Source organism: Hydrogenophaga sp. UC242_53 (genome assembly GCF_042696965.1).
Taxonomy (GTDB): Bacteria; Pseudomonadota; Gammaproteobacteria; order Burkholderiales; family Burkholderiaceae_C; genus Hydrogenophaga.
Genome location: NZ_CP170552.1, coordinates 610,016 through 1,058,407, shown reverse-complemented (window position 1 = coordinate 1,058,407; position 448,392 = coordinate 610,016). Strand labels below are relative to the sequence as shown.

The following is a 448,392-nucleotide window of genomic DNA, read 5'->3' as shown; positions in this document are numbered from 1 at the left end:
GCGTGCTGGCCATGCGCGTGGCGGAACACCTCGCGCAGGCCGCTGGGCGCCAGCAGCCCGTCGGCGCGCAGGCGCCAGTCGTTGAAGTCGCCGGCCACCACCAGCGGCGAGTCCGGCGGCACATAGCGGCTCACGATGTCGCAGATCATGCCCAGCTGCTGGCGCCGGTGCGATTCGCGCAGCCCCAGGTGCGCGCACATCACGTGCATGTCGGGCCCCAGGCCCGGCACATCGAGCACACAGTGCAGCATGCCGCGTGGCTCGAAACCGTTGATCGACAGGTCGTGGTTCTCGCTGTGCAGCACCGGAAAGCGCGACATCACCGCGTTGCCGTGGTCCAGCCCCTCGGCCACGGCGTTGCGGCCGTAGGCGTGCTGCGGCCAGATCTCGTCGGCCAGGAACTCGTACTGCGCGGCGCTGGACCCGTTGCCGCCTTTCACCTCCTGCAGAAAGACGATGTCGCTGCCCATGGCGCGCACCGCTTCCCGCAGCCCGTGCAGCACGGAACGGGTGTTGAAGACGTCATAGCCCTTGTGGATGTTCACGGTGAGTACCTGCATGAGCCATGCTAGGCAGGGCACCGCGCCGCCCTCTGTCAGACAAACGCGCATTCGCGCGCAGGCGGTCACCGCTTCGCACCAAGCCGGGGCGGCGCTGCGGCGCCGAATGCACCTGCCGGCATCGGTTCGCCCTCGTTTTGGTGCACCGCCCCGGCCGAACCCCACGCAAACCGCTGGCACGCTTTCTGCTCACACCCCAAGCGCAAGAAGAGCGATCTGGGGTCCGCCCCGAGACAGCTCGGCACTCAGGTGCACTAGGGTTCCGACCACGAGATGGCTCGTGGTGTCTGGTCCGAGAGTGTGCCGGCCTCATCGCAGGCTCCACGGAGGGACAAAAGCCCGGGAGAACGATCACAGATCGGTTCTTCCTGCGCGTCCCACCAACCCATGGAGTCCTCTGATGAACAGCACCGCCCTCCCTGCATCCCCCTCCCGGCGCCACCACTTCCTCAAGCCCGCCCTGGGCCTGGCCCTGTCGCTGGCCACCGCCGGCGCCTTCGCGCAGGCACCCGCCCCGATGAAGATCGCCACCGTGGTGTGGATCGGCTACGGCCCGTTCTACGTGGCCGAAGCGCTGGACCTCTACAAGAAATACAACCTCAAGGTCTCGCTGCAGGTCTTCAACGACCCCGCGCTGATCCCGGCGGCCATCGCCTCGGGCGCGGTGGACGGCGGCATGCTGACCTACGACCAGGTGGTGGGCCAGGTCGCCGCAGGCCGCGCCATGAAGGTGGTCATGCCCATCGACTACTCCAACGGCGGCGACGCCATCGTGGCCGACGGCAGCATCACCAAGGTGGCCGACTTCAAAGGCAAGAAGATCGGCTACAACCCGCTCTCGCCGAGCGACTTCCTGCTCTCGTACGCGCTCAAGACGGTGAACCTGAGCGAGAAGGACATCACCCCGGTAAGCATGACGCCCGAAGCCGTGCCGGCGGCGATGGCCTCGGGCCAGTTGCCCATCGGCGTGACCTACGAGCCCAGCCTGTCGCAGATCCTCGGCCAGGGCGGCGGCAAGAAGTTCAAGGTGGTGTTCTCCTCGAAGAACGCGCCGGGCCTGATCGCCGACGTGCTGGTGTTCGACGACAAGGTCATCAAGGCCAAACCGGCCGAGATCACCGGCATCATGAAGGCCTACCTGGACGGCATGGCCTACATGAAGGCCAAGCCGGCCGAGGCACACAAGATCATCGGCAAGTTCATGGGCGTGTCCGCCGCCGAGGTGAAGGAACAGCTCACCGGCGTCTACAACATCCCGCTGGCCGAGATGCCCAAGGCCTTCCTGCCCGCGAAGGAAACCACCTCGTACTACGCCAGCGGCGACATCATCGCCCAGCTGCTCAAGGCCAAGGGCCAGATCACCACGATTCCCGCCACCGAAGCCACGTTCGACGCCGGCCTCGTCAAGGCCATGGTCGCGAAGTAAGCCGCCATGACATCGGTGTTCCGCTATGAGGACGGCGTGTGGCCCAACGTGGCCGCCCTCGCCTTCACGCTGCTGGGCTGGCCCGCGGGCATCGTCCTGCTCGGCCAAGCCAACGGCTGGCTCAACGCGCTGGGCGTGCTGCTGGTGGCGCAGACCCTGGTCTGGTCGGCCTACTTCATCCACGAGTTCGCGCACTACGCGATTTTCAAGACACCCCAGGCCAACGAGCGCTGGGGCACGCTCATGAGCTGGATCAACGGCAGCTGCTTCGCCAGCTTCGCCGACCTGCGCCGCAAGCACATGCGCCACCACGTGGAGCGCGCCGACGTGATCACCTTCGACGCCCAGGCCTTCCTGCGCGCGCGCCCCGTCATACGCCGCACGGTGCTCGCGCTGGAGTGGGCGTACATCCCGGCGGTGGAGTTCGTCATGCGCGGCTTCGTGATCGCCATGCCCTTCATGGGCGAGAAGAAAAAAGCCGCGCGCGGCCGCGTCATCGGCATCGCACTGGTGCGCATCGCCGCCTGGGTGGCGCTGGGCTGGTGGTCGCTCAAGGCGCTGGCGCTGTACGCCCTGGCCTACCTGATCTTCGTCACCGTGCTGCGCTTCGCCGACTGTTTCCAGCACACCTACGACGCCTACCCCATCCTCGACGATGCGCCCATCCCCAAGGACAAGGTGCGCGACCGCGCCTACGAGCAGGCCAACACCTTCAGCGACGTGGTGAGCCTGGACGCGAAATGGCTCAACCTGGTGTGGCTGAACTTCGGCTTCCACAACGCCCACCACGAGCGCCCCACCGCGCCCTGGTACCGCCTGCCGGCCTTCCACCGCGAGCTGTACCCGTCCGATTACGCCCAGGTGGTCACGGTGCGCGAGCTGCTGCGCAGCTTCCACCTCAACCGCGTCAAGCGCGTGCTGGCCAGCAACTACGGCGCGGTGCAGCCACCGGGCACGCCGGGCCGCGCCGATGGCTTCCTCGGTGCCGTCGGTGTGTCGTTCCTGACGGCTGTTTGACATGACCGCTGTTGTCCGCTACGGCCTGGAAGGCAAGACCGTGCTCGTCACCGGCGCGGCCGGCGGCATCGGCAGCGCGCTGGCGCGGGCCTTCGCCGCGCAGGGCGCGCGGCTCATGCTGCTCGACCGGGCCGACACCGCCCTGCCCGCGCTCAGCGCCCAGCTCGACGCCAGCGCCGCCGTGTGCGACCTGGGCGACCCGGCACAGATCGCGCGCATCGCCACCCAGGTGCGCGAGCGCTGGGGCACGCTGGACGTGCTGGTGAACAACGCCGGCACCGAGTACCCCACGCCGCTGGCCGACACCTCGCCCGAGGCCATGGCGCGCTGGTCCGCGCTGCTGGACAACAACGTGGGCTCCATGGTGCGGCTCACGCAGGCCCTGCTGCCGGTGTTGCCGCGTGGCGCGAGCGTGATCAACCAGAGCTCGATCTGGGGCCGCATCGGCGTGGCCGGTTTCTCCGCCTACGCGGCGAGCAAACACGCGGTGGTCGGCCTCACACGCTCGCTCGCGCTGGAACTCGGCCCGCGCGGCATCCGCGTCAACGCGGTCTGCCCCGGCTGGGTGCGCACGGCCGCCGCGCTGCGCTCGCTCGCCACCATGGCACAGGAACAGGGCCGCAGCGAGGCCGAGGTGGAGCGCGAGATCCTCTCGAAACAGGCCCGGCCCGTGATGCTCACGCCAGACGACCTCGCTGGCGTGTTTCTCTTCCTCGCCAGCGAGGGTGCGGCCCCGCTCACCGGCCAGTGCTTGGTGGCCAGCCACGGCGAGGTGATGGCATGAAGCACGCGCTCTCCCTTCAGGGCCGGACCGCGCTGGTCACCGGCGCGGCCACCGGCATCGGCCGCGCCATCGCGATCCTGTTCGCGCAGGCCGGCGCGCGCGTGGTGGTCAACCACCTTGGGCAGGCCGAGGCCGCACTGGCCGTGGTGCAGGCGATTCAACGCGACGGCGGCGAGGCGCTCGCGATCGACGCCGACGTCAGCCGCGCCGACGCGGTGCAGCGCCTCGCGGCCGAAGCGGGCGAAGTCCACATCCTGGTCAACAACGCCGGCATCATCCAGGAGAAGCCCTTTCTCGACACCACCGAAGCCGACTGGGACCGGATGCTCGGCGTCGACCTCAAATCCGTCTTCCTCACCTCGCGCGCCGTGCTGCCGGGCATGGTCGCGCGCGGCAGCGGCGCCATCGTCAACCTCGCGTCCGACCTGGGCATCCTGGGCCGCGAACGGTACGCGCCCTACTGCGCGGCCAAGGCCGGCGTGATCGGGCTCACGCGCTCGCTGGCGCGCGAGTTCGCGCCGCTAGGCATCCGCGTCAACGCCATCGCGCCCGGCCCGGTGAACACCGCCATGGTCTCGCTCGAACACATGAGCCCGGAATGGATCGAGAAGGAACTCGCGATCCCGCAGCACCGCGTGGCCGAGCCCGAGGAGATCGCGGCCACGGCGCTGTTCCTCGCCAGCGACCTCTCTCGCTTCTACTGCGGCCAGGTGCTGGGGCCCAACGGCGGATCGGTGATGCCATGAGCGCAGCGCCATCCGACCGCCTCGCCACCGGCGTGCTGCTGTTCTCGGCCTCGCTCTGGGGCCTGTCGTGGATGCCGCTCAAGTGGTTCATCGCGCAGGGCCTGAGCGGGCCAATGGTCTCGCTGGTCTCCTACGGCGCGGTGGGCCTGTGCGCGCTGGTCTTCATCTGGCGCGAGCGCGCGGCCTGGCGCGCGCACGGGGGCTGGCTGCTCGCGCTGGCGCTGGTGGGCGGCTGGGCCAACACCTCCTTCGTCAACGCCCTCATGGTGGGCGACGTGGTGCGCGTGATGTTCCTGTTCTACCTCTCGCCGGTGTGGTCGGTGCTGGGCGGCTGGCTGTTCCTCAAGGAGCGCATCCCGCCCACGCGCTGGGCCGCGGTGGTCGCGGCCATCGTGGGCCTGTGGCTGGTGCTGGGCGGCCCGGGCGCGGTGGACCTCTCGTTCTCGCTGTCCGATGGGCTCGCGCTCTCCGCCGGCCTGGCCTTCGCGGGCAACAACCTGCTCGCGCGCGCCGCGCAAGGCGTGCCCCTGCAGAGCAAGACCTTCGCGGTCTTCGTCGGTTGCGGCGCCATCTCGCTGGCGGTCACCGCCGCGCTGGGCCAGGGCGTGCCCGCCCTGCCCGCCGGCGTGTGGCTCGCGGTGCTGGCCTACGGCTTCGTGTGGCTGCTGCTGGCCACCGCCACCTGGCAGTTCGGCGTGACGCACCTGGAAAGCAGCCGCGCCGGCGTGATCCTGCTGGCCGAACTGGTGGTGGCCGTGCTCACCGCGCTCTGGTTCGGCGGCGAGACGCTCACGCCCATGGGCTGGGCCGGCGGCACGCTCATTGCCGTGGCCGCGCTGGTGGAAGCCCTGGACAACCGCCCAACCGACCCCCGACCCCAAACCGCCCCGACAGGAGGATGAACCGATGACCGACACCGTGTGGATGAACCAGCTCTCGTGGTTGGACTACCAGGCCCGCGTGACGCAAGACCAGCCGCCCGTGCTCCTGCCCGTGGGCGCGCTCGAACAGCACGGCCCGCACCTGCCCCTGGGCACCGATGGCCTGCTCTCCAGCGCCATCGCCGCCGACACGGCCGCCCTCGTGGGTGGCCTGGTCGCGCCCACGCTGTCGTACGGCTACAAGTCGCAGCCCAAGTGCGGCGGCGGCCAGCACTTCTGCGGCACCACCAGCGTGGACGCCGCCACCCTCATCGGCCAGGTGCGCGACGCGGTGCGCGAGTTCGCGCGCCACGGCCTCACGAAGCTCGTCATCGTCAACGGCCACTACGAGAACCAGTGGTTCCTGATCGAGGGCATCGACCTGGGCCTGCGCGACCTCGGCCTCGGCGCGAAGCTGCAGGTGATGCGCCTGGAGTACTGGGACTTCATGACGCCCGACACCCTGGGCGATGTGTTCCCCGATGGCTTCCCCGGCTTCGCGCTGGAACACGCCGCCGTGCTGGAGACCTCGATGATGCTGCACTACCACCCCAACCTCGTGCGCATGGACCTGCTGCCCGACGACGGCCCGGCCGACTTCCCGCCCTACGAGATGTACCCGCCGCGCACCGACTGGGTGCCCGCTTCTGGCGTGCTCTCCTCCGCCAAAGGCTCGGACGCGGTGAAAGGCAAGCGGCTCGCCGACGAAGTGGCCCGCCGCATGGCCGAGGCCGTGCGCACCGGTTTCGAAAGGCCCGCGCCATGAGCACCACCGCGCTCATCGTGATCGACATGCAACGCGACTTCTGCAGCCCGGGGGGCTATGCCGACACCGCCGGCATGGACGTGCAGCGCTTGCGCGAACCGATCGCCAACATCCAGCAACTGCTGGCCGCCGCGCGCGCCAAGGGCCTGCTGGTGGTGCACACGCGCGAAGGCCACCTGCCCGACCTGAGCGACTGCCCGCCCGCCAAGCTCGCGCGCAGCACCGCCGCGGGCGCGGCCATCGGCAGCCAGGGTCCGCTGGGCCGGCTGCTGGTGCGCGGCGAACAGGGCCACGATTTCGTGGACGCGCTCCAACCGGCCCCCGGCGAATTCGTGGTCGACAAACCCGGCTACGGCGCCTTCCACCAGACGCGCCTGACGCAACTGCTCGCCGCGCACGGCGTGGACCGGCTCATCCTCTGCGGCGTGACCACCGAGGTCTGCGTGCACTCCACGCTGCGCGAAGCGGTGGACCGCGGCTTTGCCTGCACCACCGTGGGCGACGCCACCGCCGCCAGCAACCCCGCGCTGCAGGCGCCCGCGCTGGCCATGATCGACGTGGAAGGCGGCATCTTCGGCCGTGTGCGCAGCACCGCCGAGGTGGTGGCCGAACTCGCCGACAGCGCGCCCGCGCGCGACCGCGTCACCACCTGGGTGCAAGCCTTCACCGGTGCCTGAGATCCCCATGAGCCCACCGACCATCCCCGACCGCTACCACGGCGTGTGGCAACGCACCCTGCTTGAAACGCCCGAGGGCCGCGACACCACCAGCTGGGTGCACTGGCTGCAGACCGGCCTGTGGCACGGCGACCTGCGCGTGCCCGCCGACGCCGAGCGCGCCACGCCCGCCGACCGCGCGCAACAGCAGGGCTTTGCCGGCACCACCGCCATCACGCGGCCCGACCCGGCGCGGCCCGAGGTCTGCACCTGGCAACGCAGCATCGATTTCCAGCCCCCGCGCAGCACGCCCGACGCGGGCCACATGGTGTTCGAGACCCCGGAGCGCGTGATCGAGACCGGCATCCACGGCAGCTACCTCGAGGTGTGGGAGCGCCTGCCCGGCTCGGTGGGGCGGCGCATCGCGCTGGCCGCACTGGACGCGGCCGGCGAACCCACCGCCGAACGCCTGCTGGTCAGTGGGCGCTACCTCATGCACCTGCGGCCGCGCGAAGCCGCCTGGCCCGCCGACACCGCGCCCGACGACACCCTGACCCAGGTGGTGCAACGCCATGCGGACGAGGCCGAGGCGCTGCTGGACTTCCAGATCACGTTCGGCACCTGGGGCAAGGGCGTGTGGGCGGTGGAGCGCGCCACACGGCCGGCGCTCGAAGGCCAGGCCTGGCCCTGCACCTTGGGCCGCGCGGGCGACGCCGAAGCGACCCTGGCCTGTGAAGGACTGCCACCGCGCTGGCGCGTGCTGGAGTGGCACGCGCCGTGAGGGCCTATTCCGATCGGGGATGGCGAGGCGGCAGCGACACGGACAACAGCTCGTGGGCCTCCACGATCGCCATCGCCACCTCTTCGGTCGTGGTCCGCTTGGCCATGGCCTGGTCGCGGATCAGGTCGTAGGCCTCGGTTTCCGAGACGTGGTGGCTCTTCATCAGGATGGCCTTGGCATCGGCGATGTGCCGCACGCCGAGCAGTTTGGCCTCCACCTTCTTGAGGCGCCGCGCCAGCGCGCGGTTCACCTTGTGGCTCTCGCGGGCCAGCACCAGCGCGGAGAGCAGGCCGAACGAGCGCACCGGCGAGGGCAGCACGGCTTTCGCTTCGAGGCCCAGCACCACCTCCACGATGGTCGGGTTCTCGTAGTTGACCACCGCGATCACCGTCGGCGCGTCCTCGGCGTGGGCCCAGTCCATGTTGAGGTTGAGGATCTCGGGGCGCACCGCGAGAAACACCACGTCCACATCCTTGCCGATGGACTGCACGGGCGGCCAGAAGGCCTGCACCTTGCAGCCGATGCGTTGCAGCTGTTGCGTGAGCTGGCGGCCGTCCGAGTCGTCCGGGTGGATGACCGCCACGGTCAGCGTGCGAAGTTCCTTGAGCTGCTGGGGCGTGGCCCGCAGCGCGCGTGGAGGCTCCGCGCGGTCGACCATCAAGACTCCAGGGTGTCCAGGCGGGCGGCCCAGTCGCCCAGCGAGTGGGTGACGAGGTAGGGATCGGGGTACACCGACCTTCTCGCCTGGCGGACGATGGTGAACTGGCTCTCGGCGTTCACGCGGCCGATGCGCGGGTACAGGCAGGTGTGGTGGTTGTTGGGGTCGATGCGCACGCGGCCCTGCGGCGCGTCGAACTCGCTGCCCAGCACGTGCGGCATGAGCTCGGCGATGTCGTCGCTGCGCGACTGGCGCATGGCATTGGCGAAGATGTGCATCTGGAAGTACGAGGCCTCCCAGCACAGGTTGGGCACGCAGCTCTCGCCCAGGCGGCGGCGCAGGCTTTGCAGGCAGCGCTGGTTGGCGGCGGATTCGATCGACTGGAAGTAAGGCGCCGAGGTGTAGTGCCCGGTGGCCAGGCCTTTCTCCATCTGCGAGATTTCCGCTTCGGAGGTCGTGAGGCTGCCGATGGGCATGGTCTTCGGATCGAAGCCGGCATCGGCATAGGCGCGGTACAGGGCGGCGGTGGAGTCCCCGACCACGGTGGAGAAGATGAAGTCGGGCCGCTTGTGGCGGATGTCGTCCATGATGTCCGCGAAGTCCTTCTCGGTGGCGTCCAGCGCCACATAGCGTTCGGCCAGCTTCTCGCTGCCCTGGCGCTGCATCACCAGCTCGCCCATGATGCGGTTGGACTCGTAGGGATAGATGTAGTCGGAGCCGATGAGGTAGACGCGCGCACCGAAATTGGCCGTCATGAATTCGGCCAGCTGCACGCTGTTCTGGTTCGGCGCCGCGCCGGTGTAGATGACGTTGGCCGAGTACTCGAAGCCCTCGTACAGCGTGGGATAGAACAGCAGCTTGTTCCACTTTTCGATGACGGGGATCACGGCCTTGCGGCTGCTGGACATGTAGCAGCCGAAGATGACGTTGACCTTGTCCTGCAGGATCAGCTGTTCGGCCAGCTGGGCGTAGCGCTGCGGGTTGGACTGGGCGTCGTGGTGCACCGGCACCAGCTCGCGGCCGTTGATGCCCCCGGCATCGTTGATTTCGTCGATGGCCAGCAAGGCGCCATGCAACTGCGACAGGCCGATGGTGGAGGTGACACCGGTCGAGGAGAACAGCACGCCGACGCGCACGGGATCGCGGTCAACCATGGCACACCCTGGATGCGGTCGGCGCCGCGATGTGGGGACGAACGGGGGTCTTCAGGGGCATGGGCAGGGCCGTGAACAGCAGGGGATGGGTGCCAGGCGGTGCGGCCGTCATCCGGCGGCCAGCCTCACATAGGCTCTCTGCAACTGTACCGGAAGGTGGCTCGGATCGGCCGCGATCCCATGGTCGCGCCAGCCGAAAATCCGGCGCACGTAATGGTCGGCCGCGGCATCGACCGCCAGGCAGAAAGTGCGGATGCCGGCTCGGTGCGCCTGCTGCACCGCCATGCGCGCGTCCTCCACCAGGTAGTCGGGTTCGAACATGTCCACGTCGGAAGGCGCGCCATCGGTGACCACCAGCAGGCCGCGATGGCGCCCGGGCTGGGTTTGCAGATGGGCCGTGGCCTGGCGCAAGGCCGCGCCCAGGCGGGTCGAGTGGCGGGCGGGCACCGAGGCCAGGCGGTCGCGGGCGGCGCCGTCGAGCGGGTCGTCCCATTCGAGCAGGCGGTAGTAGCTCACCTCGGCGCGCGTGTTGGAGTTGAAGCCATGGATCGCCACGCGGTCCTGCGTGTGCACCGTGGCTTCGGCCAACAGGAAGGCGGCCTGCTTTTCGATGTCCAGCAGCGAGGCGCCGCGCGCGCCCGAGGGGTCGTTGGTGGACTCGGACAAATCGAGCAGCACCAGGATGCGGGAGGTGCCCGCCTCGCGGCCCGGGCGCATGAAAAGCCGAGGCTCGGGTTGCAGGTCGAGGCGGCGGTCCACCAGCACCTCGATGGCCGCGTTGAGGTCGATGTCTTCACCCTCCCACTGCCGGCGCAGGCGCTGGCGGCGGCTGAGGCGGCGCACGCGGTGCAGCGACACCGGGCTGAAGCTGTGGGACAAGGCGGGCTGCGCGCGGGCGAGCGCGGTGGGCGCCAGGGCCGGCAGCTTCTCGATCACGGTGCACCAGTCCCGTCGCCACAGCGCCAGCCGGTGGTGCCATTCGGCGTGCAGGGTGCGGCCCAGCTCCACCTCGGCCGGTTCGCGCGCGGGCTGCGTCCCGTCGCTGGCCTGTGGGGGCGGTGCGGCCGCGCGCGCCGGGGCCGAGCGGGGCGCGGCAATGGCCTGCTGTTCGTCCTGCTCGTTGTCGTCGTGCTGCCACAGGATGCTGTGGTCGTCGCGGTAGGGCGACGGCACGACGTGGTGCTGGGGATCGAAACGCACCCGCATCTGCCCCAGGTCGTTCGCCAGGATGGAGGCGATCGCGCGGAACGCCGGGGCGTCGCCCAGGCCGTGGCGGGTCTGCGTTTCCTCGAACAGCCGGCGGGCCTTGTTCACCCAGTGGTTGTCGTCCGCGTAACCCGGGTCGGCCAGCGCGCGGTCCATGCGGGCCAGCAGCGCTTCGAAGCTGAAGTTCCCGGCCTCGGGCACGGGGGCGAGGTGATCGAGGAACCAGCCGCTCACACCGGGGTAGCGCCGGGCCAGCAGCCGCTCCACGCGCGCGTCCTCGACGGCGGACACCACGGCCTGGCTCATGGGCTTGAGCAGGCGGGCGGGCTGCCGCAGCGGCGAGTACAGCAAGTGCGCCACGGCGTGGGCCACGCTGGCGCGGTAGAGCCCGCCGGCCGGCGCGGCCGCGTCCTCCAGCGCCTGTCGGCTGAGCAGCACCTGCTCGCGCGTGAGGATGGTGCGGCGCGCGCGAGGGCCGGCGCTGGCCTCGGCCACCGACAGCGGCCCGCCCAGCAGGCCCGAACCGAGCCAGGCCAGCGAGGGCAGCAGGCCGTCGATCGCGTCGACATCCGGTGGGAGCACGTGCGCCGGCAGGTCGCTCTTCATCCGAATTGCGCCTTCACGAAATCGCGGATGGCCTGCGCCATGTCGGGGTCGTCCGTCAGCGCGCGCACCAGGGTCATCTCGCAGCTCTGCGTGGGGGTGAGTCCGTCGCGCACCAGCACGCCCGCGTAGATGAGCACCCGGGTGGAGGCGCCTTCGTCCAGCCCGCGCTGCTTGAGGGCGCGCGTGCACTGCGCGATGGTGACGAGCTGGCGGGCCAGCGCGGCGTCGATGCCCGCTTCCTGCGCGACGATGGCGACCTCGGTCTCGGTGTCGGGGTAGTCGAATTCCAGGGCCGCGAAGCGCTGTCGGGTGGAGGCTTTCATGTCCTTCGCGCTGCTCTGGTAGCCCGGGTTGTAGGAGACCACCAGCTGGAAGTCCGGGTGGGCCTGGATGACCTCGCCCTTCTTGTCCAGCGGCAGGATGCGCCGCGCATCGGTGAGCGGGTGGATGACCACCGTGGTGTCCTGGCGGGCTTCCACCACCTCGTCGAGGTAGCAGATGCCGCCATGGCGCACCGCGAGGGTCAGCGGCCCGTCGTGCCAGGCGGTACCCTGGGCGTCGAGCAGGTAGCGCCCGACCAGGTCGGAGGCGGTCATGTCCTCGTTGCAGGCCAGGGTGACCAGGGGGCGCTGCAGCTTCCAGGCCATGTACTCGACGAAGCGCGTCTTGCCGCAACCGGTGGGCCCCTTGAGCATCAGCGGCAGGCGGTGCCGGTACGCCCGCTCGTAGCATTCGATCTCCTCGCCCGAAGGCTGGTAGAACGGTTCGGAGCGGATGAGATGGTCGTCCAGGGGTGACTGCATGGAACGGGGTCCTCCGGTGCGGAACAAGGCGCGGTTGGGGTGACGGGCTCAGCGGTGTTTCGTCTCTTCGTTCGGAATGCCTTCCATCGGGCACTCGGCGGTGCCGACGGTGGTGCGCGTGAACGACTCGACCATCTCGCGCGTGGCCTCGGGGTCGTTGACCCACTTGGCGTAGAAGTTGTACGGGCAGGCGGCCACGCCCTTGTCCCCGTCGCCCGAGTTGATGAGGCCGGTGTAGCCGCGGTGCACGAGCTTGAACAGATGGTTCTGCGACTGGCCGTTCTTGCGCGCGTCGCGGATCAGGCTCTTGGACAGCTCGGCGTACTGGATGCCCATTTCCTCTTCGCCGCATTCGCCCAGCGTGCGGCCGTCGAAGCCGATCACGGCGGAGTGGCCGAAGTAGGAGTACACGCCGTCGAAACCGGTGGCGTTGGCCACAGCCACGTACGAGTTGTTCATGAAGGCCATGGTCTTGGCGCACCATGATCTGCTGTTCCTTCGCCGGGTACATGTAGCCCTGGCAGCGGATGATGAGTTCGGCGCCTTTCATCGCGCAGTCGCGCCAGATCTCGGGGTAGTTGCCGTCGTCGCAGATGATCAGGCTCATCTTCATGCCCTTGGGGCCTTCGCTCACGTAGGTGCAGTCGCCCGGGTACCAGCCCTCGATGGGCACCCACGGCATGATCTTGCGGTACTTCTGCACGATCTCGCCCTTGTTGTTCATCAGGATGAGCGTGTTGTAGGGCGCCTTGTTGGGGTGCTCCTCGTGGCGCTCGCCGGTGAGCGAGAAGACGCCCCAGACGTTGGCGCGGCGGCAGGCGTCGGCGAAGATCTCCGTCTCGGCACCGGGAATGGTGGAGGCGGTTTCGTACATCTCCTTGGCGTCGTACATGATCCCGTGGGTGGAGTACTCCGGGAAGATCACCAAGTCCATGCCCGGCAGGCCCTTCTTCATGCCCACCAGCATGTCGCCGATCTTGCGGGCGTTGGCCAGCACCTCGGCCTTGGTGTGCAGGCTGGGCATCTTGTAGTTGACGACGGCCACGCCGACGCAATCGTTGCTGCTGGAAATGTCACCATGTCGCATGAAAGACTCCTTGGGGGGTTGACGTCAGACGGTCAGGAAGGACTTGACCTTTTCCTGATCCAGATTGGCACGGGCTTCTTCGTGCACGATGCGCCCTCGGTCGATGACCAGGAACCGGTCGGCGAGATCGAGGGCAAAACTGAGCACCTGCTCCGACACGACGACAGCAAAGCCGCGTTCCCGCCGGAGCACGTTGAGGGTCTGGGCCAGCTCCTTGATGATGGAAGGCTGGATGCCTTCGGTGGGCTCATCGAGGATCAGCACCTTGGGCTCGGAGATGAGCGCGCGCGCGATGGCGAGCATCTGCTGCTGGCCGCCCGAGAGGTTGCCCGCCTTGCGGTGCTTCATCTCCTTGAGCACCGGGAAGAAGCGGTGGATGTAGTCGGGCACCTCGCGATGGCCCGAATGCTCGGCGCCCGAGAGGATGTTCTGCTCCACCGTGAGGAAGGGAAACACCATGCGCCCCTGGGGCACGAAGGCCAGGCCGTGCTGCACGCGGCGGTGGCTGGGCAGGCCCTGGAGGGCGCGGCCATCGAGCTGGATGTCGCCCGAGCGCGTGGGCAACAGGCCGATGAGGGACTTGAGCAGGGTGGTCTTGCCCATGCCGTTGCGCCCCATGATGGCCACCGACTCGCGCGCCTGCACCTGGAACGAGATGTCGTGGATCACGTGCGACTCGCCGTAACACACGTTCAGCCGGGAGATGTCGAACATGGGGTGCCTCCTCAGTGGCCGAGATAGACGTCGATGACGCGGGGGTCGGCCTGCACCTGGGCGGCGCTGCCTTCGCTCAGCAGCCGGCCCTGGTGCAGCACCGTGACGCGGTGGGCGATGCGCTTGACGAAGTCCATGTCGTGCTCGATCACCACCACCGAGCGGCCGCTGGCGATGCGGCTGAGCAGGTCACCGGTCTGCTCGCGTTCGCGCGGGCTCATGCCGGCCGCCGGTTCATCCAGCAGCAACAGGGTGGGCTCCTGCATCAGCAACATGCCGATTTCCAGCCACTGCTTCTGGCCGTGGCTGAGCAGGCCGGCGCGGTGGCCCAGGCGATCGATCAGGAAGACCTGCTCGGCCATGGCCTTCACGCGCTCCACGATGGCGCCGCTGCGCCGGAACGTGAGGGACTGGAACAGGCCATGCATGCGGGGCAGGGAGATCTCCAGGTTCTCGAAGACCGTGAGGTCTTCGTAGACCGAGGGCGTCTGGAACTTGCGGCCCACGCCGAGGCGCACGATCTGGTGTTCGCTCAGGCGGGTGAGGTCCCGCCCTTCGAACAGCACGCGGCCGGCGGTGGGCCGGGTCTTGCCGCAGATCATGTCGAGCAGCGTGGTCTTGCCCGCGCCATTGGGACCGATGATGACGCGCAGCTCGTTGCGCTCCACCGCCAGGCTCAGGTCGTTCACGGCCTTGAAGCCATCGAAGGAGACGGTGAGGTTCTCGACCTGCAGCACGTGGTCGCGGGTTTGAGAGGGGGTCATGGAAGACAGGGCGTGGGTGGGAACGTGCATGGCAAGTTGGGCGCTCATCCCGCGCTCCTCGCACCGCCGCGGCGGGCCTGCCACTGGTCCTTCAGGCCCGCCAGGCCGTTGGGCATGACCCACACCACGAGGATGAACACCCCGCCCAGGAAGTACAGCCAGGCCTCGGGGAAGGTCTCCGACAGGTAGGACTTGAGAAAGCCGATGAGCAGCGCGCCCACCACGGCGCCGGGGATGGACAGGCGCCCGCCCACCGCGGCGTAGATGACCATCTCGACCGAGGCCACCACGCCGATGACGCTGGGCGAAATCAGGCCGACCTGCAGCGTGAAGAACGCGCCCCCCACCGAGGCCAGCACCGCGCCGCAGGCGAAGACGAAGGCCTTCATGTGGGCGGTGTCGTAGCCGCTGAAGCGCACGCGGTCCTCGCGGTCGCGGATGGCGATCAGGATCTTGCCGAAGCGCGTGCGCACCAGCGTGAGCGCCAGCAGCATCGCCACGGCCAGGAAGGCGACCTCGACGAAGTACAGCACCCGAAGGGCCTCGTCGCTCAGGATGTCCATGCCCAGCAGCGTCTTGAAATCGGTGATGCCGTTGGCGCCGCCGGTGTCGCCCTGCTGTCCGACCACCACCACCGTGAGGGTGAGCGCCAGCGACAGCGTGACGATCGCGAAATACACCCCGCTGACCCGGCGGCGGAAGATGGCGAACGAGAACAGGTAGGCGATCACCGCCGGCAGGACGAAGATGCCCAGCACGGTCCAGCCCAGCGAGCGGAACGGCGTCCACCAGACCGGCAAGGTCTCCACGCTGCTCCACACCATGAAGTCGGGCAACTCGGGGGCCGAGGCCTCCAGCTTGAGGAACATGGCCATCAGGTAGCCCCCCAGGCCGAAGAACACGCCCTGCCCCAGGCTGAGGATGCCGCCATAGCCCCAGGTGAGCACGATGCCGATGGCGACGAAGGCCAGCGCCAGGTACTTGCCGATGAGGTTGAGGCGGAACGGGTCGAGCAGCAGGGGCAGCGCGATGGCCAGCAGGGCGATCAGCGCGATGGCGCTGGCGAAGTCGAGTCGGTGCGTCTGGGATGACATGCTCAGCTCCTGGAACGCACGGCGAACAGGCCGTTGGGACGGAAGTAGAGAACCAGGATCACCAGCAGCAGGATGGTGGCCTTGGCCATGGAGCCGCTCATCAGGAACTCGAGCCAGGTCTGGCCCTGCGCGATGGACAGGGCCGAGAGCGCCGTGCCGATCAGGCTCTGCACGCCGCCGAAGACGACCACGATGAAGGAGTCGACGATGTAGAGCTGGCCCGTGCCCGGGTTGGTCGAGCCGATCATGGTGAACACGCAACCGGCGATGCCCGCCAGGCCCGAGCCCAGCGCGAAGGTGAGCGCGTCCACGCGGTGGGTGTCGATGCCGACGGCGCCGGCGATGGCGCGGTTCTGCGTGACAGCGCGCACCTTCAGGCCCCAGCGCGTGCGGTACAGCAGCAGGTACACGCCCACGGCCACGGCGATCGTCAGGCCGACGATGAAGATGCGGTTGATCGGCAGCTGGATGCCCTCGGTGGGCTCCCAGGCGCCCGCCAGCCACACGGGCAAGGGCACGCTGACCTCCTGCGCGCCGAACACGGTGCGGTAGGTCTGCTGCAGGATGAGGCTCAGCCCCCAGGTTGCGCAGCAGCGTGTCCAGCGGGCGGTTGTAGAAGAAGCGGATGAAGCCGCGCTCGAGCACGTAGCCAAAGGCGAACGTCACGCAGAACGCGAACGGGATGGCCGCGAACAGGTAGATGCCCATCCACTCGGGCGCCCAGTGCTCGAAGCCGCGCGCCGCGAGGTAGGTCATGTAGGCGCCCAGCGCCATCAACTCACCGTGGGCCATGTTGATCACGCCCATCAGACCGAACACGATGGCCAGCCCGATCGCCATCAGCAGCAGGATGCTGAACAGGCTCACGCCGTTGAACACCTGCATCACCGCAATGTCGAAACCCATTGACCGACTCCTGAATCGTTGGAATCGACCGGCCGCCCACGCGGGCGACCGGCCGGCCTCCTGCCCCGCGATGTCAAATCTTGGGGAACGGGTTGGGCTCGATCAGGGACGGCGTTTCCCACACGATGTCGAACTGGCCGTCGGCGCGCGCGCGGCCCACGCGCACCTTTTTCCACACGTGGTGGTTGGTCGCGTGCATGCGCACCGTGCCCTCGGGCGCTTCCAGCTCGATGCCGCCGGAGGCGGCGATGACCTTGTCCACGTCGAAGGACTTGGCCTTCTCCACCGCCATCTTCCAGAGGTACACGCTGTTGTAGGCCACCTGCATCGGGTCGCCGATGACGCGCTCCTGGCCGTACTTGGCCTTGAAGGCCTTCACGAACTTCTCGTTCGCGGGCGACTTGATGCTCTGGAAGTAGCCCATGCAGGCGTAGTAGCCGGCGGCGTTGTCCTTGCCGATGCCCTCGACCTCGTTCTCCGACACCACGGTGGAGAGCAGCGTCTGCTTGGAGCCGTCGAGGCCCGCGGCGCGCAGCTGCTTGTAGAAGGCCACGTTGGAGCCACCGACCACCGTGCTGTAGATGCAGTCGGGCTTGACGGCCTTGATCTTGTTGATGATGGACGAGAACTCGGTGTGGCCCAGGGGCGCGTACTCCTCGCCCAGCACCTTGCCGCCGGCCTTGGTGATGGTGGGCTTGGCGATCTTGTTGCAGGTGCGGGGGTAGATGTAGTCCGAGCCCACCAGGAAGAAGCTCTTGCCCTTCTCGCGCGCCATCCACTCGACGGCGGCGATCACCGACTGGGTGGCTTCCTGCGAGGGGTAGAACACCTGCTTGTCCTGCTCCTGGCCTTCGTAGTAGGTCGGGTAGTAGAGCAGGCCCTTGGCGCGGCCGAGCGCCGGCAGGATGGCTTTGCGCGAGGCGGAGGTGTAGCAGCCGATGATGGCCGCGACCTTGTCGCGCTCCAGCAGCTTGCGGGCCTTCTCGGCGAACACCGAGTTCTCGCTGGCGCCGTCCTCGACCACGACCTCGATCTTGCGACCGAGCACGCCGCCGGCGGCGTTGATTTCGTCGATGGCCATCTTCTCGGCGTCCACCAGCGAGGCTTCGGCAATCGCGATCGTGCCCGAGAGCGAATGCAACAGACCGAGTTTCACGGTCTCCTGCGCGGATGCGATGGCAGGCAGGCCGCCTGCGGCGCCCAGAATCAGCATGGACCCACCGGTCTTCACGATGTCGCGACGATTCATCTCACTCATGGCCTTGTCTCCTAGCGTTGGTATGGACGGATTGAGAACCTGCCACCCCCGGGGTGGCTGACAAGCAGCCGGTCACATCCACGCCTTCGTGCCAGACACGCGCAGGGCTCCGCCAGCGGATGCAGGCCATGGCCTGTCCGGAACCCATGCGAACGAGCAGAACAAAAAAAAGCCCGAACCGGTGTTCAAACCGGTTCGGGCTTTCTTGCCCAACACCTGACTGGCAGCACTGGCAGTCGGCGTCGATGAATGCGTGACAACTTCTTGTCAGCGCGCATCTTCCTGTTCAGGCCATCGGGCCGCCATAGGAAATCCACCAACTAGACAAGGGGGCGCCGTCGGTGGTATTCGCGCAGCGCCCGCACGGGTGCTCACACCCGCGAGTACACCAGCCCCGAGGCCACGCCGCCGAACAGGTCGCCCTCCACCAGCGGCACCCCGGCGAACTCGGCCTGCAGCGCGAGCTGGAAAGGCCGCAGGGCCGACGAACCACCCGTGAGGTAGATCGCGTCCAGCGAGGCATCGCCCAGCCCGGCGCGCCGCACGCATTCGCGCGCGCATTGCACCGCGCGCGCCAGCAGCGCGTCCAGGTGCGCCGCCATGTCGCCCGGCGCGAGTTCGGCGGCCAGGCCGGGCTCCACGCCCGACAGGTCCACCGTGGTCGGCGCGTCCTGCAGCGAGCAGCGGATCTTGGCCTGCTCCACCTCGTGCGCGATGCGGTGCCCATCGCGCTGCCGCAGCACGCGCATCAGGCGCTCGTGCAGGCGCACGTCGGTGTAGTTCACGCGCAGCCCCTGCGCCTGGCTGAGCGCGCGCGGCAGGTACAGCCACTGGATCAGGTGCCAGGTGGACAGGTCCATGAACACGCGGTTGGGCACTTCCCGGCCCTGCGGCCCGTGGTGCCGGTAGCCCAGCAGCGGCATCACGCGCGCCAGGCTCAGGCGCTGGTCGAAGTCCGTGCCGCCGATGTGCACGCCCGCCGTGCGCCAGCACGTCGCCGCTGCGGTCGGCCCGCGCCATGCGCTGCGGGCCCAGGCGCACCACGGTGAAGTCCGACGTGCCCCCGCCCACGTCCACCACCAGCACCAGGCTCTCGCGCGTGAGGCGGCGCTCGTGGTCCAGGGCGGCGGCGATCGGCTCGAACTGGAACGACACGGCCTCGAAGCCCACGGCCAGCGCCGCCTCGTGCAGCGACTGCTGGGCCAACGCATCGCGCGCGGGATCGTCGTCCACGAAGTGCACCGGCCGGCCCATCACCACGCGCGTGGGTTCGTGGCCCAGCGTGCGCGCGGCGCGCTCGCGCAGCTCGGCCAGGAAGATCTCCACGATCTGCTGGAAGCTCACCTGCTGGTGGTTCACCTCCGTGGATTCGTTCAGCAGCGGGCTGCCGAGCAGGCTCTTGAGCGAGCGCAGCAGGCGCCCTTCGGTGCCGCTGAGGTACTGCGCCACGGCATCGCGGCCGAAGTGCGTGTGGCGGTCTTCCACATTGAAGAACACCGCCGTGGGCAGGTTCGTGGCCTCGCCCTCCAGCGGCAGCAGGCGCGAGGCGCCGCCGGACGCGGCCCAGGAGACGGCGGAGTTGGACGTGCCGAAGTCGATGCCCAGCGTGCCGGGTGGCGAAGATGTCATGGAGAGGGAGGGGAAAAAAAGAGGGCGGGGCCCGCGGGAGCCATGCGCCGGCAAAGAGGCTGGATTCTGCCACCAGCCCCATTGCTTTCACGGCGCAGCGGCTTCCGACGCCTTACAGCGGTCCAAACCGGGGCGACGCGCTCTTTTTCTCTTCTTCGGCGATCTCGCTGCGGCCGATGCTGGAGTCGTGCATGGCGAGCAGTGAAATGTGAAAGGAATTGCCGTTGTGCCCCGCCTGGCTGATCGGCGTGATGGGCTGTCCGTTGTGGGGTTGCGCCAAAGCTCCAGACCGTGCCGCTGTGGCTCATCGGCGAGATGCTCAATGGGGTCACCTCGCTCGGCGGTGTCAGATCGGACCCCAGGCTGTTCAGGTTCAGATAGGAAATGCGCGCCGTTTCGAAGCTCTGGAGCAACTTCTTTTTCACCCCTTCTTCTGGGGCGCACGCGGCCACCCGCGCTTGGCATCCTCGTCCAATGGCAGGCTGTACAAAGCCCCGAAGGCGGCCTCCTTCATCTCGATGGAAAGACCGCCCATGGACAGCACAGCCAGACAAAACCTCAGCCGATCGTCGGCATCGGCGTTCAGGGCGGCGAGCAGGGCCAGTTTGAATGCCTCGCCAAACGCTTCCGGCACCACGTGCTGGCTGCGCAGCACGTCGGAGACGTGGCGGCAAGACGGGTTCAAGGAGGGCAAATCCTCCAGCGCACCGGCCAGCAAGGGATCGTTCTGCGCCGCCTGGCGAATGCCGGTGGGCGCGTTGAGCACGTTGAAATGCTCCATGAAGCACAAGGCGGCCCATTGGGTCGCCCAATCGGCTGAGCGAAATGCTTGCAGCAAGGCGCCGTTGTCATTCACCACGAACGCGGTGCGGTTCATCTGAGACAACTTGAGGGGTGTCGAATCAAGCGATTGGGAATTCGAGCCGAGGAGGAGCGGGGAGATCATGTGGGATGTGGTCAGAACCGAGGGACGCCCTCGGCGGGCGAGCCGTTGCAACGCGGACGGCCGCTTTGAGTGGCCCCGCATGGCGGAAGGTTCGAAGGCGAGCGGATCAGATGCGCCAGAGCAGATTCAGCCGCGCCTGCGCCAGGTGGTCGAAGATCGCGCGCCGCGCGGTGTCCACGTCGCGCTGGCGCAGCGCCGCCACGATCTGGCGGTGCTCCTTCTGCAGCACGGCGCGCCGCTCGGCGGTCAGCACCTTCTGCTTCAGAAAGCCCCACTCGCCGCTTTCGCGGATCTCGGCCATCAGGCGGAACACGCTGATGAACAGCGCGTTCTGCGTTGCGCAGGGCCAGTTGCTCGTGCAACTCGCTGTCGAGCTTTTCGAATTCGTCCAGCGTCTGCGCGGCCTCGGCGCGCGCGCAGCAATCCTCCAGCCGCTCGAAGTCGGCGGTGTTGGCGTTGTTCACGATGAGGTCCACCAGCATGGGCTCGAGCAGCAGCCGGGCGTCCATCAGCTCGGCCGGGCTCACCGACGGCACGGCGAGAAAACGCCCGGTGCCGGTGGCGCCGTCGGCCTTGCCGGTGGCGCCGCTGGGTTTTTCCGCCACGTAGGTGCCGCTGCCCACCTTCTGGGTGATCAGGCCTTGTTCGCGCAACTCGGCCAGCACACGCCGCAGCCCCGAGCGGCTCACGCCGAAGGTGGCGCACAGGTCGCGCTCGGTGGGCAGGCGGCTGCCGGGCGGCCAGCTGCCGCTCTGCAAGCCCTTGAGCAGCTCCATGCGCAGGGACTCCATGGAATCCGTCTTGATCTGCAAGGTGGCGGTGTTGGTCATGGCGCGCATTCTAGATTGGCTTCAATTGGTTTGAACCAAAGGGGCGCATTTTGGCCTGAAACCTCGGGTAATCCCCGATCTTTGTGGCGCACGACCTCGTCTAAAGTTGAACCAAAGCAGATCATAAGAAACCAATTTGAACCAATTGGTGAGCAGCCTTTCCCTCAAAACCAGGAGACCAGCAGCATGAAGACCCAGGTTCTCGCGGCCGTCCTCGCGGCCGCCTCGTTCGTGGCGGCAAGCCCCGCCCACGCGGAGTACCCCGATCGGCCGATCAGCCTCATCGTGCCCTTCCCGCCCGGCGGCACGGCGGACAACATGGCGCGCGCCCTGCAGCCCGCCCTGCAGCGCGCGCTCAAGCAGACCGTGCTGGTGGTGAACAAGGCCGGCGCGGGCGGTGCCATCGGCGTGAGCCAGGTGGCCAATGCGCCGGCCGACGGCCACACCGTGCTGCTCTCGCTGCTGAGCGTGGCCAGCCTGCCCGAGCAGGCCGTGGTCAACAAGCAGAAGCCGCCGTTCACGCTTGACCAGCTCACGCCCGTGGCATTGCTCAGCGCGGAGCCGGTGGCCATGGTCGTGCCCGAGGCCAGCCCCTACAAGGGCTTTCGCGAGCTGATCGCCGCCGCCAAGGCCAGGCCCAACGCGCTCACCTTCGGCTCCACCGGTTTCTTTGGCGAGGTGCATGTGCGCTCCGAAGCCTTCGTGGACACCGCCGGCATCGATGCCCGCCACATTCCTTACCAAGGCGGCGGGCCGCTGCTCAACGCGCTGATCGCCAACGAGGTGGACTTCGCCCTGCTCTCGCGCGCGCTCACCGCCACCCAGGTGAAGGCGGGCCGGCTGCGCTACCTCGCCACGGCCGGTGACGAGCCCTGGACCGAACCCGCCGGCCTGCCGCGCATGAAAGACCAGGGCGTCAACTTCGACACCGTGGCCGGCACGGCGGTGTTCATCCCCGCCGGCACGCCCGAGGCGGTGGAGCGCAAGCTGCGCCAGGCCGTCGAGGCCGCCGCGCAGGACGCCGAGTTCAGGCAGATGGTCACGCAGACCGGCGGCGCGGTGAAGTACGTGGCGGGCGGCGAGTTCGCCAGCTTCTGGTCGGGCTACGTGAAAGCCATCGCCGTCATCACGCGGCGCATCGCCCAGAGCGAAGCGCAAGGGAAGGCCCGATGACCTCCAAGAACCCGGTGTTCATCGGCACGGAGGCCATTGAACGGCTCATGACCTGGGACGCGCTCATCCCCGCGCTGCGCGCGGCCTACGCCCAGCCTTACGACGAGCGCACCAGCCCGCCGCGCACCTTCGCCAAGGGGCCCGACGCCTCGCTGCGCGCGCTGGCGGCCGTGCCACCGGGCCAGCGCTTCATGGGCGCCAAGGTGTTCGGCCGGGGGCGCAACAAGGGCATGAACTACCTCATCTCGCTGGCCGAGCAGGAGACGGGTGAAATCCGCGCGCTGGTCGACGCGAACAAGATCACCGCCTTTCGCACCGCCGCCACCTCGGCGCTGTTCGTGGACGCGCTCGCCCCCCAGGCGCCGATGCGCCTGGGCGTGCTGGGCAGCGGTGCCGAAGCGCGCTCGCACGTGCAGGCCATGGCCTCGCTGCGCCCGGTGGAAAGCCTGCGCGTGTACAGCCCCACGCCGGCCAACCGCGAGAAGTTCGCGAGCGACTTCTCCGCCGCGCTCGGCATCCGCTGCGAAACCGCCGCCACGCCGGCCGAGGCGCTGGACGGCGCCAGCGTGGCCATCGCCGCCGCGCGCTCGCACGACGAATCGCCCATCCTGCACGCCGACGCGCTTCAGCCCGGCATGCTGCTGGTCTCGGTGGGTTCCACGCTGCCGGTGCAGCGCGAGATCGACGTGAGCGTGATCGAACGCTGCGACCTCATCGTGAGCGACATGCCCGACGAGGTGGCCCACGAGTCCGGCGACATGCGCGCCGCCACCGCCGCCGGCATCGCCTTCGAGCACAAGATGCGTTCGCTCAACGCGCTGGTGCGCGGCGAGATCGAAACCACGGCGCGCCTGCCCATGTTCAAGTCCGTCGGCTCCGCGCTGCAGGACATCGTGGCCGCCGAACTCATCTACGAACGCGCCATCGCCGCCGGCCTGGCCGTGACGCTGCCCATCCAGTTTTCCTACAAACAGTAAACAACCCCAACCAGGACCGACACCGACATGGCACTCTACCAACGACACGAAGCACGCGAATGGGCCCACGCACACCTCAAGGGCGTGGCGAACGTGGTCATCCCCTCCTTCACCGCCGACCTCAAAGGCCTGAACGAACAAGGCATCCGGCACGACATCCGCCACGAGATCGCGCTCGGCTTCTCGGGCACGCTGCTGGTCTCCGAAGTGGCGATGAGCCTGGCCGAGTACGAGCAGTTCTTCCAGTGGTCGAACGACGAGGCCCAGGGCCGGCTCCAGCTCATCCACCACGCCAGCTTCAACACGCTGGAAGAAAACATCGAGGCCGCGAAGATCGCGGAGCGCAACGGCGCCGCGCTCATCCTGCTGTCGTACCCGGCCAACTTCTACGCCGCCACCTCGCAGGACATCTACGACTACACCAAAGCCTTCTGCGACGCCACCAGCCTGGGCGTGATGCTGTTCCAGGTGCCGCACTGGGGCTTCGACCGCGTGCACCCCTCGGACATCGACGCCGCCCTCATCCGCCGCCTGCTCGACGACTGCCCCAACATCTGCGCGCTGAAAGCCGAAGGCGGCATGCCCAGCATCATGGGCTGGGTGGAGGCCTACCGCCTGTTCAGCAAGGAAGTGGTGGTCACCATGCCGCTGGAGCAGTTCGCGCTCGCGCTCGGCCAGCTCGTGCCCATCCAGTTCATCGGCACCAGCGACACCGAGTACTACGGCGGCATGATCCCGCGCATCTTCAAGCTCATGCAGGAACACAAATACGACGAGGCCACCGCGCTGTACTGGCAGATCAACCCGGCGCGCAAAGCCCGCGCCGCCGCCAATGCCTATTCGGCCCAGGCACAGTTCCTCAACCGCATGCTGTGGAAATACGAAGGCTGGCTCAACGGCTTCAACGGCGGCCCGCTGCGCCAGCCCACCATGCGCATCAACGAAGGCACCATGAACAGCCTGCGCCAGGCTCTGGTCAAATCGGGCATCACGCCGACGGACCTGCCCAACGGCGACTTCTTCACCGGCCGCCACCCGGTGCGCACGGTGAGCTGACCGGCCTTTTCAAGGAGACGCGCATGCACCAGCTTCCCCCTGCCCCACGCAGCTCTACATCGACGGCGAATGGCGCGCCCCCCACAGCGGCCGCAGCTTCGACGTGGTGGACCCCGCCACCGGCGAGGTGATCGCCCAGGTGGCCGACGGTGACCTGAACGACGGCCAGGCCGCCGCCCACGCCGCCGCGGCCGCCCTGCCGGACTGGAGCGCCACGCCCCCGCGCACCCGCGCCGAGGTGCTGCGCAAGGTGCATGCGCTGATGATCGAACGCCTCGAACCCCTGGCGAAGATCATCACCCTGGAAAACGGCAAGCCCCTGGCCGACAGCCGCGCCGAGGTGCGCTACGCGGCCGAGTTCTTCCGCTGGTATTCGGAAGAAGCCTGCCGCAACCTGGGCAGCGTGAGCCATGCGCCCGCCGGCGGTTACCGCATCCTCGTGCAGCACCAGCCCATCGGCGTGGTGGTGCTGGTGACGCCCTGGAACTTCCCCGCCGCCATGGGCACACGCAAGATCGCGCCCGCGCTCGCCGCCGGCTGCACCGTGCTGGTGAAACCCGCCGGCATGACGCCGCTGAGCATGCTCGCGCTGGCCGATTTGCTGGCCGAGGCCGGTGTGCCCAAGGGCGTGGTCAACATCGTGCCCACCACCAAGTCGGGCGCGCTGGTGGACATGTGGCTGCACGACCCGCGCGTGCGCCTGGTCTCGTTCACCGGCTCCACCGAAGTGGGGCAGAAGCTCATCAAGGCCGCGGCCGACCAGGTGCTCAAGACGCCGATGGAACTTGGCGGCAACGCACCCTTCCTGGTGCTCGACGGCGCCAACGTGAAAGACGCGGTGGACGGCGCCATGATCGCCAAGATGCGCAACATGGGCGAAGCCTGCACCGCCGCCAACCGCTTCTACGCGGGCGATGCGGTCTGCGACGCCTTCACCGCCGAGTTCGTCCAACGCATGCAGGCCCTGCGCATCGGCCACGGGCTGGATGAAAACAACCAGGTCGGCAGCCTGGTGGACGAACCCACCCGCAAGAAGGTGGACGAGCTCGTGCAGGACGCCGTCTCGCGCGGCGCCAAGATCCTGTGCGGCGGCAAGAAGGTGCCCGGCCCCGGCCACTTCTACAAACCCACGGTGCTGGGCGACGTGCCGCTGGACGCGCGCATCCTGAAAGAAGAGGTGTTCGGCCCCGTCGCGCCCATCGTGCGCGTGAAGGGCGGCGTGGACGACATGGTGAAACACGCCAACGACACCGAGTACGGCCTCACCGCCTACCTCTACAGCGCCGACCTGGCGCAGGGCCTCAAGATCGCCGAACGGCTGGAGTTCGGCATGGTGGCGGTGAACCGGGGCCTGGTCTCCGACCCGGCCGCGCCGTTCGGCGGCGTGAAGCAGAGCGGCCTGGGCCGCGAAGGGGCAGCCGAGGGCATGCACGAGTACATGGAGACGAAGTACATCGCCGTCACGTGGTGACCGCGCGGCTGGACCTCGTGGCTATACTGACCCGGTCACGCCACACAAGGGTGTGATCGGGATTGGCGTCCCGTCTTCTGTTACGACGCAAGCCGTAGCTCTTCTCACCGCAGTCGCACTGCGGCTTGTTTGTTCGTGTCTCCAAGTTTTGGCGGCTCGGATGGGGAGCCGCGAGGCTCGCCGACAAAGTGCAAACGGAAGACGGTACGCCAACCTGTTCGGGCCGCCGCCCCCTACCCGGGGGCGGCGGATCGTCCAACCGTTTCGCAGGGAAGCCTCACCATCGCGCCAAGAGCAACGCGATCGCCAGCATGCGCACGCGACTGCGGCGCGCCGCCGCACCCACCCTTTCACTGACCCCATCGACCAGCCGCAAGATCCTGGGGTTCACCGCCAAGGCATCGAAGCAGATGGCGATGCTGTCCGACATGATGATGGCCTATCGCATCGCCGAGCGCCACGCCGCGCTGTGCGCCGCCAGCAAGAAGCCCGAAGACGCAACGCAAACTATCACGCGAAAAGACGTGGCCGTCCTGCTCCACGCGCTCAACGGGCAAATGCAAACCCAAATCCATCGGGTGTCGAACACCTTGTCCGACCTGGCCGCGCAGGTCGCGGACGCGACGGAAGACCCGGCTACGCGGGCTTCTTCCGGGCCAGGCGGTCCCAATCCTTGAGCGTCTGCGCCAGGCGGTTCTTCGCGTCCGCATGGGCCTTGCTGAACGTGTTGTTCAACCAGTGCCGCATCGCCTCATCCGGCGGCGGCGCGCCCAGGGCCTTGAGGCGGTCCATCACCAGCATCACGGTCTGAAAGCTGCCTGAACCCACGGCCATCGCCAGCGGCGCACGGCCATCCGACTCGGCCACGTCGAACACGTTGGCACCGTGCTCGATCATGTGCTTCACCAGACCCGCCTTGCCTTCGCGGCAAGCCCAGTGAAGCGGCACCAGGCCGCCTTCCAACCGCGCATTGAAGTCGGCATCGGGCGCGGCCAGCAGCTCGGGCACGAGCGGCCAGCCGGAGGCCTTGATCATCTGCTGGGTTTTCCAGGTGGTCACTTGAGGTGTGGGATTGTGATGAGGTGAGGGAGTGTACGCAGGCGCACGATTGAGCCAATCAACAACACCACGTACGAATTGGTGCGTACCTGCACGCGCGAACCTGGGCAAGCGCGCTCGCAGAAATTCATATCGTTTATTTCGTTTACCCGCCTACAATTGGCGCCTCCATCTGATGAGGATGTGCTCAAGTGCCCAAGTCCGATCCTGACCGCGAGCTACAAAAAGCCGCACAAATGGCGATCCGAGAGCATCGCTCTATCGAAAAGGCCGCCCATGTCGTGGGACTGAGTCCAGCTACGCTGTGGCGCGTGGCAAAGTCCGGTAGAGCAATTCCAAGGACAAGAAGCGCGCTCGAAGCGTGGCGTTCGACATCCAGCTTAAATGAAATAAATAAAACGGGCCCACTCGTCGAATTCACTGTTTCACGCGAAGAGCTTCTACAGACGAGAAGGATGCTTATGACCTTGCTGCAGGTTCTAGATCAGTGCATCAATGCGCCTCTCGAGGCAGCCGCCCCGTCCCGTGAGAACATGAAATGAGCATGGCATCGAGTTTCCGTCGGCTAATTTGTTTGATGAGTAGCTGCATCATGCCGAGCATCGCAGAGTTGCTTTCGGCGCTCGGGTCAACATCATGCTAGAGAAATCTGTTGAATTTCACTGATCTCTGACCCGAGATTTCCATCGAATACTGACCCACCCGTTGTGTGAGCAAAGAAGCTCACGGTGTGGATAAGTGCTTCGTTTTCTCCTTTGTGTGGAGCTGCAGCAAAGTGCGCCGCTGTTTGCGCGACTTTGTTGCCTCGATCGACAGCCATGTTGAAAGTTTGTCGGCGAATGGATCGAGCTTGCTGGAGCTCGCACGCCTGGCGTAGCGGGGCTCTTCATCGCCCGCCCGCAGGTACTTCTTAACGGTGTTGCGAGCCAGGCCTGTACGCCTGGAGATCTCGCGGATGGACATCTGCTCGCGCAGTGCCCAGCGTCTTATGACACTCAGTGTCGCCACGTCTATCACTCCTGAAATCTCCTGCTGCCAAAAGCAGCAGGATAGGGTTCTTACGTGGGTCAGCTTTCAATGGAAATTGATGCTCTAACTGGGTCAGTTTTCAGTGGAAGACAACAGCTAAGGCACTAAGGTCACACTTCAGTGACTGCGAAATTCGACACTGCGGCGAGATTGTGAAAGCACGGGCTCTCGACTTGCATGTACAGCTACATGACTTAGAGGAAGCAGAACATCGCGCAATCGATTCCGAAACCTGTTCATGGTGCGAGGGCCAAACTGGCAATAGGATTGTTGAAGGTCGTTACTTGCACAATGTTCTGAGCGGACTCCATGCGGAGGTTCGACTCATTGAAATCGCCTGTAGTGATGATTTACGTGAGCAAAGATGGGCGATTCGAATGAAACGCGGGCTTGGCCCAAGCGAGCTTTGCGACATGGACGCCAGTGATTTTGCCTTCGCCGCGAAGATGTATTGCGGGCAGCCCCGGCTTGAACCAGAGCTGCGGATAGACACTGACTCAGCAACCGTCGACGAGTGCGTAAAGCAGATACAAGTTTGGCTTTCACCGACTTGATGTAGTTTTCTCCACCATCTTCCAGTTGAAGCGGTTATCCACCACTGGCACCGATTTTGCTAATACCTGAACCAGAGAGGCGCTGTGCACCGCACACGCCAGCCTTGAAGACCGCTAGGGTTCCGGGCGCCGCGCAGTTGACCACCAGCTGAAAGACAACGCGGCGCCGTCTGGTCCGAGAGCGGTCGGCCACGATCGTGTGGCTCCACGGAGGGACAAAAGCCCGGGAGACGCTGCTGCGCGCAACGAAGCGCAAGCACGACGCCTCTCCGCTTTTGTGTCCCCCGTTCAGGAGCCTGCATGTCTTCCTCGCCACCCGCCATCGAGATCCGCGCGCCGCAAGCCGGCGCCCGGCGCCGCCGCGCCCACCGCCTCTGGACGGTGCGCGCGCCCATCGCGCGGCGCACCTATTGGGTGCTTGCGCTCATCGGTCTGTTCACCCCTTTGGTGCTTTGGGCCGGGCTGGCGGCCTTCGGCGGGCTGGACCCGGTGTTCCTCCCCGCCCCGCTGCAGGTGCTGACCAAGACCTGGACCTGGCTGACCGAGACCGGCCTGCTCGATGACATGGGCATCAGCATCTACCGCGTGGTCACGGGCTTTCTGCTCTCGGCGGTGATCGCGCTGCCGCTGGGTCTGTTCATCGGCTCGTACCGCGCGGTGCAGGCGCTGCTGGAGCCGCTGACGGATTTCATCCGCTACATGCCGGCGGTGGCCTTCATTCCGCTGGTGATGCTGTGGGTGGGCATTGGCGAGGGCTCCAAGATCGCCATCATCTTCATCGGCACCTTCTTCCAGATGGTGCTGATGGTGGCCGAGGACGTGCGCCGGGTGCCGGCCGCGCAGGTGGAGGCGGCGCAGACCATGGGCGCGAACCGCTCGGAGCTGATCGAGAAGGTGATCTTCCCCAGCGCCAAGCCGGCCTTGCTGGACACCTTGCGCATCACCATGGGCTGGGCCTGGACCTACCTGGTGGTGGCCGAGCTGGTGGCCGCGAACTCGGGCCTGGGCTACGCGATCCTGCGCGCGCAGCGCTTCCTGCAGACGGACACGATCTTCGCCGGGATCATCGTCATCGGCCTCATCGGCCTGGTGACGGACCAGCTCTTTCGCCTCGCGCACCGCCGCGCCTTCCCCTGGCTTTACCTGAAGGGCTGATGCGATGAGCACCCCACACCCCCACACCCACCCCGTGCCCAAGATCGCGATCCGCGATGTGTTCAAGCGCTTCGACGGCGCGCCGGTGAACGCGCTCGAAGGCATCAACCTGGACATCCGCGCCAACGAGTTCGTCACCTTCGTGGGCGCCTCGGGCTGCGGCAAGTCCACCCTGCTGCGCACCATCGGCGGGCTGGAGGTGCAGAGCAGCGGCGACCTGCTGGTGGACGGCCAGGCCGTGACCGGCCCGGGCATCGACCGCGCCATGGTGTTCCAGCACTACAGCCTGTACCCCTGGATGACGGTGTGCCAGAACATCAAGTTCTGCCGCCAGCTGCAGGCGCACACCGAGGGCCGCACCTCGTCGGACGTGGAGGCGGCCGACGGCCGGGCCGACGCGCTGCTGCGCCTGATGGGCCTGGAGGCGATGGGCCACGCCTGGCCCAACCAGCTCTCGGGCGGCATGCAGCAGCGCGTGGCGATCGCGCGCGCGCTGATGGGCCGGCCCGACATCGTGCTGATGGACGAACCCTTCGGCGCGCTGGACGCGCAGACGCGCGAGGTGATGCACGACCTGATCCGCTACGTGCACAAGCTGGAGAAAGCCACCATCGTGTTCGTGACGCACGACGTGGAAGAGGCCCTGTACCTGGGCGCTCGCGTGGTGCTGATGGCGCCGCGCCCAGGGCGCATCGACACCATCTACGAGGTGCCCTTCGGCGACCAGCGCACGCAGGACCTGAAGCACGCCCCCGAGTTCGTGCGCCTGAAGCGAGACATCCTGGACCGCATCCGCGAGACCTCCGGCATGAAGACCGACCTGGAGCAGCTCCAGCGCATGACGGGCACCCCCGTTTGAAGCACTTTTTGAAGACCCCCACATGAACCACACCCTCGACGACACCCCGGTGGACGCCCCCGCGTTCTGGCAAGGTTTTCCCGCCCCCGCGCTCGCGGGGGTGGACACCCGCCAGCTGATGTGGAGCGAGATCGTGCCCGGTGGCAACCACTGGGGCTGGCGCATGCCGCGCGGCAGCGCGATCCGCTTCGTGGCGCTGGAAGCCGGCGCGAACGTGAGCCTGGTGCTCTACAGCGCGCTGGAGAAGCTGGAGCGCTACAACATGCCCGACTCGCTCAAGGCGCAGCACACCGCGCACTACTCGCGCGGCCATGTGCTGATGAGCGACATGGGCCGCAGCATGGCCAGCTTCACGGCCGACAGCCTGGGCTGGCACGACCCGCTGGGCGCGCTGCTGGACAGCGAGCTGATGCGGCAGAAATACGGCGAGCAGCGCTACGAATCGCACCGCAACGCCATGCACCGCTCGGGCAAGGACGGGCTGCTGATCGAGATCGGCAAGCACGGCCTTTCCAAGCGCGACCTGATCGCGCCGGTGAACCTGTTCAGCAAGGTGGGCGTGGACGCGCAGGGCCGCTTCGCCTTCGTGCCGGACCACGCGAAGGCCGGCGACTTCGTGGAGCTGCGCTTCGACATGGACGTGATCGCCGCCATCAGCACCGCGCCGCACGGGCTGGACCCGGCGCCCACCTACGCGCCGAAGAAGGTCGGCCTGGTGGCCTGGCGCTGCGGCGCCGCGCCGGCCGACGACGTGTGCCGCGCCTTGCGCCCGGAGAACGCGCGCGCCCTGCACAACACCGACCTGCTCTACCTGTGAGGGAGACGATGACCATGAACACCGCCACCGCGATTCGACTTCAAGAAAGCGCGCTGGACCCCGCGCACGCCGTGCTGAACCAGCGCCACCCGGCGGGCGAACCCATCCTGTTCGAGGTGAAGCGCGGGCAGACGCTGCGCATCGTGGACCTGGAGGGCAACCAGGCCGCCGACGTGCTGTTCTACAACCGGCACGACCCGGCCGAGCACTACAGCGCCACCGACACCATGCAGCGCCAGGGCGGCATCTACCTCACCACCGGCTCGGTGATCCGCAGCAATGACGGCAACCCCATGCTCACCATCGTGGCCGACACCTGCGGCCGGCACGACACGCTGGGCGGCGCCTGCGCGGCCGAGAGCAACACGGTGCGCTACGCGCTGCAGAAGAAGTACATGCACAGCTGCCGCGACAACTACCTGATCGCCCTGCAGCACGCCGACGTGGGCCTGGGCAAGCGCGACCTGGTGCCCAACATCAACTTCTTCATGAACGTGCCGGTGACGGCCGAGGGCGCGCTGAGTTTCGAGGACGGCGTGTCCGGCCCCGGCAAGTACGTGGAGATGCGCGCCGAGATGGACGTGTGGGTGCTGATCAGCAACTGCCCGCAGCTCAACAACCCCTGCAACGCCTACAACCCGACGCCGATCCAGTTGCTGGTCTGGGACTGACCCCGCCTTCTGAACCCCATCGCCCCGGGACGGCCCGGGGCGCCAAGACAGCTTTGCAGGACGGCCTGCATCCGGAGACCCCCTCATGTTCAGCAAGGTCCTGATTGCCAACCGCGGCGCGATTGCCTGCCGCATCATCCGCACGCTGAAAACCCTGGGCGTGCGCAGCGTGGCCGTGTATTCCGAGGCCGACGCCCAGGCCCGCCACGTGCGCGAGGCCGACGAGGCCTGGCTGCTGGGCCCTGCCCCGGCGGCCGAGAGTTATTTGCGCGCGGACCGCATCCTTCAGATCGCCAAGGACTGCGGCGCGCAGGCCATTCACCCCGGCTACGGCTTCCTGTCGGAGAACCCGGCCTTCGCCGAGGCCTGCGAGGCGGCAGGCATCGCCTTCATCGGCCCCGCGCCGCAGCAGATGCGCGCCTTCGGCCTGAAGCACACGGCGCGCGACCTGGCGCAGGCGCGCGGCGTGCCGCTGCTGCCGGGCTCGGGCTTGTTGCTCGACCTGGCGCAGGCCACGGCCGAGGCCGCGCGCATCGGTTACCCGGTGATGCTCAAGAGCACGGCGGGCGGCGGCGGCATCGGCATGCGGCTGGTGTGGAATGACACCGAACTGCGCGACGCGTTCGAGTCCGTGGGGCGGCTGGCGCAGGCGAACTTCAAGGACGCGGGCCTGTTCCTGGAGAAGTACGTGGAGCAGGCGCGGCACATCGAGGTGCAGGTGTTCGGCGACGGCGCGGGCGGCGTGATCGCGCTGGGCGAGCGCGACTGTTCGGTGCAGCGGCGCAACCAGAAGGTGATCGAGGAAACCCCGGCGCCCGGCCTGAGCGACGCGCAGCGCACCGAGCTGCACGCCACCGCCGTGCGGCTGGCGCAGGCGGTGAACTACCGCTCCGCCGGCACGGTGGAGTTCGTCTATGACGCGGCGAGCGGTGCCTTCTATTTCCTGGAGGTGAACACACGCCTGCAGGTGGAGCACGGCGTGACCGAGCAGGTCTGCGGCGTGGACCTGGTGGCCTGGATGCTGCAGCTCGCGGCCGGCGACCTGCCGCCGCTGGCGCACGCTGCAGCCGGTGCCGCGCGGTGCGTCCATCCAGGTGCGGCTGTACGCCGAAGACCCGGCGAAGAACTTCCAGCCCAGCGCGGGCCTGTTGACCGACGTGGTGTTCCCTCCCCGCGCGCGGGTGGACAGCTGGGTGGAGCGCGGCACCGAGGTGCCCGCCTGGTACGACCCCATGCTGGCCAAGCTGATCGTGACCGCCGACACGCGCGAGCAGGCCCTGGCGCAGCTCGAAGACGCGCTGGACGCCACGCGCCTGGCCGGCATCGAGACCAACCTGGGCTACCTGCGCCAGGTGGTGCGCGACCCGGTGTTTCGCGAAGGCCGGCAGGTCACGCGCTTTCTCTCCACGTTCGAGTTCAGGCCGCGCACCATCGACGTGCTGGAGCCCGGCGTGCAGACCTCGGTGCAGGACTGGCCGGGCCGCCAGGGCTACTGGGCCGTGGGCGTGCCGCCGAGCGGGCCGATGGACGCGCACGCGCACCGCATGGCAACCAGCTGGTGGGCAACGCCAGCGATGCGGCGGCGCTGGAGATCACGCTGGCCGGCCCCATGCTGCGCTTCAACGTGGCCACGGTGGTGGCGGTGACGGGCGCGCCCGCGAAGCTCACATTGAATGGTCAGCCCGTGGCCATGTGGCAGTCCCTGGCCGTGCCGGCGGGCGCCACGCTGGCCGTGGGCCGCTGCAAGACCGGCGTGCGGCTCGCGCTGGCCGTGGCCGGCGGGCTGGACGTGCCGCTGTACCTGGGCAGCCGCAGCACCTTCACGCTGGGCCAGTTCGGCGGCCACGCGGGGCGGCACCTGCGCACGGGCGATGTGCTGCACCTGGCGGACGCACCGGCTTCGGTCGAGGCCCAGACCATGAGCGACTACGTGTACGCACCCGAGTACACGAACCACTGGGACATCGACGTGCTCTACGGCCCGCACGGCGCGCCGGACTTCTTCACGCCGGAGGACATCACGATGTTCTTCGGCACCGACTGGAAGGTGCACCACAACAGCAGCCGCACCGGCGTGCGCCTGATCGGCCCCAAGCCGCAGTGGGCGCGCAGCGACGGCGGCGAGGCCGGGCTGCACCCGTCGAACATCCACGACAACGCCTACGCCATCGGCGCGATCGACTTCACCGGCGACATGCCGGTGATCCTCGGGCCCGACGGCCCGAGCCTGGGCGGATTCGTGTGCCCGGCCGTGGTGCTGCACGACGAGCTGTGGAAACTGGGCCAGCTGCGGCCGGGTGACACGGTGCGTTTTCACCGGCGCGCGGGCTCGCCGGCCAGCCCCATCCTGGACGACCGCGCGGCCGAGGGCGAGCGCCCGCGCCGCGTGGTGCGGCAGGCGGGCGACCGCTACGTGCTGATCGAGTTCGGCCCGCTCACGCTGGATCTGGAGCTGCGCATGCGCGTGCAGGCCCTGCTGGAAGGCCTGAAGCGCCAGCACCTGGACGGCGTGATCGACCTCACCCCGGGCATCCGTTCGTTGCAGGTGCATTTCGACCCCACGCGCCTGCCGCGCGAGGCGCTGCTGCGCGTGATCGCCGAGGTGGACGACGCGCTGCCACCGGTGGACGAGATGGTGGTGCCCTCGCGCACCGTCGTGCTGCCGCTCTCGTGGGACGACCCGCAGACGAAGCTCGCGATCGAGAAGTACATGCAATCGGTGCGGCCGGACGCGCCCTGGTGCCCGAGCAACATCGAGTTCATCCGCCGCATCAACGGGCTGGACTCGATCGAGGACGTGTTCCAGGTCGTGTTCGACGCGCGCTACCTCGTGCTGGGCCTGGGCGACGTGTACCTGGGCGCGCCGGTTGCGCACGCCGCTGGACCCGCGCCACCGGCTGGTGACCACCAAGTACAACCCCGCGCGCACCTGGACGCCGGAGAACGCCGTGGGCATCGGCGGCGCCTACCTCTGCGTGTACGGCATGGAAGGCCCCGGCGGCTACCAGTTCGTGGGCCGCACGCTGCAGATGTGGAACCGCTGGCGGCACGGCACGCCGGGCACGCCGTTCGAGCAGCCCTGGCTGCTGCGCTTCTTCGACCAGATCCGCTTCGAGCCGGTGAGCGAGGACGCGCTGAAAGACATCCGCGCGCGCTTCCCGCACGGTGGTTACGCGCTGCGCACGGAAGACGGCACGTTCAGCCTGAAGGACTACCGGCGTTTCCTGGCCGAGAACGACGCCGCCGTGGGCGCGTTCAAGGCAAGGCAGCAGGCCGCGTTCGAGGCCGAGCGCGAGCGCTGGGCCGCCGCCGGCCAGGTGGACTACGCGAGCGAGGCCGATGTGACCGCCGCTGGCGTGGAGGCCGAGATCGACCTGCCCGAGGGCGGCCGCGCGCTGCGCACCAGCGTGCCGGGCAACGTGTGGAAGGTGGCCGTGAGCGTGGGCCAGCAGGTGCGCGCCGGCGATGTGCTGCTGGTCATCGAGTCCATGAAGATGGAGTTCAACCTGCTCGCGCCCGCGGACGCGACCGTCCACAGCCTCATGTGCGCCCAGGGCGGCGCGGTGGCCGCCGGGCAGAACGTGCTGGTGCTGATCGACGAAGCCGCCGCCTGAGCCCTTCAAGAACATCCAAGGAGTCTTTTGCCATGTCCCTGACCCCACTGTCTTTTGACCTCGCCAGCCTGCAGGCCGCCTACCGCGAAGGCAGCGCCACCGCGCGCGAGGTGATCGCCGAAGCCTTGCGCCGCAGCGCGGCCGACCCGCACCACGCCTACATCCACGTGCTGAGCGAGGCCGAGGTCGAGCCCTACCTCGCGCGCCTGGACGGCGTGGACCCGGCCAGCCTGCCGCTGTACGGCGTGCCCTTCGCGATCAAGGACAACATCGACCTCGCGCACGTGCCCACCACCGCCGCCTGCCCCGAATTCGCCTACACGCCGCAGGACAGCGCCTTCGTGGTGCGCCAACTGCTCGCGGCCGGCGCGGTGCCGGTGGGCAAGACCAACCTGGACCAGTTCGCCACCGGCCTGAACGGCACGCGCTCGCCGTACGGCGCGTGCCAGAACCCGCACCACCCTGCCTTCATCTCGGGCGGCTCCAGCTCCGGCTCGGGCGTGGCCGTGGCCAAGGGCTGTGTGACGTTCGCGCTGGGCACCGACACCGCCGGTTCGGGCCGCGTGCCGGCGTCGTTCAACGGGCTGATCGGCCTCAAGCCCACGCTGGGCCTGCTCTCGGCCTGGGGGGTGCTGCCGGCCTGCCGCTCGGTGGAGACACCCTCCATCCTCGCGCTCACGGCGGCCGACGCGCAGGCCGTGCTGGGCGTGGCGGCGGCGTTCGACGAGGCCGATGCCTACAGCCGACCCGCGCAGCCACTGGGCGTGGACTTCTCGGCCGGGCCGTTCCGCTTCGGCGTGCCGCGCCACGAGGACCTGGACTTCTTCGGCAACGAGGCGGCGGCCACGCTGTTCGCCGACGCGGTCAAGCGCCTCGAATCGCTCGGCGGCACAGCCGTCACCATCGACCTCACGCCCTTCCTGGCCGTGCGCAAGCTGCTCTACGAAGGCCCCTGGGTGGCCGAGCGCTACGTCGCCATCCAGGGCTTCATCGACGCGCAGCCCGAGGCGGTGTTCCCGCCGGTGCGCCGCATCATCGAAGGGGGTCGCGGCAAGACCGCCGCCGAGGCCTTCGCGGGCGCCTACAAGCTCAAGGCGCTGCGCCGCGTGTGCGACCGCGTGTGGAACGAGGTGGACTGCCTGCTCACGCCCACGGCCGGCACGGTCTACCGCATCGCCGAGATGCAGGCCGACCCGATCCGCCTCAACGCCAACCTGGGCCGCTACACCAACTTCGTGAACCTGCTGGACCAATGCGCCGTGGCCGTGCCGGCCGGCGTGCTGGCCAGCGGCGACGCGAAAGGCCTGCCCTGGGGCGTGACTTTGGGCGCGCCCGCGCACAAGGACCTGGCGCTGCTGCGCCTGGCCGATCGTTTTCACCGCGCGCTCGGTGGTTCGTTGGGCGCGACGGGCACCGACGTGTCGGCCACACCGGCCTGCGTGGGCCTGCCGGGCGGCGAGGTGGGCGCGGCCGGCTCGGGCACGGTGCGCGTGGCGGTGTGCGGCGCGCACCTCTCGGGCCTGCCGTTGAACCACCAGCTCACAGCACGCGGCGCGCGGCTCGTGGACAGCCCCGTCTCCGCGCCCGAGTACCGCTTCTACGCCTTGGCCGGTGGACCGGTGCAACGGCCCGGCATGGTGCGGGTGGCCGAGGGCGGCGCGGCGATCGCGATGGAGGTGTGGGAAGTACCGTCGGCCCTCTTCGGCAGCTTCGTGGCCGGCATTCCCGCACCGCTGGGCATCGGCAAGGTGAAGCTCGCCGACGGCAGCGAGGTGCCGGGCTTCATCTGCGAAGGCCTGGGCGTCGGTGGCGCGACCGACATCACCGCCTTCGGCGGCTGGCGCGCCTGGCTCGCGGCGGGTGCACCCCGATGAACCAGCGCGACGCGGTGGTCACTAGGGTGCATGAACGCCTTTCACCCTTTGCACATCTCACACGACTCACTTGACCCGATCGCCCTTCAGCCGCAGGACACCGTGCCCTCGCTGCAGGACCTGGAAGACCAGGTGGCCCGTGCCATCCAGGCCAGGAACGATTTCATCCACTCGCGCCTGCCCAGTTCGCTCTCGCACTGTGGTTACTGGTTTCTCGCCGGTGTGTTCGCCACAGGGAGCGCCACGATGCTCGGGGCCACGGCGGTGTGGGCCGCCACGCTCGGGAAAGACATCTACCAGGCGACCACCCGAGGGAACGCCTCTCCGATGGGTCTGGCGTTCTCGCTGACGATCGGCACCGCGTCGCTGGGCGTTCCGCTGATCCCGGCCCGAGCGTTGGCGCAACTGGCGGTCCTGACGGTGAGGCAGATCACCGAGGACAACGAGGCCATCGTGCAGCAACTGGAGCGCGACATCAAGGACGCCTGCCAGCGCGTGGCGGAGGCGGCCAAGACCTTGTCGCCGGTCGAGTTCGAGCGCCTTTTGCACAGGGGGGTCGTCCCCCTGCCCTCGCTCATCGCGGCATGCACCGAGGACGTCGAGAAGGCGTCGATGCTCGCGCAGGGCCTGCTCGAAGCCGGGCAAGCGGCCCCGCTCCTCGCCCTGGCCAGCCTCGGCCTCCACCATTGCAGCGAGGTGGGCGACGTGCTTCTGGGCGCACTCGCGGCGCCTCAGGCGTTCGTCGCGCTGCTGGCGTCGTCGCCCGATGCGGCGGACGTGCTCGCCGTGTTGTGCATGGCGCGCAACGCGATGTCCGACAGCGCGCCCGAAGCGCTGGAAGCCTACCTGGAGGAGCACCCGGATGTCGCGCGCGACGCCCTGGCGCGGCTGGAGACACGGGTCGCGAACTGCGGTCTGCACGAACTGCACGATCAGATCCGCCAACGCCGGCTCGCCGGCGTGGTGATGGCGATCGCCCGCCACGCGCCATCGCTGGACGCACAACCTGTGCCGGCCTGACGCCGTCGCCCGTGCAAAAAAAGCCAGGCCCTAGGGCCTGGCTTTTTCATGGATGACCGGATCGATCAGCGCGGTGCGCGGCGCGCCATCGGGCGGGCCGGGCCGCCTTCGTTGCGGCGCGGCGCGAACTCGCCACGCATGGCGCCGCGCTCAGCGTTGCCACGGTCGCTGAAGCCACCACGTTGCTCGCCGCCCTTGTCGCTGCGGCCGAAGCTGGAGAAGCCACCGGGCTTGCCACCGGTGCGCGCCGGGGCGGCGCCCCGGTCGCCGAAGCCCCGGCTGGCCGGGCGCGTGTCGTTGCGGTAGCCGCCTTGATCACCGCGGTTCTCGAAGCGGTTTTCACCCCGGTTGTCGAAGCGATTCTCGTGGCGCGGCTGCGGCTCGGCACGGCCTTCGAAGCGCGGGTCGAAGCGCGTTTCCGGGCGGCTGTGGTCGACGCGGGGGGCGTCGAAGCGGCCTTCCGGGCGACCTTCGAAACGCGGGCCGCGCGGTGCGGGGCCACGGGCGTTGAAGTTGCTGCGGTCGGCATAGTTGCGATCACCACCACCACCGAAGCGATCACCACGGCCTGCGCCCGGACGGCCACGGCCACCGAACTCGGGCTGCGGTGCGCGCTGGCGCGGTTCGAGGCCGGGCACGGTCTCGACGTTGATGCGCTGGCGCGTGTAGGCCTCGATGTCGCCGATCTTGCGGCGGTCGCGGAACTCGGCGAAGGTGACGGCCAGGCCGTCGCGGCCGGCACGGCCGGTGCGGCCGATGCGGTGCGTGTAGTCCTCGGCCTTCATCGGCAGGCCGAAGTTGAAGACGTGGGTGATGGTGGGCACGTCGATGCCGCGCGCGGCGACGTCGGTGGCGCACCAGGATCTGCACCTGACCGTTGCGCAGTGCCATCAGGCGGCGGTTGCGCATGCCCTGGTTCAGCGCACCGTGCAGCGCCACGGCGGCAAAGCCGGATTGCTGCAGGTCGTTGGCGAGGCCATCGCATTCGATCTGCGTGCTGCAGAACACCACCGCCTGGTTGATGGTGGTGTCGCGCAACCAGTGGTCGAGCAGCTTGCGCTTGTGGTCGGCGTGGTCGGCCCAGAACAGCACCTGCTTGATGTTGGCGTGTTGCTCTTGCGGCGAATCGATCTGCACCTTTTGTGCGTGCTTGCCGTTGTCGTGCATCACGCGCATGGCGAGTTGCTGGATGCGCGGCGCGAAGGTCGCGCTGAACATCATGGTCTGGCGGCGCTGGCTGGTCAGGGCGTTGACTTCGGCGAGGTCGTCGGAGAAGCCCAGGTCGAGCATGCGGTCGGCTTCGTCGACGACGAGGAACTGCACCTGGTCGAGCTTGAGCTGCTGCGAGCGCTGCAGATCCAGCAGACGGCCGGGGGTGGCGACCACGAGGTCGGCGTTCTGCAGGCGCGCGATCTGCAACTGGTAAGGCATGCCGCCCACCACGTTGGCGATGCGCAGGCCGCGGCAGTGGCGCACGAGGTCGATGGCGTCGTTGCGCAGCCTGCTGCGCGAGTTCGCGCGTGGGGCACAGGATCAGGGCGCCGGGGGTGGCGGCCTTGAAGTTGCGCGAGCTGGTGGGGTCCTTGCGCTTGGGCGCCTTGGGCGGTGCTTCGCCACGGGCCAGGGCGTCGGCCACCGCTTGTTCGCGGTCGGCGCGCTCCTTGGCGTCGGCGGCGGCGCGTTGCTGCAGCAGGGTGTGCAGCACGGGCAGCAGGAAGGCCGCGGTCTTGCCGCTGCCGGTCTGGCTGGAGACCATCAGGTCGGCAAAACGCTGCTCGCCTTCGGCCAGCAAGGCCTTGGGGATCACGTTGTTCTGCACGGTGGTGGGCTGCGTGTACCCGAGGTCCACGCAGGCTTGCACCAGCTCGGGCGCCAGGCCCAACAGCTCGAAGCCGTTGGGGCCGGTGGGCTCGATGGCCTCTGCGGCCTCAGCGATCACGGGGGTGGAAAGGTCTGCCTCGGTGTCGGCAGAGAGGATTTCGGGCGAGAAATCGCCGCGGGCTTCAAAAGAGTCGCTCATGTTCGTCCATGCGCCAGAGGGCGCAATTGATCGAATGCAAACGCTAAAGGGACGGCCTACCTTGAAAAGGTGGCAGCTCCGGGGCGTCGGATCCGTTCGTGGTTACAAAACATCAACCATCAAACGATCGACGCGCCATGGGTCACAGAGAGAAGCGTGACACCGGGAGCGAAGGCCCCATCCTGCGGTTGCGGGGGGCCTGGTGTGTGAGGCAGATGCACAAATCATCGCAGTTGCCTGCGAAGCCGCTGATTATGGCATGGATTCGGGAAAACCCCAAGTCTTTACATCCGCGCTCAATTGAGCACGGCGCGCACCACGTAGAACAGCAACGCCGCCAGCACGGCGGTGGCCGGCACGGTGACGATCCAGGCCGCCACGATGCGCATGACCACGGAGCGCTTGACGATTTCCTTCTTGTAGGCCTTCTTGAACGCCTTCTGTTCCTTCTTGGCGAACACCGCATCTTCCGGTTGCGCCAGCTCCCGCTGCTTGGCAAGCCGCTTCATGTCCGCCAGCATGCGCTTCTTCTCGCTCACCTCGGCGGCCTCGAAGCGGCTCAGGTAGGCCTCGACCACGTCGCGGTCGGCACCCTGGTGGCCTGAGCGCACCACACGTTCCATCTTCGCGTAGTTCACCTTGAGCAGTTCGCGCAGGAAGCCGACGCCGAACACCGCGCCGATGGAGATGTGCGTCGTCGACACCGGCATGCCCAGCTGCGAGGCGACGATCACCGTGAGCGTGGCGGACATCGCGATGGCGTACGCGCGCATGTTGTCCAGCTCGGTGATTTCCTTGCCCACGGTGCGGATGAGCCGCGCGCCGTACAGCGCCAGCCCCACCGCCAGGCCGAGCGCGCCCAGCACCATGATCCACAGCGGCGTACCGGCCTTGGTGGCGATGGCGCCGTCTTTCACGGCTTCGTAGATCGCGGCCAGCGGGCCGATGGCGTTCGCCACGTCGTTGGCGCCGTGGGCGAAGCTCAGCAGCGCGGCCGAACAGACCAGCGGCCAGGTGAACAGGCGGTTGACACCGTTCTTGCTGTTCTCCTGCCGCCGGGCGTGCTTGGCGATGGGCTTGCGGATCAGTGCCCACACGACCACGGCCAGCACCACCCCCGCGCCCATGGCCGTCGGGACCCCGACATGCACCATCTGGCCCAGGCCCTTGAGCAGCATGTAGGTGGTATAGGCCCAGACCATGGCGGCGATCAGGATGGGCACCACGCGGCTGGCGGCGTCGATCATGTCGCTGCGGTAGGTCACGCTGCGCTTGATGATGTACAGAAAGGCGGCGGCCATCGCACCGCCGGCCAGGGGCGAGATCACCCAGCTGATCACGATCTGGACGATGGTTTCCCAGTTGACCAGGCCCCAGCCGCCGGCGGCGATGCCGGCGCCCATGACCGCGCCGATGATGGAGTGCGTGGTGGACACGGGGGCCCCCACGGCCGTGGCGAGGTTGAGCCAGAGCGCGCCGGCCAGCAGCGCGGAGAACATCACCCACGCGAACAGCGCCGGGTCCGAGATGGCATTGGGATCGATGATGCCGCCCTTGATGGTGCCGACCACGTCGCCACCGGCCACGATGGCGCCCAGGGCCTCGAAGACGGCGGCCACGACGATGGCCCAGCCCATGGTCATGGCACCCGAGCCCACCGCCGGGCCCATGTTGTTGGCCACGTCGTTGGCGCCGATGTTCATGGCGATGTAGGCCCCCACCGCCGCCGCCACGATCAGCAGCCACATCGCCGAAGTCGCCAGGCCTGCGGTGGATGCACCGGTGAGCGAGGCGTACAGCCCGACCAGGAGGAGGAACAGCACCGCGGCGCCCAGCTGGAGCACCTCCTGGTGCTTCGAAACGAAGCGGTAACGGGATTTTTTTGTCATGCAAATCTCATGTGAACGTCACAATTTTGACATGTGATCGCACACCCCAAGGCCGGCGCGCGGGGCGCCGGTGCAAGCCGCGGGGCGCGCGTTCAGCGCAGAAAGTGGGTGCGGTAGTGCTCGAGCTCGTCGATGGATTCGTGCACGTCGGCCAGCGCGGTGTGTTTCTGGTGCTTCTTGAACGACTCGTACACCTCGGGCCGCCAGCGGCGGGCCAGCTCCTTGAGCGTGCTCACGTCCAGGCAGCGGTAGTGGAAGTAGGCCTCCAGCTTGGGCATGTACTTCACCAGGAAGCGGCGGTCCTGGCTGATGGTGTTGCCGCACATCGGCGAGCCGTTCTTGGGCACGTACTGGGCGATGAAGGCCAGCAGGGTGGCCTCGGCCTCTCCCTCGCTCACCGTGCTGGCCTTGACCTTGTCGATCAGGCCGCTGCGGCCGTGCGTGCCCTTGTTCCAGGCGTCCATGGCGTTGAGCACGGCGTCGCTCTGGTGCACCACGATCACCGGCCCCTCGATGCGCGGCGTGAGCTGCGGGCCGGTGACGACCACCGCGATTTCCAGCAGGCGCTCTTTTTCGGGGTCGAGACCGCTCATCTCGCAGTCGATCCAGACCAGGTTCTGGTCGCTCTTGGCGAGGGTGGGGGTGTCGGCGGCGGTGCCCGCCGGGGCGGTGGAGGCAGAAGTCATGGCCGGCATTCTCGCCGATCCGCCGCCCGGGGCCGCCGGCCCCACGGCGCGCGCAAAGGGCCGTCTTCGATAGACTCGGCCCCATGGACACCGCTTCCTTCGCTTTCACCGCCGTTTTCTGCGCCCTGCTGCTGCTGGGCCTGCTGGTGCGCACCGTGCTCGCCAGCCGGCAGATCCGCCATGTGGCGCGGCACCGCCACACCGTGCCCGCGGCCTTCAGCGACACGATCTCGGTGGCCGCGCACCAGAAGGCGGCCGACTACACCATCGCCAAGGCGCGCTTCGGCCTGCTGGAGACCGCCATCGAGGCCGCGCTGCTGCTGGGCTGGACGCTGCTGGGCGGCCTGGACTGGCTCAACCAGCTGCTGCTGGACGCGCTGGGCGGCGGCATGCTGCAACAGCTGGCGCTGCTCGCGGCCTTCGTGCTGATCGGCGGCCTCATCACCCTGCCCCTGGGCTGGTACGCCACCTTCCGCATCGAGGAACGCTTCGGCTTCAACAAGATGACGATGTCGCTCTGGCTGGGCGACTTGGTCAAGGGCACGCTGGTGGGCGCGCTGATCGGCCTGCCGATCGCCGCGCTGGTGCTCTGGCTCATGGGCGCGGCCGGCCCGACCTGGTGGCTCTGGGCCTGGGGCGTCTGGATGGCCTTCAACCTGCTCGCGCTGGTGCTCTACCCCACCCTCATCGCGCCGCTGTTCAACAAGTTCGAACCGCTGTCGGACGAAACGCTCAAGGCGCGCGTGAACGCGCTCATGCAGCGCTGCGGCTTCGCCGCCAAGGGCCTGTTCGTGATGGACGGCAGCAAGCGCAGCGCCCACGCCAACGCCTACTTCACCGGCTTCGGCGCGGCCAAGCGCGTGGTGTTCTTCGACACCCTGCTCAAACAGCTCAGCCCCGACGAGATCGACGCCGTGCTCGCGCACGAACTCGGCCACTACAAGCGCCGCCACATCCTCAAGCGCATCGTGCTGATGTTCGCGCTGAGCCTGGCGGGCTTCGCGTTGCTGGGCTGGGTGTCGAGCCAGGCCTGGTTCTTCAGCGGTCTGGGCGTGACGCCGTCGATGGACACGCCCAACGACGCGCTGGCCCTGCTGCTGTTCATGATGGTGGTGCCGCTGTTCACCTTCTTCCTCTCGCCGCTGATGGCGCAGCTCTCGCGCCAGCACGAGTTCGAGGCCGATGCGTATGCCGTGGCCCACACCAGCGGCCCCGATCTGGCCAGCGCGCTGCTCAAGCTCTACAAGGACAATGCCAGCACGCTCACGCCCGACCCGCTGTACGCGCGCTTCTACTATTCCCACCCGCCGGCGAGCGAACGCCTCTCCCGCCTGCAAACCGCCTGACGCGAACCCGACCCATGAACCCGATCCACCAGAACCGCCGCGCCCTCTCCGCCACCGAAATCGTGACCCAGCTCACCCAGCTCAACGGCGATGCCGCCCAGGGCTGGAAGCTGATCGACGGCGCGCTGGAGAAAACCTACAGCTTCGCCAATTTCCACGAGACCATGGCCTTCGTGAACGCCCTGGCCTGGATCGCGCACCGCGAAGACCACCACCCTGACCTGGCCGTCAGCTACGGCCGCTGCACGGTGCGCTTCAACACGCACGACGTGAACGGCATCTCGGTCAGCGACATCCACTGCGCCGCCGCGGTGGACGCCCTGCAGAAGGCCTGATGGCCGATCTGCAACCCGGTCTGGTGGTGGCCGCCCACGGGCGCCACTGCCTCGTGGAAAGCGTCGACGGCGAACGCCGCATCTGCCACCCGCGCGGCAAGAAGAACGCCGTGGTCGTGGGTGACCAGGTGCAATGGCAGGTCACCGGCGACGAAGGCAGCATCGAGCGCGTGGACGAGCGGCGCAACCTGTTCTACCGGCAGGACGAGATGCGCACCAAGTCGTTTGCCGCCAACCTCGACCAGGTGCTGGTGCTGGTGGCGGCCGATCCGGAGTTTTCCGAGAGCCAGCTGACCCGGGCCCTGATCGCGGCACAGGCCGAAGGCATCGACGTGCTGATCGTGCTCAACAAGAGCGACCTGCAGCCCGCGTTCGACCGCGCCTGGGCCCGCCTGGAGCCCTACCGGCGCATGGGCTGCGCGGTATTGCCGCTGCGCCTGAAATCGGCCGAGGGCTCGGAAGCCGGCCTCGATGCCCTGCAGCAGCGGCTGGCGAACAAGCGCACCCTGGTGCTGGGCCCCTCGGGCGTGGGCAAGAGCACGCTGGTGAACCGGCTGGTGCCCGAGGCGCGCGCGCTGACGGGCGAGATTTCGCGGGCGCTCAACTCCGGCAAACACACCACGACCAGCACCACCTGGTACTGGGTGGACGCGGAACGCCGCACCGCGCTGATCGATTCACCGGGGTTCCAGGAATTCGGCCTGAACCACATCGAGCCCATGCAGCTGGCCCACCTCATGCCCGACCTGAACGCCACGCTGGGCCACTGCCGCTTCTACAACTGCACGCACCTGCACGAGCCGGGTTGCGGGGTGTTGGAACACGTGCAGACCGGGGAGCCGGACCAGCCGGCCGACGACCCGCTGGCGATCAGCGAAAACCGCTACCGCCTCTACGGCGAGCTGTTCGCGGAACTGTCCGACAAGCGCCGGTATTGATAGGCTCCCCCCGCGCCGCGCCTTCGGCGCGTCACCCCCCAGGGGGCAACACCTGTGGCCTGGCGAAGCCAGTTCCACGGTGTTCTGGATGGATTGACCGCTCTCCGGCTACAGGCCTGCCAGGGTGAGCAGCGCGAGCAGCAGCATCCAGAGCACCACCGCGCGCCACACCAGCCCCACCACACTGCTCAGGTGGGCCAGTTGCGGATCCGGCCGGGCGGCGGGGTCGCCCACCACCTCGTCGTCTTCGATCGTGAGCGGATCGAGCTGCGGGGTCAGCCGCACGTTGATGGCGCCCGAGGTGGCGGCCAGCACTACGCCGTCGCTGCCCGGGGCAAAGCGCTCGGCATCGCCGCGCCAGCTGGCCACGGCCTCCTCGAAGTTGCCCACCACGGCGAAGCCCAGCGCCGTCACGCGCGCCGGCACGTGGTCGACCCAGCGCCAGGCGGTCGCGGCGGCGTGCTGCAGCGCCGGGCTGGGCGTGCCGTCCGGGCGCGCGCGCCAGTTGCGCGAGAGGTACTCGGCCAGGCGGTAGAACACCGCGCCCGAGGGGCCCAGGCCGATGGCCCAGAACACCACGAAACACACCAGCACGCCGAACACGTGGCGGTGGGCGGCCAGCACCGAGTGCTCGATCACCTGGCGCAACAGCTCGGTGCGCGGCAGGCTGGAGGCGTCCACACGCAGCCAGCGGGCCAGCTTCTCGCGCGCGGTGGCGTCGTCGCCCACATCGAGCGCCTGCCGGATTTCGCTGAAGTGGTGGCTGAACTGGCGAAAGCCCAGCGTCACGTAAAGAATGCCAATGGTCCACACGAAAGCCAGCACGGAGCTGAATTGCCACAGGCCCCAGTACACCAGCCCCGCGATGGCCGCCGGCACGCCCACCGCCAGCACCCAGGCGACCCAGCCATGGGAGGACTGGCCGGCATCGAGGTTGCGGCGCACGGTGCGCGCCCAGCCGCGCAGACCGGCGTGAACGGGGTTGTCAAAGGCGAGCGGGCGCGCCTGTTCCAGCAGCAGGGCAATGAGGATGGCGAAAAAACTCATGGCGCCATCATAGTGGCGTGAGGGGCGCGCGCCACAGAGCGCCGCACGGGCCTAGGCGCTGAGCATGCGGTAGAAGTTGCGCAGCATGCCGGCGGTGGCGCCCCAGATGAAGCGCTCGCGGTCGCCGTCCAGGTAGGGCATGGAGTACCACTCGCGCACCACGCCCTCGAAGGCCAGCGCGTGGCGCCGGTGGTGCAAGGGGTTCATGAGGTAGGCCAGCGGCACCTCGAACACGTCGTCCACCTCGTCCGGGTTGGGCACCAGCTCGAAACCCGGCCGCACCAGCCCCACGACCGGCGTGACGATGAAGGACGTGCCGGTGACGTACACCGGCAGCGTGCCCAGCACCTCCACCCGATCCGGCGCCAGGCCGATCTCTTCCTGCGCCTCGCGCAGGGCGGCGGCGGTGGCGTCGGCGTCCTCGGGGTCGAGCTTGCCGCCCGGCAGGGCGATCTGGCCCGAGTGGGTGGACAGGTGGGCCGTGCGCTGGGTCAGGATGAGCGTGAGCTCGTCGCGCATCACCAGCGGCAGCAGCACCGCCGCCTCGGCGGGCGCGCGGTCGACGAACTTGCGCTCGCGGTGAAGCTCGGGCGTCCACACCGGCGGTCGGGCGAACAGTTCGCGCAGGCCGGTGGGCGTGAGGCGCTGCGCCTGCGCGGGGCGCAGCATCTCGTCGGCCTCGTCCGCGACGATGGGCACCAGGCGCGGATCAAAAGCGGGCAGAACGTGGGTCATGTGAAGGCAAGCATAGGCCAGACGCAAAAAAGCCGCTCCGGGGAGCGGCTTTTTTCGGGAGGGTGCATGCGACCGGGCCAGGCCCGATGCGCTTTACGCGCCCAGCTTTTCCTTGATGCGGGCCGACTTGCCGCTGCGCTCGCGCAGGTAGTACAGCTTGGCACGGCGCACGGCACCGCGGCGCTTGACTTCGATCTTGGCGATCAGCGGGCTGTACAGCGGGAAGGTGCGCTCGACGCCTTCGCCGTTGGAGATCTTGCGCACGATGAAGCTGGAGTTCAGGCCACGGTTGCGGCGGGCCACCACCACGCCTTCGTAGGCCTGCACGCGCTTGCGCGTGCCTTCGATCACGTTCACGCTGACGATCACGGTGTCGCCAGGGGCGAACGGGGGAATGACTTTGCCAAGGCGAGCAATTTCTTCTTGCTCAAGGGTTTGGATGAGGTTCATGATTTCCTGTTTTGTCGGTCATGGCCGCGCTGCACTAAAGGCCGCGAATCCGGCAGGGCCCCTGTCCAGACCCTTGCGGGTTTGCGGGGTGGCCCGGTCGCGGCGGCCGGTCAGAGGATCGAAAAGCCTTGGATTATAGCAATCCCTGAGCGCGGAGGAAAGCCTGGTCCGCCGCGTCGAGCAATCCCTGCGCCCGGGCACGGGCCAGCAGGTCGGGCCGGCGGCTGGCCGTGAGCAGCAGGCTTTGCTCGCGCCGGTGGCGGGCGATGCGCTCGTGGTGGCCGCCCAACAGCACCTCCGGTACCGCCATCGGCCCCCGCGGGCCCTGCCAGACCTCGGGGCGGGTGTGGTGCGGGCTGTCCAGCAGGCCGTCGAGCGCCGGGTTGAAGCTGTCCTGCTGGTGGCTGCCCTCGTCGGTCAGCACGCCGGGCTGCAGGCGCGCCACGGCATCCAGCAGGGCCATGGCCGCGATCTCGCCACCCGAGAGCACGAAATCGCCCAGGCTGATCTGCCGGTCCACGCAGGTGTCGATGAAGCGCTGGTCGATGCCTTCGTAGCGGCCGCACACCAGCACCGCGCCCTGGCTGCGCGACCAGCCCTCGACGCCCGCGTGGTTCAGCGCCTCGCCGATCGGGGAAAAAAGGACCACGGGGGCGCGGGCATCGTCGGCCTCCGCGCGCGCGGTGCGGATAGCCTGCAGGCACTGCCACAGGGGTTCGGCCATCATGACCATGCCCGGGCCGCCGCCAAACGGGCGGTCGTCGACCCGGCGGTAGTTGCCTTCGGCGAAATCGCGCGGATTCCACAGGTGCACGGCCACCTGGCCGGACTCGAAGGCGCGGCGGTTGATGCCGTGCTGCAGGAAAGGCGCGAACAGCTCCGGGAAAAGCGTGATGACGTCGAAGCGCATGGCGGTATTGTGAGCGTCAACGATCCGGTGCCGGGCCGCCCCAAGCGGGATCAACCCCCTCGGGGGGCAGTGACCCGCGCAGCGGCGGAGCGTGGGGGCCTAGTAATCCGGCTGCCAGTCGGCGGTGATGCGGCGCTGCGCCTTGTCGACGTCGTCGATGTAGGCCGCCACGAACGGGATCATGCGCTCGGCGGTCTGCTCGGTGCCGTCCACCGTCTCGGTGTGTTCGAGCACCAGCACCGAGGTGGGCCCGGTGGGCATGAGGTCGCGCACCACGCCCAGGTGCACGCCTTCGCGGTTGAACACGTCCAGGCCGATCAGGTCGACCCAGTAGTACTCACCTTCGGGGGTGGCCGGGAAGGCGCTGCGCGGCAGGTAGATGCGCACGCCCTTGAGGGCCTCGGCCGCATTGCGGTCGTCCACGCCGTCCAGCTGGGCGACCAGGCCGTCGGTGTGGGGTTTGACTTCCGCCACGCCCACGCCCACGCAGCCCGTGAACGCCGAGAAGCCGCGCGCGAAGCGGGCTTCGGGCGGCTGCAGGAACCAGGAAGAGGAAGCGATCAGCGCCGAGGTGTCGGCGCTGTGGGGCAGGATGCGGACCCAGCCCTTGATGCCCCACGCGTCCTGTATGCGCCCCAGCTCGACGGCGTCGTCGGGCAGGGGCAACGCCTTGAAGGCGCCGGACGCGGGGTGGCTCACCTTGCTGCGGGCAGGATCAGGCCGCGGCCTTGGCGGCGTTCTGCTTGACCAGGCGCGCCACGGTGTCCGACGGGGTGGCGCCAACGCCGGTCCAGTAGGTCAGGCGGTCCAGGGCGATGCGCAGGGGCTCTTCACCACCGCGGGCCAGGGGGTTGTAGAAACCGATGCGCTCGATGAAGCGGCCATCGCGGCGATTGCGCTTGTCGGCAACCACGATGTTGTAGAACGGACGGGCTTTTGCGCCGCCGCGGGAGAGTCGAATGACGACCATGATTTATCCTTCGGGTGGAGAGGTACCAGGATCGGTACTTCACTGGATCTTGCGACCCGCTTTATTTGCAGCGCTTGAGACACACGACTGACCACCCGGCCAGCGAAACGCCACGAAACCCGCGATTATAGCCCGTTCGCTGGTTTTGCCAGCCCCCTTCCCGAGCGACCCACCTTACCCATGCCCCTGATCCGCCCCAGCCGCGACGAAGACCTCGACGCGATCACCCGCATTTACGGCCACCACGTGCTGCACGGCACCGGCACTTTCGAAACCACCCCGCCCACCCCGGCCGAGATGACGGCGCGCCGCGCCGACGTGCTGGGCAAGGGCCTGCCCTGGCTGGTCGCCGAAGAAGGCGGCCAGGTGCTGGGCTACGCCTACGGCAACTGGTTCAAGCCGCGCCCGGCCTACCGTTTTTCGGTCGAGGACTCGATCTACATGGACCCGGCGGCCCACCGCCAGGGCCTGGGCCGCGCGCTGCTCGCCGAGCTGCTGGCCGCGCTGGAACGCGCCGGCACGCGCAAGGTGATGGCCGTGATCGGCGATTCGGCCAACGCCGGCTCCATCGGTGTGCACAAGGCGCTGGGCTTCGAGCCCGTGGGCGTGGTGCAGTCGTGCGGCTGGAAATTCGGCCGCTGGCTCGACATCGTGCTGATGCAGAAGACCCTGGGTGCCGGTGACAGTGCGCCGCCGAACGAGGGCGCATGACGATGATGCGCAAGAACAAGACGCTGGCGGTCTGGCTGGCGCTGCTGGGCGGCATGCTCGGCCTGCACCGTTTCTACCTGCGCGGCCTGGGCGACTGGGTGGGCTGGCTGCACCCGATCCCGGCGGCGCTGGGCCTGTGGGGCGTGGACCGTGTGCTGCTCTACGGGCAGGACGACAAGCTCTCGTGGGTGCTGATCCCGCTGCTGGGCGCGACCATCTCCGCCAGTTGCCTGATGGCCATCGTCTATGCCCTGACCGACCGCGAGAAGTGGAACCGCCAGTTCAACCCCCAGCTGCCGGCGGACGCCGTGTCGGGCGGCACCAACTGGCTGACCATCGGCGCCCTCGTGGCCGCGCTGCTGATGGGCACGGTCGCGCTGATGGGCAGCCTGGCCTTCGGCTTCCAGCGCTACTTCGAGTACCAGGTCGAAGAAGGCCGCAAGATCAGCCAGTGAGCGAGCACCCGGCGCTCAGTTGAGCCAGGCCATGGTGGTCATCACCAGGCTGAGCGTGAACAGCGCGAGCACGGTGGACAGTCCCATGGCCGCGGTGGTGACTTCCTGCGCCACCTCGTAGCGCTGGGCGAACAGGAACACGTTCGCCCCCACCGGCAGGGCCGCGGCCACCACCATCACGGTCAGCGGCATGCCGGTGATGCCCATGCCCCAAGCGCACAGGCCCACCAGCAGCGGCAGCACCAGGTTCTTGGACACGCTGACCCACAGGGCCTGGCGCAGGTGGCCGGCCATGGGTGTGCGCGCCAGGGTCACGCCCACCAGCACCAGCGCGATCGGGCCGAAGGCGCTGCCCAGCAATTGCAACGGCCGGTCCACCACCGTGGGCAGCGTGAGGCCGCTCTGCGCGAACAGCAGGCCGCACAGGATGGGCAGGGGAATCGGGTGGATGAGCGCGCCCTTGAAGGCCGACCACGCCGTGGCGCAGCACGTGCGGCGCGCGCTGCGCAGCCCGCGCGGGCTTCGCGCGCCACCGCGAGTTCGAGCACGATGGAACCGGTGGTCAGCAGGATCAGCGCATGCACCGACACCAGCGTGAGCACCGTGACCTGCGCGCTCTTGCCGTAGGCCAGTTCCACCAGCGTGATGCCCAGCATCACCATGTTGGAGAAGGTGCCGGCCAGGGCCAGCACCACGCTGCCCCGGTTGAAGCCCCGCCAGGCGATGGACACCGCCAGCAGTGACAGCGCGGCCAGGAAGTAGGCGCCGATCGGCCGCAGGTCGAGTTCCTCGAAATGCACCGAGCTCATGGTGCGGAACAGCAGGGCCGGGATGAGCAGCAGGAAGACCAGGTTGGACAGGTCCTTGACCGCGGCATCGCGGATCCATTGCAGGCGCCCGGCCAGGTAGCCGAGGCCGATCAGGATGAAGACCGGGGTGAGGGAGGCGACGACGGGGTGGCTGGCGATGTTCACCCGGCGATGGTATCGCCAGGCGTGCGCGTCACTCGACGCCGACGGCGCCGGTGATGCGGTAGTACAGGCCGTAGGGGTCGTTCTGCAGCACGTGGAAGGTGCCCTCGACGACCACCGCCTCCAGCTTGTACTTCACCGGCTTGCTGGTGCGCACCTCGACCATGCTCTCGGGCCCGCCCGGCGTGCAGAAACCGCAGGTCAGCGGCACCGAGGCGAGCAGGAAGTGGCGCTGGCTCTCGCCCGGCTCCAGCGGCATCATGAAGCCCTGCAGCCGCAGCTTCTTCTGGTTCAGCTCGGCCACCGGCGCCGGGTACACCGGCACGATGCGCTTGTTCTCCACCTTGGTGGTGATGTCGGTCAGCGTCGACCAGGCGACCACGTCGCCGCGCCTGGGCAGGGGCGCGAACGGGCTGAGCGGGCTGTGCACACCCGCACCCTGGCCGTGCGGCAGGCCCGAGGGCTGGCTCGAGGGGGTGCCGGGCGGCACCGGCGAGCTCAGGGTCTGGGCCCCGGCACCGACCAGCACGGCCCCGCCCATCACGAGCAGCGCGGCGAAACGAGAGGCTTGGAACAGGTGGCGCATGGGGAATCGTCTCGGTTGGGTTCAGGCCGTCAGTGCGCGTGGCGCATGCCGCAGTATTTTCCCAGGGCCAGACCCTTGCAGGCCACCGCGAGTTCCTGCATGCAGACTTTTTCGCCCTTGCCGGCCTCCAGGCACTTGGCCGCGCCTTCGTGCGCCACGGCCATGGCGCGGTGGCGGGCGATGTCTTCCCTGGTCTCCTTGTCGGAGTGCTGGGCCAGCGCGGCGGTGGACAGCAGGGCGGCGGCGAACAGGAACAGTGTTTTCTTCATGGTGTTACCTCGAATTCAGGAGTTGAGTGACATCGACACGGTAGGCATGGAGGGCCGGCAGGAGCGCCGCCACCACCGCCACCCCCAAGGCCAGCACGGGCACCCAGGCTTCGCCCGACACCCATTGCCAACCGGTGATGGCCAGCGAATGCCGGGCCATCAACATCTCGCCCATGAGGGCCGTGAGCGCATGCGCGGCCAGCAGGCCCAGCGCGCACGCCAGCAACGCGAGCCACAGCGCCTCGCACAGCAGCAGCGCGGCCACGCGCCGCGGCGGCGCGCCCAGCATGCGCAGCATCGCCAGGTCGGCGCGGCGCTCGCGCACCGCGCTCCAGAGCGCGATGAACACCGACAGCCCGGCCACGCCCAGAAGCACGGCCGCCAGCCCGCGCAGCACCTGCGTGCCCACACCGACCATGCTCAGCAGGCGCGTGATCTCCACCGCCGGCGCCGCGGCCTGCAGCGAGGTGGTCTGGTTGATGAAGCGCGGGAAGCTCACCGCCGCCAACGGCGTGCGGTAGCGGATCAGGGCCAGCGTGATCTCGCGCTCGGCCGCCAGCGCCTCGGCCAGTTCGGCGCGCTCGGCCTCGTCCATGTTCGCGCCGGCGTGCATGTCGTCGTGCACGCGCCAGACCGATTCGGTGGCGGTGAGCACCAGCCGGTCGAGCACGCAGCCGCAGGGCGCGAGCACGCCGGTGACGGTGTACGGCGTCTCGCCGTGCGAGCTGCCACCCACGCCCAGGCCGTGCGCGCCTTCGAAGGCCTGGCCCACCTGCAGGCCCGTGCGCGCGGCGACCTGTGCGCCCAGCACGGCCTCCAGCGGCGCCTGCCAGAGCGCGCCCTGCGCGAGCCGGGCACCGTAGTGGGCCGGGTAGTCGTGCGTGGTGCCCACGATGCGGAAGCCGCCCAGGTTGTCGCCCAGGCTCAGCGGGATGAGCTGCGCCACCTGCGGGTGTTCCGCGAGCTGGCGGGCCTCGGCCAGCGGGATGTTGCCGGGCGGCACGTCCAGGTGGAACACGCCCGCGAGGATGAGCTGCATCGGGCTGCCCTTGGCGCCCACCACCGCGTCGATGCCGGCGAGGTCGCGTTCGAAGGCGCGGTCCACCTGGTCGCGCGCGATCAGCACGAAGGCCATGGAGGCCAGGCCCAGCGCGAGCAGCAAGAGGTTGAGCGCCGTGGCCAGCGGGCGCGACCAGAGGTAGCGCCAGGACAGGGTCAATACGTTCATGCCACGCGCTCCGGGCGGGTTGCCACGAAGGTGAGCACCTGCGCGTGCGGCAGCGCGTCGCGCACGCGGGCGTCGTGGGTGGCGATCACGAGCGTGGCGTCCAGCGCCTTCGCGCTGCGGCGCAGCAGCGAGAGCGCCGTCATGCAGGCGTCGTCGTCCAGGCTCGCGGTCGGCTCATCGGCCAGGATCACGCGCGGGCGCAGCAGCACGGCGCGCGCCAGGGCCACGCGCTGGGCCTGCCCGCCCGAGAGCTGGGTGGGCCGGCGGTTCGCCAGCGCGCCGAGGTCCAGCGCCGCCAGCACCTCGGCCACGGCGGCGCGGTCCACCGGCAGGCCGGCGGCGAAGTGCGCGAGCGCGAGGTTGTCGGCGACCGTGAGCGCGTCGCTCAGGTGCAGCTGCTGCGGCAGAAAACCGATGTGGCGCGCGCGCCAGGCATCGCGGGCCGCACCGCGCAAGGCACCCACCGACTGACCGGCCACCACGATCTCGCCCGCGCCGGGCGTGAGCAGGCCGGCGGCCAGCGCCAGCCAGGTGGACTTGCCGCTGCCCGAGGGCCCGCGCAGCAGCAGGGTGCCGCCCTGCGCCACCGACACATCGGCCATGCGCAGCGGCGCCTGGCCCGCGTGGGCGTATTGCAGCCCCCGGGACTCGATCACGCGGCGGGCTCCAGGCAATCCGCGCAGGTGCCGTGCACCGCCACCTGCTCGCCCCGGTGGCCCTGGCGCGCGAGGCTGCGCAACAGGTCGCGGGCCAGCTCGCTCACGTCGGCCATCGGAAATTGCCGGTGGCAGGCGTCGCATTCGAAGCGCGGCGGTGTGCCCTCGTCGGCATTCGCATCCAGCGGCGCCAGGCTGAAGCGCCAGGTGCGCGCCTGGTCGTCGGTCTGGCGTTGCAGCACGCCGCAAGCGGCCAGGCGGTCGAGCAGGCGGTAGAGCGTGACGCGGTTGATGTCCAGCCCGCGCGCGGTGAGCGCGTTCAGCGCCTGCGCATGGGTGAGCCCGCCGTGCGGCTGCGCGAGGAACAGGCCCAGCACGGCGCGCGTGGCCAGCGTGCGGCGCAGGCCGGCGGCTTCCAGCCGGGTCTGGATGTGGGGTGGTACAGCCACCGGTTCTTTGGTCTGGCGTGGCGACATGGCTTGGGTCTCCATAAATGCAACTATGTTGCGTTAACATACGCACTATCGCAATTCAGTTGCAGTATCTTAGCTGCAATCCCCCCGTGCCCGACCTTCAAGCTTCCGCCCCATCGGCCATCGTGCTGCACGACCTCACGCTGGGCTACGAGCGCCATCCGGCCGTGCACCACCTCTCGCTCACGCTGCCACCGGGTGCGCTGGTGGCGGTGGTCGGCCCCAACGGCGCGGGCAAATCGACCCTGCTGAAGGCACTGGCCGGGCAGCTCCCACCGCTCGGCGGGCGCATCGACGGCCTGGGCACGCGCCAGCGCGTGGCCTGCCTGCCGCAACACAGCGGGATCGACCGCAGTTTTCCGATCTCGGTGCAGGAGCTGGTCCTGCTCGGCCTGTGGCACGAGGTGGGCGCGCTCGGGCGACACAGCGCCGCGCACCGCCGCGCCTGCCACGAGGCGCTGGCGGCGGTCGGCCTGCTGGGTTTCGAGCGGCGCGCGATCGACACGCTCTCCGGCGGCCAGCTGCAGCGCGCCCTGTTCGCGCGCCTGATCCTGCAGGACGCCCCGGTGGTGCTGCTCGACGAGCCCTTCGCCGCGATCGACCAGCGCACCACCCGCGACCTGCTCGTCCTGCTGCACCGCTGGCATGCGCAGGGCAAGACGGTGATCGCGGTGCTGCACGACCTGGCCCAGGTGCGCGAGCACTTTCCGCACACCCTGCTGCTGGCCCGCGAGCCGGTGGCCTGGGGCGTGACGGCGGAGGTGCTGACCGCCGACCACTGGGCCCGCGCCCTGCGGCTGCAGGAGCCGTTCGACGACGGCGCCGAGGCCTGTGGCGCCACCGCCCACGGGGTGCCGGCATGAGCAGCGCGCTGTGGCTCGACCCGTTTCTGGAGTTCGGCTTCATGCAGCGCGCGCTGCTGGGCTGCGTGCTGCTGTCGGTGAGCGCCGCACCGGTCGGTGTGTTCCTGATGCTGCGCCGCATGAGCCTGACCGGCGATGCCATGGCCCACGCGATCCTGCCCGGTGCCGCGCTGGGTTACCTGGTGGCCGGCCTGTCGCTGGGCGCGATGACGGTGGGCGGCATCGCGGCCGGCCTGGCGGTCGCCGTCGGCTCCGGCCTGGTCGCGCGCCACACCGTGCTGCGCGAAGACACCAGCCTGGCGGCCTTCTACCTGCTCTCGCTCGCGCTGGGCGTGCTGATCGTCTCGACGCGTGGCAACAGCGTGGACCTGCTGCACGTGCTGTTCGGCACCGTGCTCGCGCTGGACGACGCCGCGCTGGCGCTGCTGGGCGGCATTGCACTCGTGACGCTGCTGGCCTTGCGCGTGCTGTACCGCCCGCTGGTGCTGGAGTGCCTGGACCCGGGTTTCCTGCGCGGCACCAGCCGCTGGAGCGCGGCCGCGCATTTCGGTTTTCTGACGCTGCTGGTGATCAATCTCGTGGCCGGCTTCCATGCCCTGGGCACGCTGATGGCGGTCGGAATGATGGTGCTGCCCGCCGCCACCGCGCGTTTCTGGGTGCGCCGCCTCGTGCCGCTGCTGGCCTGCGCCGTGGCCTTCGCCCTGTTCGCCAGCGCCAGCGGCCTGCTGGTCTCGTACCACGCCGACTGGCCCACCAGCCCGGTGATCGTGCTCAGCCTGGGCGCGATGTACCTGCTCTCGATGCTGTTCGCGCCGCACGGCCTGCTGCGCCAGCGGCGCCCCGCCCTTTCCCACCTCAAAGCCTGAAACCAAGGACCTGCTCATGACACACACCACCGCCTTCCTGCCCCGCCGCCTCACCACCCTCGCCGCGCTCGCGCTGGGCCTGGCCGCGCTCACCCCGCCGCTGCACGCGCAGGCGCCGCTGCGCGCGGTCGCCAGCTTCAGCATCCTGGGCGACATCGTGAAAGAGGTCGGCGGCGACCGCGTGGCGGTCGACGTGCTGGTCGGGCCCGGTGCCGACGCCCACGTGTTCCAGCCCACGCCGGCCCATGCGCGCCTGGTCGGCCAGGCGCAGGTGGTGTTCGCCAACGGCCTGGGCTTCGAGGGCTGGCTGAGCCGCCTGCTCAAGACCTCGGCCTACAAGGGTCGGCCGGTGACCGTCAGCCAGGGCATCCCGCCGCTCAAGAGCGAGCCGGACCACGACCACGGCGAGCACAAGAAGGGCCATGACCACGGCCATGGCGAGACCGACCCGCACGCCTGGCAGAGCGTGGCCAACGTGAAGGTGTACGCGCGCAACATCGCCAAGGCCCTGTGCCAGGCCGACGCCGCCAGCTGCGACCTCTACAACCGCAATGCCCGCGCCTACGAGGTCAGGCTCAACGAGCTCGAGGCCGAGATCCGTGCCGCCTGGGCGCCGATTCCGGTGGCGCAACGCAAGGTGATCACCTCGCACGACGCCTTTGGCTACTACGCGCGCGACCACCAGGTGCGCTTTCTCGCGCCGCAGGGCGTGAGCACCGAGAGCGAGGCCTCGGCCAAGGGCGTGGCGCAGCTGGTGCGCCAGATCCGCCAGGACCAGATCAAGGCCCTGTTCGTCGAGAGCATCTCGGACCCGCGCCTGATCGAGCAGATCGCGCGCGAGACCGGCGTCAAGCCCTCGGGCGCGCTCTATTCCGATTCGCTCTCCGCGCCCGGCGGCGCGGCGCCGAGCTACATCGAGCTGATGCGCTTCAACACCCGCGCACTCACCACCGCCGTGCGCGGGCAGTGAGGACCATCCCTTTCACGATCAAGCCGAGCACCGCATGTTTCCTACCGCTTTCCGCCTTCTCCCGTGCGCGATGGCCAGCGTCTCGATGGCCGCCTGGGCCCAGACCGAGCCCGTGCCCACGCTGGAGACCGTCACCATCAGCGACACGCGCGAACGCGCCTACCGCGCCATCGTCGCGCCCACGGCCAACAAGAGCGACACCACGGTGAAGGAGACGCCCTTCTCCATCCAGACCGTCACGCGCGAGCTGATGGAAGACCGTGGCGTCACCAGCTTCGGCGAAGCCGTGCGCACCGTGCCGGGCCTGACGCCGCAGGTGGGCTGGGGCGGCAGCAACGACCGCTTCCGCCTGCGCGGCTTCGCCACTTCCGCCAACCTCAAGAACGGCTTTCGCCGCAGCGTGTTCGCCCCGGTGGACGAGCTGGTCAACATCGAACAGATCGAGGTGCTCAAAAGGGCCGGCCTCGGCGCTCTACGGCCGCTTCGAACCCGGTGGCGTGGTCAACCTGGTGACCAAGCAGCCGCAGGACACCGCGCGCACACGCTACGAGCTGACCGCCGGCAGCGACCGCTTCTACCGCGCCACCGTCGACAGCACCGGCCCGATCAGCGAGACCCTGAGCTACCGGCTCACCGGCTCGTGGCAGGACAACCAGAGTTTTCGCGACTTCGTCGGCGCCGAAACGCAGTTCGTCTCGCCGGTGTTCCGCTGGCGGCCCGCGCCGCACACCACGCTGACTGCCGAACTCGAACTCGGCCGCAAGCGCGGCGCCTTCGACCGCGGCTTCGGCAACAGCCCGCTTTTCCTCGGCGTGCCCATCCACACCAACTACGCCGAAGCCGACACGCGGCTGAAAAATGACAGCGCGCTGGCCTCGCTGGTGCTCGACCACCGCCTGGACAGCGGCTGGCAGCTGCACGCGGGCCTGCAGGCCTCGTCGGCCAAGACCGACGCGCTCTGGTACCCCTTCGGCTTCAGCCCCATCACCGGCGCCGGCACCCCCAACCCGCAGGTCAACCGCCGCCAGCAGCGCAGCATCGACGACCAGACCGACCTCTCGGTCCTGGCCGAGGTCTCGCGCCGCTTCGAGACCGGTGGCGTGCGCCACCGCGTGCTGTTGGGCGCCGACGCCAATCGAGACACCTGGGACTTCCGCGCCGACGCCAACGTCGGCCCCTTCGGTTTCCCGACCAACCTGCCGATCGACTTGTACAAGCCAGTACACGGCACCACCGTGGTCGGCCCGCTCGTGCCCTACGACGCGTCGAACTACCGCAGCCGCAACGTGGGGCTGTACGCGCAGGACGAGCTGCAGCTGGGTGACCAGTGGCGCGTGCTGTTCGGCCTGCGTTACGACCGCTCGCGCACCTTCGCGCGCGCCGACTACCTGCCGGTCTCGGACACGCTGGCGCGCAGCGACGACGCGCTCTCGCCGCGCCTGGGCGTGACCTGGACGCCGAGCGACGCGGTGTCGCTGTACGCGAGTGGGTCGAAGTCGTTCCTCACCGAGCCCTTCAGCGGCATGCTGCGCAACGGCAGCCTGCCCGCGCCGTCGCGCGGCACGCAGCTGGAAGTCGGCGCCAAATTCAGCCTGCTCGACGGCCGCCTGGAGCCCACGCTGGCGGTGTTCGACATCCGCCGCCGCAACGGCCTGGTGTCGGACCCCACCGACTTCGACCACGTGCTGCAGGTCGGCGAGCAGCGCAGCCAGGGCTGGGAGCTGGACGTGCCGTTCAGCATCACGCCGCGCTGGCGCCTGCTGGCGAGCGTCACCGAGCTGAAGGCGCAGATCAGCCGCGACAGCGACGCCAGCCTGGTGGGCACCCTGCTGGCCAATGCACCGCGCCGCAGCGCCAGCCTGTGGACCACCTTCGATTTCAGCGGCCGCGCCGCGGGGCTGAGCGCGGGCCTGGGCGCGATCTACGTGGGCGAGCGCCAGGCCAACACCGCCAACAGCTTCGTGCTGCCCTCCTACGTGCGCTGGGACGCCAATGTGGCCTACCGCTTCGGCGCCGGCCAGCGTTACAAGCTGCAGCTCGCGCTGCAGAACCTGGGGAACAAGCGCTATTACGACTCGGGCGGCGCCTTCGTGCCGACCTACCCGGGCGCACCGCGCACCGTGCTCGCCAGCTTCGCCATGGCGCTCTGATGGGCCTGAGCACCCATGGCCTGACGGTCGGCCACGGCGGCCAGGCCCTGCTCGGCCCGCTGGACCTCGCGCTGCCCGCAGGCCGCTTCGTCTGCCTGATCGGCGCCAACGGCGCCGGCAAGTCGACCCTGATCCGCACGCTGTGCGGCATGCAGCCCGCCGTCGCCGGCGAGGTGCGGCTCGGTGGGGTGGCGCTGAACCGCATCACGGCGACCGAGCGCGCGCGCCGGCTCGCGGTGGTGCTCACCGAGCGCGTCGATGTCGCGCAGATGACCGGCCACGACCTGGCCTGCCTGGGCCGCTATCCGCACCTGGGCTGGGGCGGTCGGCTCGGCGCGGCCGACCACGCCGCGGTGCAGACCGCGCTGCAACAGGCCGGCGCGCTGGCGCTGGCACACCGGCTGGTCGCCGAGATGTCGGACGGTGAACGCCAGAAGGTGCTGATCGCCCGCGCGCTGGCGCAACAACCGCGCGTGCTGGTGCTGGACGAAGCGACCGCCTTTCTCGACCTGCCACGCCGCATCGAGACCATGCACCTGCTGCTGGCGCTGGCGCGCGAACAGGGTCTGGCCGTGCTGCTGTCCACGCACGACCTCGAACTCGCGCTGCGCCACGCCGATGCGCTGTGGCTGATCGACGGCCAGCGCCGCCTGCACGCCGGCGCGCCCGAAGACCTCGCGCTGGACGGCACCCTGGCCGCCAGCTTCGCCGCCGAGGGCCTGGCCTTCGACCTGGAGCGCGCCGAGCTGCGCGTGGGCCACCATGCGCGGCGCGGCATCCGCCTCGAAGGCGAGGGCATGGCGGCGGCCTGGGCACGGCGGGCGCTGCAGCGTGCGGGCTGCGCGCACGACCCCGAGGCCACGCAGACCGTGCACGTGGTGGCACACGGCGTCTACACCCTGAGCCAGCGCGGCGAAACGCCGAGGCCCTTCACCAGCCTGGGCGCCCTGGTGGACGCGCTCGGCGGCCAAGCATGAGGCGCCTGCAGCTGATACCGCTGCTGCTGTTGTGCGGCTGCATGCAGATCGCACCGCCGCCGCGCGCGGCCTGGCCCTCGGTGGTGGTGGGCGTGGACGGCCTGAGCGACAACCTCGACGCCGCCTGCGTGGCCGAGCACCGCCCGGGCGTGGATCTCTTTCCGCACAAGACCACCTTCACCCACTCGGTGCAGTTGCAGGTGAGCTACGGCCCGCACTACAAACGCGTGCGCTTCACGCCCAGCGTGGGCACCGGCGAAACGCTGGACTACCTGCTGGTGCAGTGCGGCACACCGGTGCCCGCGCACGGGCCGCACGAGCAGGTGATTCAAGTGCCGATACAGAGGCTGGTCACCGGCAACGCCGCCATGCTGGGCGCACTCGACGAGCTGGGCCTGGTGGACCGGCTGTACGGGGCCGAAAACACGCGCAGCGCCACCGTGCCGTCGGTGCGCGAGCGCATCGCGCAAGGCCTGGTGCACGATATGTGGGGCTACGGCCACGCCTCCATCGAATCGGTGATGGCGGTGCAGGCCGATGTGTACCTGAGCTTCTACTCCGCCTACCCGCAGGGCAACATGCACCCGCGCCTGTGGGAGCTGGGTGTGCGCGCGATCGCGCAGGCCGACCACCACGAGACCCACCCGCTGGGCCGCGCCGAGTGGCTCAAGCTGCTGGCCCTGCTCACCAACCGCGAGGCCCTGGCGAACGCGCGGTTCGACCGCATCGAGGCGCAGTACCTGCGGCTGGCGGCCCTGGCGGCCACGGCGCCCGACCGCCCCCTGGTGATGGCCGGCTTCGCCGCCGGGCGAGACACCGTCGAGACCTTCGGCGGGCGCAACCAGCGCGCCCGGCTGATCCACGACGCCGGCGGGCGCTTTGCGCTCGCGGACGACGCGCGCAGCAGCAGCCTGGTGTTCGAACGCTTCGAGAAGGTCTACGCGCGAGCGGCCGATGCGCCGGTCTGGCTCGGCACGCTGGGCGGCCAGGCCAGCGTGCGCACCCTGGTCGACGCCAACCCCTTGCACGGCTGGTTCCGCGCCGCGCGCGAAGGCCGCGTGTTCGCCTGGGACCAGGGCTACACCGGCGCCTGGGCCTACCCCTTCCAGGACCAGGGCATGACCCGGCCCCATGTGCAGCTGGCCGAAGCCATCCGGGCGCTGCACCCGGGCCTGCCCCTGCCGCCCCTCGTGACCGACACCCCTTTCCTGCGCCGACTGCCATGACCACCACCCCGCTCACCTCCGCCAGATTCGCGGCGATGACCCTGCTGATGCTGGCCTTGTTCGTGGCCGAACTCTCGCTCGGCTCGGTCGCCATCCCGCTGGCCGCGGTCTTCGACGTGTTGTCCGGCGGCGCCGCCCATCCGGTGTGGCGCGACATCGTGCTGGGCTTTCGCCTGCCGCGCGCGCTCAACGCGCTGTGCTCCGGCGCGGCGCTCGGGGTGGCCGGCCTGCTGCTGCAGACCCTGTTCCGCAACCCGCTGGCCGACCCCTTCGTGCTCGGCATCGTGCACGGCGCGCGACTAGGCAGCGCCCTGCTGGTCACGGTCGCGGGCGTGGCCGGCAACGCGCTGTTGCTGCGCTTCGGCCTGACCGGCGACATCGGCCTGGCGCTGGCCTCGGTGGCCGGCTCGGTGGCGGTGCTCGCGCTGCTGGCCGGCCTGTCGCGCCGGGTCGGCACCGTCACGCTGCTCATCATCGGCCTGATGCTGGGTTACCTCGCCATCGGCCTCATCAGCGTGTCGATGCACTTCATCGACGAGACCCAGGCGCGCGCCTTCAAGGCCTGGGACGACGCGAGCTTTGCCGGCGCCACGCGCCAGCAGCTGCAGATCCTCGTGCCCGGCGTGCTGGTCGGCCTGCTCGCGGGCGGCCTGCTGGTGAAGCCGCTCAACGGCCTGCTGCTGGGCGAGCGTTATGCCGCGTCCATGGGCATGCGCGTGACCCTGGTCAAGCGCGGCGCGCTGCTCGCCACCGCGTGGCTGAGCGGGCTGGTGACGGCCTTCTGCGGCCCGGTGGCTTTTCTCGGCCTGGTGGCCGCGCAGGTGGCGCGCGCGCTGATGCGCAGCGCCGACCACCGCGTGCTGCTGCCGGCCGCCGGTCTGGTGGGCGCGGTGCTGGGCCTGGCGGCCGACCTGGTGCTGCACCTGCCCTGGAGCCGCCACGTGTTCCACCTCAACGCGGTGATCGGCCTGGTCGGCGCGCCCGTGGCCCTGTTACTCCTCTACCGCACACGGGCATTGCACTGAGCGCGCAGGCAGGTGGCGGGCCGCTGGCTACACTGCCGGTCTCCCCGCTTCACACCACGCCGTGCCCATCACCCACCTGCTCCTCGCCCTCTCGGTGGTGTTCGTCTGGGGCACGAACTTCGTGGTGATCCGCTGGGGCCTGGACGGTCTGCCGCCCTTCCTGTTCGCCACGCTGCGCTTCGCGCTCTCGGCCCTGCCCTGGCTGCTGTTCATCCCGCGACCGACCGCGCCCTGGCGCAAGATCGCCGCCTTCGGCGTGTTGTTGGGCGTGGGCCAGTTCGGCCTGCTGTTCCTGGCGATCCGCAGCAGCATCTCGCCGGGCCTGGCGTCGCTGGTGGTGCAGCTGCAGGTGTTCTTCACCATCGGCCTGTCGCTGTGGATCATGGGCGAGCGCGTGCGCGGCTTCCAGGTCGCGGGCCTGCTGCTGGCGCTGGCCGGCCTGGGCGTGATCGCGGCCAACCTCGACGCCTCGGTCACCCTGCTGGGCATGGGCCTGGTGCTGAGCGCGGCCTTCTTCTGGTCGCTCGCCAACCTGGTGGTGAAGTCGCTCGGGCCGGTGAACATGCTGCACTTCATGGTCTGGAGCAGCGTGTTCGCGGTGCCGCCGCTGTTCGCGCTGTCGTGGTTCGTCGAAGGCCCGCAGGCCATCGCGAGCAGCCTGCAACACGCGGACGGGCTGGTGTGGGCCAGCGTGCTGTGGCAGGCGGTGGGCAATACGCTGTTCGGCTACGGCGTGTGGAACTGGCTGCTGGCGCGCCACCCGGCGGCCACGGTGACGCCGCTGGCGCTGCTGATCCCGGTGTTCGGCATGGGCGCCTCGGCCCTGTCCCTGGGCGAGTCGCTGCCCGGCTGGAAACTCGGCGCGGCCGCGCTGGTGCTGCTGGGCCTGGCGGTGATCGTCTGCTGGCCGCTGCTGCAGGCCCGGTGGGGCCGCGCGAAACCGGCCTGAGCCCATCGCCGGGTCTTTTTTGAATCCAGTGCGGGGTCGCGCTGCGTATCTCCTTCAGCCGCAGTTCCGGCTTCAACCCAAGGAGATTCCATGATCACGCAGACCCTCAGCAAGACCGTTCTGGCCCTGGCCATCGGCACCGCATCCCTCGGCGCCTTCGCGCAAGTCATGGTCGGCGGCGCGCCCATGCTGGCCAGCAAGGACATCATCGACAACGCGGTCAACTCCAAGGACCACACCACGCTGGTGGCCGCCGTGAAGGCCGCCGGCCTGGTGGACACGCTCAAATCGCCCGGCCCGTTCACCGTGTTCGCGCCCACCAATGCCGCCTTCGCCGCCCTGCCCGCCGGCACCGTGGACACCCTGCTCAAGCCCGAGAACAAGGGCATGCTCACCGGCATCCTGACCTACCACGTGGTGCCCGGCAAATGGGACGCCGCGGCCATCGCCAAGATGATCGCCGACGGCAAGGGCATGGCCTCGATCAAGACCGTGGCCGGCGGCACGCTGGTGGCCAAGTCGGCCGGCGGCAAGGTCACGGTGACGGATGAAAAAGGCGGCGTCGCCCCCGTGACCATCGCCGACGTTTACCAGTCCAACGGCGTGATCCACGTCGTGGACAAGGTGCTGATGCCGAAGTGATCGGCCCCGCAGGACCTACTTCGCCAGGCGGGCGAAGGTCTTGCGGAATTTCGCCACCTTGGGCGCGGCCACGGCCATGCAATAGCCCTGGTGCGGGTTGCGCTCGAAGAAGTCCTGGTGGTAGGCCTCGGCCGGCCAGTAGTTGAGCAGGGGCTTGAGCTCGGTGACGATGGGCTTGCCGAAGGCGTTGTCTTTGGTGAGCTCGTCGATCAGCGCCTGAGCCACCCGCTGCTGCTCGGCCGTGGTGAAGTAGATGCCGCTGCGGTACTGCGTGCCCACGTCGTTGCCCTGGCGGTTGAGCGTGGTCGGGTCGTGGATCACGAAGAAGATCTCCAGGATCTCGCGCGTGGTCACCTGCGTCGGGTCGTACTCGAGCCGCACCACCTCGTTGTGGCCGGTGGTGCCGGTGCACACCATCTCGTAGCTCGGCCGCTCGACCTGGCCGTTGCTGTAGCCCGACTCGACATCGGTCACCCCGGTCACTTCCTTGTAGACGGATTCGGTGCACCAGAAGCAGCCACCGCCCAGCACCAGCACCTGTTTGTCGCTCATCGTGTTCTCCATGGGTTGACGCCTCACTGTACCGGTTGGGCAAAGGCCCGCACCGCGTCCAGGAATGCCACGAGCGCCGCCTGGTCGCGATCCGTCTTCCAGAGGCAATGGGTTTCGTAAGCCGGCGTGTCCACATCCAGCGGCACGAACACCGCGCCGGGCAGGCCGGCCTGCTGCAGCGCGGCCGGCACCAGCGCCACGCCCAGGCCTTGTGAAACCAGCGACACCACGCTGAGCCAGTGGCGCAGCTCGTAACGGATCTCGGGCGAGAAGCCCGCGTCCGCGCACAGGCCCAGGATGCGCTCGTGGTAATCGGGCGAGACCGCGCGCGACACCACCGCGAACGGCTCGCCCTGCAGCTGCACCAGCGGCAGGCGGCGCCGGCGCGCCAGCGCGTGCCCCACCGGCAGGCAGGCCACGAAGGGCTGGCTCGACACCAGGATCTGCGAGAAGCTCGCCGGCACGCGCGTGGTGTGCACGAAGCCCAGGTCCAGCCGCTCGTGCATGAGGTCGATCAACTGGTCGCTCGAACTCATTTCGCGCAGCACCAGCCGCAGGCGTGGATGGCGCGCCGCGAACCCCTGCAGGATCTGCGGCAGCCCCCGGTACAGCACCGTGCCGGCGAACCCGATCTGCAGGCTGCCCACCAGGCCCTGGGCCACCTCGCGCGCCTCGCGCGCGGCCTGGCCTGCCTGGTCGAGCAAGGCCCGCGCGGCCGGCACGAAGGCCTGGCCCGCGGCCGTGAGCTGCACGCCGCGGCTGTTGCGCGTGAACAGCTGCGCCCCGACCGAGGCCTCCAGCTGCTGGATGTTGAGCGAGAGCGGCGGCTGCGTGATGGCCAGGCGCTGGGCCGCGCGGCCGAAGTGCAGCTCTTCGGCCAGCACGAGGAAATAGCGCAGGTGGCGGAATTCCATGAATCTGAAATTTATATGGATGAATACACCAACGATATTAGACAGATATTCATCAGCCGTCGACAATCGCCGCATCGCCACCCGAACACCGGAGACAAGCATGAGCACCCCCAAAGCCCGCTTCAGCTGGGAAGACCCGTTCCAGCTCGACCAGCAACTGAGCGACGACGAGCGCCAGGTGCGCGACGCCGCCCACAGCTACTGCCAGGAAAAGCTGCTGCCGCGCGTGACCGAGGCCTTCCGCCATGAGAAGACCGACGCCGCCATCTTCCGCGAGATGGGTTCCCTCGGCCTGCTGGGTCCCACCATCCCCGAGGCCTACGGCGGCAGCGGCCTGAACTACGTCTGCTACGGCCTGGTGGCGCGCGAAGTGGAGCGCGTGGACTCGGGCTACCGCTCCATGATGAGCGTGCAGAGCTCGCTGGTGATGGTGCCGATCAACGAATTCGGCTCCGAGGCGCAGAAGCAGAAGTACCTGCCCAAGCTGGCCACCGGCGAGTGGATCGGCTGCTTCGGCCTGACCGAACCCAACCACGGCTCCGACCCCGGCAGCATGGTCACGCGCGCCAAGAAAGTGGCCGGCGGCTACAGCCTCTCCGGCGCCAAGATGTGGATCACCAACTCGCCGATCGCCGACGTGTTCGTGGTCTGGGCCAAGGACGACGAAGGCGCGATCCGCGGCTTCATCCTGGACAAGGGCATGAAGGGCCTGAGCGCCCCGGCCATCCACAGCAAGGTGGGCCTGCGCGCCTCCATCACCGGCGAGATCGTGCTGGACGAGGTGTTCTGCCCCGAAGAGAACGCCTTCCCCGAGGTGCGTGGCTTGAAGGGCCCGTTCACCTGCCTCAACAGCGCGCGCTACGGCATCGCCTGGGGTGCGCTGGGCGCGGCGGAAGACTGCTACTTCCGCGCCCGCCAGTACGTGCTGGACCGCCAGCAGTTCGGCCGCCCGCTCGCGGCCAACCAGCTGATCCAGAAAAAACTGGCCGACATGCTGACCGAGATCAGCCTGGGCCTGCAGGGCTGCCTGCGCCTGGGCCGCATGAAGGACGAGGGCACGGCCGCCGTCGAGATCACCTCCATCCTCAAGCGCAACAGCTGCGGCAAGGCGCTGGACATCGCCCGCCTGGCGCGCGACATGATGGGCGGCAACGGCATCAGCGACGAATTCGGCGTGGCGCGCCACCTGGTGAACCTGGAGGTGGTCAACACCTACGAGGGCACGCACGACATCCACGCCCTCATCCTGGGCCGCGCGATCACCGGCATCCAGGCGTTTTCCTGAGCACGGCCTCCGGGGGGCCAAGGGCCCTCCGTTGCCGTCGGATATGGGGGGTGGGGTATATTACTAACCCACCGGTCATTAAAACCCCATGTCTGCCCCCACGCCCCTGACCTCCCCCGAATCCGACGCCGAACCGCGCCAGCGCCGCGCCCGGCGCAAGGAGGCGCGCCCGGGCGAATTGCTGGACGCGGCGCTGCGCCTGTTCGTTGAAAAGGGCTTCGCCGCCACCCGGGTGGAAGAAGTCGCCGCGCTGGCCGGCGTGTCCAAGGGCACCCTGTTCCTGTACTTCCCGAGCAAGGAAGAGCTGTTCAAGGCCGTGGTGCGCGAGAACCTGGCCGGGCGCTTTCCCGAGTGGAACGAGGAACTCGACCACTTCGAGGGCGACAGCGCCGAGCTGGTGCGCTACTGCCTGCACACCTGGTGGGAGCGCGTGGGCATGACCCCGGCTTCCGGCATCACCAAGCTGGTGATGAGCGAGGCCGGCATGTTCCCCGAGATCGCGGCCTTCTACCAGAAGGAAGTGATCGAACCCGGCCACGAACTGATCCGGCGAATCCTGCAGCGCGGCATCGACCGCGGCGAGTTCCGCCCGCTCTCCATGGACTACGCCATCTACAGCCTGATCGCGCCGATGATCTTCGTGCTGATGTGGAAACATTCCATGGCGCCCTGCTGCGCCTCGAACGAGACGCTGGACCCGATCGGCTTCATCGACAACCAGGTGGACCTGCTGCTGCACGGCATGCTCGCGCCCAGCCCCACACCCTGACCTTCACGCCACCATGAACGCTCCCCGCTCGCGCTCCACCTGGATCAAATGGCTGCTGCTGGCCGTCCTGGTGCTGGGTGTCGGCCTGGGCCTGGTGCGCGCGCTGGACAAGCGCAAGACCCAGGGCGAAACCGCCCGCGCGGCCGCCGAGGCGCTCAAGACCGCGCCGGTGTACACGCTCTCCGCGCGCGACGTGGTGGCCGTGCAGGCGCTGGAGCTGACGCAGACGGTGGGCCTCTCGGGCTCGGTGCAGGCCTTGCAGACCGCCGCCATCAAGGCGCGCACCGCCGGCGAGATCCAGGGCCTGAGCAAGCGCGAAGGCGACGCGGTGAAGGCCGGTGAGGTGGTGGCGCGCATCGACAGCACCGAGGCCGACGCGCGCGTGCGCCAGGCCACGCGGCAGGCCGAGTCGGCCCAGTCGCAGGTGGCGATCGCGCGGCGCACGCTGGACAACAACCAGGCCCTGGTGCGCCAGGGCTTCATCTCGGCCACCGCGCTGGAGACGGCCAGCGCCAACCTCGCCGGCGCCGAAGCCACGCACCAGGCCGCATTGGCCGCGCTGGACATCGCGAAGAAGGCCCTGGCCGACACCACGCTGCGCTCGCCCCTGACCGGCCAGATCTCGGCCCGCCTGGTGCAGAACGGCGAACGCGTGGGCGTGGACACGCGCGTGTTCGACGTGGTGGACCTCTCGGCCTTCGAAATGGAGGCCGCCATCACCCCGGCCGACGCGGTGTCGGTCAAGGTAGGCCAGACGGCGAACCTGCGGGTCGAAGGGCTGGCCGAACCGGTGCGGGCCACGGTCTCGCGCATCAACCCCAGCGTGCAGGCGGGCAGCCGCAGCGTGCTGGTGTACCTGCGCGTGCCTGCCGCCGAAGGCATGCGCCAGGGCCTGTTCGCGCAGGGCCAGATCGTCACCGGCGCGGTCAACGCGCTGGCGGTGCCGCTGTCCTCGGTGCGCAACGACAAGCCCCAGCCCTATGTGCAGGTGGTGCGCGAGAGCAAGATCGCCCACGTGGTGCTGGACGGCGGCGCCACCGGCCTGCGCGGCAGCGAGCCCATGCGCGAGGTCAAGGGCCTGCAGGCCGGCGAGCCGGTGCTCAGCGCCCAGGCCGGCGCCATCCGCGAAGGCACGGCCGTTCGCCTGGCACCCACTGAGCGCGCCGCACCATGTGGTTCACCCAGGTCTCGCTGCGCAACCCGGTCTTCGCCACCATGGTGATGATCGCCTTCGTGGTGCTGGGCCTGTTCTCGTTCCAGCGCCTGCAGGTGGACCAGTTCCCCAACATCGATTTCCCGGTGGTCGTGGTGCAGGTGGCCTACCCGGGCGCCTCGCCCGAGATCGTCGAGTCCGAGGTCACCAAGAAGGTCGAGGAGGCGGTCAACGCGATCGCCGGCGTCAACACCCTGACCTCGCGCAGCTACGAAGGCCAGTCCCTCGTCATCATCGAGTTCCAGCTGACGGTGGACGGGCGCAAGGCGGCCGAGGACGTGCGCGAGAAGATCGCCATCCTGCGCCCGGTGTTCCGCGACGAGGTGGAAGAGCCGCGCGTGCTGCGCTTCGACCCGGCCAGCCGCTCGATCTGGTCGGTGGCCGTGATCCCGCAGGCCGTGGACGGCAAGACACCGAGCGCGGTCGAGCTCACCACCTGGGCCGAGCAGGTCTTCAAGAAGCGGCTGGAGAACGTGCGCGGCGTGGGCTCGGTCACGCTGGTGGGCGCCACACGGCGCGCCGTCAACATCGACCTCGACCCCTCGGCCATGGAAGCGCTGGGCGTGACCACCGAGCAGGTCAACGCCGCCGTGCGCAACGAGAACCAGGACCTGCCGGTGGGCACGCTCAAGACCGGCGAGGCCGAGCGCGTGGTGCAGGTGCTCTCGCGGCTGCAGAACCCGCAGGACTTCGAGCACATCATCGTCGCGCGCCGCGGCGGCCAGGCCGTGCGCCTGGGCCAGGTGGCGCGCGTGAGCGACGGCACGCAGGAGGTGGAGAGCCTGGCGCTCTACAACGGCCAGCGCACCCTGCTGCTGCAGGTGCAGAAGGCGCAGGACGAGAACACCATCGCGGTGACCGACGGCCTGAAAGCCGCCGTGGCCTCGCTCGGCGCCGAGCTGCCGCCCGGCGTGCGGCTGGAGCAGATCGCCGACGGCTCGCGGCCGATCCGCGTCTCGGTCGAGAACGTGCGCCGCACCCTGATCGAAGGCGCGGTGCTCACCGTGCTGATCGTGTTCCTGTTCCTGAACTCCTGGCGCTCGACCGTCATCACCGGCCTCACGCTGCCGATCGCGCTGATCGGCACCTTCTTCTTCATGAACCTGTTCGGGTTCACCATCAACATGATCACGCTGATGGCGCTCACGCTCTCGGTGGGTCTGCTGATCGACGACGCCATCGTGGTGCGCGAGAACATCGTGCGCCATGTGCAGATGGGCAAGCGCCCGTTCGACGCGGCCATGGACGGCACGCAGGAGATCGGCCTGGCCGTGCTGCGCCACCACGCTGTCCATCGTGGCCGTGTTCCTGCCGATCGGCTTCATGGGCGGCATCATCGGCAAGTTCTTCCACGAGTTCGGCATCACCATGGTGGCGGCCGTGCTGATCTCCATGTTCGTGAGCTTCACGCTCGACCCGATGTTGTCCTCGGTCTGGCACGACCCCGAGATCGAGAAACACGGCCACGCCGCCAGCGGCCCGAAGACCTTCTACGACCGCACCATCGGCCGCGTGACCGGCTGGTTCGACCGCTTCCAGGACGACCTGAGCCACACCTACCAGGGCACGCTGCGCTGGTCGCTCAAGCACAAGCTGGCCACGCTGGGCCTGGCCCTGCGCAGCCTTCGTCGGCAGCCTGTTCATCGTGCCGCTGCTGGGCACCGAGTTCGTGCCCACGGCCGACTTCTCCGAGACCTCGCTGAGCTTTCACACGCCGGTGGGCTCCTCGCTGGAGGCCACCGAGGCCAAGACGCGCGAGGTCGAGGGCATCCTGCGCGAGTTCCCCGAGGTGAAGTACACGCTGTCCACGCTGAACACCGGCAACGCGCAGGGCACCATGTACGCCAGCATCTACGTGCGCCTGACCGACCGCCACGAGCGCACGCTGAGCGCGCTCGAGATGTCGGCGCGCCTGCGCGAGCGGCTGCGCGGCGTGCCCGGCATCACCGTGACGCACGTCGGCCTGCTCGACGCCGTGGGCGGCAACAAGCAGGTGGAGTTCTCACTGCAGGGCGACGACCTGGCCGAGCTGGAGCGCCTGACGCAGACCGTGATGGAGCGCATCCGCCCCATCGTCGGCCTGGTCGATCTGGACGCCAGCGTGAAGCCCAACAAGCCCACGGTGGACGTGAAGATGAAGCGCGACCTGGCCTCCGACGTGGGCGTGAGCGTGCGCACGGTGGGCGCCAGCCTGCGCACCCTGGTGGCCGGCACCACGGTGGGCAACTGGCGCGCCGCCGACGGCCAGAGCTACGACGTGAACGTGCGCCTGGCGCCCAGCGGGCGCGAGCGCGCGAGCGACCTGGAGCAACTGCCTTTCATGGTCGGCACCGACAGCGACGGCACGGCGCGCGTGGTGCGCCTGGGCCAGGTGGCCGACGTGGTGGACGCCACCGGCCCGAACCAGATCAACCGCCGCAACCTCAACCGCGAGGTCTCGATCAACGCCAACGTCTACGGGCGCTCGCCGGGCGAGGTCTCCACCGAGATCCGCCAGGTGCTCGACACCATCGCCTTCCCGCCCGGCTACCGATACGAGTTCGGCGGCTCCACCAAGAACATGCAGGAGTCCTTCGGCTACGCGCTCTCGGCGCTGGCCCTGGCCATCATCTTCATCTACATGATCCTGGCCAGCCAGTTCCAGAGCTTCCTGCAGCCGCTGGCGCTCATGACCTCGCTGCCGCTCACACTGATCGGCGTGGTGCTGACCCTGCTCATGTTCGGCTCCAGCATGAGCATGTTCTCGGTCATCGGCATCGTGCTGCTGATGGGCCTGGTCACCAAGAACGCGATCCTGCTGGTCGATTTCGCGATCCGCGCGCGCGAAGGCCGCGCGGGTGAGCCGCCGATGGACCGCGAGTCCGCGCTGCTGCTGGCCGCGCGCGTGCGGCTGCGCCCCATCCTGATGACCACGCTGGCCATGGTGTTCGGCATGGTGCCGCTGGCGTTCGCGCTCACCGAAGGCTCTGAACAGCGCGCGCCCATGGGCCAGGCCGTCATCGGCGGCGTCATCACCTCCTCCCTGCTCACCCTGGTGGTCGTGCCGGTGGTCTATTGCTACATGGACGACCTCGGCAACTGGTTCCGCCGCCGGCTCGGCCTGGCGATACCCCACCCCGTCCCCGAAGGTCCCACTCCTTAAAATCTCGCGGTTCCCGCCGCCCCCTCTAGAAACACCGTTCCTGCGAGTCGATGCCATGACCACTTCCACCGCCCCCTCCCTCAGCCTGAGCCAGGCCCGTTTCAACATGATCGAGCAGCAGATCCGCCCCTGGGAGGTGCTCGACGCCCGGGTGCTCGCCCTGCTGGACCGCGTGCACCGCGAGCAGTTCGTGCCCGCCGCGCACCGGTCGCTGGCCTTCGCCGACATGGAACTGCCGCTGAACCACCCCGCGGTGGACGGCCAGGCGATGCTCGCGCCCAAGGTCGAGGCGCGCCTGCTGCAGGACCTCGCGCTCAAGCCCACCGACAAGGTGCTCGAAGTCGGCACCGGCAGCGGCCACATGGCGGCCCTGCTGGCCAGCTTGGCGCAGCGCGTGGTGAGCATCGAGATCGACGAGGCGCTGGCCCGCCTGGCGCGTGAGAACCTGCAGAAGGCCGGCATCACCAACGCCGAGGTGCGCTGCGCCGATGCCGCCGCCAAGGGCTTCGCGGCCTGCTCGGATGGCGCGCCGTTCGACGCCATCGTGCTCAGCGGCTCGGTCGCCGAGATCCCCTCGGCCCTGCTGGACCTGCTGGCCCCGGGCGGGCGCCTGGCCGCGATCGTCGGCTTCGAGCCCATGATGCGCGCGACCATCGTCACCCGCACCGGCGAGGCCGCCTTCCAGACCGCCCAGCCCTGGGACACCGTGGCCCCGCGCCTGCGCCACTTCCCGGAACCCTCGCGTTTCCGCTTCTGAGCCCGGAAACCTTCCCCCGCCCACGGACGCCGCCATGAACTCGATCACCCCCGCCCAACTGCCCGACTGGCTGAAGCAGGCCGCCGACCCCGCCGCACCGCAGGCTGCCCTGCCCGTCGTGCTGGACGTGCGCGAACCGTGGGAGCTGCAGACCGCTTCCGTGAAGCCCGAGGGCTTCGAGCTGCGCGCCATGCCCATGCGCACGGTGCCGGCGCGCCTGCTCGAACTCGACCGACACCAGCCCATCGCCGTGCTGTGCCACCACGGCGGCCGCAGCGCGCAGGTGGTGCAGTTCCTCGAAGGCAATGGTTTCACCCACGTCGTGAACATCGACGGCGGCATCCACGCCTGGTCGCAGCAGCGCGACCCCAGCGTGCCCGTCTACTGAAATGAAACGCCCCCCTGCGCCGCTTCGCGGCTTCCCCCCTCCGTGGCGCGCCTTCGGCGCTTCGAGGGGGGACGGCATCTCGGGCCGGCAAAGCCGGACCCTGGATGCCCCTGGGGGGCTGCCTCTCTCACGAGTCTCTCAGCACCTCCGTCCCGCTCCAAGGAACACCGCATGAAAGCCGCTTCGTCCGCTCGCAAGTCGTCAGCCCACCACCTGCTGTTTCCGCGGGCGGTCATGCTGGTGCTGGGCGCGCTCGCCACCGGTGCCCAGGCGCAGAGCCTGGTGCAGCTGTACGAGGCGGCGCGCGGGTTCGACGCCACCTACCTGGCCGCGCGCTCGCAGTACGACGCGTCCCTGGCCCAGGCCGCGCAGGCCCGCGCCGGCCTGCTGCCGCAAGCCGGCCTGGCCGCCGCGGCGAGCTGGGCGCGGCGCGAGGTGAGCAACTACGGCGCGCTCGACGGCAACAGCAACAACCAGAGCGCCACGCTCTCGGCCAGCCAGCCGCTGTACCGCCCGGCCAACCGGATCGCCAACGACCAGGCCGAGCTCAGCGTCGACATCGCCAAGGCCCGCCTCACCCTGGCCGAGCAGGACCTCATCGTGCGCACCTCGCAGGCCTACTTCGACGTGCTCGCGGCGCAGGACACGCTGGCCTTCGTGCAGGCGCAGAAGACCGCCGTGGCCGAGCAGCTGGCCGCGGCCAAGCGCAACTTCGAGGTCGGCACCACCACCATCACCGACTCGCGCGAGGCGCAGGCCCAGTACGACCTGGTGCTGGCGCGCGAAATCGCGGCCGAGAACGACCTGCGCGTGAAGAAGCTCGCGCTCAACCAGCTGGTGGGCCGCCCCTCGGTGGAGCCGCGCCCGCTGGCCGCGCCCGTGACCCTGCCCGAGGTGGTGCCGGCCGACCCGCAGGCCTGGGTGGACCGCAACCCCGGCACGCACCCGACCATCCTGCAGGCCACGCGCAACCTGGAGATCGCCCAGCTCGAAACCAGCAAGGCCGAAGCCGGGCACAAGCCCACGCTGGACCTGGTCGGCCAGTACCAGGTGGCGCGCGGCCCCATGACGACCCTGCCGATCCCCGGCAACGTGCGCACCAACACCGCCAGCGTCGGCGTGCAGTTCAACCTGCCGCTGTTCGCCGGCTTCGCAGTCCAGAACCGGGTCAAGGAAACCCTGGCGCTGGAAGAAAAGGCGCGCTCCGACCTCGAAGCCGCGCGCCGGGGGGTGGACCTGTCCACGCGCAGCGCCTACCTGGGCGTGGTCTCGGGCCAGGGCCAGGTGCGCGCGCTGCAGGCCGCCGAAGCCTCCAGCCAGAGCGCGCTGGACGCCAACCGCCTGGGTTACCAGGTGGGCGTGCGCATCAACATCGACGTGCTCAACGCGCAGAGCCAGCTGTTCCAGACCAAGCGCGACCTGGCCCAGGCGCGCTACAACGTGCTGCTGAGCAGCCTGCGCCTGCGCCAGGCCAGCGGCGCCCTGCTGCCCGAAGACCTGCTGCCCATCGATTCCCTGCTCGCGAAGTGAGCTCCGCTACACTCGACCGCCAAGTTGGCGTCAGCCAGCCAACACCCGCAGAAGAGGAAGCCATGCAGACCGTCAACGTGTTGTGCATCAAATGGGGCAAGAAGTACGGCCCCGAGTACGTCAACAAACTCCACAGCATGGTGTCGCGGCACCTGCACCGGCCCTTCCGTTTCGTCTGCCTGACCGACGACGGTGAAGGCATCAACCCCGCCGTCGAGGTCAAGCCCATCCCCGCCGTGGGTTTCGACGAATTCGACCAGCGCAAGCCCTGGAGCTTCGGCCACGGCTGGCTCAAGCTCACCAGCTTCGCCGATCCGCTCTACGACCTCACCGGCCAGACGCTGTTCCTGGACCTGGACATCGTCATCGTCGACAGCCTGGACGAGTTCTTCGACCAGCCCGGCACCTTCATCGTCATCAAGGAATGGGACAAGAAGGACGGCACGGGCAACACCTCGTGTTACCTCTACACCATCGGCGCGCACACCGACGCCCTGGAGCACCTGAAGAACGGCTACCCGGAGTCGATCGCGGACGTGCGCAACGAGCAGGAGTACATCACCGGCTACCTCAACCGGCAGGGCAAGGTCAGCTACTGGCCCGAGGCCTGGTGCCGCAGCTTCAAGCGCCACTGCATGCGCCCGGGCATCCTGGGCTGGTTCTCGCCGCCCACCATCCCGCCCGGTGCCAAGATCATCGTGTTCCACGGCAAGCCCAACCCACCCGATGTCATTGCCGGCGTGAGCGGCAAGTGGTACCGGCGCGTGTTGCCCGCCCAATGGGTCGCCGACCATTGGCGCTGAGCAGCCCGGTTTCGCTGCCCCATCGGGCGTACCGACTGCTCAGCCGCGCCCTGGCCGCTCCCCTGCTGGGCTGGTTGTGGTGGCGTGGCCGGCGTGAGCCCGGCTACCGTCAGAACCTGCGGCAGCGCCTCGGTTTCATTCCCATCGACCCCGAGCAGCTCGGCTGCATCTGGATCCATGCGGCCTCGGTGGGCGAGGTGCAGGCCATGCAACCGCTGCTGCACGCCCTGCTCGAAGAATGGCCGGCGCACGCCGTGGTCGTCAGCACCCAGACCCCCACCGGTGCGCGCGCGCTGCAGACGCACTGGGGCGACCAGATCCGCCACGTCTACGCGCCCATCGACACGCCCGGTGCCGTCGCCCGCTTCCTGAACCGGCTGCAGCCCCGGCTGCTGATCCTCGTGGAGCGCGAGCTCTGGCCCGAATGGCTGCAGCAATGCCGGGCCAACGCGATCCCGGTTGCGCTCGTCAACGCGCGCCTCTCCGAAGGCTCGGCGCGCACCTACCGGCGATGGCCGGGCCTGATGCGGCCCGTCTGGCCACAGCTCACAGTGGCGGCCGCCGACACCGCCAGCGCCGAGCGCCTGCGCGGGCTGGGTGTGCCCGAGCCGCGCCTGCACGACACCGGCAACCTGAAATTCGATGTCGCCGTGCCCGCCGCGCGCGTGGCGCTGGCGCCCGAACTGCAGGGGCGCACGCTGCTGGTGGCGGGCAGCACGCACGAAGGCGACGAGGCCGCCTGGCTGGCGATCTGGAGCGAGCTCTCGCCCGTCAACCCGAGCTGGCTGCTGGTGCTGGTGCCACGCCATCCCCAGCGCTTCGACGAGGTCGCGGCCCACGTGCAGCACAGCGGTCTGAGTTTCGTGCGGCGCAGCAGCGGGCAGGCGGTGGCGCCGGGCACGCAGGTGCTGCTGATCGACGCCATGGGCGAGCTCATGCACTGGTACCAGCACGCCTCGCTGTGTTTCGTGGGCGGCACGCTGGCGCCCGTGGGCGGGCACAACCCGCTGGAGCCCATGTCGGTCGGCCAGCCGGTGCTGTTCGGCCCTCACGTCCACAACGCGGCGCCGCTGTTCGAGGAGATCGCGCGCAGCGGCGCCGGCGAGCGCGTGCGCGACGCGCGCGAACTGGCGGCGGCGGTGCAGCGCTGGCTGATGCAACCCGAGACCTGGCAACGCCGCGCCCACGCCGCGCGCGAGCTGATCGCCCGCAACCAGGGCGCCTCGGCGCGCACGCTGGCCGTGGTGCGGCCGCTGTGGCGGCCCGCACACACCGGCAACGTCTCGCGCGTGCGGGCCTCGGTGGATGCAGGCCGCACCGCCTGGTTCGATCCGCACCACCTGAGCCAGGTCTCCGCGCGCACCTTCGACCCGATCGCCCATGTGGGCGGCACCGCCCTGCGCACCGGCAGCGGGCGCGGCCAGGCGCTGCTGGTCCACGAGGGCGGGCAAGGCTATGTGCTGCGCCACTACCGGCGCGGCGGCCTGATGGCCCGCCTGAGCCACGACCGCTTCTGGCGCGCCGCGCCGCACGACAGCCGCGCCATGCGCGAATTCACCCTGCTGCGCCTGATGCGCTCCTGGCAACTGCCGGTGCCCGAGCCGGTGGCCGCCAGCCACTGGCCCCGCGCGGGCCTGTTCTACGAAGCCGACATCCTCGTCGGCCTCATCCCGGGCAGCGCGAACGTGGTGCAACGGCTCCAGCAAAGGCCGCTCGCGCCAGCCGAATGGCAGGCCCTGGGCCGCGCGATCCGGCAACTGCATGAGCGGCAGGTGTTCCATGCCGACCTGAACGCCCACAATCTGCTGCTCGACCCGGCCGGCCAGGCCTGGATCGTGGATTTCGACAAATGCGGGGTTCGCACGGGCGGCGACTGGAAGCCGCGCAACCTGGAGCGTCTGCGGCGCTCGCTGCGCAAGGAAGCCACCCGCGTCGCCCCTTACCACTGGACCGAAGCCGACTGGGCCCCGCTGATGGCGGGCTACCAGGACCTCCCCGCTCCCCCATGACCCCCCCGTCCACCTTCCTTCAGCGGGGCGCCAAGGCTTCGCTCATCCTGGTCTTCTTCGCGTTCCCGATGTCGGTCGCGCTCGCCAATGTGGCGCTGCTGCTCACCCTGGTGTTCTGGCTGCTCGGCTGCGTCTGGGGCCATTCCCTGCGCGACACCCGCCAGGCGCTGAGCAACCCCCTGGCGGCGCCGGCGCTGGCGCTGTTCGCCTGGATCGCGCTCGCGGCCCTGTGGTCGCCAGCCGAGGGGCCGCTCATCGGCACGGCCCTGGGCAAGTACAGCAAGCTGTTGTGGGTACCGGTCTTCATCGGTCTGCTCAACGACTCGGCCACGCGCCGCCGTTGCTGGCAGGCCTTCGCGCTGGCCATGCTGTTCACGCTGGTGGTCACCTGGCTCAATGTCTGGTTCGATTTTTCCTGGACGCGCACGCACAACCAGGGCTTCGGCGAGGACCACACCGTCTTCAAGGACCGCATCGCGCAAGGCATCCTGATGTCGTTCTTCACGGTGATGGCCCTGCACCAGGCCATGCATGCGCCAACGCGGGCCCGGGCCGTGCTCGCCGCCCTGGTGGCCGCGCTGGCGGCGTTCAGCGTGCTGTTCCTGTCGTCGGGCCGCACCGGCTACCTGGCCCTGCTGCTGGCCCTGGCGGTGTTCGCGGTCTTCGCCGTCGGCCTGCACCGGCGCCGGCTGGCCATCGCGGCGCTGGCCCTGGTCGCCGTGATGGCCGTGACCTTCACCACGTCGACCCAGCTGCGGTCGCGCGTCAACGAGGCCTGGCTTGAAGCACAGAACAGCAGCATCACGGTGCCTGTCACGTCCGCAGGCGCCCGCATGGAGATGAACCGCTTCGCGCTGCAGAGCGCGCTGGAGCAGCCTGTGCTCGGCCACGGCACCGCGTCCTATCCGGTGCTGTCGCCTGCGCATTTCACCGATCCTGCGTGGTGCGCCGTGGTCTGCGTGCACCCACACAACCAGTTCACCTTCTTCCTGTTCGAACAAGGCCTGATCGGCCTGGCCCTGTTCCTGTGGTTCGTGTTCGTCATCGCACGACAGGCCTGGCGCGAAGACACGCCGCGCCGGGCGCTGATGATGGGCTTTGTGGCGGTGCTGCTGGTCGCCAACACGACGCACAGCTCGTTCTGGCTCTCGACGGAAAACCATTTCTTCATCCTGATGTCGGCGCTGCTGATGGCCGCCATCCCGATGCGCCAACGGGAGCGGGTGGCCCCATGACGAAGACCATCGCCTTTCACTCCAACCAGCTATCGATCCGGGGCACCGAGGTCGCGCTGTACGACTACGCGCTTCACAACGAGACGGTGCTGGGCCACCGCAGCCTGGTGGTCTACAACGCCGACAGCCCGCACAACAGCGCCGAGGCCCTGGCCAAGTTCAGCGCGCGCTTCGAGGTGCTGGGCTACCGCCGGATCGACGAACTCGATGCCCTGCTCGGCCGGCACCACGCGGACCTGCTGTACGCCATCAAGGCCGGCAAGAACGACGGTGTGTGGTCGCGCACGGTGCCCACGATGGTGCACGCGGTCTTCCCGACCACCCCCGCGCAGGCCCATGGCGCCTCCTACGCCTTCATCTCCGAGTGGCTGAGCCGGCATTGCGCGAACGGCAAGATCCCCAGCGTGCCGCACATCGTGGAGCTGCCCGATGTGAACGAGGACCTGCGCGGCGAACTGGGCATCCCGCCGCAGGCCAAGGTGCTGGGCTGCCACGGTGGCGCCAACAGCTTCGACGTGCCCAGCGCGATCGAGGCGGTGCGCCAGGTGCTGGCGCGCTCGCCCGACATCTGGTTCGTCTTCCTCAACATCGCGCCCTTCGTGGACCATCCGCGCGCCCTCTTCCTGCCGGGCAGCAGCGACATGGTTTACAAGACGCGTTTCATCAACACCTGCGACGCCATGCTGCACGCGCGCCTGCAGGGCGAGTCCTTCGGGCTGGCCTGTGGCGAGTTCTCGATCCGCAACAAGCCCGTGATCACCTATGCGCGCAGCAAGCACCGGCACCACATCGACGTGCTGGGCGACTCGGGCTTCTGCTACACCGATGCGCGCTCGCTGGTCGACATCATCGAGAAGCTGGACCCGCAAGACCTCAAGCGACACCACTGGGACCGGTATTCCGCGCTCTACAACCGGGACGTGGTGATGGGCCTGTTCGACCGGCACCTGATCCAGCCCGCGCTGCGCAACCCCGACCGAGCCAAACCCCAGTTGAACCTGCGTTGGGCCGACCGGCTGCCGTACTACCGGTTCAAGCTGAGCATGCGCTTCGGCCGCCGCTGACGCGGCCGGCCCTCACCACGCGTTCCACATGCGCAGCTTGAGCTTTTCCCAGGCCGACGGTTTGCCGCCAGCGGCGCGGCGTGCCGCGAGCATGGCGTCCACATTGCCCACCGGCTGGATCGCCGCCGGGGAGAACAGCTCGGGGCGCTGCGCGAACCATTGCGCCACCACCGTGTTGCCGAAATCGCCCATGTGCACGCGGCCCCAGCGCTTGGCCCGTCGGTAGATGTCCTTGCCGGCGTGGATGCGAGCGAGGTTCTTCTCCCGGTCCTTGTAGCGGGGCTTGTTGAGGTTCTGGTGCGAGAAGCGTTCGAGCTTGCGCTCGATCATGTCCATACCGCCCAGGTAGCTGAAGTGCCAGCCCGCGTCGCGGACCTCGAGGGTCGCCACCTCGGCGCGCAGGGCCGCGCTGTTGCGGATGTCTTCGGCCTCATGGGCGAGCGCGTAGGCGCCCGTGACCGCCACCGCCTTGCGCCAGAACGGTTCCGACACCATGAGGTAGTCGCAGTAGAAGTACAGCATCAGCAACTCGAAAACCTGGACGGTGCCCGGCTCGACGGGGCCGATTTTCTCGGGCCGGATGATCTCGTCCACGTCGGCGATGACCACCACGTCGTCCTCTGCCGCATCCTGGTAACCGAGGCGCAAGGCGTTGCGCTGCACGCGTTCGCGGTCCCATGCGGTCTGGCACGCCGCGAACACCTCAGCGCGCAGCGGGATGTAGCGGATCTTGGGGCGGGCCCAGGCGTATCGCTCGGCGTCGAACTGCAGGGCCTTCGCGGTGCCGGCGAAGGTGACCTCGGCCTCGACGATCACGAAGTGGTCCACGCGGTCCCACTGCGTGCGCAGACGCAGTTCCAGGCAATCCTCACCGTCGAAGGTGATGCAGTCGTAGACCTTGTAGGGAGATGGCATGGGATTCTGTCCGGGGAAACATTCGTGCGGCGCGATTCAGCCACGCAGCCTCCAGCGCACCAGGCCCATCCAGCGCCCGGCCATGCGCGCGAGCAGGCGCGGCGACCACGCGATCGCGCGCAACGGCAGGGCCACCGTGGTGCCCAGCAGCACCGACCAGCGCTGGCGCCGCGCCTTCGCGTGCGAACGGTGCTTGGCGGTGTAGATCAGCTTGGACTGGGCGTGGTGGTAACCGCGCAGGTACTCGCTCTTCCAGGGCGTCTTGCCCTTGACCGAGCCGCGCGCGCGGTGCACGGCGGCCACGGCGGGCCACACGACGATGGGCCGCTGCTGCTGGAACAGCCGCAGGCAGAGGTCGTCGTCCTCGTAGTACAGGAAGAAGCGCTCGTCGAAGAAGCCCACGCCCTCGAAACGCGAGAGCCGGAACAGCATCGCCGCGCCGACCACGAAAACCCACGCAGGCAGGGCCTTCGGCGCCGGGCCCGCGCGAGGACCAGGCGGTGCTCGGCCAGCGGTAGTTCACATCGGGCCGCCCGGGCGCGCCTTCGAGCTGCGGCGCCACGATGGCGGCCTCGGGCATGCCGTTGGCCACCCGCACCAGCTCGCGCAGGCCCTCGGGCGTGACTTCGCAATCGGGGTTGACCAGCAAGGCCAGCGGCGTGCGCGTGGCGGCGAGCGCGCGGTTGTTCGCGGCACCGAAACCGAGGTTGCGGCCGTGCTCGAGCACGGTGGCCTGCGGCCAGCGCGCGCGCGCCAGCGCAGGGGTGTCGTCGGTGCTGCCGTTGTCCGAGATCACCACGTGCGGGCAGTGCGCGAGCAGCGCATCCAGCGCGTCCAGGCAATGGGCGCTGTGGTACGTGACCAGGACGACGGTGACCTGGTCGAGCAGCTCGTCGGCGTTCATCTCAATGCGCGCTGGCGCCGACCACGGCATCGGGCTTGGCCTGCTTCAGCAGCGCCAGCATGGTGGCCTCGATGCGGTGCAGCGCCTCGGTGGTCTGGCCTTCGAAGCGCAGCACCAGCACCGGCGTGGTGTTGGAGGCGCGGATCAGACCGAAGCCGTCGGGCCAGTCCACGCGCACGCCGTCGATGGTGGAGAGTTTGGCCGGCGCGTCGAACTTCGCCAGCGCGACCAGCTTGTCCACCACCGCGTGCGGCTCGCCTTCGGCGCAGGCCACGTTGAGCTCGGGCGTGCTGTGGCTGGTGGGCAGGGCGTTGAGCACGGCGCTCGCGTCGGGGCTGCGGCTGAGGATTTCCAGCAGGCGCGCGCCAGCGTAGGTGCCGTCGTCGAAACCGAACCAGCGCTCCTTGAAGAAGATGTGGCCGCTCATCTCGCCGCCCAGCGGGCTGTCCAACTCCTTCATGCGCGCCTTGATCAGCGAGTGGCCGGTCTTGTAGATGTGGGGCACGCCACCGGCCGCCTCGATCGCGGGCGCCAGGCGCTGCGAGCATTTCACGTCGAACACGATGTCGCCACCGGGCACGCGCGAGAGCACGTCCTGCGCGAACAGGATCATCTGGCGGTCGGGGTAGATGGTCTGGCCGTCCTTGGTGACGATGCCCAGGCGGTCGCCGTCGCCGTCGAAGGCCAGGCCGAGTTCGGCGTCGGTCTCGCGCAGGGTGCGGATCACGTCCTGCAGGTTCTCGGGCTTGCTCGGGTCCGGGTGGTGGTTGGGGAAGTTGCCGTCCACCTCGCTGAAGAGTTCGATCACCTCGCAGCCCAGCGCGCGGAAGATCGCCGGGGCCGAGGCGCCGGCCACGCCGTTGCCGCAGTCCACCACCAGCTTCATGGGGCGCGCGAGCTTGGCGTCGGACACGATGCGAGCCTGGTACGCGGCCTGCACGTTGATCAGGCGCACGCGCCCGCCCTCGGCGCGCCGGTGCGTCTCGGCTTCCATGGTCTTGCGCAGGGCCTGGATGTCCTCGCCGTAGATCGCGCGGCCGGCCAGCACCATCTTGAAACCGTTGTAGTCCCTGGGGTTGTGGCTGCCCGTGACCTGGATGCCGCTGGTGCACAGCGTGGCGGCGGCGAAGTACAGCATGGGCGTGGTCGCCAGACCGATGTCGATCACGTCCACCCCGGCGGCCACCAGCCCCCGGATCAGCGCGGCGGACAGGGCCGGGCCGCTCAGGCGGCCGTCGCGGCCCACGGCCACGGTCTTTTCGCCCAGTTCCAGGGCCCGGGTGCCAAAGGCCAGGCCCAATGCCTCGGCCACGCCTTCGTTCAACGCGGTGGGGGTGACGCCCCGGATGTCGTAGGCCTTGAAGATGGACGCGGCAACTTGCATGGAGTTTTTCCTCGTGACGGGCAAAACGGGCATTGTAGGAGGGGGGTACCCATCATGCCGGAGGCACATGTCCGGAAACGGCCAGTCAACCCCGTCCGAACGGCCTACCATGGCAGCCATGAACCGCTCAGACCGCATCGACGAAGACGCCTGCTACCGCGCGCTGTGCTCGCACGACGCGCGCTTCGACGGCCAGTTCTTCACCGCCGTCACCTCCACCGGCATCTACTGCCGACCGGTGTGCCGCGTGCGCACGCCCCGGCGCGAGAACTGTCGCTTCTTCGCGCACGCCGCGCAGGCCGAACAGGCGGGCTTCCGGCCCTGCCTGCGCTGCCGGCCCGAGCTGGCGCCGCGCGAGCGGCACTGGTCGACGGAAGACGCCTCCACCATCCTGGTGCAGCAGGCCACGTTGTGGCTGGACGACCCCCAGCACTGGCAGGACGACGACGGCGGCGCGATGGGCGAGCGCCTGGCGGCGCGGCTGGGCGTGAGCGACCGCCACCTGCGGCGCGTCTTCGAGGAACGCCTGGGCGTCTCGCCGCTGCAGTACCTGCTCACGCGCAAGCTGCTCACGGCCAAGCAGCTGCTGGCCGACACCGACCTGCCCGTCACCCAGATCGCCCAGGCCAGCGGCTTTGCCAGCGTGCGGCGCTTCAACGCGGCCTTTCTCGAGCACTACCGGCTCAACCCCACGCAGCTGCGGCGCGAAACCGCCACCCGCGACACCGGCCAGGGCACCGCGGTGCGGCTGGGCTACCGGCCGCCGTACGACGTGGCGGCCACGCTGGGCTTCTTCCGCCAGCGCCTGATCGACGGCGTGGCCTTCATCGACGAACAGGGCCTGCGCCTGGGGCAGACCCTGCGCATGGAGCTGGGCGGGCGCACCCACACGGGCTGGCTGGTGGCCGGCTTCGACGAGGCCCGCAGCCAGCTCGAGCTGCGCGTCAGCGACGACCTGCGCGAGGTCTTGCCCCAGGTGATTCACCGCCTGCGCGCCGCGCTCGACCTGGACGCCGACCCGACCGCCATCAACGCCGTGCTGCACGGCGCGTTCCCGGCCGGCGATGGCCTGCGGGTGCCGGGCGCGCTCGACGGCTTCGAACTCGCGGTGCGCGCGGTGCTGGGCCAGCAGATCACCGTGGCGGCCGCGCGCACCCTGGCGCAGCGGCTGGTGAACCGCTTCGGCGAGCCCATCGAGACGCCGCACGCCGGCCTCTCCCGCCTGTTCCCCACGCCCGCCGCATTGGCCCAGGCCGAAGGCGACGGCCTGGGGGAACTCGGCATCGTGCGGCAGCGCCAGGCCGCCATCGTGGCGCTGGCGCGCGGCGTGGCCGAGCAGGGCCTGGTGCTCAACGGCAGCGCCGACGTGCCCGCCACCCTCACCGCCCTCAAGGCCATGCCGGGCATCGGCGACTGGACCGCGCAGTACATCGCCATGCGCGCCCTGCGCTGGCCCGACGCCTTCCCCGCGGGTGACGTGGCACTGCACAAGGTCATGGGCGTGCGCGAAAACAAACACCCGGCCCGCGAGGCCGAAGCCGCCTCCCTCGCCTGGAAACCCTGGCGCAGCTACGCCGTCGTGCGCGCCTGGTCGGCAGGCCACGTCGTCTCATCCACAGGAGCCTCCGCATGAAACACGATCCCCTCACCGTCTTCACCACCTGGCAAGGCCCGATGGGCGCCATGACGCTGGCGGCCACGCCGCGCGGACTGAGCGGCGTCTGGTTCGACGGGCAGCGCCACGGCCCGGACCGCTCGGCCTGGCGCCACGACCCCGACCACCCGGTGCTGCGCCAGGCCATCGAGCAGCTCACGCAGTACTTCGCCGGGCAGCGCCAGCACTTCGAGCTGCCGCTGGACCTGAGCATGGGCACGCCCTTCCAGCAGCAGGTGTGGCAGGCCTTGTTGGGCATCGCGCCCGGCGCCACCACCAGCTACGGGCGACTGAGCGCGGCCATCGGCAAACCGGCCGCGGTGCGCGCGCTGGGGGCGGCGGTGGGCCGCAACCCGATGAGCGTGGTGGTGCCCTGCCACCGCGTGCTGGGCACCGACGGCTCGCTCACCGGCTACGCGGGTGGGCTGGATCGCAAGACCGCCCTGCTCTCGCTCGAAGGTGCCACCTTGGTGTGAGGCGGCGCGACGAACGGCATTGTGCCGTTCCACTCATCAATCCATGCCCCATCCGGCATCAATCGCGCGCCGTGACACCCGGGGCGCCATGCATACTTTGACGCCATGAGCCCCACCCTCGTCCTGGAATTCCTGCTGCTGGCCGCCCTGTGGGGCGCCTCCTTCCTGTTCATGCGCCTGGGAGGCGCCGAGTTCGGCGCCCTGCCCACGGCCGGCCTGCGCGTCGCGCTCGCCGCCCTCTTCCTGCTGCCGGTGTTCTTCATCAAGGGTGTGTGGGCCGACTTCCGCTCGCGCGCCCGGCCCATCCTGTTCGTCGGCCTGCTCAACTCCGGCATCCCCTTCGCCCTGTTCGCCTACGCCGTGCTGCACATCCCCACCGGCCTGACCTCCATCCTCAACGCCACCGTGCCGCTGTCGGGCGCGCTGGTGGCCTGGCTCTGGCTCAAGGACCGGCCAGGCGGCTCGCGCATGCTGGGCCTGGCGATCGGCTTCGCCGGCGTCACGCTGCTGGTGATCGGCAAGTCCGGCTTCAGCGCGGCCGGCGTGGTGAGCGACGGCCCCGTCGCCAGCACGCTGATCGCCATGGGGGCCTGCCTGCTCGCCACCCTGTTCTACGGCATCGCCGCGAGCTTCACCAAGCGCTACCTCACGGGCGCCCACCCGCTGCGCCACCGCCACCGGCAGCCAGATCGGCGCGGCCCTGGGCCTGGCATTCCCACCGCCTTGCTGTGGCCCAGCCAGCCGGTGAGCAGCACCGCCTGGGGCGCGGTCGCGGCCGTGGCCCTGCTGTGCACGGCCATCGCCTACATCATTTTTTTCCACCTGATCGAGAAGGCCGGCCCGAGCCGCGCGCTGACCGTCACCTTCCTGGTGCCGGTGTTCGCGCTGGTCTACGGCTCGGTCTTCCTCAACGAGGTCATCACGCCCTGGATGATCGGCTGCGGCGTGGTCATCGTCTGCGGCACCGCCCTGTCCACCGGGCTGGTGCGGCTGGGCTGGCTGGAGCGCGCGGCCTGAGGGCGCGCGGTCACTTCGCGGCCGATGCGCGTGGGAGGGCCTTGCCCGCCGAGGGCGAGCCGGGCAGCGCCAGCGCCACTTCCTCGAGGTAGCCGGCCAGCACCTGCGCCTCGTCGCTGAGGGGGCGGATCGCCGAGCGGTAGATCTCCGTCCCAAGCTCGATGCGCGGCCGGAAGGGCCGCGTCACGATGTCCGGGAAGATGCCGGTGGACAGCAGCATGGGGTTGATCAACCCGATGCCCACGTTCTGCTGCACCAGCGCGCACACCCCCATGGAGGTGCTGGCGATCGTGCCCTGCCCCACCAGCACGCCGGCTTCCTGCAGCGTGGCGCGCACCAGGATCGAGGTGGGCGACTCCTCGGGCAGCGCGATCACCTCGGCGTCCACCAGGTCCTGCGGCCGCACCAGGGCCTTGGCCACCAGGGGGTGGCGCCGGTGCATCGCGCCACCAGCAAGTCCTCGGAGATGGTGCGGCGCTCGCACAGTTCCACGGCGCTGATGGTGTTGGGCGCGGGCGGGTTGGTGACGCCCAGGTCGACCTCGTGGTGGGCGACCAGCCGCAGCACCTCCGGCGGCCCCTCCACCCGCACCCGCACCTTGACCTCGGGGTGGCTGAGCTTGAAGCGCTGGATCGCGCCGGGCAGGATGGCGATCAAAGGGGGCGCGTGCGCCGCCACCGTCACCGTGCGGTTCGAGGCCTGGTCCAGCGTGGCGGCTTCGGCCAGCGCCCAGGCCAGGTGGTTGGCCGCCTGCTCGGCGCGCGGCAGCAGGCGGCGGGCCGCGGCGGTGGGCTCCAGCCGGCCACCCTGGCGCGTGAACAGCTCGACGCCGGTCTCGCGCTCCAGCAGGCCCAGGGTCTTGCTGACGGCGGCCTTGGAAATGCCCAGCTTGAGCGCGGCCTCGCCCAGCCCCCGGCTGCGCATCACCGCGGTGAAGATCTGGAAATGGCGGCCGTTGAGCAGCGAGGACATAGGCATGGGAAGGCGAAACGTGGGTGGTGGTCAAGGTCGAAATCGTCAACCAGAGGTTAACAAGAAAGTGCCTTGCGCTCCCGGGTGCCTCCCTAGAATTTCCCTCATCCCGTTCACCCATTCCCCCAAGAACCGAGGTAGTCCCCCGTGATCCGACAACTGCTCCCCGCCCTGATCGTTTCGGCCTTTGCCCCCTTCGCCGCGGCCCAGTCCTTCCCCTCCAAACCCGTGACCATCGTGGTCTCGGTGCCGGCCGGCGGCACCATCGACGCCATCGCGCGCATGGTGGCCAAGGACATGGGCGAGGCCCTGGGACAGCCGGTGGTGATCGACAACCGCGCGGGCGCCAACGGCAACATCGCCGCCGAGTTCGTGCGCCGCGCGCCGGCCGACGGCCACACGCTGCTGATGCTGGCCTCCAGCACGCTGACGCTGGGCCCCTACGTCATGGACAAGGTGCCGTTCGACCCGATCAAGGACTTCGCGCCCGTCGCCATGACGGCAGGCCTCAACATGGCCCTGCTGGCCCACCCCAAGGTGGGCGTGAGCGACGTCAAGGGCCTGGTCGAGAAGATGAAGGCCAGCCCCGGCAAGCTGAACTACTCCTCCACCGGCAACGGTTCCTTCCCGCACGTGGCGGGCGCCCTGCTGAACCTGGAGACCGACACCCAGGCCGAGCACCTCGCCTACAAGGGCCTGGCGCCTTCGATCCAGGACCTGCTGGCCGGCGTGGTGGACTTCACCTTCGACTCGGGCAGCGCCATCCATGTGAAGGCCGGCAAGCTCAAGGCGCTGGCCGTGATCGGCCCCAAGCGCGCGGCCGCCCTGCCCGACGTGCCCACCTTCCGCGAAGTGGGCCTGCCCGAGCTGGAGAAGATCAGCGGCTGGCACGGCGTCTTCGCCCCCGCCGGCACGCCGGACGACGTGATCCGCCGCCTGAACGCCGAGATCAACAAGAGCCTGAAGAAGCCCGCCTCCATCGAGCGCGTGCAGGCCATGGGTTTCGAGAGCGTCACCACCACCCCGGCCGAGCTCGGCAACGTGCTGCGCAAGGACCACAAGACCTACGGTGAGCTGATCACGCGCACCAAGATCTCCATCAACTGACCACCCGGGCGCGCCGCGCCCCTCCCCCTCGTCTGTGAACGACATCGCCCGATCGACGGCGAGGGGCCTTGCTTCGCCTTTCATTTCCCGCTCCATGCCCAGCTTCCAATTCGAAACCCCACCCCGCATCGTCTGCGAGCGCGGCGCGGCCCTGCGACTCGCACCGCTGCTGCAAGGACGCCGGCATGCCTTCGTCGTCACCGACGCCGGCCTGGTGCGCGCAGGCCTGATCGACGCCCCGGTGGCCGCGCTGCGCAAGGCCGGGCTGCGTGTGACGGTGCACGACAAGGTGGAGGCCGACCCGCCCGAGCACGTGGTGCTCGCGGCGGTGGACGCGGCCCGCGTCGCCGGGGCCGACTGCGTCATCGGCCTGGGCGGCGGCAGCTCGCTGGACACCGCCAAGCTGGTCGCGCTGCTCGCGGCCAGCCCCCAGCCGCTGGCCGACATCTACGGGCCGCAGCGCGCGACCGGGCCGCGCCTGCCGCTGATCCAAGTGCCGACCACGGCCGGCACCGGTTCCGAGGCCACGCCCACCTCGGTGGTCTCCACGCCGGACCACCAGAAACGCGGCGTCATCAGCTCGCTGCTGTACCCCGATGTCGCCGTGCTGGACGCCCAGCTGACCCTGGCCCTGCCGCCCGCGCCCACCGCCATGACCGGCGTGGATGCGATGGTGCACGCCATCGAGGCCTACACCACCCGCCACCTGAAGAACCCGATCTCCGACGCGCTGGCGGTGCGCGCGCTCCAGCTGCTCGACCGCCACCTCGGGCGCGTGATCGCCCAGGGCGACGACATCGAAGCGCGGGAAGGCATGCTGCTGGGCTCGATGCTGGCCGGCATGGCCTTCGCCAATGCGCCGGTGGCCGCGATCCACGCCCTGGCCCACCCGCTGGGCAGCCACTTCCACGTGCCCCACGGCCTGGCCAACGCCCTGGTCATGGTGCCGGTGCTGCGCTTCAACCTGCCCGAGGCGGGCGCTCGTTACGCCGAACTCGCGCGCGCCTTGAACCCGGCGCTGCACGGGGCCAGCGACGGTGAAGCGGCCGAGGCCTTCATCGCCACCATGGCCCAGCACGTGGCGCAAGCCCCGATGCCGCAGCGGCTGCGCGAGGTGGGCATCGCCGCCAACGACCTGCCCATGCTGGCCGAGGCCGCCATGGGCGTGCAAAGGCTGCTGGCCAACAACCCGCGAGAACTGAACCAGACCCACGCCCTCGTCCTGTACACGCAGGCGCACTGACGCCGAGCCAGAGGCGCTTCTACTGGGTTTGAACACATCGCCCCAGGCCCTGGTGCCTCTGACCAAGGCACGCCCGCCTGGTCAGGGGTCCAGGCAACGCGATCGGTCGATGTCCTGTCAGTTCGACAGCAGCAGCAACTCGCTGCGCGCCTCGATGCCCAGCTTGATGTAGGCGCGTTTGCGCAGGGTCTGGACCGTGGACGGGGCCACGCCCATGCCCGCGGCGATGCCGTCCACACTGAGACCGTCCACGATGCCCACGCAGACCTCGCGCTCGCGCTCGGACAACCGGGGTGCCCGCTGCAGCAGGTTCTGCTCGACCAGGGCCTTGCGCGCCTGCGCGTGCAGGCGCTGCCGCCGGACATGCAAGGCGTTGAGGTGCACCTTGCGAAGAATGGGTGCGATGGCGGTCAGGCGGTCGATCTCCATCGGTGCAAAAGGCCCGCAGGACACATCGCGGTAGAGGTTGATGGCAAACGCGGTGCGGGCGACCGGCGCGTACAGGAAGCTCAACCGGCCCGTGAGTTTCGAATGTTCAAAAATCTCCTGCCGCCAGCAGATGTCCGGAATGTCCTCCAGGCCATAGTGCACCACGGTCACGTCCGGCGAGGGATGCACATCCTGCTGGACCCGGCCCGCCAGGTGGGTCACCTCGTCCAGCTGGCTGTACTGCCGCTTGTAGCAGGCAAAGCACTCGGCCGTGATGTTGGGCAGGTGGTCCCCGTGCGTGCATCCATCCACCTGCGAGGGCACGGCCCCCGAGTACTCGACCAGGGAGAGGTAGTCCACCTCCACGTGCGCGTTGATGAAGTTCAGCAAGCCGCGCCCGGGTGCGGTGCTCGTCGGCACATCGAGCAGCAGGTTCATGGCCGCCGCGTCCACGTGGTGGCCGGGCGGTGGCGTGAGGACATTCCAGGTGGAGCGCATGGCGCAGCCAGTTTGAAACCTCGCCGAGAGGGCACCAATAGGGCTTACCCGGTCGGCTGCCGCGCGGCCGCGGGTCGACCTGCCCGGCGCCCTCTGCTTACTGCGCCACCAGCCCGAAGTCCTTGATGCGCTTGAGGATCACCTCGGCTTCCGCGCGGTGGCTGGCCTCGAACTCCCTGGGGGTGCTGTTCATGATGTCCAGGCCCCGCTCGTTCATCAACCGGCCGACTTCGGGGTCCGCCAGAATCTTCCGGATCTCGTCCGCGAGTTTCTTCACCACGGGTTCGGGCGTCCTGGCCGGCGCGACGAAGGCGATGTAGACGGCCGCATCGAACAAGGGGTCGTCGAAACCCTGCTCCCGCATGGTCGGGACTTGCGGCAGCGCCGGCGACCGCTCTTTGCCCATGATGGCCAGTGCGGTCACCTTGCCCGCCAGCACGTGCTGCTTGGCCAGCCCGGCCGAGGTCAGGCCCACGCTGACGGTTTTCGACAGCAGATCGGCCATCACCGGCGCCTCGCCGCGCTGCGGCACATGGACCATTTCGGCACCGATGATGCGATTGAGCTGTTCACCCGCCAGATGGCCCAGGCCACCGGGCCCCCACGAGCCATAGGTCAGCTTGCCGCGCTGCTCGGCCGCGTAGCGCCTGAAGTCGGCCATGGTCTTGACGGGGAGGTCCGCATTCGCGGAAATCACCGCCGGGCTGCGAACGGCCTGCGTGATGTAGCTGAAATCCTTGAACGGGTCGTACGACAGCGTCCTGTACATCGCCACGTTGTTGATCAGGGTGTCGCCCAAGGTCACCAGCAGCGTGTACCCGTCCGGTGCGGCGCGCGCCACCTCGGAAGCGCCCAGGGCACCGTTCGCCCCCGCCTTGTTGTCCACGATGACCGGTTGGCCGAGCTGCTTGGACAAGCGCTCACCAACGGTTCTGGCGACAAAGTCCGTCGCGCCCCCAGCGGCCGCGGAGGCCACGATGCGGATGGGCTTGTTCGGGAATGCGGCGGGCGCCTGAGCGAGCACCGCGAAAGGCAGCGCGGCGGCGCCGACGAGCGCCAACAGACGGAGGATGGTTCGACGGATCATGGGGTTGTCTCCTGGATGGGGGTGTTGTTCTGTGCTAGGCCGCGACGACCGCCGGGCGAGCGGGCGCGCGCTCGCGCTCCTTCGCCAGCTCGCTGTCCACGAGGCGGCGGAACTGCACCAGCGCGTGGTCCATCGCCATGGGCAGCATGGGCGCGGCGGGGTCGAGAAGCAGGTTCCGGTACTGGGCCGTGATGATCGAGCGGTCTTCCTCGAAGGCGGCGAGCAGTCCCTGGAAGATGGTGGCCGTGGTCCCGGGAATGGGCGCGGGCGCGTGGTAGGCCTGCTGGAAGAAGTAGTGGGTGGAGCTTGCCGTCTCGGGGGTCAGCGTCTGGCAGCTGTGCAGCCGCACCGCGCCCGCCATGTCGCCCTCGGCCTGGCCCGTCGGGCGCCCGCCGGAGTCCATGATGAGGGTGCCGGGCAGCAGGAAGTCGTAGATGAACCAACGGTCGACGTTGCCTTCGAACTCGTGGAACGAGCGCCAGTACGCGGAGGGCGGCACGTCCGGCACGTGGCGCGTGACCCGGATGCCCTGCGGCACGCGCGCCACCTCGGGTTTCGACTGCGCGATCCGCGTGGAGCCCCCCAGGGTGTTCTCGTGCACGTACGACAGGTGCGAAAAGTCCAGCAGGTTGTCGCAGATGAGCATGTAGGGCGTCTCATAGTGCAGATAGCCCGGCTGGTAGTGCCACTCGGGGTGGTCGCAGGAGAAGTTGTCCGGCAGCAGCGAGACGTCCGCGACACCCGGATCGCCCATCCAGACGAACACCCACCGGTTCCGCACGGCAACGGGGTAGCTGCGCACCTTCGCCTTGATCGGGATGCGGTCGAGGCCTGGCGCTTCGACGCAGGCGCCGTCGGGCGAGAACTTCAGCCCGTGGTAACCACAGCGCACGCAGTCGCCCTCGCGCCGACCGGCGGAAAGTGGTGCGAGGCGGTGACAGCACCGGTCTTCCAGCGCGACGGTCTCGCCATTGGCCAGGCGGTACAGGAGCAGCGGCTCGCCCAGAATGACGCGGGAAAACAGGCCTTGCTCGGGGATCTCGTGCGCCCAGGCGGCGACGTACCAGCAGTTTCGAATGAACATGTCGTTGGCTTCCATCGTGGATGGATGCCAATCTAGACGAGGGTCATTCGGCCGTCTGTCCTCCGCTTGAAGGACAGCGCCGGAACATCGGGTGCCAGAAACCAAAATGGGCTACGCGATTTCTCACGTAACCCATTGATTTATTTGGCGGAGTGGACGTCTGCCCGGGTACGGGTCCATACCATCCCAGGTTGCCCCAAAATTCTGACAGAAGCCTCGGATAGCAAGCAGACCGCGTGTCATGTCGGCTCATCGAGCGCCATGGAGTCTCCATCGCGGACGGAGGTCGATTCGGGGGTTGATCGATTGGGCGGAGGGTTTCCCGTCGACCCGTTCATCAGGGGTAAACCCTGATCTGGGGACGGGGGTCGATCGCCCGCACACCATCTGGCCCAGTCCTCCATCAAGCCTCGACGCTCTTCCAGCAAATCGCTTCTGAAATAAGCCATCTCCGTCGCGGATCCAAGGCGATGCTCCAAAGCGATCTCAGCCCACTCGCGCGGATACCGGGTTTGCTCGGCAACCCAGTCGCGGAAGGTGGACCGAAAACCGTGGACCGTCACTCCGCCAACCCCCACGCGCTTGAGCACTTGGGTCATCGCCACGGACGACAGGGTCCCTTCCTCCGTGCCGCCTGGAAAGACGTACCTGCCGCTCCGCCCCGTTTGAGCAGCGAGCACCTTCAGCGCTGCCATGGACAGTGGCACCCTGTGCGCCCTCCCCGCCTTGGTCCTTTCGGCCGGAAGGGTCCACGTCCCTCGTTCCAGATCGATCTCCGCCCAGGTGGCTTTGAGAACCTCTCCCGAGCGGCAGGCCGTCAGGATGGTGAACTCCAACGCCTGCGCGGCCACCCCGCGTTGCTCGCGCAGCGCCGCCATGAACTCGCCGATCTTCTGGAACGGCAAGGCCGCGTGGTGCCGCACGCGTTTGAGTTTCGCCGGGGGAGGCAGAAGCACCTCGAGGTGTCCTTTCCAGCGCGCCGGGTTGCTCCCCTCTCGGTATTGGTGAACTGTCGCCCAGTCCAGTACCCGTTGGATCCGCTCGCGCACGCGCGTGGCGGTTTCTGTCTTGGCGGTCCAGATCGGCCGCAGGACGTGGAGGATCTCGGCCGTATCCACCCTGCGCACGTCGATCGCACCGAGGTACGGGTAGACGTAGTCGCGCATGGTGTTCTCCCACTGCTGCCGGTGTTTGTCGTTGCGCCAGCCTGCCGCGTGCTCCCTGATGTATTCCTCGGCACACGCTTTAAAGCACTTATGCTCCGGCCGGATCGATGCGCGTCTACGGTGCTGGCGCTTGCGTGCCAATGGATCGATGTTCTGGAACAGGTACTTCCTGGCTTGCTGAGCTGCATGCCTGGCCTCCACCAAGCTGACGGTATGAAGCGGGCCCAATCCCATGAAGTGTTCCCGCCCCTGGCGCCCATACCGAAATATCCAGCTCTTGTTGCCGGATGGCGTGATCTGCAGGTACAGGCCACCACCATCGCCGAGTCGGCCGGGGCGGCATGCGCGGCGAACCTTATTGGCCGTCAGTTTTTCGATTTGTTTTGCCATAGGACATCTCGCTCCTATGTTTCATCGGCCACGTTGGACATCGAAACGATGGCGTAAGTTTCTGCTCTGGCCACGAGTAGCGAACGCTTTGGACACCAGATCTGCTTGCGGCAGTGCAATGGAGTGTCAGTGCAGTGTCACTCGGCATACACCGTAGCCGAACGTTCGGATCCCGGTGTCACCCGGCTCACTCTGGAGTTGCACTCGGGTAATGATGGAGTGACAGCAATGACGAGCACCTTTGCGAGCAGCGTATGGCGTCCTAGTAGAACGAAACACGGCCGTGCTGCTTAAGATCGCCTGCCAACCAGTCAACCACGGCGCGCAGTTCGTCATCGCTGTAAATCGAAGCCCGTATTCGATCCAGGAGATCAAGAGCGACCTCGGGGGATTGCCACTGGGCCGAGCTGGTGGCAAACAGGATCGCGCTGTGTCGAACGCGCTCACTCTGGCTCTGATCGATTGCGATCGACTCCATCACTGCCGGCACATCTGCCATGGTGTCCACCAGCGCATGCACCGCCTGCCCGATGGTCCCCCGATCAATGCCGGAATCGTCGATCACCGAGAGCATGGCGAGCGCGTCCTTGCGATCAAACAACTGGCGCATTAGTCGAAGTGCTTCCTGACGGACCTCTTCCTTGATGAAGTTCTGTTGGCTCCAGAATATGTCTCCATGCGTAGGGATGTGGCAGAGACGTGCAACGAGAGGGCGCAGGACTCTGTGACCTTGGAAATTGGAGAGACACGAGATGAGGTAGTACCAGGTAGCCATCTGCTGCCTGTGGAACGCAAACAGCGCCCGTAGTCCGTCAAAGCAGCGTTCGTCGTCCGCTCGATCGGCAAAGGACTCCATGGCCCTTCCGAAGTTCTGCTCGCGGCTATATGGTTCGCGGTAGTTCAGGCAGTGCTGCCGAAACTCGGCAAACGAAGATTCCGAAATATCTTTGTCAGCATAGATGCTGAAGGGTCCCTCCTTGATCGCCGCAGGGTTGCGTCGAAGATGGTCGGTGATGTCAACCCAGGCTGCCCTGCTCGCTTCTGGGTCGACAATGATTGCAAGCACGGGCAGCGTGTGAGACGCCCAGTACTCGAAGTGGTCGCGATCGGACTGGAAGGCGTAGCGTCCACCGGCTGCGCGATATGAAGAGCCCGACTTTATTTGCAGCGCTACGCAGCAACCCGTGGCGCTTTCACCACAAACTCGACGTAGGCATCGTTTCCGAGGTCGTTCTGCAGATCGATCTCTTGGAACGTGCAGTTGTGGTGCTCAACCAGCGTACGCACGAAGTTGATCCCCTCCCGGCTTGTTGCCTGGGAGCGCTTTCTCGTGGTAGTCATATCCCACCCTGCATCAACATGTCCCTTCGCGATAAGTGCCGTGCCGCTCTAACAACTACAGGCTGTCCAGGAACTCGCCGACCACCGCCACGCAGTGATCGAAGCCTGGCGTGTAGTCCAGCGTAGCAATGGCGTCGAAGGAGGCCGGCAATCCAGCATGCGGCTGCCGAATCTGGGACAGGAATGCTTCTCGGTGGCGCAACAGGAACGGCATCGCCGTCAGGAGCTGCTGGGGCTCGCGCTCGATCACCAGCGCAAAGTCGAACAGATCGCGCGCCGTGGCTCGGTCACCACGGTGGTACATCTTCTTGGCAATGATTTCGGCGGCTGTCTCCACCTTCACGGAGCGACCGCCGATGTCCCAGGTTTCCCAGGCGTCGGCCAGCAGGTTTGGCGCGGCCACGAAGTCGACCTCGCCTTCCTCGAACTGCAGTTTGACGAACGCGCCGGGCTGCTCGGTGTAGTCCTGCGTCAGGTCTGCCGCCGTATCGCTCAACCGAGGCGTGACAAAGCCGAGGTACTGCGGATCGGGCACGAAGATGTCGATGTCCTTGCTCAACCGATGGTGGTAGCGAAACATCAGCACGGTCCCACCGCCCAAGGTCCAGAACGGATCGGCGATTCCACCGTACCGGCTGATCTCGTCAATCAGCGCCAGAGCCCGCGGGAACAGCTTTTCCCAGGGACCGCCGGGCAGTGACCCGGACTTCATGCCCACAACGCCCGCCGGTGCACGGACAAGGATTCGGCCAGCTTCGCCACGTTGCGCCAGATCTGCCGCGGCGGCAGGTGCGCGCGTGATGCCGCCTCCTCCACGGCCATCACGACGATGGGGACGGGCGCTTCGTCGAGCAAATGGGTCAGGTGCGGCGCAAATGGGAGCGGCACGTCACCGCTCGCCAGGGCCTGCTCCAGCGCATCAGGCTCCAGTTCATGCGCATAGCTGACGCTGGCTGTCTTGGCCGCCATCCACAGGCCACGCTTCTTGCGCCGCGCCAGCGTATCCGGCTTGGGGCTATCTAACCCCAACACCGCCATCACCTGCCCCACGCGGTTGACGCCCAGATCGCTCAGGGTGCCGTTTTCCAAGCCGACCAGGGTCTGACGCGACAGGCCACTCAGGTGCGCCAGTTGCGCCTGGGACAGGCCCAACTCAGCGCGCCGCACACGTACAGCATGGCCGATGTCGATCAGGTTCATGACAGGTCGCAATCGAATATTGTCCAAAATATTAGACATATTACAGCGATCCACACCTGCCCGCAACCATCATCACGCCATCGCCATTCCGCGAAACGCATTTGATGATGCACCGAATGAGGGCATTACCTCCGATTCGCTGCCAAATCGCCTCCGAGTTTGTTGCAGAATGTTTATTCAATTTACCGATCGGCGGTTTCAAAGGGGAATCAATGGCGAGACGGCGCAAGTCCAGCGCGGCGGAGGACCTCATGGACCTAGTGGCTTTGATGCCCTGGTGGGCGGGCGTGGCGTTGGCGCTCGCTAGTTATTGGGTACTGCATGCCGTTGCCTCGCGTCCCCTGCCTGCTGCGCAGTCCGCTCAACAAATCGGACAGATGGCCACGACGGCCATTTGGCAGGGCCTCGCCACGGGAGGCCAATACCTAGTGCCGATGATCTGCCTCTTTGGCGCCGTGATATCGGCGGTACGCCGCCGGCGACGGCGCGCCCTGTTCGATACCACCTCGGCGAGCAGCAGCGCGGATGCGCTACAGGACATGTCCTGGCAGCAGTTTGAACTGCTGGTCGGTGAAGGTTTCCGGCGCCGCGGCTATGTGGTCAAAGAGGTTGGTGGTGGTGGCGCCGATGGCGGCGTGGACTTGGTGCTCGCCAAGGCGGGCGAGAAGACCTTCGTGCAGTGCAAGCAGTGGAAGGCCTTCAAGGTGGGCATCTCCACGGTGCGGGAGCTGTATGGCGTGATGGCCGCGTACGGTGCTGCAGGCGGCTTCGTCGTGACCTCCGGGCGTTTTACGCAAGAGGCTGCGGCATTCGCCAACGGCCGCAACATCCAATTGATCGATGGCCCTGCCCTCATGAATCTGCTGCGCGAAGCGCGAAACAAGGATGGGGGCCGTCCATCGGCTTCCAATTTGAGTGCAGCGCAAGCCGTGGCATCACCCGACAGACATACCGAGGCGACAGAGACGACCAAAGCTATGGAGCCGACAGCGTCTGCGGAACCACCCTGTCCTCGATGCGGAAAACCGATGGTGCGGCGCGTGGCGAAGCGAGGCGCCGCAGCGGGCAAATCTTTCTGGGGATGCTCAGCGTTTTCTGAAGGATGCCGAGGCACGCGTGAGATCCAGAGCGCCTGATGGCGATACCGAAAAGAAGAAGGAGAAGAGATGGGGCGAAGAAGCGGATTTGAGGGATTCCTGCGCGCCACGGCGCGGGCAGTGGCCGCCGCGGAGCGTGAGCGTCAGCGCGGCGTCCGTGCGCAACTGACCCAGGCGCGGCAGATCGAGCGCCATCAACGCATGGCGCTGGCACAGCAGAACCGTGACGACCGTGCCGCGCAGAAACTCGCCAAGGCGCAGTACTTGGCCGACCGGCAGGGCGAAGCCGATGACCTGAACGCCGAACTGCATGATCGACTTGAAGAACTGCAAGGCATCCTGGCGCATACGCTGTCGCTGGATGACCGCATCGACTTTGATGCACTGCGGCCGGCCGCGGATTTCGAAGCCTTCAAACCACCACCGGAACTCGCACCGGGCCGCGCCCCACGCGCGCCACAGATCTCCCCACCCTCAGGCCTGCGCAAATTGATTCCGGGAGCTGCCAAAAAGCACGCTGCCGCGCTGTCCAGAGCAGCCAGCGACCATCAGTCGGACGTCGTGCGCTTCAACCAGGCCGAGGCCATCAAGCGCGAGCAGTTTGCTAAGCTCAAGGCGGACTACGACCAGAGCAAGAGCCAGTTCGAGATGGAGGTCAAGCGCCGCAACGCCGAGGTTGATGAATTCCAGACGGCCTATCACGCGAAGGAACCAGATGCTGTAGTGGCCTACAACGAGATGGTGCTGGCCCGGTCGGAGTACCCCACGGAAGGGTTCCCGCAGAAATTCCGCATCGCCTACAGCCCCGATTCATCGGAACTGATCGTTGAGTACGACCTGCCGGAAGTACAGGCAATCCCGAAGGAGGCAGAGTACCGCTACGTCAAGACCAAGGATGTCATTGAGTCCAAGGCCAGAAAGCCGGCTGAGATCAAGCAGCTCTACCAGGACATCGTCGCCTCGATCACGCTGCGCACCTTGCACGAGCTGTTTGAAGCCGATCAGGCTGATGCGCTCGCGCTGGTTACCTTCAATGGCATGGTGGACACCCACGATCCGGCCAGTGGGCGCGAAGTGCGGGTGCCGGTTGTGTCGGTCCGGGCACCTAAGATGGAATTCTTGGGCCTACGGCTGGAGAAAGTCGAAAAGGTGGCCTGTCTGAGAAATCTCGGTGCTCAGGTGTCCAACCGCCCGGACGAGTTACAGGCGGTTAAGCCAATCGTCGAATTCGACATGGTCGACAAGCGCTTCATCGAGCAGGGGGATGCCTTGTCAGGGCTCGAAACGCGCCCGAATCTGATGGACCTGACGCCGGCAGACTTCGAGGTACTCGTCTCCAATCTCTTCAGCAAGATGGGGCTTGATACCAAGCTCACGCGCAGTTCAAAGGACGGTGGCGTGGACGCTATCGCCTTCGACACGCGCCCGGTGCTCGGAGGCAAGGTGGTGATTCAGGCCAAACGTTATCGCGACACGGTGGGAGTGAGCGCTGTCCGGGATCTGTACGGAACCATGCTCAACGAGGGTGCCAACAAAGGCATTCTGGTTTGTACCAGCGGTTATGGGCCCGATGCGTATAACTTTTCCAAAGACAAGCCCATTGAACTGATTGATGGCGGCGGGCTGCTGTATCTCTTGCGTGAGCATGCGGGGACTGCAGCGCGGATTGTCGTTTGATCGTTTAGTCCAATTAGATAAGCGAAAACCTCGTGCTGATGCCTGAAATATGCAGCGGACTGGATTGCAGCGGGACCAGCCAATCGAGCGACGGCGTACGAAGACTGCTGCCAGCCTAGCGATCGCTTGGAGATTCCATGTTTCTGTCACAGCTCACGATCAAGAATTTCCGGCAATTTGGTGCTGGTGACCCGGTGTTTTCCATCGAGTTTCGCGAAGGCGTCACGGCACTCGTCGGCGAAAACGATGCAGGCAAGACGGCCGTCATCGACGCGATCCGGCATGCGCTGACGACCCGTGACATGGAATTCATGCGCGTGCAACCCGAGGACTTCCACATCCGAACCGATGGGCAGCAAGCGGCGGAGATCACGATCCGGGCCCGGTTGTCCGGGCTAACAGACAGCGAGAAAGGCGCGTTCGCCGAATACCTGACGTACGAGGGCGCGGGGGTCGCCCTCTATGTGCACTGGTTTGCACGCCGTTTGAGCGAGACACCCGGCAGCCGGCGATGGGTCGACATCACGGTGCGCAGCGGCCCCGCAGGCGAGGGCCCTCCCTTCGACGCGACGGTCCGGCAGCTGCTTGCGACTGCCTACCTGCGTCCCTTGCGCGATGCCGAGCGCGAGATGTCGCCGGGACGCGGCTCCCGTCTGTCGCAGATCCTGAACAACTTCCCGGAGATCAAGAAGGGGCAGCCGTTCGACGCGGCCTCGCCGCCGGCCGACGCGGCGCAGGCGGCCAACTTGAGTCTGTCCGGGTTGTCCGACTACTTGCGTCACTTGGTCGACCAGCATGAAGGCATCGGGGGTGCGCAGAAGGCTATCAATACCGATTACCTGGCCCGCCTGTCGCTTGCCGGCGAGGCGCTGCACGGGCGCATCAGTTTCGCGGAAGGCGGCACCGACGCAGCTCGGTTACGGCAGATCCTCGAACGCCTGGAGTTGGACCTGCTCGCGGGGCCGGATGGTCGGTCCCGCGGCACGTACGGCCTGGGTTCCAACAACCTGCTGTTCATGGCCTGCGAGCTGCTGTTGCTTGGCAAGGAACCCGATGGCCTCCCCCTGCTGCTGATCGAGGAGCCGGAAGCGCATCTGCATCCGCAGCGGCAGTTGCGCTTGATGGAGTTCCTGGAAGCCGCCGCCACGCCCTTGGTGGGAAGCACTCGGCGCCAGGTGCAAGTCATTGTCACCAGCCACAGCCCCAACCTGACGTCGAAGATCCCGTTGCAGAACCTGGTGCTGCTACATCGGCAAGGCGCCTACTCGATGGCCGAAGGCCACACGCACCTGAGCAAGAGCGACTACAGGTTCCTACAGCGCTTCCTCGACGTGACCAAGGCCAACCTGTTCTTCGCGCGCGGCCTGATCGTGGTGGAGGGCGACGGCGAGGCCCTCCTGGTACCGACGCTCGCTCGGCTGATCGACCGTGACTTGACCCAGCACGGCGTGTCGATCGTGAATGTGGGTGGCACCGGCTTGCGACGCTATGCACGAATCCTTCAACGCCAGGATCCCGCCAAGGGCGTCTTTGCGATTCCGACGGCCTGCCTGGCCGACATGGATGTGATGCCAGACTGCGCACCCCGCATCCTGGAGTTGGTCGCGGACGATGCGGACCCGAAGTGGACCAGTCCGCGTCGCAAATGGCGGGTCAAGCGCGAGTTCGGCGCCACCCCTGCCGACCGGCAAGCCGGACTCGAGGCTAGGCGGATCCGGCTCAGCGAAGGCGATGGGCAGAACATCAGGACCTTCGTCGCCAATGAATGGACACTGGAGTACGACCTGGCATTCGCCGGCCTCGCCGAAGAGGTCTACATGGCCGCCGTCCTCGCGGCCAACGACGACCCCTTGAACAACGACAAGAAGACGCATGCGGACGTCAAGGCGGCCGCGAAGCTGGACTACGCCGCGCTGGTGGTCCAGGCCGCCGGCGATCGCGAGGTGTTGTGCTCCCATGTCTATGAGATGTTCTCGAGCAAGCGGGCCTCCAAGTCCATTGCGGCACAACATCTGGCTGACCTGCTGAGCGAGCACGCGAGGACAGGCGAGATCGATGGCGCCTGGCTGTCGGCACGCCTTCCGGCCTATATCCGGGAAGCCATCGCCTTCGCCACCACCCCGCCGGCGCCTGCCGTAGCAGCCGTGGCGCCGGCGGCATGATTGCGCCGTCGGACCTGATCGGCCCCATCACCGATGACGACATCGAGTGGGCTCGCGGATTGCTCAAGCTGCAGACCCTCGATGCGCAGCGGCGAGCGTTCCTGAAGTCGTTGACCACGCTGGACGTCTCTGCCTGCCCCGGCAGCGGCAAGACCACGCTCGTCGTAGCGAAGCTGGCGATTCTCGCGCGCAAGTGGAAAAGCACGACCCGCGGCATCTGCGTCCTCTCTCACACCAACGTGGCGCGCGAGGAGATCGCGCATCGCTTGGGCAACACGGATGTCGGCCAGCGCCTGCTTGGCTATCCGCACTTCATCGACACCATTCACGGATTCGTGAATCGTTTTCTGGCGATCCCATGGTTGCTGTCGGCGGGCTACCGCGTCGCCGCGATCGACAACGATCTGACGACAAGGGTGCGCCGTCGCCATCTCAGCCCAGGGGATTATTTCACCCTGAACGGTTACCTCGAGAAGAAATTCATCAGCTTCGACAGCCTGCGCCTCGGCAGCGCCAACTTTGCGACACCGTTGGCGAACACGAGTTTTCCCAGCGGTACTCACACCAAGATGTACCAGCTCGCGGCGTCCGCGCTGCAGCATGCGGCTGTACAGGGCTACTTCTGCTACGACGAGATCTTCCTTCTCGGTGAAGCCTTGCTGGCGCAGCAGCCCAGTCTTCCCTCTATTCTCCAGAACCGGTTTCCCTTCGTCCTGGTCGACGAGATGCAGGACACCTCCGAACAGCAGAACGCATTCCTGCGGCGGCTCTTCCCGCGTGACGTGCCTGCGGTCTGCATCCAGCGCGTCGGTGATCCGAACCAGGCCATTTTCGAGGGTGGGGTCAAGCCAGTCGCCGATGCATTTCCCGACAACATACGGTGCGTCAACATCGCCGACTCCTTCCGCTTCGACGCGTCGATCGGGGCGCTTGCCAATCCCTTCGCTTACCTCCCTGTTCAACCCAGCGGCTTGAAGGGTGTGCGGCCGACCGCGGTGGCAGGTCAGGGGCTACCCCACACCATCTTTGTCTTTCCCGACAACGATCCTTCCGGCGTTCTGGACGCCTTCGGCCATCACGTGCTCGCCACGTTGCCTGCGCCCCTGATAGCCTCGTCGGCGGTCACTGCGGTCGGCGCGGTTCACAAACCCTTCCCCGACGTGGAACCCGGCCACAAGCAATACCCCAAGACCGTCCCGCACTACTGGGCGGGATATCAGCCAGGTGCCGGCCGTCCGACCTATCGGCCACGCACCCTCGTTGAGAACCTCCTCGCGGCGCAGGTGCTTGCATCGAGTGGTGGCCCTCTCCATCAATGCGTGGACAGCGTCGCTTCAGCAATCGCTCACCTCGCCAACTTGCTGGCAGGAACGACGCAAATGCGGTCAAGCAGCCGGCAACACTTGCAGATAGAAAAGCGCCTCACGGATGCCGATGAAATGCGGACCGTGTATCGCGGCTTGCTCGCCCGATTCGTAGTCGATCGAGAGCCACTTGATGCGGCACGTTGGGCACAGCTCTGCCCTGAAATCCGGAAACTTGCGGCCGCTTTGGCCGGGGGTATTGCTAACGCGCCTGCCGCCAACGACTTCATGGCTTGCGCAACTACCGAGCCCCCCACGCTGCCCGTCAATCTGAATCAAGCTCAGTCCGTGCCAGCGAACAGTTACCGCTACATCCACGGGAACACCAGTGTCGATATCCGGCTGGGCTCCATCCACATGTCGAAGGGCCAGACCCATTCGGCCACGCTCCTTCTGGAGACTTTCAACCAAACGCACTTCCTGCATGGGCTGATGCCGTGGCTCTTGGGCCAACACCAGAATGGCGCAAAGTGCGCCAGCGACAAGGCGATGCAACGGCTACTGCAGGCCTACGTGGCGATGACCCGACCTACTCACCTGCTGTGCCTAGCTTTGCGAAACAGCTCGCTGGGGGCGGAAAAGGACGTTACGGTGAATGAGGAGAGGCTGATGGCGCGCGGTTGGCAGATCCGGCATCTAGCACCGGGAGCGGCCACCGATGAAGCCGCGTGATCTTTCTGGTTGCTGGCCGTTCGGATCTCATAGCGCGTCCGCTCGGCGAGCGTGGCTCGCCTCGCCCTTCAGGCAACTAGGCGGATCGGCCTCGTAAACCGGAGAAGATATGCAGGATCATCAAGCGGCTCAGAAAACCGGAGAGGGTCGCGCCCTCATAGAGCAGATTCGGCGTTCTGAATACATGATCGGAATGACCCTCGCCCCTGACGCAGAGGCGGCGGCTGAAGGCATGCGTAGAAAGCTCAACAGCGCCCTGCGACTGCTGTCTGACGATCTGTACTCCACGAAGACCCATTTCATTCTCGAACTGGTCCAGAACGCCGACGACAACGCCTATGCCATCGGAGTCGGCCCCGAGATCCATTTGACGCTTTCCTCGGAAGCCTTGACGATCTGGAACAACGAACTGGGGTTCACGCAAGCGAACGTGCGAGCGCTGTGCAGCGTCGGCGAAAGCACCAAATCAAGGAAGGTTGGATTCATCGGCGAGAAGGGCATTGGATTCAAGTCTGTGTTTCAAGTCTCCAATGCTCCACAGATTCACTCCAACGGCTTTCATTTTCGGTTCGACATGTCGAAGCCCGAGGAGCACCTTGGCTACGTTGTGCCCCACTGGATTGAACCCAGCGCTGCGCACGCCAGCGAGGGCACAACCATCGTTCTTCCGGCAAAGCCAAGTGAAAGCTTTACAAGCACAGTACTGAGCGAACTGGACGCGAGACTTCTACTCTTCTTGCGCAAGCTCCGTCGCATTGATCTACGAACGCCCGATGAACGCGTATCCATGCGCCGGCTAGATGAAGATGGTTTCGTCGCACTGCTGACTAGTCGGCAATCGACAGACAACGAGGTGAAGAGTTCACGGCAGCGCTACCTGCGGGTCGCCGTGAACGTCTCCATGGCCGGCGCGATTGACGAAAAGCGGCCGTCCACGCCCGACAGCGAGATCGTCTTGGCCTTTCCCGTAGACGATGCTGGCAAATCGCTCTCAACATCGGAATGCGCAACCTTCGCGTTCTTGCCGATCCGCGCATTCGGATTTCGCTTCTGTATCCAGGCCGACTTCCTGCTGAGTTCTGCCCGCGAAGACATCCAGACCGCCCGGCCTTGGAACGCTGCGCTGCGCGACGCCATCGCGCCGGCGTTCGTCGCCAGCCTCCAGCATTTCCGTAACCGGCCTGCACTCGCACGGACCTTTCTGCAGTTTCTGCCGCAAGAGCAGGAACTTACCCACGGCTTCTTCGCCCCCGTCGTGCAGCAAATGTTGGAGGCGCTGGCAGGGACTGATTGCGTTCTCTGTGCAACCGGCCAATGGCGAAAGCCGGCCGAAGTCATGACTGCGCCGGCGGCATTCCAACGACTGGTGCCTGCTGATCAGGCCTGGAAGATCTTTGGAAAAGACTATCCGGCCCCCGACCTGGAGGTCGAACCAAGCACCCTGAAGAGGCTCGGCTGCGCGCCCCTCTACGTCGCTGACGTCGTCAAGGTCTTTGTCGAGCACGGAGACTGGGTACGCGAGCAAGGTCCCGGGTGGCTCGTGCAGTACTTTCGCTACCTCGCCACTCTCAATCGTCGACATCTTTTGGACGCGGGGGTCGAAGAAGCCCGTTGTCTACCAGTCAGCGATGGCACCCTGCAGTCTCCAAGCAGTGGGACCGTATTTACCCCTTTAGCTCGCGGTAAGAAATTTGGATTCGAGCAGGAGCTTCGAATTCTTGACGAGGCCTTCATTGACCTCCTTGAAGAAAAGGATGAGGCGGATATTCGGAGTTTGTTGCACGACCTTGGCGTGCGCGCGCCCGAGCCTTATACGTTGATCACGAATCACATCCTGCCAGCGCACAAGACCGACCGTTGGCGTGATTCTTCATTCTCAGCGCTTACGGGCCACGTCCGGTATGTCAAAGCCAAGCTCAGGGACTACCTTGACGCGGCCACCACGCACGGTCAGTCGGACGCCTCCGCTTTAGAAATCTTGCGTAAAGGTCTGCGCCTCAAGACAAAGAAAAATGAGGACTCGAAGTGGTGGTTTCAGCTCGCGGACGATGTATACCTTGGACGCGAGTATCAACCTGAGTTCGACATCGAAGCCTTGCTCCAGGAGAAGCTCGATTGTCTGCGGCTGGTCTCGCCTGACTATCTCCCCCCTGGACTGGACAAACTGGACCCGCAGACGCGCGCTACCGTTCTCGCTGAATGGCGAGACTTCTTCTTCCGCATCGGTGTGAACCCTTCGCCGCGTCTATCCGGCGAGGGCAACGCGGCGTGCAGCTCCGAACTAGCCATCTTGCTTGGCTCCGACAGCGCAGCCATCCGACGCCAGACGCTCGAGTGCCTGGATCGAAACTGGCACCGCTACAGTAGCCACGCGACCTATTCACAGAGCAGCAAGCCTGGGACCAGGTATTACACGAGCTTTGCTACAACGCTGCGTACGACCATTGCACCGACAAGACAGCGGCGCTCGGCCAGCCTGCAAGAAGCCTACTATCCGATCGACATTGTCAAGGATGTTTTCGGAAGTTCTCCTACCTACATCGATGCCGAACTACTCAGCGAGGACTTTCTTGACATTTGCGGGATCGTGCACCGCGTCGATGTCAGCGCGTGCATCAAACGACTGAAGCAGATCAAAGCAACAGAAAAGCCTTCTGCGGCGCATGTTCGTCCCCTCTATCGACATCTAGATCAGATTTTCGACCGCAATGCCTCCCGCGTCCGTGAAGCGTTCCAGGAACACGCACTGATCCTCACACGAAGCGACGAATCGCCATGGCGCGGCCCGGATGAAGTGGTTTGGTCGCCCCCGGGAGAATTTCTCAGCCGTCACTACCCTGCGCTGCAGGGTCAGTACGCGGACTCGCACGGCTTCTTTGTCCGCAAGCTGGGGGTGCCTCATGAAGTGTCGATCGCTGCAGCCGTCCGTGCCTTGCCCTCGTTGACGGAAGCAGGACTGACCGTCGAAGCACAAGCGGCAGAGGCGCTGCGGATCTATGCACGGGCCAGTCGCGAACTCGCATCTCCGCTCGGTAGTGCCGCACCGGCATGGCTCGCTGATTTCAAAGCCCGCCCGGTTTTCCTCAACCATCGGGGCGAAATGGTGACGCTCAGCGATGTCCTCTACGCCGATGATCAGCCTGCGACCAGCGCACTCTTCGGTGCGCACGACGATATTTCTTTCCTCGCCGTACCAGCGACTCGCCTTCCTCAAATTCGGGTGCTGCTGGATACCGCTGGCGTCCCGCTGCTGTCGAACAGTCTGGAGATAAAGCTTCAGGATCCTGGGACTGGTCGTCCGAACACCACACTTTCCGCAAAGGTACGAGAACGGTACCGCTATATTGCTCGCTTGGTCTACGCGCAGTCTCATACCGTCTTCGAACGCGCGAAAGAGGCCGGTCTCTGGCGTCGCCTGTCCCTTCTCAGGGTCCTCGACGTCGATACCCTCACCATCTGCACTTCCCTTCAAGGTATCACCGCTACGGCCCAGGGCGAAGTCGTGATCTCCGGTGAGTGCGCTTTCGTGAGATCGGGGGCCAAAGGTGTCGTAGACCGGTTGTCCCGTGAGATCTGTTTGATGCTCAAGGCGCCCATGACGCTGGTGGATGGGGTCAGCCGAGTTCTTCGGGACGAAGAGATCGGCGAGGTTGAAGAGTATCTTGATGTCCGAGAGATTCCCGCGCTACCTGACGACGAGTTGTCTCAGTTGACCCTCGAACATGCGCCGCCTGCCTCAGAGAACCCACAATCGCCGGAGCTTTCCCAGGATCAGGACGAAGGCGCACCTGTGCAAGCGCCGGCCAGGCCGTCGCAAGAGACAGCCTCACCTTCCACCGCGAATGCAGCGCAGCCACCCGCAGTCACAGTGCCCTCGACTGGCGCGCCACAGAAGCCCCTCACGTCACCCTCAGCGCAGCTATCAACGGTTGCCGATGCACTCCCGGCCTCCGCGCCGTTGGCCCCAACCAGCAATTCCGCATCAGGATCTAGCACTGCGGCGACCCCTGCCAAGCCCGAACGACCGGAGAACGCGCCCATTCATCAGGGGGCGAATCGCTCCGGATCGGCAAAAAGCACCGCGACCAAGCCGGGGTGGACTGGTAACGTCCGCCGCCGCGGGCGCCACCAGGGTACTCGCGCTCCCTCGTCGAGCGATCCAGGTCATCGACTCCTGAGCTATGTCGAGCCCGCTCCAGTGAATCGCGATTTGTCCGGCATACCAGATGAGGCCGATCGTGCGCGAGATCGCGACGTCACGGCCCAGGCGGCCGTGCAGCACTTCCTGCAGACGCAGCAGACGAAGTGGGCGACCTTGGAAGAAATGCCTCCGTACAACAAGGGATTCGATGTCCGCGGGATCGCCCACGACGGCAGCGAGCATTTCATCGAGATCAAGGGGCAGTCAGCGGCATGGACCGCAGCGGGAATCGTCCTGACGCCCTCAGAGTTGCTGTGTGCGGCCGAGAAGCGCGAGCACTACTGGCTCTGTATCGTCGAACACGCTATTCAACCGGGACGACAAATCCTTCACTTGGTGAACAACCCGTTCGGCAAGACCGATCAATTCCGATTCGATTCTGGGTGGAAGGCGACCGCGATCAGTGAAACCGGAGCGCCTCCTTTGGTCCCGGTGCCGGGACTTCGCATCGAGATCCAAGGTCTTGGGAGTGGCACCATCATCAGCGTCAAAAAAGCAGGCAACGTGTTCTGCAAGCTCCACGTCCACCTCGCTGATGGTCGACAGGTGTTCAAGGTGTTCGAGCCGGCCCGGATGAGGCTTTCTCAGGGAGACTAGCGATCGCCATCATGCGTCCCATCCTCAGTGACGAACAGTTGCGGGCCCTGCCCTCGCAGGCCGAGGCACGGTTCTACCGCGCGTGCCGCGACCAGCTTCCGGATGATGTACTCGTCATTCACTCGGCCACTTGGACCTACCGGGACAAATTGCACCAACTGCGCGAGGGGGAAGCGGACTTCACGCTGGCTTTCGCGAACGCCGGACTCCTCACCGTGGAGGTCAAGGGCGGCGGCGTCGCGGTGGATGCAAGAACCGGTACATGGACCTCCATCGACCGTTTCGGCACCACGCACAAGATCAAAGACCCGTTCCGGCAAGCGCAATCGGAGAAATTCGCGATCCTGGACCAACTAAAGGGCCACGCCAAATGGCGCGGTTGGCCGGGCAAGCGCGTGCTCAGTGGGCATGCGGTCTTCTTCCCGGATCTGCACGACATCGGCCCTTTGGTACACACAAGCAGGGCCCGGCAAATCATCGGCGGGCAGGCCGATCTGGCCCAACTACAGGCCTGGACTGCGCAGTCCAACGCGTTCTGGCGCGATGGTCAAGAGCAGGATCTCGGCAAAAGAGGTGTCATGTTGGTCGAAGAGATACTGTGCGGCTCAGTTGAAGTCCGCGCACTCTTGCGAGCGGAACTGGCATATGCGGAAGCCGAACTCGTAAGACTAACGGAGCGACAGGCACGCATCCTGCGCATTATCGGTGGCCGTAAGCGAGCGGTCATTGCCGGAGGTGCAGGAACTGGCAAGACGCTCATCGCCATCGAGAAGGCTCGTCAGCTCGCGGCACAGGGTCAAGCGGTCCTCCTGCTCTGCTACAACCGACCGCTCGCCGATGTCCTGGCACAGGGGCTCGCGAACGTCGAAAGACTTACGGTGATGAGTTACCACCAGTTGTGCGAAAGACGCATCGCGCTGGTGCGCGAACGCACTGGACGCGACCTTCTAGCCGAAGCTGCCGCGTCCTATCCCGGGCAAGGGGAGCGGCACAAGTTCGAGATCTTGATGCCGTTCGCACTCGCCTTGGCCAACGACATCCTTGTGGGTGATTTGTTCGACAGTGTCATCGTCGACGAGGCGCAAGATTTCAGTGACGAGTACTGGTTTGGCGTCGAAACCCTCCTGAAGAATCCTGACCAGGGCGCCTTTTACCTCTTCACGGATCGCAACCAAGCGATTTACCGGCGCGACGCGAAACTTCCCATCGAAGACGAGCCATTTTTCCTGACCGCGAACTGCCGCAACACGACGCCAATTCACGCACTGGCCTATGGTTTCTACGTGGGGACGCCGGTCGACTTGCCAGAGCTGAGCGGCCCCGATGTCGACATTGTGCAGTTCGACAACGAGTCACAGCAGGCCACGGAGATCGCGCGGCGCGTGCGAGGCCTTCTACTTGACGAGAAGGTGGCTCCGGCGGACATCGTCGTATTGCTGGCCAAGCGCCCAAAAGGCGCTCTCTACGAGTTGCTGGGGCAGCACCGGCTTCCAGGCAAGACAGATTGGTCCTTCGAACGCCGCATGCCAGGCACGATCCTGGTCGATACCGTTGCCCGCTTCAAGGGACTCGAGGCTCCAGTGGTGATCCTCTGGCTCGGCGAGGAAATCGCAACTGCTGAAGAAGCGGAAACAGTGTACGTCGGGACGTCACGCGCCAAGTACCTAATGCATATCGTGGGCAGCACCAAGGCGTGTGCTGGCTTGGTACCACTCCCGAATGCTCAGATTTGACCACCATACGAGGTCCCTCTAGTTACGTCGATCCCGACGGGATCTCGGGCGGCGCACTACCCATGCGGGTAGTCAAGGGGGCTAGCCTCCAGCACCTTTCAGTTGCCAATCCAGCATTCGCCTCGCGGTCGAGATGACCTCCGAGAAGACCACCGCACTGACGTCAGGCTCGTGATTGCTCGTGGGATAGTCGGCCGACCTACTGCCGCCGATCACTAGAACTCGAATGCGCTTGGTCGTCGACTTGGCAAGCTCATGGCGATAGTCAATTGCCTGCGTATAGTCCTCTCGCTTCAAAGCATGGCTCGGTCTCTTGAACTCGATCAGCAAGTATTCGCCACCGAGGTCCTCGTTAAGCAAGAGGTCCGGCCGGCGATCGGCCTTCTCGCCAACGTACTTGCTACCGATGGATTGCTCCACTACGGCACGTAGCGTCTTATTGGAACTGAACAGCGAGAACTCATGGCCCAATACCCAAAGATTCTTCTCCAGAGCCTTGTGCATAGTCGCTTCCAGCGTGGAGGGATTCCGCAGTAGCGTTTCAAGGCTATCCAAGTACGCTTGCCGCGCTGCAGCCTGCTCCACCAAGTACGCCATCTCGGCCAGCCCGAAATCGTCCAGCGCCTCAGCGATGGCAGCAATATCCTTCCGCGACGAGTCGGCGATGTGCTCCAGCAAAGCGCCGTAGTCCGTCCGCTCGATGGCTTCCAGCAATACGAAGACGTAGGGCTCGATCTTTTCTACTGGCTCACCGAAGAACCTGTCCAACACGCGCTTGATTGCCCGGTCTGCGTACTCGCGTCGATGCTGCGGCAGCGTCGCCAAGTGATCCTGAACCTTGCGGCTCAGGCGAGCCTGGGCCAGTTGCATTTCCCGGCCATACTGAGCGCGATAGGCATCGCGAATGGCGGGCTGCGCTGCTTCACGCACCTTCGCCAGTAGCTCACTGTTCTCCAGCACCGAGTCCCATCCGGCGGTAACGTGATCTCTAAGATCATCCGCATCAAGCTCCCCGTATAGCCGCTTGAGCAACTTAGGCGGAAAGTCGTCCGACTCATCCAGCCCAAAGAACGTGGGCCGTCCAACCGCCTTGCCATCGACACGAATCTGAATTCCAGGTTGGCGAGTCACCGAATTGTTCTCGCCCACTGTCAATCGCAGCCGAACGTTAGTCATGCCCTCGACGGTCAACGTGTCATCCCGGTATGTTCCCTGCACATCATCGACGCCAAGCTTCTTGCCGTCGACCGTGACAGCCATCCCCTCTTCACGACCGTATTCCTGAAGTAGGACTTGCCTGAGCTTCGCGGGGTCCGGAAACGCAAGGCCATGATGCATGGCCGGAAAGGGTAATCCGGGTGCCATGATCAGACGCATCGCAGTCCGCATCTTGGATGTCGATGGGCAACTTTTCAATGTCATCGATTTGCGCCAAGTCCGATAGCCGGACGGTAAATGCACTCAGCCTTGAGCGTGCGCGAGTTTCGACAGTCATCTCAGCGGCTACCATCAGGCCCGCGAATTTGCCGATGCCCTTGCGACCTTTGACCCTTCTATTCTTGCCGGCTGTCCGCTCTCCCCGCGCCACGCGCCGGTCAGCAGCAATGGCGAGGTAGTGGCGGCGAACTTCCTCGGCGGTCATGCCCGTTCCGTCGTCATCGATCACGATGGGCGCATCGCTCATCGGCGCTGGCAGCGTGATGCTCACGTTCTCAGCGTCCGCGTCCCACGCGTTGTCCACCAGTTCTTTAAGCGCCTTTTCGGTGGACGAGTACTCCTGACTTAGAAGGCTGGCCAGCCGAGAACTGACCTGAAAACGCGCGCGCCTATTCTTCAAGTGCTTTCTCCTCTTGTTTTCCCGCTTCGCATATTAGGGGACATCACCGAAACGGCATTCCGGAAGCGGGGCAAGTATTGGCTGAGACAGCACGCTACCGTCCTGTCGCGGAGCAGGACAACCAGGAGAATCTGAAGCTCCGCATCGATCAGCAACGACGGCGACACCCTGGAGGCTGCTGCTCCACGGCTTCGGCAGACGGCTCATCTAGCTCGAAAACCTGAGGCGAGAACAACCGGTGGCGTACACCGCATCGGGCGTATGCAGCCTGAAATCGAGGTTGCTGAATCGCGCTTTCCTTCGTCGCAGCACTTCGAACTTCGGGATCCAGCAATCGCGCCAGGGGCTAAAAGACGAACATGTCCCTCCAAAGAGCCACTCATAGCCGGGGGTCGCTTCGGAGGATCGCCCAGAAATTCCTTCCGAATCAACACCTTAACCAACGTGTTGGCGGAGGACGTGGGAATCGAACCGGCTTCTCGACCCCGTCGGCCGTGTGAGGCGAGGTGAGACGGCATGAGACGAGGTGAAGGCAAAAGAAAAGGCCACAGCAATCTTGCTGTGACCTTTCAAATTCACCAAATGTGGGACCCGATGAGACTACATGGGACCACATGAGACTGGTGGCGGAGTGGACGGGGCTCGAACCCGCGACCCCCGGCGTGACAGGCCGGTATTCTAACCAACTGAACTACCACTCCTGGTAGATGGCGTTTGTTCTTGCGAACCAAGTGCCAACCACTTGTTGCCTACTTGCCTTGCGGCTTGTTTGGCGACCCTACGGGGATTCGAACCCCGGTACTCACCGTGAAAGGGTGATGTCCTAGGCCTCTAGACGATAGGGTCATAACCTGGACTCAAAGAGCCTTCCATTGTAGCAGCGACAGAGCTTGTTTTTTCTGCCGATGCCGCGATGAAAACCTCTTCGCGACTTCAATCCTTGGTGGAGGTAAGCGGGATCGAACCGCTGACCTCTTGCATGCCATGCAAGCGCTCTCCCAGCTGAGCTATACCCCCACAGGGTTTGCTGACCGCCCTTTGCGACTTGTCGCTCAGTGCATTTCAGCAAGCCTCAAATTATAGGCGATTTTTTCAGGCGTTCTGCAAACGGTGCAGAACAACGTCACGATTTTGCAGTTCGAGCACCGCATCGAGCGACGGCGTCTGGGCCGTGCCCATCACCAGCACGCGCACCGGCATGCCAGTTGCGGCATCTTCAGGCCGTGCGCGGCGAGCACTTCCTTGATGGCCGCCGAGAGGCTGGCCTTGTCCCAGGCACAGGCCGCGAGCTTCTCCGCCAGCGTGCGCCAGCACGGGCCGCACGGCGTCGGTGATGTGTTGCGCGCGCTCGTCGGCGTTGGGCGTGATGTCGGCGTAGAAAGCCTTGGCCCACTGGGCCAGCGCCACGGTGGTGTCGCAGCGGTCCTTGAACAGGCCGCAGATGCGCGGCAGGCGCGCGTCCGTCGTGATGCCCTGCTGCTGCAGGTGCGCGGCCACCAGCGGCGCGAGCGCGTCGTCGGCCATGGCCTTGAGGTGCTGCGCGTTGACCCACTTGAGCTTGGCTTCGTCGAACTGCGCGGCGCTGCGGCCCAGGTGGTCGAGGTTGAACCATTCGAGGAACTGCGCGCGGCTGAAGATCTCGTCGTCGCCGTGGCTCCAGCCCAGGCGCGCGAGGTAGTTCACCATGGCGTCGGGCAGGTAGCCTTCGTCGCGGTACTGCGTGACGGGCTTGGCGCCGTTGCGCTTGCTCATCTTCTCGCCCTGCTCGTTAAGCACGGTGGGCAGGTGGGCGTACACCGGCGGCTCCTTGCCGAGCGCGCGGAAGATGTTGATCTGGCGCGGCGTGTTGTTCACGTGGTCGTCGCCGCGGATCACGTGGCTGATGGCCATGTCGATGTCGTCCACCACCACGCAGAAGTTGTAGGTGGGCGTGCCGTCGGGCCGCGCGATCACGAGGTCGTCGAGTTCGTCGTTGGCGATCTCGATGCGGCCCTTGACCTTGTCGTCCCAGGCCACCACGCCGCCCTGCGGGTTCTTGAAGCGCAACACGGGCTTCACACCTTCGGGCACGGGCGGCAGGGTCTTGCCGGGCTCGGGCCGCCAGGTGCCGTCGTAGCGCGGCTTCTCTTTCGCGGCCATCTGCTTCTCGCGCAGCGCATCGAGCTCGGCCACGCTCATATAGCAGGGGTACACCTGGCCGCCGGCCACCATCTCGGCGAGCACCGCCTTGTAGCGGTCCATGCGCTGCATCTGATAGAACGGCCCTTCGTCGTGGTCCAGGCCGAGCCACTTCATGCCTTCGATGATCACGTCCACCGCGGCTTGCGAGGAGCGCTCGAGGTCGGTGTCTTCGATGCGCAGGATGAAGGCGCCGCCAGTGGAGCGCGCGAACGCCCAGGGGTAGAGCGCGGAGCGGATGTTGCCCAGGTGGATGAAGCCGGTGGGCGACGGGGCGAAGCGGGTGCGGATGGGTGCGGACATGTCAGAAGGAAGAAAGACCACGGTCAAGATCGGCCTGGATATCGCCCAGGTGCTCCAGCCCCACCGCCACGCGGATCAGGCCTTGCACCACGCCCGCCGTCTGGCGCTGCGCTTCGGTCAGGCGGCCGTGCGAGGTGCTGGCCGGGTGGGCCACCAGGGTCTTGGTGTCGCCGAGGTTGGTGGAGAGCGACATCACCTGCAGCGAATCGAGCACGTGGAAGGCGCGCGCGCGGGCCTGCTCGGGGTCGGCGCCCTTCACCTCGAAGGACAGCACGGCACCGCCGCAACCCGACTGCTGCGCCATCGCCAGCGCGTGCTGCGGGTGGCTGGCCAGCCCGGGGTAGTACACGCGGGCCACCGACGGGTGGGCCTCCAGCCACTGCGCGAGCGCCAGGGCGTTGGCCGACTGGGCGCGCATGCGGATGTCCAGCGTCTCCAGGCCCTTGAGCACGACCCAGGCATTGAAGGGCGCCAGCGTCATGCCCGAACTCTTGAGCACCGGCAGGAAGGTCTTGGTCACCAGCTCCTGGCTGGCGCACAGGGCGCCGGCCATCACGCGGCCCTGGCCGTCGAGGTACTTGGTGCCGGAGTGCATGACGATGTCGGCGCCCAGCGCCATGGGGCGCTGCAGGGCCGGCGTGGCGAAGCAGTTGTCCACGCACAGCAGCGCGCCGGCGGCGTGGGCGATGTCGGCCAGCGCGCGGATGTCGCAGACCTCGGTGAGCGGGTTGGTCGGCGTCTCGGCGAACAGCAGGCGCGTGTTGGGCTTGACGGCCGCCTTCCAGGCCGCGACGTCGGTCTGCGACACGAAGCTGGATTCGACGCCGAACTTGGCGAGGTCCGAGCCGATGAGCTTGATGGTGGAGCCGAACATGGAGTGTGAGCACACCACGTGGTCGCCGGCCTTGAGCAGGCCCAGGCACATCATGAGGATGGCCGACATGCCCGAGGCGGTGGAGATGCAGGCCTCGGCGCCTTCGAGCGCGGCCAGGCGCTGCTCGAAGCTGGCCACCGTGGGGTTGCCGTAGCGGCCGTAGGTGAAGCCGTCCTCGTCGCCGGCGAAGCGGCGTGCGGCGGCTTCCGCGCTGGGTTGCACGTAGCCGCTGGTGAGGTACAGGGCTTCGGAGTTCTCGCCGTACGGGCTGCGTTCGACGGCTTCGCGCACGGCGAGCGTGTCGCGGTGCAGGTCAGGTTTCTTGGCGTTCATGAAGATGGGGTGTCAGACGACCTGGGCATTGGGCAAGGCGAGGCGCGAGGTGTCTTCCTCGCCCTCTTCGCTCTGGTCGCGGCCGGCGTTGAGGCGGGCGATGTCGGCCGGCGTGATGTCGCCGGTGACGTAGACGCCGTCGAAGCACGAGGCGTCGAAGCCGTCGAGCTTGGGATTGAGCGAGCCGATGGCCTGCTTCATCGCGTCCACGTCCTGGTAGATCAGCGCGTCGCAGCCGATGATCTCGCGCACCTCGTCGACGGTGCGGCCATGGGCCACGAGTTCGTCGGGCGTGGGCATGTCGATGCCGTAGACGTTGGGGTAGCGCACGGGCGGCGCTGCGCTGGCCAGGTAGACCTTGCGCGCACCGGCGTCGCGCGCCATCTGCACGATCTCGCGGCTGGTGGTGCCACGCACGATGGAGTCGTCCACCAGCAGCACGTTGCGGCCCTTGAATTCGCTGCCGATCACATTGAGTTTCTGGCGCACCGATTTCTTGCGCACGCCCTGCCCCGGCATGATGAAGGTGCGGCCCACGTAGCGGTTCTTCACGAAGCCTTCGCGGTACGGCAGGCCCAGCAGCTGGGCCAGCTCCATGGCGCTCGGGCGCGAGGATTCGGGAATCGGGATCACCACATCGATCTCGTTCGGCGGCACGGTGGAGACCACGCGCTTGGCCAGCGTCACGCCCAGGTTCAGCCGAGCCTGGTAGACCGAGATGCCGTCCATCACCGAGTCGGGCCGGGCCAGGTAGACGAATTCGAAGATGCAGGGGTTGTGGCTGACCTTGTCGGCGCACTGCTCGAACTGCATCTGGCCTTCGAGGTCGACGAACACCGCTTCACCGGGCTGCAGGTCGCGGTCGAACTCGAAGCCGTTGCCTTCGAGCGTGACGGACTCGCTGCGCCACCATCACGCCGCCGTTCTTGTTGCGGCCCAGGCACAGCGGGCGGATGCCATGGGGATCGCGGAAGGCCAGCAGGCCGTGGCCGGCGATCAGCGCCACCACGGCGTAGGAGCCCTTCACGCGCTGGTGCACGCCGCGCACGGCGGCGAAGACGTCGGCCGGCTTGAGGGTGATGCCGCGCGTGACCTTCTCCAGCTCGTGCGCCAGCACGTTGAGCAGCACCTCGGAGTCGCTCTCGGTGTTGACGTGGCGGTGGTCGGTCTGGAACAGCTCCTGGGCCAGCGCCTTGGCGTTGGTCAGGTTGCCGTTGTGCACCAGCACCAGGCCGAAGGGCGCGTTCACGTAGAAGGGCTGCGCCTCTTCCTCGCTGAAGGCATTGCCCGCGGTGGGGTAACGCACCTGGCCCAGGCCGCACAGGCCGGGCAAGGCGCGCATGTTGCGGGTGCGGAAGATGTCGCGCACCATGCCCTTGGCCTTGTGCATGAAGAACTTGCGGCCCTGCTGGGTCACGATGCCGGCGGCATCCTGGCCCCGGTGTTGCAACAGCAACAGCGCGTCGTAGATGAGCTGATTGACTGGCGTCTTGCTGACCACGCCCACGATTCCACACATGATTGAATCCTCAGGAAAACTAACGGATATATCGGGCCACGGCCTCGGGCAACAAGGGCTTGATCTCGTGCAGCGAGGCCGACAGCACGGAAGCGGTGGCCGACTCGCGCCACCACGCGGCCCCCTCCATCTGCGTCATGCTCACCACGAGCGCCACCGCCAGCAGGATCACCCCACCGCGCAAGAGGCCGAACGCGCCTCCGAGCACCCGGTCCACCGGTCGCAGGCCGACCGAGGCCACCAATTTCTGCACCAGCCAGGCTCCCAGGCCGGCGGCGAAAGCCACCACCACGAACACCAGGACAAAACCGACCGCCACCCGCATGGGCGGCGACAGGCCGTCCATCGGCAACCAGGTCCCGGCCTCGTCGGCGAAGGCCTGGGCCAGCACGAAGGCCGCCACCCAACCCGCCACCGACAACACCTCGTACACCAGACCGCGCCACAACCCCAGCAGCACCGACAGCAGCAACACCGTGAGCAGCACCCAGTCGGTCAAGGCCATCAGCGCGTCACCCCACCCGACGTCACAGCGTCAGGACGGCGGCGGTCAGGCCCAGGGCCTTCACACGGGCGGCGGCCTTCTCGGCGTCCGCGCGGTTCTCGAACGGGCCCACGCGCACCCGGATGCGCTTGCCATCGGGCGTCTGGGCGACGTGCGTGTAGGTCTTGAGACCCGCACCTTCCAGTTTCTGGCGCACGGCGCGCGCGCCGGCCTCTTCCGAAAACGCGCCCACCTGCACCACGAGGCGCTCGGCGCCAGCGGCCGGTTTGGCGGCGGCGCTGGCCGGCGCGGCGGCCGGCTTGCCTTCGAGCAGCGCGCGTGCCCGGTCGGCCTCGGCGGGCAACGGGGCGGCGGGCTTGGCGGGTGCAGGTGCCGGCGCGGCGGCCACGGGCGCAGGCGCCGGTGTGGGCGCTGGGGCGGCAGCTGGGGCGGGTTTGGGTGCGGCTTCGACCACTTCCTCGCGGGCACCCAGGCCCTCACGCACCGGCAGCGGTGCGCCGGCGGCGGCGGCAGGCGGCTTGGTGGCGGCGGGCTTGGCGACCGGCGCGGGCGTGCCCTTGGCCGGGATCTCGATGGGAATGTCGACGGGAATCGGGCGTGGCTGCGTGTCGAACAGCAGCGGGAAGCCGACCACGCCCAGCAGCACGAGCACGCTGGCGCCGATCAGGCGGTGGCGGGCGCGGCGGCGCACGGCCTCGATGCTCTGCGGCGGGGGGGTCGAGGCGTTGCCCTGGGAACCTGAACGGGATTTGAACATCGGGGGGACCGTGGCGATAAAAGGCTAGGCGGACAGGTGTTTCGCCGACATTCGGGGCACGCCGTCCTGCAATACGCCACCCACGGTGTAGAACGATCCGAAGACCACGATTCTATCAGCGGGGTCCGCGGCGGACACCGCGGCCCGCAGGGCGTCCATGGGGTCGGTGTGCCTTCCCGCCACCCGGCCCTTGCATTGGGGATGGGCCTCCAGCTGTTCGGCCAGGGCGGCGGCCGAACTGGCGCGCGGCAGGGGCAGGTTGGTGAGGTGCCAGCGGTCGATCAGCGGCGCGATGCGGTCCAGCATGGCGCCCAGGTCCTTGTCGGCCATGGCGCCGAACACGGCGTGCGTGGTGGGGTAGAAGCCCATGGCGTCGAGGTTGGCGGCGAGCGCGGCCACCGAATGCGGGTTGTGCGCCACGTCCAGCACCAGGGTGGGCGTGCCCGGCACGATCTGGAAGCGCCCGGGCAGCTCCACCAGGGCCAGGCCGTTGCGCACCGCCTGCGCCGTCACCGGCAGCCGCCCGCGCAGGGCCTCCACCGCCGCCAGCACGCCCGAGGCGTTGACCAGCTGGTTCGCGCCGCGCAGCGCCGGGTAGGCCAGGCCGGCGTAGCGCCGCCCGCCGTGCGAGGGGTGCATGGCCCAGCCCCATTGCTGCTGGTCGCCCGCGAAATGGAAGTCCTTGCCCAGGCGCCAGAGCTCGGCGCCGATCTCCAGCGCGCGGTCCAGGATGCTCTGCGGCGGCACGGGGTCGCTCACCACCACCGGGCGGCCGGTGCGCATGATGCCGGCCTTCTCGAAGCCGATGGCCTCGCGGTCGTTGCCCAGCAGGGCCATGTGGTCGAGGGCGATGCTGGTGATGACCGCGCAATCGGCGTCGATGATGTTCACCGCATCCAGCCGGCCGCCCAGCCCCACCTCGAGAATCGCCACGTCCAGCCCGCTGCGCGAGAGCGTGCGCAGGATGGCGAGCGTGGTGATTTCGAAATAGCTCAGGCTGATCTCGCCGCCCTCGTCGCCGGCCTGGCCCTTGCGGGCCACCTCCACCTCGGCGAAGGCAGGCACCAGGTCGTTGGCGGCCACCGCCTCGCCCGCGACGCGGCAGCGCTCCTCGAAGTGCACCAGGTGGGGCGAGGTGTAGACGCCGGTGCGGTAGCCCGACTGCGTGTAGACGGCCTCCAGCATCGCGCAGGTGGAACCCTTGCCGTTGGTGCCGGCGACCGTGATCACCGGGCAGTCCAGCGCCAGGCCCATGCGCTGGGCGACGCGCTGCACACGCTCCAGCCCCATGTCGATGGTGACCGGGTGCAGGCGTTCGGCATGGGCCAGCCAGTCGGCCAGGGTGGTGGGGTGATCGGGCACGGGAATGTCAAGCATGGGCAGGATTGTCCCATCGCCGTCCCGGGCCCGGGGCCGCGGGGACATGGCGGACAATGCGGGCCATGATCACCGTTCATGGCATCCCCAACTGCGACACCGTCAAGAAGGCCCGCACCTGGCTGGCGGAACACGGCGTCGAGCACCACTTCCACGATTTCAAGAAACAGGGCGTGCCCGAGGCCGCGCTCGACCGCTGGCTGACCGCCGCCGGCTGGGAGACCGTGATCAACCGCAAGGGCACCACCTGGCGCCAGCTCGACGAGGCCACGCGCACCGGCGTGAAAGACGCCGCGAGCGCCCGCGCCGTGGCGCTGGCGAACCCGAGCGTGATCAAGCGCCCGGTCGTGCAGTGGGCCGACGGTGCCATCACCGTGGGCTTCGACGCCACCGCCTGGCAGCAGCGCCTCTGAGCCGGCGCGGCGCGCCCCGGCCCGCGGCCTAAAATCGCGGTTTCGCCTTTCGTCTTCGCTTTACTCCCCCTCCAACACCATGAGCACCACCCAATTCGACGGCGTGACCGTCAACACCCAGGCCAACGTGTACTTCGACGGCAAGTGCGTCAGCCACGGCATCACCCTGGCCGATGGCACGAAAAAGTCGGTCGGCGTGGTGCTGCCCGCCACCCTCACCTTCAACACCGGCGCGCCCGAGATCATGGAATGCGTGGCCGGCGGCTGCGAGTACTTGCTGGCGGGCACCACGGAGTGGAAGAAGTCGGGCCCTGGCGAGAAATTCAACGTGCCGGGCAACAGCAGCTTCCAGATCCGCGTGACCGAGCCCTACCACTACATCTGCCATTTCGGCTGATCGACTCCCGCCGCCGAAAGAACGAACGCCATGCGCCACCATTCTTCAGAACCTCCCCACCCAACAGAAAGTCGGCATCGCCTTCTCCGGCGGCCTGGACACCTCCGCTGCGCTGCTGTGGATGAAGCAGAAGGGCGCGATCCCCTACGCCTACACCGCCAACCTGGGCCAGCCCGACGAGCCGGACTACGACGAGATCCCGCGCAAGGCCCTGGCCTACGGTGCCGAGAAGGCGCGCCTGATCGACTGCCGCACGCAGCTGGCGCACGAAGGCATTGCCGCGCTGCAATGCGGCGCCTTCCACATCAGCACGGCCGGCGTGACCTACTTCAACACCACGCCGCTGGGCCGCGCGGTCACGGGCACCATGCTGGTGGCCGCGATGAAGGAGGACGACGTCCACATCTGGGGCGACGGCTCGACCTTCAAGGGCAACGACATCGAGCGCTTCTACCGCTACGGTCTGCTGACCAACCCGAGCCTGAAGATCTACAAGCCCTGGTTGGACCAACTGTTCATCGACGAGCTGGGCGGCCGCGCCGAGATGAGCGCGTTCATGACGGCCAACGGCTTCGGCTACAAGATGAGTGCCGAGAAGGCCTACAGCACCGACAGCAACATGCTGGGCGCCACGCACGAGGCCAAGGACCTGGAGCACCTCAACAGCGGCATCCGCATCGTCAACCCGATCATGGGCGTGCCGTTCTGGCGCGAGGACTGCGCGGTGAAGGCCGAGGAGGTGACGGTGCGTTTCGAAGAGGGCCAGCCGGTGGCGCTCAATGGCGAGACGTTCGCGAGCCCGGTGGACCTGATTCTGAAGGCCAATCAGATCGGCGGGCGCCATGGCCTGGGCATGAGCGATCAGATCGAGAACCGCATCATCGAGGCCAAGAGCCGTGGCATCTACGAGGCCCCGGGTCTGGCGCTGCTGTTCATCGCGTACGAGCGCCTGGTGACGGGCATTCACAACGAGGACACGATCGAGCAGTACCGCATCAACGGTCTGCGCCTGGGCCGGTTGCTGTACCAGGGCCGCTGGTTCGACCCGCAGGCCATCATGTTGCGCGAGACGGCGCAGCGCTGGGTGGCGCGTGCGATCACGGGCGAGGTGACGGTGGAGCTGCGCCGGGGCAACGACTATTCGATCCTGAATACCGAGAGCGCGAACCTCACGTACGCGCCGGAGCGGCTGAGCATGGAGAAGGTGGAGGACGCGCCGTTCTCGCCGCTGGACCGCATCGGCCAGCTGACCATGCGCAACCTCGACATCACCGACACGCGGGCCAAACTGGGCATCTATGCCAAGAGTGGTCTTCTGTCGCTCGGTGAGGGTTCGCAGATGCTGAAGCTCGAAGGCGAATAAGGTCTTTCTTTCAGTGACCTCGCGGGGTCGGGGCGCTCCGGCGCTCTGCTCCGCGGGTGTCCCCCGGCGGCTGGTGCCGCCTCCTCCTTTACCCCGCTGCGCAGAACGCCGGAGCACCCCGACCCGGGGAGATGCTGGCGCTCGCGCTTTTCCCTCTTGTTGGCGTGCCTATCGGCTGGCAGGTCCGACGACGTCGGGTGGTTGGCGCAGCGAAGTAAAGGAGGAGGCGGCACCAGCCGCCGGGGGACATTCGCGGAGCCGACCACCCGGCGACGGCGGACCCGAAGAAGCGCAGGCGAGAAACCTCAGACCACCACAGGCTCAGGCTCCAGCAAAATCCCGAACCGCTCATACACACTGGTCTGGATGGCCTTCGCCAGGGTCATCACCTCCCCCCCGGTCGCCCCACCCCGGTTCACCAGCACCAGCGCCTGCTTCTCGTAGACCCCGGCATTCCCCACGCCCCGGCCCTTCCAGCCACAGGCGTCGATCAGCCAACCCGCCGCCAGCTTGATGCTGCCGTCGGCCATCGGGTAGTGCACCACCTTCGGGTCGCGCGCGATGATGTCCGCACACTGCTCCACGCTCACCGTCGGGTTCTTGAAGAAACTGCCCGCGTTGCCGATCACCGCCGGGTCCGGCAGCTTCGCGCGCCGGATCGCGCAGATCCAGTCGAAGATCTGCTGCGCGTCGGGATGGGACATGCCGGTCTCGGCCATCCGGCGCTCCAGGTCCGCATAGCCCAGCACCGGCTTCCAGGGCTTGGGCAGCCAGAAACGCACCCGCGTGATCAGCGCGCGCCCCGCCAGGCCCAGACCCTTCTCGCCCGCGGGCGTGTGCTTGAACACCGAGTCCCGGTAACCGAAACCGCACTGCGCGGCGTTCAGGGTGAAACTCTGCCCGGTCTGCAGGTCGATCGCGTCCAGCTCATGAAAACGGTCCTGCAGCTCCACGCCATAGGCGCCGATGTTCTGCACCGGCGACGCACCCACACAACCCGGAATCAGGGCCAGGTTTTCCAGCCCCGGCCAGCCCTGCGCCAGCGTCCAGGCCACGGTCTCGTGCCAGTTCTCGCCCGCGCCCGCCTCCACCAGCCAGCCCCGGGCCGACTCCTCCACCAGCTGGCGCCCGCGGATCTCCACCTTGAGCACCAGCGGCTTGATGTCGCCCGTCACCACCAGGTTGCTGCCGCCGCCCAGCACGAAGGGCGGCGCCTCGCGCGTGAGCGCGGGCCAATCGGCGCCCGCCATGAGCGCGCGCAACTCCGTTTCGTCGCGCACGCGGGCCAGCCGCAGCGCGCGCGCCACGATGCCAAAACTGTTGTATGGCTGGAGCGCCACGTTGTTCTCGACTACCATCCCCGGATTGTCTCACCCACCCTCAGGATTCATCAGCCATGCCTTCTTTTGACACCGTACTCGAAGCCGATTTCGTCGAAGTGAAAAACGCGGTGGACCAGGTGACGCGCGAGATCGGCACGCGCTTCGATTTCAAGGGCACCGGTGCCGCCATCGAGCTCAAGGAAAAAGAGAAAGAAATCATCCTGCACGGCGACGCCGAGTTCCAGCTGCAGCAGATCGACGACGTGCTGCGCGGCAAACTGACCAAGCGCGGCGTGGACGCGCGCTTCCTCGATGTCGGCAAGGTCGAAAAGGCCGGCGGCGACAAGGTCAAGCAGGTCGTCAAGGTGCGCAACGGCATCAGCACCGAAGACGGCAAGAAGATCCAGCAGGTCATCAAGGGCAGCAAGCTCAAGGTGCAGGGCGCGATCCAGGGCGATGCGGTGCGCGTGACCGGGGCCAAGCGCGACGACCTGCAGGCCGCCATGGCGCTGATCCGCAGCGAGCTCAAGGACCTGCCGCTGTCCTTCAACAACTTCAGAGATTAAGTGAACACCCCCTGCGCCGCTTTCGGCGTCACCCCCCTCCAGGGGGGCGGCGCTGGCGGCCCGGCAAAGCCGGTTCCACGGCGCCTCTGGCCCAAGGCCTCCGCGCTCGTGGCGGGTCTTCTTCTGGCGCTGCCCGCCCTGTCCCAGCAGGTCGCGCTGTCGGGTGTGGCCGGTGGCAAGGCGCTGGTGAACATCGATGGCGCCGCGCCGCGTTTCATGAGCCCCGGCCAGATCCAGCAAGGTGTGAAGCTGCTGAGCCTGCAGGGCGAGGCGGCCGTGTTCGACATCAACGGCCAGCGCCTGACCCTGCGGGTGGGCGATGCACCGGTCAGCCTGGGCCGGTCTTCATCGGGCCAGGATGGCGGTGGTGCCCAGCGCATCGTGCTCACCGCCGACGCCCAGGGCCACTTCATGCCCACCGGCCAGATCAACGGGCGCACCGTGCAGTTCATGGTGGACACCGGCGCGACCACGGTGATCCTCAGCGAGTCCGATGCCAACCGCATCCAGCTGGACTACACCAAGGGCCGCAAAGTGGGTGTTGCGCACCGCCAATGGCCGCGTCGTGGGCCATCAGGTGCAACTGGACTCGGTGCGCGTGGGCGATGCCCAGGTGTACGGCGTGGCGGCCATCGTGCTGCCGCAACCCATGAACTACATCCTGCTGGGCAACAGCTTTCTCACGCGCTTCCAGATGCAGCGCCACAACGACCAGCTGACGCTGGAAAAACGCTATTGATCAGGCCGCGTTCTGCGCGGCGGTGACCACGATCTCGATGCGCCAGGCCGGGTTTGCGCAGCGCGGCCTGCACCGTGGCGCGCGGCGGCGCGGTGCCCGGCACCACCCAGGCGTCCCACACCTCGTTCATGGCCGCGATGTCGCGGATGTCGGTGAGGTAGATCTGCGCGCGCAGGATGCGCGACTTGTCACTGCCCGCTTCGAGCAGGCGCTGCTGCACCTGCTCCAGCACGTCCTGCGTCTGGCCCGCGATGTCGGTGTCGCCGCGCTCGGGCACCATGCCCGCGAGGTAGACCACGCCGTTGAACACGGCGGCCTCGCTGTAGCGCGCGGCCATGCCGATGCGGGTGATGTCCTTGTGCAGATCGCTCATTTCTTCTTCGCTCCCAGTTTGCTTTCGGTGCCGGCCAGCAGGCGGTTGATGTTTTCCGAATGCCGCCACACCAGCAGCAGGCCCATGACGGCCAGGCTCAGCACCTGCACGCCCGGTGCGTCCCAGGCCACCCGGTTGCCGAGCAGGAAGTAGGCCGGCGCGAAGACCGCCGTGACGATGGAGGCGAGCGACGAATAACGGAAGAAGATGGCGATGATCAGCCAGGTCGCGAGCGCCGCCAGCCCCAGCCAGGGCTGGAACGCGAGGATCACGCCCGCGGCCGTTGCGCAGCGCCCTTGCCGCCCTGGAAGCGGAAGAACACCGGGTACAGGTGGCCCAGGAAGGCCGCCAGGCCCACCAGCGCCACCGTGCCGTCGCCCAGGCCATAGGCCTCGCCCCACCACTTCACCGCCATCACGGGCAGCCAGCCCTTGAAGGCATCGAGCAGCAGGGTGATGACGGCCGCCGCCTTGTTGCCCGAGCGCAGCACGTTGGTGGCGCCCGGGTTCTTGCTGCCGTAGGTGCGCGGGTCGTTCAGCCCCATGAGGCGGCTCACCAGCACGGCGAAGGACAGCGAGCCGATCAGGTAGGCGGCCAGCGTGGCCAGCAAGGGGTAGGTCATGAAGAAAGCTCCTCGTTCTCGTGGGGCCGCCGCGTCTGTGCGCGAAGCCGTGTCTGGGCGGCTATTCTGCCAGCGCGCAGTTCACCGACTTGGCGCCCAGGGGACCGGCGAGCACCGCCGGATCGATGCCGACGAGAAAACCCCGGCGCCCGCCGTTGATCCAGATCTTTGGCAAGGTCAGCACCGTGGCCTCCACCCACACCGGCATGTCGCGCTTGAGGCCGAACGGCGAGGTGCCGCCCACGAAGTAGCCGCTGTGCCGGTTGGCGACCTCGGGCTTGCAGGGCTCGACCGACTTGGCGCCGATCTGCCGCGCGAGGTTCTTGGTGGAGACGGTGCGGTTGCCGTGCATCAGCACCGCCAGCGGCCTGGCCGCCTCGTCCTGCATGATCAGCGTCTTCACCACCGCGAAGGGGTCGAACCCGAGCACCTGCGCGCTGTGCTGCGCGCCACCGTGCTCCAGGTACTCGTAGGGGTGCTCGGTGAACACCACGCCATGCGCCTTGAGCCAGGCGGTGGCGGGCGTTTCACTCACGTGCGATTTTTTTGCCATGGAGGATTTTCAGGTCCGCAGTGGCTTCGGCCAAGGATGCCGTGGAACCGGCTTTGCCGGGCCACTGGCATCGCCCCCTTGAGGGGGTCGCGCGAAGCGCGGCGGGGGGTGTTCCGATCACTGCGCGGGGTCGCGGCTCTCCCAGCGGATCGCATCGATCGCCGCCAGCAGCTCCGGCGAGAGCTTCGTGTCCCAGGCGTCCAGGCACTCGTCGAGCTGGGCCAGCGTGGTCACACCGATGATGGTGCTGCGCACGCGCCGGTTGGTGTAGCAGAAGGCCAGCGCGAGTTGCGAGGGCGTGAGGCCGTGTTCTCGCGCCAGCGCGTTGTAGCGGCGCGCGGTGTCCAGCGCTTCGGGCCGGCCCCAGCGCTGCTTGCGCATCGATTCGTAGATCGCCATGCGGCCCGCGTTGCCCACCAGGCCGGTCTCGTCGTACTTGCCGCTCAGCAGGCCAAAGCCCAGCGGCGAATACGCCAGCAGCGACACATCCAGCCGGTGGCAGGTTTCGTCGAGCCCGTTCTCGTAACTGCGGTTGATCAGGCAGTACGGGTTCTGCACCGTTGCGCACGCGCGGCAGGCCGTGCTGCTCGGCCAGGCGCACGAACTCGTGCACGCCATAGGGGGTCTCGTTGGACAGGCCGATGGCCTTGACCTTGCCGGCCTTCACCAGCTCGGCCAGGGCTTCGAGCTGTTCGAGCACGGAGGGCGCGGGCTTGTCCTTGGCCGGGTCGAAGTAGATCGCGCCAAAGGCCGGCACGTTGCGCGCGGGCCAGTGGATCTGGTAAAGGTCGATCACCTCGGTCTGCAGGCGGCGCAGGCTGGCTTCGCAGGCTTCGATGATGCCGGCCTTGCTCACCTCGGGGCGCAGCCAGGGCATGCCGCGCGCCGGCCCGGCCACCTTGGTTGCGCAGCACCAGCTTGTCGCGCGCGCCCGGCCGCTTGGCGAACCAGTTGCCCAGGATGGTTTCGGTGGAGCCGCTGGTGTCGGCGCGCGCCGGCACCGAGTACATCTCGGCCGCGTCGAGGAAGCTGATCTCACGCTCCAGCGCGCGATCCAGGATGCGGTGCGCGGTGGCTTCGTCCACCTGCTCGCCAAACGTCATGGTGCCCAGGCAGATCGGGGGCACGCGCAGCGCGCTGGTGCCCAGTGGTACGTTCTTCATGCAAGTATTTGTAAATAGGAACTGAAGGAGGTTTCGGCTGAAACCCGTAGGGGTATAAGTTTAGGGTGCCTTGCACGTCTCAATCGACCTTCAACCAAGCAGTGGAGAAAAACCATGTCCAACTTCAACATCCATCTGACCCGAGGCCTGACGGTCACCACACTCGCCGCGGCGCTCGCCCTGGCCGGTTGCGCCAACATGAGTGAAACGCAAAGCGGCACCGCCAAAGGCGCCGGCATCGGTGCCGTCGCGGGCGCCCTGCTCGGCGCGGCCACCGGCGGCTCCAAGGGCGCGGCCACGGGCGCCGTGCTCGGTGCAGGCGCGGGCGCGGTGGGTGGCTATGTCTGGTCCAACAAGATGCAGGAGCAGAAGAAGCAGATGGAGGCCGCCACGGCAGGCACCGGCATCGGCGTGAGCCAGACCAGCGACAACCGCCTCAAGCTCGACGTGCCGGCCGACGCCGGTTTCGCCACCGGCCGTTCGACCGTGAGCCCTACGCTGCAGAACGTGCTCAGCCAGTTCGCCGGCACGCTCAACGCCAACCCGGTGACCGCCGTGGCGATCGTGGGCCACACCGACAGCACCGGCAGCGACGCCGTGAACAACCCGCTGTCCTTCGACCGCGCCAACGCCACGCGCGACTACCTCGTGGCGCGCGGCGTCGCGGCCAGCCGCATCGCCACCGACGGCCGAGGCTCGCACCAACCGGTCGCGGACAACAGCACGGCCCAGGGCCGCGCCGCCAACCGCCGCGTAGAGATCTACGTGGCCGAACCCGCACAAACCGCAGCGCGCTAAGTCGGAGCGAGGCAGCCCCAACCAGTGACACCGAGGATCCGGCTCCGCCGGTCCCAGGTGTCGCCCCCCTTTCAGGGGGGTCGCGCGCAGCGCGGCGGGGGGTGCCTCACAGCCTCGCCATCACGTGGCGTGCGACCGTGTAGTCCTCCAGCGCGTACATCGACATGTCCTTGCCATAGCCGCTGGCCTTCATGCCACCGTGCGGCATCTCGTTGGCCAGCATGAAGTGGGTGTTGATCCAGGTGCAGCCGTACTGCAGCTTGCGCGCCACGCGCAGCGCGCGCGACACGTCCTGCGTCCACACCGATGAAGCCAGGCCGTACTCCGAATCGTTGGCCCAGGTCACGGCCTCCTCGGGGTCGGTGAAGCGCGTCACCGACACCACCGGCCCGAACACCTCGCGGCGCACGATCTCGTCGTCCTGCCGCGCCCCCGCGATCACCGTGGGTTCGTAGAAGAAACCGCTGCCCGAGCGCATCTTGCCGCCGGCGGTGACTTCCATGTGGCCCAGCATCTGCGCGCGCTCCACGAAGCTCGCCACACGGTCGCGCTGGCGGTCGGTGATCAGCGGGCCCAGCTCCACGCCCGCCTCGTCCTGCGTGCCCATCTGGATGGTCTTGACCGCGCTGCTGAGGTCGGCCACCAGGCGGTCGTACACCTTGGCGCCTGCGTAAAGCCGGCAGGCCGCCGTGCAGTCCTGCCCCGCGTTGTAGTAACCGAAGGTGCGGATGCCCTCCACCACCGCGTCGATGTCGGCGTCGTCGAACACCAGCACCGGCGCCTTGCCGCCCAGCTCCAGGTGCGTGCGCTTGAGCGTGCCGGTGGCGGCCTGCAGGATCTTGCGGCCGGTGGACACGTCGCCGGTGAGCGAGACCATGCGCACCAGCGGGTGCTCCACCAGCGGCTGGCCCACGCTGGGGCCGCGCCCGCAGACCACGTTGAACACGCCCTTGGGCAATATCTCGGCCACCACGCGCGCGAGCATCAGCGTGGTCAGCGGCGTCTGCTCGCTGGGCTTGAGCACCACGGTGTTGCCGGCCGCCAGCGCGGGCGCGCATTTCCACGCGGCCATCATCAGCGGGTAGTTCCAGGGCGCGATCGAGCCGACCACGCCGATGGGGTCGCGCCGGATCATGCTGGTGTGGCCCGGCAGGTACTCGCCGGCCACCGAGCCCGTCATGCAGCGCGCCGCGCCCGCGAAGAAGCGGAAGCAGTCGACGATGGCCGGGATCTCGTCCTCCAGCGCGCGCAGATACGGCTTGCCGCAGTTGAGCGACTCCAGCCGAGCGAACTGCTCGGCGCGCTGTTCGATCGCGTTGCGCAGCCTTGAGCAGCAGGCGCGAGCGCTCCATGGGCGTGGTCTCGCTCCAGCTGTCGAACGCGCGGCTGGCCCCCAGCACCGCCTTGTGGATTTGCTCGTATGAGGCCTCGGGCACCTGCGCGATCACGTCGCCCGTGGCCGGGTTCAGCACGCGCTCGCGCTCGCCCTCGCCGGCCACGAACTGGCCGTCGATGAACAGCTCGGTCGATATCGGGACTTGGAAATCGGGGGTCTTGCCCATGGTGGTCTCCGTCGGGGTGGAAGGGGTTCGGGCTCAGCGCCCGTTGGGTTGTTCGTCGGCGCGCGTGAGGACATACGCGGCCAGGATGGGGATGAAGGTGAGCGCGATGATGACCACCGCCACCACGTTGGTGACCGGCCGCTGGCGCGGGCGGATCAGCTCCTGCAGCATCCAGATCGGCAGCGTGGTCTGCTGCCCGGCGGTGAAGGTGGTGACGATGACCTCGTCGAAGCTCAGCGCGAACGCCAGCAGGCCACCGGCCAGCAGGGCCGAGCCGAGCTGCGGCAGGATCACGTAGCGGATCGTCTGGAAGCTGTCCGCGCCCAGGTCCATCGAGGCCTCGATCAGCGAAGGGCTGGTGCGCCGCAGCCGCGCCACCGCGTTGTTGTAGACCACCACCACGCAGAAGGTGGCGTGACCGACCACGATGGTCCAGAAGCTGAACGGGATCTCCATCGTGTGGTACGCGGTGCGCAGCGCGATGCCGGTGATGATGCCGGGCAGCGCGATCGGCAGGATCAGCAGCAGCGAGATCGCGTCGCGGCCGAAGAAGCGCGTGCGCGCCAGGCCGGCCGCCGCCAGCGTGCCCAGCACCATCGCCAGCGCGGTGGCGATCAGCGCGACGCGGAACGACAGGCCGATGGCGGCCCACACGTCCTCTCGCGCCCAGGCCGCGGCGAACCATTGCGTGGTGAGGCCCGGCGGCGGGAACACGTAGCTTTTGTCCTCGGCGCTGAAGGCGTAGAGGATGATGAGCGCGAGCGGGATGTGCAGGAACAGCACGCCGGCCCAGGTCGCGGCCTTCAGGCCCCAGCCGGCGCGGGACGGGTCAGAGCGCATCGAAAGCCCCCAGGCGTTTGGCGATCCACAGGTAGACGCCGATGACCACGATGGGCACCAGCGAGAACGCGGCGGCGAAGGGCACGTTGCCCGCCACGCCCTGCTGGCGGTACACCACCTGGCCGATGAACAGCGTGGAGTCGCCGATCACCTGCGGAATGATGTAGTCGCCCAATGTGAGCGAGAAGGTGAAGATGGAACCGGCCGCGATGCCCGGCATGGCGAGCGGAAAGATCACCTTCCAGAAGGTGGTGCCGCCGCGCGCGCCGAGGTCGCTGGAGGCTTCGAGCAGCGAGCCCGGGATGCGCTCGATGGCGGCCTGGATCGGCAGGATCATGAAAGGCAGCCACATGTAGACGAAGACGATGAAGGTGCCCAGGCGCGAGAACGAGAGCGAGTTGCCGCCGATGCCGGGTGTGGACAGCACGAGATCGAGTAGCCAGGTCATGTGCACCTCGGCCAGCACCCAGGAGATCGCGCCCTCCTTGGCCAGCAGCAGCTTCCAGGCGTAGAGCCGCACCAGGTAGCTGGACCACAGCGGCAGCATCACCGCGATGTAGAGCAGCGCCTTCTGCGGGCCGCGCGCATACCGCGCCATGTAGTAGGCGATGGGAAAGGCGATGAGCCCGCAGGCCAGCGTGACGCTGACCGCCATGGCGACGGTGCGCAGCACCACGTCCACGTTGGCGGGGTCGGTCATCTCGCGGAAGTTCTGCAGCGTGAAGCGCGTGCGGTCCACCACGCCGGAGAACTCGTCGAGCGCGAAGAAGCTGTTGGCCAGCAGCGCGAACAGCGAGCCCAGGTAGATCGCGCCGAACCACAGCAGCGGCGGCCCGAGCAATGCGGCCATCAGCAGGCCACGGCGGGTGTAGAGCAGGTCCGAAAGCCGGCGCAGCGCGCCGCCACGCGGCACCCGCGGCGGGGAGGCGGACAGGGCCAGGCTCATGGCGCCGCGCCTGGCTGCAGCGGGTGCACCGCATCGGCCTGCCAGTGCAGGTGCACCGTGTCGCCCGGCGTGGGCAGCTCGGGGTGCAGCTCGGGGTTGAGGTCCACCGAGATGGCCTCGCCGCCCCAGTCCACCCGCACGCGCGAGAACGAGCCGAAGTACTGCGCGTCGATCACCGCGCCGCTCAGGCGCGCCTGCGGCGAGGGGCCCAGGCGGATGCGCTCGGGCCGAAGCATGACGCTGTCCACCCCCGCGATCTCGCGCGCCCGCGCGCCGTCGAACACATTGGCCGCGCCCACGAACTCGGCCACGAAGCGCGTGGCCGGGCGGTTGTAGATGGCCTGCGGCGCGCCGACCTGCTCCAGCCGGCCGTTGCTGAACACGCCGATGCGGTCGCTCATGGACAGCGCCTCGTGCTGGTCGTGCGTGATGAAGAGGAAGGTGATGCCCAGCTGCCGCTGCAGGGCTTTCAGCTCGGTCTGCATCTGCTCGCGCAGCTTGAGGTCGAGCGCCCCCAGCGGCTCGTCGAGCAGCAGCACCTGTGGCTGGTTGATCAGCGCGCGCGCCAGCGCCACGCGCTGGCGCTGGCCACCCGAGAGCTGGCCCGGGCGGCGCTCGCCCACGCCCGAGAGCCGCACCAGGTCCAGCATCTGCTCGGCACACGCGTGCCGCGCCGACTTGTCAACGCCCTGCACCATCAGGCCGTAGGCCACGTTGTCGCGGATGTTCATGTGCGGGAACAGCGCGTAGTCCTGGAACACCGTGTTCACCGGCCGCGCGTACGGCGGCAGGTGCGACACGTCCTGCCCGCCGATGAGGATGCGGCCCGAGGTCGGCAGCGTGAAGCCGCCGATCATGCGCAGGCAGGTCGTCTTGCCCGAGCCCGAGGGCCCGAGCAAGGTGAAGAACTCCCCGCCTTCGATGGTGAGGTCCACGCGGTCGACCGCGCGCACGGCCTGCGCGCCGCTGCCGAACACGCAGGAAACCGATTCAAGGGTGACGGCAGTGGTCATGCAACAAGGTCAGAAGAAACAGCACGAGAGAAGAGGCGCTTCATCCAGAGATGCCGAGGAACCGGCTTTGCCGGGCCTCAGGCATCGCCCCCTCGAGGGGGTGGCGCGAAGCGCCGCGGGGGTGTGCCGCGTCAGCGGCCTCCCAATACCGCGATGTAGTCCGACACCCACTTGTGGTACGGCACGCAGTTGTTGTTCTGCGTCGTGCACTTGCTCGTGGGCGTCTTCCAGAACGAGATCTTGTCGAAGCTGTTGTAGCCCTGGTTGGCACAACCCTGGTCGCCCAGCAGCTTGTTGCCCTTGCAGGCCGCCGGCACCGAGGGCACCGAGCCGAACCAGGCCGAGAGGTCGCCCTGCAGCTTGGTGTTGAGCGAGTGCTCCATCCACATATAGGCGCAGTTGGGGTGCTTGGCGTCGGCGTGCAACATGGTGGTGTCGGCCCAGCCGGTGGCGCCTTCGACCGGCACCACGGTGGCGACCGGGCGGTTCTTGCTCTTGAGGATGTTGGCCATGAACTGCCAGCTGCTGGAAGCCACCACGCCTTCGTTGGTGAAGTCGTCGATCTGCACGAAGGCGTCGTGCCAGTACTTGCCCACCAGCTTGCGCTGGCCGCGCAGCAGGTCCAGCGCGGCCTTGTACTGCGCCTCGTTGAGTTCGTACGGGTCCTTGATGCCCAGGGCCGGGTTCTTCTTCATCAGGTAGAGCGCGGCGTCGGCGATGTAGATCGGGCCGTCGAAGGCCTGCACGCGGCCCTTGTTGCTCTTGCCATCGGGCAGCGTGGTTTCCTCGAACACCACGTTCCAGCTGGTGGGTGGCTTGTCCTTGAAGACGGTGGTGTTGTACATGAGCACGTTCCAGCCCCACTGGTAGGGCGTGCCGTAGTGCGTGTTGTTCACGTAGTGCCAGGGCGCCTTCTGCAGGCGCGGGTCCACGGTCTTGTAGCTGGGGATCAGGTCGACGTTGACGGGCTGCACGCGCTTGCCGGCGATCAGGCGCATGGAGGCGTCGCCCGAGGCGGTGACGAGGTCGAAGCCGCCTTCGTTCATGAGCGCGACCATTTCGTCGGAGGTGCCGGCGGTCTTCACGTTGACCTTGCAACTGGTCTTCTTCTCGAAGTCGGTGACCCAGTCGAAGTTCTTGTCGGTCTGGCCGCGTTCGATGTAGCCCGCCCAGGCCACGATATCGACCTGGCCTTCGCCTTTGCCCAGTTTCTTGAGGGCCGATTGCGCCTGCGCGGCGGGGGCCAGGGCCGGCCAGGGTGAGGGCCGTCGTCAGCAGACCCGCGACGGTGCGGGCGAGGGGGCGTTGTGCGAGTTTCATGGATCGATCACCTATGGGTTGATAGCGGTTTCAGAAACGCAGCCCACCGCCCGGCGGGCCGACTGCAGCGCATCGTAGGAAGGCCGGCCCGGCTTTCAAAATTCAATATTGCTGCGGTAAGCTATCTCGAAAATAGAGAGCAAGGGTTTACCCATATCTTTTTTGCACCGCAACAGGGCAGCTCCCTGGCGTGGTGCGCACCAGCATGAACCGGCACATCACGCTCAAGCAGTTCCGCTACTTCCTGGCGGTGGCGGAATCGGACTCCGTGGCCGCGGCCTCGCGCATGCTGAACATCGCGCAGTCGGCGATCACCAAGAGCGTGCTGGAGCTGGAGGATGGTCTGGGCCTGGTGTTGTTCGAGCGCAGCCCCAAGGGCATGCGGCTGACGCCGGAGGGGCACCGCTTTCTGGTGAAGGCGCGGCGGGTGATCGGCGCGGTGGCGGACGCCACGCGGGGTGTGCACCAGGGGGCGACGCCCTTGGCCGGTTCGCTCACGATCGGGGTGACGAGTCTGGTGGCGGGGTATTACCTGTCGGAGGTGTTCGCGCGGTTCCGGCGCACGTGTCCGGGGGTGGATCTGCAGGTGGTGGAGGACGCGCCGCCGTTTCTGGAGCACCTGTTGATCAATGGCGAGCTGGACATCGCGATCATGGTGAGCAATGCGCTGGGTGAGCCGCAGGCTTTGGTGGCGGAGACGCTGACGCGTTCACCGAACCGGGTGTGGATGGCGGCGGACCATCCGCTGGCGTCGCAGGCGGAGGTGGGGTTGGCGGAGTGTGTGCAGCACGATCTGGTGGTGTTGCAGGCGGACCGGATCGAGTTGTTGATGCGCAGTGTGTGGGCGCGCCATCAGCTGAAGCCGCGCACGGTGTTGCGCACGTCCTCTTTGGAAGCGGTGCGTTCGTTGGTGGGGGTGGGGGCGGGGTTGGCGGTGCTGCCGGATTTTCTGTACCGGCCTTGGACGCTGGATGCGGAGCACGTGGAGGTGCGGACTTTGCGCGATGCCGTTCCTACCGTCGATGTGGGGCTGGTGTGGCGGCGGGGGTCCCAACCTCGGGCGGAGGTGTTGGAGTTCATCGAGGTGGCCCGGGATCAGTCTCGGTCTCGGCGGCCTGTGGCCTAGTTTTTTTCTTGCCTGGGTTTCTGGCCTGGACCTCGCGCTGCCGGATGGCGTGGTCCGCGTTCTCCGGCGCTGCTCGCGGACGGCTGCCCGGGTTCGCCACCGTTACCTCGTCAACTCCACCCCCTCACTCAGCCTCTGTGGCAACCGCGAATGGGCGCCTGCGCCCGCGAACCCCACCATCCGTCGAGAGGGAGGGAATGGAACGCCATTCAAGTGAAACTTGAATTCAACCACTTGAATGCCAACCATGCCACTGGGTCGATGGTGCGGGTGGCTGGGCGCAGGCGCCCATTCGCGGTTGCCACAGAGGTCGTGCGCCCACCCGGTGTTGATGAGGGGGTATGGGCATGCCCGGGAAGTCGCCCGCGAGCAGCGCCGGAGAACGGCCACCCGCACCAGCGGCCCCGCGCAAACGCACCGCTAGGAACGCAGGCGCGCCCTATCCTCCTCCAACACCCGCAAAACCCGCCGCTGCACCTTCCCCGTGGTCGTCATGGGCAAAGCATCGATGAACTCGATCTCCTTGGGGTATTCGTAGGGCGCCAACATCCCCTTCACATGCAGCTGAAGCGCCTTCACCAGCGCATCGTCCCCGGCGCACCCCGGGGCCAGCACCACAAAAGCCTTCACCAAAGCCCCCCGCTCGGCATCCGGTTTCGGCACCACCGCCGCATTCGCCACCGAAGCGTGCTTCACCAGACAGTTCTCGATCTCGCTCGGCCCGATGCGGTACCCCGCCGCCTTGAACACATCGTCCGCCCGCCCCTGGTACCAGAGATAACCCTCGGCATCGCGCGTCGCCAGATCGCCCGTGCGGCACCAGCTGTCCGCCGGATCGCCCGTGTACTTCGCGCGCGTCGCCCCCTCGTTCTTCCAATACCCCAGAAAAAACACCGGATCCGGATCGCCATGCCCATCCAGCCGGTGCACCGCCACATCCCCCGGCACCCCCACCGGGCATTCCCGGCCCTCATCGTCCAGCACCGCCACCCGGTGCCCGGGGTAAGCCTTGCCCATGCTGCCCGGCTTCGCCGGCCACAACGGCGCGCAATTGCCCACGATGTAATTGATCTCGGTCTGGCCGAACATCTCGTTCACCGTCACGCCCAGCTGATCGCGACACCACGCGAACACCGCGTCCCCCACCGCCTCGCCCGCGCTCATCAGCGCCTGCAGCTTCAACCGGTAGCGCGGCCGCACCACCGGCACCGCCTTCATCATCGCCTTCAGCGCCGTGGGAAACAGGAAACTGTGCGTCACCCCATGCCGCTGCATCAGCTCGAACGCGAGCTCGGGGGAGAAGCGGCCGTTGTGGCCCACGATGGGCCGGCCGAAGTACAGCGTGGGCAACAGCGCGTCCATCAGGCCACCGGTCCAGGCCCAGTCCGCCGGCGACCAGAACACCGCTTTCGATGCCACCGAGGCATCGAACGGGTCGAAGCCGAACCAGTTCTGGCTGCACACGAAACCGCTCAGGTTGCCGATCAGCGCGCGGTGCGGGATCAAGGCGCCTTTGGGGTTGCCCGTGGTGCCGCTGGTGTAGATCAGCACCGCGGCCTCGTCGGCGTAAGTGTTCACGGGCACGAAGTCCGTGGGCTCCTGCGCCAGCAGCTCGCTCCAGTCCAGGTCGGCGCGCATGCCCTCGGGCGTGCCGTCGCCATCGAGCCCGATCACCGCGCGCAGCAAGGGGCAGCGCTCGCGCACGCCCAGCAGCGCGGGCAGCGAAGGCTGGTCGCAGATCGCCACCACGGCCTCGCTGTCGTGCAGGCGGTACTCCAGCGCGTCGGGGCCGAACAGCTGCGACAGCGGCATGCCCACCGCGCCCAGCTGCAGCACCGCCATGTAGGCCACGGCGGTCTCGAAGCGCTGCGGCAGGCACGATCGCACGCGGTCGCCGCGCTGCACGCCCAGCGCGGCCAGGGCGTTGGACAGGCGGTTGGCCTGGTCCATGAGTTCGGCATATCGGTGGTGGCGCGGCTCGCGGCCCGGCGCGCTGGCGATCACCGCCGTGCGCAAGGCGGTGGCGGGCCGCTCGGCCCAGCGCCGCATGCAGACCTCGGCGATGTTGAAATGCGTCGGCACCTGCCAGGCAAAGCGCCGGTGCAGGGGGTCGTAGAGGTCCCTCGGGGGCGTGGGGGACTTGTCTCTGGCTTGACTCGATCGCATGGCCGGTCTCCGTCTCGTTCTCTATGATCGATCGAATGTACCAAGCCCGGAAACCTTCCCGCACCGAGTTCGTCCCGGTGCGCCACCTGAACTACCACGTGCGCCAATGGGGCCAGCCCGATGCCACGCAGGCCCCGCTGGTGCTCGTGCATGGCTGGATGGACGTGTCCGCCTCCTGGCAGTTCGTGGTGGACGCGATGCGCGGCGATCGCTGGATCATCGCGCCCGACTGGCGCGGCTTCGGCCTCTCCAAGGCGGACGGCCCCGCGCCCGACAACTACTGGTTCCCCGACTACCTCGCCGACCTCGACATCCTGCTCGACCACTACGCCGGCGAGCGCGCGGTGGACCTCGTGGGCCACAGCATGGGCGGCAACGTGGCCATGATCTACAGCGGCGTGCGGCCCCAGCGCATCCGCCGCCTCGTCAACCTCGAAGGCTTCGGCATGCCCGAGACGCGGCCCGCGCAGGCGCCGGGGCGTTATGCGCAGTGGATCGATGAGGTCAAGGCCCTGCACCGGGGCGAGAACGGCCTCAAGGCCTACGGCTCGGTCGACGGCGTGGCACAACGCCTCATGAAGACCAACCCGCGCCTGCCGCGCGACAAGGCCGACTGGCTGGCGCGCCAATGGGCCGCGCCGAACGCCGAGGGCGGCTGGGAGATCCTGGGCGACGCGGCCCACAAGGTGGTCGGCGCGAACCTGTACCGGCTCGACGAGGCGCTGGAGCTGTACCGCCGCATCAGCGCGCCCGTGCTCTCGGTGACCGCCAGCGACGACAGCCTGGGCCTGTGGTGGAAGGGCGCCTTCACCCTGGCCCAGTACCACGAGCGCATCCAGGCCGTGCCCCGGCTGCGCAGCGCCGAGGTGCCCGACGCCGGGCACATGATGCACCACGACCAGCCCGAAGCACTGGCCGGCCTGATCGAGGATTTCTTCCAGGCCCCGGGCTGATGTACGGATTGTTGCAGTCGCAACGCGGGTGGCGTGCATACTTGTGACCTATGGTTTTCAGCTTGCCCACGACCCCAACCCGCCCCGCTCTTTCACGGCCCCTCGCACCTTCGCCCTGCTGGCGGCGCTGTCCTCGCCGGCCCTGGCGATCGACTGGACGCTGTGCCCCGGCATCAACGATCCCGTGGCCGAAGGTGCGACCGAACCCCGCTACGAGGGCTTTTTCTCACCCTACACGCACCACTGGTCGCACGATCCGGAGCACAAGCCGGTGTTCGCCTTCAGCCTGAGCCGCCTGCTGCCCAACGACCGCACCTGCGGCATCAGCCTGTTCCGCAACTCCTTCGGCCAGCCCTCGGCCTACGCCTTCGTGGGCAAGGCCTGGCCCGGCCTGCTGCCCAGCCAGCCCAAGGTGTATGTGTCGGTGACGGCCGGCATCCTGTACGGCTACGTGGGCCAGTACAAGGACAAGGTCCCCATGAACGTGGGCGGGTTTTCGCCCGCCATCATCCCGGCGGTGGGCTACCAGCTCTCGCCCCGGTCCGCCCTCGAAGTCCAGATCCTGGGCACCGCGGCCTTCATGGTCGGGGCGAAGTGGCGCTTCTGACATCGGACAGCGCCCGCGGCCCAGGGCCGGCCCGTGAGAAAATCGCCGTCTTTGTACACAGACAGCAGGAAACAGTCCCATGGAAGCCGAACGCAGCAACGCCATCCGAAGCCAGCTCGAAGACCTGACCACCCGAGTGGTCGAGCTCCGGAGGTATCTTTGACTACGATGCCAAGGCATCGAAGCTGAAGGAAGTCGAGTCCGCGCTCGAAGACCCGACGGTCTGGAACGACCCCAAACGCGCCCAGGACCTGGGCCGCGAGAAAAAATCCCTGGAAGACGTGGTGCTGGTGCTGGACCGCCTCACCGGCGAACTGGCCGACAACACCGAGCTGTTCGAGATGTCGAGCGAGGATGGCGACACCGCCGGCCTGGTCACCATCGAAGGCGAAGCCGCCAAGGTGGCGGCCGAGGTGGAGAAGCTCGAATTCCGCCGCATGTTCAACAACCCGGCCGATCCGCTGAACTGTTTCGTCGACATCCAGGCCGGCGCCGGCGGCACCGAAGCCTGCGACTGGGCCAGCATGCTGCTGCGCCAGTACCTGCGCTACGCCGAGCGCAAGGGCTTCAAGACCACCATCGAGGACGAGACCGAGGGCGACACCGCCGGCATCAAGAGCGCGACCATCAAGGTGGAGGGCGAGTACGCCTTCGGCCTGCTGCGCACCGAGACCGGCGTGCACCGCCTGGTGCGCAAGAGCCCGTTCGACTCCTCGGGCGGGCGCCACACCTCGTTCGCGTCCATCTTCGTCTACCCCGAGGTGGACGACTCGATCGAGATCGACATCAACCCGGCCGACGTGCGCACCGACACCTTCCGCGCCTCGGGCGCGGGCGGCCAGCACATCAACAAGACCGACTCGGCCGTGCGCCTCACGCACATCCCCACCGGCATCGTGGTGCAGTGCCAGGACGGCCGCAGCCAGCACAGCAACCGCGACGTGGCGTGGAAGCGCCTGCGCTCGCGCCTGTACGACCACGAACTGCGCAAGCGGCAGGAAGAGCAACAGAAGCTCGAAGACACCAAGACCGACGTGGGCTGGGGCCACCAGATCCGCTCGTACGTGCTGGACAACAGCCGCATCAAGGACCTGCGCACCAACGTCGAGATTTCCGCCACGCAGAAGGTGCTGGACGGCGACCTCGACCCCTTCATCGAAGCATCACTCAAACAGGGAGTTTGATCCATGAGCTCATTGCGTGAAGGCCCCACCACCGTGGTGCGCCGCGAGGACTACGCCGCCCCGGCCTACTGGATCGACACCGTCGATCTCGGCTTCGACCTGGACCCGGCCAAGACCCGCGTGCTCAACAAGATGCGCCTGCGCCGCAACCCGGACGTGCCGGCGCAGGCCTTGCGCCTGGACGGGGAAGACCTCAGCGTCGCGCGCGTGCTGGTCAACGGCGCGGGCTGCTCCTTCAAGATCGAAGGCACCCAGCTCGTGCTGGAGAGCCTGCCCGAAGGCCACGAACCCTTCGACCTGGAGATCTTCACGATCTGCGTGCCCGAGAAGAACACGCAGCTCATGGGCCTGTACGTGAGCCAGGGCACCTTCTTCACGCAATGCGAGGCCGAGGGCTTCCGCCGCATCACCTACTTCCTGGACCGCCCGGACGTGATGGCCAGCTACACCGTCACCTTGCGCGCCGACAAGGCGAAGTACCCGGTGCTGCTGTCCAACGGCAACCTGGTGGAAGAAGGCGCCCTGCCCGATGGCCGCCACTTCGCGAAGTGGGTCGATCCGCACAAGAAGCCGTGTTACCTGTTCGCCCTCGTCGCCGGCCAGCTGGTGGCGCGCGAGCAGCGCATCACCTCGCGCAGCGGTGGCAAGCACCTGCTGCAGGTCTATGTGCGTCCGGGCGACATGGACAAGACCGAGCACGCGATGAACTCGCTGATCGCCAGCGTGGCCTGGGACGAGGCCCGCTTCGGCCTGCCGCTCGACCTCGAGCGTTTCATGATCGTCGCCACCAGCGACTTCAACATGGGCGCGATGGAGAACAAAGGCCTCAACATCTTCAACACCAAGTACGTGCTGGCCAACGCCGCCACGGCCACCGACACCGATTTCGCCAACATCGAATCGGTGGTGGGCCACGAGTACTTCCACAACTGGACCGGCAACCGCGTCACCTGCCGCGACTGGTTCCAGCTCAGCCTCAAGGAAGGCCTCACCGTCTTCCGCGACCAGGAATTCAGCATGGACCTGTGCGCCGAGCCCTCGGCGCGCGCGGTCAAGCGCATCGAGGACGTGCGCGTGCTGCGCACCGCGCAATTCCCCGAGGACGCCGGCCCCATGGCCCACCCGGTGCGGCCCGACAGCTACGCCGAGATCAACAACTTCTACACCGTCACCGTCTACGAAAAAGGCGCCGAGGTGGTGCGCATGATGCAGACCCTGGTCGGCCGCGAAGGCTTCGCCAGGGGCATGAAGCTGTACTTCGAGCGGCACGACGGCCAGGCCGTCACCTGCGACGACTTCGCCCAGGCCATCGCCGACGCCAACCCCGAGAGCGACCTGCACCGCCTGCTGCCGCAGTTCAAGCGCTGGTACAGCCAGGCCGGCACGCCACACGTGCGCGCCGAAGGCGTGTACGACGCCGCCGCGCGCAGCTACACGCTCACGCTGTCGCAAAGCTGCATGCCCACGCCGGGCCAGGCCGCCAAGGAGCCGTTCGTGATCCCGGTCTCGCTCGGCCTGCTCAGCCCCGAAGGCCAGCAGTTGCCGCTGCAACTGGCGCACTGGACGCAGCCCGAGGCCGGCAGCCGCACCTTCGTGCTCACCCAGGCCAGCGAGACCTTCACCTTCGTGAACCTCGACAGCGCGCCCGTGCCCTCGCTGCTGCGCGGCTTCTCGGCGCCTGTGGTGCTGGAATGCCACTACACCGACGCGCAGCTGCTCACCCTGCTCGCGGCCGACCCCGACCCGTTCAACCGCTGGGAAGCCGGCCAGCGCCTGGCCCTGCGCCGCGCGCTCATGGCCATCCTGGCCGAAGGCCCCGCCCCCGATGCGCCGCTGGACGGCGCCTTCCTCGGCGCCATGCGCGATGTGCTGCGCCACCAGCACCTGGACGCCGCCTTCAAGGAACTGGTGCTCACGCTGCCGAGCGAAACCTACATCGCCGAACAACTGGCCGAGGTGGACCCGCAGCGCGTGCACGCGGTGCGCGAAGCCATGCGCGAACAGCTCGCCACCGCCCTGCAGGACGACTGGGCCTGGGCCTTCGAGAACCACAAGGACAACGGCGCCTACCACCCCGACCCGGTGAGCACCGGCCGCCGCGCGCTCGCGGGCCTGTCGCTCACCATGTTGTGCCTGGCCGCGCGCCACCAAGGCGACGCCGTCTGGCCGGGCAAGGCCTACCAGCACTTCAAGGACGCCGGCAACATGACCGACCGCTTCAACGCGCTGTCGGCCCTGGTGGTGAGCGAACACGCGCTCGCCCGCGACGCGCTGGCCCGCTTCCACGCCCTGTTCCGCGACGAGGCCCTGGTGCTCGACAAGTGGTTCGCCCTGCAGGCCGGTGCGCCCGACCGCGCGGGCAACGTGCTGCCGGCGGTGCGCAAGCTCATGGCGCACCCGGACTTCAACCTCAAGAACCCCAACCGCGCGCGCAGCGTGATCTTCAGCTACTGCAGCGCCAACCCGGGCGCCTTCCACCGCGCCGACGCGGCGGGCTACCTGTTCTGGAGCGAGCGCGTGGTCGAACTCGACGCCTTCAACCCGCAGGTCGCCGCCCGCCTGGCGCGCGCGCTCGACCGCTGGAAAAAACTCGCCGAGCCCTACCGCGGCGCGGCGCGCGAAGCCATCGCCCGCGTGGCCGCCAAGCCCGACCTGAGCAACGACGTGCGCGAGGTCGTCACCCGCGCCCTCGCCGACTGAAACGGAAAACCGACATGACCCAACGCATTTCCCTCACCCGCTACCTCGTCGAACAACAGCGCGTCGACGGCCTGATTCCCTCCCAGCTGCGCCTGCTGCTCGAAGTGGTGGCGCGCGCCTGCAAGAGCATCAGCCAGGCCGTGAACAAGGGCGACCTCGGCGGCGTGCTCGGCGCGGCGACCACCGAGAACGTGCAAGGCGAGGTCCAGAAGAAGCTGGACATCATCGCCAACGAGGTGCTGATCGAGGCCAACGAATGGGGCGGCCACCTCGCGGCCATGGCCAGCGAGGAAATGGACAGCATCTACGTGGTGCCCAACCGCTACCCGCAGGGCGAGTACCTGCTGCTGTTCGATCCCCTGGACGGCTCCAGCAACATCGACGTGAACGTCAGCATCGGCACCATCTTCAGCGTGCTCAGGAAGCCCGACGGCAGCGCCGGCGTGAGCGAGCAGGACTTCCTGCAGAGCGGCGCCCACCAGGTGGCCGCCGGCTACTGCGTGTACGGCCCGCAGACCACGCTGGTGCTCACGGTGGGCGACGGCGTGGCCATGTTCACCCTCGACCGCGAGCAGGGCTCCTTCGTGCTGACCCAGGAAAACGTGAAGATCCCGGCCGACACCAAGGAATTCGCGATCAACATGAGCAACATGCGCCACTGGGACGCCCCGGTGAAGCGCTACGTGGACGAGTGCCTGGCCGGCCAGGAGGGCCCGCGCGGCAAGGACTTCAACATGCGCTGGATCGCCAGCATGGTGGCCGACGTGCACCGCATCCTCACGCGCGGCGGCATCTTCATGTACCCCTGGGACAAGCGCGAACCGAACAAGCCCGGCAAGCTGCGCCTGATGTACGAGGCCAACCCCATGAGCTGGCTGATCGAACAGGCCGGCGGCGCCGCCACCAACGGCCGCGAGCGCATCCTGGACATCGTGCCCGGCAAGCTGCACGAGCGCGTCAGCGTGATCCTGGGCTCGAAGAACGAGGTCGAGCGCGTCACCGCCTACCACCGGGAAGCCTGATCCACATCGGGCTATAATCTTAGGCGTTGCCGGTGTAGCTCAGTCGGTAGAGCAGCTCATTCGTAATGAGAAGGTCGGGTGTTCGATTCATCTCTCCGGCACCAACAAACGCTGAAAGCCCGCCATGAAATCCATGGCGGGCTTTTTCTTTGGGGCGGCGCGGCCGTGCGTGCGCCCGTCGGAGTCGACCTAGAATCCGCCCACGCCCTGTGGCAACAGGCCGAACAACCCGACTTGGAGACAGCATGGAACACAGCAATCTGAAGAAGTGGTCTGCCGAATTTCTGGGGACCTTCTGGCTGACCTTGGGCGGCTGCGGCAGCGCGGTGCTGGCGGCGGCCTTTCCGCAGCTCGGCATCGGCTTCACCGGCGTCTCGCTGGCTTTCGGCCTCACGGTGCTGACCGGCGCCTACGCCTTCGGGCCCATCTCCGGCGGCCACTTCAATCCGGCGGTCTCGCTAGGCCTGGCGCTCGGGGGCCGCTTCCGCGCGGCCGAGCTGCCCGGTTATGTGATCGCCCAGGTGCTGGGCGCCGTGGTGGCGGCCGGCGTGTTGTACCTCATCGCCACGGGCAAGCCGGGCGCCAGTGTGGGCGGCTTCGCCACCAACGGCTATGGCCAGCATTCGCCCGGCGGCTACGGCCTCACGGCGGCGCTGATCACCGAGGTCGTGCTCACCGCCGTGTTCCTGCTCGTCATCCTCGGCGCCACCGCGAAACGCGCGGCCGCCGGCTTCGGCGGCTTGGCCATCGGCCTGTGCCTGACCTTGATCCACCTGATCTCGATCCCGGTGACCAACACCTCGGTCAACCCGGCGCGCAGCACCGGCCCGGCGCTGTTCGGCCCGGCCATCGCGCTGGACCAGCTCTGGCTGTTCTGGGTCGCGCCGATCGTGGGCGCCGCGCTGGGCGCGCTGATCTGGCGCTCGCTGCTGGCCACCGGCGACGACTGAGCCGGCCGGCCGGGCGGCCTCACTCCACGCGGATGTTGTTGGCCTTGGCGATCTTGCCCCACTTGTCGTATTCGGCGCGCGAGACCTTGGCGAACGCCTCCACCGAGGTGCCCATCGCCACGAGCCCCAGGCCTTCGAGCTTCTTCTGCACATCGGGCGTGTGCAGGATCTTCACGAGCTCGGTGTTGAGGCGGCCGATGATGTCCTTGGGCGTGCCCGCGGGCACGTAGAAGCCCTGCCAGCCATCGCCGTCGTAGCCCGGCAGGACCTCGCTCACGGCGGGAACCTCGGGCAAAGCCGAACTCCGCTTGGGGCTGGTGACAGCCAGCGCGCGCACCTTGCCCGAGCGCACCAGCGGCACGGCCGTAGTGGCCGGCTCGAACGCCAGCGGCACCTGGCCCGCCATCACGTCGGGCAGCGGGCTGCCCTTGTAGGGGATGTGGACCATGCTCACCTGCGCCATGTTGTTCATCATCTCCATCACCACGTGCGGGCCCGAGCCCACGCCCAGCGAGCCGTACTCCACGCCACCGGGTTTCGCCTTGGCCTGGGCCAGCAGATCCTGCAGGGTCTTGAAGGGCTGGTTGGGGCCGGTGATGAGCACATAGGGCACCAGCGCCACCTGGGTCACGGGGGCGAAGTCGCGGAAGGTGTCGTAGGGCAGCTTGGCGTAGACGTTGGGGTTGATGCCCATGATGGAGTTGACCGTCATGAACAGGGTGTAGCCATCGGCCGGGCTCTTGGACGCCACGTCGGCGCCGATGATGCCGGCCGCGCCCGCGCGGTTGTCGATGACGACGGGTTGCCCCAGCGCGCGGGACAGCGGCTCGCTCAGGATGCGGGCCACGACGTCGGGCGAGACGCCGGCGGCGAAGGGCACGACCACGCGGATCGGCTTCTCGGGCCACTTGCCCTGGGCGTGCAGCCGAGGGGCGACGCCGATCAGGGCGGCGGCGCCGAGGCCGGAGAGGATGTGGCGGCGGTTCGGGCCTGCGGGGAGTTGGGGGCTCATGGGGGTTTCCTGGTTCGGGGGCATGGGGCGGCAGGGCTCAGGCGAGCCAGGACCGCAGATGGGGAAGCAAGGCGTCGATCTGCTGCACATGGGGATAGTGCCCCCCGGCGGACAGCACGACGCGGTGGGCATGGGGGTAGCGCTGGCGCACCCGTTCGCGCACGGCGGGCGTGATGATGGCGTCGTCCTCGCAGTCGCAGAGCACGGTCTTCGTGGGCGTCGGCGCTGCGGGCAGGGGCGTCGACAGCGCCACCTTCAACAGCCGCTGGCGGAAGTCTTCCGCCGGCAGGCCGTGCTGGAGCATGTGCAGCTGCAGCTGGCGCAATTCGCTGTCGGGGCGGGCCAGGGTGCCGTCGCGCCAGCGCGCCACCACGTCGTCGCCACTGGCCGCGGTCAGCCAGTCGGGCGCGAACAGTGGGGACGCGGTCACGTCGGCCCCGTCGACGAAGGTGTTGCCCAGCCACAGCGCGCGCAGCGCGCCGGGGTGGCGTTGGGCGAAGGCCTGGGCCCACCACGCGCCATACGAGGAGCCCCACAGCGCCACGGGCCCGAGCGCCAGGTGGTCGATCAGGGCCAGGAGGCCATCGGCGAGCGCGTCGGGTTCCAGGCCGCTGGGGTAGTGCACCGTCAGCACCCGGGCCTCGACGTCCAGGGCTTGCGCGATGCGCCAGGCCACGTCGCCGTTGCCCAGGGCACCGGGCAAGAGCACCAGGGGCGGCGCGTCGCGCCGGTTGTCGCGAAAGCCCCAGCGGTGCCCTTGCGGGTCGGTGAAGGCGTGCAGGGGCCAGGCCTGGGTGAACGCCTTCAGGCCGGCCGGTGCGGCGAAATCCAGGCTCACGCGTACAGCCCCGCTTCGCGCAAGGTGGACTTGGCCTGCTCGGAGAAGTCCGCCTCGGGGGCGTCGCCGCTGACGACGACCAGCAGGAAATGCGATTGCTCGGGCTCGTGGTGGGTGATGTTCTCGAAGCGGCGGTTGACGCCGGGTGGGAACGACATGACGTCCCAGGGGCCGACGTCGAAATGCTCTTCACGGCCATCCAACTCCCAGGAGCAGCGCCAGGTGCCGGTGAGGGGCATGAAGGTTTCGTTGGTGTCGTGGTTGTGCATCATCGGGCCGTGGCCGGGCCGGGCTTCGCAGAAGCCCAGGTTGAAGCCCTCGCTGATGGGGATGGCCGCGTTCGCCGCCGCCTCGGCGCCCAGCGGCGAGACCACCTCCTGGCCGCCCTTGCCCTTGGGCGGCTGGAAGCCGACGGCGTTGTACAGCTTGCGGATGGCGCTGGGGTACTGGCTGTCGGGCAGGCCGCCGTCGAAGCCTTTCAAGTCCTTGAAGTAGGCCACGCGTTTGCGCATCTCTTCGCGCGTGACTCGGATCTGGGGAAGTGCCATGGGGTCTCTCTCGGTTGGGGGTGGGACACGCGGCGAAGTATGAAAGCGTGACTGCGCATGCTGCAATCGCGCAAACCGATGGCACCGATCAGCCCCCGCGATGAAGGCCATGGGTTTTCCCCTAGGCCCCTGAGCGCACCCGGTCAGGCGAATGCAGGCACCATCCCTGGCCATGAAGCTGCCGACCCTCGATCTCCCTCTGCTGCTCGCGTTCGACGCCCTGATGCGGGAGCGCCATGTCACCCGCGCGGCCGAACGGCTGGAGGTGGGCCAGTCGTCCATGAGCGCGTCGCTGGCGCAAATTGCGCGACCTGTTTCAGGACGAGTTGCTGATGCGCGCGGGCACCGGCCTGGTGCCCACCGAACGCGCCATGGCCCTGCTGCCCCGGATGCAGGAAGCGCTGGCCGCGATGGAGCGCGTGCTGGAGCCCGCCACGCCGTTCGACCCCGCCACGGCGCAGCACACCTTCCGACTGATCGTCATCGACTACATCGACCTGCTGGTGATGCCTTCGGTCATGCGCCGGCTGCGCGAGGAGGCGCCCGGCGTGAAGATCCACGTGCTGCAGACCAACCCGAAACACTTCGGCGAAATGATGGCGGCGGGCGAGCTGGACCTGGCCATCACCTACTTCCCCGACGCGCCCGACTACCTCAAGGGCCGCAACCTGTTCGCCGACCGCTTCGTCACCATCTGCGCGCGCGAGCACCCCGCGATCACCGCGTCGCTGGATGTGGCGGCTTTCTGCGCGCTGCCCCATGTGACCATCGAGCCCGACCTCGCGCAGATCTACAACGTACAGATCGACGCCGCCTTGCGCCCCCATGGCGTGAGCCGCAACGTGCACATGATCAAGCCCAGCTTCCTGGCCCTGCCCTTCGTGCTGGAGACCTCCGACATGGTGGCCTGCGTGCCAGTGCGCCTGGCCCGGCGCATGACGCAGATGGCGCGCATCGACATGTTCGACATCCCGCTGGAGCTGCCGCTGTTCGATGTGCGCATGCTGTGGCACCCGCGCACGCAGCACGCGCCCGCCAACGAGTGGCTGCGCCGCGTGGTGGTGGAGTGCGCGCAGGCGGTCGCGCGCTGAAGGCGCGAACGGCTAGCCGAACCGGGCCGGCGAAAACGGCCGCACGTCCACGCGCGGCGTGGCGCCGGTCATCATCGCCGCCAGCAGTTCCCCCGTCACCGGCCCCAGCGTGAAGCCCTGGTGCCCATGGCCGAAGGCGCACCACAGGCCGGGCACCGAGGGCACGGGGCCGAAGACGGGTTTCATGTCGGGCATGCAGGGGCGCGTGCCCATCCAGGGTTCGGGGTCCACGCGCTCGCCGAGCGGGAAGCTCTGGCGCGCGATCGCTTCGGCGGCATCGATCTGCGTGGGTGTGCGCGGCGCATCGGCGTTCGCGAGTTCGGCGCCGGTGGTCAGGCGCAGGCCGTCCTTCATGGGCGCGACCACGTAGCCGTATTCGGCATCGATGACGGTGCTGTTCAGGGTCTGGCCCGGCAGGCGCGCGTAGTGCATGTGGTAGCCGCGCTTGGGAATCATGGGCGCGGTGTAGCCGAAGCGCGAGGTCAGTTGCAGGGTCCACGGGCCCAGCGCCACCACCACCTGCGGCGCCGAGAGCGTGCGCCCGTCGGCCGTGTCCACCTGCCAGCCGCCCGAGCCGCTCTGGCGCAGGCCCAGGGCGTCGCCCAGGTGCACCGCGCCACCGCGTTGTTCGAACAGGCGCGCATAGGCCTGCACCAGGTCGCCCGGGCTGCGGATGCGCCACGGGGTCGGTCCAGCGCACCGCGCCGGCGAACTCGCCCACCAGCGCGGGCTCTTCGCGCGCCACGTCCGCGCCCGTGAGCTTGAGGTGGTGCACACCGGCCTGGGCGCGCTCGTCGGCCACCTCGAAGAATTCGTGCAGTTCGCGCTCGCTGCGGTAGAGCATGAGGTAGCCCTGCCCCGCCACGAGATGCTCGGCGCCCGCGTCGCGCATCAGCGGCGCGTGTGTGTCCAGCGAGAGCGCGATCAGGGTCTCGTACTCGCGCGAGATCCGCTGGTAGGGGCCGGGCGCCGAGTGGCGGTAGTAGGACCACAGCGGGCCCAGCATGCGCGCGGCATCGCTGGCGTGGTAACGCACGTCGACGCGCTGGTTGGTGGCGCCCGACAAGAGGAAGCCGAGGTCGCGCGGCAAGGCATAGGGTGCGATGGCTTCGCGCTGGATGATGCCGGCGTTGCCGTAGGACGTTTCGAGCCCTGGCGCGCGGCGATCGAGCAAGGCGACGGACTGGCCCCGGGCCTGCAGGTGCAGCGCGCAGCCCACGCCAACCATGCCCGCGCCGAGAACGATGATGTCGTGTGTCATGGTGCAGGTCATTCTAGTTGCTGCTCTTTTTTATGGCGCGGTGATGACAGCCCTGGCACATCGCAGGGCCATGTGTTGTATCTCGGGGCAAACCCTCTTGCGGGCGGCCGATGTCACAGAGTTTTCGCCGCGCTTCGATGAAATACGAAGGACTTCCTGCATGGTGCAGGGAGCAAGGGGACCTCCACGGGTCCCCCGTGCAATTTCATCGGAGCATCCACATGAAGAAGAGCCTCGTCGCTCTGGCCGTTCTGGCCACCACGGGCGCCGCCCTGGCGCAGTCCAACGTCACGCTGTACGGCCGCATCGACACCTCGGTCGGTTCCAACAAGGTCAACGGCGTGAGCAGCACGCAGATGTTCAGCGGCAACCTGACCTCCACCCGCTGGGGCGTGCGCGGCAGCGAAGACCTGGGCGGCGGCCTCAAGGCCATCTTCGGTCTGGAGCAAGGCTTTGACAGCAGCGCCGGCACGCAAGCCGCCGGCAGCGCGTTCGACCGCATGTCCATCGTCGGCCTGAGCGGCGGCTTCGGCACGCTCAAGCTCGGCCGTCACGACACCTCGTTCGACGACATCCGCGACCTGAGCATCAGCAGCAACCTCTGGGACTCGGAATTCAGCCCGACCAAGATCGCCTACACCGCCGGTGTGGCCGACTACTCGAGCCGCGCCAGCAACCAGCTGCGCTACGAATCGCCCTCCTTCGGCGGCTTCAGCCTCGGCGCCAGCTACGGTCTGGACGAAGACTCGACCGTGAAGGCCGACACCACCGCGTTCAACCTGCGCTACCGCGCCGGCAACCTGGACGTGGGTGTGGGCTACCAGGAGCAGAAGGCCAACAACCGCGAGTACACCACCGTCGGTGGCGCGTACAACTTCGGCGTGGCCCGGCTCTCGGCCGGCTACAACCGCGCTGAAATCAAGAACGGCGCCAGGGCCAATGGCTACGCCATCGGCGTGAACGTCCCCGTGGGCAACCTGGACTTCTCGGTGGGCTACGCCTACAGCAAGGCCGAGAACACCGCAGGTGCCACGACCGCCAAGGGTTCCGCGCTGTCCGCTGGCGTGACCTACGCGCTGTCCAAGCGCACCCGCGTGTACGGCGCCTACCTCGACGGCGACGTGGAGAACGGCGCTGGTGTCACCACGACCGACCGCCGCATGTACTCGGTCGGCGTGCGCCACGACTTCTGATTTCCCGCTTTCGCGTTACTTCCTGCCTTTTCCAAGGTTTCATGCCCTCCGGTCGATTTCGGCCGGAGGGCTTTTTGCCTTGCGGTGCGTCGTGTCGGCTTACGCGGCCTGGCCGGGGTTGCCGTCCATGCCGACGATGCGCGGGGTGTTGATCTTCACGCCCTTGATGACCTTCTTGTCGCGCAGGTAGCCCGAGACCACGTCCCAGATCGGCTCGCCCTTGGCGCCTTCCTGCACCGAGGCCCAGCCCGCGACCTTGTAGGTCTTGTCGGCTTCGATCGGCTTGCCCTTGAGCATCATGTTGTTGATGCGCTGGCCCATCGCCGCCTTGGGCGAGACCGTGTACTGCATGCCACCCACGCGCACCATATCGCCGCCCTGCTGGTAGTAGGGGTCGGGATTGAAGATGTTGTCGGCCACGTCTTCGAGGATGGTCTTGATCTGCTCGCCGGTGAACTCGTTGAGCGTGGTGGCCGGGTAGGTCATGGCCATCTGGTCCATCATGCGCTCGTAGGTGATGGTGTCGCCCGGCAACAGCGAGGTGCCCCAGCGCACGCCCGGCGAGAAGGCCATGTCGGCGCCCTTGTTCTGCATCAGCGCGTCGCAGATGACCTGGTCCCACGAGCCGTTGAAGTTGCCGCGGCGGTACAACAACTCTTCGGTGACGGCGAGTTTCTCGTCGAGCTTGTCCTTGTAGGGCGCGCGCACCTTGTCGATGTAGGCCTGCATCTCGGCGTCGGCCGGCAGCAGGTTGGAGAACACCGGCATCAGCTTGTAGCGGAAGTCCTGCACCTTGCCGCCGCGCACGTCGAAGTCGAGCACGCCGACGAACTTGCTGTTGGAGCCGGCGTTGGTCACCAGGGTCTGGCCGCCACCGTTCTTCACGATGGTGGGCGCGGGCATGCCGTCGTGCGTGTGGCCGCCGAGGATGGCGTCGATGCCGCGCACGCGCGAGGCCATCTTGATGTCCACGTCCATGCCGTTGTGCGAGAGCACCACGACGACCTGCGCGCCTTTGCCGCGCGCCTCGTCCACCATCTTCTGCATGTGCTCGTCCTGGATGCCGAAGGTCCAGTCGGGCACCATGTAGCGCGGGTTGGCGATGGGGGTGTAGGGGAAGGCCTGGCCGATCACGGCCACCTGCACGCCGTTCATCTCGCGCAGCGCGTAGGGCTTGAACACCAGGTCTTCGAAGTCGGTGGTCTTGACGTTCTGCGCGAGGAATTCCATGTTCCCCTTGAAGTCCTTCTCCACGATCTCCTGCACGCGCTTGGCGCCGAAGGTGAACTCCCAGTGGGGCGTCATCATGTTCACGCCCAGCAGCTTGCAGGCGTCGACCATGTCCTGGCCGTTGGTCCACAGCGAGGTGGCCGAGCCCTGCCAGGTGTCGCCGCCGTCGAGCAGCAGCGCGTGCGGCCGGCTGGCGCGCAACTGCTTGATCAGCGTTGGCCATGTGCGCGAAGCCGCCCACCTTGCCGTAGGTCTTCGCGGCCTGGCTGAAGTTGAGGTACGAGAACGCGTGCGCGCTCGCGGTGCCCGGTTTGATGTTGAAGTGCTTGAGCAGCTTCTCGCCGACGATGTGCGGCGCGCGGCCCACGGCCTCGGCCACGCCGAGGTTGACATTGGGCTCGCGGAAGTAGATCGGCTGCAGCTGGGCATGGCAGTCGGTGAAGTGCAGGAAGCTCACGTTGCCGAAGGTCGGCACGTCGTACAGCTTTTCACCCGCGCCGGGCGCGGCGGCCAGCACGTCGCGGTGGTTCAGGGCCATGCCGGTGGCACTGGCCACGGCGAGCACCTGCATGAATTCACGGCGACTGAAACTCATCTCTGTCCTTGATTGATAACTGATGACTGATATTTGAGCGAAATTTTTTTGAAGGGCCCCGGCTGCGGTGCGCAGCCGGGGCCGATCGCTCTACTTGTTGACGGGCGAGGCCGGGTCCAGCAGCAGGGCCATCACGTCCTTGAGCTGCTTCTCGTTGAGGATGGCCATGTGGCCCACGCGCGGCATCTGCGAGCAGGCGTTGTAGGCGCGCGAGTTCCAGAGCTTGCCCCAGGTGTACTCCACGATGGCCTTGCCACCGGCGCTGTTCGGGTCGGTGACGCCGCGCAGCTTGCCGTAGTTGTACAGGCTCGGGCCCAGGGTGCCGAAGGAGATCTCTTCCTTGCTGATCTGGTGGCAGTTGTAGCAGTTGCCGCCGTTGGCGTCGCCGGCCTTGTCGGTCCAGGTCATGCCCCGGCCGCTCTGGGCGATCTTCTCGCCCTCTTTCCAGTCGCCGAGGAACTTGCCGTCGCTGGGCCACTTCACGGTCTTCATGTTGGCCGCTTCGATGGCCTTGGCGACGGCCGGGTCGATGGTCTTGCCCGCCACGTCGGCGGCCGCGCACTCGCGGTTGGCGTCGTCCTGCACCAGGCGGTCCACCTTGGCGATGCCGCGGTCCTGGAAGGAGTTCTTGATGATGTCGGCCGCGGCCTTGTCGTACTCGGCGGCAGAAGGCGACACGGTGCACGCGGAGAGCGCGAGGGCCGCCACGGGCAGCAGGGCGAATGCAATGGCTTTGTTCATGGTCGGTGTCTCCGGTTCAGCGCTTGATGGCGGGCACGATGGACTCGGCGGTCTTGGCGTTCACGCCCATGTAGACACCGAGTGCAATGGTGGCGTCGCTGCCGAACTTGGGCTCGGGGAAGCGCTGCTGGCGGAAACAGTCGTTCAGGCGCAGCTGCATGCCCCACATCTGCGAGTTGGACACTCGGTAGGCCGGCCAGGCTGCGAAGCCGATGCCGTCGCCCGGGTTCTTGGTGAGGTTGGGCAGGTCCTGCAGGCGGATGCGCTTGTCGCTCTCACCGTGGCAGGAGGCGCACGAGAAGTCGTGCGTGCCGCCGCGCGTGAAGAACATGCGCTTGCCGGCTTCGTACATCAGCTTTTCCTGCGCGTGCGATTGCGGCAGGTTGAAGCGCATGCCCTTGGAGGCGGTCGCCACGTAGGCTGCGCAGGGCCGTCAGATTGGCCATCTCGCCGCGGCCGAACGGCGTCTTGGCGATCTCGGCACCGTTGAAGCCCTGCAGGGTTTCCATGCAGGTGATCAGGCGGGTCTCCAGGTCCTGCACGCGGCCGGTGTCCTTGAAGAAGCGCGGCATTTCGACGAAGGCGCCCTTGATGACACCGGGGCCCTTGCCCAGGTCGCACTGCTCCAGCGATGCGTTCTTCGGGCCCCGTTTCTGTTTCCAGAGTTCTTCCCCCTTCATCTCGAACAGTTCGGCGGGGTTGCCGTCCTGCAGCATTTCCCGGTATTTCGCGATGCCTTCGGCGGTCGCATCCTGGGCGTGCACGGCGCCAGCAGCCATCAGGCCACCGAGCACCAGCGCGGCTGAAGCAAGCTGGAATTTCATGGGGAGTCTCCTCGTTGTTATCAAAAAAGGCGGTGGGGCGACACTTCCAGAGTCACCGCGGAACCGGCTTTGCCGGGCCGCTGGTGACGCCCCCTGGAGGGGGTCGCGCGAAGCGCGGCGGGGGTGTTATGCGATGACAGCTTCGTCGGTGCGCGTGTCGCCCTTGGTGTCGACCCACTTCACCGTGACCTTGTCGCCCTTGGCGGCGCCCTTGAACTTGAAGGACAGGAAGGGGTTCTGCGCCACCGAGCCGGTGAACAGCGAGCTCAGCACGACCTTGCCGTTGTGCGTGGCTTCCACTTCCTTGATGAAATGGGCGGGGATGAGGGCACCCGCCGCGTCGCGCCGCGTGCCGGGCTCCATGACGTGGGACATGAGGATGCGAACGGTGGTTTCGTCACCGGCGAGAGCGGCGCGGATGCGCATCGGATCGGCCATGATGGACTCCTGGGGTATCTGTGAATGGGTTGCGAGGGGAAACGTGGGGTTCGGGGGGGGCGATCAGCCGCCGCAACCACCCAGCGTGACCTTGGTTTCCTTGGTGGCCGAGTAGAGCTTGCCATCGGCCTTGACCACGGCGATCACGTTGCTGCTCTGGCCCATCTTCAGGCGGGTCTGCACGTCGGCGGCGGTGCCGGCGGGGATGATGAATCCGGCCGACAGCGGCATCGGGTTCTTCTCGACGATCAGGTAGATCTCGGTGGTGTTGGGCAGCTTGCTGGTGGCGCCCACGGGCACCACGGCGCCGTTCTCGGCGATGTCCGGTGCGACCACGGTGACCTGGTCGCTGTTGGCGGGCGTGCCGCCCACGGCCTTGAGCGCCTCGGCCAGGGTCTTCACTTCGAAGCCGGCGCGGTCCACGGCGGCCTGGGCCTGGCTTTGGGTGATGAGACCCAGCGACACGAGCGTGGCGAAGGCCCCGGTGGTCTTGAGGGCGACTCGGCGTGAGTTGTTCATGGGGAGCTCCTGGTGAGAATGAAAAAACGCGGTGAGTTTACTGGGGGGCCCCAGCAAGGATCCAGCCGGCAAGCAGTTTGAGCTCGTCGTCCTTCAGATTCGGTTGTGGGGGCATCGGCACCGGGCCGTAGGCCCCCGAACCACCCGACTTGATGCGCGCCGCCACGGCGTCGAGCGCACCCGCCTGTCCCTTGTGCTTGGCGGCCACGTCCTTGAAGGCCGGGCCCACCAGCTTCTTGTCCACCGCGTGGCAGGCCATGCAGGCGCTCTTGGTCGCCAGCGCCTTGGCGGCAGCGGCGTCCTGGGCGTGGGCACCCGCGCTCCAAAGCGCGCCGGATGCTGCCAGGCACAGCAGGATCGATTTCATGGACATAGCGTACGGTCTCCTTGTCGTGGGGGGAATGGGGTTTACGAGTAAATGCAAATATTTAGAAGCATACCTTCGCTCCCGAAGGCCAGCCCCTGCGACGGCCAATGGCCCTCACTTCGCGCCGTTGACGATCCACTGCGCGATCGAGCGCGCGTCGGCTTCGCTGAGCTGGGGCTGCGGCGGCATCGGCACCGCGCCATACACGCCCGAACTGCCGCCCTGGATCTTGCCCATCAGGTAGGCCTCGAGGTCGGCCTTGCCCTTGTGCTTGGCCAGGATCTCGGTGAAGCCCGGGCCCACGATCTTGTTGCTCATGCCGTGGCAGGCGGTGCAGCTGTTGGCGCCGAGCAGGGCCTTGGGGTCTTTCACCGCCGGGGCGGCCGCGACCACCACGGCGGCGGGCGCGGGCCCGCTGCCCACCGGCCCCTTGGGCGGCGGCTTGGTGGTGTCGGCGCCGCGCACCGGGCCGATCACGCGGTTCTGCTCCTGGATGTTGCCGTGCGCGTCGCGCGCGAAGTCGGGCAGCGAGGAGCGGATGGTCGACTCCACCGGGCAGTCCTTCATGCAGGCCACGTTCTTCACGTCGCCCTTGCCTTCGAGCTTCCACAGCGGTTCATGGAACACCATGCCGTTGCGGTTGGGCATGCGCTTCTGCACCTCGGCGATGTTCTGGTCGTTCAGCGTGAAATCGGCCGGCACCACCTCGGCCAGGCTCAGCAGGTAGGCCGTGACGGCGTAGACCTCGTCGGTCTTGAGCGTCTTGGGCGCGTTCCAGGGCATGGCGCGGTTGATGTAGTCCCACAGCGTGGAGAGCGTCGCGACCTTCATCATGGTGGTCTTCTGCGGGAAGATGCTGCCGGGTTCGAGGTTCTTCACGCGGCCGCGCTCGATGTCGGCCTTGGTGGTGCCGCCCACGATGGGGGTGAACACCTCGTTCGATTCGCCGAAGCTGCCGTGGCAGGACGCGCACTGCGCCTCCCACACCTGCTCGCCCAGCGCCACCGAGCCCGCGCCCTTGGGCAGGCCCTTGAAGTCGGGGCGCACATCGATGTCCCAGGCCTTCACCTCGGCCTTGGTCGCATCGCGGCCCAGCTCGTGCCAGGGCTTGCCCTGTGCCACGGCAGGGCCGGAGAACCCGATGACGAGCGCAGCGAGGAAAGTTCCAGAAATACCGCGGAACCGGCTTTGCCGGGCCGCAGGTGTTGCCCCCTTGAGGGGGTCGCGCGAAGCGCGGCGGGGGGTCGTCATATCAATACACCTGGACGTTGGAGACTTCGCCGTTTTCGGCGACCCGCCATGACTGGATGGCGTTCTGGTGGTAGATCGAGCGCGTGCCGCGCACGGCGCGCAGTTGGTTGATCTTGGGCTGCACGTAACCCGTGCTGTCGATCGCGCGGCTCTGCAGCACGGCGGGCTTGCCGTCCCACACCCAGTCGATGTTGAAACGCGTCAGCGCCTTGGGCAGCAGCGGGCCTTCCAGCCGCGCGGTGCGCCAGTTGCGCCCGCCGTCGGTGCTCACGTCCACGCGCTTGACGGCACCGCGGCCCGACCAGGCCAGGCCGGTGATGTTGTAGTAACCCTTGTCCAGCAGCGTCTGGCTGCCCGAGGGCGTCGTGATCACGCTCTTGCACTCCTGGATGCCGGTGTACTGGCGGTGCGTGCCGTCGGGCATGTGGTCGATGTAGTGCACCGCCTCGTCCTTGGTGGCCCACTTCTGGTCCCCCACCTCCAGGCGGCGCAGGTACTTCACCCAGCTCACGCCCTGGATGCCCGGCACCACCAGGCGCAGCGGGTAGCCGTTCTCGGGGCGCAGCATCTCGCCGTTCATGGCCCAGGCCACGAGGCAGTCGTCCATCGCGCGGTCGATGTCGATCGTGCGCGTCATCGACGAGCCGTCGGCGCCTTCGGCCAGCACGTACTTGCCGTTCTTCTTGTCGTAGCCGCACATCTCCAGCAGCGTGGAGAGCAGCACACCGGTGAATTCGGAACAGCTCACCATGCCGTGCGTGTACTGCACCGAGGGCAGCGCCACGTTGCCCCACTCCGGCGCGGAGTTCGCGCCGCACTCGATGAAGTGGATGCGCGAGACGCTGGGCAGGCGCATCAGGTCGTCCATGGTGAAGACGCGCTCGCGCTTGACCAGGCCGTTGACCATCAGGCGGTGCTTGGAGGGATCGATGTCCCACCAGCCCTGGTGGTGGCGCTCGAAGTGCAGGCCGCTGGGCGTGATGATGCCGAACAGGCCCTGCAGCGGCGTGAAGCTCACCGAGGCCTGGGGCACGCGCGTGAGGCCCGGGCTCTGGCGGCGCTGCAGGTTGCCTTCCCACTTGCTGGGCAGGCCGTAGCCCAGCGTTGCGCCACGGGCTGGCCCAGGCCGGTGCTGTGCGCGGGCAGCTTGAGGATGGCGTCTTCGCCTTCGGCGGCCAGGGCGCGCGTGGAGGCGGCGGCGCTGGTCACGGCGCCCGCGCCCATGGCGAGGGCCTTGCCCATGAAGCTGCGGCGCGCCTTGCGCGCCTGCTCCAGCTTCTCGGTGCTCAGGTGGTTTTCCGGGGCGGGCAGAACGCGCCCGATGACGTCACTCAGGTCTGTTGACACGGTGGGATTCCTTGTGGGGTGGGCGATGGCCTGTCGCCTGGGATGAGGGACTATATGAGTGATTGCTGATATTCGGATTAGTATAAACCCGTACCGCTGAGGGTTAACACCGTGAGCACGGCCCTGCCCCGCTGCTAGCATGAACCATCGAAATATGCGTACTTACGGATAGTTAGGCGCCGCAAGGCCTGTCTGCTACATTTTTGGATGCACTTACGTTTCGACACCCCACAGGAGACCACGATGGTGAAAACGATGAAATGGCTGGCGGCGGGCGTGCTCTGCGCCGCCGCCATGGGGGCTCAGGCCCAGGTCAATCAGATCAAGGTGTGGGCCGCGGCCTGCGCCAACTGCCACGGCACCGATGGCCGCGCGCAGCCCGGTGCCATCTCGCTGGCCGGCCAGGGCAAGGACGATCTGCTGCAGAAACTGCTGGACTTCAAGGCCGGCAAGCGGCCCGCGACCATCATGCACCAGCTCGCCAAGGGCTACACCGACGAGCAGCTGGCCGACATCGCCGGTTATTTCGCCGCCCAGAAGAAATAAGGAGCCCCACCATGAAACGCCGTCAATTCGTTCAAACGCTGGGGGCCGGTTCGGCCGTCGCCAGCCTGGGTCTCCTGAATGGCTGCGCCACCACCGGCAGCGGCGCCAAGGTTGTCGTGGTCGGTGGCGGCTACGGTGGCGCCACCGCCGCCAAGTACGTGCGCCTGTTCTCCGACCACTCCATCGACGTGACCCTGGTCGAGCCCAACGCGGCCTTCGTCTCCTGCCCGATCTCCAACCTGGTGCTCGGTTGCGCACAAGACCATGGCCGACATCACCACGCCGTACGACAACCTGAGCAAGCGCCACGGCGTGAAGGTGGTGCGCGACATGGTGGCCAGCATCGACCCGGCCAAGCGCACGGTCAAGCTGGCCAGCGGCGGCGAACTGCCCTACGACCGCCTGATCCTCTCGCCCGGCATCGACTTCATGTGGGACACCCTGCCCGGCATGCCAAACCCGGCGCCACCGACAAGGTGCTGCACGCCTGGAAGGCCGGCCCGCAGACGCTGGCGCTGCGCCAGCAGCTCGAGGCGATGCCCGATGGCGGCGTGTACGCCCTGTCCATCCCGCTGGCGCCCTACCGCTGCCCGCCCGGCCCGTATGAGCGCGCCTGCATGGTGGCGAGCTACTTCAAGAAGGCCAAGCCCAAGAGCAAGGTCGTGATCTTCGATGCCAACGACGACATCACCTCGAAGAAGGGCCTGTTCATGAAGGCCTGGGACGAGCACTACAAGGGCCTGATCGAGTACCGCCCCAAGCACAAGCTGGTGGACGTGGACGCCGCCACCAACACGCTGAAGTTCGAGTTCAACGACGACTTCAAGGCCGGCGTGGCGAACGTGCTGCCCACGCAGCGCGCGGGCGAGATCGCGGTGAAGACCGGCCTGGCCACGGCCAACGCGCGCTGGTGCGAGGTGGACTTCCTGACCTTCGAATCGAAGGCCGCGAAGAACATCCACGTGCTGGGCGACGCGATCCAGATCGCGCCGGGCATGCCCAAGTCGGGCCACATGGCCAACCAGCACGGCAAGACCTGCGCGGCCGCCGTGGTCTCGCTGCTGCAGGGCAAGGAAGCGCCCTCGCTGCCGATCTACGCCAACACCTGCTACAGCTTCGTCACCGCCACCGACGTGGTGCACGTGGCCAGCGTGCACAAGTACGACGCGGCGCAGAAGACCATGCTGACGGTGCCCGGCTCGGGCGGCCTGTCCAGCGCGGCGAGCGAACTCGAAGGCCAGTACGCCATGGCCTGGGCACGCAACATCTGGGCCGATTCGCTGGCCTGATCGACCCCGCCCTTCCGGCCCAACGCCCCGGTGCCCCCGGGGCGTTGCCGTTTGCGGGCCCTGCGCGGTGCCTCGCGAACGTATACTCCCACCCGTGCCGCAAGGCGCATCCGCTAGGGGTGTTGCCCCGGGTTTTCCGCCCGGGCGCGACTGAGAGAGTCCCTTTGAACCTGATTGAGGTAATCCTCGCGCAGGGAAGCAGGCCGGATACCCAAGCCCCGTCGCGCCGCGCCGGGAGGCACCCGGCCCAGCCCACCTGCTTCAACACTGCTTGGAGCGTTTCCATGTCGATGAACCCGTCCCCGGCCAACCAGGCCCTGACCCCCGTGCCGCAAGGCAACCGGGTCTTCCACTTCCACGAGCACGCCGCCCTCTGGTTCAGCCTGGGCACCGGCCTGCTGGTGATGCAGATCGGCGCCTACCTCGTGCCCGCCGTGGGCACGCGCGACGCGGTCATCGCCATCGTGCTGGGCTCGCTGATCGGCGCCGGCCTGCTGGCCTGGACGGCGCGCCTGGGCTGCCAGACCGGCCTGTCCAGCGCCGGCCTGATGCACGCCACCTACGGCAGCGCCTTCGCGCGCCTGCCGGTGCTGCTCAACATCGCGCAACTGGTCGGCTGGACCACCTTCGAGCTGGTCATCATGCAGGAGGGCACGGTCGCCATCTTGAAGCAGGCCTTGGGCGCCGAACCCGGCGGCCTGCTCGACGGCACCGGCGGCAAGCTGCTGCGCAGCCCTGCTGTGGGGCGGCGTGCTCACCGCGCTCATGGCCGGCTCCATGCTCACGCTGGTGCGCCGCTTCGTGAGCCGCTTCGGCCTGCCGCTGGTGATCGCCTCGCTGGCCTGGCTCACCTGGCAGTTCGGCACGCGCCTGCAGGCGCAGGGCTTCGACGGCTTCTGGAACCGGCCCGGCGCCGGTGGCATGGGCCTGTTCTCCGCCATGGACCTGGTGATCGCGATGCCGGTGTCCTGGCTGCCCCTGGTGGCCGACTACGCGCGCCACGGCAAGCGCACGGCCACCACGCTGGGCGGTACCTGGCTGGGTTATGCGCTGGCCAACATCTGGTGCTACGCGCTGGGTGTGCTGGTGGTCAGCACGGTGGAGCCGGGCACCAATCTGGTGGGCGCGCTGCTGCTCGCGCAAGGCGGCCTGATCGCCCTGGGCCTGATCCTGCTCGACGAAATGGACAACGCCTACGGCGACGCGCACTCGGGCGCGGTCTCGGTGCACAGCCTGCGCCCGCGCTGGAGCATCCGCGCCGCCGGCCTGGGCTTCGCCGTGGTCTGCACCGGCCTGGCGCTGCTGCTGCCCATGCACACGCTGGAGCCCTTCCTGCTGCTGCTCAGCTCGGTGTTCGTGCCGCTCTACGGCGTGATCCTGGGCCGCCTGGGCACCGGCGCTGCGCACGGGCCCGGCGCGCACGGTGGACTGGAGCGCCGCCGCGCTGTGGGTGCTGGGCATCGCCTGCTACCACCTGCTCGCGAAGTTCGCGCCGCAACTCGGGTCGGCCCTGCCCACGCTGGCGCTGACCTTCGTGCTCGCCGCGCTCTCGCGGCCGCGCAATGCCGGCGGGCTCAGCCCGGCACGGGCCTGAACCTCATGCCGCCGCGCCGCTTCCCCTCAGCCCCGGGGCCGCTTGTGCAGCGCGAGCGGCGCGTGGCCGTGGTTGAGCGGCCCGTGGCCGGCACCGGTGTACACATTGGCGCCCATGGCGATGGCCTGCAGGATGTAGCTGCGCGCCTTCGCCACCGCCTGGTCCAGCGGGTTGCCGAGCGCGAGGTAGGCCGCGATGGCCGACGACAGCGTGCAACCGGTGCCGTGCGTGTTGCGGCTCGCGATGCGCGGCGAGGCCAGGCGCTGCGCGGGCCCGGCGCCGCTCACCAGCAGGTCGGCGACCTCGTCGCCCGGCAGGTGACCGCCCTTGAGCAGCACCGCCTTGGCCCCCAGCGCGAGCAGATCGCGCGCGGCGGTTTCGAGTTCATCCGCATCGCCAATCGGCCGGCCCAGCAACAGCGCGGCCTCGTCCAGGTTGGGCGTGACCACCGTGCGCCAGCGGGAACAGCTCGTCCACCAGCACCTGCACCGTGTCGGGCGCGATCAGGCGGTCGCCGCTGGTGGCGCACCATCACCGGGTCGAGCACCACCTGCTTCACCTCGTAGTGCCGCAGCGCCCAGGCCACGGTGCGCACGATGTCGGGCGCGTGCAGCATGCCGATCTTCACCGCGTCCACCCCGATGTCGTCGAGCACCGCGCTCAGTTGCGCCTTGAGCATCTCGGGCGGCACGCCATGGATGCCGCTCACGCCCAGCGTGTTCTGCGCGGTCAGCGCGGTGATGGCCGTCATGCCGTAGCAGCCCAGGGCCGCGAAGGTCTTGAGGTCGGCCTGGATGCCGGCGCCCCCGCCGCTGTCGGAGCCGGCGATGGAGAGGACGCGGGTGTAACGTTGCGCTTCGTTGCTCATGGTCATGGCGCGCATTGTGGCAGCGCCGAAAGCCCCACATGAATCCTTCCAACCAGAAACCCGACGCGGTGGTGCTCGGCGCCGGCCTCATGGGCCGGCTGCTGGCCTGCGCGCTCGCGCAGCGCGGGCACCGCGTCGAGGTGATCGACGCCGGCGGGCCGGAGGCCGCGCACGCCGCCGCGCGCGTGGCCGCCGCCATGCTCGCGCCGCTGGCCGAATCGGCCGTCACCGAGCTCAATGTGGTGCGCATGGGCCAGCACGCGCTCGCGCGCTGGCCGCAGCTGCTGGCCATGCTCGAACAGCCCGTGTTCTTCCAGCAGAGCGGCACGCTGGTGCTCTGGCACCGGCAGGACGCGGCCGAGGCCGAGCGCTTCGCCGGCCAGCTCGCGCGCACCAGCGCCGCCCTGCCCTCGCTGCCGCAGGCGCGGCGCCTGGACGGCACGGCCCTCACCGCGCTGGAGCCGGCCCTGGCCCAGCGCTTCGCGCAAGGCCTGTACCTGCCCGACGAAGGCCAGCTCGACAACCGCGAACTGCTCACCGCGCTCGCGCACCAGATGCAGGTGCTGGGCGTCACGGTGCGCTGGCACACGGCGCGCGCCCCCGATGAGGTGGACCCGGGACCCGATGCCTGGCTGTTCGACTGCCGGGGCCTGGGCGCCCAGCCGCAATGGCCCGCCTTGCGCGGCGTGCGCGGCGAGGTCGCGCGCATCCATGCACCGGGCGTGAGCCTGTCGCGCCCCACGCGCCTGGTGCACCCGCGCTACCCGCTGTACATCGCGCCCAAGCAGGACGGCCTGTTCGTGATCGGCGCGACCGAGATCGAGTCCGACGACCTCTCGCCCGCCAGCGTGCGCTCCACGCTGGAGCTGCTGAGCGCGGCCTACACCGTGCACCCGGGCTTCGGCGAAGCGCGCATCGTCGAACTGGGCGTGCAGTTGCGCCCCACCCTGCCCGACAACCTGCCCGCGCTGCGCCTCACCGGACCGCGCAGAATGGCGATCAATGGCCTGTACCGCCATGGCTTCATGATCGCGCCGGCCGTGCTGGACGCCGCGCTCGAAGTGGTGGACCAGGGCCACTCGCCGCTGGCCGACGCCCTTGGGCTGGCGGTCATCCGCTGAACGAACGGAACCTCGCATGAATGTGATCATCAACCAGGAAACCCGCGAACTGCCCGAAGGCGCCACGCTGGCCGACGCGCTGCTCGTCTGGGAGCCGCCCGCCGTGTTCGCCGCCGCCGTCAACCTGCAGTTCGTGCCGCGCACGGGCTACGCACAGCACCGGCTCAACGACGGCGACCGCATCGAAATCATCGCCCCCATCACCGGGGGCTGAGGACACACCGCCATGGACATGAACACCCCACCGCTCACCCAGGAAGACCCGCTGGTGCTCTACGGCGAGACCTTCGCCGGCCGCCTGCTGCTGGGCACTTCGCGCTACCCCTCGCCCGCCACGCTCGAAGCCGCCGTGAAGCGCGCCCGGCCCGCCATGCTCACTGCCTCGCTGCGGCGCCAGGGCGCCGCGCAGCCCGAGGCCGGTGCGGCGTTCTGGAAGCTGCTGCAGGAACTGGCCGTGCCGGTGCTGCCCAACACCGCCGGCTGCCACACCACGCAGGAGGTGATCACCACCGCGCAGATGGCGCGCGAGGTCTTCAACACGCCCTGGATCAAGCTCGAACTCATCGGCGACGACTACAGCCTGCAGCCCGACACGCTCAACCTGGTGGACTGCGCGCGCCAGCTGATCAACGACGGCTTCAAGGTGCTGCCCTACTGCACCGAAGACCTGGTGCTGTGCCAGCGCCTGGTGGACGTGGGCTGCCAGGCCGTGATGCCCTGGGCCGCGCCCATCGGCACCGGCCAGGGCCCGGTCAACCCCTACGCCATGCGCCTGCTGCGCGAGCGCCTGAGCGTGCCGCTGATCGTGGACGCCGGCCTGGGCCTGCCCTCGCACGCCTGCACCGTGATGGAGTGGGGCTTCGACGCCGTGCTGCTCAACACCGCCGTGGCGCTCGCGCAGTCGCCGGTGGACATGGCCGGCGCCTTCGCCGACGCCGTGCGCGCCGGCCGCGCCGCCCACCGCTCGGGCGCCATGCAGCCGCAGGCCAGCGCGCAGCCGAGCACGCCCGTGATGGGCACCCCTTTCTGGCACCACGGTTCATGAGCGCAGCGCAGGGCCGCTCCCAAACAAGCTCGCACCGCAGTGCGACGCACGGAGGTTTCACATGAGCACCACGATCACCTCCACCGAAGCGATGGTCCAGGCCATCGTGGACGCCCACCGCGCCACGCTGGCCCTGCCCCTGGCCCCGCATGCCGTGCCGCCCGCGCCCGCCTCCGACGACCCGGTGTTCGTCGCCGCGCTGCAGGCCGCGCACGAACTCGGCTTCATCGACATCGACGCCGTCTGCGTGGCGCGCGCCTGGTCCACCCGTACGCGGCGCACCGGCCGCTTCGACGCCGCCCATTGGCCCGACGAACCGGCCGATTTCGACATGGCGCCCTTCCCGCGCGAGCACGCCTTCGCGGCCTGCCCGCCCGAGCTCGGCCTCTATGCCGTGATGCCCGATGCGGACTGGACGGTGCGCATGGCGCGCGCGGGCGTGCCCACGGTGCAGCTGCGCTTCAAGTCCGGCGACGCGCAGGCCATCCGCGCCGAGATCCGCGCCGCCGTGGCCGGCGTGCAGGGCACGGGCGCGCTGCTGTTCATCAACGACCACTGGCAGGAGGCCATCGAGGCCGGCGCTTATGGCGTGCATCTGGGCCAGGAAGACCTGCAGGCCATGGCCCCCGAAGACCTGGCCGCCATCCGCCGCGCCGGCCTGCGCCTGGGTCTGAGCACGCACGGCTACGCCGAGATGCTGATCGCCGACCGCCACAACCCGAGCTACATCGCCATGGGCGCGGTGTTTCCCACCACGCTCAAGCAGATGCGCCACCGCGCCCCAGGGCACGGGCCGCCTGCGCGCCTACGCGCCCCTGCTGCGCGGGGTCACGCACATGGCGATCGGCGGCATCGACCTGCACAACCTGCCCGAGGTGCTGAACGCCAACGTGCGCTCGGTGGGCGTGGTGCGCGCCCTCATGGCCGCGCCCGATCTGGACGCGGCGGTGGCCGAATGGACGGCCGCGCTGGCGCGCGACACAGACGCCTGAACTAGACCGGCCGAAGCGGCACGTGCGGGACGGTGGCCCGCAGCACCCGGATGCGGTCCTGCGCGGAGACCACGCCGCCGTGCAGGACCACCGCCATCACCCCCGCCTTGCGCACCAGTTCCCCATCGGCCGTGTGGCCCAGCACCGCGGCCAGCAGGCCGGGCTGGAAACGCTCGATCTGCACGCAGGGGTTGCGCAGGCCCGTGATGCGCACCCGCGCCTCGGCCCCCAGCTGCAGTTCGGTGCCGGTGGACAGCTCCAGCAGATCGATGCCTTCGGTGGTGATGTTCTCGCCCAGGTCGCCGGGATGCACCGTGTGCCCCTGGTGGGCCAGGGCGACAAACAGCTCGGCCTGCAGCAGGTGCACCTGGCGCAGGTTGGGCTGGCTGGGATCGCGCGCCACGCGCGAGAGGTGCTGAACCGTCGCCCCGCAGTGCGCATCGCCCTGCACGCCCAGGCCCTCGAGCAGGGTGATCGCATGCACCCGCTCCTTGGAGAAGTGGTGCAGGTGGCTCCGGTGGACGGCGATCACTCGGGCGTCGTTCATGGTGCGTCCGTTTTAGCACACGGGCCGTTTTCCAGTGAGCCCAGGACCACCTCCACGTCGGTGTCCTGGCGCACAGACCCGCCCCATAGCGAGGGGCACATTGGAACGCATGAACCTGCCATCCCACAAGGAGCGACCATGAACCTCTTTCACACCCCTCTCCCTGTTTCACACCGTCATGCCCTGCTGGCGGCGGTGGCGGTGCTGGGCCTCGCCGGCTGCGGCTCCCGCCCACCCGTGAGTTCCCAGGCCTACCCCTCACCGGTGTACCAGGCGCCCGCCCCGGGCCAGCCGGTGGCGCGCGACTACCGGCGCCGCGATTCGGAAACCCTGTACGAGGTGCCGGTGAGCGCCTCGCGCGCCATCTACGGCGGTGGGCAGCGCTGCTGGATCGAGCGCGAGGAAGTCGAGCGCCGGCGCAGCGTGCCGGGCGCGATCGTCGGCGGCGTCATCGGCGGCATCCTGGGCCACCAGATCGGCGGCGGTTCCGGGCGCGACATCGCCACCGTGGGTGGCGCGGTGGCGGGCGCGGCGGTGGGCTCCAACGTGGGCCGCAACAACCCGCAGACGCAGGACGTGCAGCGCTGCACCAACGTGAACAGCGAGGGCGCGCCCGAGTACTGGGACGTGAGCTACACCTTCCGCGGCGTGCAGCACCAGGTGCAGATGACCTCGCCGCCGGGGCGCACCATCCTGGTCAACGAGAACGGCGAACCGCGCCTCTGAGTGCGGGTCGCGTCAGGCGCTGTCCGCCACATGGCGGGCGGCGCGCCGGACTTCCGTCAGCCGGGTCCGCAGGACCAGCGCGGGGCGTTCGCCTTCGAGCCATTCGTTAGGGGTCACGAACCAGAGCGCGAGTTCCGGGCCTTGCAGCACACCCCCCAGCTCCGCGCACACCATGGGCACCTCCGGGTGCAGGATGGCGCGTTCCAGGTCGACCTGGAACAGAGGCAGCACGATGCCCCAGGGACTGTCCATGGCAACGGCCATGCCCGAGACGATCCAGCGCGCCACCAGCGACACCGGCTGGGAGATCTGCAGCCGGGCGTCGCGCAGCGCCTGCTGCCGGATCAGGTCGGCCAGCTCGTCGCCGCTGACCAGTCCCCCCGTGTCGGCGAACGCCGCGGCAATCGACATCCATCGGTGGGGCTCGCTCGCGGCGGGTGGCGGCGCCGCCTGAAAGCGCTTCATCGGTGCGGCGGTGGGCAGGTAGAGGTCGGCCATGGAATTCCCCTGGTAGATGGTCCCGTGCGCGGTGGTGCGCGAGGACATCCGAGAATGCCGCAGGCCATGCGCTGGGGTCTGAAACAAGGCACGCACCGACAGGCAGGGGACACATACCGGCCGCACGCGGGCACCAAATGCGGTCAGGGCCTTGGAAGGCCCGGGCTCAGCCGCCCAGCGCCACGTAGCGGTCGGCGCGGGCGGCGTGCCGCACGGCCTGCAGCGTGGTCTGCATCGCCGACGGCGGGCCGTTCGCCGTGCAGCCATTCGTTGGGGGTCACGAACCACAGCGCCAGCTCCGCGCCTTCCAGTACACCGCGCAGTTCCGCCAGCACGACGGCCACCCCGGGTTGCAGCGAAGCGCGCGGCAGATCGAACTGGAACATGGGCAGCAGGTGGCCCCACGGGCTGTCGATGGACACCACCGCCCGCGACACGATCCAGCGCGCCACGAGCGACACCGGTTCGCTCACGCGCAGGCTCGTGTCCAGCACGCAGTGTTCCCGGATGCGCGTGGCCAGTTCGTCGCCGCTGATCAGGCCGCCGGTGTCGGCAAAGGCCGCGGCGGTCGTCATCCAGTGGCACGGTGGCATGCCCTCGGGCTGCGGCGCCGCGGGCAGTTGCACCACCGTGTCGTTGAACCAGGTCGAGGCAGGCGTTTCGGTGAACGGGTGGACATCGGACATGGGGCTCCTCCAGGCAGGGTGCGCACAAGGCGCTGGGGTGCCTTCAAGGTTGGCTCACCCGATTTCCAGCGTCTGTGCGATGACACACAGTGGCTTTTGCGCCACGGCCGAGGCCGTCTTGTCGTCCAATAGGGGGATGACACCGACCCCGCACGCCCCCGGCGCCGACACCGAACAGCGCCTGACCGAACTCGAAATCAAGGCCAGCTACGCCGACGACCTGCTCGACACGCTCAACCAGCTGGTGGCGCGCCAGCAGGAGCAGATCGACCTGCTGCTGCGCGAGGTCGGCCGCCTGCGCCAGCAGGGGGACCCCCAGGCCGCGCCGGCCGTGCGCAACCCGCGCGACGAACTGCCGCCGCACTACTGAGGCGAAGGCCTGCGGGCCTCAGCCGCCGCCCACCTGCAGCGACGCGCCCGTCGCGTAGAACTGCCCCCCGGCCACGTAGTGCAGGGTGCGCAGGTGATCGGGCGCGCCATCGAAATGCCAGCGCCCCGCGCGGAACACCCGCTCGTCCGCCCAGGCACCCACCACCTCGCCGATGAACAGGTCGTAGGTGGCCTGGTTGTGCGGTTCGGGCAGCAGCCGACACACCAGCCAGGCCACGCAGCCCTCCACCAGCGGCAGGGCCTCGTGGCCGGGGGCGTGAAAGGTCTTCACCCCGTGGCGCGCGAGCTTGTCCGGCACGGTGAGCGCGCTGTCGGTGCCCACGCCGAGCGTGAGCGCGGCCAGGCCGGCCGACGGCACGCACAGCGCAAAAGTGCCGCTGCCCTCCACCAATGCGCGCGTGCGCGTGGCCTTGTCGATCACCACCGTCACCTTGGGCGGTGAAAAATCCAGCGCGCAGGCCCAGGCGGCCGACATCACGTTGACCTCGCCCGCGTGGGCCGAGGACACGAGCACGGTGGGGCCGTGGTTGATGAGGCGGTAGGCCTTGTCGAGGGGAACGGGCTGGAAGAAGCGGGGTTCGGGTGCCGGGGTGGTCATGCCCGGCATTGTGCAGAGCCCGCCTCAGGTCCGCTGGCCGCCGGGGCCGGTGACCGCGTCCGCCAAGGGGTTCAACCGCTGTTGCACGGCGGTCTCCCGCGCCAGCGACGCGTCGAAGTCGCCCAGCTGCTCGCGGTGCACCAGTTGCTTGACCTCGGCCAGCAGCGCCGGGCTGCTGCGAGCGAGCTGTTGCGCCAGCTCGCGCGCCTGGGCCTGCAGCGCGCCGTCCTCCACCACCTGCCACACCAGGCCCCAGCGCTCGGCGTCCACGGCGCCCAGCTCCTGCCCCAGCATCAGCAGGCCTTTGGCCTTCTGCAGCCCGACCAGGCGCGGCAGCAGCGCGGCCACGCCGCCGGTGCCGAAAAGGCCCACCTGCACCTCGGGCAGCGCGAAGCGCGCACCGCGCGCGGCCACGCTGAGGTCGCCGTTGAGCATGAGCTCGACGCCCGCGCCCACCACCCAGCCCTGCACCGCCGTCACCACCGGTTGGGGGCAGCGCACGAGCAACGAGGCCAGGGCCTGCAGGGTCTCGACGAAGGCGGGGGTGGGCGGGTCGTCGCGGTCCTTGCCGGCGCAGAAGGCGCGGCCTTCGCCGCTGAGCAGGATGACCCGCACCGCCGGGTCGGCCACGCCGGCCTGCACCGCCGCCAGCAGGTCGCGCGCGAGCGCGAGCGTGAGGGCATTGAGGCGTTCGGGCCGGTTCAGGCGCAGTTCGAGCACGCCCGCATCGAGGGTCTGGATCAGGTGCATGGGCGAGAGCGTACACGCGGCGCTGTCACAAGGCGACGGGGCCGAACGTCTTGTCTGCGTCAAGCCCCTCCACCCCCTCGCTCCACCCACCATGAAAATCGCCAAGTCGTACACCCTCGCCGAGTTCCTCGCCTGGACGCGCCGCAAGACCTACATCCTGCTGGTGCTGGCCGCCGTGCCGGCCACGCTGTACCAGGTCTTCGGGCTGACCTGGATCGCCGCGCCCTGGTCGGTCGCGGTGCTGCTGGGCACGGCCACCTCCTTCATCGTGGGCTTCAAGAACGCCCAGACCTACCAGCGCACGGTGGAGGCGCAGCAGGTCTGGTCCTCCATCGTCGGCACGAGCCGCTACTGGGGCCTGATCTGCCGGATGTTTCCGACCACCGGCGGTTCGTCGCAGCTGCTCATCCACCGCCACCTGGCCTGGCTCACGGTGCTGCGCCACCAGCTGCGGCAGGGGCGCGTGTGGGAATCTGCGAACAGCCGCGCCAACGCCGAATACCGCGCCAGGCATTTCCGCGTGCCCGAGCACGACACCCCGCTGGACACCGAGCTGGCGCCCCTGCTCGGCGAAACCGAGCGGCTGCGCGTGGCGAGCACGGGCCACAAGGGCCTGCTGCTGCTCAACCTGCAGAGCGAAACCCTGCGCGAGCTGTATGCACGCCAGGAACTCGCGGTGCTGCACCACACCGAGCTGCAGAAGACCATCAAGGAACTGCTGGACCAGCAAAGCCGCGTCGAGCGCCTCAAGAACTTCCCCTACCCGCGCCAGTACGCCACCATCAACACCTTGTTCGTCTGGTGCTTCGCGGCCCTGCTGCCCTTCTGCCTGGTGCGCGAGTTCGACCGCCTCAACGACAGCGTGAGCGGCCTGCTCGCCGGCCACATGGTCTGGCTCTCGGTGCCCTTCAGCGTGCTGGTGGCCTGGATGTACCTCTCGCTGGACCAGGTGGGTGAAAGCACCGAGAACCCGTTCGAAGGCGGCGCCAACGACGTGCCCATGGCCCACCTGTGCCAGGGCATCGAGCGCGAGTTGCGCAGCCTGCTGGGCGAGAGCGATCTGCCGCCCCCGCCCACGCCCGACAACCAGATCCTGCTATGAGGCCAGCCACTGCGCCAGGGAGACCTTCCCGATGCGCGCATTGGGGCCGGGGATGAGGGCATTGCCCTCCAGCGGCGAACCGAAATACGTGGCCCCGGGGTCCGACACCACCGCGCGCGGGTCCTGGCGCGCCTGGAACAGCTGGCGGATGAGCTGGTCCAGCGGCACGGCTTCGGGCCCCGCCACTTCGCAGGTGCCGTTGAGCGGGGCCTGCACCGCCACGTCCGCCAGCGCCTCGGCCACGTCGCTCGCCGCGATGGGCTGCAGCGGCGCCGAGGGCAGGCGCACGGTCTGGCCTTCGGTCGCCACGTGGGCGATCGACATCAGGAACTCGTGGAACTGCGTGGCGCGCACGAGGGTGTAAGGCACCCGCCCTTCCTGGATCAGCGCTTCCTGCGCCACCTTGGCGCGGAAGTAACCGCTCGCGGGCACCCGCTCGGAGCCCACCACCGACAGGGCCACGTAGTGCCCCACGCCGGCGCGAGCGCTGGCGTCCAGCAGGTTGCGGGTGGAGGCGCGGAAGAAGTGCATCACCGCCTCGTCCTCGAAGGAGGGTGAGTTGCTCACGTCCACCACCACCTGCGCGCCGGCCAGGGCCTCGCTCAGGCCTTCGCCGGTGACGGCGTTGACGCCCGACGAGGGCGAGGCCGCCGTCACCGCGTGGCCGGCCTGGCGCAGCAGGGTGGCGAGTTGTCTGCCGATGAGGCCGCTGCCTCCGATGACCACGATGTTCATGCGATCTCCTTCTCGGCCACGGGGGCGTGCATGCCCACGGCCATGCGGTTCCAGGCGTTGATCTGCGCGACGGTCCAGCACAGCTCGACGATTTCCTGGTCGCTGAGCTGGGTTTGCAATTGCTCGAAATCGGCGTCGCGGCTGCCGTGGTGGTCCACCAGCCGGGTCAGGGACTCGGCCCAGTTCAGCGCGGCGCGCTCGCGCTCGCTGTACAGGCCGGTCTCGCGCCAGGTCACGAGGCTGTTGATGCGCTGCCAGCGTTCGCCGTGCTTGCGCAGGTCGCGCACGTGCATGTCCACGCAGAAGGCGCAGCCGTTGAGCTGCGAGACGCGCGTCTTCACGAGTTCGATCAGGACGGTGCCGAGCGAGGAGCCGGCGGTGGTGGCGCCGACGGCGGCCATGGCCTGGTAGGCCTTGGGCGCGATCTCGGTCCAGGGGAGTCGGGGTGATTTCATGTGGCGTCTTTCAGAGGGGTTGGGGAACACACCTCTGAAGACGGTCAGGGCCTGGGGTTTGTGACAGCCAGGTCGCGGCCCAGCGCGGCGGCGATGCGCGCGAGCTTGTCGGGGTTGCGCTGCACGTGCAGGCGCAGGATGCGCTCGCCGTCGGTCACGAACGATTGCGCCGACTCCAGCCCGCCCTGGATGAAGCGCAGCAGGCCCCACTGCCCGTTGAGCACCACGACCTCGAAGCGCACGCCCTCGCCGAAGCGCCGGTGCGTGGCGTAGAAGAGCTGCGCGATGCGCCGCCCGCCCACCAGCGGCACGCCGAAACTCGGCACCTTGCCGCCGCCATCGCCGATCAGTTGCGCGTCCTCGGCCAGCAGCGACTGCAGCCGGTCGAACTGCCCGGTGGCGGCGGCATCGGCAAAGCCGCGCAGCAGGCGCAACTGGGCCTCGCGCGGCACGATGTGGCGTGGCCGGTCGTCCTGCAGCTGCGCCTTGGCGCGGTGCACGATCTGGCGGCAGGCGCTCTCGGTCTTGCCCAGGGCCTCGGCCACCTCGCCGTAGTCGGCGTCGAACACCTCGCGCATCAGGAAGGCCGCGCGGGCTTCGGGTGCCAGCCGCTCCAGCATGGCGAGAAAAGCCACCGACACGTCGTCGGCGCGCTCCAGCAGCTGTTCGGGCGTCACCGGCGCATCGGCCAGCAGCGGCTCGGGCAGCCAGGTGCCGATGTAGTGCTCGCGCTGCACCTTGGCGCTGCGCAGGCGGTCGATCGCCAGGCGCGTGGTCACGGTCACCAGCCAGGCCTCGCTGCTGTCCAGGTCGGCGTGCGCGGCCTCGTGCCAGCGCAGCCAGGCGTCCTGCACCACCTCCTCGGCTTCGGCCGGCGAGCCCAGCATGCGGTAGGCGATGCCCTGCAGCCGGGGGCGCAGGCGGTTGAAGGTGGTGGTGGGATCGTTCATGACCAGCCAGACGGGCGAGCGCCCGGTTTTGTGACAGGCGCGATGCTAAGCGCCCTCGCCCGCCATGCGCTGCACCGAGGCGTGGAAGGCCTCGCAGGCGAACTCGTTCTCGCCGAAACACAGGGCCTGGTTCGCCCCGCTGTCCAGCCCGCGCTGCATGCTGGCCGCGAGCGCGAAGTCCTCGTCGATCGCGGTCCAGAACATGTCGAAGTTGCGCTGCCAGTAGCTGTCGCTGCGGGTGGCCAGGTGCTGGCGCGGCGCGATGAGCCAGCCGTCGACCTGCGTGGTGGCGGCGTCGGTGGGCGAGAGCGCGAAGGCGTTGACGTGGTCGCCCTCCCAGAGCAGCAGGGTGGAGGGGAACAGGAAGTAGATGGTGTTGATCGTCTTCGCGAAGCCTTCCAGCGTGGCCGGCGGCTCGCTCAGTTCCTCGAAGCTGCGCTTGGGCAGCACGATGCGCTGGTGGTCGCCCACTTGGTCGTGCACCACCACGTTGTCGTGGAACAGGTAGGCGATGGTCTCGCGGTGGGCGTAGGCGAAGTGGTAACTCTCCAGGTTGGCGTCGAGCACCAGCTTCCAGTTCGAGGCCTGGGTGAAATGGCGGTGGCGCTGCACGCGCGCGGCGGCGTCGAAGCCCAGGCCGTCGATCTCCTCGCCCAAGGGGCCGAAGTACGCGGCCCAGTCGAACGCGGGCAAGGCCGTCGCCACCACCCAGACCAGGCCGAAGCGCTGCGCGCAGGGCAGCTCGACCAGGCCGGCGCTGGCCTTGGGCGCGTGGGGAAAGTCGCGGTCGTGCGGGCGGCCGACGCAGGCGCCGTCGTTGCCGTAGGTCCAGCTGTGGTACGGGCACACGAAGCGCTCGCGTCCCTGGCCACAGGCGCCCTCGGGCACCAGCGCCGCGCCCCGGTGGCGGCACACGTTGATGAAGGCGCGCAGCTGCCCGTCGGCATGGCGGGTAAGCAGCACCGGCACCCCATGCACCGAACGCGCCAGCCAGTCGCCGCTCGCCTGCAGCGCGGCCGCGTCGGCCACCGCCTGCGGCAGCCGGCGCAGGGCGGCGAGTTCGCGCTGGTGGCGCGCGGGGTCGAGGTAGCGCGCCACGGGCGACCAGTTGCCGGGCAGGCGCTGGCGGTGTTCACCATTGAGCGCGGCCTTCACGCGGTCGAACAGTTGGGCGGCGGGGGAGGTGGGCAGGGGCGCGTTCATGCCCACCATCATCGCCAGCCGGACCGGCTTGTGCCATGGGGTTTTCAACCAGCGCCGCTACACTGGTCCGAACCCATCCCTTGGCCGCCCATGCCCGAAGTCCCCCCTTTCGATCCGGCCTCGACGCTGCACTTCGTCATCAACAGCCGCTCCGGCAGCCAGGACGGCGACGGCACGCGAGCGACCATCGAGGCCGCGCTGCGCGCTTCGGGCCGGCCCGGCCAGCTGCACGTGTGCGAACCGGCCGACCTGCCGCGCCGCACGGCCGAGCTGGCGCGGCAGGCGCGCGAAACGAACGCCGCCATCGTGGCCGTGGGTGGCGACGGCACCATCAACACCGTGGCCCAGGCCGCGCACGCCGCCGGCTGCGCCCTGGGCGTGATCCCGCGCGGCACCTTCAACTATTTCGCGCGCACGCACGGCATCGCCACCGACGTGGCCGATGCCATGGCGCAACTGCTGGGCGCGCGGCCCGAGCCGGTGCAGGTGGCCGCCGTCAACGAGCACCTGTTCCTGGTCAACGCGAGCCTGGGCCTGTACCCCGACCTGCTGGAGGACCGCGAGGTCTGGAAAAACCGTTTCGGGCGCAGTCAGTGGGTGGCGATCTGGGCGGCCTTCGCCACCCTGTTTCGCGCGCAGCGGCGGCTGAAACTGCGCATCGGCCTGGACGGCGCGCAGCGCGAGGTGAAGACCCTCACCCTGTTCGTGGGCAACAACCGCCTGCAGCTGGAGCAGGTGGGCGTGGTGCAAGGCCAGCGCCCCGATGGCGCGCGCGACAACGGCCGCGTCACGGCGGTGATGCTCAAGCCCATCGGCACCCTGGCCCTGCTGCGCCTGATGTGGCAGGGCGCCATGGGCACGCTTGGCGAGGCCGACGACATCGAGCACTTCGAGTTCCAGCAGATGGTGGTGCGCGCGCCGTCGGTGGCGGGTGCGCGGCGCCTGAAGGTCGCGGTCGATGGGGAAGTCCTGCGCATGAAGGCGCCGCTGGATGTGCGCGTGCTGCCGGTGCCCCTGTTCCTGCTCAAACCGGCACCCGCCGACCGCGAGGCCCCCGCTTGAGCGCGATCCTGCAGGTCTCGGACCCGCACTTCGGCACCGAGCGGGCGCCGGTGGTGCGGGCCCTGGTGCAGCTGGCCCAGCGGCTGCGGCCGGACCTCGTGGTGCTCTCGGGCGACATCACCCAGCGCGCCCGCGCCCCCCAGTTCGAGGCCGCGCGCCGCTTCATGGACCAGCTGGGCGCGCCCCGGCTGGTGATCCCGGGCAACCACGACATCCCGCTGTTCAACGGTTGGGCCCGGCTGGTGCGGCCCTACGCGGGCCACCGCGCGGCCTTCGGCGATGAGCTCGAACCGCAGTTCAGTTCCGCCGGGCTGTTGGTGCTGGCCGTGAACACCACGCGCGCGCACCGGCACAAGAACGGCGAGGTGTCGGCGGCGCAGGTCGCGCGCGTGGCGGCGCGGCTGGCCGAGGCCACGCCGGCCCAGTTGCGCGTGGTGGTGGTGCACCAGCCGATCGATGTGCAGCGCCCGCAGGACGAGCCGGACCGCCTGATCGGCCACACCGCCGCGCAGGACGCCTGGGCCGCCGCGGGCGCCGACCTCGTGATGGGCGGCCACATCCACCTGCCCTACGTGATGCCCCTGCCCGGCCTGGCGCGACCGATGTGGGCGGTGCAGGCCGGCACCGCCGTGTCGCACCGCGTGCGGCCCGGCGCGCCCAACTCGGTGAACCTGGTGCGCTGGCACGCGGCCGAGCGCGCCTGCGCCGTCGAGCAGTGGGACTACGCGGCCACCGAAGAAGTCTTCGTGCAGGTCCGCGTGACGCGCCTGCAACCGGCGCGCTAAGCGATCAGCCGAACATCAGGGCGCGGTGCGCGCTGGCCCCGGCCATGGCGCCCGCGCCCACCGAGATCGCCACGTTGCCGGCCGCGCGCGCGGCATCGCCGCAGGCAAACACGCCGGGCACGCTGGTGCCCTGCATCGCGTCGGTGCGGATGAAGGCGCCCGTGGGGCCTTCGTCCATGGCGCAGCCCAGCTGCGCCGCCACCGGGCTGGCGATGTGCGTGCGCGCCATGGTGAACAGACCATCCAGGGCGAAGCGGCGGCCATCGCGCAGCTCCACCGTGGCGGTGTCCACCAGGCGCGCCACCGCGCCGGCTTCCACCGCGACACCGCGCGCGGCCAGCGCGGCGCGCTGCGCCTCGTCGGGCACGAAGGCCTCGTTGAGGAACAACGTGGTCGAGCCCCAGTCCGGCAGCATCAGCGCGTGGTGCATGGACATCTCGCTGACCGCCAGCACGCCGATGCGCCCGTTGTCGAGCTCGTAGCCGTGGCAGTACGGGCAGTGGAAGACGCCCCGGCCCCAACGCTCGGCCAGGCCTTCGATGGCCGGCAGCTCGTCCACCACGCCCGTGGCGATCACGAGCGTGCGGGCCTGCTCGGTGTGCGCACCGTCGAGCGCCACGCCAAAACCCTCGCCCTGCGCTTCGGCGCGCGCGACGGTGCCGTCCAGCCAGCGCACGTTGGGGTAGGCGAGCAGCTGGGCCCGGCCCTCGGCGGCGATGTCGCCGGGCGCGCGGCCGTCCTGGCCCAGGAAGCCGTGCGAGGCGCTGGCGAAGCGGTTGCGGCGCAGGCCGGCGTCGATCACGAGCACGCGGCGGCGCGCCCGCGCGAGCTGCAGGGCGGCGGACAGGCCGGCGTAGCTGCCGCCGATCACGATGGCGTCATTCGGGGAGGTGGTGGTGGGCATGGTGGCTCCTGGCATGGGGGTGGGCGTCGAAACGGCGGTTGAAATCGGCCGCGAGGTCGGCCAGCGTCACGCGGCCCAGCCGCTGCACCAGCAGCGCCTGGGCCTCCTGCAACGCGCCCGACAGCGCCTCGTTGACCGCCTGCTCCACCAGGCACTCGGGGTTGTCCGAGCGGTGGCCGATGGCGAACACCGTGGGTGCGCCGACCGCGTCGTACACGTCGCGCAGGGTCACGGTCTTGAGGTTGCAGGCCAGCACCCAGCCGCCGCCGTGGCCCCGTTCGGAGCTCACGAAGCCGGCCTCGCGCAGGCCGGCGAGGGTGCGGCGCACCACCACCGGGCTGCTGCCCTGCAGGCAGGCGGCCAGGGCCTCGGAGGTCATGGGCCGCTCGCTCTGCGCCATGTGCAGCAGCAGGTGAAGGATGGACGAGAGTTTGCTGTCGAGTTTCATGTAACTTGAATAGTTACATGAAAACGACCTCGGTGCCACCGCGCGCCGATCAGCCCGTCAGCGCGTGTGGTTTTCGGCTTCCGGCGGCCGCACGTCGAAGGCCTCGTGGTAGCTCACCTCGCCGTGCGGCACCCGCCCGTTGAAGGCCAGGGCCTGGAAATACTCGGGCGGCACACCCGGCAACAGCAGGGTGGGCACGGCGCGAAAACCGAAGCGGCCGTAGAAGGCCGGCTCACCCACCAGCACACAGCCGTCCGCGCCCTGATCGCGCAGGCGCTGCAGGGCCGCGCGCATGAGCCCGCTGCCCACGCCCAGCCCCTGGTAACCGGGCAGCACCGAGATCGGGCCCAGGCCGAACCAGTGCCGCGTGCCATCCGACACCGTCACCGGCGACACCGCCACATGGCCCACCACGGCGCCCTGCCGCTCTTCGACCAGCGACACGGCAAGCTGCCCCGCGGCGCGCAGGGCGTCGACGATGAGGTGCTCGGTGTGGCTGGTGTGCGGCGCGCGCTGGAAGGCGGCCGCCGTCAGCGCGTGGATGGCTTCGACGTCGCCGGGCGACTCGGGCCGGATCACTTGGCGAGCTCGCGGCCGCCGTGCACCGGGCCCGCGCGCGACTCGACCACCGCCTCCACCTCGCGGCGCAGGCCCATCAGGAAGGCAAGTTCGGCCACCACGAACAGCGGGCCGATGATGAGCCCCATGACGTCGTCGACAAAGGCCGGCTTGCGGCCTTCGTAGATGTGGCCGACGAACTGGATCACCCAGCCCATCACGAACAGGCCCACGCCGAAGGTGGCCCAGGCGCCGGTGGACAGGCCCGCCGTGGCATGCGCCACCGCCAGGCAGGCCGCGAGCAGCAGGCCCATCACCACGCCGAAGCGCAGGTCCAGCCGCAGGTAGTAGAGCGTGGCGGCGATCACCGCCAGCGTGGCCGGGGACAGGGGCAGGCCCGCCACGTCGAAGGCCGGGCGCGCCAGCAGCACCACGACCGAGAGCACGATCATGGGAATGCCGATGAAGTGCGTGACGATGTTGCGGCGGTCGCGGTGGTAGGCCGCGTACTGGCTCAGGTGGTCGTTCAGGGTTTTCATCGTGGTCTCCGAGAAACAGCACAGGCACACATCATCGCCAGAGTGGCCCTGCCGCGCCAGTGGGATTTCACCGATCGGGTCACAGCAGCGACTGCGCGTCGTCCTCCGGCCGCACGGCCGGCCCGCTGCGCGCCAGCGCCATCCACACGTGGAAGGGCAGGCGTTCGACCGCGCGGCGCGGCGCCTCGCGCGCCACCACCAGGCGCTCGCCTTCGAGCTGCATCACGCCGCACTCGGGCGGCACCTCGTCGGGCGCGGCGATGGGGCGGCCCTTGGCGTCCTGCCCCAGCACGTACCAGCAGGCGCTGGCCAGGCCCAGGTAGGCGGCGCGCTTGGCGGGTTTGCGCAGGTCGCCCAGCAGGTCGGCCCGGCTCACCTTGATCTCGTGCACCACGGGCTCCAGGTAGGCCTCCACAGTGGTGTGCCGCACCGAGAACACGTCCGGAGAGGCCATGCACCAGCCGTGCTCGGGCGCAGGGGCGGCGACGGCCTCGCTCTCGAAGGCGCAGGCCTGCAGCGGGCCGCCGGTGTCCGCAGCGGGCTCACCGCCCAGCAGCGCGCGCGGCAGCGGCACGCGCAGCATCAGGCCGCGCCAGCTGAGCCGCCCGGCCTGAGCCATCGCCGTGCGCAGCGCGCTCCACCAGGGCCTCGTGCGGCGTGCGCGCGGCCTTGTTCTGGCTGAACACCTCGGCCAGCCGCTGGATGCCGGCCTCGGTCACGCGCAGGCTCTCGAAACCCTCGGGCGAAGGCCGGCGCTCCAGCAGGCCGGCGGCGAGCAGCTCCACCTCCAGCATGTCGTGGCAGGGCCAGCCGGCCGAGCGGTAGATCTCGCGCAGGCGCTGGTGGTGGCGCCGCGTCAGGGCGGGGGCGATCGCAGACATTTACTGACTATATATCCAGTACCATGGTGGGTCATGTCGGCCAACCCACCGTCCATCGACACGTCCACCGCCTCGGTGGCGGTGCGCGTGCTGTGCGCCTTCGCGGCCAAGGCGGGCGACCTGGACCTGCGCTTCACGCCCTCGCCCAGCGCGCAGGACGGCATCGCCGGCCACACCACCGTCACCACGCGGCGCGCGGCGGGCTACCAGCGCGAGGTGCCGCTGAGCGCCCGCTGTGGCGAGCTGCGGGTGCAGGGCCGGGCCGACGGCTTCGACCCGGCGGTGCCGCGCCTGGAGGAAATCAAGACGCACCGGGGCGACGCCGCGCGCATCCCCGACAACCACCGCGAACTGCACTGGGCGCAGGCGCGGGTCTACGGCTGGATGCTGTGCGAACAGCACGCGCTGGAGCGCATCGAACTCGCGCTGGTCTATTTCAACATCGATACCGCGCAGGAGACGGTGCTGCCCGTGTGGCACAGCGCGGTGGAGCTCAAGGCCTTCTTCGAAACGCTTTGCGCGCGCTACGCGGGCTGGGCGCGCGCCGAGCTGGCGCACCGCGCCGCGCGCGACGAGGCGCTGCGCGCGCTGGCCTTTCCGTTCGAGGGCTTCCGGCCCGGGCAGCGCGAGCTGGCCGCCGCCGTCTACCGCTGCCACGGCGCCGGGCGCCACCTGCTCGCGCAGGCGCCCACCGGCATCGGCAAGACCATCGCCAACGCTGTTCGGGGCCCTGCGCGCCGCGCCCGCCCAGGGCACGCACAAGCTTTTCTACCTGACCGCCAAGACACCCGGGCGCCAGCTCGCGCTGCACGCCCTGCAGCGCATGAAGGCCCAGCCACTGCGCGTGCTCGAACTGGTGGCGCGCGACAAGGCCTGCGAGCACCCGGACAAGGCCTGCCACGGCGAGTCCTGCCCAGTCGCGCGCGGCTTCTACGACCGCCTGCCGGCCGCGCGCGAGGCCGCCGCGCAGGCGGGCTGGCTCGACAAGGCCGCGCTGCGCGAGATCGCCCTGCGCCACGAGGTCTGCCCGTATTACCTGGGCCAGGACCTGCTGCGCTGGAGCGACGTGGTGGTGGGCGACTTCAACCACTTCTTCGACCTCAGCGCGCACGCCTGGTCGCTCACGGTGGGCGACGGGCTGCGCGTGGGCCTGCTGGTGGACGAGGCGCACAACCTGATCGAGCGCGCGCGGCTCATGTACAGCGCCGAGCTGCGCCCCGCCGCCTTCCAGGCCGTGCGCAAGGGCGCACCGGCCGCGCTGAAGAAAACCATGGACCGGTTGCAGCGCCCCTGGAGCGCGCTGGCGCGCCTGCAGACGCAGGACCACACGGTGCTGCCCGAACTGCCGGGTGCGTTCATCGAGGCCTTGCAACGCCACAGCGCGGCGCTGTCGGACCACCTCGCGCTCGAACCCGAGGGCGCGCACGCGGCCGGTCTGCAGGACTGGCTGTTCGAGGCGCAGCGCTTCCTGCGCGTGGCCGAGGTGTTCGACCAGCACTCGCTGGTGGACCTCACGCCCGCGCCGCGCGCGGCCGGCCGCGCGCGTCAGCCGGTGCTGAACATCCGCAACCTCGACCCCGGCCCGCTGCTGCAGCCGCGCTGGCAGGCCGCGCACAGCGCCACGCTGTTCTCGGCCACGCTCAGCCCCATGGCCTACGTGAGCGACCTGCTGGGCCTGCCGCAAGACACCGCGCGCCTGTCCGTGCCCTCGCCCTTCGATGCCTCGCAGCTGCAGGTGCGCGTGACGCCGAACCTCTCCACCCGCTACGCCGACCGCGCCGCCTCGCTCGACCAATTGGTCGAGGTCATGGCCGACCAGTACGCCCAACGGCCCGGCAACTACCTCGCCTTCTTCAGCAGCTTCGACTACCTGCAGCAGGCGCTGCAACGCCTGCAGGCCACGCACCCGGCGCTGCCGGTGTGGGCGCAGTCGCGCGGCATGGGCGAACCCGAGCGCGAGGCCTTCGTCGCGCGCTTCACCGAAGACAGCCAGGGCATCGGCTTCGCCGTGCTGGGTGGTGCGTTCGGTGAAGGCATCGACCTGCCCGGGCAGCGCCTCATCGGCGCCTTCATCGCCACCCTGGGCCTGCCGCAGCTCAACCCGGTGACCGAACAACTGCGCGCGCGGCTGCAGGCCCGTTTCGGGCAGGGCTACGACTACGCCTATTTGTTCCCGGGCCTGCAGAAGGTGGTGCAGGCCGCCGGCCGCGTCATCCGCGGACCGGACGATGAAGGCGTGGTGGTGCTGATGGACGAGCGCTTCGGCCGTCCGGAGGTGCGGCGCTGGCTTCCCGCGTGGTGGGGCTTGTGAGCGCGCGGCTCAGCCGTCGGCCTCGACCGCCGCTTCCGACTCGGGCTCGGGCAGGCGCGTGATCAGCACCTGATCGATGCGGCGCCCATCGAGCACCAGCACCTCGAAGCGCCAGCCCGCGCAGTCCACGTGCTCGCGCCGGCCCAGCAGGTCGCCCGCCACGGTCTGCATGAGGCCGGCCACGGTGTTGTAGCGCCCCTTGTCCTCGTCGGGCAGGTCGTCGATCGCCAGGCGCGACTTCAGCTCGGTCACCGGCATCGCGCCGTCCACCAGCCAGGCGCCGTCCTCGCGCTGCGTCGCCCAGGCGTCCACTGCGGTGCGCGGCGACAGCTCGCCGGTGATGGCCTCCAGCATGTCCAGCGGCGTGAGCAGGCCCTGCACCACGCCGTATTCGTCAACCACGAACACCATGCGCGTCGCGCGTTCGCGGAACTGCTCCAGCAGCTCCATGCCGCTGAGTGTCTCGGGCACGAACACGGCCGGCAGCACGTGCTGCATCAAGGGTTCGTTGTGGCCTTCGGATTGCAGCGCGAGCATGCGCGGCAGGTGGATCACACCGACCACGTCGTCCAGCCCGCCCCGGCACACCGGGTACCAGGAATGGCCGGTGGTCCAGGCCTTCTGCACGGCCGCGTCGATGCGGTCCTCGGCGTCGAGCCATTCGATTTCCGAGTGCGGCACCATGATGGAGGTGAGCTGACGGTCGTCCAGCAGGAACACGTTGCGCACCATCTGGTGCTCGTGTTCCTCGATGATGCCGGCGTCCACGCCCTCCTCCAGGCTGGCGTTGATTTCCTCTTCGGTCACGTGCTGCACGGCGTTGGTGTCGATGCGCAGCAGCTTGAGCACCCACTGCGTGGTGTGCGTGAGCAGCCACACGAAGGGCTTGGCGGCCTGGGCCACGAAGGCCATGGGGCGCGAAACCCAGCGCGCGACGGCCTCGGGGTAGAGCTGGCCGATGCGCTTGGGCACCAGCTCGCCGAACACGATGGTGATGAAGGTGATGACCACCACCACGATCGCGGTCGGCCATCACGCTGGCCGTGGCTTCCGTCAGGCCCCATGCCACGAGCTGGCGACCCAGGTCGTCGCTGAACGCAGCCTCCCCCACGATGCCGTTGAGCATGCCGATGGAGGTGATGCCGACCTGCACCGAGGAGAGGAACTGGGTGGGGTTGTCCAGCAACTGGAGCGCGGTGACCGAGCCCTTGTCGCCGGCCTCGGCCATGGCCGTGAGCCGCGCCTTGCGGCTGGATGCCAGGGCCAGCTCGGACATGGCGAACGCCCCGTTGAGCAGCGTCAGAAAAACAATGAGGAGGGTGTCCATAATCGGCCAATGGCACTTTACATGATCGGGGATGTGCAGGGCTGCGACGCGGCGCTCGGCCGCCTGCTCGACGACATCGGTTTCTCACCCAGCCGCGACACGCTGTACCTGCTGGGCGATCTCGTCAACCGCGGGCCGGCCTCGCTGGCCGTGCTGCGCCGGCTGATCGCGCTCGACGGCGCGGCGCACTGCCTGCTCGGCAACCACGACCTGCACCTGCTGGCCACGGCGCACGGCGTGCGCAAGCCACATCGCAGCGACACGGTGGGTGACATCCTTGCCGCGCCCGACCGCGAGGCCTTGCTCGACTGGCTGCGCGCGCGGCCCATGGCGCTGTTCGAACACGGCTGGCTGATGGTGCACGCGGGCGTGCTGCCGCAGTGGGACGTGGCCGGCACGCTGGCGCTGGCCGGCGAGCTGCAGGCCGTGCTGCGCAGCGCCGACTGGACCGGCTTCCTGCAGGAGATGTATGGCAACGAACCGCCGCTGTGGAGCGACTCGCTGCGCGGCGCCGCGCGCCTGCGCGTGATCGTCAATGCCTTCACGCGGCTGCGCTTCTGCACCGCGCAGGGCGTGATGGAGTTCGACACCAAGGACAGCGCGGGCGCGGCGCCCGAGGGCTTCATGCCCTGGTTCGACGTGCCGGGCCGGCGAACCGAAGGCGTGCCGATCGCGTTCGGCCACTGGTCCACGCTGGGCGCGGTGCAGCGCCACGACCTGCAGGCGCTGGACACGGGTTGTGTGTGGGGCGGTTGCCTCACCGCGGCCCGCATCACGGAGGTGCCGGGCGAGGTGGAGCGGATCTCGGTGCGCTGCGAGCAGGCCAGCAAACCCGGCAAGCGCTGAAGGAGCGGCGGCGAAAGCCGCCTGGCAGGCTCAGGCAAGGGCTTCGCCCTCAGCTTTCCTGAGCCGGCGCCGGTGCGGGGGCGCTCTTGAACAAGGCCGGCACCTTGCGGCGCGTCTTGATGTTGGGCGAGGCCGTGCGCGCGGCGGCGCGCTGCGACACTTCCCACGAGGGCGTGGCGTCGCTCGCGGCGCTGGGTTCGTAGGGCTTGTCGAACAGCGGATCGGCAGGCGCGCGCGGTGCGCGGGTCGGGCGCGAATCGGAGGCGCCTCGCGCTTCGCGCGGGGTGCGGCTCTCGCGGCTTTCGCGGATGGCCCGGCTCTCGCGGCGCTCGGCGTCCTGCCCTTCGGGCTGCTGCCAGGCGCGCTGGCCGTCGTTGAAGCGGCCCGCCGGGCGGCGGTCGGCTTCGAACTCGAGCGCTTCGAGCTCGAGCTTCTTGCCCAGCAGCTTTTCCAGGTCGCCCATGAGGCGCGTGTCGCGCCCGCTCACGAAGGACACCGCCAGGCCCGAAGCGCCCGCGCGGCCGGTGCGGCCGATGCGGTGCACGTAGTCCTCGGCGTTGAACGGGATGTCGAAGTTGAACACCGCCGGCACGTCCTTGATGTCCAGGCCGCGCGCGGCCACGTCGGTGCAGACCAGCAGGTCCACCGCGCCGGTCTTGAAGGCTTCCAGGGCCTTGAGGCGCTCGTCCTGGCTCTTGTCGCCGTGCAGGGCCGTGGTGTTGAGGCCTTCGCGCTCGAGCGAACGCGCCAGGCGCGCGCAACCGAGCTTGCTGTTGACGAACACGAAGGCTTGCTTGAGACCGCGCTCGCGCAGGATCTGCTTGAGGATGCCGCGCTTGTCGTCGTCTTCCACGCGGTAGAAATGCTGTTCCACGGTGGACGCCGTGGCGTTGGAGCGCGCCACCTCGATGGTCACCGGGTCCTGCAGGTAGCTGTTGGCCAGGCGCTTGATCTCGGGCGAGAAGGTGGCCGAGAACAGCAGCGTGGTGCGCTGCTTGGGCAGGTAGCTCAGAATGCGCTGCAGGTCGGGCAGGAAGCCGATGTCCAGCATGCGGTCGGCCTCGTCGAGCACCACGTACTCGACCTGGTTGAGCACGCAGTTCTTGGCCTCGATGTGGTCCAGCAAGCGCCCGGGCGTTGCGCACCAGCACCTCGACGCCCTTCTTGAGCTCGGCCGTCTGCGGCTTCATGTCCATGCCGCCGAACACCACTGTGCTGCGCAGGTTGGTGTACTTGGCGTACAGCTTGACCTGCTCGGCCACCTGGTCGGCCAGCTCACGCGTGGGCAGCAGCACCAGGGCGCGCACCGGGTGGCGCGCGGGCGAGGTGGAGGCGTTCTCGTGCTTGAGCATGCGCTGCAGCAGCGGCAGCGTGAACGCGGCGGTCTTGCCGGTGCCGGTCTGGGCGGCGCCCATCACGTCACGGCCTTGCAGCACCACCGGAATCGCCTGCGCCTGGATCGGCGTCATGGTCGCGTAGCCCATTTCGGCCACGGCTCGCTCAATGGCGGGCGAGAGGGAGAGTTCGGAGAAGGATTGGGTCATTGGCTTCAAAGTTAGCCACGTATTGTCGCACTTTGACCGTTTTTCGCCCAAATCCGGGCCGGCGGCCTCCGCCAGGCCTCAGACGCTGCCCGCTTTGAAGGTGTCGCAGGACTGCACGCTGCCGCTTTGCAGCCCCGTGTTGAACCAGCGCTGGCGCTGTGCGCTGGTGCCGTGGGTGAAGCTGTCGGGCACCACCTGTCCCTGGCTTTTGCGCTGCAAGGCGTCGTCGCCGATCGCGGCGGCGGCGTTCAGCGCCTCTTCCACGTCGCCCGGCTCCAGGATGGCCTTGTTCTTGTGGTTGTGGTGGGCCCAGATGCCGGCAAAACAGTCGGCCTGCAGCTCCAGCCGCACCGACAGCGCGTTGTACTCGCGCTCGCCCACGCGCCGGCGCGCCTGCTCCATCTGGTCGGTGATGCCCATGAGGTTCTGCACATGGTGGCCGACCTCGTGCGCGATCACATAGGCCTGGGCGAAGTCGCCCGGCGCGCCGAGCTGGCGGCGCAGGGTGTCGTAGAAGCTCAGGTCGATGTAGACCTTCTGGTCGCCCGGGCAGTAGAACGGGCCCATGGCCGACTGGCCGGTGCCGCAGGCCGTGGGCGTGGCGCCCCGGAACAGCACGAGGCGCGGTTTCTGGTACTGCGCGCCGGCCTGCTGGAACACCTGGCCCCACACGTCTTCCGTGCCGCCGAGCACGGCGGCCACGAACTTGCCCATGTCGTCGGTGGGCGCCTGGGTCGGGCCCTGGGTGGTCTCCACCTGGGCGGTGGGTGCGCCATCGCCCACGCCGCCGAGCACGCCGAGAATGGTCATGGGGTTGATGCCGAAGATCCAGCCCGCGACCAGCGCGACGGCAATGGTGCCCAGGCCGATGCCGCGCCCACCCACGCGCCGGCCGCCACCCAGGCCACCGAGCCCACCCCCGCCGGGGTCGGCGCGGCGGTCTTCGATCTGATCGGACTGGCGGTTGTTTTCCCACTTCATGGCATGGCTCCTCGGCGACCTCGGTACGGGTGCGGGTATCCCATTATGAAGCGGGCGTGGCCCCGCCGGGCTCAGGCGACGGCAGGTGCGCAGGCGCTGGTCGGGCGGCCCTGGAAGTCGGTCCAGCAGCGCCGGCCGAAGTCGTAGAGCTTGCAGCGGCGCGCGGTGTCGAAGTACCAGCGCCACGAGAAGCGCTGCACGATGATGCGGCCCGGCAGCGCGTCCTCCAGCAGGCGCTGCACGCCTTCGAGCTGGTAGAGCGGGATGCTCATGTCCACATGGTGCGCGGTGTGCTCCATGATGTGGTGCAGCATCGCGCCGATGCGCAGCGGAAAGGTGAGGTGCACCGTGGTCGAGACAAAGGGCGCGGCGCGGCCCCAGGCGGCCTTGTCGTCGTGCCACTGCACCGCCGTGTGCGTGTGGTGCACGTAGACCACGAAACCGATCATGGCGTTCCAGAACAGGAAGGGCACGGCAAAGCCCATGGCCAGCAGCAGCCAGACCGACTGGCCGGTGGCCGAGGCGGCGGCCACCAGGCCGCCGATCCAGGCCAGCGCGCAGGCGCTGACGAACACGCCGTCCCACACGAACTCGGCGCGCCGCGTGCCCATGTAGGTCTTGCGCGGGAAGAACATGCGGTGCCACCACATCTCCACCAGGTAGTACAGCGCCGGGCCGAAGCCGCTGCGGTACGCGCGCTCCAGGGCGCGGCGCATCGGCGAGAGCGCGGCGAACTCCTCGCGCGTGAGCGGCGCCCACACGAAGTCCACGCCCTTGAGGTTGGTGTAGCCGTGGTGCACCACGTTGTGCCCCACTTCCCACAGGCTGTAGGGCGTGAGCGAGGGCAGCATGGCGATGCGGCCCAGCACGCGGTTCAGCCCCCGGTGCGGCGTGTAGCTCTGGTGGCAGGCGTCGTGGCCGATGATGAACAGCCGCCCGATCATGAAGCCCGCCGCCAGGCCGCACAGCAGCTTGGCCCACACGGCAGCGAACCACACGGTGCCGGCCATGAGCGCGGCGAAGACCACCCAGTCGAACACCAGCAGCGCGATGGCGCGCGCGGTGCGCCGCTCGACGAGCGGGGCGAGCCAGCCCCGGATCACCTTGCGGTGCGGCAGCGGCTGGCCAGCGGGGATGGGGGCGGGAGAAGAGAAGCCGGGCGGGTTGCGTGACATGCCCGGCATGCTATCGACCGGGTTGCCCGGCCGCCTTGACCTGGGTCAAGGCGCGCGAACCGTCAAGCTTTGGGCAGGGTCACGCCGACCTGGCCCTGGTACTTGCCGCCCCGGTCCTTGTAGGAGGTCTCGCAGACCTCGTCGCTTTCGAAGAACAGCACCTGGGCGCAACCCTCGCCCGCGTAGATCTTGGCCGGCAGCGGCGTGGTGTTGCTGAACTCCAACGTCACATAACCTTCCCACTCGGGCTCGAAGGGCGTGACGTTGACGATGATGCCGCAGCGCGCATACGTGCTCTTGCCCAGGCAGATGGTGAGCACGTTGCGCGGGATGCGGAAGTACTCCATCGTGCGCGCCAGCGCGAAGCTGTTGGGCGGGATCACGCAGACGTCCTTGTTGATGTCCACGAAGCTGTTCTCGTCGAAGTTCTTCGGGTCCACCACCGTGCTGTGGATGTTGGTGAACACCTTGAATTCCGGCGCGCAACGGATGTCGTAGCCGTAGCTCGACGTGCCGTAGCTGATCACCTTCTTGCCATCCACCGCCCGCACCTGGTTGGGCTCGAACGGTTCGATCAGGCCGTGTTGTTCGGCCATGCGGCGGATCCATTTGTCGCTTTTGATGCTCATGGGGCGCGATTGTAGGTGGCGCGCCCACCGGTCCCGGATCGCGGAGAGCCCCCAGGAAATTACCGGAATTTCAGTAATTACTGAAAACTCAGGCCGAACCAGCTACATTTCCGGGCATGCCACTGCAAGACCATCTTCCGCCCCTCAACCGCGAGTTCGTTGCCCACTTCGGGGAAATGGGCAGCCGCTGGGGCATCAACCGCACCGTGGGGCAGATCTACGCCCTGCTCTTCATTTCACCCAACGCGCTCAACGCCGACGAGATCGCCGAGACGCTGGAGTTCTCGCGCTCGAACGTGAGCATGGGCCTGAAGGAATTGCAGGCTTGGCGGCTGGTGCGCCTGCGCCACCAGCCGGGCGACCGGCGCGAGTACTTCGAGGCGCCGGCCGATGTGTGGGAAATCTTCCGCGTGCTGGCCGAGGAGCGCCGCCGCCGCGAAGTGGAGCCCACCCTGTCCATGCTGCGCACCGCGCTGCTGGAAACGCCCAAGACCGACGCCGAGCGCCACGCGCAGGCCCGCATGCGCGAGATGCACGACCTGATCGACCGGCTCATGACCTGGTTCGACGACGTGCAGAAGCTGGCCCCCGAAACCGCGATGCAGCTGATGGGCATGGGCGCGACCGTCACGCGCGTGCTCGAACTCAAGGACCGCCTCACGGGCAAGGCGGCGGGCCGCAGCGCGCGCCCGGAGAAATTGCCCGACGCGGCCTGACCCCCACCAGACAAGAACCCCACGGAGAACCCCCATGGACGCCCTGCTCCTCTCGCGCATCCAGTTCGCGGCGAACATCAGCTTTCACATCCTGTTCCCGACCATCACGATCGCGATGGGCTGGTTCCTGCTGTACTTCCGCATCCGCCACATCAAGACGCGCGACCCGGCATGGGAAGAGGCCTACTACTTCTGGACCAAGGTGTTCGCGCTGAGCTTCGCGCTCGGCGTGGTCTCCGGCATCGTGATGAGCTTCCAGTTCGGCACCAACTGGCCCGGCTTCATGGAACGGGCCGGTAACATCGCGGGCCCGCTGCTGGGCTACGAGGTGCTGACCGCCTTCTTCCTGGAGGCCAGCTTCCTGGGCATCATGCTGTTCGGCCGGGGCCGCGTGAGCGAGCGCGTGCACCTGGCCGCCACCTTCCTGGTGGCCTTCGGCACCACCATGTCGGCGTTCTGGATCCTGAGCCTGAATTCGTGGATGCAGACACCCGCGGGCTTCGAGATCGTGGACGGCAAGTTCGTCGCGGTCGACTGGTTCGCCGTGGTGTTCAACCCCTCCTTCCCCTACCGCCTGGCGCACAAGCTGCTGGCCTCGGCGCTCACGGCCTCGTTCCTCATCGCCGGCCTCTGCGCCTGGCAGCTCATCAAGGGCAGCGCCACCGGCGGCACGCACAAGGCCTTGCGCACGGCCATCATCGCCGCCTCGGTGGCGATGCCGCTGCAGTTCCTGGCCGGCGACATGCACGGGCTGAACACGCTGGAGCACCAGCCCGCCAAGATCGCGGCGCTCGAGGGCATCTGGCACACCGAGAAGAGCGCGCCGCTCACGCTGTTCGGCATTCCCGACGAGGCCGCCGGCACCACGCACTACGCGGTGAAGATTCCCAAGATGGCGAGCCTGATCCTGGCGCACGACGCCGACGCCGAACTCAAGGGCCTCAACGAATTCCCGAACGCCCACCCGCCGGTGGCGCCGATCTTCTGGGCCTTTCGCGTGATGGTCGGCGTGGGCACGCTGATGCTGGTCGTGGCCTGGGCCTCGGCCTGGATGCTCTGGCGCCGGCGCCGCCAGGCGCAGGGCTCGCTGGACCTGCCCAAGCCCGCGCTGTACGTGCTGGCGGGCATGACCTTCTCGGGCTGGCTGGCCACGCTGTCGGGCTGGTACGTCACCGAGATCGGCCGCCAGCCCTTCCTCGTCTACGGCCACCTGCGCACCGCCGACGTGGTCACCAACACCCCCTCGCCCATGATCGCGGTCACGCTCACGGCCTACCTCATCGTGTACGGCCTGCTGCTCATCACCTACGTCGGCGTGCTCAAGTACATGGCCGAACACCCGTTCAAACATGCCCCCGAAGCACCCCACGGCGCCGAACTCGGCAAGGCCGGCGTCTGACCGAACGGAGAACACCCCATGAACATGACCACCTGGGCCGAAGTGCTCCCCCTGATCTTCCTGGCCGTGATGGGCCTGGCCCTGCTGGCCTACGTGATCCTCGACGGCTACGACCTCGGCGTGGGCCTGCTGCTGCCCCTGGCCGAGAGCAAGGAGCAGAAGGACACCATGATCTCCAGCATCGGCCCGTTCTGGGACGCCAACGAAACCTGGCTGGTGCTCGGTGTCGGCGTGCTGCTGGTGGCCTTTCCGATGGCGCACGGGCTGGTGCTGCAGGCGCTCTACCTGCCGGTGGCCGTGATGCTGATCGGCCTGATCCTGCGCGGCGTGGCGTTCGACTTCCGTGTGAAGGCGCCCACGAAATACGTGCCGTTCTGGAACCGCGCCTTCTTCGTCGGCTCGCTGCTCGCCAGCGCCTCGCAGGGCTGGATGCTGGGCAGCTACATCACAGGCTTCGACAAGGGCTGGCTGGGCCTGGCGTTCAGCCTGGGCATCGCGCTCACGCTGCCGGCGGCCTACATCCTGCTCGGCGCGGGCTGGCTGATCATGAAGACCGAAGGCGAGCTGCAGGCCCACGCGGTGCGCTGGGCGGCCCGCGTGCTGTGGCCCATGGGTTTTGCGCTGGTCGCGATCTCGGTGCGCAGCGCCGCTGGTGAACCCCGGCGTGGTGGCGAAGTGGTTCAGCGTGCCCGAGGTGTTCGGCCTGATGCCGATCCCCCTGAGCTGCGCGATCGCCTTCTTCGCGGTGCGCTGGGTGGTCACGCACCCCAATGTGGTGAAGGCGGGTTACGGCTGGGTGGTGTTCGCGGCCACCGTGCTGATCTTCGTGCTGGCCTTCTTCGGCCTGGCGTACAGCATCTTCCCCGACATCGTGATCGGCCGCATGAACGTGTGGCAGGCGGCCGTGTCCACCGGCTCGCTCACCGTCATCTTCATCGGCGCTGGCGATCACGCTGCCAGTGATCATCATCTACACCATCTACATGTACCGCGTGTTCTGGGGCAAGGCGCGGGCACTGACCTACAACTGAACCCGCGTCGCCGCTTTAACGGGCTAGGACGGTGAGGTCTTGCGCAGGGCAAAGCTCGTGAGCAAGGCCTGTTCGGATTCGAGGAAGAGCGTGTTGAACCGCGCCAGCCAGTTCGGCTCGAACGGCCAGGCGTTGCTCTCGACCACGCGCGAATGCTGCTTCGCGGTCTCGGACATGGCGTGAGCCCCCATTTCGCCACTCAGGCCGGCCAGCGAATGCAGCGCCTGGCGTGCGCTTTTCAGGTCGTTGCGCCGCACAGCGTCCTCCAGATTGGCAATGTGCCGCCGGGCCTGGGCCAGGCCATCGGGCAGCAGGTTCACCATGATGTTCATGCTCTTGAGCTGCTCGACACGTTCGTCATCCAGCAAGGGCCCATCGATGGTCGCCCCCGCCAGGCGCGCGGGCGACGGCGACGCGCCCGCCGCCTGGGCCTCACCCACCGGACGCTCGCCGATCAGGCGGGCCAGCTCCCCGCGCAAGGCCACCACGTTCACGGGCTTGGTGAGAAAGCCGTCCATGCCCGCGTCCCGCGCCGCCTGCCTGTGCTCCGGCGAGGCATGCCCGGTGAGCGCCACCACGGGAATGTTGCGCACCCCATCGGCCATCGCGCGCAGCTGCCGCGTCGTCTCCATGCCGCCGAGCACGGGCATCTCCACGTCCATCAGGATCACGGCCGGCCGCACGCCCGCCTTGAGGAACTGCAGGACGTCCTGCCCCTGCTGCGCCTCCACCACCTCCAACCCCATGTCCTTCAGGTAGCCTTTGACGATGGCGCGGTTCACGGCGTTGTCCTCCGCCAGCAGCACGGAGCTGCCCATGAAGGGCGCCGGGTCCTTGGCGCTGTGGCGCAAGGGCTGGTCCTTGAGCAGGCTCACGATCGCGCCGGCCATCTCAGGCAGGCTGCAAGGCGCGCTCAGGAACCCGTCCATGCCCGCTTCGCGGGCTTGCGCGCGGGCCTCGGTCGCCGGCTGGACACTGTGTGCCAGCACCGGCACCTGTTCATGCCCGGCGGCGGCCCCCAGGCGGATCTGGCGCACGGTGTCACAACCATCGAGCACCGGCATGTGGAGGTCCATCACGACGAGGTCATAAGGCACGTCCGAGGCCAGGCGAAGCAGGTCCAGCGCCTGAGCGCCGTTGCCGGCCTCGTCGATGCTGCTGCTGCCCACCAGGGCCAGGAGTTGGGCCAGGGTGGCGCGGCGCCGGATCGGATCGTCATCCACCAGCAGCACGCGGGCGCCGCGCAGCAACCGCGCGGCATGCCGCATGGCTTCTTCGGCGTGGGCCCGGGCCTCCGCCTGCGCCACCGCGGGAAACGACAGCGTGAACGCCGTGAACTCGCCCAACCGCGATGCGCAGGTGATCTCCCCGCCGAAGGCGCGCATGGCGCGCCGGCAAAACGCCAACCCCAAACCCGTGCCATCAGCCTTGCCGGAGGTCTGGAAGTCCTCGAACAGGTGCTCCATCTTTTCCGGTGCGATGCCCGGCCCTGTATCGCGCACCGTGATGCACTGCGCATCCACGGTCACCGTCACCATGACGTCGGGACAGGCCGGCAGGTAATACAGCGCGTTCTTGATGAGGTTGAACAGGATCAGCGTCAGGAGGGTTTCATCGCCCTTGAACGTGAAGTCGGCCACCTCCGCCAGGCGCACCCGCTCGCGCTGCGCCTCGCTCTCGTAGCCGAAATCGCTCACCGCGCGCTCGGTGCACACCGCCGCCGAGAGCCAGGTGAAACCCGAGGCATCGAAGGCCCTGCTCTTGAGCTGCTGCAGCGTCACCGTGATCGACTGCAGACCCAGCTTGATCGCGTTGCGGCCCTCGTTCATCACCCGCACCATCGCCATGACCTGCTCGCGCGTGTGGGACACCGAGGACTGGGATGACCCCAGGCGCAGGAAGTCGCGCTCCAGGGTGTCGAAGACACCCTGGATCTTCTGCATGGGCCCGCGCATCTCGTGCGCGATGGAACCCGCGAAGCTCATGTACAGGCGATGGCGCGCCAGCTCAGCCTGCCTTCTTTCGAAATGGGACAACGCACCGGCCACGAACAGCAGCGTCGGCGCGGGCAGCCAGATCCAGACGTCCGGCGTGAACGCGATGCCGGGTTGTGATGCCCAGAACGCGAGCGCCCCAAGGGCGTATCCGGCGACCAGCATCACCACGGCATTGCGCCAATCGGCGACCAGAATGACACACACCGCACCGATCACCATGTTCACGAAAGAAAAGCTGTCGCCCTGATTCTTCAGGGTCGTGAACGTCTGCAGAAACGCCAGGCAGTAGACCGACGTGAAGTAGGCATGCGCGAGGTAGAACGGCTTGGCCCTCGCGGGCCACCACGGGCGCAAAGCCAGTGCCAGGCACAACAGGGTGGCGATGGCCCTGAGCGCCAGATCGTCGTAGCGCGGCGGGAGTTGCCCCGTGAAACGCAGCAGATAGAAGAGCGGGAAGGCCAGGCTCCCCAGAGCCCCCATCCACACCAGGAACGACCTGTTCATGTCGTGATGCGAGCGGTACCTCGCGAACAAACCAGCGGCCAGTGAGCTCAAATCGCACCTCCCAAAAAATTGGCAGGGCGATGCTAAGGGGGCGTTCTGTTCACCACAACAGCCCAGCCCCCCCTCGGGCAAAGGGCGGCCCCGAACAAAGTGCACTTGAATCCCAAATAACGTCGCTTCGTTTCCAAATTCAGATCATTGGAACCCGCAGACTGGGACATTCCCTAGGTCGAGAAATAAGCGCAAAAACGACACGCCCAAGCCGCGATCGAGATCAGCTGCCAGCGATGATCGTGCGCGCCACCACCCGATCGTCCCCCAGCACGATCAGCGCGAACAGCAGCTCGTCCAGGCTGTCCGCCTGCGAGGTCTTGCGCGCCAGCAGGGGGGTGGCCTGCGGGTCGAGCACCACGAAATCCGCCTCGTGGCCGGGCTGCAGGTTGCCCACCACGCCTTCGAGCCCCAGCGCGCGCGCCGCGCCCGCCGTGTGCTGCCACCACAGCTGCCCCGGGGTGAGGCTCAGGCCCTGCTTGGTCTGGCCCTCACGGCCCACGCAGTAGGCCGCGAGCATGGTGCGGAACGGCGAGAAGCTGGTGCCACCGCCCACGTCGCTCGCCAGGCCGTAGCCCATGCCCGCCGCGTCGGCGGCGAGGTAGTCGAAGAAGCCGCTGCCCAGGAACTGGTTGCTGGTCGGGCTCACGGCGGCGGTGGTGCCGGTGGCGGCCATCAGCACGCGGTCGGCCTGGTCGAGGTGGATGCAATGGGCGTACACCGCGCGCTGCCGCAGCAGGCCGAAGTCGCCATACACGCCCAGGTAGCTGCGCGACTTCGGGAACAGCTCGGCCGCCCAGCGCACCTCGTCGAGGTTTTCCGCCACGTGCGATTGAATCCACACGTCACCGTGCTTCGCCGCCAGCTCGCCCGCGCCGCGCAGCTGTTCGGGCGTGCTGGTGGGCGCGAAGCGCGGCGTGATCGCGTAGCCCAGGCGGTCCACGCCGTGCCAGCGCTGGATCAGCGCCTCGGTGTCGATCAGGCTCTGTTCGGTCTGGTCGCGCACGCCATCGGGGCTGTGGCGGTCCTGCAGCACCTTGCCGGTGATGAAGCGCAGGCCGCGCGAGCGCGCTGCCTCGAACATCGCGTCGACCGAGGCCGGGTGCGAGGTCGCGAAGGTGAGCGCGGTGGTCACGCCGTTGCGCGCCAGTTCGTCCAGGAAGAAGGCCGCCACCTCGCGCGCGTGCTCCGGCTCGTGAAAGCGCGACTCGTGCGGGAAGGTGTAGTTCTCCAGCCAGGGCAGCAAGCCGGCCGCGGGCGCGCCGATCACGTCCGTCTGCGGGTAGTGCACGTGCATGTCGATGAAGCCCGGCGCGATCAGTTTTCCGCTCAGGTCTTCCACCGACACGCCGGGAAAGTTGCCGATCAGCGCGGCGTGGTCGCCCGCGGCGCGCACCACGCGCCGACCCTGCGCGTCGGGGCCGACGACCAGCAGGCCATCGGCGTCGTAGACAGGGCGTTGTTGGTCGTCGAAACGCAGGAGGGCGGCACGGTAGGCGTTCATGCCGCGCAGCTTAACGCCTGGGGCTCGCCCGGGCATATCGCGCCGCCGATAAGGCCCATACCGCCGCGCCGGCGGTGGGCCCGCGCGGCTTCAGCGCTCGACCGAACCCTGCACGCCTTCGACCAGCCAGTTCATGCCCAGGATCTGCCCGTCGTCGAGCGCCTTGCCGGCTTCGATGACGGTCTTGCCCTGGTTATCGCGCACGGCGGTCTTGCGCGCCGCGAACACCGCGAGCTTGCCCGCGGCCATGTCGGCCTGGCGCGCCTGCACCTCGTCGCGCACCTTGGCTGGCACCTTGCTGCCGAAGCTGTCGACGCGGATCATGCCCTCCTTCACCCCGCCCCAGACGCTCGCGCTCTGCCAGGTGCCGTCCAGCACGGCCTGCACGCGGCGGGTGTAGTAGTCGCCCCAGAGGTGGGTCACGGCGGCGATCTGCGCATCGGGCCCGAAGCGGCGCATGTCGGAGTGGTAGGCCACGGCGAGCCTGCCGCGCTCCTGTGCGGCCACCATCACGGCGGTGGAGCCGGTGTGGAAGGCCAGCACCTCGGCGCCCTGGTTCATCAGCGTCATGGCCGCGTCGCGCTCGCGCGGCGGGTTGAACCACTCACCCAGCCACACCACTTTGACGGTGGCGCGCGGGTTGACCGAGCGCATGCCCAGGGTGAAGGCGTTGACGCCCTGGATCACCTCGGGGATCGGGAAACCGGCGATGTAGCCCGCCTGCGTCGGCATGCGGCCCGCAGCCACACCGGCCAGGTAGCGGCCCTCGTAGTAGCGCGCGTTGGCGGTGGCGACGTTGGGCGCGGTCTTGTAGCCGGTGATGGACTCGAACTTCACGTCCGGGAACTCGCGCGCCACCTTGAGCGTGGGCTCCATGTAGCCGAAGCTGGGCGTGAAGATGATGCGGTGGCCCTGCTGCGCCAGATCGCGGATCACGCGCTCGGCGTCGGCGCCTTCGGCCACGTTCTCCACGTAGCGTGTCTCGACCTTGTTGCCCAGGGCGGCCTGCACGGCGAGCCGGGCCTGCTCGTGCTGGCGCACCCAGCCGGCTTCGGTCAGCGGCGTCACGTAGACGAACGCGGCCTTGAGCGGCGGCGTCTGTGCCTGGGCGGGGGTGGAAAAGGGAAATAAAAAGCTGGCAGCCGCCAGTGCGCACGCGCACCGGGCCACGAGGTTTTTGTACATGGTGGTCCTCTACATGGCTTCCGTGAATGAAAAAGCGAGCCGGGGAAGCACCGGGCTCGCTGGGGCGTGATTTTACCCGGGCCCGGGGCCATCAAACAGATCCAGCTGCCGGGCGGGCTGCAGCAGCCAGCTTCCGATCACGTCGTAGCGGTAGTGCTCATCGTGGTCGCCCACCCGGTGTCCTTCGACCAGGAAGAGTTCGTCGATGGTCCACTGGATCGGGCGGATCCAGTGGGTCGCTCGGGCGGATGGCGCCCAGTAACTGATGCTGTAGCGACTCGTGCCAGTTCGCCGGATCGAACATCGCGCCGTCCAGCGGGGCCTTCAGCCCCGAGATCTCGAGCGCGCTCTTCAACGCCGCCCTGTTCATTGGCGAGGGCATCGCCACGACCAGAAACCTCGGTTGGGTCATGGCACGGCCCGTTCAGCCAGCGACCGCGCCGTCCAGCAAGGCCATGAGTTCCGCGCGCCGCGCCGCGCTCACGAAGCTGGCCTCGAAACTGTTGCGAGCCAGGGTGCTCACGTCTTCGCGCGTGAGGTCCAGCGCTTGCACGGTCTGCACGAAGTTGGCGTTCATGTAGCCGCCGAAGTAGGCCGGGTCGTCGGAGTTGACGGTGGCGCACAGGCCGGCGTCGAGCAGGCGCTTCATCGGGTGGTCCTTCAGGTCGTTCACCACGCAGAGCTTGAGGTTGGAGAGTGGGCACACCGTGAGCGGGATGCGCCGCCGCGCCAGTTCGGCGACCAGGTCCGGGTCTTCCAGCGAGCGCACGCCGTGGTCGATGCGCTCGGTCTTCAGGTCGTTCAGTGCTTCCCAGATGTAGGCCGGCGGGCCCTCTTCGCCCGCGTGCGCCACCACATGGAAGCCCAGCTCGCGGCAGCGCGCGAAGACGCGCGAGAACTTGGACGGCGGGTGGCCGACCTCGCTCGAATCCAGGCCCACGCCGATGAAGTGCTGGCGGTAAGGCAAGGCGGCTTCCAGCGTCTGGAAGGCATCTTCCTCGCTCAGGTGGCGCAGGAAGCACAGGATCAGCGCCGCGCTCACGCCCAGCTCGGCCTGGGCGCGCGCGCAGGCGCTGGCCAGGCCCTGGATCACCGTGGCCATGGGCACGCCGCGCGCGGTGTGGGTCTGCGGGTCGAAGAAGAGCTCGGCGTGCGCCACGTTGTCGGCCTTGGCGCGCAGGAAGTAGGCCCAGGCCATGTCGTGGAAGTCGGCCTCGTGCAGCAGCACGCTGGCGCCGGCGTAGTAGATGTCCAGGAAACTCTGCAGGTTGGTGAAGGCGTAGGCCTCGCGCAGCGCGTCCACGCTGGCGTAGGGCAGGCTCAGGCCGTTGCGCTGGGCCAGCGCGAAGATCAGTTCGGGTTCCAGCGAACCCTCGATGTGCATGTGCAGCTCGGCCTTGGGGATGGCAGCGGCGAGTTGGGTGGGGGTCATGGTCATGTCACGTCCTTCGGTCAGCAGGTGCCCAGTGCGATGTCCAGGCGTTTCAGGTAGCGGCGGTAGGCGCTGGAGACGCGGTCGGCCGGGCCGTGCACCTCGGTCACGGGGGTGGTGCGGCCCACCGGCAGCGCGCGCGGCGACTGCGATTCCACCACCGGGCGGTCCTGCGCGAACACCGCGTCCTGGAAGGCGACCAGTTCCTGGTCGGTCGAGGCATCGCCGCGCGTGGCGATCACGAACCAGGCGGTGCAGAGTTCGTGGCCGTCGGGCCGGATGAAGAGCGCGATCGCGTTGCTCACCGGGTCGCCCTCGGTGGCGTCCTTGCGCAGGATGGCGGCGAAGGGGTGCGGCACGTCATAGCGGTAGGCGATCCAGGCGCCCGCGTCCGCCCCGGCGTAGGCGCGCGGCTGCCAGGCCCGGGCGTCGCGCACCACCAGGCCGGCCTCGCCCTCTTCCACCGCGCCGGTCTGCACCTGCGCGTGGCCGCGTTCGCCCAGCCAGCCTTCGTGCACGAAACCGAAATGGCTCAGGTCCAGAAAGTTCTCCACCAGGCGCGGCGCGCTGGTGTTGAGTTCGTAGGGGCCGCACAGCACGGTGCGCCAGGCCGGGTCGTCGCCCGGCGCGAACGCGGGCGGGTCGGCCAGCGGCGCGGCGAGGGTCTGGGACGGTGGCTGCAGCCGCACCCACACCAGGCCGTGCTGCTCGCGCGCCTCGAACGGGGTGGCGCAGTGGCTGGCCGGCGGCACGAAGTCGGGCGCGGCGGGCACGTGCTGGCAGCGGCCCTCGCCGCCGAATTGCCAGCCGTGGTACGGGCACTCCAGGCGGGTGCCGTGCAGGCCGATCAGCACCCGGCCCAGCGAGAGCCGGGCGCCCCGGTGCGGGCAGCGGTCGGCCCAGGCATGCACGCGGTGGGTGTCGTGCGCCTGCTCGCGCCAGAGCACCAGCGCCTGCCCGAGCAGCGAACAGGCCACGGGCTGGTCGCGCACCTGGTGCGAGGCGATCACGGGGTGCCAGAGTTGTGGTTCGATCATCGTGGGTCCACTCCAACAAGAAAGCCGCCCGGAGGCGGCTTTCTTTTTCCAGGGCACGGCGGGTCCGGCTCTGCCGGCCCGCACGCGCCGCCCCCTCGAGGGGGTCGCGCGAAGCGCGGCAGGGGTGGGTCAATTCGGCACTTTGCCTTCAACGCCCTTCACGTAGAACTTGATGCCACCGAGGAACTTGTCGTCGGCGACCGCGTCCTTGGCCAGCACTTCCTTGCCGTCCGAACCCAGGATCGGGCCCTTCCAGATCGAGAAGCTGCCGTCCTTCAGGCCGGCGCGCACGGTGTCGAGCTTGGCCTTGACTTCGGCCGGCACGTCTTCGGCGACGGAGACCATGTCGATCGCGCCTTCCTTCACGCCCCACCACACGCCGCCGGTGGACCAGGTGCCTTCCAGCACGTCCTTGGTGGCCTTTATGTAGTACGGCGCCCAGTTGATCACGGCCGAACCCAGGTGGGCCTTGGGGCCGTAGGCGGTCATGTCGGAGTCCCAGCCGAAGGCGCGCTTGCCCAGCTTCTCGGCGGTCTGCAGCACGGCCGACGAATCGGTGTTCTGGAACAGGATGTCGGCGCCGCCGTTGATCAGCGAGGTCGCGGCTTCGGTTTCCTTCGGTGGGTCGAACCAGCCGTTGACCCAGACCACCTTGGTCTTGACCTTGGGGTTCACCGATTGCGCGCCCAGCGTGAAGCTGTTGATGTTGCGGATCACCTCGGGGATTGGGATGGACGCCACCACACCCAGGGTGTTGGACTTGGTCATGCTGCCCGCGATCACGCCGGCCATGTAGGCGCCTTCGTAGGTGCGGCTGTCGTAGGTGCGCAGGTTCTCGGCGGTCTTGTAGCCGGTGGCGTGCTCGAACTTCACGTCCTTGAAGTCGGGCGCGATCTTGAGCATGGGCTCCATGTAGCCGAAGGTGGTGCCGAACACCAGCTTGTTGCCCTGGCCGGCCAGGTCGCGGATCACGCGCTCGGCGTCGGCGCTCTCGGGCACGTTCTCGACGAAGCTGGTCACGATCTTGTCGCCGAATTCCTTCTCCAGCGCCTTGCGGCCGTTGTCGTGCGCGAAGGTCCAGCCGCCGTCGCCCACCGGGCCGACGTAGGCAAACGCGATCTTCAGCGGTGCGGCCTTCGGTGCCTCGGCCGCAGCGGGTGCGGGCGCGGCGGGCGCGGCGGCCTCTTCCTTCTTGCCGCAGCCGATCAGGACGGCGCTGGTCAGCGCGGTCAAGGCGGCAACCTTCATCAGGGAACGTTTGCTCAGGTCTGTCATGGGTAACCTCTTTGTTGGGAAAGGGTGGAGCGGAAACTATGCAAAAAACAGAAAAGATTATGCGCCCGGGTAAAAGGGTTTTCCGATCGAGGACGGCATGTTGATGCGGATCCACGTCGGGTTGCGCGAGATCAGGACCAGCACGACGATGGTGGCGATGTAGGGCATCATGGTCAGGAACTGGCTGGGCACGTTGACGCCGATGCCTTGCAGGTGGAACTGCAGCATGGTCACGCCACCGAACAGGTAGGCCCCCAGCAGCACGCGGGCCGGCCGCCAGGTGGCGAAGGTGGTCAGCGCCAGCGCGATCCAGCCCTTGCCGGCGATCATGCCCTCCACCCAGAGCGGTGTGTACACGGTAGACACATAGGCACCGGCCAGGCCGCAGAGCGCGCCCCCGGCCATCACCGCCACCAGGCGGATGCGGCGCACCGGGTAGCCCAGCGCGTGCGAGGACTCGGGGCTCTCGCCCACGCTGCGCAGCACCAGGCCGGCGCGCGTGCGGTACAGGAACCAGATCAGGCCGATCACCAGCGCCACGCAGATATAGACCATGGGGTGGTGGCGGAACAGCGCGGGGCCGATCAGCGGGATGTCGCCCAGCAGCGGGATCGCGTGGCGGGTCTGCTCGGGCAGTTTTTCCTGCACGTAACGGGTGCCGGCGAAGGCCGAGAAGCCCGCGCCGAACAGGCTGAGCGCCAGGCCCGTGGCGTACTGGTTGGTGTTGAGCCAGATCACGAGGCCGCCGAAGATGGCCGCGAGCAGGGCCCCGGCCGCCATGCCGGCCGCGAAGCCCAGCGTGGTGCTGCCGGTGTGGACCACGGTGGCGAAGCCGGCCAGCGCGGCGCACAGCATCATGCCCTCGGCGCCGAGGTTGACGATGCCGGCTTTTTCGTTGATGAGCAGGCCCAGCGAAGCAATGGCCAGCACGGTGCCCGCGTTGAGCGAGGCGGCGATCAGGAGTGCGATGGATTCCATGTCTTGCTCACTTTTTCCAGACGAGGCGGTAGGCGATCAGGGTGTCGCAGGCCAGCAGCGCGAACAGCAGCAGGCCCTGGAACACCCCGGTGATCGACTTGGGCAGGCCCAGGCGCGACTGCGCGAGTTCGCCGCCGATGTAGAACATGCTCATGAGAATGGCCGAGAACACGATGCCCACCGGGTGCAGCCGCCCCACGAAGGCGACGATGATGGCCGCGAAGCCGTAGCCCGCCGGCACATAGGGCGTGAGCTGGCCGATCGGGCCGGCCACCTCCAGCGCGCCGGCCAGGCCGGCCGCGCCACCCGAGGTCAGCAGCGCGATCCACAGCGCCTTGCGCGAGGAAAAGCCCGCGTAGCGCGCCGCCGCGGGCGCCAGGCCGCCCACCAGCTGGGCATAGCCCGCGTAGGTGCGAAACAGGAAGACCCACACCGCCGCCACGCCGGCCAGCGCGATCAGCAGGCCGATGGTCACGCGAGAGCCCTGCATCAGCTTCGGGATCTGCGTGACCGACTCGAAGGTCTTGGTCTGCGGGAAGTTGTAGCCCATGGGGTCCTTCCACGGGCCATAGACCAGGAAGTTGAGCACCTGCACCGCCACGTAGACCAGCATCAGGCTCACGAGGATCTCGTTGGCGTTGAAGCGGTCGCGCAGCAGCGCGGTGATGCCGGCCCAGAACATGCCGCCCAGCACGCCGGCCACCAGCACGGCGGGCACGATCCACGCGCCGGTGCTTTTGTCGGCGGTGAGCGCCACGCCGGCCGCGAAGATCGCGCCGATGATGTACTGCCCCTCGGCGCCGATGTTCCACACGTTGGAGCGGAAACACACCGCCAGCCCGAGCGCGATGACGAGCAGCGGCGTGGCCTTCACCATGAGTTCGGACAGCGCGTAGGTGCTCTTGATCGGCTCCCAGAAGAACACCTGCAGGCCGCGCACCGGGTCCTTGCCCAGCACGGCGAACAGGATGACGCCGATCACCACGGTGATCAGCAGGGCCAGCAGCGGCGAGGCGTAGCCCCAGCGCGCCGAGGGTTGGGGACGGACTTCAAGCCGCAGCATGGGCGGTCTCCTCTTTCTTGTGGTGGGTGGCGGCCGTGTCCCAGAGCCCGGACATCCATTCGCCGATGCGCTCGATGGTGGCTTCGGCCCGGTCCAGGCTGGGCGACAGGCGCCCCTTGGCGATCACGTGCAGGCGGTCGCTGATCTCGAACAGCTCGTCGAGCTCCTCGCTCACCACCAGCACCGCGCAGCCCGCGTCGCGCAGCTTGAGGATCTCGCCGCGGATCTGCGCGGACGCGCCCACGTCCACGCCCCAGGTGGGCTGGCTCACGATGAGCAGCTTGGGCCTGGCCTCGATCTCGCGGCCGACGATGAACTTCTGCAGGTTGCCGCCCGAGAGCGACTTGGCCGCCGCGTCCGGCCCGTTGGCCTTGACCTTGTAGCGCGCGATGATGTCGGCCGCCTGCGCCTTGAGCGCGCCCACGCGGATCCAGCCGCCCGAGCCCAGCGCGTCCTTGCGCGAGAGCAGCAGGTTGTGCGACAGCGAGAGCGTGGGCACGGCGCCCCGGCCCAGGCGCTCCTCGGGCACGAAGTGCTGGCCCTGGGCGCGCCGCCGGCCCGGGCCGGCGTGCGACACGTCCTGCCCACCCAGGCGGATGCTGCCGGCCGGCGCGCGGCGGTCCTCGCCCGAGAGCGCGTAGAGCAGCTCGCTCTGGCCGTTGCCCGAGACGCCCGCGATGCCCACCACCTCGCCCGCGCGCACCGTGAGCGCGATGCCATTGAGGTGCGTGCCGAACGGGTCGTCGCTCTGCAGCGTGAGGCCGTTCACCTCCAGCACCGCCGCGCCGGCGTGCAGCTCGCGCACCTCCAGCGCGGGCGGTTCGGCGCCGATCATCAGGCGCGAGAGCGAGGCGTTGCTTTCCTGGCGCGGGTCGCACACGCCCGTGACCTGGCCGCCGCGCAGCACCGTGCAGGCGGTGCACAGCTCGCGGATCTCGTGCAGCTTGTGGCTGATGTAGAGGATGCTGCAGCCCTCGGCCGCGAGCTTGCGCAGCACCACGAAGAGCTTTTCCACCGCCTGCGGCGTGAGCACCGAGGTCGGCTCGTCCAGGATCAGCAGCTGCGGGTTGGTCAGCAGCGCGCGGATGATCTCCACCCGCTGCATTTCGCCCACCGAGAGCGTGTGCACCGGGCGCGAGGGGTCGATGTCCAGCCCGTACTCGGTGGCCTTGGCGGTGATGCTCGCGCTCACCTCGGGCAGCGTGAGCGACTTGTCCAGGCCGAGCCAGACGTTCTCGGCCACGGTGAGCGTGTCGAACAGGCTGAAGTGCTGGAACACCATGCTGATGCCCAGGGCGCGCGCCTCCTGCGGGTTGCGGATGTGCACCGGCCGGCCGTTGAACATCACCGTGCCCTCGTCGGGTTTCACCGAGCCGTAGATGATCTTCATCAGCGTGGACTTGCCGGCGCCGTTCTCGCCCAGCACGGCGTGCACCTCGCCGGGCTGCACGGTGAGCGAGACGCCGCTGTTCGCCACCACGCCCGGATATCGCTTGGTGATGCCGCTGAGTTGCAGTCGTGTCGTGGTCATGGGTCTCCTTCGTGGTCTTGTGGGGTCAGCTCTCGGCGTCGGGCCGCTTCAGCGAGGCGGCCACGCTCTTGACCTGCTCGCGCAGCCAGCGCCCGGCCTTGGAGGCGTGGGTGCGCTCGTGCCAGAGCTGGTAGTACATCATTCGCGGGAACTCCACCGGGCTGGGCAGCACCTTCACCGGCAGCACGCCGGTGAAACGGTCGCAGTACTGGCGCCCGGTGGTCAGCACCAGCAGGCTGCCGGCGACCATGGCCGGGATCAGCCCGAAATGCGGGCAGCGGGCGGTGATGTTGCGCACCAGGCCCAGGGTGGCCAGGTGCTCGTCCACGAAACCGCGCGCGCCGGGGTGGGTGGGCGTGGGTGCGATGTGCTCGGCGCCCAGCCAGGCCTCCACGTCCCAGCCCCGGCGCGCCGCCGGGTGCTGCTGGGAGACCAGGCAGACCACCTCGTCGCCGAACAGGCGGCCCAGGTGCAGGTCGTCGGGCGGCTGCGTCCAGTTGCCGATCACCACGTCCACGTCGCCCTGGGCCAGGTGGTTGCGGTAGTCGGAGTCGCGCGAGAGCGGGTGGATGTCGATCGGGCAGTTCGGCGCCTGGCTCTTGATCTGGGTCACCAGCTGCGGCAGGAACAGCGGGTCCATGTAGTCGCTGGCGGCGATGCTGAAGCTGTGGCGCGCGGTGGCGGGCTCGAAGCTGCGCGCGTCGGAGAACAGCACCTCGGCGCTGCGCAGGATGTCGGCCGCCGGCTCGATCATGCGCAAGCCCGCCACCGTGGGCACCATGCCCGAACCCGAGCGCACCAGAAGGGGGTCGCCGGCCATTTCGCGCAGGCGTTTGAGCGCCGCACTCACCGCCGGCTGGTACATGCCCAGGCGCAGCGCCGCGCGCGACACGCTGCGCTCGGTGAGCACGGTGTGGAGCACGCGGATCAGGTGCAGGTCAATCTTGTCGAACATGGACATGTATTTCATACCCTTGTCATATGCGACTGAATGGTGTTTTGGGCATTTTGGACATATGGCCGAGCATATGTTGTGCCAAGGGGGCAGCGCTATGCTGGCACGCATGAGCACCGAAATATCCGCACAAACCCTGACCTTCCTGCGCCGCGGCCAGCCCGTGACGCTGCGCCACGTGGCCCCCGACCGCACCTTGCTGGAGGTGCTGCGCGAAGACCTGCACTGCACCGGCACCAAGGAGGGCTGCGGCGAAGGCGACTGCGGCGCCTGCACCGTGGTGCTGGGCGAGGCGGTGGACGGGAAACTGGAATACAAGGCCATCAACAGCTGCATCCGGCTGGCGCACTCGGTGAACGGCCTGGCGGTCTGGACCGTGGAGGACCTGGCCAATGAAGAAGGCGAGCTGCACCCGGCGCAGGAAGCCATGGTGCAGTGCCACGGCAGCCAGTGCGGTTTCTGCACCCCGGGTTTCGTCATGAGCCTGTTCGGCATGTACCAGAACACCCAGGGCGGCCAGGGCATCGATCGCGCCCAGGCCCAGGCCGACCTCTCCGGCAACCTCTGCCGCTGCACCGGCTACCGGCCCATCCTGGACGCCGCGCAGCAGATGGGCGGCCTGCCGCTGCCCCAGGGCTGTGGCGTGAACGAGGCCGCCACCGTGGCGGCGCTCCAGTCGCTCAGGAAGAACCAGGAAGACGGCAGCACCTACCTGCGCCCGACCCGGCTGGCCGAGCTGCTGCGGCAGCGCGCCGCCCACCCCCGGGCCCAGGTGGTCGCGGGCTGCACCGACGTCGGCCTGTGGGTCACCAAGATGCACAAGCGCTTCGCTCAGGTGCTGGACGTGACCGCCGTGCGCGAGCTGCGTCGGGTGGAAGACTATCCCCACCACATCGCCATCGGCGCGGCCGTGACGCTCACCGACGCCTACGCCGCCCTGGTGAAAGACCGCCCCCAGCTCCAGACCTTCGCCCAGCGCTTCGCCGGCCTGCCGGTGCGCAACTCGGGCACGCTGGGCGGCAACGTGGCCAACGGCTCGCCCATCGGCGACTCCATGCCGCTGCTGATCGGCCTGGGCGCCAGCGTGGTGCTGATGCGCTGGGACGCGAAACGCGGCGCCATCGCCCACCGCGAACTGCGGCTGGAAGACCTCTACACCGGCTACCGCACCAACGTGATGCGGCCCGACGAACTGCTGGCCTGGATCAAGGTGCCCCGCCCCACGGCCGGGGAAACCTTCAAGGCCTACAAGATCAGCAAGCGCTTCGACGACGACATCTCCGCCGTCTGCCTCGCGATCCAGATGACGGTGACCGACGGCGTGGTGGCGCAGGTCTCCATCGGCGCGGGTGGTGTGGCCGCCACGCCGGCGCGCGCGTGCCAGACCGAAGCCGCCCTGCGCGGCCAGCCCTGGACGCCCGAAGCGGTGAAAGCCGCCGTGGCCGCGCTGCGCGCCGAGTTCCAGCCGATCTCCGACATGCGCGCCAGCGCCGCCTACCGACAGGCCGTGCTGGGCAACCTGCTGCAGCGCTTCTGGCTGGAGAGCCAGGGCCTGCAGCACATCAACCTGGAAAACCTCAACGCGGCAACGCTGGAGGCACTGGCATGAACGCACGCGACCCCAACAACCCCAACACACCCGCGCCGGTGGTGATCTCGTCCCGCGCGGACGCCGTCGCCCCGCCCGAGGATGTGGCCGAAGCCCGCCCCGCCACCCCCGTGCCGCCCGCGAGCCCGCGCGCGGCCGGTGTCTCGCGCTTCCATGAAAGCGCGCGCGCCCAGGTGGCCGGCGGCGCCACCTACATCGACGACATCCCCGAGGTGCGCGGCACGCTGCACGCCGCCCCGGTCTGCTCCCCCGTTCCCCACGGCCGGCTGCGCGGCGTGGACGCCTCGGCCGCCCTGGCCGTGCCCGGCGTGCGCGGCGTCTTCGGCGCCAGCGACATCCCCGGCGACCCCACGCTGGCCGCCTTCGCCCACGACGAGCCCGTGTTCGCCAGCGAGACGGTGCAGTTCACCGGCCAGGTGGTGGCCGTGGTCGTGGCCGACGACGTGATGACCGCGCGCCGCGCCGCGCGCCTGGTCAAGCTCGACATCGAGCCCCTGCCCGCCGTGCTCTCGGTGCACCAGGCCCATGCCCAGGCCAGCTACGTGCTGCCCCCGGTGCACGTGAAGCGCGGCGACGCGGCCGCCGCCCTCGCGCGCGCGCCCCACCAGCTCGAAGGCACGTTCGAGGTCGGCGGCCAGGAACACTTCTACCTGGAAGGCCAGATCGCCTACGTGCTGCCGCTGGAACAGAACCAGTGGTGGGTCTACTCCAGCACCCAGCACCCGGGCGAGGTGCAGCACTGGGTGTCGCACGCGCTGGGCATCGACAACCACGCGGTGACGGTGGAATGCCGGCGCATGGGTGGCGGCTTCGGCGGCAAGGAAACGCAGGCCGGCCACCTCGCGGTGTGGGCCGCCGTGGCCTCGCGCAAGCTGCAGCGCCCGGTCAAGCTGCGGCTGGACCGCGACGACGATTTCATGGTCACCGGCAAGCGCCACCCCTTCGCCTACCACTACCGCGTGGGCTTCGACGACACCGGTCTGCTCAGCGGGCTCGACCTGGAGATGCTGGCCAACTGCGGCTTCAGCGCCGACCTCTCCGGCCCCGTGGCCGACCGCGCGATCTTCCACGCCGACAACGCCTACTTCCTGGAAGACGTGACGATCTCCAGCTACCGCTGCAAGACCAACACCCAGAGCCACACCGCCTTCCGCGGCTTCGGCGGCCCGCAGGGCGTGATCGTGATCGAGCGCATCCTCAGCGACATCGCGCAGGCGCTCGGCAGGGACCCGCTGGACGTTCGCCTGCGCAACCTCTACGGCATCGAGAGCCGCAACGTCACGCACTACCAGATGGCGGTGGAGGACAACATCCTCGAGCCGCTCATGACCACGCTGGCGCAGACCAGCCGCTACCGCGAGCGGCGCGGCCAGATCGCGGCCTGGAACGCGGACAGCCCGGTCATCAAGAAAGGCATTTCGCTCACGCCGGTGAAGTTCGGCATCAGCTTCACCGCCACGCTGTTCAACCAGGCCGGCGCGCTGGTGCACGTGTACACCGACGGCAGCGTGCAGGTGAACCACGGCGGCACCGAGATGGGCCAGGGCCTCAACACCAAGGTCGCCGCCATCGTGGCCGACGAGCTGGGCGTGCCCTTCGAGCGCGTGCTCTCCACCGCCTCCGACACCAGCAAGGTGCCCAACGCCAGCGCCACCGCCGCCTCCAGCGGCACCGACCTCAACGGCCGCGCCGCGCAGTTCGCCGCGCGCCACGTGCGCGACAACCTCGCGGCCTTCGTCGCCGGGCTGGACGGCTGCGGCGCGGGCGCGGTGCGCTTCGAAGGCGGCCAGGTGATCACGCCCAAGACCACGCGCAGCTTCGAGGAGGTGGTGCACGCGGCCTACGCCAACCGCATCCAGCTCTGGAGCGACGGCTTCTACCGCACGCCCAAGATCCACTACGACAAGACCACCCTCACCGGCCGGCCCTTCTACTACTTCGCCTACGGCGCGGCGGTCACCGAAGTGGCGATCGACACGCTCACCGGCGAGAGCCGCGTGCTCAAGGTGGACATCCTGCACGACGTGGGCCACAGCATCAACCCGGCGATCGACATCGGCCAGATCGAAGGCGGCTTCGTGCAGGGCATGGGCTGGCTCACCACCGAGCAATTGGTCTGGAACGACAAGGGCTACCTGCAGACCCACGCGCCCAGCACCTACAAGATCCCGGCCACCGGCGACATCCCCGCGCACTTCAAGGTCGAACTCTGGCCCGAGGCCAACCGCGAGGACAACGTGCACGGCAGCAAGGCCGTGGGCGAGCCGCCCTTCATGCTGGCGATCAGTGTGTTCGAGGCGCTGCGCGACGCGGTCGCCCAGGCCGGCGGCCGGCCCGGGGCAATGAACGCACCGGGCACGGCGGAAGAGGTATTGAAGGCGGTGGGCGCTTAGACAAAGGGCCGTTGCCGCTGCCCCACCTTGAAGGTGTTCAGCGGTTGAAGATTGGGCGGCGTGATGCGGTTGACCATGACGCCACCTCCGTCGTTTCCGATCCCGCCGTGCTCCTCCGCACCCACATCGAAATCATCGAGGGCTTCGTGCTGGTTGTCGTTGCCCACTGCCTGAGTTTCAGCGCCATTGTCGGCCGCGTTGTGCTCTGGCTGTTGCGCCCCGCCCCGATGGAGTTCAACCGGCTCCACGGGCAGGCGAGGCACAGAGCTGATGCCAGAGGAACTGCCCTCCCTCTCGATGGGAACCGGTGACCCGTTCCCATGGTGCCTTTGCAACCGTTGCGGCAGGGACAGGTTGCTCACGGAATGCTCGATGAACCCGGTGAGGGGTGCCTCCTCCTGCCGGTCCATACACCCAAGAATGAAGGTCATCAGCCAGAAGATGCCGATTTCGATGCCATCGAACAGGGCGACAAAATCATGGAAGCCCACAGAATCCGAACCGCGCTGGCACAGGTTGTTGGGAGACAAGCCTTGGTGCATGTGGTGCTTCCAGGCCGCCAGCAGCAGGCCTTCGCCAACGGCCTGAACGCCGTGCGTGATGCCCTTGGTGTGCAGGCCGACAAAGGGTTGGGGATCGTGCTGGTGCCAGCTTTTGAACGCGACCTGGGTGAGGTAGCCAATCGTGAGCGAGGCCAGCAGGTCGGTGACCGCGAACAGCCCGGTTTGCAGGCTGTTGCCCCAGACGTCGGGCAGTTGCCGTTGCCCGCTGCGGCGAACGGGGGGAAGCTGGCTCGACAGAAGCAGCCCCATCTGATCGAACGAGCACACCACCAGGGTCACCATGAGAATCCACAGATGGACGCGGCCAGGGGCCTTCAGGGTTCTCAGCCCCAGGCGCTGCTTCGCCGCCGGAATGCGCGGCGTCGCGCAACGCGAACCGCACCCCATGCTGCACCGTTCGATTGACCAGCTCGGCGGCCACGCGTTTTTCGTAGGTCAGGTCGCCACCGCCATCGCAAAACGCGTGCTCCATGGCGGTTTGAACAGCGGTGCCCGCGATGTAGCCCAGGAAGTTCGCAAAGGCGATCGCCACCGCATCGCGAAAAATGGGGCCGTGTTGAGGCCCCTCCCCGAGCATCGCCAGCACCTCATCCACCCGACTGCCCAGGCGGCCAGGGTCATGCGGGCCGTGCAGGTTCTCCAGCCCGTCCAGCGCGCGGTTCAGGTGGCGAATCAACTCCTCGCCGCTTCTGAAGTCCCCGCGGAAAGAAAGAGGCTCCTTCTGATAGTGGCGCTGGAGTTGCTGCAGCAGTTCAAGGTCGGGTTGCTCTCCGAGGAGGAGAAGCCCGGCCTCTCTCTTCAACCTGGGCCAGTCTTCGGGCAGCCAGTGCTGTTCGCACATGCGGTCAAACCGTTGTGCCAGATTGACGGCCGTCAAATCGGGACGGATGGGTTGAACGCGCTGAAAAGAAGGGCTCGTCATGCTTGAGGTTGGGGTCGCATCGAGGTGCGCGCGGGCACCAACGAGGTCCTTTAGTGGCAGCGTCCCAACGACGGTTCGGCCATGGCCGGCGACCGGGGCGTTCTCGCCCCGGCCTCTTTCATCAGAACGTGTGGCGCATGCCCACCTGGATGCCGCGCAGGTCCTGGCCGAGCGCGGGCACGCGGGTGCCCATGTCCTGACTGGACGGGAACATCGCGATGCGCGAGGCGCCGCTGTTGTTCAGCAAGGCGGCCGAGGTGTAGAGCATGGTGCGCTTGGAGAGGTTGTGCGCATAGCCCACGGCGAACAGGGAGGCGTCGCCGGTGGCGCGCTGGTTCTGGATCCAGGAGGCGCGGAACTCGCCCGCGCCCACCGGCACCGTCAGGCCCAGCAGGTACCCCTTGGCCGAGGCCAGGCTGTCGACCTTGTTGTGCTGCAGGTAACCGAACAGCTTGAAGCCGTCGAAGCGGTAGGTGGCGCCCAGGCCGGTGGTCTGGCTGAACACATAACCCGCGCCCGGCGCGCCGATGGTGGCCCGGGCCACCTCGATGCGGTCGGTCGCCAGGCCGACGTACAGGCGGTCGGCCGTGTACTCGGCGCTGGCCGCGAGGTTCTTGTTCGGCGTGTCTTCGCGCATCTGGACCAGCAGCCGCATGTTCAGGCCGCCGAACAGCGTGGGCGAAAGGTACTGCACCGAGTTGGGCAGCATGGGCGTGTAGCCGCGCACCGCCGAGCCCTGCAGCATCGACAGCTGGGCGCCGGTCTGCGCGCGGGCAAAGGGATCGGTCTTGCCGGTGAGGAAGATGAAGGGGCTCCAGTGCGCGCCGAGTTCGATCGCACCGAGCTTGGCGTCGCGCAGGCCGACGTAGGACTCGCGGTTGAAGAACGCGGTGGTGCTGGACTGCATGCCGGTGTCGGCCTGGAAGCCGCTCTCGAGCTTGAAGTAGGCCGACAGGCCGCCGCCGAGCTGTTCGGTGCCGCGCAGGCCGAACAGCGAGGTGTCGCTGCTCAGGGTCTTGCGGGTGCCGGACTCGCCCTGGTATTTGATGGCGTTGACGCCCAGGTCGATGCGGCCGTACAGCTCGACGCTGGACGTCTGCGCCGACGCGATCAAAGGCAGCAGCGCGAAGGGAATGGCGCCGAGTGCGTGGAACCTCATGGGGTGTGTCTCCAAGGATGTTGTGGGTGGGTGGATCGAGGTGTGCCCGCTCAGCGCGGCGGCGGCCTCACGCCGGTGCGTTCACCACATGCGCCTGCATGTAGTGCTTGAGGCCCTGGGCGGCGTACTCGCTGCCCAGGCCCGATTGCTTGGCACCCCCGAAGGGGATCTGGGCATCGAGCCAGAGGTGCTGGTTGACGCTGGCGGTGCCGACCTCGAGCCGCGCCGCGACGCGGGCCGCGGCGGGCACATCGCGGCCCCAGACCGAGCCGGTGAGCCCGTAGGGGCTGGCGTTGGCGCGTTGCACCGCCTCGTCCACGTCGGTGAAGCTCAGCACCGGCAGCACCGGGCCGAAGGGCTCCTCGGCCACCAGGCGGCTGTCGTCCGCGAGGCCGCTGACCACGGTGGGCGCGATGAAATAGCCTTCCCGGTCCAGCGCCTGCGCACCCGCATGGAAGCGCGCACCGCGCTCGCGCGCGTCGTCGAGGATGCCGAGCACGATGCGGTGCTGCGCCGCGTTCTGCACCGGGCCGAGCACCACGCCCGGCTCGAAGCCGCCGCCCACCGCCACCGCTTTCGCCCGCTGGGCCAGGGCCTCGCACACCGCGCCATGCAGGCGCTCGTGCACGTACAGGCGCTTGATCGCCATGCAGATCTGGCCGCTGTTGGCGAAGGCGGCGTTGAACAGCGGCTGCGCGATGGCCTCGGGGTCGGCATCGGGCAGCACGATGGCGGCGTCGTTGCCGCCGAGTTCGAGCGTCAGGCGCTTGAGCGTGCCGGCGCTGCTGGCCATGACCTTCCTGCCGGTGGCCGCCGAGCCGGTGAAGCTGATCTTCTGGATGTCCGGGTGCTCCGCGAGCGCGCGGCCCAGGTCGTTGCCGCCGGAGACCATGTTGAGCGTGCCGGCGGGCAGCAAGGCCTGCGCGCGCTGCGCGAAGCGCAAGGCGCTCAGCGGCGTGTAGGGCGAGGGCTTGACCACGATGGTGTTGCCCGTGAGCAAGGCGTGCACGATCTTCGGCACGCACAGCACCAGCGGCATGTTCCAGGGCGTGATCGCGCCCACCACGCCGAGCGGGCGGTGGTGCAGCTCGACGCGGCCCTGGGCGTCCTCGCGCAGGGTTTCCACCGGCACGTCGAGCGCCACCAGGCGCTGCAGCTGCGCCGCCGCGCGGGCCACCTCGTCGCGGGCGCGCGGCAGCGGTTTGCCCTGCTCCAGCGTGATCAGCCAGGCCAGCGACTCCAGGTCCTGCAGCAGCAGGTCCGCCAGCGCCAGCAGCTTCTGGCGCCGCTCGGCCCAGGGCCGCGCGGCCCAGGCGGGCTGCGCGCGCCGCGCGGCGGCCACGGCCTCGTCGAGCTGGGCCAGCGAGGCCTCGGGGGCGGTCGCGAAAGGCTGGGCGGTGGCGGGGTCGATGACCTCGAACCGGCTTTCGCCCTCGCGCGCCTGGCCGTCGATCGACAGCATCAGGGGGGTGTCGTCCAAACGCAGGGTGCGCAAGGCCTCGGCACGCATCGGATGGTGCTCCATGGAATTCCTTTCGGGGGCTCGCGCCCCGCGGGTCGTGGGGTCGGCGGGCGTTACTCGCCGATGACGTTGAGCAGGGCCTGCCGGCCCTCGACCTGCACCGCGTGCAGGGCGCGCCGGAGCGCGGGCATGAGGTCTTCACGCCGTGTCACGCGCTCGCCGTGACCGCCGGAGGCCTCGGCGTAGCGCTCGAAATCGGGCACGGGCCGCAGCGAGGACAGCGGCTCCGGCCGGCGCTCCCGGGCCTGCCGCGCGGCGTGGCCCTGGGGGTACATGCCGGTGGCGGCCTTCTGCACGCCTTCCCAGCCTTCGTTGTTGAACACCACCGTGAGCACGGGCAGGCCGTGCATCGCGGCGGCGTGGTGGCAGGCCGCGGGGTTGGCGAACAGGTAGGCGCCATCGCCCACCACGCAGATCACGGTGCGCCCCGGGGCCGCCTGCTGCGCACCCAGCGCGGCGGGCAGGCCCCAGCCCAACCCGCCCGAGGACGGCAGCTGGAAGAAGCCGCCGGCTTCCTCGAAACCCATCTGCTCGCGCACGGCCGAGTACTCGTTGACCAGGATCGCGTCGCGCGGCCGCACGGCCTCGAGGCAGCGCGAGAGGAACAGCTTGCTGATGGCGCCGCCGCGCGCCTCGTCGCGCTGCGCGCGGGCCGCGATCTCGCCACGCACCGCCGCGCCGATCGCCTGCGCGCGCTGGCGGCGCCGCTCGGCCTGCGAGAGCGCGCCCACGGCTTCGAGCGCGGGGCCCAGCGCGGCCAGCAGCGCGCTGGCGTTGGTGGTGATGCAGAGGTCGGACGGGAAACTGCGCATCGGGTAGCGCTCGAAGAGCGGGTCGCTGCCCGCGAGCGCCACGAAGGCGCCCGGCCGGGGCGTGGCGACGGCGGGAATCCAGGGCACGTCCGTTTCGAGGAACAGCAGCGCGTCGGCGTGCGGCAGCACCGCGCCCATCTCGTAACCCAGGTGCAGCGGGTGCGAGGACGGAAAGCTCACGTAGCGCGGCCGGTTCTCGGCCACGCCGATGCCGAAGCGGTCCGCGAGTTCGCTGAGCTGGGCCACGGTCTGCGGGTCCGCGCCGCTGCTGGTGCAGACGATGACCGGGCATTCGGCCGCGGCCAGCGCGCGCGCCAGGGCCAGCACGGCCTCGGGATCGGGGTGGGCGGCCGAGGCCACCGGCACCTGGCCACCCACGCGGCAGGCGGCGTGCGGCTGGGCCAGCACCTCGCGCGGCAGCGTGAGGTAGACCGGGCCGCGCGGCTCGGTGCTCGCCACGCCCAGCGCACGGTCCACCACCTCGGCCACGTGGTGGCCGTCGCGCAACTCGTAGTCCCACTTGACCAGCTCGCGCACCATGGCCCCCTGGTCGAACATCTCCTGCGCCCAATGGACCTCGTGGGTGCGCGAGCCGGCGCGGCCCTGTTCGAACCAGGGCGTGCGCCCGGCCGCGAGCAGCAGCGGCACCTGCGCGCGGATCGCGTTGAACAGCCCGCACACCGCGTTGGCCGTGCCCACGCTCACGTGCAGCATCACCGCCTGCGGGCGGCGCGCCACCATGTAGAAGCCGTGCGCCATGCCGATGGCGAGGTTCTCGTGCCCGATGAGCACCGGCTCGGGCAGCACCAGGCCGGCCTCGGCGGCGCGCGCATAGGCCTCGATCACGGGCGCGGTGTCGGTGCCCGCGCCCACGTAGAAATGGTCCACACCGCGGTCCTTGAGCAGCACGAGGAAGGCCTCGGCCACGGATTCGGTGCACACGGTCCGGGCGGCGTCCGCCGGCAATGCCTGGTTCATGGTGAGGTCCTGTGTCCTGGCATCAGTCCAGCGTGATCTGCGCCGAATCGATCACCTTCTTCCAGCGCGCCGACTCCTCGCGCAGCATCGCGGCGGTGGCCTCGGGCGTGCTGCCCACCGGGTCGGCGCCCAGCGCCTCGAACTGCTTGACCACGTCGGGCATCTTCACGATGGCCGCGACTTCCCTGGCCAGGGTCTGCGCGATGGCCGGCGGCGTGCGCTCGGGCGCGACCAGCGTGACCCAGGTGCCCGACTCGAAGTTCGGCACACCGGCTTCGTGCATGGTCGGCACGTCGGGGATGAAGCCCACGCGCTCCTTGGTGGCCGAGGCCAGGATGCGCACGCGCTTGCTCTGGTGGAAGGGCAGCGTGGTCGTCACGTTGTCGAACATCAGGTCCACGGTGCCGGCCATCAGATCGGTCAGGGCCGGCGCGGAGCCCCGGTAGGGCACGTGGACCATCTTGATGCCCAGGCGGCTCTCGAAGTACAGCGCGGTCAGGTGCGAGGTGCTGCCATTGCCCTGCGAGGCGAAGCTGAGCTTGCCCGGGTTGGCCTTGGCGTAGTCGATCAGCTCCTGCAGGTTGCGCGCCTTCACCGAGGGGCCCACCACGATCACGTTGGGCATGTTGGCGATGGTGGTGATCGGCACGAACTTGCGCGCGTCGTAGTTGATGCTCTTGTAGAGGTTGAAGTTGATCGCCAGCGGCCCGGGCGGGCTGGCGAACAGGGTGTAGCCATCGGGCGCGGAGCGCGCCACGTGCGCGCCGCCGATGTTGCCGCCCGCGCCGGGCTTGTTGTCGACGATCACGCTCTGCTGGAAGCGCGCGCGCAGCTTGTCGGCCACGATGCGCGCGATCGAGTCGGTGGTGCCCGCCGCAGGAAACGGCACGACGACGGTGACGAGCTTGTTCGGGTAGGGGCCGTCCTGGGCGGCGCCCGGCAGGGCGAAGGACAGCAGCGCGGCGGCGCACAGGGCGAGGCGGGTGAAGGGGCGGCGGTTCATGGGGTTGTCTCCGGTGTTGGGTCGGGGTCGGTGGGATCGGATCGGGAAACGCGTTTACATCGCCACGTCCTGGGAAGGCGCGAAGGCGTCGCAATAGAAACGGGCCGGGTCGAGGCCGCGCTGCGCGAAGGCCTCGCGCGCCGCCGCCACCATGGCGGGCGAGCCGCAGGCGTAGACCTCGTGGCCGCTGAGGTCCGGCAGATCTTCGACCACCGCCTCGTGCACCCGGCCGGTGCGCCCGCTCCAGCCGCCGTCGGCAGCGGCGGCCGCGGAGACCACGGGCACGTAACTCGTCTTGCCCGCGTCGGCCCAGCGCTGGGCCAGCGCGTGGCGGTACAGCAGCTCGGGCGTGCGCGCGCCCACGTAGAGGTGCAGGCGGCGCTGGGTGCCTTTCTTCAGCAGTTCCTCGAGGATGGACTGCACCGGCGCGAAGCCCGTGCCACCCGCGACGAACACGATCGGGGCCTCGCTCTCGCGCAGGTAGAAATCGCCCAGGGGCAGGCGCAGCCGCACCGGGTCGCCCGGCTGCAGCTGGTGGAAGACCTGCTCGGCGAAGCGCCCGCCTTCGAGGTAGCGGATGTGCAGCTCCACGCCGTCGCTCTGCTGCGGCGGGTTGGCCATGGAGAAGCTGCGCTCCTGCCCGTCGTCGAGCAGCACCCGCAGGTACTGCCCGGCGCGGAACTTCGCGCGCACGCCGGCCGGAAAGCGCAGCTTGAGCACGGCCACCTCGGCGGCCGGGCGTTCGATGCGCAGCACCTTGGCGGTGATCACCTTCTCGCTCGCCAGGTCGCGCCGGTGCACCTCGCGCGGGGCGATGCGCAGGTCGGAGCAGGGCCGCACGCGGCACAGCTTCACCGCCGAGGCGGGGCCTTCCTGTTGCGGGCCCAGGTCCTGGCGGCCCGGCGTCACGAACGTGCCGCTGAGCACCTCGCCTTCGCAGCTGCCGCACACCCCCGCGCGGCACGACGCGGGCAAGGCCCAGCCGGCGCGCTCGGCGGCCGCGAGCACGGACTCGTGCGCGGCGCACTCGAAGTCCAGCGCCTCGTCGGCGGTGGTGATGCGGTACACGGCGGTGCTCACAGCGGGATGGCCAGCAGGGTGTCAAAGACCGAGCTGTCGCAGACCACCACGCGGCGGGCGATCTTGAGTTCGCCGTCGCCCTCGATGCGCAGTTCGTCGTGGTAGCAGCCGGTGACGAAGACCTGGCTGGTGCCGTTGCGCATCACGCGGTAGACCGCGAAGGGCGTGCGCGTGCGCACGGTCTGGCCCTCGGTGGCCAGGTGGGCCGGCACGGAGACGATGTGGCGGTAGCTGTGGCGCTCGTAGATGTTGGCTTCGCGCAGGCCCGAGACGCGGTCTTTCAGCATGCCCCGCGAGTCGGCGAAGATCAGGCCGGCGTCCCAGCCGCGCGCGTGGTTTTCCAGCGTGGTGATGCTGTAGAAGCAGTCGGGCGTGAAGAAGTCGGGCCAGGCTTCGAGCCGGTCGGCGTCGATGCAGTCGGCGTAGGCGGCGTTGAGCAGGCTCACGGCCAGGTGGAGTTCAAGGCGGTTCATCGGCTCAGATCCCCATGTGGGCCCGGTAGGCCTTCCAGAAACCGCGCACCGAGGCTTCGGTGGCGCGCGTGTCCTGCGTTTCGGTGCTGGTGCCGCCCATCTGCACGATGGCCGCGTCCTCCTGCGCCGACACCGTGCCGCGCTGCACGAAGCCGCCGACGCAGCCGTCCTCCATCGAGACCAGGCCGGCGGGCCCGATCAGGTTGCACTGCTTGAGCCGCGCGTAGCGCATCTCGGGCGTGTCGTCGACGAAACCGATGTAGGTCCAGTTCAGCGCGGTCTGGTTCACGCCCTGGGGCAGCACCTGGCGCACCACGATGCTGTTCCAGATCTGACCGAGCACGAAGCCGGGAAACACCGAGAGGATCTGCAGCGTGATGCCGTCGCCCACCTCGTCCGTGCCTTCGAGAAAGCTCGGGTCGTTCAGGCGGTACTGCTCGTTGTCCGATCGGATGCCCTGGTCGCGGTACTCCGAGCCGGCATCTTCGGTCTTGTCGATCATGGAGTAGCTCACGTGGCTGCCGCCGTCGTCCGAGACGATCAGGCCGCCGCGCTGCGTGAGGCGGTTGACCTCGAAGGTCGTGAGGAAGAGGTGCAGCAGGCTGGCGTGGTAGCTGTCCTTCACGTTCTCGAAGTACAGCTTCCAGTTGTTGGGCAGCGCCTGCGTGAAGCGGCCCAGGATCTGCAGCGGCTTGTCGCGCAGCACGCGCTGGATGCGCCCGAGCACGGCCTCGCCGATGTACTCCTCGATCGGCGGCACGTCGTCGCTGAAGCTGCCGAACACCAGGCCGCAGACGGTGGACACGCGCAGCTTGCGCGGCGAATGCGCTTCCTTGCAGAAGCCTTCGGGCATGCCGCCCTTGCCGCTCACGCCGCCTTCGAAGGCCACGCCCGTGAGGTTGCCCTGCAGGTCGTAGGACCAGGCGTGGTAGACGCAGGAGAAGTTCTCGGCATCGCCAGCGTTCTCCAGGCAGATCAGCGCGCCGCGGTGCGAGCAGCGGTTCTCGAACGCGTAGAGCTCGCCGTCGTGGTCGCGGGCCACCACCACCGGCGTCTCGCCGGCGAAGGTGCTGACGTAGTCGCCCGCCTGCTGCAGCTCGGCCTCCAGGCAGAGGTAGTTCCAGGTGGCGCCCTGGTAGATGCGGTCCTGCTCGCGCTGGCGGATCGCCTCGTCGCGGTAGATCCAGTAGGGGATGCGGGTCAGGCCGCCTTCGGGCCAGGTCCGCGGGGCCGTCAGGCCGCTGATGTCGATGGGTGCTTCTTGCATGGTCTCTGTTCAGTGCGCATTGCGCACATCGTTCGTTGGGGCGGTGTGTGGGGCAAATTATCGAAGCATCACCGACATGAATCAATGCAGCCTGGGTTAAAGTCCGCAATGCGCACTTTTTTGGAGAGACGGCATGAAACTGGAACGACGCGACTTCGTGGCCTCGCTGGAAAGCGGGCTGGCCGTGATCGAGGCCTTCGATGCGCAGCACACCCGCCTCACGCTGACCGAGGTGGCGCAGCGCACCTCGCTCACCCGCGCCGCCGCGCGGCGCTACCTGCTCACGCTGACCAAGCTGGGTTACGCCGACTACGACGGCAAACACTTCTCGCTCGACCTGCGCGTGCTGCGCCTGGGCTATGGGCTGCTGTCGGGTGCGCCGCTGCCGCGCAAGGCACAGCCCGTGCTCGACACCGTGGGCTGGCAGACCGACGAAGTGACCTCGGTGGCCGTGCTCGACGAGACCGCCGTGGTCTTCGTGGCGCGCTCGCAGAGCCGCCGCGTGTTCTCGCCCACCGTCGGGGTGGGCACGCGGCTGCCGGCCTATTGCTCCTCGGCCGGCCGCGCCCTGCTCGCGCACCGCAGCGATGCCGAGGTGCTGCTGCTGCTCGGGCACAGCCCGCTGCAGCAGTTCACGCCGCACACACGCGCCACGCCGCGCGCGGTGCTCGAGGCGGTGCACCAGGCCCGCGCGCAGGGCTATGCGATCAGCGACGAGGAGTACGAGATCGGCCTGCGCTCCATCGCGGTGCCGGTGCCCAACGCGCACGGCCGCGTGGACGTGGCGATGACCGCCAGCGTGCAGTCCGGCCGCATGACGCCCGCGCAGATGGTGGAGCAGCTGCTGCCCCCTTTGCTGGAAGGCGCGAAGTCGCTTTCCGCCTTGCTGTGAGGTGGATTGACCCGATTTGGGTCGAAATTTGATCTTGTCGGGTCGAATTCGACCGCATAGCATGCGTCTCCAGTGCCGCGCCCGACGACGGCACACCAACGGAGACACGCATCTTGAACTGGAAAGGCCTGAAAACCGGTGAGCGCACCGTGCTGGACCATGTGTTCTGGGCCAGCGGCATCTCGCGCGACGCCCTGGCCGCCGCGGCCTCGTTCTCCAAGACCCGCGCCAACGCGGCGGTGGCCGAGCTGCTCGAACAAGGCCTGCTGGAGCAGACCGGCGAGCAGGTGCCCACCGGCGGGCGCCGCGCCGACACCCTGCGCCTGAGCCGCAGCCTGGGCGTGCTCATCGGCGTGGCCGTGGGCGCCACCGGGCTGGAGGTGGGCATCCTCAGCCCCGACCTGGCCGTGATGGCCCACCACAGCGAACCGGCCGACGTGCACGACGGCCCCGGCCCGGTGCTCTCGCGCATCCGCGTGCTCATGCACGAGCTGCTGGCGCGCTGCGGCGTGGCGCCGCGCCAGGTGATCGGCATCGGCATCGGCCTGCCCGGCCCGGTGGACTTCGACAGCGGCCAGCTCGTGAGCCCGCCGTTGATGCCGCTGTGGGACGGCTACTCCATCCGCGACGACCTCGCCGCCGACTTCAGCGCGCCCGTCTTCGTGGACAACGACGTGAACGTGATGGCCCTGGGCGAGCTCTGGCGCATGCAGCGCAGCCTGCCCAACTTCCTGGTGGTGAAGGTGGGCACCGGCGTGGGCTGCGGCATCGTCTGCCAGGGCCAGGTCTACCGAGGCGCCAACGGCTCGGCCGGCGACGTGGGCCACATCTGCGTGGTGCCCGACGGCCCGCGCTGCCACTGCGGCAACCTCGGTTGCGTGGAGACGCTGGCCGCCGGGCCCGCGATCGCGCGCATGCGCACCGAGGCGGCCCAGGCCGGCCAGAGCCCGCTGCTCGCGCGCATGCTGGCCGAGCGCGGCCCGCTGCGCCTGCAGGACGTGGCCGAGGCCAGCCGCGCGGGCGACATGGCGGCCAACCAGGTGGTGCAGCGCTCGGGCGCGCTGGTGGGGCAGATGCTCGCCTCGGTGGTGAACTTCTTCAACCCCTCGCACGTGTTCATCGGCGGCGGCGTCACGCGCGTGGGGCCGCTGTTCCTGGCCGCCGTGCGCCAGAGCGTGTACCACCGCTCGCTCGCGCTCTCCACGCGGCACCTGGAGATCCAGTACACGCCGCTGGGCGAACGCGCCGGACTCATCGGCGCGGGCGTGCTGGCCATGCAGGAAAGCCTGCGGCAGATGGAGCTGGCGTGATGGCGGCCGCTGGCGTGCGCGTCGAGCTGCGCGGCATCGTCAAGCGCTTCGGCCCGGTGCAGGTGCTGCACGGCGTGGACCTGGCCTTCGAGCCCGGCCGCGTCTACGGCCTGCTGGGCGAGAACGGCGCGGGCAAGTCCACCCTCATGAAGATCCTCGCGGGCTACGAACGGCCCAGCGAAGGCACGCTGCAGGTGAACGGCCGCGCGGTGCGCTTCGACGGCCCGCGCGCGGCCGAGGCCGAAGGCATCGTGCTGATCCACCAGGAGTTCAACCTGGCCGAAGACCTCACGGTGGCGCAGAACATCTTCCTGGGCCACGAGAAAAAGCGGCGCGGCCTCTGGCTCGACGACGGCGCCATGCGCGCCACCACGCGCCGCGTGCTCGACGACGTGGGCCTGAGCAAGGTGCACCCCGACATCCGCGTGCGCGACCTCATCGTGGCCGAGCGCCAGCTGGTGGAGATCGCCAAGGCGCTGTCGCGCCACGCGCGCGTGCTCATCATGGACGAGCCCACCGCCACGCTCACGCCGGGCGAGACCGGCCGGCTGTTCGGCCTGGTCGCGCGCCTGCAGGCCGAGGGCGTGACCATCGTCTTCATCTCGCACAAGCTCGACGAGGTGGAGCGCATCACCGAAGAGGTGGTCGTGATGCGCGACGGCCGCCTGGTGGCGCAGCAGGCCACGGCCACGCTCACGCGCGCGCAGATGGCGAACCTGATGGTGGGCCGCGAACTCGCCGACCTCTACCCGCCGCGCACCGAGGTGCCGGCCGACGCGCCCGTGCTGCTCTCGGTGCGCGCCCTGAGCGTGCCCGGCTGGGCGCAGGACGTGAGCTTCGAGGTGCGCGCGGGCGAGGTGTTCGGCTTCGCCGGCCTGGTGGGCGCGGGGCGCACCGAACTCTTCGAAGGCCTGCTGGGCCTGCGCGAGCGCAGCGCGCAGGCGGTGCAAGTGGCCGGGCGCGCGCTGCTGCCGCGCTCGCCGCGCGAGGCGGCCGACGCCGGCCTCACCTACCTGAGCGAAGACCGCAAGGGCCGCGGCCTGCACGTGCGCTTCGGCCTGCGCGAGAACCTCACGCTGATGGCGCTGCAGCGCCACGCCCGCCCCTGGCTGCAACCCGCGAGCGAAGTCGCCGCGCTGGAACAGGCGGTGCGCGACTTCGGCATCCGCACCGGCTCGCTCGATGTGCCGGCCGGCTCGCTCTCGGGCGGCAACCAGCAGAAGCTGGCGCTGGCCAAGGTGCTGCACCCGGACCCGCGCGTGGTGGTGCTCGACGAGCCTACGCGCGGCGTGGACATCGGCGCCAAGCGCGACATCTACGCCCTCATCCAGCGCCTGGCCGCCAGCGGCCGCGCGGTGGTCGTGATCTCGTCCGAGCTCATGGAACTCATCGGCCTGTGCCACCGCGTCGCGGTGATGCGCTCGGGCCGCCTGCAGGCCACGCTCTCGGCCGCCGACCTCAACGAACAGGAGCTCATCGCCCATGCCACAGGAACGCACTGACGCCACCCCGGCACCGCCCCCGGCCGCCGGCCGCGCCTGGCGCCTGCCCACCCTGGGCCCGCTGCTCGGCCTGGTGCTGCTGTGCATCGCCGGCACGCTGCTCAACCGCGAGTTCGCCACGGTGGACAACGCCATGAACGTGCTCACGCGCACCGCCTTCATCGGCATCATCGCCGTGGGCATGTGCTTCGTGATCATCTCGGGCGGCATCGACCTCTCGGTGGGCTCCATGGCCGCGCTGATCGCGGGCGTGGTGATCCTGCTCATGAACAAGATCGCCCCGCTGGGCTGGCGCACCGGTGGCGGTGGTGATGGTGGGCATGGCCGCCGCCGTGCTGCTGGGCGCGCTGTTCGGCCTGGCGCACGGCCTGCTCATCACGCGCGGGCGCATCGAGCCCTTCATCGTCACGCTGGGCACGCTGGGCATCTTCCGCGCCTACCTCACCTACTTCGCCGACGGCGGCGCGCTCGCGCTCGACAACGCGCTGGCCGACGCCTACGGCCCGGTGTACTACGGCAGCCTGCTGGGCGTGCCCATCCCGGTGTGGATCTTCGCGCTGGTGGCCCTGGCCGGCGCCCTGCTGCTCAACCGCACCGCCTTCGGCCGCTACGTGCAGGCCATCGGCTCCAACGAGCAGGTGGCGCGCTACGCCGCGGTGGACGTGGACCGCATCAAGGTGCTCACCTACACCCTGCTGGGCGTGTGCGTGGGCATCGCCACCCTGCTCTACGTGCCGCGCCTGGGCTCGGCCTCGCCCACCACCGGCCTGCTGTGGGAGCTCGAAGCCATCGCCGCCGTGATCGTGGGCGGCACCGCGCTGCGCGGCGGCGCCGGCAGCATCGGCGGCACCGTGATCGGCGCCATCCTGCTCTCGGTCATCAGCAACATCCTCAACCTCACCAGCATCATCAGCGTGTACCTCAACGCGGCGGTGCAGGGTTTCGTGATCATCGCCGTCGCATTCATGCAGCGGCGGCGTCCCTGAAGGCACGCCATGCCTTCTTTCTTTCCCTGTCATCAACACATCAAGGAGACAAGCATGAAGTACCGTTCCCGTCTGCTCGCGCTGGCCGCCCTGGCCGCGCTGGGCATGGCCAGCCCGCTGCTGGCGCAGGCCCAGAACAAGGTGAACCTGGGCGTGGCGCATCCCGGCCGCCACCCACAGCTTCGCCGCCGGCCTGGTGTACTGGGCCAACGAAGCCAAGAAAGAACTGGAGAAGGACCCCAACATCAAGGTCACGATCAAGACCGCCAGCGGCGCGCCCGAGCAGGCCAACCAGCTGCAGGACCTGGTCACCGCGACCAAGATCGATTCGCTGGTGATCCTGCCCTTCGAATCCGCCGCGCTCACGCGCCCGGTGCAGCAGGTCAAGGCCAAGGGCGTGTACGTGACGGTGGTGGACCGCGGCCTCACCGACACCAGCGCGCAGGACGCCTACGTCTCGGGCGACAACACCGCCTTCGGCAAGGTGCCGGCCGAGTACCTGGCCAAGGCGCTCAACGGCAAGGGCAACATCGTGGCGCTGCGCGGCATCCCGACCACCATCGACAACGAGCGCATGGACGCCTTCAACGCGGTGATGAAGAACCACCCCGGCATCAAGGTGCTGGACGCCAAGCACGGCAACTGGAACCGCGACGACGCCTTCAAGGTGATGCAGGACTACCTCACGCGCTTCAAGGAGATCGACGCCGTGTGGGCGGCCGACGACGACATGGCCTTCGGCGTGCTGCGCGCGATCGAACAGGCCAAGCGCAAGGACATCAAGATCGTGTTCGGCGGTGCCGGTGCCAAGGCCATGGTCAAGACGCTGATGGACGGCAGCAACCCGCTGATCCAGGCCAACGTGTCCTACTCGCCCAAGTTCCTCTACGACGCCATCAAGATGACCGCGCTGGCGCGCAAGAAGGGCGAGAAGCTGCCGCCGTCGACCATCGTGCCCTCGGTGCTGATCACCAAGGCGAACGCCAAGGACTTCTACTTCCCCGACTCGCCGTTCTGAGTCCGCGCGCCAGGAGGACCCCATGAAAACCATCCAGGGACCCGGGATCTTCCTGGCCCAGTTCATCGGCACGGCCGCGCCGTTCGACACGCTCGACGGCCTGGCCGGCTGGGCCGCCTCGCTGGGCTACCGGGGGGTGCAGATCCCCACCAGCGACGCGGCGATCTTCGACCTCGAGCGTGCCGCGACCAGCGACACCTATTGCGACGAGGTGAAGGGCCGGCTCGCCGCGCACGGCCTGCAGATCACCGAGCTCTCGACCCACCTGCAGGGCCAGCTGCTGTGCGTGCACCCCGCCTACGACCTGCAGTTCGACGCCTTCGCCGCCCCCCAGGTGCGCGGCAACCCCACGGCGCGCACGGCCTGGGCGCACGAGCAGCTGCTGCTGGCCGCGAAGGCCTCGCGACGCCTGGGCCTGAAAGCCCACGCCAGCTTCTCGGGCGCGCTGGCCTGGCCCTACCTCTACCCCTGGCCGCAACGCCCGCCCGGCCTGGTGGAAGCCGCGTTCGCCGAACTCGCGAAGCGCTGGCGCCCGGTGCTCGACGCCTTCGATGAAGCCGGCGTGGACGTCTGCTACGAACTGCACCCCGGCGAAGACCTGCACGACGGCATCACCTTCGAGCGTTTTCTCGACGCCGTGGGCCAGCACCCGCGCGCGAACATCCTCTACGACCCCAGCCACTTCGTGCTGCAGCAGCTCGACTACCTGGCCTTCATCGACCACTACCACGAGCGCATCCGCGCCTTCCACGTGAAGGACGCCGAGTTCCGCCCCAACGGCAAGCAGGGCGTGTACGGCGGCTTCTCCAGCTGGATCGACCGCGCGGGCCGCTTCCGCTCGCTCGGCGACGGCCAGGTGGACTTCAAGGGCATCTTCTCCAAGATGGCGCAACACGACTACGCGGGCTGGGCCGTGCTGGAGTGGGAGTGCTGCCTCAAGCACCCGGAAGACGGCGCGCGCGAAGGCGCGGCCTTCATCCGCGAGCACCTCATCCGCGTGGCCGACCGCGCCTTCGACGACTTCGCCGCCAGCGCGGGCGACCCCGCCACCCTGGCCGCCCTGCTCGGCCTGAACCGGGGCGCGGCATGAGCACGAACGACGGGCGCGCGGCGCGGCGCATCCGCCTGGGCATGGTGGGCGGTGGCGACGGCAGCTTCATCGGCGCGGCCCACCGCATCGCCGCGCGGCTGGACGACCAGTTCGAGCTGGTGGCCGGCGCGCTCTCGTCCACCGCCGAACGCGCGCACGCCAGCGCGGCCCGGTTGCACATCGCGCCCGAGCGCAGCTACGCCGACTACACCGCCATGGCGCAGGCCGAGGCGCGGCGCGAGGACGGCATCGACGCCGTGGCCATCGTCACGCCCAACCACCTGCACGTGCCGGTGGCGCGCGCCTTCGTGGAGCAAGGCATCCACGTCATCTGCGACAAGCCGCTGCGCACCTCGCTGGCCGAGGCCCAGGCGCTCGCGCAGTCGGTGCGCGAGCGCGGCCTGCTGTTCCTGCTCACCCACACCTACGCGGGCTACCCCATGGTGCGCCAGGCGCGCGAGATGGTCGCCGCCGGCGAACTCGGCGAGCTGCGCATCGTGCAGGTGGAGTACGCGCAGGACTGGCTGGGCGAACCGGTCGAGCACCAGGGCAACAAGCAGGCCGAATGGCGCGCCGACCCGAATCGCGCCGGCCCGGCCGGCGCGCTGGGCGACATCGGCACCCATGCCTACCAGCTGGCGCGTTATGTGAGCGGCCTGCAGGTGCAGGAACTCTCGGCCGAACTCACCCGCTTCGTGCCCGGGCGCGCGCTGGACGACCACGTGCAGGCCATGCTGCGCTTCGACGGCGGCGCGCGCGGCATGCTGTGGGCCAGCCAGGTTGCGCAGCGGCGCCTGCAACGCGCTGCGCCTGCGCGTCTACGGCACGCGCGCCTCGCTGCATTTCGACCAGGAGCAGCCTGAGTTCCTGAACTTCGCCCCGCTGGGCGGCCCGGTGCGGCAACTGCGCCGGGGCATGGCGCCGCAGATCGCCGCCAACCGCATTCCGGCCGGCCACCCTGAGGGTTACTTCGAGGCCTTCGCCGAGCTGTACCGCGATTTCGCGCGCGCCTGGCGCGGCGAAGCAAGCACCAACATGCCCGGCCTGCTGGACGGGCTGGACGGCATGGCCTTCATCGAGGCCGTGCTGAACAGCCACCAGCAGAACGCGCGCTGGGTGCGGCTGGAGCGTTAGCCGAGGCGCTCGATCAGCGCCATCGCGGCCGCCGGGGCGCGTTCCTTGGCGCCGCTGATGAAGTACATGAACACGTCCCGCGCCTTGGCCTTCGGGCCGGCGCCGTCGACCCGCGGCACGTCGGCCGGCTCACCGCCGGCGGCCCAGGTCCTCGCGGCCTCGGCCCAGCGGTCCAGCGCCTTGGGGGCGTAACCGGTCTTCACCTTCGGGTCGGTGCGCATCAGGCGCGCGTAGACAAAGTCGCCGGTCAGGTCGGCGAACGAGGGGTAGTCGTCGGAGTCGGTGAACACCGTGGCGCAGCGGTGCTTGCGCGCGAGCGCGAGGTAGGCCGGGTCCAGGAAGCTCGCGTGCCGCACGTCCAGCGCGTGGCGCAGCGGCAGGCCGTCCACCTCGCGCGGCAGCAGCTTCAGGAAGGCCTCGAAGTCCACCGGGTCGAACTGCTTGGTGGGCGCGAACTGCCAGACCAGCGGCCCGAGCTTGGGGCCGAGTTCGCTCAGGCCACTGCCCACGAAACGTTCGATGGACTCGCCGGCCTCGGCCAGCACGCGGCGGTTGGTGGTGAAGCGGTTGGCCTTCAGCGAGAACACGAAGCCCTCGGGCGTCTCGTCGCGCCACTTGGCGAAGGTGGGCGGCTTGAAGGTGCTGTAGTAGGTGCCGTTGACCTCGATCGCGGTCAGCTTCGTGCTGGCGTAGGCCAGCTCCTTGCTCTGCGCCAGGCCTTTGGGGTAGAAGTTGTCGCGCCAGGGCTCGTAGGTCCAGCCGCCCACGCCCGACCGGATCGCGCCCGATGTTGCCTTCTTGCTGGTGCGCATGCCGTCTCCTGCGGAAAAAACGTCTGCAACTCTACAAGATGACCGGCGCGGCAGGGCGATTTTCCCAGGCACGCCATTTGCCCCAATGGCGGGTATGGCTCAGCTCCCGCCCTCCCTCCAACACGCCGTGCTGGCCGGCGATCCCTCGATCCGGGCCCGCAAAGGTTGCGCATCCTGGTCGCGCACGGCATCGTCGGCAAAAGCGCCGTGGGTCTGCACGCCACCTTGCTGGCCCTCGGCGCCCAGCCCTGTTTCGTGGCACCCCGGATCGGCCCGGTGAAGACCGTGGACGGGGTGTTCGTCGACGCGGAGGCTTCGCTGCAGAACGAACCCGGCTTCCTGTTCGACGCGCTCGCCCTGCCCGACGGCGACGAAGGCGTGCAGGCCCTCGCGCGCGACACCCACACGCTGGACTTCATCCGCGACCAGCACCGCAGCGGCAAGGCCATCCTGGCCATGCCCGCTTCCCGCGCGCTGCTCGAAGCGGCGGGCGTGTCCCCGACCCTGCCGTCGGGGCAGGCGGACCCGGGGCTGGTCGTCGGCCACGACGCCACGGCCTTCGTGCAGGCCATCGTGCGCGACCGGCATCCCGGCCGCCACATCGAGCCGCCGTCCCCCTGACGCCCTCCCGGTGACCCGGGAGGGCCGTTACCATGGTCATCCTTTGCCGCGGGCCCGAGGCCACGCGACAAGCCATGGACGTTCACCCGCCTTCCCCCTCATCGCCATGACCGCTCCCCTCCCCCTATCCCACAGCTTCGCGCCCACCGGCCGCCTGCGCGCCTCCATCAACCTGGGCAACCCCATCCTCGCCAACCGCAACCCCGCCACCGGGCAGCCGTTCGGCGTCTCGGTGGACCTCGCGCACCGCCTGGCGCAGCGGCTCGGCGTCGGGATCGAGCTGGTGGTGTTCGACACGGCCGGCCAATCGGTCGAGGCGGTGAGGAACGGCGCGGCCGACGTCGGCTTCTTCGCCATCGACCCGCTGCGCGGCGAGGGCATCGCCTTCACCGCGCCCTACGTGCTGATCGAAGGCAGCTACCTGGTGCGCCAAGAATCCCCCCTGCAGAGCAACCACGAGGTGGACCGGCCGGGCACGCGGGTGACCGTGGGCAAGGGCAGCGCCTACGACCTGTTTCTCTCGCGCGAGCTGCGGCAGGCCGAGATCGTGCGGGTGGCCAGCTCGCAGGCCGTGGTCGACGAGTTCGTGCGCCAGGGGCTGGACGTGGCCGCCGGCGTGCGACAGCAGCTGGAACACGACCAGCAGCGCCACCCGGGCCTGCGGCTGCTGCCGGGCCGCTTCATGGTGATCCAGCAGGCCATGGGCCTGCCCAAGGACCGCGGCGCCGACGCCGCGCGTTACCTGCACGCTTTCGTGGAAGACATGAAGTCGTCGGCTTTCGTGGCCGCTTCCTTGAACCAGCACCACATCCAGGGCGCCTCGGTGGCCCCCGCCGCCACCGCCCCATGAAAGACTTTCTCCCCGCCTACGCCCACCCCTTCATCGACGTCATCACCATCGCGCTGCAGATGGCGCTGATCGTCTTCGTGGCGCTGCTGCTGCGCTCGCTGCTGCACCGCCTCATCACCCGCGTGGGGGAGGACAAGCGCCTGCCGCTGGAACTCGTGATCGGGGGCCGGCGCGTGGTCACCTTCCTGCTGTTCGGTGCCGCCCTGCTGCTGGTGCTGGACCGCGTGGGCGTCTCCGGCATGGTGATCTGGACCGCCTTCACCGGTTTCGCCGCCGTGGGCGCCATCGCCTTCTTCGCGGCCTGGAGCGTGCTCTCCAACATCTTCTGCGCGGTGCTGATCTTCACCTCGCGCCCGTTCGGCCTGCGCGACCGCATCGAGCTGCTCGAAGGCGGCGACAAGCCCGGCCTGGCCGGCGAGGTGATGGACATCAACCTGATCTACACCACGCTGCGCGAAGACACCGCCGAGGGCGCGGAGCCCTCCTACCTGCGCGTGCCCAACAGCCTGTTCTTCCAGCGCACCACGCGCCTGCGCACGCGCGAGTCGGTGGTGCGTTCGCTGCTGGACTGAGCGGCGCTCAGGGCCGGTCGGCCGCGAGCACCTCGCGCACGCGCGCGGCGTGCGGAATCGGCGCCACCGCGCCATAACCCTCGGTGGAGAGCGCGGCCACCGTGGCGGCGTAGCGCCCGGCGGTGGGCAGGTCGTCGCCGGCCACCAGCCGCGCCACGAAGGCACCGCCGAAGGCATCGCCCGCGCCGGTGGCGTCCACCGGCTGGCAGCGCGCGGGCGCGATGCGGTGGCGCTCGCTGGCCGTGGCCACGATCGCGCCCTGCTCGCCCATCTTGAGCGCCACCGTCTTCGCGCCCAGGCGCAGGCAATGGTCCACCAGCGCGTCGGGCTCGCGCAGGCCGGTGATGGCGACCACGTCGTCGTAGCTCGGCAGGCAGATGTCGCTCAGGCCGATCACGTCCGTCATGACGGCGCGCGCGCGCTCGACCGACCACAGCTTGAGCCGCAGGTTGGTGTCGAACGACACCCAGGCCCCGGCGGCGCGCGCGCATTCGATGGCGGCATAACCGGCGTCGCAGGCGCTCGGCGAAATCGCCAGCGAGATGCCCGAGAGGTGCAGCACGCGCGCCGTCGTGATCGGCGCGCGCGGCAGCGTGGCCGGCGTGAGCCGGCTCGCGGCCGAGCCGCTGCGGAAGAAGCTGAAGTGGTGGCCCTGGTCGTTGTGGGTCACGAAGTAGATGGCGCTGAAGGCCGCGGGGTCGCTGAGCACGTGGCTGTGGTCCACGCCCTCCTCGTCCCACAGGCGGCGCAGCAGGGCGCCGTAGGGGTCGTCGCCGAGCGCGCTCACGTAGGCCACGCGCGCGCCCTGGCGGGCGGCGGCGATGGCGAAGTTGGAGGTGTCGCCGCCGAAGCCCTGCAGGTAGCTGCGCCCGCCGTTCTCCCCGGTCTGGTTGAACTCGACCATGGCCTCGCCCAAGGCCACGATCTGCGCGGCCCCGGCGTGGCTGGGTGCCTCAGATGCGGCCATATTTGCGCCAGGCCCTTGCGCAGCGACTTCTCGGCCATGATGAGCTTGGCCTGCTCCAGCTCGCGTTCGTCGATCTCGCGCGAGGCGGCCAGCACCTCGGCGGCCCGCGCGCGCGGCACCACGACCACGCCGTCCACGTCGCCCACCACGATGTCGCCCGGGTGCACCACGATGCCGCCCACGCGCACCGGCACCTGCGAGGCCACCGTGCGGAAGCGGCCCAGCGTGGTGCCGGGGCTCACGTCGCGGGCGTACACGGGGAAGCCGTAGTCGCGCCGGATCTCGGTGAGGTCGCGCACGCCGCCATCGAGCACCGCGCCGGCATGGCCGTTGGCCACGGCACCGGCCGTCATGAGGCCGCCCCACACCGCCACGTCGGGCTGGCCGCCGTCGATGGAGATCACGATCACGCTGCCCGGTTCGGCTTCGTCGATCAGGTCCAGCGCGTGCTGGGGCGGCACGAACTCATCGGTCGCCGATTCGAGCACGGTGGCGGCCGGGCCGCAGAGGCGCTTGTCGTTGATGCGCGGCTTGATGGGCGTGTCCATGTAGCCGCGCTGGCCGCAGACCTTGTCCACCGCGTCGGCCACCGAGGCCACGGCCACCTGGTTGAAGCCGTCGACCAGCTCCTTCAATTCCTTGTTCATCGTTTCTCCGTTCCATCAAAAAAATCACCAGCGGTTGAGCCAGTGCAAGGGTTGTTCTCCGCGCAGGACGCGCACCGCCTCCTGCGCCGTCTTGAGCTGCAGCTCGCGCATGGCCTCTTCGCTGTACCAGCCCATGTGGTTGGTCACGACCACGTTGTCCAGGCCGAACAGCGGGTGCGCGCCCGGGGGTTCCTGCTCGAACACGTCCAGCCCCGCGCCCAGGATGCGGCGCTCGCGCAAGGCCTCGTACAGCGCCTGCGTGTCCACCAGGCCGCCGCGCGCCGTGTTCACCAGGATGGCGGTGGGCCGCATGAGCGCGATGCGCCGCGCGTCCACCATGTGTTTCGTGTGCGCGTTCAGCGGCGCGTGCAACGAGATCACGTCGGCCTCGGCGAACAAGGTGTCGAGGTCGGTGCGTTCCACGCCGGGGGGCATGTCGGTCTTGGGGTCGTGCACCAGCACGCGGCCGAAACCGAAACCCGCGAGTTTCTCCAGCGTCATGCGCGCGATGCGGCCGAAACCCACCAGGCCCAGCGTGCGCCCGCGCAGCCGGAACATGGGCTGCAGCACGCCGGTGGACCAGCGGCCCGCGCGCACCTCGGCGTCGTGCAGGCCGATGCGGCGCGAGACGGCCAGCGCCAGCGCCACGGCCTGCGAGCTGACCTCGTCGGTGCCGTAGTCCGGCACGTTCGCCACCATGATCCCGCGCTCGCGCGCGGCGGCCTGGTCGATGTTGTCCACACCGATGCCGTAGCGGATCACCGCGCGGCAGCGGGTCATGGCATCGATCACCCGGCGCGACACCGGCGACTCGCGCACCAGCACCACGTCGGCGTCCACCACCGAGGCCGCCGCCGCGTCTTCGTCGCGGCGGCAGGGGCGCACCTCGAAGCGCGCGCCCTCGGCGCCCAGCAGGGCCTCTTCCTGGTCGTAGGCGGCGTAGCCGTCGTCCAGGGCCACCACCAGGCGGTCTTGCGTCACCCCGTCGCTCACTTGGCGGCAGCGGCTTGCAGCAGCTTCTCGGTCCACTCCTTGCTCACCTCGGCCTCGAGGTAGGCGCGCACCGGCGGCTGCGCCACCTTGCGGAAGCGGTCGATCTCGGCCGGGCTGAGTTCGGTCACCGTCATGCCCTTTTCGGTCAGCACCTTCTTGGCCGAGAGGTCCTGCGCGCGCGTCATGTCGCGGTGGATCTTCTTGGCGATGTCCACGCCTTCGGTCACGGCCTTCTTCTCCGCGGCGCTCAGGCCGTTGAAGAAACGCTCGCTGACCATGTAGGCGTGCAGGCTGTAGACGTGGCCGTCCAGCGTGATGTGTTTCTGGTGCTGGAACAGGCTGGCGGCCATGATGTTGGTGACGCCGTTTTCCTGGCCATCGGCTGTGCCCTGCGCGAGCGCGGCGGGCAGTTCGCCCCAGTCGATCGCGGTGGGGCTCGCGCCCAGCGACTCGACCAGCTTCACGAACACCGGGCTGGGCTGCACGCGGATCTTCAGGCCCTTCATGTCCTCGGGGGTCTTGATGGCGCGCTTGCTGTTGGTGAAGTGGCGGATGCCGTTGTCGGCGTAGGCCATGAGGCGGATGCCGGTGCGCTTGCGCATGTCCTCGGCCAGCTCCTGGCCGAACTTGCCGTCGAGCACGGCGTAGGCGTGCGCGTGGTCGTTGAACAGGAAGGGCAGGCCGAAGATGTTGAAGGTCTTGTAGACGCCGGGAATGCCGCCGTCGTGCACCACGGCGAGTTCGACCGTGCCCAGGCGCAGGCCTTCCATGACCTGCTGCGCCGGGCCCAGCTGGCCGGCGGGGTACAGCTCGACCTTGAGCGAGCCGTTGGTGGCTTTCTCCACGTGGTCCTTGAACGCGAGCGCGGCGGCGTGCTTGGGCTGGTCGTTGCCGGCCGGTTGGTAATGCGTGTACTTCAGCACCTTCTGCGCGAACGCGGGGCCGGCGCCGAGCGCCAGCAGGGAGGCGGCGGCCACGGCCGCCAGGAAGTGCTTGCGATGAATCTTCACGGGAAGTCTCCTTCTAGGGTGGTTCTGAGGGTCAGTGTTGGTAGCCGAGCACGCCGGGCAACCAGGTGGAAAACGCGGGAACGAAAGTGAGCAGCATCAGCACGCCGAACAGCGCGACCAGCATGGGCACCATCTCGCGCACCATGGGGCCCATGCGCACGCCCGAGACGGCGGAGGTGACGAACAGCAGCCCGCCCACGGGCGGCGTGACCATGCCCAGCGTGAGGTTCACGATGACCACGATGGCGAAATGCAGGGAGTTCAGCCCGGCCGCCTCGGCCAAGGGGCCGAGGATGGGCACCATGATCATCACGCCCGGCAGCGGCTCGATGAAGATGCCCACGAGCAGCAGCAGCACGTTGATGGCGATCAGCAGCTCGATCGGCGAGAGCGACATGCCGGCGATCCAGGCGGCCATGGTCTGCGGGATCTGGCCCACGGTGAGCACCCAGGCGAACACCGCCGAGGTGGCGACGATGAACAGGATGGAGGCCGTCATCAGCGCCGAGCGGAACAGGATGGCGGGCAGCATGTTCCATTGCAGCGTGCCGTAGACGAAGCGGCCCACCAGCAGCGCGTACAGCACGGCGGCGGCCGAGGCCTCGGTGGGCGTGAAGATGCCCAGGTGAATGCCGCCCAGGATGATCACCGGCAGCATCAGCGCCGGCAGCGCGCGCCAGAACAGGCGCAGCAGCGGTGCCGGGTCGAGCAGCTCGGGCGAGGAGCGGTAGCCGCGCCGCACGCTCACGATGTGGTTCACCACCATCAGCGAGAGCGCGATCAGGAAGCCCGGCACCACGCCGGCCAGGAACAGGCCGGTGATGCTCACGCTGTTGTCGGTCATCGCGTAGACGATCATGATGATCGAGGGCGGGATGATGGGGCCGACGATGGCCGTGCTCGCGGTGAGCGCGGCGGCGTAGGCGTCCTTGTAGCCGGCCTTGCGCATCATCTTGATGAGCATGGCGCCCGGGCCCGCCGCGTCGGCCAGCGCCGAGCCGCTGATGCCCGAGAAGAAGGTGAGCGTGAGGATGTTGGCGTGGCCCAGGCCGCCGCGGCGCATGCCCACCAGGCGCGCGGCGAACTTGAGCAGCACGTCGGTGAGCGCGCCGCCCGTCATGAGCTCGGCGGCGAGGATGAAGAAGGGAATCGCCATCAGCGGGAAGCTGTCGAGCCCGCTGAAGAGGTTCTGCATCACCACCAGCGAGGACAGGCCGGGCTTGAGCCAGACCGCCACCAGACCGGCGATGAGCATCGCGAAGGCAATGGGTGCGCCGATCACCATCAGCGCCAGAAAGACCAGACCGAGAACCGTCGTCATCGCAGGCTCTCCGGGTTCACAGGGCCTGCGGGTCGAAGCCTTCGACCCGGTCCCACTCGCCCAGCACGATCCACTGCCGCGCCACCATCGCCAGGTGCACCAGCATCAGCGCCGCGCCCAGCGGCAGCGCGAGGTACACCTTGCCCAGCGACCAGCCCAGCACCGGCGATTCCTGGTACCAGGCGAACTCCACGTACTCGATGCCCAGCCAGACCAGCGTCAGCAGTGTGGCCGCGACGATGGCCACGATGAGCACGCGCAGCAGCCGCGCCATGGGCAGCGGCACCGAGGCCTGCAGCGTGTCGATGGCGATGTGGCCGCCCACGCGCAGCGCGGGGCCGGCGCCGATGAAGGCGGCCCAGATCATCATGTAGCGCGTGGCCTCTTCGACCCAGGTGAAGGAGTGGCTGAAGGCATAACGCGCGAACACGTTGCCGATCACCAGCGCGGCCATCACCCCCAGCAGCACGATGAGCACCCAGCGGTTGGCGGCGAGAAAGGCGCGCGCCAGCGGGTGCGCGGGGGAAGATGGGGAAGGCGGGGAACTCACGTGAATGTCTCCGGGTTGCTCAGCTTGACGTGTCGGCCGCCATGGTATCTGATATCTCAGATGTTAAATCAGCAATAACCCTATACTCCTCGCCACACGAGACCGACCACCCCATGAACACCGCCCTGGAACTGCAACGCCCCCGACTGCTCACCGACGTGGTCGCCGAGCGGCTGCGCGAGGCCATCGTCAAAGGCGACCTCAAGCTCGGCGAGCAGGTGTCGGAAGCCCAGCTGGCCCAGCGCATGGGCGTGAGCAAGACGCCGGTGCGCGAGGCCCTGCTGCGGCTCAAGAGCGAGGGCCTGGTGGAGATCCACCCGCAGCGCGGCACCTTCGTCTTCACGCTCTCGCCGCAGGAGCTGTCGCATCTGCTGCAGTTCCGCGCGATGGTGGAGACCGAGGCGCTGCGCGAGGCCATGCAGTCCCATCCGCGCGAGCTGCTGCAGCGCATGGCGCAGTGCGTGAAGGAAATGAAGACCGCCGAGCGCGCGAAGGACCTGCCCGCGCTCGCGCGCATCGACATGAGCTTTCACCAGGCCTTCTTCGAGAGCTGCGACAACCATTACCTGCGCGCCAGCTACGAGCTGCTGCGTTACCAGCTCACCGCGCTGCGCCACCGCTCGCCCATCACCAACGCGGTCTCCAGCCACCAGGTGCTGGTGGACGCGGTGGAAGACCACGACGCCACGAAGGCCTGCGCCCTGCTGCGCGGCCACGTGCTGGAAAACGAACCGCGCTACCTGCTGGCCTGCGGCATCGCCTGAGGGGCAGCGCGGGCGGCGGGCCTTCAGTACAATCGCCGACCCCTCACCCCGCGCTTACCCCATGCAGTATTCCGTTTCGCACCACAAGCTCAAGCTCATCCTGGCCGCGCATGGCCTCAAGCCGGGCGATGCCGGCGGCATCGACGCGCTGTTCGGCGGCAAGGATGGCTACTACTGGTTCGGCACCGTGCGCGATCTCTGCCCCGAGGGCAAGACCCTGTCGTGGGAGAACCAGTACGCCATGGTCAACGCGATCCAGGCGCACGAAAACGCCACGGCCGAAGAGGACGAAATGAAGCCCCAGGTGCCCAGCGCGGCCAACATCGCGGCGCTCTCCAAGCTGCTGGCCGACCCGCTCTGAGGCCTAACGCGGCCGCTTGAAGCGCAGGCGCGCCTGCGCGGCCTGCGCGCGCATCACGCAGGCCTCGGCGTGGTCGTTGATCAGGCCCATGGCCTGCATGAAGGCGAACACCGTGGTCGGGCCGACGAAGGCCCAGCCGAGTTTCTTCAGGTCTTTCGACAGGCGCACGGAGGCGTCCGATGTGGACACGGTCTGTGGCGCGCCCAGGTCCGCCTCGTCGGGTTCGTAGCGCCAGAAGAACGCCGCCAGCGAGCCTTCGGCCTTCACCATCTCCTGCGCGCGCCGCGCGTTGTTGATGACCGCCTCGATCTTGCCGCGGTGTCGCACGATGCCCTCGTCGCCCAGCAGGCGCTCCACGTCCTGGGCCGTGAAGCGGGCGACGCGGTGAAAGTCGAACCCGTGGAAGGCGGCGCGGAAGTTCTCGCGCTTGGCAAGGATGGTGCGCCAGCTCAGGCCGGACTGGAAACTCTCCAGGCACAGCTTCTCGAACAGCCGGCGGTCGTCGCCGACGGGGAAGCCCCACTCCCGGTCGTGGTACGCGAAGAACTCGGGCGCGGCGGCGCACCAGCGGCAGCGGGGTTGCGCGATCGGGGCCGGCAACGGTGGTGTTCATGGGGGGTCTTTCTTCATTCAATCGAGGGGCCAGGGCAGGTCGCGCTGCAGGGCCGCTGGCCCGTCGGGCGCCTTCGGCGCTTCCTGGCCCGCGTCCAGCGAGCGCCACCAGGGCGTCACCACCTCGAGCGCGGCCGGCTCCACCGCCTCGCCCAGGCGGGGCATGAGCAAGGGCGTGCCCTGCCCTTGCGCCAAGGCCAGCAAGGTCTCCACCGGTTCGTCCCAGGCGTGCATGGCCAGGCTGAAGGTGCCCCAGTGCACCGGCAGCAGGGCGCCGCCGCCCAGCAGCGCGTGCGCCTTCAGGGCGTTGGCCGGCCCCAGGTGGATGTCGCCCCAGGCCGGGTGGAAGGCGCCCACCTCCAGCATCACCAGATCGAACGGCCCGAGCCTCTCGCGGATGGTGGCGTACTCCGTGGTCAGGCCGGTGTCGCCGCTGAAGAAGACGCGGTGCCGCTCGCTGGCGATCACCATCGACGACCACAGCGTGGCGTTGCGGTCCTTGAAGCTGCGGCCGGAGAAGTGCTGCGAAGGCGCCGCCGTGACCGTGATGCCGGTGCCGGGCACGCGGTGGCTGTCCCACCAGTCCAGCTCGGTGATGCGCTCGGCCGCCACGCCCCAGGCCTGCAGGTGCGCGCCCACGCCCAGCGAGGTGACGAAGGGCACGCGGCTGTGCCGCGCGAGCGCGCGGATGGTGGGGTAGTCCAGGTGGTCGTAGTGGTCGTGCGAGATCACCACCACGTCCACCTCGGGCATCTCGCGCAGCCGCAGCGGCACGGGCTGGAAGCGCTTGGGGCCGAGCAGGCGGAACGGCGAGGCGCGCGTGCCCCACACGGGGTCGGTCAGCACGCGGTGGCCGTCGATCTCGATCAGCACCGTGGAATGCCCCAGCCAGGTGGCGCGCAGGCCGCTCTGGGCCGGGCGGCCCCAGCGCTCGCGCGGGTCCAGCGAGGGCAGTGCGACGCCGGGCAGTCGCCGGTCGCCCGCGCTCAGGAACTCCTTGAGCGTGGGCCGGGGCGCGGTGGGGTCGCGCAGCCCGGGCAGCACCGGGTGCAGGTTGCGAAAGCCCGTGCCGTCCCACAGGGGCGAAGCGCGCATGCGCTCCAGGCGCTCGCCCTGCGCCCGTTTGCCAAAACTGTTCATGCCAGCGCTCCTGCGGCCGGCGCCCCCCTGCCCGCAGGGAGGATCACCGCTCGACGCAGTGTAGATCGCGGCGTCCGCGGGGTCACTCGTCCAGCCGGAACCCGAAGGTGCGCGAGACCTCGCGCCAGCCCGCGAGCTCGCTGCGGATCTTCGTGGCCAGCGCGGCGCCGTCCAGCTCGGCGGGCACCAGCGCCAGCCTGGCGAAGCTCTCCTTCACGGCCGGCGTGCGCAAGGCGGCGCGCACGACGGTGGACATGCGGTCGATGTGCGGCGCCGGGGTGCCGGGCCTGGCGAACATGCCGATCCATTCGGAACCCAGCACCTCGGGCATGCCTTGCTCCAGGAAGGTGGGCACCTCCGGCACGAAGCCGCTGCGCTCGCGCGCCGTCACCCCCAGCACGCGCAGCTTGCCCCCGCTCAGGTGCGGCAGCATGTCGGTGATGGGGTTGATGACCGCGGGGATCTGGCGACCCAGCAGGTCGGCGATGGCCGGCGCCGAGCCCCGGTAGGGCACGTGCTGCAACGGGAGGCCCGACGACTTCTGCAGCAGGTAGGTCAGGAAATGGGTGATGTTGCCCGCGGCCGGCGAACCCACGTTCAGGGCCGTGGGGTTGGCCCTGAGCCAGGCCACGAAGGCCTTCACATCGCCGACCTGCGCGGGCACGGCCGGCCCCACCGCGAGCGCCAGCGGCACGGTGGCGATCTGGGCCACCGGCACCAGGTCCTTGACCGGGTCGTAGCTGAGCCGGGTGTACACGTGGGGGTAGATGACGATCATCGACCCCGGCGTCACCAGCCACTGGCTGCCATCGGCCGGGCCGTGGCGCAGGGTGTCGATGGCGATGCGCCCGCCGGCACCGGCCTTGTTCTCCACCACCGCGGTGTCGGCGGCCACGCCGCGGACGAACTCGGCGATGCGCCGGGCCACCACGTCGATCGCGCCGCCCGCGGGAAAGCCCGCCAGCAGCTTCACGACGCCGGGCAGCCGGTCCGAGGCCCGCGCGTGGTGGACAGGAAGGGTGGTCGCGGCAAGGCCCGCGATGAAGCGCCGTCGGTTGGTGTGCATCTCGTTCATGGGGATCTTCTCGTTCGGGGTTCGATGAAAACGTGCCGTGGGTTTCAGAAGCTGTGGCGCATGCCCAGCATGAAACCGGTCTGACCGCGCCCGGCCAGCGGCGCGGCGCTGGACAGCTCGCCCGCGGAAATCGAATAGGCCGCCAGGCGGTCGTTGGACACCCGGCCCAACAGCGCATAGGCCGAGGTGCGCCGGCTCAGCGCATAGTTCCCGCGCAGCACGAGCATGCGGGCGTTCGCGTCGGGTCGCTCGTCGCGCAGCTGCAGCACCTGCGCGTCCACGCTCCAGGCGCCGGACAGGGGCACGTTGGTGCCGACGAACACGAGGTCGGTGGACAGCGGAGTCGGCGAGGCCCGCAGCCGGCGCTGGATCCAGCCGGCGCCGATCTTCGCGCTGCCCAGCTTCGCGTAGCCGGTGAGGAGGGTGCGGCGGTCCAGGTTGCCGGCGGCCGGCAGCGTGCCGGGAGGCTGCCCGAAGAAATTGCCCGCGGCGCCCCCCTTCTGCAGGTCGTGCGCCAGCGCCACACCCCAGCGGGGTGCGTCGTACTTCACCATGGCCGACCAGGCGCGGCACTCGCGCACCGTGTTCTCGCCCGCGCAGTTGGCCGGCGCCAGGGCATCGCGCCCCAGCGAATAGGTGGCACCGACCGTGAGCGCGCCGAAGCTGCCCCGGTAGGCGATCGCGTTGTCGGTGCGGGCGTTGGGCAGGTAAGGGTCCAGCGCGGCCGAGCCGAACACCGCCGGGCCCACCACGTCGGCATCGAGCATCGAATAGAAGCTCATGGTCCAGTGGCGCCCCAGGGTCAGCGTGCCCCAGGGCGCGGAGAGGCCCACGAAGGCCTGGCGGCCGAAAGCCCGCCCGCCCTGCAGGGCCGTGCCGTTGTCCACGCCGAAGCCGGACTCAAGCGTGAACACCGCCTTGAGGCCGCCGCCCAGTTCCTCGTTGCCGCGCAGCCCCCAGCGCGAGGGCAGCTGCCCACCGCTGAGCGAGGGCATGCGGGTCACGCTGGCGCCGGACGCACCCACGTTGTTGAGGTGCTCCACGCCGGTGTCGAGCACCCCGTAGAGCTGCACGCCGCCGGGCGTGGGTGTTTGCGCGTGGGCGCTGGTCAGCGCGCCCAGCAGGGCCGCCAGGGTGAGGCTGGTTTTCATGGGGTGTCTCCTCGTTGTGGGGAAAGGGTTGGACTCAGAGGTCCAGGGTGAGAAACGGGCCGCGCGCGCGCGAGACGCACAGCGCGATGCAGTCGCCTTGCGCTTTTTCGGTGTCGGTCAGGAAGCCGTCGCGGTGGTCGACCTCGCCCTCCAGCACGGGGGTGACGCAGGTGCCGCAGATGCCTTGTTCGCACGCGGTCTCGACGGCCACGCCCTGCTCGCGCAGCGCGTCCACGATGGTCATGTGCGCCGGCACGGTCACCGTGCGGGCACCGCGCGCGAGGCGGACCTCGAACGCGCTGTCGGTGGCCTCCGAGGCGGTGGTGGGCGCGGCGAAATGCTCCAGGTGCACCTGGCCGAGCGGCCAGTGGCGCGCCGCCACCGCGAGCACCGTGTCCATGAAACCGGCCGGTCCGCAAAGGTAGAGGTGGGCGCCCGCAGGCGGCCTGGACAGCGCGCGTTCCAGCTGCTCGCGCACCGCCTCGGGTGGCAGGCCGCACCAGAGCCGGCAGTGGGCCGAAAAAGGATCGGACGCCAGCAGCTCCCGGTAGGCCGCGTGCTCCGCGGCGCGCACGAAATGCAGCAGCTCGAACGGCTTGCCACCGGCCTGCAGGTGGCGCGCCATGCTCAACAGCGGCGTGATGCCGATGCCGCCGGCGACCAGCACGCTGTGCGCCGCGTCCGTCAGCAGCGGGAAGTGGTTGCGGGGCGTCCCGATGTCGAGCACGGTGCCGATGGCCACGGCCTCGTGCAGGAAGCGCGAACCGCCCCGCGAGGCGGCCTCGAGCTTGACCGCCACCGTGTAGCTCGCGCGGTCGCCGCCATCGCCACACAGCGAGTACTGGCGCACCAGGCCGGGCCGCAGGTGCAGGTCGATGTGCGCACCGGGCGTGTAAGCCGGCAGTTCACCGCCGTCGAGCGCCTCGAGCGTGAGCTCGCGCACGTCCAGCGCCACGCGCCGGGCCGAGCGCACGCGCACGCGGATGGTCTCCAGCCCCTGGCGAGCCGGTGCCTGCCGCTCGGCCACGATGAGCGCGCTCATGCCGCCGCACCGGCGTGCGAACCGGCGGTCTGGGGCGCGAACAGCGTGGCATCGGCCGCGTAGCGGGCGCAATACGCCTCCTTGGGCATCGCGTTCGGCAGCTCGCCGGTGACCACCACCATGTCCCGGAAGTCGTTCTCCTGCGCCTGCCGCACCACGCCGCGGGGGTCGCCTCCGGCCTGCACGGTGTCCACGGCTTCGTCGAGCATGCGGCGCGCGCGCACGATGGCGATGTCGGACGACGACAGGTGCTCGTCCCTTTGCTGGTGGACAACGCCCTGCGACTGGGTGATCGCAATGTCGTGCACCGAGAAGCACTGGCCCAGGCCCAGGTACTCCTCGCGCTTCATCGCCTCCCGGTTCTGCGCGTACAGGCCGTCCTTGCGCCGCCACATGCGGTCGCCCTCCTCCTTCTCCGCCTGGTACTGCTTTTCCAGCGCCGCCGTGTCCAGCGACCCACTGCGGTGGAAGATGAACTCCCAGCGCCAATGGCGCTCGTCGTCGATCGGCACGTCCCACAGCATGGTGAGGCCCCCTTCACCGAGGTAACCCTCGAAGCCGCCCACCGCGCAGGCGTTGGGCATCACGAAGTTGGTGATGCGCAGGGAGCAGCGGTCCGTGCCTTCGATCTGCCGGCGCGTGTACAGGCGAACACCAAAGCGCGTGTCCTCGATCGACAGCTCGGGGCGCGCCTGGTTGGCGAACACGCCCCAGCGCGCCTTCATCTGCTCGTCCGCCAGCTCCAGCTGGTGCAGGTACGAGGTGTGGACCGGGTCGATGTTGCCTTCGCTGGCCTGCAGCCAGTTGCACTCCCCGAGCCAGCGCGTGGTGTAGCAATGCGCCGCGCCGCCCTGCAGCGCCGGGTAGTTCGGGAACAGCGGCGGCTCTCCGGGCCCCATGTAGGCCCAGAACGCGCCCGCGGCCTGGTGCAGCGGATAGGACTTCATCTGGATGCGGTGCCTGGCCGTGGCCGAGGCCTCCGCGGGCTGATCCAGGCAACGGCCCGCCACATCGAACAACCAGCCGTGATACGGGCAGCGGATGCCCCCGTCCTCGATGCGACCCAGCGCGAGGTCGGTGCAGCGGTGCGCGCACTTGCGGTCGATCAGGCCCACGCGGTCCTGGTCGTCGCGAAAGAGCACGAGGTCTTCGCCCAGGATGCGGATCGGTTGCGGCGGCGCGCCGGCCGGCAGGGACGCCACCAGCGCCACCGGCTGCCAGTAGCGGCGCAGCAACTCGCCGGCGGGTGTGCCGGCGTTGGTCTGGGTGAGGTACTGGTGGCGGTCGGCACCCCGGGGTCTGGCGTGGAGGGTGATGGGCTTCGCGAGCTCGTTCATGGCGGTCAACTCCTGAAATCAGATACAAGTATTTCTGCTAACAGAGTTAATCTAGTTCTATGTCTCGCGCGTTTGAATGGTAGATTCACCGAAACCGGACATCACTTTTTTTCATGGCTCGCATGGACGTCAAACAACTCCAGAATTTCTGCAAGGTGGCCGAGGTGGGCAGCCTCACGGCGGCGGCCCACGGTCTGGGCCTGACCCAGGCCGCGCTCAGCCGGCAGCTCGCGATGCTGGAAGCCGAACTCCAGGTGGCGCTGTTTCGCCGCACCGGCCGGGGCCTGGACCTCACGCCCGCGGGGCGGCGGCTGCTGGAGCAGGCCCACCTGGTGCTGCAGCAGATGGCGCAGATTCCGCGCGTGGTGCGGGGCGACGGCAAGGCGGCCCGCCTGAGCCTGGCCGTGGGCCTGCCGCCCAGCCTGGCGCGCACCATCGTGGTCCCGCTGGTGGAAGCCTTTCAGAACGACATCCCCGAAGTCGCGATGCGCTCGGTGGACGGCCTCTCGGCCAACCTGATGGACCTGGTCGCGGCGGGCAAGCTGGATTGCGCGGTGGTCTACAACACCGCCCCCCACCGACAAGGTGCTGCTCACACCGATCGCCGAGGAAGACCTGTACCTCGTGACGGCCCAGGCCATGGCCGGCGGCACCGAGCCCGGCAGCTCGGTCCCGCTGGCCGACATCGCTCGCCTGCCCCTGATCACCGCGGGCGAGGGCAATGCCATCCACGTCACGCTCTCGGCCGCGCTGGCCCGGCTGGGCAAGACCGCCCAGGTCGTGCACGAGATCGCCAACCTCACGGCCATCCTGGACCTGGTGCGCAACGGCCATGGCTGCTCGGTCATCCCGCTCAGCGGCGTGCACTCCTGCATCGGCGACAAGACCGTGCGCCTGCACCGCATCCGGCGCCCCGCGCTGCGCTGCTCGCTGTTCATGGCGGTGCCCGCCCGCTCCGACGACCCCCTCACCGTGAGCGAACTGGACCTGCTGCGCAAGGTCGTGGTGCGTCAGCTGCGGCAGTTCGACGACGAGGTCGAGGCCTTCATCGCCGAAGGCCGGCGGCGGCATCCAGCGGCGTCCTGAGCGGTCCGTTCGGAGGCACAGCGGCCATACTCCGGCATCGCGTCGCTCAGGACCCCTCACCATGCCTCTGTTCGCAGCCACGGTTTTCCTGTCCGCTTTCCTGCTGTTCCAGATCCAGCCCATCGTGGCCAAGATGATCCTGCCGTGGTTCGGTGGATCGTCCTCGGTCTGGACGCTGTGCATGGTGTTCTTCCAGGTGGAGCTGCTGCTGGGGTACGCCTATGTGCACCTGGTGCACGAGAAGCTCAGCGCGCGGCGCCAGCCCTGGGTGCACGGCGCGCTGCTGTTGCTCAGCCTGGCCACCCTGCCGGTGGTGGCCGATCCGTCCTGGAAGCTCGACGCCCAGGCGCACCCGACCTGGAGCGTGCTCGCCGTATTCGCCGACCACCGTGGGCGTGCCCTACCTGCTGCTGTCCACCACCGGCCCGCTGATGCAGGCCTGGTACGCACGCGCCTTCGTGGCCCGGGGCGTGCAGCCCTACCGCCTGTACGCGCTGTCCAACCTGGCGTCCATGCTGGCGCTGCTGTCCTACCCGGTGCTGGTCGAGCCGGTGCTGGCGGTGAAGCCACAGGCCTGGGTGTGGTCGGCCGGCTACGCGCTGTTCGTGCTGGTCTGCGTTGCGCACGGCGGGCTACACGGTGCGGCGCCAGAACGGCGCCACGGCCCACACCGCCCAGCTCGAAGACGCGCCCCGCCCCAGCTGGCGCGAGTGCCTGCTGTGGGTGGGCCTGGCGGCCACCGCCTCCATGCTCTTGCTGGCCATCACGCGCCACCTCACGCAGGACGTGGCGCCCGTGCCCTTCCTCTGGGTGCTGCCGCTGGCGCTGTACCTGCTGAGCTTCATCCTGTGTTTCGACGCGCCGCGCTACTACGTGCGCCCGCTTTTCCTGGGCGCCCTGCCGCTGGCCTTCGTCGCGCTGGACTTCGCGATGAACGAAGGCCTGGACGTGCCGGTGCTGGTGGCCCTGCTGTGCGCGGCGGTGTTCGTGTTCTGCATGGTCTGCCACGGCGAGCTGGTGCGCCGGCGCCCGCCGCTGCGCCACCTCACGCTGTTCTACCTGATGCTCTCGGTGGGCGGCGCACTGGGCGGCCTGTTCGTGGGCCTGGTGGCACCAGCGGTCTTCAACGCCTACTTCGAACTGCCGCTGGGCCTGTTCCTGTGCGCGCTGCTGACGGTGCGGGTGCTCTGGCCCGGGCTGCGCGCACGCTGGCGCGCCGCCCTGCTGCTGGCGCTGCTGCTCTATGGCGCGCGCCTGGCCAGCATCTCGCTGGACTACGTGCAGGGCTACACCGAGGTGGTGCGCAACTTCTACAGCCAGACGCGCATCGAGCAGAGCGTGGACAAGGACGGCCTGGGCCCGGTCCGCAAGATGGTGCACGGCAGCATCACGCACGGCGAGCAGTACCTCAACCACCCGAAGCGCGCCACCGCCTATTACTGCGAGCGCACCGGCATCGGCCGCGCGCTGTTGAGCCTGCCCTCCGACCGACCGCGCAAACTCGGCGTGGTGGGCCTGGGCGCGGGCACGCTCGCGGTGTACGGCCGGGCGGGCGACGAGATGCGCCTGTACGAGATCAACGACCAGGTGCTGGACCTGGCGCGGCGGCATTTCACGTTTCTCTCGGACAGCGCCGCGCGCACCGTGCCGGTGCTGGGCGATGGCCGCCTGATGCTGGAGCGCGAGGCCCCGCAGGCCTTCGACCTGCTGGCCATGGACGCGTTTTCAGGCGACTCGATTCCCACCCACCTGCTCACGCTCGAAGCCTTTGACGCCTACCAGCGCCACCTGCGGCCGGACGGGCTGCTCGCGGTGCACATCACCAACACCTACCTGGACCTGCGCCCGGTGATGGCCTCGGCCGCGTTGCACATGGGCAAGGTGGCGCTGCTGCTGGAATTGCCGTCGGGCCATGGCGACCCGTTCTGCCGGCGCTCCTCGTGGGTGGTGTTCGTCAACCCGGCGCAGGCGGCGAACCTGCCGCCCGCCTTGCGGGATGCTCAGGTGCTGACACCGCGCCCGGGCTTCCGGCCGTGGACGGACACCTTCTCCAACCTGTTCGACATCCTGATCTGAGGGCCCGCTCGGCGCCGTTGCACTTTCTTGCAACTGCGCCGCGCCGGCTTCACGACTTCGCGTCGGGCGGTGGTGTGGTCACCACCTGGCCGTCCTTCACCGGCAGCGTCGCGCCGGGCTTGAACGAGGTGCGCACCGTGCCGTCCTTGCCATCCAGGCGGTAGGTCACCTGGTAGCCGCTGAGCTTCTGCGTCTTTTCGTTGACCGTCTTGCAGCGCCGCTCCACCGAAGCGACCGTGTCTTTCTGCTGCATGTTCTTCTGCACCTGGTTGCCGGCGTAGCCGCCAGCCGCGGCACCGGCCACGGTCGCCAGCGTCTTGCCGCTGCCGCCACCAATCGTGCTGCCCAGCAGGCCGCCGGCCACGCCGCCGATCACCGAGCCGGCGATGCGGTGCTGGTCCTTCACGGGCGCCTGCCGCTGCACCGTCACGTCCTCGCAATGCTCGCGCGGCGTGACCACCGTGGCCATGACTTCCTTCACCTCGACCACCTCGGCGACTTTGGGTTTCATGAGCGTCTGGTAGCCGGTGACGCCGCTGGCGCCGATGACGACCGTGGCGAGCCCGCCGACGACCAGGCCCTTCATCATTGATTTGTCCATGTTTGCATCCTGCCTTTCTGTGGAATCCATCTTGCGCGGCAATCTATCGCTGTTCTGTCGTGTTCTTGTGACAAAGCGTGTCCGCGTACACTCTGCCCTGCTCCGGGGTGCACGGACTCGAAAGGGTCCGGCGCTGAGACGGCTTGACGGCCGAACCCGTGAACTTGATCCGGTTAGTACCGGCGAAAGAAGAGCGCATGCCCCACGGCGGCATGCGGGCGTGGCCCTTCCCCCGGCGGAAGGGCGGCGCCCGCGCACGCGGTCACTGGGGCGGTCCTCCGGAGCATTCATCCATGCCCATCCACCGGAACCGGAGACCGCCACCATGAATGCCCCCGACAAGATCCCCACCGCCTCGCTCGCGCTCAGCCGCGAACCCTTTCCCGCCTCCCGCAAGATCCACGTGCCCGGCCAGCTGCCCGGCGTGAGCGTGCCCATGCGCGAGATCGCGCTCACCAACGGCGAGCGCGTCGTGGTGTACGACACCTCGGGCCCTTACTCGGAACCGACGGCCGCGATCGACGTGACGCGCGGCCTGCCCGAGGTGCGCGGCGCGTGGATTGCCGCGCGCGGCGACACCGAAACCTACGAGGGCCGCGCGCGCCAGGCGCTGGACGATGGTGTGAAACACGAAGCGCGCGATGCCGAGCGCATCGAGGCCTTGCGCGCCTCCGCGATCGGCCTGCAGCGCACGCCGCGCCGCGCGCGCACCGGCTCGAACGTGACGCAGATGCACTACGCGCGCCGCGGCATCGTCACGCCCGAGATGGAGTACGTGGCCGTGCGCGAGAACGGCAAGCGCGAATGGATGGCCGAGTACCTGGGCGACGCGGCGCGCGAGGCGCGCCTGCGCGGCAACCCCATGGGCGCGCGCATCCCCGAGATCATCACGCCCGAGTTCGTGCGCGACGAGGTGGCGCGCGGCCGCGCCATCATCCCGGCCAACATCAACCACCCCGAGGTGGAGCCGATGGCGATCGGCCGCAACTTCCTGGTCAAGGTCAACGCCAACATCGGCAACTCGGCCGTCACCTCCAGCATCGAGGAAGAAGTGGACAAGCTGGTGTGGGCGATCCGCTGGGGTGCGGACAACGTGATGGACCTCTCCACCGGCCGCAACATCCACACCACGCGCGACTGGATCGTGCGCAACTCGCCCGTGCCCATCGGCACCGTGCCGATCTACCAGGCGCTGGAGAAGGTGGGCGGCGTGGCCGAGGACCTGAGCTGGGAGATCTACCGCGACACGCTGATCGAGCAGGCCGAACAGGGCGTGGACTACTTCACCATCCACGCCGGCGTGCGCCTGCCCTTCATCCACCTCACCGCGAACCGGCGCACCGGCATCGTCTCGCGCGGCGGCTCCATCATGGCCAAGTGGTGCATCACGCACCACCAGGAGAGCTTTCTCTACACGCACTTCGACGAGATCTGCGAGATCATGAAGGCCTACGACGTGAGCTTCTCGCTCGGCGACGGCCTGCGCCCCGGCAGCGCCGCCGACGCCAACGACGAAGCCCAGTTCGCCGAATTGAAAACCCTGGGCGAGCTCACGCAGACCGCGTGGAAGCACGACGTGCAGACCATGATCGAAGGGCCGGGCCACGTGCCGATGCACCTGATCCAGGCCAACATGGACGAGCAGCTCAAGCACTGCCACGAGGCGCCGTTCTACACCCTGGGCCCGCTCACCATCGACATCGCGCCCGGCTACGACCACATCGCCTCGGCCATCGGCGCGGCCATGATCGGCTGGATGGGCACGGCCATGCTCTGCTACGTCACGCCCAAGGAGCACCTGGGCCTGCCCGACCGCGACGACGTGAAGCAGGGCCTGATCGCCTACAAGATCGCCGCGCACGCGGCCGACATCGCCAAAGGCCACCCCGGCGCCCGCGCGCGCGACGACGCCATGAGCAAGGCGCGCTTCGAGTTCCGCTGGCACGACCAGTTCAACCTCGGCCTGGACCCGGACACCGCGCGCGACTTCCACGACGAGACCCTGCCCAAGGACAGCAGCAAGGAAGCCCACTTCTGCAGCATGTGCGGGCCGAAGTTCTGTTCCATGAAGATCACGCAGGACGTGCGCGACTACGCCGAACAGGGCATGGCCGGCAAGTCGGCCGAGTTCAAGGCCGCGGGCGGCGAGTTCTACGTGCCGGTGCCGTCGATCCCGATCAAGGCCGGCGCCTAAACTCCCCGCCATGACCGACGACGACCTGCCCCCGCTGAACCCCACGCCACCTGGCCTCTACCGCCACTACAAGGGCGGCTGGTACGAGGTGCTGGACACCGTGCGCTGCAGCGAAACCCTGCAGGGCATGACCCTGTACCGCGCGCTCTACGGCGGCTGGGGCCTGTGGGTGCGGCCGGCGGCCATGTTCGCGGAGGTGGGCACGTTCGAGGGGCGCGAGCAAGCGCGCTTCACGCGGCACGACCCGGCCGGCGTGCCGCTGGCCGACCTGCCCACCGCGCAGGCGCTCGTCGCCCACCTGCGCGGCCTGGCGCAGCGCCGGGGCATGGACCTGGACAGCGCCCTGCGCCCGCCACCACCCGAGCCCGCCACCTGCTGCGGGCGGGGTTGCAACGGCTGCGTCTGGGAAGGCTTCTACACCGCCCTGCACCACTGGCGGGAGGACGCGCTGGCCCGCCTTTTGTGACATTTGACCGGCCCCGGGCCCGGGCGGCGCCTCGGCCCGGGGCCCTTCCGTATACTGGCCGGGGTACAAAACCAGCGCCCCGCCTCAGCGCCCAGGGGACGCGACCGAATCAAAGAGGGAAGTCGAGTGAGTCAATCGAACATCGGCGGTTTCCGCATCGCAGGCATCAGCACGTGCCTGCCTCCGATGGTCGTGGACAACCTCGACCCGGCCCTGGGCTTCCCGCCGGAGGACGTGCGCAAGGTCGTGGCGATGGCCGGCGTGCGCGAACGCCGCGTGGTGGACCCGTCCATCACCTCGGCCGACCTGTGCCACCGCGCCGCCACGCGGCTGATGGAGCGCCTGGGCTGGGCGCCCGAGAGCGTGAGCGCGCTGATCTTCGTCACCCAGACGCCCGACCACTTCCTGCCCTCCACCAGCTGCCTGCTGCAGCAGCGCCTGGGCCTGCCCGACACCTGCGCCGCGTTCGACGTCGGCCTGGGCTGCTCCGGCTATCCCTATGGCCTGTACATCGCGGCCGCGATGCTGCGCGCCGGGGGCCACCAGCGCGTGCTGATGCTGCACGGCGAAACGCCCAGCCGCTTCGTGAGCCCCGAAGACCAGGCCACCGTGCTGCTGTTCAGCGACGCCGGCTCGGCCACCGCGCTGGAGCTCGACGACACGCCCGGGGCCGGCGGTCAGTTCGTGCTGCACACCGATGGCAGCGGCGCCAACGGGCTGATCCTGCGCGGCGGCGCCTTCCGCGACCGCGAGCCGACCAACCCGCGCCACCACTTCCTGGAAATGGACGGCGCGGCCATCTTCAACTTCACCATCAAGCGCGTGCCCCCGCTGATCGCCGAGACGCTGGCCTTCGCGGGCAAGACCGTGGCCGACGTCGACGCCTTCGTGTTCCACCAGTCCAACCGCTTCATCATGAAACACCTGATGAAGAAGAGCGGACTGCCGGACGACCGGGTGCCGATGTCCATCGAGGACAGCGGCAACTGCGGCGGCCCCTCGGTGGCCGTGGCCATGACGCGCCGGCTCACCCCGCCCGCGCCGGGGCAGCGGCTGCACTGGATGCTGCTGGGCTATGGCGTCGGACTGTCATGGGGATCGGCCATGATCCAGATCGACGACCGCGCCGTGCTGCTGCACGACGACGGTGAAGGCCTGTCATTGAATCGAGGTGCCACCGATGAGTGAGAAATCCAAGACCCAGGTGTCCGTGAGCGATGCCCTCGCCATGCTCGCCGAGTGTTTCAACCTGCCCGTGGAAGACATGCACGCCGACCTGCAACGCGACGCCATCGACGACTGGGATTCCATGGGCGCGCTCATGCTCATGGCCGAACTCGACGAGCGCTTCGGCATCGAGCTCACGGCCGAGGTGTCGCGCGAGATGACCCGCATCGGCGATGTGCTGGCCTTCCTCAAGGTGCACGGGGTGCTGAGTGAAAACGCCTGATGTGCGGCGCTCCGTGGCGCCCGCGCCCCGCCTGCCCGAGCACGAGAAGCTCGGCCGGCTGGTGGCGCGCAGCCTGGGGCTGGACGCCACGGCGCTGCAGCTCGGCCTGAACCCGGCCCTGCTCGCCGACCTGCCCGAGGTCATCGCACTGCGCCGCGAGCACCTCAACGGCGGCTGGGACGACGACACCTACCTGCGCTGGCGCTACCGGCTCGGGCGCGCCAGCGGCGGCTTTGGCGACCTGTGGTGCCTGCGCGCCAAGGGCCGGCTGCTGGCCATCATCGGCGTGGAGGAACTGCGCGTCGAGCACGACGGCCAGCTGCACGCGGGCGCCCAGGTGATGGACCTGCTGGTGCGCCCCGAGACGCAGGAGTCGGGCCTGGGCATCTGGCTCAACCAGGCCATGCTCGCGCGGTACGACTTCACCCTCGCGGTGGGCGCCAACCAGAACTCGGCCGGCATCGTGCGCCGCATGTTCGAGCCGCTGCCCTCGCGCCTGACCTTCACCCACCCGCTGGACCTCGCGCCCTTCGTGCGCCGCCGCTGGCCGGCGGTGGCCGGCCTGCCCCTGGCCATGCGCGTTGCGCAACGGCGGCCTGGCCCTGCGCCGGCTCGCGCTGCGCCGCCACCGGCCGCGCGGCCTCACGCTGGAAAACACCACCCAGCTCGACCCGGCACTGGCCGTGCCCGACACCCTCGATCCGGCCAGCGTGCACCTGCGCCGCGACAGCAGCTACCTGCAGCAGCGGCTGCTGGGCAACCCCCGGCGTTCGCTCGTGGTGCGCGTGGCGCGCCGCGAAGGCAAGGTGGTGGGCCTGATCGCCTGGGCGATGGAAACCGACGACAAGGGCCGGCCCGAGCTGCACGTGATCGACTGGCACCACGACAACGACGCCACCCTGATGGGCCTGCTGCACGACGCGGTGCGCGAAGCCGCCGCCCGGCGCTGCAGCTGCGTGCGGCTGAACCTGCAGGACAGCGCCACGCAACGCGTGGCCGCGCGCGCCGGCTTCCTGCCCTCGCGCGACGACGAAGGCCGCCTGTGCGGCGTGCAGTCGCGCGACCCGGCCCTGGCCAGGCGCCTGGCCAAGGCCCGCTGGGGCCTGACCGACGCGAGCGACGACAGCGATGCGCTCTGACCCGCCACACCGCGCTGCGAGGGCCTGAACATGTGCGGCATCGCAGGCCTCTTCAGCCCCCGGCGCCCGCCCGCGCGGGCCGAGCTGGACGCCATGATCGGCACGCTGGGCCACCGCGGCCCGGACGGACGGGGCACCTGGGTCGATGGCCCGATCGGCCTGGCCCATGCGCGGCTGGCCATCATCGACCCTGAAGGCGGCGCCCAGCCCATGGGCAGCGCGGACGGCCGCGTGCAGCTGGTCTTCAACGGTGAGATCTTCAACTACATCGAGCTGCGCGAAGAGCTGCGCCAGGCCGGCCACCGCTTCGCCACCGACTCCGACACCGAGGTGCTGCTGCACGCCTATCAGGCCTGGGGCGATGCCTTTCTCTCGCGCCTGAACGGGCAGTTCGCCCTCGGCCTGTGGGACGGCCCGCGCCAGCGCCTGCTGCTGGCGCGCGACGGCGTGGGCATCCGCCCGCTGTTCTGGACGCGCGTGGGCCCGCGGCTGGCCTTCGCCTCCGAAGCCAAGGCCCTGTTCGCGCTGCCTGAGGTGCCGCGCGGGCTGGACCCCGCCGGCCTGGCCGCCAGCTTCGGCTGGTGGGCGCCGCTCGCGCCGCGCTCGGCCTTCGAAGGCATCCACTGCCTGCCGCCCGGCCACTGCCTGGTGGTGGACGCGCAGGGCGAAACGCTCACGCGCTGGTGGGACTGGGACTTCCCCGTCACCGACCCCTTCGCGCCGGTGGACGAAGACGCGCTGGCCGACGAACTGCACGCCCTGCTGGTGGACGCGGTGCGCCTGCAGCTGCGCGCCGATGTGCCGGTGGGCGCCTACCTCAGCGGCGGGCTGGACTCGTCCATCCTCACCACCATCATCCGCCGCCACACCGACACACCGCTGCGCAGCTTCTCGCTCACCTTCGACGACGCCGAGTTCGACGAAAGCGAGCACCAGCAGGCCATGGTGCGGCACCTGAACACGCAGCACTCGTCCATCGGCTGCGGCCGGCACCACATCGCCGCCGAATTCGCGCGCACCGTGTGGCACGCCGAGACCCCGCTGGTGCGCACCGCCCCCACGCCCATGCTGCGCCTGGCCGACAGCGTGCGCGCCGCCGGCTACAAGGTGGTGCTCACCGGCGAAGGGGCCGACGAGGTCTTCGGCGGCTACGACCTGTTCAAGGAAGCGAAGATCCGCCGCTTCGTCGCGCAACTGCCCGACTCGCCGCGCCGCGCCCGCGTGGTCGAGCGGCTCTACCCCTGGCTCGCGCGCTCGCCCGGCGGCTCCAACGCGATGTCGCAACGCTTCTTCACCGACAGCACCGTGCCCGGCGACGACGCGGTCTTCGCGCACCAGACCCGCCTGTCCACCACGCGGCGCGCCTGGGCCTTCTTCACGCCCGAACAGCAGCAGGCCCTGGCGCGGCACGACCCGGCCGCCCAGCTGCGCGCGCGCCTGCCGGACGGCTTCGGCCAGTGGCTGCCCATGGCGCGCGACCAGTACGTGGAAGCGCACACCCTCATGAGCGGCTACCTGCTCGCCGCGCAGGGCGACCGCATGGCCATGGCCGCGTCGATCGAAGGGCGCTACCCCTTCCTCGACCCGCGCGTGATCGCCTTCGCCAGCCGCCTGCCGCCGCGCCTGAAGATGCGCGGCCTGAGCGAGAAGCTGCTGCTGCGCGAGGCCTTCGCGCACGAGCTGCCGCCGCAGATCGGCCGCCGCACCAAGCAGCCCTACCGCTCACCCGACAGCGCCAGCTTCTTCGAGGCCGGTAAACCCCTGCCCTGGGTGGCCGAGCTGCTGAGCGAGGCCAGCGTGCGCGACGCCGGCCTGTTCGACGCGCCCGCCGTCGCGCGCCTGAGCGCCAAGTGCGCGGCCGGCCGCGCCATCGGCTTCGCCGACAACATGGCCTTCGTGGGCGTGCTCTCCACCATGCTGCTGCACGGGCAGTTCGTGCGGCCCGCCACCCCCGCGCTGGAGCTGGCATGAGCGCACTCGCCTTCCTGCCCGGCCCCTTCGTGCACAGCGCCTTCGATGCGCGCTGCCTCGAAGTGCCCGACAAGACCGCCGTGATCGTCGCCGACCGCGACGTCAGTTACCGCGAACTCAACGAGCGCGTGAACGGCGTCGCCAACGCGCTGCACGCCGCCGGCATCGGCGCGGGCGACCGCGTGGTGCTGCTGCTCGACAGCGGCGTGGACTACGTGGCCGGCCTGCACGCGGTCTGGCGCCTGGGCGCCGTGGTGGTGCCGCTGGGGCCGCAGACCAAGGCCGCCAAGCTCGCCCACGTGCTGGCCGACACCGGCGCGCGCGCCCTGCTCACCCAGGCCTCGCTGGCCACGGCGTGGGCAGCGGCCTTGGCCGACACGCCCCAGGCACCCCTGGTGTGGGCCCAGGGCGACACGAACGCCCAGCCCTGGCCGCAGCCCACCACCACGGCCACCACCCATGCCGGGCCCGGCAATCCAGGCGACCTCGCCGCGCTCATCTACACCTCTGGCACCACCGGCGTGCCCAAGGGCGTGATGCTCAGCCACGCCAACATGCTCGCGGCCTGGCGCGCGGTGCAGGCCTACCTGCACCTGGCGCACGACGACGTGATCGGCCTGGCCCTGCCGCCCACCTTCAGCTACGGCCTGTACCACGTGCTCATGGGCCTGGGCATCGGCGCCACGCTGGTGCTGGAGAACACCGCCGCCTTCCCCATGCGCTTGCTGCAGCGGCTCGCCGCGCAGCGCGTCACCGTGTTCCCCGGCGTGCCCACGCTATGGGCCAGCCTGCTCGCGCTGGACCTGAGCGCGCACAACCTGAGCGCGCTGCGCCTCATCACCAACGCCGCCGCCGCCCTGCCCGCCGCGCACACCGCGCAGCTGCGCGAGCGCCTGCCGCACGCGAGGCTGCTGCTGATGTACGGCCTCACCGAATGCATGCGCGCGAGCTACCTGCCGCACGAGGAAGTGGACACCCGGCCCGAGAGCGTGGGGCGCGGCATCCCGCACCAGGAACACTGGCTGGAAGACGAGAGCGGCCAGCGCCTGCCCCATGGCAGCACCGGCGAACTGGTGGTCTGCGGCGCGCACGTGAGCGCGGGCTACTGGAACGCGCCCGCCGGCCAGCCCAGCCGCCTCTCGCCCGGCCCGCTCCCAGGCGAGAACACCCTGCGCACCGGCGACGTCTTCCGCAGCGATGCCGACGGCTGGCTCTACTGCGTGGGCCGCACCGACGACATGTTCAAGTCGCGCGGCGAGAAGGTCTACCCGCTGGAGGTGGAACACGCCATCTGCGAGCTGCCCGGCGTGCGCGAAGCCGCGGTCACCAGCACGCCCGACGAGCGCCTGGGCCTGGCCGTGAAAGCCTTCGTGCGCCTGCGCGAGGGCGCGACGCTGAGCGAACGCGAGATCATCCGCCACTGCCTGGCCCGGCTGGAGAGCTGGATGGCGCCCAAGACCGTGGCCTTCGTCGACGAGCTGCCGCTCACCGAATCGGGCAAGCTGCGGCGGCGCGACCTGGCCTGATGTTTTCTTCTTTCAACTTGCAACCCCCAACGGAACCCCATCCATGAGCACCATCAAAGCCGACGTGCGGCGCTACATCGAAGAGAACTTCCTGCTCGGCGCAGGCGCCGTCTCGCCCGGCGACGACGACTCCTTCCTGGAACACCAGGTGCTGGACTCCACCGGTTTCCTGGAGCTGGTGGCGCACCTGGAAGAGACCTACGGCTTCAAGATCGGCGACGACGAGATGGTGCCGGAGAACCTCGATTCGCTGAACGCCATCGAGGCCTTCGTGCAGCGCAAACAGCAAGGGGCGGCCTGATGAGCGCCGTGCCCCTGGGCCCCGAGTCCCTGGCGCTGGACTGCGAGGCCGAACTCCAGCGCATCTCGCAGTGGATTCCGCAGGTGCTCACGCAGAAGCTGCGCCGGCGCGGCCTGGTGGTGGCGATCAGCGGCGGCATCGACAGCTCGGTGTGCGCCGCGCTGTCGGTGCGCGCGCTGGGGGCGAAAAAGGTGTTCGGCCTGCTGCTGCCCGAGCGCGACTCCAGCGGCTTCAGCACCGAGCGCGGCCGCCAGCTGGCCGAGCACCTGGGCATCGAATACCAGGTGCACGACATCGCGCCCGCGCTCGAAGCCCTGGGCTGCTACCAGCAGCGCGACGAAGCCATCCGCCGCGTGGTGCCCGCGTACGGCGAAGGCTGGAAGAACAAGATCGTGATCGCCGGCGGTGTGGAAGGCGGCATCAACTTCTTCAAGCTCGTCGTGCAATCGCCCGGCGGTGAACAGCAAAGCGTGCGCCTGCCGCTGCGCGAGTATTTGCAGATCGTGGCCGCCACGAACTTCAAGCAGCGCGTGCGCAAGACCATGGACTACTACCACGCCGACCGGCTGAACTACGCCGTGGTGGGCACGCCCAACCGGCTGGAATACGACCAGGGCTTCTTCGTGAAGAACGGCGACGGCTCGGCCGACCTCAAACCCATCGCGCACCTCTACAAGACCCAGGTCTACGCCATGGCGCGCCACCTCGGCCTGCCCGACGCGATCTGCAACGCCGTGCCCACGACCGACACCTACACCCTGCCGCAAGGCCAGGACGAGTTCTACTTCGCGCTGCCCTATGCGCAGATGGACATCGCGCTGTGGGCGCTGGAACACGGCCGCTCGGCCGAAGAACTCGCGGTCGCGCTGAAGATGACACCGGCCCAGGCGCAGCGCGTGTACGACGACATCCGCGCCAAGCGCCGCGCCACGGAGTATCTGGCGGCGGCGCCGGAGTTGCTCCCGGGCTGAAAACCGACCAGCGCACGCGCCCGCACGTTCATTCGATCTCGGGAGGAGGAACGAGCAATTCCTCGGCGATGGGATGCAGAGGATGCCCGACGCCGTAATAGCCGCTCACAGCGACTCGCACATGGTCACCCGGGAAGAAATGCACGTACACCGACCCCACCCGGTCGTAGGGCAGGATGGTGGTGGTCTTCTCGTGCCTCGTGGGCTCGGCCGCGCCGGGGGCGTAGGTGTTCCAGCGCACCTTGACCTTGAGGCCCGGGCGCCATTTGAGAGGCACCGGATAACCCAGCGCCAGGACACCTCCGCAGCCGAAGGGGCCACCGACCATGCCCCGCGTGATCTGCCCGTGAGCAACCTCTTCCACTGCGAAGTTGGTCGCACCGTAGTCGCCATGGTTGAAGCAAGTCATGCTCACGCCGAGCACTTCCGTGGCCTCCAATCGCCGCTGAATGCGTTCTCTCTCCAGTTCTGCATAGAACTCCGGATCTTCCCGCTTCATCTTCTCCACGTACTCCCGCAAACCTCCGTCAACGCCTATACAACCCACGAGCGAGGCTGCGATGCAAAGAAATCCAAGCCCGTGCAACACGGCTTTCGTTCGAGAAGGCTTCATCACTCGGCCTCCTTTACTCGAACACCATGCGTGGAAGGAAGTAGCCGCCACCTTCTCGACGTCCATGCGTCAGCATTTGGAGGGCAAGCTTCTCGTTCCTGCTTTCATAGAGATCGGGAGCATCCTTATCACTCAGTACGGGGAACACACCACTCTCATCGACTACACGGTTCTCTTCCGGTTCGAAGACGCTTTTTCTTGCGTACCTGTCTTGCGCTTGCCACATCATTGATGCATAGGGGTAGCCCGTGTTTTGGATTTCGTTCCTATCGTCGATGCGCTTTTGAATAGCCTTTTTCAAAACCGCGTTCGTCTGACTCTTCTCCTCGTAGTTCTTCACGACCTTCGCCTCATACGCATTGAGCGGTTCACCCCTGACGAATTCGTAGTCGCTCTCGTTGTACTGCACCGTGTAGTCGCGCCGCGGGTAGCGCTCGATCAGGCGCTTGTCCGCCGCGAACGGGTACTCCCCCAGCACCGCCTCGATGATCTCCACCGGGCTCTGGTCCTGGAAGACCTTGCAGTCGGTGCTCAGCGTGGCCAGGTGCAGCCAGGGCCGAAGGGTGAACTCCACCAAGGCGTGGCGCCCGGACTCGCCGATGTACCGGGCTTCGGTGATCAGGCCCGAGATCTCCCGCACCCCTGCGCCCTGGTTGGCCCCGGCGCCCCCGGGCACCCCGGGCACGAAGCTGCCCTGGCCTTCGAGTTCGAGGCAGCAGGTCAGCTCTCGGCCGATGAAGCGGTTGAGGTCGAGATGATTCCCACCACCGCCTTCCGCGCTCTGCAGCACCAGCCGGTACTCGAACAGCGTGTTGAGGCCCTCCTCGCCTTCGAGCTTCAGGGGCTCCAGCAAGGGAACACCGTTCACCTCGGGAATCGCCGCGCTTCGGATCGTCAGCCCACGCCGGGGGGTCGATGGGGTCATGGCAGTCCTCCTGAATGTTCTCGTTGAGATGGCGACGCATGCTCGGCCACCCTCAACGATTCATCCAAGGTCGGACTTCACTGGATTGACGAATGACCCCAATGTGATCACCCCACCCAAACCGCAACCCATTCCGCCAACTCCGCAGTTCGATGATCGAATTCGTCGCTCCATACCGATGCGCGAATGGACACCCGCCGCGGGAAGCCCGGCAGAGGGTGCTGTGGTGTCGGAAGACCGCAACACTTCAGCGCCTCAAGCGCCGAAGCGCGCCGTGCCCCGCTAGAACAGCTCCTGCTGCGCCCGCAGCGCCTGCGGCTTGAACTGCGAGGTGTCCAGCGGCTCGCGCTCGGTGTTGAAACCCAGGCGCGCGCAGGTCTTGTTGAAGCGCTGGCGGATCAGGTCGGCCCAGATGCCGCTGCCGCGCATGCGCTGCGCGAAGTCCGCGTCGTAGTCCTTGCCGCCGCGCATTTCCTGCACGCGCGCCATCACGCGCAGGGCGCGGTCCGGGGTAGTGCAGGTCCAGCCACTGGCGGAACATCGGGCTCAGTTCCCAAGGCAGGCGCAGCACGGTGTAGAAGGCGCGGCGCGCGCCGGCGTCCCACGCGGCTTCGAGCACCTGCTCCATGTCGTCGGTGATGAAGGGGATCTGCGGCGCCACGCTCACGCCCACCGGAATGCCCGCGTCGGCCAGCGTGCGCAGGATGCGCAGGCGCCGGTGCGGCGCGGCCGCGCGCGGCTCCAGCGCACGGGCGAGCTTGCCGTCGAGCGAGGTGATGGTCACGTAGACCGCCGCCAGGCCTTGCGCGGCCAGGGGCGCGAGGATGTCGATGTCGCGCTCCACGCCGCTGCCCTTGGTGACGATGCCAGTGGGTGTTTCGCCTGCGCCAGCACCTCGAGCGCGGCCCGGGTGAGCCTGAGTTCGCGTTCGATGGGTTGGTAGGCGTCGGTCACGGTGCCGATGGCCAGCAGGCCGGGCACGTGGCGCGGGCTGGCGAGTTCGCGCCGCAGCACCTCCGCGAGGTTGCGCTTGGCGATGATCTTGGTCTCGAAGTCCAGCCCGGGCGAGAGGTTGAGGTAGCTGTGCGTGGGCCGCGCGTAGCAGTACACGCAGCCGTGCTCACAGCCTCGGTAGGGGTTGAGGCCGAGCATGAAGCCCACGTCGGGTGAGTCGTTCCTGGTGATCGCGCTCTTGCAGTTTTCCCAGGTCACCTGGGTGGCCGGGGGCGGCACCTCGCCCCGCGCGAGTGCGGCCTCGTCCAGCGCACCCCAGCCGTCGTCGAACGCCTGGCGCTCGTCGCGCAGGAAGCGGTGCGGCTGCTGGTGGCTGATGCCCCGGCCCTTGATGGCCTGAATCGGAATGTGGACGTTCGGCATGGGATGACCACTGTACACAAAAACAGTGCTAGAGTGTGGCGCTTCAGGAGGCTCCATGTCCCTTTCTTCCCAGGCGGTGAACACCGCCGACCCCATCGTGTCCGTGCGCGGCGTGAGCAAAACCTACGCGGGCGGTTTCCAGGCACTCAAGCGCGTCGATCTCGACATCCGCCGGGGCGAGATCTTCGCCCTGCTCGGCCCCAACGGCGCGGGCAAGACCACGCTCATCAGCATCGTCTGCGGCATCGCGAATGCGAGCGAGGGCGTGGTGATCGCCGACGGGCACGACACCGTGCGCGACTACCGCGCGGCGCGCGCCGCCATCGGTCTGGTGCCGCAGGAACTGCACACCGACGCCTTCGAATCCGTCTGGGCCACGGTGAGCTTCAGCCGGGGCCTGTTCGGCAAGGCGCCCGACCCGGTCTACATCGAGAAGGTGCTGCGCGATCTCTCGCTCTGGGACAAGAAGGACAACAAGATCCTCACGCTCTCGGGTGGCATGAAGCGGCGCGTGCTGATCGCCAAGGCACTGTCGCACGAGCCCAAGATCCTGTTTCTCGACGAGCCCAGCGCGGGCGTGGACGTGGAGCTGCGGCACGACATGTGGCGCATGGTGCGCGAGCTGCGCGACCGCGGCACCACCATCATCCTGACCACGCACTACATCGAGGAAGCCGAGGACATGGCCGACCGCATCGGCGTCATCAACCAGGGCGAACTCATCGTGGTGGAAGACAAGGACGTGCTCATGCGCAAGCTCGGCAAGAAGCAGCTCACCATCACACTGCAGCAACCGCTGGAGTGCGTGCCCGAGGCGCTCGCGCGCTGGCCGCTGGAGCTTTCCGGCGCCGGCCAGACGCTCACCTACACCTTCGACACCCAGAAAGACGAAACCGGCATCGCCGAACTGCTGCGCACGCTGCACGCGCAGGGCATCGACTTCAAGGACCTGCAGTCCAGCGAAAGCTCGCTCGAAGACATCTTCGTGAGCCTCGTCCACAAGAAACAGGAGGCCCGCGCATGAGCCTGAACATCCACGGCATCAAGGCCATCTACCGCTTCGAGATGGCGCGCACCTTCCGCACCATCACGCAAAGCATCCTCGCGCCGGTGCTCACCACCTCGCTGTATTTCATCGTTTTCGGCACCGCCATCGGCTCGCGCATGGGCGACATCGACGGCGTCACCTACGGCGCCTTCATCATCCCTGGCTTGGTCATGCTCTCGCTGCTGAGCGAGAGCATCTCCAACGCCTCGTTCGGCATCTACATGCCCAAGTGGTCCGGCACCATCTACGAGCTGCTGTCCGCGCCGGTGTCGTGGATCGAGGTGCTGCTGGGGTACGTGGGCGCGGCGGCCACCAAGTCCGTGATGCTGGGCCTGCTGATCCTGCTCACGGCGCGCGTGTTCGTGCCGTACCACATCGCGCACCCGGTGTGGATGCTCGGCTTCCTGCTGCTCACTGCCGTCACCTTCAGCCTGTTCGGTTTCATCATCGGCCTGTGGGCCGACAACTTCCAGAAGCTGCAGGTGATCCCGCTGCTGGTGGTGACGCCGCTGACCTTCCTGGGCGGCGCGTTCTACTCCATCAACATGCTGCCGCCGCTGTGGCAGACGGTCTCGCTGGTCAACCCGGTGGTCTACCTCATCAGCGGTTTCCGCTGGGCCTTCTACGGCGTGGCCGACGTGCACATCGCCGTGAGCACGGGCATGACGCTGGTGTTCATGGCGCTGTGCCTGGGTTTCATCTGGTGGGTGTTCCGCACCGGCTACAAGCTGCGCCGCTGAAGGGAGCCCTGGCCATGAAGCCCCGCATCACCGTCATCACCCTCGGCGTGGACGACCTCGAACGCGCGGTGGCTTTCTACCGCGACGGCCTGGGCCTGGCCACCAAGGGCATCATCGGCGCCGAGTTCGAGAACGGCGCCGTGGCCTTCTTCAATCTGCAAAACGGCCTGAAGCTCGCGCTGTGGCCGCGCCGCAGCCTGGCGGCCGACACCGGCCTGCCGCTGCTCTCGCCCACCGCGCAGGCGTCGAGCGCGCTGGAACTCTCGCTGGGCCACAACGTGGACTCGCGCGAGGCGGTGGACGCCGTGATGCGGCAGGCCACCGAAGCCGGCGCGCGCATCGTCAAGCCCGCGCAAGAGACCTTCTACGGCGGCTATGCCGGCCACTTCCAGGACCCGGACGGGCACCTGTGGGAAGTGGTGTTCAACCCGGGGCTGGCGGAGCTGGGTTGACCGGACCGCCTCAGGGAAAGGCGTTCTCGCGAAGGCCGAGAACGTCGGAATGGTTGGGATTGGCCGTCGTGGACACGTTGGCGTTGTGGGCCGATGTCCAGGCATCGATGGGGCTGGTGCGGGCCACTTGATTGTGGTGGCCGTTGACGGTCACCTGGTTGCTGTGGCCGATGACATTCACGGTGTTGTGGTCGCCACCGACGTTCACGTTGTTCTGGTCGCCGATGACGTTCACACCACGCGAAAGATCGATCGTGCTCAGTTCGCGCCACACGTCTTCACTGGTCAGGCGCAGCGCAATCAGCTTCTGAATCCGGTCGGTGTGGGAAAGGCAGCAGGAGCCCGTCGTCTGGTGCTCTCTGAGCGCCCTGGCATACAGATGGAGTGTTTGAACGGCGGCCCACTTGTTCTGCGACAGCGCGGCGTCCATGCTTTCGCGGATGGCGCTTTCATCGCCACTGTCGATGCCCTTGAACCAATGGCCCTTGAGCGGGCCCCTGCCCAGGTTGGCGACGTGGTTCAACTGGTCGAAGAACAGCTGGTGCACGGCCAGCGTGGACCGCTTGTCCATCCGCACGTCGTCGGCGCTGAGCGAGGAGTTGCTGGGCCAGCCGACGCTGCTGGAATGCACGAAAGAATCTTGGGAACGGTTGATCATGGGCCGCTAAGTGCCCCCATCGTCCGGAAAGTTCGGAAGCCGCCTCGGGGGACACCGGCTCAGGGCCGGTGCTTCATCAGCAGGCTGTGAAGCCCCTGCGCCGCCGAGGACAGCGCGCGGTCCGCGCGGCGCACCAGGAACACCTGCCGCTTCAGCCCGGCCGACTTGATCTGGCGCGCGCCCAGGCCGGGCTGCTCGAAGTGGAACAGCGTGAGCGAGGGCACGATGGTGATGCCCAGTCCCGCGCGCACCATGCCGGCCACGGTGCTGAGCTGCTCCAGCTCCATCACCGTGCGCATGCGGTGCGGGTAGATCGCGGCCTCGACGTACTGGCGCACGCTGCTGGAACGGGCCAGCTGCACCATCGGGAAGGCATGCAACTCGGCCAGGCGCACCGCGCCCGCACCGGCCGCGAGCGCGTGGCCTTCGGGAAACACCACATGGAAATCGTCCGAGCAGAAACGCTCGGTGTGCAGCTCGGCCGCGTCGGTGCGCGATGAGGCCAGGGCGAAGTCCGCCCGGCCGGCCCGCACCCGCTCCAGGCATTCGTCGGACAGCACGTCGGCCACGTCGAGTTCGATGCCGGGGTGGGCCTGGTGGAAGCGCGCGAGCAGGGGCGGCAACCAGCCGGCCGCGAGCGAGGGCAGGATGGCGATCGCCACCCGGCCCCGGCGCCGCGCCACGTGGTCGCGCACCCCTTCGATGGCGGTGTCGGCGTCCTTGAGCAGGCGCAACGCGGCGTCCAGAAAGGCCTCGCCCTCGGCGGTGAGTTCCACGTGGCGCGTGGTGCGCTCGAACAGGCGGCCACCCAGGTTGGCTTCCAGCGACTGGATGAGCGCGGAGAACGCGGGCTGGGACAGGTGGCACAGCGAGGCCGCGCGGGTGAAGTTGCGCTGCTCGGCCAGCGCCACGAAGGCGCGCAGTTCGCGGGTGGACAGATTGATCTGCATTTCAGATCAATATATCTGAAGTTTGAGTTTCACAGGATGAGTGCCCGGCGCCTACAGTGCGCGGCATGGCAAACACAACGGTGATTCACGTGGGCTCGGCCGCCGGCTTCTCCGGCGACCGCACCGACGCCGCCGGGCCGGTGGTCGATGCGCTCATCCAGACCGGCGGCCCGGCCTGCCTGATCTTCGAAACCCTGGCCGAGCGCACGCTGGCGCTGGCGCAACTGGCGCGGCTGCAGGACCCGGACGGCGGCTTCGAGCCGATGCTGGACGAGCTGGTGCGGCCCGTGCTCGCGCGCTGCCTGGCGCACCGCATTCCCATCGTGAGCAACTTCGGCGCGGCCAACCCGCTCGGCGCGGGCCGGCGCATCCAGGCCATCGCGCGCTCCCTGGGTCTGCGCGAGCCCCGGGTGGCGGTGGTGCACGGCGACGACGTGGCCCACCGCGTGGCGGACACGCTGATGTCCGCCGACCTGGCCACGCAGCTGGCGGGCCGCGCCGTCATCAGTGCCAACGCCTACATCGGCGCGCAGCCCATCGCCGATGCGCTGCGCGCGGGCGCCGACGTGGTGGTGACCGGCCGCGTCGCCGACCCGTCCCTGGTGCTCGGACCAGCCCTGGCCCACCATGGCTGGGCCCTGGACGACTGGGACCGGATCGCGGGCGCCACCATGGCCGGCCACCTGCTGGAGTGCGGCGCGCAGGTCACGGGCGGTTATTACGCCGACCCCGGCGTAAAGGACGTGCCGGACCTGGCGCGGGTGGGCTACCCCATTGCGGCCATCGCGCAGGACGGCAGCTGCACGGTCTTCAAACCCGAGGGCACCGGTGGCATGGTGGACGGGCACACCGTCAAGGAACAGCTGCTCTACGAGGTGCACGACCCGCGCGCCTACCTCACGCCCGATGTGGTGGCCGACATCACCGAGGCCCGCGTCGAACAGGTAGGCCGGGACCGGGTGCGGCTCAGCGGCGTGCGCGGCCATGGGCGGCCGGACACGCTGAAGGTGAACGTGTGCTTCGAGAGCGGCTGGCTGGCCGAGGGCGAGATCTCCTACGCCGGCGTGCGCGCGGAGCAGCGCGCCAGGCTTGCCGCCGAGGTGCTCACCCAGCGCCTGAACGGGCTGGGCCCGCTGCGCATCGACCTGATCGGCGTGGCCAGCGTGCTGGCCGACGACCAGGGCCGCTGGCTGCAGCACACCGATCCCGGCTCGGCCACCGACGTGCGCTTGCGCGTGCGCACGCGCCACGCGGACAAGGCCATGGCGCAGCGGCTGATGCGCGAGGTGACGGCGCTCTACACCTGCGGCCCGGCGGGTGGTGGTGGCGTGCGCACCGCGCTGCGCCCCACCCTGGGCACCGCCTCCTGCCCCATGGACCGCGCGCTGGTGCCCACCGGCTTTCGCCTGCTGGACGAAGGAGACGGCGCATGAGCGCAGCGCAGGGCCGCTCCCAAGCAAGCTCGCACCGCAGCCCACAGGGCGAAGGTACTCCAGTGAGCCCCCCGGTCCTCACCGTGCCGCTCTGGCGCGCCGCCCACGGCCGCACCGGCGACAAGGGCAACCGATCCAACATCAGCGTGATCGCCTGGAGCGAGGCGCTTTACCCCTTGATCGTGGCGCAGATCACCGCCGAGCGCGTCGCCGCGCATTTCCGGCACCGCCAGCCCAGCCAGGTGGTGCGCCACCTGCTGCCCAGGCTGCACGCCATGAACTTCGTGCTGGACGACGTGCTCGACGGCGGTGTCAACGACGCCCTGAACCTGGACAGCCACGGCAAGGCCCTGTCCTTCCATCTGCTGGAACTCGAACTCGAGGTCCCCGCCCACCTGGTTTCCCAACTGCACGGCCCCTCGGGCTGAGGCGCTTCTTCCTTCACCATCCACCCCAGGAGACAGACATGAACAACAGCCCCTTCACCCGCCGCCACGCCGTGGTCGCGCTCGCCTCGTTGCTGGCCCTGTCGGCCGCCTTCGCCCAGGCTTCGCTCACCACCAAGCCCATCACCTTCATCGTGCCCTTCGCCGCCGGCAGCGCCACCGACATCCTGGCCCGCGCGCTGGGCCAATCGGTCAGCGAGCAGACCGGGCAGCCGGTGGTGGTGGACAACAAGGCCGGCGCCAGCGGCATGATCGCGGCCCAGGCCGCGGCCAACGCGCCCAAGGACGGCCACACCGTGCTCATCACCACCAACACCACGCACGCGGCCAACCAACACCTGTACAAGAAGCTCTCCTACGACCCGGTGAAGGACTTCGCCGCCATCACCGGCATCGGCAAGGGCGGCCAGATCATGATCGTGCGCGCGGACGCGCCCTACAAGAGCGTGGCCGACGTGCTGGCCGCCGCGAAGCAGGCGCCGGGCAAGCTGTCCTTCGGCAGCGGCAGTTCGTCCAGCCGCGTGGCGGGCGAGCTGTTCCAGCAGATGGCGAACGTCAACATCCTGCACGTGCCCTACCGCAGCAACCCCATGGGCATCACCGATCTGCTCGGCGGGCAGATCACCATGATGTTCACCGACGCCTCGACCGGCATGCCGCAGATCACCACCGGCAAGGTGCGCGCGCTGGGCGTCACCTCGGCCAGGCGCATGGCGTCGCTGCCCGACGTGCCCACCATCGCCGAAGCGGGCGTGAAGGGCTACGACATGGGTTACTGGTTCGCGGCCTACGCGCCGGCCGGCACCCCGGCGCCGGTGGTGACGCGGCTCAACGAGCTGTTGCACAAGGCCATCGAGAGCCCGGCGGTGCGCCAGTTCTTCGCCGGCAGCGGCGGCGAGGTGTTCCCCACCTCACCGGCCGAGCTGGTGAAGTTCCAGGCCAGCGAGACCGACATGTGGGGCCGCGTCATCAAGGCCGCCGGCATCGAGGCGGAGTGAGCCGCACCGGGCGCGCGTCAGGCGGCCTGCCGGGCCAGCGCCACCGCGTCCGCGCCCGCCGGGTAATGCAGCCGGGGTGAGGCGTCGTTCGCGGCCAGCCACACGGCCTCGGCCACGTCCGACTCCACGGTGAAGGCCGAGGCCGAGCCCAGGCTGGCGAAGACACTCTGCGCATAGGGCGCGTAGGCCTCGGGGATCAGCCCCTGCATGCGCTGCGCGCCGTTCTCGGTGAAGCGCGTGGTGGGCGCGTAACCCGGCTCGACCAGCTTCACGCGCACGTTGAAGGCCTGCAGCTCGTGCGCGAGCGAGGCGGTGAAGCCTTCGATGGCGGTCTTGCTCGCGGTGTAAGCCGCCACCAGCGGCATGGGCGCGAGCGTGGCACTGGAAGTGACGTTGACCACCCTGCCCGCGCGGCGTTCGCGGAACTGCGGCAACACGGCCTGCGTCATCGCCATGGTGCCGAAGGTGTTGGCCTCGAAGATCTCGCGCACCGTGGCCAGGGGCGTGGCCTCGAAGGCCCCGAACAGGCCCAGGCCGGCGTTGTTCACCAGCACGTCGATGGGCCCGGCGGCCTGCAGGGCGCTGGCGATGCTGGCCGGGTCGGTCACGTCCAGCGGCAGGACGGTCAGGCGCTCCGAGGCCGGCAGCAGGTCCCAGCGCGGCGTGCGCATGGTCGGCCACCACGTGCCAGCCCTGGGCGAGAAAGTGGCGCGCGGTTTCGAGGCCGTAGCCAGACGAGCAGCCGGTGATCAGAACGGTTTTCATGGAGAGGTCCTTGCAAATGAAGTGAGGAGGGTCTCCACGATATCGCGACAAAACAGGACTGACTACAATTAAAAGTCCATCAATCATTCGCCAAAGTCCAATCATGGTGGATCCCCTTGCCGACGTCATCGCCTTGCTGCGGCCCCGCGCGGTGTTCTCGAAAGTGATCAGCGGCGCCGGTGCCTGGGGCGTGCGCTACTCGGCCTTCAGGCAGCCCAGCTTCTGCACCCTGCTGGAGGGCCGCTGCCTGCTCGCCGTCCAGGGCCAGGAACCCATCACCCTGGAAGCGGGCGATTTCGTGTTGATGCCGGCCACGCCGGGCTTCACGCTCTCGGGTTTCGAGCCGGTGGAGCCGGTGGCGATCGACGCCCTGCAGGCGGCCGGCGCCCAGGGCGACCTGCGCCACGGCCGGCCCGACGGCCCGCCGGACGTGCGCATGCTCGGCGGTTACTTCGCCTTCGGCTCGCCCGACGCGGCCCTGCTGGTCTCGCTGCTGCCCGCTTTGTTGCACGTGCGCGGCATCGAGCGGCTCTCGGTGCTGGTGCGGCTGGTGCGAGAGGAATCGACCGAACAGCGCGCCGGCCGCGAGCTGGTGCTGGGCCGGCTGGTGGAGGTGCTGCTGATCGAGGCGCTGCGCTCCACCACCGGCGAAGGCGCCCCCACCCGGCTTGCTGCGCGGCCTGGCCGATGCGCGGCTGGCGGCGGCGATGCGCCTCCTGCACGGCGAGCCCGCGCGCGCCTGGACGGTGGACGAACTCGCCCGGCAGGCGGCGCTGTCGCGCTCGGCCTTCTTCGACCGCTTCTCACGCGCCGTCGGTCTGCGCCCCATGGAATACCTGCTGGCCTGGCGCATGGCGCTGGCCAAGGACCTGCTGCGCCGCGACGGCATGGCGTTGGTCGAGGTGGCCGAGCGCGTGGGCTACGGCTCGGCCAGCAGCTTCAGCACCGCCTTCAGCCGCCATGTGGGCCAGGCGCCGGGCCAGTATCAGAACAGCACGCGGCAACGCAGCGTGCTCGGCACATCGAGCAGGCGGGCCAGCGCGATGTCCGAATAAGCCGCATCGACATCAATCACGACATAGCCCACCTCGCCGCGGGTCTGCAGGAACTGCCCGGCAATGTTGATGTGGTTGTCGGAGAACACCTGGTTGATGCGGGACATGACGCCTGGCACGTTCTGGTGCACATGCAGCAGTCGGTGATGCCCGGGGTGGGCCGGCAGCGCCACCTCGGGGAAGTTGACCGACGAGGTCGTGGTGCCGTTGTCGCTGTACTTCACCAGCTTGGCCGCCACCTCCACGCCGATGCTTTCCTGCGCTTCCTTCGTCGAGCCGCCGATGTGCGGCGTCAGGATCACGTTGTCCAGACCCCGCAACGGCGACTCGAAGAGGTCGTCGTTGCTGCGCGGCTCCTGGGGAAACACATCGATCGCCGCACCCAGCAGGCGCTTTTGCCGAAGGGCTTCGGCCAGGTCCTCGATCACCACCACCTGGCCGCGCGCCGCATTGATCAGCACCGCCTCGGGTTTCATCAGGGCCAGCTCGGTCGCACCGATCATCCATTGCGTCGCGGCGGTTTCCGGCACGTGCAGGCTCACCACGTCGGCCTGTCTCAACACATCGGCCAGGCTCGGCACCTGGCGCGCGTTGCCCATCGGCAGCTTGGTGGCCACATCGAAAAACACCACCTGCATGCCCAGCGCTTCCGCCAGCACCGACAACTGCGCGCCAATGGAGCCGTACCCCACGATGCCCAGCGTCTTGCCCCGGATCTCGTAGGAATGGCTGGCCGATTTGAGCCAGCCACCCCGGTGGGACACCGCGTTTTTCTCGGGGATGCCGCGCATCAGCAGAATCGCCTCGGCCAGCACCAGCTCGGCCACCGACCGGGTGTTGGAAAACGGCGCATTGAACACCGCCACGCCCCGCGCGCTGGCCGCGCTCAGGTCGACCTGGTTGGTGCCGATGCAGAAACACCCCACCGCCGCCAACCGCTGGGCATGGGCCAGCACCTCGGCGCTCAGCTGGGTGCGGGAACGGATGCCCAGGAAATGCACGTCGGCGATCCGGTGCTTGAGCTCGTCCTCGGGCAGCGCGCCGGGCAGGCTCTCGATCTGGCTGTAGCCAGCGGCACGCAGCACCTCCACCGCAGAGGGGTGCACGCCCTCCAGCAGCAGGAATTTGATCTTTTTCTTGTCGATCGAGGTCGGGCTGGCGACCCCGGCAATGGGCGATGCGGGCAGGTTCATGGGTGAAAAATATAGGCGGATTTGATCGGCACAGTGGGCGTAGGCTCAATCCGTCGAACCCACGCGCTCGATCTCGGCCCGGACATGCCGCACGAACGCCGCCACGCCTTCCGCGTGTTCGGCCAGATCGTCTCGCGCGTGGCCCAGGTAGGCCGAGCGCGCCTTGGCCAGGACAGGCCGATGCCTTTCGGGCAGGCGCTCGAGCGCCCAAGTGGCGGCGGCGTCCTTGGAGGCAATCCCGCCGGTGACCGCGCTGAACCAGATGCGCGCCAGGGCGAGCACCACGTTGCGTTCGTCGCCCACCCAGTCGGGCGCCTCGTTCCACTGCGCCACGGTGTCGAGCAGCGCCTGCGCGAAATCGGCGGGAGGCACGGGCTCGAACAGCTCGGCCGCGGGCGGTCCCATCAGCGCGGCGCTGTGTTGCCGCAGCTTGCTCAGCAGGATCGCCAGGTCGTGGTCCTCCATGGCGGGCTCGATGGTGCCGGCCAACAGGTCGTCGCGCAGCCATTCGCCGAACTGCATTTCGCGCCGCGCGGGATGCCGCCAGGGCACCACGTCGCCGCGCGCGAGCACCGTGACTTCGAGCGCGCGCAGCGGCCCCTCGGTGCCGGGTGGCGCGGAGACGGACAGCAGATCCACCATCAGCGCGCGACGCACCGGCTCCGCCAGGGGCGCGCTCACCGTGACCATCAGGTCCACGTCGCTGAAGATTTGCAGTCCACCGTCCAGGGCCGAGCCGAACAGGTGGATCGCCTCCAGTGTGTCGCCCAGGTGGCGCTCCAGCACGGCGCGGGTGGCCGCGAGTTGTCCGGCGATCCCGGCGGGCACGGGGTGGGTCATGGCGTTCATTTCTTCTGCCGCGCCGCCTTGGGCTTGCCGGCCGGCTGCTTGAGCTGGGCGCTCGCCTGCTCCAGCCACAGCAGGGTGTCGGCGTGCGCCATGAAACGGCGCAGGTAGTCCGGCGAGAGTTCGCGCAGCAGGCCCAGGGTGCGCAACACCAGCATGTGCGAGTTGAGCGGGCCGGCGTTTTCGGGACCGCGCTGCACGGCCTGCACCACCTCGTCTTCGGCGCACAGGCGCGACCAGGTTTCGCGAAACGCCTGCGCGCTGCGCAGTTCGGGGCGGCCCGCGGCGGTGCCCGGCGCCTGCGTGGCGGTGGCGATGTGCTGGTGGAGCCGGCCCAGCGGGGTGAGCGGCTTGGGCGGTGGCGCGCGCGGGCGCCGGGGCGGTGCGGCGGGCGCCACCGTGTCCTGGGCAAGCTCTTCGGCGGGCGCCACCACCGGCAGCTTCGCGCGCAGCAGGCGTTGCACGGCCTCGGGCGCGGCCTCCAGGCGGCGCGCCAGGGCGGCCAGGTAATGGGCGTGCACGGCGTCGGCGTCGTGGCTGATCTCAGGGCTTCGGGGTGGGCGCCGGGGCCGTCTCGGGCACGGGTGCCATCTCCACGCGGCGGTTGAGCGCGCGGCCCTTCTCGCTGCCGTTGGAAGCCACGGGCTGCTCGGCGCCGAAGGCCGCGCTGAACACGCGCTGCGGCGGCATGCCTTCCTGGATCAGCGCGCGCGTGACGGTGAGCGCGCGCTGGGCCGAGAGTTCGAGGTTGTCGGCGAAGCGCTGGTTGGTGGCCTGCACCGGGCGGTCGTCGGTGAAGCCGCTGACCATCAGCATCTCGTCGCGCTCGCCCAGGTAGACCTGCAGCGGCGGCACCAGGCTCTGCAGGATCTGCCGGCCTTCGGGGCGCAGCTCGTCGGAGTTGAGCGCGAACAGCACGCTGCCGCTGATGCCGATGCGGCCGTTGTCCAGCGTCACACGGCCGTTCTGCAGCGGAATCGCCAGGGCTTTTTCCAGGGCCATGCGGCGCTGCTCTTCCTGCTGGCGCTTCTGCACCTCGGCCTGCAGGCTGGCCACCAGGTCCATCTGCACCACGAGCACGCCGACCAGGATGAGCACGAAGGCGCCCACCAGGCCGGACATGAGATCGCCGAACACGGCCCACACCGGCGCGGTGTGGTCGGTGCCGTCCTCGTCCTCGATGTGGCGGTCGTCCAGGCCGATCATCACGCGGCCTTCTTCTCGGCGGGCCGCGGCTCGCGCAGGCGGCGCAGGTTTTCCACGATGCCTTGCTGCGAGCTGATGCTGAGGTCGATCACCTCGCGCGCCTGCGCCACGTAGTAGGCCAGCTGTTCGTCGCTGCGCGCCATGGACTGCGTGACGGCGCTTTCGATGCGCTGCAGGTTCTCGATCAGCTTCTCGTTGGTGGTGCTGAAGAGCTGCACGCCGTGGCCGAAGGCCTCGCCCAGGGCGGCGAGTTCGATGGCACTGCCGTTGACCTGCGCGGCCACCTCTTCGGCGCGCACGGCCTGCACGCCCACGGTGTCGGCGAACTGGCGCCCCACCTGGTCGAGCACCGCGCCGGCGGAGGTGACGAGCGATTCGACGGCGGCGCGCTGTTCGCCCGTGGCCTGCTGCACGGACTGCAGCAGCGCGTCGATGTTGTGCATGAGCGCGGCGCGTTCCTGCAGCGCCGTGTTGTCGCGCGCGGTGAGCTGGCTCATCTCCTGGCGCAGCTGGGCGATCACCTCGGCCGCGGCCTTGGGCGCCTCGGCGGCGGTGTCCAGCAGGCGCGCCATCGGCGCTTCGAGCGCGGTGCCCAGCGTCGCGAGGTGGGTCGCCACCTGGTCGTTCAGCGAAGCCTGCAGCTCGCCCACGCGCTGCGCGCTGGCCTGGTCGCGCGCGGCTTCTTCGCGGCGCAGGCTGGCGAGTTCGTCGCGCCAGAGGGTCGCGGTCTGTTCCAGCGTCTGCGCCACGGTCTGTTGCTGGGCCAGGGTCTGCGCGCCGAGCTGTCGCCATTCGTTTTGCAGTGTGGCCGCCAGGGTCTGCAAGGTCTGCGCCCACGCGGCGTGCTGCTGCTGGTCGGCCGTGGTCTGCTCGGCGTGCGAGCGGCTCACGGTTTCCTGCACGCCGGTGATCAGCGCGGCGCAACGCTGTTCGAAGCTGGTGGTGAAGGCGGTGAGCGCGCGGTCCAGGCCCTGCGCCTGCTGTTCGCTGGTGTGGGCGTGCTGCTGCAGGGCAGCCGTCCAGCCGTCGGCCACGGTGCCCGCGGTGGCGCCGAAGCGCTCGGAGAGCTGGTTCATCTGCGCCTGCACCGCCGCGCTCACGCGCTCGTGCAGTTGCGTCGACTCCCGCGCGAGCGCGCCCATGGCGTTTTCCACCACCGGCTGCAGGCTCTCGCCGGCCGCGCGGGCGCTGGCGCTCAGGCTGTCCTTGAGCGTCTTCTCGACCGAGTTCGCCAGGCCCTGGTAGGCCTCGCTGGCCTCCCGGTGGAACTGCGTCTGCCGCGCCAGCAGCTGTTCGTCCAGTTGCTGGCCGCGCTGCTCGATCTGCGCCATCAGCGCGATGGTGCCCTTGGCGCTGTCCACCACGGGCCGCAGGCTCTCACCGGCGGCCTGGGCGCTGGCGCTCACGCTGTCCTTGAGCGACCGCTCCACGGATGTCGCCAGGCCCTGGTAGGCCTCGCTCGCCGCCTGGTGGAACTGGGTCTGGCGGGTCAGCAGCTGCTCGTCCATCTGCTGGCTGCGGCGTTCGAGCTGCGCCATGAGCGCCTGCAGCTGGTTCACCACGGCGGGCAGCGCACCGGCCTGCTGCTGCAGGGCGTCGAAGGTGGCCTGGCGCTGGTGGGCCAGCGAGAACGGGCGGAACACGGTGGCGGTGTGGGCTTCGAGCTGGCGAGCCACGTCGGCGCGCTCGCGCCGGGCGATGGCGGACATCAGGCCCAGCATGGCCGAGGTGCGCACGCCGACCACCGAGGTGCCGAAGGCCAGGCCCAGGCCCTTGATGGGCGCGGCCAGCGCCGAGCGGATGGCCTGCAGGTCGGCCGAGCCTTCGAGCGTGAACACCACGCCCTTGAAGGTGACCACCATGCCGAGGAAGGTGCCCAGCATGCCCAGCATCACCAGCAGGCCGATCAGGTAGGGCGTGAGCGCCAGGCCGGGCAGCGCGCCGCGCTCGCCCTCGATGCGCTGGCGCACGGCGTTCTGCAGGCCGGGCGGCACGCGCGCGAGCCAGTCGCCCAGCGTGGCCAGCGGCTGCGGCACGTTGGCCAGCGCCTCGGCGAGCGAGGCGGTGGTCTGCCGGTAGCGCCGGATCTCCTGCGCGCCCAGCAGGTAGACCGCGCCGATGACCGCGGTCATCGCCAGCGCGAAAAGGCTGGAGCCGACAAAACCCGCGCCCACCCAGGCGATGGCCAGCAGGCCCAGGACGAAGGCGGCGGTGAAAAACAAACGGTTCAGGAAAGGGCTGTTCATGGATTCAATTCAATGCGGCTTCGCGGGCGCCTGGGCCAGCGCTTCGATCATGCCCAGCACCGGCTGCAGCCGCAGGTCGAGCTCGGCCAGCAAGGCCTGCTGGAGGTCCTGCTCGAACAGGGGGGGCCAGGTGTCGGGGTGGGTCTGGCGCTGGTGTTCGAACCGCGCCTTGAGGAAGGCCGGCAGGCCGGCGAGCAGTCGCTGCTCGCGCCCGCCCAGCATCTGGTCCAGCGTGGCGTCCAGCGCGGCGAGCTGCGCCAGGCGGGGCGAGGTGGCGGCCAGGGTCTGGCGCAGGTGGCCGCGCAGCGCGTCGATGCCCATCTCCATGCGGCGCTGCTGGTCGAGGCAGCGCTGGTGGTGGGGGGCGAATTCGGCGTCGCTGGCGTCCACCGGCGGTTGGGGTGGCGTGGTGATGGACTGGCTGAGCGTGGCGCGCAGGCGCTGCAGCTCGGCCTGCGCATCGGCGGCGTTGTTCTTGACGGCGGCGCGCCGGGCCGTGACCGAGGGCAGGGTCTGGTGGGCCGAATGCAGGGCGATGGCGTCGGCCACGTTCAACCACTCGCCCAGGCGCTCGGCCATGTCCTGGCGCGGCACATCCGCCGACACGGGCAACCACCCGGCGAGCTGACGCACCAGGGCGGAACGGTTGAAATGGCTGCGCAAAAGACTTTCCTAGGGCGCCCTTTCGGGCGCGATCGACATCAAGCGGGTTGTGGGGGCTCCGCCGGCGGGGTTCACCGCCGGGCGGAACGCGCCGGTGTCACACCACCAGCACGGCCCGGAAGTCGTTCACGTTGGTGTGCGTGGGCCCGGTGATCACCAGGTCGCCGATCGGCTCGAAGAAGCCGTAGGCGTCGTTGCGGGCCAGGTGGTCGGTGAGCTTGAGGCCCTTTTCGCTGGCTCGGGCCAGGGTGTCGGGCGTCACCAGCGCACCCGCATTGTCCTCTACCCCGTCGATGCCGTCGGTATCGGCCGCCAGGGCCCACACGCCGGCCTGCCCGCCCAGGGCCTGCGCCAGGCCCAGGCAGAACTCGCCGGCCCGCCCGCCCCGGCCCTTGGCCTGGCCGGGCGCGCGTGGGCGCACCGTGACGGTGGTTTCGCCGCCGCTCAGGATCACGCACGGCGTCTGGAAGCTGCTGCGGCCCAGCGCGGTGGAGCGCGCCATCGCGCCGTGCACTTTGCCCACCTCGCGCGACTCGCCTTCGATCTCGTCGCTGAGGATCACCACGTTCAGGCCCAGGGCACGCGCCGCCTCGGCGGCGGCCTCCAGGCTTTGCTGCGGGGTGGCGATGAGTTCCACCGCGTGGCCCTGCAGGCGGGTGTCGCCGGGTTTGGGGGTTTCGAGCGCGCCGCTTTCCAGCTGCGCGCGCACCGCCGGCGGCACCTCGATGCCGTAGCGGCGCAGGATGTCCAGCGCCTCGGCGCAGGTGGAGGCATCGGCCACGGTGGGGCCGCTGGCGATCACGCTGACGTCGTCGCCGGGCACGTCGCTGATGGTGAGCGTGACCACGCGCGCGGGCGCGCAGGCCGCCGCCAGGCGCCCGCCCTTGATGGCCGAGAGGTGCTTGCGCACGGTGTTCATTTCGCCGATGTGCGCGCCGCTCTCCAGCAACTGGCGGTTGATGCGCTGCTTGTCTTCCAGCGTGAGGCCTTCGCAGGGCAGCGTGAGCAGGGCTGAGCCGCCGCCGGAGATCAGGCACAGCACCAGGTCGTCGGCCGTGAGGCCATCGGCGAGTTTCAGGATGCGCTGCGCGGCGTCGAGCCCGGCCGCGTCGGGCACGGGGTGGGAAGCCTCCACCACCTCGATGCGCCGCGGCAGGCCTTCAGGCCGGGGCGGCGTGTGGTGGTAGCGCGTGACGACCAGGCCCGAGAGCGGCGCGTCGGCCGGCCACAGGGCTTCCACCGCCTGCGCCATGGCCCCGCCGGCCTTGCCCGCGCCCAGCACCAGGGTGCGGCCTTTGGGCGGTTTCGGCAGGCTCGCGGCCGTGTTGTGCAAAGGCAGCGCGCGCTGCACCGCCACGTCGTACAGGTGGCGCAGCAGGTCGCGGGGGTCGTTCAGACTGGGTGGGGTGGTCGGCTCGTTCATGAGGAGGAAGTCTAGCGACCCCAGGGTACATCGGGTTACAGACTGGTAACATCCGAAACCCACCCCCGACTCACTCGCGCATGTTCGCGAATTTCACCAGGCCCGCGTACTTCTGGAGGTCGGCGCGCATGATCTGCGCCAGGTCTTCGTTGCCGGCCGGCGGAATGGCGCCGCCCGCCTCCAGGCGCTGGCGGAAACCCGGCTCCGCCAGCCCCGCCTTGAGCGCGGCCGAGAGGCGCTGCGCGATCTCCGGCGGCAGTCCGCGCGGCGCGGCGAGCGCGAACCAGCCGACCAGGTCGTAGCCCTTGAGTTGCGGGTGCTCACCCAGCGCGGGCACCTGCGGCAAGGCAGGAAAGCGCTGCGCCGAGGTGATGCCCAGCGCGGTGATGCGCCCACCCTGAAGGAAGGGAGCGGCGGCGGTGGGCGAGACGATGGCGAAGTCCAGCGTGCCGCCGGCCAGATCGCTGGTGAGCGCGCTGGTGCCGCGGTAGGGAATGTGCGTGATGAACAGGCCGGCGCGCTGCTTCACGAGTTCGCCCGCGAAGTGCAGCGTCGAGCCCACGCCCGAGCTGCCGTAGCTGTACTTGCCGGGGTTGCGCTTGACCAGCGCGATGAACTCGTCGAGGTTCTTCACCGGCATCCCGGATCCGGCCACCAGCAGCACCGGCGCCGTGGCGATGAGGCCGATGGGCGTGAGGTCCTTGATCGGGTCGTACTTCTGCGCCGGGTTCACCAGGCCGGTGGCGGCCATCTCGTTGCTCGAACCGGCCAGCAGGGTGTAGCCGTCGGCCGGGCTGTTGACCACGCGCTGCGCCGCGACGATGCCGGCCGCGCCCGAGACGTTCTCCACCACCACCGTGGTGCCGAGCTTGGCGGTGAGCACGTCGGCGACCACGCGCGCGGCCATGTCCACCGAACCACCCGGCGCGTAACCCACCACGATGCGGATCGGCTTGGTGGGGTAAGTGCCCTGGGCCAGGGCCGGGGAAGCCACACCGACGAGGGCGGTGGCACCGAGGGCGGCGATGGCCGCGCGCCGGGAGAACGAGAGGAGCGGGTGGGACATGGTGGCGGTGCCTTCGTGGGTTGCGGGACAGGAGATGCGGCGCCGCTCAGCTCGCGGGCGCCAGGAAACGGCGCGCCAGCTGCACCCAGTAGCTCGCGGCGATGGGCAGCATGGCGTCGTTGAAGTCGTAACCGGGGTTGTGCACCATGCAGCCGCCGCTGCCGTGGTGCTCGCCCACGCCGTTGCCGACGATGAGGTAGCTGCCCGGGCAGTGCTCCAGCATGAACGAGAAGTCTTCGCTGCCGGTGAGCGGCTGCAGCTCGGGCAGCAGGCCCTCGTCGCCCAGCCAGTCGCGCGCGACCTCGCGCGCGAAGCGCGTGCTCTCCACGTGGTTGACCAGCGCGGGATAGCGCCAGTGGTAGTCCACCTCGGCGCGCACGCCCAGCGTGGCGGCCTGCGCCTGCACGAGCGCGGTGATGCGCTCGCGCAGCATGGCGCGGATCTCGGGGCGGTAGGCGCGCACCGTCAGGCGCATCTGCACGCTGCCGGGGATAACGTTGGGCGCGTCGCCGCCGTGGATCGCCCCCACGGAGATCACCGCCATCTCGCGCGGGTCCACGTTGCGCGAGACGATGGTCTGCAGCGCCACGATGATGTGGGCGGCGGCCACCACCGGGTCGGCCGCGAGGTGCGGCGAGGAACCGTGCCCGCCCTGGCCCTGCACCGTCACCATGACCGAATCGGACGAGGCCATGAACGGCCCTTCCTTGAAACCGAACTGGCCGACAGGAAAGCCCGGCATGTTGTGCAGCGCGTACACCGCGTCGCACGGGAAACGCTCGAACAGGCCTTCTTCGACCATGCGGCGGGCGCCGCCCAGGCCTTCTTCGGCCGGCTGGAAGATCAGGTTCAGCGTGCCGTCGAAGCCCCCTTCCTGCGCCAGGCAGCGCGCGGCGGCGAGCAGGATGGCGGTGTGGCCGTCGTGGCCGCAGGCGTGCATCTTGCCGGCCACGGTGCTCGCGTAAGGCAGGCCCGTGGTTTCCTGGATGGGCAGCGCGTCCATGTCGGCGCGGATGCCCAGGCGGCGCGTGCCCTGCCCCCGGCGCAGCGTGCCCACCACACCGGTGCCGGCCAGGCCCCGGTGCACCTCGTAGCCCCACTCGGCCAGGCGGGCGGCCACCAAGTCGCTGGTGGCGAACTCTTCGTAGGCGAGTTCGGGGTGGGCGTGGATCTGGTGCCGCAGGGCCACCATCTCGGCAGCGGTCTCGCGCACGGCGGGCAGCACTTGGTGAATGGCGGCAGCGTTGTCGATGCAGAAGTTCATGCCAGCGAGTCTATGAACCGCCCCCCGCGCGGGGTAGACAGGTCAAACTGCTCGACGCTCGCCGCTGCCTGTCGTGGACATAATGCCGTCATATGAAAGTGCACCAGCTCCGCTACCTCGCGACGGTGGCCGCCGAAGGCAGCATCCGCGCGGCGGCGCGCTCGCTGGGGCTGAGCCAGGCCACGGTGACGCAGGGGCTGCGCGAGCTGGAGACGCACGCCGAGATCGCGCTGCTCACGCGGCACGGCCACGGCATCGCCCTCACGCCGGCGGGCCAGGATCTGCTGGTCCACGCCCAGCGCGTGACGGCCCAGCTGCGCGAGGCCGAGGAGGCGCTGGCGCGCCACCGCGACTCGGGCGCCACGCAGCGGCTGTCGGTGGGTGTCACGCCCTGGGTCGCGCAGACGCTGCTCGCGCGCGTGGTGCCGGCCTTCCGGGCGGCCCTGCCGCACGTGCAGCTCGAGTTCTTCGACGGCCTGTCCGCCCTGGCCTACCCCAAGCTGCGCGAAGGCAGCTTGGACCTCATGATCGGGCGCATCGCCCCCCGACGACGCGATGCAGGGCCTACAGGCCATGCCCCTGTTCAGCTACGACATGACGGTGGTGGCGCGCCTGGGCCACCCGCGCAGCGCCGCGCGCTCGCTGGCCGAGCTGCTCGACGACGACTGGATCCTCAACTTCGCGCCGATCGAGCGCGCGATGATCCTGGACAACCTGTTCGGGCAGCACGGTATCGAGCCGCCACGCCAGCGCATCCACCTCGCGCATTCGGCCTCGCTCATGCTCACGCTGGTGCAGCAGACCGACATGCTCAGTTTCTGCCCCTGGCCGCTGGTGGAAACCGCCAGCCTGCGCGACCGCTTGGTGGCCCTGCCCCTGCGCGAACGCTTCCGCTCCCACCTGGTGGGCGTGGTGCGCCGCGCGCAGGAAACGCCCTCGCCCGCGGCGCGCAGCTTCATCGCGCTGTTCCTCGACGCGATGCGCCACTGGGCGGCCTCCCCCGACCACCCCGAGTGGCGCCATGTGCTGCGCTCGGTCGAATTGATCGACCCCGGCGCCGCCCCGGACGCCTGAGCTCAGGCCGCCGGTTCGGGGGCGATCTCGTGCTTCGCCATCAGCTCCAGGCTGCGGCACAGGGCCGAGTGGTCCAGCCCGGCCATGCCGTGGGCGGCGCAGCTTTGCATGAGCTGGGCCGCGCTCGCGGTGTGCGGCAGGCTCAGGCCCAGTTCCTTCGCGCCCTGCAGCGCGAGGTTCAGGTCCTTCTGGTGCAGCTCGATGCGAAAACCCGGGTTGAAGGTGCGCTTGACCATGCGCTCGCCATGCACCTCCAGGATGCGGCTGGCCGCGAAGCCGCCCATGAGCGCCTGGCGCACCTTGGCCGGGTCGGCGCCGGCCTTGCTCGCGAACAGCAGGGCCTCGGCCACGGCCTCGATGTTGAGCGCCACGATGATCTGGTTGCGCCCCTTGGTGGTCTGACCGTCGCCGTTGCCGCCCACCAGGGTGATGTTCCTGCCCATGGCGGCGAACAGCGGCTGGGCGCGGTCGAACGCGGCCTGCGGGCCACCCACCATGATGGTCAGGCTCGCGGCCTTGGCGCCCACCTCGCCGCCGCTGACCGGGGCGTCCAGGTAATCGCAACCCAGCGCGTTGATCTTCTGCGCGAAGGCCTTGGTCGCCATGGGGCTGATGGAGCTCATGTCGATCACCAGCTTGCCCACCCGGCCGTCCGGGCCGGTCGCGCTGTCTTTCAGGCCCTTGGCGCAGCGCCGGTCTCGCCGAACAGCACGTCGTCCACGTGCGGTGTGTCGGGCACCATGGTGATCACGATGTCGGCGCGCCGCGCCACCTCGGTGGCGTTGGTGCACACGGTGGCGCCGGCTTCCGCGAAGGCCGCCGGGATCTTGCCGCGGCTGGTCACGAACAGCGCATGCCCGGCCTTGAGCAGGTTGAGGGCCATGGGCGCGCCCATGATGCCCAGGCCGACGAAGCCGACCTTGAGTCCGTCCTTGGTCATGCCGGTTCTCCTTGCAGTTCGAGCGTCTGGCCGTGCGCGGCCACCCACGAGAGGCCTCTGTCCGTGCCGCCGGGGCCGGGGTCGCGTGGCTTGTATTCACAACCGATCTGGCCGGTGTAGCCCAGGTCGTCGATGGCGTCGAACAGGTAGCGGTAGTTGATTTCGCCGGTGCCCGGCTCGTGGCGGCCGGGCGTGTCGGCCAACTGCATGTGGGCGATGCGCGGCAGCAGGTCCTTGATGGTGCTGGTGAGCTCGCCCTCCATGCGCTGCGCGTGGTAGATGTCGTACTGCAGGAAGAGGTTGTCCGAGCCGACCTCGTCCATCAGGGCGATCGCCTGGCGCGGGCGGTTCACGAAGAAGCCGGGGATGTCGAAATGGTTGATGGGTTCGAGCAGCAGGCGCACCCCTTGCTGCTTCGCGGCCTCGGCCGCGAAGCGCAGGTTGCCCACCAGCGTGGCCTGCGCCTGCGCGGTGCCCGTGCCCTTGGGCGGAATGCCGGCCATGCAGTGCAGGTTCGGCGCGCCCAGTGCGGTGGCGTACTGCAGGGCGCGCGCCACGTTGGCGCGGAACTCGTCTTCGTGACCGGGCCAGCAGGCCTTGCCGCGTTCGCCGGCGGCCCAGTCGCCCGCCGGCATGTTGTGCAGCACCAGTTGCAGCTGGTGCTCGGTCAGGCGCTGCCTGATCTCGTCGGGCTGGAAGTCGTAGGGGAACAGGAACTCCACCGACTTGAAGCCCGCGCGCGCGGCGGCGGCGAAGCGGTCAAGAAAGGGCAGCTCGTTCCAGAGCATGGAGAGGTTGGCGGCGAAGGTCGGCATGGGAAGGTGTCCTTGTCTCTGTTCTCGGGTTCAGTCCAGCAGGCCCACCGTCTCCAGGCCCTGCGGGGCGCGGCAGTCGATGGCCTCGAATTCGTTGATCTTGTCGATCTCGGTGCCCATGGCGATGTTGGTGACGCGCTCCAGTATGCATTCCACCACCACCGGCACGCGGTGCAACGCGGCGAGTTGCTGCGCTTCGCGCAAGGCGCCCTGCAGCTTCTCGGGGTCGGTCACGCGCAGGGCCTTGCAGCCCAGGCCCTCGACCACGGCGACGTGGTCCACCCCGTAGCCGCGCAACTCGCCCGCGCCCTCGTCCAGGTTCTGGTTGTCGAAGGCCAGCTGCACGCAGTAGTCCATGTCGAAGCCGCGCTGGCTCTGGCGGATCAGGCCGAGGTAGGAGTTGTTCACCAGCACGTGCACGTACGGCAGGCGGAACTGCGCGCCCACCGCGAGTTCCTCGATCAGGAACTGGAAGTCGTAGTCGCCCGAGAGCGCGACCACGTTCTTCGTCGGGTCGGACGCCACCACGCCCAGCGCGGCCGGCATGGTCCAGCCCAGCGGGCCGGCCTGGCCGCAGTTGATCCACTGGCGCGGGCCGTAGACGTGCAGGAACTGCGCGCCCGCGATCTGCGACAGGCCGATGGTGCTCACGTACACCGTGTCGCGGCCGAACACCTGGTTCATCTCTTCGTAGACGCGGTGCGGCTTCATCGGGATCTGCTCGAAGTGCGTCTGGCGCAGCATGAGGCGCTTGCGCTCGGCGCAGCGGCCGGCCCAGTTGGCGTAACTCGGCCAGCGGCCGGCGGCCTTGCGCTCGCGCGCCACGTCCACGAACAGCTGCAGCGCGGCCTTGGCGTCGGACACGATGCCGTAGTCGGGATCGAACACGCGGCCGATCTGCGTGGGCTCGATGTCCACATGCACGAACTTCCGGCCCTTGGTGTAGGTCTCCACCGAACCGGTGTGGCGGTTGGCCCAGCGGTTGCCGATGCCGAGCACGAAGTCGCTCGCGAGCATGGTGGCGTTGCCGTAGCGGTGGCTGGTCTGCAGGCCCACCATGCCGGCCATGAGCGGGTGGTCGTCGGGGATCGTGCCCCAGCCCATGAGGGTGGGGATCACCGGCACGCCGGTGAGCTCGGCGAACTCCACCAGCAGGTCGGCCGCGTCGGCGTTGATGATGCCGCCGCCGGCCACGATGAGCGGCTTGGTGGACGCCGCCAGCATGTCCAGCGCCTTCTCGATCTGCCGGCGGTTCGCGGCGGGCTTGTAGACCGGCAGGGGCTCGTAGGTGTCGGGGTCGAATTCGATCTCGGCCATCTGCACGTCGAACGGCAGGTCGATCAGCACCGGCCCCGGGCGGCCCGAGCGCATGAGGTGGAAGGCCTGCTGGAACACGCGCGGCACCAGCGCGGGCTCGCGCACCGTCACGGCCCACTTGGTGACCGGCTTGGCGATGCTCTCGATGTCCACCGCCTGGAAGTCTTCCTTGTACAGCCGGGCGCGCGGCGCCTGGCCGGTGACGCAGAGGATGGGGATGCTGTCGGCCTGCGCCGAGTACAGGCCGGTGATCATGTCGGTGCCGGCCGGGCCGCTGGTGCCGATGCACAGACCGATGTTGCCGGCGCGCGCCCGGGTGTAGCCCTCGGCCATGTGCGAGGCGGCTTCCACGTGCCGCGCCAGGATGTGGCTGATGCTGCCGCGCTGGCGCATGGCGGCGTAGAACGGGTTGATGGCGGCGCCGGGCACACCGAAGGCCTGCGAGATGCCTTCCTTCTCCAGCACACAGATGGCGGCTTGCGCCGCGGTCATTCGGGCCATGATGCGATTCCTTACCTGGGTTGAGGGACTGGGTTCGATGCTAGGGAGAACCCTTCCTCTTGGGAATGGCAGCGGCGGTACGCTGATTCGATACTCCAGGTATGCAATGAGCCGCCAACGGCGTTAACATGCCGCCATGGACCGCTTCAAGGAAATCGAGGCCTTCGTGATGGCGATGGAGCACGGCAGCCTGGCCGCCGCCGCGCTGCACGCGGGCATCACGCCGGTGATGATGGGCCGGCGCATCGACGCGCTGGAGCGCCGCCTGGGCACGCAGCTGATCCACCGCTCCACCCGGCGCCTGGCGCTCACCGAGCAGGGCGCGGGTTTTCTGGACGAGTGCCGCACGCTGCTGGCGCAGTGGTCGGCCGCCGAGGCCACGGTGTCGGCGCAGAAGCACCGCGCCAGCGGCCACCTGGTGGTGTCGGCCCCGGCGGCCTTCGGGCGCCTGCACGTGGCGCCGCACGCCAGCGCCTTCCTCAAGGCCAACCCCGAGGTCAAGCTCTCGTTCAACCTCACCGACCGCGTGGTGGACCTGGTGCGCGAGGGCTACGACCTGGGCCTGCGCATCGGCGGCGCGATCGACCCCAACTTCGTCGCCGTGCACCTGGCCACCAACCAGCGCGTGGTCTGCGGCACGCCAGCCTACTTCCGCAAGCACGGCAAGCCGCGCACGCTGGACGACCTGAAGGAACACAACTGCCTGGCCTTCAACCTGCAGGGCGGCCAGCAGCGCGGCTGGTACTTCCAGCAGGGCGATCGCACGGTGACGGTGCGCGTGGAAGGCAACCTGGACTGCAACGACGGCGAGCTGCTGCACCGCTGGGTCAGCGAGGGCATGGGCCTGGGCTGGCGCTCCACCTGGGAGATCCAGGCGCAGCTGCAGCGCGGCGAGCTGGTCACGGTGCTCGACGAATTCGCCCTGCCCGCCTACGACATCCTGGCCGTCTACCCACAGCAGCGGCACCTGCCGGCCAAGGTGCGCTTCTTCATCGACCACCTCAAGAAGGTCTACGCGCGGCCCGGCTACTGGCTGCGCGAGACACCCTGAGCCGCCTCAGGCCTCGCGGTCGGCGGGCAGCTGCAGCGGGCGGTCTTCGAACTCGGTGTTGAGCACCACGGTGCTGGTGGTGCGCGCCACGCCGGGAATGGCCTTGATCTTGTAGAGCACCTCTTCCAGCGCGCGCGCGTGGGTGGTGCGGATCTTGGCCAGGAAGTCGTGTTCGCCGGCCACGCTGTGCAGCTCCAGCACCTCGGGCAGCTCGCGCAGGCGCGGCGCCACGTCGCGGCAGTGCGCGCCGCCGTCGTTGCGGATCGCCACGAAGGCGGTGAAGCGCAGGCCCACGCGGTCCGGGTCCACGCGCAAGGCGAAGCGTTCGATCACACCGCGCTCGGCCATCTTCTTCACGCGCTCGTGCACGGCGGCCGTGGACAGGCCCACCTCGGCCGCCACCTCGGCGTAGGAACGCCGGCTGTCAGCGCTCAGAACCGTAAGAATTCTGGCGTCCGTGTCGTCGATATTGATATTTGCTTGCATACGACCGATATTGTGATCAAAATGCAGTCATTAAGCGATCTGCCGAATAATTTCCGCCAATTAACTCGCGATGCCTGCCATTTTCAACCTGAATCGCCTGGACCGCCAGACCCTGCGCCTGGGTGGCGCCCTGCTGATCGTCTACCTGGTCTGGGGCACGACCTACTTCGCGCTCGACGTGGCCATGCAGTCCCTGCCGCCCGTGCTCATGAACGGCGCGCGCTTCGTGCTCGCGGGTGTGTTGATGCTCGGCATCGCGCGCTGGCAGGGCCAGGCCTGGCCGACGGCGGCGCAGTGGCGCGCGAGCGCCCTCATCGGCGGCCTGATGGCTTTCGCCGCCATGGCGCTGGTGGTGCTGGCGCAGAAGGCCGGCATCGGCTCGGGCCTGATGGCCACGGTGGTGACCACCATGCCGATGTGGCTCGCGCTGTGGACGCGCTGGGGCGGCGAGCGCGTGCCGCTGACCAGCTGGATCGGCCTCGCGCTGGGCGCGGGCGGCGCGCTGCTGCTGGCGCTGGAGGGCGATTTTTCGACCACGTTGATGGGCTCGCTGTGCGCCTTCGGCGCGCCCTTGGCCTGGAGCCTCGGTTCCTACGCCTCGCGCCGCATGGCCCTGCCACCACCGGCCATGGCCTCGGCCGCGCAGTGGCTGCTGGGTGGCCTGCTCGGGCTGGTGGTGGCCGCGCTGTGGGAGCCGGGCGCGCGCACCGTGGCCTGGCAACAGGTGTCGCTGGCCTCGGTGCTGGCCTGGTTGTACCTGGTGGTCATGGGCACCATGGTCACGCTCAACGCCTACCTCTGGCTGCTGAAGAACACCACGGCGGCGCTGGCGGGCAGCTACTCCTTCGTGAACCCCGTGGTGGCGCTGTGCGTGGGCGTGTGGCTGGGCGGCGAGCGGCTCACCGGCTGGGTGTTCGTCGCGATGCCGGTGATCGGCCTGGCGCTGGCGCTGATCCTCTACGGGCGCGACATGGCGCGCCTGGCCGGCACGCTCATGCGTCGGCCAGGACCTTCAACAACCACACGTTGAGGTCGTCCACCTCCTGCGTGCTCACGGTGTGTTCCATCGGGTAGCTGTGCCATTCCACCGCATACCCCAGGCGCTGCAGCTCGTCGCGCGAAGCGATGGCGCGGTCGATGGTGACCATGGGGTCGTCTTCGCCGTGCGCGAGGAAGATGGGTGTGTCGCGGTTGGCCTCACCGCGCTCGGCGGCGGTGGTTTCGGCGATCGGCAGGTAGCCTGAGAGCCCCGCCAGCCCGGCCAGGCGCTGCGGCGCGCGCAGGCCGGTCATGAGCGTCATCGCGCAGCCCTGCGAAAAGCCCATGAGCACGATGCGGTGGGCCGGCACGCCACGCGTGACCTCGCGGTCGATCAGGCCCTGCACCAGGCCTTGCGCGGCGCGCAGGCCGGCCTCGTCTTCGAGGCGCGGCACGGCCGGGTTCGCACTGGGCGGGTGGATGTCGTACCAGGCGCGCATGCGGTAGCCGCCGTTGAGCGTGACCGGCAGCACCGGGGCGCTGGGGAACACAAAGCGCACCGGGCCGAGCGCGCGCAGGTCGAGCTCGCGCGCGATCGGCACGAAGTCGTTGCCGTCGGCGCCCAGGCCGTGCAGCACGATGATGGAGGCGGCGGGCTGGGCGGCGGCGTCGCCGCCGCTCACCGCTTCAAGGGTTTCGAGGAAAGGGGTGTTCATGAACGGCAGCATAGCGCCACGCGGGCGCCATGCCGCTATTCAATGAACCCTGGCAGCCACAGCGACAGGGCCGGGAACGCGCACAGGATCAGCAGGCGCACCACGTCCACCGCGATGAAGGGCATGGTGCCCTTGTAGATCGCGCCCAGCGGCACGTCGCGCGCGATGGAGTTGATCACGAACACGTTCATGCCCACGGGCGGGCAGATCATGCCGAAGGTCACCGCCATCACCACGATCACGCCGAACCACACCGGGTCGAAACCCAGCTGCATCATCGCGGGGAACACGATGGGCACGGTCAGCAGGATCATCGCGAGCTCGTCCATCACCGCGCCGAGGATCAGGTAGCCCACCATGATGAGCGCGAGCACGCCATACGGCCCCACCGGCAGGTGCACCAGGAACTCCACCGCGTTCTGCGTGAACTGGGTGATGGTGAGGAAGTAGCCGAACAGGTAGGCGCCGACCACGATCATCATGATGGCCGAGGACACGCGCAGCGCACCGATGAGGGCGGCCTTGATCTGTTTCCAGCCCAGGCGCCCGCGCAGCATGCCGATGGCCAGCGTGCCGATCGCGCCCACGCCGGCCGCTTCCTGCACGGTGAAGATGCCACCGTAGATGCCGCCCAGCACGAACACAAACAGCACCACCACCGCCCAGAGCGGGCGCAGCGAGGCGAAGCGCTCGCCCCAGCCCAGGCGCTCGCCGCGGGGCATGGTGTCGGGCCTCAGGCGCGCCACGATGGCCACCACCACGCTGTAGAAACCGATCGCCATGAAGCCGGGGATGATGCCGGCGGCGAACAGCTTGGTGATGTCGGTCTCGGTCATGATGCCGTAGAGCACCATGATCACCGAGGGCGGGATCATGATGCCCAGCGTGCCACCGGCCGCGATCAGCCCGGCCGAGAAGCCCGGGTGGTAACCCGCGCGGCGCATCTCGGGCAGGGCCACCTGCGTCATGGTGGCCGCGGTGGCGACCGACGACCCGTTGATGGCCGAGAAGCCGCCGCAGGCCGCGATGGATGCCAGCGCCAGGCCGCCGCGCCGATGGCCGAGCCAAGCCCGCCCCGCCTTGAACAGCTCGGTGCTCATGCCCGAATGCGAGGCGAAAGCCCCCATCAGGATGAACATCGGGATCACGATGAGGTTGTAGTCGGTGAGCACCGACAGCGGCACGTTGGCCAACAGGTTCAGCGCGGGCGTGGTGCCCGAGAGCAGCGCGAAACCGCCCACGCCGGCGATGCCCATGGCGACGCCGATCGGCACGCGCACGGCCATGAGGGCGAACATGCCCACGAAGCCCAGCAGGGCCACCAGATCACGATCCATGGGCCGCTCCTGGCACGTCGTCGTCCACCGGCTCGGGGCTGGCCGCGCGGCCCTGCCACAGGTGCACCAGGCGCACCAGCGCCAGCACCCCCGCCACGCTGGCGCCCACGGCCGCCACGCTGTAGAACCACTGAAGCGGCAGGCGCAGGTCCATGGTGCCCTGGCTGCCGGTGCCGCCCACCTTGACCCACACCATCCACGCCAGGGGCACGAGGAAGGCGGCGCTCAGGGCGGTGGCGCAGCAGGTCCATGCGGCGCTGGCCCTTGGGGCCCAGGTGCTCCCACACGATGTCCACGCCGATGTGGGTGCCGTAGTAAGTTGCGCAGGGCGATGCCCCAGAACATCGCGATGCCCTGCAGCATCTGCGTGCCGTCGAACCAGTCGGGAATCTGCATGCTGAACGCATAGCGCAGCAGCACGTTGCCGGCCGTCAGCAACGCGATCAGCAACAGGAACAGCGCGGCCACCGTCTCGATGGCCGAGAACAGGCGCTTCATCAGCTGCCGGCTTTGCGGTTCGCCAGTTCCTTGCGCAGGTCATCCAGCGCGGCCTGGCCCTTGTTGCCGGCGGCGTCGGCGGCCTTCACCCACTGGGCGTACACGGGATCCACCGCCTTCTTCCACACGTCGAGCTGCGCGGGCGAGATCTTCACGATGGTGTGGCCCGGCGTCTTCTCCAGCTTGGCCTGGCCCGAGTCTTCCTCATCGCCCCAGGCGCCGCCGACCTTGCCGGCCCATTCGTTGTTGCAGTGGTCGTCGATGACCTTCTTCTGGCCGGCCGCCAGCTTGTCGTACCAGGGCTTGTTGAGCACCCACACGAAGTCGGAGGCGTAGAAGCGCATGTCGCTGTGGAACTTGACGGCCTTGTCGATGCCGAAGGACACGATGGAGTTCCAGGGGAAGGTGATGGCATCGGCCACGCCCTTGTCGAGCGCGTCGCGCGACTCGGGGGCCGAGACCTGCACGTTGGTCGCGCCCAGCAGCGTCATGGTCTGGGCCACGGTGCCGTTGGCCGAGCGGATCTTCATGCCCTTCAACTGGCCGGGTTCGGTGATCGGCTTCTTGGCGTGGAAGGTGCCGATGTGCACGTGCGCGAAGCAGAACTTCACGTCCTTCATTTCGGTGGCGGCGTAGGAGCGGTACCACTGGTCCAGCGCGGCCGAGCCGGGGCCGGGCTTGCCGATCAGGAAGGGCAGTTCACCGGCGGCGATCATGGGGAAGCGGCCGGCCTGGTAACCCGGATTCACCCAGGTCATCTCGGCGATGCCGTCGCGCGCCATGTCGTAGTGGTCGGCGGCCTTGCCGAGCTGCTGCGCCGGGAACAGGGCGACCTTGATCGAGCCCTTGGACGCCGCTTCCACCGACTTGGCCCAGGGCTCGAAACCGAGCTTGGCCAGCGGGTGCGAGGCCGGCAGCCAGTGCGCGAACTTCAGCTCGACCGCCTTGTCCTGCGCCTGCGCGATGGCCGCGCCCAGCAGAAGGGTTGCCATGGCAACAGCGCGCAAGGAAGTCTGGATCGGGTTCTTCATCTTTGTCTCCTGGTTGTTGAGGTTTTTCAAGAAAGGTCGCATGGTGCAGGCATTCATGCGTGAGGGGTGACCGTGGTTTCCCGGGGTGGGGCCTTCGCGGCCCAGAACACGGGCTGCGCCTTGGGGCCGGGCGCGGCGCGGTGCGCCTGGTTGAGCTTGCCTTCGGGATCGGCGAGCGTGGTCCGCAGGGCCTCGCGCAAACGGGGGGCGACCTGCTCGGCGTCGGCGGTGCCACCGAGCACCGGCGCCACGTGCATGGCCCACAGGCGCGCGTAGTTCTCGCGGCCGCGCACCTGCGTGTCGCCATAGCCCTTGAGCACCTGCGGCAGGCCCGCGAGCACCAGCGCCAGCGCGGGCGACTGCCGCAGCACCTGGCGCATGGCGGCGAGCCACACGCCCAGCGTTTCGTGCTCCTGCGCGTAGCGCAGCGAACGCGGCCGCAGCGGGCGCAGCCAGGCCAGGCTGCGCAGCATGAGATAGCCCCAGAGGCTGGTGGAGCGGATGTGCAGGCCCACATGGGCCTTGCCCATCCAGCCGCGCTTCGTGGCCAGCGCCACCAGCCACTGCCCCAGCGCACGCGGCAGCACCGCCGCCACTTCGTCCACACCCGGCTTGAAGTGCTCGGTGACGCGCACGATGTCGCCCGGCTTGGCCTGGGCTTCGCTCGCCACGCGCGCGTAGCGGCTGCGCCGCGTCTTGAGGTCGGCGACGCGGATCACGTCCTCGAAGCACATCCACAGCGCGAGGTGGCGCACCGCCTCTTCCAGGGCTTCGCTGGCGGCAGGTGGCGTCGCGTCCACCAGGCCTTGCACATGGTCGAAGAAGGTCTGGGCGTAGCGGTCGTTCTGGTAGTCGCGGCAGCGCAGCGCGCCGTGCGCGGCGAGCAACTGCACGGCGGGCGGCCAGGTCTGCAGGCGCACCATCCACTCGCCCTGCAACACGGACGGCAGCTGGGCATCGGCCAGCACCTGCAGCGCGTCTTTCGACACTTCGGCGGCGGGAATCGAAGGTTGCGCGGCCTCGTCGAACGCAGCGGCAAAACCGGCCAGGCTGGCCTGCACGCCCTTGCCGGATTCGCGGATCACGTCCTCGCACACGCTGCGCGGCCAGGGCAGCACACCGGCGCCGGCGAGCGCGCCGAACATCACGGCGGAGACCACGGTGCCGGTCTTCACTGTCACGGCTTCCATGTCGAACAGCACCGCATGGCGCGCCAGCGCACGCGCGGCATCGGCCAGGCACTGCGGGTCCTGCCGGCCGTCGGCCATGTGCATCTTCTCCACCGTGGTGTAGACGCGGTGCGTGGACGCGATCAGCGTGGTGCGGCCGGTCACGAAGCCGCGCTCGACCATGCGAGCGGCTTCCAGCAGCTCGCTGGCCACCAGCACGTCCACGCGGCCGGCCACCGGTGTGAGGCCGAACACGGGATGGGCCGACCCGCTCACGGGTTCGCGCAGCAGCTCGATGTAGTAGCTGGTGGCGCCGGTGCGCTGCGCCACGCCGGGCACCGAGGTGGCCTGCACCGGCAGGCCGTGGCGGCGCGCGCACTGCACCAGCCAGTCGGCCAGCACACCGCCGCCTTCGCCGCCGAGCGCGGCGATCAGGATGCCGTAGGAGTTGTCTTGTGGGGTCATGGCTCAGGCCGGCTGCAGCAGGCCGATGAAGAAGCGGTTGAAGCGGTCGGTGAGGCGGTCCCACCAGCTGGGGTGCGTGACGATCTCGATCTTGTGGAACGAGGGGCACAACACGGCGGCGTCGGCCACCTCGCCGCACAGGCCGCAGCCCACGCAGCCGTTGGTGACGTGCGCCACGGGTTCGCGCCGCAGCGGATCGTTCGTGGGTTTGACGGTGAGCGTGGGGCAGCCCGAGAGGCGGATGCAGGAGTGGTCGCCGGTGCAGGTGTCCTCGTCCACACCGTAGCGCGTGCGCACGCTGCGCAGGCCTTCCTTGAGGCGGCGCGCGCGGGATCGGCTTGAGGCGGCGCTGGCGTTCGAGCTGGCACTCGCCTTCGGCGATCACCACCTTGAGGCCCTTGAACGGCGAATTCACCGCCTCCTTCAAGACATCGCGCACCTTGGAGACGCGGTAGTTGTGCACCGTCTTGACCCACTTCACGCCCATGCCCTGCAGCGTGTTCTCGATCGTCATCTCGTCGGCCGTGGCGCTGGAGCCTTCGGCCACGCGCTTGGCTTCGGAGGCCGGCGTGGACATGGTCTCCTGCGTGCCGGTGGCCGAGGTGTAGCCGTTCTTCATGATCACCAGCACGCCGTCGCCCTGGTTGAGCAGGGTCGAGCTCACGCCCGAGAGCAGGCCGTTGTGCCAGAAACCGCCGTCGCCCATGATGGCGATCGGCCGCTTGGCCGAGAAGTTCTTCACCGCCGCGCTGGACGCCATGCTCATGCCGTAGCCGAGGATGGAGTTGCCGAACGAGAACGGTTCGAAGGTGGCGAAGGAATGGCAGCCGATGTCGGTGGAGATGTGCAGCTTGCCCACCTCGCGCTCGACCAGCTTGAGCGCGGCGAACACCGGACGCTCCGGGCAACCGGTGCAGAAATTGGGTGGGCGCGCGGGCACGCCGCCGCCGAGTTCGGCCAGCGCGCGCTCGCGCACCTCGGCCAGCTCGGTGCTGAAGGTGGTCGCCGCGGTGGTGTCCAGCGTGGGCAGGTGCTCGCCCACGAAGGCCGTGAGGCCTTTCAGCAGGATCTCGGCCGTGTACTCGCCGCCCATGGGCAGCAGGTCCTTGCCGTGCAGGCGGGTCTGCAGGTCGGCGCGGCGCAGCTGCGTGGCGATGTCCTGCTCGATGAACTCGGGCTGGCCCTCCTCGATCACCAGCACCGCGCGCTTGCCGGCGCAGAAGGCGGCGATCTGCTCGGGCACCAGCGGGTACACCACGTTGAGCACCAGCATCGGAATGTCGCTCTCGCCCGTGCCATTGGCCAGGCCGGCCTGCTGCAGCGCGCGCATGGTGGTGTTGTAGAGCCCACCCTGCACGATCAGGCCCACCTCGCCGTGGCGCCCGTCGAAGTGCTCGTTCAGGCCCGCTTCCTCGATGAACTTGCGCGCCGCCGGCATGCGCACTTCGTACTTGTGCTTCTCATGGCGGAAGGTGGACGGCGGGTGCGAGAGGCGGTCGTAGCTGAACGAGGCCGCCTCCTGTTGCAGCAGGCGGCTGGAGATGGCGGGCGCGATGTTGTCGCTGGCCACGAAGCTGCCCTGCACGTGGCAGGCGCGGATGCGCAGCTCCATCATCACCGGCGTGTTCGAGGCCTCGGAGAGTTCGAAGCCCTTCTCGACCATGCGCACGATGGTCGGCAGGTTGGGGCGCGGGTCCATGAGCCAGAGCGCGGACTTCATCGCGAAGGCGTGCGTGCGCTCCTGGATCACGCTGGCGCCTTCGCCGTAGTCCTCGCCCACCACGATCAGCGCGCCGCCCATCACCCCCGGCGAGGCCAGGTTGGACAGCGCGTCGGACGCGACGTTGGTGCCGACCACCGATTTCCAGGTGACCGCACCGCGCACCGGGTACATGATGGACGCGGCCAGCATCGCGGCCGCCGAACTCTCGTTCGTGCAGGCCTCGACGTGCACGCCGAGTTCGTCCATGTAGGGCTTGGCCTGCACCATCACATCGAGCAGATGGGAGATGGGTGAACCCTGGTAGCCGCCGACGTAGGTGACGCCGGACTGCAGCAGTGCCTTGGTCACTGCCAGAATGCCTTCGCCGTGGAAGGTCTCGCCGTGGCCCAGCTTGAGGGCCTCGATTTCGCTGTGGAATGAACGTTCCAACCGTGGGTCTCCTGTCGTTATGCCCGGCAATGTAGGCGCCCCATTCCCATCTGACAAATGGATTGATCTGATGTGGTGTATTCACGGCATGGATAATCAGGGCCAACCCTGAGAGGCTCGCCATGAACTTCCGCCAACTCGATCTCAACCTGCTGCGCGTGCTCGGCGCGATCCACCGCACCGGTTCGGTGACGGCGGCCGGCAAGGCGCTCGCGCTCTCCCAGCCCGCCACCAGCAACGCCCTGGCGCGCCTGCGCGACTACTTCAAGGACGACCTGTTCGTGCGCTCGCCCGGCGGCCTGCAGCCCACGCGCCTGTGCGAGCGCGTGGCACCCGAGGTGCAGGCGCAGTTGCAGATGCTCGAAGCCCTGGTGAGCGTGCGCGACGACTTCGACCCCGCGCGCAGCGAGATGCGCTGGCGCCTCTCGCTGTCGGACCTGGGCGAGATGATGTTCCTGCCGCCGCTGGCGGCGGCCCTGCGCCAGCAGGCGCCGCAGGCGCACGTGACCAATGTGTCGGTGGCGGCGGAGGACGTGCCGGCCGCGCTCGAATCGCGCGACATCGACTTCGCCATCGGCATCCTGCAGCCGCGCCACCGCGGCGTGCGCGCCGAGCTGTTGTTTCGCGAGCACTACGTGGCGCTGACCTCCTCGAGCTGGCGTCCCGCCTCGGGGCCGGCGGGGCGCACGCTGAGCGCCCGCCAGTTGTCCGAGGCCTCGCTGGTCGTGGCCTCGCCCACCGCCACCTTCCACGGCAGCGTCGAAAAGATGCTGGTGCGCATGAAGCTCTCTGAGCGCATCGTGCTGCGCGCGCGGCACTTCGGCGCCCTGCCCGAGCTGGCGCTCAACACCGACCTGCTGACCATCGTGCCGCAGATGTACGCCGCCAACCTCGGCCAGCGCCACGACCTGCGCGTGTGGGAACTGCCGCGCGCGGCCGCGCCCAGCTACGAGGTGCGCCTGGTCTGGCATGCCAGCACCGCGCAGGACCCGGCGCACCAGTGGATCCGCGCCCAGGTGCACCGCCTGTTCGGGCGCGCCGACACCAGCGCCTGACTATGATGGGCCCATGAACCCGCAGACCCTGCTCGACCACCTGGACCAGGGCCGCCTCTGGCCCGCCCCGCTCAGCGCGCAAGCCGGCTTCGATCTGGACGCCGCCTACGCACAGGCCCTGGCGGTGCGCGACCTGCGCCTGGCGCGCGGCGAGCAGCCGCGCGGCTACAAGGTGGGCTTCACCAACCGCACGATCTGGGCACGCTACAACGTGTTCGCGCCGATCTGGGGCACGGTGTGGGACACCACGCTGACGTTCTGCGAGGGCGAAGGCCGTGTGTCGCTCGAGCGCAGCTGCCAGCCTCGCCTGGAGCCCGAGACCGTGTTCGGCCTGAAGGCCACGCCCGCGGCGAACGCCACACTGGACGATCTGTTCGACGCCCTCGACTGGATCGCTCCGGGCTTCGAGATCGTGCAGTCGCACCTGCCCGACTGGAAGTTCCTGCCGGTCGACACCGTGGCCGACGGCGCACTGCACGCGCATTTGCTCGTGGGCCGGCGCGTGGCCTTGAGCGGGCTCGCGAGGAACGCCGACGAACTCGATGCGCTGCTGGCCAACGCCGGTGTCACGCTGCTCAAGAACGAAGAACCGGTCGAACTGGGCCAGGGCAGCAACGTGCTCGACAGCCCCTTGCGCGCGCTCAAGCACTTCATCGACACCCTGCGTGCCTGCCCCGGCGCGCCCGATCTGCGGCCCGGCGACGTGGTCACCACCGGCACCTGGACCGACGCCTGGGCGGTGCGGCCCGGCGAGCGCTGGTCGGCGCGCTTCACACCTCCCCTGCCCTCCCTCACGGTGGATTTCACCGCTTAGGACGGCGCGTCCCAGAAGCCGGCATGCGGTGCAGCTGCCTCTTCTTCCAGCAAGGGGCCGATCACCTCGATGGCGCGCTGGCCGCGCGCGAACACCTCGCGGCAAGGCAGCGAGAAAGTGGGGTTCTCGGGGTGGTCACCGGTCAGCCCCAGCAAGGCGTGCTCGGACAGCGCGTACACCACCCGGCCGATGCCGGTCCAATAGACCGCGCCGGCGCACATGCAGCAGGGCTCGGCGCTGGTGTAGAGCGTGCATTGCGCCAGTTCCTGCGGCATCAGTTGCCGCGCGGCCAGGGCGGCGGCGGCCAGCTCGGCGTGCTGGGTCGGATCGCCTTCGGGTGGCATGGAATTGTTGCCCGCGCTGGAGACGACCCGCCCCTGGGCATCGGCCACCAGGGCCGCGAACGGGTGGCGCCCGCGCGCACGCGATTGCGCCGACAAGGCGATCGCCTGGCGCAGCAACTCGATGTCGGCTTCAGAGGGATTCGTGTTTGGGTTCATGACGCGGGACGGAAGGACAGGCCCAGCGAAGCGGGCGTGTTGAGGCGGATGCGCAGCGCATTGCTGGAGATGACCACCAGCACCACCACGGTGGCCAGGTAGGGCAGCATGGACAGCAGTTGAGACGGTATCGCCACGCCACGGCTCTGGGCGAACAGCTGCGCCACCGTGATGCCGCCGAACAGGTAGGCTCCCAGCAGGATGCGGCCCGGCCGCCAGGTGGCGAACACCACCAGCGACAGGGCGATCCAGCCCCGCCCCGCGGTCATGCCCTCGACCCACATGGGCGTGTACATGACGGCGAGAAAAGCACCCCCCAGGCCGGCCATGGCACCACCGAACAGGGTGGCGAGATAACGCACCCGGTTCACCGGCAGGCCCAGGGCATGCGCGGACGAAGGCGATTCGCCCACCGATCGCAGCTTCAGCCCGGCACGGCTGCGGTAGAGAAACCACCACACGGCAGCGAACAACATCCACGACAGGTACACCAGCGGCTGGTGCTGGAAGAACAAGGGGCCGATCACCGGCAGCGCCGCCAGGCCGGGCAGCGCCCAGACCGGCTGGGTGGGCAGGACGATGTTGACGTAGCTCAGGCCCGCGTAAGCGCTCAGGCCGACGCCGAAAATGGACAACGCCAAGCCGCAGGCCACCTGGTTGGCCATCAGCGTGAGGGTGAGAAAGGCAAACAACAGGGACAGCACCATGCCGGCGAGCACACCGGCCACGACGCCGATCCACAGGTTGCCGCTGGACGAAGCCGCCGCGAAGGCCGCGATGGCGCCCACCAGCATCATGCCTTCGACACCGAGGTTGAGCACACCCGATTTTTCGGTCACGAGCTCCCCCAGGGCCGCGAAGGCGATGGCGGTTCCCGCACCGATGGTGGCGACCACCACGGGCAACAGCAAGTCGATCATGCAGGGACTCCTTCACCCGCCGGCCGAGGCGCCGGCAGGACCGGACGGACCACACGCAGGCGGTAGTTGATGAACACATCCGTTCCCAGCAGGATGAACAACAGCATGCCCTGGAACAGACCGGTGATGGCGGCGGGCAACCCCAGGCTCATCTGCGCGGCTTCTCCACCCAGATACAGCAGGGCCATGAGCAGGCTGGCCAGCACGATGCCCACCGGGTGCAGCCGGCCGACGAAGGCCACGATGATCGCGGCGAAACCGTAACCGGGCGAGACCACGGGCAGCAGCTGCCCGATCGGCCCCGCCACCTCGCCAACGCCCGCCAGGCCGGCCGCCACGCCGCCGGCCAGCATGCCCACCCACACGGTGCGCTTCGCATCGATGCCCGCGAACAGGGCCGCGGCACCCGACAGGCCCGCCACGCGCATCTGATAGCCCAGGATGCTGCGGCTCATGAAGACCCACACCAGGCCCACCACCGCCAGCGCGACGAAGAGGCTGGCGTTGAAACGCGTGCCCTCGATCAGGATGGGAAACAGCGCGCTCTGGCCGAACATGATGGTCTGCGGGAAGTTGAAGCCGTCGGGGTCGCGCCACGGGCCATAGACCAGGAAGCTCAGCACGAGTTGCGCCACGTAGGTCAGCATGAGGCTGGTCAGGATCTCGTTGGCGTTGAAGCGGGTGCGCAACACGGCCGGGATGGCGGCCCAGAGCGCCCCGCCCACGGCGCCGGCCAGCATCATGGCCGGCAGCAGCCACACACCCTGAGCGCCATGGAAAAGAACCGCCAGCCCCCCACCCGCGATGGCGCCCATCACCAATTGGCCTTCGGCGCCGATGTTCCAGATGTTGGCGCGAAAGCCCACGGTGAGGCCGGTGGCGATCAGCATGAGCGGCGACGCCTTGAGCGCCAGCTCACCCAGGCCGCCCAGGCTGCTGACGGGTGTTACGAACAAGGCCTGGAACGCCGCCAGCGGGCTGTGCCCGAGGTACAGGAACATCAGGCTGCCGATGACCGCCGTCAGCGCCAGCGCCACCAGCGGAGAGCCATAGCGCATCACCGCCGATGGTGCCGCGCGCGATTCGAGCTTAAGCCGCATGGCGTTGCTCCTCCCATGAGGTGTTCAAGGCGGCGGGGGCCTCGGCGCCGGGCCACAGCCCGCTCATCCACAAACCCACCTCTTCCACGTCGGTCCCGTCGCGCGCACGGACGGGCGAAAGCCGGCCCCCGGCCATCACGCACAGCGTGTCGCAGATCTCGAACAGCTCGTCGAGATCGTCCGAGATCACCAGCACGCCCACACCGGCGTCGCGCAGCGCGATCAGCGAACGCCGGATGAAGGCGCAGGCCTGCACGTCCACCCCCCAGGTGGGCTGCGCCACCACCAGCAGGCGGGGCGACAGCAGGATTTCGCGGCCCACGATGAACTTCTGCAGGTTGCCGCCCGACAGGCTCTCCGCCGGGGCCTGTCCACCGCCGCACTTGACGTTGAAGTCCACGATGCAGCGCCGCGCGAACGCCGTGATCGCAGGGGTGTCCACCAGACCGTTCCGGACGAAGCCCTTGGCATGGGCGGTCAACAAGGCGTTTTCGGTCAGCGACATGGCGGGCACGGCGCCCCGCCCCAGCCGCTCCTCCGGCACGAAACCGAGGCCGGCGCGGCGGCGCTCGGCCGGTGGCAGGTGCCCGGCCGGCGTGTCCAGGATGCGGATCGCGTCGGCGCGCCGGCACAGGGCTTCGCCCGAGAGCAGGCGAAGCAACTCCTGCTGCCCGTTGCCCGAGACGCCGGCAATGCCCAGGATTTCTCCGGCGTGGACCGTCAGGCCAACGTCGCTGAGGTCGGTGCCGAAGGGGTCGTCTGCGGGCTGGCTGAGCTGGTCCACCACCAGCACGGGGGCGCCGCGCACCGCCGACCGGGTGCCAGGCTGGCACGGGCTGACGTCCTCGCCCACCATGAGGCGCGCCATCGTGACCTCGGTTTCGCGGCGGGGGTCGCACCGCCCCACCACGCGGCCGGCCCGCAGCACGGTCGCGCCATGGCACAGCGCCCGGATCTCGTGCAGCTTGTGGCTGATGTAGAGGATGCTGCAGCCGCCCTCGGCCAGCTGCCGCAGCGTCTCGAACAGCTTGTCCACCGCCTGCGGCGTGAGCACCGACGTGGGCTCGTCCATGATGAGCAGCTGCGGGTTCTGCAGCAGACAGCGGATGATCTCCACCCGCTGGCGCTCCCCGACCGAGAGCGAATGCACATGGCGCCCGGGATCGACCGCCAGCCCGTAGCGCTGCGAGATCGCTTCAATGCGCCGTGCCAGGTCCACCAGATCGGGCCGGCCGGGCAGACCGAGCGCGGCGTTTTCGGTCACGGTCAGCGTCTCGAACAGCGAAAAGTGCTGGAACACCATGCCGATGCCGAGCGAACGGGCGTGCGCCGGATGGGCGATCCGCACCTCCTCGCCGTTCCACCACAGGGTGCCGGCGTCCGGTTTCACCGCCCCGTAGATGCACTTCATGAGCGTGCTCTTGCCAGCACCGTTCTCGCCGAGCACGGCATGGATCTCACCGGGTTCGACGGTGAGATCCACCTTGTCGTTGGCGACGATGGCCGGATAGGCCTTGGTCAGGCCGCGCAGCTCCAGACGGGGCGCGCGGGCACGGACGATGGTTTCGAGTGGGGTCATGGGTCTTTGTGTCCTTGGGGCAGCGAGGCGGTCGCGTCAGCGCCGCGTGGGCAGGCGGCCCTGGATGCCGGCACCGAGCCAGTCGATCTTGCGCAGTTCGTCGTCGCTGGGCACCACGCCGGCGGCCACGCGTTCCTTGCCATCCTGGTCAAGAATCGGCCCCACGAAGGGATGGAAGCTGCCCGCCTTCATCTCCGCTTCCTTGCGCACCAGCAGCGCCTTGAGGTCGGTCGGCAACGAGGGGTTCAAGGCCACCATGCGGATCACCCCCTCCTTCGCACCCAGCCATGCATTGCCGGGCTTCCAGCTTCCGTCGATCACCGCCCTGGTGATGTCCACATAGGGATTCGACCAGTCCAGCAAGGCACAGGAGAGTTGCGCCTTCGGCCCGTACTTGGACATGTCGCTCTGCCAGGTCACCGCACCCACGCCGCGCTCTTCGGCCACCTGCACGGCGACGGGCGAAGACAGCACCGAGGTCAGGATGTCCGCCCCGTCGCTCAGCAGGGCGTTGGCCGCCTCGCGCTCGCGGCCCGGGTCGTACCAGGTGTTGAGCCAGACGATGCGCACCGTGCCTTTGGGGTTCACGCTGCGCATGCCCTGGATGAAAGCGGTCAGGCCGAGCACCACCTCGGGCACGGGCAGCGAGGCGATGTAGCCCACCACGCCGCTCTTGCTCATGTGCCCGGCCACCACGCCGTTCAGGTAGAAGCCTTCGTACACGCGCGCCGAGTAGACGCCCATGTTCTTGCTCGTCATGAAACCCTGCGCGTTCATGAAGACCGTGTCGGGGAACTGGGCGGCCACCTTGGCCGATGGGGTTCATGTAGCCGAAGGACACGCCGTAGATCAGCTTGGTGCCGCTTTGCGCCAGTGTGCGCATCACACGCTCGGAGTCGGCGCCCGTGGGCACCTGCACGTACTTGGTCTTCACCTGCGCACCGAGCTTCTGCTCGATCGCCAGGCGCCCGTTTTCATGCTGCCGCACCCAGCCCACATCGCCGATGGGGTTGTCGTAGAGGAACGCGACCTCCAGGGGCGCCTTGCCCTGTGCGCGAAGAAGTCCAGGCGCGGCCGCCAGGGATGCGAGCGAGAGAACGGCCGATCTGCGGGATGGGTTCATGATGGGTCCTTGGTGTCGTTGAAGTTCCATGGGCGAGAGCGTCACCCGTCAGCACTGGGTCTCGGCGATGCGCGCGCTTGCCGCGCCCGCGTTCCGCCATCCCATCGGTTCGGGGCCGCGCGCGATCTCCTCGCGCAGGCCCAGCAGTTGAGCGGCGACCGCGACAGCGATCACACCGGGCTCCTTGCCACTCACACCGTCGATGCCGATCGGGCACCGCATGCGGCACAACATGGCGCGGTCGATGCCGCGATCGGCCAGGCGGTGCTCGAAGCTGCGGCGCTTGGTGGCCGAGCCGATGAGCCCGAAGTACCGGAAATCGGCCCGGCGCAGGAGGCGCAGACTCAGCTCGAAGTCAAGCGCGTGGCTGTGGGTCATGACCAGATGGCAAGCCCCTGGCGGCGCTTCATCCACCTCGTGCTCGCCGTCGTCCGAACACAGCACGCGCACGTTGGGCGGCACCTCGCTGGGAAATTCATCGGGCCGGCTGTCCACCCAGGTCACGCGGCAAGGCAGCAGGCCCAGCACGGCGACCAGCGCTCGGCCCACGTGGCCCGCGCCATGGACCCACACGTCCAGCCCGGGAGGTTCGATGCGCTGCACGAAGCGCCGCGGCCCGTTCTTCCGCGGGGATGGCGGCCCTTCGGGTGCCGTCAAGGCCGGCGTGGTGAGCAGGTCGCGCGCCAGGCGCCACGTGGTGGCATCCGCCTCGCCGCGTTGCCAGGCGCCCGACGAGGGCGCCAGGACCAGTCGGGTGTGGGAGACCCCATCGACCACACTGGCGATCACGGCCGCTTCGCCGCGCTGCAAGGCTTGCTGCAACACATCGATCCAGTCCAGCGCGGCGCCGACTTCGAGTTCGAACATCAACTCGACCGCGCCACCGCAGCATTGCCCCAGGCGCGCGCCGAGCGCGAAGGCCTGCCAGTGCGCCCCGGTGACAGCCAACCGCAGGTGCCTCCTCGCAATGGCGATGGCTTCGTGCTCCAGGTGCCCACCACCGATCGTCCCCTCCGTGCCCTGCGCGGTGACGAGCATGCGCGTGCCGGTCTCGCGCGGCACCGAGCCTCGCGTCTGGACCACCGTGACCAGCACGAAGGGCGTGCCGCTGTCGCGCAACCGCGCCGCGCCATGGAGCCAGCCGCTGTCCACGGTGGAGGTGCCGTTCATGCCAGGACCGCTTCTTCGAGCCGGGGCTGGAGCGCATCGGCGCGCTCCCGCAGGTCGAGCACGCTGAACAGGATGCGCTCCGCGGTGGCGGGCGCATCAAGCTGGGGCGACAGGCGATGCCCGGCCACGCTGGCGATCGCATCGCGGATCGCATGGAACACCGAGATGCCATGCAGCAGAGGAGGCTCGCCCACCGCCTTGGACCGGTGGATCGAGTCTTCCACGTTGCCGGCCGATTCGTAGAGCGCGACGCGGAAATCACGAGGCATGTCGCTGGCCACCGGGATCTTGTAGGTCGAGGGCGCATGCGTCGTGAGACGCCCTTGGGCATTCCAGCAAAGCTCTTCCATGGTGAGCCAGCCCATGCCCTGGGCAAACGCCCCTTCTACCTGGCCCCGATCGAGCGCCGGGTTGAGCGACCGCCCCACGTCGTGCAGGATGTCGGCGCGCAGCACGCGGCACTCGCCGGTCAGCGTGTCAATCACCACCTCCGTCACGGCCGCGCCATAGACGAAATAGTAGAAAGGCCGGGTACCGCTCAGCGTCGAGCCGTTCCAGTCGAGCGTGGGGGTGCGGTAAAAGCCGGTGGCCGACAGCGAGATCTGGTGGAAGTACGCGAGCTTGACCAGTTCGGTGAACGCCACCGTGCGCTCCCCCACCTGCACCGCATTGCGCACGAACCGCACCTGCTCCTGCGGCACGCCGAAATGCTTCGCCGCGAAGTCGATCAGCCGCTCGCGGATCTGCCGCGCGGCCGCCTGAGCGGCCTTGCCATTGAGGTCGCTGCCCGAGGAAGCGGCCGTGGCCGATGTGTTGGGCACCTTGCTGGTGTCCGAGGAGGTGATGCGGATGCGGTCGACATCGATCATCAGCTCCTCGGCCACCACCTGCGAGACCTTGGTGAACAGGCCCTGCCCCATCTCGGTGCCGCCGTGGTTGAGCATCACGCTGCCGTCGGTGTAGACGTGCAACAGCGCGCCCGCCTGGTTGAGGTGCGGCGAGGTGAACGAGATGCCGTACTTCAAAGGCGTCAGCGCGATGCCCTTTCGCAAGTGGGCGTGGGTGGCATTGAAGGCACGCACGCGGGCCTTGCGCTCCCGGTAGTCGGCGCTCTTCTCCAGCGTGGCGACCAGATCCTCGATCACGTTGTCCTGGAGCGTCTGGCCGTAGTGCGTGACGTTCCTCGACCCGGTGCCGTAGAAGTTGGCGCGCCGCACGTCCAGCGGCTCCTTGCCGAGGTGAAAGGCGATCTCGTCGATGACCTGCTCGATGCCCAGCGCCCCTTGAGGCCCGCCGAAACCCCGGAACGCGGTGGCCGACACGGTGTTGGTCTTGCAGCGGTAGGAGTGGATGGCCACGTGCTCCAGGAAATACGTGTTGTCGCTGTTGAGCACAGCGCGGTCGTTCACGCCGGCCGACAGATCGGCCGAATAACCACAGCGGCCTGCCAGGTCCATCTCCAGGCCGAGGATGCGGCCATCGCCGTCGAAACCGACGTCGAAGCAGGTCTCGAAGTCGTGGCGTTTTCCGGTCATCACCATGTCGTCGTCGCGGTCCACCCGGAGCTTCACCGGCCGGCCTGTCTTCTGGGCCAGCAGCGCGGCGTTGCAAGCGAACAGCACGGAACCGCTCTCCTTGCCGCCAAAGCCACCCCCCATGCGGCGGCATTCGGCCACCACGTCCTTTTCGTCCAGGCCCAGCGCATGCGCGACGTGGTGCTGCGTCTCGGTCGGGTGCTGGGTCGAGGTGTAGACGTGCATGCCCCCGTCGTCGCGCGGTACCGCGTAAGCCACATGGCCTTCGAGGTAAAACTGCTCCTGCCCGCCCATGCGGAACCGCTTGCTCAGCCGATGGGGGGCCTGCTCGATGGCCTGGCGCGCATCGCCACGCACGACATGGCGCGTGGGCAGCACGAAGCTCTGGTTCGCCATCGCCTGCTGCACGGTGAACACCGGCTCCAGGTCTTCGTACTCCACCACCGCCAGGCGCAGCGCCCGCCGCGCGGCCTCGATGGATTCGGCGGCCACCGAGAACAGCGCCTGCCCCACGCATTGCACGATGCCCTGCGCGAGGATGGGTTCGTCCGCCACCACCGGCCCGCAGTCGTTGGTGCCGGGGATGTCTTCGGCCACCATGGCGGCCACCACACCCGGCGCGGCGCGCACCGCGGAGAGATCGATGGAGCGGATGCGGGCGTGGGCCCGCGTGCTCTGACCCACCGCCGCGTAGAGCGTGCCGCGCAGCTCGGGCAGATCGTCCGTGTAGTTGGCCCGGCCCGTGACATGCAGCGCACCACTGTCATGCCCGATGGATTGGCCGACACCCCCGAGCGGGTTGGGCCGTGCATCCTGGTTCATGCGAACACCTCCTCGTCAAGCACACTGATCCGGGTGTCGCCCGTGGTTTCGAAATGGAATTTGCGCAGGAGGTTGCGCGCCACCAGCCGGCGGTAGGACTTGCTGGCGCGCATGTCATCGATGGGCTCGAAGTCTTGGTCGAGCGCGGCGATGGCCTGGCGCACCGCCGCCTCGTCCCAGCGGCCCTGCAACAGGGCCGCCTCGCAGCGGGGCGCGCGGCTCGGCGTGGCGGCCATGCCGCCAAAGGCCACCCGGACGCGCTGCACCGTGCCGTCATCACCACACACCAGAGAGAACGCCCCGCACACCGCGGAAATGTCCTGATCGAAGCGCTTCGAAATCTTGTAGGCACGAACCTGCAGGCGCGGGTCGCGCAGGGGGATGCGAATGCGCTCGATGAATTCGCCGGCGGCCAGCACGTTGCGCTGGTACCCGGTGTAGAACGCGTCCAGAGGTACCTCGCGGGTGTGCGGCCCGCGCCGCAGCACCAGACTGGCATCGAGCGCCATCAGCACAGGCATCGAGTCGCCAATGGGCGAACCATTGCCGATGTTGCCGCCCAGCGTGCCCGCATTCCGGATCGGCACCGAGGCAAATCGGCGCGCCCATTCGGCCAGCTCCGGGTACTGCTCGACCAGGGGCTCGAAAGCATCCGTCAACGCCACCGCCGCACCGATCTCGAGGTGGCTGGCGCTGCGCTCGACGCGGCGCAAGGCCTCCACCCGCCCGACGTACAGCAAGGCCGGCAGGTCCTGGCGCTTCTTGGTCAGCACCAGACCAAGGTCCGTCCCGCCAGCGAGGATGCGCGCATCGGGGTGGGCCATGCGAAGCGCGGCGAAATCGTCCAGTTCCACCGGTGCCCAGAACTGCCGGCCATGGGCATCCAGCGCCACGCTTTCACCCGCATCCGCCACCGATGAAACCGGGGTGAGACACGCCGCGCCCCCCTTCGCACATTGCGGGCCGGCCTTTCTTGCCGCATCGACGATGGGCCGGTAACCGGTGCACCGGCAGAGGTTGCCCGCCAACGCGCATTCGATCTCGTCGCGGCTGGCATCGGGCCTCGACGCCAGCAGCGCATGCAGCGACATCACGAAACCCGGCGTGCAGAAACCGCACTGCGAAGCGTGGACATCGACCATGGCCTGCTGCACCGGGTGGAGATCGGCACCCGGTTTTGCGCCAGCCCCTCCACCGTCAGGACTTCCTTGCCGTGCAAGGTCGGCAGCAACTGGATGCAGGCATTGACCGCGCGGCGGCGCACGCCCTGACCATGCGGCTCGCTCACGACCACGGTGCAAGCGCCGCAATCGCCTTCGGCGCACCCCTCCTTGGTTCCGGTGAGCGCGAGCGCCTCGCGCAGGTGATTGAGCAAGGTGCGGTTGGGATCGGGGTTGTCCAACCGGTGGGGCTGGCCGTTCACCACGAAGTGGATGCGCGACGGCGCCGCGGGTGGCAACGATGGCTGGTTCTCGCTTGGCATGGATTCCTCGTGGCTGAAACGACAGGCGTTCGATGGCGGCAAGTCTTTCACTGTCAACAATTAATGTCAACATAGTAAAAACGCTAGTGTTAACATTTTTTGGCCGCATAAAATCCGGCACCACCCTGACGGGTGCAAGCAGCCCTCACCAGAGAACACACCATGGCAACGAGGAAGACGAGCGCTGGAGACACCACGACCGGTGGCCCGGCGACACCCCCCATCAAGAAGTCGGCCCGGACCGCCGTCGAAGCGGCGAAGCCTGCGGACAAGGCACGCGAGCCGGAGGAGTCGCCCGAGGAGCGCGTTTACAGAACCCTGTACGACGGCATCCTGGATCGACGCCTCGCCCCCGGCACCAAACTCAAGGAGATACCGCTGGCGCAGGCTTTCGGCGTCACGCGTGGCGTCGTGCGAAAGACGCTGGCACGGCTCGCCACCGCCAAGGTGGTCACCCTTCGATCGCAGCACGGCGCCAGCGTGGCGCAGCCCTTCGCTGGAGGAAGTCGGCCAGATCTTCGCGGCCCGGCGGCTGATCGAGGGTTTCGTGATCGAGCGGCTGGCCGAGTCGATCGACGCGGACCAGCTCAGGACCTTGCGTGAGCTCATGAAACAGGAACGGGACACCTACCGCGCGGGTGACATGCGCACCGGCATCAAGTTGTCGACCGACTTTCACGTGCAACTCGCGCAATGCGCCGGCAACACGGTGCTCACCGAATTCCTGCAGCAGCTGGTGGCCCGCACGCCCTTGATCTTTCTCGCGCACGGTGACCCTGGCAAGAGCGTCTCCTGCTCGGACCAGGAGCACGCGAACATCATCGCGGCGGTGATCGCGGGCGACACCGAGCGGGCAGTCAAGGCGATGCGCGCGCACCTGGACCATCTCGAAAGCCACGTCGTGCCGGCGGAGCGCACAAAGCCATTGGACCTCGCGCAATTGCTGGGGCTGTGACTCCGCCGGGATCCGCCGGTGGCGCCCCAACAGGTGAAACCCTCTAAACAGCGTGCGGAGGGCTTGGTAGATTCCCCCTTCGCACACACACAACGGAGACACGTCACATGACCCAAGTCGCGCCCGAGCTGCTCGCCCTGCAACGCCTGTACCACTGGGAAAAGACCGATCCCAAGCGCGTTGCGCTCACACAGCCCATGGGCGCGGGCGCGGTGCAGGAATTCACCTGGGCCGAGATCGGCGACCAGGTGCGGCGCATGCGCACCCACCTGCAATCGCAAGGCTGGGCGCCGGGCTCCAAGGTCGCGATCCTCTCGAAGAACTGCGCCTGGTGGATGATGAGCGACCTCGCCATCTGGATGGCCGGCCACGTGTCGGTGCCGCTCTACCCCACGCTCGCGGCCGAGACGGTGCGCCAGATCCTCACCCACAGCGAGGCCAAGGCCTGCTTCATCGGCAAGCTCGATGGCTGGGAAGGCATGAAGCCCGGCGTGCCCGCCGGCCTGCCCTGCATCAGCTACGCGCTCTCGCCGCTGGACGCGATCCAGGCCTACGAAGGCTGGGACGCGATCTGCGGCCGCCACCAGCCGCTGCAGGGTGAGCCCACGCGCGGCGCCGACGAACTCGCGACCCTGATCTACACCTCGGGCACCACCGGCATGCCCAAGGGCGTGATGCACAGCTTCGGCAACTTCGCCTGGGCCATCGACTCCGGCGTCAAGCGCATCCCGCTCTCGGGCGAAGACCGCATGCTGTCCTACCTGCCGCTGGCCCATGTGGTCGAGCGCATGCTGGTCGAACACGGCTGGCTGCGCACCGGCATGCACGTGTACTTCGCCGAGTCGCTCGACACCTTCGCCGCCGACCTGCAGCGCGCGCGGCCCACCATCTTCTTCTCGGTGCCGCGCCTGTGGGTCAAGTTCCAGCAGGGCATCCACGCCAAGATGCCGCCGGCCAAGCTCAACCGGCTCCTGCGCATCCCCATCCTGGGTGGCATCGTGCGCCGCAAGGTGATGAAGGCCCTGGGTCTGGACCAGTGCAAGTTCGCCGCCGGTGGCGCCGCGCCCATGCCCATGGCCCTGCTGCAGTGGTACAGCCAGCTCGGCCTGAACATCAACGAGGGCTACGGCATGACCGAGAACCTCGCGCTCTCGCACATCACCGAGCCGGGCAAGAACCAGCAGGGCACCGTGGGCCCCACCTACGCCGGCGTGCAGCACCGCCTCGACCCCGAGACCGGCGAGGTGCAGATGCGCAGCCAGGCGCTGATGCAGGGCTACTACAAGGAGCCCGAGAAGAGCCGCGAGGCCTTCACCGAAGACGGCTGGCTCAAGACCGGCGACAAGGGCACGATCGACAAGCAGGGCCTGCTGCGCATCACCGGCCGTGTGAAAGACCTGTTCAAGACCGGCAAGGGCAAGTACGTGGCGCCCGCGCCGATCGAGGACAAGCTGGTGATGCACGAGGCCGTGGAAGCCTGCGTGGTGACCGGCGCCAACCTGGGCCAGCCCCTGGGCATCGTGATGCTCAACGCGGACGCGGCCGCGCGCGTGGCGAACGACGCCGCCGCGCGCACCGAGCTCGAAACCTCGCTGGCCAGCCACCTCAAGGGCATCAACGCCACGCTGGACCCGCACGAGCAGCTGCAGTGCATCGTGGTCGTCACCACCGCCTGGACGGTGGACAACGACATCATCACGCCCACCTTCAAGGTCAAGCGCAACCGCATCGAAGACCTGTACGCGCGGTACTACGAAACGTGGGAAACGTCCGGAAAACGGGTGATCTGGCAGAAAGACTGAGGCAGGCTGGCGGCTAACATACCGCCATGCACATCCTCCTGACTGGCGCGGCCGGCTTCATCGGCATGCACACCGCCCAGCGCCTGCTGGCGCGCGGCGACACGGTGCTCGGCATCGACAACCTCAACGACTACTACGCCGTCGCGCTCAAGCGCGCCCGGCTGGAGCCGCTGCAGAAGCACCCGGGTTTCGCCTTCGAACAGGTCGATGTGGCGGACCGCGAGGCCATGGCCCGGCTGTTCGCCAGCCACCGCTTCGACGCCGTGGTGCACCTGGCGGCCCAGGCCGGTGTGCGCTACTCGATCACGCACCCCAACGCCTACCTCGACAGCAACCTCACCGGCTTCGGCCACATCCTGGAAGGCTGCCGCGCGCAGAAGCCGGGCCACCTGGTCTACGCGTCCAGCTCCAGCGTGTATGGCGGCAACACCAAGATGCCGTTCGAGGAAACCGACGCCGTCGACCACCCGGTGAGCCTGTACGCGGCCACCAAGAAGGCCAACGAGCTGATGGCCCACACCTACAGCCACCTCTATGGGCTGCCCACCACCGGCCTGCGTTTCTTCACGGTGTACGGGCCCTGGGGCCGGCCCGACATGGCCTACTTCAGCTTCACCCGCGCGGTGCTCGAAGGCCGGCCGATCCAGGTCTTCAACCACGGGAAGATGAAGCGCGACTTCACCTACATCGACGACATCGTCGAAGGCGTGCTGCGCGTGCTCGACAAACCGGCCATGCCCGAGAACGCGGGTGGACCGCCCTACCGCATCTTCAACATCGGCAACCACGACCCGGTGCCGCTGATGGACTTCATCGGCTGCATCGAACAGGCGCTGGGGCGCGAGGCGATCAAGGAATTCCTGCCCATGCAGGACGGCGACGTGCCGGCGACCTACGCCAGCACCGAGGCCCTGCACCGCTGGGTGGGCTTCGCGCCCTCCACGCCTCTGAAGGACGGCATCGAACGCTTCGTGCGCTGGTACCGCGAGTACCACCAGGCCTGAAGCCGCCTCAGTCCAGCGTGCTCAGCACCCGTGCGAGCACGCCCTCGCTGCCCTGCTCGCACAGGCCCAGCACCACCTCGAAGCCCTGGGCATTGCCGTAGTAAGGGTCGGGCACTTCGCGCCGGCCCTCCACACCCGCGTACTCCAGGAACAGGTGCAATTTGTGCTGGTGCTCGGGAGGGCACTTGAAGCGCAGGTTCTCCAGGTTGTCCGCGTCCATGGCGAGGATCAGGTCGAAGTTCCGGTAGTCCTCATCGCGCACGCGGCGGGCCCGCTCGCGCTCGATCTGCGGGTAACCGCGCGCCATCGCCAGGGTGATCGCCCGGCGGTCGGGCTTTTCCCCCTGATGGCCGGCGTAGGTGCCGGCGGAATCCACCTCCACCCGCTGCGCCAGCTGGCGGCGCGCGATGGCGGCGTGCAGCACGCTGGCCGCCATGGGCGAGCGGCAGATGTTGCCCATGCAGACGACAAGTATTCGAAACATGCTTTCGAGGGTACCAAAGACAAAGCCCGCCAGAGGCGGGCCGTGTGCAAGGAGGCAGGGGAATGGATCAGATCAGGTAGCTGTCCAGACTCTTGCCCGATGCCAGCACGGCGCGAACCCATTCGGGTTTGCGGCCCGGGCCACCTGCCCAGAGTTCACCGTTCGGGCCTTTGTACTTGGCCGGTGCGGCCGATTTGGATTTGCCGGTCTTCTTGGTCGCCGAGGTGCTGCCCAGATCGGCGGTGGTGATGCCGAATTGCTTCATCTTCGCCTTGATGTCGGCGATGACCGCGGAGAGCTCGTCCTTGCGCGCCTGCTCGGCCTGTGCCATCAGGTTCTGGGCTTGCGCCATGAGTTCGGAATAACTTGCCATTGAAATCGTCCTTTTTAGGTAATGTTTGATCCATCCGGAACCGGATGTCTGCCAACGACGCAGACCATCATTCTATTCCGGGGGATCGCCATTTATATAGCTCCGGCGGCAATTCGGCCTGCAGTTCCAACGCGGATTTGGTGACAGGATGTGTCAACCTCAAACGCCAGGCATGCAGGAACATGCGTTTCAAACCAATCCGTGCCAATTGCCGATTGAGTTCGAAATCGCCGTATTTATCGTCACCCGCAATCGGATGGCCGGCGCTGGACAAATGCACGCGAATCTGATGGGTGCGGCCGGTCTTGATGGTGACCTCCAACAGGCTGAAGCCTTCGGGAACGACCGCCTCCAGCCCTGGTGGTGCGGGCACGCGCTGCGCCACCTTCACCAGCGTGACCGAGCGCATGCCGTCCGGATCGTCGGCTGTCGTCACCCTCACACGGCGTTCGCCATCAGGTAATAGGTATTTGTGCAAAGGCTGGTCCAGCACCTTCAGGCGGGCGGGCCAGGCGCCTTTGACCATCGCCAGATAGGTTTTTCCGGTTTCACGTTCGCGAAATTGGTCCTGCAATGCCTTGAGCGCGCTCTTTTTCTTGGCAATCAGCAACAGGCCGCTGGTTTCCCGGTCCAGGCGATGCACCAATTCGAGCAATCGGGCCTGCGGCCGAGCCTGGCGCATTTGTTCGATCACGCCGAAACTCACGCCGCTGCCACCATGCACCGCCACGCCGGCGGGCTTGTCAATCGCCAGAAAGGCCTCGTCCTCGAACACGACCGGGAATTCGCGCGCCGGCGCCGGATGGGCCGCCTTCTCTTCGGCGCGTTCGGACAGCCGGATCGGCGGAATGCGCAACACATCGCCAAGGGCGACGCGGTCGTCGGCCGACACCCGGCCCTTGTTCCGGCGCACCTCGCCCGAGCGGATGATGCGGTAGATGTGCGATTTGGGCACCCCTTTGAGGATGCGGATGAGGAAGTTGTCCAACCGCTGCCCCGCCGACTCTTCGTCAACCGTGATGTGTCGGATTTCCCCCGAATTCGGGTTGCTGAGCATGGGTGTGAATAAGGCCACCACGAATGGCGGGGAGCTGACTATAATGCGTCACACCCGTCGTGTGCCGTAAGTGATTGATTTACCTTGAGTTTAAGGCAGTCACCCAAGGCAAGGGACCGCAGCTTGCAAGGCAAGGCGTCCGCCGCGGGTGGGTTGCCACCCGCAGCACCCGGGTCTGGCGCCGTTGCCCGATGCATTCCCATGCGAATCCTGGCACGGCGGCGGGCCGGTCGAAGCCGCGGGCGAATCCGCTGAAGAACACGAACCCGAATACGGAATACCCCAATCACCCAGCCCGCAACACGTGGCTGGATGAGGACGAAGTGAAGCCAGAGAGACACCGGCCAGATCCATGTCAATGACAGCCATCGAGCCTTCTTCCCTGTTCACCCACCTCCACGCGCCTACGCCCTGACCTGGCGGTTCGACGCGGCACCCTGGTGCCCGCCTGTGTTGAACGCCTTCCCCGAACCGCGGGTCAACGGCTCTCCGGCAATTCCTCCCCTCGTTCGCGCTTCCGCTGGTTCACGGCAGGTTGGCGCATGGGCCGGTGGCCCCTGCGTCCTTGTATTTGAACGAAGGAACGCATCATGAAACGCATGCTGATCAACGCCACGCAGGCCGAAGAGCGCCGCCTGGCGATCGTGGACGGGCAGAAATTGCTCGACTACGAAATCGAAATCGAAGGGCGCGAACAGCGCAAGGGCAACATCTACAAAGCGGTGGTCACCCGCGTGGAGCCGTCGCTCGAAGCCTGCTTCGTCGACTACGGCGAAGAACGCCACGGCTTCCTGCCTTTCAAGGAAATCTCGCGCCAGTATTTCGCCGCCGGGGTGCCGGTCAACCAGGCCCGCATCAACGACGTGATCCGCGAAGGCCAGGAACTGCTGGTCCAGGTGGAAAAGGAAGAACGCGGCAACAAGGGCGCCGCCCTCACCACCTTCGTGAGCCTGGCCGGCCGCTACGTGGTGCTGATGCCGAACAACCCGCGCGGCGGGGGCGTGAGCCGCCGCATCGAAGGCGAAGACCGCCAGGAACTCAAGCAGGCGCTGGACCAGCTCGAATACCCCAACGGCATGAGCATCATCGCGCGCACCGCCGGCATCGGCCGCGACGCCGCCGAACTGCAGTGGGACCTGAACTACCTGCTCAAGCTCTGGAACGCCATCGACGGCGCGACCAAGGGTGGCAAGGGCGCCTTCCTGATCTACCAGGAATCGAGCCTGGTGATCCGCGCGATCCGCGACTACTTCAACAGCGACATCGGTGAGATCCTGATCGACACCGACGACATCTTCGAACAGGCTCACCAGTTCATGAGCCATGTGATGCCCGAGCACGGGCACCGCGTGAAGCGCTACCGCGACGACGCGCCGCTGTTCTCGCGCTTCCAGATCGAGCACCAGATCGAAACCGCGTACAGCCGCACGGTGAACCTGCCTTCTGGCGGCGCCATCGTGATCGACCAGACCGAAGCGCTGGTGGCGGTGGACGTGAACTCGGCCCGCGCCATCAAGGGCGGCGACATCGAGGAAACCGCGACCCGCACCAACCTGGAAGCCGCCGACGAAGTGGCCCGCCAGGCGCGCCTGCGCGACCTGGGTGGTCTGGTGGTGATCGACTTCATCGACATGGAAGAGTCGAAGAACCGCCGCGAAGTGGAAAACCGCCTGCGCGACGCGCTGCGCCAGGACCGCGCCCGCGTGCAGTTCGGCGCCATCAGCAAGTTCGGTCTGCTCGAAATGAGCCGCCAGCGCCTCAAGCCCGCGCTCAACGAAGGCGCTTCCATCCCCTGCCCGCGTTGCGGTGGTTCCGGCCACATCCGCGACACCGAGAGCTCGGCACTGCAGATCCTGCGCATCATCCAGGAAGAGTCGCTCAAGGACAGCACGGCCGCGGTGCTGGTGCAGGTGCCGGTCGAAGTCGCGAGTTTCCTGCTGAACGAAAAGCGCACCGAGATCACCAAGATCGAACTCAAGCAGCGCATCAGCGTGCTGCTGGTGCCCAACAAGTCGCTCGACACGCCCAACTACAAGCTCGAGCGCCTCAAGCACGACGACCCGCGCCTGGACAACCTGGACGCGAGCTACAAGCTGGCCGATGAAGTGGACGACGTCGCCAGCTTCACGCGCCGCAGCCAGGAACGCACCAACAAGCAGGAACCGGTGATCAAGGGCGTGCTGCCCGACGGACCCGCGCCCGTGGCCGCACCGCGCCCCGAAACGCCGGCCCCCGCCGCCGCACCGGTGGCAGCGCCCGTGGCCGCCAAGCCCGTGCCGGCCGCGCCGGCACCGGCCGAGAAGGGTTTCTTCGGTTGGCTCAAGAGCCTGTTCGGTGCCGAGCCCGCACCGGCCAAGCCGGCGGCAACGCCTGCCGTGGCCGCACCGGCCGCCAAGGGCGGTGCCCGCGAAGAACGTGCCGACGGCGGTCGCCGCGAAGGTGGCCGTGACGGCCGCAGCCGCAGTGGCCGTGGTGGCGCCGAAGGCCGTGGTTCGCGCGAAGGCCGCGAAGGCGGTGGCCGCAACGGTGGCCGCGGTGGCGAAGGCCGTGCGGTCGAGGCGCGCGCCGAGGGCGGCCGCGTGGAAGGTCGCAGCGAACAGGCGCGTGGCGAAGGCCGTCGCGGTGAAGGCCGCGGCGAAGGCCGCAACGAGAACCGCAACGAAGGGCGCGGTGGTGAAGGCCGCCAAGGCAACCGCCGCGAAGGTGGCCGCCGGGAAGCCCCTGTGGCGGCCGAAGGCGGCAACGTCAACAACGCCCTGCCGCTGGACGCCGCGCCGAGCGACACGCCCGAAGCGGCCGAAGGCCAGCAACGCCGCGAGCGCGACCGCGATCGCCGCCCCCGCGGTGACAACCGCCGCCGCCAGCCGGGCGCCGAAGGTGCCGAGGCAACGCCCCGTCCCGACGCCGTGGAAGGTGAACAGCCGGCCACCGTCGCCGAAGGCGTGAGCGAAGCTCAAGCCCCGCGCGAGGGCGACGCCGAGAACGGCGCGCCGCGCGGCAACCGCGAACGCCGCAGCCGCGACCGCTATGGCCGCGACCGCCGCGAACGCGGCCCCCGCGAAGGCGCGGTCGAAGGTGAAGAGGCTCCGGCCGCCGCCGAGACCGTGGCACCTGCCGAGCGCAGCGAAGCGGTGAACGACTCGCCCGATGCCTCGGCCTACGAAGCCCCCGTGCGCAGCTACTTCAGCATCGCCACGCCGCCTGCCGTGAACGCGGAAACCACCGAAGCGCCGGCGGCCGAACCCGTCGCTGTGGCGCCTGCCGAAGTGGTGGTGCCGGCCCCGGTGGCCGCACCTGCGGCCGAAGTGGCGGCACCCGCGCCCGCCGTGGTGCCGCAAGCACCTCGCGCGCCGCGCGCAGCAGCCCCCGTGGCCGCCGCCGCACCGCGCGCGGTCGAAGCGCCCGGCTCCCGAGGCCTGCCCAAGGTGCAGCCGTTCACGCTGTCCGTCGAATCCCTCGACCAGGTGGCGCAGGCCAGTGGCCTGGAATGGGTGAACTCCAACGCGGAGAAGGTGGCCCAGGTGCAGGCCGCCATCGCGGCCGAACCCAAGCCCATCCATGTGCCGCGCGAACCCAAGCCGCCCGTGGTGCTGGACGAAGGTCCGCTGGTGCTGGTGGAAACGCGCAAGGACCTGCGCGACATGAAGCTGCCGTTCGAGAACCCCTGAGTCCTCGCCACCGCCGCCCGCCTCCGGCGTGGCGGCAGGCCCCGAAGAAAAAGCCGATCGGGTTCCGATCGGCTTTTTCTTTGGGGATGCCCTGGCGCATCCCCTGGGTTCGGTTCGACTCAGTCCAGCAGCGCGGCCCGCTTCCACGCAGCTTGCGCGGCCGTTTCATCGCCCCGCTCTTCGGCCAGCTGCGCCAGGCCACGCCAGGTGCGGCGCAGCAGGGCGGGGTCGTCCAGGCTGTGGCTGGACTGGCTCAGCATCTGCGCGGCCTTGCCCCAGAGCTGGCGACGCATGCAGGCCTGGCCCGCGAGGTACTGCAGGAAGCCGTTCTGCGGCCATTGGCGCTGCAACTGCTCCAGCCGGGCCAGCCCGGCGGCGTCGAGCTCACCCAGGCCGGGTTCCAGCGCCAGCACGAGCTGGCGCTGCTGCGCCACGTCCAGCGTCCCGAACTCGGGCCACAGGGGTTCGAGCCAGGCGCGCACGCGGGCGTGGACCAGCTCGCGGTCCTGCTCGCTGGTGGCGGGGCCGGTCAATTGGTTGGCGCGGCGCGCGGCGGCCAGGGCCACCTCGGGCATGGCGCGCTCGGTGGCGTCCAGGCCGTTCCAAAACGCGTCCAGCTGCGTCATGTCGTGTGCTTCGCGCAGGGCATCGAGCGCCAGGCCACGCACGATGCTGCGGGAGGCCTCGGGCGAAAATGCGCGGTGCTTGGCGCAGCACGCGCGCGGTCTCCAGCGCCTCGCCGGTTTCACCGCCCAGGCGGGCGATGCGCAGCTTCAGGCGCAGCGCCTGGATGCGCCGGCTCGCGCCCTGCGGCAGCTCGGCCAGGCGCGCACGCGCGGCGTCGGCGTCATGGTCTTCCACCGCCCAGCGCACCGCGCGCAGCAGCGCACCTTCGTGGGCTTCCGGCGCGCTTTTTGGCCAGCTTCGGGCTGAGGGCGGCCTGCAGGTTCTCGTCGCGGCGCTCGCGGTTCTGCAGCGATTGCGCGCTCTCGGCCAGCAGCAGGTGGGCGAGCAGCTGAAGCTGGTCGCGGCGGGGCCATTGCCCGGCCGGCACGCCCTTGAGCTGGTCCACCGCCTGCTGGGCCGCCGACTGCGCGCGCACGAAGCGGCCCGCCAGCTGGTGCGACAGCGCGTCCATCACCGACCCGACCACGGCGCGCTCGATCTGCTGGCTGCGCCAGCGCTGGGCCTGCGCGGGCAGGTCGCGCAACATCGAGAACGCGCGCAGCGCGGCGTACAGCAGCACGAAGCCGCCGATCAGGCAGAAGACGACGAAGTTGAAGGAGACATCGAAACGGTAGGGCGGCCAGAACAGGGTGAGCGTGGCCTCGTTGTGCCCCACCAGCAGCGCGAGCGCCACGGCCAGCGCCGCGAGGCCGAGCAGCCAGAACACGCTGCGCATGGCACCACCAAAACGGGCGGCCATCAGCGCCCCCCTGCCGCGGCGGTCAGGGCCGTCAGGGTTTCTTCGGGCCGCGGCAGGTCGCTGTCCACCAGGTCCTTGCGCAGGCGCGCCAGCGTGGCCTGGGCGGTGGTCACGCGGGGCGAGTTGGTGTCGAAGTAACGCGCGAGCGCGGCTTCCACGGCCATCAGATCGGCCTGGCTGGCCTGCATGTGACGGGCCAGCAGGCCCAGGCGCGCATTGAGCAGCTTGAGCTTGAGGTTCTCGCGCATGAACAGGGCCTGGTCGGGCGCGAGCAGCACGGCTTCGGGCCGGTCGATGCGGCTCACGCGCACCAACTCGCGGCCGTTGCGGGTGACATCGGTCCAGATGCGCGTCCACATACCGCTCCACCAACCCGACACGCGGCTCCAGCCGGTGGTGTCCGGTTCGGTCGCCGCGTCGGGCACGGCAGCGGTCTCGGGCGCGGCGTCCTTCACCGCCACGGGTTCGGGGGCGGCCTTTCGCCCGGCCTTGCCCTTGCTCAACGGCGCGGCCACCGGCTGGCCCACCTGGTTGAGCAGCGGCCAGTCGTCCACCTGCCGCGCGAGCTCATCGAGCTGCAGCGTGAGCGCGGGGATGTCGGCCAGGGACGCGCCCTGGATGCGCTGGATGTCGCGGCCGATGGCGCGCTGCACCGGGTTCAGGCGCGGCTGCGCGGCGCGCGCGATGCGCTGGTCGGCGGCCTGCAGGGCCGAGATGAGCGGTTGGGCGGTGCCGGTGAGCTGGGCCTGTTGCTGCGCCAGGCGCAGCGCGGATTCCAGGTCCTGCACCAGGTTGTCGTCGCGCGAGCGGGAGAGCGAGAGCATGAGCTCTTCGAGCTGGCTGCGCTGCAGGGTCACTTCCGACAGCCGCACCTCGGCCACGGCCAGGCGGGCCTGCAGTTCCTGCGTGAGGGCTTCGGCCTGGGCCGCCAGCGTGCGCGCCTCCACGGCCTGCGCGATGGTGTCCTGGCTGCGGCGGGCCAGCTCCTGCTGGGTGAAGCCGAGCTTCTGCCAGAGCAGGCCCGTCATCACCAGCGCCAGCGCGGCGATCAGCAGGGCCAGCCACTGAAAGACCTGGCCTGAACGCCGCGGAGCGGCCACGGGCGCCGGGGGAGGCGCAACGGCGGCGGGCGCCGGCGCGGCAACGGGGGGAATGGGGTCGGGTGTGTCGGCGCTCATGGTCGGGTCCAGCCCGATTCTAGAGCGCGCACCACATCGACCAATGCAGGACGGGTCTGACAGATCTGGCCGAACCCTGCCTGAGCGGCCGCAGCGGCGATGCGCGGGTGCGTGACCAGCGCGCTCGCTGGCGCCCACACCGGGGCTGGCCGCAGGTTCTGCAGCGGCAGCAGGGCTTCGGAACTGCTGAACAGCCACACGCTGCGCGCCGTGGCCGCCGCATCGATCACGGCGCGGTCGGTAGCTGAAAGCACGGGCGCGCGTCGCGCATACGCCACACATCCCTGCACCTGCGCACCGGCGGCGGTGCATTGGCGGATCAGCCAGTCGCGGCCGGTGCCGGCCACCCCGGCCTCCGAGGTTCCCTGGGCCGAGGTGCCGCGCACGATCAGCACCTGCCGCCCCGGGCCGACCTGGGACGAGACCACCGGCCACAAATGCTCGGAGTCGAACTGCGCGGCGTCGGGAGGCGGTGCATCGATGTGGGCCGCACCCAGGCCCAGCGGCGCGATGGCCTGCTCGAGCAGGCGCGCCGTGCCCGGTCCCGGGGCCCAGAAGCGGGTGTGCGGCGGCTGGCTGGCGGGTGCGACCCCGCCCTCGAAGAAATGGCTCACCGCCGCGCCGCTCACGAACAGGATGGCATCGGCCTGCGTCCAGTGCGCGCGCCAGTGGTGCAGCGTGGCCCGGTCGGCCTCGGCGGCGGGTGGCGCAATTTCAATCAGGGGCAGGGCCTGGGCGGGCCAGCCTTCGGCGCGCAGGGCATCCACCCAGACCTGGGCCTCGGGCGCCGGCCGCGTGACGATGAGCCGTTCCAGCCGGCGCCGGGTGCCAGGCGGGTGGGCGGCGGTGTCCACCAAGGCCTCAGGTCTCCGCGACCGGTGGCGCGGCACCGGCCGCGCGCAGCGCCTGGGCCACCTGCTGGCCCAGCGCCTCGGCCTCGTCCAGTGTGGTCACGGCCGCTTGGGTGCCGACGCGCACCAGGGGTGCCTGCCCCTGGGGGTCGCCCCAGGCCGCGTCGAGCCGCAGCGCGCCTTCGCGGCCCCAGTCGGCGTAGGCGGCCAGCGGCATGGAGCAGCTGCCACCCATGGCGCGCGAGACCGTGCGTTCGGCGGCCACGCGCAGCCAGGTGGGCTGGTGCACCAGCGGCGCCAGCGCGGCGATCAGGTCGGCGCGGTCGGCGCGCACCTCGATGCCCAAGGCGCCCTGCCCGGCCGCCGGCAAGGAATCGGTCGGGTCGAAGATGTGGCGGATGCGCGCCTCCAGCCCCAGGCGCTTGAGGCCGGCGGCGGCGAGCACGATGGCGTGGTACCGGCCTTCATCGAGCTTGCGCAGGCGCGTGTCGAGGTTGCCGCGCAAGGGTTCGATGCGCACATCGTCCCGGCCCAACTGGTCCAGTGCCGCGCGCAGCAGCACCAGGCGGCGCAGGCTGGAGGTGCCCACCACGCCGTTGGCCGGCAGGTCGGCCAGCCCGGCGCAGTGCGGCGAGACCCAGGCGTCGCGCGGGTCTTCGCGCTCCATCACGCAGGCCAGCGCGAAGCCGGGCGGCAGCTCCATCGGCACGTCCTTGAGCGAGTGCACGGCGATGTCGGCGCGGCCGTCTTCCAGCGCGAGCTCGAGTTCCTTCACGAACAGGCCCTTGCCGCCCACCTTGGACAGGCTGCGGTCCAGGATCTGGTCGCCCAGGGTGGTCATGCCCAGCAGCGTGACGCGGTGGCCCAGGCCTTCGAGCAAGGCCTTGACGTGTTCGGCCTGCCACAGGGCGAGGCGGCTTTCACGGGTGGCGATGGTGATGGCCAGAGCGGCGGAAGAGGATGGGGACATGGGTCGGGAAGGAGGGTCCGGGAAGGCCGGACGTCGCGGGCGATTTTGGTACCCGGCTGGTAACGGAAGCGGTGATTTTGAATGCTAGCATGCCCTGTTCCGTCGAGCGCCCGCCCACCCCAACCCACCATCTACCATGACGCGAAAGCCCGCCCGCCCCGCCCACAAAACCACCACCAACCAGGGCGCCGGACGGGCCGACAAGGACCAGCCGCTCATCGACGACATCCGGCTGCTCGGCCGCATCCTGGGCGACGTGATCCGCGAGCAGGAGGGCCAGGCCGCGTTCGACCTGATCGAGCAGATCCGCCAACTTTCAGTGGCGTTCCGCCGTCATGCGGATGAATCGGCGGACAAGGCGCTGAAGAAGCTGCTCAAGGGCCTGACCGGCGACCAGGCCGTGAGCGTGATCCGCGCCTTCACCTATTTCAGCCACCTGGCCAACCTGGCCGAAGACCGCCACCACATCCGCCGCCGCGCGGTGCACGAGCGCGCCGGCAACCTGCAGGAAGGCAGCCTCGCGCGCACGCTGCAGCGCCTGCACAAGGCCGGCATCGCGCCCGCCGAGGTGGTGCAGACGCTGGCCAGCGCCCACATCTCGCCCGTGCTCACCGCCCACCCCACCGAGGTGCAGCGCAAGAGCATCCTGGACGCCGAACGCGCCATCGCCCGCCTGCTGGGCGAGCGCGACGAACCACAGCGCCTGCCGAGAGAGCGCGCCGACATCGAGGCGCAGATCCGCGCCCGCGTCACGCAGCTCTGGCAGACGCGCCTGCTGCGCTTCACCAAGCTCACCGTGGCCGACGAGATCGAGAACTCGCTGAGCTACTACGAAGCGACCTTCCTCACGCAGATCCCCCGCCTCTACCGCGAACTGGAAGAAGGCCTGGGCGACAGCGGCAACGCCGCGCCGCCCATCGCCCCCTTCCTGCGCATGGGCCAGTGGATCGGCGGCGACCGCGACGGCAACCCCAACGTGACCGCGCAGACCCTGGAGCTCGCGCTGCACAGCCAGGCCGACATGGTGCTGCGCCACCACCTCACGCAGTTGCACCACCTGGGCGCGGAGCTGTCGGTCTCGGCCATGCTCAACAGCGTGAGCCCGGCCATGCAGGCCCTGGCCGAGCGCTCGCCCGACACCAACGCCCACCGCCAGGACGAGCCCTACCGCCGCGCGCTCACCGGCATGTACGCGCGCCTCGCGGCCACGCTCGGGAGGCTCACCGGCGGCGAAGCGGCGCGCCACGCCATCGCGCCGCAAGACCCCTACGCCAGCGCCGCCGAGCTGTTGGACGACCTGCGCACCATCGAGGCCTCGCTCAAGGCCCACCACGGCGAAGCCCTGGCGCGCGCGCGCCTGCTGCCGCTGATGCGCGCGGTGCAAGTGTTCGGTTTTCACCTCGCCACCGTGGACCTGCGGCAAAGCTCGGACAAGCACGAGGAAGTCGTGGCCGAGCTGCTCGCGGCCGCGCGCATCGAGCCCCAATACTCGAAGCTCGACGAAGCGGGCAAACGCGCCGTCTTGCTGCGCCAGCTGAACGACGCGCGCCCCCTGCGCGTGCCCGGCGTCGCCTACTCGGCCCATACGCTGGGCGAGCTGGCGATCTTCGACACCGCGCGCAGCGGGCGCGAGCGCTTCGGCGCGCAGGCCATCCGCCACGCCATCATCAGCCACACCGAAACGGTGAGCGACCTGCTCGAGGTGTTGCTGCTGCAGAAGGAAGCCGGCCTGATGCGCGGCACACTGGCCGAGGACGCGGTGTGCGACCTGATCGTGGTGCCGCTGTTCGAGACCATCGAAGACCTGCGCAACGCCGCGCCCATCATGCGCGAGTACCTCGCCCTGCCCGGCGTGCGCGCCATGGTGCAGCGCGGCGCGGGCGACGGCTACAGCGAGCAAGACATCATGCTCGGCTACTCCGACAGCAACAAGGACGGCGGCATCTTCACCAGCAACTGGGAGCTGTACCGCGCCGAGATCGCGCTGGTCGAGCTGTTCGACACGCTCAACAAGGGCGCCGAGAAACCGATCCAGCTGCGCATGTTCCATGGCCGCGGCGGCACCGTGGGCCGGGGCGGCGGCCCGAGCTACCAGGCCATCCTGGCGCAGCCCCCGGGCACGGTGCGCGGCCAGATCCGCCTGACCGAACAGGGCGAGGTGATCGGCTCCAAGTACGCCAACCCCGAGATCGGCCGGCGCAACCTCGAAACCCTGGTGGCCGCCACGCTGGAAGCCACGCTGCTCAAGCCCACGCGCAACGCGCCCGCCGCTTTCCTGACCGCAGCCGACGAACTCTCGCGCCAGAGCATGGCGGCCTACCGCGCGCTGGTCTACGACACCCCGCGCTTCGCCGAGTACTTCTTCGCCGCCACCCCGATCCGCGAGATCGCCGAACTCAACATCGGCTCGCGCCCGGCCTCGCGCAAGGCCACGCAGAAGATCGAGGACCTGCGCGCGATCCCCTGGGGCTTCAGCTGGGGCCAGTGCCGCCTCACCCTGCCGGGCTGGTACGGCTTCGGCTCGGCGGTGCACGCCTTCCTGCACCAGGACGGCCCCAAGGGCGTGGCCGCGCAGAAGGCGCTGCTGCAGAAGATGGTCAAGCAGTGGCCCTTCTTCAGCACCTTGCTCTCCAACATGGACATGGTGCTGGCCAAGAGCGACCTCGCCCTGGCCTCGCGCTACGCCGAGCTCATGCCCGACAAGCGCCTGCGCAACCAGGTGTTCAAGGCCATCGAGGCCGAATGGCAGCGCACGGCCGACGCGCTGGCGCTCATCACCGGTGAAAAGCAACGGCTGGTGAACAACGCCGCGCTGCAGCGCTCCATGCGCCACCGTTTCCCGTACATCGACCCGCTGCACCACCTGCAGGTGGAGCTGGTGCGCCGCTACCGGGCGGGCGAGAACCAGGCCGACCGCGACGAACGCGTGCGCCGGGGCATCCACATCTCGATCAACGGCATCGCCGCCGGCCTGCGGAACACGGGCTGAACCCCTGGACGCACAGGGCCATGGCACCCCCACCTAAAATGAACGGGTGAACCCCTTGCTCAACGCCGACCTGCACTGCCACTCCGTGATCTCGGACGGCACCCTCACGCCCGAGGTGCTCGCCCAGCGCGCCAAGGCCAACGGCGTCGAACTGTGGGCGCTGACCGACCACGACGAACTGGGCGGCCAGGACCGCGCCATCGCCGCGGCGCGCGAGGCCGGCCTGCCCTACCTCACGGGCACGGAGATCTCGGTCACCTTCGCCGGCATCACCGTGCACATCGTCGGCCTGGGCATGGACCACCAGCACCCCGCCCTGCTGGCCGGCCTGCGCGCCACGCGCGGCGGCCGCGAACAACGCGCGCGCGAAATGAGCGACGACCTGGCCCGTGTGGGCATCAAGGGCGTGTACGAGGGCGCGCTGAAATACGTGGGCAACCCGGAACTGATCTCGCGTTCGCATTTCGCGCGCTACCTGGTGGAAATCGGCGTGTGCAAGGAAACCAACGAAGTGTTCCGCAAGTACATCACCGAAGGCAAGCCCGGCTACGTGCCGCACCGCTGGGCGGCGCTGGGTGACGCGGTGGGCTGGATCAAGCAGTCCGGTGGTGTGGCGGTGATCGCCCACCCGGGGCGCTACAAGCTCACGCCCAACGAAGAGTTCGCGCTGTTCACCGAATTCAAGTCCCATGGCGGCCAGGGCGTGGAAGTGATGACCGGCGCGCACGGGCAGGCCGACTACGTCAAGTACGCCGGGTTCTGCCAGGAGTTCGGCCTGGCCGCGTCGCGCGGCAGCGACTTCCACAGCCCCGAAGAAAGCCACACCGACCTGGGCCAGTTGCCCGACCTGCCGGGCAGCGTCACGCCCGTGTGGGCCTTGCTGCAGTCGCGCATCCTGCAGTGATGGCGCAGCCTCCGCGCCACACGCCCGCGCAGGCCGCGCTGGGCATCGGTTTCCTGATCCTGGCCACGGCCTGCTTCGCGGTGCTCGACACCTCGGTGAAGTACGTCGGCGCCTTCGTGCCGGTGCTGATGGCCGTGTGGTTCCGCTACGTGTTCCATGCGGTGCTCGTCACCGCCGTCATGCTGCCGGTGCGCGGCCGCGGCCTGGTGCGCACCGAGCACCCGCGATTCCAGCTGCTGCGCGGCGCGCTGCTGCTGACGGTGAGCGCGCTGTCCTTCGTCGCCCTGCAGTACATGCCGGTGGGCGAGTTCACCGCCATCGTCATGATCACGCCGCTGGTGGTCACGCTGCTGGCGGCCCTGTTCCTGCGCGAGCGCGTGCCGCCGCTGCGCTGGTTGCTGGTGGTGGGCGGCTTTGCCGGCGCGCTGCTGGTGGTGCAGCCCGGTGGCGACGTGATCGGCTGGGCCAGCCTGCTGCCCCTGGTGATGGTGTTCACCTACGCCTGGTTCCAGATCCTCACCAGCAAGATGGCGCGCACCGAAGACCCGATGACCATGCACTTCTACACCGGCTGGGTCGGTGCGCTGGTCTCCAGCCTGGTGTTGCCGGTGGTCTGGCAGACGATTCCCGACATCGCCACCTTCGCCATCCTGTGTCTGATCGGGCTCATGGGCACGGTCGGCCACTTCCTGCTGATCCTGGCGTTCCAGCGCACGCCGGCCTCCACGCTCACGCCCTACCTCTACGGCCAGATCGGCTTCGCCATGTTCTGCGGCTGGCTGGTGTTCGGCCACGTGCCAGGCCGGTGGGAGTTGATCGGCATCGCGCTGATCGTGCTGTGCGGCGCCACCGCGAGCTGGCTCACCGCGCGCGACCGGCGCCTGCCGGCCGACGCCCACCCACCCGAGTGATTCAGGCCCGCCGACGGGCCGGGGCGGTTTTCTTCGCCGTGGCGGCCTTGGGGGTGCCACCCTTGCGACCGGCCAGGCTGCGCGCCAGCAACTCGGTGAGATCGACCACGTTCGACGGTGCCGCCGCTTCGGTCGCGTCTTCCAGCGGCGTCACGGTCTTGGTGTCGCCGGCCTTCACCTTCTGCCGCACCAGGGCCTGCACCGCGCTGACAAACCGGTTCTCATAGGCCTCCGGGTCCCAGGGACCGGTCATGTCGCTGATGAGCTGCGTGCGCATCTTGAGCTCGGCCGCCTTTACGCCCGCGGCCGACTTGCCGGCCGCCGGGAGTTTCAGGTCCTCCACCGGCCGGATCTCGCTGGCCCAGCGGATGGTGTTGAGCACCAGCGCAGGCCCCATGGGAATCAGCGCGGCCAGGTGTTCCTTGGTGTGCATCACCACGCGCGCAATGCCGATCACGCCAGCCTGGGCCATGGCCTCGCGCAACAGGGCATAGACCTTCTCGCCCTTGCCGATGGGCTCCAGGTAGTACGGCTTCTCCAGCAGCAGGAACGGGATCTCGGCCGCCTGCACGAAGGTCTCGATCTCGATGGTCTGCGTGGACACGGGGTAGGCGGCCTTGATCTGCTCGTCGCTCACGATCACGTACTCGCCATCGTCCTGCTGGACGCCCTTGACGATGTCGTCGCCCTTGATCGGCTTGCCCGTGCGCTTGTTGATGCGCTGGTAGCCCACCGGGTCCATGGAGCGCCGGTCCAACCAGTCGAAGTCGATGCCGCTGTCCTGCGAGGCGGGGTACAGCGCCACCGGCACGTGCACCAGACCGAAGCTGATGGCGCCTTTCCAGATCACGCGCGGGCTCATGACGGGTACCCCAGCAGCTTCATGGCCGGCGTGAGCGAGCGCGCGGACCGCGCATAGCCGTTCCAGGGCCGGTTGCCGATGGGTAGGCGCTCGGCGATGTTGCGCACGTGCCAGTGGTCGCTGCCGCGCAAGGCCGGCAGCTCGCTCCAGTCCAGCGGCACGGACACGCCCATGCCCGGGCGCGCGCGCGCCGACCAGGCGCTGACGGTGGTCGCCCCGCGCCCGTTGCGCAGGTAGTCGACAAAGACCTTGCCGACCCGGTTCTTCGGCCCGCTCTTTGCGCACGAAGCGCTGCGGAATGGTCTCGCTCATGTGCCGCACCACGGCCTGCGCGAACCCTTTCACGCTGTCCCAGTCGTGCTGCTGGCGCACCGGCACGACCACGTGCAAGCCCTTGCCACCGCTGGTCTTGAGGAAGCTCACCAGGCCCAGGTGGTCCAGCAGCGAATGCGTGAGCTGCGCCGCTTCCTGCACCTGCGCCCAGGCCACGCCTTCCCCTGGGTCGAGGTCGAACACGATGCGGTTGGGCTTCTCGAAGGTGCGCGCGAACGCGTTCTGGGTGTGGAACTCGACCACGTTCCATTGCGCCGCCGAGAGCAGCCCGCGCCGCGTGGCCACCGCCACCCAGGGGTCGTGGCCCGGGTCCAGCGCGGGATCGAGCTGCACCACGCCGGCCATCTTCATCGACGGCGGCACATGCTTCTGGAAGAACAGCTCGCCCTCGATGCCCGAAGGCGCGCGCATCAGGGCCACCGGCCGCTGCCGCAGGTGCTCGATCATCAGCGGCCCCACGGTGGCGTAGAACGTGACCAGATCGAGCTTGGACACGCCGGTGCTCGCGTCGATCACGCGCTCGGGGTGGGTCACGCGCACCGATGAAGGCGCGGGCGGCTTCTGCGCCGGCACGGGCGGGTTGCCCGGTTTGCGCACCGGCGCGGGCGAGTCGTTCGGCTTGGGCACGTCCACCTCCCGTTCCACCGCTGTTGCGGCCTTGTCTTCGCGCAGCCCCACGAACACCGCATGGCGGATGTGGCCCGCGTGTGTCCAGTCCGAGAAGGCCACCTCGGCCACCAATGAGGGCGTGACCCAGTGGGGCCGGCCCGCCAGTGTCGCCTGGGCGAACGGGCTGGTCCGCCGCTCCAGGGCTTTGAGCTTCCGGTGCAGGCTGGACAGGGTGCCGGTGTCGAAGCCGGTGCCCACGTTGCCCACATGCCGCAGCGAGCCGTCCGCCTCGTGCAGGCCCAGCAGCAGGGCGCCAAAGCCGGTGCGCGAGCCCTTGCCCTCGGTGAAACCGCCGATCACGAACTCCTGGCGCTGCCCGCACTTGAGCTTGAGCCAGTCGGTGCCGCGCGTGGACCGGTACGGGGCGTCCTTGCGCTTGGCGATCACGCCCTCCAGGCCGAGCCGGCAAGCCGACGTCAACACGCTGGCGGCGGACTCCTCGAACACCGCGCTGAAGCGCACCGCATCACCGCCGGGGTGGTCGCGCAGCAGGCGCTCCAGCACCGCGCGGCGCGCCACCAGCGGCGCGGCCCGCAGATCGTGGCCGCCCACGTAGGGCAGGTCGAACAGGTAGAACACGACGGCCGAGGTGCGCTCGTTCTCCAGCGACCGCTGCAGCGCGCCGAAGTCGGGCAGGCCACTGTCGCCGAACACGACGATCTCGCCGTCGTACCAGCCCGGCGGCAGGTGCCTGTCCTGCAGCGCCTGGTGCAGCGGCCGCAGGCGGTGCGTCCAGTCGTGGCCATTGCGGGTGAACAGCTTCACCTCGGTGCCTTCGATGCGCGCCAGCATGCGGTACCCATCGAACTTGATTTCGTAGAGCCAGTCCGCCTCGGCGGCGGGTGGGCTTTCCGAGCGCGTGGCGAGCTGCGGCGACAGGGTGGCCGGCAGCGCGGCCGGCACGGCTTGGGGCGGCCAGTCGGCCGTGTCCTTCGATGGCATGCCTTGCGAGGCCACGCTGTCCGGCGCGGCGTCGACCACGCTGAACTCGTCCGCGGGCCGGGCAAAGGCGTCGCGCTCCTTGATCAGCAGCCAGGCGGGCTTTTTCTCGTCGCGCGTCTTCATGCGCACCAGCGCCCAGCGCCCACGCAGCTTGTGGCCCAGCAACTCGAACTTCAGGTTGCCGCTGCGCAGCCCGGCGTGGGGGTCGCCCTCGGGCGCCCACACCCCCTTGTCCCGAGACGATGACCTTGCCCGCCCCGTACTGCCTGGGCGGAATCGTGCCTTCGAAGGCGGCGTAGGCCAGGGGGTGGTCTTCCACCTCGACCGCCATGCGCTTGTCACCGGGGTCCAGGCTGGGGCCCTTGGGCACGGCCCAACTCTTCATCACGCCGTCCAGCTCGATGCGGAAGTCGTAGTGCAGCCGGCTCGCCCAGTGCTTCTGCACCACGAAACCCAGCGCCTTGGCCGCGCGGCCGACCTCGCCCGGTGGCTCCGGTGTGCGCGCGAAATTTCGCTTGGCTTTGTACCGCTGCAGCAGGTTGGAGGAGGAGGAGGAGGTGTTGGCCGCCATGCACGTTCCAGGGCAAATGGCGCGCCCGCTGCCCCGACAGAGGACGGCCAAGGGAGCAGGCCGCGCCGCACACCGCCTTTGCGGCAATTTCTGCTGTCTCCCCTGGTGTGTGTCGATTGCGCCGAGCGGGTCACAATGTCGGCATGTCCCAGTATTTCGAAGTCCACCCCGAGAACCCGCAGCCGCGCCTGCTCAAGCAGGCGGTGCAGTTGCTCGAACGCGGCGGCGTGCTCGCAGTGCCCACCGATTCGAGCTACGCCCTGGTCTGCCACCTCGACGACAAGGCCGCGGCCGACCGCCTGCGCCGCATCCGCCAGGTGGACGACAAGCACCACCTCACCCTGCTCTGCCGCGACCTGAGCGAGCTCGCGAGCTACGCCAAGGTGGACAACCGGCAGTACCGCCTGCTCAAGCTCGCCACGCCCGGCCCCTACACCTTCATCCTCGAAGCCAGCAAGGAGGTGCCGCGCCGCGTGAGCCACCCCTCGCGCAAGACCATCGGCCTGCGCGTGCCCGAGCACAAGACCCTGCAGGCCCTGCTGGACCTGCACAACGCCCCGCTGCTGGCCACCACGCTGATCCTGCCCGACGAAACCGACCCGCTCAACGACGCGCAGGACATCCGCGACCGGCTCGAACACGACCTGGCCGGCGTGATCGACGCCGGCGCCTGCGCGCTGGCGCCCACCACGGTGGTCGATCTCACGCCCATGGGCACCGGCGGCGAACCCGAGGTGGTGCGCACCGGCCAGGGCGCCCTGGCCCGCCTCGGCCTCTGAGCCGTCCCCACCGGGCGGCCCGCCCAGTCTGGGACAATACCCGTTTGCCCGCCGCGCCCCACCATGGATTTCGCCCAGATCGTTCAAACCGTCGCTCTCTACGCCATCCCGGTGCTGTTCGCCATCACCCTGCACGAGGCGGCGCACGGTTACGTGGCCCGGCACTACGGCGACAACACCGCCGAGATGATGGGGCGCATCACGCTCAATCCGCTGAGCCACATCGACCCGATCGGCACCATCGCAATGCCGCTGCTGCTGTACTTCGCCACCTCCGGCGCCTTCCTGTTCGGTTACGCCAAGCCGGTGCCGGTGAATTTCGGCCGCCTGCGCAACCCCAAGCGCGACATGATCTGGGTTGCTCTGGCCGGCCCGGGCGCCAACCTGGTCCAGGCCATCGCCTGGATCGTGCTGTTCTATGTGCTGGTGGCCATCGGCGTGGAAGAGCCCTTCTTCCTCAAGATGTGCGAGGCCGGCCTGAAGGTCAACCTCGTCATGTACGCCTTCAACCTGTTCCCGCTGCCGCCGCTGGACGGCGGCCGCATCCTCGTCGGCCTGCTGCCCTGGAAACAGGCCGCCCTCGTCTCCCGCGTCGAGCCCTGGGGCTTCTTCATCGTGATGGCCCTGGTCATCACCGGCGTGGTCGGCACCTTCTGGCTGCTCCCCCTCATGTCGCTCACGCAAAGCGCCATCCAGGTGCTGCTCTCCCCCCTTCGCATGCTGCTGTTCTGATCCCGCCATGAAAACCCACCGCGTCCTCACCGGCATCACCACCTCCGGCACCCCCCACCTGGGCAACTACGTCGGCGCCATCCGCCCGACCGTGCGCGCCAGCCGCCTGGCCGAGGTGGAGAGCTTCTACTTCCTGGCCGACTACCACGCGCTCATCAAAGTGGGTGAGCCCGCCCGCGTGCAGCGCTCCACGCTGGAGATCGCCGCCACCTGGCTGGCCTGCGGGCTCGACCCGGAGAAGGTGACCTTCTACCGCCAGTCCGACATCCCCGAGATCCCCGAACTCACCTGGCTGCTCACCTGCGTGACCGGCAAGGGCATTCTCAACCGCGCCCATGCCTACAAGGCCTCGGTCGACAAGAACAACGCCGCCGGGGAAGACCCCGACGCGGGCGTGACCGCCGGCCTCTTCATGTACCCGGTGTTGATGGCGGCCGACATCCTGATGTTCAACGCGCACCAGGTGCCGGTGGGCCGCGACCAGATCCAGCACATCGAGATGGCGCGTGACATGGCGTCCAGCTTCAACCACCTCTATGGCGAGCACTTCACGCTGCCCGAGGCGGTGACCGAGGACCATGTGGCCCTGCTGCCCGGCCTGGACGGCCGCAAGATGAGCAAGAGCTACGACAACACGATTCCGCTGTTCGTGCCGCGCGAACAGCTGCGCAAGCTCATCATGGGCATCGTGACCGACTCGCGCGCGCCCGGCGAACCCAAGTCCACCGAAGGCTCGGCGCTGTTCCAGCTCTACCAGGCCTTCGCCTCGGCCGACGAAACCACCGCGCTGGCCCAGGCTTTCGCCGAGGGCATCGCCTGGGGCGACGCCAAGCAGACCCTGTTCGAGCGCCTGGATCGCGAGATCGCGCCGCTGCGCGAGGTCTACGACCAGCTCATCCAGGACTCGGCGCGCATCGAAAAAACCCTCAAGGCCGGCGCCGACAAGGCCCGCGCCATCGCCACGCCCTTCACCGCCCGGCTGCGCGAGGCCGTCGGCCTGCGCCGGCTCGACAGCGCGGTGTCGGCCACCACCACCAAAGCCGCCAAGGCGGCCGCGCCGGCGTTCAAGCAGTACCGCGAAAGCGATGGCCTGTTCTATTTCAAGCTGGTCGACGCCGGCGGGCAGCTGCTGCTGCAGAGCACCGGATTCGCTTCGGGCAAGGAAGCCGCCGGCGCCATTGCGCGCCTTCAGCAGCAAGGCAGCCAGGCCCTCGACGGGTTGCAGGCGCAACTGACCACCCGGGCCGACCCTGCGGCACTGGCCCAGGCCCTGGCCCATTTCGGCCCCGACAAGGCATAAGTGTCCGCCCTGTGTCACCCCTGTTCAAGCTTTGATACACAATCGGGGCTTGCAGTGCACCCCGAGAACGTGTTCTTCTGACCTCGATCCCCCGGCGGCGTTGAGCCCCTCGGCTCAAATACCCCCGGGTGTTGGGTTCCAAAAGTAAAAAGAACGACTGCATTGGCCCGTTATTGGCTATCGCCAAACACGTGCATTCTCGATATGCTGTCAACTCGACCTCCGTTATTACCGGCCCGCCAGACATGAGTATTTTTGTTATCGACGACCACCCGCTGATGCGCGAAGCCGTCGTCATGCTGTTGCGACGCCTGCGTGCTTCCACGCAGGTCGTTGAACTTGAACGTCTGGCGGCCGTGAGCAAGGCCATCGCCGAGCATGGCGAGCCCGAGCTGGTCTGCCTCGACCTGAAGCTGCCCGACACCAACGGCGTCTCGGGCGTGCGAGAGGTGCGCCAGATGCTGCCCGACACGTCCCTGATCGTGCTCTCGGCCTCGCCCTCCTCCGACTACGAAGACCTGGCCCGGGAAGCCGGCGCCGATGCCTACGTGGAAAAGTCCGCCGGTGCCGCCCAGATCGCCAAGGTGCTGCGCGAGTTCCTGGCCGATGAGGTGGAAGACGAAAACGCGCCCACCATCCCCGACAAGCTCTCCAAGCGCCAGAAGCAGCTGCTGGTCATGCTCGACCGGGGCCTGAGCAACCGCGACATCGCCGAACAGCTGCAGATCAGCGAACACACCGTCAAGGTGCACCTGTGGCGGCTGTTCCGCCGCCTCAACGTGAAGAGCCGTTCGCAGGCGAGCCACCTGGCCCGCACCGCCGGCCTGCTCGACCTCTGATCACCCTCCTGGCCCGCCCCAACCGGGCGGCCAGGCAACCTCCTCAGAAACCGGAGTTGACGCCCGAGGCCGTCGGGTGCGCCTCCAGCGGCTCGCGCTGGGTGAAGTCGGGCAGCATCACGCGGAACACGCTGCCCCGGTTGCGCCCCGAGTTCAAGGCGAGCTGGTAGCCCATCAGCGAGGTGAGCTTGGAGACGATGGTCAGGCCCAGGCCCAGGCTGTCCTCGGTGCCCTGGTGCTGCGACACCCGGAAGAACTCCTGGAAGATCGCCTGCTGGTGCTCGCGGGCAATACCCACCCCCGTGTCCCACACCTCGAACACCAGCATGTCCTCGCGGTGGCGCAGCCCGAGCAGCACGCCGCCGTGCTGCGTGTGGCGCAAGGCGTTGGACACCAGGTTGCCCAGGATGCGGCGCAGCACCACCGGGTCGGACCAGATCGTGCAGGGCCGGGTGTGCGTGCGCAGGCGCAGCGACTTGCCCACCGCCACTGGCTCGAACTGCAGCGACAGGTCGGCAAACAGTTTTTTCACGTCCACGTGCTGCAGGCGCACCTTGTAGTTGCCGGCGTCGATGCGGGTCAGGTCGAACAGGGAGTCGAACAGCTCATTGATCGCCCGCGTGGACTGCAGGATGCGCGGCGCGATGTCGCGCGCCATCTCCGGTTCGGTGGCCAGCCAGTCGGCGTACAGGCTGAGCGCGTGCACCGGCTGGCGCAGGTCGTGCGCGGCCGAGGCGAGGAAACGGTTCTTGGTCGCCACCGCCCGCAGCGAGGCGCGGGTCTGCAGCGTCAGCGAATCGATCAGCTCCTGGTTGGAGAACTGCAGCTCGAAGCTGGAGCGGTGCACCTCGTGCAGGCGCCGGCCCGCCATGATCAGCAAGCCCCAGAAGACGAACAGCAGCGCCATCAGCACCAGGCCGATCTGCACCGCTTCGGGCTTGTGCAGCATCCACAAGGTGTTCCAGGCCAGCCCGACGAACACCGAGAAGATCAGGGCATTGGCGTACTGGCGGAACACCGGCAGGTAGGCGCTGAAGGCCGTCAGGGTGAGCAGGCCCTGGCCCAGCACGACCAGCCCGCACACGAACTGGGTGGCCTGGGTCGATTGCTGGTAGCTCAGCATCACCGGGCCACCCCAAAGCAGCGCCATGGCCGTCCAGGACCACTGGTAGCGCTCCACGAAATTCATGCGCTGCGGGCCTTCCAGGCTGTCGTGGCGCAGCCGGTAGATGCCGATCAGGCGGTAGCGCATCACCAGCATGACGAGCGTCAAGCTTGCCCACACCGCCAGCGCGATGGTGTTCGCCTGGCCGGCCATGAGGTAGACCAGCACCGGCAGGGAGAGCACCCCCGCCAGCAGCGAGGGCCCCATGTTGTCCATCAGGACCCCGATGAGTTGGGAATTGACCCAGTGGTCGCGCACTTCGGGCGAAGCGGGCACATGCTGGTAGGTGGCGGGTTGGGTATCGACGAGCATGAAGGACCAGCGGACAGGCGATGGCGCATTGTCTCACCCGGCCTGCCCGAACCACCTGCGGCAAACCCCGCTCCGCAGCCTGCTAGAATCTGAGGCTTCGAACACGGAGAGGTGGCAGAGTGGTCGAATGCGCGGGACTCGAAATCCCGTGTACGTTTTCAACGTACCGTGGGTTCGAATCCCACCCTCTCCGCCACCCCTTGATGACGCTCAAGGGGTCGCGACCCGTTCAGACTCCCTACGAGACAGGCACGGCCTTAGCGGCCAAGGAATCTGGGCTTGCGCTTTTCCACAAAGGCGCGGCTGCCTTCGAGCCGATCTTTAGAGATGTACGGATTCGGGCCTACGTTCAAGCGCAAGGCTGCCGAGGCCGGCAGTCCGATGCTCTTGAAGCTGACGGCCTTCATGCGCTGCACCGTCAACGGTGCGTTGTCCGCGATCTGGGTTGCCAGCGCACGGGTCCGCTCGATGAGCTCGGCCTGAGGCACCACGTGGTTCACCAGGCCGATCCGCTGCGCCACCTCCATGTCGACCAGTTGCCCGGTGTACAACAGTTCCAGGGCGATACCTCGCGGGACCAGCAAGGGCAGGACCACACTACCGAAGTTGGCCCCCATCCCCACCTTGGCTTCCGGCAGGCCCATTCTTGCGCCTTGCGCCGCGATCCGGATGTCGCAAGCAAGCGCGAGTTCGCACCCGCCGCCGGCGGCGACGCCGTTGATGGCGGCGATGGTGGGCTTGGACATCTCCAGCACAAGCTCATTGAGGTTTCGCTCCCGTCCGCCCATGGGGTGCGCCATGCGGCCGGCAGCGTCGAGCTCCTTCAGGTCCACGCCCGCGGAGAACGCGCGCTCACCGGCGCCGGTGTAGACGACGACCCGAACCTGCGGATCGTCGTCCAGCCTGAGCGAGGCCTCCGCGAGCTGGGCGAACGTGGCCTTGGCGAACGCGTTCATCCGCTCGGGCCGGTTGATCGTCACCCAGGCCACATGTCCGTCGACGCGGACCTCAACGCCACCGTCGGCCATGTCAGTTCTCAGGCTCCAGGCCGGCAGCCTTCATCACGGGCAGCCAAACCTGGCGCTCGCGCTCCGCGAAGGTCGCGAACTGCTCGGCGGTCAGGTTGCTGGGCGTCACGCTCGCGTCGGCCATGCGCTTGCGGGTCGCCGGCTTCGCAGAGGCAGCGCGCAGCGTTTCATTGAGGGTCCGCACCACGTCGTTGGGCGTGTCTTTCGGCGCCCACACCGCATACCAGGCCGTGACGTCGAAGCCGGCCATGCCGGACTCGGCGATGGTTGGCACATTCGGCAGTTCGGGCATGCGCTCCTTGGTCGAGACCGCCAAGGCCCGCATCTTGCCGCCCTTGATCTGCGTGATGACACTGGGAGCGGTGGAGTACATCATGTCGACGTGTCCACCGAGCGTGCTGGTCACCGCCGGCGCGTTGCCCGAGAACGGGACATGGGTCATCTTGATCTTGGCCAGGCTCGCGACGCGCTCACCTGTGAGGTGCGGCAAGGAGCCCAGCGCGCCAGATGCGTAGGTGATGTCCTTCGTCTTGGCCGCTTCGAGCACGTCCTTGAAGCTCTTGTACGGGGACGCTTCGGCTACGACGACCAGGATCGGCGACGAGCCCAGGATGCCGACGGGCTTGAAGTCCTTCATGGCATCGAAGGACAGCTTCCGGTACATGCCCTCGTACATCACGTGCTGTGACGTGTTCGCGAGAAGCGTGTACCCATCCGGTTTGCTGGTCGCGACGTACCGCGCACCGATCGTTCCGGCGGCGCCCGCTCTCTGTTCGATGACCAGGGGCTGCCCGATGATGGCCGAGAAATCCTCGCTCAGCAGACGTGCGAAGGTCTCTGTTGCCCCGCCGGCGGCATAGGGCGAGACCAGCATGATCGGGCGGGACGGGTACTTGTCTTGCGCGTGCGCGGCCCCGATGAGGGCTAGCAGCGGAATGGCGCACAAGGCTCGGCGAATCAACATGGTGTCTCCTTCTGGGTTCAGGTGGTTTACGAGGCTGACGGCGCAGTCTCTTGCTGTGGCCGCATCAGGACGCGGCCGATGACCTCGCGAGAGGCAATCATTTCGAGGGCCTCGCGAAAATTGGCGAGAGGAAGGACAGCGTGCGCACGGGGGCGCAGCTTCTGCTCCAGGACCCACGCGAACAGTTGGGCGTAGGTGCGCCGCAGCCTGGTGTCGTTGGTGGCCGGCACCGGGTGCTTGCCCCAGCCGAAGTAGTAGCCCCAGTACACCCCGATGATGGTGATGTTCTTGACCAGCACGATGTTGGCCGGGATGGTCGGGATGGTGCCGCTGGCAAACCCCATGGGAATGATGCGCCCGTCGGGTGCGATGCATCGCAGCGAGAGGTCGAACGTCTCGCCTCCGACCGGGTCGTAGATGACGTCTGCGCCGCGGGCATGGGTGGCCGCGAGGACAGCCTCCCGCCAGTTGTCTGTCCGGTAGTTGATGGCGAGATCCGCACCATGGGCCCGCGCGATCGCCGCCTTCTCTTCCGAACCTGCCGTGGCAATCACGCGCGCCCCCAACGCCTTGGCGACCTCGATGGCCGCCAGGCCACTCCCGCCGCCTGCACCATGAACCAGCACCACTTCACCAGGCTCGACCTTCGCCCGCCAGGCCAACGCACCGAACGCGGTGCCGTAGATCGTGGGGATCTGCGCGCCCGTGTCGAAGCTCACCCCGTCAGGCAGGGCGAACACCGTCTCTTCGGGCGCAATCACTTCCTGGGCATAGGCTCCGGACTGAACCCCCGCGATGACCCGGTCGCCGATGGAAAATCGCGATGCGCCTTCTCCCACTTCGGTGATCACGCCGGCCAGTTCGGTGCCGGGAATCAGTGGCAAGGGCGCCTTGTTCTGGTGCTTGCCCTCCATGACCAGAAGGCTCGCGAAGCTCGCGCTGCAGGCTTCCACCCGGATGCGCACGCATCCCGGCCGGATCGTTGGCGAAGGCACCTCCTCCAGCCTGGCGGCGCCGAGGCCGCCGTACTCACGGCACACGACGGCTTTCATCGGGCCTCCCGGGCTGCGCCGGCAGCGATGAGCTGGTCTGCCTGCTGCGGCGAATAACCGCATTCCGCGAGGATTTCGCGCGTGTGCTCGCCCAGCCTCGGCGTCGGCCTGGTCGGTCCCGTTGGCGTGAGAGACCAGTTGCTGGTCTTTGCGACCGTCCGGATGGCGCCCTCGCTGGGGTGCTGCAGTTCCTGGAAGAACCCCGTCTTGATCAAATGCGCATGCGACATGAGGGACTGCACCGTCTCCAGCTTGGCCACCGGGATGTCGGCCTCCTGCAGCAGGGCGATCCACTCGTCCGTGGGTCGCTGCTTGAGCAGTGAGGCAACGATGTCGTAGAGCGCCTCGAGATGCCGGGTGCGGCTTGCCACCGTCGTGAAGCGCTCGTCGTCCATCATCTCGGGCTGGCCGGCGGTGTGGAAGAAGGTGCGCCACTGCTTGTCCGTCAGGACCATGAGGCAGATGGAGCCGTCGGTGGTCGGGAACGGCCGCCGGATGGACACGTACCGCTGGAAGATGGGCGGGCCCAGGGAGGGCTCGAACGTCAGTCCTGCCATGTGGTCGGCGAGGACGAGCGCTGCGATGGTCTCGAACATGGGGACTTCGACGCATTGGCCCTGACCTGTGCGCAGCTTGTGCACCATGGCACCCAGCGCGGCGTTGGCGGCGCAGATGCCGGTCACCCTGTCCGCGACGGCAATGGGCGCGTAGCGCGGCGGCTCGCCAGGCGCGTGGAGCAACGGGATGCCTGCAACGGCCTGGATCAGGTCGTCATAGGCGGGCTTGTCGGAGTCGGGCCCACCGGCCCCGTAGCCCACGATGCTCACGTAGACGAGGCCAGGCCTTTCCTTGCTGAGGCTCGCGTAGTCCAGGCCCAGGCGCGCCATGGCCTTCGGTCGCGTGTTGCACACGACGATGTCGCAAGTGCCCGCCAGGCGAACAAACGCCTCTCGTGCGGCGCCCTCCTTCAGGTCGAGAACGATGCTGCGCTTGCTGCGGTTCGTGTGCAGGAACATCGCCCCCATGCCGTCATGGCGGGCGGGGCCCATGCCGCGGATGGTGTCGCCGTCAGGCGACTCCACCTTGATGACATCGGCCCCCATGTCACCCAGGATTTGTGTCGCGACCGGCCCTGAAAGGGCCGCGGTCGCGTCCAGCACTCGAATTCCAAGCAATGGTCCAGTCATGACATCCTGCGTATGTTTTCAACATACTAACAAGTATCTTGTGAGTTTGGCAATAGGTGCATTGCTACATAGACCCATTGCATAGGAATCGATGAAGCCGTAAGATACCAATCAGTATTCATCGGCGCACGGCGCCTCAAAACACGGAGAAACAGATGTCGGTCTTATGGGAAATGCCGCTGGAGGATGAGTCGCTGCGTTGGCAGGGTCTCGCGCAGGAACTCACCGCGAAGCACTTCGCGCCGGCCGCCGATGCCATCGATCGCGAGCAGCGCTATCCGATCGAGCACCTGGACCCGCTGCGGGAGTCCGGCATCTCGGGCATGTTTCTGCCCAAGGCCTATGGGGGTGGTGGCGCGTCTCTCGTGTCGCTGGTCGCCGTGGTGGAGGCCATTGGTGCTGGCTGCGGGTCGACCGCGGCGATCATGGCGGCGCTGTCTCTTGGCGCCTTCCCGGTGCTCCTTGGCGGCAACGAAACGCAGAAGCAGGCATTGCTCGGGGGGCTGGCCCGCAAGGGGGAGGCGGTCAACTTCGCGTTGAGCGAGCGTGGCGCCGGATCGGACGCGGCGGCGGTCGTGACCACGGCCGTCCGTGAAGGTGACGGCTGGCGCATCCGGGGTGAAAAGTGCTGGCTCGGGAATGGTGGGCACTCGACGCACTTCATCGTGTTTGCCCGCACGGGCGAAGAAGGTGCGCGGAACAACATCACGGCGTTCTGGGTGCCCCGGTCAACGGCGGGCGCGGTCGTCGACTTCTACGAAGACAAGATGGGCATTCGCGGCACGACGACGACGAACCTGAAGGTGGACGTCTGGGTGCCACAAGAGAGCATGGTCGGCGAGGAAGGGCAAGGGTTGAAGCTCGCGCTGTCCACGCTCAATGTCGGACGGATCGTCGTCGCGGCGCAGGCGCTCGGCATCGCCCTGTGCAGCTACCGGGCGGCCGCCGAGTTCGCGGCGTCGCGCAAGACCTTCGGCAAGTCGATCATCGACCACCAGGGCGTTGGTTTCATGATGGCCGACGCGGCGACAAGCTTCTCTGCCGCGCGCATGATGGTTTTCGAAGCCGCGAAGGCCTACGACGCGGGCAAGGACGTCAGTGCGCTCGGCGCCATGGCCAAGCTCTTCTCCACGGAGGCTTCCCACGAGATCTGCGACACGTCGATGTCCGTGCTGGCCGGTCGAGGCTACGTGAAGCCGAATGTGGTCGAGCGCTGCTATCGTGACCAGCGAATCACGGAAATCTACGAGGGCACCTCGGAGATCCAACGGCTGGTGATCGCCCGGGCGATCAAGCGCGAAGCCTCGGCTTCCCACTCCTGACGCAACGATGAAATCCACCTCGAAGATGCCGCACGACCCTTCCATCACAGAGCAGTCCGGTGCATGGCGCGCCGTCGCTGAGCTCTATCACGCCTACTTCACGGGCATCGTGCTTTTCGCCGTGTCTCGACTTGGCACGGCCAAAGCGGAGGAGCTGGTCCATGAGATTTTCTGCCGCCAACGGCGTGAGCGGTTTCTGCCAGGGCTGAAGAAGCTCGGCATCGACCAGCTGCCGCCCGCCGTCGCTGCCGCGCAGTACCACTACCTCTCGAACCACATCGGCGGCGTCTCCGTGGAGTTCATGCCCGAGACCGAACGCAAGGCCTGGATCCGGTACGCCGCGCCGCGGTGGATCTGGGCGGACACCGCGCTGTGCGGCATTCCGCCCGAAGTCTCCAGGGCGATGCTCCTGGGCTGGCACGCCCAGAACGGCACCATGTTGAACAACCCGCGCCTGGGTTTCGTGTGCACCAAACAGACGGTCGATGGCCAATCGGGCCTCGAGGGCTACTACTTCGAGTACGACCGCGACCTGGCGCCGCACGAGCGGCTGCGCTTCGCCCGGCACGAGGATGCACCGGACTTCGATCCCCAGAAGGCGCCGAAGCTGCCGACCCAGACCTGGCCCCAAGAACGCCTGGACAAAGCGCATCGCAACTACGCGATGGAGTACGTGCGCTCCGCGTTCCCCACCGCGCTCGCCTTGTGGGGACCCGACGAGGCCTCTTCGCGCCTTCGATTGGCGGCCAAGATGATCGGCATGCAGTTCTACCACGCGACCTCGCGCCGGCTCGGCGAGGACTTCGGGACGGACGCCGCTGGCTTTGGCCGCTTCCTCCAGTCGATCGCGCTCGCTCACGGTGACAGCGCCGATCTGACCCGCACCGGCGGTGGCTGGGAGGTGAGGCAGCAAGGCTGGGCATTCCGCGAAGGGGTGGCCGAGTGGGACCCCGGCCTGGACCTCGCCTGGAATGGCCTTTTCGAAGGGGCCTTGCAAGCCCACAACCGCCGGCTCTCCCTGGGTTTCGCGCACCAGGAAATCCATGGCGGGCACGAGCTGCGCTGGAGCATCCAGGAATGACGACACACACCGAGAACACTTCGCAACCCGGATTGGGCGCGCTGGCGGGACTGAAGGTGGTCGATGCGGCGCGCGTGCTCGCCGGCCCTTTTGCGGGGCAGATCCTGGGGGACCACGGCGCGGACGTGCTCAAGATCGAGAGTCCGGAAGGCGACGAGTGCCGCGGTTTCGGCCCTCCCTTTGTCAACGGGCACTCGGCCTACTTCAACGCCGTCAACCGCAACAAGCGCAGCGTCGTGCTGGACCTGGGAAAGGCGGAGGAACGGGATCGCCTCTACGCCATGTTGGAGACGGCCGACGTCCTGCTCGAGAACTTCAAGCTCAGCACGCTGCAATCCTGGGCATTCCCAACGTCCAATGGTTCACCGAGCGCTACCCGCGCCTGATCCACTGCCGCATCACGGGCTTCGGCGATACCGGACCCTACGGCGGGCTGCCAGGCTACGACGCCGCCGTGCAGGCGATGGCGGGGCTGCTCTCGATCAATGGCGACCAAGGCGCTGAGCCGGTGCGCATCGGCGTGCCCGTCGTCGACCTCACCACCGGCATGAATGCGGCGATGGCGGTCTTGCTGGCCCTGCAGGCCCGCGCCCGGACGGGCCGGGGCCAGATGGCGGACGTCAGTCTCTACGACTGCGCGGTGTCGGTGGCGCACCCCTTCCTGAGCAACTACCTCCATTCGGGCAAGGTGCCGGGCCCAACGGGCAACCGGCACGCCAATATCGTGCCCTACAACGTGTACAAGACGGCCTCCTACCCCCTGTTCATCGCCGTGGCGAACGACCGGCTGTTCGCGAAGCTGTGCACGCATCTGCAGACGCCCCACCTGCCCACGGACCCGCGTTTCGCGACGAACACGCTGCGGGTCGAGAACCGCGAGGCGCTCGAAGTGGCGTTGTCCCGGGCTTTTTCCAAGGTGGATGGTGACGAGTTCGGCAAGCGGTTGCTGGCGGACGGCGTGCCGGCCGCCCCGATTCTGGACATCGCCAGCGTTGCGGCCTCCGAGCACGCCCAGTACCGGCAGATGGTGGTTCGCCAACCCGACTATGTCGGTCCCGGCATTCCGATCAAGCTCTCCGACACGCCAGGGAGCATTCGCAAGGGGACGCCCCCTCTGGGAAGCACGACGCTGGAGCCCGATGCCGACCCGTTCGACCAGGCCTGATGCTGTCCGCGCCCGTAGTAGGATCGACGATCCTGCGCGCGTGGAGAGAGGGCATTTCGTGGAACTTCCGGACAACATCATGGGTTGGGTGGATACCGACTACGAGTCGATGCCGGCGACGCAACTGGCCCTTCTCGATGCGGCGGCGAGGGCCTTCACGAACTTCGGATTTGCGGCCGCGTCCATCGATGTCATCGCGGCCCAGATCGGTGCCACGAAGGGCAGCGTCTACTACCACTACCGCAGCAAGGCCGACCTGTTCTTTGCCGTGCACAAACGTGCGATGGTGCTGAACCTGCGCGCGCAGTTGCCGGTGGTGCAGGACCAGTCGCTGGACCCTGTCCAGAAGCTGCAAAGCATGTCCTATCGGCATGCGATGGTGATGATGGAGCACTTGCACTACCAGCGGGTCACCGTCCAGGGCGTGGAGCTTCACCAGTCCACCACGACCAGCGCTTCGGAGAGGGAGGCTCTGAAGGAAGTCGTTGCGATGCGCGATGCCTACGAGCACCTGTTCGAGAACGTGCTTCGGGAAGGCATCGCGGCCGGAAGTCTTGCGGCCGTGGAGCCCTCGCTGGCCTCCAAGGGCATTCTGGGTTCGCTGAACTGGATCACGGTCTGGTACCGGCCCCGAAAAGGCGACACGTTCTCTTCGCGGCACCGAATCGCCGAGCAGCTCGCCAAGCAGGTCACCCATGGCGTGTCGCGCGAGGCCCCGCCGCTGGTGGGCGCGGTGACCGCGCGACCGCACGGCCAGCAGGCCGACAGCAACGGTTGAACGGCGCCGCATCCCACCGCTCAGGTCGGCCTGGTCGGCCCCCCAACACGAACATCGGCGCAGCGAGACCGAAGACTCAGGCAGACAGCATGTCGATCAACCAAGACGTGCCAGGATCATCGGCGAACGACCGGCCCATCGCGATCTGATGCCGGAAGGGCTCCAAGGCGAATGGCACGGCCTGCAGGGACCAACGCGCTTCCTGCCGTGCGATGAGGTCTTTCGGCACGGTCAGGATCAAGTCGGTCGATGGAAGCAGGCGCAGTGCCGCCTCGAAATGAGCGGCGACAAGCCGAATGTTCCGCTCCTGCCCCAAGCGGCTCAGCGTCTGGTCGATGACCCCGAAGGACCCGGGCTGCACCAGCACCTGCAAGTGCTCCGCCGCCAGATACCGATCCAAGGTGAGTCGGCGTTTGAAGGCGGGATGGCCCGCGCGCGCGACGCAGACATAGGGAACCTCCCTCAGGGTCTTCACGGCGATGGCATCGTCGGCGCTGTTGAGCACACCCAATGCCAGATCCAGCGCCCCGGATCGGATCATGTCCGCCGCGTGCGTTCGCCCCACGTGCGTCAGTTGAATGCGCACGAAAGGCGCCTGCGCAAGGATGCGGCCAAGCACAGGTTCGAGGATCGCGACGGCGGCGTGGTCCGAGCAACCGATCTGATAGTGCCGCCGGGAGCGCGCGGGATCGAATGCGCTGGACATCGCAAACACCCGCTGAGCCCGCACCAGAATCGCCCGGACTTCCTGCTGCAAGGCCACGGCCTTGGGCGTGGGCACCATGGCGTGCCCGCGCCGGACAACGATCTGGTCGCCGCAGGCCTGGCGCAAACGCGTCAGCGCATGGCTCACCGCCGGTTGGGTCAATGCCAGGCGGTCCGCCGCGCGCGAGACGCTGCGTTCGCTGAGCACCGCATCGAATACCACCAACAGGTTGAGATCGAGCCGTCGAAGGTCCATGAATCCATTATGCATTCCATTCATTGATGAAGATGGAAAAGCATCATTGGACCGTATTCTCCGAAATATCTACATTGGCTGCACCTTCTGAAGAAGGTCTATTCATGGTGCGCATGAATATCAGACCAACACCCATCCTGGAGACAAGCAGCCATGAACCGCAAGACCCACCCTCCATCGCCAGCGGCGGCGAAAGGCAGGCGCAGCCTGGCCACCGTGTTCTGCACAGCCGTGCTGTGCGCACTGCTGGGTGCGCACGCGCAGGCCGCCGATTGGCCCGATCGCCCCATTCGCATCGTGGTGCCGTTCGGCGCGGGCGGCAGCACCGATGCGCTCGCCCGCATCCTGGCAGAGAAGCTGGGTGGGCTCGTCGGACAGACCGTCGTCATTGAAAACCGCGCGGGCGCGGCCGGCGCCATCGGCGCACAGGCCGTGTCCAAGGCCGCGCCCGATGGCACCACGTTCCTGCTGGCGACAAGCAGCACCCATGCGGTGCTGCCCCACCTGCGCCCGCTGCCCTACGACGCGATCAAGGACTTCACCGCGATCGCGCGCATCGCCTCGGCGCCCAACGTGCTCATGGTCAGTCCTGCACTCAAGGTCGCCACCGTCAAGGATCTGGCGCAACTGGCGGCCTCCCGCGAAGGCGGACTGACCTACTCGTCCAGCGGGAGTGGCACCGTCACGCACCTCATCGCGGCGGACTTTGTCCAGCGCGCGGGCATCCGCGCTCGGCACATTCCCTACAAGACCGGCATTCAAGCCCTGCCCGAGCTCAACAGCGGACAGATCGACTTCACCTTCGACAGCATCGTCTGGGCCCTGCCCCAGGCGCAGGCCGGCAAGATCAAGGCCTTGGCCATCGGCAGCCCGGAACGATCGCCGTTGGCCCCCGATCTGCCGACGATGCGTGAGGCGGGATTCGCGGGTTTCGACGGCACGACGTGGTTCGCGCTCATGGGGCCGGCGGGGATCCCCCCGAAGATCGTGGCGGAGCTCAATCGCCACATCAACGCGGCGCTGCGCGACCCCGACCTGCGAGCCCAGTTTGAACGCCAGGGCGCCGAGGCTTTGGGCGGCACGCCGCAGGACCTGGAGAAGCTCGTTCGGGATGATGGCAGCCGATGGGCCAAGGTCATCACCACGGGCAACATCAAGATCGAACAGTGAAAAAGAAGGTACCGCTCAAGCCATGACCACACCAAGCACGTCCATGCCCCTCCACTTCCGCGATCTGGTCGCCAGCGAACGCCCGCTGGTGCTCCCCGGAGCCCACGATGCGATCTCCGCCCTGCTCATCCAGCAGGCGGGCTTCAAAGCCTACTTCATTGGCGGTTTCCCCCTGGTCGGCGCTCGATTCGGCCTGCCCGACATCGGCCTGGCGACGCTGGGGGAAATCGGTGCGGGCGTGCGCGACATCCTCGCGGTGTCCGACCTGCCCGTGCTGGTGGACGTCGACAACGGCTACGGCGACGTCAAGAACGTGGTTCATGCGGTGCACACCTACGAGAAGATGGGCGCCCAGGCCCTGTTCTTTGAAGACCAGGTCTCTCCCAAGCGGTGTGCGCAGCATCGCCGGCAAGGAGCTCCTGCCCTGCGAGGAAATGGAGCGCCGCATCCGCGCCGCCGCGGAGCAACGCCGCGACCCCCGCACCTTCATCATTGCCCGCACCGATGCCCGCGAGGTCTACGGCATGGACGAGGCCTTGCGACGCGGCGAACGCTACGCCCAGGCGGGTGCCGACGGCCTGTTCATCGAAGCCCCCGAGTCGGTGGAAGAACTCGCGCTCATTGGCCGACGCCTGGCAGGCGTGCCCCTGATGGCCAACATGCTCGAAGGGGGGCGCACCCCGATCCTGCGCCCGCAGGAACTGGAAGATCTCGGGTTCCGCATCGTCATCTACGGCATTTCGCTCTTGATGCGCAGCGTGCGCGTCATGCAGGAAAGCCTTGCCGACATCCGCAGCGGCGAGCTGAGGCTGGTGGGCACCGGCGTTGGGTTCGAGGAGTACAAGACGATCGTCGGGTTCGATCGCTGGTCGAACATCGAATCCCGGTACGGCGGATAAAGAAGACGGCGGTCCACAAGCAGAAGGCGATCATGATTTTTGTTTTTCACTTGCTGGATCGGCCCGGCGCTGCGGCGCTTCGTGAGGCGATGCGGCCATCGCACAAGGCGTACCTGGCCCAGGTGGCCGATCGCATCGCATTTGCGGGCCCCCTGACAAGTGACGAGGGTGCCGCCATGGTGGGCAGCCTGCTGGCCATCGACTTCGAGAGTCGCGAGGAAGCGATGCGCTGGCAGCGCAACGAGCCGTTCACCCAGGCGGGCCTCTACGCAAGCGCATCGGTCCATGCGTTCGACAACCTGTGGCCGCAGCGGTGTGGCTATCCCCCTTTGGGTTGAACCCCTGAGGCGCGCTACCAATCGGCACGCGGCGTCTTGTGGACCAGCTGAAGGAAGTGCGCCGCCTGCTCGGACATGGGGCGGTCACTTCGCGTGACGCTGCCGTAGGAGGCCAGGCGGTTGCGCATCCTGTACTTCACGATCCCCAACATCCCCTTCTTCGAGAAGCCTTTCGCGACCGACTGCGGCAAGGCCGAAATCATCTGTGTGCGGGAGATGAGATGCACGGTGATCAACGTGGACGACGTTTCAAGAAGCCCGCGCGGAAGCGCGGCATGGTGTTCCCTGAACTCCTGAGCGACGACCTCCCTCATGGGTGAGCCTTCCTGCTGGAACACCCAGGGAAACTGGCTGATCTGTTCAAACGAGGGGTTGCGCACCTTCGCCAGCGGATGGCCCGGCGCGCACACCACGGCGATGTCCTCCTCCGCCAGCGGCCGAAAGATGTACGCACCGCCGCCGGGGGGAACACGGCCGATGACCGCATCGAGTTCCCCGTCGTCCAGCCGACCCATCAGCTCATCGCTGGTCCCAACCGCGATGTTGATGGACAGCAGCGGAAGATCGCGCATCAGCTTTTCGATGGCGCCGGTGAGGTAGGTGGGCGACGCGGCCATGATGCTGCCCACCGACACCCTGCCCGAACTCCCCAGCTTCAGCTCATGCAATTCGCGGTGGAGTTGTTCCAGCGTGCCGCGCATGCCGCGAAAACTCAGCAACGCGCACCGCCCGGCCGCGTTCATCTGAATCGTCCGTCCCACACGTTCAAAGAGCTGCTGCCCCAGAGACTGCTCCAGCTCATGGAGCATCTTGGTGGCCGCGGGTTGTGTCATCCCCAAGGAGGATGCCGCCGCACCCAAGGTCCGATGCTCATCGATGGCCAGCAAAGGGCGAGTTGCCGCATCCGCAAGCGGTTCATCAGCAGTTCAATCTGCTTGTGGTCGGACATCTTCCTCATAGCCACCAGTTATCAGACAATCAATTATTTTCATTTTACGGGCATCAATGAGAAACCGATGATGCCCATCGAAAGAGACACACCCGAGTGGGTGAAGGAGACAAGGAATGGCTTTCATGAAAACTGGCCGGGCACACCGTCGATGCGTTCTCGCGATGGCGGTCACCCTGGTCGTCGGCACCGCGCTGGCGCAAGACAAGTACCCGTCCCGCGCGATCCGGATCGTGGTGGGCTCGGAGGCCGGCAGCGCGCCGGACACGCTGGCCCGAGCCGTGGCCAACGAGATGGCGCCGCTGCTGGGCCAGGCGGTCGTGGTGGAGAACAAGGCAGGCGCCGCAGGGACGATTGGCGCGGCCCTGGTGGCAGGCTCCCCGGCCGATCGCCGGCACCTTGCTCATGGGCACCGTGTCGAACGTCGCGCTGGCGCCCTCCTTCTACCCGGTCAAGTACGACCCGAACAAGAGCTTCACGCCCATCGGCATGGTGGCCTCCGTTCCTCTGGTGCTGGTGACGTCCCCGAACCTGGGCGCCGCCACCTTTGCGCAACTCAAGGAGAAAGCCCGGCAGAGCCCCGCCGGGCAGTTGACATACGCCTCTCCAGGCGTGGGTGGTCCGCAGCACCTGGCGGGCGTCCTGCTGCAACGATCGATGGGGGCCGAAATGCTGCACGTGCCCTACAAGAGCGGCGGCGCGGCCATGGTCGGGGTGTCCGCGGGCGACGTGAACATGGCGTTTGCCGGCATCCCCGCCGCGGCGGCATTGGCCCAATCCAAACGGGTTCATGCCCTGTTCGTGACATCCGAGAAGCGTTCATCGGCGCTGCCTGAGGTGCCGTCGGCGGCGGAGGCCGGCCTGCCCGACTTTGTCATCGACAACTGGCACGCGCTCTTCGCCCCGGCCAACCTGCCCTCGCCCATCCGCGCCGTGCTGGAAGCCGCGCTGCAGAAATCGCTGCAGGTGCCCGCGGTGGTGAGCCAGTTCCAGAAAGGCGGCGCGGAGGCGGCGCCAGGCACCGGGGCGCAGCTGGGTGCGATGGTGGCCTCGGAAACCCTGCGCTGGTCCAAAGTCGTCACCGACAACAAACTCAAGGCCGAGTGATGACCGAACCGAATTTGCTCATCATCATGGACGACGAGCACAACAAGAAGGTGCTCGGCTACAACGGCCACCCCCTGGTGAAGACCCCGAACCTGGATCGGCTCGCCAGAGGCGGAACGGTCTACGAGAACGCCTACTCCAGCTCGCCCATCTGCGTCCCCGCCCGTGCGGTGTTCGCAACCGGCCAATACGTCCACGACAACCGATGCTGGGACAACGCGATCGCCTACAACGGCGACATGCCGAGCTGGTCGCACCTGCTGCGCGATGCCGGCCATACCGTCACGTCCATCGGGAAGCTGCACTACACCGGTGACGACGTCGACGGCGGATTCACCGAGCAGATCATTCCGATGCACATCGAAGCCGGTGTGGGTGATCTGTACGGCTTGATCCGGTCCCCCTTGCCGACCCGCCATCAATCCGCCGATCTGGCGCGCAGCATCGGCCCTGGTGAAAGCAGCTACACGCGCTACGACCGGGACATCACCACCCGGACGATCGATTGGTTGCGCACCACGGGGCGCCGCGCCCACGACAAGCCGTGGGTCTTGTACGCGTCGTTCATGTCGCCTCACTCGCCCCTGATCGCGCCACCCGAGTACTTTGCGATGTACCCCGTCAGCGGGATTCAGGTACCCACCAAGCGCGTTCCACTGCACCCGTGGATCAAGGCCTGGAATGACTGCTACGGATTCGATTCGTACTTCGAAAGCGACGAGAGAAGGCGCGTGCGCATTGCGTCCTACCTGGGTCTTTGCTCCTTCCTCGATGCGAACGTCGGGAAGATCCTCCACGCACTGGAGGAAACGGGCCTGGCTCACAACACGCGCGTGGTCTTTCTTTCCGACCACGGGGACAACCTGGGTTCCCGCGCCCTGTGGGGAAAATCGACCATGTACGAGGAGTCCGCTGGCGTCCCCCTGATCTCATCGGGGCCGGGTGTCGCCGCGGGCCGCAGGGTCAAGACGCCCGTCTCCCATGTGGACTTCTTCCCCTCCATCCTGCAATGCGTGGGCCAGGAAGGCCTGGTTCCGGCGCACCTGCCCGGCCGCTCGATTTTCGACATCGCGGATGCGCCCTGCGACGCGCAGCGCATCGTGTTCAGCGAGTACCACGCGGCCGGCGGGGTGAGCGCGGCGTACATGCTGCGCCAGGGCCGATACAAGTACATCCACTACACGGGGTTTGATCCCGAGCTGTTCGATCTGGAGACCGATCCCGAAGAGGTGATGGACCTCGGGACATCGCCGTCCATGGCGGCGGTGCTCGCGGGGTTCAGGCAAGCGCTGGACGCCATCTGCGATCCGCAGGCCACGGACCTGGCGGCCAAGCGGGACCAGCAAGCGCTCATCGAGGCCCACGGTGGCGCGGAAAAGATCTGGCCAGAGGCGGCAGCAGCTACACGCCCATCCCCGGCGAGCCCGTGCAACTCATCGGCAACCAGGCCTGAGGTCCACGTTGGCCGCCACGGATCAGGCGCGCATCCACTGGAGGCCCGCCGAGGTGCCGTTGGCCACGGCACCTCGGCGGGGCCTGTACTCGCAACCGATCCAGCCGTCCCACTGCCCTGCCGCGACCATCTCGTCGATCAGATCGAACAGGTAGGCAAAGTTCACTTCGCCGATGTCGGGTTCATGGCGTTGCGGCACGCCGGCGATCTGCAGGTGGCCCACGCGCCCGGTCGGCAGGTACTGGCGCAGCTTCATCGCCAGATCGCCTTCGACGATCTGGCAGTGATACAGGTCCATCTGCACCTTGAGGTTCGACAGCCCGATCGTTTCGACGATCTGGTGCGCGTGATCCTGGCGGTTCAGGAAGAAGCGGGGGAATGTCCCGTGGGTTGATGGGCTCGATGAGCACGTCGCGCCCCACCTGGGCCGCCTGTTCGGCGGCCCAGCGCAGGTTGCCCAGGTAGACCGACTGCACATCTTCGCGCCGTGCGCCCTCGGGCATCAGGCCGGCCATCGCATGCAACCGGGGACAGTCCAGCGCCGCCGCGTATTCGAGGGCCTGGTGCACACCCGCCCGGAACTCGGCCTGGCGGCCGGGCAGCGAGGCCAGGCCGCGCTCGCCCGCGTCCCAGTGGCCGGGCGGCATGTTGAAGAGAACCTGTTGAAGCCCGTTGGCCTTCAATCGGGCGGCCAGTTCCTGCACGGGGTAGGCATACGGGAAAAGGTACTCGACCGCCTGGAATCCGTCTTTCGCGGCGGCTTCGAATCGGTCCAGAAATTCGAGCTCTGGGTAGAGCATGGAGAGGTTGGCGGCAAAACGGGGCATGGGGTCGGACTCCTACCAGCGGGCGCCAAATTGGCGGCGCAGTTCTTCGATGTGTGAGGCGTCGAGCGGCGCCGCGTGGGCGCCAGCCAACTGAAACAGCCGGGCCGTTTCCTCCAGCTCTTCCAGCGCCGCCATGGCGGCCCCGGGCGTGTCGTGCCAGACATTGGGGCCCAGCCGGGACAGCATCACGGCGCGGATCGGCGTGCCGAGCGCGCCATAGCGCGCAATGACCCGAGCGACCTCATCGGCGGCCTCAGGTGCGCCCGGGCGGCGGTAGTCGATCACCGGCACATGGCCCACCTTCATCACGAAGTACGGTGTGAGCGCCGGCAGCAGTTCGGGCGACGGTCTGTGCAGCGTCAGGGCCACGCAGTGGGTGGAATGCGTGTGGATGACGCATTGCGTGCCGGCATCGAACACGGTGGCCGCCTGGTAGATGCTCGCATGCAGCGCGATGGTCTTGCTGGCGCGGTCGCCGCTGACTTGCCGCAGGTTCCCATCGAGCCGCGCCAGCCGCGCCGGATCCAGAAAGCCCAGGCAGGCGTCAGACGGCGTGATCAGGAACCCGTCGTCCAGGCGCACGCTGATGTTGCCGGCCGTGGCATGAACGTACCCGCGCTCGAACAGGCTGGCGCCGATGCGGCAGATCTCCTCCCGCGCGTTGGCTTCGTTCATGCCAGCACCTGGAAGGCCTTGGTGAAGAAATCCTCGCTGCCGAAGTTACCGGACTTCAGTGTGAGATGCAGGCCCACGCCGTCATCGCTTGTCGCATGGCACCAGGGCACCCCGGGGTCGATCTGCGGCCCGATCTGCATCTGGACAATGCCGAGCGCCTGCACGCAGGCGCCGGAGGTTTCGCCACCGGCCACGACCAGCTGCCGCACACCCAGCGAGACCAGCCGCCGCGCGATGCCGGCGATGCATTGTTCGACCAACGCGCCCGCCTCCATGCCGCCGAGCCTGCGCTGGGTGGTGCGCACCGAGTCGGGGGCCGCCGTGGAGTACAGCAGCACGGGCCCGGCGCCTTGCGCCAGCAGCGGCGCGGCCCAGTCGAGCGCGGCGCCTTCCACGTCTTCACCGGCCGCGATGCGCAGGGGGTCCAGCGCGAAGGCAGGTTGACCCGCCGCGATGAAATGCGCCACCTGCTGGTTGGTGGCCTGAGAGCAGCTGCCGGACACGATGGCCCGCAACCCTGCCGCCGCGGGCAGCGCACTGGCCTGGGCCGATGGCGCCAGCCCATGGTTGGGCGGCAGGCCGATCGCCACGCCGGACCCGGCGGTGAGCAGCGGCAGATCCGCCAGCGCAGGCCCCAGGCGAAGGAGATCGTCGTTGGACAAGGCGTCGACCACCGCGATGCCCACCCCGCCGCGCCTGAGCGCCTCGATCCTGGTGCGCACGGCTTCGGCGCCCGCCGCCACGGTGCGGTAGTCGATCAGCCCCACCGTGCGGCGGCACTGCGCCTGCAGCACCCGCACCAGGTTGGCATCGGTCATCGGCGTGAGCGGGTGGTTTTTCATGCCGCTGTCGCTCAGCAGCGCGTCACCGACAAACAGATGGCCTTTGAAAACCGTCCGTCCGTTGTCCGGGAACGCCGGTGTGGCGATGGTGAAATCGCAGCCCATGGCGTCCATGAGCGCGTCCGTCACCGGTCCGATGTTGCCCTCGGGTGTGCTGTCGAAGGTCGAGCAGTACTTGAAGTAGATCTGGCCCGCGCCTTGCGCATGGAGCCAGCGCCAGGCCGCCAGCGACTGCTCGATGGCCTCGCGCGCCGGAACCGTTCGGGACTTGAGCGCGATCACCACCGCATCCACCTCGGCGCCGAGCGGCCCGGCAGGCACGCCAATGGTCTGAACCACCCGCATGCCGGCGCGCACCAGGTTGTTCGCCAGATCGCTCGCCCCGGTGAAATCGTCTGCGATGCAGCCCAGCAAGAGCGTCATGACGGGCTGACCGGCAGTTCGATGCCGGGAAAGATCTTGATCACGGCGCTGTCGTCCTCTCTCGCGAAACCGGCGGTCGAGGCTTGCATGAACATCTGGTGCGCGGTCGAGGACAGCGGCAGGGGAAACTTGCTGGAGCGGGCCATGTCCAGCACCAGGCCGAGGTCCTTCACGAAGATGTCGACCGCCGACAACGGCGTGTAGTCGCCCGCGAGCACATGGGCCATGCGGTTCTCGAACATCCAGCTGTTGCCCGCGCTGTGCGTGATGACCTCGTACAGCGCGTCGGGATCCACGCCTTCCCGCAGCCCCAGCGCCATGGCTTCGGCCGCCGCGGCGATGTGCACCCCCGCCAGGAGCTGGTTGATGACCTTGACCTTGCTGCCCGCGCCGGCACGGTTCCCCAGGCGGTACACCTTGCCCGCCATCGCGTCGAGCACGGCATCCGCCTTGGCATAGGCTTCGGGCCGGGCCGAGGTCATCATGGTCATTTCGCCGCTGGCGGCCTTGGCCGCACCACCGGAGATGGGGGCGTCGATGTAAAGGATGCCGCTGCGCGCCAGACGCTCCTCGAAATCCTGCGAGACCTTGGGGTCCACGGTGGAGCACATGACAAAGACACTGCCGGCCTTCATGGTGGCCGCCACCCCGTCGGCCCCGAACAGGACGCTCTCGGTCTGCGCGGCGTTGACGACGACCGAGATCACCACGTCGCTGGCGGCCCCCAGTTCGGCCAGCGTCGCGCAAGCGGTGCCACCGTCGCTGGCGAACGCCAGCGCCACGTCCGAGCGCACATCAAACACCTGCAGCGCGAAGCCCGCGCGGCGAAGCGACTTCGCCATGCCAAGGCCCATCGCGCCCAGTCCCACCACGCCAACATGGCTCATTTCAGTTCTTTCAGAAGGGTTCAAGTCAGGAAATCGACGACGGCATCGCTGTTCGTCAACATCATCAGATGACCGCCCGGCGCCTGGATCACAGGCCATCCCGCGGCGCTCGCCACGGCGGCGTACCGGAGATAGGGCTGTGGGTTCCGGTCACTGGCCAGCAGATACCGCCCGGGAAAGGCGGTCACGTCGGCCTGGGGCACGGTGACGGGTTCCGAGAAGGTGCGAAACGGCTGCGGTGTGAGCTGGCGGGCCACCGCCTGCGCCATCTCCGGCGAGGGCAGTTGAAACTGCGCGACGTCGGGCAATGGCATCCACCAACCTTCGCCCTGCGTGGCGGCGGCCTTGACATAGCGCTCGGCCGCCTCGGGCGTGGTGAGTTCCAGCATGGCCTGGCCCGGCGTGGGAATCACGGCTTCCAGCCAGGCGATCTCGGCCAGGCGCGAACCCAGGCGGTGCAGCAGGGCCGGGCCGAGCAGGCCGGCATAGGAATGCAGCACCAGGGTCACGTGTTGCAGGTCAAGCGCTTCGATGAGCTGCGCCACATCGTTCACATGGGTGTCGGCGCTGATCTCGCGGCTGAGTTCGGCGCGCCGATGGGCCAGGCCGCTCAGCGTGGGCGCGAAGGTCCGGCGCCCACGCTGCTCCAGCTTGCGGGCGACTTCCTGCCAGCACCAGCCACCGTGCCATGCACCGTGCACCAACACCACGGGGCCTTCGTGCGTCGATTGCATGGGCGTCACGACCTCGCGATCAGACATCCTGAGCCTGCGCGGCCATGCCATCGGGGCTGAAACCCGCCCCCACGGCCTTGGCCTTCTCGGCCAGCGCGGCGTCCCACTTGACCCGGCCCGGCGTCTTGCCCCCCAGGATGGAGACCAGCATGCCACCGGTCACCGGGTCTTCACCGTCCAGGCTGCGGAACGCGCGGTGGACGAAGGGCGGTACGCTGATGGTGTCGCGTGGACCCAGCGTGACGGTATGCGTCTTGCCCGTGGCGCCATCGATCCAGTCGACCTCCCAGCGACCGGCCTGCACGACGAACACCTCTTCGCTGTCGTGCCAGTGCATGGCCGCGCCGCAGCCTTGGGGAGCCACGATGTAGTCCACGTGGAAGTTCTCGGCGGCGGCGATGCTGGGCTTGAAGTTCGGGTCGTCGGTGACACCGGACCCGATCACGCTGTACAGCGTGCGCTCGTGGCCCTTGACGTAGGTGTCGACGAAGGCGCGCGGGCTGGCGGGAATGCCGCCCCAGCGGGCCACGCGCCTGGCCATCTCTTCCGGAGAAAGGGCTTGGGAGGGAGCGACGTACTCGTCCCAGGAATCGATCAATGCTTGTCTGTCCATGGTGAGGTCCTTCAAGGTTTTTGGGCTGTCAACCTTTGACGGCGCCCGCAGTCAGACCGGTGATGATCTGTTTGGCGGCGACGAAGGTGAAGATGAGCGGAGGCAGTGCGATGAGCACGCCCGCGGCCATGATCTTTCCCCACTCCACGCCGGTGTCGGTGATGTAGTTGGAGATGGACGCTGGCAGCGTTCGCGTGATCCGGTTGGTCAGGATGAAGCTCAGGATGAACTCGTTCCAGGCCAGGCGGAAGGTGAAGATGGCCGCCGCCGCCAGACCGGGCTTGAGCAAGGGCAGGACGATCTTGTAGAACACCTTGAAGGGGCCGCAACCATCGATGGCCGCGGCCTCCTCCAGTTCGATGGGCAGCTGGTCGATGAACCCATACAGCAGCCAAATCGTGAACGGCAGGTTCAGCGCGACATACACAAGCACCACCCCGGACAGCGTGTCACCGATGCCCCAGGCGGACCAGATGACGAACACCGGCACCGCCAGCACGGCCGGCGGCAGCGTGCGCAGGATCAGCGTCGAATAGCTCAGCGGCTCGCGGCCCAGGAATCGGAAGCGGGCCATGGCGTAGGCGCACATCGTGCCCAGCATCAGCGTGATCAGCGTCGCCGCCAGGGACACCTTCAGGCTGTTGAGCATGTAGCGCTCGATGTGGTTGTCCTGAACCACCGAACGGTAGTTGTCCAGCGTGGGCGCGAACAGCCACGACCACTGGGTGTCGAAGATCTGCGCCTCGGTTTTCAATGACGTCATCGTCATGATGACCAGCGGCAGAAGACACGAGGTGCGCAGCAGCGTCAACATCAGGTAGTGCAGCGGGGAACCGCGCGGCACTGTTTCGGGATTGCTCATCGACGGGCCTTGGTTTTCAGCGGATTGGAGATCAACAGGATGGCGATGGACAAAGCCGAGACGATGACCAGCAGGAGAATCGACAACGCCGAGGAATAGCCCAGCTTCTGGCTGATGAAGGCCGCCTTGAAGATGTGCAGCGAGAACAGCTCGGTGCTCAGGCCAGGGCCGCCGAAGGTCATGACGTAGATCACCTCCAGGCCCCGGAATCCGTCGATCATTCGCGCCAGCAGCGTCACGATCAGGATGGGTTTGAGGATCGGCAGCTTCACCCGGACGATCTGTTGCCACCAGTTCGCGCCGTCGATGCGCGCCGCTTCCATGACGCTTTCATCCAGGCCCTGCAGCCCGGCCAGCACCATGATGAGCACGAAGGGCGTCCATTGCCAGATGTCGGTGACCACCATGGCCGTGAACGCCAGCACGGGATCGGCCAGCCAGGCCTGGGGCGAAAGCCCCATCCACGAGACAGCATGGTTGACGGGCCCGAAGTTGGCATCGAACAGGTAGCGCCAGATGAGGCCCACGCAGATCGGCGCGATCATCATGGGCAACACGAAGATCGTGCGGAAGAAGCGCATGCCGCGCACCGGCTTCTCCAGGAACAGCGCGAGCGCGACACCCAGCACGAGCTCCGCGGACACCGCGATCAGCACGAAGGCGACGGTGACGCCCATCGACGTCCACACCTGCTCGGACTTCAGCATCTCGACAAAGGCATCCAGGCCGACGAACCTGGCGGTCTCGAAGTCGGTGCCCAGCGACCAGTCGTAGAAGCTGAGCTGCACCGCGCTCAGGATCGGGTACATCAACCCCGCCAGCATGACCAGCACGGCCGGCAGGATGTAGATGTAAGGCGTCAGTCGCGCCAGGCGAGCGGATGTCATCGGGCGCCTGCCTCAGCTCTTGAGCCAGCCGCCCTGGCGCACGGCGTCCTCGGCCGCTTTCACGGCGGCATCCAGCGCCTGCTTGGCGGGCTTGCGGCCGGTGATGACGTCCGGCAGGGCCTGCCCGATGATCTGCTGGCTGATGTGGTCCCACTCGGGGATCAGCGGCCGCCAGTCCGGGTTGGCGATCTTCAGGGACTCGCGCAGCGCCGGCAGCTCCAGGGCGTACTTCTTGCCGACGTCCGCGTTGTCCAGCGTGCTCCAGCGGTTGATGTTGCCACCCGACATCGCGATCTTGAGATCCGCCTGCTTGCTGGTCATCCATTGCATGAAGAGGAAGGCCGCGTCCTTGTTGCGGGCGTTCTTCGGGATTGCGCATGGCGAAGCCGCCGCTCTGAGCGGAATGCTGGGTGCCCTTGGGGTGCACGGCGTAGCCGACCTTGCCGGCGATGCGGCTCTTCGCCGGGTCCTGCACGGGCCCCATGATGGCGACCGAATCGAGGTACATCGCGGCCTGGCCCTGCAGGAAGGCGTTCTGCATTTCGCCGAAGCCGTAGCTCGGGATGCCGGCGGGACCGGTGTCCACGATTTCCTTGAGGATCTCGGCGGCGCGCACGCCTTGCGCGTTGTTGAACGCGGCCCGCCAGTTGCTGTCGAACACCTCACCGCCATGGGGCGTCAGGTGCAGCAGCCAGGCGGCGGTCACCTGATGCCCGGTCTGCCCGCGCGAGGTGAGACCACCGATGCCTTCCTTGTCCTTGATGACGCGGCAAGCCGCCAGCAGGTCGTTGTAGGTTTTCGGCACCGCGATCTTGTGCTTTTCCAGGATGTCCGTGCGGTACGCCAGCACGCCAGTCTCGGCCCCGAACGGAATGCCATAGGGCCGGGCACCGGGTCCGGGCAGGTACATCTTGGGCCCGCCCACCAGCGCGTTCGTTTCCCAGTACTTTCCGATGATGTCTTTCTGGTCCCAGCCGGGGTCGGCCAGGGCCTTGTTGGCGAAGTAGCCGTCCAGCGGCTCCAGCAGGTCCTTCTTGACGTATTCGGTCTTCCACATCACGACGTAGACCGCCACGTCGTAGTCGCCGTTGCCCCGCTTGCCCATCTCGAGGACCTGCTTGTCCTTCATGCGCAGGTACTGCATCTTGTCGCGCTCGACCTTGATCCCGGTCTCGGCCGTGAATTCGGCGAACAGCTTCTCGGCCTGGTCGTAATGGGGATGCGCCGGGTAGTTGACGACGATGGTCTGGCCCTTGTACTTGGCGTAGCGGTCCTGTGCCAGCGTGTGCACCCAGGGTCCCAGGGCCGCGCTTGCGGCGGCCCCTTGAAGCAGTTGACGTCTTTTCATGCTGGTGTCTCCGGTTGGTTGAATCAAAGGCCGAGGGATCGGCCGTGCTCGCCCGGTTCAAAGGCGTAGAGGCTTTCGAGCGAAACATGGACAGGAACCGTCTGACCGATGAGCCCCATGTGATTGCCCGGCGCGGTCAAGGTGACGGCCTCGTCCTGGAGCGAACCGCTGAGCACGCTCTCGGTGCCCAGGTACTCGCAGACATGGACCCGCAGGGAGAATCCCAGGCCCTGATCGCTGGCACCGAGCCGGATGGACTGGGGGCGGATGCCCAGCACGACCGGCTGGCCGACGAAGCCTTGCGCCGCGGCCACCATGGCCCCGGGCACCTCGCCGCCGAAACCGGCGCCCTCGAAGCGCAGTTGTCCGTCGATGCGCCTGACCGTGGCGTTCAGGAAGTTCATGGTCGGACTGCCGATGAAACCCGCCACGAAGCGGTTGAGCGGGCGGTTGAAGACCTCGTCGGGACTTCCCATCTGCTGGATGCACCCCTGGTCCATCACCACGATGCGATCGGCCAGCGTCATCGCCTCGATCTGGTCGTGCGTGACATACACCGTCGTCTTGCCGAGCCGGCGGTGCAACATCGCGATTTCGATGCGCATGTGACCACGCAGCTTGGCATCCAGGTTGGACAGCGGCTCGTCGAACAGAAAGACCTTGGGCTCGCGCACGATCGCGCGCCCCACTGCCACCCGCTGGCGTTGGCCGCCGGAGAGCTCCTTGGGCTTGCGGCCCAGCAGGTGCTGGATGTTCAGCACCTGGGCCGCCGCGTCCACCCGCTGCGCGATAACGGACTTCGGCGTGCCGGCCAGCTCCAGCGCAAAGCTCATGTTCTGCGCGACGTCCATGTGCGGATACAGCGCGTAGTTCTGGAACACCATGGCGATGTCGCGGTCGGCGGGCGTGGCGGCGGTCACATCGCGGCCATCGATCAGGATGCGCCCCGACGTGGGCGACTCCAGGCCGGCAATCATGCGCAAGGTGGTCGACTTGCCACAGCCCGACGCCCCCACCAGCACGATGAATTCGCCGGCGGCGGCGCTCAGGTCCATTTCCTGGACCACCTGGACATCACCAAAACGTTTGGCGATTTTTTGAAGTTGCAAATAGGACATCAGTGCGCAGCGGGTCGGGTCGAGGGGCCGGCCAGCGTGAGCTCGGCCGAGTGAAAGGTGAGTTCGATCTTCAGCCCCACCGGGTCGTGCAGAAACACCTGGTGCAAGGGCATGCCGGGCACGGGCGCCTCCATCCAGTCGACGTCTTGCGCCGCCAGGTGCTCGCGGGTTTCCTTCAGCCCCGTGGCGCGCAACGAGACGTGATTGAGCTTGCCGGTGGGCAAGGCGCCGCAAGGTTCGGATTCACCCGGAGGCGCGTTGCCGGCGAGATGCACCAGGGCCTGCTGGTCCGCGTACAGCCAGTGCCCAGGGAACGGAAACGCCGGGCGATCGCCCTCACGCAGCCCGAGCACGCGGACGTAGAAATCCCGCAATTCCGGCAGCCGGTCCTCGTGCACGCGCAGGGTGAAATGGTCGATGTGCTGGATGTGCATGTCACACCTCGCGGGATATTGATATGGTCATCATATGACTTTGGACCGCCATCGACATCATGGTTATCCCTTAGTCGAGCTTAGGGGGACGCGTCGGGCGCCAGGCCGCTCATCAGCACCCGGGCCAACACGGCGCCCTCCTGGCGCCAGAACGCGGGGTCGGCTTCCTCGATGCGGCGGATGGCGTTGTTCATGTGGTCGAAGGCGGCCGCCCGGGCCGCGGCGGGGTCGCTGGCCTCGATGGCCGCCAGAATGGCCTGATGCTCTTCCTTCACCTGGCGCGCGAAATCGCCGCGCCGGGCCTCGTTGGCGCGTGTCACGCGCGTGGCCCCATGGAGGAACCGGCTGAGGTACTGCAGCGTGCTCAGAAGAAAGGGGTTGCTCGCCGCATCGGCGATGGCGCGGTGAAACGCGACGTCTTCCTGCACCCCGTCGCCGCCCGCCTCCACCGCCTTGTCCAGGGTCGCGATGGCCTGCCGGATCTGCCGGACGTCCGCCGCCGTGCGGCGCTGCGCCGCCAGGCCGGCCACCTCGGCTTCCAGCGCGCGTCGGACTTCGACCATCTGAATGACCGCTTCTTTCGACACCGCATAGCTCGCGTCGAAGCTCAGCGGCGGAATGGTGGCCTCCAGCACATACACACCACTGCCCTGGCGCGAATCCACCAGGCCCACCGACTTCATGCGCGACACCGCCTCACGCACGACGGTGCGACTGACGGAGAACTGCTCCGCCAGTTCGGGCTCGGTCGGCAGCTTGTCGCCGGGGCGCAGCCGCCCCGAACGGATTTCCGCCGTCAACGCATCGGCCACCCGCTCGGAAAGCCGGGCACTGGGTGCGATGGCGGGAAAGTGCGGCGTGACGGACATAATGGGCCTCCAATATTCATACTACGACTTTATCGCATGGGCCGAACTTTAACCCCCGATCTCCTCGCCGCGTTGCAATATTGGGGGCCTCGCTGGCACCTGGACATCACGGCCGGGCGGGACGCCATGTTCGAAGCGTGGGCACCGCTGCTGCGCGCCAACGCCATCGAACCCACCTTGAGGGACATGCCGTACGGGCCGCACGCGCGCCAGGTGCTCGATGTGTTCGCACCGCAGGGCGCGAGCGACCTGCCCATTCTGGTGTTCGTTCATGGCGGGGCGTTCGTGCGCGGCGACAAGGACCAGACGCCCTGGATCCATGCCAACGTCCCCGCGGAGTTCGCCAGACAGGGTTTTCTGGCGTTCAACGTCGAATACCGCCTCGCCCCGCAGGCCAGCTGGCCGGCGGGGGCGCAAGACGTCCGGGACGCGCTCCTGTGGATCGCCCGGCATGCCGGGCAGTGGGGAGGCGACCCGAAACGGATCTTCCTGATGGGGCACTCCGCGGCCTGCGCCCACTGCGCCAGCGCGGTCTGGGACGACCGGGTGCGGCCGCCGGAGGGACTGCCCGTCGCCGGCCTCGTGCTGCTGAGCCCGCGCGTGGTGGCCGACACCCGCGCCGACAACCCCAACGCCCACGGCGTGCGCGCGTACTACGGCGAGGACCCATCCCTGTACGCGGGGCGCGAGCCGATCGGCCTGGCGCGGCCGGACGCGCCGCCCACCCTGATCGCCCTGGCCCAGTACGAGAACCCGTTGCTGGATTTTTATGCGCTCGATCTGGCGCACCGCCTGGCGACGGTGGCGGACCGCCAAAAGGGCCCCATGCCCCGCGTCATCCAGCTCATGGACCACAACCACGTCAGCGCCGTGGCCCAGTTCAACACCGCCTGCAACGATCTGGGGGAGCAGATCCGCGACTGGTTCGAGCGTGTTCTTCGGGGCGACTACGGCGCGCGCAAGCCCCTCAGCGCCTGAGCGCCGGCGCTGACGGGGTGAGGCCCTCGACCGCCGTGGCCTGATCGCCCTGCCGGCGCGCATACCGCTGCGCCATCACCCCGCACACCATCAGCTGCATCTGGTGAAACACCATCAGCGGCAACACGATCGCGCCCGCCACGGGCGCGGCAAACAGCACGTTGGCCATGGGCACGCCGCTGATCAGGCTCTTGGTCGATCCGCAGAAGACGATGGCGATCTCGTCTTCCTTCGAGAAGCCCAGCCGGCGGCTGCCCCAGACCGTGAGCGTGAGCACCAGCGCCAGCAGCACCGCGCACACGGCCAGCAGGCCCAGCAGGGCCGTCAGCGGCAGTTGCGACCACAACCCGGCGATGACGGCGTGGCTGAACGCCGCGTACACCACCAGCAGGATGGAGCCCTGGTCCACCACTTTCATGATGGAGGCGCGGCGCTGCAGGAAACCCGACACCCAGGGCCGCATCAGATGGCCGGCAATGAAGGGCAGCAGGAGTTGCACGCTGATGCGGCCCACGGCCTGCAAGGGATCGCCCATGGCGGCGTTGTGCGTCAGCAGCAGACCGAGCACGAGGGGCGTGAGAACCACGCCCAGCAAGGTCGAGGCCGAGGCGCTGCAGACGGCCGCGGGAATGTTGCCGCGCGCCATGGAGGCGAACGCGATCGCCGACTGGACCGTGGCGGGCAGCGCGCACAAGTACAGGATGCCCATGTAGAGGTGGGGCGTCACCAGCGGCCGCAACAGCGGCGCCAGCACCCAGCCGAGCAAGGGAAACAGCACGAAGGTGGTGGACACCACCATCAGCTGCAGGCGCCAGTGCCCGATGCCCGCCCAGATGGCCGCTCGCGAGAGCTTCGCTCCGTGCAGAAAGAAAAGCAGGCTCACCGCCACCGTGGTGGCCCAGCTCAGCGCCTGGGCGAACCCGCCTCGGGCCGGCAACAGGCTGGCCAGAACGACGGTCGCAACGAGGTACAGCGTGAAGTTGTCGGGCAGCAGCCGGGAACGGGCCATGGCAGGGGCGCGCGGCGTCGCGCGTGTCAATCGGTGGGACGGCCATTGAACCGCAGCCGCCGACGACAGTAAAATGAATTTATCGGATCCATTGATACCAATATCAAATGAATGTCAGCTTGCGGCAGTTGCGGGTCTTCAAGGCCGTCGCCTCGCAGGGCAGCTTCACGCGGGCGGGCACCCACATCGGCCTGTCCCAACCCGCGGTCAGCCGCTGCGTGACCGAACTGGAACAGCACCTCGGGCTCAAGCTGCTCGACCGCACCACGCGCGAGGTGGTGCTGACCGATGCCGGCCGCAGCCTGGCCGTGCAACTCGAACGCGTGCTGGAAGACCTGGATGCCGTGCTGCAGGAGTCGCGAGGCCAGGCCACGCAGCGCCATGGCCGGGTTCGCGTGGCCAGCAGCCCGACCTTGTCGGCCAACCTGCTGCCCGAATGCATCGCGCGCTGCCGCAGCGAACACCCGGGGCTGGACCTGCTGCTGCTGGATCGCATCCAGCACGATGCCCTGGCCAGCGTGCTCGCGGGTGAGGTGGACTTCGGTGTGGTGATCGACACAGGCGCGCGCGACGACCTGCAGGCCGAGACCATCCTGTCCGAGCCCTTCTGCCTCGTCTGCCCGCCTTCACACCGCCTGGCCCGGCGCCGAGGCGCGAAATGGGCGGATCTGGCCGGCGAATCGCTGGTGCTGCTGGACCACGCCTCCGGCAGCCGGGGCCTGATCGACGAGGCCTTGCGCCTGCACGGCGTGGAGGCCTCCGTGGCGCAGGAAGTGGGCCACGTCACCACCATCTTCCGCATGCTGGACGCCGGCCTGGGCATCTCGGTCGTGCCCATGCTGGCCTTGCCGCCCGCGGGGCTGCAGGGCCTGGTGATGCGCCCGCTGCTGCCCCGCATCGACCGGCACATCGCGCTGGTGCGCCGCGCCCACCGGACCTTGACCCCCCCGGCGGAGCTGGCCTGGCGACTGGTTCGCCAGGTCGCCGCCGAGCGCACCGCACCCCGCAGGCGTGACAGCCATCACACCGCACCCGTCCCCGTCGCGGTGGCGTCGCCGCCGGTCCGGTCTGCCCGACAGCGCACCCGCGCAGGTGCAAGATGACCCTGGGCACGGTCCACACACGCACAGGATCCGCACAGGGGCTTTGAAGCCAATGGAACACAGCATGGTCGAACCACAGATGGAGGCAGCGCCCAACAAGGGCCACGCCGGTGACCCACCCGGGTACCAGCGCCCACCCGGCTTTCGCCTGCGGTGGCGGGTGCTCCTGCTGGTCCTCCTGATCCTGGGCGCGGTGGCCGCGCTGCTGCTGCGCCGGGAGATGCAGACCTCGCACTGGCAGGCGCGGGAACTGCACGGCTATGCGGCCACCCTGAATTCCCACGTCGCCCCCGGTCCGGCCGACCCCATCCGGTTCCCCACGCACGGCCCGTTCGACGAACGCATGGGTTACACCAGCCTTCCGGCCTTCACCACCCGCCTGCAGGAGCGCGGCTTCGAGATCGCGGAGCAGTCGCGCCAGGACGATGCCCTGCGAACCCACCTGGAGCGCGGCTGGTTCGCCCCCTACGCGGAGAAGACCCACACCGGCCTGACCGTGTTCGACTGCAGCCGGGAATCGCTGCACGCCTTCCGTTACCCCTACCGGCGCTTCGAGAGCTTCGAGAGCGTGCCCGCGGTGGTGGTGCAGGCCCTGCTCTTCATCGAGAACCGCGACCTGCTCGACCCCGAGCGCCCGCAGATGAACCCGGCGGTGGACTGGCTGCGATTCACGCGCGCGGTGCTCGCGCAACTGGGCAGCCACATCGATCCCGACATCGACGCCCACGGTGGCAGCACGCTGGCCACGCAGATCGAGAAGTACCGCCATTCGCCCGGCGGCATCACGCACGACGCGCGCGAGAAACTGCGGCAGATGGCCTCGGCCTCGGTGCGGGCCTACCAGCAAGGCACCGACACGCTGCCGGTGCGCCGCCAGCTCGTGCTGGACTACCTCAACACGGTGCCGCTGTCGGCGGCGCCCCGCCATGGCGAGGTGCATGGCCTGGGCGACGGCCTGTGGGTGTGGTTCGGCACCGACTTCGATCGCGCCATGGCCGCGCTCTCGGCCCCTGGCGACGGCGCGGCCCGTGGCCGCGTCCTGCGCCAGGCGGTGGCGCTGATGATCGCCCACCGCCGGCCCTCGTGGTACCTCGCGCAGGGCCGCCAGGAACTCGACCGCGCCACCGACGCCCACCTGCGCCTGCTGACCGAGGCCGGCATCATCGACGCCGCCTGGCGCGACGCCGCCCTGCGGCAGAAGCTGGTGTTCCGCGACATCGCCAAGAACCCGCCGCTGCTGCCGGCCGCGGCGAGCAAGGGCACGACCGCCGTGCGCACCCGGCTGGCCGGCCTGCTCGGCACCTCGCTCTACAGCCTGGACCGGCTCGACGCCCAGGCCAGCACCACGCTGAACGGCCAGCTGCAGGACGCGGTCAGCACCTACCTCGGGCGCCTGACCGAGCCGGCCTTCGCCCGCTCGCAGGAGCTGATGGGCGAGCGCCTGCTGCAGCCCGACACCCTGGGCGAGGTGCGTTACAGCTTCACCCTGCTGGAAAGCACGCCGCAAGGCAACCTGGTGCGGGTGCAGACCGACACGACGCAGCAGCCGCTGGACATCAACGAAGGCAGCAAGCTGGAGCTGGGCTCCACCGCCAAGCTGCGGGTGCTGGCGACCTACCTGGAGCTGGTCGCCGAGCTGCACGCCCGGCTCGCGCCGCTGGAACCCGCCGCGCTGAAAGCCACCGAGGTCAGCCCGCAGGACAGCCTGAGCCGCTGGGCCGTGGACTACCTGTCGGGCCCGAACGACCACGGCCTGAGCGCGATGCTGGAAGCGGCGATGGACCGGCGCTTCTCCGCCAGCCCGCACGAGCAGTTCTTCACCGGCGGCGGCCTGCACAGCTTCAACAACTTCAACAAGAAGGACGACGCGCGACAACCCAGCCTGCGCGAGGCCATGCAGGCCTCCATCAACCTGCCCTTCGTGCGCCTGCTGCGCGAGATCGTGCGCCACACCATGTACCAGGGGCCCGGCGACACCGCGCGGCTGCTGGAGGACCACCTCGATCCGCGCCGCGACACCTACCTGGCCCTGTTCGCCGACCGCGAAGGCCAGGCCTTCCTGCGCCGCTTCTGGCGCAAGACCGACAACCGCACCCCGACCGAGCTGAGCGACATGCTGCTCGACGGCCTGCGCCCCGGCGCCGACCGGCTGACCGCGGTGTTCCGCTACCTGGAGCCCACGGCATCGCCCGAAGCCCTGGGCGCCTTCCTCTCGGCCCGCCTGGGCGACAAGGCGCCCGAGGCGCCGCGCGTGGCGCAGCTGTACGAGCGCTTCGCGCTCGACGCCCTCGACCTGCCGGACCGGGGCTACGTGGCCCGCGTGCACCCGCTGGAACTCTGGCTGGTGGCCTACCGCCGGCAACACCCTCGGGCCACGCTGGACGAGGCGGTCGCCGCCAGCGCCGCCGAGCGCCAGGCGGTCTACCGCTGGCTGTTCCGCACGCGCGCGAAGGACGCGCAGGATGCCCGCATCCACACCATGCTGGAGGTGGAAGCCTTCCTGGAAATCCACCGCCGCTGGACCCGGCTGGGTTACCCCTTCGGCCATCTGGTGCCGTCGCTGGCCACGGCCCTGGGCAGCTCCGGGGACCGGCCCGCCGCCCTGGCCGAGCTGATGGGCATCATCGTCAACGGCGGGGTGCGCCGGCCCACGCTGCGCATCGCCGACCTGCGTTTCGCGCAGGGCACGCCGTGGGAAACCGCGCTGCGGCCCACGCCGACGGAAGGTGAGCGCGTCATGGCGCCCGAGGTGGCCCAGGCCTTGAAGAAAGCCTTGTCGGAAGTGGTGGAAGCCGGCACCGCCCGCCGGCTCTCGGGCAGTTTTCAGTCGGCTTCGGGAGAAGACCTGTCGCCCGGAGGCAAGACCGGCACCGGCGACAACCGCGTGGTGGTGAACCGGCGCGGTGGCGTGGCCCTGAACCGCACGGCCACCTTCGTGTTCTACCTGGGACCACGGCACTTCGGCAGCGTGACCGCCTATGTGATCGGACCGGACGCGGCCGGCTACCGCTTCACCTCCGGCCTGCCGGTGCAGATCCTGCGCTCCATGGCGCCGGTGCTGATGCCCCACCTGGACGGCAGGCCCGGCAGCGGTTGCCCGCGCGAGCCCTGAGGCACCGGTGATCGTCGGCGCCTCAGAAGCGCCGGCCTGTGCGCGATCGCCGGGGGGCGGGCCGCTTCTCCAGCCAGTCCACGACGAACGCCCCGGACGCCTGGATGTGGGTCCGCATCGCGTCTCTGGAAGCCAGTGCGTCTCTCGCCACCAAGGCCTCGACGATGGCGGCGTGGTGCTCGATGTTCTTTCGCATCCGGGACTCGTGCATGCCCAACACGGTCATGTTGAGGATGTTCCGGGTGTAGTCCAGATGCAGATCGCGGATGCTGCGTTCCAGCGAGGCATTGCCGCAGGCGCTGTAGATCAGCGCATGAAACGCCTGGTTCTTGACCACCCAGTGGCGCATGGGCTCGGCCGCCGTCGGACAGGGCGCACCGCCCGCGGCGTTGACCGTCTCATGGAGGGCTCGAACCGACGCCACGCATTCGGCATGGACGATCTGCAACCGATGCAGGTCGGCGTCCGATATCCATCGGGCCGCCAGCTCCGTCGCCATCCCCTCGAGCTCCCCGCGCAACCAGTAGTTGGCGCCGATGTCCTTGGTGGTGGGGGCAAGCACCGTGGCGCCATAGCGCCTTTGCTGGACGACCAGCCCCTTGATCTCGAGCTGCCGAAGCGCCTCTCTCACCGGCGTGCGGCTGACGTCGTACTCCTCCGCCAGGGTCTCCTGCCGGAGCTTCTGTCCTGGCGCATAGGTGCCGTTGAAGATCTTCGCCGCGATCGACTCGACCAGCTGCTGCAACCGGTCCGTCTCGCCAGGCTCTCGCTTATCCATCCGCACGCTCCCGCCTCGTTAGCGAACGCCGAAAACGTCCTTCCATTTCGCGACCTCCTTGCGCATGCGTGTCTGAAAGGCTTCGGCGCCCGCCGGCATGGGCTGGCCGCCCTGCATGAACAGCACCTGCATGCCTTCGCTCCTGAGCACCTTGGCCATGGCCTCCTCCAGCCTCTTGACGATCGCCGGGGGGGTGCCAACGGGTGCGACCACGCCGGAAATGGACCCCACGTCAAACTCCGCGCCGAGCTGCTCGGCGACGGTCGGGATGTTCGGCAGTCTCGGCACGCGCTGGCTCGAGGTGACGCCCAGCGGGCGCATCCTGCCCGACTCGACAAAGGGCCCCACCACCACCGTCTCGACCGCCGTGACCTGCACCGCCTCCGACAGCAAGGCATTGGCGGCCTCCGCCCCACTCTTGTAGGGCACGTGCAGGAAGGTGGTGTCGGTGGCTTGCTGCAGCGACGCGAGCACCTGGTGGATCGACGTCCCCAGTCCTGAACTCGCGAACGCGACACCTTCGCGCTGCTGCCTGGCCAGCGCGACCAAAGAGCGCAGATCGCGGATGGGCGACTTCTCGGACACCACCAGCACCAGGGGCGTGTTGGCGATCATCGAGATGTAGGTGAAGTCCTTGATGGCGTCGTGATTGAGCGCCTTGTTGATCAGCGGATTGACCGCCACCATGCCATTGGTCATCACCATCAGCGTGCTGGCCATCGGCCTTGGCGCGCGCGACGCTGCCGGCGGCGATGTTGCCGCCCGCGCCAGGCTTGTTGTCCACCACGACGGGCTGCCCGAGCTCTTCCTGAAGCAGCTTCGCGACCGTGCGGGCCGTGACATCGGTGATGCCACCCGCACCAAACGGCACCACGAGCGTGATGGGCCGGGTCGGCCAGTGCTCGGCAGCGTGGGTGGGACCCATCAGGTGGATCGCGAGCATGGTGCCGACCAGCACCTTTTGGAAGAAGGACATGAACACGGTTTTGCCTCTTTGGAGTTCTGAAAATGGACCGCTGCTGTGGTGCTCAGCGCTCGAGATCCGACGCGGTCAGTTCCGGGACATCACCCTGGATGTTCATGCGCCCCTCGTAGACGGGGCGCGCCCCGCTGGTGGGCCCCTGGTACTGGACGAAGAAAATCGTGCCGCCGGTCTCGGTGGTGAGCGCCTCTTCGATGTGGGGGTCCGGGTGGAAGACCACCGTGCCCGGGCCGAACAACTTGCCACCCATGTCGAACTCGCCCTCGATCACATACCAGACCTGCGCGAAATCGTGTTTGTGCAGCTTGAATCCCGCGCCAGGCTCGTAGCGCAGGAAGCCGGCATTGGGTTCTGTCGGGCACTCGGGCCGCGTGTGGAACAGGAACTTGGTCTTGTTCTTGAAACGCCCCATCTCCCACCCCATGTCTTCCGGGCGGCGGTACTGGGGCATCTGGTGGACCAGCGGGACGACGGTCGAATCAACAATGCTCATGAAGGGACTCCTGTTAAAAAGAAGCGGCATTCTAGGAACGCTCGCGAAAAATTACTGGATACAAAAATCCACTGTGGAGACACCCCATGGACCTCAGACAACTGCGCCAATTCGTCGTGCTGGCGACCGAACTCAACTACCGAAAGGCCGCCGAACGCCTGAACATGACGCAGCCCCCTCTGAGCATTGCCATCAAGCGGCTGGAGTCCGATCTGGGCGTGCAGCTCTTCGAGCGCGATCGCCTGGGCGTTCGCCTGACCATGGCGGGTGGCGTCTTTCTCGGCGAAGCCCAACGCCTCCTCGATGGCGCCGAGGCCGCGATCAAGGCCACGCGCGATGCCGACCAGGGCCGCATCGGCAGCTTGCGGGTGTGTTCCGTCCCCAGTGCATCGCTGGAACTGCTGCCCGTCCTGCTGCACCGTTTCGCGGCCAGCTTTCCTTCGGTTCGCCTGCACCTGAGCAGTGGCAGCACCGTGGGGATCCTGGGTGAGCTGCAACGGGGCGAACTCGATGCCGCTTTTCTGGTGCCGCCCTCTTCCGGTGTCCCCGGCATCGAGTGGATGGCGCTGCCCCGGCAGCACCTGGTCCTGGCGGTCCCGTCCCACCACCCTGTCGCGAACCGGAAAACCGTCAGGCTCTCCGAATTGGGCGAAGAGACGCTGGTGACCCTGGCCCATTCCGACAGCCCGGGTTTCGCGGGCGAGGTCATGGCCCTGTGCCGGCGCGACGGCTTCCACCCCAAGGCGCTCCAGGAGTCTTCGCATGCCTTGATCACCCTGCCCCTCATCGCGGCGGGCCTGGGCATTGCCATCGTGCCCCAGGCCTCGCGCCGCATCGCCATCGACCACGTGCGCTTCGTGCCGCTGACCGACTCTGAAGACCAGGCCTTGACCTACCCCCTGGCCCTGGCGACGCCCTCCAGATCGATCAACCCGGCCGTGCCCTGGTTCGTGGACACGGCCCGCGACGTGCTGGCAGCGCCACCCGGTTTCTGAAGCCGCGCGGCGCTCTCGCGCCTACCTGGCCGCCGGCTTCAGCAGCGCGGCCCACTTCGCCTGTTCATCGCGAACCCGTTTTTCGAAAGCGGCCTGCGTGGGGTCGACCGCTTCGCTGCCCTTCGAGTAGATCTTCTCCTGCACCAGGGGGCTGGCGGCGACCTTGGCGATCGCGGCATTGAGCCGCTTCACCACCTCCGCGGGGGTTCCAGCGGGTGCCGCGACGCCCGAGAGCGAGCCGCCTTCCACGCTCTTGCCCAGCGCCTCCTTGACCGTCGGGATGTCCGGCAGATGGGCCAGGCGCCTGGAGGAGGTGACCGCGAACGGGCGGATCTGCTTGGACTCGACAAAGCTGACCGCCGTCACCGCCGAAATCGCCGTGACATCCACCGTGCGGGTGATCACCGCCGTCAAGGACTCGCTGCCGCTCTTGTAGGGCACCGGCAGCAGCTGGGTGCCCGTCGCCTGCTGAAGCAACTGGAGGACCTGGTAGTTGTCCGAGCCCTCGCCCGCCGTCGAGAAACTGAGCCTGTCCTTCTCGGCCGCCGCGGCTTTCATCAGTTCGGGCAGCGAAGCGTACGGACTGTTCGGATGGACCGCGAGGATGGTGGGCGTGTTCGCCAGCATCGCCACGTACGTGAAGTCCTTCCGGGGGTCGTAGGCCAGGCTGGGATAGATCAGGGGATTGACCGCGAACATGCCATTGGTGATGACCAGCAGCGTGTGCCCATCGGGCCGGGACTTGGCGACGACACCGGCCGCAATGCCGCCCCCCGCGCCAGCGCGGTTCTCCACCACGACCGGTTGACCGAGTTCACGGGACAGCCCCTCGGCGAACACGCGCGCGGTGATGTCGGTGACACCGCCCGCACCGAAAGGCACCACCAGGCGAACCGGCTGAGTGGGGTAGTTCTGCGCGTGCGCGGTGGTCACGACCGCGGCAGCGGCCAGGCAAGATGCCGCCAGGCGGCGAAGGATGCGGGTCATCAGATGATCTCCATGGTTTCAAGAATGTCTTTCATCGCCGTGTGGAGCGCTGGCGTCAAAGGGGACAAGGGCGCACGCAGCCGCCCCGCCGGCACACCGCAGAGCTCGAGCCCGGCCGTGACGGTGCGCGGCAGCCCGTGGTCCATCAGGAAATTCAGCAGCTCGGACTGGCGGGCGAACCAGCGCTGGGCGCCGGCGACATCGCCAGCGGCCATGCAGCGATGGAAGTTGAGAATGAAGGACGCGCAGACGTTGGGCGCGGCCGTGCACCAGCCCGCCGCGCCGTCCTGGAATCCCCGCTGTGCCATGCGGTTCAGGCCGACGAAGATGCCGACGTGATCGGGACAGGCCTCCCGCAGGCGTGCGATCTTGGTCCCGTCGGGACTGGCTTCCTTGATGAGCGAGACGTTCGGCAAGGCCGTGAGCCGGCGCAGAAAATCGACCGGCAGGTCCAGGCCGGTGGTGAACGGGTTGTTGTAGACCATCACCGGGATGGAGACCGCTTCCGCGACCTGCCGGTAGTACTCGAAGATCTCCGCCTCCGTCAGCGTCCAGTACGTGCTGGGCAGCACCTGGATGGCGCTGGCCCCGGCCTCCTGCGCGAACCGGGCATGGCGAATCGTCTGGGCGGTGCCCAGGCTGGACACCCCCGCGAGCACCGGAACGCGGCCGGCCGCGGCCGCCACGGTCGTGCGGATGACGGCGTCGCGCTCGCCGTCACCCAGGTAGGGCAGACAGCCCACGCTGCCCAGCGGTGCGAGGCCGTGCACCCCCAGGTTCACGAGACGCTCGACATGTCGAGCCAGGAGAGCGTGGTCCACCTGGCCGCTTGCATCGCAAGGGGTGAGCAGGTAGCCAACGATGCCATTCATTTGCATAGGGGTTGTTCCGTTTCCAAACTGCACGCAGTCTAGAAACGGCCCCCCTGGCCGTCCAATTCAATCTTTGTGTGCGCTTGATACCTTTCGCCAGCGCGCGGCAACCGGCGTCAGCGCCGGACCAGCGCGGGACGGATGGGTTCCTTCCGCTCCTGGAACAGGACCATGGCCGTCGTGATCGCCATGAAACACACCGAGGCCCACAGGACGCCACTGGCCAGGCCTTTGTCGAGCAGGTAGCCAAACAGAACCGGGCCGATGACACCCCCCACATTGAAACCGGTGGACACGATGCCGAAGGTCTTGCCTTCGGCGCCCGCCGGTGAGGCCGCGCGAACCAGCATGTCCCGGGAGGGGGCGACGATGCCGCTCAGGAACCCGATGGCGCCATAGGCCACGGCGAGCGCCGGCGCGGAGAGCGGGACCTGGATGACCCCCACCACCAGCATCGCGGCCATCGCGAACGCGGCCGCCGCCACGTGGCCATGGCGGGCGGTGCGGTCGGCCAGCACCCCACCGGCGAGCACCCCGATCGCGCTGGCGAACAGAAACACCGTCAAGGCGAGGTTGGCCGCGCCGAGCGAGACATCGAACCCCTGCACCAGAGCCGACACCGAGAACCGCTCGATGGCACCGGTGCTCAGGCTGAGCATGGTGAACAGCAGCGTGAGCACCGCGAGGGTGCGCACCGGCGCCATCGCGGAACCCGTTCGCGGCCGTTCGGCTGCGCGCGGCGATGCGCTGGCCTGGACCACCGGCTCGCGACCGCCCAGAAGCAGGACCGCGAACCCGATGGCGCCGGCCAGGGCCGCGATGGCGAACGACCAGCGAGGCGACCAGGCCAGTGCCGCGCCGACCATGAGGGGCGGCGCCAGCGCGCCCCCCAGGAACCCGGCGAAGGTGTGAATCGAGAATGCCCGGCCCATGCGCTCGTGCGCGATGCCCCGCGAGAGCAGCGAATAGTCGGCGGGGTGGTACACACCGTTCGCCAGGCCCGCGATGGCGATTGCCACGAGCAGCGCCGGGTAGGTGGGCACGGCGGCCACCAGCGCGAACGCGGCGGCACCCAGCACGAGCGCGGCCATCAACATCCGTCGGGCACCCCAACGATCCACGAGGAAGCCCAGGGGGGCCTGCACCACGGCCGAAACGACGTTGAACACGCCAATCGCGACACCGAGCTCCACGAAGCCCACCTGCATGGCAGCGGGCAGCAAGGGCAGCATGGCGGGCACCGCCATGATGTGCAGGTGGCTGATCAGGTGGACGATGGACACCTGCGTCAGCAGGCCGTTGGCCGATGGTTTCATTGCCTGTTCCTTTTCGATGGCGATCGCGCGCCTCGGCGGGGGCCTTGCGCTAGCGGCCCCATGTTTCGAAGACTTTCCTGAGCTTCTTCACGGCGGCGTCCAGTTCCGCCGGGGTGTGCGCGGCAAACCCCATCACGAAACCCGGGGTCTGCTGGCGGCCCACGTAAAGCCCGCTCAGGCCCAGCAGGTCCAGGCCCGCGCGGCCAGCCGCATCGACGACGTCACGCTCGGGCATCCCGCCTTTCAGCAGACAAGGCATCTGCAGCCCGCCAGCCGGTACATGAGGCTCCAGCCATCCGGCCAGGTGCCGGCCCAGCAGATCGGCCAGCCTGTCGCGGCGCCCGGCATAGATCCCTCGCATGCTGCGCACGTGCGCCCCGAAGTGCCCGCCTTCCATGAACCGGGCCAGGGTGAGCTGGGGAATCGGGGCGCTGTGCCCGTCCAACAGCGTGCGCGCGGCGGTCATGGGCTCCACGAGCGGCGCGGGCAGCACCATGTAGCCAATGCGCAGGCCCGGAAACAGCGACTTGGTGAAGGTGCCGATGTAGAGGGTCCGCTCATGGGCATCCAGCCCCTGGACGCAGGCCGTGGGTTTGCCGGCGTAGTGGAACTCGCTGTCGTAGTCGTCTTCCAGGATCCACGCCTGGTTTCGCCGAGCCCACTCGATCGCCGCCAGGCGACGGTCCAGCGCCAGCGTCGCGCCCGTGGGGAACTGATGAGAGGGCGTCAGAAAGACGGCCTTGCCGGGCACGCCCGACGCCTGCAGGTGGTCGGTCCGCATGCCCTGGGCGTCCAGGGGAACGGGAACGCATTCGAGACCCGCCGCATCGAACGCCTTGCGCGCCCCGTGGTAGACGGGGTCCTCGACGAAGATCCTGTCGCCGGCATCCAGCAGCACGTTCGCGCACAGGGTGAGCGCCTGCTGCGAACTGGTGAGGATCAGCACACGCTCAGGGCTCGCATGGGCCCCGCGCTCGAGGTTGACATGGTCGGCAATGGCCCGCCTCAAGGACTCCACGCCCTGCGCGGGCCCATGGGCCAGGGCCTGGCTGCCGTGCTCCTTCAAGACCTGCCGCTGCAGGCGCTCCCACACCTGGATGGGGAAAGACCGCGTCTCCGGCACGCCAGGTGCAAAAGGGCGCGAACCGAGGAACTCCCGCACGCCACCTTGCCGGAACATCGCGGCGCCACGTTCACTCAGGCGCGCGGCTTCCCGCTGCGTGCTCGGGCGCCGCGCGGCATGGCGGCTGGGCGACCTCCGCGCGCGCCCCGACACAAAACTGCCGCTGCCCACCCGGCGCTCGATGAAGCCCTCGGCGTGCAGTTGGCCGTAAGCGGCCTCCACGGTGTCGCGCGAAACCTCCAGGGACATCGCCAGCATCCGGGACGCAGGCAGTGGCTTGCCGGCATCCAGGACCCCATCGAGGATCAGCTGCCGGATGGCGCGCTGAATCCGCGCATGCAGCGGCAAGGCACGCTGGGCGGGGTCACCGATCCAGGCCTTCACGGATTCGAGCTGGGCATGCTTGAACAATTGGTCTGGTGGTGTTTTTGGATTCAATCGACCGGATCCTACCATTCAGGCATCGCCCAAATGGTCTGATAGATGTGTCAAAAATGGCTGGACACAACCGACCAATTTCCCCGTAAAAACCAGGCTTTCAACCGTGTCCCCGCCTTCGCCCACAGGATGTCCCGCAGACCATGTCAACCGCCGCCCCTCGCTTTCACGTCCGTGATCTCACCCACCCCGTGGTCGCGGGGATCGTCTCGGTCATCGTCAACTACGGCGGCACGTTCATCCTGGTGTTCCAGGCGGCCAAGGTCGCCGGCCTGAGTCCGGAGATGACCGCCTCGTGGGTGTGGTCCGTTTCCATTGGCGTGGGCGTCACGGGCGTTCTGCTGAGCTGGTTCAGCCGCGAGCCCATCATCACCGCCTGGTCCACGCCAGCGGCCGCCTTCCTGGTCACGGCATTCGCCGACCACCTCGTACGCGGAGGCGGTCGGTGCGTACCTGATGTCGGCGGCGGCCTTCGTGGTGCTCGGCCTGACCGGTGGCTTCGAGAAGCTCATCCGGTGGATCCCGCCAGGGATCGCCGCGGGCCTGCTGGCGGGCATCCTGCTGCAGTTCGGCATCGGCGCCTTCGCAGGCATGAGCCTCGACCCATGGCTCGCGGGCCTTCTCATCGGCACGTACCTCACGCTCAAACGGCTGAGCGCGCGCTACGCGATCGTGGGCGTCCTCCTGCTCGGCCTGGCCTACCTGCTCGCGCAAGGGCGGGTGGACCTCGGCGGACTCGAACTCCGCGTGGCGAGCCCCGTGTTCACGCAGCCCGTCTTCAGCGTCCACGCCCTGTTGAGCCTGGCCCTGCCGCTCTTCCTCATCACGCTCACGGGGCAGTACATGCCCGGCATGTTGGTGCTGAGAAACGACGGTTTCCGCACGAGCGCCAACCCCATCGTGGCGGTCACCGGCCTGGGGTCCCTGCTCATGGCGCCCTTCGGCTCGCATGCCTTCAACGTGGCGGCCATCACGGCGGCCATCTGCACGGGCAAGGCGTCACATGAAGACCCTTCGAAGCGCTGGGTCGCCGGCATGGCGGCGGGCGTGCTCTACATCCTGGTCGGCGTCTTCGGCGTGACGCTGGCGGCCGTCTTCATGGCCTTGCCGGCCACGTTCATCGCCACCCTGGCGGGCCTGGCGTTGCTGGGCACCATTGGCGGCAGCCTGGCCACCGCGATGGCCGATGCGAAGACACGCGAAGCCTCGCTGATCACGTTTCTCGCCGCGGCCGCCAATGTCCAGATGCTGGGCATTGGTGGTGCCTTCTGGGGCTTGCTGATCGGCTTGGCCGCCTACGTGGCGCTTCACACACCGAAGATGCGCTGACCGGGTATCACCTGCCGACAGATTGCTGCCTGACCAGCAAGGTTCTGGCTTGCGGCTCCTGGCCGCTTCCATGGCATGGATCTCGCTTTGGACATTGGACGTCCAACAACCCGCCCACTTTTGGGGACGTCCAGACATCATGTCCGCAGACATTCAACTCAGAAACGTTTCACGCCGCTTCGGTCCCACCGTGGCGCTCGAATCGGTCGACCTCGACATCGCGGCCGGCGAGTTCATCGCCCTGGTCGGGCCATCGGGCTGTGGCAAGACCACGCTGTTGCGCCTGGTGGCGGACCTGGACCAGCCCAGCAGCGGTTCGGTGCGGATCGGCGGCCTGCCGCCCGCCACCGTGCGGCGCCAGCGCCAACTGGGCCTGGTGTCGCAGCGGCCCGCGGTGCTGCCGTGGAAGCGCGCCATCGAGGACGTCGAGTTCACCCAGAAGGTGACCGGTCGCGCCGGCCTGCCCGCGCGCGGCCTGCTGCGCGACTTCGGCCTGGCGGGACACGAAGAGAAGATGCCGCACCACCTCTCGGGCGGCATGCTGCAGCGCGTGAATTTCGCGTCGGCCATCGCGCACGACCCCGAGGTGCTGCTGATGGACGAGCCCTTCTCCGCGCTGGACGAAATGAAGCGCGAAGAGTTGGGCCTGTGGCTCGGCACCGAGCTCGCCACGCGCCCCAAGACCGTGCTGTTCGTCACCCACCACGTCGATGAAGCGGTGCTGCTGGCCGATCGCGTGATCGTGTTTTCGCCAGCGCCCGGCCGCATCCTGGCCGACATCCGCGTGCCCTCGCCGCGCCCGCGCACGGCGGCCTTCCGCACCGATCCGCAATTCGTGGACCTCACCGACCGCATCCGCGGCCTGCTGTTCGGCCAATGGAGGGCCGCCGCATGAACACCACCACCGTGACCCCAGCCGCCGTCACGCCGGTGCCGCCTGCCGCCGCCGCGCGCACCGCGGCGCTGCGCGCGCTGACGATCGCTTCGCGCATCGCCTTGCCCGTGATCTCCATCCTCGGCCTGTGGTACCTGGCCATCGCGTTCTCGGGGCTGCCGGAGTTCGTGATCCCGCGCCCCACGCAGGTGCTCGCGGTGCTGACCCAGGAAACCTCGTTCGTGACGCAGCACCTGATGGTCACGCTGCGCGCGGCGGCGATCGGTTTCCTGTTCGCCAACCTGGTCGGCATCGGCCTGGCGGTGCTGTTCACCTCGCTGCCGATGTTCAACCGCCTGCTCATGCCAGCGGCCATCACCATCCGCAACGTGCCCTATGTGGCGCTGGCCTCGGTGCTGGTGCTCGCGGTGGGCGACGGCCTGTGGACCAAGGTGGCGATCGTCACCATCGCCGGCTTCTTCCCCGTGCTGGTGAACACCCTGCGCGGCCTGGCGGCGGTCGACCCCGTGGTGCTGGACCGCATGCGCATCCTCGACGTGAGTCCGTGGAAGGTGTTCCTCAAGGTGCGGCTGCCGTACTCCGTGCCCTACATCCTCGCGGCACAGGAGATCACCGGCAGCGGCAGCATCATCGTCGCGGTGGCCGCCGAATGGATGATTTCCTCCGAAGGCCTGGGCTACGTGATCAACCGCGCCATGGCCCAGTACCGCGGCGACCAGGTGTATGCCGTGGCGCTGCTGGCCGCCGTGCTGTCCTACGCGATCTACATGCTGGTCCAGGTGATCGGCGCGCGCATCAACTGGAGCGAGCGCAGCCGCACCGGCGGCAAGTGATCCGCACCCTCCCAGGCCATTTCTTTTCTGCCCGTCTTGTCCGATCTTCAAGGAGCCCCACCATGCGCGCCCCCTTCATCCGCCTCGCCGCCGCCCTGGCCATGGGTCTGACCACCTGGAGCGGCGCCGCCGCGCAGGCCCCGACCGAAGATATCCGGATCGCGCTCTCGTGGCTGCGCAACGGACAGTACGCGGCACTCATGGTGGCCGACGCCAAGGGCTACTTCGCGGAAGAAGGCATCAAGGTCAGCTTCATCGACGGCGGCCCGGGCAAGAACCCCATCCCCACGGTGGGCGTGGGCCAGGCCCAGTTCGGGGTCATGGCCCATTCGTTCATCATGTCGGCGCGCCTGGCGCCGTCGCCGGTGGATGTGGTGGCGATCGGCGCGCTGATCCAGGAGCTGCCCTACGTGTACATCGGCCTGGGCAACCCCGGCGAACCGGATCCCGCGCCGAAGGACCTCGAAGGCAAGCGCGTGGGCATCCAGGCCGATGGTGAGATGTTCCTGAAGGCCCTGGCAGAACGCAACAACCTCGATCTGTCGAAGGTCAAGGTCGAGACCGTGCTGGCCAACGCCGAGCCCTTGCTGGTCGGCAAGGTCGATTACTTCACGGGCCATCTGCACAACCAGACCTACCAGGTCGAACTGGAAGCCGCCAAGGCCGACGCGCCCGCGCACCTGAAGGGCAAGACCTGGAAAGTGCTGCGCTTCTCGAAACACGGCGTGGCCTCCTACGGCGACACGCTCTTCACGAGCGGCAGGATGATCAAGGAAAAGCCCGAAACCGTGCGCAAGGTGGTGCGCGCCGTGGCCAGGGGCCTGAAGTTCACCATCGACCACCCGGCCGAGGCGGTGAAGCTGGTCGATGCCTACCCGCAGCAGATCGAGCGCGCCGACAAGCTCGCCTGGCGCATGAAGGTGCAGAACCCGCTGAACCAGAGCGCCGACACGCGCGCGCGCGGCCTGCTGTGGATGGACCCCAAGGTGTGGGAGGACACCATGGCCTTCTACAAGGAATACGACCAGATCAAGTCGGTGGCCCCCGTCACCGAGATGATGACCAACGCGTTCAACCCGGGCATCAAGGCCAATTGAGAGAGCACCCATGAGCACCACCACCGCCGCGCACGCGATCCCGACCATCGACATCTCGCCGCTCTTCGGCGACGACCCGGCCGCGCGCCAGGCCATCGCCCACGACATGGGCCGCGCCGCCGAGACCTATGGCTTCATGAAACTGGTGGGCCACGGCGTGTCGCCCGCGGTCATCGCCGAGACCTTCCGGGCCGCCGAAGCCTTCTTCGGCCAAAGCGAGGAAGCCAAGGCGCCGTACCAGGAGCGCAAGACCAACCGCGGCTTCCAGCCGATGTTCGACAACGCGAAGCCAGGCCAGAAGCCCAGCGGACAGGAGGCCTTCAGCATGGGCCATCCGATCCCGCCGATCGACCCGGCCCTGCTGCCGCTGCCGTTCTACGCGGCCACGCCCTGGCCCGACGTGCCCGGTTTCCGCGAGCGCCTCGAGACCTGCTACCACGACATGTTCCGGGTCGGCGAATCGGTGCTGCAGGCGTTTGCGCTGCACCTGGGTGCGCCGGCGGACTTCTTCGCCAACGTGTCGCGCAACACCTACTCCAACATGCGCGTGGTCCACTACCCGCCGCAGGAAGTGGTGCAGCACATCGCCGACGAAGGCGTGCGCGCGCACGAAGACCAGGGCCTGATCACGCTGCTGATCCAGGACATGAACGGAGGCCTCGAAGTGCTCGGCCCGGACAAGGACTGGCTGCCCGTGGTGCCCGACGAAGAGGCCATCGTGCTCAACGTCGCCAAGCTGCTCACGCGCTGGAGCAACGGCCGGTTGAAGTCGGCGCTGCACCGGGTGATCAACCGCTCGGGCCGCGAGCGCTATTCGATCCCGCTGTTCATCCACCCGAACTACCACCAGGTGATCGACCCGCGCGACTTCGCGCCGGCTGGCGAGGTGCCGCGCTTCGAGCCCATCGTGGCCGGCGAGCAGGTCTACAGGAACTTCGCCGGCGAGCGCAAGTCATGGGCCGAGCTGACGTCCTGACCCTGCCCGACCGACTGGCGCAGGACCTGCGCCGGCGCCTGTCGGCCGGCGAATGGTCGCCGGGCCAGGCCATCCCGGCCGAGACCGCGCTGGCCGGCACGTATGCGGTGTCGAGAAACACCATCCGCGAGGCCATCAGCCGCCTGGTGACGGAGGGCCTGCTGCGCATCCAGCGTGGCGTGGGCACCATCGTGAGCCCACCCCCGCCGCCGCCCGCGTCCATGGGCATGGGCCACTTCGAGTCTCTCACCGAGTCGATCAGGGGCCAGGGCCGCACGCCGCGCATCGTGCTGCACAGGCTGGAACGCCGCGCCGGCACGCCCGAGGAAACCCACAAGCTGGAGCTGCCCGCTGGCGCGCGCGTGCTCTACACCGAGCGCGCGATCTACAGCGACGACGAACTGCTGAGCTATGGCTACGACCGCTACGTCGACAGCCTGTTCCCCGAGGTGCTCGACGAGACCTTGTTCTCGATGTCGTTCGTGGACATCTTCGCGCGCCTGGGCGTGCGCACGGACCGCACCGAGGTGGAATACCACGCGGTCCACTCCAGTGCCATCGGCTGGGACCGCGGCAACCGCCAGCCGCAGCTCTACGTGCTGCTCGACCGGGTGCACTACGCACAGAACCGGCCGATCTTTCACGCGCAGACGTACTGCCTGGAAGGGCGCAACCGCATCTACACCAGCACGTCGCGCTGAGACCTTCACGCCTTGGTTGGTGCGCCCGGCGCCGCGGCCTTCACCGCCTCGATCCCCTGGTCCCGCGCGGCCGCCGATGAGTAGGTCTCGCTTTTTCCAAGCGGCTCACCATTGGCCGCCTTCAGCACGAAATAAGGCTTTCCCGCGGCGTCGTTCAGGCGCGCGTAGCGGGCATCGACCGGTGCATTCGCCTGGACCGACGCAATGCCACCCTGCGCGCTCTGTTTGGCGGTGTAGCGCTCGCTGGTCAAGATGATTTCGTGGTTGCCCGCCACGAGGTTGAACATCCACTGCGTGCCCGAAGGCTTGAGATGAAAGTAGGCGGCCATGATGCTCCTGTATGGTTGGGGGAAGGACACCGCCGACCATCCTCGGCGGCACCTGGACGGCTGTCAATCCTCAATATGTAGGAGAGCTTGCATGAAAAAAACACATCCGCCATGCTGTCCTGGCGGACCACAGAAAGGAAACCTCCATATGAAACGCTGGACATTCATCGCCCTCACCGCAGCCACCCTGCTGGGCCTGACGGCCTGCGCCACCTCCACCCCCCCGTCGGCCAACGCCATGAACGATTCGTCTCTCAACAAAACGCTGCAGGCCTTCCACTGGGAGCTGGAGAAGGCGGACGACCCGAGCGGCCGCGCGCTGCCCGCATTCACCGCGCTCGCGCCCCAGCGCGTCGTGCGCCTGAGCTTTGTCCCGGGCGACAAGCCGGGCGACCAGCGCGTGGTGGTGGACCGGCTTTGCAACGGCATCGGCGCGGGCTACCAGCTCAACGGCATCGACATCACGATCTCGCGCCCGGTGAGCACGATGATGGCCTGCCCCGACCCCCAGCTGATGCAGCTGGAACAGGCCGTGCGCAGCGCAGATCAGCCGCGCCACCCGCGTGCACCTGGCCCAGGACGCCAACCCGCCGCGCGTGCTGCTGCAGTTCAACGACGGCAGCCGCTGGCACCTGGTGGGCAAGCCCACCGACGCCACGCGTTACGGCGGCGCGGGCGAAACCCTGTTCCTGGAAGTGGGCCCCCAGCTCCGGCCCTGCAGCCACGGCGTGGTGCGCAATGCGCAGTGCATGCAGGTGCGCGAGGTGAAGTACAACAGCGCCGGCCTCAAGACCGGCACCGGCGAATGGGGCCACTTCTACGGCAACATCGAGGGCTTCACGCACCAGGCGGGCACGCGCAACGTGCTGCGCGTCAAGCGGTACACGATCCAGAACCCGCCGGCCGACGCCTCGCGTTATGCCTATGTGCTGGACATGCGCGTGGAGTCGGAGCTGGTCGGCCCTCGATGAGCCGCGGGCGGGCCTAGACCTCCAGCAGGATCTTCCCGATGTGCTCGGAGGACTCCATCAGCGCATGCGCCTGGGAGGCCTGATCCAGCGGGAACACCTGGTGGATCACGGGCGCCACGCGCTTCGCGCTCAACAAGGGCCACACCTGCTCCACCAGCTCCTGGCCGATCCGGGTCTTGTCCGCCAGGCTGCGTGGGCGCAGGGTGGAGCCGGTGAAGGTGATGCGCTTGGCCATCAGCGGTGTCCAGTCGAGCTCGGGCCGGGACGATTCCAGGAACGAGATCTGCACCAGCCGCCCTTCGACGGCCAGGACCCTCAGGTTGCGCTCGACGTAGGAGCCACCGACCATGTCGAGCACCATGTTCACACCGGCGCCCTCGGTCGCCTTCAGCGCCACGTCCACGAAGTCCTGCTCGCGGTAGTTGATGGCGATGTCGGCCCCTGCGGCCTTGCAGGCCGCCGCCTTCTCGGCGCTACCGACCGTGCACAGCACGCGCGCGCCGAAGGCCTTGGCCAGCTGGATCGCCGTCAGGCCGATGCCCGATGAGCCGCCATGCACCAGCAGGCTTTCCCCGGCGCGCAGACCGCCGCGCTGAAAGACGTTGGCCCAGACAGTAAAGAAGTTCTCCGGCAAGGCGGCGGCCTGCCGCATCGAAATGCCCTCGGGCACGGGCAGCGCCTGGCCCTCGGGCACCACCACGCAGTCGGCGTACGCACCGCCATTGGTCAGCGCGCACACCGGGTCGCCCACCGACCAGCGCGTCACACCCGCGCCCAGCGCCACGACCTCGCCCGACACCTCCAGGCCCAGGATGGGGGAGGCACCCGGCGGCGGCGCGTAGAGCCCGCGCCGCTGCAGGGCTTCGGGGCGGTTGACGCCCGCATAGGCCACGCGCACCAGCACCTCGCCGGCCGCCGGCACCGGCGTGGGGCCGGTGCGCGGCACGAGCACCTCGGGGCCACCGCCCTGGCCGTGGTCGATGAAGCGCATCGTCGCGGGCACGGCGCTCATCGTGCGCCTCCCGCCACCATGGCCAGCGCCGGCGCGGGCCGGGCCGCCGAGCGCTTGCCCTGCATGGCTTCGCGCGCCACGGCCTCGATGCCGGGGCCGTCGAGCCGGTAGTGCGCGTACAGGTGGGTGGGCGGGGCGATCAGGCTGTACTCGTCGTGGATGCCGTGGCGCACCAGGCGCACGCCCGCGCCTTCGTCGGCCAGCACCTCGGCCACGGCAGCGCCCAGGCCGCCGAGCACGTTGTGCTCTTCCACCGTCATGAGCAGGCGCGAACGCGCTGCCGCCTGCAGCACCGCCTCGCGGTCCAGCGGCTTGATGGTGGCGATGTCGATCACGCCCACCGAGAAGCCCGCGCGGCCCAGCGCGGCCGCGGCTTCGAGCGCGCCCTTCACGGCCATGCCGCAGGCGATGAGGGTGAGGTCGGTGCCCCGGCTGTGCTCGATGGCCTTGCCGATCTCGAACGGTGTGTTCTTCTCGTACACGTCGGGCTCACGGCCACGACCGATGCGGAAGTAGATCGGCTCGGGCCACCCGATCGAGGCCTTGATCGCGCTCGCGAGTTGCGGGCCGTCGGCGGGCGAGATCACCGTAAGCCCGGCGATGGAGCGCATGGTGCCGATGTCCTCCGTCGCGTGGTGGGAGGTGCCGTAGAAGCCGAGCGAGATGCCGGTGTGGTGGCCCACCAGCCGCACCGGCAGCTTGCTGTAGGCCACGTCCATGCGGATCTGCTCGCAGCACAGCAGGCCCAGGAAGGACGCGAAGGTGGCGACGAAGGGGATCTGGCCCGTGGTCGCCAGGCCGGCGGCGGCCGTCACCATGTTCTGTTCGGAGATGCCGAACTGCACATAACGATCGGGGTAGGCCTTGGCGAACTTGTTGAGGCCGTTGGAGTACTGCAGGTCGGCCGAACCGGCCATCACGGGGTGGCCCTGCTCGGCCAGTTCGATCAGCGCGTCCGAAAAATGGTTCAGACCTGGGGTGATCTGGTTCAGGGCGCGGTACTGCCAGGAGTCGGGAGAAAGGGGTTGGGGGTTCATGGTTCAGATCTCCTTGCTCATGATTTCTTCGATGGCGCGCTGCGCGTCGGCCGGCGCCAGGTAGCCCAGGTGCCAGCCGGGTTCGGTTTCCATGTAGGAAACGCCCTTGCCCTTGATGGTCTTGGCGATCACGCACGCGGGCTTGTCGCGGCCCGTGTCGGCCTTGAGGCGCCGCAGCAGCGCGGTGAGGTCGCGCACGCTGTGGCCGTCCACCTCGTGCACCTCCCAGCCGAACGCGCGCCACTTCTCGGCCAGGGACTCGACGCCCATCACCTCGTCCACCTTGCCGTCGAGCTGGTAGCCGTTGCGGTCCACGATGGCGACCAGCCGCGAGAGCTTGTTGTGGGCCGCGAACAGCGCGGCCTCCCACACCTGCCCTTCCTGCATCTCGCCATCGCCCAGCATCACGAAGACGTGAAAGTCGCGCTGGGACATGCGCCCACCCAGCGCCATGCCGCAGCCGCCGGAGAGCGCGTGGCCGATCGAGCCCGAGCTGAAGTCGATGCCGGGCACCTTGGTCATGTCGGGGTGGTCGCCCAGCGCGCTGCCCAGGCGGGTGTAGCCGTCCAGCTCTTCCGGGCGGATGAAGCCCCATTCCGCGAGGATGGGGAACTGCCCCACGGCGGCGTGGCCCTTGCCCATCAGGAAGCGGTCGCGGTCGGGCCAGGCGGGCTCGCCATGGCGCAGCGACATCACGTCGTAGTACAGCGAGGCGAAGATCTCGGCGGCGGAGAAGACCGAGGTGTAGTGGCCGACCTTGGCGATCTCGATCAGCCGGATCGTCTCCAGCCGCACGAAGCGGGCCTTCTCCCGCAGGCGGGCGATCTCTTCGGCGGTGGGGGTGAAATCGGGAGCGTCCGCTCGGCGGACGGGACTGGGCTGCGGCATGAGGGGGTTCCTTTCGTTGCGCATTGATGCACCATATATCTTTGAAACAGGCGTGGTGCGGGAAGGGGATCGGGCCCTGCCGGGGTCGGCGGGCCCGGTGTTCAGATGCCGAGGTAGCTGGCCCTCAGCTGCGGGTTGTGCAGCAGCTCGCGGCCGGTGCCGCGCATGGCGATGGTGCCGTTCTCGATCACGAAGCCGTGGTCGGCCATGTTGAGCACCATCTGCACGTTCTGCTCGATGACCAGCACCGCGAGCTCGCTGTTGCGGATCTTGCGGATGCCTTCGAACAGGCGGTCCACCATGATGGGCGCGAGCCCGAGCGATGGTTCGTCGAGCGCGAGCACGCGCGGCAGCGCCATCAGCGCGCGGCCCACGGCGACCATCTGCTGCTGCCCGCCCGACAGGGTGCCGGCCAGCTGATGGCGGCGCTCATCGAGGATGGGGAACAGCGCGAAGATCTCGTCCATCGTCTTCGAGCGGCGCGCGCGCGCCCGGGGCGTGGACGCCCCCACCATCAGGTTCTCCATCACCGTCATCTCGGGAAAGAGCTGCTTGCCTTCGGGCGACTGCACGAAGCCCTGGTCCACGATGCGGTGCGGCGGCAGGCCGGTGAGCGAGCAGCCTTCCAGCACCGCCGAGCCCTTGGTGGTTTTCACCAGGCCCGAGACCGTGCGCAGGAAGGTCGTCTTGCCCGCGCCGTTGGCGCCGATCAGGGCGGTGATGGTGCCGGGGTGCAGGTCGAGGTGGATGCCCCGCAGCACCTGCTGCTCGCCGTAGCCGGCCCAGAGGTCTTTCACGCTAAACATCGGTGCCGACATAGCCTTCTCCAAAATACGCGGTCAGAACGCGCGGATCCTTCACCACCTTCTGCGGTTCGCCATTGGCGATCAGGCAGCCCTGGTCCATCACGATCACGCGGTCCGACAGACCCATGATCACCTTCATCACATGCTCCACGATCAGCACCGTGATGCCTCGGTCGCGCACCTTGCGCACCAGGGCCACCATCTCGGCCGCCTCGCTGGGCGTGGCGCCGGCCACCACCTCGTCCATCAGCAGCAGGCGCGGCTGCGTGGCCAGCGCGCGGCCGAGTTCGATCTTGCGTTTGTCGAACGCGGTGAGGTCGTTCGCGTCGGCGTTGCAGCGGTCGCCGAGGTTGAGGAAGTCCAGCAGCTCCATCGCCAGCGCGCGCGCCTTGGCGGTGGACTCCAGGCGCGCGAAGGCGCCGACCATCACGTTCTCCACCGCCGAGAGCCCGCCGAAGGGTCGCGAGAGCTGGAAGGTGCGCGCGATGCCCGCGCGGCAGATGTCGCTGGGCGCCATGCCCAGCACATCGCGACCTTCGAACAGGATGCGACCCTGGTCGGCGCGGTGGAAACCGGCGATCAGGTTGAAGGCCGTGGTCTTGCCCGCGCCGTTGGGACCGAGCAGCCCGAGGATCTCGCCTTGCCGAAGGTCGAACGACACCTCGTTCACGGCTTTCAGGCCGCCGAAACGTTTGCTCAGGCCCTGCACTTGCAGCAGCGCCGTTGTCGATTCGCTCATTTTTTCGTCCCTCCTTGCTGGAGGCGTTGTTTCAGCCAGCGATCGATCGGCGCGATGATGCCCTTGGGGAAGTACAGCACCGCGACGATCAGGATCACGCCGTAGATGACCAGGTGCAGGCCGAGGAAGGTGCCGCCGAGGTAGCTGCGCGAGAACTCCGCGATCGGGTGCAGCACCAGGGCGCCCAACATGGGGCCGAGCACCGTGCCCTGCCCGCCCACGATGGCCATCAGCGCCACGTCGATCGAGAACTCGATGCCCATGTTGCGTTCCGGGTTGATGTAGCGGAAGAACTGGGCGTAGAAGGCGCCACCCAGGCCGGTCATGAAGGCGCTGGCCGCGAGCGCGATCAGCGAGCACCGCGTGGGGTTGACGCCCAGGGCCTCGGCGCCGTTGTGGTCGCCCCGGATCGCCTTGAGGTAATAACCCAGGCGCGAGCGCTCGAGCACGATGGTGGCGAGCAGCACCAGCACCAGCATCACCAGGGCGATGTAGTAGTACGGCACCTTGCCTTCGAACTGGTAGACCAGGCCGCCGAGTTCGCTCGGCGGCACCACCAAGCCCTGCGCGCCCTTGAGCGGGATGCCCAGGAAATCGTCGGTGTTCTCGAACCAGATGCGCACGATCTCGGCGAACGCGATCGTGGTGAGCGTGAAGTATGGGCCCTTGAGCTTGAACGTGGGGTAGCCGATGGCCAGCGACAGCAGGGCCGCGAACGCACCGCCGGCCAGCATGCCCAGCCAGGGCGAGAGGCCGAGCAGCGTGAACAGCAGCACCGTCACATAACCGGCCAGGCCCGCGAACACGGCGTGCCCGAGCGAGAGCTGCCCGACGTAGCCGCACACGAAGTTCCAGGCCGTGGCAATGTACGCGAAGTACAGGATCATGGTCAGGGAGTGCAGCGTGTACGAGTCGCTCACGAACAGCGGCAGCACGGCCGCGATCGCGATCATGGGCAGGCCCAGGATCAGCGTGGAGGGGGAGTTGGAAAAGGCGTTCATTCTTGACATCGCACGCCCTCACGCCTTGCGGCCCAGCAGGCCGTTGGGACGGACCAGCAGCACCACGATGAAGATGAGGAAGGAGAACATCGCGGCCGAGGTGGCGGTGACGAACTGCGAGATCAGCGACTCGAAGACACCGAGCAGCAACCCACCCACGATGGAGCCCGGGATCGAGCCGATGCCACCGAGCACCACCACCAGGAACGACTTGACGCCGAACATCAGCCCCACGGTGGGCGTGATCGACAGGAAGGGCACCAGCAAGGCGCCGAACAGGCCCAGGATGGCGGCGCCCAGGCCGAAGGTCTGGTTGTAGACGCGGTAGACGTTCACGCCGCTCATGGCGGCCGCGTCGCGGTTCTGCGCCGTGGCGCGGATGGAGCGGCCCACGTCGGTGTGCTTGAGCCCCCACCAGAGGCCCCCGGCCACGGCGATGGCGGCGACGAAGCCGACGAAGCGTGGGATGCTGATCGGCAGGCCCGCGACCTCGAAGGTGCCACCGGCGAAGTCCACGCTGACCGAGCGCACGTCCGGGCCGTAGGTCATCAGCACCAGGTTGTCCATGACCAGGTAGACGCCCGTGGTCAGCAGCAGCGCGCCCAGCGGTTCCACCACCAGGGACGACTCGCGCCTGAACAGCGGCGAGATGATGACGCTCTGCGTGAAGTAGCCGAAGCCGAACAGCAAGGGCATGGTCACCAGCGCCGCCACGTAGGGGTGCAGGCCGAAGGTGGACCACAGCGTGTAGGCCGCGTACATCGCCGCCCATGAGGAACGAGCCGTGCGCGAAGTTGATGACGCGCAGCACGCCGAAGATCAGGCTCAGGCCCAGGGCGATGCCGCCATAGATGGCGCCCTGCAGCAGCCCGTTGATGAGCGCGTAGAAAAAGATGAGGGGATCCATACCGGTTTCCGTGATGAGGGTGCCCGCCGCGCGGGGCGGCGGGCACCCGGGTTGAAGCCGTGGACCGGATCAGCGCTTGGACCAGTCGGGCAGCGGCCAGACCGGTTTGGTGCCGGCCAGCCGGTTGGCCGCCGGCCATACCGTGCGGCGCTCGCCACCGATGTTCTGGGTGATGGCGCCGTGGGCGTGCGGGTTCTGGCCCTTGTCGTCGAAGACCACGCGGCTGTAGCCCGTGATCAGCGCGGGCCCGCTCTTGATGTCGGTCGCGGCCAGGGCATCGCGGATCTTTTCCCGGTCGGTCGAGGCGGCGCGCTCCAGCACATCGCGCAGGATGTAGGCGTTGGACACGCCCTGCGCGCCGTAGGCATTCAGGCCGTAGCCCATGCGGGTCTGGAATTTCTTGTCGGCGTCCAGCGCGTTCGGGTCCTTGATGGCCTGCATGATGTCCACCTGGAAATCGTCCTGCACGAACATCAGGTCGTAGGCCTTGGGGTTGACCGACTTGTAGAACGAAGGGTCTTCCGCGCCGCCACCGACGGAGTGGATGCCATAGGGCACGTTGAGGCGGTTCTCCGCGAACTGGCGCGTGAACAGGATGTGGTCGGGCGTGTAGGCCACGACGATCAGCGCATCGGGCTTGCTCGCGCGGATCTTCAGCAGCTGCGCGGAGAAGTCGGACTGGTTGGGCGGGTAGGACTCGTCGAGTGAAATCTTGTAGCCGCGCTCCAGCGCCATCTTCTTGATATTGGCGGTGTGCGAGCGGCCCCAGTCGGTGCCTTCGTAGAACAGGCCGATGGTCTGCGGCTTGTTGCCGGTTTCCTTGGCCAGCAGGTCGATCGCGTCCATCTGCTCGCGCGCGTCGTAGATCGCCTTGTTGTTCGGGCGAAAGACGTAGCGGAAGCCGCGCTCGGTGATCTCGTCCTTCACCGAGCCCGTGACCAGCCAGGGCGTCTTGTAGCGCTCGGCCACTTCGGTGGCCGGGAAGGTGACCGCGCTGTTGTACGCGCCCACCATCACCGACACCTGCTCGCGCGTGATCAGGCGCTCGGTTTCGGCCACGCCGACATCGGGCTTGGACTGGCTGTCCGCGAAGATCGCGACCAGCTTGGCGCCACCCAGGGACTTGATGCCGCCCGCGGCGTTGATCTGCTCGATGGCGATCTCCGCGCCGACCTTGGTCTGGTTGCCGATGGTCGCGGTGCCGCCCGAGAGGGGCAGCACGAAACCGATCTTGATCTCCTTGGGCTGTGCGAACGCCGCCGCGCTCAGCCCGAACAGGCAGGCGGCGCTCAGGTGGATCAGCGCCTGGCGCCGATGGGTTGGGATGGTCTTCATGGTCTCGTCTCCAGATTGAGGAATGGGTCGGCCAGCGGTCCAGCGCACCGGCCGGGCATCGAAGGCGACGGTGCCGGGCCCGTCCGGCAGCACCTTGCTTTCGCCTTCGATCGGACGCATGATATATGATGCAACGTGCATCATGCTGCGGGTTTTCCCGGATGCGGGTGCCCGGTCCGCCGTGTTCAAGAACCCTTTTCCACCCAGGAGACAAGATGTCCACTTCCCCCGCCACCCCTTCCCTGCTGCGCGTTTTTGGCGCCCCGCTGCGCTACCTGCAGGGCCCGGGCGCCCTCGATCAACTGGGCGCGCAGGTTGCCCTGCTCGCGCCATCGGCCGTGCTGATTGCCGACCGCTTCGTGCTCGACCTGGTGGGCGCTCGCGTGGCGGCTTCGTGCCAGGCCTCGGGGGTGGCGCTGAGCACCGGCGAGTTCTCCGGCGACATCACGCCCGCCGAGGTGCAGCGCCTCACGGAGCAGCTCGCCGCGGCGAAGCCCGGCGTGGTGATCGCGGCCGGTGGTGGCAAGGGCATCGACGTGGGCAAGGCCGTGGCCCGGGCCTTGGGTGCGCAGGTCGTGACCGTGCCCACGGTGGCGTCCAACGACGCGCCCACCAGCAAGATCTTTGTGCTGTACGACGAACACCACCGCCTGCTGTCGGTGGAGCACCTGGCGCACAACCCCGCGGCCGTGGTGGTCGACACCGCGCTGATCGCGGCCGCGCCGGTCAAGCTGCTGCTCGCGGGCATCGGCGACGCGCTCTCGAAGAAGTTCGAGGTCGAACGCTGCGCGGCCGCCGGTGGCCTGAACATCTACGGCGGCCTGGGCACGCAGGCGGCGCTGGTGCTGGCCGACCTCAGCTACCGCAGCGTGCGCGAGCACGCCGAGCCGGCCATCGAGGCCGTGCGGCGCGCCACCACCGATGCGCATCTCGAATCGCTGGTCGAGGCCACGGTGCTGCTCAGCGGGCTGTGCTTCGAGAACGGCGGACTCTCGGTGTCGCATGCGATGACGCGCGGCCTGTCCGCGATCGCCGGCACCGCGAGCACCTTGCACGGCCTGCAGGTCGCCTACGGTCTGCTGGTGCAGCTCACGCTGGAAGAGCGCGACGCGGCCTTCATGGCGGAGCTGCGCGGCTTCTACCGGCGCATCGGCCTGCCGCAGGACCTGAACGAATTGGGCCTGGGGCGCGCGGCCAGCGAGGACGAGATCGAGACCATCGCGCGCCAGACCATGACCGCGCCGCATGTGCGCAACTTCCCGACCGCCCTCAGCGCCGAGCGCATCGCCGGCGCCATCCGCCAGGTGGAGGCCGCGCGCCTGGGCTGAACGCGCTCAGGCAGGCACCGGCCCGGCGAGCAGCCGCTCCCGCTCGGCCGGTGTCCAGGGCGACGCCTGCCCCGTGCGGTCTTCGCACATCACGGTGGTGACGCGCGCGGCGAAATGCGCCACCCCGTCGACCTGGATGCCGAACCGCGCTTCCAGGCTGGTGCGGCCCACGCGCGTCACGCGCAGGCACACCGAAGGCTCGGCCCCGCGGCCGACCGGTTGGCGGAAATCACAGGCCATCGCCACCACGACCTGGGAGCGGGCCCCCGTGCCCGGCAGCGGCAAACCGATGGCCTCGGCGTGCTCGTTGCGCGCGTCCTCGCACCACCTCAGGTACACGAGGTGGTGAACGTGGCCCAGCGCGTCCAGATCCGTCCAGCGCACGCGCACCGGCATCGTCCAGTGCCAGCGCCCGTCCAGGGGTTCAGGGTCGCGTTCAGTCGAGACCGACGCAGACATATTTCAGCTCGGTGTAGTCGTCCATGCCGTACTGCGAGCCCTCACGGCCCAGGCCCGACTGCTTGACGCCACCGAACGGCGCCTCGGCGGTGGAGATCAGGCCGGTGTTCACGCCCACCATGCCGTACTCCAGCCGCTCCGACACGCGCCAGCTGCGCGAGAGGTCGCGCGTGTACACGTAGGAGGCCAGGCCGTACTCGGTGTCGTTGGCCATGCGGATCACCTCGTCCTCGTTGTCGAAGGGGATCAAGGCCGCCAGCGGGCCGAAGGTTTCCTCGCGCGCGACCAGCATCTGCTGCGTCACACCGGTCATGACCGTGGGTTCGAAGAAGTTGCCCTCGAGCCGGCGCCCGCCGGCGATCACGGTGGCCCCCTGGCCCAGGGCGTCGTCGATGTGCTCCTCCACCTTGGCCAGGGCCTTGCCGTCGATCAGGGGGCCGACCACCACGCCCGCGTCGAGGCCGTTGCCCAGCTTCATCGCTTGCACGCTGGCCGCGAGCTTGACAGCGAACGCCTCGTACACCGCGCGCTGCACATAGAGGCGATTGGCGCACACGCAGGTCTGGCCGTTGTTGCGGAACTTGGCGATCATCGCGCCCTGCACCGCCGCGTCCAGGTTCGCGTCGTCGAACACGATGAAAGGGGCGTTGCCGCCCAGTTCCAGCGAGACCTTCTTGATGTGCTCCGCGCATTGCCGCATGAGCACGCGCCCGATCTCGGTGGAGCCGGTGAAGCTCAGCTTGCGCACCACCGGGTTGCCGGTGAGCTCCTTCGCGATCGCGCCGGCATCCCCCGTCACCACGTTGATCACGCCCCGGGGAATGCCGGCGCGCTCGGCCAGCACCGCGATCGCCAGGGCCGAGAACGGGGTCTGGGTGGCCGGCTTGACCACCATGGTGCAGCCCGCGGCCAGCGCGGGCGCGAGCTTGCGCGTGAGCATCGCGTTGGGGAAATTCCAGGGCGTGATCGCCGCGCAAACGCCGATGGGCTGGCGCAGCACCACGATGCGCTTGTCGGGCTGCGGCGCGGGGATCACGTCGCCGTTGTTGCGCCGCCCCTGCTCGGCGAACCATTCGATGAAGCTCGCGCCGTAGGCGATCTCGCCGCGCGACTCGGCCAGCGGCTTGCCTTGTTCGATCGTCATGATGCGCGCCAGGTCGTCCTGCGCCTCCATCATCAGCTCGTACCAGCGGCGCAGCAGCGTGGCGCGCTCCTTGGCGCTGCGCGCGGCCCAGGCCGGGAAGGCGTGGGCCGCCGCCTGCACGGCCAGGCGCGTTTCCCCCTCGCCCATGTTGGGCACCGTGCCCACCCGCTCGCCGGTGGCGGGGTTCATCACCTCGCGCACCTGGCCGTTCAGGGCGGGCTGCCAGTGGCGATCGATCAGGCACTGCTGCACAAAGAGGCCGGGGTCCTTCAGATGTTTCATGCTGTCTCCAAAAAAGGGTTGTTCGATTTTGGATGCATGATATATCATGCGTCTTCTATCAACAAGGAGACGTTTTCATGAATCAAAGGCAAAAGGTGGCGGTGGTGACGGGCGGCGGCACGGGGATCGGGCTGGCCTGCGCCCAGGAGCTGCAAGCCAAGGGCTGGCGCGTGGTGTGCGCCGGCCTGGACACCGAGCCCACGCTGCCCGACCAGCTCGAATTCACCCGCCTGGACGTGACCGACAGCGCCGCGATCGCGGCCCTGTTCGAGCGGCTCCCGCACGTCGACGGACTGGTCAATGCGGCGGGCATCATCCTGCACGAGCAGAAGGAACTCACGCCCGACGGCTTCGACAAGGTGGTGGCGATCAACCTCAACGCGGTCAACCGGCTGACGCTCGCCGCCTTGCCCGGCCTCAAGGCCGCGCGCGGCGCGGTGGTGAACGTGGCCTCCATGTGGAGCCAGTTCGGTTCGGCCCGCAACCCGGCGTACTCGGCCAGCAAGGGCGGCGTGACCTCCCTCACCCGCTCGCACGCGGTGGCCTTCGCCGCCGACGGTGTGCGGGTCAACGCGATCGCACCGGGCTGGATCGACACGCGACTGGCCTCCGGCGCCATCCACAATCCCGAGCGCAGCGCGGCGATCCTGGGCCGCATTCCGCTCGGGCGCTGGGGCCAGCCGGCGGACGTGGCCCGCGTGGTGAGCTTCCTGCTGTCGGCCGAGGCCGCCTACGTCACCGGCATCGTGATGCCCGTGGACGGCGGATTCGGCATCGCCTGAACCCGCACCGGAGCCCATGAGCGTGAACCCTCCACCGACCCCCGCCGTCAACGGCCGGACCGCCGTGGTGCCCCTGCTGGCCTACCCGAGCGAGCACGTGCGCACGCCCGGCTTCTTCAACCAGCACTGCAGCGAGCACGGCATCAACGCCGTGATGGTGCCGTGGAAGGTCTCGCCCGCGGACCTGCCCGCGGCCATCGAGGCCATCCGCCGCATCGAGAACATTCCCGGTTTCGTCATCACCATCCCGCACAAGCAGGAGGTCTGCCGGCACTGCGACACGCTGGAGGGCCTGGCCGAGGTGATGGGTGTGTGCAACGCGGTGCGCAAGAACGCCGATGGCACGCTGTCGGGCCGCATGCACGACGGCCAGGGTTTCGTGCAAGGCCTGCTGGAGCGGGGCATCCCGCTGGCCGGCCGCTCGGTGCTGCTCGCGGGCGCCGGCGGCGTGGCGACCGCCATCGCGTTCGAACTGGCCGGGTCGCAGGTGGGCCGCATCGGCATCCGGAACCGCTCGGTGGACAAGGCGCGCGAACTGGGGCAGCAGCTCTCGCGCCATTTCCCGGGCCTGGTGGTCGAACTCAATCCAGCGCGCGTGGAAGGCTACGACATCGCCGTCAACGGCACCTCGCTGGGCCTGCACCCGGAAGACCCGATGCCGTTCGACCCGACCAGCTTGCGCCAGGACACGGTGGTGGCCGAGGTCGTGATGCAGCCCGACATCACCCCCTTGCTGCAGCGAGCGTCGGAGAACGGCCAGCGCATCCACAAGGGCGTGCACATGGTCACGACGCAGATCCGGCTGCTGGTCGAGTTCACGACCGGCCAGGCCGGCTGAACGCCTAGGCGTAGATCTCTTCGACCGAGCGCCCGCTCATCCACTCGGTCAACACCCGCTCACCCCACTGGATGTCTTCCTGGATGGCCTTGGACGCCATCTCGGGGTTGCGGGCCTTCAGGCCTTCGAGCACCTTGTAGTGCGGGTGGCCGCTGTTGAAGATGTTGCGCCGGGGCACCTTGGCGTGGAAGGTGTTCAGCAGCGGCCCCATCCGCACCCACAGGGTCTCGACGACCGCGGACAGGCTGGGCAGCCGCGCGGCGGCCATCAACTCGAAATGGAAATCGCGGTTGCGCCGGGCGGCGTCCTTCGGGTTGGTGGCCGAGGCCTTGATGAACTGGTCCTGGATCTTCTCCAGGTGCTCGATTTCCTTGCGCGTGATCTGCCGCGCGGCCTGGGCGGCGGCCGCGCCTTCGAGCAGGCCCCGCATGAGCTGGATCTCGCGCACGGTGGCCAGGTCCAGCTCGGGGACCGCGATCGAGGTGGCGGCGGTCACGTCCAGCGCCTGCTCGCTGGCCAGGCGGAAGATGGCCTCGCGCACCGGTGTGATGCTGGTGCCCAGCACCTCGGCGAGTTCGGCGATGCGCAGCCTCGAACCGGGCGCGTATTGCCCGTTCATCAAGGCATTTCGAATCTCAACGTACACGCGTTGGGACAGGTTCTGCTTTTCCACTCGGCCCAGTTCAGCCATCTCCGCACCTTACTTTTTACATCATATATCCTGTCCGGAATGTAGCAGAAAAGGGCGGGATGCACGGGCGCGACAAGGCCACGCTGTCTCCTGCGGCTCAGCGTAGGAAACAGCGTGGCGTTGGAAGGCGGCGCGTGGGATCGTCAGTGGCGCGTGGCCTTCTGGCCGCGCGGCCGCAGCCGCCACAGCTCGTAGCGCTCCTCCCCGGCCTTGACCTGGCCGGCGAAGTGCTGGTTGAGTGCGCTGGCGGTGAAGACCAGGTCACCGCCCGGGTGCCAGGCCGGCGTGTCGGGCCAGCGCACCGCGCCGTTCGCGGCGATCAGCGCCAGCGCGCGCGTTGAGGGGCTGTAGCGCACGATGCCGCCTCGCGTCACGTCGGTGATGTAGAGGTCGCCCACCGGGTCGGTGACGATGCCGTCGGTGTTGCCGCCGACCACACCCAGGCTTCGGACCTCGCGCGCGATCTGCGCGTCGCTGGCGCCCGCCCGGCGCAACACGGCGGTCGGGACCGCCCAGGCCTGCGTGCCGGTCGTCACCGTCCAGTACAGCGTCTGTCCATCGGGCGAGAGCGCGATGCCGTTGACGCCGATCAGCAAGGGGTTGCCGGGCCAGACCTCGCTGCCACCGGACACCACCTTGACGCCCGGCTCGATCTGCAGGCTGGCGTGCCCGTCCAGCACACGCCGGGCCGTGCCGCTGGCGTGGTCCACCACGATCAGGCCCACCTGGTTGCGCGGCGCGCTGCGAAAGCCGCTGTCGGACACATAGGCCACGCGCCGGCGTTCGTCGACCGCGATGTCGTTGAGGAAGCTGCCCGCCCGATCGGCCACGCCGTCCAGCGCAATGGTCTTCAAGAGCTTGCCCGAGGCCAGTTCGAACACCATCACCTTCTGCGCCCCGGCGGGCGCTTCGGCCTCGCCCGCCACGAAGCCCATGTCCAGCGCCCAGAGCCAGCCGTTGCGCCGGTCCACATGGAAGCCAAGCACGTTGCGCAAGGCCAGGTGGGGCGGCGCCTTCACATCGTTGCCCTGCGTGGAAGGAAAGGCGGTCAGCCTCGCGGGGCCACCGTCGGCCGTGGTGTCGAGCCGGCTCAGGGTGGCCGGCGCGGCGGGCGAGAGCAGGCGGGGCGTGCTCACGTAGGCGCCGCCCCGGGCGTCGAAATGCAGGCCGGCGATGGGCGCGTTCACCGATTGCGCGAACGGCACAGCCGCCTGCCCGGGTGCGGCAGCCTCCCAGCTCACCCCCTGGTAGCTGCGCCAGCGTTCCAGCGGCAGCAGATCGGAAGCCTGGGCCACCCACGGAAAGGCGAGCAGCGCCGCCAGCGCGAACGCGGCGCGGCTCATGAGCGCGCTCCGAGCTGCGCGAGCAAGGCCTCGGCCGTCGCTTCGGAAGATGCCGGGTTCTGCCCCGTGATCAGCCGGCCGGACACCACCACGTGGCTCTGCCAGTCGGCCCCGCGGGTGTAGAGGCCGCCGTGGCCGGTCAACATGTCCTCCAGCGAGAAGGGCACCACGTCGGTGAGCTGGGCCACCGATTCCTCGCTGTTGCTGAAGCCGGTGACCTGGCGGCCGCGCACCAGCGGCTGCCCTTGCGCGTCCTTCACATGGCGCAGCACGGCGGGTGCGTGGCACACCGCGGCCACCGGTTTGTCCTGCGCCAGGAAGCGTTCGATCAACGCGATGGACCGGGTGTCTTCCGCCAGGTCCCACAGCGGCCCGTTGCGCACCGGGGTAGAACACGGCGTCGAAGTCCTGCGCGTTCACGTCGCCCAGAGGCAGGGTGCGGGCCAGGGCGGCCTGGGCCCGCGCGTCGGCGTTGAAGCGGCGTGTCGCTTCGGTCTGGGCATCGGCTTCGTGGCTCTTGGGGTCGATCGGCGGCTGCCCGCCCAGAGGTGAGGCCAGCGTGACCTGCGCGCCCGCGTCCTTGAACCGGTAGTACGGGGCGGCGAACTCCTCCAGCCAGAAACCGGTCTTGTGCCCGGTGTCGCCCAGCCGGTCGTGGGAGGTCAGCACCATCAATATCTTCTTCATCGCGCATCCTTTCGAGGCCCGCAGGCCGTGGTTGAAATGGGTTGGACACGATGATCGGGACGCTTCTATGATTCGAAAAGTCGAAAGATTCGATCTTTGGAATTCAATAAATGAATATCGACAACAAGGACCTGAACCTGCTGCGGGTCTTCCACGTGGTCTACCAGGAGCGCAACGCCTCGCGCGCGGCCGAACGCCTGGCGCTGAGCCAGCCCGCGCTGAGCCAGCAAGCTGGCCAAGCTGCGCCACGAGATGGGCGACCCGCTCTTCGTGCGCGCCCCGCGTGGCCTGACGCCGACGCCCCGGGCGCATGAGCTGGCGCCGCAGGTGCAGGCGCTGGTGGGCGACATCGAGGCCTTCTACCACCGCAGCGAAGGCAGCGACTTCCTCTCGCGCAACGAGCGCCTGCACCTCTTCACCACCGACTACCTCGAACAGTCCCTGCTGCCCGGGCTGTTGCCCCGGCTGCGCGCGCAGGCGCCCGGTGTCATCCTGATCACGCACAACACGCGAGGCCAGCTGCCTCGCGAGGAACTGGAAAAAGGCAGCTGCGACCTCGCCATCGCGGGCTTCTACGACGAGCTGCCCGACACGCTGCGCCAGCAGCGCCTGTTCAGCGAAGACTTCGTGGTGCTGGCCTCGCGCCACAACCCCCACTTGAACGGAGGTGCGTTGGGGCTCGAACAATTCCTGGCCTGCGAACACCTGCTGACCACGCTCACTGGCGATCTGCATGGGCGGGTCGACCGCGCCCTGGAGGCGCGGGGCCTGCGCCGCCGCATCGCGGCGGGCCTCTCCAGCTTCCTGGCCCCGACCCGCCTGGTCCGGGACACGGCCTTTCTGCTGACCTGCCTGCGCTCGGTGGCCGAAGAGGCCGCGCAACGCGACCCCGATCTGCAGATCCACCCGCTGCCGATCGACCTGCCCCGGGTGGAGGTGAAACAGATCTGGCACGAACGCACCGACGCCGACCCCTTGCGGCGTTGGCTGCGGCAGCAGATCCAGCAGGTGTCGGGGCGCCCAGGCCGAGCCGGCGTTCAGGCCTAGGCCCGCACCTGGGCCGCCGCGGCGCGCACCGCCGCGAGGAAGTCGGCGTACACCTCGCCCTGCAGGGAGCTGGGGCGCTGCACGATGGAGATCGGGGCCGAGAACGACGACAGGGGCGTGCGCAGCACGCGCACCAGGCCATGCCGCTGGGCCAACCGGGCCGCGTCCAGGGGCACCAGGGCCAGGGTCACGAGCTCGTGGGCGAGCGCGAGGTTGCTGCTGAAAGAGGCCGATTCCATCAAGGGCCTGGGCGGTGTCACGCCGCCGCGGATGAACTCGGTGTTGAGCAGTTGCCGCGTCACCAGTTCCGGCGGCGGCAACACCCACTGGGCCTGGGCCAGCTCGTGCCAGCCCACCTGCCGCCGGCGGCGGGCCAGCGGATGGCTGGCACCGGCCACGATGGCCAGGGTCTCGTCGTACAGCCGCTCGACCCGCAGCGTGCGCATGGGCTCGCTGTCGAGCAACTCCCCCGAGAAGCGGCCGACCACACAGTCCACCTCCCCCGAATCGAGCGCGATCAGCAGGTCGTGGATGGACCCTTCCCGGAAGCGCACCAGCATGCCGGGGCGGCGCGCCAGGAAGCGCCCGAGCGCGCGCGGCAGCAGGGACAGCAGCATGATCGGCGTGGCCCCCACCCGCAACAGGCCCGCCTCGCCGGCCTCGATGGCCCGCAGTTCGTCGCGCAGGATGCCCCACTCGTTGAGCATCACTTCGGCCCGATGCAGAAAGGCGCGGCCACTGGCGGTGGGGTGGGTGCCCAGGCGCCCGCGCTCGAACAGGCGCACACCCAGCGAGGACTCCAGCTCCTGCAGCATCTTGGTGACCGCGGGCTGCGTGCGGTGCAGCAGCCGAGCCGCCCCATGCAGGGTGCCCGTGGACACCAGCGCACGGCACAACAACAGGTGCGACAGGCGAACGCCCGTGAGAGATGAGGGTGACAGGGGGTCGGTCATTTCGATTCCATTATGGAATCGTTCGATCAAAACAACTCAGTTTTTCAGAATCACCATCTGGTCCACACTGGCCGCATGGACCTCGCTGACACCCCGACCCGCCCCGACGACGCGCCCCTTGTCGCCCAACACCGCGCGGCCGGCGTCGCGTGGCTGGAGATCACCCACCCCCCGATCAACGCCCTGAACCGAGCGGTGCGCCGCGCCCTGCGCGACGCGCTGCTGGCGATCCAGGACGACGCGGCGGTGCGGGCCGTCGTGATCGCCAGCCAGGGCCGCATGTTCTCCGGCGGGGGCGACCTGCGCGAGGTCGGCCAGCCCGATCCGCCCGGCAGCACGCCACTGGGCGACCTGGCCGAGTTGGTGGAGCGCTTTCCCAAGCCCGTGGTCGCCGCGATCCAGGGCAAGGCCATGGGTGGCGGCGTGCTGCTGGCGATGGCCTGCCATGCCCGAGTGGGATCGCACGACGCCCTGCTCGCGCTGCCCGAGGTCAACCTGGGCTTCGTGCCCGGCGCGGGCGGCACGCAGCGGCTGCCGCGCCTGGTCGGCATCGAAGCCGCCCTGGAGATGGTGGCGCTCGCCCAGCCGATGAAGACCGACACCGCGCTGCGCCACCGGCTGGCTGGACGCGGTCGTGCCGCCCGACCTGGACCTGCGCGACACGGCAGCGGCCTGGGCCCTGGCGATCGCCGAGGGCGGACGGCCGTGGCGGCGCACCGCCGACCTCGGCGTGCCCGGGGGCCCGGCCACACCGTCGCTCCTCGCGCGCTACCGAGAACTCGCGGCCGAGCGGTTCGGCGAGCGCAAAGCCGTGCAGGAAGCCATCACGCTCATCGCTCGCGCCGCCGAACGTCCCTTCGCCGAAGGCGCGGCCGCCGAGCGCCAGGCCTACCTGCGCCTGGCCTCCTCCGAACAGACCCAGGGCCTGGTGGCGGCCTTCTTCGCCGCCCGCCAGAAAGACCCCAAGACAAAAAGCGCCACACCATGACCAACCTCAGCGAAACCCGCCGCTTCGGCACCGCCACGCCGCGTTCCCTGGCGGCCCTTCTCGATCCACGCTCGGTCGCCATCCTCGGCGCGTCGTCCGACGCCACCAAGATCGGCGGGCGGCCCCTGAAATTCCTGCGCACCCACGGCTTCGACGGGCCCATCTACCCCGTCAACCCGCGCGCCACCGAGGTCCAGGGCCTGCCCGCCTATGCGGCCCTGGCCGACATCCCGGCCCCCGTGGACCACGCCATCATCGCCCTGCCGGCGCACGCGGTGCTGCCCGCGGTGCGAAGCTGCGCCGAGCGCGGCGTGCGCGCGGTCACGGTGTTCAGCTCGGGCTTCGCCGAGGTCGACGAGGCCGGGCGCGCGGCACAGGCCGAACTCGGCGCCATCGCCCGCGACAGCGGCATGCGCATCCTGGGCCCCAACTGCATGGGCTTCATGAACCTGCGCACCGGCTTCCTGGGCACCTTCGCCTTCATGGTCGACCTGGGCCTGCCCCCACTGGGGCGCGTGGCGCTGGTGAGCCAGAGCGGCGCGTTCGGCGGGCAGGCGCTGGTGATGGCGCGCGAGCAGGGCCTGCCCCTGGGCGCCTGGGTCACCACCGGCAACGAATGCGACGTGGAGCTGGCGGACTGCATCGCCCACCTCGCGCAGGACCCCGGCACCGACGTGATCATGGGCTACATGGAGGGCTGCAAGACACCCGCTCGCCTGATCGAGGCGCTCGCCCTGGCGCAGGACGCGGGCAAGCCGGTGATCATGGTCAAGGCGGGCCGCTCCGACGTGGGGCGCGCCGCCGTGCAGTCGCACACCGGTGCGCTGGCCGGCGACGACCGCGTGTTCGACGCGCTGTTCAAGGAATACGGCGTGCACCGCGCGCACTCGGTGGAGGACTTCTTCGACGTGGCCCGGGCCTGCGCCACCGGCCTGCTGCCGCGCGAGGGCCGTGTCGGCGTCTTCACCGTCTCGGGCGGCATCGGCGTGCTCACCGCCGACGCGGCCGAACAGCACGGGCTCACGCTCACGCCCCTGCCGGCCCCCGCACAGGCGCGCCTGCAGGCGCTGCTGCCCCATGCCTCGGTGCGCAACCCGGTGGATGGCACGGCCCAGATCTGGGCCGACATGCGGGTGTTCGAAACCTTCGTGCGCACCCTGCTGGCCGAAGGCGACCACGAGTGCGTGCTGCTGTTTCTCACCGCCATGCCGCATGCGCCCCATCTGCAGCAGCCGCTGGCCGAGATCCTCACGCGCCTGCGGCACGAGTTTCCCCAGGTGCTGATGGTGCTGTCCATGCTGGCGCCGCCCGCGCTCGCGCAGCAGATGCAGGCGGCGGGCTACCTGCTGTTCGAGGACACGACGCGGGCCATGCGCGCGGTGGCCGCGCTCAGGTCGCTCGCCCAGGCGCGGCGGCGCGGCCCGGCGCAACGCGCAACACCCGGCCCGCTGCCCGACGTGAGCGGCCTGGCCGAAGCGCGCACCGAGCACGCGGTCAAGCAACGGCTCGCCACCTGCGGCATCACCGTCCCGGACGAACGGATGGCAACCACCGAGCAGGAGGCGATCGATGCCGCGCGCCAGGTGGGCTACCCCGTCGCGCTCAAGGTGCTGTCGCCCGACATCGTGCACAAGACCGAGGTCGGCGGCGTGGCACTGGGCCTGGCCGACGAGCACGCTGTCTCGGCCGCCTGGCGCCAGATGATGGCGCGCGTGCGCCGCGAAGCGCCCGAGGCCCGCATCGAGGGCGCGCTGGTCACGGCGATGGCCGGGCCCGGTCTCGACTTCATCGTCGGCACACAGCAGGACCCGATCTTCGGCCCGGTGGTCATGGCCGGCCTGGGCGGCGTCTTCGTCGAGCTGTTCAACGACGTGGCGCTTCGGCTCGCCCCGGTGTCGCACGAACAGGCCCACGCCATGTTGCGCGAGCTGCGCTCCCATGCGCTGCTGCAGGGCCACCGGGGCGCCCCCGCGGCCGATGTCGACGCGCTGGCCGACACCATCGTCCGGCTGTCGCAGCTGGCGGTCAGCCAGGCCGCGACGGTCGAGTCCATCGAAATCAATCCGCTGCGGGTGTTTGCTGCGGGCCAAGGCGCGGTGGCGCTCGACGCCGTGGTGCTGCCCCGCACCGACACCACGGACCAGGACGGCCAGGCATGAGCGGCAAAACCGTCACCTTCTACTTCTCGGTGCTGTCGCCATGGGTCTACCTCGGCGGCCCCCGGTTCCACGCCATCGTGCGCGACACCGGCGCCACCGTGGTCTACCGACCCATCGATCTGCTGCACGTGTTCCGCGCCACCGGCGGCACGCCGCTGGCCGCCTTGTCCCCGGCCCGGCAAGCCTTCCGGGCGCGCGAGCGGGAGCGCTGGTCGGCCTGGCTGAACATGCCGATCAGCGCCAGGCCCGCCCACCACCCCGTGGACGAATCGCTGGCCGCGCAACTGCTGATCGTGGCGCAGGAAGCCCACGGCAACGCGGTCGTCTGGCCCCTGGCACAGCGCATGCTCGCCGGCGTGTGGGTGCACGACCTCGACATCGCCGACCCGGCCACGCTCGCTCGCATGGCGCGCGACGAAGGCCTGGACGCCCAGGCGCTGCTGGCACGCGCGGCAGCCCCCGAGGCCCGGTCCTGCTTCGAGGCCCACACCGCCCAAGCCCTCGCGGCGGGCGTGTTCGGCGTGCCCAGCTTCGTGATCGACGGCGATCTGCATTTCGGGCAGGACCGTCTCGACTTCGTGGAGCGCGCGCTGCGCGCCGGATGAATGCCACACAACAAGCCATCACAGGGATGCTCTTTTTTTGAAGCCAAAGGAACCACGACCATGAACAGGCTCTTGCCCCCACTGCTGCTGACCCTCTGCGCCTTCGCCACCCTGGGCACGGCCACCGCGCAGACCTTCCCCACCAAGCCCATCCGCTGGGTGTCCCCCTGGGCGCCGGCCGGCGGCAACGACGTGCTCTCGCGCGCCATCGGCAACGAGATCGCCCGCACGCTCGGCCAGCCGGTGGTGGTGGACAACAAGCCGGGTGCCTCCGGCACCCTGGGCACGGACATGGTGGCCAAGGCGCCCGCCGACGGCTACACGCTGACCCTGGGCAGCCCGGGCACGCACGCCACGGCGGCCAGCATGGTGCCGGGCCTGCCCTACGACCCGGTGAAGTCCTTCACCCCCATCGTGCTCGTGGGCACCGTGCCCAACGTGCTCGTGGTGCCGCCCTCGGTGCCCGCCAACTCGGTGCGCGAACTGATCGCCCACCTCAAGGCCCACCCGAACAGCTACAACTTCGCGTCGGTCGGCAATGGATCGATGCAGCACCTCGCGGGTGAACTCTTCAAGCGCATGGCCGGCGTGGAGATCACGCACGTGGCGTACAAGGGCAGCTCACCCGCCCTGCTCGACCTGACCAGCGGCCGCATCGAGATGGCGTTCGAGAGCATGCCCGTGGTGCTGCAGCTGGTCCGCTCGGGCAAGCTCAAGGCCCTGGCCGTGACGACACCCAAACGGTCGTCGCTGCTGCCGGACGTGCCCACCGTGGCTGAAGCCGGTCTGCCGGGCTTCGACGTCACCATCTGGTACGGCGTGTTCGGGCCCGCCGGCATGCCGGCGGACGTCACCACCAAGCTCAACCAGTCCATCAATGCCGCGATCCGCACGCCGGAACTCGGTCAACGCCTCTCGGACCTGGGCGCCGACGTGGCCGGCGGTTCGCCGCAGGACCTGGGCCGCTACCAGGCCGCGGAGAGCACGCGCTGGACCCGCTTCATCAAGGAAGCCGGCATCACGCCCTGAGGCGAGGCACCGCTCCCGGGGACCGGATCACGCCGGCTCGGGGGTGGGCTTCCCGACGAAGCCCAGGCCCCGGGAGATTTCGCTGGCCGCCGCGCACACGGCCGGCAACACCGCGTCTCTCACCACCTCGTCGGTGAACGCGTGCGTCATCGCCGTGGCGTTGATGCCGGCGACCACCTGGCCCGCCGCATCGAACACCGGCGCCGCGATGGAGCGCACGCCCAGGTGGAACTCCTGGTCGTTGAACACATAGCCGTCCTGGCGCGCACGCGCCAGCAGGTGCCGGAACGCCACCGGGTCGCTGGTCGAATTGGGCGTCATGGCGGGGATGGGCCCGGTCCCCAGGATGGCGTCCACGGCCTCGGGTGACAGGTAGGCCAGCAGGATCCGCCCGATCGAGGTCGCGAACGCCGGCGTGCGGGAACCCACATGGATGTTGATCGCGGTCGGCAGCGGAATCCGCGCGTTGGCGACATAGACCAGCTCCCCACCGTCCAGCAACCCCATGTGCACCGACGCATTGACCGAGGTCCGCAACTGGTTGAGCACCGGTTGCGCCAGTTCGATCAGGGACAGCCGGCTGAGGTAGGCGTAGCCGAGCGACATCGTCAGGGACGTCGGTCGGTAGCGCCGGCCCGGCTCTTCCCGGCTGAGGTAGCCCAGCCGCTCCAGCGTCTGCACATACCGGAAGGGTCGGGCGCGGTTCCAGCCCAGGCGCTGGGCGATGTCGGTCAGCGTCAGGCTGCCGTGTTCGGTCTCGAACACCCGCAGCACCGCCAGGCCCTGGGCCAGGGCCTCCACCCAATAGGGACTTTTGTCGGCCTCGCCACCGTCCGGCTCGTCGGTGGAGGGCGGTGTCAGCGGCGGCGGCGTCTCGGGTGTGGGGTTCATGGGTGATGGGCGCAACGCCACCAGGCGGGCTGCCTCGCGTTGCGCAGCGATTCTATGAAATCGACTTTTGGGCCGGCCCTCATCGGCGCCCGCCCCCATCAGGGTTTTCACCTGGTCGGTTTTGGAGCGAAAAATTTAACATGCAAAACTTGTTTTCGCATTCATAACAATTCAGACCATGACCTCTCATCGCATCGCCATCATTGGCGCGGGCATCGGCGGCCTTTCGGCGGCGCTGGCGCTCAAGCGCCTGAACCTCACCCCGGTGGTTTTCGAGCAGGCGGGCCGGTTCGGGCGCGTGGGCGCGGGCATCAACCTGACGCCCAACGCCGTCCGGGCGCTGGACGGCCTGGGCATCGGCCCGGCGCTGCGGGCCTCGGCCTTCCGGCCCACCCGCCGCATCAGCCGGACCTGGGACAGCGGGGAGGTGACCTCCAGCCTGGAGATGGGCGAAGCCGGCGAGCGCCGGTATGGCGCCCCGCAGCTCACGGTGCACCGCGCCGATCTGCTGTCGGCGCTGGAAGCGGCCGCGTCGGACATCGAGATCCACCTGGGCAGCCGGGTCCGGCGGGTGTCCCAGGGCGACGGCCACGCCACCCTGGAGCTCGACGACGGACAGACGCACCGGTTCGATGCCATCGTCGGTGCCGACGGCATCCATTCCGCCGTGCGGGAAAACCTGTTTGGCGCCGACCAGCCCACCTTCACCGGTCAGGTGGCTTTCCGCGCCATCGTCGATGCGCAACAGCTCGGCCACCTGGACCTGACGCCGACCACCAAGTGGTGGGGGCCGAACACCGCCAGCCAGGTGTTCACCTTCCTGATCCACGGCGGGCGCGAGCTGTTCGTGTTCGCCACCGCGCGGGAGGACAGCTGGCGCCACGAGTCCTGGTCGGTCAAGGGAACGCAGCAGGAGCTGCTCGCGGCCTACGCCCAGTTCCACCCCGAGGTGCAGGCCATCCTGGGCCGTTGCGAGGTGGTGCTCAAGACCGCGCTGTACGTGCGCGAGCCCATGGCGCGATGGACGCAGGGCCGCATCACGCTGCTGGGCGATGCCTGCCACCCGATGTTGCCGTTCATGGCCCAGGGCGCGGCGATGGGCATCGAGGATGCGGTGGTGCTGGCGCGCTGCCTGGCCGCCGGGCCGGATGGTGCGGCAGCGCTGCGCACGTATGAAGCGCTGCGCAAGCCGCGCGCCAGTCAGATCCAGGTGGCCTCGGGCAAGAACGACTGGCTGCGCAACGACAACAACGCCGACGGGGTGTACGGCTACGACGCCTGGGCCACACCCCTGGACGGCACCGATCAACCCCGTGCCGCCTGACGCACGTTCTTCGAGAAGGAAGCTCCCATGAAACGACGCCAACTCCTGAGCGGCTCCCTGGCCGCCGCCACGCTGGCCCTGGCGCCCGCCGCGCGCGCCCAGGCCGCCTTCCCGTCCCGGCCGATCCGGCTGCTCGTGGGCTTCGCGCCGGGCGGTGCCACCGACGCCGCGTTCCGCGTGCTGGCCTCCAATGCCAGCAGCATCCTGGGCCAGCCGGTGGTGGTGGACAACAAACCAGGGGCGGGCATGGTGATCCCCGCCCAGCTTATGCAGACCGTGCCGGCCGACGGCTACACCATCGCCCAGGTGGCGGTCTCGGTCTTCCGCCAGCACTACCTGACGAAGACCAGCTACGACCCGGTCAAGGACCTGAAGTACATCATCGGCCTGGCCTCCTACCCCTTCGGCCTGGCCGTGCCCGCGAGCTCCGACATCAAGACGCTGGCCGACTACATCGCCTACGCCAAGGCGCACCCGGGCGAAATGACCTACGGCACGCCGGGCACCCTGTCGTCGCCCCACCTGACGATGGAAGACCTCGGCCAGCGCGCCGGCGTCAAGTTCAGCCACATCCCGTTCCCGGGCGGCGCCCAGGCGCTCACAGCGGTGCGAGGCGGCCATGTGAAATCGCTCGCCGACGGCCCGAGCTGGGCCAGCCTGGTCGAGTCGGGTTCGCTGCGCCTGCTGGCGATGGCGGGCGAGACCCGCAGCCCCCGCTTCCCCAACGTGCCCACCTTGAAGGAACTCGGCTACCCCATTGTTCAGAACGCGCCGTTCGGATTGGTCGCGCCGGGTGGCACCGATCCCGCCGTGGTCGAGCGCCTGCACAACGCGTTCAAACAGGCGATGGACCAGGAGAGCTTCCGCGACGCGCTGCGCAAATACGACATCGACCCCCAGTACATGAGCAGCCAGCAGTTCACGGCCTTCGCCCACGAGATCATGCAGTCGGAACGCCCCATCATCGACCGCATCGGCCTGCAGCGCCCCTGACGAGGAGACCCCATGCCGGCCCTTTCCCGCCTCCCCAAGCGCCTGGCCCGGGTCCTGCTGGCCGTGGCCGCCTGCACGGCGCTCGCGCAACCCGCCGCCGCCCAGCAGCCCCTTCAACCCCTGACCTTCGCCCCAGGCGTCGGCACCGTGCCCTCCACCGCCCTGGTGGAGATGGTCACCCGCGAGCAGGGGCTGTGGCAGAAGCAGGGGCTGCAGCCCACGACGCCGCCGCCCTTGGGCGGCGGGGACCGCCGCACCTGGAACCCCGAAGAAGAAAACCATTCCGACGTCCGCCTGTACGGCCTGGGCGCGGCCATCAACTACATGAGCAAAGGCGTGGACTTCGTGGTCGTCGCCGACCTGGGCCTGCACGCCGAGTGGCACATGTGGTCCTTGTCCGAGCGGCCCATCCAGGCGGCCGACATCCGCGGCAAGCGCATCGCCGTGACCCAGATGTCGGGCACGGACAAGCTCTACGCCGACCTCTTCCTCAAGTCATTGGGGGTGGCACCGAACGAGGTGAACTTCGTCCCGACCGGGGGACTGCCGCAGAACTACCAGGCCCTCAACCAGCGGCAGGCCGACATCTGGGTGACCACCGAACACGCGGCCGCCCTGATCGACAAGGACAGGCGGCTCGGCAGCGTGGTGAAACTCTCGAGCTTCCTGGGCCGTGACTGGGATCCCTACGTGATCCTTGCCAAGCGCGGCACGCTGCAGCGCGATCCGGCCCTGATCCAGCGCGCGGTCGCCGCGCTGCTGGAAGGGGCGCGTGATGTGGCACAGGCCAGCCCGGAGAAGAACCGCCAGCGCCTGATGCAACGCTTCAACGTCGATGCGGCCACGGCGGAGCGGCTGCTGGCCACCGTCTCGTTCGAGAACCCCTCCGGACGGATCCGGGTGCCCACCATCGAGAAGATGCGCCGCCACTACATCGAACAAGGGATCATCCAGGCCGACGCCCTCGCACTGCGCAGGATCTACGACGAGACCGCGCTGCCGTGAGCACGGCCGCGGGGCTCAGCCGGCGCTGGTCGTCCCGAGCTGGAACACCGACACCGTCTTCACCAGCTCGTCCGCCTGCTGGCGCAGGCTGCTGGCGGCGGCGGACATTTCCTCCACCAGCGCGGCGTTCTGCTGCGTGGTCTGGTCCAGCTGCACCACCGCTTCGCCGACCTGGCTCACGCCCGCGCTCTGTTCGCCGCTGGCGGTGCTGATGTCCGACATGAGGCGCGAGACCTTCTGGATCGAGGCAATCAGCTCCTGCATGGTCTGGCCGGCCTCGTTCACGAGCACCGTGCCGTTGCCCACGCTCTCCACGCTGGTGCCGATCAAGGCCTTGATCTCGCGCGCGGCCTGAGCCGAGCGCGTGGCGAGGCTGCGCACCTCGCCGGCCACGACCGCGAAGCCCCGGCCCTGTTCACCGGCGCGCGCCGCCTCGACGGCCGCATTGAGCGCCAGGATGTTGGTCTGGAACGCGATGCCGTCGATGACGCCGATGATGTCGGCGATCTTGCGCGAACCGGCATCGATGTCCTGCATGGTGTCCACCACGCGCTGCACGGCCGCCCCGCCCTGCTCGGCCAGCGTGGTGGCCGAGCGCGCGAGCTGGTCGGCCTCGCGCGCATGGCCCGAGTTCTGGCCCACGGCGGTGCCCAGCTGCTCCATGGAGGCCGCCGTTTCCTCCAGCGCGCTGGCCTGGTTCTCGGTGCGGCTGGACAGGTCCTGGTTGCCTTGGGAAATCTCCGCGCTGGCCGTGGCCACGGCCTCGGCGCCGCGCCGCACGCGGCCGACCACGCTGGCCAGGTCCTTCTGCATGATCGCCAGCTGGGCCATCAGGCTCTGGGTGTCCCGGTCCGCACCGGCACCGGCTGCCCCAGGTCGCCCCGGGCCACGCGCGCACTCACCGCCACCGCTTCGGCCGGTTCACCGCCCAGCGGGCGCAGCACGAGGCGCTGCAGGGCCCAGAGCAGGCCCAGCGACACCACCACGATCGACACCGCGCCCAGCAAGGCCGCGGTGACGTTGAGCTGGCGCACCTCGGCGAGGATGCGGTCCTGCGGCACGGTGGCCGCGAAGGCCCAGGACGAGTTGTCCCGTCCCACGCGGATCGGCACGTAGACGCTGGTCACCTCGGTGTTCAGTCCCTCGTGCAGGTAGCGCACGCGCTGCGGCCGGTTCTCGCTCAGCGCGGCGCGCAGGGCGGCCAGTTCGGCCGGCTTGGTCAGCGCCTGCCCCACATGGGCGGGGTCGCGGTCGCCGACGTACAGGGCGCCGTTGGACAACAGGCTGGCGTAGCCGGTGTCGTAGATGCGGATCGCCTGCACCTTCTCCTGCAGGCTGGACAGCGGCAGGTCGATGCCCGCCACGCCCACGAACTGGCCGTTGACCACGATGGGCACAGAGGTGGTCGCGATCAGGATTTCCTTGCCCGCGACCGTGTACTTGTAGGGCTCGATCAGCGTTTCCTTGCCGGTGCGCTTGGGCAGCTGGAAATAGTCGCCCGGACCGGGTTTGTCGTAGTCCACCAGCGGCTCCACCACAGGAGCGCCGGCGCCCCGGTTCCAGTAGGGGATGTAGCGGCCCGTGGCATCGTGGCCCGGCTTGTCCACGTACTCGGCGTCGCGGCCGTCGAACGCGTTGGGCTCCCAGGCCACCCAGACTCCCAGGAAATGGGGCGAACCCTCCAGCACGTTGCGGATCAGCGCATCGGCCTCGATGCGGTCGGCCTGCCCGGTGGCCTTCAGGCCGCCCAGCGCCTGGGCCAGCGTGCGCGCCGCCGTCATGGTGGCGTTGAGCTCGGACTCCACCTGCGCCGCGTTGCGGCTCGCCAGCTCCTCGGCGTACATGAGGGCGGTGCTTTCCTGCAGCTGGCCGGCCTGGCGGGTCAGCGAAATCACGGTGACGGCAAATCCGACCAGCACCACCCCGATGACCAGCAGCAGCAGCTTGGTGCGCAGGCTCATGGTGGCGAGAGGGGAACTCGTGGAAAGGGAGTGGGGATGAGACACGCGGCTTCTTCTTTCTTCGTCCAGTGGAAGTGAATGCCTGGCGCTGCCCGAAGGCGGGCGAAGCCAGGCGACCTGTCAGGACGGTGAATTTCCCACGCCGGCGAATCCGCAAGACCGCGAACAGACGGGGAAAGCCGGGGCAATTCCCCCTCGCGGGGTCCGTGCGCCAACCCACACAGCCGCGCCACCGTCGCGGCGTAGACTGGGGGCCGCCGCCGCCCACCCTCCCATCCCCTGGAGCGCACTTCAGTGACTGACCCCGACACGCGCGAACCGTCCACCGCCGACCGCTTCCAGCTGCTGGTGGAGGCCGTCCAGGACTACGGCATCTTCATGCTCGACCCGGCGGGCCACGTGATGTCGTGGAACGCGGGGGCCGAACGCATCAAGGGCTACCGCGCCGACGAGGTGATCGGCCGGCACTTCTCGATGTTCTACCCGGAGTCGGCACGCGCACGGCAATGGCCCGACCACGAGCTGCGGCAGGCCGCGGCGGTCGGCAAGTACGAGGAAGAAGGCTGGCGCGTCCGCAAGGACGGCACGCCGTTCTGGGCCAACGTGGTCATCACCGCGATGCGCGATGCCCACGGCACGCTCACCGGCTTCGGCAAGGTCACGCGCGACCTCACCGAACGGCGCGCCCACGAAGAAGCCCTTCGGCAAAGCGAGGAGCGCTTCCGCCTGCTGATCGAGGGTGTGCGCGACTACGCCATCTACATGCTCGACCCCGACGGCATCATCCAGAGCTGGAACGGCGGGGCCGAGGACATCAAGGGCTACGCGGCCAGCGAGGTGATCGGCAAGCACTACGGCATGTTCTTCCGGCAGGAGGACGTTCAGGCGGGCCTGCCCGTCCGGGAACTCAAGGAAGCCCTGGCCCACGGCCGGACCGAAGACGAAGGCTGGCGCGTGCGCAAGGACGGTTCGACCTTCTGGGCCAACATCATCGTCACGCCCATCCACAGCGCGGACGGTTCCCTGCTCGGCTTCGCCAAGGTCACGCGCGACATGAGCGAGCGCAGCAAGCTGCGCGAGCTGGAGCATTCTCTGAAGCGCATGAACGAGTTCCTCGCCATGCTGGCCCACGAGCTGCGCAACCCGCTCGCGCCCATCCGCAACGCGGTGTCGATCCTGCAGCTGGAGGGCTCGCCCAGCCCCACGCTGCGCACCAGCCGCGACATGATCGACCGGCAGTTGACCCACCTCACGCGGCTGATCGACGACCTGCTGGACGCCGGGCGCCTGACCAGCGGCAAGATCCGCGTCAAGCCCGAGCGCGTGTCCTTCAACCAGATCGCGACCCGGGCCATCGAGGTGGCGCGGCCCGCGATGGACGCCCGGGCCCAGGCCTTCGACGTCGACATCCCGGCCGCCAACCTCTGGGTGAACGCCGATGAAATCCGACTCGCCCAGGTGCTGCAGAACCTGCTGGGCAACGCCTCCAAGTTCACGCCCATCGGCGGCACCATCAAGCTGAGCGCCCGCGTGAACGGCACCCGCCTGCGGGTGGAGGTGGCCGACAACGGCGAGGGCATCTCGGCCACGGCCATCCACGACATCTTCGCGCTGTTCTCCCAGGGCGATGGCATTGCCGCGTCGCGGCAGTCCGGCCTGGGCATCGGGCTGGCGCTGGCGCGCTCGATCGTGGAGATGCATGGCGGCACGATCGCCGCCACCAGCCCCGGCCTGGGCCAGGGCAGCGTCTTTCACTTCGAACTGCCCGGCGCCTTCGTGGACGCGACAGCGAGCCAGCCGGAAACCCCCTGGCTCCTGGTCGTGGACGACAACCGGGACGCCGCCGACAGCCTCGCCGACCTCCTGCGCATGCTGGGTTTTCGCGTGCGCACCGCCTACGATGGCAAGGCCGCGCTCGAAGCCGCCCGCCAGGACGGCCCGCGCGTGGCCTTCCTCGACATTGGCATGCCGGACAAGAACGGCGCGCAGGTCCTGCAGGAACTGCGCGACCTGCCCGGTGGCGACACCCTCTTCGCCGCCGCCGTCACGGGTTACGGCAGCGAAGACGAAAAAGCCGGCCGCGCCGACTTCGACGGCTTTGACGCGCGCCTTCAGAAGCCGGTCAAGCTGTCCGACCTGAAAGACCTGCTAACCCGCGCCCAGCTGGGGAGTTAACCTTCATGGCCCCTTGTTCGCAAAGGACCGCCATGACATCCTCCCTCCTTCTGTTCGCGCTCGCGCTGGGCGTGGCCCACACCGCCGCCGCCCAGACCGCGCCACTGGACGCCGCGGCCAGCGACCCCGCCAGGCTGGGCTGGATGGTGGGCTCCCCGCCCCCACCGGAGCGGCAACTGCGCTTCGACGACGGGAGCTACTTCCAGTTTCCCGCGATGCGCTGGAGCGTGTCGAACTTCCGCCAGCTCATGCCCACGGTGAACGTCTCCCGCGGTGTGGGCGCGCCCACGCCGCTGCCGCGCGCGCTGCGACAGGACATCGACGCCGTGCGCTTCACCCCCCTGGGCGGCGCGGCCACGATGAGCTGGGCCGAATCGCTGGCCGCCAACTACACCGACGGCATCTTGGTGCTGCACCAGGGCCGCGTCGTCTACGAGCGCTACTTCGGGGTGCTGAACGCGCAGGGGCAGCACGGCGCCATGTCGGTGACCAAATCCGTCACCGGCACGCTGGGCGCGATGCTGGTGGCCGAAGGCCGGCTGGACGCGGACAAGCGGGTCGCGGACTACGTGCCCGAGCTGGCGCGCTCGGCCTTCGGCAACGCCACCGTGCGGCAGGTGCTCGACATGACCACGGGCCTCAAGTACAGCGAAGACTATGCCGACCCCAACGCGGAAGTCTGGGCCTTCTCGCAAGCCGGCAACCCGCTGCCCAAGCCGAAGGACTACACCGGCCCGCGCAGCTATTACGAGTACTTGCAGACCGTGCTGCCCGAAGGCCGGCACGGCGCGGCCTTCGGCTACAAGACCGTCAACTCCGATGCCCTGGGCTGGGTCATCGCGCGCGTCACCGGGCGCAACGTGGCCGAACTGCTGTCCGAGCGCATCTGGAGCCGGCTGGGCGCGGAGCAGGACGCCTACCTGACGGTGGACGCCACCGGCACCCCCTTCGCCGGCGGCGGCCTCAACACCGGCCTGCGCGACCTCGCGCGGTTTGGCGAGATGCTGCGCCAGAACGGCCGCTTCAACGGCCAGCAGATCATCCCCAAGGCCGTGGTGGACGACATCCGGCGCGGCGGCAGCCGCGAGGCCTTCGCCCAGGCCGGCTACAGCCTGCTGCCCGGCTGGAGCTACCGCAACATGTGGTGGGTCACCCACCAGCCCGACAGCGCCTTCATGGCGCGCGGCGTGCACGGCCAGCGCATCTACGTGAACCCGCAGGCCGGCGTGGTGATCGTGCGCTCGCCTCGCACCCGGTGGCGAGCAATGCCGCCAATGACCCGACCACGCTGCCGGCCTTCGACGCGGTGGCGCGGCACCTCATGCGCCAGCCGCGCTGACGCCGACCACCCTCACGAACTCAGGCCGGCACGTAGGTCAACCGAAGCACGTCCTCGCCCATCGGCTCGTGGCTCACCAGCCGCAGCGGCGGCCGGGGTCCGGCGAAATAGGGCTGGCCCTGGCCCAGCACCACGGGGTGCAGGTAGATCCGGTACTCGTCGATCAGGCCCAGCTCGGTGAGGCGCTTCGCCAGGTTCGGGCCGGCCACCTCGATCTCGCCGTCGTGCCCGGCCTTCAGCGCGCGGATCGCGCCCTCGAGGTCATCCCCCACCAGCGTGGCGTTGGGACCGACCGACTTCAGGGTGCGCGAGACCACCCACTTCGGCTGCCGGCGCCACGCCGCCGCGAAGGCGCGTTCCTCGGCGTCCCATTCCGGATGCTCGTCGTCCCAGTAGCGCATGATCTCGTACATCACGCGACCATAGACGCTCCCCGTCTGCCCCTGGGCCTGCTCGATGAAATGGCGAAAGAGCACGGGGCCGGGCGCGAAACCCGTGTGGTCGACGTAGCCGTCGAGGGACTGGTTCATGCCGAACACGAGCTTGGCGATGGCGTTTCCTTTCTGGTGCAAAGGGGCCGCCGCCAACATGGGCGCCCCACCCTCACGACGAATGGGCCAGGGCGCTTTCGACATCCCGGGGAGCGGCAGCGCCCGCCGGGTGTCTGGTCACTGCGGCGTGAGCCGCTCCAGACCGCCCAGGTAAGGCCGCAGCACCTCGGGCACGGTCACGCTGCCGTCGGCGTTCTGGAAGTTTTCCAGCACCGCCACCAGCGTGCGGCCCACCGCCAGGCCCGAGCCGTTGAGCGTGTGCACGAGTTCGTTCTTGCCCTGCGCGTTCTTGAAGCGCGCCTGCAGGCGCCGCGCCTGGAAGGCTTCGCAATTGGAGACCGAGCTGATCTCGCGGTAAGTGCCCTGCGCGGGCACCCACACCTCCAGGTCGTGCGTGCGGGTCGAGCCGAAGCCCATATCGCCGGTGCACAGCACGATCACGCGGTAGGGCAGGCCCAGCTTCTGCAGCACGGCCTCGGCGTGGCCGGTCATCGCGTCCAGCGCCTCGTAGCTCTTCTCGGGGTGCACGATCTGCACCATCTCGACCTTGTCGAACTGGTGCTGGCGGATCATGCCGCGCGTGTCGCGCCCGGCGCTGCCGGCTTCGGAGCGGAAGCACGGCGTGTGCGCGGTCAGGCGGATCGGCAGCTCGGCTTCGGCCAGCACCGTGTCGCGCACGGTGTTGGTCAGCGTGATTTCACTGGTGGAGATGAGGTAGAGCGCCTGCGTGTCCGGCACTTCCTCGCCTTCCTGGCCACCCTTCTTCACGGCGAACATGTCGCCCTCGAACTTGGGCAGCTGCCCGGTGCCCAGCAGGGTCTCGGCGTTGACGATGTAGGGCGTGTAGCACTCGGTGTAGCCGTGCTCCTGCGTCTGCACGTCCAGCATGAACTGCGCGAGCGCGCGGTGCAGGCGGGCGATGGGGCCGCGCATGAAGGTGAAGCGCGAGCCCGCGAGCTTGGTGCCGGTCTCGAAGTCCAGCCCGAGTTTTTCGCCGATGTCGACGTGGTCGCGCAGCTCGAAGTCGAACGCGCGCGGCGTGCCCCAGCGGCGCAGCTCCACGTTGCCGTTTTCGTCCTCGCCCACCGGCACGCTCTCATGCGGCAGGTTGGGCACGGCCAGCAGCAGGTTCTGCAGCTCGGCCTGGATCACCTCCAGCCGCGCGGCCGAGGCTTCCAGCTCGGCCTTGAACGCTGCCACCTGGGCCATGGCCGCGTCGGCCTCGGCGTGCTGGCCCTTGCCCTTGAGCATGCCGATCTGCTTGGACAGCGTGTTGCGCTGGCTCTGCAAGTCCTCGGTGCGCGTCTGCAGCGCCTTGCGCTCGGACTCCAGCGCCTGGTAGGCGGGCACATCCAGGTAGGGCTGGGGCTGCTTGCGGGTCTGCAGGCGCGCCACGACCCCGTCGAGGTCTTTTCTCAGTTGAACGATGTCTAGCATGCGGCGATTGTAGTTTTGCGCCGCGGCCGGGCGCGGCGGGCGCGCCTCAGCGCAGGTGTTCCAGCGGCTTGGTGTCTTCGCCGTCGATCTTCAGGCCCTTGGGCAGCGGGAACTTGATGGTCTCGGTCAGGCCGTCCATCGTGCGCACCGAGATCGCGCCCAGCGCCTTGATGCGCTCGATCACCTGGCGCACCAGGATCTCGGGCGCCGAGGCCCCCGCCGTCAGGCCCACGCGGCTTTTGCCTTCGAACCACTCGGCCTGGATCTCGTCGGCGCTGTCCACCATGTGGCTGGGCGTGCCCAGCTTCACCGCCAGCTCGCGCAGGCGGTTGCTGTTGGAGCTGGTGGGGCTGCCCACCACGATCACGATGTCCACCTGCGGGCTCAGCAGCTTGACCGCGTCCTGCCGGTTCTGCGTGGCGTAGCAGATGTCCTGCTGCTTGGGTTCGCGCACGCTGGGAAAGCGCGCCTTCACGGCGTCGAGGATCTCCGCCGCGTCGTCCACCGACAGCGTGGTCTGCGTGACCACGGCGAGCTTCTCGGTCTGCGCGGGTGCGGCGCGGGCCACGTCGGCCACGTCTTCCACCAGGTGGATGCCGCTGTCGAGCTGGCCCATGGTGCCTTCCACCTCGGGGTGGCCCTTGTGGCCGATCATGATGAACTCGTAGCCCTCGCGGTGCAGCTCGCCACCTCCACGTGCACCTTGGTCACCAGGGGGCAGGTGGCGTCGAAGATCTGGAAGCCGCGCTGCCGGGCTTCCTCCTGGATCGCCTTGCTCACGCCGTGCGCCGAGAACACCAGCGTGGCACCGGGCGGCACATCGGAGAGTTCCTCGATGAAGATCGCGCCCTTGGACTTGAGGTCGTTGACCACGTAGGTGTTGTGCACGATCTCGTGGCGCACGTAGATCGGCCGGCCGAACTTGACCAGCGCGCGCTCGACGATCTCGATCGCGCGGTCCACCCCGGCGCAGAAGCCGCGCGGCTCGGCCATGATGATTTCGGGTGAATCGCCCATCACAGCACCCCGATCAGTTGCACTTCGAAGCGCACCGGCTGGCCCGCCAGCGGGTGGTTGAAATCGAACAGCACCGCGCCGTCCTCGCGCACCTGGACGGCCGCGCCGGCGTAGCTGCCCAGGCCGTCGGGCGTGGGGAACTGCACCACGTCGCCCGCGGCGTACTGCTCGTGCGGATCGCCCAGCTCGTTGAGCAGCTTGCGCGCCACCCACTGCACCATGTCCGGCTGGCGCTCGCCGAAGGCCTCGCCCTCGGCCAGTTCGATCACCGTGCGCGTGCCCTCCTCCAGCCCGATCAGGCGCTGCTCGATCGCGGGCGAGAGTTCGCCCGCGCCCAGGCTGAGCGTGGCGGGCTTGCCTTCGAAGGTGTCAATGATCACCTGTCCCTGCGGCCCGGACATGCGGTAGTGCAGGGTCAGGAAGGAGCCTTCTTGGACTTGGGGCATAGGTGGGGGAGTATGTCAGTAAAAAGTATGCGAAAAAGGCGGCTGGGGGCCGACACAGCCCCTATTGTAAAAACCCCACCCAATCAGGAAGGACCGCCCATGAATGGCCTGTCAATCAATGGCGTCAAGCACTGGCCGCGGGAATCACGCCCCCGCGAAAAACTGCTCGCCCGAGGCCCCACCGCGCTGAGCGATGTCGAGTTGCTCGCCCTGCTGCTGCGCACCGGCATCACCGGCAAGGACGTGCTGCAGCTGGCCCATGAACTGCTGAGCCGTTTTGGCGGCATCAGAGGTCTGCTGGACGCCGGGGCCGACTCCCTCAAGCAGATCAAGGGGCTGGGACCCGCCAAACGCGCGGAAGTGGTCGCGGTGCTGGAGATTGCGCGCCGCGCGCTGACCGAGAAGCTGGAGAAACGACCCGTCTTCGAGAGCCCCAAGGCCGCGCGGGAATACCTTCAGCTGCAGCTGGGCGCACGGCCCCATGAAGTGTTCGCCGTGATGTTCCTGGACAGTCAGAACCGCCTGATCGCGATGGAAGACATGTTCCGGGGCACGCTCTCCCAGGCGACCGTGTACCCGCGCGAGATCGTGGTGCGCGCCCTGCACCACCACGCCTCGGCCGTGGTGCTGGCGCACAACCACCCCAGCGGCAACGCCGAGCCCTCGCTGGCCGACATCGAACTGACCCGCACCGTGCTCACCGCCCTGGCCCTGGTGGATGTGCGCGTGCTGGACCATTTCGTGGTCACGCGGGAGCACGCCGTTTCCATGGCCCAGGAGGGCCTGATGTAAACCCCGCGCCGGGCAGCGGCGGTCTGGCCGGGCGACAATTCCGGCCATGAAAGTCCACACGCTGGCCGAGTTGAAGGCGTTCAAGCGGGCCATGGCCGAACGCGCGGCGGCCGAGGCCCAGCGGCGCGAGGCCGAGCGGCTGGCCGCGCTGCGCCGCGAGCGCGAACACCGGCTGTTCGAGCTCGCGGTGGGCCCGGTGCAACGCATGCCCCATCGGGGCTGCATCGAGCCGCGCCCGGTGCCGGTGGACCCGGTGCCCCTGCAGCGCCAGCGCGACGAAGCCTCGGTGATGCGCGAGGCGCTGTCGGACGAGTTCGACGTCGAGACCCTGCTGCACACCGACGAGCTGCTGAGCTACCGCCGCCCGGGCCTGGGGCCGGAGATCGTGCGCAAGCTGCGCGAGGGCCGCTGGAGCATCCAGCGCCAGATCGACCTGCATGGCCTGCGCACCGACGAAGCCCGCGAGGCCCTGGGCCGCTTCATCCGCGAGGCCCACCTGGCCGGCCTGCGCTGCGTGCGCGTGGTGCACGGCAAGGGCCTGGGCTCGCCCGGGCGCACCCCGGTGCTGAAGAACCGCGTGCTGCGCTGGCTGGTGCAGAAGAAGGAGGTGATCGCCTTCGTGCAGGCGCGCCCGGCCGAGGGCGGCGCCGGCGCGCTGGTGGTGCTGTTGCGCTCGGGCTGACGCAGGTCCATACTGCATGCCCGCTGTTGGAAAGGACCGCATATGCTGGCCAACGCTGCAGTGACCACCATGCTCCCCGTCGTCGACATGGCGCGGGCCCGCAAGTTCTACGAAGGAGGGCTCGGGCTGGTGCCCGGCGGCTCCCGACCGGATGGCAAATTCGTGTACCGGGTGGGCGGCAGCACCCTGGCGCTGTTCCCCAAGCCCGAAGGCACCAAGGCCGAGCACACGGCGATCAGCTTCCAGGTGGCGGACATCGCGGCCACCATCGCGAAGCTGAAGCAGGCCGGCGTGGTGTTCGAGGACTACGACTTCCCGGACTTCAAGACCGTGGACCACGTGTGCGTGCTCGGCGCCGAGAAGGCCGCGTGGTTCAAGGACACCGAAGGCAACTACCTGTGCCTGCACGAGGACATCCCGCAGCTGGCCGCCGCGGGTTGAGACGCTAGCCCGGCGAGTTGCGCATCCAGTCCGCGGTCTGGAAGAAGCTGGTCTTGAGCCGCTCGCGCAGCGGCGCGTCCACGCCGGTCTCGCCCATGGCCTGGTCCATGCAGGCCAGCCACTGGTCGCGCTCGATGATGCCGATGGCGAACGGCATGTGCCGCATGCGCAGCCGCGGGTGGCCGAACTGCTCGGTGTAGTGCTGCGGGCCGCCGAGCCAGCCGCAGAGGAACCAGAACAGTTTCTGGCGCGCGCTGTCCAGCGAGTTGCCGTGCGCGGCGCGCAGTTCGCGGTAGCGCGGCTCGATGTCCATGAGGTCGTAGAAGCGGTCGACGAGTGCGCGCACCTGGCCCTCGCCGCCGATCCAGTCGAAGGGCGTGGCGTGCTGCGTGGGTTCCTGGGGTTGAATCAGATCGCTCATGCCGTTGTTCAGACTGCTGCCTTGCGCAAGGTTTCCACCACCGGCGTGCGCAGCACGCTGCGCAGCCCCCACCAGCCCGCCAGCAGCGCCAGCAAGGCGCCCGCGACGGCGCCGCCCAGCGGCACCCAGGGCGAAGCCGTCCACGAGAACTGGAACACGAAGCGCGCCAGCGCCCAGCCCACCGCGACCGCCACGGCCGAGGCCAGGAAGCCCGCCAGCAGGCCCACGCCGAGCAGCTCGATGCGCTGCACCTGGCGCAGCAGCTTCGAGCCCGCGCCCACGGCGCGCAGGATGGCGAACTCGCGCTCGCGCTCGCCGCGTGTGGCCGTGACGGCCGAGAGCAGCACCACCAGACCGGCCGCGAGCGTGAAGGCGAACAGGAATTCCACCGCGCTGATGACCTGGCCCAGCACGCGCTGCACCTGGGCGATGGTCTGGCTCATGTCGACGTTGGTGATGTTGGGAAACTGGCGCACCAGCCCGTTGTCGAAACCGTTCGTGGGCTCGGGCGCGCGGAACGCGCTGATGTAGCTCAGCGGCACGTCGGGCACCTGGGCCACCGGGAACACCACGAAGAAGTTCACCCGCATCGAGCCCCAGTCCACCTTGCGCAGGCTGGTGATGCGGCCTTCGGTCACCTGACCCGCGATGTCGAAGCCCAGGCGGTCGCCGAGCTTGAGGCCGAGTTCTTCGGCCAGGCCTTCTTCCACGCTCAGCGCATCGGGCTCGTTGTCGGTCCAGCGGCCGGCGATCACGGGGTTGTGCTCAGGCACGGTGGCGGAGTTGGAGAGGTTGAACTCGCGGTCCACCAGGCGCTGCGCGCGGTCTTCGGTGAAGTCTTCGGGCACCACGGCCTTGCCGTTGATGGTGACCAGCCGGCCCCGGATCATGGGGTACCAGTCGTAGCGCTGCACCCCGGCCTGCCGCAGCGCCTGCTGGAACGCCTCGCCCTGGTCGGGCTGCACGTTGATGACGAAGCGGTTGGGCGCGTCGGGCGGCGTGGCGTTGCGCCAGCTGGAGATGAGGTCGGTGCGCAGCAGCACCAGCAGCACCAGGGCCAGCAGGCCGACGGCGAGCGCGCTGATCTGCACCACGGCATAGGCCGGGCGCGCCGAGAGCTGGCGCGCTGCGCATGACGAGCGCGCGCGGCGCGGTGGCTTCGTTCACGCTGGCGCGCAGCACGCGCACCGCCGCGTAGCTGGCGGCGGCGAACAGCAGCACCGCGCCCGCGAAGCCGCCCACGGCGATGGCGCCGAGCAGCAGGTCGCGGCTGGCCGCGAGCAGCAGCGCGGCAAAACCGGCCACGCCCAGGCCCAGCACGGCCAGGGTGGCGGGCTTGAGCTGGCCCACGTCGCGGCGGATCACGCGCAGCGGCGGCACCTGGGCCAGCTGCAGCACTGGCGGCAGGCCAAAGGCCATCATGAGCGTGAGGCCCATGCCCAGGCCGAGCAGCACCGGCGCGATGCTGGGCGCGGGCAGGCTGGCTTCGACCAGCCCGGCCAGCAGCAGCACGAAGGCGTGGTGCACCGCGTAGCCGATCGCCACGCCCAGGGCGCTGGCGAACAGGCCGATGAGCGCGAATTCGAGCGTGTAGGCGCGCGCCATGGTGCCCTGCGACAGGCCGAGCACGCGCAGCATGGCGCAGTCGTCCAGGTGGCGCTGGGCGAAGCCGCGCGCGGCGATCGCCACGGCCACGGCGCACAGCAGCGCGGCCAGCAGGGCCACGAGGTTGAGGAATTTTTCGGCGCGCCCCAGCGTCTGCTGCATCTCGGGCCGGCCGCCTTCGAGCGACTCCAGCCGCATGCCGCGCACGTCGGGCTGCTCCATGGCCTTCGTGGCCCAGTGGCTGAAATCGGCCACGCGAGCCTCGTTGCCGATCACGGCCAGGCGGTAGGTCAGGCGGCTGGCGGGCTGCACCAGGCCGGTGGCGGGCAGGTCGGCCGCGTTGAGCATGACGCGCGGCGCGAAGCTCATGAAGCCGGCGCCCCGATCGGGTTCGACCGTGATGAGGCGCGCGATGGTGAGCGCCGAGTCGCCCAGCAGCAGCGTGTGGCCCATCTTCAGGTCGAGCGCGACCAGCAGGGCTTCGTCCACCCACACGGTGCCGGGGGCGGGAATCTCGCGGGTGGCGCTGTCGGGCCCGCCCTGGGCCTCGGCCACGCGCAGGCTGCCGCGCAGCGGGTAGCCCTCACCCACGGCCTTGAGCGCCACCAGGCGCGCGGCACCGCCTTCTTCTTCGCGCGCGCGGCCCATGGTGGGAAAGCCCAGCGTCTGCGTGGTGCTCAGGCCCAGTTCGCGCGCCCGGGCCTCGAACGAGGGCGGCGGCACGTGGTCGCTGCTGATCACCGCGTCGCCGCCGAGCAGCGCGCTGGCGTCACGCGTGAGGCCGCCCTGCAAGCGGTCGGCGAAGAAACCCACCGCCGTGAGCGCGGCCACCGCGAGGGTGACGGCGAGCATCAGCAGGCGCAGTTCGCCGGCGCGCCAGTCGCGGACCAGGGAGGACCAGCCCAGGGTCCAGAAGCGGATGGGCAAGGAGGGGGTGGGCGGTGTCATGGTGCGGGGTTCGAGCGCGCGCGGCCCGACTGGTTCACTTCGTCCCAAAGATTCGGTCGCCCGCGTCGCCCAGACCCGGGACGATGTAACCGTGTTCGTTCAGCCCGCGGTCCACGGCGGGGGTGTAGACCGGCACGTCGGGGTGGGCGTCGTGGAAGGTCTTGAGGCCTTCGGGGCAGGTCACCAGACAGACGAAGCGGATCGAGCGCGGGTTCGTCTTCTTGAGCCGGTCCACCGCGCTCACGGCGGAGTTGCCGGTGGCGAGCATGGGGTCGAGCACGATCACGTCGCGTTCGTGCATGTCGTGCGGCATCTTGAAGTAGTACTCCACCGCCTTGAGGGTGGCGGGGTCGCGGTACAGGCCGATGTGGCCGACGCGCGCGCCCGGGATCACCTGCAGCATGCCGTCCAGGAAACCGTTGCCCGCGCGCAGGATGGAGGCCAGAACCACCTTCTTGCCGTCGATGACGCGCGAGGTCATCTTCTCCAGCGGGGTCTCGATCTCGATCTCCTGCATCGGCATGTCGCGCGTGATCTCGTAGGCCAGCAGGGCGCTGAGCTCGTGCACGAGTTCGCGGAAGCTCTTGGTGCTGGTGTCCTTGCGGCGCATGAGGGTGAGCTTGTGCTGCACCAGGGGGTGGTCAATGACGTGGACGTCTCGGCTCATGGGAGGGGTCTCTCGGAGGGGGGTGATCCGAGTTTATGCCCGAACGCGCGGGCGCCGCCGCTTCAGGACGCGGGGGCGGCGCGCTCACGGGCCACGGGCGCGGCCGGCGGCACCGCGTCCAGCACCAGGCGCTGGGGGTTGGCGTAACACAGGAAGCGCTGGTTGGTGGCGCGGCCGATGGCGCACAGGCCCACGCGCAAGGCCACGTCCAGCCCCATCTGCGTGATGCCGCTGCGCGAGACCACCACCGCCACGCCCATCTGGGCCGACTTGATCACCATCTCGCTGGTGAGGCGGCCAGTGGTATAGAAGATCTTCTCGCCCGTGGGCGCGTCCGATTGCAGCGCCATCCAGCCCGCGATCGTGTCCACCGCGTTGTGGCGGCCCACGTCTTCCACGAACAGCTGCAGCTCCTGCCCGTGAAACAGCGCGCAGGCGTGCACCGAGCCGGCCGACTTGTAGGTGCTCTCCTTGAGCCGGATCGCGTTGACGATGGCGTAGAGCTGCGACTGCGTCAGCCCGGCCTCGTCGGGCAGCCGGATGCTGTCGATCTCGTCCATGAGGTTGCCGAACACGCTGCCCTGGCCGCAGCCGGTGGTGACCACGCGCTTGGAGGTGCGCTCCTCGATGCGGTCGATGCCGTGCCGGGTCTTGACCGACGCGGCGTTCACGTCCCAGTCCACGGTGATGGATTCGACCTCCTCCACCGAAGCGATGAGCCGCTGGTTGAGCAGGTAGCCCAGCACCAGCCACTCGGGCTGCGCGCCCAGCGTCATGAGCGTGACCAGCTCGCGCTTGTCCACGTAGACCGTGAGGTCGCGCTCGGCGGGGATGGAGATGGTCTCGCGCGCGCCGTGCTCGTTCATGACCTCGACTTCACGGGTCAGCGGCGCGCGCGCCTGGGTCAGTTGGGGCAACAGGGGCATGGGCGAAGACTACCGCATGAAAAGGGCCGCCACCCGAGGGTGCGGCCCATGGCAAGACAGGGAAAGCGGTTTATTTCTTGGCCGGCGTGGTCACCGCGGCGGGGGTGTTCGTGCTCGGTGGGCCCTTGGCGGTTTCCGCCGGTGAGTGGGCACCCGCGGCCTCGATCGGTTTCGGGGCGGTGTAGGCGAAGGGACCCGGGTCGGTGCAGGCCGGGGCATTGGCCGTCGCCGGGGGCACGCTCTTGCCGGTGGCCGCGGCGGTCTTGAAGTAGTTGGCGGCGGCCTTGTCCATGTAGGCACACAGCTTGTAGCCATCGACCTTGGCGGCCCAGGCCGTCTTGGCCGCCGCTTCGGCGGCCTTGGCCTTGGCTTCTTCCGTCGGTGGCGGGGGCGCGGGCAGCTTGGCGTGGGCCGTGGCGGCCAGCAGCAGGGTCAGGCACAGGAGGCTGCGTTTCATGGGTGGTCCTCGTTGTCTCGTTGTGTTCAAGCCTTGACGGCGCGCGAGGCCTCGGCCGCGCTGGCCGCGTCCACCGGGCCCGCCGTGCGTTGCGCGGGGATCTTGCCGGCCTTGATGTCGTCGTACCAGAGTTCGTGGTGTTCTTTGGCCCAGGTCTCGTCCACGTAGCCGGTCTTCATGGCCTTGTAGGCGCCCTTCATGCCGATCGTGCCCAGGTAGATGTGGCCCATGAACAGCGCCATCATCAGCACCGCGGCACTGGCGTGGATCATGTGCGCGATCTGCATGTTGCCGCGCGTGTAGTCCACCGAGGGCAGCAATTTGTCCAGGAACAGGCCCGAGCCCACCACGATCAGGCCGAAGAAGAACACGCCGGCCCAGAACACCACCTTCTCGCCCGCGTTGAAGCGGTGCGAAGGCACTTCCTGGCCGCTGAACAGGCCACCGCCCTTGAGCAGCCAGGTGATGTCTTCCTTGGCCGGCAGGTTGTCCTTGATGAAGGTGAGGATCACAACCACCAGCGACACCGCGAACAGCGGCCCGGCGAAGTTGTGCAGGTTCTTCAGCGCGTAGGTCAGCCAGCCGAACAGCGTGCTGCCGATGATGGGCAGCAGGAAGAACTTGCCGAAGGCCATGATGATGCCGGAGACCGCCAGCGCCACGAAGGCGATGGCGTTGACCCAGTGCGCGGCGCGCTCGAAGTAGGTGAAGCGCTCGATCACGCGGCCGGTGGGCTGACCGTGCACGGGGATCGCGCCCTTGGCGAAATAGAACAGCGCGATGGCGACCGCGACGATGAGCAGCACCGAGCCGCCGTAGGGAATGATCCACTGGTTGCGCACCTGCCGCCAGGCTTCGCCCGCGTTGGTCAGGCGCGCGCCGGGGTAGTTCACGAACGGCTGGATCAGGTTGCCGGCCTCGGGATACGGCAGGCTGGAATAGCCGGTCACGCCCTTGCCCACGTCGCGCCACATCGGCGCGTTGTTGCCGGGCTGCACCTTGCCGCGTTCGGCGTTGGTCTGCTCCGGGTACTTCGGGTCCTTGTTCGCGTCGGGTGCGATCTCGAAGATGTTGGCGCCCTTGATGCCACCCATCTGGCGCACTGGCCGGTGCGGCCGCGCCGGCGGGCGCCGGGTCTTCCTGCGGTGGCTCCACCTTGAGCGTCTGGGCATTGGCCCAGGCCGCGCTCAGCGTCAGCAGCGCCATGCACCACACCTTGGGCGACGCCAGGTGGCGCAGGCCTTGAGTCAGGAGGCTGTACATGGTGGGGGCCTCAGGGTTTGTTGCCGCCCATGCGGGTGTAGTCGTTCTGGCCGTACTGCGCGCGCGTCTTGAGCTGCTGTTCCCAGCTGGTCTTGTCGCCCGCCTTCCAGTTGGTGTTGGCGTACTGGCTGCTGCCCACGCCCTGGTACGGCGCGCTGTCCTGCTTGACGCCGGCCGCGTTCATTTCCTGCGGTTTCTCGCCGCAGGCGGTGAGCGCGAGCAAGGCGGCGGCCACGGTGGTGGTGAGTGCGAAGCGGCGCATCATGACTTGGTCCCTTGTGCGGTGCCGTAGGCGGTGCCCCAGCCCCAGACTTCGGCGCCCTTGCCGCGTTGCAGCACGCGGTTGCGGAAGATGTCGGCCACCACGTCGCCGTCACCGGCGAGCAGGGCCTTGGTCGAGCACATCTCGGCGCAGGCCGGCAGCTTGCCTTCGGCCAGGCGGTTGCGGCCGTACTTCTCGAACTCGCTCTGGCTGCCGTGGGCCTCGGGGCCGCCGGCGCAGAAGGTGCACTTGTCCATCTTGCCGCGCACGCCGAAGGTGCCCTGCGAAGGGAACTGCGGCGCGCCGAACGGGCAGGCGTAGGAGCAGTAGCCGCAGCCGATGCAGACGTCCTTGTCGTGCAGCACCACGCCCTCGTCGGTGCGGTAGAAGCAGTTGACCGGGCAGACCGCCATGCAGGGCGCGTCGCTGCAGTGCATGCAGGCCACCGAGATCGACTTCTCGCCCGGAATGCCGTCGTTGAGCGTGACCACGCGGCGGCGGTTCACGCCCCAGGGCACCTCGTGCTCGTTCTTGCAGGCGGTGACGCAGCCGTTGCATTCGATGCAGCGTTCGGCGTCACAGATGAATTTCATTCGTGCCATGTGGTGCTCCTGGTCTTATGCTTTTTCGACGTTGCAGATCGTGGTCTTGGTTTCCTGCATCATCGTGACGATGTCGTAACCGTAGGTCGTGCCGGTGTTGACGGCCTCGCCGCGCACCACGGGGAAGGCGCCGTCGGGGTAGTAGGGCTTCATGTCCACGCCCTGCCAGCGGCCCGAGAAGTGGAACGGCAGCCACACCGTGTCGGGTCCCACGCGCTCGGTCACCAGCGCCTGCACGTTCAGGCGCGCGCCGGTCGGGGTGTTGACCCACACGCGCTCGCCGTTGCGCACACCACGCTCGGCCGCCGCCTTCGGGTTGATCTCGACGAACATCTCCTGCTGCAGTTCGGCCAGCCAGGGGTTGGACCGCGTTTCCTCGCCACCGCCCTCGTACTCGACCAGGCGGCCCGAGGTCATGATGAGCGGGAATTTCTCGTGCATCTTGTCGTCCACGTTTTTCTGCTGGAGCGACTTGTAGAGGATGGGCAGGCGCCAGACGGTCTTGCGGTCGTCGTGGGTCGGGTACTTGGCGATCAGGTCCGGGCGCGTGCCGTAGATCGGCTCGCGGTGCTGCGGCACGGCGTCGGGGAAGTTCCACACCACGGCGCGCGCCTTGGCGTTGCCGAACGGGTGGCAGCCGTGGGCCATCGCCGACGCGGATGATGGCGCCGGTCGGGTCGGTCTTCCAGTTCTTGCCTTCGGCGGCCTTCTGCTCGGCTTCGCTGAGGTCGGCCCACCAGCCCAGCTTCTTGAGCAGCACGTGGTCGAACTCGGGATAGCCGGTGGTGATCTCCGAACCGACCGAGTAGGAACCGTCTTCGGCCAGCAGGGACTTGCCCTCGCGCTCCACGCCGAAGTTGGCGCGGAAGTTGCCGCCGCCTTCCATCACGTGCTTGGAGGTGTCGTACAGGTTGGGTGAGCCGGGGTGCTTGATCTGCGGCGTGCCGTAGCAGGGCCAGGGCAGGCCGAAGTAGTCGCCGGTCATGTCGTAGCCGGTTTCCTTGTCCACCACCTTGCCCTTGGCTTTGAGCGTCTTCACGTCAAAGGCGTTCATGTTGCGCATGTGGGCCTTGAGGCGCTCCGGGCTCTGGCCGGTGTAGCCGATGGTCCAGACCGACTTGTTGATCTCGCGCAGGATGTCTTCGGGCATGGGCTCGTCCAGGCCTTTGATCTTCTGCATCTTGTAGTTCTTGCTGAGCTCGGTGGCGAAGCCGAGTTTTTCAGCGAACTGGTGCATGATCATGTGGTCGCTGCGGCTCTCCCACAGCGGGTCGATGACCTTCTCGCGCCACTGCAGCGAGCGGTTGGACGCGGTGCAGGAACCGCTGGTCTCGAACTGCGTGGCCGCCGGCAGCAGGTACACCGCGCGGTTGGGGTTGAGGTCCTCGGGCTTGCCGGGCATGGCAGCCATCGAGGCGGTGGCCGAGGGGTACGGGTCCACCACCACCAGCAGGTCCAGCTTGTCCATCGCGCGCTTCATCTCCAGACCGCGGGTCTGCGAGTTGGGCGCATGGCCCCAATAGAACACGCCGCGCAGGTTCGGGCCCTGGTCGATCAGCTCGTTGTTCTCGAGCACGCCGTCGATCCAGCGCGAGACCGTGATGCCGGGCTTCTCCATCGTGCCGTCGGCGTACTGTTTCTTGATCCACTCGTAGTCCACGCCCCAGGCGTTGGCGAAGTGGCGCCACGAGCCGGCGGCCAGGCCGTAGTAGCCGGGCAGCGAGTCGGGGTTGGGGCCGACGTCGGTCGCGCCCTGCACGTTGTCGTGGCCGCGGAAGATGTTGGTGCCGCCACCGCTCTTGCCCACGTTGCCCAGCGCCAGCTGCAGGATGCACGAGGCGCGCACCATGGCGTTGCCGATGGTGTGCTGCGTCTGGCCCATGCACCAGACGATGGTGGCCGGCTTGGCTTCGGCCAGCATCTTGCGCCCCTTGAACATCTGCTCTTCCTTGACGCCGCAGGCCTCTTCCACGGCCGCCGGCGTCCACTTCGCCATCACGTCGGCCTTGACGGCTTCCATGCCGTAGACGCGGTCGTTGATGTACTGCTTGTCTTCCCAGCCGTTCTTGAAGACGTGGTACAGCACGCCGAAGAGGAAGGGGATGTCGGTGCCGGAGCGGATGCGCACGTACTCGTCGGCCTTGGCCGCGGTGCGGGTGAAGCGCGGATCCACCACGATCATCTTGCAGCCGGTTTCCTTGGCGTGCAGCATGTGCAGCATGGAGACCGGGTGCGCCTCGGCGGCGTTGGAGCCGATGTACAACGCGCACTTGCTGTTCTGCATGTCGTTGTACGAGTTGGTCATGGCGCCATAACCCCAGGTGTTCGCCACGCCGGCCACCGTGGTGGAGTGGCAGATGCGCGCCTGGTGGTCGCAGTTGTTGGTGCCCCAGAAGCTCACAAACTTGCGCATGAGGTACGCCTGTTCGTTGCTGTGCTTGGAGGAGCCGATGAAGTACACCGAGTCGGGGCCGCTGGCCTCGCGCAGTTCCTTCATCTTCGCGGTGATCTCGTTGAGCGCGGTGTCCCAGCTGATGCGCTGGTACTTGCCGTTCACCAGCTTCATCGGGTAACGCAGGCGGTACTCGCCGTGGCCGTGCTCGCGCAGCGATGCGCCCTTGGCGCAGTGCGCACCGAGGTTGATGGGGGAGTCGAACACCGGTTCCTGGCGCACCCAGACGCCGTTCTCCACGATGGCATCGGCCGCGCAGCCCACCGAGCAGTGCGTGCAGACGGTGCGCTTGACCTCGATCTTGCCGGTGCCGTCGATGGACTTGCCGCCCGACGCGGCCTCGGCCTTCTTCACCAGCGTGAGCTGGCTCGCGGCCAGGCCGACGCCCACACCCAGGCCCGAGCGGCGCAGGAAGGCGCGGCGGTCCATGGTGGGCAGGGCCGTCGACAGGCCACGCTGCAGGCGGTGCACGAAGCCGGAGGACGTGGAAGAGGATGCGCGCGAAGCGTGCGCACCCGACGGGGATTTTTTGGTCAGCAACATGGGAGGCGCTCCTGTTCGCTCAGATGCGGGTGGTCTGGTAGTACTGCTTGACGTGATCGCTCAGCGAGTAACCACCGCCCTTGGTGGGCGCCGGCTTGGGCTCGGCCACGGCGGCCGCGTCTTCAGGCGCGACGCGGGGCAACAGGGTGGCCGCGGCGGCCAGCGCGCCCACGGTGGACGCGCCCGCAAACAGAGTGCGGCGCTTGAGGTTCGGACGGCCTTCTTCGGGCGTGGATCGTGGGGACTTGTTCATGCATGTCTCCTGTGGGGTTCGGTCCCGCATCACAACATGCGGGCCTTTTGCATACGTCGAATCTAACCGGCCCCCACCCCCTATGCAAGCCATCCATAAGGGCGCCCTCCGCGTGAAATGCGATCGGTTCTCATCGCCGCATGTCGCAGCGCAGCATGCTGCCGCGCTTCCGAATTCATAGCCAGAACCGTGCCATGGTGCCGGCGTGGACCACCCCTCGCACGGACCCCGGGGGGTTGCGGGGCGATGCGCTTCACGGCCTAGGGATAACCCATGGAACGAATCCATTACGCGCTGGCGTGGACCGTCAAACTGTCCATCGTCGATGCGACAAATTGTCGCGACCGCCCTCCCGCGCGCGGGGTCGGAAATGCGCCAATACCCCAGTGATTTCGTAGGCTTACTCCGTAGAATCCTTCGGGGTGGACACCCCCTTTCTTCCCCCCTCGCCCGAAAGAACCCTGGAGGGTTGGCCCGACTGGTCGATCCTGATCGTCGACGACGAACAGGGCATGCTCAACTTCCTCGTCAAGACGCTGGCACCGCGCTGCCACTTCGTGATGAGCGCCTCCAGCGCCGAGGACGGCGCGCAGTGGCTGCGCGGCCACCACGTGGACCTGGTGATCCTCGACATCTCGCTGCCCGGCAAGAGCGGCGTGGTCTGGCTCAAGGAGTTGCGCGAACAGGGCTTCACCGGCGAGGTGATCCTGATCACCGCCTTCGCCGACCTGGACACCGCCATCGAAGCGCTGCGCGCGGGCGCGTCGGACTTCATCCTCAAACCGTTTCGCGTGCCGCAGATCCTCAACGCGGTGAAGCACTGCTACGAGCGCTCGCGCCTGCGGCGCGAGAACTTCGTGCTGCGCCGCGCGGTGGTCACCAGCGCGCCCGGGCGCGCGGCGCTGGTCGGTGCCTCGCCGGCCATGCAGCATCTGCGCGAGTCGATCGCGCGCGTGGCCCCGGTCAACAGCACCGTGCTGCTGCAGGGCGAGTCGGGCACCGGCAAGGAGCTGGTGGCGCGCGAGCTGCACGCGCTCAGCAGCCGCGCGGGCGGCCCCTTCGTGCCGGTCAACTGCGCGGCGGTCTCGCCCGAGCTGATCGAGAGCGAGCTGTTCGGCCACGCCAAGGGCGCGTTCAGCGGCGCCACGCGCGCGCGCGACGGCCTGTTCCACTACGCGCAGGGCGGCACGCTGTTCCTCGACGAGATCGCCGAGCTGCCGCTGTCCATCCAGGCCACGCTGCTGCGCGCGATCGAAGACCTCAACATCCGCCCGGTGGGCAGCGAACAGCTGGTGCCGCTGAACCTGCGCATCGTCGCCGCCACCAACCGCCAGCTCAGCGAGGAGGTGGCGGCCGGCCGCTTCCGCAAGGACCTCTACTTCCGCCTGCAGGTGGTGGACCTCACGCTGCCGCCGCTGCGCGAGCACAAGGACGACATCGCCGAACTCGTGGCGCACTTCATCGCCCAGCTCGCGCCCTCGCTCGGCGTGGAGCCCCTGGTCATCAGCGAACCCGAGATGGACTTCCTGCGCCAGTACGACTGGCCCGGCAACGTGCGCGAGCTGCGCAATCTGATCGAGCGCTCGCTGATCCTGGGCAGCCTCAACGTGTCGGCGCTGTACCCGGGCCAGACCCGCCGCCCCGAGGCCAGCAGCGCCGCGCCCACCGATCTGCACACGCTGGAGAAGATGCACATTCTCTCGGTGCTCGATTCGGTGCAGGGCGACAAGACGCGCGCGGCGCAATTGCTCGGCGTCTCGCGCCGCACACTGGAACGCCGCGTGGCCGAATGGGGCGCGACATGACACCGACACCCTGCGCATGAGCTTCTGGCGCGCCCCCCGCTGGCTGGCCGGCTCGGTCCGCAACAAGCTGCTGGCGATGGCGCTGCTGCCGCTGTTGCTGGCGTTCCCGATGCTGGTGCTGGCGCTGGCCCTGTGGGGCAACGTGGCCTACGACCGGCTGCTGATCACCAAGGTGCGCAGCGACCTGGCGGTGGCGCACGGTTACTTCGAGCAGGTGCTCAGCGAGGTCGGCTCGGGCACACAGGGCGTGGCCGGCTCACAGGCGCTCTACACCGCGCTGCGGCCCGCGAACCCCACGGACCGGCGCGACGTGAGCGAGCAACTGGCGTTGGCCCGCGAACGGCTCGGGCTGGACTTCCTGCTGCTCTACACGCCACAAGGCCAGCCGCTGGCGCGCGCGGTGCCCGCCGGGCTGAGCAACGCGGATGCGAGCGCGCCGATCCCGCTCATGCCCCCCGCGCTCGGGGGTTCGGTGAGCGACAACGGCCGCTCGGCCGCGCGCGCGCGATTGCTGGTGCTGGAGCCGGAAGAACTGGAGGCCCTGGCGCCGCACCTCTCGCCGCGCCTGCGCATTTCGCTGGTGCGCAGCGCGCAACGCCGCGCCCGACACGCGCGAGGCCGAGCACCGCGCCATGGTGATGCTGGCCACCCACCCGGTGCGCGACGCGGCGGGCCAGACGATCGCGCTGCTCGCGGGCGGCCTGCTGCTGAACCAGAACCTGGATTTCATCGACCACATCAACCGCATCGTGTACCCCGAAGGCTCCTTGCCGTTCGGCAGCCAGGGCACGGCCACGCTGTTCATGGACGATGTGCGCATCACCACCAACGTGCGCCTGTTCCAGGACCAGCGCGCGATCGGCACACGCGTGTCGCAGACGGTGCGCGACGCGGTGCTGGGCCGGGGCCAGACCTGGCTGGACCGCGCCTTCGTGGTGAACGACTGGTACGTCTCGGCCTACGAGCCCTTGCTGGACGCGCACGACCAGCGCATCGGCATGTTGTACGTGGGGTACCTGGAGGCGCCGTTCCGGCTGGTGCGCTACGCGATGCTGGGGGTGATGGGCCTGATCTTCCTGGGCGTGATGGCGCTCTCGGCCTGGTTCTCGCTGCGCTGGGCGCGCAGCATTTTCCAGCCGGTGCAGCGCATGAACCGCACGATGCAGCTGGTGGAGGAAGGCCAGTCGGGCGCGCGCGTGGGCGAGATTTCGGCGCGCGACGAGCTGGGCGCGTTGGCGGGCCATCTGGACGAGTTGCTGGACGTGATCGACGACAAGACGGCGGCCTTGCAGCGCTGGGGCGAGGAGCTGGACCACAAGGTGGCGGAGCGCACGGCGGAGCTGGAGGCGAGCAACGCGTCGTTGCAACTGGCGCAGCAGCAGTTGGTGAAGAGCGAGAAGCTGGCGGCGATCGGTCAGCTGACGGCGAGCATCGCGCACGAGATCAACAACCCGATCGCGGTGATGCAGGGCAATCTGGATCTGATGCGCGAGACGCTGGGGGCGGCAAGCCGGCCGGTGGTGTCGGAGCTGAAGTTGCTGGACGAGCAGGTGGAGCGCATGCGCATCATCGTGACGCAGTTGTTGCAGTACGCGCGGCCGACGGAGTATGCGGGGTATGTGGAGACGCTGGACATCAACCGGACGATGGAAGACTGTCTGGTGCTGGTGGGGCATCTGTTGGCGCAGACGCACATTCGCGTGGAGCGGGATCTGCAGGCGTCGCGGCGCGCGGGTTGCAATCGGCAGGAGTTGCAGCAGGTGGTGATCAATTTGTTGATCAACGCGATTCAGGCAATGCCGCAGGGTGGGGTGTTGCGGTTGGTGACGCGGGATTGGGTGGATGAGTTGGGGCGTGGGGGTGTGCGCTTGTGGGTGCAGGACAGTGGCCCGGGTCTTTCCGCCGAGGTGCTGGAGCGTTTGTTCCGGCCGTTTTTCACGACGAAGAACGATGGGAATGGGCTGGGGTTGTGGATCAGTCAGGGCTTGGTGGAGCGCTATGGGGGGCACATCACGGCCGAGAACCTCTCTGCTGGTTCCGGTGCTTCTTTTTGCGTGGCTTTGTTGACGGAGCCTCATGCGCCTGAGGCTGCGCCTACCCGGGATGGTCGGCCTGGGGGGCTTTGAGTTTCTTTTTGGGGTTTCGCTCGTCGACCTCGCGTCAGGCCGGTGGCGGGATCCGAATGCTCCGGCCCCATTCGCGGTTGCCACAAAAGCTTGCGCGCCCACCCGGTGTTGACGAAGTGGTGTATGCGGACCCGGGCAGTCGCCCGCGAGCGGCCGGCGCCAGCATGACCGGACCACCCGACCCTGCCAACCCGGCAGAGCGAAACGCCTAGGAGAAACTCAGGCCAACATATCGAAGCCCTGCGCCTCGACATTCACAAAAGCCCGGGTGAACCCAGCCAGAGCCGCATAGAACGAGGCCTTGGGATGCCCGGCAATCGCATCGCACATCTGCAGTACCCACGGCTGCAGATGCGTGGTGAAGAACTTCTGCTGTTGCGTGAGGTTGCGCCACCTCCACCTCGTCACCCGCGATCAGATAACGCATCACTTCACAGAGGTAAGCGATGTGGTCCTCCGTCTCCGGCATCGTCTCGTCGCGCGCCAGACCCAGCGCCGCCAGATCGTTGCGCAAGGCCGCCAACGGTTTCTCGTTCAGGAAACCGCTGAGGTAGTGCGAACCGAACACGAACACATCCGGCTTGCCCACACCACCGAACAGCGCGTCGTACTCCGCCGCCACCGCCTCATCGCTCAGCGCACGCGCAGCCGCCACCACCTCGCGCCACGGCTCCTCCAGAAAACCGCCGGCCGCCGGCGCCTCGGTCACCGCCACGCGCAGCTGCGCCATCAGCTCCGCCGGCGGCGGCGCGTAATACAGCGCCGCCAGCAGGCCGTACACCTCGGCACGGGCGGTTTCTTCGTCCAGCGCGGAAGACGACGAGACGGGAATGGCGTTGTTCATGTCAGACATCGTGAATCCGGGTCTCACCCGGGTTGGAATACAGGTCCACCACGCGGCAGTCGCCGCACATCTTCAGGCGCTCCAAGGCCTCGCCCTGGAACATCGCATGGCCCGAGAGCTTGGCCAGCATCACCTCGATGCCCTTGAGCGTGCCAAAAGGCTTGGCACAGCGGATGCAGTGGTACGGCTGAGCCTCGTTGAGCACGCGCAACTGCTTGCGCTGCTCACCCAGCAGGAGACGCGGTTGCAGCGTGATCGCGTCCTCCGGGCAGGTGCTGGCGCACAGGCCGCACTGCACGCAGTTCTTTTCGATGAAGCGCAGCTGCGGGCGCTCGGTGTTGTCCTGCAAGGCGCTGGACGGGCAGGCGCTCACGCAGCTCAGGCACAGGGTGCAGGTGTCCTTGTTGACCTCGATCGAACCCAGCAAGGACGCACCGGGCAGCACGATGGTTTCCACCGGCGCGCGCTGGGCCGCGCTGTCCTGCATCAGGTGGTCGAGCGCGAGTTCCACGGTCGCGCGCTTTTCGGCCTGGATGGCGAAGGTTCCGCGGCGCTTCACGGTCTGTGCCGGTGCGTCGCCGAGCTCGGCGTCCAGCGCCTTCACGTCCTTCGCTTCGATCAGGCGGAAATGACGGCCGCCATAGCCCAGGCCGCTCACGATGGCCTGCGCCACGTCCATCTGCGCGCGCACCGCGTCGCGGTACTGCGGCGCTTCGTCGCCGGTCATCAGCACCCAGACCTGCGAGGCGCCATAGGCGAAGGCGGAGAGCCACACGTCCAGCCCGATGGAGGCGGTGTGCCACAGCGGCACCGGGATCACGCGCGCGGGCACACCGCGCGCGGGCACACCGCGCACGGCCTTCTTGTCCAGCGAGGCCGCGCGCCCGAGTTCACCGATGAGCGCGCCGCCCGCTTCCTCGCTGTGCAGCAGCACGGCAGCGTCTTTGCCGCCGGCCTTGGCGTAGGTGGCCAGCAGGGTGCGCAGCTTCACGCCCTGCTCGCTCGCTCGCGGGTAGGCGTACGACAGCGCGCCAGTGGGGCACACCGTGGTGCAGGCGCCGCAGCCCACGCAGAGGTTGGGGTTGACGACGATCTGGTTGCGCTTGATCTCGCTGCGGATCGCCAGCGCCGAGCAGATCTCCACGCAGGCGTTGCAGCCCACGGTCTCGTTGCGGCCGTGCGCGCACAGCTTCTGCTTGTAGGTGAAGAACTTGGGTTTCTCGAACTCGCCGACCAGGTCGCGCAGTTGCACGACGGTGGCGATGGCGGCCTCGGCCTGCAGGCCGCCGCGCAGGTGGAAGTAGCCCTGCGGGTGCGCGTGCTGGGTGAAGGCGGGAGCGTCGCGCAGGTCGAGCACGATGTCGAAGCGCTCGCTGTGGGTCTGCGGCTCGCGCTGGAAGTTGATCGCACCCACGGCCTCGCAGGCCTTCACGCAGGCGCGGTGGTCCTGGCACTTGGCCAGGTCGATCTGGTAGTCCAGGCCGATGGCGCCTTCCGGGCAGGCCGCCACGCAGGCGTTGCAACGCGTGCAGAGGTCGAGGTCGATCGGGTTGTCGCTGCGCCATTGCACGTCGAACGCGCCCAGCCAGCCTTGTACCTGCTCCAGCGCGCCCGCGATCACGGGGTAACGCCGCGCCTGCATGCCCTGCCCGCCCGTGGCCAGGAGGCTGACCTCGAGCACGTCGCCCACCAAGCCGGCGATGCGCTCGCTCTCGTCCAGCGCGCCGATGATCAGCAGGCGCCCCGCGCTGTGGTAGGTGACGGTGGGCACCGGCTCGGGATCGGGCAGGCGCGCCGCCGCCAGCAGCGCGGCCATCTTCGGCATGGCCTGCGCGCCTTCGCGGCCCCAGCCGCCGGTCTCGCGGATGTTCACGAAATGGATCGGCCGCACGTCCAGCGGCACCGCGCCCTCGGTCTGTTCCGAGAGTTCGGTGAAGAGCCGGCTTTCCTGCGTGCAGGCCACCACGAGCTCATCCTTGCTGCGGCAGGCCTTCTGGAAAGCGGGCGCGTCGCGGCGGCACAGCGTGGTGTGCAGGCTCAGGTCTTCATCCAGCGCGTCGCCCAGAACCTGGGGGTTCAGGGACATCGTCTGGTTGCAATTGCAGATCAGCGTGGTCATCGTGGGGTGCCGCGTCGTGGGCGGCAGCAGTGGGCTCGCGGGGGTCGGCGGCGACAGGGGCGTCGTCGACGGCGTCGTTGGCTTCGGCCTGTTCGGCGGCCGTTGTGTCGGGTGGTGTATCGGTGGCCGGTGTGGCGGTGGCGGCGGCGGGCTTGGGCTCGTTGGGGTCGTCCACCAGCTTGAGGAACTGCGCGCCCACCATCTTGGCCATCTCGGCGGCCGTGATGGGGCTGGGCTGGGAGTAGTCGTCGATGTAGATGTCCAGCCCGTCCATCACGTTGTAGTGCGGGTCGGTGAACAGCTTCTTCACGGCGGCGTTGCGCACGTCGGCAGGCACGTCGCGCGCGACGAAGGCCGAGTAGTCCGATTCGGGCGTGAGGCGGGCCACGTCGTCCAGCGTGAGCGCGGGTGGCGGCTCGGCAGGTGTTTCGGCGGGCGCGGTCACCAGCTCAGGCATCGGCGGCGCCACCACCGCGGCCGCGGCCGCGACCGGGGCCACGGGTGGGGCGGGCGGCTCGGGCGGCAGGGGCTCGCCACTGCGCACCTGCACCTTGCGGCGCGACCAGCGCGAGAAGAAATTGCTGCTGTCGTCTTCGGCGGCCATGCTCACTCTCCGGGCGGCCCACCGCCACGCAGCTTGCTGGTGCTGATGCGTACGGGTTGGCCGAAGCGGTCGGTCAGCGGCTTGAAGCTGTCGGGCCGCTTGCGGCGCTTGGGTTCGGGCTGGTAGGTGGTGTCCACAAAAGCGCGCAGCCAGCCCACCACCTCGTCGGGCGCGGCGACCTGGTCCACGCGCTCCTGCGCGTCGAGCCAGCGGCCGGCATCGTGGTAACTCAGCGTGACGATCTGCGGCACCGCCATGGGCTCGCCGTCGAGCAGGCGCGCTTCGTCAGCGCGCCAGAACACCCAGAAGCAGGGGTTCGGGCTGTTGAGGTTGAGGAAGTAACCCTCGGCGTCGTCGCGGAACAGTTCGACACGAAAACGCGGGAACAGCCAGTGCGTGGCCTGCGCGTCGACGCCCTGGGTGTTCACGGGCTCGACCGCCTGCGGTTCGTGGCTCTCGTGCTCGGGTGCCGGGCCGGTCTCGTCGGGATCGCTGCGCACCATCACGTCGGCCAGCACCCAGCGCCAGGCCTGCCAGCGGCTCATGGGCCCACTCACCGGCTCGCGCCGCATCACCACATCGACCTCGATGGCGGGTCGGCTGCGGGTGGGGGACGACATATGTTCGATCTGCATACGGAGACCGACTGTAAGCCATACCCCTGGGAGAAGTACCCCTTCGGGCGTTTCTCCCCGCCCCACGGTGTGACATGCGCGGGGAAACCCTGAGTGCAACGCCAGCCCGAAGGTCGGTGGTGACCGGGTGGCCCGCCGCAGCGAAGTCAAGGGGGAGGCGGCACCAGCCGCCGGAGGACATTCGCGGAGGCGGGCCACCCGGTCGCCACCGACCGCCGCCACGCCAACGCGAAACGCAACTCAGTACGTCTCGAGGTGCAGGCGTCCTTCGCGCTTCAACGCGCCGCCGATCGTTTCCCAATTCAGGCCAGCGCCCTGCGCCACATCGCGCAACGCGAGCACCACGCCCTCTTCCATGCTCTTGAGGCCGCACACATAGAAATACGTGTTCGGGTCCTGCAGCAGCACGGCCAGGTCGGCCGCGCGCTCGCGCATCACGTCCTGCACGTAGCGCTTGGGCTGACCGGGCGTGCGGCTGAACGCGAAGTTGGTGTCGATGAAATCCTTGGGCAGGCTCTGCAGCGGGCCGAAGTACGGCAGCTCTTCCTGCGTGCGCGCGCCGAAGAACAGCAGCAGCTTGCCGCCTTCGAACTTGCCCGAGGCGCGCAGGCGCCGGCGCCACTCGGTCATGGCGCGCATGGGCGCACTGCCGGTGCCGGTGCAGATCATCACGATGTTCGAGCGCGGGTGGTTGGGCATGAGGAAGCTGGTGCCGAACGGCCCGATCACCTCCACCTTGTCGCCCACCTTGAGGTCGCACATGTAATTGCTCGCCACGCCACGCACCGGTTCGCCGTCGTGGTCTTCGAGCACGCGCTTGATGGTGAGCGACAGGTTGTTGTACCCCGGGCGCTCGCCGTTGCGCGGGCTGGCGATGGAGTACTGGCGCGCGTGGTGACGGCGGCCGATGTCGTCCACGCCCGGCGGCACGACGCCGATGCTCTGGCCTTCCAGCACCGGGAAGGGCATGGCGCCGAAATCGAGCACGATGTGGTGGGTGTCGTAATCGCTGCCGGCGGTCTTGCCGACTTCGGTCACGCGCACATTGCCCACCACGGTGGCGGTCACGGTCTTCTGCGTGGCCTTGGGACCGTAGAGGTTGCTGTAGGCGTGCGCGGCCGACCAGGGCGGCAGCGTCGCGCCGAAGGCCGACGAGTTGAAGGCCTCCTCACCGCTGGGGTCTTTCGCCACCGCGGGCGCGGCGGCGGGCGGCGCGGCCACGGACACGTCGGCATCGGCATCGGCCAGGCCTTCGAGCTCTTCGGGCGGCAGCTCGGCCGGCAGCGATTCCCAGGTGAGCTGCTCGGCGGTCGTGTAGGCCCGCACGCGCGGCATCATGCGCCAGTTGTCGATCGAGCCCGTGGGGCACGGCGAGATGCAGTCCATGCACAGGTTGCACTTGGACGCGTCGACCACGTAGTTGAGGTTGTCGTGCGTGATCGCCTGCACCGGGCAGATCGCTTCGCAGGTGTTGCAGCGGATGCAGATCTCGGGGTCGATCAGGTGCTGCTTGATGACAGCGGCTTCGGCAACAGCGTTCATGATGGTGTCTCCATGCGGTCGAGACAGTGTAGGAGAGAGGGGCGCGCCGCGGGGTGCGGCGCGCAGAGGTTCAACCAAACCGGACGTATTCGAAATCCACCGGCTGGCGGTTGATGCCCATCACGGGCGGCGCGATCCAGCCGGCGAACTTGCCGGGGTCGACCACGCGGCCCATGAGCGAGGCGACGAAAGCGAAGTCTTCCGGCGTCGGCAGCCATTCGCTCTTCTTCGCGGCCCACTCGGCCTCGCTCACCACGCGGCCTTCGGGCGACATCTTGATGCCCGCGAGCGCGCCGATCTGGCGGTTGAAGGCCTTGTGCGGCACGGTCAGGCGCGTGGGGATACCGGCTTTTTCCAGCACCTTGTTCCAGCGGTTCACGCCAGCCACGGAGTCGGCGATGAAGTCGTCGCGCAGCACTTCGTTGAGCGCGTTGAGCATGGGCACGTCCTTCTCGACGAGCTGGCCGTCCTTCACTTCGAGCACCTTGTAGGTCTGGCCCTTGAGCACGTGGTCGTCGGTGCGCTTGCCTTCTTCGTAGCGGCCCTTGAGGCCCGAGCTGTAGAAGATGGCGGCGTTGCTCGACTGGTCGGCGCCGAACAGGTCGATGGTGACGCTGTAGTGGAAGTTCAGGTAACGCTGGATGGTGCCCAGGTCGATGGCGCCGGCGGCACGCACCTTCTGCGCGTCGTCGGTCTTGAGCTCGTTCATCACCTGCGCGGTGCGCGTGAGCACGCGCGAAACGCCGCTCTCGCCCACGAACATGTGGTGGGCTTCTTCGGTCAGCATGAACTTGGTCGTGCGGGCCAGCGGGTCGAACGCGGATTCGGCCAGGGCCGACAGCTGGAACTTGCCGTCGCGGTCGGTGAAGTAGGTGAACATGAAGAAGGCCAGCCAGTCGGGCGTCTTCTCGTTGAACGCGCCCAGGATGCGCGGGTTGTCCTGGCTGCCCGAGGTGCGCTGCAGCAGCGCCTCGGCCTCTTCGCGGCCGTCGCGGCCGAAGTGCTTGTGCAGCAGGTAGACCATGGCCCACAGGTGGCGGCCCTCTTCCACGTTGATCTGGAACAGGTTGCGCAGGTCGTACATGCTGGGCGCGGTCAGGCCCAGGTGGCGCTGCTGCTCGACCGACGCGGGCTCGGTGTCGCCTTGCGTGACGATGATGCGGCGCAGGTTGGCGCGGTGTTCGCCGGGCACGTCCTGCCAGGCCTTTTCACCCAGGTGGTCACCGAAGTGCACCTTGCGCTCGGCGTCGCCCGGGTTCAGGAAGATGCCCCAACGGTAGTCGCGCATCTTCACGTGGCCGAACTGGGCCCAGCCTTGCGGGTCCACGCTGACCGCGGTGCGCAGGTAGACCTCGTGGTTGGTCGAACCCTCGGGGCCCACGTCGTCCCACCAGTTGATGAAGTTGGGCTGCCAGCCTTCGAGCGCGCGCTGCAGCGTTCGGTCTTCGCTGAGGTTGACGTTGTTGGGGATCTTCTCGCTGTAGTTGATCGAGCTCATGTCGTGCTTCCTCGGGTTCGGTGGCTGGAATGAAATCAGACGCGGTTGAAGTCGAAGGCGGCCTTGTCGCCCTTGCCGTAGACCTTGAGTGCGCCCTTTTCGCCGACGGCGTTGGGGCGGATGAAGATCCAGTTCTGCCAGGCGGTGAGGCGGCCGAAGATGCGGGTGCGCAGTGTTTTCCTTCTGCGCGAAACGCAGGTTGGCTTCCAGGCCGGTGAGCGCGTCGGGCGACATGGAGGCGCGCTCTTCGAGCGCCATGCGCACTTCGTCGGCCCAGTCGATGTCGTCGGGCGCGGCCGTCACCAGGCCCAGGGCCAGCGCGGCGTCGGCGTCCAGCGCCTGGCCGATGGCACCGCGCGCGGCTTCCATCGGGGCCGTTTCTTCGTAGAAGCGGCGCTGCAGGCGCGACTGCTCGTTGACCATGGGCAGGAAGCCGAAGTTGAACTCGCCCAGCTGCAGCTTGGGCGCGGCATCGGCGTCGTCGGGCAGGGCCAGCATGTAGGCGCGGTCGGCGCAGAAGGCCAGCTCGGCCAACGAGCCGGCGAAGCAGGAGCCGGACTCGATCAGCGCGAACAGGCTGCGCGAGGACACGTCCAGGCGGGCGAAGGTGCGGCGCATCAGGCCCAGGGTCTCGCGCACCAGCCAGTGGTCCTTGTTCGCGAGCATCAGCGCGTCGCTGGCGAGCACGGCGGCGGCGTCGCCTTCGGTCTTGAGCAGCCAGGTGCCGATGTCGAGTTCGTTGGTGCGCAGGCAGAGGATGGCGTCGTCGAGCTCGCGCGCCATCTGCAGCGGCCACCAGGCGGCGCCCGCAGCCTCGATGCCGGCGATGTCTTTCGGCTGCGCGCCGGTGGGCGCCTTCACGGTGAGGGTGACGTTGCGCTTGGCGCGGTCGATCGCCACGTTCACATATTGGTAGCTGATGCCGTCGGCGCTGTCGGTGCGCTCGACGCGGGTCAGGGCCACGCCCTTGCCGGCGGCCGGGCGGTCGCTCTTGGCGGCCAGCGCGGCGGCGCGCTCTTTCACGTGGGCGGCGAACTGCTGCGGCTTGGCAATGGAATCGACCAGGCGCCAGTCCACGGCCTTCTGGCCGCGCACGCCTTCGCTGGTGGTGCAGAAGATGTCGGCCAGGTCGTGGCGCACGTGGCGCTTGTCGGTCACGCGGGTCAGGCCGCCGGTGCCGGGCAGCACGCCGAGCAGCGGCACTTCGGGCAGGGACACGGCGGAGGAGCGGTCGTCCACCAGCACGATCTCGTCGCAGGCCAGGGCCAGCTCGTAGCCACCGCCGGCGCAGGCGCCGTTGAGCGCGGCGACGAACTTCAGGCCGCTGTATTGGGAGGAGTCTTCGATGCCGTTGCGGGTTTCGTTGGTGAACTTGCAGAAGTTCACCTTCCAGGCGTGGCTGGAGAGGCCGAGCATGAAGATGTTGGCGCCGGAGCAGAACACGCGGTCCTTGCCGCTGGTGACGACCACGGTGCGCACTTCAGGGTGTTCGAAGCGCACGCGGTTGAGCGCGTCGTGCAGCTCGATGTCCACGCCCAGGTCGTAGCTGTTGAGCTTGAGCTTGTAGCCGGGGCGGATGCCGGCGTCTTCGTTGATGTCGACGGCCAGGGTGGCGACATCGCCTTCAAACGACAGCTTCCAGTGGCGGTACTGGCTGGGGTCGGTGCGGTAGTCGACGGCGGGGGGCGTGGCGGTGGCGCTCATGGGGTGTCTCCGGGCAGGTGTCTGAGGTCGATGGCGGTCCGCAGGGGACTGCGGCGGGATCAGGCCCGAAGACCTGCACTCAAACGCCGGTCCGAACCTGGTGATGTGAATAATAATTCACAAAGTCAAAAACGTCAATGCACTTTCATGCATGTTTTTCTTCAAGCCCGATCGCCTCGCGCACCTGGGCCCGCAGCGCGTGGAAAGCGTCTTCCAGGTTGTAGGCGCTGGTGTCGAAGGCCATGTCGGCCTTGGAATAGAAGGCCGAACGCCCGGCCAGGATGCGCTTGAGGTCTTCCATGGCCTCGCGGCTCGCAGCCATGGGCCGCAGGTCGCCCTGGGCCGCCACGCGGCCCATGTGGTCGGCCGGGTCGGCCTGCAGCCAGACCGTGGTGCAGTGGGACAGCAGCAGGTTGAAGTTGGCCGCGTCGGACACCAGGCCACCGGGGGTAGCGATCACCACCTCGGGGTAGATCTGGATCGCCTCTTCCAGCGCGCGGCGCTCGTAGCGGCGGTAGGCCGGCGTGCCGTAGAGGGAGTGGATCTCGTTGATGCTGCAGCCGGCGAATTTCTCGATTTCGCGGCTGAGCTCGATGAAGGCAAAACCCAGGTCGTCGGCCAGCCGCTGGCCCAAGGTGGACTTGCCCGCCCCGCGCAGGCCGATGAGGGCGATGCGCGCCTTGCGCCCGGGGTCGCCGCCACTGGCCGCGCCGCCGCCCAGCAGGCTGCCGATGGCAATGCGGGCCCGGCGCAGGTCGGCTTCGTTGCGTTTTTCCAGCAGCTCACGGATCAGCAACCATTCCGGTGAGCTTGTGCTCACATCACCCAGCAGCTCGGCCAACGAGCATTGCAGCGCCTGTGCCACCTGCAGCAGCACGAGGATGGACGCGTTGCCGGTGCCGTACTCGAGGTTGGCCAGGTGCCGCTCGGACACATCGGCCGCGATCGCCACCGCCTTGCGCGTCATGCCCCGGCGCGAGCGCAGAGTGCGCACGCGCTCGCCCAGCGCCACCAGAAACGGGTGGCGCTCTTCTTCGGCGCCGGGCTGCTTGGCCTCGCTGGCGGCCATCACGCCGGTCGCGTCGATGTCCATGGTGGGCTGACCTTTCTGTGGATCGGTTGGGCGGGAAAAACCCTTTGAGGGCTTGCCATTCGGCAAAACATGCACTTTAATGCACAATCCGCAAAACGCAAGATAGTGCATTTATAGCGCCATTCTCCCCCGCGGCCAGTGCCCCGGGGTCCGCCATCACCCACCGAGACAACCACCATGACCCCCTCTTCCCTGCTCCCCAACTTCCTCGGCGGCCAATGGCAGACCGGCACCGGCGCGGGCACGCCTTTGTTCGACCCGGTGCTGGGCACCGAACTCGCCCGTGTGAGCAGCGCCGGGCTGGACCTCGCCGCCGGTTTCCGGTTCGCCCGCGAACAGGGCGGCCAGGCCTTGCGCGCCCTGAGCTACGGGGAACGCGCCGGGCTGCTGGCGGCCATCGTCAAGGTGCTGCAAGCCAACCGCGACGCCTACGACGAGATCGCCACCGCCAACTCGGGCACCACCACCAAGGACTCGGCGGTGGACATCGACGGCGGCATCTTCACGCTGGGCTACTACGCCAAGCAGGGCGAGGCCCTGGGCGGCGCGCGCGCGCTGCTCGACGGCGAGCGCATCCGCATGGGCAAGGACCCGGTGTTCCAGACCCAGCACGTGCTGCAGCCCACGCAGGGCGTGGCGCTGTTCATCAACGCCTTCAACTTCCCGAGCTGGGGCCTGTGGGAAAAGGCCGCGCCCGCCCTGCTCTCCGGCGTGCCGGTGATCATCAAGCCCGCCACGGCCACCGCGTGGTTGACCCAGCGCATGGTCAAGGATGTGATCGACGCGAACATCCTGCCGCCGGGCGCGCTCTCGGTGGTCTGCGGCTCCTCCGCAGGCCTCATGGACCAGCTGCAACCCTTCGACGTGGTCTCGTTCACCGGCTCGGCCGACACCGCGCGCATCATCCGCAGCCACCCGGCCGTGGCCGAGCGCTCGGTGCGTTGCAACATCGAGGCCGACAGCCTCAACAGCGCCCTGCTCGACCCGGCCGCTACGGCCGACAGCGAGGCCTTCAACCTGCTGGTGAGCGAGGTGGTGCGCGAGATGACGGTGAAGGCCGGCCAGAAGTGCACCGCGATCCGCCGCGTGTTCGTGCCGCGCGCGCTGTACGACGCGGCCGCCCAGGCCATCGGCGCCAAGCTCGCCAAGACCAGCGTGGGCAACCCGCGCAACGAGGGCGTGCGCATGGGTTCGCTGGTGAGCCAGGAGCAGAAGGCCAGCGTGCTCGAAGGCATCGCCAGACTGTGCACCGAAGCCGAGGTGTTGTTCGACGGCAGCGGCGCTGCCCTGGTGGACGCCGACGCGGCCGTGGCGGCCTGCGTGGCGCCCACGCTGCTCGGCTCGCGCGAACCCGCGAAGGCGAAGGTGCTGCACGAGGTCGAGGTGTTCGGCCCGGTGGCCACGCTGATGGCCTACGACGGCATCGAACAGGCCTACGAACTCATTCGCCGCGGCGAGGGATCGCTGGTGTGTTCGGTCTACAGCGCCGACCCGGCCTTCACCGCCAGCGCCGCGCTGGAGCTGGGCTCGGCCCACGGCCGCGTGCACGCCATCTCGCCCGACGTGGCGGCCAGCCAGACCGGCCACGGCAACGTGATGCCCATGTCGCTGCACGGCGGCCCGGGCCGCGCCGGTGGCGGTGAAGAACTCGGCGGCCTGCGCGCGCTCGGCTTCTACCACCGCCGCAGCGCGGTGCAGGCCAGCAGCGCCGCGCTGGACGCCCTGGCCGCCTCGGCGGTAGCCTTGACGTATTGAGCCCGAACCCCGCGAACCGCAGAGGAGACAACCCCATGGACACCACCGTCGCGCCGCCCCCCGAGCGCTTCAACTTCGCGCGCCACCTGCTGGACCTCAACAGCGGCCGCGCGGCCAAGACCGCCCTGATCGACGACCAGGGCCAGCTGAGCTACGGCGAGCTCGCCGACCAGGTGCGGCGGTTTTCCGCCGCGCTCAGCGCCTTGGGCCTGCGCCGCGAAGAGCGCGTGCTGCTGCTCATGCACGACAGCAGCGACTGGGTGGTGGCCTTCCTCGGTGCGCTGCATGCGGGCGTGGTGCCGGTGGCGGTGAACACCCTCCTGACCGCGCAGGACTACGCGTACATGATGGCCAACAGCCGCGCCCAGGCCGCGCTGGTGTCGGCCGCGCTGCTGCCCACGCTGCAGACCGCGCTGGACCACCTGAGTGCCCAGGGCGGCCACGAGGTGAAACACGTCATCGCCTCGCGCGCCACGGGCGCCCTGCCCGAGGGCGTGCACCACTTCACCACCCTGGTGGGCAGCCACGCACCGGCGGCGCAGGCCGCCGACACGCACGGCGACGAGCCCGCGTTCTGGCTGTATTCCTCGGGCTCCACCGGTGCGCCCAAGGGCACGGTGCACACCCAGGCCAACCTGTACTGGACCGCCGAGCTGTACGGCAAGGGCGTGCTGGCGCTGCGCGAGAACGACGTGGTGTTCTCCGCCGCCAAGCTGTTCTTCGCCTACGGCCTGGGCAACGCGCTGAGCTTCCCGCTCACCGTGGGCGCCAGCGTGGTGCTGATGGCCGAGCGCCCGACGCCGCAGGCCTGCTTCAAGCGCTTCAAGGACCAGCAGCCCACGGTGTTCTACGGCGCGCCCACCGGCTACGGCGGCATGCTCGCCGCTGCCGACCTGCCGAAGAAGAGCGAGGTGGCCCTGCGCCTGTGCTCCTCGGCCGGCGAGGCCCTGCCGCAGGACATCGGCCAGCGCTGGACGAACCATTTCGGCGTCGAGATCATCGACGGCATCGGCTCCACCGAGATGCTGCACGTGTTCCTCTCCAACCGCCCTGGCGATGTGCGCTACGGCACCACCGGCAAACCCGTGCCGGGCTACCAGATCGAACTGCGTGGCGAGGACGGCCAGCCCGTGGCCGACGGCGAGATCGGCGACCTCTACATCAAGGGCCCGAGCGCCGCGCTGATGTACTGGAACAACCGCGGCAAAAGCCGCGACACCTTCCAGGGCGGCTGGACCAAGGCCGGCGACAAGTACACGCGCGACGTGGACGGCTACTGCACCTACGCGGGCCGCAACGACGACATGCTCAAGGTCAGCGGCATCTACGTGAGCCCGTTCGAGGTGGAGGCCACGCTGGTGCAGCACCCCGCCGTGCTCGAAGCCGCCGTGATCGGCAAGACCGACGCCGACGGCCTGACCAAGACCAAGGCCTTCGTGGTGCTCAAGGCCGGCGCTCAGGCCACCGAAGCCGAACTGCAGGCCTTCGTGAAGGAAAAGCTCGCGCCCTACAAGTACCCGCGCTTCATCGAGTTCCTGCCGGAACTGCCGAAGACGGCCACGGGCAAGATCCAGCGCTTCCGGTTGCGGGAGCGGGAGACGGGGACCTGACGACCTGGTCAAGCAGGCCGGCCGACAGGGGCGTACAATAATGCGTACCTGTACAAGAAGGAGTACGCATGAACACCATCAGCTACAGCGCCGCCCGAGCCAACCTGGCCACCACCATGGACCAGGTGTGCGAGGACCATGAGCCCATGATCATCACCCGGGGCGGAGAACGCTCGGTGGTGATGCTCTCGCTGGAAGACTACAAGGCGCTGGAAGAAACCGCCTACCTGCTGCGCAACCCCACCAACGCACGGCGCCTGCTGTCGTCGGTATCCCAGCTGGCCGCCGGGAAGGGAAGCGAGCGGGGGCTGGCCGAGTGAAGCGGGTGTTCTCGGACGAAGCCTGGGAAGACTACCTGTACTGGCAAAAGCAAGACCGCAAAATGGTCGAGCGCATCAACAAGCTGATCCGCGAGGTGATGCGAGAGCCTTTTGCCGGCGTGGGCAAGCCCGAACCGCTCAAGCACGCGCTGTCGGGTTTCTGGTCCCGGCGCATCACGGACGAGCACCGCATGGTGTACCGCATCGAAGGCGATGCGCTGCAACTGGCCCAGTTGCGGTACCACTACTGACGGCAGGAAGGCCTCAGGTGTCCTTCGAAATCTTGATCGAAGGGAACTTGCTGGAGAAGTCCTTGGACTTGGCCGCGATCTTGATCGCCACCTGCCGCGCCACACCCTTGTAGAGGCTGGCGATCTCGCCCTCGGGGTCGGCCACCACCGTGGGCATGCCGCTGTCGGCCTGCACACGGATGCTCATGTTCAGCGGCAGCGCGCCCAGGTAGTCCATGCCGTATTCGGCCGCCATCTTCTTGCCGCCGTCGGCGCCGAAGATGTGCTCCACGTGGCCGCACTTCTCGCACACGTGCACCGCCATGTTCTCCACGATGCCCAGGATGGGCACGCCCACCTTCTCGAACATCTTGATGCCCTTGCGCGCGTCGAGCAGCGCGATGTCCTGCGGCGTGGTCACGATCACGGCGCCGGTGAGCGGCACGCGCTGGCTCAACGTGAGCTGGATGTCGCCGGTGCCCGGCGGCATGTCGACGATGAGGTAGTCGAGGTCGCTCCAGTTGGTCTGGCGCAGCAGCTGTTCCAGCGCCTGCGTGGCGATGGGGCCGCGCCAGATCATGGCTTCGTCGCGGTCGATCAGGAAGCCGATGGAGATCACCTGCACGCCGTAGTTTTCCAGCGGGTCCATGGTCTTGCCGTCCGAACTCTCGGGCCGGCCTTCCACGCCCATCATCATGGGCTGGCTGGGGCCGTAGATGTCGGCGTCCAGGATGCCGACCTTCGCGCCCTCGGCGGCCAGCGCCAGCGCGAGGTTGACGGCGGTGGTGCTCTTGCCCACGCCGCCCTTGCCCGAGGCCACGGCGATGATGTTCTTCACGTTGGGCATGAGCTGCACACCGCGCTGCACGGCGTGCGCGACGATCCTGGTGCCCATGTTGACCGAGACGTTGTCCACGCCGGGCACGCTCTTGGCCGCCGCGATCAGCGCGCGGCGCAGCGACGGCAGCTGGCTCTTGGCCGGGTAGCCCATTTCCACCTCGAACGAGACATCGCCCTCGGCCACCTGCAGGTTCTTCACCGCCTTCGTGGAGACAAAATCCTTGCCGGTGTTCGGATCGACAACGGCTTGCAGCGCGGTCAGCAGTGCCTGGGAATCAACGGCCATGGGAAACGGTCTCCTGAGAGGGGGTGGGGTATCGGTGTTGTGAGGGGTGCGGGAGCGTGGGGAAGTCTAACGTGACCCCCGGGTCAAGGGCATACACACAGGCGCCATGAGGGCATCGGCCCGTAAAATGGCCGGTTCCCCGACAGAAAGCCCTTCCCATGAGCCAGCGACGCCTGTTCGTCACCACCGCCCTGCCCTATGCCAACGGCCATTTCCACATCGGCCACATCATGGAGTACATCCAGGCCGACATCTGGGTGCGTTTCCAGCGCATGCAGGGCCATGAGGTGAACTTCGTCTGCGCCGACGACGCGCACGGCGCCCCCATCATGATCGCCGCCGACAAGGCCGGCAAAACCCCGCAGCAGTTCGTGGCCGACATCGCCGCCGGCCGCAAGCCCTACCTGGACGGCTTCCACATCGGCTTCGACAACTGGCACAGCACCGACGGCCCGGAAAACCACGCGCTGGCCCAGGACGTGTACCGCGCGCTCAAGGCCAACGGCCTGATCGAGACGCGCACCATCGAGCAGTTCTTCGACCCCGAGAAGAACATGTTCCTGCCCGACCGCTTCATCAAGGGCGAGTGCCCGAACTGCCACGCCAAGGACCAGTACGGCGACAACTGCGAGGTCTGCAGCAAGGTCTACAGCCCGACCGACCTGATCAACCCCTACTCGGCCCTCTCGGGCGCCAAGCCGGTGCTCAAGCAGTCGGAGCACTTCTTCTTCAAGCTCTCCGACCCGCGCTGCCTGGCCTTTCTTGACCAGTGGACCCAGAGCGGCGCGGTGCAGCCCGAGGTGCTCAACAAGATCAGCGAGTGGATCGAACCCGGCGAGGACGGCAAGCCCAGGATGGGCGACTGGGACATCAGCCGCGACGCGCCCTACTTCGGCATCGAGATCCCGGACGCCCCGGGCAAGTACTTCTACGTGTGGCTGGACGCGCCGGTGGGCTACCTGGCCTCGCTGAAGAACCTGTTCGACAAGACCGGCCGCGACTTCGATGCCTTCATGGCCGACCCGAGCACCGAGCAGTACCACTTCATCGGCAAGGACATCATCACCTTCCACACCCTGTTCTGGCCCGCGATGCTGAAGTTCAGCGGCCGCAAGGTGCCCAACGCGGTGTTCGTGCACGGCTTCCTCACCATCAACAACGGCGAGAAGATGAGCAAGAGCCGGGGCACCGGCCTGGACCCGCTGAAGTACCTGCAGCTGGGCATGAACCCCGAGTGGCTGCGCTACTACCTGGCCGCCAAGCTGAGCAGCCGCAACGAAGACATCGACTTCAACCCCGAAGACTTCATGCTGCGCGTGAACAGCGACCTGGTGGGCAAGTACATCAACATCGCCTCGCGCGCGGCCGGCTTCATCGCCAAGCGCTTCGAGGGCCGCCTGGGTGAGGTCTCGGCCGACGGCGACGCGCTGCTCGACCACCTGCAGAGCGCCGCGCCCAGCGTCGCCGAGCTCTACGCCGAGCGCGAGTACGGCAAGGCGCTGCGCGAGATCATGCTGCTGGCCGACCGCGTGAATGCCTATGTGGACCAGAACAAACCCTGGGAACTCGCCAAGCAGGAGGGCATGGACGGCCGCCTGCACGACGTGTGCACCACCTGCATCGAGGCCTTCCGCCTGCTCACGCTCTACCTCAAGCCAGTGCTGCCCGCGCTCGCCGCGCAGGTGGAGGACTTCCTGCAGGCCGCGCCGCTGCAGTTCGCCCACACCACGCGCCTGCTCGGCAAGGGGCACGCGATCAAGGCCTACCAGCACCTGATGCAGCGCGTGGATGTGAAGCAGCTCGACGCCCTGTTCGAGCCGCCACCGGCGCCCGCGCAGGCCGTCACAGTGCCGGGGGGCGAGCCCATCGCCGACACGATCACCATCGACGACTTCGCCAAGATCGACCTGCGCATCGCGCAGATCGTGAACTGCGAGGCGGTGGAAGGTTCGAGCAAGCTGCTGCGCCTCACGCTCGACGTGGGCGAGGGCCGCACGCGCAACGTGTTCAGCGGCATCGCCAGCGCCTACGCGCCCGAAGACCTGGTGGGCAAGCTCACCGTGGTGGTGGCGCAACCTCGCGCCGCGCAAGATGAAGTTCGGCGTCAGCGAAGGCATGGTGCTGGCCGCCAGCCACGCCGACGAGAACGCCGAACCCGGCATCCACGTGCTCAACCCCTGGCCGGGCGCCACGCCGGGCATGCGGGTGCGCTGAACGGCGGTCCGCCCGTGTTCAAACCGATCCGGGGCTTCACCAGTCTGCAGCGCACGCCGCAGACCGATCTGAAGCTCGGCTCGGTGCTGGCCTTCGTGGCGGGGGCGGCCAACGCGGGCGGCCTGCTCGCCGTGGGCCAGTACACCTCGCACATGACGGGCATCGTGTCCTCGGTGGCCGACCACCTGGTGCTGGGCGAACTCACGCTGGCCCTGGCCGGCCTGGGCTCGGTGCTGGCCTTCCTGCTCGGGGCCATGACCACGGCCTGGCTGGTGAACTGGGGCCTGCGCCGCGAACTGCGCAGCGCCTACGGCCTGCCCCTGGTGCTGGAGGCCGCCGCGCTGCTGGTGTTCGGCCTGTTCGGTGCCGCCATGGGTTTCATGACGCCGGTCTTCCTGCCGCTCACCGTGGTGCTGCTGTGTTTCATCATGGGCCTGCAGAACGCGGTGATCACCAAGATCTCGCGCGCGACCATCCGCACCACCCACGTCACCGGCCTGGTGACCGACCTGGGCATCGAGCTGGGCAAGCTGCTCTACGTGAACCGGCAACCGGGCGCCGCGCCGGTGCGGGCCCAC

General features: G+C 68.5%; 382 protein-coding genes, 5 tRNA genes, 66 pseudogenes and 4 riboswitches (2 of these 457 only partly in view). Of the genes and pseudogenes, 198 read left to right on the top strand and 255 right to left on the bottom strand.

The genetic code is table 11. From position 1 onward, the window contains the following. Positions 1–560: the 5' portion of an endonuclease/exonuclease/phosphatase family protein gene (locus ACFJI0_RS05500; protein WP_382323709.1), read on the bottom strand. Its footprint begins 160 nt before the window's first position; the window shows 560 of its 720 coding nt (coding positions 1–560); its start codon is at positions 558–560; its stop codon lies off the left edge, out of view. Positions 561–803: 243 nt separating this feature from the next. Next, a riboswitch (guanidine-I (ykkC/yxkD leader) is annotated at positions 804–908 on the top strand. 52 nt (positions 909–960) lie between these two features. On the opposite strand from ACFJI0_RS05500, the gene ACFJI0_RS05495 reads away from it, so the two are divergent. Genes ACFJI0_RS05495 through ACFJI0_RS05460 form a run of 8 tightly spaced genes read left to right on the top strand, consistent with a single transcriptional unit; the run spans position 961 to position 7,656 of the window. Continuing rightward, positions 961–1,986, top strand: a complete 1,026-nt coding sequence (locus ACFJI0_RS05495; RefSeq protein WP_382323708.1) for an ABC transporter substrate-binding protein — start codon at positions 961–963, stop codon at positions 1,984–1,986. 6 nt (positions 1,987–1,992) lie between these two features. Then, positions 1,993–3,003 carry a fatty acid desaturase family protein gene (locus ACFJI0_RS05490; RefSeq protein ID WP_382323707.1) on the top strand — a complete coding sequence of 337 codons (1,011 nt, stop codon included), beginning with the start codon at positions 1,993–1,995 and terminating at the stop codon, positions 3,001–3,003. 1 nt (position 3,004) lies between these two features. Continuing rightward, positions 3,005–3,787 (top strand): SDR family NAD(P)-dependent oxidoreductase, encoded by a 783-nt coding sequence (locus tag ACFJI0_RS05485; protein WP_382323706.1) that lies wholly within the window; start codon positions 3,005–3,007, stop codon positions 3,785–3,787. Beyond that, entirely contained in the window at positions 3,784–4,533 is a 750-nt protein-coding gene (locus ACFJI0_RS05480) for an SDR family NAD(P)-dependent oxidoreductase (RefSeq protein WP_382323705.1), read from the top strand. Before ACFJI0_RS05485 ends, ACFJI0_RS05480 begins: the two co-directional genes overlap by 4 nt. Further along, positions 4,530–5,435, top strand: a complete 906-nt coding sequence (locus ACFJI0_RS05475; RefSeq protein ID WP_382323704.1) for a DMT family transporter — start codon at positions 4,530–4,532, stop codon at positions 5,433–5,435. The genes ACFJI0_RS05480 and ACFJI0_RS05475 overlap by 4 nt, the downstream gene beginning before the upstream one ends. Before the next feature lie 4 nt (positions 5,436–5,439). Then, positions 5,440–6,219 carry a creatininase gene (locus ACFJI0_RS05470; protein WP_382323703.1) on the top strand — a complete coding sequence of 260 codons (780 nt, stop codon included), beginning with the start codon at positions 5,440–5,442 and terminating at the stop codon, positions 6,217–6,219. Further along, positions 6,216–6,896 carry a cysteine hydrolase family protein gene (locus ACFJI0_RS05465; protein WP_382323702.1) on the top strand — a complete coding sequence of 227 codons (681 nt, stop codon included), beginning with the start codon at positions 6,216–6,218 and terminating at the stop codon, positions 6,894–6,896. The genes ACFJI0_RS05470 and ACFJI0_RS05465 overlap by 4 nt, the downstream gene beginning before the upstream one ends. Positions 6,897–6,903: 7 nt before the next feature. After that, positions 6,904–7,656 (top strand): hypothetical protein, encoded by a 753-nt coding sequence (locus ACFJI0_RS05460; RefSeq protein WP_382323701.1) that lies wholly within the window; start codon positions 6,904–6,906, stop codon positions 7,654–7,656. A gap of 4 nt (positions 7,657–7,660) precedes the next feature. On the opposite strand, the gene ACFJI0_RS05455 is transcribed toward ACFJI0_RS05460, so the two are convergent. The 14 genes and pseudogenes from ACFJI0_RS05455 to ACFJI0_RS05390 all read right to left on the bottom strand — a co-directional run. Next, entirely contained in the window at positions 7,661–8,314 is a 654-nt protein-coding gene (locus ACFJI0_RS05455; RefSeq protein WP_382159735.1) for an ANTAR domain-containing response regulator, read from the bottom strand. Next, complete coding sequence (locus ACFJI0_RS05450) at positions 8,314–9,468, bottom strand: transporter substrate-binding domain-containing protein (protein ID WP_382323700.1); 1,155 nt, start codon at positions 9,466–9,468, stop codon at positions 8,314–8,316. The genes ACFJI0_RS05455 and ACFJI0_RS05450 overlap by 1 nt, the downstream gene beginning before the upstream one ends. Positions 9,469–9,576: 108 nt before the next feature. Then, positions 9,577–11,280, bottom strand: a complete 1,704-nt coding sequence (locus tag ACFJI0_RS05445; protein ID WP_382323699.1) for a VWA domain-containing protein — start codon at positions 11,278–11,280, stop codon at positions 9,577–9,579. Beyond that, positions 11,277–12,083 (bottom strand): CbbQ/NirQ/NorQ/GpvN family protein, encoded by an 807-nt coding sequence (locus tag ACFJI0_RS05440; protein WP_382159744.1) that lies wholly within the window; start codon positions 12,081–12,083, stop codon positions 11,277–11,279. The genes ACFJI0_RS05445 and ACFJI0_RS05440 overlap by 4 nt, the downstream gene beginning before the upstream one ends. A gap of 48 nt (positions 12,084–12,131) precedes the next feature. Continuing rightward, a pseudogene (locus ACFJI0_RS05435) lies at positions 12,132–13,170 on the bottom strand (aliphatic amidase). Between the two features lie 24 nt (positions 13,171–13,194). Then, on the bottom strand, positions 13,195–13,884 hold the full coding sequence (urtE, locus tag ACFJI0_RS05430) for an urea ABC transporter ATP-binding subunit UrtE (protein WP_382159747.1): 690 nt from the start codon (positions 13,882–13,884) through the stop codon (positions 13,195–13,197). 11 nt (positions 13,885–13,895) lie between these two features. Continuing rightward, entirely contained in the window at positions 13,896–14,648 is a 753-nt protein-coding gene (gene urtD / locus ACFJI0_RS05425; protein WP_382323698.1) for an urea ABC transporter ATP-binding protein UrtD, read from the bottom strand. A gap of 44 nt (positions 14,649–14,692) precedes the next feature. Then, the gene (urtC, locus tag ACFJI0_RS05420; RefSeq protein ID WP_382323697.1) at positions 14,693–15,742 is read right to left on the bottom strand and encodes an urea ABC transporter permease subunit UrtC; all 1,050 of its coding nucleotides are present in this window, start codon (positions 15,740–15,742) and stop codon (positions 14,693–14,695) included. A gap of 2 nt (positions 15,743–15,744) precedes the next feature. After that, positions 15,745–16,648, bottom strand: a pseudogene (gene urtB, locus ACFJI0_RS05415) (urea ABC transporter permease subunit UrtB). A gap of 73 nt (positions 16,649–16,721) precedes the next feature. After that, positions 16,722–17,906 carry an urea ABC transporter substrate-binding protein gene (gene urtA / locus ACFJI0_RS05410; protein WP_382323696.1) on the bottom strand — a complete coding sequence of 395 codons (1,185 nt, stop codon included), beginning with the start codon at positions 17,904–17,906 and terminating at the stop codon, positions 16,722–16,724. A gap of 371 nt (positions 17,907–18,277) precedes the next feature. Further along, positions 18,278–19,535, bottom strand: a pseudogene (locus tag ACFJI0_RS05405) (Hsp70 family protein). A 421-nt stretch (positions 19,536–19,956) separates the two neighbouring features. After that, on the bottom strand, positions 19,957–20,481 hold the full coding sequence (locus tag ACFJI0_RS05400) for a hypothetical protein (protein ID WP_382323695.1): 525 nt from the start codon (positions 20,479–20,481) through the stop codon (positions 19,957–19,959). A 106-nt stretch (positions 20,482–20,587) separates the two neighbouring features. Next, positions 20,588–20,782 carry an FCD domain-containing protein gene (locus tag ACFJI0_RS05395; protein ID WP_382325529.1) on the bottom strand — a complete coding sequence of 65 codons (195 nt, stop codon included), beginning with the start codon at positions 20,780–20,782 and terminating at the stop codon, positions 20,588–20,590. Positions 20,783–20,885: 103 nt separating this feature from the next. Next, a pseudogene (locus ACFJI0_RS05390) lies at positions 20,886–21,257 on the bottom strand (FadR/GntR family transcriptional regulator); the annotation flags it as partial. 240 nt (positions 21,258–21,497) lie between these two features. Here ACFJI0_RS05390 and ACFJI0_RS05385 point away from each other — a divergent pair. From ACFJI0_RS05385 to ACFJI0_RS05365, 5 genes are all read left to right on the top strand, one after another. Beyond that, the gene (locus ACFJI0_RS05385; RefSeq protein WP_382323694.1) at positions 21,498–22,484 is read left to right on the top strand and encodes a tripartite tricarboxylate transporter substrate binding protein; all 987 of its coding nucleotides are present in this window, start codon (positions 21,498–21,500) and stop codon (positions 22,482–22,484) included. Further along, the gene (locus ACFJI0_RS05380) at positions 22,481–23,461 is read left to right on the top strand and encodes an ornithine cyclodeaminase family protein (RefSeq protein WP_382323693.1); all 981 of its coding nucleotides are present in this window, start codon (positions 22,481–22,483) and stop codon (positions 23,459–23,461) included. Before ACFJI0_RS05385 ends, ACFJI0_RS05380 begins: the two co-directional genes overlap by 4 nt. Positions 23,462–23,488: 27 nt before the next feature. Further along, positions 23,489–24,517, top strand: a complete 1,029-nt coding sequence (locus tag ACFJI0_RS05375; RefSeq protein ID WP_382323692.1) for a dihydrodipicolinate synthase family protein — start codon at positions 23,489–23,491, stop codon at positions 24,515–24,517. A 58-nt stretch (positions 24,518–24,575) separates the two neighbouring features. After that, positions 24,576–25,988 (top strand): NAD-dependent succinate-semialdehyde dehydrogenase, encoded by a 1,413-nt coding sequence (locus ACFJI0_RS05370; protein WP_382325527.1) that lies wholly within the window; start codon positions 24,576–24,578, stop codon positions 25,986–25,988. 311 nt (positions 25,989–26,299) lie between these two features. Next, entirely contained in the window at positions 26,300–26,665 is a 366-nt protein-coding gene (locus ACFJI0_RS05365; protein ID WP_382323691.1) for a hypothetical protein, read from the top strand. Here the strand turns inward: ACFJI0_RS05365 and ACFJI0_RS05360 are convergent. After that, positions 26,625–27,047 (bottom strand): ankyrin repeat domain-containing protein, encoded by a 423-nt coding sequence (locus ACFJI0_RS05360; protein ID WP_382323690.1) that lies wholly within the window; start codon positions 27,045–27,047, stop codon positions 26,625–26,627. The two genes, ACFJI0_RS05365 and ACFJI0_RS05360, sit on opposite strands and share 41 nt — an antisense overlap. Positions 27,048–27,238: 191 nt before the next feature. On the opposite strand from ACFJI0_RS05360, the gene ACFJI0_RS05355 reads away from it, so the two are divergent. Then, positions 27,239–27,589 (top strand): hypothetical protein, encoded by a 351-nt coding sequence (locus tag ACFJI0_RS05355; RefSeq protein WP_382323689.1) that lies wholly within the window; start codon positions 27,239–27,241, stop codon positions 27,587–27,589. Positions 27,590–27,806: 217 nt separating this feature from the next. On the opposite strand, the pseudogene ACFJI0_RS05350 reads toward ACFJI0_RS05355, so the two are convergent. After that, positions 27,807–28,064, bottom strand: a pseudogene (locus ACFJI0_RS05350) (IS21 family transposase); the annotation flags it as partial. Between the two features lie 669 nt (positions 28,065–28,733). Beyond that, positions 28,734–28,862, top strand: a riboswitch (guanidine-I (ykkC/yxkD leader). A 68-nt stretch (positions 28,863–28,930) separates the two neighbouring features. Between ACFJI0_RS05350 and ACFJI0_RS05345 the strand changes: the two are divergent. The 10 genes and pseudogenes from ACFJI0_RS05345 to ACFJI0_RS05300 all read left to right on the top strand — a co-directional run bounded on the left by ACFJI0_RS05345 (position 28,931) and on the right by ACFJI0_RS05300 (position 38,640). Further along, complete coding sequence (locus ACFJI0_RS05345; RefSeq protein WP_382323688.1) at positions 28,931–29,785, top strand: ABC transporter permease; 855 nt, start codon at positions 28,931–28,933, stop codon at positions 29,783–29,785. Between the two features lie 4 nt (positions 29,786–29,789). Further along, positions 29,790–30,644, top strand: coding sequence for an ABC transporter ATP-binding protein (locus tag ACFJI0_RS05340; protein ID WP_382323687.1), 855 nt, complete (start codon positions 29,790–29,792; stop codon positions 30,642–30,644). Positions 30,645–30,666: 22 nt separating this feature from the next. Next, positions 30,667–31,461 carry an urea amidolyase associated protein UAAP1 gene (locus ACFJI0_RS05335; protein WP_382323686.1) on the top strand — a complete coding sequence of 265 codons (795 nt, stop codon included), beginning with the start codon at positions 30,667–30,669 and terminating at the stop codon, positions 31,459–31,461. Positions 31,462–31,469: 8 nt separating this feature from the next. After that, positions 31,470–32,132 (top strand): urea amidolyase associated protein UAAP2, encoded by a 663-nt coding sequence (locus ACFJI0_RS05330; protein WP_382323685.1) that lies wholly within the window; start codon positions 31,470–31,472, stop codon positions 32,130–32,132. Positions 32,133–32,217: 85 nt separating this feature from the next. Continuing rightward, a pseudogene (locus tag ACFJI0_RS05325) lies at positions 32,218–33,111 on the top strand (biotin carboxylase N-terminal domain-containing protein); the annotation flags it as partial. A 91-nt stretch (positions 33,112–33,202) separates the two neighbouring features. Then, complete coding sequence (locus ACFJI0_RS05320) at positions 33,203–33,778, top strand: hypothetical protein (RefSeq protein WP_382325525.1); 576 nt, start codon at positions 33,203–33,205, stop codon at positions 33,776–33,778. After that, a pseudogene (locus tag ACFJI0_RS05315) lies at positions 33,691–35,119 on the top strand (5-oxoprolinase/urea amidolyase family protein); the annotation flags it as partial. The gene ACFJI0_RS05320 and the pseudogene ACFJI0_RS05315, both read left to right, overlap by 88 nt. Then, complete coding sequence (locus tag ACFJI0_RS05310; protein WP_382325523.1) at positions 35,117–35,746, top strand: biotin/lipoyl-containing protein; 630 nt, start codon at positions 35,117–35,119, stop codon at positions 35,744–35,746. The pseudogene ACFJI0_RS05315 and the gene ACFJI0_RS05310, both read left to right, overlap by 3 nt. A 32-nt stretch (positions 35,747–35,778) precedes the next feature. Next, a complete protein-coding gene (gene atzF, locus ACFJI0_RS05305) occupies positions 35,779–37,620 on the top strand; it encodes an allophanate hydrolase (RefSeq protein WP_382323684.1) in 1,842 nt (613 codons plus the stop codon). A gap of 30 nt (positions 37,621–37,650) precedes the next feature. Continuing rightward, the gene (locus tag ACFJI0_RS05300; RefSeq protein WP_382323683.1) at positions 37,651–38,640 is read left to right on the top strand and encodes a hypothetical protein; all 990 of its coding nucleotides are present in this window, start codon (positions 37,651–37,653) and stop codon (positions 38,638–38,640) included. Positions 38,641–38,705: 65 nt separating this feature from the next. On the opposite strand, the pseudogene ACFJI0_RS05295 reads toward ACFJI0_RS05300, so the two are convergent. From ACFJI0_RS05295 to orn, 3 genes and pseudogenes are all read right to left on the bottom strand, one after another. After that, positions 38,706–40,660: pseudogene (locus ACFJI0_RS05295) on the bottom strand (DEAD/DEAH box helicase). Positions 40,661–40,956: 296 nt separating this feature from the next. Beyond that, positions 40,957–42,549, bottom strand: a complete 1,593-nt coding sequence (locus ACFJI0_RS05290; RefSeq protein ID WP_382323682.1) for an inorganic phosphate transporter — start codon at positions 42,547–42,549, stop codon at positions 40,957–40,959. 92 nt (positions 42,550–42,641) lie between these two features. Further along, positions 42,642–43,235 carry an oligoribonuclease gene (gene orn, locus ACFJI0_RS05285; RefSeq protein ID WP_382323681.1) on the bottom strand — a complete coding sequence of 198 codons (594 nt, stop codon included), beginning with the start codon at positions 43,233–43,235 and terminating at the stop codon, positions 42,642–42,644. Between the two features lie 83 nt (positions 43,236–43,318). Between orn and ACFJI0_RS05280 the strand changes: the two genes are divergently transcribed. The 3 genes from ACFJI0_RS05280 to rsgA are packed head-to-tail and all read left to right on the top strand — an operon-like array spanning position 43,319 to position 45,854. Next, on the top strand, positions 43,319–44,581 hold the full coding sequence (locus ACFJI0_RS05280) for a M48 family metallopeptidase (protein WP_382323680.1): 1,263 nt from the start codon (positions 43,319–43,321) through the stop codon (positions 44,579–44,581). Between the two features lie 14 nt (positions 44,582–44,595). Next, positions 44,596–44,916, top strand: coding sequence for a 4a-hydroxytetrahydrobiopterin dehydratase (locus ACFJI0_RS05275; RefSeq protein WP_382323679.1), 321 nt, complete (start codon positions 44,596–44,598; stop codon positions 44,914–44,916). After that, positions 44,880–45,854 (top strand): ribosome small subunit-dependent GTPase A, encoded by a 975-nt coding sequence (gene rsgA / locus ACFJI0_RS05270; RefSeq protein ID WP_382325521.1) that lies wholly within the window; start codon positions 44,880–44,882, stop codon positions 45,852–45,854. The genes ACFJI0_RS05275 and rsgA overlap by 37 nt, the downstream gene beginning before the upstream one ends. 108 nt (positions 45,855–45,962) lie before the next feature. Here rsgA and ACFJI0_RS05265 read toward each other — a convergent pair whose 3' ends face one another. From ACFJI0_RS05265 to rpsP, 6 genes are all read right to left on the bottom strand, one after another. Beyond that, a complete protein-coding gene (locus ACFJI0_RS05265; protein ID WP_382323678.1) occupies positions 45,963–46,901 on the bottom strand; it encodes a CobD/CbiB family protein in 939 nt (312 codons plus the stop codon). A gap of 51 nt (positions 46,902–46,952) precedes the next feature. Then, entirely contained in the window at positions 46,953–47,636 is a 684-nt protein-coding gene (locus ACFJI0_RS05260; RefSeq protein ID WP_382159818.1) for a CoA pyrophosphatase, read from the bottom strand. Positions 47,637–47,729: 93 nt separating this feature from the next. Beyond that, positions 47,730–48,086 carry a 50S ribosomal protein L19 gene (rplS, locus tag ACFJI0_RS05255; RefSeq protein WP_066268749.1) on the bottom strand — a complete coding sequence of 119 codons (357 nt, stop codon included), beginning with the start codon at positions 48,084–48,086 and terminating at the stop codon, positions 47,730–47,732. A 133-nt stretch (positions 48,087–48,219) separates the two neighbouring features. After that, on the bottom strand, positions 48,220–48,996 hold the full coding sequence (gene trmD, locus ACFJI0_RS05250; protein ID WP_382323677.1) for a tRNA (guanosine(37)-N1)-methyltransferase TrmD: 777 nt from the start codon (positions 48,994–48,996) through the stop codon (positions 48,220–48,222). 99 nt (positions 48,997–49,095) lie between these two features. Continuing rightward, positions 49,096–49,695: a ribosome maturation factor RimM gene (gene rimM, locus ACFJI0_RS05245; RefSeq protein WP_382159823.1), complete on the bottom strand. Its 600-nt coding sequence runs from the start codon at positions 49,693–49,695 to the stop codon at positions 49,096–49,098. A gap of 16 nt (positions 49,696–49,711) precedes the next feature. Next, entirely contained in the window at positions 49,712–49,966 is a 255-nt protein-coding gene (rpsP, locus tag ACFJI0_RS05240; RefSeq protein WP_382159826.1) for a 30S ribosomal protein S16, read from the bottom strand. Between the two features lie 180 nt (positions 49,967–50,146). On the opposite strand from rpsP, the gene ACFJI0_RS05235 reads away from it, so the two are divergent. After that, positions 50,147–50,677 (top strand): GNAT family N-acetyltransferase, encoded by a 531-nt coding sequence (locus ACFJI0_RS05235; RefSeq protein ID WP_382323676.1) that lies wholly within the window; start codon positions 50,147–50,149, stop codon positions 50,675–50,677. A 5-nt stretch (positions 50,678–50,682) separates the two neighbouring features. Continuing rightward, positions 50,683–51,132 carry a hypothetical protein gene (locus ACFJI0_RS05230; RefSeq protein ID WP_382163694.1) on the top strand — a complete coding sequence of 150 codons (450 nt, stop codon included), beginning with the start codon at positions 50,683–50,685 and terminating at the stop codon, positions 51,130–51,132. 15 nt (positions 51,133–51,147) lie between these two features. Here the strand turns inward: ACFJI0_RS05230 and ACFJI0_RS05225 are convergent, their stop codons facing one another. From ACFJI0_RS05225 to ACFJI0_RS05195, 7 genes are read right to left on the bottom strand one after another with little or no spacing between them, the layout of a single operon-like run. Beyond that, complete coding sequence (locus tag ACFJI0_RS05225) at positions 51,148–51,546, bottom strand: AEC family transporter (RefSeq protein ID WP_382325519.1); 399 nt, start codon at positions 51,544–51,546, stop codon at positions 51,148–51,150. Then, entirely contained in the window at positions 51,444–52,106 is a 663-nt protein-coding gene (locus tag ACFJI0_RS05220; protein ID WP_382323675.1) for an AEC family transporter, read from the bottom strand. The genes ACFJI0_RS05225 and ACFJI0_RS05220 overlap by 103 nt, the downstream gene beginning before the upstream one ends. A gap of 28 nt (positions 52,107–52,134) precedes the next feature. Next, a complete protein-coding gene (locus ACFJI0_RS05215; RefSeq protein WP_382323674.1) occupies positions 52,135–52,689 on the bottom strand; it encodes a DUF3299 domain-containing protein in 555 nt (184 codons plus the stop codon). A gap of 29 nt (positions 52,690–52,718) precedes the next feature. Further along, complete coding sequence (locus ACFJI0_RS05210) at positions 52,719–52,958, bottom strand: hypothetical protein (protein WP_382323673.1); 240 nt, start codon at positions 52,956–52,958, stop codon at positions 52,719–52,721. A gap of 4 nt (positions 52,959–52,962) precedes the next feature. After that, positions 52,963–54,186, bottom strand: a complete 1,224-nt coding sequence (locus ACFJI0_RS05205) for an FtsX-like permease family protein (RefSeq protein WP_382323672.1) — start codon at positions 54,184–54,186, stop codon at positions 52,963–52,965. Beyond that, positions 54,183–54,842: an ABC transporter ATP-binding protein gene (locus ACFJI0_RS05200; RefSeq protein ID WP_382323671.1), complete on the bottom strand. Its 660-nt coding sequence runs from the start codon at positions 54,840–54,842 to the stop codon at positions 54,183–54,185. Before ACFJI0_RS05200 ends, ACFJI0_RS05205 begins: the two co-directional genes overlap by 4 nt. Beyond that, positions 54,839–55,318, bottom strand: coding sequence for a Fur family transcriptional regulator (locus tag ACFJI0_RS05195; RefSeq protein ID WP_382323670.1), 480 nt, complete (start codon positions 55,316–55,318; stop codon positions 54,839–54,841). Before ACFJI0_RS05195 ends, ACFJI0_RS05200 begins: the two co-directional genes overlap by 4 nt. Positions 55,319–55,404: 86 nt before the next feature. Between ACFJI0_RS05195 and ACFJI0_RS05190 the strand changes: the two genes are divergently transcribed. The 10 genes and pseudogenes from ACFJI0_RS05190 (at position 55,405) to ACFJI0_RS05145 (ending at position 64,983) form a co-directional block, all read left to right on the top strand. Further along, positions 55,405–56,178: a metal ABC transporter ATP-binding protein gene (locus ACFJI0_RS05190; protein ID WP_382323669.1), complete on the top strand. Its 774-nt coding sequence runs from the start codon at positions 55,405–55,407 to the stop codon at positions 56,176–56,178. Then, a complete protein-coding gene (locus ACFJI0_RS05185; RefSeq protein ID WP_382323668.1) occupies positions 56,175–57,044 on the top strand; it encodes a metal ABC transporter permease in 870 nt (289 codons plus the stop codon). The genes ACFJI0_RS05190 and ACFJI0_RS05185 overlap by 4 nt, the downstream gene beginning before the upstream one ends. A 16-nt stretch (positions 57,045–57,060) precedes the next feature. Continuing rightward, the gene (locus ACFJI0_RS05180) at positions 57,061–58,014 is read left to right on the top strand and encodes a metal ABC transporter substrate-binding protein (protein WP_382323667.1); all 954 of its coding nucleotides are present in this window, start codon (positions 57,061–57,063) and stop codon (positions 58,012–58,014) included. 34 nt (positions 58,015–58,048) lie between these two features. Next, a pseudogene (locus ACFJI0_RS05175) lies at positions 58,049–58,408 on the top strand (TonB-dependent receptor plug domain-containing protein); the annotation flags it as partial. A 103-nt stretch (positions 58,409–58,511) separates the two neighbouring features. Continuing rightward, positions 58,512–60,164, top strand: a complete 1,653-nt coding sequence (locus ACFJI0_RS05170; RefSeq protein WP_382323666.1) for a TonB-dependent receptor — start codon at positions 58,512–58,514, stop codon at positions 60,162–60,164. Continuing rightward, complete coding sequence (locus ACFJI0_RS05165) at positions 60,164–61,141, top strand: ABC transporter ATP-binding protein (protein ID WP_382323665.1); 978 nt, start codon at positions 60,164–60,166, stop codon at positions 61,139–61,141. Before ACFJI0_RS05170 ends, ACFJI0_RS05165 begins: the two co-directional genes overlap by 1 nt. Beyond that, entirely contained in the window at positions 61,138–62,367 is a 1,230-nt protein-coding gene (locus tag ACFJI0_RS05160; protein WP_382323664.1) for an ABC transporter substrate-binding protein, read from the top strand. The genes ACFJI0_RS05165 and ACFJI0_RS05160 overlap by 4 nt, the downstream gene beginning before the upstream one ends. Continuing rightward, on the top strand, positions 62,364–63,392 hold the full coding sequence (locus tag ACFJI0_RS05155; protein ID WP_382323663.1) for a FecCD family ABC transporter permease: 1,029 nt from the start codon (positions 62,364–62,366) through the stop codon (positions 63,390–63,392). Before ACFJI0_RS05160 ends, ACFJI0_RS05155 begins: the two co-directional genes overlap by 4 nt. 61 nt (positions 63,393–63,453) lie before the next feature. Further along, a complete protein-coding gene (locus ACFJI0_RS05150; RefSeq protein WP_382159865.1) occupies positions 63,454–64,341 on the top strand; it encodes an EamA family transporter in 888 nt (295 codons plus the stop codon). A gap of 90 nt (positions 64,342–64,431) precedes the next feature. Continuing rightward, the gene (locus tag ACFJI0_RS05145) at positions 64,432–64,983 is read left to right on the top strand and encodes a fasciclin domain-containing protein (RefSeq protein WP_382323662.1); all 552 of its coding nucleotides are present in this window, start codon (positions 64,432–64,434) and stop codon (positions 64,981–64,983) included. Positions 64,984–64,998: 15 nt separating this feature from the next. On the opposite strand, the gene msrA is transcribed toward ACFJI0_RS05145, so the two are convergent. Both msrA and ACFJI0_RS05135 read right to left on the bottom strand, forming a co-directional pair. Continuing rightward, on the bottom strand, positions 64,999–65,535 hold the full coding sequence (msrA, locus tag ACFJI0_RS05140) for a peptide-methionine (S)-S-oxide reductase MsrA (RefSeq protein ID WP_382323661.1): 537 nt from the start codon (positions 65,533–65,535) through the stop codon (positions 64,999–65,001). Between the two features lie 23 nt (positions 65,536–65,558). Next, positions 65,559–66,449 carry a LysR family transcriptional regulator gene (locus ACFJI0_RS05135; protein WP_382323660.1) on the bottom strand — a complete coding sequence of 297 codons (891 nt, stop codon included), beginning with the start codon at positions 66,447–66,449 and terminating at the stop codon, positions 65,559–65,561. Positions 66,450–66,549: 100 nt separating this feature from the next. Here ACFJI0_RS05135 and ACFJI0_RS05130 point away from each other — a divergent pair, with 100 nt between their 5' ends. The 11 genes and pseudogenes from ACFJI0_RS05130 to ACFJI0_RS05080 all read left to right on the top strand — a co-directional run bounded on the left by ACFJI0_RS05130 (position 66,550) and on the right by ACFJI0_RS05080 (position 80,644). Then, positions 66,550–67,734: an acyl-CoA dehydrogenase gene (locus tag ACFJI0_RS05130; protein ID WP_291112760.1), complete on the top strand. Its 1,185-nt coding sequence runs from the start codon at positions 66,550–66,552 to the stop codon at positions 67,732–67,734. 88 nt (positions 67,735–67,822) lie between these two features. Then, complete coding sequence (locus tag ACFJI0_RS05125) at positions 67,823–68,503, top strand: TetR/AcrR family transcriptional regulator (protein WP_382159877.1); 681 nt, start codon at positions 67,823–67,825, stop codon at positions 68,501–68,503. A gap of 13 nt (positions 68,504–68,516) precedes the next feature. After that, complete coding sequence (locus ACFJI0_RS05120; RefSeq protein ID WP_382323659.1) at positions 68,517–69,725, top strand: efflux RND transporter periplasmic adaptor subunit; 1,209 nt, start codon at positions 68,517–68,519, stop codon at positions 69,723–69,725. Then, positions 69,674–72,858: pseudogene (locus ACFJI0_RS05115) on the top strand (efflux RND transporter permease subunit). Before ACFJI0_RS05120 ends, ACFJI0_RS05115 begins: the two are co-directional and overlap by 52 nt. A gap of 55 nt (positions 72,859–72,913) precedes the next feature. Further along, on the top strand, positions 72,914–73,615 hold the full coding sequence (locus tag ACFJI0_RS05110) for a protein-L-isoaspartate O-methyltransferase (protein ID WP_382323658.1): 702 nt from the start codon (positions 72,914–72,916) through the stop codon (positions 73,613–73,615). A 34-nt stretch (positions 73,616–73,649) separates the two neighbouring features. Then, the gene (locus ACFJI0_RS05105) at positions 73,650–74,003 is read left to right on the top strand and encodes a rhodanese-like domain-containing protein (RefSeq protein ID WP_382159889.1); all 354 of its coding nucleotides are present in this window, start codon (positions 73,650–73,652) and stop codon (positions 74,001–74,003) included. Positions 74,004–74,174: 171 nt separating this feature from the next. After that, entirely contained in the window at positions 74,175–75,533 is a 1,359-nt protein-coding gene (locus tag ACFJI0_RS05100; RefSeq protein WP_382323657.1) for a TolC family outer membrane protein, read from the top strand. A gap of 62 nt (positions 75,534–75,595) precedes the next feature. Further along, entirely contained in the window at positions 75,596–76,336 is a 741-nt protein-coding gene (locus ACFJI0_RS05095) for a glycosyltransferase (RefSeq protein WP_382159894.1), read from the top strand. Continuing rightward, positions 76,327–78,345, top strand: a complete 2,019-nt coding sequence (locus ACFJI0_RS05090) for a 3-deoxy-D-manno-octulosonic acid kinase (protein WP_382323656.1) — start codon at positions 76,327–76,329, stop codon at positions 78,343–78,345. Before ACFJI0_RS05095 ends, ACFJI0_RS05090 begins: the two co-directional genes overlap by 10 nt. Next, positions 78,342–79,580, top strand: a complete 1,239-nt coding sequence (locus ACFJI0_RS05085) for an O-antigen ligase family protein (RefSeq protein ID WP_382323655.1) — start codon at positions 78,342–78,344, stop codon at positions 79,578–79,580. The genes ACFJI0_RS05090 and ACFJI0_RS05085 overlap by 4 nt, the downstream gene beginning before the upstream one ends. Then, positions 79,577–80,644 (top strand): hypothetical protein, encoded by a 1,068-nt coding sequence (locus tag ACFJI0_RS05080; RefSeq protein ID WP_382323654.1) that lies wholly within the window; start codon positions 79,577–79,579, stop codon positions 80,642–80,644. Before ACFJI0_RS05085 ends, ACFJI0_RS05080 begins: the two co-directional genes overlap by 4 nt. 12 nt (positions 80,645–80,656) lie before the next feature. Here the strand turns inward: ACFJI0_RS05080 and ACFJI0_RS05075 are convergent, their stop codons facing one another. From ACFJI0_RS05075 to ACFJI0_RS05060, 4 genes and pseudogenes are all read right to left on the bottom strand, one after another. Next, positions 80,657–81,559, bottom strand: a complete 903-nt coding sequence (locus tag ACFJI0_RS05075; protein ID WP_382323653.1) for a hypothetical protein — start codon at positions 81,557–81,559, stop codon at positions 80,657–80,659. A 36-nt stretch (positions 81,560–81,595) separates the two neighbouring features. Further along, entirely contained in the window at positions 81,596–82,006 is a 411-nt protein-coding gene (locus tag ACFJI0_RS05070; protein ID WP_382325927.1) for a glycosyltransferase family 2 protein, read from the bottom strand. 157 nt (positions 82,007–82,163) lie between these two features. Continuing rightward, positions 82,164–82,463: pseudogene (locus tag ACFJI0_RS05065) on the bottom strand (glycosyltransferase family 2 protein); the annotation flags it as partial. A 1-nt stretch (position 82,464) separates the two neighbouring features. Beyond that, positions 82,465–83,847 carry a phosphomannomutase/phosphoglucomutase gene (locus tag ACFJI0_RS05060; RefSeq protein WP_382323651.1) on the bottom strand — a complete coding sequence of 461 codons (1,383 nt, stop codon included), beginning with the start codon at positions 83,845–83,847 and terminating at the stop codon, positions 82,465–82,467. A gap of 118 nt (positions 83,848–83,965) precedes the next feature. On the opposite strand from ACFJI0_RS05060, the gene ACFJI0_RS05055 reads away from it, so the two are divergent. The 3 genes and pseudogenes from ACFJI0_RS05055 to ACFJI0_RS05045 all read left to right on the top strand — a co-directional run bounded on the left by ACFJI0_RS05055 (position 83,966) and on the right by ACFJI0_RS05045 (position 86,994). After that, a complete protein-coding gene (locus tag ACFJI0_RS05055; protein ID WP_382323650.1) occupies positions 83,966–85,480 on the top strand; it encodes a DNA-3-methyladenine glycosylase 2 family protein in 1,515 nt (504 codons plus the stop codon). Then, on the top strand, positions 85,477–85,977 hold the full coding sequence (locus ACFJI0_RS05050; protein WP_382323649.1) for a methylated-DNA--[protein]-cysteine S-methyltransferase: 501 nt from the start codon (positions 85,477–85,479) through the stop codon (positions 85,975–85,977). Before ACFJI0_RS05055 ends, ACFJI0_RS05050 begins: the two co-directional genes overlap by 4 nt. A 105-nt stretch (positions 85,978–86,082) precedes the next feature. After that, positions 86,083–86,994, top strand: a pseudogene (locus ACFJI0_RS05045) (DMT family transporter). 10 nt (positions 86,995–87,004) lie between these two features. Here the strand turns inward: ACFJI0_RS05045 and ACFJI0_RS05040 are convergent. Continuing rightward, positions 87,005–87,415 (bottom strand): LysR substrate-binding domain-containing protein, encoded by a 411-nt coding sequence (locus ACFJI0_RS05040; protein ID WP_382323648.1) that lies wholly within the window; start codon positions 87,413–87,415, stop codon positions 87,005–87,007. Then, entirely contained in the window at positions 87,367–87,972 is a 606-nt protein-coding gene (locus ACFJI0_RS05035) for a LysR family transcriptional regulator (RefSeq protein ID WP_382323647.1), read from the bottom strand. Before ACFJI0_RS05035 ends, ACFJI0_RS05040 begins: the two co-directional genes overlap by 49 nt. A gap of 141 nt (positions 87,973–88,113) precedes the next feature. On the opposite strand from ACFJI0_RS05035, the gene ACFJI0_RS05030 reads away from it, so the two are divergent. After that, the gene (locus tag ACFJI0_RS05030) at positions 88,114–89,073 is read left to right on the top strand and encodes a Bug family tripartite tricarboxylate transporter substrate binding protein (RefSeq protein WP_382159922.1); all 960 of its coding nucleotides are present in this window, start codon (positions 88,114–88,116) and stop codon (positions 89,071–89,073) included. Between the two features lie 94 nt (positions 89,074–89,167). After that, the gene (locus ACFJI0_RS05025; protein WP_382323646.1) at positions 89,168–90,316 is read left to right on the top strand and encodes an iron-containing alcohol dehydrogenase; all 1,149 of its coding nucleotides are present in this window, start codon (positions 89,168–89,170) and stop codon (positions 90,314–90,316) included. Positions 90,317–90,433: 117 nt separating this feature from the next. Here ACFJI0_RS05025 and ACFJI0_RS05020 read toward each other — a convergent pair whose 3' ends face one another. The 7 genes from ACFJI0_RS05020 to ACFJI0_RS04990 all read right to left on the bottom strand — a co-directional run bounded on the left by ACFJI0_RS05020 (position 90,434) and on the right by ACFJI0_RS04990 (position 97,511). Then, complete coding sequence (locus tag ACFJI0_RS05020) at positions 90,434–91,243, bottom strand: helix-turn-helix transcriptional regulator (protein ID WP_382323645.1); 810 nt, start codon at positions 91,241–91,243, stop codon at positions 90,434–90,436. A 97-nt stretch (positions 91,244–91,340) separates the two neighbouring features. Further along, positions 91,341–92,303 carry a Bug family tripartite tricarboxylate transporter substrate binding protein gene (locus ACFJI0_RS05015; RefSeq protein WP_382323644.1) on the bottom strand — a complete coding sequence of 321 codons (963 nt, stop codon included), beginning with the start codon at positions 92,301–92,303 and terminating at the stop codon, positions 91,341–91,343. A 61-nt stretch (positions 92,304–92,364) separates the two neighbouring features. After that, positions 92,365–93,414: a Rieske 2Fe-2S domain-containing protein gene (locus tag ACFJI0_RS05010; protein WP_382323643.1), complete on the bottom strand. Its 1,050-nt coding sequence runs from the start codon at positions 93,412–93,414 to the stop codon at positions 92,365–92,367. A 239-nt stretch (positions 93,415–93,653) separates the two neighbouring features. Further along, the gene (locus ACFJI0_RS05005; protein WP_382323642.1) at positions 93,654–94,970 is read right to left on the bottom strand and encodes a tyrosine-type recombinase/integrase; all 1,317 of its coding nucleotides are present in this window, start codon (positions 94,968–94,970) and stop codon (positions 93,654–93,656) included. Positions 94,971–95,232: 262 nt separating this feature from the next. Then, entirely contained in the window at positions 95,233–96,231 is a 999-nt protein-coding gene (locus ACFJI0_RS05000) for a DUF4365 domain-containing protein (protein WP_382325517.1), read from the bottom strand. A gap of 135 nt (positions 96,232–96,366) precedes the next feature. Continuing rightward, positions 96,367–97,023 (bottom strand): nucleotidyl transferase AbiEii/AbiGii toxin family protein, encoded by a 657-nt coding sequence (locus ACFJI0_RS04995; RefSeq protein WP_382325515.1) that lies wholly within the window; start codon positions 97,021–97,023, stop codon positions 96,367–96,369. Next, positions 97,020–97,511 carry a helix-turn-helix domain-containing protein gene (locus ACFJI0_RS04990; RefSeq protein WP_382323641.1) on the bottom strand — a complete coding sequence of 164 codons (492 nt, stop codon included), beginning with the start codon at positions 97,509–97,511 and terminating at the stop codon, positions 97,020–97,022. The genes ACFJI0_RS04995 and ACFJI0_RS04990 overlap by 4 nt, the downstream gene beginning before the upstream one ends. Before the next feature lie 212 nt (positions 97,512–97,723). Between ACFJI0_RS04990 and ACFJI0_RS04985 the strand changes: the two genes are divergently transcribed. From ACFJI0_RS04985 to ACFJI0_RS04960, 6 genes are all read left to right on the top strand, one after another. Continuing rightward, positions 97,724–98,647, top strand: coding sequence for a restriction endonuclease (locus ACFJI0_RS04985; RefSeq protein ID WP_382325513.1), 924 nt, complete (start codon positions 97,724–97,726; stop codon positions 98,645–98,647). A gap of 30 nt (positions 98,648–98,677) precedes the next feature. After that, complete coding sequence (locus tag ACFJI0_RS04980; RefSeq protein WP_382323640.1) at positions 98,678–100,285, top strand: restriction endonuclease; 1,608 nt, start codon at positions 98,678–98,680, stop codon at positions 100,283–100,285. A gap of 137 nt (positions 100,286–100,422) precedes the next feature. Further along, positions 100,423–102,447, top strand: coding sequence for an ATP-dependent endonuclease (locus ACFJI0_RS04975; protein ID WP_382323639.1), 2,025 nt, complete (start codon positions 100,423–100,425; stop codon positions 102,445–102,447). Then, positions 102,444–104,483: a UvrD-helicase domain-containing protein gene (locus ACFJI0_RS04970; protein WP_382323638.1), complete on the top strand. Its 2,040-nt coding sequence runs from the start codon at positions 102,444–102,446 to the stop codon at positions 104,481–104,483. Before ACFJI0_RS04975 ends, ACFJI0_RS04970 begins: the two co-directional genes overlap by 4 nt. Before the next feature lie 109 nt (positions 104,484–104,592). Next, entirely contained in the window at positions 104,593–109,281 is a 4,689-nt protein-coding gene (locus ACFJI0_RS04965) for a sacsin N-terminal ATP-binding-like domain-containing protein (RefSeq protein ID WP_382323637.1), read from the top strand. Positions 109,282–109,292: 11 nt separating this feature from the next. Then, positions 109,293–111,014, top strand: a complete 1,722-nt coding sequence (locus tag ACFJI0_RS04960) for a DNA/RNA helicase domain-containing protein (RefSeq protein ID WP_382323636.1) — start codon at positions 109,293–109,295, stop codon at positions 111,012–111,014. Positions 111,015–111,095: 81 nt separating this feature from the next. On the opposite strand, the gene ACFJI0_RS04955 is transcribed toward ACFJI0_RS04960, so the two are convergent. The 11 genes and pseudogenes from ACFJI0_RS04955 to folC form a co-directional block, all read right to left on the bottom strand. Beyond that, the gene (locus tag ACFJI0_RS04955) at positions 111,096–112,274 is read right to left on the bottom strand and encodes an ATP-binding protein (protein WP_382323635.1); all 1,179 of its coding nucleotides are present in this window, start codon (positions 112,272–112,274) and stop codon (positions 111,096–111,098) included. Positions 112,275–112,281: 7 nt separating this feature from the next. After that, positions 112,282–112,851, bottom strand: coding sequence for an ATP-binding protein (locus ACFJI0_RS04950; RefSeq protein WP_382323634.1), 570 nt, complete (start codon positions 112,849–112,851; stop codon positions 112,282–112,284). A 624-nt stretch (positions 112,852–113,475) separates the two neighbouring features. Next, positions 113,476–113,552 (bottom strand) — tRNA-Asp (locus ACFJI0_RS04945). 69 nt (positions 113,553–113,621) lie between these two features. Next, positions 113,622–113,697 (bottom strand) — tRNA-Glu (locus tag ACFJI0_RS04940). A gap of 95 nt (positions 113,698–113,792) precedes the next feature. Beyond that, a tRNA-Ala gene (locus tag ACFJI0_RS04935) sits at positions 113,793–113,868 on the bottom strand. Positions 113,869–113,943: 75 nt separating this feature from the next. Next, on the bottom strand, positions 113,944–115,332 hold the full coding sequence (gltX, locus tag ACFJI0_RS04930; protein ID WP_382323633.1) for a glutamate--tRNA ligase: 1,389 nt from the start codon (positions 115,330–115,332) through the stop codon (positions 113,944–113,946). A gap of 1 nt (position 115,333) precedes the next feature. Further along, positions 115,334–116,539, bottom strand: a complete 1,206-nt coding sequence (locus tag ACFJI0_RS04925) for an O-succinylhomoserine sulfhydrylase (protein WP_382160251.1) — start codon at positions 116,537–116,539, stop codon at positions 115,334–115,336. A 12-nt stretch (positions 116,540–116,551) separates the two neighbouring features. After that, positions 116,552–118,058 (bottom strand): annotated as a pseudogene (gene purF / locus ACFJI0_RS04920) (amidophosphoribosyltransferase). Positions 118,059–118,077: 19 nt separating this feature from the next. After that, positions 118,078–118,563 carry a CvpA family protein gene (locus tag ACFJI0_RS04915; protein WP_382323632.1) on the bottom strand — a complete coding sequence of 162 codons (486 nt, stop codon included), beginning with the start codon at positions 118,561–118,563 and terminating at the stop codon, positions 118,078–118,080. Positions 118,564–118,585: 22 nt separating this feature from the next. Continuing rightward, entirely contained in the window at positions 118,586–119,320 is a 735-nt protein-coding gene (locus tag ACFJI0_RS04910) for an SPOR domain-containing protein (RefSeq protein WP_382323631.1), read from the bottom strand. A 24-nt stretch (positions 119,321–119,344) separates the two neighbouring features. Beyond that, complete coding sequence (gene folC, locus ACFJI0_RS04905; RefSeq protein ID WP_382323630.1) at positions 119,345–120,697, bottom strand: bifunctional tetrahydrofolate synthase/dihydrofolate synthase; 1,353 nt, start codon at positions 120,695–120,697, stop codon at positions 119,345–119,347. Positions 120,698–120,762: 65 nt separating this feature from the next. Between folC and ACFJI0_RS04900 the strand changes: the two genes are divergently transcribed. The 3 genes from ACFJI0_RS04900 to argG all read left to right on the top strand — a co-directional run bounded on the left by ACFJI0_RS04900 (position 120,763) and on the right by argG (position 122,870). Further along, a complete protein-coding gene (locus tag ACFJI0_RS04900; RefSeq protein ID WP_382323629.1) occupies positions 120,763–121,110 on the top strand; it encodes an ArsC family reductase in 348 nt (115 codons plus the stop codon). Positions 121,111–121,189: 79 nt separating this feature from the next. Further along, entirely contained in the window at positions 121,190–121,507 is a 318-nt protein-coding gene (locus tag ACFJI0_RS04895) for a pyrimidine/purine nucleoside phosphorylase (protein ID WP_291112815.1), read from the top strand. Further along, entirely contained in the window at positions 121,497–122,870 is a 1,374-nt protein-coding gene (gene argG / locus ACFJI0_RS04890) for an argininosuccinate synthase (protein WP_382325511.1), read from the top strand. The genes ACFJI0_RS04895 and argG overlap by 11 nt, the downstream gene beginning before the upstream one ends. Positions 122,871–123,175: 305 nt before the next feature. On the opposite strand, the gene murB is transcribed toward argG, so the two are convergent. Beyond that, a complete protein-coding gene (murB, locus tag ACFJI0_RS04885) occupies positions 123,176–124,228 on the bottom strand; it encodes a UDP-N-acetylmuramate dehydrogenase (protein ID WP_382323628.1) in 1,053 nt (350 codons plus the stop codon). A 38-nt stretch (positions 124,229–124,266) separates the two neighbouring features. On the opposite strand from murB, the gene ACFJI0_RS04880 reads away from it, so the two are divergent. The 3 genes and pseudogenes from ACFJI0_RS04880 (at position 124,267) to ACFJI0_RS04870 (ending at position 125,497) form a co-directional block, all read left to right on the top strand. After that, on the top strand, positions 124,267–124,758 hold the full coding sequence (locus tag ACFJI0_RS04880) for a YajQ family cyclic di-GMP-binding protein (protein ID WP_297401042.1): 492 nt from the start codon (positions 124,267–124,269) through the stop codon (positions 124,756–124,758). A gap of 216 nt (positions 124,759–124,974) precedes the next feature. Then, a pseudogene (locus ACFJI0_RS04875) lies at positions 124,975–125,241 on the top strand (TIGR02281 family clan AA aspartic protease); the annotation flags it as partial. A 10-nt stretch (positions 125,242–125,251) separates the two neighbouring features. Continuing rightward, positions 125,252–125,497, top strand: coding sequence for a TIGR02281 family clan AA aspartic protease (locus ACFJI0_RS04870; RefSeq protein WP_382325509.1), 246 nt, complete (start codon positions 125,252–125,254; stop codon positions 125,495–125,497). Here ACFJI0_RS04870 and ACFJI0_RS04865 read toward each other — a convergent pair. From ACFJI0_RS04865 to ACFJI0_RS04850, 4 genes and pseudogenes are all read right to left on the bottom strand, one after another. Next, positions 125,498–125,870 (bottom strand): annotated as a pseudogene (locus ACFJI0_RS04865) (RidA family protein). Continuing rightward, a pseudogene (plsY, locus tag ACFJI0_RS04860) lies at positions 125,867–126,492 on the bottom strand (glycerol-3-phosphate 1-O-acyltransferase PlsY). The pseudogenes ACFJI0_RS04865 and plsY overlap by 4 nt, the downstream one beginning before the upstream one ends. A 61-nt stretch (positions 126,493–126,553) precedes the next feature. Continuing rightward, entirely contained in the window at positions 126,554–127,045 is a 492-nt protein-coding gene (locus tag ACFJI0_RS04855) for an aminoacyl-tRNA deacylase (protein WP_382323627.1), read from the bottom strand. Between the two features lie 117 nt (positions 127,046–127,162). After that, positions 127,163–128,208 (bottom strand): annotated as a pseudogene (locus ACFJI0_RS04850) (aldo/keto reductase). A 114-nt stretch (positions 128,209–128,322) separates the two neighbouring features. On the opposite strand from ACFJI0_RS04850, the gene ACFJI0_RS04845 reads away from it, so the two are divergent. Beyond that, a complete protein-coding gene (locus ACFJI0_RS04845) occupies positions 128,323–129,006 on the top strand; it encodes an OmpA family protein (protein ID WP_382323626.1) in 684 nt (227 codons plus the stop codon). A gap of 106 nt (positions 129,007–129,112) precedes the next feature. Here ACFJI0_RS04845 and ACFJI0_RS04840 read toward each other — a convergent pair. The 5 genes and pseudogenes from ACFJI0_RS04840 to ACFJI0_RS04820 form a co-directional block, all read right to left on the bottom strand. Next, positions 129,113–130,526, bottom strand: a pseudogene (locus ACFJI0_RS04840) (gamma-aminobutyraldehyde dehydrogenase). A 75-nt stretch (positions 130,527–130,601) separates the two neighbouring features. Continuing rightward, entirely contained in the window at positions 130,602–131,408 is an 807-nt protein-coding gene (locus tag ACFJI0_RS04835) for an ABC transporter permease (protein ID WP_382323625.1), read from the bottom strand. Next, positions 131,398–132,354: an ABC transporter permease gene (locus tag ACFJI0_RS04830; RefSeq protein ID WP_382323624.1), complete on the bottom strand. Its 957-nt coding sequence runs from the start codon at positions 132,352–132,354 to the stop codon at positions 131,398–131,400. Before ACFJI0_RS04830 ends, ACFJI0_RS04835 begins: the two co-directional genes overlap by 11 nt. Continuing rightward, positions 132,351–133,367: an ABC transporter ATP-binding protein gene (locus ACFJI0_RS04825; protein ID WP_382323623.1), complete on the bottom strand. Its 1,017-nt coding sequence runs from the start codon at positions 133,365–133,367 to the stop codon at positions 132,351–132,353. Before ACFJI0_RS04825 ends, ACFJI0_RS04830 begins: the two co-directional genes overlap by 4 nt. 131 nt (positions 133,368–133,498) lie before the next feature. Next, complete coding sequence (locus ACFJI0_RS04820; protein ID WP_382323622.1) at positions 133,499–134,545, bottom strand: ABC transporter substrate-binding protein; 1,047 nt, start codon at positions 134,543–134,545, stop codon at positions 133,499–133,501. Between the two features lie 347 nt (positions 134,546–134,892). Here ACFJI0_RS04820 and ACFJI0_RS04815 point away from each other — a divergent pair, with 347 nt between their 5' ends. Beyond that, positions 134,893–135,813 (top strand): LysR substrate-binding domain-containing protein, encoded by a 921-nt coding sequence (locus ACFJI0_RS04815; RefSeq protein WP_382160305.1) that lies wholly within the window; start codon positions 134,893–134,895, stop codon positions 135,811–135,813. 420 nt (positions 135,814–136,233) lie between these two features. Here ACFJI0_RS04815 and ACFJI0_RS04810 read toward each other — a convergent pair whose 3' ends face one another. Beyond that, positions 136,234–137,979 carry an acyl-CoA synthetase gene (locus tag ACFJI0_RS04810; protein ID WP_382323621.1) on the bottom strand — a complete coding sequence of 582 codons (1,746 nt, stop codon included), beginning with the start codon at positions 137,977–137,979 and terminating at the stop codon, positions 136,234–136,236. A 35-nt stretch (positions 137,980–138,014) separates the two neighbouring features. Between ACFJI0_RS04810 and ACFJI0_RS04805 the strand changes: the two genes are divergently transcribed. From ACFJI0_RS04805 to aqpZ, 7 genes are all read left to right on the top strand, one after another. Next, a complete protein-coding gene (locus ACFJI0_RS04805) occupies positions 138,015–138,932 on the top strand; it encodes an alpha/beta fold hydrolase (protein ID WP_382323620.1) in 918 nt (305 codons plus the stop codon). A gap of 43 nt (positions 138,933–138,975) precedes the next feature. Beyond that, positions 138,976–139,539: a hypothetical protein gene (locus tag ACFJI0_RS04800; protein ID WP_382323619.1), complete on the top strand. Its 564-nt coding sequence runs from the start codon at positions 138,976–138,978 to the stop codon at positions 139,537–139,539. A 79-nt stretch (positions 139,540–139,618) separates the two neighbouring features. Next, positions 139,619–140,723, top strand: a protein-coding gene (prfB, locus tag ACFJI0_RS04795) for a peptide chain release factor 2 (protein ID WP_382160317.1) whose coding sequence is annotated in 2 segments (ribosomal slippage) — positions 139,619–139,699 and positions 139,701–140,723 — 1,104 coding nt in all. Because the reading frame shifts where the segments join, the coding sequence is not laid out codon by codon here. Positions 140,724–140,726: 3 nt separating this feature from the next. After that, positions 140,727–143,423 (top strand): aminopeptidase N, encoded by a 2,697-nt coding sequence (gene pepN / locus ACFJI0_RS04790; RefSeq protein ID WP_382323618.1) that lies wholly within the window; start codon positions 140,727–140,729, stop codon positions 143,421–143,423. A 14-nt stretch (positions 143,424–143,437) separates the two neighbouring features. Next, on the top strand, positions 143,438–144,445 hold the full coding sequence (locus tag ACFJI0_RS04785) for a class 1 fructose-bisphosphatase (protein ID WP_382323617.1): 1,008 nt from the start codon (positions 143,438–143,440) through the stop codon (positions 144,443–144,445). Between the two features lie 28 nt (positions 144,446–144,473). Further along, positions 144,474–144,549 (top strand) — tRNA-Thr (locus ACFJI0_RS04780). A gap of 141 nt (positions 144,550–144,690) precedes the next feature. Further along, positions 144,691–145,395 carry an aquaporin Z gene (gene aqpZ, locus ACFJI0_RS04775; protein WP_382323616.1) on the top strand — a complete coding sequence of 235 codons (705 nt, stop codon included), beginning with the start codon at positions 144,691–144,693 and terminating at the stop codon, positions 145,393–145,395. Positions 145,396–145,414: 19 nt separating this feature from the next. On the opposite strand, the gene ACFJI0_RS04770 is transcribed toward aqpZ, so the two are convergent. Genes ACFJI0_RS04770 through ACFJI0_RS04760 form a run of 3 tightly spaced genes read right to left on the bottom strand, consistent with a single transcriptional unit; the run spans position 145,415 to position 147,793 of the window. Beyond that, on the bottom strand, positions 145,415–146,407 hold the full coding sequence (locus ACFJI0_RS04770; RefSeq protein ID WP_382160327.1) for a Bug family tripartite tricarboxylate transporter substrate binding protein: 993 nt from the start codon (positions 146,405–146,407) through the stop codon (positions 145,415–145,417). A 37-nt stretch (positions 146,408–146,444) separates the two neighbouring features. Further along, positions 146,445–147,245, bottom strand: coding sequence for an alpha/beta fold hydrolase (locus tag ACFJI0_RS04765; RefSeq protein ID WP_382323615.1), 801 nt, complete (start codon positions 147,243–147,245; stop codon positions 146,445–146,447). Next, the gene (locus ACFJI0_RS04760; protein ID WP_382323614.1) at positions 147,242–147,793 is read right to left on the bottom strand and encodes a cupin domain-containing protein; all 552 of its coding nucleotides are present in this window, start codon (positions 147,791–147,793) and stop codon (positions 147,242–147,244) included. Before ACFJI0_RS04760 ends, ACFJI0_RS04765 begins: the two co-directional genes overlap by 4 nt. Positions 147,794–147,944: 151 nt before the next feature. On the opposite strand from ACFJI0_RS04760, the pseudogene ACFJI0_RS04755 reads away from it, so the two are divergent. Both ACFJI0_RS04755 and ACFJI0_RS04750 read left to right on the top strand, forming a co-directional pair. Beyond that, positions 147,945–148,049 (top strand): annotated as a pseudogene (locus tag ACFJI0_RS04755) (hypothetical protein); the annotation flags it as partial. Between the two features lie 46 nt (positions 148,050–148,095). Continuing rightward, positions 148,096–148,884, top strand: coding sequence for a LysR substrate-binding domain-containing protein (locus tag ACFJI0_RS04750; RefSeq protein WP_382323613.1), 789 nt, complete (start codon positions 148,096–148,098; stop codon positions 148,882–148,884). Positions 148,885–148,896: 12 nt separating this feature from the next. On the opposite strand, the pseudogene ACFJI0_RS04745 reads toward ACFJI0_RS04750, so the two are convergent. Next, positions 148,897–150,145, bottom strand: a pseudogene (locus ACFJI0_RS04745) (NAD(P)/FAD-dependent oxidoreductase). A 221-nt stretch (positions 150,146–150,366) separates the two neighbouring features. On the opposite strand from ACFJI0_RS04745, the gene ACFJI0_RS04740 reads away from it, so the two are divergent. Continuing rightward, a complete protein-coding gene (locus tag ACFJI0_RS04740) occupies positions 150,367–151,338 on the top strand; it encodes a porin (protein WP_382323612.1) in 972 nt (323 codons plus the stop codon). A 99-nt stretch (positions 151,339–151,437) separates the two neighbouring features. On the opposite strand, the pseudogene soxB reads toward ACFJI0_RS04740, so the two are convergent. From soxB to soxC, 8 genes and pseudogenes are all read right to left on the bottom strand, one after another. Next, positions 151,438–153,163, bottom strand: a pseudogene (gene soxB, locus ACFJI0_RS04735) (thiosulfohydrolase SoxB). A gap of 90 nt (positions 153,164–153,253) precedes the next feature. Beyond that, the gene (gene soxX, locus ACFJI0_RS04730) at positions 153,254–153,904 is read right to left on the bottom strand and encodes a sulfur oxidation c-type cytochrome SoxX (RefSeq protein ID WP_291121222.1); all 651 of its coding nucleotides are present in this window, start codon (positions 153,902–153,904) and stop codon (positions 153,254–153,256) included. 16 nt (positions 153,905–153,920) lie between these two features. After that, positions 153,921–154,728 (bottom strand): annotated as a pseudogene (gene soxA / locus ACFJI0_RS04725) (sulfur oxidation c-type cytochrome SoxA). Positions 154,729–154,854: 126 nt separating this feature from the next. Continuing rightward, complete coding sequence (gene soxZ / locus ACFJI0_RS04720; RefSeq protein WP_382160349.1) at positions 154,855–155,166, bottom strand: thiosulfate oxidation carrier complex protein SoxZ; 312 nt, start codon at positions 155,164–155,166, stop codon at positions 154,855–154,857. A 63-nt stretch (positions 155,167–155,229) separates the two neighbouring features. After that, positions 155,230–155,685: a thiosulfate oxidation carrier protein SoxY gene (gene soxY / locus ACFJI0_RS04715; protein WP_291121225.1), complete on the bottom strand. Its 456-nt coding sequence runs from the start codon at positions 155,683–155,685 to the stop codon at positions 155,230–155,232. Between the two features lie 37 nt (positions 155,686–155,722). Beyond that, positions 155,723–156,052: a c-type cytochrome gene (locus tag ACFJI0_RS04710; protein ID WP_291121227.1), complete on the bottom strand. Its 330-nt coding sequence runs from the start codon at positions 156,050–156,052 to the stop codon at positions 155,723–155,725. A gap of 114 nt (positions 156,053–156,166) precedes the next feature. Next, the gene (locus ACFJI0_RS04705; RefSeq protein WP_382323611.1) at positions 156,167–157,174 is read right to left on the bottom strand and encodes a c-type cytochrome; all 1,008 of its coding nucleotides are present in this window, start codon (positions 157,172–157,174) and stop codon (positions 156,167–156,169) included. Positions 157,175–157,304: 130 nt separating this feature from the next. Next, positions 157,305–158,650 (bottom strand): annotated as a pseudogene (soxC, locus tag ACFJI0_RS04700) (sulfite dehydrogenase). A 243-nt stretch (positions 158,651–158,893) separates the two neighbouring features. Here soxC and ACFJI0_RS04695 point away from each other — a divergent pair. The 3 genes and pseudogenes from ACFJI0_RS04695 (at position 158,894) to ACFJI0_RS04685 (ending at position 162,079) form a co-directional block, all read left to right on the top strand. After that, entirely contained in the window at positions 158,894–159,196 is a 303-nt protein-coding gene (locus tag ACFJI0_RS04695; protein ID WP_382160358.1) for a c-type cytochrome, read from the top strand. Positions 159,197–159,207: 11 nt separating this feature from the next. Further along, positions 159,208–160,485 (top strand): annotated as a pseudogene (locus ACFJI0_RS04690) (FCSD flavin-binding domain-containing protein). 105 nt (positions 160,486–160,590) lie between these two features. Continuing rightward, positions 160,591–160,699: riboswitch (TPP riboswitch) on the top strand. Positions 160,700–160,775: 76 nt separating this feature from the next. Further along, positions 160,776–162,079, top strand: a pseudogene (locus tag ACFJI0_RS04685) (purine-cytosine permease family protein). 26 nt (positions 162,080–162,105) lie between these two features. On the opposite strand, the pseudogene thiD reads toward ACFJI0_RS04685, so the two are convergent. Continuing rightward, positions 162,106–162,962 (bottom strand): annotated as a pseudogene (gene thiD / locus ACFJI0_RS04680) (bifunctional hydroxymethylpyrimidine kinase/phosphomethylpyrimidine kinase). 23 nt (positions 162,963–162,985) lie between these two features. Here thiD and ACFJI0_RS04675 point away from each other — a divergent pair. From ACFJI0_RS04675 to ACFJI0_RS04660, 4 genes and pseudogenes are all read left to right on the top strand, one after another. Next, a complete protein-coding gene (locus ACFJI0_RS04675; RefSeq protein WP_382323610.1) occupies positions 162,986–164,068 on the top strand; it encodes an FAD-dependent oxidoreductase in 1,083 nt (360 codons plus the stop codon). Between the two features lie 16 nt (positions 164,069–164,084). Then, complete coding sequence (gene thiS, locus ACFJI0_RS04670; protein ID WP_291121245.1) at positions 164,085–164,282, top strand: sulfur carrier protein ThiS; 198 nt, start codon at positions 164,085–164,087, stop codon at positions 164,280–164,282. 18 nt (positions 164,283–164,300) lie between these two features. Beyond that, positions 164,301–165,113 (top strand): thiazole synthase, encoded by an 813-nt coding sequence (locus ACFJI0_RS04665; protein WP_382325507.1) that lies wholly within the window; start codon positions 164,301–164,303, stop codon positions 165,111–165,113. Positions 165,114–165,174: 61 nt separating this feature from the next. After that, positions 165,175–166,105: pseudogene (locus tag ACFJI0_RS04660) on the top strand (thiamine phosphate synthase). A 1-nt stretch (position 166,106) separates the two neighbouring features. On the opposite strand, the gene ACFJI0_RS04655 reads toward ACFJI0_RS04660, so the two are convergent. Further along, positions 166,107–166,652, bottom strand: coding sequence for an MOSC domain-containing protein (locus ACFJI0_RS04655; protein WP_382323609.1), 546 nt, complete (start codon positions 166,650–166,652; stop codon positions 166,107–166,109). Positions 166,653–166,790: 138 nt separating this feature from the next. On the opposite strand from ACFJI0_RS04655, the gene ACFJI0_RS04650 reads away from it, so the two are divergent. Next, the gene (locus tag ACFJI0_RS04650) at positions 166,791–167,378 is read left to right on the top strand and encodes a glycine zipper 2TM domain-containing protein (RefSeq protein WP_382160406.1); all 588 of its coding nucleotides are present in this window, start codon (positions 166,791–166,793) and stop codon (positions 167,376–167,378) included. A gap of 12 nt (positions 167,379–167,390) precedes the next feature. Here the strand turns inward: ACFJI0_RS04650 and ACFJI0_RS04645 are convergent, their stop codons facing one another. Together ACFJI0_RS04645 and ACFJI0_RS04640 are read right to left on the bottom strand one after the other, a co-directional pair. Beyond that, the gene (locus tag ACFJI0_RS04645) at positions 167,391–167,876 is read right to left on the bottom strand and encodes a hypothetical protein (protein WP_382323608.1); all 486 of its coding nucleotides are present in this window, start codon (positions 167,874–167,876) and stop codon (positions 167,391–167,393) included. Between the two features lie 143 nt (positions 167,877–168,019). Then, on the bottom strand, positions 168,020–168,562 hold the full coding sequence (locus tag ACFJI0_RS04640) for a hypothetical protein (RefSeq protein ID WP_382323607.1): 543 nt from the start codon (positions 168,560–168,562) through the stop codon (positions 168,020–168,022). 136 nt (positions 168,563–168,698) lie between these two features. Here ACFJI0_RS04640 and ACFJI0_RS04635 point away from each other — a divergent pair, with 136 nt between their 5' ends. Then, positions 168,699–168,932, top strand: coding sequence for a SlyX family protein (locus ACFJI0_RS04635; RefSeq protein ID WP_382323606.1), 234 nt, complete (start codon positions 168,699–168,701; stop codon positions 168,930–168,932). 18 nt (positions 168,933–168,950) lie between these two features. On the opposite strand, the gene ACFJI0_RS04630 is transcribed toward ACFJI0_RS04635, so the two are convergent. Continuing rightward, a complete protein-coding gene (locus ACFJI0_RS04630; protein WP_382323605.1) occupies positions 168,951–169,550 on the bottom strand; it encodes a flavin reductase family protein in 600 nt (199 codons plus the stop codon). A gap of 24 nt (positions 169,551–169,574) precedes the next feature. After that, positions 169,575–170,300, bottom strand: a complete 726-nt coding sequence (locus ACFJI0_RS04625; protein ID WP_382323604.1) for an enoyl-CoA hydratase/isomerase family protein — start codon at positions 170,298–170,300, stop codon at positions 169,575–169,577. 91 nt (positions 170,301–170,391) lie between these two features. On the opposite strand from ACFJI0_RS04625, the gene ACFJI0_RS04620 reads away from it, so the two are divergent. Further along, positions 170,392–171,402 (top strand): bestrophin family protein, encoded by a 1,011-nt coding sequence (locus tag ACFJI0_RS04620; protein ID WP_382323603.1) that lies wholly within the window; start codon positions 170,392–170,394, stop codon positions 171,400–171,402. Here ACFJI0_RS04620 and ACFJI0_RS04615 read toward each other — a convergent pair. Genes ACFJI0_RS04615 through ACFJI0_RS04600 form a run of 4 tightly spaced genes read right to left on the bottom strand, consistent with a single transcriptional unit; the run spans position 171,397 to position 174,745 of the window. After that, positions 171,397–172,137, bottom strand: a complete 741-nt coding sequence (locus ACFJI0_RS04615) for an SDR family oxidoreductase (RefSeq protein WP_382323602.1) — start codon at positions 172,135–172,137, stop codon at positions 171,397–171,399. The two genes, ACFJI0_RS04620 and ACFJI0_RS04615, sit on opposite strands and share 6 nt — an antisense overlap. Then, positions 172,134–172,592, bottom strand: coding sequence for a carboxymuconolactone decarboxylase family protein (locus tag ACFJI0_RS04610; RefSeq protein WP_382323601.1), 459 nt, complete (start codon positions 172,590–172,592; stop codon positions 172,134–172,136). Before ACFJI0_RS04610 ends, ACFJI0_RS04615 begins: the two co-directional genes overlap by 4 nt. Positions 172,593–172,636: 44 nt before the next feature. Beyond that, a complete protein-coding gene (locus ACFJI0_RS04605) occupies positions 172,637–173,542 on the bottom strand; it encodes an RNA polymerase sigma-70 factor (protein ID WP_382323600.1) in 906 nt (301 codons plus the stop codon). A gap of 45 nt (positions 173,543–173,587) precedes the next feature. Continuing rightward, complete coding sequence (locus ACFJI0_RS04600; RefSeq protein ID WP_382323599.1) at positions 173,588–174,745, bottom strand: aromatic ring-hydroxylating dioxygenase subunit alpha; 1,158 nt, start codon at positions 174,743–174,745, stop codon at positions 173,588–173,590. Between the two features lie 90 nt (positions 174,746–174,835). On the opposite strand from ACFJI0_RS04600, the gene ACFJI0_RS04595 reads away from it, so the two are divergent. Continuing rightward, positions 174,836–175,807: a diacylglycerol/lipid kinase family protein gene (locus ACFJI0_RS04595; protein ID WP_382323598.1), complete on the top strand. Its 972-nt coding sequence runs from the start codon at positions 174,836–174,838 to the stop codon at positions 175,805–175,807. After that, positions 175,804–176,592, top strand: a complete 789-nt coding sequence (locus ACFJI0_RS04590) for a metallophosphoesterase family protein (protein WP_382323597.1) — start codon at positions 175,804–175,806, stop codon at positions 176,590–176,592. The genes ACFJI0_RS04595 and ACFJI0_RS04590 overlap by 4 nt, the downstream gene beginning before the upstream one ends. 4 nt (positions 176,593–176,596) lie before the next feature. On the opposite strand, the gene ACFJI0_RS04585 is transcribed toward ACFJI0_RS04590, so the two are convergent. The 6 genes from ACFJI0_RS04585 to ACFJI0_RS04560 form a co-directional block, all read right to left on the bottom strand. Continuing rightward, positions 176,597–177,496: an NAD(P)/FAD-dependent oxidoreductase gene (locus ACFJI0_RS04585; RefSeq protein WP_382323596.1), complete on the bottom strand. Its 900-nt coding sequence runs from the start codon at positions 177,494–177,496 to the stop codon at positions 176,597–176,599. After that, positions 177,471–177,944 carry an Rrf2 family transcriptional regulator gene (locus ACFJI0_RS04580; protein WP_382323595.1) on the bottom strand — a complete coding sequence of 158 codons (474 nt, stop codon included), beginning with the start codon at positions 177,942–177,944 and terminating at the stop codon, positions 177,471–177,473. Before ACFJI0_RS04580 ends, ACFJI0_RS04585 begins: the two co-directional genes overlap by 26 nt. Before the next feature lie 57 nt (positions 177,945–178,001). Beyond that, complete coding sequence (locus tag ACFJI0_RS04575; RefSeq protein ID WP_382323594.1) at positions 178,002–178,523, bottom strand: GNAT family N-acetyltransferase; 522 nt, start codon at positions 178,521–178,523, stop codon at positions 178,002–178,004. Then, a complete protein-coding gene (locus tag ACFJI0_RS04570) occupies positions 178,520–179,041 on the bottom strand; it encodes a DUF962 domain-containing protein (protein ID WP_382323593.1) in 522 nt (173 codons plus the stop codon). Before ACFJI0_RS04570 ends, ACFJI0_RS04575 begins: the two co-directional genes overlap by 4 nt. Positions 179,042–179,120: 79 nt before the next feature. Continuing rightward, the gene (locus ACFJI0_RS04565) at positions 179,121–179,624 is read right to left on the bottom strand and encodes a hypothetical protein (RefSeq protein ID WP_382323592.1); all 504 of its coding nucleotides are present in this window, start codon (positions 179,622–179,624) and stop codon (positions 179,121–179,123) included. Continuing rightward, positions 179,584–179,922, bottom strand: a complete 339-nt coding sequence (locus ACFJI0_RS04560; RefSeq protein WP_382323591.1) for a hypothetical protein — start codon at positions 179,920–179,922, stop codon at positions 179,584–179,586. The genes ACFJI0_RS04565 and ACFJI0_RS04560 overlap by 41 nt, the downstream gene beginning before the upstream one ends. A 33-nt stretch (positions 179,923–179,955) precedes the next feature. On the opposite strand from ACFJI0_RS04560, the pseudogene ACFJI0_RS04555 reads away from it, so the two are divergent. Further along, positions 179,956–182,233 (top strand): annotated as a pseudogene (locus ACFJI0_RS04555) (ATP-dependent DNA helicase). A gap of 9 nt (positions 182,234–182,242) precedes the next feature. Here ACFJI0_RS04555 and ACFJI0_RS04550 read toward each other — a convergent pair. Then, a pseudogene (locus tag ACFJI0_RS04550) lies at positions 182,243–183,560 on the bottom strand (hemolysin family protein). Positions 183,561–183,569: 9 nt separating this feature from the next. On the opposite strand from ACFJI0_RS04550, the gene ACFJI0_RS04545 reads away from it, so the two are divergent. Then, positions 183,570–184,406, top strand: coding sequence for a symmetrical bis(5'-nucleosyl)-tetraphosphatase (locus ACFJI0_RS04545; RefSeq protein WP_382160458.1), 837 nt, complete (start codon positions 183,570–183,572; stop codon positions 184,404–184,406). Between the two features lie 49 nt (positions 184,407–184,455). Here the strand turns inward: ACFJI0_RS04545 and ACFJI0_RS04540 are convergent. The 4 genes and pseudogenes from ACFJI0_RS04540 to dcd all read right to left on the bottom strand — a co-directional run bounded on the left by ACFJI0_RS04540 (position 184,456) and on the right by dcd (position 188,735). Next, positions 184,456–185,950: pseudogene (locus tag ACFJI0_RS04540) on the bottom strand (DEAD/DEAH box helicase). Between the two features lie 78 nt (positions 185,951–186,028). Then, positions 186,029–186,931: a neutral zinc metallopeptidase gene (locus ACFJI0_RS04535; protein ID WP_291113205.1), complete on the bottom strand. Its 903-nt coding sequence runs from the start codon at positions 186,929–186,931 to the stop codon at positions 186,029–186,031. 71 nt (positions 186,932–187,002) lie between these two features. After that, positions 187,003–188,106, bottom strand: a complete 1,104-nt coding sequence (locus ACFJI0_RS04530) for a fatty acid desaturase (protein WP_382323590.1) — start codon at positions 188,104–188,106, stop codon at positions 187,003–187,005. Positions 188,107–188,168: 62 nt separating this feature from the next. Then, positions 188,169–188,735, bottom strand: a complete 567-nt coding sequence (dcd, locus tag ACFJI0_RS04525) for a dCTP deaminase (RefSeq protein ID WP_382160466.1) — start codon at positions 188,733–188,735, stop codon at positions 188,169–188,171. Positions 188,736–188,851: 116 nt separating this feature from the next. On the opposite strand from dcd, the gene ACFJI0_RS04520 reads away from it, so the two are divergent. From ACFJI0_RS04520 to ACFJI0_RS04510, 3 genes and pseudogenes are all read left to right on the top strand, one after another. Further along, entirely contained in the window at positions 188,852–189,451 is a 600-nt protein-coding gene (locus ACFJI0_RS04520; protein ID WP_291113211.1) for a GbsR/MarR family transcriptional regulator, read from the top strand. Between the two features lie 34 nt (positions 189,452–189,485). Then, positions 189,486–190,850, top strand: a complete 1,365-nt coding sequence (locus ACFJI0_RS04515; protein WP_382160469.1) for a cytochrome ubiquinol oxidase subunit I — start codon at positions 189,486–189,488, stop codon at positions 190,848–190,850. Between the two features lie 18 nt (positions 190,851–190,868). Further along, positions 190,869–191,881, top strand: a pseudogene (locus ACFJI0_RS04510) (cytochrome d ubiquinol oxidase subunit II). A 23-nt stretch (positions 191,882–191,904) separates the two neighbouring features. Here the strand turns inward: ACFJI0_RS04510 and ACFJI0_RS04505 are convergent. From ACFJI0_RS04505 to ACFJI0_RS04460, 10 genes are all read right to left on the bottom strand, one after another. Further along, complete coding sequence (locus tag ACFJI0_RS04505) at positions 191,905–194,538, bottom strand: response regulator (protein WP_382323589.1); 2,634 nt, start codon at positions 194,536–194,538, stop codon at positions 191,905–191,907. A 118-nt stretch (positions 194,539–194,656) separates the two neighbouring features. Continuing rightward, positions 194,657–195,937, bottom strand: a complete 1,281-nt coding sequence (gene guaD, locus ACFJI0_RS04500; RefSeq protein WP_382323588.1) for a guanine deaminase — start codon at positions 195,935–195,937, stop codon at positions 194,657–194,659. A 90-nt stretch (positions 195,938–196,027) separates the two neighbouring features. After that, the gene (locus ACFJI0_RS04495) at positions 196,028–197,122 is read right to left on the bottom strand and encodes a BMP family ABC transporter substrate-binding protein (protein ID WP_382323587.1); all 1,095 of its coding nucleotides are present in this window, start codon (positions 197,120–197,122) and stop codon (positions 196,028–196,030) included. Between the two features lie 424 nt (positions 197,123–197,546). After that, entirely contained in the window at positions 197,547–198,554 is a 1,008-nt protein-coding gene (locus ACFJI0_RS04490; RefSeq protein ID WP_382325505.1) for an adenosine deaminase, read from the bottom strand. 20 nt (positions 198,555–198,574) lie between these two features. Then, the gene (locus ACFJI0_RS04485; protein WP_382323586.1) at positions 198,575–199,591 is read right to left on the bottom strand and encodes a Rieske 2Fe-2S domain-containing protein; all 1,017 of its coding nucleotides are present in this window, start codon (positions 199,589–199,591) and stop codon (positions 198,575–198,577) included. A gap of 129 nt (positions 199,592–199,720) precedes the next feature. After that, the gene (locus ACFJI0_RS04480) at positions 199,721–200,866 is read right to left on the bottom strand and encodes a BMP family ABC transporter substrate-binding protein (protein ID WP_382323585.1); all 1,146 of its coding nucleotides are present in this window, start codon (positions 200,864–200,866) and stop codon (positions 199,721–199,723) included. Positions 200,867–200,923: 57 nt separating this feature from the next. Beyond that, entirely contained in the window at positions 200,924–201,844 is a 921-nt protein-coding gene (locus ACFJI0_RS04475; protein ID WP_382160486.1) for an ABC transporter permease, read from the bottom strand. A 7-nt stretch (positions 201,845–201,851) separates the two neighbouring features. Beyond that, the gene (locus ACFJI0_RS04470; RefSeq protein WP_382323584.1) at positions 201,852–202,907 is read right to left on the bottom strand and encodes an ABC transporter permease; all 1,056 of its coding nucleotides are present in this window, start codon (positions 202,905–202,907) and stop codon (positions 201,852–201,854) included. Next, positions 202,894–204,438, bottom strand: coding sequence for an ABC transporter ATP-binding protein (locus ACFJI0_RS04465; RefSeq protein ID WP_382323583.1), 1,545 nt, complete (start codon positions 204,436–204,438; stop codon positions 202,894–202,896). The genes ACFJI0_RS04470 and ACFJI0_RS04465 overlap by 14 nt, the downstream gene beginning before the upstream one ends. 25 nt (positions 204,439–204,463) lie before the next feature. Then, positions 204,464–205,408, bottom strand: coding sequence for a LysR family transcriptional regulator (locus ACFJI0_RS04460; RefSeq protein ID WP_382160492.1), 945 nt, complete (start codon positions 205,406–205,408; stop codon positions 204,464–204,466). Positions 205,409–205,502: 94 nt separating this feature from the next. On the opposite strand from ACFJI0_RS04460, the gene xdhA (ACFJI0_RS04455) reads away from it, so the two are divergent. Further along, positions 205,503–207,002, top strand: coding sequence for a xanthine dehydrogenase small subunit (gene xdhA / locus ACFJI0_RS04455; protein WP_382323582.1), 1,500 nt, complete (start codon positions 205,503–205,505; stop codon positions 207,000–207,002). Beyond that, positions 206,999–209,395, top strand: a complete 2,397-nt coding sequence (xdhB, locus tag ACFJI0_RS04450; RefSeq protein ID WP_382323581.1) for a xanthine dehydrogenase molybdopterin binding subunit — start codon at positions 206,999–207,001, stop codon at positions 209,393–209,395. Before xdhA (ACFJI0_RS04455) ends, xdhB (ACFJI0_RS04450) begins: the two co-directional genes overlap by 4 nt. Here xdhB (ACFJI0_RS04450) and ACFJI0_RS04445 read toward each other — a convergent pair. After that, entirely contained in the window at positions 209,392–210,240 is an 849-nt protein-coding gene (locus tag ACFJI0_RS04445) for a hypothetical protein (protein ID WP_382323580.1), read from the bottom strand. The genes xdhB (ACFJI0_RS04450) and ACFJI0_RS04445 overlap by 4 nt on opposite strands. A gap of 103 nt (positions 210,241–210,343) precedes the next feature. Here ACFJI0_RS04445 and ACFJI0_RS04440 point away from each other — a divergent pair, with 103 nt between their 5' ends. After that, on the top strand, positions 210,344–210,886 hold the full coding sequence (locus ACFJI0_RS04440; RefSeq protein WP_382323579.1) for a hypothetical protein: 543 nt from the start codon (positions 210,344–210,346) through the stop codon (positions 210,884–210,886). Positions 210,887–211,001: 115 nt separating this feature from the next. On the opposite strand, the gene ACFJI0_RS04435 is transcribed toward ACFJI0_RS04440, so the two are convergent. From ACFJI0_RS04435 to ACFJI0_RS04405, 7 genes are all read right to left on the bottom strand, one after another. Beyond that, positions 211,002–212,039 carry a porin gene (locus tag ACFJI0_RS04435; protein ID WP_382323578.1) on the bottom strand — a complete coding sequence of 346 codons (1,038 nt, stop codon included), beginning with the start codon at positions 212,037–212,039 and terminating at the stop codon, positions 211,002–211,004. A 67-nt stretch (positions 212,040–212,106) separates the two neighbouring features. After that, complete coding sequence (locus ACFJI0_RS04430; protein WP_382323577.1) at positions 212,107–213,564, bottom strand: aldehyde dehydrogenase family protein; 1,458 nt, start codon at positions 213,562–213,564, stop codon at positions 212,107–212,109. Between the two features lie 50 nt (positions 213,565–213,614). After that, positions 213,615–215,351, bottom strand: a complete 1,737-nt coding sequence (locus ACFJI0_RS04425) for a thiamine pyrophosphate-requiring protein (RefSeq protein ID WP_382323576.1) — start codon at positions 215,349–215,351, stop codon at positions 213,615–213,617. A 22-nt stretch (positions 215,352–215,373) separates the two neighbouring features. Then, positions 215,374–216,354, bottom strand: a complete 981-nt coding sequence (locus ACFJI0_RS04420) for a Bug family tripartite tricarboxylate transporter substrate binding protein (RefSeq protein ID WP_382323575.1) — start codon at positions 216,352–216,354, stop codon at positions 215,374–215,376. A 54-nt stretch (positions 216,355–216,408) separates the two neighbouring features. Further along, on the bottom strand, positions 216,409–217,434 hold the full coding sequence (locus ACFJI0_RS04415) for a 2Fe-2S iron-sulfur cluster-binding protein (RefSeq protein ID WP_382323574.1): 1,026 nt from the start codon (positions 217,432–217,434) through the stop codon (positions 216,409–216,411). Continuing rightward, positions 217,431–217,907: an aromatic-ring-hydroxylating dioxygenase subunit beta gene (locus ACFJI0_RS04410; protein ID WP_382323573.1), complete on the bottom strand. Its 477-nt coding sequence runs from the start codon at positions 217,905–217,907 to the stop codon at positions 217,431–217,433. The genes ACFJI0_RS04415 and ACFJI0_RS04410 overlap by 4 nt, the downstream gene beginning before the upstream one ends. A gap of 4 nt (positions 217,908–217,911) precedes the next feature. Next, a complete protein-coding gene (locus ACFJI0_RS04405) occupies positions 217,912–219,174 on the bottom strand; it encodes an aromatic ring-hydroxylating dioxygenase subunit alpha (RefSeq protein WP_382323572.1) in 1,263 nt (420 codons plus the stop codon). Positions 219,175–219,307: 133 nt separating this feature from the next. Between ACFJI0_RS04405 and ACFJI0_RS04400 the strand changes: the two genes are divergently transcribed. The 7 genes and pseudogenes from ACFJI0_RS04400 to ACFJI0_RS04370 all read left to right on the top strand — a co-directional run bounded on the left by ACFJI0_RS04400 (position 219,308) and on the right by ACFJI0_RS04370 (position 227,106). Then, on the top strand, positions 219,308–220,066 hold the full coding sequence (locus ACFJI0_RS04400; protein WP_382323571.1) for an IclR family transcriptional regulator C-terminal domain-containing protein: 759 nt from the start codon (positions 219,308–219,310) through the stop codon (positions 220,064–220,066). A gap of 113 nt (positions 220,067–220,179) precedes the next feature. Beyond that, positions 220,180–221,376: an ROK family transcriptional regulator gene (locus ACFJI0_RS04395; RefSeq protein WP_382323570.1), complete on the top strand. Its 1,197-nt coding sequence runs from the start codon at positions 220,180–220,182 to the stop codon at positions 221,374–221,376. Next, on the top strand, positions 221,376–222,878 hold the full coding sequence (locus ACFJI0_RS04390) for a sugar ABC transporter ATP-binding protein (protein ID WP_382323569.1): 1,503 nt from the start codon (positions 221,376–221,378) through the stop codon (positions 222,876–222,878). Before ACFJI0_RS04395 ends, ACFJI0_RS04390 begins: the two co-directional genes overlap by 1 nt. Continuing rightward, a pseudogene (locus ACFJI0_RS04385) lies at positions 222,859–223,864 on the top strand (ABC transporter permease). Before ACFJI0_RS04390 ends, ACFJI0_RS04385 begins: the two are co-directional and overlap by 20 nt. 54 nt (positions 223,865–223,918) lie before the next feature. Further along, positions 223,919–224,882 (top strand): annotated as a pseudogene (locus ACFJI0_RS04380) (substrate-binding domain-containing protein). A gap of 22 nt (positions 224,883–224,904) precedes the next feature. After that, positions 224,905–225,972, top strand: coding sequence for a sugar phosphate isomerase/epimerase family protein (locus ACFJI0_RS04375; RefSeq protein ID WP_382323568.1), 1,068 nt, complete (start codon positions 224,905–224,907; stop codon positions 225,970–225,972). 41 nt (positions 225,973–226,013) lie between these two features. Further along, positions 226,014–227,106 (top strand): annotated as a pseudogene (locus ACFJI0_RS04370) (Gfo/Idh/MocA family protein). Here the strand turns inward: ACFJI0_RS04370 and ACFJI0_RS04365 are convergent. Continuing rightward, complete coding sequence (locus tag ACFJI0_RS04365) at positions 227,103–227,918, bottom strand: DUF72 domain-containing protein (protein WP_382323567.1); 816 nt, start codon at positions 227,916–227,918, stop codon at positions 227,103–227,105. The pseudogene ACFJI0_RS04370 and the gene ACFJI0_RS04365 sit on opposite strands and share 4 nt — an antisense overlap. Before the next feature lie 165 nt (positions 227,919–228,083). On the opposite strand from ACFJI0_RS04365, the gene ACFJI0_RS04360 reads away from it, so the two are divergent. From ACFJI0_RS04360 to ACFJI0_RS04350, 3 genes are all read left to right on the top strand, one after another. Beyond that, complete coding sequence (locus tag ACFJI0_RS04360; RefSeq protein ID WP_382323566.1) at positions 228,084–228,539, top strand: DJ-1/PfpI family protein; 456 nt, start codon at positions 228,084–228,086, stop codon at positions 228,537–228,539. A gap of 106 nt (positions 228,540–228,645) precedes the next feature. After that, a complete protein-coding gene (locus tag ACFJI0_RS04355; RefSeq protein ID WP_382323565.1) occupies positions 228,646–229,389 on the top strand; it encodes an ABC transporter substrate-binding protein in 744 nt (247 codons plus the stop codon). Next, on the top strand, positions 229,386–229,961 hold the full coding sequence (locus tag ACFJI0_RS04350) for a mechanosensitive ion channel domain-containing protein (RefSeq protein ID WP_382160522.1): 576 nt from the start codon (positions 229,386–229,388) through the stop codon (positions 229,959–229,961). Before ACFJI0_RS04355 ends, ACFJI0_RS04350 begins: the two co-directional genes overlap by 4 nt. A 7-nt stretch (positions 229,962–229,968) precedes the next feature. Here ACFJI0_RS04350 and ACFJI0_RS04345 read toward each other — a convergent pair whose 3' ends face one another. From ACFJI0_RS04345 to ACFJI0_RS04320, 6 genes and pseudogenes are all read right to left on the bottom strand, one after another. Next, the gene (locus ACFJI0_RS04345; RefSeq protein WP_382323564.1) at positions 229,969–230,865 is read right to left on the bottom strand and encodes a sugar kinase; all 897 of its coding nucleotides are present in this window, start codon (positions 230,863–230,865) and stop codon (positions 229,969–229,971) included. A 242-nt stretch (positions 230,866–231,107) separates the two neighbouring features. Continuing rightward, positions 231,108–231,476, bottom strand: a pseudogene (locus ACFJI0_RS04340) (RraA family protein); the annotation flags it as partial. Between the two features lie 123 nt (positions 231,477–231,599). After that, entirely contained in the window at positions 231,600–232,556 is a 957-nt protein-coding gene (locus ACFJI0_RS04335; RefSeq protein WP_382323563.1) for a C-terminal binding protein, read from the bottom strand. A gap of 8 nt (positions 232,557–232,564) precedes the next feature. Next, positions 232,565–233,578 (bottom strand): DctP family TRAP transporter solute-binding subunit, encoded by a 1,014-nt coding sequence (locus tag ACFJI0_RS04330; protein ID WP_382323562.1) that lies wholly within the window; start codon positions 233,576–233,578, stop codon positions 232,565–232,567. Positions 233,579–233,609: 31 nt separating this feature from the next. Beyond that, complete coding sequence (locus ACFJI0_RS04325) at positions 233,610–234,899, bottom strand: TRAP transporter large permease (protein WP_382323561.1); 1,290 nt, start codon at positions 234,897–234,899, stop codon at positions 233,610–233,612. Between the two features lie 16 nt (positions 234,900–234,915). Further along, entirely contained in the window at positions 234,916–235,449 is a 534-nt protein-coding gene (locus ACFJI0_RS04320) for a TRAP transporter small permease (protein ID WP_382323560.1), read from the bottom strand. A 113-nt stretch (positions 235,450–235,562) separates the two neighbouring features. Here ACFJI0_RS04320 and ACFJI0_RS04315 point away from each other — a divergent pair, with 113 nt between their 5' ends. Both ACFJI0_RS04315 and ACFJI0_RS04310 read left to right on the top strand, forming a co-directional pair. Further along, positions 235,563–236,213 (top strand): GntR family transcriptional regulator, encoded by a 651-nt coding sequence (locus tag ACFJI0_RS04315; protein WP_382160542.1) that lies wholly within the window; start codon positions 235,563–235,565, stop codon positions 236,211–236,213. Positions 236,214–236,274: 61 nt separating this feature from the next. Then, complete coding sequence (locus ACFJI0_RS04310) at positions 236,275–236,574, top strand: hypothetical protein (protein WP_291116509.1); 300 nt, start codon at positions 236,275–236,277, stop codon at positions 236,572–236,574. A 3-nt stretch (positions 236,575–236,577) separates the two neighbouring features. Here ACFJI0_RS04310 and ACFJI0_RS04305 read toward each other — a convergent pair whose 3' ends face one another. The 6 genes from ACFJI0_RS04305 to ACFJI0_RS04280 form a co-directional block, all read right to left on the bottom strand. Further along, on the bottom strand, positions 236,578–237,174 hold the full coding sequence (locus ACFJI0_RS04305; protein ID WP_382323559.1) for a DNA-3-methyladenine glycosylase I: 597 nt from the start codon (positions 237,172–237,174) through the stop codon (positions 236,578–236,580). Between the two features lie 30 nt (positions 237,175–237,204). Further along, on the bottom strand, positions 237,205–238,326 hold the full coding sequence (locus ACFJI0_RS04300; protein WP_382323558.1) for an MBL fold metallo-hydrolase: 1,122 nt from the start codon (positions 238,324–238,326) through the stop codon (positions 237,205–237,207). An 82-nt stretch (positions 238,327–238,408) separates the two neighbouring features. After that, positions 238,409–239,401, bottom strand: a complete 993-nt coding sequence (locus tag ACFJI0_RS04295; protein ID WP_382323557.1) for a tripartite tricarboxylate transporter substrate-binding protein — start codon at positions 239,399–239,401, stop codon at positions 238,409–238,411. Positions 239,402–239,445: 44 nt separating this feature from the next. Beyond that, positions 239,446–240,552 (bottom strand): porin, encoded by a 1,107-nt coding sequence (locus ACFJI0_RS04290; protein WP_382323556.1) that lies wholly within the window; start codon positions 240,550–240,552, stop codon positions 239,446–239,448. Positions 240,553–240,586: 34 nt separating this feature from the next. Continuing rightward, on the bottom strand, positions 240,587–241,594 hold the full coding sequence (locus tag ACFJI0_RS04285; protein WP_382323555.1) for a PDR/VanB family oxidoreductase: 1,008 nt from the start codon (positions 241,592–241,594) through the stop codon (positions 240,587–240,589). Beyond that, positions 241,591–242,931 (bottom strand): Rieske 2Fe-2S domain-containing protein, encoded by a 1,341-nt coding sequence (locus tag ACFJI0_RS04280; RefSeq protein ID WP_382323554.1) that lies wholly within the window; start codon positions 242,929–242,931, stop codon positions 241,591–241,593. The genes ACFJI0_RS04285 and ACFJI0_RS04280 overlap by 4 nt, the downstream gene beginning before the upstream one ends. 113 nt (positions 242,932–243,044) lie before the next feature. On the opposite strand from ACFJI0_RS04280, the pseudogene ACFJI0_RS04275 reads away from it, so the two are divergent. The 3 genes and pseudogenes from ACFJI0_RS04275 to ACFJI0_RS04265 form a co-directional block, all read left to right on the top strand. Continuing rightward, positions 243,045–243,452 (top strand): annotated as a pseudogene (locus ACFJI0_RS04275) (LysR family transcriptional regulator); the annotation flags it as partial. A 64-nt stretch (positions 243,453–243,516) separates the two neighbouring features. Beyond that, positions 243,517–244,017 carry a LysR substrate-binding domain-containing protein gene (locus tag ACFJI0_RS04270; protein WP_382323553.1) on the top strand — a complete coding sequence of 167 codons (501 nt, stop codon included), beginning with the start codon at positions 243,517–243,519 and terminating at the stop codon, positions 244,015–244,017. A gap of 618 nt (positions 244,018–244,635) precedes the next feature. Beyond that, entirely contained in the window at positions 244,636–246,093 is a 1,458-nt protein-coding gene (locus ACFJI0_RS04265; RefSeq protein WP_382323552.1) for a spermidine synthase, read from the top strand. 49 nt (positions 246,094–246,142) lie between these two features. On the opposite strand, the gene ACFJI0_RS04260 is transcribed toward ACFJI0_RS04265, so the two are convergent. Then, the gene (locus ACFJI0_RS04260; RefSeq protein ID WP_382323551.1) at positions 246,143–246,694 is read right to left on the bottom strand and encodes a glycine zipper 2TM domain-containing protein; all 552 of its coding nucleotides are present in this window, start codon (positions 246,692–246,694) and stop codon (positions 246,143–246,145) included. Between the two features lie 93 nt (positions 246,695–246,787). Further along, a riboswitch (TPP riboswitch) is annotated at positions 246,788–246,902 on the top strand. A 117-nt stretch (positions 246,903–247,019) separates the two neighbouring features. On the opposite strand from ACFJI0_RS04260, the gene thiC reads away from it, so the two are divergent. From thiC to ACFJI0_RS04235, 5 genes and pseudogenes are all read left to right on the top strand, one after another. After that, the gene (gene thiC / locus ACFJI0_RS04255) at positions 247,020–248,888 is read left to right on the top strand and encodes a phosphomethylpyrimidine synthase ThiC (protein WP_382323550.1); all 1,869 of its coding nucleotides are present in this window, start codon (positions 247,020–247,022) and stop codon (positions 248,886–248,888) included. A gap of 10 nt (positions 248,889–248,898) precedes the next feature. After that, positions 248,899–249,126 (top strand): annotated as a pseudogene (locus ACFJI0_RS04250) (DUF1653 domain-containing protein); the annotation flags it as partial. Positions 249,127–249,141: 15 nt separating this feature from the next. Then, positions 249,142–249,354 (top strand): oxidoreductase-like domain-containing protein, encoded by a 213-nt coding sequence (locus tag ACFJI0_RS04245; RefSeq protein ID WP_382325503.1) that lies wholly within the window; start codon positions 249,142–249,144, stop codon positions 249,352–249,354. A gap of 126 nt (positions 249,355–249,480) precedes the next feature. Next, positions 249,481–250,542, top strand: coding sequence for a 3-oxoacyl-ACP synthase III family protein (locus ACFJI0_RS04240; RefSeq protein WP_382323549.1), 1,062 nt, complete (start codon positions 249,481–249,483; stop codon positions 250,540–250,542). Continuing rightward, positions 250,535–250,804, top strand: coding sequence for an acyl carrier protein (locus ACFJI0_RS04235; protein ID WP_382160577.1), 270 nt, complete (start codon positions 250,535–250,537; stop codon positions 250,802–250,804). Before ACFJI0_RS04240 ends, ACFJI0_RS04235 begins: the two co-directional genes overlap by 8 nt. Here ACFJI0_RS04235 and ACFJI0_RS04230 read toward each other — a convergent pair. Beyond that, entirely contained in the window at positions 250,770–251,393 is a 624-nt protein-coding gene (locus tag ACFJI0_RS04230; protein ID WP_382323548.1) for a hypothetical protein, read from the bottom strand. The genes ACFJI0_RS04235 and ACFJI0_RS04230 overlap by 35 nt on opposite strands. Here ACFJI0_RS04230 and ACFJI0_RS04225 point away from each other — a divergent pair. The 5 genes from ACFJI0_RS04225 to nadE are packed head-to-tail and all read left to right on the top strand — an operon-like array spanning position 251,386 to position 256,712. Then, complete coding sequence (locus ACFJI0_RS04225; RefSeq protein ID WP_382323547.1) at positions 251,386–251,943, top strand: hypothetical protein; 558 nt, start codon at positions 251,386–251,388, stop codon at positions 251,941–251,943. The genes ACFJI0_RS04230 and ACFJI0_RS04225 overlap by 8 nt on opposite strands. A 30-nt stretch (positions 251,944–251,973) precedes the next feature. Continuing rightward, a complete protein-coding gene (asnB, locus tag ACFJI0_RS04220; protein ID WP_382323546.1) occupies positions 251,974–253,914 on the top strand; it encodes an asparagine synthase (glutamine-hydrolyzing) in 1,941 nt (646 codons plus the stop codon). Beyond that, a complete protein-coding gene (locus tag ACFJI0_RS04215; RefSeq protein WP_382323545.1) occupies positions 253,911–255,440 on the top strand; it encodes a class I adenylate-forming enzyme family protein in 1,530 nt (509 codons plus the stop codon). Before asnB ends, ACFJI0_RS04215 begins: the two co-directional genes overlap by 4 nt. A 43-nt stretch (positions 255,441–255,483) precedes the next feature. Continuing rightward, positions 255,484–255,741, top strand: coding sequence for an acyl carrier protein (locus ACFJI0_RS04210; protein ID WP_382160587.1), 258 nt, complete (start codon positions 255,484–255,486; stop codon positions 255,739–255,741). Beyond that, positions 255,741–256,712, top strand: coding sequence for an NAD(+) synthase (gene nadE, locus ACFJI0_RS04205; RefSeq protein WP_382323544.1), 972 nt, complete (start codon positions 255,741–255,743; stop codon positions 256,710–256,712). The genes ACFJI0_RS04210 and nadE overlap by 1 nt, the downstream gene beginning before the upstream one ends. Before the next feature lie 28 nt (positions 256,713–256,740). On the opposite strand, the gene ACFJI0_RS04200 is transcribed toward nadE, so the two are convergent. From ACFJI0_RS04200 to ACFJI0_RS04190, 3 genes and pseudogenes are all read right to left on the bottom strand, one after another. Beyond that, positions 256,741–257,325, bottom strand: coding sequence for a DUF3304 domain-containing protein (locus ACFJI0_RS04200; RefSeq protein ID WP_382323543.1), 585 nt, complete (start codon positions 257,323–257,325; stop codon positions 256,741–256,743). A gap of 13 nt (positions 257,326–257,338) precedes the next feature. Further along, the gene (locus ACFJI0_RS04195; RefSeq protein ID WP_382323542.1) at positions 257,339–258,250 is read right to left on the bottom strand and encodes a contractile injection system protein, VgrG/Pvc8 family; all 912 of its coding nucleotides are present in this window, start codon (positions 258,248–258,250) and stop codon (positions 257,339–257,341) included. A gap of 282 nt (positions 258,251–258,532) precedes the next feature. After that, a pseudogene (locus tag ACFJI0_RS04190) lies at positions 258,533–259,627 on the bottom strand (PA0069 family radical SAM protein). Positions 259,628–259,682: 55 nt separating this feature from the next. On the opposite strand from ACFJI0_RS04190, the gene ACFJI0_RS04185 reads away from it, so the two are divergent. From ACFJI0_RS04185 to ACFJI0_RS04175, 3 genes are read left to right on the top strand one after another with little or no spacing between them, the layout of a single operon-like run. Then, positions 259,683–260,651 (top strand): ABC transporter ATP-binding protein, encoded by a 969-nt coding sequence (locus tag ACFJI0_RS04185; RefSeq protein ID WP_382323541.1) that lies wholly within the window; start codon positions 259,683–259,685, stop codon positions 260,649–260,651. 2 nt (positions 260,652–260,653) lie between these two features. Continuing rightward, positions 260,654–261,415 carry an ABC transporter permease gene (locus tag ACFJI0_RS04180; RefSeq protein ID WP_291116570.1) on the top strand — a complete coding sequence of 254 codons (762 nt, stop codon included), beginning with the start codon at positions 260,654–260,656 and terminating at the stop codon, positions 261,413–261,415. A 14-nt stretch (positions 261,416–261,429) separates the two neighbouring features. Beyond that, a complete protein-coding gene (locus ACFJI0_RS04175) occupies positions 261,430–261,867 on the top strand; it encodes a VOC family protein (RefSeq protein ID WP_382323540.1) in 438 nt (145 codons plus the stop codon). Between the two features lie 10 nt (positions 261,868–261,877). Here ACFJI0_RS04175 and ACFJI0_RS04170 read toward each other — a convergent pair whose 3' ends face one another. Beyond that, positions 261,878–262,525, bottom strand: a complete 648-nt coding sequence (locus tag ACFJI0_RS04170; RefSeq protein ID WP_382323539.1) for a hypothetical protein — start codon at positions 262,523–262,525, stop codon at positions 261,878–261,880. Positions 262,526–262,584: 59 nt separating this feature from the next. Continuing rightward, positions 262,585–263,475 carry a LysR substrate-binding domain-containing protein gene (locus ACFJI0_RS04165; protein ID WP_382323538.1) on the bottom strand — a complete coding sequence of 297 codons (891 nt, stop codon included), beginning with the start codon at positions 263,473–263,475 and terminating at the stop codon, positions 262,585–262,587. Positions 263,476–263,540: 65 nt separating this feature from the next. On the opposite strand from ACFJI0_RS04165, the gene ACFJI0_RS04160 reads away from it, so the two are divergent. The 3 genes from ACFJI0_RS04160 (at position 263,541) to ACFJI0_RS04150 (ending at position 266,352) form a co-directional block, all read left to right on the top strand. Beyond that, on the top strand, positions 263,541–264,908 hold the full coding sequence (locus tag ACFJI0_RS04160) for an acyclic terpene utilization AtuA family protein (protein ID WP_382323537.1): 1,368 nt from the start codon (positions 263,541–263,543) through the stop codon (positions 264,906–264,908). A 62-nt stretch (positions 264,909–264,970) separates the two neighbouring features. Further along, positions 264,971–265,336, top strand: coding sequence for a hypothetical protein (locus tag ACFJI0_RS04155; RefSeq protein WP_382323536.1), 366 nt, complete (start codon positions 264,971–264,973; stop codon positions 265,334–265,336). 38 nt (positions 265,337–265,374) lie between these two features. Continuing rightward, entirely contained in the window at positions 265,375–266,352 is a 978-nt protein-coding gene (locus tag ACFJI0_RS04150; protein ID WP_382323535.1) for a Bug family tripartite tricarboxylate transporter substrate binding protein, read from the top strand. 17 nt (positions 266,353–266,369) lie between these two features. Here the strand turns inward: ACFJI0_RS04150 and ACFJI0_RS04145 are convergent. Beyond that, a pseudogene (locus tag ACFJI0_RS04145) lies at positions 266,370–267,117 on the bottom strand (SDR family oxidoreductase). A 103-nt stretch (positions 267,118–267,220) separates the two neighbouring features. Between ACFJI0_RS04145 and ACFJI0_RS04140 the strand changes: the two are divergent. Further along, positions 267,221–268,172 (top strand): annotated as a pseudogene (locus ACFJI0_RS04140) (AraC family transcriptional regulator). On the opposite strand, the gene serA reads toward ACFJI0_RS04140, so the two are convergent. From serA to ACFJI0_RS04095, 9 genes are all read right to left on the bottom strand, one after another. Beyond that, positions 268,103–269,365, bottom strand: coding sequence for a phosphoglycerate dehydrogenase (gene serA / locus ACFJI0_RS04135; RefSeq protein WP_382323534.1), 1,263 nt, complete (start codon positions 269,363–269,365; stop codon positions 268,103–268,105). The pseudogene ACFJI0_RS04140 and the gene serA overlap by 70 nt on opposite strands. Positions 269,366–269,410: 45 nt before the next feature. Then, a complete protein-coding gene (locus tag ACFJI0_RS04130; protein ID WP_382323533.1) occupies positions 269,411–270,205 on the bottom strand; it encodes an AadA family aminoglycoside 3''-O-nucleotidyltransferase in 795 nt (264 codons plus the stop codon). A gap of 5 nt (positions 270,206–270,210) precedes the next feature. After that, complete coding sequence (locus tag ACFJI0_RS04125; protein WP_382323532.1) at positions 270,211–270,732, bottom strand: DUF2894 domain-containing protein; 522 nt, start codon at positions 270,730–270,732, stop codon at positions 270,211–270,213. Positions 270,733–270,754: 22 nt separating this feature from the next. Then, complete coding sequence (locus tag ACFJI0_RS04120; RefSeq protein ID WP_382325501.1) at positions 270,755–271,417, bottom strand: OmpA family protein; 663 nt, start codon at positions 271,415–271,417, stop codon at positions 270,755–270,757. Beyond that, positions 271,417–273,663: a DUF802 domain-containing protein gene (locus ACFJI0_RS04115; protein ID WP_382323531.1), complete on the bottom strand. Its 2,247-nt coding sequence runs from the start codon at positions 273,661–273,663 to the stop codon at positions 271,417–271,419. Before ACFJI0_RS04115 ends, ACFJI0_RS04120 begins: the two co-directional genes overlap by 1 nt. Before the next feature lie 9 nt (positions 273,664–273,672). After that, entirely contained in the window at positions 273,673–274,326 is a 654-nt protein-coding gene (locus ACFJI0_RS04110; RefSeq protein WP_382323530.1) for a DUF3348 family protein, read from the bottom strand. 97 nt (positions 274,327–274,423) lie between these two features. After that, entirely contained in the window at positions 274,424–275,749 is a 1,326-nt protein-coding gene (locus ACFJI0_RS04105) for a glycerate kinase (RefSeq protein WP_382323529.1), read from the bottom strand. A gap of 70 nt (positions 275,750–275,819) precedes the next feature. Next, complete coding sequence (locus tag ACFJI0_RS04100; protein ID WP_382323528.1) at positions 275,820–276,815, bottom strand: Bug family tripartite tricarboxylate transporter substrate binding protein; 996 nt, start codon at positions 276,813–276,815, stop codon at positions 275,820–275,822. Between the two features lie 46 nt (positions 276,816–276,861). Continuing rightward, positions 276,862–278,079, bottom strand: a complete 1,218-nt coding sequence (locus tag ACFJI0_RS04095) for a M20 aminoacylase family protein (RefSeq protein ID WP_382323527.1) — start codon at positions 278,077–278,079, stop codon at positions 276,862–276,864. 92 nt (positions 278,080–278,171) lie between these two features. Here ACFJI0_RS04095 and ACFJI0_RS04090 point away from each other — a divergent pair. Both ACFJI0_RS04090 and ACFJI0_RS04085 read left to right on the top strand, forming a co-directional pair. Continuing rightward, positions 278,172–278,567, top strand: a pseudogene (locus tag ACFJI0_RS04090) (LysR family transcriptional regulator); the annotation flags it as partial. A gap of 85 nt (positions 278,568–278,652) precedes the next feature. Next, positions 278,653–279,153, top strand: a complete 501-nt coding sequence (locus tag ACFJI0_RS04085; RefSeq protein ID WP_382323526.1) for a LysR substrate-binding domain-containing protein — start codon at positions 278,653–278,655, stop codon at positions 279,151–279,153. Between the two features lie 2 nt (positions 279,154–279,155). Here ACFJI0_RS04085 and ACFJI0_RS04080 read toward each other — a convergent pair. The 3 genes and pseudogenes from ACFJI0_RS04080 to gcl form a co-directional block, all read right to left on the bottom strand. After that, positions 279,156–280,093 (bottom strand): annotated as a pseudogene (locus ACFJI0_RS04080) (2-hydroxy-3-oxopropionate reductase). Next, complete coding sequence (hyi, locus tag ACFJI0_RS04075; protein WP_382323525.1) at positions 280,090–280,908, bottom strand: hydroxypyruvate isomerase; 819 nt, start codon at positions 280,906–280,908, stop codon at positions 280,090–280,092. Before hyi ends, ACFJI0_RS04080 begins: the two are co-directional and overlap by 4 nt. Before the next feature lie 30 nt (positions 280,909–280,938). Further along, a complete protein-coding gene (gcl, locus tag ACFJI0_RS04070) occupies positions 280,939–282,726 on the bottom strand; it encodes a glyoxylate carboligase (protein ID WP_382323524.1) in 1,788 nt (595 codons plus the stop codon). 136 nt (positions 282,727–282,862) lie between these two features. Here gcl and ACFJI0_RS04065 point away from each other — a divergent pair, with 136 nt between their 5' ends. Beyond that, entirely contained in the window at positions 282,863–283,777 is a 915-nt protein-coding gene (locus ACFJI0_RS04065) for a LysR family transcriptional regulator (RefSeq protein WP_382160660.1), read from the top strand. A 6-nt stretch (positions 283,778–283,783) separates the two neighbouring features. On the opposite strand, the gene ACFJI0_RS04060 is transcribed toward ACFJI0_RS04065, so the two are convergent. Further along, positions 283,784–284,263 (bottom strand): Lrp/AsnC family transcriptional regulator, encoded by a 480-nt coding sequence (locus ACFJI0_RS04060; RefSeq protein ID WP_382160664.1) that lies wholly within the window; start codon positions 284,261–284,263, stop codon positions 283,784–283,786. A gap of 70 nt (positions 284,264–284,333) precedes the next feature. Here ACFJI0_RS04060 and ACFJI0_RS04055 point away from each other — a divergent pair, with 70 nt between their 5' ends. After that, a complete protein-coding gene (locus ACFJI0_RS04055; protein ID WP_382323523.1) occupies positions 284,334–285,293 on the top strand; it encodes an EamA family transporter in 960 nt (319 codons plus the stop codon). Here the strand turns inward: ACFJI0_RS04055 and ACFJI0_RS04050 are convergent. The 7 genes and pseudogenes from ACFJI0_RS04050 to ACFJI0_RS04020 all read right to left on the bottom strand — a co-directional run bounded on the left by ACFJI0_RS04050 (position 285,256) and on the right by ACFJI0_RS04020 (position 292,609). Then, positions 285,256–285,957 (bottom strand): alpha/beta hydrolase, encoded by a 702-nt coding sequence (locus tag ACFJI0_RS04050; protein ID WP_382323522.1) that lies wholly within the window; start codon positions 285,955–285,957, stop codon positions 285,256–285,258. The two genes, ACFJI0_RS04055 and ACFJI0_RS04050, sit on opposite strands and share 38 nt — an antisense overlap. A 35-nt stretch (positions 285,958–285,992) precedes the next feature. Further along, on the bottom strand, positions 285,993–287,294 hold the full coding sequence (locus ACFJI0_RS04045; RefSeq protein WP_382323521.1) for a TRAP transporter large permease: 1,302 nt from the start codon (positions 287,292–287,294) through the stop codon (positions 285,993–285,995). Beyond that, positions 287,284–287,505 carry a hypothetical protein gene (locus ACFJI0_RS04040; RefSeq protein WP_382323520.1) on the bottom strand — a complete coding sequence of 74 codons (222 nt, stop codon included), beginning with the start codon at positions 287,503–287,505 and terminating at the stop codon, positions 287,284–287,286. Before ACFJI0_RS04040 ends, ACFJI0_RS04045 begins: the two co-directional genes overlap by 11 nt. A gap of 14 nt (positions 287,506–287,519) precedes the next feature. After that, positions 287,520–287,792, bottom strand: coding sequence for a hypothetical protein (locus ACFJI0_RS04035; protein WP_382323519.1), 273 nt, complete (start codon positions 287,790–287,792; stop codon positions 287,520–287,522). Beyond that, positions 287,792–288,823 (bottom strand): TRAP transporter substrate-binding protein, encoded by a 1,032-nt coding sequence (locus ACFJI0_RS04030; protein ID WP_382160680.1) that lies wholly within the window; start codon positions 288,821–288,823, stop codon positions 287,792–287,794. Before ACFJI0_RS04030 ends, ACFJI0_RS04035 begins: the two co-directional genes overlap by 1 nt. Positions 288,824–288,876: 53 nt before the next feature. Next, complete coding sequence (locus ACFJI0_RS04025; RefSeq protein ID WP_382323518.1) at positions 288,877–290,457, bottom strand: indolepyruvate oxidoreductase subunit beta family protein; 1,581 nt, start codon at positions 290,455–290,457, stop codon at positions 288,877–288,879. Between the two features lie 3 nt (positions 290,458–290,460). Continuing rightward, positions 290,461–292,609: pseudogene (locus ACFJI0_RS04020) on the bottom strand (thiamine pyrophosphate-dependent enzyme). A gap of 122 nt (positions 292,610–292,731) precedes the next feature. On the opposite strand from ACFJI0_RS04020, the gene ACFJI0_RS04015 reads away from it, so the two are divergent. Both ACFJI0_RS04015 and ACFJI0_RS04010 read left to right on the top strand, forming a co-directional pair. Then, positions 292,732–293,664, top strand: a complete 933-nt coding sequence (locus tag ACFJI0_RS04015; protein ID WP_382323517.1) for a LysR family transcriptional regulator — start codon at positions 292,732–292,734, stop codon at positions 293,662–293,664. Between the two features lie 13 nt (positions 293,665–293,677). Further along, positions 293,678–294,478, top strand: coding sequence for a 2-keto-4-pentenoate hydratase (locus ACFJI0_RS04010; RefSeq protein WP_382323516.1), 801 nt, complete (start codon positions 293,678–293,680; stop codon positions 294,476–294,478). On the opposite strand, the gene ACFJI0_RS04005 is transcribed toward ACFJI0_RS04010, so the two are convergent. The 10 genes and pseudogenes from ACFJI0_RS04005 to ACFJI0_RS03960 form a co-directional block, all read right to left on the bottom strand. Continuing rightward, positions 294,475–294,978 (bottom strand): deaminase, encoded by a 504-nt coding sequence (locus ACFJI0_RS04005; RefSeq protein WP_382323515.1) that lies wholly within the window; start codon positions 294,976–294,978, stop codon positions 294,475–294,477. The two genes, ACFJI0_RS04010 and ACFJI0_RS04005, sit on opposite strands and share 4 nt — an antisense overlap. Next, positions 294,975–295,895: an ABC transporter permease gene (locus tag ACFJI0_RS04000; RefSeq protein ID WP_382325499.1), complete on the bottom strand. Its 921-nt coding sequence runs from the start codon at positions 295,893–295,895 to the stop codon at positions 294,975–294,977. The genes ACFJI0_RS04005 and ACFJI0_RS04000 overlap by 4 nt, the downstream gene beginning before the upstream one ends. After that, positions 295,895–296,998, bottom strand: coding sequence for an ABC transporter permease (locus ACFJI0_RS03995; RefSeq protein ID WP_382323514.1), 1,104 nt, complete (start codon positions 296,996–296,998; stop codon positions 295,895–295,897). Before ACFJI0_RS03995 ends, ACFJI0_RS04000 begins: the two co-directional genes overlap by 1 nt. Further along, positions 296,988–298,577 (bottom strand): ABC transporter ATP-binding protein, encoded by a 1,590-nt coding sequence (locus ACFJI0_RS03990; protein ID WP_382323513.1) that lies wholly within the window; start codon positions 298,575–298,577, stop codon positions 296,988–296,990. The genes ACFJI0_RS03995 and ACFJI0_RS03990 overlap by 11 nt, the downstream gene beginning before the upstream one ends. Before the next feature lie 36 nt (positions 298,578–298,613). Next, complete coding sequence (locus ACFJI0_RS03985) at positions 298,614–299,384, bottom strand: BMP family ABC transporter substrate-binding protein (RefSeq protein WP_382323512.1); 771 nt, start codon at positions 299,382–299,384, stop codon at positions 298,614–298,616. Positions 299,385–299,412: 28 nt separating this feature from the next. Continuing rightward, positions 299,413–299,700 (bottom strand): annotated as a pseudogene (locus ACFJI0_RS03980) (BMP family ABC transporter substrate-binding protein); the annotation flags it as partial. A gap of 48 nt (positions 299,701–299,748) precedes the next feature. Further along, a complete protein-coding gene (gene xdhC, locus ACFJI0_RS03975; protein WP_382323511.1) occupies positions 299,749–300,870 on the bottom strand; it encodes a xanthine dehydrogenase accessory protein XdhC in 1,122 nt (373 codons plus the stop codon). Continuing rightward, a complete protein-coding gene (gene xdhB, locus ACFJI0_RS03970) occupies positions 300,867–303,227 on the bottom strand; it encodes a xanthine dehydrogenase molybdopterin binding subunit (RefSeq protein WP_382323510.1) in 2,361 nt (786 codons plus the stop codon). The genes xdhC and xdhB (ACFJI0_RS03970) overlap by 4 nt, the downstream gene beginning before the upstream one ends. Further along, complete coding sequence (gene xdhA, locus ACFJI0_RS03965) at positions 303,224–304,369, bottom strand: xanthine dehydrogenase small subunit (RefSeq protein ID WP_382323509.1); 1,146 nt, start codon at positions 304,367–304,369, stop codon at positions 303,224–303,226. Before xdhA (ACFJI0_RS03965) ends, xdhB (ACFJI0_RS03970) begins: the two co-directional genes overlap by 4 nt. Continuing rightward, entirely contained in the window at positions 304,318–304,710 is a 393-nt protein-coding gene (locus ACFJI0_RS03960) for a 2Fe-2S iron-sulfur cluster-binding protein (protein ID WP_382323508.1), read from the bottom strand. The genes xdhA (ACFJI0_RS03965) and ACFJI0_RS03960 overlap by 52 nt, the downstream gene beginning before the upstream one ends. Before the next feature lie 162 nt (positions 304,711–304,872). Here ACFJI0_RS03960 and ACFJI0_RS03955 point away from each other — a divergent pair, with 162 nt between their 5' ends. From ACFJI0_RS03955 to ACFJI0_RS03940, 4 genes are all read left to right on the top strand, one after another. Further along, entirely contained in the window at positions 304,873–305,313 is a 441-nt protein-coding gene (locus ACFJI0_RS03955) for a GntR family transcriptional regulator (RefSeq protein WP_382323507.1), read from the top strand. Further along, complete coding sequence (locus ACFJI0_RS03950) at positions 305,207–305,665, top strand: GntR family transcriptional regulator (RefSeq protein ID WP_382325496.1); 459 nt, start codon at positions 305,207–305,209, stop codon at positions 305,663–305,665. Before ACFJI0_RS03955 ends, ACFJI0_RS03950 begins: the two co-directional genes overlap by 107 nt. Before the next feature lie 107 nt (positions 305,666–305,772). Continuing rightward, positions 305,773–307,467 carry an AMP-binding protein gene (locus ACFJI0_RS03945; RefSeq protein WP_382323506.1) on the top strand — a complete coding sequence of 565 codons (1,695 nt, stop codon included), beginning with the start codon at positions 305,773–305,775 and terminating at the stop codon, positions 307,465–307,467. 26 nt (positions 307,468–307,493) lie between these two features. Next, a complete protein-coding gene (locus ACFJI0_RS03940; protein ID WP_382323505.1) occupies positions 307,494–308,471 on the top strand; it encodes an NAD-dependent epimerase in 978 nt (325 codons plus the stop codon). Between the two features lie 7 nt (positions 308,472–308,478). On the opposite strand, the gene ACFJI0_RS03935 is transcribed toward ACFJI0_RS03940, so the two are convergent. The 3 genes from ACFJI0_RS03935 to ACFJI0_RS03925 form a co-directional block, all read right to left on the bottom strand. Continuing rightward, positions 308,479–308,955, bottom strand: coding sequence for a low molecular weight protein-tyrosine-phosphatase (locus tag ACFJI0_RS03935; protein WP_291115547.1), 477 nt, complete (start codon positions 308,953–308,955; stop codon positions 308,479–308,481). 67 nt (positions 308,956–309,022) lie between these two features. Next, positions 309,023–309,328 carry an H-NS family nucleoid-associated regulatory protein gene (locus ACFJI0_RS03930; RefSeq protein WP_382160701.1) on the bottom strand — a complete coding sequence of 102 codons (306 nt, stop codon included), beginning with the start codon at positions 309,326–309,328 and terminating at the stop codon, positions 309,023–309,025. Positions 309,329–309,395: 67 nt separating this feature from the next. Beyond that, entirely contained in the window at positions 309,396–310,385 is a 990-nt protein-coding gene (locus ACFJI0_RS03925; protein ID WP_382323504.1) for an RluA family pseudouridine synthase, read from the bottom strand. Between the two features lie 590 nt (positions 310,386–310,975). On the opposite strand from ACFJI0_RS03925, the gene ACFJI0_RS03920 reads away from it, so the two are divergent. After that, positions 310,976–314,053, top strand: coding sequence for an Rne/Rng family ribonuclease (locus ACFJI0_RS03920; RefSeq protein WP_382323503.1), 3,078 nt, complete (start codon positions 310,976–310,978; stop codon positions 314,051–314,053). A gap of 119 nt (positions 314,054–314,172) precedes the next feature. Here the strand turns inward: ACFJI0_RS03920 and ACFJI0_RS03915 are convergent. The 4 genes and pseudogenes from ACFJI0_RS03915 to hemC all read right to left on the bottom strand — a co-directional run bounded on the left by ACFJI0_RS03915 (position 314,173) and on the right by hemC (position 318,478). After that, positions 314,173–315,455: pseudogene (locus ACFJI0_RS03915) on the bottom strand (heme biosynthesis HemY N-terminal domain-containing protein). Between the two features lie 23 nt (positions 315,456–315,478). Further along, a complete protein-coding gene (locus ACFJI0_RS03910) occupies positions 315,479–316,657 on the bottom strand; it encodes a uroporphyrinogen-III C-methyltransferase (protein WP_382323502.1) in 1,179 nt (392 codons plus the stop codon). Next, positions 316,654–317,511, bottom strand: a complete 858-nt coding sequence (locus ACFJI0_RS03905; protein ID WP_382325494.1) for a uroporphyrinogen-III synthase — start codon at positions 317,509–317,511, stop codon at positions 316,654–316,656. Before ACFJI0_RS03905 ends, ACFJI0_RS03910 begins: the two co-directional genes overlap by 4 nt. Before the next feature lie 7 nt (positions 317,512–317,518). Then, positions 317,519–318,478, bottom strand: coding sequence for a hydroxymethylbilane synthase (gene hemC, locus ACFJI0_RS03900; protein WP_382323501.1), 960 nt, complete (start codon positions 318,476–318,478; stop codon positions 317,519–317,521). A 136-nt stretch (positions 318,479–318,614) separates the two neighbouring features. Here hemC and ppc point away from each other — a divergent pair, with 136 nt between their 5' ends. Genes ppc through ACFJI0_RS03885 form a run of 3 tightly spaced genes read left to right on the top strand, consistent with a single transcriptional unit; the run spans position 318,615 to position 323,282 of the window. Next, entirely contained in the window at positions 318,615–321,467 is a 2,853-nt protein-coding gene (ppc, locus tag ACFJI0_RS03895) for a phosphoenolpyruvate carboxylase (protein WP_382323500.1), read from the top strand. Between the two features lie 46 nt (positions 321,468–321,513). Then, a complete protein-coding gene (locus ACFJI0_RS03890; RefSeq protein ID WP_382323499.1) occupies positions 321,514–322,371 on the top strand; it encodes a 3',5'-nucleoside bisphosphate phosphatase in 858 nt (285 codons plus the stop codon). Next, on the top strand, positions 322,371–323,282 hold the full coding sequence (locus tag ACFJI0_RS03885; RefSeq protein WP_382323498.1) for a DMT family transporter: 912 nt from the start codon (positions 322,371–322,373) through the stop codon (positions 323,280–323,282). The genes ACFJI0_RS03890 and ACFJI0_RS03885 overlap by 1 nt, the downstream gene beginning before the upstream one ends. A gap of 1 nt (position 323,283) precedes the next feature. On the opposite strand, the gene ACFJI0_RS03880 is transcribed toward ACFJI0_RS03885, so the two are convergent. The 4 genes and pseudogenes from ACFJI0_RS03880 to ACFJI0_RS03865 all read right to left on the bottom strand — a co-directional run. Further along, a complete protein-coding gene (locus tag ACFJI0_RS03880; protein ID WP_382325492.1) occupies positions 323,284–324,144 on the bottom strand; it encodes a Ku protein in 861 nt (286 codons plus the stop codon). Then, complete coding sequence (locus tag ACFJI0_RS03875) at positions 324,141–324,377, bottom strand: hypothetical protein (protein WP_382325490.1); 237 nt, start codon at positions 324,375–324,377, stop codon at positions 324,141–324,143. The genes ACFJI0_RS03880 and ACFJI0_RS03875 overlap by 4 nt, the downstream gene beginning before the upstream one ends. Positions 324,378–324,480: 103 nt before the next feature. After that, positions 324,481–326,088 (bottom strand): annotated as a pseudogene (gene ligD, locus ACFJI0_RS03870) (DNA ligase D); the annotation flags it as partial. A gap of 232 nt (positions 326,089–326,320) precedes the next feature. Continuing rightward, positions 326,321–326,659: pseudogene (locus tag ACFJI0_RS03865) on the bottom strand (DNA polymerase ligase N-terminal domain-containing protein); the annotation flags it as partial. 143 nt (positions 326,660–326,802) lie between these two features. On the opposite strand from ACFJI0_RS03865, the gene ACFJI0_RS03860 reads away from it, so the two are divergent. From ACFJI0_RS03860 to ACFJI0_RS03845, 4 genes are all read left to right on the top strand, one after another. Then, positions 326,803–327,438, top strand: coding sequence for an L-threonylcarbamoyladenylate synthase (locus ACFJI0_RS03860; RefSeq protein ID WP_291121812.1), 636 nt, complete (start codon positions 326,803–326,805; stop codon positions 327,436–327,438). A gap of 63 nt (positions 327,439–327,501) precedes the next feature. Further along, positions 327,502–328,170 (top strand): site-2 protease family protein, encoded by a 669-nt coding sequence (locus tag ACFJI0_RS03855; RefSeq protein ID WP_382323497.1) that lies wholly within the window; start codon positions 327,502–327,504, stop codon positions 328,168–328,170. A 7-nt stretch (positions 328,171–328,177) separates the two neighbouring features. Next, a complete protein-coding gene (locus ACFJI0_RS03850) occupies positions 328,178–329,470 on the top strand; it encodes a tryptophan--tRNA ligase (RefSeq protein WP_382323496.1) in 1,293 nt (430 codons plus the stop codon). Between the two features lie 245 nt (positions 329,471–329,715). Next, on the top strand, positions 329,716–330,309 hold the full coding sequence (locus ACFJI0_RS03845; protein ID WP_204732508.1) for a response regulator transcription factor: 594 nt from the start codon (positions 329,716–329,718) through the stop codon (positions 330,307–330,309). A gap of 43 nt (positions 330,310–330,352) precedes the next feature. Here ACFJI0_RS03845 and ACFJI0_RS03840 read toward each other — a convergent pair whose 3' ends face one another. Beyond that, positions 330,353–331,786, bottom strand: a complete 1,434-nt coding sequence (locus ACFJI0_RS03840; RefSeq protein ID WP_382323495.1) for a sensor histidine kinase — start codon at positions 331,784–331,786, stop codon at positions 330,353–330,355. A 105-nt stretch (positions 331,787–331,891) separates the two neighbouring features. On the opposite strand from ACFJI0_RS03840, the gene ACFJI0_RS03835 reads away from it, so the two are divergent. Beyond that, positions 331,892–331,982 (top strand) — tRNA-Ser (locus ACFJI0_RS03835). Between the two features lie 61 nt (positions 331,983–332,043). Here the strand turns inward: ACFJI0_RS03835 and ACFJI0_RS03830 are convergent. Genes ACFJI0_RS03830 through ACFJI0_RS03815 form a run of 4 tightly spaced genes read right to left on the bottom strand, consistent with a single transcriptional unit; the run spans position 332,044 to position 336,017 of the window. After that, positions 332,044–332,814 carry an enoyl-CoA hydratase/isomerase family protein gene (locus ACFJI0_RS03830; protein ID WP_382323494.1) on the bottom strand — a complete coding sequence of 257 codons (771 nt, stop codon included), beginning with the start codon at positions 332,812–332,814 and terminating at the stop codon, positions 332,044–332,046. Position 332,815: 1 nt separating this feature from the next. Beyond that, positions 332,816–333,778, bottom strand: a complete 963-nt coding sequence (locus ACFJI0_RS03825; protein ID WP_382323493.1) for a Bug family tripartite tricarboxylate transporter substrate binding protein — start codon at positions 333,776–333,778, stop codon at positions 332,816–332,818. 26 nt (positions 333,779–333,804) lie between these two features. Then, the gene (locus ACFJI0_RS03820) at positions 333,805–334,830 is read right to left on the bottom strand and encodes an NADPH:quinone oxidoreductase family protein (protein ID WP_382323492.1); all 1,026 of its coding nucleotides are present in this window, start codon (positions 334,828–334,830) and stop codon (positions 333,805–333,807) included. Next, positions 334,827–336,017, bottom strand: coding sequence for a CaiB/BaiF CoA transferase family protein (locus ACFJI0_RS03815; RefSeq protein ID WP_382323491.1), 1,191 nt, complete (start codon positions 336,015–336,017; stop codon positions 334,827–334,829). The genes ACFJI0_RS03820 and ACFJI0_RS03815 overlap by 4 nt, the downstream gene beginning before the upstream one ends. A gap of 155 nt (positions 336,018–336,172) precedes the next feature. Here ACFJI0_RS03815 and ACFJI0_RS03810 point away from each other — a divergent pair, with 155 nt between their 5' ends. The 4 genes and pseudogenes from ACFJI0_RS03810 (at position 336,173) to ACFJI0_RS03795 (ending at position 340,363) form a co-directional block, all read left to right on the top strand. Further along, positions 336,173–337,339: an acyl-CoA dehydrogenase family protein gene (locus ACFJI0_RS03810; RefSeq protein WP_382323490.1), complete on the top strand. Its 1,167-nt coding sequence runs from the start codon at positions 336,173–336,175 to the stop codon at positions 337,337–337,339. Between the two features lie 7 nt (positions 337,340–337,346). Then, positions 337,347–338,420, top strand: a complete 1,074-nt coding sequence (locus ACFJI0_RS03805) for a hypothetical protein (protein WP_382160781.1) — start codon at positions 337,347–337,349, stop codon at positions 338,418–338,420. Continuing rightward, positions 338,417–339,585: pseudogene (locus tag ACFJI0_RS03800) on the top strand (CaiB/BaiF CoA transferase family protein). The gene ACFJI0_RS03805 and the pseudogene ACFJI0_RS03800 overlap by 4 nt, the downstream one beginning before the upstream one ends. Before the next feature lie 79 nt (positions 339,586–339,664). After that, positions 339,665–340,363, top strand: coding sequence for a TetR/AcrR family transcriptional regulator (locus tag ACFJI0_RS03795; RefSeq protein ID WP_382325488.1), 699 nt, complete (start codon positions 339,665–339,667; stop codon positions 340,361–340,363). Between the two features lie 76 nt (positions 340,364–340,439). On the opposite strand, the gene ACFJI0_RS03790 is transcribed toward ACFJI0_RS03795, so the two are convergent. Continuing rightward, positions 340,440–341,324 carry a LysR family transcriptional regulator gene (locus tag ACFJI0_RS03790; RefSeq protein WP_382323489.1) on the bottom strand — a complete coding sequence of 295 codons (885 nt, stop codon included), beginning with the start codon at positions 341,322–341,324 and terminating at the stop codon, positions 340,440–340,442. A gap of 153 nt (positions 341,325–341,477) precedes the next feature. Between ACFJI0_RS03790 and ACFJI0_RS03785 the strand changes: the two genes are divergently transcribed. From ACFJI0_RS03785 to ACFJI0_RS03770, 4 genes and pseudogenes are all read left to right on the top strand, one after another. Beyond that, entirely contained in the window at positions 341,478–342,494 is a 1,017-nt protein-coding gene (locus ACFJI0_RS03785) for a Bug family tripartite tricarboxylate transporter substrate binding protein (protein ID WP_382323488.1), read from the top strand. Then, a pseudogene (locus tag ACFJI0_RS03780) lies at positions 342,436–342,822 on the top strand (isocitrate lyase/phosphoenolpyruvate mutase family protein); the annotation flags it as partial. The gene ACFJI0_RS03785 and the pseudogene ACFJI0_RS03780, both read left to right, overlap by 59 nt. A 64-nt stretch (positions 342,823–342,886) precedes the next feature. Then, positions 342,887–343,393 carry an oxaloacetate decarboxylase gene (locus ACFJI0_RS03775; protein ID WP_382323487.1) on the top strand — a complete coding sequence of 169 codons (507 nt, stop codon included), beginning with the start codon at positions 342,887–342,889 and terminating at the stop codon, positions 343,391–343,393. A gap of 32 nt (positions 343,394–343,425) precedes the next feature. Continuing rightward, positions 343,426–343,731, top strand: a complete 306-nt coding sequence (locus ACFJI0_RS03770) for a YciI family protein (RefSeq protein WP_382325486.1) — start codon at positions 343,426–343,428, stop codon at positions 343,729–343,731. 14 nt (positions 343,732–343,745) lie between these two features. Here ACFJI0_RS03770 and ACFJI0_RS03765 read toward each other — a convergent pair whose 3' ends face one another. After that, the gene (locus ACFJI0_RS03765) at positions 343,746–344,618 is read right to left on the bottom strand and encodes a LysR family transcriptional regulator (RefSeq protein WP_382323486.1); all 873 of its coding nucleotides are present in this window, start codon (positions 344,616–344,618) and stop codon (positions 343,746–343,748) included. A gap of 467 nt (positions 344,619–345,085) precedes the next feature. Here ACFJI0_RS03765 and ACFJI0_RS03760 point away from each other — a divergent pair, with 467 nt between their 5' ends. Continuing rightward, a complete protein-coding gene (locus ACFJI0_RS03760; protein ID WP_382323485.1) occupies positions 345,086–345,787 on the top strand; it encodes a Bug family tripartite tricarboxylate transporter substrate binding protein in 702 nt (233 codons plus the stop codon). Then, positions 345,787–347,022 (top strand): annotated as a pseudogene (locus tag ACFJI0_RS03755) (sulfatase-like hydrolase/transferase); the annotation flags it as partial. The gene ACFJI0_RS03760 and the pseudogene ACFJI0_RS03755, both read left to right, overlap by 1 nt. Before the next feature lie 240 nt (positions 347,023–347,262). On the opposite strand, the pseudogene otnI reads toward ACFJI0_RS03755, so the two are convergent. From otnI to ACFJI0_RS03690, 13 genes and pseudogenes are all read right to left on the bottom strand, one after another. Beyond that, positions 347,263–348,067, bottom strand: a pseudogene (otnI, locus tag ACFJI0_RS03750) (2-oxo-tetronate isomerase). Positions 348,068–348,079: 12 nt separating this feature from the next. Then, positions 348,080–348,742 carry an aldolase gene (locus ACFJI0_RS03745; protein ID WP_382323484.1) on the bottom strand — a complete coding sequence of 221 codons (663 nt, stop codon included), beginning with the start codon at positions 348,740–348,742 and terminating at the stop codon, positions 348,080–348,082. Continuing rightward, positions 348,739–350,007, bottom strand: coding sequence for a 3-oxo-tetronate kinase (gene otnK / locus ACFJI0_RS03740; protein WP_382323483.1), 1,269 nt, complete (start codon positions 350,005–350,007; stop codon positions 348,739–348,741). Before otnK ends, ACFJI0_RS03745 begins: the two co-directional genes overlap by 4 nt. Next, positions 350,004–350,894 (bottom strand): L-threonate dehydrogenase, encoded by an 891-nt coding sequence (gene ltnD, locus ACFJI0_RS03735; RefSeq protein WP_382323482.1) that lies wholly within the window; start codon positions 350,892–350,894, stop codon positions 350,004–350,006. The genes otnK and ltnD overlap by 4 nt, the downstream gene beginning before the upstream one ends. Positions 350,895–350,914: 20 nt before the next feature. Continuing rightward, on the bottom strand, positions 350,915–351,628 hold the full coding sequence (locus ACFJI0_RS03730) for an alpha/beta fold hydrolase (protein ID WP_382323481.1): 714 nt from the start codon (positions 351,626–351,628) through the stop codon (positions 350,915–350,917). Positions 351,629–351,647: 19 nt separating this feature from the next. After that, positions 351,648–352,241, bottom strand: coding sequence for a cupin domain-containing protein (locus ACFJI0_RS03725; RefSeq protein WP_382323480.1), 594 nt, complete (start codon positions 352,239–352,241; stop codon positions 351,648–351,650). Between the two features lie 28 nt (positions 352,242–352,269). Continuing rightward, on the bottom strand, positions 352,270–353,103 hold the full coding sequence (locus ACFJI0_RS03720) for a carbohydrate ABC transporter permease (protein ID WP_382323479.1): 834 nt from the start codon (positions 353,101–353,103) through the stop codon (positions 352,270–352,272). Beyond that, the gene (locus ACFJI0_RS03715; RefSeq protein ID WP_382323478.1) at positions 353,100–353,990 is read right to left on the bottom strand and encodes a carbohydrate ABC transporter permease; all 891 of its coding nucleotides are present in this window, start codon (positions 353,988–353,990) and stop codon (positions 353,100–353,102) included. The genes ACFJI0_RS03720 and ACFJI0_RS03715 overlap by 4 nt, the downstream gene beginning before the upstream one ends. A gap of 12 nt (positions 353,991–354,002) precedes the next feature. After that, positions 354,003–354,311, bottom strand: a complete 309-nt coding sequence (locus ACFJI0_RS03710) for a hypothetical protein (RefSeq protein ID WP_382323477.1) — start codon at positions 354,309–354,311, stop codon at positions 354,003–354,005. Between the two features lie 115 nt (positions 354,312–354,426). Continuing rightward, positions 354,427–355,338, bottom strand: a pseudogene (locus ACFJI0_RS03705) (ABC transporter substrate-binding protein); the annotation flags it as partial. 23 nt (positions 355,339–355,361) lie between these two features. Continuing rightward, positions 355,362–356,456 carry an ABC transporter ATP-binding protein gene (locus ACFJI0_RS03700; RefSeq protein WP_382323476.1) on the bottom strand — a complete coding sequence of 365 codons (1,095 nt, stop codon included), beginning with the start codon at positions 356,454–356,456 and terminating at the stop codon, positions 355,362–355,364. Beyond that, positions 356,456–356,890, bottom strand: a complete 435-nt coding sequence (locus ACFJI0_RS03695) for a VOC family protein (RefSeq protein WP_382323475.1) — start codon at positions 356,888–356,890, stop codon at positions 356,456–356,458. Before ACFJI0_RS03695 ends, ACFJI0_RS03700 begins: the two co-directional genes overlap by 1 nt. An 80-nt stretch (positions 356,891–356,970) precedes the next feature. Continuing rightward, complete coding sequence (locus ACFJI0_RS03690; protein WP_382323474.1) at positions 356,971–357,759, bottom strand: FadR/GntR family transcriptional regulator; 789 nt, start codon at positions 357,757–357,759, stop codon at positions 356,971–356,973. 126 nt (positions 357,760–357,885) lie between these two features. Between ACFJI0_RS03690 and ACFJI0_RS03685 the strand changes: the two genes are divergently transcribed. Continuing rightward, the gene (locus ACFJI0_RS03685; protein ID WP_382323473.1) at positions 357,886–358,737 is read left to right on the top strand and encodes an alpha/beta hydrolase; all 852 of its coding nucleotides are present in this window, start codon (positions 357,886–357,888) and stop codon (positions 358,735–358,737) included. Here the strand turns inward: ACFJI0_RS03685 and ACFJI0_RS03680 are convergent. Next, positions 358,727–359,746 carry a bile acid:sodium symporter family protein gene (locus ACFJI0_RS03680; protein ID WP_382323472.1) on the bottom strand — a complete coding sequence of 340 codons (1,020 nt, stop codon included), beginning with the start codon at positions 359,744–359,746 and terminating at the stop codon, positions 358,727–358,729. The genes ACFJI0_RS03685 and ACFJI0_RS03680 overlap by 11 nt on opposite strands. A 107-nt stretch (positions 359,747–359,853) precedes the next feature. Between ACFJI0_RS03680 and ACFJI0_RS03675 the strand changes: the two genes are divergently transcribed. Together ACFJI0_RS03675 and ACFJI0_RS03670 are read left to right on the top strand one after the other, a co-directional pair. After that, positions 359,854–360,849, top strand: a complete 996-nt coding sequence (locus tag ACFJI0_RS03675) for a LysR substrate-binding domain-containing protein (protein WP_382323471.1) — start codon at positions 359,854–359,856, stop codon at positions 360,847–360,849. Between the two features lie 64 nt (positions 360,850–360,913). Further along, positions 360,914–363,961, top strand: coding sequence for a transglycosylase domain-containing protein (locus tag ACFJI0_RS03670; RefSeq protein WP_382323470.1), 3,048 nt, complete (start codon positions 360,914–360,916; stop codon positions 363,959–363,961). A 22-nt stretch (positions 363,962–363,983) separates the two neighbouring features. Here ACFJI0_RS03670 and ACFJI0_RS03665 read toward each other — a convergent pair whose 3' ends face one another. The 4 genes and pseudogenes from ACFJI0_RS03665 to ACFJI0_RS03650 form a co-directional block, all read right to left on the bottom strand. Further along, a complete protein-coding gene (locus tag ACFJI0_RS03665) occupies positions 363,984–364,706 on the bottom strand; it encodes a GntR family transcriptional regulator (protein ID WP_382323469.1) in 723 nt (240 codons plus the stop codon). A gap of 51 nt (positions 364,707–364,757) precedes the next feature. Then, a complete protein-coding gene (locus tag ACFJI0_RS03660) occupies positions 364,758–365,459 on the bottom strand; it encodes a tripartite tricarboxylate transporter substrate binding protein (protein WP_382323468.1) in 702 nt (233 codons plus the stop codon). A 52-nt stretch (positions 365,460–365,511) separates the two neighbouring features. Beyond that, positions 365,512–365,664: pseudogene (locus tag ACFJI0_RS03655) on the bottom strand (tripartite tricarboxylate transporter substrate binding protein); the annotation flags it as partial. A gap of 103 nt (positions 365,665–365,767) precedes the next feature. Further along, positions 365,768–366,214: a cupin domain-containing protein gene (locus ACFJI0_RS03650; protein WP_382323467.1), complete on the bottom strand. Its 447-nt coding sequence runs from the start codon at positions 366,212–366,214 to the stop codon at positions 365,768–365,770. Positions 366,215–366,300: 86 nt separating this feature from the next. Between ACFJI0_RS03650 and ACFJI0_RS03645 the strand changes: the two genes are divergently transcribed. After that, entirely contained in the window at positions 366,301–367,209 is a 909-nt protein-coding gene (locus tag ACFJI0_RS03645; RefSeq protein ID WP_382323466.1) for a LysR family transcriptional regulator, read from the top strand. 21 nt (positions 367,210–367,230) lie between these two features. On the opposite strand, the gene ACFJI0_RS03640 is transcribed toward ACFJI0_RS03645, so the two are convergent. From ACFJI0_RS03640 to ACFJI0_RS03625, 4 genes are all read right to left on the bottom strand, one after another. Beyond that, entirely contained in the window at positions 367,231–368,142 is a 912-nt protein-coding gene (locus ACFJI0_RS03640; protein WP_382323465.1) for a Bug family tripartite tricarboxylate transporter substrate binding protein, read from the bottom strand. A gap of 53 nt (positions 368,143–368,195) precedes the next feature. Continuing rightward, positions 368,196–369,068 carry a dihydrodipicolinate synthase family protein gene (locus ACFJI0_RS03635; protein ID WP_382323464.1) on the bottom strand — a complete coding sequence of 291 codons (873 nt, stop codon included), beginning with the start codon at positions 369,066–369,068 and terminating at the stop codon, positions 368,196–368,198. A 116-nt stretch (positions 369,069–369,184) separates the two neighbouring features. Next, positions 369,185–370,315 (bottom strand): MFS transporter, encoded by a 1,131-nt coding sequence (locus tag ACFJI0_RS03630; protein ID WP_382323463.1) that lies wholly within the window; start codon positions 370,313–370,315, stop codon positions 369,185–369,187. 118 nt (positions 370,316–370,433) lie between these two features. Beyond that, the gene (locus tag ACFJI0_RS03625; protein ID WP_382323462.1) at positions 370,434–371,918 is read right to left on the bottom strand and encodes a PLP-dependent aminotransferase family protein; all 1,485 of its coding nucleotides are present in this window, start codon (positions 371,916–371,918) and stop codon (positions 370,434–370,436) included. Between the two features lie 170 nt (positions 371,919–372,088). Here ACFJI0_RS03625 and ACFJI0_RS03620 point away from each other — a divergent pair. From ACFJI0_RS03620 to ACFJI0_RS03595, 6 genes and pseudogenes are all read left to right on the top strand, one after another. Next, positions 372,089–373,274: pseudogene (locus tag ACFJI0_RS03620) on the top strand (benzoate/H(+) symporter BenE family transporter). Between the two features lie 139 nt (positions 373,275–373,413). Continuing rightward, on the top strand, positions 373,414–374,169 hold the full coding sequence (locus tag ACFJI0_RS03615) for an ABC transporter ATP-binding protein (protein ID WP_382160977.1): 756 nt from the start codon (positions 373,414–373,416) through the stop codon (positions 374,167–374,169). Continuing rightward, positions 374,166–375,002: an ABC transporter permease gene (locus tag ACFJI0_RS03610; RefSeq protein ID WP_382323461.1), complete on the top strand. Its 837-nt coding sequence runs from the start codon at positions 374,166–374,168 to the stop codon at positions 375,000–375,002. The genes ACFJI0_RS03615 and ACFJI0_RS03610 overlap by 4 nt, the downstream gene beginning before the upstream one ends. A gap of 62 nt (positions 375,003–375,064) precedes the next feature. Further along, on the top strand, positions 375,065–376,099 hold the full coding sequence (locus tag ACFJI0_RS03605) for an ABC transporter substrate-binding protein (protein WP_382323460.1): 1,035 nt from the start codon (positions 375,065–375,067) through the stop codon (positions 376,097–376,099). A gap of 10 nt (positions 376,100–376,109) precedes the next feature. After that, positions 376,110–377,075, top strand: a complete 966-nt coding sequence (locus ACFJI0_RS03600) for an isopenicillin N synthase family dioxygenase (RefSeq protein WP_382323459.1) — start codon at positions 376,110–376,112, stop codon at positions 377,073–377,075. Then, positions 377,054–377,776, top strand: a complete 723-nt coding sequence (locus ACFJI0_RS03595) for a GntR family transcriptional regulator (protein WP_382160988.1) — start codon at positions 377,054–377,056, stop codon at positions 377,774–377,776. The genes ACFJI0_RS03600 and ACFJI0_RS03595 overlap by 22 nt, the downstream gene beginning before the upstream one ends. Before the next feature lie 5 nt (positions 377,777–377,781). On the opposite strand, the gene ACFJI0_RS03590 is transcribed toward ACFJI0_RS03595, so the two are convergent. Further along, entirely contained in the window at positions 377,782–378,105 is a 324-nt protein-coding gene (locus ACFJI0_RS03590; RefSeq protein WP_382160991.1) for a YegP family protein, read from the bottom strand. Here ACFJI0_RS03590 and ACFJI0_RS03585 point away from each other — a divergent pair. After that, positions 378,104–378,586 (top strand): annotated as a pseudogene (locus ACFJI0_RS03585) (hypothetical protein); the annotation flags it as partial. The gene ACFJI0_RS03590 and the pseudogene ACFJI0_RS03585 sit on opposite strands and share 2 nt — an antisense overlap. Positions 378,587–378,668: 82 nt before the next feature. Beyond that, positions 378,669–379,076, top strand: coding sequence for a DUF4377 domain-containing protein (locus tag ACFJI0_RS03580; RefSeq protein WP_382323458.1), 408 nt, complete (start codon positions 378,669–378,671; stop codon positions 379,074–379,076). A gap of 13 nt (positions 379,077–379,089) precedes the next feature. Here ACFJI0_RS03580 and ACFJI0_RS03575 read toward each other — a convergent pair whose 3' ends face one another. The 9 genes and pseudogenes from ACFJI0_RS03575 to ACFJI0_RS03535 form a co-directional block, all read right to left on the bottom strand. Beyond that, a complete protein-coding gene (locus ACFJI0_RS03575; protein ID WP_382325484.1) occupies positions 379,090–380,067 on the bottom strand; it encodes an NAD(P)H-quinone oxidoreductase in 978 nt (325 codons plus the stop codon). A gap of 17 nt (positions 380,068–380,084) precedes the next feature. Further along, positions 380,085–381,125, bottom strand: a complete 1,041-nt coding sequence (locus ACFJI0_RS03570) for a transketolase family protein (RefSeq protein WP_382323457.1) — start codon at positions 381,123–381,125, stop codon at positions 380,085–380,087. Positions 381,126–381,128: 3 nt separating this feature from the next. Further along, positions 381,129–382,013, bottom strand: a complete 885-nt coding sequence (locus tag ACFJI0_RS03565) for a transketolase (protein WP_382323456.1) — start codon at positions 382,011–382,013, stop codon at positions 381,129–381,131. A 101-nt stretch (positions 382,014–382,114) separates the two neighbouring features. Then, the gene (locus ACFJI0_RS03560; RefSeq protein ID WP_382163735.1) at positions 382,115–382,819 is read right to left on the bottom strand and encodes an ABC transporter ATP-binding protein; all 705 of its coding nucleotides are present in this window, start codon (positions 382,817–382,819) and stop codon (positions 382,115–382,117) included. After that, positions 382,812–383,558, bottom strand: a complete 747-nt coding sequence (locus ACFJI0_RS03555; protein ID WP_382325482.1) for an ABC transporter ATP-binding protein — start codon at positions 383,556–383,558, stop codon at positions 382,812–382,814. The genes ACFJI0_RS03560 and ACFJI0_RS03555 overlap by 8 nt, the downstream gene beginning before the upstream one ends. Then, positions 383,555–384,559, bottom strand: coding sequence for a branched-chain amino acid ABC transporter permease (locus ACFJI0_RS03550; protein ID WP_382323455.1), 1,005 nt, complete (start codon positions 384,557–384,559; stop codon positions 383,555–383,557). The genes ACFJI0_RS03555 and ACFJI0_RS03550 overlap by 4 nt, the downstream gene beginning before the upstream one ends. A gap of 18 nt (positions 384,560–384,577) precedes the next feature. Then, complete coding sequence (locus ACFJI0_RS03545) at positions 384,578–385,321, bottom strand: branched-chain amino acid ABC transporter permease (RefSeq protein ID WP_382323454.1); 744 nt, start codon at positions 385,319–385,321, stop codon at positions 384,578–384,580. Positions 385,322–385,379: 58 nt separating this feature from the next. Next, a pseudogene (locus ACFJI0_RS03540) lies at positions 385,380–385,466 on the bottom strand (branched-chain amino acid ABC transporter permease); the annotation flags it as partial. A 69-nt stretch (positions 385,467–385,535) separates the two neighbouring features. Beyond that, positions 385,536–386,801, bottom strand: coding sequence for an ABC transporter substrate-binding protein (locus tag ACFJI0_RS03535; RefSeq protein ID WP_382323453.1), 1,266 nt, complete (start codon positions 386,799–386,801; stop codon positions 385,536–385,538). Positions 386,802–387,016: 215 nt separating this feature from the next. On the opposite strand from ACFJI0_RS03535, the gene ACFJI0_RS03530 reads away from it, so the two are divergent. Further along, entirely contained in the window at positions 387,017–388,129 is a 1,113-nt protein-coding gene (locus tag ACFJI0_RS03530) for a glycerol dehydrogenase (RefSeq protein ID WP_382323452.1), read from the top strand. Between the two features lie 6 nt (positions 388,130–388,135). Here the strand turns inward: ACFJI0_RS03530 and ACFJI0_RS03525 are convergent, their stop codons facing one another. Together ACFJI0_RS03525 and ACFJI0_RS03520 are read right to left on the bottom strand one after the other, a co-directional pair. Beyond that, positions 388,136–388,588: an acyl-CoA thioesterase gene (locus ACFJI0_RS03525; protein ID WP_382323451.1), complete on the bottom strand. Its 453-nt coding sequence runs from the start codon at positions 388,586–388,588 to the stop codon at positions 388,136–388,138. Further along, positions 388,566–390,014 (bottom strand): NAD-dependent succinate-semialdehyde dehydrogenase, encoded by a 1,449-nt coding sequence (locus ACFJI0_RS03520; RefSeq protein ID WP_382323450.1) that lies wholly within the window; start codon positions 390,012–390,014, stop codon positions 388,566–388,568. Before ACFJI0_RS03520 ends, ACFJI0_RS03525 begins: the two co-directional genes overlap by 23 nt. A gap of 77 nt (positions 390,015–390,091) precedes the next feature. Here ACFJI0_RS03520 and ACFJI0_RS03515 point away from each other — a divergent pair, with 77 nt between their 5' ends. Both ACFJI0_RS03515 and ACFJI0_RS03510 read left to right on the top strand, forming a co-directional pair. Continuing rightward, complete coding sequence (locus ACFJI0_RS03515) at positions 390,092–390,796, top strand: SDR family NAD(P)-dependent oxidoreductase (RefSeq protein ID WP_382161024.1); 705 nt, start codon at positions 390,092–390,094, stop codon at positions 390,794–390,796. A gap of 16 nt (positions 390,797–390,812) precedes the next feature. Continuing rightward, positions 390,813–391,634, top strand: a complete 822-nt coding sequence (locus ACFJI0_RS03510; RefSeq protein ID WP_382323449.1) for a shikimate dehydrogenase family protein — start codon at positions 390,813–390,815, stop codon at positions 391,632–391,634. A 4-nt stretch (positions 391,635–391,638) separates the two neighbouring features. Here the strand turns inward: ACFJI0_RS03510 and ACFJI0_RS03505 are convergent, their stop codons facing one another. The 3 genes and pseudogenes from ACFJI0_RS03505 to ACFJI0_RS03495 all read right to left on the bottom strand — a co-directional run bounded on the left by ACFJI0_RS03505 (position 391,639) and on the right by ACFJI0_RS03495 (position 394,355). Then, the gene (locus ACFJI0_RS03505; protein WP_382161030.1) at positions 391,639–392,325 is read right to left on the bottom strand and encodes a GntR family transcriptional regulator; all 687 of its coding nucleotides are present in this window, start codon (positions 392,323–392,325) and stop codon (positions 391,639–391,641) included. Between the two features lie 143 nt (positions 392,326–392,468). Continuing rightward, positions 392,469–393,668, bottom strand: a complete 1,200-nt coding sequence (locus ACFJI0_RS03500; RefSeq protein WP_382323448.1) for an L-dopachrome tautomerase-related protein — start codon at positions 393,666–393,668, stop codon at positions 392,469–392,471. Then, positions 393,665–394,355 (bottom strand): annotated as a pseudogene (locus ACFJI0_RS03495) (type 1 glutamine amidotransferase domain-containing protein). The gene ACFJI0_RS03500 and the pseudogene ACFJI0_RS03495 overlap by 4 nt, the downstream one beginning before the upstream one ends. A 110-nt stretch (positions 394,356–394,465) precedes the next feature. Here ACFJI0_RS03495 and ACFJI0_RS03490 point away from each other — a divergent pair. Together ACFJI0_RS03490 and ACFJI0_RS03485 are read left to right on the top strand one after the other, a co-directional pair. Further along, positions 394,466–394,669 (top strand): LysR family transcriptional regulator, encoded by a 204-nt coding sequence (locus ACFJI0_RS03490; protein ID WP_382323447.1) that lies wholly within the window; start codon positions 394,466–394,468, stop codon positions 394,667–394,669. Beyond that, positions 394,608–395,402: a LysR substrate-binding domain-containing protein gene (locus tag ACFJI0_RS03485; RefSeq protein ID WP_382323446.1), complete on the top strand. Its 795-nt coding sequence runs from the start codon at positions 394,608–394,610 to the stop codon at positions 395,400–395,402. Before ACFJI0_RS03490 ends, ACFJI0_RS03485 begins: the two co-directional genes overlap by 62 nt. Here the strand turns inward: ACFJI0_RS03485 and ACFJI0_RS03480 are convergent. Then, positions 395,399–396,355, bottom strand: coding sequence for a LysR family transcriptional regulator (locus ACFJI0_RS03480; RefSeq protein WP_382323445.1), 957 nt, complete (start codon positions 396,353–396,355; stop codon positions 395,399–395,401). The genes ACFJI0_RS03485 and ACFJI0_RS03480 overlap by 4 nt on opposite strands. Positions 396,356–396,367: 12 nt before the next feature. On the opposite strand from ACFJI0_RS03480, the pseudogene ACFJI0_RS03475 reads away from it, so the two are divergent. From ACFJI0_RS03475 to ACFJI0_RS03455, 5 genes and pseudogenes are all read left to right on the top strand, one after another. Then, positions 396,368–396,910: pseudogene (locus ACFJI0_RS03475) on the top strand (enoyl-CoA hydratase-related protein); the annotation flags it as partial. 79 nt (positions 396,911–396,989) lie between these two features. After that, the gene (locus ACFJI0_RS03470) at positions 396,990–397,343 is read left to right on the top strand and encodes a hypothetical protein (RefSeq protein ID WP_382325925.1); all 354 of its coding nucleotides are present in this window, start codon (positions 396,990–396,992) and stop codon (positions 397,341–397,343) included. Next, positions 397,340–399,502 carry an acetate--CoA ligase family protein gene (locus ACFJI0_RS03465; protein WP_382325480.1) on the top strand — a complete coding sequence of 721 codons (2,163 nt, stop codon included), beginning with the start codon at positions 397,340–397,342 and terminating at the stop codon, positions 399,500–399,502. The genes ACFJI0_RS03470 and ACFJI0_RS03465 overlap by 4 nt, the downstream gene beginning before the upstream one ends. Next, positions 399,499–400,107 (top strand): 2-hydroxychromene-2-carboxylate isomerase, encoded by a 609-nt coding sequence (locus ACFJI0_RS03460; protein WP_382323444.1) that lies wholly within the window; start codon positions 399,499–399,501, stop codon positions 400,105–400,107. The genes ACFJI0_RS03465 and ACFJI0_RS03460 overlap by 4 nt, the downstream gene beginning before the upstream one ends. Positions 400,108–400,167: 60 nt before the next feature. Then, complete coding sequence (locus ACFJI0_RS03455; RefSeq protein ID WP_382323443.1) at positions 400,168–401,136, top strand: Bug family tripartite tricarboxylate transporter substrate binding protein; 969 nt, start codon at positions 400,168–400,170, stop codon at positions 401,134–401,136. Positions 401,137–401,163: 27 nt separating this feature from the next. On the opposite strand, the gene ACFJI0_RS03450 is transcribed toward ACFJI0_RS03455, so the two are convergent. Next, positions 401,164–402,027 (bottom strand): IclR family transcriptional regulator, encoded by an 864-nt coding sequence (locus tag ACFJI0_RS03450; RefSeq protein ID WP_382323442.1) that lies wholly within the window; start codon positions 402,025–402,027, stop codon positions 401,164–401,166. A 178-nt stretch (positions 402,028–402,205) separates the two neighbouring features. On the opposite strand from ACFJI0_RS03450, the gene ACFJI0_RS03445 reads away from it, so the two are divergent. Genes ACFJI0_RS03445 through ACFJI0_RS03435 form a run of 3 tightly spaced genes read left to right on the top strand, consistent with a single transcriptional unit; the run spans position 402,206 to position 405,349 of the window. Then, positions 402,206–403,351: an FAD-dependent monooxygenase gene (locus ACFJI0_RS03445; RefSeq protein ID WP_382323441.1), complete on the top strand. Its 1,146-nt coding sequence runs from the start codon at positions 402,206–402,208 to the stop codon at positions 403,349–403,351. Positions 403,352–403,378: 27 nt separating this feature from the next. Then, the gene (locus tag ACFJI0_RS03440) at positions 403,379–404,344 is read left to right on the top strand and encodes a tripartite tricarboxylate transporter substrate binding protein (RefSeq protein WP_382323440.1); all 966 of its coding nucleotides are present in this window, start codon (positions 403,379–403,381) and stop codon (positions 404,342–404,344) included. A 12-nt stretch (positions 404,345–404,356) separates the two neighbouring features. Then, positions 404,357–405,349, top strand: coding sequence for an ABC transporter substrate-binding protein (locus ACFJI0_RS03435; protein WP_382323439.1), 993 nt, complete (start codon positions 404,357–404,359; stop codon positions 405,347–405,349). A 15-nt stretch (positions 405,350–405,364) separates the two neighbouring features. Here ACFJI0_RS03435 and ACFJI0_RS03430 read toward each other — a convergent pair whose 3' ends face one another. Together ACFJI0_RS03430 and ACFJI0_RS03425 are read right to left on the bottom strand one after the other, a co-directional pair. Beyond that, a complete protein-coding gene (locus ACFJI0_RS03430) occupies positions 405,365–406,180 on the bottom strand; it encodes a methyl-accepting chemotaxis protein (RefSeq protein ID WP_382323438.1) in 816 nt (271 codons plus the stop codon). After that, positions 406,180–407,310: a cache domain-containing protein gene (locus tag ACFJI0_RS03425; RefSeq protein ID WP_382323437.1), complete on the bottom strand. Its 1,131-nt coding sequence runs from the start codon at positions 407,308–407,310 to the stop codon at positions 406,180–406,182. The genes ACFJI0_RS03430 and ACFJI0_RS03425 overlap by 1 nt, the downstream gene beginning before the upstream one ends. Before the next feature lie 294 nt (positions 407,311–407,604). On the opposite strand from ACFJI0_RS03425, the gene ACFJI0_RS03420 reads away from it, so the two are divergent. After that, positions 407,605–409,485 (top strand): PAS domain S-box protein, encoded by a 1,881-nt coding sequence (locus tag ACFJI0_RS03420; RefSeq protein WP_382323436.1) that lies wholly within the window; start codon positions 407,605–407,607, stop codon positions 409,483–409,485. Positions 409,486–409,490: 5 nt separating this feature from the next. After that, positions 409,491–410,824: pseudogene (locus tag ACFJI0_RS03415) on the top strand (serine hydrolase domain-containing protein). 20 nt (positions 410,825–410,844) lie between these two features. On the opposite strand, the gene ACFJI0_RS03410 reads toward ACFJI0_RS03415, so the two are convergent. The 4 genes and pseudogenes from ACFJI0_RS03410 to ACFJI0_RS03395 form a co-directional block, all read right to left on the bottom strand. Next, positions 410,845–411,396, bottom strand: a complete 552-nt coding sequence (locus tag ACFJI0_RS03410; protein ID WP_382323435.1) for a dihydrofolate reductase family protein — start codon at positions 411,394–411,396, stop codon at positions 410,845–410,847. Positions 411,397–411,492: 96 nt separating this feature from the next. Beyond that, positions 411,493–412,812 (bottom strand): serine--tRNA ligase, encoded by a 1,320-nt coding sequence (gene serS / locus ACFJI0_RS03405; protein ID WP_382323434.1) that lies wholly within the window; start codon positions 412,810–412,812, stop codon positions 411,493–411,495. A 46-nt stretch (positions 412,813–412,858) separates the two neighbouring features. After that, a pseudogene (gene ispH, locus ACFJI0_RS03400) lies at positions 412,859–413,829 on the bottom strand (4-hydroxy-3-methylbut-2-enyl diphosphate reductase). After that, positions 413,829–414,275: a peptidylprolyl isomerase gene (locus tag ACFJI0_RS03395; protein ID WP_382323433.1), complete on the bottom strand. Its 447-nt coding sequence runs from the start codon at positions 414,273–414,275 to the stop codon at positions 413,829–413,831. Before ACFJI0_RS03395 ends, ispH begins: the two are co-directional and overlap by 1 nt. A gap of 99 nt (positions 414,276–414,374) precedes the next feature. On the opposite strand from ACFJI0_RS03395, the gene radC reads away from it, so the two are divergent. From radC to ACFJI0_RS03380, 3 genes are read left to right on the top strand one after another with little or no spacing between them, the layout of a single operon-like run. Then, a complete protein-coding gene (radC, locus tag ACFJI0_RS03390) occupies positions 414,375–415,067 on the top strand; it encodes a DNA repair protein RadC (RefSeq protein WP_382161092.1) in 693 nt (230 codons plus the stop codon). Positions 415,068–415,113: 46 nt separating this feature from the next. Then, positions 415,114–415,749, top strand: a complete 636-nt coding sequence (locus tag ACFJI0_RS03385; protein WP_382323432.1) for a Smr/MutS family protein — start codon at positions 415,114–415,116, stop codon at positions 415,747–415,749. A 42-nt stretch (positions 415,750–415,791) separates the two neighbouring features. Then, complete coding sequence (locus ACFJI0_RS03380) at positions 415,792–416,190, top strand: VOC family protein (protein ID WP_382323431.1); 399 nt, start codon at positions 415,792–415,794, stop codon at positions 416,188–416,190. 4 nt (positions 416,191–416,194) lie between these two features. Here ACFJI0_RS03380 and ACFJI0_RS03375 read toward each other — a convergent pair whose 3' ends face one another. The 10 genes and pseudogenes from ACFJI0_RS03375 to ACFJI0_RS03330 all read right to left on the bottom strand — a co-directional run bounded on the left by ACFJI0_RS03375 (position 416,195) and on the right by ACFJI0_RS03330 (position 426,589). Further along, positions 416,195–416,611 carry a group II truncated hemoglobin gene (locus ACFJI0_RS03375; RefSeq protein WP_382323430.1) on the bottom strand — a complete coding sequence of 139 codons (417 nt, stop codon included), beginning with the start codon at positions 416,609–416,611 and terminating at the stop codon, positions 416,195–416,197. An 8-nt stretch (positions 416,612–416,619) separates the two neighbouring features. Then, a pseudogene (locus tag ACFJI0_RS03370) lies at positions 416,620–419,164 on the bottom strand (ABC transporter permease). A gap of 34 nt (positions 419,165–419,198) precedes the next feature. After that, positions 419,199–419,831 (bottom strand): uracil phosphoribosyltransferase, encoded by a 633-nt coding sequence (upp, locus tag ACFJI0_RS03365; protein WP_382323429.1) that lies wholly within the window; start codon positions 419,829–419,831, stop codon positions 419,199–419,201. 62 nt (positions 419,832–419,893) lie between these two features. Further along, a complete protein-coding gene (locus tag ACFJI0_RS03360) occupies positions 419,894–420,757 on the bottom strand; it encodes a formate dehydrogenase accessory sulfurtransferase FdhD (protein ID WP_382323428.1) in 864 nt (287 codons plus the stop codon). 70 nt (positions 420,758–420,827) lie between these two features. Further along, a complete protein-coding gene (locus ACFJI0_RS03355) occupies positions 420,828–421,214 on the bottom strand; it encodes a hypothetical protein (RefSeq protein ID WP_382323427.1) in 387 nt (128 codons plus the stop codon). A 26-nt stretch (positions 421,215–421,240) separates the two neighbouring features. Further along, positions 421,241–422,420, bottom strand: a pseudogene (locus tag ACFJI0_RS03350) (formate dehydrogenase subunit gamma). Between the two features lie 67 nt (positions 422,421–422,487). Beyond that, on the bottom strand, positions 422,488–422,742 hold the full coding sequence (locus tag ACFJI0_RS03345) for a hypothetical protein (RefSeq protein ID WP_291115507.1): 255 nt from the start codon (positions 422,740–422,742) through the stop codon (positions 422,488–422,490). Further along, positions 422,739–423,341 carry a formate dehydrogenase FDH3 subunit beta gene (fdh3B, locus tag ACFJI0_RS03340; protein ID WP_291115509.1) on the bottom strand — a complete coding sequence of 201 codons (603 nt, stop codon included), beginning with the start codon at positions 423,339–423,341 and terminating at the stop codon, positions 422,739–422,741. Before fdh3B ends, ACFJI0_RS03345 begins: the two co-directional genes overlap by 4 nt. A gap of 15 nt (positions 423,342–423,356) precedes the next feature. After that, positions 423,357–426,336, bottom strand: a pseudogene (locus ACFJI0_RS03335) (formate dehydrogenase subunit alpha). A gap of 19 nt (positions 426,337–426,355) precedes the next feature. Then, positions 426,356–426,589 (bottom strand): formate dehydrogenase, encoded by a 234-nt coding sequence (locus ACFJI0_RS03330; RefSeq protein WP_382323426.1) that lies wholly within the window; start codon positions 426,587–426,589, stop codon positions 426,356–426,358. Positions 426,590–427,011: 422 nt separating this feature from the next. On the opposite strand from ACFJI0_RS03330, the gene ACFJI0_RS03325 reads away from it, so the two are divergent. Next, positions 427,012–428,394 (top strand): sigma-54-dependent transcriptional regulator, encoded by a 1,383-nt coding sequence (locus tag ACFJI0_RS03325; RefSeq protein ID WP_382323425.1) that lies wholly within the window; start codon positions 427,012–427,014, stop codon positions 428,392–428,394. Between the two features lie 256 nt (positions 428,395–428,650). On the opposite strand, the gene ACFJI0_RS03320 is transcribed toward ACFJI0_RS03325, so the two are convergent. Next, the gene (locus ACFJI0_RS03320) at positions 428,651–429,043 is read right to left on the bottom strand and encodes a hypothetical protein (RefSeq protein WP_382323424.1); all 393 of its coding nucleotides are present in this window, start codon (positions 429,041–429,043) and stop codon (positions 428,651–428,653) included. Here ACFJI0_RS03320 and ACFJI0_RS03315 point away from each other — a divergent pair. Continuing rightward, on the top strand, positions 429,027–430,520 hold the full coding sequence (locus tag ACFJI0_RS03315; RefSeq protein ID WP_382323423.1) for a cache domain-containing protein: 1,494 nt from the start codon (positions 429,027–429,029) through the stop codon (positions 430,518–430,520). The two genes, ACFJI0_RS03320 and ACFJI0_RS03315, sit on opposite strands and share 17 nt — an antisense overlap. A 219-nt stretch (positions 430,521–430,739) precedes the next feature. Here the strand turns inward: ACFJI0_RS03315 and ACFJI0_RS03310 are convergent. The 8 genes and pseudogenes from ACFJI0_RS03310 to ACFJI0_RS03275 form a co-directional block, all read right to left on the bottom strand. Further along, positions 430,740–431,364 (bottom strand): annotated as a pseudogene (locus ACFJI0_RS03310) (molecular chaperone). Between the two features lies 1 nt (position 431,365). Further along, positions 431,366–433,483 (bottom strand): 4Fe-4S binding protein, encoded by a 2,118-nt coding sequence (locus ACFJI0_RS03305; protein ID WP_382323422.1) that lies wholly within the window; start codon positions 433,481–433,483, stop codon positions 431,366–431,368. Next, positions 433,410–434,087, bottom strand: a complete 678-nt coding sequence (locus tag ACFJI0_RS03300; RefSeq protein ID WP_382323421.1) for a DUF3306 domain-containing protein — start codon at positions 434,085–434,087, stop codon at positions 433,410–433,412. The genes ACFJI0_RS03305 and ACFJI0_RS03300 overlap by 74 nt, the downstream gene beginning before the upstream one ends. A 2-nt stretch (positions 434,088–434,089) precedes the next feature. Then, positions 434,090–434,707 carry a DUF3305 domain-containing protein gene (locus ACFJI0_RS03295; protein WP_382323420.1) on the bottom strand — a complete coding sequence of 206 codons (618 nt, stop codon included), beginning with the start codon at positions 434,705–434,707 and terminating at the stop codon, positions 434,090–434,092. Positions 434,708–434,962: 255 nt separating this feature from the next. Beyond that, positions 434,963–436,264 carry a benzoyl-CoA 2,3-epoxidase subunit BoxA gene (gene boxA, locus ACFJI0_RS03290; protein WP_382323419.1) on the bottom strand — a complete coding sequence of 434 codons (1,302 nt, stop codon included), beginning with the start codon at positions 436,262–436,264 and terminating at the stop codon, positions 434,963–434,965. Positions 436,265–436,334: 70 nt separating this feature from the next. Next, positions 436,335–437,762, bottom strand: a complete 1,428-nt coding sequence (gene boxB / locus ACFJI0_RS03285; protein ID WP_382323418.1) for a benzoyl-CoA 2,3-epoxidase subunit BoxB — start codon at positions 437,760–437,762, stop codon at positions 436,335–436,337. A gap of 35 nt (positions 437,763–437,797) precedes the next feature. Next, a pseudogene (boxC, locus tag ACFJI0_RS03280) lies at positions 437,798–439,466 on the bottom strand (2,3-epoxybenzoyl-CoA dihydrolase). A gap of 145 nt (positions 439,467–439,611) precedes the next feature. Beyond that, positions 439,612–440,559 (bottom strand): helix-turn-helix transcriptional regulator, encoded by a 948-nt coding sequence (locus ACFJI0_RS03275; RefSeq protein ID WP_382323417.1) that lies wholly within the window; start codon positions 440,557–440,559, stop codon positions 439,612–439,614. 177 nt (positions 440,560–440,736) lie between these two features. Here ACFJI0_RS03275 and ACFJI0_RS03270 point away from each other — a divergent pair, with 177 nt between their 5' ends. From ACFJI0_RS03270 to ACFJI0_RS03255, 4 genes are all read left to right on the top strand, one after another. Further along, on the top strand, positions 440,737–442,314 hold the full coding sequence (locus ACFJI0_RS03270; RefSeq protein ID WP_382323416.1) for a 3,4-dehydroadipyl-CoA semialdehyde dehydrogenase: 1,578 nt from the start codon (positions 440,737–440,739) through the stop codon (positions 442,312–442,314). Between the two features lie 35 nt (positions 442,315–442,349). Further along, positions 442,350–443,924: a benzoate-CoA ligase family protein gene (locus ACFJI0_RS03265; RefSeq protein ID WP_382323415.1), complete on the top strand. Its 1,575-nt coding sequence runs from the start codon at positions 442,350–442,352 to the stop codon at positions 443,922–443,924. Between the two features lie 68 nt (positions 443,925–443,992). Then, the gene (locus ACFJI0_RS03260) at positions 443,993–444,244 is read left to right on the top strand and encodes a type II toxin-antitoxin system Phd/YefM family antitoxin (RefSeq protein ID WP_382323414.1); all 252 of its coding nucleotides are present in this window, start codon (positions 443,993–443,995) and stop codon (positions 444,242–444,244) included. Then, on the top strand, positions 444,241–444,495 hold the full coding sequence (locus ACFJI0_RS03255; protein WP_382323413.1) for a Txe/YoeB family addiction module toxin: 255 nt from the start codon (positions 444,241–444,243) through the stop codon (positions 444,493–444,495). The genes ACFJI0_RS03260 and ACFJI0_RS03255 overlap by 4 nt, the downstream gene beginning before the upstream one ends. Positions 444,496–444,508: 13 nt before the next feature. On the opposite strand, the gene apbC is transcribed toward ACFJI0_RS03255, so the two are convergent. After that, positions 444,509–445,600 (bottom strand): iron-sulfur cluster carrier protein ApbC, encoded by a 1,092-nt coding sequence (apbC, locus tag ACFJI0_RS03250; RefSeq protein ID WP_382323412.1) that lies wholly within the window; start codon positions 445,598–445,600, stop codon positions 444,509–444,511. Positions 445,601–445,758: 158 nt separating this feature from the next. Between apbC and metG the strand changes: the two are divergent. Both metG and ACFJI0_RS03240 read left to right on the top strand, forming a co-directional pair. Next, positions 445,759–447,814 (top strand): annotated as a pseudogene (metG, locus tag ACFJI0_RS03245) (methionine--tRNA ligase). A 14-nt stretch (positions 447,815–447,828) separates the two neighbouring features. Next, positions 447,829–448,392: the 5' portion of a YoaK family protein gene (locus ACFJI0_RS03240; RefSeq protein ID WP_291115017.1), read on the top strand. The gene runs 180 nt beyond the window's last position; 564 of the gene's 744 nt are visible here — the first part of the coding sequence; its start codon is at positions 447,829–447,831; the stop codon falls past the right edge of the window.

Bases quoted from the DNA above. Each gene is read 5' to 3' on its own strand.
- ACFJI0_RS05135 (WP_382323660.1), bottom strand. From the start codon at position 66,449: ATGGAATTCCGCCACCTGCGCTATTTCCTCGTGCTGGCCGAAGAGCTG.
- ACFJI0_RS04400 (WP_382323571.1), top strand. From the start codon at position 219,308: ATGAAACTGGAACGACGCGACTTCGTGGCCTCGCTGGAAAGCGGGCTG.
- ACFJI0_RS04870 (WP_382325509.1), top strand. From the start codon at position 125,252: ATGCCAACCGCATCCAGCTGGACTACACCAAGGGCCGCAAAGTGGGTG.
- ACFJI0_RS03515 (WP_382161024.1), top strand. From the start codon at position 390,092: ATGAATCAAAGGCAAAAGGTGGCGGTGGTGACGGGCGGCGGCACGGGG.
- ACFJI0_RS04290 (WP_382323556.1), bottom strand. From the start codon at position 240,552: ATGAAAACCAGCCTCACCCTGGCGGCCCTGCTGGGCGCGCTGACCAGC.
- ACFJI0_RS05125 (WP_382159877.1), top strand. From the start codon at position 67,823: ATGTCTGCCCCCACGCCCCTGACCTCCCCCGAATCCGACGCCGAACCG.
- ACFJI0_RS05195 (WP_382323670.1), bottom strand. From the start codon at position 55,318: ATGTCGCCACGCCAGACCAAAGAACCGGTGGCTGTACCACCCCACATC.
- ACFJI0_RS05165 (WP_382323665.1), top strand. From the start codon at position 60,164: ATGGGCCTGAGCACCCATGGCCTGACGGTCGGCCACGGCGGCCAGGCC.
- ACFJI0_RS04605 (WP_382323600.1), bottom strand. From the start codon at position 173,542: ATGAACGATCCCACCACCACCTTCAACCGCCTGCGCCCCCGGCTGCAG.
- ACFJI0_RS05310 (WP_382325523.1), top strand. From the start codon at position 35,117: ATGGAAGGCCCCGGCGGCTACCAGTTCGTGGGCCGCACGCTGCAGATG.
- ACFJI0_RS04185 (WP_382323541.1), top strand. From the start codon at position 259,683: ATGTCCCTTTCTTCCCAGGCGGTGAACACCGCCGACCCCATCGTGTCC.
- ACFJI0_RS04485 (WP_382323586.1), bottom strand. From the start codon at position 199,591: ATGATCGAACCACAACTCTGGCACCCCGTGATCGCCTCGCACCAGGTG.
- xdhA (WP_382323509.1), bottom strand. From the start codon at position 304,369: ATGGTCGATGTCCACGCTTCGCAGTGCGGTTTCTGCACGCCGGGTTTC.
- ACFJI0_RS03445 (WP_382323441.1), top strand. From the start codon at position 402,206: ATGACCTCTCATCGCATCGCCATCATTGGCGCGGGCATCGGCGGCCTT.
- ACFJI0_RS03465 (WP_382325480.1), top strand. From the start codon at position 397,340: ATGACCAACCTCAGCGAAACCCGCCGCTTCGGCACCGCCACGCCGCGT.
- ACFJI0_RS05095 (WP_382159894.1), top strand. From the start codon at position 75,596: ATGCAGACCGTCAACGTGTTGTGCATCAAATGGGGCAAGAAGTACGGC.
- ACFJI0_RS03760 (WP_382323485.1), top strand. From the start codon at position 345,086: ATGGGCACCGTGTCGAACGTCGCGCTGGCGCCCTCCTTCTACCCGGTC.
- ACFJI0_RS05145 (WP_382323662.1), top strand. From the start codon at position 64,432: ATGATCACGCAGACCCTCAGCAAGACCGTTCTGGCCCTGGCCATCGGC.
- ltnD (WP_382323482.1), bottom strand. From the start codon at position 350,894: ATGAGCCATGTTGGCGTGGTGGGACTGGGCGCGATGGGCCTTGGCATG.
- ACFJI0_RS03545 (WP_382323454.1), bottom strand. From the start codon at position 385,321: ATGTACGCGGCCTACACGCTGTGGTCCACCTTCGGCCTGCACCCCTAC.
- ACFJI0_RS03615 (WP_382160977.1), top strand. From the start codon at position 373,414: ATGTCCGCAGACATTCAACTCAGAAACGTTTCACGCCGCTTCGGTCCC.
- ACFJI0_RS04770 (WP_382160327.1), bottom strand. From the start codon at position 146,407: ATGAGCCCCCAACTCCCCGCAGGCCCGAACCGCCGCCACATCCTCTCC.
- ACFJI0_RS04300 (WP_382323558.1), bottom strand. From the start codon at position 238,326: ATGAACAGTTTTGGCAAACGGGCGCAGGGCGAGCGCCTGGAGCGCATG.
- ACFJI0_RS05330 (WP_382323685.1), top strand. From the start codon at position 31,470: ATGACCATGAACACCGCCACCGCGATTCGACTTCAAGAAAGCGCGCTG.
- ACFJI0_RS04805 (WP_382323620.1), top strand. From the start codon at position 138,015: ATGTACCAAGCCCGGAAACCTTCCCGCACCGAGTTCGTCCCGGTGCGC.
- folC (WP_382323630.1), bottom strand. From the start codon at position 120,697: ATGCTTGACATTCCCGTGCCCGATCACCCCACCACCCTGGCCGACTGG.
- ACFJI0_RS04545 (WP_382160458.1), top strand. From the start codon at position 183,570: ATGGCACTTTACATGATCGGGGATGTGCAGGGCTGCGACGCGGCGCTC.
- ACFJI0_RS04880 (WP_297401042.1), top strand. From the start codon at position 124,267: ATGCCTTCTTTTGACACCGTACTCGAAGCCGATTTCGTCGAAGTGAAA.
- ACFJI0_RS04030 (WP_382160680.1), bottom strand. From the start codon at position 288,823: ATGAAGAACCCGATCCAGACTTCCTTGCGCGCTGTTGCCATGGCAACC.
- ACFJI0_RS04855 (WP_382323627.1), bottom strand. From the start codon at position 127,045: ATGGCAAAAAAATCGCACGTGAGTGAAACGCCCGCCACCGCCTGGCTC.
- ACFJI0_RS03630 (WP_382323463.1), bottom strand. From the start codon at position 370,315: ATGGCGGTGCCCGCCATGCTGCCCTTGCTGCCCGCTGCCATGCAGGTG.
- ACFJI0_RS03860 (WP_291121812.1), top strand. From the start codon at position 326,803: ATGTCCCAGTATTTCGAAGTCCACCCCGAGAACCCGCAGCCGCGCCTG.
- ACFJI0_RS04970 (WP_382323638.1), top strand. From the start codon at position 102,444: ATGATTGCGCCGTCGGACCTGATCGGCCCCATCACCGATGACGACATC.
- ACFJI0_RS05110 (WP_382323658.1), top strand. From the start codon at position 72,914: ATGACCACTTCCACCGCCCCCTCCCTCAGCCTGAGCCAGGCCCGTTTC.
- ACFJI0_RS04845 (WP_382323626.1), top strand. From the start codon at position 128,323: ATGTCCAACTTCAACATCCATCTGACCCGAGGCCTGACGGTCACCACA.
- ACFJI0_RS03500 (WP_382323448.1), bottom strand. From the start codon at position 393,668: ATGAGCCGCGCCGCGTTCGCGCTGGCGGCGCTGCTCGCCTTTCCGTGG.
- ACFJI0_RS04595 (WP_382323598.1), top strand. From the start codon at position 174,836: ATGCCCGAAGTCCCCCCTTTCGATCCGGCCTCGACGCTGCACTTCGTC.
- ACFJI0_RS04010 (WP_382323516.1), top strand. From the start codon at position 293,678: ATGAACCCGCAGACCCTGCTCGACCACCTGGACCAGGGCCGCCTCTGG.
- boxB (WP_382323418.1), bottom strand. From the start codon at position 437,762: ATGAGCTCGATCAACTACAGCGAGAAGATCCCCAACAACGTCAACCTC.
- ACFJI0_RS04580 (WP_382323595.1), bottom strand. From the start codon at position 177,944: ATGAAACTCGACAGCAAACTCTCGTCCATCCTTCACCTGCTGCTGCAC.
- ACFJI0_RS03490 (WP_382323447.1), top strand. From the start codon at position 394,466: ATGAATATCGACAACAAGGACCTGAACCTGCTGCGGGTCTTCCACGTG.
- dcd (WP_382160466.1), bottom strand. From the start codon at position 188,735: ATGAGCATCAAAAGCGACAAATGGATCCGCCGCATGGCCGAACAACAC.
- ACFJI0_RS03595 (WP_382160988.1), top strand. From the start codon at position 377,054: ATGGGCCGAGCTGACGTCCTGACCCTGCCCGACCGACTGGCGCAGGAC.
- soxX (WP_291121222.1), bottom strand. From the start codon at position 153,904: ATGAACAAAGCCATTGCATTCGCCCTGCTGCCCGTGGCGGCCCTCGCG.
- ACFJI0_RS04210 (WP_382160587.1), top strand. From the start codon at position 255,484: ATGAGCACCATCAAAGCCGACGTGCGGCGCTACATCGAAGAGAACTTC.
- ACFJI0_RS04570 (WP_382323593.1), bottom strand. From the start codon at position 179,041: ATGAAAACCCTGAACGACCACCTGAGCCAGTACGCGGCCTACCACCGC.
- ACFJI0_RS04695 (WP_382160358.1), top strand. From the start codon at position 158,894: ATGGTGAAAACGATGAAATGGCTGGCGGCGGGCGTGCTCTGCGCCGCC.
- ACFJI0_RS04655 (WP_382323609.1), bottom strand. From the start codon at position 166,652: ATGAACGACGCCCGAGTGATCGCCGTCCACCGGAGCCACCTGCACCAC.
- ACFJI0_RS05485 (WP_382323706.1), top strand. From the start codon at position 3,005: ATGACCGCTGTTGTCCGCTACGGCCTGGAAGGCAAGACCGTGCTCGTC.
- ACFJI0_RS04085 (WP_382323526.1), top strand. From the start codon at position 278,653: ATGCCCCTGTTCAGCTACGACATGACGGTGGTGGCGCGCCTGGGCCAC.
- ACFJI0_RS03295 (WP_382323420.1), bottom strand. From the start codon at position 434,707: ATGTCGTCCCCCACCCGCAGCCGACCCGCCATCGAGGTCGATGTGGTG.
- otnK (WP_382323483.1), bottom strand. From the start codon at position 350,007: ATGACGCTCTTGCTGGGCTGCATCGCAGACGATTTCACCGGGGCGAGC.
- thiS (WP_291121245.1), top strand. From the start codon at position 164,085: ATGAATGTGATCATCAACCAGGAAACCCGCGAACTGCCCGAAGGCGCC.
- ACFJI0_RS03375 (WP_382323430.1), bottom strand. From the start codon at position 416,611: ATGAGCGATCTGATTCAACCCCAGGAACCCACGCAGCACGCCACGCCC.
- ACFJI0_RS04475 (WP_382160486.1), bottom strand. From the start codon at position 201,844: ATGGAATCCATCGCACTCCTGATCGCCGCCTCGCTCAACGCGGGCACC.
- ACFJI0_RS04445 (WP_382323580.1), bottom strand. From the start codon at position 210,240: ATGGTGACCCTGGTGGTGTGCTCGTTCGATCAGATGGGGCTGCTTCTG.
- ACFJI0_RS03265 (WP_382323415.1), top strand. From the start codon at position 442,350: ATGGACACCACCGTCGCGCCGCCCCCCGAGCGCTTCAACTTCGCGCGC.
- ACFJI0_RS03935 (WP_291115547.1), bottom strand. From the start codon at position 308,955: ATGTTTCGAATACTTGTCGTCTGCATGGGCAACATCTGCCGCTCGCCC.
- ACFJI0_RS04480 (WP_382323585.1), bottom strand. From the start codon at position 200,866: ATGACAGACCTGAGCAAACGTTCCCTGATGAAGGTTGCCGCCTTGACC.
- hyi (WP_382323525.1), bottom strand. From the start codon at position 280,908: ATGCCGACCTTCGCCGCCAACCTCTCCATGCTCTGGAACGAGCTGCCC.
- ACFJI0_RS04565 (WP_382323592.1), bottom strand. From the start codon at position 179,624: ATGCTGCGCGTGCCGCTGCCGCGCGCGCTGCTGGGCGGTGAGCCCGCT.
- ACFJI0_RS05495 (WP_382323708.1), top strand. From the start codon at position 961: ATGAACAGCACCGCCCTCCCTGCATCCCCCTCCCGGCGCCACCACTTC.
- murB (WP_382323628.1), bottom strand. From the start codon at position 124,228: ATGGTAGTCGAGAACAACGTGGCGCTCCAGCCATACAACAGTTTTGGC.
- ACFJI0_RS05060 (WP_382323651.1), bottom strand. From the start codon at position 83,847: ATGCAAGTTGCCGCGTCCATCTTCAAGGCCTACGACATCCGGGGCGTC.
- ACFJI0_RS04610 (WP_382323601.1), bottom strand. From the start codon at position 172,592: ATGAAATCACCCCGACTCCCCTGGACCGAGATCGCGCCCAAGGCCTAC.
- ACFJI0_RS03600 (WP_382323459.1), top strand. From the start codon at position 376,110: ATGAGCACCACCACCGCCGCGCACGCGATCCCGACCATCGACATCTCG.
- ACFJI0_RS05160 (WP_382323664.1), top strand. From the start codon at position 61,138: ATGAGGCGCCTGCAGCTGATACCGCTGCTGCTGTTGTGCGGCTGCATG.
- ACFJI0_RS05275 (WP_382323679.1), top strand. From the start codon at position 44,596: ATGAACCCGATCCACCAGAACCGCCGCGCCCTCTCCGCCACCGAAATC.
- ACFJI0_RS04050 (WP_382323522.1), bottom strand. From the start codon at position 285,957: ATGAACACCCCTTTCCTCGAAACCCTTGAAGCGGTGAGCGGCGGCGAC.
- ACFJI0_RS04345 (WP_382323564.1), bottom strand. From the start codon at position 230,865: ATGGTCGAGTTCAACCAGACCGGGGAGAACGGCGGGCGCAGCTACCTG.
- ACFJI0_RS04490 (WP_382325505.1), bottom strand. From the start codon at position 198,554: ATGACCCCCACCCAACTCGCCGCTGCCATCCCCAAGGCCGAGCTGCAC.
- ACFJI0_RS03695 (WP_382323475.1), bottom strand. From the start codon at position 356,890: ATGCACATCCAGCACATCGACCATTTCACCCTGCGCGTGCACGAGGAC.
- ACFJI0_RS03690 (WP_382323474.1), bottom strand. From the start codon at position 357,759: ATGTCCGTCACGCCGCACTTTCCCGCCATCGCACCCAGTGCCCGGCTT.
- ACFJI0_RS04005 (WP_382323515.1), bottom strand. From the start codon at position 294,978: ATGAACCCAAACACGAATCCCTCTGAAGCCGACATCGAGTTGCTGCGC.
- ACFJI0_RS03270 (WP_382323416.1), top strand. From the start codon at position 440,737: ATGACCCCCTCTTCCCTGCTCCCCAACTTCCTCGGCGGCCAATGGCAG.
- guaD (WP_382323588.1), bottom strand. From the start codon at position 195,937: ATGAACGCCTACCGTGCCGCCCTCCTGCGTTTCGACGACCAACAACGC.
- ACFJI0_RS04465 (WP_382323583.1), bottom strand. From the start codon at position 204,438: ATGACCACGACACGACTGCAACTCAGCGGCATCACCAAGCGATATCCG.
- xdhB (WP_382323510.1), bottom strand. From the start codon at position 303,227: ATGAACCAGGATGCACGGCCCAACCCGCTCGGGGGTGTCGGCCAATCC.
- rplS (WP_066268749.1), bottom strand. From the start codon at position 48,086: ATGAACCTCATCCAAACCCTTGAGCAAGAAGAAATTGCTCGCCTTGGC.
- ACFJI0_RS04425 (WP_382323576.1), bottom strand. From the start codon at position 215,351: ATGAACCAGGCATTGCCGGCGGACGCCGCCCGGACCGTGTGCACCGAA.
- ACFJI0_RS03990 (WP_382323513.1), bottom strand. From the start codon at position 298,577: ATGACCCCACTCGAAACCATCGTCCGTGCCCGCGCGCCCCGTCTGGAG.
- soxY (WP_291121225.1), bottom strand. From the start codon at position 155,685: ATGAACAACTCACGCCGAGTCGCCCTCAAGACCACCGGGGCCTTCGCC.
- ACFJI0_RS04015 (WP_382323517.1), top strand. From the start codon at position 292,732: ATGAACTTCCGCCAACTCGATCTCAACCTGCTGCGCGTGCTCGGCGCG.
- hemC (WP_382323501.1), bottom strand. From the start codon at position 318,478: ATGTCCCCATCCTCTTCCGCCGCTCTGGCCATCACCATCGCCACCCGT.
- ACFJI0_RS04625 (WP_382323604.1), bottom strand. From the start codon at position 170,300: ATGCACCTGATCCAGACCCTCGATGCGGGCGTGCTCGAACTGCGCCTG.
- ACFJI0_RS04640 (WP_382323607.1), bottom strand. From the start codon at position 168,562: ATGTCCGATGTCCACCCGTTCACCGAAACGCCTGCCTCGACCTGGTTC.
- ACFJI0_RS03940 (WP_382323505.1), top strand. From the start codon at position 307,494: ATGCACATCCTCCTGACTGGCGCGGCCGGCTTCATCGGCATGCACACC.
- ACFJI0_RS03510 (WP_382323449.1), top strand. From the start codon at position 390,813: ATGAGCGTGAACCCTCCACCGACCCCCGCCGTCAACGGCCGGACCGCC.
- ACFJI0_RS04160 (WP_382323537.1), top strand. From the start codon at position 263,541: ATGGCAAACACAACGGTGATTCACGTGGGCTCGGCCGCCGGCTTCTCC.
- ACFJI0_RS03815 (WP_382323491.1), bottom strand. From the start codon at position 336,017: ATGACTGGACCATTGCTTGGAATTCGAGTGCTGGACGCGACCGCGGCC.
- gcl (WP_382323524.1), bottom strand. From the start codon at position 282,726: ATGGCCCGAATGACCGCGGCGCAAGCCGCCATCTGTGTGCTGGAGAAG.
- thiC (WP_382323550.1), top strand. From the start codon at position 247,020: ATGAATGCCCCCGACAAGATCCCCACCGCCTCGCTCGCGCTCAGCCGC.
- ACFJI0_RS03380 (WP_382323431.1), top strand. From the start codon at position 415,792: ATGCTGGCCAACGCTGCAGTGACCACCATGCTCCCCGTCGTCGACATG.
- ACFJI0_RS04675 (WP_382323610.1), top strand. From the start codon at position 162,986: ATGAATCCTTCCAACCAGAAACCCGACGCGGTGGTGCTCGGCGCCGGC.
- ACFJI0_RS05440 (WP_382159744.1), bottom strand. From the start codon at position 12,083: ATGCAGTCACCCCTGGACGACCATCTCATCCGCTCCGAACCGTTCTAC.
- ACFJI0_RS03345 (WP_291115507.1), bottom strand. From the start codon at position 422,742: ATGATGCGCCGCTTCGCACTCACCACCACCGTGGCCGCCGCCTTGCTC.
- ACFJI0_RS03730 (WP_382323481.1), bottom strand. From the start codon at position 351,628: ATGCAATCGACGCACGAAGGCCCCGTGGTGTTGGTGCACGGTGCATGG.
- ACFJI0_RS04105 (WP_382323529.1), bottom strand. From the start codon at position 275,749: ATGAACGAGCCGACCACCCCACCCAGTCTGAACGACCCCCGCGACCTG.
- ACFJI0_RS05035 (WP_382323647.1), bottom strand. From the start codon at position 87,972: ATGCCTATGTCCTCGCTGCTCAACGGCCGCCATTTCCAGATCTTCACC.
- ACFJI0_RS04830 (WP_382323624.1), bottom strand. From the start codon at position 132,354: ATGAGCCTGGCCCTGTCCGCCTCCCCGCCGCGGGTGCCGCGTGGCGGC.
- ACFJI0_RS03650 (WP_382323467.1), bottom strand. From the start codon at position 366,214: ATGAGCATTGTTGATTCGACCGTCGTCCCGCTGGTCCACCAGATGCCC.
- ACFJI0_RS03275 (WP_382323417.1), bottom strand. From the start codon at position 440,559: ATGGACATCGACGCGACCGGCGTGATGGCCGCCAGCGAGGCCAAGCAG.
- ACFJI0_RS03565 (WP_382323456.1), bottom strand. From the start codon at position 382,013: ATGCCGCAGCCCAGTCCCGTCCGCCGAGCGGACGCTCCCGATTTCACC.
- ACFJI0_RS03670 (WP_382323470.1), top strand. From the start codon at position 360,914: ATGGTCGAACCACAGATGGAGGCAGCGCCCAACAAGGGCCACGCCGGT.
- ACFJI0_RS04835 (WP_382323625.1), bottom strand. From the start codon at position 131,408: ATGCGCTCTGACCCGTCCCGCGCCGGCTGGGGCCTGAAGGCCGCGACC.
- ACFJI0_RS04965 (WP_382323637.1), top strand. From the start codon at position 104,593: ATGCAGGATCATCAAGCGGCTCAGAAAACCGGAGAGGGTCGCGCCCTC.
- ACFJI0_RS03605 (WP_382323460.1), top strand. From the start codon at position 375,065: ATGCGCGCCCCCTTCATCCGCCTCGCCGCCGCCCTGGCCATGGGTCTG.
- ACFJI0_RS05455 (WP_382159735.1), bottom strand. From the start codon at position 8,314: ATGGTCGACCGCGCGGAGCCTCCACGCGCGCTGCGGGCCACGCCCCAG.
- ACFJI0_RS05335 (WP_382323686.1), top strand. From the start codon at position 30,667: ATGAACCACACCCTCGACGACACCCCGGTGGACGCCCCCGCGTTCTGG.
- ACFJI0_RS04215 (WP_382323545.1), top strand. From the start codon at position 253,911: ATGAGCGCACTCGCCTTCCTGCCCGGCCCCTTCGTGCACAGCGCCTTC.
- ACFJI0_RS05180 (WP_382323667.1), top strand. From the start codon at position 57,061: ATGACACACACCACCGCCTTCCTGCCCCGCCGCCTCACCACCCTCGCC.
- ACFJI0_RS05300 (WP_382323683.1), top strand. From the start codon at position 37,651: ATGAACGCCTTTCACCCTTTGCACATCTCACACGACTCACTTGACCCG.
- ACFJI0_RS03745 (WP_382323484.1), bottom strand. From the start codon at position 348,742: ATGAACGAAGCCAACGCGCGGGAGGAGATCTGCCGCATCGGCGCCAGC.
- ACFJI0_RS04990 (WP_382323641.1), bottom strand. From the start codon at position 97,511: ATGAACCTGATCGACATCGGCCATGCTGTACGTGTGCGGCGCGCTGAG.
- ACFJI0_RS04350 (WP_382160522.1), top strand. From the start codon at position 229,386: ATGAAAGACTTTCTCCCCGCCTACGCCCACCCCTTCATCGACGTCATC.
- ACFJI0_RS05340 (WP_382323687.1), top strand. From the start codon at position 29,790: ATGAGCACCCCACACCCCCACACCCACCCCGTGCCCAAGATCGCGATC.
- ACFJI0_RS05470 (WP_382323703.1), top strand. From the start codon at position 5,440: ATGACCGACACCGTGTGGATGAACCAGCTCTCGTGGTTGGACTACCAG.
- ACFJI0_RS03485 (WP_382323446.1), top strand. From the start codon at position 394,608: ATGGGCGACCCGCTCTTCGTGCGCGCCCCGCGTGGCCTGACGCCGACG.
- ACFJI0_RS03260 (WP_382323414.1), top strand. From the start codon at position 443,993: ATGAACACCATCAGCTACAGCGCCGCCCGAGCCAACCTGGCCACCACC.
- ACFJI0_RS04165 (WP_382323538.1), bottom strand. From the start codon at position 263,475: ATGCAGATCAATCTGTCCACCCGCGAACTGCGCGCCTTCGTGGCGCTG.
- ACFJI0_RS04055 (WP_382323523.1), top strand. From the start codon at position 284,334: ATGCCTGCCATTTTCAACCTGAATCGCCTGGACCGCCAGACCCTGCGC.
- ACFJI0_RS03385 (WP_382323432.1), top strand. From the start codon at position 415,114: ATGAAAGTCCACACGCTGGCCGAGTTGAAGGCGTTCAAGCGGGCCATG.
- ACFJI0_RS03830 (WP_382323494.1), bottom strand. From the start codon at position 332,814: ATGGCCGACGGTGGCGTTGAGGTCCGCGTCGACGGACATGTGGCCTGG.
- ACFJI0_RS03960 (WP_382323508.1), bottom strand. From the start codon at position 304,710: ATGCCAAGCGAGAACCAGCCATCGTTGCCACCCGCGGCGCCGTCGCGC.
- ACFJI0_RS04410 (WP_382323573.1), bottom strand. From the start codon at position 217,907: ATGAACCGCCTTGAACTCCACCTGGCCGTGAGCCTGCTCAACGCCGCC.
- ACFJI0_RS03795 (WP_382325488.1), top strand. From the start codon at position 339,665: ATGGGTTGGGTGGATACCGACTACGAGTCGATGCCGGCGACGCAACTG.
- ACFJI0_RS03685 (WP_382323473.1), top strand. From the start codon at position 357,886: ATGTTCGAAGCGTGGGCACCGCTGCTGCGCGCCAACGCCATCGAACCC.
- ACFJI0_RS04650 (WP_382160406.1), top strand. From the start codon at position 166,791: ATGAACCTCTTTCACACCCCTCTCCCTGTTTCACACCGTCATGCCCTG.
- ACFJI0_RS04915 (WP_382323632.1), bottom strand. From the start codon at position 118,563: ATGGCCTTGACCGACTGGGTGCTGCTCACGGTGTTGCTGCTGTCGGTG.
- ACFJI0_RS04100 (WP_382323528.1), bottom strand. From the start codon at position 276,815: ATGTCCCACCCGCTCCTCTCGTTCTCCCGGCGCGCGGCCATCGCCGCC.
- urtA (WP_382323696.1), bottom strand. From the start codon at position 17,906: ATGAGTGAGATGAATCGTCGCGACATCGTGAAGACCGGTGGGTCCATG.
- ACFJI0_RS03435 (WP_382323439.1), top strand. From the start codon at position 404,357: ATGCCGGCCCTTTCCCGCCTCCCCAAGCGCCTGGCCCGGGTCCTGCTG.
- ACFJI0_RS04435 (WP_382323578.1), bottom strand. From the start codon at position 212,039: ATGAGGTTCCACGCACTCGGCGCCATTCCCTTCGCGCTGCTGCCTTTG.
- ACFJI0_RS03360 (WP_382323428.1), bottom strand. From the start codon at position 420,757: ATGCCCCTGTTGCCCCAACTGACCCAGGCGCGCGCGCCGCTGACCCGT.
- ACFJI0_RS03575 (WP_382325484.1), bottom strand. From the start codon at position 380,067: ATGCGCTTCATCGACCACGGCCAGGGCGGTGGCCCCGAGGTGCTCGTG.
- ACFJI0_RS04520 (WP_291113211.1), top strand. From the start codon at position 188,852: ATGCCACTGCAAGACCATCTTCCGCCCCTCAACCGCGAGTTCGTTGCC.
- ACFJI0_RS05050 (WP_382323649.1), top strand. From the start codon at position 85,477: ATGAAACACGATCCCCTCACCGTCTTCACCACCTGGCAAGGCCCGATG.
- ACFJI0_RS05025 (WP_382323646.1), top strand. From the start codon at position 89,168: ATGCCCAGCTTCCAATTCGAAACCCCACCCCGCATCGTCTGCGAGCGC.
- ACFJI0_RS04740 (WP_382323612.1), top strand. From the start codon at position 150,367: ATGAAGAAGAGCCTCGTCGCTCTGGCCGTTCTGGCCACCACGGGCGCC.
- fdh3B (WP_291115509.1), bottom strand. From the start codon at position 423,341: ATGGCACGAATGAAATTCATCTGTGACGCCGAACGCTGCATCGAATGC.
- ACFJI0_RS03820 (WP_382323492.1), bottom strand. From the start codon at position 334,830: ATGAAAGCCGTCGTGTGCCGTGAGTACGGCGGCCTCGGCGCCGCCAGG.
- ACFJI0_RS03610 (WP_382323461.1), top strand. From the start codon at position 374,166: ATGAACACCACCACCGTGACCCCAGCCGCCGTCACGCCGGTGCCGCCT.
- ACFJI0_RS03530 (WP_382323452.1), top strand. From the start codon at position 387,017: ATGTCCACTTCCCCCGCCACCCCTTCCCTGCTGCGCGTTTTTGGCGCC.
- ACFJI0_RS03570 (WP_382323457.1), bottom strand. From the start codon at position 381,125: ATGAACCCCCAACCCCTTTCTCCCGACTCCTGGCAGTACCGCGCCCTG.
- ACFJI0_RS04635 (WP_382323606.1), top strand. From the start codon at position 168,699: ATGACACCGACCCCGCACGCCCCCGGCGCCGACACCGAACAGCGCCTG.
- ACFJI0_RS03850 (WP_382323496.1), top strand. From the start codon at position 328,178: ATGAAAACCCACCGCGTCCTCACCGGCATCACCACCTCCGGCACCCCC.
- ACFJI0_RS05460 (WP_382323701.1), top strand. From the start codon at position 6,904: ATGAGCCCACCGACCATCCCCGACCGCTACCACGGCGTGTGGCAACGC.
- ACFJI0_RS03680 (WP_382323472.1), bottom strand. From the start codon at position 359,746: ATGGCCCGTTCCCGGCTGCTGCCCGACAACTTCACGCTGTACCTCGTT.
- ACFJI0_RS04630 (WP_382323605.1), bottom strand. From the start codon at position 169,550: ATGACCACCCCGGCACCCGAACCCCGCTTCTTCCAGCCCGTTCCCCTC.
- ACFJI0_RS04310 (WP_291116509.1), top strand. From the start codon at position 236,275: ATGCAGTATTCCGTTTCGCACCACAAGCTCAAGCTCATCCTGGCCGCG.
- serA (WP_382323534.1), bottom strand. From the start codon at position 269,365: ATGAACCTGCCCGCATCGCCCATTGCCGGGGTCGCCAGCCCGACCTCG.
- ACFJI0_RS03635 (WP_382323464.1), bottom strand. From the start codon at position 369,068: ATGAATGGCATCGTTGGCTACCTGCTCACCCCTTGCGATGCAAGCGGC.
- ACFJI0_RS04390 (WP_382323569.1), top strand. From the start codon at position 221,376: ATGGCGGCCGCTGGCGTGCGCGTCGAGCTGCGCGGCATCGTCAAGCGC.
- radC (WP_382161092.1), top strand. From the start codon at position 414,375: ATGAATGGCCTGTCAATCAATGGCGTCAAGCACTGGCCGCGGGAATCA.
- ACFJI0_RS04365 (WP_382323567.1), bottom strand. From the start codon at position 227,918: ATGCGCACCAGCAAGAAGGCAACATCGGGCGCGATCCGGTCGGGCGTG.
- boxA (WP_382323419.1), bottom strand. From the start codon at position 436,264: ATGAACGCTGTTGCCGAAGCCGCTGTCATCAAGCAGCACCTGATCGAC.
- ACFJI0_RS04095 (WP_382323527.1), bottom strand. From the start codon at position 278,079: ATGAACTTCTGCATCGACAACGCTGCCGCCATTCACCAAGTGCTGCCC.
- ACFJI0_RS04355 (WP_382323565.1), top strand. From the start codon at position 228,646: ATGACCGCTCCCCTCCCCCTATCCCACAGCTTCGCGCCCACCGGCCGC.
- ACFJI0_RS04960 (WP_382323636.1), top strand. From the start codon at position 109,293: ATGCGTCCCATCCTCAGTGACGAACAGTTGCGGGCCCTGCCCTCGCAG.
- ACFJI0_RS04115 (WP_382323531.1), bottom strand. From the start codon at position 273,663: ATGAACAGCCCTTTCCTGAACCGTTTGTTTTTCACCGCCGCCTTCGTC.
- ACFJI0_RS04260 (WP_382323551.1), bottom strand. From the start codon at position 246,694: ATGGACAAATCAATGATGAAGGGCCTGGTCGTCGGCGGGCTCGCCACG.
- ACFJI0_RS03790 (WP_382323489.1), bottom strand. From the start codon at position 341,324: ATGGACCTTCGACGGCTCGATCTCAACCTGTTGGTGGTATTCGATGCG.
- urtC (WP_382323697.1), bottom strand. From the start codon at position 15,742: ATGTCATCCCAGACGCACCGACTCGACTTCGCCAGCGCCATCGCGCTG.
- ACFJI0_RS04170 (WP_382323539.1), bottom strand. From the start codon at position 262,525: ATGATCAACCGTTCCCAAGATTCTTTCGTGCATTCCAGCAGCGTCGGC.
- ACFJI0_RS03855 (WP_382323497.1), top strand. From the start codon at position 327,502: ATGGATTTCGCCCAGATCGTTCAAACCGTCGCTCTCTACGCCATCCCG.
- ACFJI0_RS03300 (WP_382323421.1), bottom strand. From the start codon at position 434,087: ATGGCCGCCGAAGACGACAGCAGCAATTTCTTCTCGCGCTGGTCGCGC.
- ACFJI0_RS05185 (WP_382323668.1), top strand. From the start codon at position 56,175: ATGAGCAGCGCGCTGTGGCTCGACCCGTTTCTGGAGTTCGGCTTCATG.
- ACFJI0_RS03910 (WP_382323502.1), bottom strand. From the start codon at position 316,657: ATGAGCGCCGACACACCCGACCCCATTCCCCCCGTTGCCGCGCCGGCG.
- ACFJI0_RS03535 (WP_382323453.1), bottom strand. From the start codon at position 386,801: ATGAAGACCATCCCAACCCATCGGCGCCAGGCGCTGATCCACCTGAGC.
- ACFJI0_RS05085 (WP_382323655.1), top strand. From the start codon at position 78,342: ATGACCCCCCCGTCCACCTTCCTTCAGCGGGGCGCCAAGGCTTCGCTC.
- ACFJI0_RS05130 (WP_291112760.1), top strand. From the start codon at position 66,550: ATGAGCACCCCCAAAGCCCGCTTCAGCTGGGAAGACCCGTTCCAGCTC.
- ACFJI0_RS04200 (WP_382323543.1), bottom strand. From the start codon at position 257,325: ATGAAGCCTTCTCGAACGAAAGCCGTGTTGCACGGGCTTGGATTTCTT.
- xdhC (WP_382323511.1), bottom strand. From the start codon at position 300,870: ATGAACGGCACCTCCACCGTGGACAGCGGCTGGCTCCATGGCGCGGCG.
- ACFJI0_RS03715 (WP_382323478.1), bottom strand. From the start codon at position 353,990: ATGACATCCGCTCGCCTGGCGCGACTGACGCCTTACATCTACATCCTG.
- ACFJI0_RS04065 (WP_382160660.1), top strand. From the start codon at position 282,863: ATGGACCGCTTCAAGGAAATCGAGGCCTTCGTGATGGCGATGGAGCAC.
- ACFJI0_RS04785 (WP_382323617.1), top strand. From the start codon at position 143,438: ATGACCCAACGCATTTCCCTCACCCGCTACCTCGTCGAACAACAGCGC.
- ACFJI0_RS05465 (WP_382323702.1), top strand. From the start codon at position 6,216: ATGAGCACCACCGCGCTCATCGTGATCGACATGCAACGCGACTTCTGC.
- ACFJI0_RS03805 (WP_382160781.1), top strand. From the start codon at position 337,347: ATGAAATCCACCTCGAAGATGCCGCACGACCCTTCCATCACAGAGCAG.
- orn (WP_382323681.1), bottom strand. From the start codon at position 43,235: ATGACTTCTGCCTCCACCGCCCCGGCGGGCACCGCCGCCGACACCCCC.
- ACFJI0_RS05265 (WP_382323678.1), bottom strand. From the start codon at position 46,901: ATGAGTTTTTTCGCCATCCTCATTGCCCTGCTGCTGGAACAGGCGCGC.
- atzF (WP_382323684.1), top strand. From the start codon at position 35,779: ATGTCCCTGACCCCACTGTCTTTTGACCTCGCCAGCCTGCAGGCCGCC.
- pepN (WP_382323618.1), top strand. From the start codon at position 140,727: ATGAGCTCATTGCGTGAAGGCCCCACCACCGTGGTGCGCCGCGAGGAC.
- ACFJI0_RS05080 (WP_382323654.1), top strand. From the start codon at position 79,577: ATGACGAAGACCATCGCCTTTCACTCCAACCAGCTATCGATCCGGGGC.
- ACFJI0_RS04235 (WP_382160577.1), top strand. From the start codon at position 250,535: ATGAGTGAGAAATCCAAGACCCAGGTGTCCGTGAGCGATGCCCTCGCC.
- ACFJI0_RS03710 (WP_382323477.1), bottom strand. From the start codon at position 354,311: ATGACCAGCAAGCAGGCGGATCTCAAGATCGCGATGTCGGGTGGCAAC.
- nadE (WP_382323544.1), top strand. From the start codon at position 255,741: ATGAGCGCCGTGCCCCTGGGCCCCGAGTCCCTGGCGCTGGACTGCGAG.
- ACFJI0_RS04515 (WP_382160469.1), top strand. From the start codon at position 189,486: ATGGACGCCCTGCTCCTCTCGCGCATCCAGTTCGCGGCGAACATCAGC.
- ACFJI0_RS04925 (WP_382160251.1), bottom strand. From the start codon at position 116,539: ATGAACGCCAAGAAACCTGACCTGCACCGCGACACGCTCGCCGTGCGC.
- ACFJI0_RS04430 (WP_382323577.1), bottom strand. From the start codon at position 213,564: ATGGAGCACCATCCGATGCGTGCCGAGGCCTTGCGCACCCTGCGTTTG.
- ACFJI0_RS04535 (WP_291113205.1), bottom strand. From the start codon at position 186,931: ATGAAGTGGGAAAACAACCGCCAGTCCGATCAGATCGAAGACCGCCGC.
- ACFJI0_RS05230 (WP_382163694.1), top strand. From the start codon at position 50,683: ATGCGCAAGAACAAGACGCTGGCGGTCTGGCTGGCGCTGCTGGGCGGC.
- ACFJI0_RS03840 (WP_382323495.1), bottom strand. From the start codon at position 331,786: ATGCTCGTCGATACCCAACCCGCCACCTACCAGCATGTGCCCGCTTCG.
- ACFJI0_RS03945 (WP_382323506.1), top strand. From the start codon at position 305,773: ATGACCCAAGTCGCGCCCGAGCTGCTCGCCCTGCAACGCCTGTACCAC.
- ACFJI0_RS04810 (WP_382323621.1), bottom strand. From the start codon at position 137,979: ATGCGATCGAGTCAAGCCAGAGACAAGTCCCCCACGCCCCCGAGGGAC.
- ACFJI0_RS03450 (WP_382323442.1), bottom strand. From the start codon at position 402,027: ATGAACCCCACACCCGAGACGCCGCCGCCGCTGACACCGCCCTCCACC.
- ACFJI0_RS04060 (WP_382160664.1), bottom strand. From the start codon at position 284,263: ATGCAAGCAAATATCAATATCGACGACACGGACGCCAGAATTCTTACG.
- ACFJI0_RS05055 (WP_382323650.1), top strand. From the start codon at position 83,966: ATGAACCGCTCAGACCGCATCGACGAAGACGCCTGCTACCGCGCGCTG.
- ACFJI0_RS05375 (WP_382323692.1), top strand. From the start codon at position 23,489: ATGGCACTCTACCAACGACACGAAGCACGCGAATGGGCCCACGCACAC.
- ACFJI0_RS04495 (WP_382323587.1), bottom strand. From the start codon at position 197,122: ATGTACAAAAACCTCGTGGCCCGGTGCGCGTGCGCACTGGCGGCTGCC.
- ACFJI0_RS04035 (WP_382323519.1), bottom strand. From the start codon at position 287,792: ATGAAGCGCCTGTTCTCGGCCATCGAGACGGTGGCCGCGCTGTTCCTG.
- ACFJI0_RS03395 (WP_382323433.1), bottom strand. From the start codon at position 414,275: ATGCCCCAAGTCCAAGAAGGCTCCTTCCTGACCCTGCACTACCGCATG.
- ACFJI0_RS04980 (WP_382323640.1), top strand. From the start codon at position 98,678: ATGGGGCGAAGAAGCGGATTTGAGGGATTCCTGCGCGCCACGGCGCGG.
- ACFJI0_RS03425 (WP_382323437.1), bottom strand. From the start codon at position 407,310: ATGAGCCTGCGCACCAAGCTGCTGCTGCTGGTCATCGGGGTGGTGCTG.
- ACFJI0_RS04895 (WP_291112815.1), top strand. From the start codon at position 121,190: ATGAGCACCACCCAATTCGACGGCGTGACCGTCAACACCCAGGCCAAC.
- ACFJI0_RS04405 (WP_382323572.1), bottom strand. From the start codon at position 219,174: ATGCAAGAAGCACCCATCGACATCAGCGGCCTGACGGCCCCGCGGACC.
- ACFJI0_RS04985 (WP_382325513.1), top strand. From the start codon at position 97,724: ATGGCGAGACGGCGCAAGTCCAGCGCGGCGGAGGACCTCATGGACCTA.
- ACFJI0_RS05105 (WP_382159889.1), top strand. From the start codon at position 73,650: ATGAACTCGATCACCCCCGCCCAACTGCCCGACTGGCTGAAGCAGGCC.
- ACFJI0_RS05210 (WP_382323673.1), bottom strand. From the start codon at position 52,958: ATGAAGAAAACACTGTTCCTGTTCGCCGCCGCCCTGCTGTCCACCGCC.
- rpsP (WP_382159826.1), bottom strand. From the start codon at position 49,966: ATGGTCGTCATTCGACTCTCCCGCGGCGGCGCAAAAGCCCGTCCGTTC.
- ACFJI0_RS03955 (WP_382323507.1), top strand. From the start codon at position 304,873: ATGGCAACGAGGAAGACGAGCGCTGGAGACACCACGACCGGTGGCCCG.
- ACFJI0_RS04295 (WP_382323557.1), bottom strand. From the start codon at position 239,401: ATGAACGAGATGCACACCAACCGACGGCGCTTCATCGCGGGCCTTGCC.
- ACFJI0_RS03455 (WP_382323443.1), top strand. From the start codon at position 400,168: ATGAACAGGCTCTTGCCCCCACTGCTGCTGACCCTCTGCGCCTTCGCC.
- ACFJI0_RS04760 (WP_382323614.1), bottom strand. From the start codon at position 147,793: ATGGCACTTCCCCAGATCCGAGTCACGCGCGAAGAGATGCGCAAACGC.
- ACFJI0_RS05395 (WP_382325529.1), bottom strand. From the start codon at position 20,782: ATGGCCGAGATCCGCGAAAGCGGCGAGTGGGGCTTTCTGAAGCAGAAG.
- ACFJI0_RS04175 (WP_382323540.1), top strand. From the start codon at position 261,430: ATGAAGCCCCGCATCACCGTCATCACCCTCGGCGTGGACGACCTCGAA.
- ACFJI0_RS03995 (WP_382323514.1), bottom strand. From the start codon at position 296,998: ATGCGGCTTAAGCTCGAATCGCGCGCGGCACCATCGGCGGTGATGCGC.
- ACFJI0_RS03700 (WP_382323476.1), bottom strand. From the start codon at position 356,456: ATGTCCTATTTGCAACTTCAAAAAATCGCCAAACGTTTTGGTGATGTC.
- ACFJI0_RS05445 (WP_382323699.1), bottom strand. From the start codon at position 11,280: ATGAAGAGCGACCTGCCGGCGCACGTGCTCCCACCGGATGTCGACGCG.
- ACFJI0_RS04045 (WP_382323521.1), bottom strand. From the start codon at position 287,294: ATGGATCGTGATCTGGTGGCCCTGCTGGGCTTCGTGGGCATGTTCGCC.
- ACFJI0_RS03555 (WP_382325482.1), bottom strand. From the start codon at position 383,558: ATGAGCGAATCGACAACGGCGCTGCTGCAAGTGCAGGGCCTGAGCAAA.
- ACFJI0_RS05380 (WP_382323693.1), top strand. From the start codon at position 22,481: ATGACCTCCAAGAACCCGGTGTTCATCGGCACGGAGGCCATTGAACGG.
- gltX (WP_382323633.1), bottom strand. From the start codon at position 115,332: ATGTCCGCACCCATCCGCACCCGCTTCGCCCCGTCGCCCACCGGCTTC.
- ACFJI0_RS03660 (WP_382323468.1), bottom strand. From the start codon at position 365,459: ATGGCCAGCACGCTGATGGTGATGACCAATGGCATGGTGGCGGTCAAT.
- urtE (WP_382159747.1), bottom strand. From the start codon at position 13,884: ATGTTCGACATCTCCCGGCTGAACGTGTGTTACGGCGAGTCGCACGTG.
- ACFJI0_RS05260 (WP_382159818.1), bottom strand. From the start codon at position 47,636: ATGACCCACGTTCTGCCCGCTTTTGATCCGCGCCTGGTGCCCATCGTC.
- ACFJI0_RS05075 (WP_382323653.1), bottom strand. From the start codon at position 81,559: ATGCCATCTCCCTACAAGGTCTACGACTGCATCACCTTCGACGGTGAG.
- ACFJI0_RS04620 (WP_382323603.1), top strand. From the start codon at position 170,392: ATGAAAATCGCCAAGTCGTACACCCTCGCCGAGTTCCTCGCCTGGACG.
- ACFJI0_RS03560 (WP_382163735.1), bottom strand. From the start codon at position 382,819: ATGTTTAGCGTGAAAGACCTCTGGGCCGGCTACGGCGAGCAGCAGGTG.
- ACFJI0_RS04955 (WP_382323635.1), bottom strand. From the start codon at position 112,274: ATGGCTGTCACGGTCGACGGCAAGAAGCTTGGCGTCGATGATGTGCAG.
- ACFJI0_RS05480 (WP_382323705.1), top strand. From the start codon at position 3,784: ATGAAGCACGCGCTCTCCCTTCAGGGCCGGACCGCGCTGGTCACCGGC.
- ACFJI0_RS03480 (WP_382323445.1), bottom strand. From the start codon at position 396,355: ATGACCGACCCCCTGTCACCCTCATCTCTCACGGGCGTTCGCCTGTCG.
- ACFJI0_RS03520 (WP_382323450.1), bottom strand. From the start codon at position 390,014: ATGAAACATCTGAAGGACCCCGGCCTCTTTGTGCAGCAGTGCCTGATC.
- ACFJI0_RS04645 (WP_382323608.1), bottom strand. From the start codon at position 167,876: ATGGCCGACCTCTACCTGCCCACCGCCGCACCGATGAAGCGCTTTCAG.
- ACFJI0_RS04585 (WP_382323596.1), bottom strand. From the start codon at position 177,496: ATGCCCACCACCACCTCCCCGAATGACGCCATCGTGATCGGCGGCAGC.
- ACFJI0_RS03720 (WP_382323479.1), bottom strand. From the start codon at position 353,103: ATGAGCAATCCCGAAACAGTGCCGCGCGGTTCCCCGCTGCACTACCTG.
- ACFJI0_RS03770 (WP_382325486.1), top strand. From the start codon at position 343,426: ATGATTTTTGTTTTTCACTTGCTGGATCGGCCCGGCGCTGCGGCGCTT.
- ACFJI0_RS03675 (WP_382323471.1), top strand. From the start codon at position 359,854: ATGAATGTCAGCTTGCGGCAGTTGCGGGTCTTCAAGGCCGTCGCCTCG.
- ACFJI0_RS04600 (WP_382323599.1), bottom strand. From the start codon at position 174,745: ATGAACGCGCCCCTGCCCACCTCCCCCGCCGCCCAACTGTTCGACCGC.
- ACFJI0_RS04420 (WP_382323575.1), bottom strand. From the start codon at position 216,354: ATGAACCGCCGCCCCTTCACCCGCCTCGCCCTGTGCGCCGCCGCGCTG.
- ACFJI0_RS03925 (WP_382323504.1), bottom strand. From the start codon at position 310,385: ATGCTCAGCAACCCGAATTCGGGGGAAATCCGACACATCACGGTTGAC.
- ACFJI0_RS03305 (WP_382323422.1), bottom strand. From the start codon at position 433,483: ATGACCACGCTGATCTGCAATTGCAACCAGACGATGTCCCTGAACCCC.
- ACFJI0_RS03845 (WP_204732508.1), top strand. From the start codon at position 329,716: ATGAGTATTTTTGTTATCGACGACCACCCGCTGATGCGCGAAGCCGTC.
- ACFJI0_RS03460 (WP_382323444.1), top strand. From the start codon at position 399,499: ATGAGCGGCAAAACCGTCACCTTCTACTTCTCGGTGCTGTCGCCATGG.
- ACFJI0_RS05205 (WP_382323672.1), bottom strand. From the start codon at position 54,186: ATGAACGTATTGACCCTGTCCTGGCGCTACCTCTGGTCGCGCCCGCTG.
- ACFJI0_RS04665 (WP_382325507.1), top strand. From the start codon at position 164,301: ATGAACACCCCACCGCTCACCCAGGAAGACCCGCTGGTGCTCTACGGC.
- upp (WP_382323429.1), bottom strand. From the start codon at position 419,831: ATGAGCCGAGACGTCCACGTCATTGACCACCCCCTGGTGCAGCACAAG.
- ACFJI0_RS05475 (WP_382323704.1), top strand. From the start codon at position 4,530: ATGAGCGCAGCGCCATCCGACCGCCTCGCCACCGGCGTGCTGCTGTTC.
- ACFJI0_RS04460 (WP_382160492.1), bottom strand. From the start codon at position 205,408: ATGAAATACATGTCCATGTTCGACAAGATTGACCTGCACCTGATCCGC.
- ACFJI0_RS03810 (WP_382323490.1), top strand. From the start codon at position 336,173: ATGTCGGTCTTATGGGAAATGCCGCTGGAGGATGAGTCGCTGCGTTGG.
- urtD (WP_382323698.1), bottom strand. From the start codon at position 14,648: ATGACCCCCTCTCAAACCCGCGACCACGTGCTGCAGGTCGAGAACCTC.
- ACFJI0_RS03785 (WP_382323488.1), top strand. From the start codon at position 341,478: ATGAACCGCAAGACCCACCCTCCATCGCCAGCGGCGGCGAAAGGCAGG.
- ACFJI0_RS04325 (WP_382323561.1), bottom strand. From the start codon at position 234,899: ATGACGACGGTTCTCGGTCTGGTCTTTCTGGCGCTGATGGTGATCGGC.
- ACFJI0_RS05400 (WP_382323695.1), bottom strand. From the start codon at position 20,481: ATGATCTCCCCGCTCCTCCTCGGCTCGAATTCCCAATCGCTTGATTCG.
- ACFJI0_RS05100 (WP_382323657.1), top strand. From the start codon at position 74,175: ATGAAAGCCGCTTCGTCCGCTCGCAAGTCGTCAGCCCACCACCTGCTG.
- ACFJI0_RS03920 (WP_382323503.1), top strand. From the start codon at position 310,976: ATGAAACGCATGCTGATCAACGCCACGCAGGCCGAAGAGCGCCGCCTG.
- ACFJI0_RS04900 (WP_382323629.1), top strand. From the start codon at position 120,763: ATGATCACCGTTCATGGCATCCCCAACTGCGACACCGTCAAGAAGGCC.
- ACFJI0_RS03930 (WP_382160701.1), bottom strand. From the start codon at position 309,328: ATGGCAAGTTATTCCGAACTCATGGCGCAAGCCCAGAACCTGATGGCA.
- ACFJI0_RS05120 (WP_382323659.1), top strand. From the start codon at position 68,517: ATGAACGCTCCCCGCTCGCGCTCCACCTGGATCAAATGGCTGCTGCTG.
- ACFJI0_RS04120 (WP_382325501.1), bottom strand. From the start codon at position 271,417: ATGATCGGCCTGGACGACCGCCACATCGAGGACGAGGACGGCACCGAC.
- xdhB (WP_382323581.1), top strand. From the start codon at position 206,999: ATGAACGCACGCGACCCCAACAACCCCAACACACCCGCGCCGGTGGTG.
- ACFJI0_RS04530 (WP_382323590.1), bottom strand. From the start codon at position 188,106: ATGTCACGCAACCCGCCCGGCTTCTCTTCTCCCGCCCCCATCCCCGCT.
- msrA (WP_382323661.1), bottom strand. From the start codon at position 65,535: ATGAGCGACAAACAGGTGCTGGTGCTGGGCGGTGGCTGCTTCTGGTGC.
- ACFJI0_RS04910 (WP_382323631.1), bottom strand. From the start codon at position 119,320: ATGTTCAAATCCCGTTCAGGTTCCCAGGGCAACGCCTCGACCCCCCCG.
- ACFJI0_RS05155 (WP_382323663.1), top strand. From the start codon at position 62,364: ATGACCACCACCCCGCTCACCTCCGCCAGATTCGCGGCGATGACCCTG.
- ACFJI0_RS04995 (WP_382325515.1), bottom strand. From the start codon at position 97,023: ATGAAGTCCGGGTCACTGCCCGGCGGTCCCTGGGAAAAGCTGTTCCCG.
- asnB (WP_382323546.1), top strand. From the start codon at position 251,974: ATGTGCGGCATCGCAGGCCTCTTCAGCCCCCGGCGCCCGCCCGCGCGG.
- ACFJI0_RS04560 (WP_382323591.1), bottom strand. From the start codon at position 179,922: ATGTCTGCGATCGCCCCCGCCCTGACGCGGCGCCACCACCAGCGCCTG.
- apbC (WP_382323412.1), bottom strand. From the start codon at position 445,600: ATGGCCGTTGATTCCCAGGCACTGCTGACCGCGCTGCAAGCCGTTGTC.
- ACFJI0_RS03725 (WP_382323480.1), bottom strand. From the start codon at position 352,241: ATGGACAGACAAGCATTGATCGATTCCTGGGACGAGTACGTCGCTCCC.
- ACFJI0_RS05020 (WP_382323645.1), bottom strand. From the start codon at position 91,243: ATGCGCTCCACCTGGAATGTCCTCACGCCACCGCCCGGCCACCACGTG.
- ACFJI0_RS04285 (WP_382323555.1), bottom strand. From the start codon at position 241,594: ATGAGCGCGCTCATCGTGGCCGAGCGGCAGGCACCGGCTCGCCAGGGG.
- ppc (WP_382323500.1), top strand. From the start codon at position 318,615: ATGACGCGAAAGCCCGCCCGCCCCGCCCACAAAACCACCACCAACCAG.
- ACFJI0_RS04710 (WP_291121227.1), bottom strand. From the start codon at position 156,052: ATGAAATCGATCCTGCTGTGCCTGGCAGCATCCGGCGCGCTTTGGAGC.
- ACFJI0_RS04150 (WP_382323535.1), top strand. From the start codon at position 265,375: ATGAACAACAGCCCCTTCACCCGCCGCCACGCCGTGGTCGCGCTCGCC.
- ACFJI0_RS03440 (WP_382323440.1), top strand. From the start codon at position 403,379: ATGAAACGACGCCAACTCCTGAGCGGCTCCCTGGCCGCCGCCACGCTG.
- ACFJI0_RS04375 (WP_382323568.1), top strand. From the start codon at position 224,905: ATGAAAACCATCCAGGGACCCGGGATCTTCCTGGCCCAGTTCATCGGC.
- soxZ (WP_382160349.1), bottom strand. From the start codon at position 155,166: ATGGCCGATCCGATGCGCATCCGCGCCGCTCTCGCCGGTGACGAAACC.
- ACFJI0_RS03430 (WP_382323438.1), bottom strand. From the start codon at position 406,180: ATGGCCCAGCTGGCGATCATGCAGAAGGACCTGGCCAGCGTGGTCGGC.
- xdhA (WP_382323582.1), top strand. From the start codon at position 205,503: ATGAGCACCGAAATATCCGCACAAACCCTGACCTTCCTGCGCCGCGGC.
- ACFJI0_RS04195 (WP_382323542.1), bottom strand. From the start codon at position 258,250: ATGACCCCATCGACCCCCCGGCGTGGGCTGACGATCCGAAGCGCGGCG.
- ACFJI0_RS03885 (WP_382323498.1), top strand. From the start codon at position 322,371: ATGGCGCAGCCTCCGCGCCACACGCCCGCGCAGGCCGCGCTGGGCATC.
- ACFJI0_RS04825 (WP_382323623.1), bottom strand. From the start codon at position 133,367: ATGACCACTGCCGTCACCCTTGAATCGGTTTCCTGCGTGTTCGGCAGC.
- ACFJI0_RS03590 (WP_382160991.1), bottom strand. From the start codon at position 378,105: ATGGCCGCCTACTTTCATCTCAAGCCTTCGGGCACGCAGTGGATGTTC.
- ACFJI0_RS03355 (WP_382323427.1), bottom strand. From the start codon at position 421,214: ATGAAACGCAGCCTCCTGTGCCTGACCCTGCTGCTGGCCGCCACGGCC.
- ACFJI0_RS05345 (WP_382323688.1), top strand. From the start codon at position 28,931: ATGTCTTCCTCGCCACCCGCCATCGAGATCCGCGCGCCGCAAGCCGGC.
- ACFJI0_RS03330 (WP_382323426.1), bottom strand. From the start codon at position 426,589: ATGAACAAGTCCCCACGATCCACGCCCGAAGAAGGCCGTCCGAACCTC.
- ACFJI0_RS05005 (WP_382323642.1), bottom strand. From the start codon at position 94,970: ATGGCAAAACAAATCGAAAAACTGACGGCCAATAAGGTTCGCCGCGCA.
- ACFJI0_RS05365 (WP_382323691.1), top strand. From the start codon at position 26,300: ATGCGCACGCGACTGCGGCGCGCCGCCGCACCCACCCTTTCACTGACC.
- ACFJI0_RS05450 (WP_382323700.1), bottom strand. From the start codon at position 9,468: ATGGTTGACCGCGATCCCGTGCGCGTCGGCGTGCTGTTCTCCTCGACC.
- ACFJI0_RS03825 (WP_382323493.1), bottom strand. From the start codon at position 333,778: ATGTTGATTCGCCGAGCCTTGTGCGCCATTCCGCTGCTAGCCCTCATC.
- ACFJI0_RS04615 (WP_382323602.1), bottom strand. From the start codon at position 172,137: ATGAACATCGTGGTCATCGGAGGCAGCGGCCTCATCGGCAGACAACTC.
- ACFJI0_RS05010 (WP_382323643.1), bottom strand. From the start codon at position 93,414: ATGTTCATTCGAAACTGCTGGTACGTCGCCGCCTGGGCGCACGAGATC.
- ACFJI0_RS05280 (WP_382323680.1), top strand. From the start codon at position 43,319: ATGGACACCGCTTCCTTCGCTTTCACCGCCGTTTTCTGCGCCCTGCTG.
- ACFJI0_RS03880 (WP_382325492.1), bottom strand. From the start codon at position 324,144: ATGAGCCCGCGCGTGATCTGGAAAGGCGCCATCAGCTTCGGTCTGGTG.
- ACFJI0_RS05385 (WP_382323694.1), top strand. From the start codon at position 21,498: ATGAAGACCCAGGTTCTCGCGGCCGTCCTCGCGGCCGCCTCGTTCGTG.
- ACFJI0_RS05235 (WP_382323676.1), top strand. From the start codon at position 50,147: ATGCCCCTGATCCGCCCCAGCCGCGACGAAGACCTCGACGCGATCACC.
- ACFJI0_RS04815 (WP_382160305.1), top strand. From the start codon at position 134,893: ATGAACCGGCACATCACGCTCAAGCAGTTCCGCTACTTCCTGGCGGTG.
- aqpZ (WP_382323616.1), top strand. From the start codon at position 144,691: ATGGAACACAGCAATCTGAAGAAGTGGTCTGCCGAATTTCTGGGGACC.
- ACFJI0_RS05290 (WP_382323682.1), bottom strand. From the start codon at position 42,549: ATGACAAAAAAATCCCGTTACCGCTTCGTTTCGAAGCACCAGGAGGTG.
- ACFJI0_RS05490 (WP_382323707.1), top strand. From the start codon at position 1,993: ATGACATCGGTGTTCCGCTATGAGGACGGCGTGTGGCCCAACGTGGCC.
- ACFJI0_RS03550 (WP_382323455.1), bottom strand. From the start codon at position 384,559: ATGAACGCCTTTTCCAACTCCCCCTCCACGCTGATCCTGGGCCTGCCC.
- ACFJI0_RS04130 (WP_382323533.1), bottom strand. From the start codon at position 270,205: ATGACCCACCCCGTGCCCGCCGGGATCGCCGGACAACTCGCGGCCACC.
- trmD (WP_382323677.1), bottom strand. From the start codon at position 48,996: ATGCGCTTCGACGTCATCACGCTTTTCCCGGAGCTGTTCGCGCCTTTC.
- ACFJI0_RS04470 (WP_382323584.1), bottom strand. From the start codon at position 202,907: ATGCTGCGGCTTGAAGTCCGTCCCCAACCCTCGGCGCGCTGGGGCTAC.
- ACFJI0_RS05215 (WP_382323674.1), bottom strand. From the start codon at position 52,689: ATGCGCCACCTGTTCCAAGCCTCTCGTTTCGCCGCGCTGCTCGTGATG.
- ACFJI0_RS04280 (WP_382323554.1), bottom strand. From the start codon at position 242,931: ATGAACGAGCTCGCGAAGCCCATCACCCTCCACGCCAGACCCCGGGGT.
- ACFJI0_RS03525 (WP_382323451.1), bottom strand. From the start codon at position 388,588: ATGTCTGCGTCGGTCTCGACTGAACGCGACCCTGAACCCCTGGACGGG.
- ACFJI0_RS04025 (WP_382323518.1), bottom strand. From the start codon at position 290,457: ATGACCCCACAAGACAACTCCTACGGCATCCTGATCGCCGCGCTCGGC.
- serS (WP_382323434.1), bottom strand. From the start codon at position 412,812: ATGCTAGACATCGTTCAACTGAGAAAAGACCTCGACGGGGTCGTGGCG.
- ACFJI0_RS03505 (WP_382161030.1), bottom strand. From the start codon at position 392,325: ATGGCTGAACTGGGCCGAGTGGAAAAGCAGAACCTGTCCCAACGCGTG.
- ACFJI0_RS04975 (WP_382323639.1), top strand. From the start codon at position 100,423: ATGTTTCTGTCACAGCTCACGATCAAGAATTTCCGGCAATTTGGTGCT.
- ACFJI0_RS03315 (WP_382323423.1), top strand. From the start codon at position 429,027: ATGGTGATGCTGGCCACCCACCCGGTGCGCGACGCGGCGGGCCAGACG.
- ACFJI0_RS03645 (WP_382323466.1), top strand. From the start codon at position 366,301: ATGGACCTCAGACAACTGCGCCAATTCGTCGTGCTGGCGACCGAACTC.
- ACFJI0_RS04315 (WP_382160542.1), top strand. From the start codon at position 235,563: ATGAACACCGCCCTGGAACTGCAACGCCCCCGACTGCTCACCGACGTG.
- ACFJI0_RS04440 (WP_382323579.1), top strand. From the start codon at position 210,344: ATGCTGCACCGTTCGATTGACCAGCTCGGCGGCCACGCGTTTTTCGTA.